The sequence below is a fragment of the Amycolatopsis coloradensis genome, assembly GCF_037997115.1.
Taxonomy (GTDB): Bacteria; Actinomycetota; Actinomycetes; order Mycobacteriales; family Pseudonocardiaceae; genus Amycolatopsis; species Amycolatopsis coloradensis_A.
Window position 1 is genome coordinate 3,749,013 of sequence record NZ_CP150484.1, and the last position, 461,373, is coordinate 4,210,385.

Below are 461,373 nucleotides of genomic sequence, written 5' to 3' on the forward strand. Positions count from 1 at the left end.
GGAGCAGGGGCAACCTCGCGTTCCTTCGTCACCGGGTGTGCGCTGACCAGAATCTCCGTGCGATGGCGTAATAGCGGCCGCCTAAAACGAGATCTGGGGACTCCGCTCCGATTCGTCCTGCCTTGGCCTTGGCGCGGCGAAGGAGACGCGAGGATGGTGGGTTTTCGTCGGAGACAAGATCACCAGGGCACATCCTCTCGCCGCATCGCCGTACGAAAAGTGAATGGTTACCGCTGCGCCGGATGGTAGAAGAGTAGAAAGTTCATCCGCCGGAGACAAACGACGTTCCGTCACGTGGAATGGCAACGCAGGTCGGCCCTGAGGTGCCGCGGTGACCGACCTGCAGCATGTGCAAACGCAACAACCGGGTACGGCGGACGCCGTGGTGCACACGTGGCCGGCGCTCGCAACGGCAGGAGTTGCCGGCCGGTCGTCGATGAGTGGCCAGTCCGTTCGACGGTTGCCCGACGTCGATCGGCGCCGAGGGAAGCGGGCAGGCCCGTGAGTGGGGCACGGCCGGCTTCGCGGGCTCCGGGCTGCTCACTGGGAACCTCTGCGGGACTCGTATCTGGCGGCGCGGGGGTGACCGGCGGGCTGAACCGGTGCGGGGTGGCTGTCGTCCAGCGGCTCGCCCGAGACGATGACCGAGAAGCAGCCGGAGGCCTACGACGGTGCCGACCTGCGGCGTGCCTAACCCCGGGAGTCTCGCGTCGGCTACCGCTAGTTCGGGCGGCGAACCGGACACTTGGGGGCCAGCGGTCCTCCTGCGAAGCTCGCTCACGTGCTCACCCGCGACCTGCTTCGCGCGGGCCAATGCGCGTTGCTCATCGGGGCAGGCGCGGAGTGAGGTCCAGTGCCGTAGTCATGGAGCGCGTCTGAAGTCGCGGGGTGCGCAAGTCGCCCTGCGGCCGGCGGGGTGTTCGAACAGTGCCTCCGCGGCGGCGAGAAATGGCTCGGTCTGCAATCCGCTGGCGAGGCCGATTTCGGCAACACTTCGCCACACGTGCCGGCTCATTCTTCAGGTGAGGGGTCCGGCGGACGTGCCAGGAGTCAGCCGGTGGGGCGCTGCACCATGTCCGAGGTGTACTTGACCGACGAAGGCTCGTGCCGCGAAGTGAACGGGCACTTCCAGTCCTCTTCGGTCATCCGTCCGGAGAAGTGCCGGGACGGCATCTGGTACTCGTAGGTGGTGAAGCTCGGGTTGACCGAGCCGTTGTTGGTCGTCTCGCGTTTGCGGATCGCGTCCTGCATTGAGAAGAACTTGTCGCCCAGCAACATGAACTGCATCATCGAGTTGAACGCGATCGCCGGTCGGGAGAACCTCCGGCTCGCCCGGGACGAACCGGGGTGCATGCCGATGGCGAAGAACGAGTGCCCGGCGACGTGGAAACCGAAGTTCGGTTCGTCGGGGTCCGAGGTGAAACCTTCGTCGAGGCCATAGGTTCGGCTGTCGATGTCGTGCATGAGCTGGAGATGGCGCCACATCAGGCGTTCGTGCTCCTCCTCGTCGAGGATCCCGCCGGGTTCTTCGAAGGTGGCCACGAACGTGCGAAAACTCTTGTCCGACAACGTGGGCCGGATGTCGCGGGCGTAGCCGAGCATGTCGCGGTAGTGGGCCCGCGCCGATGCCGGATCGCCCAGCGCCGGGTAGTGGCCGTGGACGATCGAGCCCTTCTTCAACGCCGCACGAGCACCGAGACAGCTGAACTCCGTGGTCTGGATGAACGCTTCGAGCTCCGCTTTCGGGTCGCTCATTTCACTCCGCCTTTCCGATGCTCCCCGGCCGTTCGCCGCCTGCCGGGAAGCCAGTCGAAAGCGCGCACGGTGACCGGGCGCACCGGGAGGGCCGGCGCGGCCGCGTTGCCGGCGCCGGCGTCCAGTTCCGTGATTGTACACTCAGGACGGTGGTCGACTTCGACGTCGGCGGTGAGGGTGAACGAGGGCCCGGCAGTCCGGCCAGGGCGGTGCCGTCGACCTTGAGGTAGGCCTCCCTGCAGGTCCAGTACCGGAAGAAGGTCAGCGGCTCGAGCACGGCGACGGCCTCTTCCGGACGCAGTGTCCGCGTGGCCAGTCCGTCGTGGTCGACGATGAGAACCTGCCGAAGTCGGGGTACAGGGCCTACCGAGCGGACTTCACACTTCCCCACCTCGGGTTGTTGACCGAGGTCAAGTACGTGCGCTCCAAGAACCACTTCAAGGAGGTGGAACAGGCCCATCGTCACCCAAGGCCGGCGTGTAACAGTCGCGACCCCTTGTGTCACTCGCCGGCGAGTTCACGCCTTCCCTTTCGGGCAGTTTCGCCGGAAAGTTCGCCCTGATTCATTGAACGTCGATCGGCGGCAAAAGGCCGTCCGGTTACGGTACAGCGGTCGTGATCTCAACATCACAACGGCGACAGCGTCCGTCGGCAGCCGATGTCGGTACCGACCATGAGTGCAAGCCCTACAGGGAACGGAAGTCCGGCCGTGCAGATCGTGAACGCCACCGAAAGCGACGCTCCGGCAATCGGCGAACTCGTCGCCGAATCATTCGCGCAGTTGGACCTGGCACGCTGGCTGGTCGACGACCAGGACGATTGGAAAAGGATCGCTCCGCGATACTTCGAGGCGGAAGTCAGGGATGCCGTGGCCAACGGCGCCGTCTACACGTTCCCCGATCTCTCTGCCGTTCTGGTCAAGTTCGACGGCGACGCCACGCACGAACCGGATCCAGGACGGCAAAAGTGGCTCGAGGAAACTACTGGGCCATACTATGACAGGTTCGTGCGGCTCGAAGAGGCTTTAAAGGATCGCCGGCCGAGCAGGCCCCATCAATACGGTGCGATCGTCGCCGTCCGTGCTGGAGACCGTAGCAAGGGAGCCTGCTCCCTGCTGCTCGAGCATTTCCACCGCATTCTCGACGAACGCGGGCAAGACCTTTACTGCGAAGCCGCGAGCAAGAATCTGGAAGGTTTCTTCGCCCGGCATGGCTACACCACGTTCGGGCCGCCGGTGACCCTTGACGGCCGCGAGCTTGTGCATCCGATTTGGCGCGAGGCTTGCCGCCCTGCCGACGAGGTGCATTCATGAATCAGCGCATGCATCGACACGATGACAGGCTTTTCGACCTGATTTCGGGGCATGTGCACGAACAGTTGCACAGCGACGACATCGCTTTGGACTGCCCGGACTCGGGTGAGGATCTCGGCGAGGTATTGGACGGTCTGCTCTGCGCGTCCGGGAACGATCCGGAACACGTGCTCAAGCTGTACCAGCGAGAGTTGTCTCGAACGATCATAAACCAGGCAAGCCCTCGATTTTTGTCCTTTATTCCGGGAGCGCCGACCAAAGCGGCCCAACTGTTCGACATGGTGGTGTCCAGCGACGCGCTCCTGGGCACGTTCTGGCTGGAATCAGCCGGGGTGATCGCGGCGGAGAACCAAGTTCTCCGGCTGATCGCCGATCTGGCCGGTCTTCCCGCGACAGCCGGTGGCTGCTTCGTCTCCGGCGGCTCGGCAGGAAATCTCTCGGCCCTCGTGGTGGCGCGTGACATAGCCCGTCGGCGACTGGGGCTTCCAGTGGGTTCCCGGCTCAGGGTCGCGGTCAGTGACCAGGCGCACTCTTCGGTGGGGAGTACGCTCAACGTCATCGGGGTGGAGGCATTGGTCGTACCGTCTGTCGACCATCGTTTCACCGGAGCGGCATTGCGCGCGGCGCTGGAGGACGACCGTGACCCGAGCCCCGTGATCGCCGTCGTGGCCACGGCTGGAACCACCAACGCCGGAATCATCGACGACCTGGCGGGGATAGCGGATGCCGCCGAGGCGCACGATCTGTGGTTCCACGTGGACGCCGCCTACGGTGGGGCCGGGCTCTTCGCCCACTCGGTCCGGCAAAAATTCGATGGCATCGAAAGGGCCGACTCCTTCATCGTCGACTCGCACAAATGGCTGTTCGGCCCCTTCGGTTCCGGCGCCCTGATCTACCGGGATCCCCAGGTGGCCAGATCTGTGCACAGCCAGGTCGCGCCGTATCTCGATGGCGTGCAGACCCACGCCGGACAATCGAAATGGAATCCTTCGGACTACGCTCACCAGCTCACCCGCACTCCCGGTGGCATGCCTCTCTGGTTCTCCCTCGCGGTCCACGGAACCGATGCCTACCGCAGCGCTATCGAGAGCGGAATCTCGATCGCCAGGGAGACGGCCGATCTGATCCGCGCCGAGTATCCGCATCTCGAAGTGATTCGCGATCCTGAACTGTCCTGCCTGCTTTTTCGGCGGCACGGCTGGTCCGCGGGCGAATACTACCGCTGGTCGAAGGAGTTGCTCGCCGACGAGATCGGCTTCATCCTCCCGACCACCTGGGAGAACGAGGTCGTCGGCCGATTCGCCTTCGTGCACCCGGGAACCACCATCGAAATGGTTCGCCAGGTCCTGGACAGCACCACTGAGCCTGCAAGCTGAAATTCGATTGCCGCTGAGGAGACCCTCGCGCCGGTACCGCTCGTTGCCAGCGCGCCGCCGGCTCCGGCGGAGCGGTCCGGCTACTCGCGTTCGACGATGACCGCGCCGGCGGTCGCCCCGGCGCCCGTGCCGATCAAGAGCGCACACTCACCTGCTCCCAGTAGGTCATCCGCCAGGATGTCAGCCAGGTTCGCCGGCAGGTCCCCAGCCCCGAGGTGCCCGGTCTCCGCCCCGAACGCGCGGTAGCGATCACGCAGCGCCCGCGGCAGGGCACGCCGGACGGTCTGGTCTGTCACCTGCGCACCCAGCCGGTTCGACGAGACGAGTGCGATGCGGTCGCGGGCCGTGTCCTCGTCCCCCAGACCGGCGTCGGCCAGTGCGATGCGGACGGCCTCCTGGATCACCTCGCGGGACCCCTTCAGGTTCGACGCGAACCCGAGCGCGTCCTCCTGGGGGCCGGAGACCGGCTCGGGCAGGGGGCGAAACGGGTGGAAGGCCGGGAAGGTCTCCTCGAGCAGCGGCCGGCCCGCCGAGCCGATGGAACGGATGACCAGCGGGCCTTCGTCGCGTCCCAGGAGAACGGCGGTCGCGCCGTCCCCGAAGACGGTGGCAGGAGCCGTTTGCCACCGGTCGTACGGGAGCGCGCTGAAGTTGCCCGCGGTGGTGCACAACGCGTATCGGACGCTGTCATCCGCCTGCATCAAGGTGGTGGCCCAGCCGATTCCCGCGGCTCCACCGTTCGACATCTGAGCCAGCCCGATCGCGACTGCCCGGGATGCGCCGAGCACCCTGGCGAGCCGGTGCGCGGGCGACCAGGGTTCTTCCTCTCCCGGGGTCATGCCCGCGTAGGCGACGAAGTCGATCTCCACGGGATCCACCCCGTGTTCGCCGAGGCACTGCCGAGCTGCCTGCAACCCCATCCACCAGGCGGGCACCGCGGCGCCGACCGGCACTTCGGAGCACGCCGCCCCGGCAGCCTGTTCGGCGGTGATCGCTCCCGCCGCGACGGCACTCGTTGCCGGGTAACGCGCGTCGGGCAACCACGTCGTCGCGGCCGCGATCCGGATGGCGCGCTCGACTTTCATGCCGGCCGCTCATCGGGTCGAAGGCGGATCGGCACGGAGAACAGGCTGCGGTCACCCAGGTTCGCCGTCCAGCGCAGCTTCTCGAGCGGGACGGCGAGGGACAGCTGCGGGAACCGCGCGAACAACGCCGGGAGCGCTGTGTTCGCCGTGGCCAGCGCCAACGGGGCACCCGCGCAGAAGTGCGGGCCGTGCCCGAAGCCGATGTGACCGGTGTTGCCGGGGCGAGGAACGACGAGCCGGTCCGCGTCCGGGTACGCCTGAGGATCCCGGTTGGCGGCGGCGACCACCACGAGAACGGTGGCGTCGCGCGGGATCGTGACTCCACCCACCTCCACGTCTTCGGCGGCGAACCGCCAGGTCGCGCAGGGCGTCGGCGGGTACCGGCGCAAGACCTCGGAGAGCACTGCCGAGCACGACGCCGGACCGGCCATGATCGCTTCGAGCAGGTCTTCCCTGGTGGACGCCAGAGCAGCGGTGTGAGCCAGCAGTGTCGTGGAGGTCGTGGTTCCGGCGAACACGGTCAAGGCGACCATCGACATCACCTCGGCCAGGCTGAGCCTGCCGTTGGGGTGGTAGTCGCGGAAAGCCAGCTTCAGCAGCGTGTCGGTGCCGGGGAACCGCTCGTGGTCGTCGATCGCTTCCAGGATGAGTTGTTGCTGTGCGTCCGCAGCTTCCCGGGCCTCCGCGCTCCGCGGATCCGCGCCCGCGATGACCGTTCGGACGGCGGTGAGCAACCGATCGAGGAGGGCCTTCTCGATTCCGATGACCTCGCTCATCACCGACGTCATGACCGGCCCGGCGAACATGGTCACCAGGTCGGGCGCTGCCGAGGCGTCCAGGGTGTCGAGGCTGGTCCCGACGATCTCGGCGATCCGCTGGCGGCGTTGCTCGACAGCTTTCGGGGCCAGGCACTTGGTGAGCAGTTCCCGCAGACGGCGATGGTCGGCTCCGTCGGTGTTCAGCACGTGCCGGCCCAGCACCGCGTAGCTGTCCTCGGGGTGCCGGCCCCCGTCGAACAGGAGTGCGGGATCGGACAGCGTCGCCGGATCCTTTTTCAGCCGACTGTCCAGCAGGACCGCTTTCGCCTCGGCGTAGCGAGTCACGACCCAGACCCGGAGTCCGGACGACAGCACGACCTGCTTAACCGCATCTCCTTCAGACAGCGCATCCAGCATCAGGTCGTTGTCGGCCTGGTTCGTACTCGGTGCGAAGACGCGGGACACCCGGTTCACACCTCACGGCCGGCGAAGAGCCGCTCGCGCACTTCACCACGACGCCATTTCCCACTGCTGGTCCGCGGCAGCCAACCCCGCGCGACGGTCCGGACGTCGACGTCGGCCAGTCCGACCTCGTCGGCGATCCGGGCACGGATGCCGGTGATCAGGGCCGCCGGGTCGTCGGCCTGCGTCTCCACCACGACGACCATGCGCTCACGGGCCACGTCCGCCACGACGACGACGTGACGTTGGTAAACACCGTCGACGTCGCGGATCGCCATCTCCACGTCGTGGGCGTGGAAGTTCCGGCCGGCCACCACGATCATGTCACTTCGCCGCCCGGAGACGTAGAGCTCACCGCCGAGCACGAATCCAGTGTCCTGCGTGCGGAACCAGCCGTCCCGGATCGCGGCGTCGGTGGAGACGCGGTCGTCGAGGTAGCCGCGCAGCATGTTCGTCCCCCGAGCTTCGATCTCGCCGAAGTGCCCTTCGTCCAACACCCGGCCTGCGCCGTCACTGATCCGGAACTCGACGCCGGGGAAGGCAGGCCCCTGCGACACGACGGGCACCGCACCGGGCGCCGGGCCGTCGTGGATCACCACCCTGCCGCCGTCCAGCAGTGACGCCCGGTCGACGTGGACGATCTTCGCGAGGTGGCCGGCGGGCTGCAGCGAGATTCCCACGCAGAACTCCGCCGCACCGTAGCCTGGCGTCATGACGGTCGGCCGGGCGCCGAGCGGGCCGAGCAGCTCGTCGAACCGGCGCAGCGTCGCGGAGGCGACGGGTTCACCGGCGTTGATCGCGGCCTTCCAGCTGGTGAGGTCGATGCCGTCGAGCCGCCCGGCCGCGGCCGCGTCGAGGATGCGGTCGTAGGCGAAGTTCGGGCCGGTGAAGAACGCGATGCGGTGGTCGGCGAAGTACCGGATGGTCTCCGCGGTACGCCGGACGAATGTCACGGGGCTGAACATGTGCAGGTCGCTGGCGGTCACCAGGTGGGTCAGCAGCGTGACGAGCCCGAAGTCGTGGAACAGCGGCACCCACACCATCGCGGCGTCCCCGTCCTCCACACCGCCCCGCTCGGCTGTGCCCAGCACGCTGGCCACCAGGGCACCGTGTTCGATCATCGCCCCCTTCGGCGAGGAGGTGCTCCCGGAGCTGTACTGCACCACGGCCAGGTCTTGCGGCTTCGGCATCACGGCCTGCGGGACTTCGGGCAGCGGTTCGCAGCCGGCGATGCGAACCACCGCGACGTCCGGGTACCGCTCCTGGATGGCGGCACCGAACTCGTCGAACGGCGGTCCTACCAGGATGCACCGGAGGTCCGCGCTGCGGACCAGTGCGTCCAGTCGCTCCAGAGCGGACTCCAGTCCCCCTGCGAACGACGGCACGGGAATCGGCACCGCCGCGACGTTCGCGGCGAACACCCCGAAGAGTGCGCAGACGAACTCCGGCGATGTCGCGGCGAGAATTCCCACACGGTGGCCGGGCCGGTCATCCAGACCCGCGCGGCGCAGTTCCGCGGCGACCCCGTACGCCCGTGCCGGGATCTCCCGGTGGGCCAGCGAGGTGTTCAGCTCCGGAAAAACCAGCTCCCCGGCCGTTCGCTGCGCGAGGACCGGCAGCAGGTCCGCCATGGTGCGGAGCTCTCGGGTTTCCGCGAGCCAGCGGAGTCCCGGCCTTCCGGCCCGTGAACCGGAACGGCGGGCCGCATCGACTTCCAGCCCCATTGGACTCCCTCCACCTCGTCCTGATGTGCCGCCACGACAACGCGAACGCCGGATGACCGTACGAAGGACGCACGATGTCGACCACCTTCTGTTCCACGGCGCGGAACGACCACGAAATCCGGACCCGGATCACACGGCGGTCGCGAACCGGTCAGTGCGCCTCGGAAGAGCGAATCCGGCCTTCGACCAGGTTCGCCAGATCGGCGACGGTCCGTACCCGGACCAAGTCGTCGGGATCCAGTTCGAGGGAGAGTTCCTCCTCGACAGCGGAGACCGCGGTGAGCAGTCGCAGCGAGCTGGCGTTCTCGAGGTGGGTGAGCTGTGCGTCGAGGGCGATCTCGGCGGCGGGCACGCCGAGCGCGGCCGACAGGTGACTGACTATCACTCGTGCAAGATCGTCGGATGACGTCATTCGGATATCCTCTCGGCTGCACCGGCCACGCCAGGAAAAGGCGGCATCCCCCGAACGACGCTATCAGCCAGGCTCAGCTGCGCGGATTCTGTTCTTCTTGTGCCGCAAGCTTCTGAAGAACGAGGAAGAAGTGGTCGGGAAGCGTGGCAAAGTCCATTTAGGACTTCTCGATGCATTGGTGCGATTCCCGGCAGCCCGCTCCGCCGACGACTCTTTTGACACGCGGCCTTCATGTGGTCGTGTCCGTCAGTGCGCGTCTGATGCCGACGGCCGTGCGGATAGCAGCCACCTCGCCAGCCCAGAGAGCCGACAGGTCGCGGGTCGCGCCTACTCCCGTATCGGTCAGCACGGACAGTGACGCCAGGTGATCATGCACGGCAAGGATCGTGAAGCAGCCGTGGCCCGGCGGCAGCCAGGGCAGGGCGAACACGTTCTGGACAGCGCTTCCGAGCACAGAGGCCGGCGACGACGGCCGGAAGATCGAGGCGGTGAGTGCGACGGCTCGGCGATCGCCGAGCCGACGCATCGCGGCCCCGCTCCATCGGGACGGCACGTCGTCGATGAGCGCTCGGGCGGCGCTCCGCGCGCCGGCCATACGGCGTCGCGACAGTCGCCGGGCGACGATTCGCAGCCGCTCGGCCGGGTCGGCGGTCCCGGTCGGCAGCACCGCGCGATGCAGACCGATGTGGACACCGAGACGGTCGCGCTCCCCACTTGTCCTGGTGTCGACGGGCACGCACACGGGAATGTCACGGACGAGCGTTCCGGCGGCCGACCACTCGCGAACGGCTCCGGAAAGCGCGGCCAAGTGCACCTGGCCGACAGTGGTGCCCGTGGCCTCGGCGATCGCACGGAGGTCGGCGAGTGCGACGCTCGCGTGGTCGAGGCGGCGCTCGCCGGTCAGGGCGCCCATCACAGGCAGGTCGGGTGCGGGGCGAAGCGTGCCGAGGATGTTCGGCAGGGCGCGGACGGCTGCCGGCGCGCGGGGAAGCCTGGCGGCCACCGGCGCGGGTTCCTGGTCGTCGAAGAGCACTCGCAGCGCGTGCAGCAACGCGGTGCCGTCGAACACGGCGTGATGCACGACGAAGGCCAGCCCCCAGGAGTCGCCGTTCCCGGGCTGCAGCAACCACGCGCGCCACAGCGGATGGTCGTGGCCGGGTGCGGTTCCCATCAGCCGCCGCACGGGAACGGGTTCGACCGGAACGCCGGGCGCCAGATGGACGTGGTGGGCGATGTCGAAGTGCGGATCGTGCTCCCAGTCCGACTCGCCGGTCAGCCGGCTGGTGAGTGCGGGCAGCCGGTCAAGCCGCTCACCGATATGGGCACGGAGGTCGTCCAGGGTGGGAACGCGACCCGTGCAGCGGAGCAGCACGCCGAAGTAGACGTCGGTAGGGTCGGGACCGAATCGTTCCATGGCCAGGAAGGTGTGCGTGAGCAGGTCGGTCCTGGGACCGGCGGCGATCGAATCTCTCATCGGGTGACGTCCTTCTTACGGGCCAAGGTCGGCCCATCGGCGATGGTGAGCAGCACGGACTCGACCCGCTCGTCAGCGGGGACGTGAGCGAGTCCGTTGGTGGAGGGCTGGTCGTCGACGATCGCACGCACCCCCCCAGAGTCAGACGAAAAGTCGTCTAAGAAAACCCGGTCTGAGAGAAAGCCAGTTTTTCCACCCTGTCGTGAAGCTGCGGGATGAAGTGTTCGAACTCCGGCTTCATCAATACGCTGCGGATGATGCGCGCCTCGGAGGCGTCTGCGACAATGCCGGAATGTCGGCCGATGAGCGCCTCCGAGGACACCTTCAAAGTGCTCAAGAACACGGGATCTGTATCTTTCGTGCCGTTCTCCAGCATTCTCGCTGAAGTCTGATCTATGAGCTTCATGCTCGCGGGCCGGACAACCGGGAAGTAGGTGACGATATCCAGTTCGGGTTCCTGGTACAGCTCCAGGAACTCCGACGAGGCTATCCTGTCGGACCAATCCAGAGCCGCTCGCCTGCCTGCGGCGAGTACCTGGCCCAGGCCCGAGGAGGTCGGTGGCAAGACCTGGAAGGTGAGCCAAAGGGCTGCCGCCGCCGCACCGGAACGCGAGCACTCCAAGCTCGTTTCGCCGGGGTTGAACTCCGTGGAGGCGCAATAGGTGTAAGGAGAGTCGTGGGCATAGAAACGGTCGACGTCCGGGTCGTTGAAGAGCACCGCGCCGCAACCGTAGGGTTGTAGACCGTGTTTGTGAGGATCGACGACCACGGAATCACACTGGGAAATCGCCAGCCACGGTTCCGGTGGCAGTGCCGCAGCGTTGTCCAAACCCTTGAGCAGCGTGAAGAAGCCACCGTAGGCGGCATCGACATGGATGCGGATGTCATAGCGTTCCCGCAACGTGAGGACTTCGTGGATCGGGTCGACCGCGCCCAGCCCGGTTGTACCGGCCGTCAAGACGACTGTGCCGATCTGTTGCGTCCGCAACAGCTTCTCAAGGGCCTCGACGTCCATTCGGCCGCGTCGATCTGCCGGCACTGTGTGACTTTCCAGGCCCAGGACGCGACACATCCGGCTATGTGTGAAGTGGGCTTCTTCGCTGAAGGCGACGCCGCGGCCCGGTCGGAGCTCTCGCGCGACATAAAGAGCTTCGAGGTTCGCGATCGTGCCACTGGTGGTCAGGTGGCCGAGCGAGGCGTCGAAGCCGAACATGGCGGATAGTTGAGCGACGACCTCCTTCTCCATCTCGACGGTCGCCGGGCCGCCGTCGAACGCATGGTTGTTCGGGTTGATCAACATCGTCGCCAAATAGCCGACCGTCGCGGCGAAGTGTGGTGGTCGAACCATGTGTCCGGCATAAGATGGATGAAAGAAGGGGTAATTTTTCCCGAGTCTCTTTGTGAAGTCCTGAAAGGCTGCACTGAATGCGTCATCTTCGACTTCCATCGATGAATGCGGTGAAAACGGAGCAAAAGAGTCTTGCCACTTCGCGTTTTCTTCGACTGCTCGGGTTATCCACTTCGACAGATCCACGGCTCTCCTCGGTCGCCCGCTGGTCATCCTGGTCATGGGTCACGTCTCGCGATGATTTTCAATGCGATTGTTTTCTCATCTCAGGAACAAGACCCTGGTGCGGGCACTGCTCGCCGATCGGCCAGAAAAGTCGAGCTTCCGTTCGCTTCCGCAGATACTCGACACCCTCGGTTCCGCCGGTTCCGCCGCTGCTTCCGATCATGGATTTGGCGATGGAGTAATGAGTGCGCTTCCATTTCTGGTGACTCGTTTCCAGTCGCTCCAGTGCGTCCGTCATCATCTTGCGTTCCACGTCGCTCCATCGGGCCTGTCGGCGGCAGTACCACGAGGCCAGCGAGTCGGGGTCGGATAAAGCGCGTTGCCGCACTCTTGGCACGGAAAGAAAGGCGGGGGAGTCGATGCGGGCTTTTCTCGGTAACGCGCAGAAAATCTCCACCAACTTGTACGCTTCCGACTGGATGGCGCTCGATCCGTCGGTTTGCAGGCGAAAGGACCGGAAGTTCGCGGGTGGCATGGTTGCCAGCAGGCTGAACAGTCCTGACGCTCGATCCAAGGTGGTCGCAGCCGACTCGATACGACCGGTGACGTCGGAAACTTCTCCCGACCCTGTGGCCATGACTGCTTCTTCCAGTAGCATCGCCATCATGGTGAAAATAGTCTCGTAGCACTGCAGAACTCGAATGAACAGGTACTCGTCATGCTGATCCGAGACCGGGATAACGCTGAAGTGAAGAATGCTTTCGACCGGCCCGGTCATGGAATCAAAGACGTCATTCGAGGGATTCGTGGATTCTCGTAGATCGCCTGCCTTGCGAATCCTCTTGAGTGCTACCTGACGGCTGGGACGACCGTGTGGAAGCAAATCGCCGCCGCCATTCTCCAGTGTCATCCGCTCGAATTCCGCCAGGTCGTGCAAAAGATGGGATACCAGATCTCGCCCGGTCTGGATGCGGCCTTGCGTTGGCAGCAGGGGTTTCAGTACGTCCATCGCCAGATAGCTCCCGTAGGAGTATCGGTCTTCCGCCTTGTCCAGGACGCAATTATAGAAGTCGGCTATCTCCGGCCTGATCGCGATGTCGGCGCGGGCGGCTCTGGCCTGGTCCAGGTCCTGATCGGCAAGCCGATCCTTACCCTTTTTCAGTATCTGCAAGCGAATCGAGTTGGCCAGGCTCAGCGCCGCGGCGCCCTGTCGGCCGCTGACGATCGAGGTCGTCCCGCGCTCACTCACTCTGCCGATGGCGCTCATGAGAATCCTTCTCGTACCTTCGTCTTGATCATTGCGGAGTATGGTGAACAGTGCTTTGGCGGCAGTCAGATATCATGCCGAAGATTCGGCGGAACCACTGCGCCCATTCTTGTCAGTGCATAAGCTTGATACGGCCCGGAGTAGACGTTGATCGCATGGTTCAACCCGGCATGAGCGTCACGCCAGAAACGCTGCATCGGCCGATCTGAACGCAAGGCGTTCCCGCCGGAATGGCTGTAGAGGCGGTCGAGTGCCTCGACAGCGCGTCGGCTGCCGCGAACCTGATCGCAGCGCGCTGCCGCACGGATCTCGAACGGGACTTCTTTTCCGGAATCGACGATATCCCACATTCGGTGCACGTTGGCCATCATCTGAGCTCGCGCGGATTCGACCTCGGAGCAGCATTCGCTCAGTTGCGCCAGTAGGAATTTGTCTTCACGGACCAGCCGGCCCGCCTCGTCGACCCGATCGCGCTGATAGTCGAAGGATGCCGCCAGTGCGCCACGGCACATGCCGATGATGGACGCGGTGATCGCGTTGGGGAAGATGGCGGACCAAGGCATGCGGAAAAGGTTCTCGCTTCGCCCTGCTTCTCGGGCCGCGACGCCGCTGACGACCTTCTGCTCCGCTATCACGCGCTCGATGGGTACGAACGCGCCGGTGACCGTGACATCCTTGCTGCCGCTGCCACGCAGTCCGACTGCATTCCACGACCCGTCGATGATCGTGTAATCGCTACGCGGCAACAGCATGTGCAGAGTGCCATCGGCGCCGACGCGATTACCCTCGGCATCGACCACGGTCGCACCCAGCCATGCCCATTCGCAGTGGTCCGTGCCCGACGAGAATGCCCACCTGCCGCTCAGCAGGTAGCCTCCCTCGACCCTTCGGGCCTTACCGAACGGGGAGAAGGGGGAAGCTATCCAAGTGTCCGGATCCGCTGCCCACACGTCGTGCTGAACAGACTCCGGCATCAATGCCATCTGCCAAGGGTGTGAACCCAGGACGCCCGCGACCCAGCCTGTGGCGCTACAGGACTCGGCGGCCAGTATGACCGCATCGAAGAAGTCCCATGGATCGGTTTCGAGGCCGCCGTGCAGGCGGGGTTGCAGCATTCTCACCAAGCCGGTTTTCCTCAAGATGTCCGCAGTGTTACCGGGAAGGGAACCCAGCTCTTCTGCTTCAGCTGCTTGAGTGCAAAGCTGCAGGCGCAAACCTTCGAGGTTCTCAAGAACATCGTTCGCCATGTCGAGTGGTCCTTTCATTGCCTTGTCTGCTCGTTTATTGAATGGCGATGGCGGGGCGACGGGTGCGGAAATCCGCCCTGTCGTCAAGGAGTCTGCAATTGTTCTTGTTTTGTTTTCGATTTAAGTCGGGAATTTAGCAGGTGCGCGGTAGCGGCGGCCGACAGTGCGCATAGCACGGGGAGAAAGAATGTCGGCCGGGCGCCCATTTCGTCAGCGACCTTGCCGACGGTGGCGGTTCCCGCGCCGAAGCCGAGCGAGAGGCTGGACCACACCCAGTTCATTCCCTCGGTCTGGATCGCCGCCGGAACAAGCTCGTCGAGCAGATGAAAAGCGTTGATGACGGTCGGTGCCATGCTGAGACCGTTGACCGCAGACCAAGCCATGAGGGCGGGCAGGCTGTTCGCCGTGAAGTAGAGGAGAGGGAGCAAGCCGAACGCCGAGGCGCTCAAGGCGAGCCGGAGAGACGTTGGCCCACTTCGTGTCCGAGAGCCGTACAGGATGGCCGAGACGCCACTGCCCACCGCGAAACATGCGAGTACGAGGCCGGAGCCACCTGGTGTGCCCAGGTCGTCACAGCGTGCGACGAGCAGCACTTCCGCCGCGCCGCAGGCGGCCCCTACCGCGGTCAGCAGGACCAGTAGGAATGGCATGCCCGGGTATCGTGCGGCGAGGCGTCGATGCCCCCGAGCGACCGGGGGTTGCCTGGGTGGCTCGGTATGACGCTGGAACAGCAGCCAAGTCGCACCGGCGACGGTGAGGAGAAGTGCCGTAGCGACGGCCAGGTACGGTGAAACCTGGACCGCGAGGATCGCTGTCGCGAGGGGGCCGATGGCGAAGACGACCTCGTCCAAAACGGTTTCGACCGAGTAAGCGGCCGATCTCTCAGGGGTTTCGTCCGGCCACATTGTCGCCCATCGCGCTCGCGTCATCGGGCCGGTGTTGACGACCGAAGCACCAAGAAGAAACGCCAGTGGCAGGATGATCGGCAGAGATGATCCGAGTGCGACTGACCCGAGTAGCATCGCGGCGAGTGCGGCATGTGCGAAAATGGACAAGAGCAGGGTTTTGCGTTGTCCGAAACGGTCTGCGATCATCCCGGCGGCGGGACTGCTGAGTGCGTTTCCGATCGTCCAGCAGCCGCTCACCAGCGCAGCTTTTCCATACTCGCCGGTTGGCAAGGCCAACAGAAGAAGCAAGCCCAGCGGGTAGATCCCGACAAAAAAGCGAGATAATACGCCCGCGATGCAGAAAGACGCTGCCCCGCGCCTGGCGAAGGCGCTGCGGTAACCGGCAAACACAGCAGACCTCCAAGATTGGTCGTATGTGCCGCCGGAGAAGGGGGGGGCGACAGTCCGCCGCGGTGACGGTTTCAATGGGCTTGACGGACGTCGATCGTGCTCGATCACGTCGCGATAGCGGGAGAGCGGTATTGGCACCTTGTGGACTTGAGGCCGCCGCGGTGTCAGATGCTACCTTCGCAAAGTGCGGTGAAAGCGAGCTTTGTTTCGCCAGGTGGAACAGTTTGGCGCCGAGGTGGTCGGCAACGTTGTCACCGGTGTTCGATCGGGAAGCTTGCCCAGGCGTACGGGCAGATCATCTTGGTTCGAGGGTGATGGCTGGAGTAGTACCGGCCGATCTCACGGAACTCGGGCGCGGGGCCACCGTGTTTCCGGCGGTTGTCGCGTAGCCGGGTCCAGGACCACATCGCGCGCGCCGGGATATCCGCTGCATCCTGCGTGGATGAGACGGTGGCCAAATTGTGGCGACACCACCGCGGTGATGGCGGTCGTCAGGTCGAGGCGAAAGGGCTGTTGGGAACTATGGCGAACGGGGGCGTGCGACTCCCAGGCGCTGGCCACGCTTCCTCGAACAATTCACACGGATGCGACGTTGGGCTCATTGTGCCCGATGTGGGCGTTTTGCGCAGAAAACGTGAGTGTTAAGGGCGTCCTAGCGAGAGGAGGGGGAGGTAGGGCGACCGGCAACGCCCGGATCGTCTTGGGTGGTCGACCACGGCCCGGCTGTGGGCCGACAGGTGACACCGTCTTCGCTACCCGAGGCGCTGAGATCCGGTGCGAGCCGGGTCGGCGACAGATGGCGGCTTGCGCGGTGTCGTGGGTGTGGTGTTCGGAGGCAATGCTGTCGGCCGGCTCTGTCTCATGCCTCGACGGCGGGCTATCGGGCTTCAGCCGCTTCTGGACGCCGTCGGATGCGAAGGGCGAGCACGATGTTGAGCAGAGCAGCCGCGGTCATGAGTACGCAGGTGTAAAGAACTATGTCCCGGGAAGAAACCCGCATGGCGGCGAGCGCGCCGGCGTAGGCGGGGCCGATGACGCCGCCGACGCGGCCGAGCGCGACGGCCCATCCGACGCCGGTGGTACGAAGTGGACCGGGGTAGGTCGACATGGCGACGGCCATGGAGCCGTTCGCGGTGGCGATCAAACACATTCCGATACCGCACAGGGCGATCAGCAGTCCGGTGTGAGTCAACGGCGCCCGCGCGGCCACGAACAAGATCAGCGCACCGAGCATCGTGGTCGAGACGACCACATTGATCGCCCGGAACCGGGTCGTCAACAGGACCAGAACCGAGCCACCGAGCATGCCGCCGAAACCGAAGGCGGCGATCCCCATCGGGGCCTCGGTCGGGCTCAGCCCGTAGTCGGCCACGAGTACGGGCGCCCAGGTGGTGATGACCCCGATGGTGGCCACCACCAGGAGGAAGACCGCCCAAAGCAGCAGTGTCGCCGAACGACGGTCTCGAGTGAAAAGGAGCCGGAACGCCGCCTGAGCCGGCTCGGACGGCGGTCGTCGATCGTCGGCAGGCTCGCGCATGCCCCACCACAGGACAGGCAGCAACAGCACGGGGAGCAGGGTGCCGGCCCAGAGGACGGAGCGCCAGCCATAGGACCCGATGAGCGGGCCGGCCAAGATCCCGCCGATGGTCGGTCCAACGGCCAAGCCGAGGCTGACAAGGACCGTGATCAACTCCCTCCGGTGGGGAGGACCGTTGTCGGCGGCCAACGAGGTCGCAGGGGGCACGATGACCCCGAGACCCACACCGGTGAGCAGTCGTGCCACGGACAACGGCGGCATGGTCGTGACGACAGCCGTCCAAGCCGAACCGATGGCGAAGAGTGTCGTACCCGAGAGGATCACACGACGGCGCCCGAAGCGGGCACTGGCCCACCCTGAACCCGAGTAGCCGACGGCCGTTCCGATGCCCGTGAGGACCAGCGGAAGCGTGAAGGCGGACGCGTCGACACCCCACTCGACCTCGAGGGTGGGGATCACCAGACCCAAGGTGACGCCGTCGAAACCGTCGAGGACGATGAGCAGGAAACCGAGTATCGCCACTCGCCATCGGACGACTTCGCCGCCACGAGGCGCCGTGCCGCGCACGTCTTGCCTGGATGCCGCGCTATCCAAGGCGGCAACCCGGTGCATGCAGGCGGGTGCCCCGCGACGTCTCCGGGACGTTCCTCTCAAGCAAGGCTTTGACCTCGAGAAACAGGATGACGGGATCGGCGGTGCCCACTCGCCCCAATGACAACCTCACCACGATCCGCTCCTCTCCGAGTCTCTGTCCGGATTAGACCAGACAAGCCCAGGCGACGCTGCCCGAAACTCTGCTCCGGGTCGGAGAGAGTGCGTGCCCCGACAGCGCCGGTCCGCCCCGAAGCCAGGCCGTCGTATATCCGAAGGAACCGGCTGGGGTCATCGGCCCGCTCCGGTCTCGGGAACGGGCGACCCCATCCCGGGATGTCAACCATGATCGGCTTCCCCGAGGCGGGCCAAGGCAGGTTCGTTAGCCGAAAGACTCGGCCGAAGTTGGCCGTGGTTCCGGGAATCCGGGCGGCGGTTGATACTGCTCGTCAGTGGACAAGAGAATGCCGTTGGCCGACCCGTTGGATTTCCCATGAGCGCTTCTTTGGCAAGTAAGTCGGCGGAGTACGGCTTCGACGGCGGCACGGGGCGTACTGCCGTGGACAAGGCGATGGTCGTTCTGGCGGCATTGATCACGAGCGAAGTCACGCTCAGTCTTACCCAGCTCAGTCAGCGCACCTGCCTGGCGAAAGCGACTGTGCACAGGATTCTCGCGGCGCTGCAGTCCCACGGTATGATCATCAGGACGGGGGACAAGTACTCGGCCGGCGTTATGGTGCAGCCGCGCCGCAATAGCGAGGACGGTATTTTCACGTCGCTCCAGCAGCACTCCACGCCTTATCTTGTAGAGCTCCACCAAATGACCGGGCACACCGCGAGCGTCAGCGTATTGATTGGCGAGTCGGTGCAGCACGTCAATCAGATATTCGGGCACCGGACCCCAAGGTTGCCGAGTATGGCCTCGGCTGGGAAATGCCTTCCCGCGACTGCGATAGACCAGGTGCTTCACGCTTATCAGGTCGGGCACGGCACCAGGCGTCTCTCCGCCGCGGCTAACGATGAATTATCGGAGATTCGCCGTATCGGCCTCGCGCATGTGGACGACGCCGCACGAAAGGTCACGAGCGTCGCGGTTCCGCTCACGGGGGTGCAGCATCCTGCCGCGCTGGCGCTGGCCGGTCACTTCGGGCAAGTAGACGTGATTTCAGCGGCCAGGGTGCTCAGGCGGGCGGCCTTCGAGTTCAGCAGGGCACTGATGGTATATCGGGCAGCCATGAACAATCCGGTTCAGCGGTCCGTATCCCATGGTTGATCGACGATTTACCTCTTTGTGGCCGTAAAGCGACACGTCGGAGTCCGGATTGATCACGATGTACGCGGCCGGCACGGCTCGGTTGTCGTCAAGGTATGGCTTCCTCCTCGAGAGATTCGAGGAGCGCGCGGGCCACATCGGCCTCTTCGCCGTCGAGGTCGATGAAAATTTCCAGCGCTCGCAGCGCATGCTCCCTGGCGGTGTCGTACTGAGCAATCCGGCGGCGAAGTTCCGCCAGCCCCAGCAGGGCAAGGGCTTGGTGATAGCGGTCTCCCAGGTTGGCGCACAGTTCCAGTGCTGATTCGTACACGCGGGTCGCCGTCCCCATGTCCGCCATATCCCGGTGCGCGTGTGCGACATTCACCGTCAAGTTGGCCTCAAGCAGCCCCGCGGCGCAGGCGCGCGCGGCCTCCAAGCCGAGTTCGCCATAGTGCAGTGCCTGTTCGGGCTGGCCGGATTCGACGTACAACTCGCAGAGTGCGTCTATGCTGCCTGCCTTCTGGTAATGCGGCGAATCGGGCTTCGCCAGCTGGACTGCCTCGCGGGCGTAAGCAATACCCTCTTCGTACCTTTTCATTTCGCGCAGCGTGGACGCCAGATTCGCCAACATGCTCGACTTCAGATGATCGTTTTCGATCCGGCGGGCCAAGGCGAGACCTCGTTCGAGGTACTCGACCGCGACCTCGTTCCGGCCTAGTCGCGAGTACGCGATACCCAGGAACATCAGAATGCGTGCTTGGGGGCCCGGATCGGCAAGCTGCTCAGTGGAGGACAGCGCGATGGTGAGGATCTGGATCCATTCCGAAATCAGCCCCGAGGAATAGAAGCTGTTATAGGTGCACCAGGTCAATTGCCAGGCGATCTCGTGTTCGCCGAGTTCCGCCGCATGTTCGATCAAGGCCGTTACGTTCTTGGTTTCCTCTTCGTACCAGCCCCACATCGCCTCGCGTGTATCGAAATCCGGCAGCGGATGCGTGGTTTCCGGAACGCCACTGTGCGGCAACGGGTAGTCTTTGATCAGGCGTCGAAGCGTCGCCCGCATGCTGGACAGGTACCAGATCATCAGCGCCCGGATCGCTTCGCGAAGCTTCTCCGGCGACTCTTCACTGTGCGCCATTTCGCCGGCATAGACCTTGATGAGGTCGTGGAAGGTGTATCGGCCGGATTCGGGTTCGAGCAGATGCTGTTCGCTCAAGACGCGGAGGAGTTCTCCGGTCTTGGCGACCGGCCGGTCGATGAGCGCGGCCGCGGCCGAGGCGCCGATCTTCGGGGCGCGGACCAGGCCCAGCAGGCGGAACGTCCTCGCCAGTTCCTGGTCGAGCGCGTTGTAGGACCAGGAGATGACACTGCGCACCGAGGTCATCTCGTCGTCGTCGACATGAAGGTTGTCCAATCGGTCCTGTGCGGCATGCAGGCTCTCGACGAGTTCACGCAGGCTCGTATCCGGACTTCCCGAAATCCTCTCGGCGGCGACCCGCAGGGCCAGCGGAAGGTAGCCGCACAGCCGGACGAGTTCGGCCGCCGCGGCCTCCTCATCGTCGACCCGTCGCCGGCCGACCGTGTTGCGCAGCAGGTCCAGCGCTTCGGGTTCGGTCAGCAGTCCCAAGGTGAGCCTGCGCGCTCCGTCCCTGGCCACCAGGCCGCTGAGCCGGTTGCGGCTGGTGATCAGTACCAGGCTGTTCGACGTGCCGGGGAGCAGATCGCGCACCTGCTCGGTCGATGCCGCGTTGTCCAGAAGGATGAGCACTCGTTTATCGGCGAGCAGAGTCCGGTACATCGAGGCGAGCGCGTCCGGTTCTGATCGCTGTCGTGCGCTGCCCAGAGCCCAGAGCAACTGGCCGAGGGCATCGGTGGTACTGAGCGGCACGCGGTTCGGGTCGAAACCGCGAAGATCCAGGTACAGTTGGCCGTCCGGGTAATTCGGGGCGACCGACCTGGCGAACCGCACCGCGAGCGTGGTCTTGCCGATTCCGCCCGCGCCGTCGATCGCCGAGATGACTAGTGCCTTGTCACTCGACCGCTCCGTGACGCACCACCTCGACAGCTGTTCGAGTTCGCTTGTCCGGCCGACGAAGTCCGGTGCCTCGTGCGGTAGCTGGGCCGGCTTCCGGGAGCGTGGCGGTGCGACCGCTTTGGTCGGCGAATCCAGTTCGGGATCGGAGCGCAACATACGCAGGTGCAGGTCGGTCAACGCGGCTTCGGGATCGAGCCCGAGCTCGTCGGCCAGCAACCGGCGTACCGCTTCGAACTCCGCCAACGCGTCCGCACGCCGCCCGCTTCGGTACAGCGCCAGCATGAGCTGCGCCCGGAAGCCTTCCCGGAAGGGCTCCGCTTCCACAGCTTCGCCGAGGTCCGAGATGAGCTCTCGATGCCTGCCTGCCGCGAGCATCAGTTCCGCCCGCTCCTCGACAAGTCGGTAACGGAGTTCTGTCAGGCGCACACGCTCCGAGTCCGCGAAGGGGCCTGGTAGTCCGGACAAGGGAATGCCCCGCCACAACGCGAGGCATTCACCGATCAGATCGGCCGCGGCCGAACCCTTGCCTGCTCGCGCCAAGCCGCGTGCGTCACTGAGCTGTGATTCGACCACCGTCAAATCGAGCTGACGGGGACCGAGGGCGAGTTGATAGCCTGCTCCAGTGCGTGTGAGCACGGCATCGCCCGCTACGGACAGTGCGCGGCGGAGGCCGTGGATGTAGGTGTGCACACTGCCTTCGACGGACGCCGGTGGCGCATCACCCCAGACGCCATCGATGAGTTCCGAGCGCGTGACCGTCTGGTTGGCACGTATCGCGAGAATAGCGAGGACGGCACGCTGCCGAGGAGCACCGAGAGTGACCTCGTTCACGCCCACACGGGCCCGCACCTCGCCCAGCAACTCTACCCACATGGTCTGTTCAACTCCGCCACCGCGCTCCAACCTCCAGCCGGGACCAGGATCGCGTACTCGGCGTAACCCGGCTGAACCAGCCTGGTCGGATCTGCCCTTTTGCACTCGGAGCTCTGGACATTTGCTCGCCGGTACGGCTGATCAGGTGAGCTGCGCCACGTCATGGCGGGGTTGTCGCACGACACTTCGGCGTTCACCCCAGGGCAAGCCGGCATTCGGAACTGCCGATGGACGGGCCCTCGACCTGTTGCGGGCCTTGGAACTCTGCTCGCCGCCCAGTCCTGTGAAGAAGGAATGAAGAACTCCGGCGCACGCTTTCCACCTAGGAAAGCCGAGTTGGGACGGTGATCGTGATGACCGGTATCCGAATCGAATTGAACCGGCGAGAGCGAGCGATACTGCGTGCTGTCGCGGCCGGGCGTGCCGTGCTCGTCTGGAGTTGCGAACCCGACCTCACCGTCGACGGCTGCTGGTGTGATCACTCTGCGGTGCACAACCTCCTCGAGGCCGGGCTCATCGCAGGGGTGCGGCAGGTCGGATTCGGGCAACCCACGCCCGCGGTGATCACGGATGCGGGGGCGGTCGTCCTTGACGAAGCCACGGAATTCGTCGCCTGAGCGGAATCCTTGCCAGGATTACACTTCATCCTTCTCCGGAAGAACCCCTTACTCGCCAAGTTCGTGTCGACGGTGGCATACCGGCGAAATTCGAACAACCTTTCCAACCTGGGGGCCATCGATCGGCTCTGGGATCCCGAAATCGTCCGGACGTCAGGTTCGCAGGGAGATTCCTCTTGTTCGGTAAACGACTCGCGTCCGTTCTCGCCGCGACCGCCGGAGCGCTTTCGCTCGTGGCCTGCGGTTCGTCGTCGCCGGAGTCCGCACGGTCCTGGTCGGCGCCGGTGCGGACGGAAGAAGTGGGCAGCGGCCTGGTCGTGCTTCCCGGCACGGCCAAGTCGAACAACGCGCAGCCGAAAACGGGGGACTGGGCCACCGGATCGGACGGGACTCCGAACACCGCCGAGCAGACCACCGCCCGGGCGTGGGTCCAGTTCAAGGCGTCCGAGGCAGGCGGGCCGGATCCGATCCTCGTGAACGGCGCGGGTCTGACGCTTTACCGCTTCGACAAGGACACGGCCAACCCGTCGAAGTCCGCGTGCGGCGGTGAGTGCGCGAGGATCTGGCCTCCGGTTCTGGTGGCTGGAGGAAGCAAGATCTTCCTCGCCGGCGTGAAGAAGTCCGCGATGGGCACGATCGAGCGGAGCGACGGCTCCCGGCAGGTCACGATCGACGGCTGGCCGGTGTACCGGTTCGTGAAGGACGCCAAACCAGGTGATACGAAGGGGCACGGGGCCGGGGGAACCTGGTTCGGTGTGACCCCGAATGGCCGGACGGCGGCGGGCCGGAACGGCTCGGCCGGTGAGACGACGGCACCGTCCGAGGAGCGGCGGCCCGCCATGAGCGCGGTCCTGTTCGATGGCAAAGACTTCAGCGACAACGAGGCTTCGCAGGGACTGTCCGAGATGGCTGCGAGAATGTGGCCCGGCCCGGTGTGACCTCGTCGATCGCGGCTTCCGGTTCCGTGAAGATCTGGAGCGAGCACGATTGCAAGGGCAGGTCCCTGGTCATCGACGGCGATGTCACCGATCTCGCCGAAGTCGGATTCGACGACGCGGTGGTTTCGATCTTCTTCGGGTGAGCTGAAATGCCGGTCACTCGGCCGTGTTGAGTCGAGACACCGAACCTCCGCATGCGACCATCCGGAGACGGCCGACCGTCACGTTCGAGGACGTCCGGGTCAGGACTGTTTCGGTTGACTCCGCGCCCTCGCGTTGCGCATGGCTTCGATCGCCGGGCCCAGCGCGGCCGAAGAAGACGAGCCGGCGAGACGCAAGAGAGGGGAAGTCCGCTCCGTCGGAGGGCCTGGTGAAGTGGAGACGGGGTAGTTCGAGGCAGGCCGTCGCAGATTCGCGAGCAAGGCCGGGCTGGGTTTCGCGCGAGCCGCGGCTGGAACTGCGGCTGTCGCTCGCGGCGCCTCCCGGACTCCCTCGACCGCGGGGCAGGCACCCAGGGGACCGGCGTGCGGGTCCATGCCACAGTGCGAGGAGCCATTGGCTCCGGTGCGGTGAGGGCGCAAGGACGAGGTCAGTGCACGAACGGCGGCGAGCGTGTCCGGATGCACGATATGGCGTTTCCGCCTGATGGGTACGGGAGGATTCTTCCGCCGTTCTTCGACGGTTGTCACCGTGACTTCGGATTTGATCTGATGGCTCTGGGCGTACTTGGCGGCCGACCGCCGATGCTTTCGTCCCGCGCCGAAAGGCCTGAGGCGCATCAGCCGGTCGAGCTGGGCGTCGAGTTCACCTTCGAGGTCGTGATCGGGACATGTGCCGCGCCAGGCGCATCCGTCGATGGCACAACGGCGTAGGTGTTGAGTTGATCCCCTGGTTTCCGTGGCCATGTCTCATGGTAGGCCGGGAGCGTGGGCCGCGTCTGGTGGTGTGCCTCGACGACCAGTGTTCGTGCCCCTATTTCCTTGCTTCGCGCGTACTTCCCGTCGATTGGCGGGTCCCCCCGGTCGTGCTGGTTCACTTTTGTCCAAGAATGCTGCCCCATAGGGCATGCGTTTCCAGGTAGCGTATTCGCTGCAGGACGTTCGGAAGGGCTCCGCGGCAGGTCATCGTGCGGGCCTGCATCAGCACGGCTTCCGTGAAATGAATAGTCGGTCTCTTCCGAATGCGAAGCGGCGGAGGTCTGCTCCCAGGCACCCCGACCCAAGGAGCAGGCCGCCGTTTCGATGATCGGCGTGAACCGCGGTTCGCCGGGCGTCGGCCGGTGCCGAAAGGGCTTCCCTGTGTTACGGTGCCTTCAAATCCGAGGGTTCGCTCCTTGCCCTAGGGCTTATCGGCACGTTCGCGCTGCCTGCGACGGCTTCGGATCCGTCAGCTCCGCGTGACACCGAAGGGGGAGTACCGGTGAGCTTGGCGAGTATTGGTGCGCACGGCGCGATCGGCCGATGAAATCCATGATCATCCAGCACGGATTGCCCGCTACGATGCGTGCGGTCCGCTTCGATTCCGTTGCGCGGAAACTGGAACTGATGGACGTGCCGTTTCCGGCGCCGCAGCGGGACGAAGTCGTGGTCAAAGTCGCTGTCTGCGGCGTCTGCCGAGCCGATTTGGCCCGTATCGACAGTGCGGTCCAGCCTCGGATGCCGGTCTACACGCCGGGACATGAAGCGGCCGGCGTTGTCGCGGCCGTCGGGGAAGACGTGCGGTCGTGGGCGCCTGGTGACCGGGTTGTCGTCGCGGCCGGCCGGGAGTGTCACGACTGTCCCGAGTGCCGGGAAGGACTCGGATCGGACAGGTGTTCCGATCTTCAGCTGATGGCTGTGCACTACGACGGTGCGTGGGCCGAGTACCTGGTCACCTCCGCGACCGCGTTGGTCGCTGTCCCCGACGCCGTTCCGCTGGAGCACGCTGCTGTTCTGTGCGGGGCGGTGTCCACTCCGTACGGTGCCATCGACACGGCAGGGCTGCGACCCGCCGAAGCCGTCGGCGTTTGGAGTTCGGGCGGGCACGGCGCCCATCTGGTCCAGGTGGCCCGGATCTGTGGGGCTTCGCCGATCATCGCCCTTGACGGCAGTCCGGAGGTCCGTGAGCGGGCACTCGAATGGGGTGCGGACGTCGCTCTCGACCCGGCGAACAAACGCGTTGCCTCTTATATAGGGGAAATCACGAGGGGCCGGGGTCTGGACGTGGCGTTCGATTTCGTCGGGCGCGAGTCGACGTTCGAGCAAGCGAATGCCGTTCTCGGTGAGCGGGGCCGTCTGGTTCTGGTGAAAGCAGCTTCGGACGGCCCGCCGGTCGAAAATTTTCCTTCCGGCGCCGAGGAAGGCCGAACCATCGTCGGCCACACCGGGTACCGAGTTCGTCATCTGCGGGATCTGGTGGAACTCGCCGAGCGTGGGCGGCTGGACGTCTCGGCGTCGATAAGTTCGATCCTTCCCCTGGCGCGCGTTGCGGAAGGGCTCTCCAAGGTGCGTGAGAGTGAGGGCGATCCACTCCTGCTGCTGCTCCGGCCCTGAAGTGAGGCGCGCTGAACGGGAAACGCCGTGCCGACCCGCCCCGACCCCGAGGAACCATGATCACAGTTCACCCGGACCGATCGACCAAGAGACCTGGCGGCCCTTCTTCATCGCGCTGACCCGCCGGAGTCGTTCCAGGTCGTTGAGCAGTTCGGATGCGCGCGTTTGGTGGATCCGCATCGCGCCGGCCACTTCGATCGTCCGCAACGGAGGCAGGCGGTTTCGTTCGGCCTGCCGGAGCAGCCAGATCACCTGCCCGATCGAGTTCCACAGAGGGTCTTTGTCGAAAGCTTCCCGCTCTTCGGGGGCCATGTGCTGCCGGCACGAGGGCGCATACTGGCGCAGGGGCGCTGAATAGCTGACTATGCCCTTGCAGGAATCCCCAGAACGTGATTTGCGTTTGCAGCGTGGTCTGGCGGCTTTCGAATCGCTCATGAACAGGCCTGTCGGATGATTCGTCGTGAGAACGGATTTCGATGTTGTCGGAGAGATGGGTATATTCCAATCTTCCGGGCGGCTCCGTTCTTGTCGAGGCAGAAGACCTGTGACTTATGGCCCTTGACTCGTCGCGCTTGTGGTTCGCGGTGGACAACCTGCCGCTATGTCGGTCGCCTAAACTTCTGCCCTTTCGTACCCGGCCTCCCGGAAACCGCTTTGCCTGGGTCGCTGACAAATGCAGTGTGTGGTGCGTACTCGTTCGTTCCTGGTCCATGGGAGTGTCTTGCGTCAACAGAGAGAAACGACGGCGAGAACGATTTCGGGTATGATAGCCGCGCACATTCGCCGTCGCATCGATGACGGCGAGCTGAAGCCAGGTGATCGGGTGCCGTCGATCCGTAAGATCGAGGTCGAGTGGCAGGTGGCGCATGCCACCGCCACCAAGGCCCTGTCCATTCTCCGTGCGGAGGGGTTGGTCGAAGGCATCGCCGGTTCGGGCACCGTTGTCGCGGGTGGGCCCGGAGACAGGGCCGCACGAGGCAATCCCCGTGAAAGAATCGTTCGCGCCGCGATCGAGATCGCGGATGCCGAAGGGTTGGACGCGGTGTCCATGCGAGCTATCGCGGACCGATTGCACGGCGCGGCGATGTCGATCTACCACCACGTGAAGGGTAGATCCGATCTGGTCGTCCTGATGGCGGAAACCGCATTGGCGGGGGTCGTGCCAGTCGACGACGCTCCACGCGGGAGGTCCCGGCTCGAGTCGGCGGCACAGTCGCTCTGGAGGGCCTATCGGCGGCATCCGTGGTTGGCGCGGCTAGGTCTCGACGCGTTGCGATCGGTGTCTCCGATGGTCGAATACAAGGAGTACGTCAAGCGTGAGCTGATCGGCCGGGGGGCGGATCCTGTGGCGGTCTTCCGCTACCACCTTCTGCTGCACGGGCTCGTCCGAGGGCTGGTGGCGAACCTCTTCGGCGAAGAATCCGCATCCGGTGCGTCGTGGTGGTTCGACGGTGAGGAGAAGGACTTGGGGAACGAGGCTGACGAGATATTCGCCCTGGGGCTCCGTGGCCTGCTCGACGGGTTGGCTTCCGGCCGAGTGAACAAGGCGAAGGGCCGCGAAACGCGGTGAGTTCCGGCTACTGCTAGGCGGTTCTGCGTCAGAAGTTCGCGTCGTAAGTTCTTCTGGTCTCGGGGCGGCTGAAGGGGCCTTTCACCGCATGCGACGCGGGTAGAGCGTCCTTCATCCGGTGAGATGGGTGGAGGTGACATGAATGTCCACAAGGGACGTTCGGCAGCCGAATGTGCGGTTGATGTCCATATGTCCGTTGTGCTGAGGGGGTCGTGAGTGAAATGAGGGTTAGAACGACCTTTGCCACTCACGACCCCCAGGCAAAACCAGGCAAGGTGCTCACATCGGGTGCCGTTGTCTCGAGGGTCGTCCCGAAGGACAGTCAAGGGCCCGCCTGCATCTCACGGCCCGGCCCAGGCGCAAACGGCTGGCTACCGATACGGACTTACGGCGCGAACTTCTGACTCGCCGACACTAGGTGGTTCCATTGAACAGCTTGAAGTGCGCAAACCGGGCATCTTGATCAGGTCTGTTGTGCCGCGATGCGCGACCCCACACGTTCGCCTTGTCTCAGTAAGCCCCGCGAGCAGTCACTCACCGGGTACGAACGGGCACTCTTCGTGACTCCCCACCCTTCGGGGGGAGGCTGGCCTGGGCGTTGAGAGATCGTGAAGTCCGGTTCCACATCCTCATGGCTCACTGGGTACCGAGCTCGGGAGGACACATGACGGAACCGGTACGTGTCGCGGTGCAGGCGACCGACACGATCATGCAAGTGGGTCTGACCAGTTTCCTGCGAAGCCGTCCCGAGCTGGCGGTCGTCGACCGAAGCGGACTGACCGAACGGGACGTCCTGGTCGTCCACGCGGACCGGATGACCCAGCACATGGCCACCGATCTTCGGGGCGACGCCGTCACGGCGCAGGTCCCCAAGGTGCTCGTCGCGGGTGAGCTGCGGGAGAACGACATCCTGGCCGCGGTCGAATGCCGGGTGGTGGCGGTGCTCGCCCGGGCACAGACCTCCGGCGATCGCTTGGTCGAGACGATCCTCTCCGTCGTGCCCGGTCGCGGTTTCCTGCCCGCGGACCTTCTTGGACGGCTGCTCGACGGTGCTCGTCGGCTCCAGTGTGAGGCAGTCGCCTCACACGGTCTGGACTCCTCCGGTCTGACGCCGCGTGAAGTCGACGTCCTGCGATTGATGGCCGAAGGTCACGACACCGTCGAGATCGCGGACAAGCTCTGCTACTCGGAGCGAACCGTGAAGAACGTGATCTACGGGCTGACCAACCGCCTGAACCTGCGGAACCGTCCACACGCGGTCGCCTACGCGATGCGCGCCGGGGTGATCTGAAGCTCTTTACGGGTGGCGTCATGGTCGACGTCCTGACAGGAAGGATCGGAATGGCTTCCGGTTTGCGCAAGAGTCTGCTCGTGATCGCCGCCCTGACAGGCCTGGTGGGCGCCGGGTGCGCTCCCGCCGAGGAACAGGGGATCGAGCTGAGCATCGCCACCTTCGGCGAGTTCGGTTACGGCTCCCTCCTCAAAGAGTACGAGGCGGCGCACCCCGGGATTCGGATCCAGAACCGGGTCGCGGACTTCGAAGCCCATCACAAGGCCATCGCCACACAGTTGGCCGCGGGCCGTGGCGCGGCCGACGTGGTCGCGATCGAAGAGCAGTACATGCCGCAGTTCCGGCAATCCGCGGACAAGTTCGTCGATCTGAACGGCTTCGGGGCGGGCGGTCTGCGTGCCCAATGGCCACAGTGGAAGTGGGAACAGGGACTCGCGGACAGCGGCCGCATCGTGATGGGTCTCGGCACGGACATGGGCGGCCTCGCCATGTGCTTCCGCAAAGATTACTTCGCCCAGGCGGGACTGCCGACCGAGCGCGCCGCGGTGGCCGCGTTGTGGCCGACCTGGGAGGACTACGCCAAGATCGGGGATCTGTTCTCCGGCAAGGTCTCTTCGGCCAAGTTCGCCGACTCTGCGGGCGGCATCTACACCGCCGTCCTGAATCAGTCGCCGGAGAACTTCTTCTCCGCCAAGGACGACTCGTTCATCGCGGACCGGAACCCCGCCCTGCGCCGGGCGTTCACGATCGCCGGGCAGATAGGCGCGAAGGGACAGACCGCGCGGGTGACCCCGTTCACCCAGCCGTGGAATGTCGCCATCAAGCAGGGTTCCTTCGCCACCATCGCGTGCCTGGCGTGGATGCTCACTCAGATCCAGGAAGCGGGAGGCCCGGAAAACGCGGGCAAATGGGACGTCGCGGCGGTGCCCGGTGGTGGTGGCAACAACGGTGGCTCGTTCCTGACCGTGCCCACCCAGAGCAAGCATCAACGTGAGGCCTACGACCTCGCGAAATGGCTGACAGAGCCGGCACAGGAGGTGCGGCTGTTCACCGAGTCCAACATTCTGCCCAGCGAACCGGCCGCCTACGGTGCGCCGGAGGTTCTCTCGAAAACCGACCCGTACTTCAGTGGAGCGCCCATCGGCCGGATCTACGCCGCGTCGGCCGACAGCCTGAAGCCCAACTACCGCGGCTTGAAGGACGCCAAAGTGCGTCCGACGTTCGGCACCGCACTGGGCCGGGTGGAATCAGGCAAGCAGACGCTCGACGCGGCTTGGGATCAAGCGGTCACGGAAGCCCGTGCTGCGGCTTCGTGACCGGGGGTTCTCGGCTCGATGGGATCGGCGGGTCACGCCGTTCCTCATGGTCATGCCCTTCTTCGCGCTCTTCACGGTGTTCGGGCTGTTCCCGCTGCTCTACACGCTCTGGGTGTCGCTGCACGACTGGCAGTTGATCAACGGCGACGAAGGTTTCGTCGCGCTGGACAACTACTTCGAGCTTTTCGGCGACCCCAAGTTCTACAACGCGCTCGGCAACACGCTCACGTTGCTGCTGCTGGCCACGGTGCCGCAGATCGTGCTCGCGCTCGGCATCGCCGCCCTGCTCGACCGTCCGCTGCGTGCCAAGACCTTCTGGCGGTCGGCGGTCCTGTTGCCGAACGTGGTTTCGGTGGCCGCGGTCGCCTTGGTGTTCGGGCAGCTGTTCGGACGCGATTTCGGCGTCGTCAACTGGCTGCTCGGCCTCGTCGGTGCGCCACGGCTCGACTGGCACGCACAAGGCTGGTCCGCTCAGGTGGCGATCGCGCTGATCGTCGTCTGGCGCTGGGCGGGCTACAACGCGCTGCTCTACCTGGCGGCGATGCAGAGCGTTCCCGCCGAACTGTACGAGGCCGCGGAGCTCGACGGGGCCTCCCGGCTGCGGCAGTTCTTCTCCGTCACGCTGCCGGCGATCCGTCCGACGATCCTGTTCACCGCGATCGTCTCGGCCATCGGCGGAATGCAGCTGTTCGTCGAACCGCAGTTGTTCGACACCAACGGCGTGGCGGGCACCGGCGGCGACGACCGGCAGTTCCAGACCATCGTGATGTACCTGTACGAGAAGGGGTTCGGGCAGTTCGACGCCGGCTACGCGGCCGCGATCGCGTGGGTGGTGTTTCTCGTCTGCGCCGCGCTCGCGGCGGCCTGCGTCGTCCTCGCCCGCCGGCTCCCCGGGAGGTCGTGATGGTGGAACGACGCCGTCGGCCCGGCTTCCTCGTCTACGGTGCGCTGCTGGCGGTCGTGGCCGGCTCGGTCTTCCCGCTCTACTGGTCGTTCGTGGTGTCCACCAAGGACGGTTCCGCGATCGCCGAGCGGACCCCGCCCCTGGTCCCGGGTGGCCATCTCTTCGACAACGTGCGCGAGGTCTTCGACAAGGTCGATTTCTGGCTCGCGATGCAGAACTCGCTGATCGTCTCGGGCACGTTGACGGTGTCCAACGTGCTGCTGGCGAGCCTCGCCGGGTTCGCCTTCGCCAGATTGCGGTTCCGGGGCCGCGACACCCTGTTCCTCCTTCTGATCGGTACCGTGATGGTGCCCGCACAGCTGGGGATCATCCCGTTGTACATGGTGGTGAGCGAACTCGGCTGGTACGGCGAACTGCCGGCGGTGATAGTCCCGGGCCTGGTGAGCGCGTTCAGCGTGTTCTGGATGCGCCAGGCCTGCGAGGAAGCCATCCCCGCCGAACTGCTCGACGCGGCCACCATGGACGGTTGCTCGATACTGCGGGCCTACTGGCATGTCGCGTTGCCCGCGATCCGGCCTCAGGCCGCCGTTCTGGCGATGCTCACGTTCATGGCCGCCTGGAACGACTTCTTCTTCCCGCTCGTCGTCCTGGACCCGCATGACAGCCCTACCGTCCAGGTGGCGCTGTCGGCGCTCGCCAGCGGCTACTACACCGACTACGCGCTGATGCTCACCGGCGCCACGCTCGGAGTGATCCCGGTGATCGCTCTGTTCGTCCTGCTGGCGCGTCACGTGGTCCAGGGAGCACTTCGCGGCGTGCCGAGCGCCGATTTCAAGCGATGAGAGGAACGCGATGAACGACGCGCAGCCGTACCGATTCCCGTCCGGTTTCCGTTGGGGGGCGGGGACTTCCGCTTTCCAGATCGAGGGAGGCGTCGCCGAGGACGGGCGTGGCAGATCGGTCTGGGATACCTTCGCCGCGACCGAGGGCAAGATCCACTCCGGGCACACCGCGGACGTGGCCTGTGATCACTTCCATCGCTACGAAGAGGATTTTTCCCTTTTGACCCGGATCGGCGTGCCCTGGTACCGGTTCTCGGTCTCGTGGCCGCGCGTGATGCCCGACGGGCGCACCCTGGAGGCGCGCGGTCTGGGTTTCTACGACCGGATGGTGGACTCCCTGCTGAGCCGCGGGATCACCCCGTCGGTGACGCTCTATCACTGGGATCTGCCGCAGGCACTCGAGGACGAAGGCGGCTGGCCTGCCAGGGACACGGCTTACCGGTTCGCCGACTATGCCGCGCTGGTCCAGGAGCTGCTCGGCGACCGGGTCGATCACTGGACGACGGTCAACGAGCCCTTCTGTGCGGCTTTCCTCGGCTACGGCACCGGTGTGCACGCTCCCGGCCGCACCGACGAGGTGCTCGCGATGCGGGCCGCGCACCACCTGATGCTCGCCCACGGCCTGGCCATGAAGGCGCTGCGGGCAGGCGCTCGGCAAGAGCAGGAGTTCGGTCTGGCGCTCAACTTCGCCCCGGCGCTCGCCGACGTCGACGACGAGCGGCATCGTGAAGCCAGGCGCAAGTTCGACGGCCTGCACAACCGCTTCTTCCTGGACCCCGCCCTGGGAAGGGGCTATCCGGAGGACGTCCTGGCCGACTCCCGCCACCTCGACTGGACGTCGGTCGTCCACGACGGTGATCTCGGGACCATCGCCCAGCCGATGGATTGGCTCGGGGTCAACTATTACGCCCCGGCCAGGGTGGTCCCGCTGGAGGACGCCGATGCCGTGAGCAACTGCGGGTTGCCGAGCCTACGTGGGATGGACGTGACTTCGCCGCGAGGACCGCTGACGTCCTTCGGGTGGGAGCAGGCGCCCGGGTCGCTCACGGATCTTCTCGTCTGGCTGCACGAGCACACGGGCGGCCTGCCGACGCAAGTCCTGGAGAACGGCGCGGCTTTCGAGGACCGCGTCGAGGAAGACGGCCGGATCCGCGACGGCGAGCGCGAACGGTACCTCCACGACCACCTGCACGCGGTCCTCGCCGCGATCCGCGCCGGGGCGGACGTGCGCGGCTACGTCGTCTGGTCGCTGCTGGACAACTTCGAATGGTCGCTCGGGTACACGCAGCGGTTCGGCCTGGTCCGGGTCGACTTCGCCGATGGATTGCGCCGGACGGTCAAGGACAGCGCCCGCTACTACGCGCGCGTCATCGAGAAGAACGAGCTACCTGTCTGAGCGGCGTGTCCCCGGACAGCCCGGCGAGCTCGTTGCGCGACGTCAAGCCGAGTTCGGCGAGCACGCGGGTGACATGCGCCTGCACGGTGCGGCGGGGCAGTGCCAGTGCGGTGGCGATCTCCGGGTTCGAGCGGCCTTGTCCCGCCAAGGTCGCGATCACGCGCTCCATCGCGGACAAGGAGGACCAACCCGCCCCGGCGACGGTTCTTTCGGGTCGGCCCGGAACGATGCCGTACGTCCGTAACCGCTGTTCGAGTGCCCCGACGTCCCATTGCGCGCCGAAACGGTCCAGCCCGGCGACTGCGTCGTCCGCAGCGGCCTGCGCCTCGTCCCGTCTGCCGTTCGCGGCGAGCAGAACCGCGGTATCGCCCAGTGCCGAGGCCAGTTCGACCCGCCGACCGACCTTGTCGTAGTGGTCGACGGCCTGGAGCAGAGGCTCCGGATCGCCGAAGACGAGGGCTTCGCACCATCGCACGGCGGCGGTCGCTCTTGCGGGTATGACCTCCTTCGCGGCTTCTTCCCGGCAAACGTCGAGAGCCTTGGCGGCGATCGGGTCGCTGCCCTGCGCCAGAGCCAGCCGGATGAGCCACGGAAGCCATTGATGACGCAGCATCATCGCGGCGTACGTGGGATCCATGATGGGGCTGAGGAGGGCGACCGCCTGGTCCGGATCGCCTCGCTGTTCCGCCTGTTGAGAGCGGGCGACCAGGAGAAAGTCGCAGCTCTCCCGCTCGGAGCCGGTGACCGGGATGTGCTCCTCGGCGGCGTAGAGATGGGCCGCGGCCTGTTCGGCTTCGCCACGGCGGCCGTGGATCAGACCGGCGACGCCGTGCAGCAGCAGCGCGGCCGCGCCCGGCTCGCGGTGGCCGTGGAAGGTGATCGCCGGCCCGTCCTCGGTGACGGTGTCCAGCTCCGCCAGCGCGTCGTCCCATTCGCCGGTCCAATAGTCGTGCACGGCCGAAGAGACCTGCAGCCCGTGGGGAAGCGAGTACTTCGCCGCCGCGCGCTGAGCGGTGCGCAGCGTCGTCCGCGCCTCGTCCAGCCGATCGAGGTTCTGCAGAGTGAAGAGGCGGTTGTCGAGCAAGTCGAAGTAGAACCCCGCGTGCTCTTGATGTCCTTCGACGGCCTCGATGGCGTGCTCGACATGGCGCAGCGCACTGCCGTGGTCACGTTCGATCGACTTGACGAGCCAGAGCGTTTGCAGCGCGTGCCCGATCGGATAGGGCTCGCCTACAGCGAGCGCCTGGCTGTAGGACCGCAGGGCCTTCCGGGTGGCTTCTTCGAGATCGTCGAGGGTGCCGCGTTCGAAGTTCGCCAGCAGGGCACGCCGTCGCTCCCGCCAGATAGGTGGGGTTTCCGGGGAATCGTTGCGCTCCAGCAGAGTCGTCGCTGTGTCCGTCTCTCCACGTCGGTGCGCCATCGCCGCCGCGAGATGGCGCATTTCCGCCGCCCGTCCCGGGTCACGGCTGATGAGCATGGCTTCCTGCGCCAAGTCGAAGGGCTCCTGATCGAGCCGGAACAGGACGAGGACGTACGCGGAGAGCAGCACTTCCCGGCGAGGGTCACGGGCCGGGCATTCGTCCAGTACCCGGTGCAGGAGGACGGCGGCGATCGAGGGGGCGCGATTGGCGAGAGACTCGTGGTGATCGGCGAGCCAGCCGATCACCCAGTCGTCGACCGCCGCCGGAACGGCGACGAGTTGCTGGGCGATGTGTTCCACGCCCGAACCGATACCCGCCAGCGCCTCGGCGGCCCGCCGATGCCACTCGGCCCGGATGTCTTCGGGGATCTCGTTGTACAGCGCCCAGCGGAGCATCGGATGCCGGAACGCCAGTTGCGTCCCGGCATCCACGACGATCCGCATTTCCATCACCTGTTCGAAGACGCCGAGCAGTTCGGACGGCATCTTGCCCATCGTGGCGGCCACCTGTGCCAGGCCGAATTCCATTCCCAGCACCGCCGCGCGGCGCACCGTCTCCCTGCTGAGCCCGTCGAGCAGAGCCAATGACCGGGCGACGGCGTCGAGCAGTGACTCCGGCGCTTTCAGGTCAGTGCCTTCTCGAACACGCGCGACGCCCTCGACGACTTCGATCGCGTCTTCCCTCAGCAGGGCGCTCGTCACCTCGCGGAGGTAGAGCGGATTGCCCGAGGCTTTGGCGATGAGCGAGCGCAGTTCCTCGCCGGGACGGGCGCCGATCAGGTCGCCGAGGAGATCTTCGGCGGCGGACACGGCGAGTGGCCCGAGCGTGATCGCTTCCAGCCCGCGAGCCTCCGCCGCCTGACGGGCCTGCACCAGCTCTTCCCGTCGCGGCACGGGCCGGGACGCGGCGATCAGCAGCAGCGGAAGCTGCCGCGTGGCCGCGGAGAGCCGGTTCCACATGAGCACGCTCGCCTCGTCGGCCCACTGGAGGTCGTCGATGACCATCACCAGCGGCGCGGTGGCGCACAGCCGGTCGACGTGCGCGAGAATCCGGTCGGCGGTGGCGGCCACCGGGTCGGTATCGCTCGCCGACGACTCCGACTCGGTGCGCTTCGCGTCCAACCCCAGGCAGTCCAGGACCACCTGCAGCGGGAACAGCTGCTCGAGTTCACTGGCCGCGGCCCAAGCGACGTGGCAGCCATGCTCGCCGATGTCCGCGAGCGCGCAGGTGAGCACTTCGGACTTTCCGATGCCGGGCTCGCCTTCGATCCACACAGTCCGGCCTCGGCCGCCCAGCGCTTCTTCGGCGAGACCTTGGAGGAAGGCGACTTCCTCTTCGCGGCCGTGGCAGACGGGCGAGGTCGTACGGCGGGTCTCCAGGGCGTGGATGACAGGGCCAGGGAGCACCGACAGCGTCTCGACGACGGCCGCGCGCGCGGTGGGCGGGAGCAATTCCGGGTCGTTGGTCAGAATGCGCTGGTGGGTCTCTACGAGCTCCCGGCCCGGTTGGATACCCAACTCGTCGCGGAGGATCCCGTGGGCGGTACGAAAGGCTTCCAGCGCTTCCGTGGTCCGGCCACTGCGGTGCAGGGCGATCATCAGCGACTGCCAAAGCGCCTCGCGCAGCGGATGCTCGCGGACGAGGACGGTCAACTCCGAGACCAGATCCTCGTGGGCCCCCAAGGCCAGCAACCCGGCCGCCCGCATTTCGAGCGCGGCGATCCGTTGTTCGGCCAATCCGGTGCGCAGGGATTCGGCATGGGGACCGGGGACCCCGGTCAGGGCCTCCCCGCTCCACAGAGCCAGGGCGCGGTCCAGCGTTTCGACCGTGTGGGCGGCGTCATTCTCTTGCCAGTGCGCGCGGGCCGTTTCGCGGAGCCTGTCGAACTCTCCGATGTCGAGCGCGGTGGGGGCGAGCCGGAGCCGGTACCCAGCGGAGTCCGACACCAGCAGGCCGTCGGTGGACCAGCGGGTCCGGCTCGGTTCGAGGATCCGGCGCAGTCCCGAGATGTAGGTGTGCACGCTGCCGTTCGCGCTGGCAGGCGCGGCGTCACCCCAAACCGCCTGGATCAGGTCGGCCCGGCTGATCGGCCGTGTCACCGCACGGGTCGCCAGCGCGGCGAACACGGCACGTTGACGGGCTGGTCCCAGCTTGAGTTCGTCGTCGCCCAGCCAGGCACGCAGCGGGCCGAGAGCCTGGACCCTGAAAGGTTCTTCGCTCATCGGCACGCCCGCTCACGTCCGCGGACGAACCGCCGTTTCGCTCTTCGGATGTCAGTGAGCGCACCCAGCTCGCCGTAGCCGTTCAGCGCGACCTGTAATGCCTCTTCGGCCTTGACCGTCTCGCCTTGCCCGACGAGAAGAGCGGCGGCGTCTTCCATGGCCTGTGCCTCGCCGAAGCGGTTTCCCGCCGTCCGCAGGTACTCGGCCGCACCGAACGCGGCCATCGGGTCGTCGGCGAGGACGGCCCGGCATCGGAGCGCGGCCGCTCGGTGCTCCGATGTGTTTTCGCACCGCGACGTCGCCAGTTCCGCCTCCGCGTACTCACCCAGCTCGACCGCGATCCGCACCAGACCGGGCAGCCAGGGGCACGCCACCTCGTCCTCGAACTCCAGCAGGCCCGACAACATGTCGAACGCCACCGCCTGCCTGTCCTCCGCCTCGGCGAGCATCGCGTTGGCCACCAGCATGAAGTCCGTGCCGTCCTGACCCGGACCCCCGGCGGGAGCCGAGGCCCATACGGACATCAGGTGTGTGCGCGCGTCATCCGGCCTGCCTTGGTGGGCGGCGATCAACGCCGTTACGCCGCTGAGCCGTCGCAGGGCGCCGGACCGGTCGAGGGTGTGCCGCGCGAGGGTCAGCCCGCTGCGAAGCCGCCGGGTGAGGTCTTTCTGTGGCGAATCCCAGTGGCCGAGCCAGTAGGACTCCGCAGGGTCGAGGGCCGGCATCGTCCGCTGGGGCGGGATCAGGGTCGGGTGCGGTTCGCCGGCGGGTTTCCCGTCCACCGGCCAGCCACCGGTCTGGACACGCGTGAGCAGGGCTTCGTTGAGAGCACACCAGCCCGAGGATGCCCCTTCGGCCTCGAGCGTCTCCTCGATCCCTTGCCGGGTCTGATCAGCGCCGCCACGGAGAAGACGCGAGAAGGCGAGCAGCCAGCAAATCTCCGCCAGCACCTCGGGGTCCTTCGTCCGGGCGGCTACTTGGCTCGCCTCGGCGGTCAGGTCCCGTTCGAGCCAGAATTTGATGCGCGCCGTCGCGATCCCCAGCTCTTCACGAAGCGCCAAGGGAACCACACCGGAGGTGGTCACCCGCTGGAGCAGCCGCAGCGTCGCCAGAGGTGATCGTGGCGCCAGCTGGTAGACCTCGCGCGCCAGCCAGGTGCAGAACCATTTGTCGACCGGGATCGGGGCGGCGAGCAGCTGGAACGCAACGCGTTCGACAGGGGCGCCGACGTCGGCGAGTGCTTCCGCCAGTTGCCGGTGCAGAGCCAGCCGGATCGCGGTCGGAGTCCTGGCGTAGAGCGCCTCGCGGACTACCGGATGCCTGAAGGTGAGCCTGCCCCGGACCCGGGTCACCAGACCGGCTGCCTCAACCTCGGCGATGACGTGATCGAAGTCCGCCGTCGGCCTCCCCAGCGCCGCCGCGAGGTCGTCGGGTGTGAAGAACCGGTCCAGCAGAGCCGCCCACCGGAGCAATTCCGAGGCCGCGGCGGAGAGGAAGCCGAGACGGCGGCCGATGCTCTCCAAGGCTGGCTGGGGAACGATCGTGCGACCTTCCGCGGTCACCACGCCTGGCGGCTCGTTCCCGCCCAGAGCGCTGACGAGGTCCCGGACGAAGAGCGGATTCCCCGCCGCGCCGCGCGCGAGCTCGACCAGGGCCGGGCTCGGGACGTCGCCGGTCAGTTCGACGAGGAGAAGGTGTGTCTCCTCCTGCGAAAGCGGGGCGAGGTTGTGAACCTGCGTGCCCGTCGCGATGATCTGGGCGCGGACCGCGTCGAGCCGGTGATCGGCGGGTACACGCCTGCTCACACCGAACAGCAGTATCGGAAGCCGCCGGGTCTCGATCGCGAGCCGTCTCCAGGCATCGAGACTGGCCGGGTCCGCCCACTGGAGGTCGTCCATCACGAGGATCAGGGGGCGTTCACGGCACAGGTCCGCGACAAGTTCGACGACGAGGTCGATCGCCGCCGCCACCGCGGTTTCGTCCTCCGCGGCGATGGTGCGGACCGCACGCGCCACTTCACGACGGCGGGCGTCGGCCGAGTTCGCTTTGACGTCGAGGCAGTCGAGCACGACCTGCAGCGGACCGCGCTGCTCCAGCTGATCGGCGCCGGCGGTCGCGGACGCGCAGGCGCCGGCCTGCGCGAGCCCTGCGGTGATCAGTGCGGACTTGCCGATGCCCGGTTCGCCTTCGAGCCAGAACGAGCAGCCCCGGCCCTCGTCCAGCCCGCGCACGGCGGTCCGGATCGACGCCAGTTCGCAGTGCCTGCCGACGATGGACTCCTGTGCTTTGGCACGAGGCGTCCGGGCGACGGTCACCGGCGGTCCGGTCACCTGTCCGTGCCACAGCGCCGGGTCATCGGCGCGGATCTGCTCGTATCGTGCCGTCAGGTCGGTGCCCGGTTCGACACCGAGCTCGTCGATCGTGGCGGAACGGAGCCGCTCGAACGCGCCCAGCGCCTCGTCGCGCTGCCCACAGCGGTAGAGCGTGAGGAGATGGAGGCTCTGCAGGCCCTCTCGAACCGGATACGCGGCGGCGACCGGCGCCAGTTCGGCGAGGACCTTCTGGTGCTCGCCGGCGTCGAGCATGATCTTGGCGCGGCGTTCGACGACCTCCAGCCGCAGTTCCTTCAGCCGTTCACGCTGAGTCTCGGCATAGGGACCCGACAGACCGGCCATGGGCTCGTCCTGGAAGAGCTCGAGAGCGTCGTCCAGGGCGGCGAGCGCGCCGGTGACGTCTTGTCCACGCAGGCACAGCCGAGCCTTTTCGCGGAGATTTTCGAACCGGACGACGTCGATAGCGTCGGCTTCGACCCGAAGGCAGTAGCCGGGTCCACTCGAAGCCAGAACCGTGGCGGCGTCACGCAGCGTGCGGGTGGGGTCGAGGGCGGAGCGCAGGGAGGAGACGTAGGTGTAGATGCTTCCGTTGGCGCTGGCCGGCGCCTTGTCGCCCCAGATCGCGTCGATGAGATCCGAACGCGTGACGACCTGGTTCGCCTGGAACGCCAGAACGGCCAGCAGGGTCCGGCGCTGGGCGGATCCCAGCACTACTTCGTCGCCGCCTCGCCAAGCGCGTACCGGACCGAAGAGGTCAAGTTGCAAGCGCATCTTCGCCTCCGCGGTGTTCGCAGTACCAGATGGGGAATCACTGAGCGCTGATCGATCTGACTGATGGAGCATCCGAATCACCCGAACGGTCTTGCTGGCTTGTCTGGATAATCTGCCGATTACGCCCTGTGCGCGAAACGCTATGCCGAGATACTGTGGTTCGACCCCAGGTTCGCCGGTGAATCCGCAATTTCTTCAGCTTCTGGCCTGGGCTGACGGTCGAAAACGCCGTTGATCGACGGGCTCACCCGTGGACCCGCGGCCGAGTGGTATCGGTGGGTCGAGGTGGCCACGCGGACGGCTGTGCTCACTCGTGTGCGAATGCCGGGATTCAGGGGCCGGTTCGGGCACCCACCGCGTCCAGGAGCGCGTCACCGTCGAAGAGCGCTTCGCCAGGGATCGGTTCACGTACCCAGGCGACGCCGTGTACCGGAAGCGGGCCATGGGGGAGGGGGATGTCCGTTCCCTCGCTGAACACCCATACTCCGCTGGTCGGGGCCCGTCGCTGCTCCGGTGGGGTGACAAGGAAGGCCCACCACCGTTCCTTGTCGCCGCGCAGGCTCACCACTCCGCCGCGTGCTCCCGACGAATCCAGCATCGAGAGCAGCGCCGCACCGCGGCCCGCAGGTATGGCCACGGCGAGCAAGTCGGGCTGGAGGGAGAGTACGACTTCGGCATGGGTGGTCCTGACGGGCCAGCCGAAGTCGCTCCAGTAGCGCAAGGCGGCGTCGCGGATGTCCCTGGCGGGTCCGGCCAAAGAGAGTGCGGAACTCGTCATGGTGGGCACACCTTTCTCGTGTGGGTCCGGCCGGTGGACTGGAGTGAGAAGTAGGTAACCCGCTCGGTCTTCAGACTTTCTTAATGTCGCGGGGACGAGGAGAAGAGAGGTGCCTCCGACCGAGAATGCCCGTCTCGAACGGAAGGTGGCCCTGAGTCAATGGTGAAATGCCGACTCCACTCGATCGGGTGATAAGGGCGGGGATATCGACCATGACCATGTCGCTGCCTTTCCTCGTGAGGCGCCAATTCGCCGGTTGATCACGGGCGGGATGCTCGCGACGCGAGGAGACTGAACCTGGCGGCGCGAAGGCAAAGGTGTGGTGTCGGACACAGGTCCGGTCCTGCGTCGGACATCGAGTCCGTTGATGCTCGGCCGTCATGGCGCACCGATCGCCGGATTGCTCTCCGGTGGTGCGGTTCGCGCTCGACGAGGGTTTCGGTCGCAAGATGGACGCGGCCTGTTCGAGCGGAATGCCGGCCCTCCCGTTTTCGGATGGGTGGCGAGGCCGGTCGGCTGCCCTGGCGCTGCGAGTGAACACGGAGCATGCGTCGCGCCATGAGCGGTTTGCGATCTCGGCCGGCGCTTGCGGGAAAGGTGTGACCCGGTCCGGTAATGGAGGTGGTTGCCGGGCGGTGCGCCGAGGTGATCTTCGGGAATGGAGTGGACGAGACCATGGTGCCGAACGGGTCAGGCGCTGCGGCCTGTATCGAGCGCGCGATCGAATTCCCTCGTCTCGCTTCTGTCCGATGATTCCGTTTGTTTCGGTGAACGCATGAGGAGACGAAAATCCCCGACGGGAAATGTTCGGTACCGGCGGGTTCGTACGGGTGGCCGGTGGTCCGTCACGGTCTCGGCGATCGACTCGGGTGGTGAAGTGTGCTCGGGAAACCTCGGTCACGCCGAAGGAATGCCGGGCTCAGCGCTGTTTGAGCCGTGGCGCGCTGGGCGGCCGGCCTGTCGGCTTCCGCCGGAAGCCTCATGACGCATACGCGGCCGCTGGATAATTATTGTGTCGGCATAAGAGGCGACCGCGTTCGGGTGAACGATTCACGATTTAGGTTGACCCAACGTGTTCGTCTTCTCGGGGTGTTCCTTGCTCTGTTATCCTGAAATAATATTAGTGGTGCGGTCGGCTCATCGATCTCGGGAAGCAGCAAACGTCGCCCCTGGACGAGGGTTCGAAGCAGGCTGTCACATCGACATCAATGAGAGTGAGTCATCGTGAGATCAGAGGGGTTCGGCAATCGGTTTGCGGAAAGCAAGCGGATTTCGCCGGTGGGCGGCGCCCCGTCCAGGTCCTTGGGTGTCCTGCTGCCACACCTGGAACTGGCCAGTCTGCTGGATCGGTATGTCGATCGGCTGGTGCGGGTCACTTCCAGAGGACATGACGTACAGGTCGAAGAGCAGCGCGTGGATCTCATGGTCGGTCTGACGAAAGCCGCCGAGGCCCTTCGTGCGGCCGAGCGCTGTGATCACGAAGGCGCGGAGCTGTTGCTTCGATCGGCGCTCGACCTCATGCAGGGAGTCGACCTGTACCGATTCGCATTGTCCGATCGTTAGCATCCGCGCCGGGACTGAACCAAGAACCCGTTGGGCAGGTGATCGGTGCCGAAGGCTCACGCCCCAGGGTGTCGCTGGCGCGGCTCTGCCCGCTCGGGGGAAGGCCGATCTCGCAGTCGACGTCGTCGAGGGAGAACGGCACCGTCTCGCCGGATCAGATGATGCCCGCCTGCATGGCGTAGGCGACCGCGTGCGGCCGGTTGCGCAGGTTGAGCCTGCTGGTCAGTTCGTAGATCACGTTCTTGACGGTGCGCTCGGAGTAGCACAGCTTTTCGGCGATCTCACCGGTGTCCCAGCCATCGGCCATGAGCCGGAGGACGTCGACTTCCCGCGAGGTCAGACCGGCGGCGCTCAACCCCCGCGGGGAGAGCACGTCGTGCTGCAGCCGGCGCACGCTGTCGAGCAGCTTGCCCAGCAGGTCCGGGGGCAACAGGCCGCGTCCCGAACCCGCCGCCACGATGGCCTCGATCAGCCGGTCACCAGACGTGCGGCTCCTGGGGAGAACCGCGACCACGCGGCACTCGACAGCGCTGAGGACGTCGTTCTCCCGCAGGTCGCCGACCAGCAAAACCTTGGGAACCATCGCGAGGTCACCCTGGCGGAGGCTCGCAACGATCTGTGGAGTCATCCGGTCCGCCTGGACCAAGAGCACGTCCTGCTCGGTCACCATGTCGACATCGATCACCGCCACCTCGGAGCGCGTCCGTAGGAAGCTCGCCAATCCGGTCTGCGTGATCGAATCCGTGGCTTGGACGGCTACCCGTATCGGTTCCATTTCGACCCTCCACCATGGCCGCGACCTTCATCGGGGCGCCGGCCGTAACTCGAGCACCTGTGCAACTACTTCACAGCGACGCCGGCTTCCGGCGTGGCTGGTCAGATCAATCCCACCCGCATGGCATAGGCGACCGCCTGCGAACGGGTGTTGAGCCTCAGCCGGTTCATCAGCCCGTACAGCACGTTCTTGACCGTTCCTTCGGAGTAGGTGAGCTTTTTCGCGATCTCGTCGGTCTGGTAGCCCTCGGCGATCAGCTGGAGGACATCACGTTCGCGCGTTTCGAAGCCGAAGAGCGTCAAGCCGGCCGGCGCCAGCACCTGGAACCTGAGCTGGGTGAGCTGGTCGAGAAGAATGCCCTGCAGCCGGTGCGGCATCAGCGCGGCGCCGCGGCTCACCGCGAGTACCGCCGAAGCCAAGGAGCCTTCTTTGAGCTCGTTACGGGCGAGCAACGCCGTCACTCCGCACTCGACGGCGACCAGCAGGTCTTCCGCACGGAACCGATCGGCGACGATCACGGCGCGCGGTGCCGACGTGACACCGGTGCCCTGGAACTGACGCAGGAACGCGAAGGTACTGCTCCCCACCACTCCGTCCACGACCACCAAGGCGACATCGGGAGTTTCCGTTCGGGTGTCCATCAGCAGCCGGAACTGCTCGCCGGCACCCAGCATGGCCTTCACTCCGGCCTCGGTGAACTCGTCACTCGCGTGCACCAGGACTTTAACCGCAGCCACGGTACGAACTCCTCTCCCGTCCATCTCGGGACGTGAAGAAGAGTGACGGCGACTACTTAATAATCGCTCTATTACCCTTCGCGACCTTGATCGTCACGCTGTGCCGGGAGCGAAAATCCGCAGGTCGTTTCGTTGCCCCTGCTCGTCGGGTGCCTGGTGAGAAGCCTAGACCGCTGATCAACGCCTTCGCCGCTCCGAGACGCAGGCGAGGGATCTTCGGAGCTTCTTCTTGCCTCGAAGACTCTGACGACCCCTTCAGTAGTTACGGAGTGTGATCGTTGCTGTTGGCTTCCCGCATCACCCGATGGCCCGTGGGCCGTGCCGTCGCGCTGAGGGGCGGCACGGCCCACGGGGACTGTCATCCGGTCAGTCCGCGTCGTCATGCACCCCGGCGAGTTCGTGCCGCTTGCGTCGGCTGGTGAACCAGCCCACGATCAGGGCGGCCGCGATGAGCGGCAGGCACAGCAGGGTCACCCGTCCCGCGCCTTCGTCGAACCACATCAGCACAAGCACGGACGCGAGGAAGGCGAGGGTGACGTACTGTGTCACCGGCGTCCACGGCAGCCGGTAACCCGGCCGTTTGACCAGGCCCGCCTTCGAGCGCTTCACGAAGACGAGGTGACAGATGATGATCAAGCTCCAGGTGGCGACGATCGCGACCGCGGAGAAGTTGAGAATGATCTCGAACGCGCTGGCCGGGACCAGGTAGTTCAGCCCGACACCGAGCACGCATACGCCACCGGTGAGCAGGATGCCGCCATAGGGCACCTGACTCTTGTTCATCACGCCGGTGAATCCGGGGGCGGAACCGGTCTTCGCCATCGAACGCAGGATGCGGCCGGTGGCGTAGAGGCCCGAGTTCAGGCTGGACAGGGCGGCCGTGAGCACGACGAGGTTCATCACGTCGCCGGCGGCGGGGACGCCGATGCTGGACAGGACGGTGACGAACGGGCTTTCGCCGGCGCGGTACTCGTCCGATGGCAGCAGCATGGACAGAAGCACGACTGAGCCGACGTAGAACACGCCGATCCGCCACATGATCGAGTTGATCGCCTTCGGCATCACCTTGGCCGGCTCGGCGGTCTCACCCGCGGTGACACCGACGAGCTCCACCGCCGCGTAAGCGAACACCACACCCTGGACGACCAGCACCAGCGGCAGGAGACCGTGCGGCATGATGCCGCCGCCATCCGCGATCAGTTGTGGTCCTGGGGTATGTCCGTCGACCGGCGTACCGGTGACCAGCAGGAAGATCGCGATCGCCATGAACACCACCACGGCGCCGACCTTGATGATGGCGAACCAGAACTCCATCTCGCCGAAGATCTTCACCGAGACGAGGTTCAGCGCCAGCACGACGGCCAGCATGATCAAGGCAAGGATCCATTGGGGAATGGAAGAGAACATCGCCCAGTAATGCGCGTAGATCGCGATCGCGGTGATGTCGGCGATACCGGTTGTCGCCCAGTTCAGGAAATACATCCACCCGGCGACGAAGGCGCCTTTTTCGCCCAGGAATTCCCGTGCGTAGGAGACGAAAGCGCCTGATGAGGGGCGGTGCAGTACCAGCTCGCCGAGGGCGCGGACCACGAAAAAGGCGAACACGCCACAGATGGCGTAGACGATCGCGAGGGCGGGACCCGCCGAGTTCAGCCGACCGCCGGCGCCCAGGAACAGACCTGTGCCGATGGCGCCACCGATCGCCATCATGCTGATATGCCTTGGCTTCAAAGACTTGCTGTAGCCCTCATCGCCGGCGTCGTGGGACACGCCTGCAGTGGCCACTTCCTCTGTTTCTGAAGGTCGCATCAGGATTTCAGCCTCATGTCCTGTGATGGCGGACGGCCACGCCCCCCACAGAGCTTCGAAGGCGTCAAGCCGGCGAGCGCGTCAGTGGGCTCGCGAGGGGAACTGTGCTGACGGCGAGAGTTCCGGTCAATGGAAGCTGCACTCAGTTTGAACTTCTGGACAACAGACGGCGCTATTCCGGGAACCACTTGAACTACTGTTGAGTTCGATTTAAGGAAGATTTGATGTGGGCATAGTGAGCCAGATCGCATTCCGGGAGTTTTGGGGAAATCCGCGCGAGGTCAGGTCGATTGTCGTGAGTTCGCCACGGCGGCGCCGGGATGTGACGCCCGGCACAGCGGCCGGCACGGCCGAAAGGCGCATTTCGCGCGCACACGATTCGTCCGATGTCGTGCACTCGTCTTCCATCCGCCGTCCGGCTTGTTCGCGGAGGGCACGTTTGAAGGTGGCTCTCGGCGTGGCCGAGGCCACCGGGCGGATACGGAAAGGTGCTCGGCCGGGATGACGCCCGGTTCGTGGCCGGGAGTCATCTCGGTGGGAAGACCACAGGCGCCTGCTCAGTGTCTTCTGCCCGTGGTCGTCGCGCGATCGGAAGGCCTGCCGGCCTGCACGGTCGTCGCTCTCCTCTGTCCGAAGATGCCCGGCGCGGCGCGGATGAAGAATTCGTTGAGTCCCGCTTGCTGAAATCAACGGCATTCCAGAGAAGCCGAGGTCGGAGGGATTGCGAAATGGCGCGACGACGTGGCGGACTGGTGGGGCGCAGAGCGGAACTCGCGACCATCGTCCAGGACCGTTGTGCCGCCGGCCCGACCGTGGTGTCCGGTCTTCCGGGCGCCGGTAAGTCGGCGTTGCTGGACGAGGTGCGCCGGACGCTGGTCGACAGCGGGGCCCCGGTGCTCAGCGTGTCCTTTCCCGCGGAACGGCCGGAGTGGGACCTGTTCGGTTTCCGGTCCGTGCTCGCGGCGATCCGCGAGCAGTACGAGCAGTTCGCAACCGATCCCCGCCTTCCGGAGTCCCTCGAACGCGTGAGTACTTCGTGCACGAAAGAGGCCTACGCCGATCCGTGGTCGCGCTTTTGCCTGCTGCACGCCATGAGCACGCTGTTCACCCGTCTTGAGACGACCGCGCAGGTCACGGTCGTGCTGGACGGGATCGACCACCTTCCTGATCCCGTGCTCGCCGTGGCGCCGATGCACCGTGCGGGCCACCGGGTCATCGCTTCGTATCGCACGCCGCGGCCCGGCCGGCCGGACCCGTTCCGCGGGACACAGGGCCGGACGATCGAGCTGGGCCCGCTCTCCTCGGATGAGGCCTCCACCCTGTTGCGGCGCGCGACGGGCATGCGGGTCACGCCGGCCCTGGAGCAGGCCGTCCAGCGGGCACTGGGACCACTGTGGGGGCATCCTGCCTCGATGATCTCGACGGTGAGCGAGTTGCGTCGCGGCGAGAAGCTCGAAGTCGTCGACGGTCTCGCCCACCTGCGTGCGGGGGAAGCGCCCATCGCGGTGCCGGCCGGCCACCCTTTCTCCGAGGTGATCGAAAGCTTCGGGGAGATCGGAAGCCGCGTGGTACTGCTCGCGGCGAGCACTCCCGGGTTCCTTCTCGAAGAGACTTCTTATCTCGAAGACGGTGATCAGGCGGGCAGGATCGCGGGCCGGGCGACCGACGCGCTGATCCAGGCCGGGTTGCTGGACTGCGATCCGGACGGCCGGATCCGGTGCCGGGTGCCCGGGATCGGGGCGGCGATGGAGCAGGGTGGGCTGGACGTGCGAAAGCTGCACCGCACTGTCGCCGAAGGCATGCTGGACGCAGGCAAGGTGACGGGACCGTACCGGCAACCGCTCGCGAGTCACATCGCCGCCGCGGGAAGCGAAATGCCGGTTTGCGGGGACTACGTCGGCCTCCTTCGCTCCTCGGAGTCCGCTCTTGCCGCCGATTCCGTGGAGCGCACCGCGTATCTTCATGCGATCTGGTGGCACACCGGCCGCACACCCGACCGGGCCGGCCGTCAAACCGAGCTCTTCCGTCACCTGGTTCGCACCGCCGACTACGCGACGCTGGAGGGGTTCACCCACGAGGCGCTGGCCGACCGCCCGGGAGCGGGCGAACGCGCCGAACTCGCGGTGGCTGCGGTCCTGTCCGCCGTGCACCTCGGGCGGCCGGTGCCCCAGCAGGTGCGGGACATGCTGGTGGGTGACGAAGTGACGTTGAATTTCGCCGACCGGTGGTTCGCCGGCCGACGGATCGTGCCGGAGGACGTGGAGTTGTCCCTCCTGCCGATCTGGCGTCAGGTCAGCTTCGCGGCGTCCCACCCGGGCCGGCGCGGCGATTTTCCCTACGAAGAAGTCACCGAAGCCTGCGCCGTTCGCGATCTCGTGCCGGTGTTCCGTGCGGTGCTCGGCCGGGACTACCGGACTCCGTCGGCCGGGCCGGTGGCCGCGCACCACCGCGCGCGGATCGCGTACGCGGAGGGTGACTGGACCGACGTGCTGGACGCGGTGTACGAACTCGAAGCACACGCTTCAGTGGACGAGCTGGTCCGCGAACACACCCGTCTGCTCGCGGCCGAAGTGTTCGGGCGTCGGAACGAAATCCGCCGCGCGGCCGACTGGCTGGCCAAGGTGCCCGAGAACGGCCACCTTCCCCTGCTGCGGGCTTGGGTGGAGATCGGAGCATCCCCGGAGACCGGGGACGACCGCGAGGCTTTCGAGTCCGGTTGGCGTGCCCTGCAAACCCACTTCGAGTCCGACGACGAGGTCGGTGCCGCGCGGCTGTTCCTCCGGCTCGCCCGCCACGAAAAGAGGGATTCCATGCTCGACGAGGTCGTCGACGCCGCGGAGAAATGGTTCGCCGGTAAGGGATCTTCGTATACCTGCAAGATGGTCGCCCTGATACGTTCCCAGCCGAATGGCGAGGAGACGAAAACCGCCTCCACGGAAAGGGTACTGGCCGAGATCGGCCGGCTTCCCGCCGATCGCCGGTCGAAGAAGGCCGGCGGCGGGGAAGCGCCCGGTCGCGAACCGCTGACGGAAATCGAAACAGGGATTCTCGAACTGGTACGCACCGGTCGGACGAACCGGCAGATCGCCCGTGCGGTCCGGATCAGCGAGAAGACGGTCGAGAAGCATCTGACGAGATTGTTCGCCAAAGCGGGTTGCCGCACCAGGTATGGCTTGGCGACGTCGAATCTGGGGCGACGAGCAGATGCCGTCGGTGCCTGAGGAGTCCGGCTGCCGCCGGAGCCGGACTCCCGCCGAGGACGCCGGACGGGAGCTGCCGCCCCGCCACTCGATCCATCGCCACCGAGCGGACTTCACGCTGAGGTCCCACCGCGGCGAAGCGATCGCGATCGAGACGAACCTGTCCTACGACACCAGGGATCCGCTGGCGGTCACCCTGTCCTTCCAACGCGACGGGGGCCAACCGGCCGAGTGGGTGCTCGGGCGTGACCTCCTCGTCGAAGGCCTGGTGTTCCCGGTGGGTGACGGAGACGTCCGGATTCATCCGGACGACGAAGATCCCGGACTCGTGTGGATTCATCTTGAAGTCCCCGCCGGGCGGGCGGAACTGACCGGCTGCTGTCGTCAATTGGCGGCGTTCATCGGGTGTACGGCCGCGGTGGTGCCCTTCGGCCGGGAAATGGAGTGGATGGAGATCGACGCGTCGATCGCGCGGCTGTTCACCGAAGACTGTGATGACCTTCCCGAACCCTGACCTCGAAAGGCGAACCCGATGCCGGTCCTCAAACTGCCACGCCTCGGCCGACGGAAGTCACAGGTGGCGTGCGTGCGCATCGGCACGTCACTGGTCGTGCACAGACCGGATGCGATCACCGCACCGGCCCGGGAACTGGCCTTGTCGGTGCCGGCCGATCCGGAGTACGTCGTTGTCATCGTGGACCAGCCTGACACCGGAGGCTCTTTTCTCGGGGAGGCCGTCGGGACTGCTCTCGGCGAGGAGGTACGACCTGTTCGGCTGATTCCCTCGCAGGATGCCGGGGCCATCAGCCTCGCCACCGCGCAGAAGCTCGCGGATCGGATCGGCCGGACGGTGGTCTACCCCGACGGCGTGGTGCTCGCGAACGCGTCCGGCCTGTGTTTCCTGCCTCCTTTCGAAGGCAACGGCTGGGTCGCTTGCGGGCCGGGCAGGGAACCGGCTCGGCTGGGCAGGCGTTTCCCCGAACCGGAGTGGGAAGGCCCCGCCACCACCGACGCCCAGCGGGCAGGGCAGGCCACGGTCGTCGAACCGCTGCCCGCCGGAGTCTGGCTGCGTCCCGACGGTCCACCGCGGTGGCTGGAGGCCGACCGCGCGAAGCTGTCCCGATGGCTCACCATGCGTCCCCGTGACCTGACTGTCGTACTCGGCGGACATGGGATACCTCCGCTCGCGCTGGACGACGTCGCCGAGTGGTGGGCCGTCGTGCCCCCGGAAACCCGCGCGAAGACTCGTTTTCTGAGCTTCGGGGACGTCCGGATCCCTTCGCGCACCGCGCTCGGGCACGCACTGGCGGACGCCCTCGGCGAAGAGATCGTGCTGTACGGCGGTCTCCCGGTGGGAACATCCGAGGCACCCAAATTCCTCACCCTGCGCGAGGACGGCTCACACGGCTTGCGGACCTTCGCCGAGGAGATCGCCTTCTCGCCACGGCGTGGCTCGGCGAAGGCCGCCGCACCGCAGATCCGCCGGGGCCGCCTGCCGTTCAAGGGCTTGATCGAGGTCGGGCCCGGGGTTTACCAGTACGAAGGGGATGCGGTCGTCGAGGTCGTTCAGGCCGGCCTGTGGCTCCGCACCATCCGTGAGCCCGGGAGGGCGACCGAAGTCCGAACGATGCCGTGCGACCCGGGGTCCATCGTGGTCTTCCACGACCCCGCCGTCGACGGGCACGACGCGCTCGTCGCCAAGCTGCTCGACCGGCTGGACAGCTCGACCCGGGCAGGGGCGAAGCTCTTCCCCGTCCCCGCGGCGCCGGAAACACGGCGGGCGGAGCTTCCGTTCGCGGCCGATCTCACCGCGCCGCTCACGCCGTTGCCGCGGCTTTCCCGGCTCCTGCGCGAGCATCTGAAGGAGACCGCGGTCGCGGAACCCGCGGCGGCGGAGGCGCCTTATCTTCCGGTGGAACTCGGCGGCCAAGATACGGAGCCGGCCGAAGCGGATCCCGTTCCGGTGCGGGAGCCGGAGGTCGAGCTGCGGCCGCAACACGAACCCGTGGCCGTCCAGGCCACGCCGCGACCGGAACTGCGTGCGTGGCCACTCATCCCCGGCTTCGCCCCTGACCAGGAGCTCGTCCGTGCGGGCCGAGAGGAGGCTTTCGACAGGCTGTCGGAACAGGTCTTGGGGATCTGGCGTCGCTTCTCACCGAATCGTCCCATGTCGGACGGTGGCCTTGCCGAGGCGGTGGCCGCCGGGCTGTACCTGGCCGGCGACGATCCCGACGTCGATGGGGGATTGCGTGCGGGTGCGGAGGGCCCGCACGTGGATTTCGCCCGTTGTGTGGCCGCGGGTCTGCAGAAGCTGCCGGTGCATCGCAACGTCGCGGCGACGGTCGTGAGCCCCGCGCCGGGGGTGTGGGAACTGCTCCGTGGCAATCCCGTGTTGCGGGAGTGGGGCTTCCTCAACCTGCTCACCGTGCCGGAGGAGGCAGCGGATGGTTCGACGGACCTGGTCGTCTGGTCGGTCACCGGGCGGCTGACCGCGCTGATCGAGCCGAAGGACAAAGGCCTTTCACATCGGGTGGTCTTCCTGCCCGGCACGGTCTTCAAGGTGATCGAGGTCGTCGAGCCCACCGAGAAGGAGCGAGGACGTATCTTGATGCGCGAACTGGTCGAGTCGGAAGCCGGGGAAGGTGGCGGTGCCGCGGCCAAGGCCCGGGACGATCTCATCCGGTCGTCGTTGCGGCGGTTCACTCGCCGCTCGGACAGGGCGAAGTCACGGCGACCGGGTGAGGCCAGGATCGTGCGCCTGGGCAGGGTCCCCGGAATCGCGGACCCGCCCAGCCGAAGGAACGAGCTTTGACCAGGCGGGACCCGGATCCAGGGTCCCGGCAAAGTCGTCTATCCGCTGGTCAAGTGGGTGACAGAGGGGCTCGTCACCCACTTGACCTCTTCTCAACTGTCCACAGAGGATACTTTCGAGGTGAACGTGCCCGATTCGGGCGTTTTGCGAAGGGGTCGTGAGTGTTTTTGGTTGTTAGAACGACCAAAAANAGGAGAGCACGACCGCGGCCGCGACGATGATCGACACCCACTGTTAGAACGACCAAAAACACTCACGACCCCCATCGAAAACCGCACTAATATGTATCAAACGGACATTTGCCTGTCGGTTGGTGTCCTTTGTGGACATCATCCGGTCAAGTCAAGCCTCCTGTCGTCTGCCCCGTCCGGAGATCGAGTCCGAACCGCCTGGAGTGACACCGACCAGCGCTTATCCGACTTTGCCGGAGCCCTGGACCCGGATCGGGAGCCTGCGCGGAGCGGGCCGGACGGCACAGCGAAACGAGCATCGGGCCGAACGACCTCCAGGTGCTCGCCGTGACGGCGCAGGGATGTCGCTCATGCGCCGAGTACGGCACCGCTTAGTGGCCTGGTGCGACGGCTTCCGGCTGAAGCTCCCAGGTAAAGAGTGATCGGCCGGGGACCAGGCTGCCTACAGAATGGGAACCAGAATGGACCTCAGTTCGCCTCGTCCGGAGATCGCGAGCTTGCGGTAGATGTTGGAAAGATGGAATTCCACCGTAGATGTGGTCAGGTGCAAGCGCTTGGCAATCTCTCCGTTACTCAGCCCCGCCTGGGCGAGGTTCGCGACCTTGCGTTCTTTCGCGGACACCTTCGCGGTATCACCGGTCTCGGACCATCGTCGCATCGTGTCGTCGGCGCGCTCGATCCACGATTCGTTGCCTGTTGCCACCGCTGTTTCCCGGAAGTCACGCAGGGCGAGCTGGACTTCGTCGTGACGACCTTCGATTTTGAGTTTGACGGCGAGTTCGTATTGAGCCTGCATCAGAGTGCTCCGCGCGCCACTTCGGGCCAGCACATCGATCGCTTTTTTCAAGAGGTCGATGTCCCTTCCCCCGATGTCCACGAGGCCGACGGCGCGCAAAGCGGTGCCGATCGCGCGAGCGGTCCCCCAGCGTCGTGAGCTGCTGAGTTCGTCCTCGGCCAGGGGGAGAGCGACGGTTGCGCGCCCGGTCGCGGCGGCGCTGAGGGCCGCCCTTGATCGCCACGGGATGACGGCGGGATTGGTGACGCCCCATCTGGCGAGTTCCCGGCCGCACGCGATGAAGTCGTCGTAGGCCGATTCCGGGTTTCCGATCGCCATGCTGAGAAGACCGCGCGCCGCCAGCACTTCGGCACGATCGAAGACGGCTTCCAGACTGCCGCTGAGGGAGTGTCTGCGCAGCAGGTCGTCCGCGCGATCGAGCTCGCCGAGCTCGACCAGCGCTTCGATGGCCCAGGCCACCGCGACCTCGGTGAACTGGTCCGGGCCGCCCTGGGTGACGAAGGGGACGAGCAGCTTGGCGGCGGTGACAGGGTCACCGTTGACAGCCGCGACCCGAGCCCGCAACACGGGCACCGCAGTGGATTTCGCCCACCCCGAGCGCGTCGTCGCGCGGTCGAGGTGGAACTGAGCCGCCTCACCCTCGTCGAGATAGACGAGGGTGAGGATGGAGTACCAGAAGCTGCCGACATCGCGCCAGTTGAAAGACTTCAGTGCCCGGTGTGCGAGTTCGGCCGCCAGCTGGGGTTCCGTTCCGTGATTCACCAGCAGCATCGCTTGAGTGGCGCTCAGGCGTTCCGGTGGAACCGGGTGCCCATGCCTGGCGGAATGCTGGATACCGGGCCGGGGACTGCCTGCCACGTAGACCAGCCCACCCAGGTCTGGTCCGACGATGTCGGGGGAGGCACACGAGAGGACCTGGCGCAAGGTACCCAGCGCGGCTTCGCCGGCTTCGCTCCACCGGCCCAGTTCGCCCAACCTCGCCCGCTCGATTCGTGCGGCCTCCAGGGCTTCGAGAGCGGCTGCGGCATCATGCGGCTGGTCCAGTTCGGTCATCCCGGTCACCGTCCTCTCCACTCGTTCGTACACCGGACGGCGTGATCACGCCGTCCGGATGGTCACCTCGGGTCGTTCCCTGCTCGTGACGGAGGGTGACCTTACTTGCATCGTACTTTCTCTGGCTCCTCCGGAACCCCAGGAGCCATGTCCTGAACGTCTCACCTGCTCCGTTGCGCTTTCGAACGCGCCGCTCGGGGATGGTTCCCGGGCTCACCGATGACCGGTGATCGACTCGATGATCCGTGCTCGTACCTCGCCCACGCTGACGACCGTACCTCCGTCGGGACGGCCGAACGCGTGTCGGCTCGCTCGCGGTGAGTGCGGCGTCCTGGCCCGTGGCAGCGCGGGACTCCACCTCAGGCACCCTCGGGTCTTCCGGCCCCCCGGCGCCCCGCTCTCGGTGCCGAGGGCAGGACGCACCAGGTGGTTTCGTCTGAGTTGTTGCCCGAAGTTCCCCAGCGTCGCCGCCCTTCGTGTGTTCGATCGGGTTTGACGCCATCGTCGAATAAAGAATTCGTTGAGGCATCAGTGATGCTCTTGAGTTCTGCACTCGGGACAGGTCGAACGATGGTCGAGGAGGAAGCCGGAACGTGGGCCAAAACGTCATCATGGTCACGCAGACGCCGGGGCACGGTTACCGGCGCATCGGCGACGCGGTGGCCGGCGCCCCTGAGGGCGCCCTGATCGTGGTGGCGCCCGGCCGGTACAGCGAGAACATCGTGCTGTCCAAGCCGGTGACCATCACCGCCGAAGAGGGCATCGGGACGGTGACCATCCTGACCGGATCCGGCGTCGCGGTCTCGGCGGCCACCTCGTCCGCCGCCTTGTCCGGCATCTCGGTCGTGTCCACCGACAAGGACAACCCGGCCGTCTTCGTGGCGCAAGGGCAACTGAGTCTCACCGAATGCGCTCTGGAGGGATCGGGCTGGTCCTCGGTCTTCGCCTCCGGCGAAGGCCAGATCCTGATGCGCGGTTGCGAAATACGCAATGGCGCCGGGGCCGGAGTGGTGGTCACCGCCGCCGACGGGGGAGTGCTCGAGTCCTGCCGGTTCAACGACCTGGGCACCTCCGCCGTGGTCGTCGCCGACGACGGCGCGCTGATGATGCGTTCCTGCACTGTCGACAAGGCCGCGGGCAACGGCATCTGCCTCAACGGCCGCGGCGCGCTGACCGTGGAGGACACCACCATCACCGGTACGGGCAAGCCCGCGGTCGCCGTCGAACAGCAAGCGGCGATGAAGGCCAAGCGGCTGTCCGTCTCTTCCGGGGACGGGATCGGGTTCTACCTGGCCAGCACCGGCAGCGTCCACCTCGACGACTGCTCCGTCGAGCACGTCGGCGCCGAGGGCATCTTCGTGGCCGAGGGCTGCAAGCCGGAACTGCGCGGCTGCCGCGTCCGGGCCACCGGTTTCCGGGGTGTCCACTTCGCCGCTCGCTCGGGCGGAAAGATGACCAACTGCGAGGTCGCGGACGTGGATGGCATCGGGGTCCAGGTGACCGAACGTTCCACGCCGGAATTCGACCAGCTTTCCGTCGCCGGGAGCAAACGTTCCGGCATCCGGGTGTCCGAAGCCGCGGATCCGTTCTTCCGCCGGTTGCGGGTGCTCGGCTCGGACGGCGCCGGCATCGAGGTCGACGAGGGCGGCCGCGGAACGATGGAGAACGTCGAGATCGAGGGCGGCGAAGTCGGACTGCGCGTCTTGGGCGGTTCCCGGCTGACGGCGAACGGGCTGAGCGTGCGGAACACCAGGTCCGCCGGGGTCGAGGTCGTCGACGCCGCGCTGGCGCTGGCGGACAGTGCGATCACCGGTTCGGGTGGTGACGGTATCCAGGCCGGTGCCGGCGCGAATCTGTCGGTTCTTCGTTGCCGCGTGCACGACAGCGGCGGTATGGGCTGCCAGTTCGCCGAAGGCGCGTCCGGCAGCGTCACCGAATCCGAATTCTCCGGCGGCAAGGCCGACGGCATCCGGCTCGAGACCAAAGAAGCGGTGCGGGTCTCGTCCTGCACGGTGCGGGACAACCACGGCAGCGGTGTGCGGCAGACCAGGCCCGGCACGGCGATCGAGGTGCTGGACCTGATCACCAGCGGAAACCTCCGTCCCGACGCCTTCGGGACGTCCGCCTCGGCCGAAGCGGCGGGTCCCGGGCCCGCCACCGCGCCCGCTCGCCCCAAGTCCGCCGGCGACCCCTTGGAGGAACTGCAGGCGCTCGTCGGCCTGGACGGGGTCAAACGCGAGGTGACATCGCTGATCAACCTCAACAAGATGGCCAAACGGCGGCAGGACGCGGGTCTGTCGGCGCCGCCGATGGCCCGTCACCTGGTGTTCGCGGGTGCCCCGGGAACCGGTAAGACCACGGTCGCACGCCTCTACGGGCAGGTTCTCGCACAACTCGGTGTACTGCGAGAGGGGCATCTGGTCGAGGTGGCCAGGGCCGATCTGGTCGCCCAGATCATCGGCGGCACCGCGATCAAGACCACGGAGGCCTTCACCACCGCACTCGGCGGCGTGCTGTTCATCGACGAGGCGTACACCTTGAGCTCGGGTTCGGGCGGTAACGGGCCCGACTTCGGCCGCGAAGCCATCGACACCCTGGTCAAGCTGATGGAAGATCACCGCGACGACGTCGTCGTGATCGCCGCGGGCTACTCCAACGAGATGGCGAAATTCCTCGAATCCAACCCCGGTATGGAATCGAGGTTCAGCCGCACCATCGAGTTCGCCAACTACACGGCGGACGAACTCGTCACCATCGTCCGGACCCAATGCGCCAAGCACGACTACCGCCTCGACGAGGAGGCCGCGGACAGCCTCCTTGGTTACTTCGAGGCGATTCCGAAGGACGGCACCTTCGGCAACGGCCGGACCGCGCGACGGGTGTTCGAGCGCATGACGGACAGGCAGGCCTCACGCCTCGCGGAAGCTCCCGAGGTGACCGCGGCCGACCTCACGCTTCTGACGGCGGACGACCTGGAAACAGGTGCTCGATGACCCACGTGCTCGAGGGATCCTCCCCGTCCACCCGCACTGCCCGAGCAGGAGGCAAGATGAACCACGGCACCGTGGATCAAGGCGCCGGTGATTTCCTCGTCGAACGGCGCGGTGCCCACGTGCTGGTCCGCCGGATCGGTGAAGCGGCCGCCCACAGTGATCCCATCGGCTGGCCGGAGCCCGTCGCCGGTCACGTTTTCGTTCTGGTCTCTCCCGCCGCGGCAAGGGAATCCTCGTTCGTCACCGCGCTTCCCGCACTGCTGCACCGCTCCGTGGTGACAGAGGAGGTCAAGGCCGTCCGGATCGCGCTGCCGGGGTTCGGCCGGGATCCGTTCGTCCCGCAGGCGCTGGCCGACGCGCTGAAGATCGAGGTTTTCGCCCCGGACGGCGCTTTCGTCACGAACCCGGGTGCGTTCCTTTACGCCGGTCACGGGACCGGCGGTACGGGATGGCTTCGGTTCCGCCCGGGAGTGCCCGTTCGTTCCGGCGGACGACGGTATCCGGTGCCGGCTTGGGAAGCGGCGATGCCGAGCGCTCCGTCCGACTTGCCTGGCGCGATCGCCGAACCCGTGCCTGCCGGTCTGCTGGTGCGGCGTCCGGAGGGGCGCCCAACGGCTCCCGGCGACGTGGCCTTCTCGGTGCCCGCCGACCCGGCAGCCGCGAAAATCATCGTGGGCGCGGAAAACCTCGCGCCTGACGCCTCCGTCGTGTCCGCGGTGATCGGTCAGTTGCCGCCGGTCCCGATGGAGCTGGTTTCACTGTCCACAGTGTCCAGTGCGCACCCCTGGTTGAGCGAATTCGCGGAGTCGCTCGGCCGTGATGTCGCCGTGACAGTCTCCCCCGTGGACGTCAGAAAGCGCTATAGGCCTTTCGTGGCTAAACTTCTGCAGCGTGCCGACGGCACTCAGGAAGTACTGGAGTTCGTCGCCCCACCCCGGGGATGGCAGCGGCGTGACGCCCTCGGATACAGGCTTGGGCGGGTCATGGCAGACGTCGTGCCGTCAGGTCTCGTGCTGCGCACCGGCGCCGGTGATCCCGCGGCGTCGACGCTGCCGTTCGAACCCGAAGGCTGGACGCTGCACCTGGGAACGCCCGGCGCGCCGATCGACCCGGATCTGCTTTCCGCCACGGAAGCGCTGCTCGGCGAACTCGCCCCGGAAATCCGTAAAGTCGCCCGTCTCCGGCTGCTGGGACGGCTCGACGAGCGGACCCTGGACCTGATCGATCCCCGAGCGGCCGTCGCCGCCGGGCGGATCACCCCTGCCGGGCCCGGGCAAGCCGAACCTCCGCGGACGGGGTCCGACCAGGCCGGATCGGTTCAGCGACCGGAAGCACGACCCGGTCCGGCGGCCGCACCTCGGCCGGGTACAGCCGAAACGGCCCGTCCGAGCGCCGAGGCACCGCGTCCGCAGGGCGGACCGGTCATGCCGGCCGCGCTGATGGTGTCTTCGGCGCCGGTGCCGACGGTGTCCGGCTCGGCGTTCGCCGCCCCCGCGCAGGAGCCGGTCGCGGAGGTTCCGCAGGTGCCTTCGACTCCGGCCGCCACACGGCCGGAAGCTCCGCTCGCGGCGGTGGAAGTGAGGCCGGTGCACCGGGAAGCAGGTCTGGAGGCTTCGCCCGTCGCCGCCGTACGCCCGGATGACACCGCTCCGATGCCCATGCCGGTGGTGGAAGAGACCCGCACGGAGATCCTGGCCACCGCCGCCGAAACGCGGGAACCCGTCCTCTCGGCCGAACCTCGGTTGGCGCCGGGAACCGCGCTCGCCGTCGCCGACAGGTCCAGCACGACGGCCGAGCAAGCTCGTTTCACCGCTGCGGCGGGCGAAGAGTACGGCGAAGCACTCGCCACGGTGAACGCGGCTTTGGCGACTTGGCCGTCCATGCGCGGCCAGGCCGACTCCGGAATCAAGGCCGACTACGTCGCGGTCTGTCTGTACCTGGGCCGTGGACGCGGAGGTTTCGGGAATCTCCACACCGCCGTGCGCGGTGGAGGCGCTGGAGAGATCCCCGATCAGATCACCTGCCTCGCGTCGGGACTGCGGCGGCTTCCGACACACCGGCGTGCGGTGCTCCGCCAGAGCAAGGACCCGCAGGCGCTCGAACGTACGATCGCGCCGGGCTCGATCCTGACCGAGCCGGGGTTCCTCGTCGGCAGTATGGATCTCGACGTGACCGTGCCTGACGCGGATCTCGATGTCCTCATCTGGCCCGCTTCGGCCCGCCGGACCTCGGAGCTGATGATCGGCCAGCCGGTGAACGAGGTCGTTTTCTTCGCCGGTGCGAGGTTCAAGGCGCTGGCTCTGCGGGAGGCTGAGCCTGCCGAAGGCGAGCCGAACGACGAGCCGACGGCGCCCCGGGTGGCGGCGTTGTTCCGGGAACTCGGGCCCGATGAGGCCGTTCCGGTCTCCGATGAACTGGATGAGCATGATCTGGCCGTACTGGCGAAGCTCGACCGGGCGCTCGAACGGCGGCACCGCGGTGCGCTGCGGTTGGTCGAGGAACCCGATCTGATGAACCGCCTGACGAGCTCGCTCTATGAGTGGCGCGAGGAAGCGTCGTCCACGGCCGACAGGGGCCAGACGATCACGATGGCTTCGTAACAGGCCGGGGCATCAGATCTGCCGAGGCAGGAATTCCATCACGGAAAGGTGACAACGATGGCGGACAAGTTTCGTCTGGATCCTGCGGGGATGCAGGAGATGCTGGCCAAGCTTCGTTCCGAAAACGCGGATTTCTCGGCTGCCTTGACGCAGTTGAATCACACCCTGGACAGGTACGAGGGGTGCTGGGGTGAGGACAAGGCGGGAAAGCAGTTCGCCGATGGCTACGTGAAAAATGCGAGAGATGTCAGAAAAGGGCTGGGTGATATTTCCAACGGTGTCGGCGAGCTGTCCGATGGGGTGAACACCACGGTCGGTGAGTTCCGTGATCTCGACGAGGCGAACGCGAAAACTTTTGATCACCGACTAGCGGAATCCATGCAGCAACAGCAGAATAAGTCCTGAACTAGATCAACTGGGTCAGCCGGAATTTTCTGTGGTGATGTGACTTTTCTGTGAAGGGAGTGGGTGGTGTTCGAGTCCGGCGATGGGCCTGCGAAGCCGCCCAAAGCCCTGCAGAATTTCTTGAAGATCATGGTGGGGATGGAGTGGCCTGAGGGCAATGTCCGGAGTATGCGGGCGATGTCTCAGGCTTGGTCTGATTTTGCTCCGGTGGCGGAGGATTTCGCGGCGGGGGTGCGGTCGCGGGCGGCTGACCTGGATCGGTCGATGGACGGCGAGTACGCGCACGCGATGGTGGAGTACTTGAATGCGACCATCGCCAAGTCTTTGGATCAGCTGGCGGCATACGCGCGGGAGTTGGCCAAGACGACGAAGACCGCTGCGGCGAATGTGGAGAAGGCGCAAATTCTGTTGATCGCGGCCGCGGTGTTCGCGGTGGCGCAGATCGCGTTTTTGGCGGCTTCACTGATTTTTTCGTGGATGATCCCGGCGGTGAAGGCCGCGACGCAGTTGACGATGCGGATGATCATTCAGCAGTTGCTGGCGAAGTTGTCGACGTTGGGGCTGGAGAAGCTGTCGTGGGAGGGGTTGAAGCAGGCGCTGGTGAGGATCGCGCCGTTCGCCCAGCAGGCGGCGATCGATGTGGGTACGTCCGCGGCGGTGGGTGCGGGCTTGATGACGTCGATGGACTACTTCACGCAGGTGGGCCAGCAGAACAATGGTCAGCGGGATGAGATCGACGGGAAGTCGGTGTGGCAGGCGGCGGTGGGTGGTGCGATCGGCGGCGCGGCGTCGGGGGTGATGACCGGTGGTGCGCGGGTGGTCGTGCACGTGGCGCAGTCGGCGGCGAGGGACCTCGGGGCGAAGATTCCGCGAGGGATGGTGATCTGGGGGCAGGTGGGGTATGCGGGTGGTCAGGTCGCCTCGGTGTTGTGGAGCACGCCGATCATCAACACGGTGCTGAACAATCCCGACGCGTTCTGGGGTGGGGCGTTGGGGGCGTTGTCGGGATTCGGGCGGCCCCGGATGCCGGAGGGGGCGGGTGGCGAGGGCGGGATGCGGGTCGATGTCCCGGACGTCGATCTGCATTTGCCCGGTGCGCCGGAGAAGCCCGCACCGGGCGGGTCGGAGAAGCCGGGCGATGTCGGTGATGAGGGGTCGGTGTCGTCGCGGCCGCCGTCGTATACGGAGTCGGAGGCGCCACCGCGGTACTCGGAGGAGCAGGGAGTCCCGGATGCGGATGAGAAGAAGGATGCCCGGCCGGCACTGGTGATTCCGCGGGCCGCTGGAGACGCGGCGGCCCCGGTCACCGAATCGGCGGGGGGTCGCAGCCCGATGACGGGGGCCGATGAGGCACAGTCTCCCGGCACCCAGACGACTCCCGGCACCCAGACGGACACCGGGCAGCCCGCTGTCGTGCGGCAGCCGGTCAGCAGCAGCGGTGGAAGCCCACTCGGCCAGCTGTTCACCGCCGATCCCGCCGTCACCATCGCCCCTCCGGCCACCTCCACCACCGGCGGGCCGGTGTCGACGAGCCCGGCCGGTACGGCCACCGGCCCGGCTTCGGGATCCGGCACCGCGCAACCGGCAACCGGTACCGGCAATGGCCAGGTCACGGCGGGCAGCGACGGCCGTCCCACCACGACCAACGGCGGGCAGCCGGCGCAGGGGACGCCCGGCGCGGCCTCGTCGAACGCGACCGCACAGCCGGCCACCTCGGCCGGTCCCGCGCAATCGGGTCAGCCGGTCGCGGGTGAAGCCGGGCGCGGGCAGGCCGCGAACCAGCCGCCCGGGAACACCACCAGCGGTCCCGGACAGCAAGGAAGCACTCCGTCCGGCACACCGGGTGCGAGCGAGAACGGTCGAGCGCAGGGCGTCACGCAGCCTGGGGCCGGCCAGTCGGCGAACACCACCGGCGGTCCTGCTCAGCCGGGGGCTGGAGCCCCAGGGCAGTCCGGCTCGGGTGAGGGCAGGGGGCCGGTGGCCGGGCAGGCCGTCACGAACACGGCCGGTGGTCCGGCGCAGCCGGGAAGCGGCGCGCCCGCCGCTGGTGAGAACGGTCGAGCGCCGGGTGTCACGCAGCCTGGGACCGGTCAGCCGGCGAACACCACCGGCGGTCCTGCTCAGCCGGGTGCGGGGTCCCAGAGTCCGGCGGCGGGGCAGTCTTCGGTGATTCAGCCGCCCGGGAACACCACCGGCGGTCCTGCTCAGCCGGGGGCTGGAGCCCCAGGGCAGTCCGGCTCGGGTGAGGGCAGGGGGCCGGTGGCCGGGCAGGCCGTCACGAACACGGCCGGTGGTCCGGCGCAGCCGGGAAGCGGCGCGCCCATCGCTGGTGAGAACGGTCGAGCGCCGGGTGTCACGCAGCCTGGGGCCGGCCAGCCGGCGAACACCACCGGTGGTCCGGCGGCGTCGAAGCCGGGGGAGTCCGGAGCGATCGGGGAACAGCCGCTGACGGGACGTCCGGGAGAGGGCACGCCCCCGCCGTCCGTACCCGAGGCGGACGGCCCGGCGCCGAAGGCCGAGAGCCCGACGCCGCCTTCCGGACCGAAGACCGAGCCCCTGCCCGATCCGAATACGCCGAAGGCCGACGAGAGCGGACCGGCCGAGGAACAGCCCAGGGACAGCAGCAGGCCGGCTTCCGGCGACGCCGACCAGCGCGTGCGTCCGGACACCGACCAGCCCGTCGTGGTGGAGAACGGCCGTCCGGCGCCCGTTGCCGGTCAGCCGACGGCGAACCAGACACCTCGCCCGGATGCCGCCGCGGCCCAGCCGGGGGCCGGCGATGCCGCGCGCCCGGCGTCCGGACAGGGTGCCCGCCCGGAGGCCGCCGGGGTGGAACGGACACCGGGGCGCGATGCCGATGGTCGTGGCGGGTCGTCGACCCAGCAGTTCTTGCGGGGTGACGCGCCGGCTGCCGGGAGCCCGGCTCCGCGGACGGAGTCGGGGCCGGCGGCGCAGCCACCCAGGGGTGATGGGCCGCAGCCCGCCCGGACGGAGTCGGGGCCGGCGGCGCAGCCACCCAGGGGTGATGGGCCGCAGCCTCCGCGGACGGAGTCGGGGCCGGCGGCGCAGCCACCCAGGGGCGATGGGCCGCAGCCTCCGCGGACGGAGTCGGGGCCTGCTGCGCCGCAGCCGAGGAGTGATGGGCCACAGCCTGCGAGGCCGTCCGGTGAGAGTGTCCGTCCTGGTGCGGAGTCGGTCGCGGCGCAGCGTGGCCTGCGAGCCCCGGGTGAGGTGCCACAGGTCGTGGGAGCACCGGAGAGCAAGCCGGGCGGCAGGGCCGGTGATGATCGGTCGCGGGCAGGCTCGACCGTCGACACGGGGGACGTGCAGGCTGCGCTGGTGGCGGCCCAGCTGGGATCGACCCGACCGGACCAGGTGATCAGGTCTGCTCAGGACGGACGCTTGGACGGCCCGGCGGCGGAGTTCGTGACGGCCGCGGAATGGGGTGCCGTGCGGGAGTCGGTTCCGCCGACGAGGCATCGGGCCGAACGACGGGATCTCTCGACCGCGGCGGACACGGAGCCTTTGATCTCACAGATCCGGTTCGACATGCGGCGAGCCGAGGTGGCGCCGGGTCGCTGGGTGAGCGAGCTGTCGGTGCCGGTGGAACTGGTTTCGAAGCCGGACGGGGTGGACGCGGGTGCGCGCCGGGGCCTGGCACGCGACATGCAGCGGATGCTGGACGAGCGGATCAACGGCAGGCACCGCCTCCCCGGCGGGGATCAGCTGCATGTGGTGATCGACGCGCGGACGTCGGAGGCACCACCCCGTGCGGGATGGGAGCGGGACGGATCGCGGCCGGTGCCGGTCGAGGTGGGCACCACAGCGGAGCGGGGACAGCTGTCCTGGCGGACAGGGGACACCGACGCGGCGGTGGGGAAGCTGCTGCGGTTCATCGGGGTGGAGGGGCGGCCATCGGAGCCGGTGCGGCTCGGCGGCCCCGTCGAGGGCCCGGCCGCCCGCCTGGATCCGACGGATCTGGTGGGGATCGACGAAACGATCCGGGAGACCGTGGGTGAGGCGCGGGTGGCGCCGCCGGGGGTGGATCCGGTTCGCCCGGTGGTGGTGTCGGGTCCGTCGGGGACGGTGGTGTGGCCGGAGCGGTTGGCGGGGTTGGGCACGTCGTGGGCGCGGGGTGAGGACGGGTGGTATCGGGCGGAGAGCCCCGGGGAGATACAAGGCGCCGGGGGGCCGGTGGTGGTGCCGGGGGGCGCGCGGGCGGTGTTCGACGGGGGTGGCGAGGCGCGGTATGTGGTGCTGGACGAAGGCGGCAGCGTCGAGCGGGGTTTGGACGGCACGTGGTCGCCTGTCCGGTCGCAGCCGGGCGAGGTCCGGGCGCAGAAGATGACCGAGGCCGAGGTGCGTGAGGCCGGTGTGATGACCCTTGCCGACGGGTCGAGGGCGATGTTGCCGCCGGAGAGCGAGCGCGTGGTCGATCATCACGGCGGTGCGGAGGAGGTGGTGGCGTACCGGCAGTTGAAGGACGGCGACGGGAAGTGGCTGAGCGAGCCACGGGTGTTCGTGCCGGATGGTGACGGTGGGTGGGTGCAGCACGCGACGGACGCGGTGGCGTATGAGGGCTGGTTGGCGAGTGCGAACAAGGCGTCGGAGGCGGCGCGGACGTTGTGGGACATCGCGGCACGGTCGGGGCCGGAGGTTCCGCGGCACCGGCGGCTGACCGAGTTGTCGGAGCCGGAGCTGAAGGACCTGTACGGGCGGGGACCGGAGGCGGACGCGTTCGCGGCGGTGTTCGAGTTGATCCGGCGGAGCAAGGGGATCGCGTTGCGGTGGACGCAGGTGTCGGCCGTACATGCCTTCGGTGAGGGCCGGGTGGTGAACATGGCCGCGGGAGAGGGAAAGTCCTGGCTGTTCTTCGCGCATGCGGCGGTGAACGCGATGCGGCCGGGGGTGGACGGGGTGCAGGTGACCACGACCCGGGGAATCCTGGCGGACCGGGAGATGCCGGTGTACGTGGACCTACTGCAGAACCTCGGGGTGGATGTACACCGGCTGGACCAGGGCAACCCGCCGCCGGGGCCGCGGGAGGGGCGTCCGACGGTGTATCTGGGCACCGCCGAGGACGTCGGGTTCACCTACCTGCGGCACGACACGTTGCCGGGGCAGCAGTCGAAGGAAGACCCGATGCTGTTGACGGTCAGCATCGACGAGATCGACGAGGCGCTGGTGTACTCGAACGCGCAATACATTTTGAGCGATGGGGTGCAGGGAGCGGCTTCACCGGAAGCTATCGGACAGGTGCAGGCGGCGCATGATCTGGTGCGGGACGGGATGGACAGTGGCTGGTTGACCGAGGCCGATTTCGGGCGCAGGGAAGGGCAGGCGGGTGGTCAGGCGCGGCTGACCGAACCGGGGCGGGAAAAGGTGGAACTGCTGCTGGGACGGACCTTGTCGGAGGACGAGGTGACCCGGTTGAACATGGCCGCCGCCGCTCGCTGGGAATACAAGGAGAACGTGCATTACGTCCTGCACGACGGAAAGATCTACATCATCGATCAGACGACACATAACGTGATGTTCAATCCGGCGACGAGTTCGGAGAGCCGGTGGAACGGCGGGCTGGCCCAGGCGGTTGAGTTCAAACACGGCCTGCAGGTCCGGAGCGACTCCGCCGGGAACAAGGTCGTGACGGCGCACGAGTTGCTGGCGAAGAAGGAGTACGGACAGAAGACGGGCGCGTCGGGGACGGCGAACGGGCACGGGGAGAAGTTCGCGGAACAGGGGATGTCGCCGGTGGTGCAGGACATTCCGCGGTACTACCAGTCGCGGCTGAAGATCTCCGATGACGTGGTCGCCGCGGACGAGGCCGCGAAGCTGCGGCAGCTGGCCCAGGACGTCCAGGCGATGCAGGGCCCCGAGGGTACCCGCCAGCCACAGTTGATTCTGGCGACCCGCAACGACCAGGTCGCGATGGTGTCGGACATGTTGAGTGAGCTCGGTGTCACCCACGAGGCGATCGACGCGAAATGGCAGCTGGAGAAGGGCGTCGATTTCGACGACGAGTTCAAGCGGGTCATCGACGCCGCCGGCGCGAAGGGCAAGGTCCTGGTGATCAACATGCAGGGCGCCCGCGGGGTCGACATCACCACCACGAAAGAGGCCAAGGACGCCGGCGACCTGGTGGTGCGGATCACCGCGCACTCGGAGATCTCCCGCGACATCGACGTGCAGGCCCAGAACCGGGCCGGACGCTCCGGCGGCGGCGGTGAGGTCGTGTACTACTCCTCGCCCAAGGACGAGTTGTTCCAATTGTCGCATAACCCCGACGTCCAGCTGGCGATCACCAAGTACACCGACGCGGTCACCTCCGGGGATGCACGTGCCATCACCGTCGCCGAGCGGGGGCTCCGCGATCTGGTCGAAGAACTCCACGATGTCCACTCCGGACACCCCACGCGCGATCAGCACGTCGCTCAGGCCAACGCCCCGCCGGCAGGCCCCGACACGCGCCTGCGAACCCCGGGCGACGAACCCGAAGCCCGCCCCCCGGACGAGCGTCCCGCCGCCCAGGAACGCCATGACCTCCTGTCCGGCGACCCGGTCACAGATGGGGACCGCGACACCTCCACGCCCCCGGCCGAGGCGCTCAGCGCCGCGCAGCGGGCCTTCACCGAGCAGTTCGACGCCTGGCGCGCCGCCCGCCCCGGCGCGGTGGCTCCTGCCTCGGTGACCGCCCGGTTGAACGAGGAGTTCCTCACCGATTTCCAAGCCGCGTACGCGGCTCCGGCCGGTACCTCGCGGCAGAACTGGCGGGCTTGGCTCGATCAGGCCGCTACGGGCCTGCACGAGACGTTCGACGACGCGATTTCCTCTGGTCCCGCGGACACCACCTCGGTTGGGGCGTGGCCGTCGATTCCGTCGGATCCTTTGGGTGCTCGTGCTTGGGTGGATAGTGGTGGTGGGCTTTCACCACAGCAGTTCGGCAAGAGACCCGCCCAGGATTTTCGGCTCTTTGAGGAGCGGGCGACGCGTATCGTGTCGCGGTTTCATCGGGTGCCGGTCTGGATCGAGAGTCCGGCTCCGGAGCATGCGGACGCTGTCCGGTTGAACAATGCGGTGAAGGATCTCGTCGCGGGGTATCTGGCCAACGGTTTGCCCGAGCAGGACGCTGAGAGGCTGGCTCAGGAACTCGCGACGAAACTCGGCACCGCGCGCACCTCCGTGACTTTGCCGGTCACCTTGCCGGGCGGAGTCCGAACCGATGATCCGCCCCGGGTGGGAGAGCCCTCGGGCAGCGGGCCGGTGCATGCACGTGGCACGGGTTCCGCTGGTCGTGAGGAGCTGCCGCGTCGGTCAGCCTTGTCGTCTGCTGTCGCGACGATGGAGGATGTGGTGCGGTGGCGGCCGGGCTCGGACGACGAGTTCGGTCAGGAAACCCTGCGGGCTTACCTGGACACGTTGACTCTGCCTGAGGGCGTTGTCTTCGACAGGACCGCCACGACGTTGAACGATGCTGCTCGGGACTGGCTGCGGGCGTGGGTGCAGGGCCTGGCTGTGGAAAGGGACAGCGAAGGCCGGTGGCGTCATACGACGAAATCCATCATCGCTCTTGGCGGTGAGGGACTTCTTGTCGTGAACACCGTCTTACGTTGGATCAGGGACGCGCGCGAGGCTGTGGTGGGTGCCGGGGCGGGAGGGGCAAACCAGGCGTCGTCTGCTGTCGCGACGATGGAGGATGTGGTGCGGTGGCGGCCGGGCTCGGACGACGAGTTCGGTCAGGAAACCCTGCGGGCTTACCTGGACACGTTGACTCTGCCTGAGGGCGTTGTCTTCGACAGGACCGCCACGACGTTGAACGATGCTGCTCGGGACTGGCTGCGGGCGTGGGTGCAGGGCCTGGCTGTGGAAAGGGACAGCGAAGGCCGGTGGCGTTACTCGGCTGGTGACATTGTCGCTCTTGGTGGTGAGGGGCTGCTCGCAGGCAGGTCGGCCCGAAAATGGATCAGCGCGGTGCGTCAGCCTGTCGCGCCCGCTCAGCCCCTTGAGGAATCGGGCGGCCTTGGTTCTCCTGCGGATCGCGATGTCATCGGTGACGTGGCGCACGGTTCGGGTGTTCCTGCCGATGTGAGGCAGGAAGCGGAGGATGCCTGGGCACGGGGGCGGGAGGCTTCTCGTGGTGATGCGAACGAGCCGGATGACCCCGAAGACCTTCCTCACCTGTCGGCGCGAGCGAGCCGGCGGGATGAGACGACGGCGGACCGAGTGTCGCGGGTGCCGGAAATCGGTGACGAGCGTTCTTCCGGCTTNGATGAGACGACGGCGGACCGAGTGTCGCGGGTGCCGGAAATCGGTGACGAGCGTTCTTCCGGCTTGGTGGGGGAACCGGTTGATCCGTATGGTGCTGGGGCGTTCGACATGGGGGATTTCGATTTCGACAATATGTTGGAGACCTTGCCGGAGTGGCTTTCGTCGGCGCAGTCGGCTTCTTTCGGTTCCGCGGATATCGCTCCGGTGGGGGCGGTGCCGTTGTGGCCGTCGATTCCGTCGGATCCTGAGGGTGCTCGTGCTTGGGTGGATGGTGGTGGTGGGCTTTCGCGGCAGTTCGGCAAGCTGCCCGTGCAGGATGTTCGGCCGTTCGTTGATCGGGCTACGCGTATTGTGTCGCGGTTTCATCGGGTGCCGGTCTGGACCCACAGTCCGGGGCCGGAGCATGCGGACGCTGTCAGGCTGAACGACGCGGTGAAGGACGTCGTCGCGGGGTACCTGGCCGACGGGTTGTCCGAACACGACGCCGGGAGGCTGGCGCAGGAGCTCGCGACGAAACTCGGTACCTTGCGAACCTCTGTGGCTTTGCCGGTCACCTTGCCGGGCGGGAGCCGGCCCGAGGCTCCGCCGCGGGTGGGGGAATCCTCGGGCAGCGGACCGGTGCGTGCGCGTGTCCCGAGCTCCGCTCCCGGTGTTCCGCCGGACGTCGTGGGATGGCGGCCCGCGACGCATGAGTCCGGGCCGCGGACGTTGCGCGAATACCTGCTGCAGCGTGGGATCGCGAGGTGGCTGAGTTTCGGCGAGCTGCGAAAGAGCAAGCTGAGCGACGAAGTCAAGATCCTTCTTCGCGAAACGCCTTTGGGGCAGCTTCCGGCGGAATTACTGGAATTGGTCCGGCAGCAGGTGGAGCTTGATCCCGTGCCCGTGGAGTGGGTACGCGCCTGGACCGACACCGTCGCGAATGCCGTGGACGCGCAGGGGGAGTACCGCTATCTCGAGGAAGAGGTGGCGTCGATGTCCGGCGGGTTGATGGACGGCTGGGTCGTGCGTCAGCTGCGAGGGGTCGCCCGGACGGAGTGGGAAGGGCGGTTGAGCGACTCCGGCATGTTGTCGCGTTTCGACGGCGGAGTCATCGGCTCGATGCTGGAAGGGTTCGTCGATGCCGCGGTACAGGCTCGGCGCGGGGCGTTGCCGAGCGTGCGAGGAGTGCTCTACGTCGCGGAGGGAGATCCCGGCACGGGGGTGAGCCAGGTGCGCTCGCTCGCGGAGTCGGCGGTGCGGTCCCGGCTGGCGGAATACCGGTCGGGCGCGGGCGCGGTGCCGGCGAGGAAGCTGCTGGCGAGGGTGGACATCGAGGCTCGTGCGGTGCCGTCAGGAGACCCCAGGATCGGTACCGCGCGGCTCCGCGTGGCCGGGCAGCGGCCTCCAGGTGGGTTGTTCGGTCCGGTCGTCCACGAGGATGTCGACGATCCGCGGTGGGCGTGGCGGTCCGATCTCCAGGAAGCGCGTGCGGGGTTGGCCGGGCTGGATCGCGCGGACGCGGTCTTCGGACGGGCTCGCGAACTGGTGAACAGGCACAGCCAAGAGCCGTTGCGGTCCACCGGGCCGTCCCCGCGGGAGCACCGCTTGCACCAGGCCCGGTACGAAGCAGCGATCGATATGGTCGCTTGGGAACTTCGCCGCTTTTCCCGGGACCCCCAGGGAGCGGAAATCTTCGCTGACGAGTTGGCCTCCGTTCTGGCCGACGCGGTGGGCCCGCGCCGCGGGAATGGCGTCCTGGGTGGCGGATCGAAGCCGGTCTCCGGGCGAGGTTCGCGCGAAGTCGCGACCACGCCGGAGGATCGCACGCCCGAGCAGGAAGCTCGGCCGGGGTCCACCGTGAAGCCGGGGAGCCTGGTGCCGGTGGGCGATCGTGTCGGACGTGTCCGGGCCGGGCTGGTCCTGGGCGACACGGCTTCGGTGACGGGGCAGGCGGCACGGTGGCTGCCGCACGAACCCGGGGTGTTCGGCTTGGTGATCACGGATCAGCGCGTGCCGGACGCGGAGACCGTGGTGGAGGCACTCCGGGACGCCGGGTGGAACGGGACGGACGCGATCCGGTTGTTCCTCTGCGCCCTGCCCGGCCTGCCGGAGCTGGCCGCGCGCCTGGTGGACCAGTTGAAAGTCCGGGTCGCCTACCCCGAGGATCAAGTGTGGTTCGGGACGGCGGCCGACCAGCAGCCCGATCGTCCTGCCGCGCGGGTGGGCAGGCTCGTGCATCTCGACGGTGTCCCCATGCTGAGGCTGGCGAAGGACGGCGCGGGGTGGGTCGGGAAGGAACCCGGTGGAGCGGAGAAGCCGGCCCCGTATGTGCTGACGGCTCCTTCCCGCGCTCCTCGCCTGGGGCTGAAACAACCGGTCCACCTGGGCCCACGAGCCGCCATGGCGTCCACCGCCGTGGAACTGGAAGACCTCGGACCGCGCCTCGCCGAGCCACCCGTGGTGTCGCAGACACAGCCGCAGGCGGGGCTGACAGGTGCTCCGGTCGCTTCGGATTCTCAAGCGCCCGTCATCGACGCCAGCGGTGCCCCGGCGCCGCAGCCCGCTTCCGGCACGGAAACCCGCGCGCTGCCGGGGGTCGCGCGGACGATCCCCGGGTATTTCCGCCGCGGCAAGGCACCGGGGATCTCCACGCAGTTGAGCCGGACCGAGGAAGTGGAGCAGGTCGTCGAGTCGGCCCGCTCGTTCGCCCCGAAGGCACCCACGGCGGCGGAGCTCGCCGACCTCGAGCACGCGTTCGGCACCGACGCGGCCTCCTTCTTCGGAGAGGGCCGGGTGTTCACCATGGGCGGCAGGCCAGTCCGGATCAGGGTCGACGAACTCCATTGGCCCAAGCAGACGACGGCGAGCCGGACGGGGACGACGAAAGCGGCGACCCGTGAAGGCGCCGGAAGCACCAGCGCGCGCACCGAGACGAAGACCAACCCGCGGACGACCTGGATCTTCTTCACTCCCATGGTCCCCGGCCTGTTCGCCACGGGTGTCGTCTCGGCACCGACCGCCGTCGCCACCAGCCGCCGGCACGGCCACGATCTGGGCGCATCCAAACAGCTCAGTGTCTCGCTTCCGGCGCGACCGGCGAACGATGAGAGCGGCTACCAGGGAACGCGCTCGGTCAGGGTGCCGATGACGGTGATCGTCGAGCCGGAGGAGCACCGGAGCGATGACGGGAAACTGAGCGTCAGGCACCCGGGTGACAGCTCGCTGCGCAAGCCCATCGCGGCCGAGTTCAGTGTGCCGGAAGGACTGCGCGAAGAAGCCCGTATCGTGCCCATGCCCGACGCCTTGCCTCCGTCGGCCACCGAATCGCTCACGGTGAAGCGGGGATCGTCGCGGCAGATCTTCGATCAGGTGCTCGCCCGGCTCGGCAAACTGAACGACGAATCGCGAGAGGTCCTCCGGGAGTTCCTCAGCACGGGCAGCATCACCACCCATCTGGCGGACATCGCGGTGACTCCGCACGCCGACCCCGAAACAGGCTGGGTGACCTCACACGCGTTGGTGCGAGGCGGGAATCCGATCAAGCGCCTCGTCTCCTCGCGGTCGCAGAAGGTGCAGATGCGTGCCGTCGCCCGCAAGGTCGCGTACCTGGAGACGATCGAGGACGCCGAGTTCCGCGAGCACGAAGCCGAAACCGGTTCGAAGACGGCGTCGAGCACCGTCGGCCGGGACATCGCCGCTTCCCTGGCCGGTGGGCCGGGCTTCGACTACGGCATGGTCAGCGCGGGAGGCGGCCCCGCCATCGGAGTCGGCTACGGCAAGAGCCGGACGGCCACGAGCGCCCGGGAGTCCGGTCTTTCGGTCACCCGCTCCTACAAGGACAGCGTGGTCCGGTACCGCACGGTCTACGACCTGCAGGTCCGCACGCCCGGCCGGTCGCCGCTCACCTTCGCCGGGGTCGCGGAAGGAACTCAGTGGGCTCAGCTCGACGACGCGCGGCGGGCGGGTCTTCTTCCGGACGAAAACACCGGCACCGTGACGAACGGGCAGCCCGGCCCAGGCATCGCCACGGCCGGTTCCCCGCTTCAACTGAGTGAAGCCAGTGCCCGGCTGAAGAAGATCCTGCACGAGTCGGCGAAGATGATCCCCGGGCACAAGCGCTGGGGCTGGCGGGACGCCGGGCTGGTGACCCCGTTCGACGACCCCAAGCTCAAGAAGGGCTTGACGGGAAAGCTGGAACGCCAGCTCGGACGCTGGGAGGCCATCGACTCGGCCGTGTCGGCGGACAATCTCGCCCGGCGGCTGCCGGACCTGCTTTCCGACAAGTCACAGTTCCTGGAGCTGGCGCCCGAGGCAGGCTGGGGACACGACTACCGGACGGGATTCCGGATCGACGCCCGGCTGCTGGCGCCGCTCGGCGAGCCGCTGGGGCCGGTCAAGGGCGGCGCGGGCACCAGGACGCTGACCGACGCCGAGCGCGGCGGGGACACCGCCAACACCGGAATGGACCTCTCCGCCGGGTTCCGCGCGCGGATCTACGGAGCGTTGTCGGGCAACACCGTCATGTTCACCGGCACGCACAAGTTCTCGTTCAACCGGACCAGGGCCACCGGGCGGGCGCGTGACATCGAGCTGGCCGCCGGCGGGACCGCGGGCCGGGAACTGGACGAGTCCGGTGCCGTCGTCCCGGAGCCGAAATACCGCTATGCGGCGAAGGTCGAATTGAAGGTCTCCGGCTCGTACTACTCCCGGTACAACGAACTCGCCCAAGGGCTCACTGTCGGCAAGCGGGGCGAACACGTTCCCGAGGGCTTCCAGCTGCCGATCATCGATTCGCAGGCCGCCGCGGACGGACGCGCTCCCCACACGATCGTCGCCGACGTGGTGCTCGAGCTGACGGAGGCGGAGCGGAACGCCCTGCAGTCGGTGTCGGCGATCAGGGAAACCCGGCTCCCGTCGCAGCCGTTGAACAGGGCCGACTACCTCCGGACCGGCACCTCCCGTGTCCTGGACGGCGTCCAGGTCCTTTCAGCGAGCGGACTGGACCAGGTACGCGAGCGGGTCAAGAGAACGCTCAAGCGCGCCTCCGGAGACCCGATCTGGACCTACCGCGACGGCGACAACTCCACGCTGATCGACCAGGCCATCTCGGCCGAGGCCCTGCGCTTGGACCCGCGGGCGTTCAACCGGCCGACGCGGATCGACGGGTTGCGATGGAAGCGGCGCAGGGCGATCAGGACCGCGGCTGTGGGGGTCTCCTACCGGCTTCGCGACCCCGAAGTGCTCGACACCTTCTGGCAGCAGCCGCAACAGGGCGCGGGAACTTCGACGTCGACCTCGTCGGAGAAGGGCCGCGCTTGGGGATTCGCGAACGAGTTCGAACCCGCGGTCTTCGGTGTCAGTGACGGGACCGCGCGTCCGGAGGGAACCGTCCTGCGCGGCGTGGCGCCGGTCCTCGCGGAACTGAACCTCTGGCGCTCCAGCATCAGTAAGATCACGAGCCGCAAGACGCGGGTGTCGACGAACAGTTCGCAGACCCTGGAGCCGCGTCGCGTGCACGTGGTCGAAGCGACGCTCGAGACGACCGTCTCGGTGGAAACAGCCAGGCGGGGTCTCCTCGACCGGTGGCATTTCCGCAAGACACGACCCGCCAAGACGGCCGCGCACCGGGCAGAGCTGCCCAGGGCCGCGCGCGTCCTGCTCACCGACGAGCAATTGCACGAGGTGCGGATCCAGCAGGCGGCGGAGGACGCACGCCGTGGCATCGCGAGTTCCGCGCTGGTGGCGCCCCTGCCTGCCAGGGGAGTCGAAGGTGTTCCTGCGGGGCACGAGCTGGGCGGGTCGAACTGGGCCGACGGGGTCAGCGAGCCGGTCGACCTCAGCGGCTCGCTGTACCGAGCCGACAAGCCGGACGGGGCGGGCGGCTCCGCCGGGCTCTACGAGCGCCTGGAGAACGCGCTCACCAAGGAGAAGGCCGATCAGCTGCTGAACAGCGCGGCCTCGGACACCGGGCATGACAACCACAGCGCGATCGAGCGGTTCCTCTCCGACTTCCAGGCGTCGATGGTCGATCTGGCCAACGGTGGTGTCAGCGCCGGCCTGCGGCTGGACAACAGGATCAGCGGGGAGACCTACGACCTGATCGTGGAGGCTCGGCCGAAGAGCGACCCGAAGCCCGTCGGCGTGGTGCACGGCGAGCTCACCAAGACGTCGGTGGCTTCGGTCTGGGCGGCGACGACCCGCACCGTGAAGCGAAGCTTCGTCGAGCTGATGACCGTTCCCGCCGGGGCCATGATGTTCCAGTCGGAGTCCGACGTCCAGGAAGCGCAGCAGAACCCCGGCAGGCACGGCGCGCCCGCCGCCACGCTCGGCTACGGCGCCGGTCACCTCGTCGACTGGCTCAACCAGTTCCGCAGCCGCATCACCACGCGCGCCGCGGACCTGCTGCAGTCCGAGACGGTCAGCGGAACCTTGGCCGAGCGCAGCGTCGAGCTGGAATTCGACATCCGCTTCGAACGGCACGGCGAGCGCATCGCCGACATCGCCGCCGAACGCACGGTGCGCACCCGATCCGCTGTGGAGGACCGCGGCGCGGACGACGGTCCGCGCGAAGGCACCGTGATCCGGCGCCCGGAAACGGAAGCCGCCAAGGACAGCGTCGACAAATGGCGGAAGCCCGCCGACGCCGCGCGGCTCCCGGACGACCCCGCGGACTTCCGGATCGCTCATTTCGGCGGCAGCGTCGACTCCCTGCGCGACGCCGCCCAAACCGTGCTGGAAGCGGCGCTCGGGAAGAAGCTGGACGCGCGGACGCTGGCGATGCTGCGCGAGCAGCTCACCCCCAGCCAGTTGAACGCCTTGGCGCGGTCGCACTTCGGCGCCGGCAGCGCTTCGAGTCTCCCGGCTGAAGCCGTCGTGCCGGAAAACGATGACACCACCGGCACCGAACTGAACCTCCCGTCGGAGCTGGGCGTGAAACTGACCCTGCACGCCATGGTGGACGGCCCCGGCTCCCTCGAGAACGTGAGCGGGCGGATCACGATGAACGGGCACACGGACGCCACCCGGACCAAGGAATCGAGCGGCGGAAGTGAGACCGCCAACGTGGTCATGACCATGCCGGTCTGGGGTGCGGGCGTCCCCCAGGCTCCCGGGCACACCACGTACGAAGAAGGCAGGCAGATCTTCGGCAGCATGACCGCCCTGTTCTTCGGATCCGAGCCTCACGGCGCCGTCGGCGTGGGGCACGAGCACGAGAGTGCCGAGCGATCGGGAGGCCGGGCGCTGGCGAAGCCGGGGGCACCCGCCGCAGCGGATCCCATCACCAGTACCTGGTCCTATCCCACCCGGTTCCGGTTGGTGGCCGAGCCTCTCTCCACCGGCCCGCTGGCCCGGCGTACGAAGCAGGTGGCCGATGTCGACTACGACAAGGGCTACCACGTCCGCCGCAAGGACCAGAACCACCGGCTGCCCGCATCGCTCAAGGACAGTGCCCTCGCGCTGGCCGCGCGCGACCGGGAATGGACCCAGGCCCGGGGGAAGGCCAGGGTGCTGGCCGCCAAGAACCCCACCAGCGCCGGTGTGCAGACCGCCTTCGAACGCCGCGCCGCGGCGAAGTTCTGGAAGGCGAAGCGCGACTACGACAACGCGCTGGCCGCCGCCCAAGCGAACCCGGCCCTCCACGGCGGGCGACGTGTCGTGCGGATGGAGATCCCGCCGGGCGCCGAGGGCGTGCCGGTCGAATACTGGAAGCCGCTTTCCGAGCTCGCTCGCGACCTGCTCGCCGCGCATGCGGAGGGCCGGAGGCCCACGGTGCGCTACCGCGTGATCGGCGACTCCGTCACGGCCCTGCGGGACTTCAACGGTTTGGTCATGGCCAAGCTGGACTCCCTCGTCAACCTCGAGCAGTTGTCGGTACCCCTGCTGCAGCGGCTCGGACGGCACCAGGTCGGGTTGGCGGCCACGCCCGAGGTCGTGCCGGACACCGGAGCTTCGGTGATCGAGATCTGGGTCGACGAGAACGCGGATCGTCTGCCGATGCTCCAAGGCGACGACGGGAACCTGCCCCCGATCTGGGAAGAGGACGAGCCGGACCCGGGCTCCGATGAGGCTTCGCCGGGCGAAGGCGAGCAGGCACCGCAAGGGACGGACGACGGTGCCGGGAAGCCGGGGGATTCCTCGGAGGCGCCGGCCGTGGAGCCGGAGGCGGCGGCTGCCGCGTCCGCCACGCGGTCGCAGGCCGCTCCTGCCGCTCCGGTCCTGCCCGGTGGGCAGCGTCTTCTGCGCGTCGAGCTGTCCCCCGAAAACCGGGACGGGGATGCCCCACTCCAGGAGCAAGCCCGTGACGTGGCTCGTTTCCTTCTCGACAACCCGGGTGCCGAGCTGCAGGTCCGTGTCTTCGGTGACGAAGCCGAGGACACGTACCAGGCACGGGTCGAGCCGGCCCTGGACGCGGCGGTCCACCTCGAACAGGTGTCGCTGCCCGGTGCCGCACCCCGGACCGGGAAGGCCGCGCTCGGCCTGCCGGAGGTACCCGTGGCCGTTCCCGGCGACGGACATCCGGTCGTCGAGATCTGGGGTAAGGCAAGTGAGGACGGCACCGCCGCCGGATCCTCGCACCCGGGCAAGGGGGAATACCGCCGGCTGAAGACGATCGCCGAGGAGGACGAATCGGGCTCGTCGGCGGAGGCCGCACCTTCAGGTGGACAGCGCCCAGGTGACCAGGGAGACGGCGCGTCTCCCACGATCGCGGCGACGGGCAAGCCCGGTCCGTCGTTCCGGGAGGCGATGCCGGAGTATGCCCGCGACGGGAAGGCTCTGGGCCTGGTCGTGGTGAGCGAGGTGAAGGATCGTGACAAGGTCGGCGACCGTATCACCGAGCTCCTGGCCCCGTTCGGCACCGCGGCGCCGGAGGGCATCAAGGCCATCAGCGGAAAGCTGAATCGCGCGAGGTTCGAGAGCTTCCTCGGGGCGAAACCGGGTACGGAACAGGCGGCCGAAACGGCTGCCTCGCCGGCGCGGGGCGGCCGGAGCTTCCAGGTCCGGGTCGGGGAGAAGTGGTTCGAGGCGCATGTCGTCGCGGTGATGGACCTCGATGGAGCCACCCCCGGGGAGGGCAAGAGGGAACCGTCCAGGGCCGTCCGCGAAGTTCGTGACGAGCACGTCTTCGGCCACTCACACAGCCGTGCGGAGAATTCCGCCTATCGGCTGGGGCTTTCCGGGGTCTCGCTGATGAGCAGTGGTTGGCCGGTGCTCGCTGGAGGCAGCGTGGGGCTGGCCCGGCCGGTCGGGGTACGCACCTCCGACACCTCAACGAACGCGCAGACCATCTGGAGGCCGAAATCCGCGGCCCAGAGCGCGAAAGTCCCGGTCAAGTACTACATCACCCTCACGGGCGAAGACGGCGCTGTCACCGGAGGCACCACCGACGGCGAGGTCACTCTGCTGCTTTCGGATTCGCTCAGCGAGATCACGAAACCGGAGGGCGTGTCGACGGGCAAGCCGTATCGAGGCTGGGAAAAGCGGATGGGTTTCGTGGCCGTCGACGCGGTGCTGATCGACGAGCTGTCGTTGGTCGACAAGCTCCAGCGGAAACTCCACCCGTCGGTGACCAGGCTGGGCGCTCCCGGCTGGGCGGCTCTGCGTGAATTCGTGTCCTCCGCGAACATTCGCGCGTTGTCCAGGCGGATGTGGCCGGGTGAGGCCGTGCCCTCCGCGGACCTGGTGAGTCGTCACGGCGCCTATCGCGAAGCCGCCCGCATGAACTTCCGTCCGCAGGAAGTGGAGTTCGTCGGCGTGGTGTCCGCCAGAGGTGAGTCCCGTACGCAGGACACGGTGACAGCGGAGGAATCGGTCGCGTACACCACCAAGGCCGGGCCCGAGCTCCGCGGTGGAATCGGTGGTGGGGCCGGGGTGCCCGGCGTCGCGGCGGCGTACGGCGGGGCCGCGGGGAACGTCAACGCGAGCATCCCCGACATCGCCTCCGGAGGACGCTCGGACACCACGGGGACCGGCATGTACGTCCAGGGCGACGTCGGTCTCTATCGCGTGACGGGCGAGGTCGCCGTGCAGACTTCGCACGGTCAATGGGTGACGGAACCGGCGACGAAGTACGTCCGGCTGGACCTGCACGAGGCGGCGGCCGAGAACCTTCCGGTCCCGCCGGGCTACGAGAAGCGTTTCATCGACGTGGGTCCGCGTTTCGAACCCCCTTACCTGGCGGCCGCCGCGGCCGGTGGCCACATCCGCGCCGGGATCACGCCCGCGGCCGCGGGCATCCTCCCTCGGATCGAGAACGCGTTGCGGCGGGCTCCCGGCTTGGAGGATCTGCTGCCCAAGTGGAGCAGCCAGGAGGGGAAGACGGTCCGAGGCAGCGGGGACAAAATGGAGCGACGCCTGTCCAACCAGCGGAAGCTCGCGTCGGTTTTCTCGGCGACAGCACTGATGAACCGTTTGGACAGCCTGCTCGGACCGGGTGTCTCGACACAGCTCAAACGTCGTGGCTTCTTCTTCGACGAGTTCATCAGCGTGCGGGTCAAAGCCACCCTCGACGACGGCCGTCATCTCGGACAGGTCGACGGGCGCACGGTGGCCGGAATCCAGGCCACGGGGGCGACCGTCGCCGGCAGCGCCGGTGTGAATCGTGGCTGGGGCGCCGGGCCGGAGGCACGCGGGCGGGTCGGTTTCACCGGCGCGCTGGAGACCGGCGCGATCGTCAACGTCGCGGCGACACCGGTCAAGTTCGCTGATGGCCGAGCGTGGAAGAACACCGGTGGGAGCGGACGCACCCTGAGCGTCGAGCAGGTCGGTACCGACCGCTCCCATGTGTTCGCCCATGGAATCACCTTCGACATCGAGATCGTCAGCCACCGGCGCCCCCGCCGCTGGGTGCGCCGGCTGACCCCCGGATCCCCCCTGCGCTCGATCCCGAAGGTGCGCACGCTCGCCGGTTCCCGTCCCGGCGCCGAGATCACCCTCCCGAAGGTGAAGGGGAGGACAGAGTTGTGGGTGAGCGAATCCGCGGTCTACGAGACCGATCCGTCGGAGTTCGCTCCGGGGTCCTCGAAGGTCGTCCACCTCGATCCCGGGCAGACACCTTCCATCGACGAGCTGGCCGCGTCGGCCGGTCCCATGCCGGATTTCCTCTACGTGGAGGCTTTCGCCCACGCAGGGGAATTGGGTGAGCTGGCAGTCGATCTGTCCAACCGTGCCGCGAAAGACGACGAGGTGCTGGTGCTTCCGGGAAGCAAGGGACACCAGCTCGTGCACCAGTGGTTCGCCCCCGAGACGCTGCGTGCGCTGCTCAAATCCGTCTCGATACCGGCCTTCCGGCGCAACGGCCTCAGCTACGGGCGTCGCGCCACGAAACGGATCGGAGCGCTCGGGATGCGGCTGGAACTCACCGATCCGGTCGTGGTGAGGACCTCGGACGTCGGCCGGGACAAGACGACTTTCAGCGGCACGACCAAGGCGGCGTCGGAGTACATCCGGGTGAAGGCGCTGGGCCCCAGCGCGACCATGAACTTCTTCGCACCCGACGCGACGTCGACGTCGGCGGCGGGTGGACGGATGGCACTGGGTGGCGCGGCGAAGTTCTGGGGCAGGAAGCGGGGCCGGGCGAGCGAACAGACCGTCATGGTCGATCACAAGGAAAAGGGCTCGGAGCACAGCCGGACGGTGCTCGTCCGTTACGACGTCCGTTCACGGATGGTCGTCGAGAGCAGGCAGAAGCGGGTCGTCGACGGCGAGGTCTCCGTCGCCGGTGCCGACAAGTACCTGCCGGGTTCGCTTTTCGTCCGGATGAGTGAGCGGCAGGCCAGGGCGCAGGGACTGCTTCCCCCGGCCGAACCTCGGGAAACGGTGCCGAATCTCGGCGCGCCGGAATTGTCGTTCGGCGCGTCGGGCTCGCTCGGCGCCTACGTGGCCGAGGATCTACCGGACCTCTCCAGCCTGCTGCCCACCCTGCGCGCCGGCCTCCCGGGCAAGCATCGGGGCCTGATCCCGGAGTCCGTGCTGGAGGACGCGATGGGGACGGCCGAACGGCTGGGCGAACTGGTCAATGACGCGAACGCGACGTCCTTGCTCGACAACGCGCTGGACGGCGGCGTTCCCTTGCGTGTCCACAAGCCGGGAGTGCTGTGGTCGGACGACTACAACGTCGTCCTGAAGGCCACCGCGGAGACCGTCGAGTTCGACGGTTACGTGAACGACGGCAGCGAGATCGAGCAAGCGATCACCAACACGGCCATGAGCAAGACGGTCGAAGAACGCTCGAAGTCGAGGGGAGGCTGGTTCCGTCCCGGCTGGCGGTCCCTGTTCTCGTCCGGTGACGCGACTTCTGGCGCGATGGGCGGCTCCGCGGGCTTGGGCGGGACTCGTGAGCGCACCGATCGCCGCGTCACCGGCTCGGGGCTGACCTCGATCCGCGCGACCACCGGGTCCGGTCCGGGTGCCCGCTACCGGGTCGGGTTGAAGTGGGAGCTGAAGATCGAGCGGGAAGGCCGCGAGGTCGCGTCCAGCGCCCTCACCGATCACATCACCATCCGGACCAACGCAGACGACCAGAGGCTCGGTGGCGGTGCCGCCCCGGAACACCGGAGCCTGACGATCCCGGTCGGACGGCATACCGACCCCAGCGTCAAGGAATGGCAGAGCGAGGGCGTGAAACTGCCGGTGGACGTACTCGTGGAGGGGTTCCGAGGCGCCGCGGACATCCGGGACGGTGTGGTCCGCGCGATGAAGGACGCCGGAGCCAAAGCGGGGTTGACCGGCAGCGAAACCGGCGCGATGAACACGCTCGCGTTGTCGGTGACCAACTCGGCCATCCGGGCCAATCTGGTCAAGACCTCCGCGGCCTCACTGCCCCTTCCGGACCTGTACACCATGTCGCTCACCGGTGGCCAGGAAGCGAAGGTCAAGATCTACTCCCGGCTGACCGGGGTACAGATCGCAGGCCTGAGCGACACCGTCCGTTTCGACCAGTCCGCGAAGATCCTGGAAAGCTTCACCTCCGACACCGCCCAGTCCGGGAGCTCGGGCAACCAGCTGGTCGGTGGTGACGGTGGCATCACGGATCGATCCGGCAACCTGCACATCCCCGGAGGAGCCGACTCGCAATCGGCGACGGCGAGCGGGCAGCTCGCCGGTGCCACCGCGGGACTGCGGTCGGTCACCCTGCAGGACACCGGCCGGAGCGGGTTGACGAAGTTCGACACCGAGCACTTCATCGTGGCCGAGGTCGACGGCGTCACCAGCGCGGTGGTCGTGCGGCTCCCCGCCTCGGCCCTTCCCCGGGTGATCAACGCCGGCCTGGCCAAGGTCCTGGGTGCGCCGCTGCCGGAGACGGCGGTGCGAGCCCAGGACAGGGTTACCCAGGCCGCCGCCTTGTGGCGGGCCAAGGAGACGATCCTTCACCGGAAGCAGGGCGTCGCCGACCGGAAGTGGTTCGACGAGCAAGGTGCGGAGCAACGGCTTCGCGAGGTGGCGGGAGTGCCGGGCGAGGTCGGACTCGATCCGCGGATCGCCGCGCAGCGGGCGCGAGCCGCCGCGAGTGTCGCCGCGCTGCGGGCGGACGGCACCGATATGCGGGACGAAGCGAGGGAACAGAGCAGGAGCCTGGCCGCGACGCTCGCTCAAGAAGAAGCGAAGCTCGACGCCGCCGCGGAAGAGCTCGCCCAGGCACGCGCCGAGCTGACCAAGGCCGCCCAGGCGGCCGACGCGGCTCGGGCCGCCTGGTTGCGCGCCAAGGAGGAACTGGAAACCGAGCTCGCGAAGATCAACGCGGGATTGCGCGAGCAGAACGGCGCAGAGGCCTCGGATTCCGTGGCCGACCGAGCACCGGCGGATTCCGCTGACGAGCGGTCTCGGATCTCGTTGCCGGACTGGGTACGGCGGAAGGCGATCTGGGCGCGAGAGTTGCTGGAGACCGAGCCGGTTTCCGTGGACGTGCTCGTCGGTCTCACGGAGGAAGCGCGGCAGACGCTGTCCGGGTATTTCCCGCGCCTGAGCTCCACGGTGCCGGGGACAGGGGAACTGCGGGAAGTCCTGCACACCATCCTGACGGCCGAGCGGGTGCACTACCACCTGGACGGTGAGAGCCCGGCCGCCGCCGGGGCCATGCTCAGGGTGCTGGCGCAGGAGCTGGCCACCGAGGTGAAGGTGCCCGAAGCGGTGACGGCGGAAGGTGAGCGGGGTGACCGGCCGCCTGCCGAGGTGACGGACTCGAGCCTGTTCTCGAATGCTGTGCCTCCGAACAGTTCCGTCCCGGACAGCGCCGCCGGAAATCCCACCGGCTCGGACGAGGCCGGACAGACCTTCCTGGACAGCGGCAGCGAGTCCGGTTCGTCGGTGTTCGAGCCGGATGCCGGGCGTGCCCGGGTCACGTGGGAGGGCCGTTCGGACGGTTCGGGCCGGTTGACCGGTGCCGACCACCGCACGGTCACGTTGATGGTGGAGGGTTTCGTGGACGCCGCGGTGGCCGCGCGGCCGGGAGCGGAACCGACGTTGCGCGGTGGGGTGTTCGTGTCCCCGGATTCCCGGGCGGGGGCCTCAGGGGTGTCCTCGCTCGTGGAGTCGGCGGTCCGGGCCAGGCTGAACGCGTACCCGCCGGGGGCGGCGGGCATCTCGGCCGAGAAGCTCTTGAGCCGGGTGCGGGTGTCCGCGATCGAACGGCCTTCGGGTGACCCGTCGGTGGGCGCGGTGCAGCTTCAGGTGTCGGGACAGCGCCCTGTCACGGGCTTGTTCGGCCCGGAGGTTTTCACCGCTCCGGCGAACCCGTTGCCACGCCGTGCGGAGGAACTGGTCCGGGCGCGCGCCGCACTGGCCGGGCTCGAAGACTCGGACCCGGTGTTCGCGCTGGCGCGCGAAATCGTGAGCCGTCATCACCAAGCGCCCCGGCCGTTCGTCGAGACCGCTTCTTGGGTGGACCGTGCCCACCGCGCACGGTATCGGGCAGCGGTCGACCTGGTCGCCTGGGACCTGTACCGGCACGACGACGAGCATTCGGCGGACACACTTTCGGGCGCACTGGTGAGCGAAGTCATGTGGCCTCGTGAAAAGGGTCTCCAGGGTGGCGCCCCGCCCCGGCGGAGTGAGACCGCACGGGTGTTCCCGGTGCCGGAGGATGTGGCGGGCTGGCGGGCCGGCGACGACAGCACCGGACCGCAGACGCTGCGGGAGTACTTGGTCGAGCGGGGGCTTCCCGCGGGTTTCGTTCTCAAATCGGACACGAACAAGAGGTCGAACGCGGCTGCCAGGACATGGATCCGGGCCTGGGCGGCGAGATTCCACGGTGTGAACGACGTGTTGGGTGAGCCCTTCACCCGCACCGAGGTCGCCCACCTGTCGGGGGATCTGATCGACGCCCACGAGATCGGCCGGTTGTGGAACGACCTCGACCAAGGCAAAACGCTGGAAGAGCTGGGCTTGGTGGCACCCGCCGTCACCGAACCGGAAGTGGGACAGGGAAGTGCCGCGCAGGCGCGACCGGTGGCAGTTCCCGCGGACGTGGTGGGGTGGCGGCCGGAGGAGGGCGGGCCGGAGACGTTGCGCGCCTATCTGGAGGCACGTGATCTGCCTGAGGGTGTTTCGGTCACGCCTGCCTCCGGCAGGCTGAACGCCGCCACCATGCACTGGGTGCGAGCCTGGGTGGAAGGTATGGCGAACGAGGTCGCTCCCGGCACGGAACAGCGTTACTCCCACAGAGCCCTGGCCGGACTTTCCGGTGGCCTGGTCAGCGAACAGTCGGTCGGCATATGGCTCAAGGAAGCGCGACCCCGCGTCGCGCAGCACGCGGAAGCAAGCGGTACGGCTACCGGGCGAGGGCGGGCGCAGAGGATACGTACCGATCTTCCGCCTGACTCGGAATTCCTCTACGCAACGCCGGAGATCCAGTGGACAGGGCAACCCATCGCCCATCGAGCGGGCTTGACAGTGAGCACGCCGGACCTCCGGGAACTCGAGAGGGTCGTCAACCTCATCGCGCCGGAGATTCTGCTGCGACTGGGCGAGGGTGCACAGGCGCCCGATCTTCGGCTGCGTCTCTATGTCGACCACAAGGACATGCGTAAACCCTTTCAATGGGAACGGCTGAAGTCGCTCAGCTCGGTGCTGCAGAGAATGATCGATGACGAGATCGTGCGCCTTTCGGCCGAGGTAGGCGTCGAAGTCGCGTCTTTCGCGCCCGAGCTGAAGGCGAAAATCGATCTCAGCACGCACCGTGTCGCTGTCGGGGATCGGATGCGCTTCGAGCTGCTCCGGTACACCGATCGCGAGCTGAAACCCGGTGACTACCGTGGAATGACGCGGCTGGCCGTCGCGTTCTCGCAGCATTCGGAAGCCTTGCCGCTGGCGCACGCCGATCAACTGAGGTGGGTCGTCCAGGGCGAGGCGCTGCGAGCGCTGCTCGCGGGGGAAAGCAGGATGAGTCCGATCGCCTTCGTCCTGGATCCGGCCTTCCATGGCACGCCGCAGTTGCTGGAGCAGAGAAAAGCGCACTTGATCGACTCTGTCAAAGCCGCGGCGACGACGGTCCTGGATGTGTGGAAGCCGGCGGGATCCGATATCGATCTTGACGGTTTGCTCGGGGAGGTGAAGATCGAACTTTCCCAACGCCACGCCAAGACGAGTGGCCCGGATCTGGTCGATATGACCGTCGAGAAGAGCGCCGTCGAGTCTCCCGGACACGTATCCGATGAAGAGGCGCAGGACGATCCTGATCTCAGGGAATACCTGCTGCGCGAGCTCGCCAAGGTCGAAAGCGCGGAAGTGACCATGCCGGTCGAGGTCGGCAATGTGGCCGAACCTCGAGTTGCGGAAAGCGACGAGTCGGACAGTAGTGCGGAGGCATCGGCCGGCTTGCCGGGGCTGGAGTGGTCGGCACCACTGGACGCGGAATCCGGACACCAGCTCGCGCTGGATGACCTGCAGGCGTTGCACGCGGCGGTGAGGACTTTGGTGCCCGAAGTGCTCCGGCGTCAGCAGGCCGGGTTGCAGGCCCCGGACATCAGAATCGTCCTGGTCATCCGAAGTGAGGCTGACGGTCTCCGCACCGTGCACGCGGTGAGATTGCAGAGGGTCGCGACGCTCGTGCGCGAAGAGCTGGAACGAGCGGGTGTGGTGCAAGCGGGCCTCAACGAGTCCTTGAAGCTCAAGATCAGTACGGGAACGCGCACCGGCAAGGGACGAATGCGCCTCGAATTGTTGCGATACGCGGACGAGGGGAAGGCGCCATCGGAATATCAGCGAGCATCTTCGATCGGTATTTCTTTCCCGGTGAAAAAATCGGATCCGACAATGGCTCAAGCCGATCGGATAAGGTGGATGGCGCAGGGAGAGGCGCTGCGATCCCTGAGCGCCGGAAAAGCGAAAATGCGACCTTTCACGTTGGTGCAGGCCAGGTCCCAGCACGAGACGGACGACGTCCGGGAACAACGCCGGGCTCTCGTCGAGAGGCTTGTCCGGGACGGTGTCAGGACAGTGGTTCTCGGTCTGCGCGCGCAAGGCTGGACCGGCACCGTCGATCTCGAGCGGTTCGCTGCCGACGTACTGGCCGAATACTCGGGTTCCGGCCCCCGTCTGGGGCCGGACGCCCATGTGCGGGCCAAGGTTTACGTCGGTGATGCCCGAAGTGTCAGCGAGGCTGAGGTCGACGAAAGCGATGTGGGAATCCCCAGTCCGCTGGCGCGGGAAGCGGAAGAGGCGCGTCAGCGGGGCCGGACGGCTTTGCGTCCTGATCAGGAGGAAAGCGAGGAAAGCGGGCAGGAGGCGTCGGCCGATCCTCAGGCCGGTGTCGATTGGCGGGAGCCGGAGACGATTCCGCTAGCGTCAGGTGAACCCACTGCTTTTATTGAAGATGGCATGGATCTCATACCGGAACCCGCGCCGGATCTGAACTCGCCTGCCGATCTGTCGCCTTTCGAATTCGAAGCGATGCTGGAAACCATGCCGGAATGGCTCTCCTCGGTCGAATGGGATGAGCCGCTGAATTTCGATTTCGAAGATCTTTGGGCAGGCGATGAGGCTGAAATTCATGCTGAACCGGCAGACGCAGAACAGGCCCGTGTCCAGGAACGAAGCATCTCTCGCCCAGTTTCGGAGGGGAGGGGAGACAGCGGGCCGGCCTCGGGAGAGGTCGAGGTCCAATTCGGTGTGGGACGGGACGGTCGTCCGGTGGTGTCGTCCCCCACGGGCGAGCCTTTGGTCGCGGGTGGGGAGTTTTCGCGGCAGAGGGAGCCTGTTGACGATGGGCTGGCGCGGGTACCCGTGGATGTGCTGCGGTGGCGTCCCGCGGTGGACGGGTCGGGTCCGCGGACCCTGCGCGAGTTCCTGATGGGGCGGGGCCTTCCGGCGGGGGTCGTGCTGAAGTCGGCGGCGAACAGGTATTCGAGCAAGGCTGCCTTGGGATGGATCCGTGCCTGGGCGGCCGGGCTGCGCGAGACGAAAGATGCTTCCGGGAAGCCCGTGGTCCTGGCGGATATCGCGAAGATGTCCGGGGGTTTGATCGCCCCTGAGACACTCAGCCGGCTGTGGCGGGACCTCCGGGCGGGGAAATCGTCCGCGGAACTGGGAATCGCTGCGCCTGCCGAGCAGGTGTCCGAGGAAGTCGACGAGTGGTCGGTAGTGCCACAGGATGTGCTGAAGTGGCGTCCCTCGGTGGACGGGTCCGGTCCGCGGACGCTGCGGGAGTTTCTGATCGGCCGGGGTCTTCCCCAGGGTTTCGTGCTGAAGTCGGCGACGAACAGAACCTCGAGCAGGGCCGCTTTGGCTTGGATCCAGGCCTGGGCGGAAGGAATGCACGAGTCGAAAGACCCTGCGGGGAACTCTTACGCGGCGCTGGAAGTTTCGAGAATTTCCGGGGATTTGATCGGTCGTGATCAGGTCAGGCGGGCGTGGGAGGGGATGAGAGGCCGTGGTGAGGGGGCTTCCCGCAGGGAAAAGCCGGCCGGGGACGAACGCTCGGTGGTGCCCGATGACGTCGTGGATTGGCGTCCCTCGATGGACGGGTCCGGTCCGCGGACACTGCGGGAGTTTCTGACCGCGCGGGGCCTTCCCCAGGGATTCGTTTTGAAGTCGGACGGAAACCGGCTTTCGAACGAAGCTGCTTTGGCTTGGATCCGTGCCTGGGTGGCGGGGATGCGCGACGCCAACGACAGCTCTGGAAAGGCCTTCACGCAGGCGAAGGTCTCCGAGCTGTCCGGTGGGCTGCTCGATCGCAGCCAGATCAGCCGGCTTTGGAGGAATCTGGGAGCGGGGAAGTCGTTCGCGGAGCTGGGGGTCGGTGTGTCCGCCAGGCAGGCGGGCAAGGCGGCCGAGCTCGTGTTGATCGGTGACGCTGACTCAGCCCTTGCGCAAGCGGCCAGGTGGTTGCCGAGAGAAGAAAACGTGGTCGGTGTGGTGTTGCTCGATCACGGCTCACGGGATCTCGACGTGATCGAGCAGGCCGTGCGGAACTCCGGCTGGAACGGCGAGGACGCGGTCCGGTTGTACGCCTGTGAGACCGGCGATTTGGAGCCGTTGGCCATCGCCTTGCGGCAGCGGTTGGGTGTCCCGGTGGGGCATCCGACAGATCTGTTGTGGCTGGGTGTGCCCGGGGCTGGTCCCGCGGTCCGGGTCGGCTCTCTCGGCCTTACCGAGGACGGAAGGCCGATCCGGCCCGACGCCGACGGTGACGGCTGGGTCTGGCAGATCGAACCCACGGCGGGGAACCGTGACGGCCGAATCGATGGAACCTATCGGCTGCCCGTCCCGCTCAACGCACCGTTCGCCCTCGGTCTCGGCGAACCACGGCACCTGGCTCGCGAGAAGAACGCGGCGCGGACGCCGGAGAGTCCTCCCTCGGACGTGGTGGAGTGGCGCCCCGGCGCCGGCGGGGCGGACACGTTGCGGGAGTTCCTGGCCGCGACGGGCCGGGCGGAGGCGGAGCGGCCGGAATGGCTGCGCGCCTGGGTGGTGGGCATGCAGCAGGAGGCCGTGGACCAGACCGGCATGCGGATGCCCGCGGCGTTGCTGGAGATGTTCTCCGGCGGTCTGCTCACCGTGAAATCTGTGCGGGCGTACAGCAAGAAGGGCCCCGAGCCCGCGCCTGAGGCGATGCTCTCGCTGGTCCCCGATTGGGTCCTGGCTTTCCGGGCCGGCTCCGGCCCGGGGTCCTTCGGCGATCTGCTGTCGTTCCTGAAGGCGAACAAGGACCGGTTGCCGCTGAACATCTGGCTGGAGCCGGACGGCAAGAACAAGTATTCGGCGCCGCTGGTGCGGTGGGCCGGCGTATGGGTGCGGACGGTGCAGGAGGAGGCGCTGCGGAAAACCGGCTCCGGACTGAGGGTGCAGAAACTCGTGTCGCTGACCGGGGGCCTCGCGCACCATACGTCGGTGTCTGACTGGGTGGCCGGGCTGACCGGGAACGACGCGGACGACTCTGGCGGCGAGGCGGCCGCCGGCGAGCCGGATAGTCTCGGCGAGGGAGCTGCCCGGCCGGCGAAGAACGTGCCGGAGGATGTCGTGTGGTGGCGTCCTGGGGCCGGCGGGGCGGACACCCTGCGGGAATTCCTGGAAAAGACGGGCAGAGCGGAGGAAGAACACCTGGATTGGCTGCGCGCCTGGGTCATGAGCGTGCAGCAGGAAGCTGTGGAGCAGACCGGTATGCGGGTGCCGACGAACCTGTTGGGCGTTCTCTCCGGTGATCTGGTCACCCGGCCACGGGCACGGTCGTACAACGAAGGCGCCGCCGCGCCTCGCCCGGAGCTGGTCGCCTCGCTCGTTCCCGACTGGGTCCTGGCTTTCCGGGCAGGCTCCGGTCCGGAGTCCTTCGGCGATCTGCTGTCGTTCCTGGAGGCGAACAAGGACCGGTTGCCGGTGAACATCTGGCTGGAACCGGTGGGCAAGGCCGGGTACACCTCGCCGTTGCTGGAATGGGTCCGGGCCTGGGTGCGGGAAGTGCAGTCGGAATCGCTGCGGCTGACCGGCAAGAAGCTGGCGCTGACCGAACTCGCGAAGCTGACCGGCGGGCCCTCGGCGGCTCTGTCGAAGTGGACGTCCGATTTGGCCGGGGGCTACCCGAATCCCGCCGACGACGTCTTTTTCGAGCGGACGGAGGGGCGTTCCGGTGTTCCCGAGACGGCCGGGGGCCGGCCGTCGCAGGGACCTTCGGACTGGGAACTGTCGGTTCCGAGGCTTCTTCCAGGGATACCGGCGGACGTGGTCCAGTGGCGGCCGGGCATCGGTGGTGCGGAGACGTTGAGCGCTTTCCTGGAGAACACCGGACGGTTGGCGCAGCATGAAGCGGCCTGGCTGCGCGAGTGGGCGATCGACATGCATCGGGAGGCGGTGCAGCGAACCGGCATGCGGGTGCCCGCCGCGGTGCTCTCGCACATCGCCGGCGATGTGCTCCCGGTCCGGAAGGCTTTCGAATTCAACGCCGAAGCGATCGCACCCAGGCCGGAGTCGGTGCCGTCGCTGGTGCCGGAGTGGGTGATGAGCTTCCGGCCCGGGACGGGGGAAGGATCGTTCGGCGACATTCTTTCGTTCCTGAAGGCCAACCGGCACCGGCTGCCGTTCAACATCTGGCCGGAGCCGGTGGCCTCGGGGAACTATCCCGAGCCGTTGGTGCGCTGGGTCGAGCTGTGGCTCCGGGGCGTGCAGGAGGAGTCGCTGCGGGAGACCGGGTACCGGCTCAAGGTCCGGGAACTCACCGAGTACACCGGGGGAGTGGCCGGCACGACGGCCGTTTCCCGGTGGACCAAGGATCTGTCGGCTTCTACGGTCGGCCGCGAGTTCGGCGCGAGCCCGGCCCCGAGGATCGCCGGACCGTCCGGTGCGGAAACCGGCGACGGGGCGCCCGCGGACGTGGTGGACTGGGTGCCCAGCGAAGAGCAGCCGACGCTGCGGGATTTCCTGGACGCGACCGGGCGCTCGGCCGAGGCGAACCCGAAGTGGCTGCGCGCGTGGGCCTCGCGGATGCAGCAGCGGGCCGTGGAGCAAACGGGCATGAGGGTTCCGGTGACCGTGCTCGCGGCTCTTTCCGGCGATCTGTTCACCGCGAAGGCCGCGGGCCGCGCCAGCGCCGACTGGGCCAAGCCCCGGCCGGCCGAAGTCCCCTCCCTGATGCCGGCCTGGGTCAAGGATTTCCGGCCGGGCAAGGGCGCGGATCCGCAGCCCGACTTCCTGGCTTTCCTACGGGCGAACAAGCGCAGGCTGCCGTTCGCCGTCTCGCTGGACCTGCAGGAAAGGAGCGTGTACTCCGAACCGTTGATGCGGTGGGCGCAAGTCTGGGTCCGGGGCGTCCAGCAGGAATCTGTGCGGGAGACCGGGCGGCGCGTTCCGATCGAACTGCTCGCCTCCTACACCGGGGGACTGGCCGGTACGAGCACTGTCTCCAGCTGGGTCAGGGACCTGCCGAAGGGCGAGGCGCGCTCGGCGCTGACCCAGGCGCCGGAGTGGATCAGGGACTTCCGGCCGGGCAAGGGCGCCGACCCGTATCCGGACCTGTGGTCTTTCCTGTGGCTCAACCGGGACCGGCTGCCGCTCGACATCTCCCTGCAGCCGAGAACGGGGCACCAGTACGCGGAGCCGTTGACGCGGCTGGTCCGGGTGTGGGTGCGCGAGATCCAGCAGGAATCCGTCCGGCTGACCGGCATGCGGATCTCGAACGACCGGGTCGCCTCCTTCGCCACCGGTCTGGTCAGCCGCGAGTCCGTGGCGACCTGGACCGAAGACCTGCCGAAGAGCGACTTCGCCGCCGCGGCGGCGCTGGTCCCGTCCTGGGTGACGGATTTCCGGCCGGGCCGGGGGCCGGAGCCGTTTCCCGACCTGTTGTCGTTGCTGCGGGCGCACAAAGACGACCTGCCGCTGGCCATCGCCTTGGAGCGCGCCGAGAAAGGAAAACACCCTCAGCCCACGATGATCTGGGTGCGTTCGTGGTTCCAGGCCGTGCAGGAAGAGTCCGTGCGGCTCACCGGCCTGCCGGTGCCGACGGCGATGATTTCGCTGCTGTCCGGCGGGATGGTCAGCACGACCACCGCGGCGAGGTGGGGCGCCGAACTGGAGCGGCCGTCCCTGGACGAGGCGTTGTCGCTGGTGCCGGACTGGGTGACCGGGTGGCGCCCTGATCCGTCGCCCGGTTCGCCCGGGACGCTGATGGATTTCCTCGCGGTGCACGAATCGCGGCTTCCCTTCACCGTGTCGCTGGTACCCGGGCCGCAGGGCTTGGTCCCGGAAGCGACGTCGATCTGGATTCGTGCCTGGGTGCTGGACATGCTGCGGGAGGCCGGCCGCGCCGGGCACGAAGAACTCCGGGAGATCCGGAGGCTCGTCACCGCCGGGCCTTTCCGGGGCACGCTTCCAGACGGAGCCGGCGTGCTTTCGGTTCCGGAATCGCTGTCGCTGCCCCACCGCGGCACGTCGGCGGTCCCCGCCGCACTCCGCGACGAGGCGCAGGAGGCGATGCTGCGCGGCCGGGCGGACTCGCGGGCTCACCTGAGCGAGAGGAGCGACCACGATACGGAGATGGAGGACGCGCCGCCGATGACGGAAACGGCGGACTCGCCGATGCCGGACGCTCCGCCGGTGCGCGAGGAAGTGCGCGATCTGGATCAGGGACGGCGTGAAGTGGTCTTCCACTGGAACGGGCAAGACGCCGACCTCCAGATGACACGAGTGGTGGAGCATGCTCTGCGGTGGAATCCGGAACTCGGTATGGATTACAGGTTCCCGTGGCGTGATGCGGCCGATCCGGTGAACCGGGTCTTCGAGCCTTTCGCGGACGACGCGGGCCGGGTACATCCGGCGGTGCTGGCCGGTCTTGATCAGGTCACGGCCAGAATGGCCGGCGGTAAGCAGGTGCTCAAGGTCATGGCCGCGAGTCCGGAGTACCCACACTTGACGGGCATGTCCTCCAAGGACATGCAGGCACTGTGGCCTCAGTTGGAGCGGGATGTCGCGGAAGTGGTCAAGTCGCTGGCCCTGGAAGATCCGGAGCGGGGGCCGGAGCCGGGGGCTGTTCCGCTGAGAATGGAGGAGGAGCATCTGCCGGAGCACGAGCGGGTGTTCCTCGTGGGCAAGTGGGGTCTTCGCTTGGCGAAAGCTCCGGCCGAGCTCGCGCCTGAGGAACGCGTGTCTTTGCGTAACGGCCGGGTGGTGGGTTTGTACCTGGGGGCGGTGCTCACCAACGAGGCGGCTGCCCGGACCTGGCAGGAAACGTATCGGCTTTACCCCTCCTATCACATGGACCTGACCAGCAAGGTGGGATACACCATGAGCGCCGAGGGGGCGGCGAACGCGATCGCGTTCGCGAACACGGCACTCAAGAACGGCGAGATCGATTACGACATACCTCGGATCAACGCCATTTTCGTTCCTTTTGAAGTGAAAATCCCGGACAAGACCGGAAACCTGAAGAAGATGATGATCTCCGCGATGGTCGCCTTGGACAACGCGTTCGATCCCGTCCTCAATCCGTTCGGCATCCTGACCGTCAACTACGGCCCCCTGTATCTCGACATCTTCCGTGACATGGACACCATCAAGTCCGAGCCCGAGGAGTGAGCGGTGGCCGCCGTCCGGGGGATGAAGATTTCTTTGAGCCGGGTTTGGTCGACTCTGCACTGGGCCGGTCCGCCGTCCGGACCGACACGGGAAGCGCGGATCCGGGAGGACGTCGGATGGGCAACGGAATGGTGAAGCGTCATGGCGTCTTGGTGATCACCCTGGTCATCGGCATGCTCTGGGCGTCGTCCCCGGCCGTGGCGCAGCAGGCGCCCGCCCCGCTGCCGACCGGCCAGAAGGGCTGTCTCCCGCCTCCTGCCGCCACCGAGCCCGGCGTTCCCTGGGCCCAGCAGCGCATGGCCGTCGACCGGGTCTGGTCGTTGACGAAGGGAGCCGGGGTCACCGTCGGGGTGGTCGACACCGGTGTCGACGGTCGCACGCCACAGCTGTCGGGCGGCCGCGTGAAACCCGGTCTCGACGTCACCACGCCGGAGCGCAAGCCGGCGGACGACGACTGTTTCGGCCACGGCACTTTCGTCGCGGGGATCATCGGCGCGGCCGTCCTGGAGGGGACGGGTTTCGCCGGCGTCGCGCCCGAGGCCACTATCCTGCCGATCCGCTGTGCGATCACGACGCCGGACGGCTCCCCGCCGGTCCTCACCGCGGCCGAGATGGCCGAGGGCATCCGTGCCGCCGTCGACGGCGGTGCCCGGGTGATCAACATCTCGGCCAGCACCGACACCCCCGACCAGGGACTCGCGGACGCCGTCCGGTACGCGGCCCAGCGCGATGTCGTGGTGGTCGCGTCCGCGGCGAACTCCGCCCAGCAGGGGGATCCGATCACCTACCCCGCGTCGTACCCCACCGTCATCGCCGTCGGCGCGATCGACATGACCGGCAAGAAAGCGGACTTCTCCCAGACCGGGAAGTTCCTTTCCCTGGTTGCCCCGGGTGTCGGGATCACCAGTATCGGTCCCGGCGGTGGCGGGCACTGGGTGGGCAGCGGGACCAGCTACGCCGCGCCGTTCGTGGCGGGCGTCGCCGCGCTCGTGCGCGCCTACCGGCCACAGTTGTCCGCCGAACAGGTCAAGCACCGGCTGGAAGCCACCGCCGACCATCCGGCCGCGGAGCTGCCCGACACGCGACTGGGCTGGGGCACGGTCAACGCGATGGCCGCCGTGACGACGCTGTTGCCCGAAGAAGCGGGCAGTGGGGGGCCGGTCGTCGCCGGCGAACCGGCGCCGGTGCCGGTGTCCGCCCGCCCGGACGGTCCCGGCGAGGTCGTCGCGGTCGCCGCCACGATTTCGGTGCCCATCCTCGCGCTGCTCGGATTGCTCGTGTTCCGTCTGTGCCTGGGGGGCAGGCGCCGCCGCTGGAAGCGGGCGCGGGTGGTCGAGCCTCGTGAGAGGTAAGTGTTGCGTGCCGGAGGCAGGCTGATCGCGATCTCACCGTCCAGAAGGGACAACAACTCCTCCGCGTGCCCGATTTGAGCGGTTTTCGCGGGGGTCGTGAGTGGCAATGATCGTTCTATTGAGGAGAAGGGAAAACGTGTCGTGGTGAGACCAGGAGTAAGGCGGGTCTTCGCGGCGAGGTGAGGGCGCCGGCGTGGTCCGTCATACCTTGAGTGTCCACACGGGCCAGTCTCCAGCGACTGAATGTCCGTTTAGTGCCTATATGGCTAGTTCTGCGCAGGGGTCGTGAGTGATAAGGAGGGTTAGAACGCTCTTTATCACTCACGACCCGCGCGCGAAGATGCAGAAAGGCGCCAAATCGGGCATTTCGACCTGCCGGAGTGTCCCTTATGGACAGTCCGAAACCTCACCGGGTCTTCGACAGGCCGGCTCCCGCCATTCGGATCGTCACGCCATCTTTGCCTTACCCCTCAATAACCCTCTTTACCACTCACGACCCCCGCGAGAACTGGACATCGAGACATCAATCGGGCGCACAATTCGCGCGAAGTGTCCCTTGTGGACACATCGCGCCGGGGGCATCCCCGCGAGTCGGTCCGGAACCCTGCTGTCCGGGGCGGCCATCTCATCGTGAGTCGGCGAGGACTGCCTGTGCGGCAGGAGTTCGATCACGCCATGTTTGACGTACCCCTCAATCAGTGACGCTCTTGTGAACCCGTGCCTGCCGGCCCATGCACCGCAGGTGCAGGTGAGAGCGTCCGGAGTCCCTGACTTCACGGCGACATCCTGAGCGCCACAACCACCGTGAAGGTCCGCGCGTCGTTCACCTGCTCGATGCAGTGTGCCCGCGAAAGCGGAACACCTTCCCGGCGCCCGACCGCGTGAATCCCGGGACAGCTGACATCTCTGCGGCACCCGGGGCCGCCCCCACCGCGATCTGCCTACTCGCGGCAGGAGCGGAACCTGCCCTCGCCGGGACCGGACCGCGGCAGCGCGGTCCGGCGACCGTCAGGCCGACGGCCGCGTGTCCTCCACCAGCGGTGTCTGCACCAGCTTGATCGACCGTCGGCGATTGATGAACTGCGCACGTCCCGGCGGAAGCACCCGCGGCCGGAGGTTGCCCAGGAAGCTCCCTTCGGTCTTGGGGCAGGACAGCAGGAGAGCGGGAGTGCCGAGCTCCCACATCCGCCGGATCGCCGGATTGCTCATCGACCTGCTCGCCCCCGCGGTGCTGCGCGCGAGGATGATGTGGATACCCACGTCGGCGGCCTGGGCGAGCAGCGGCATCACACCCTGCAGCGGGCCCGCGCTTCCGGCGGATTCCGACAGTTCGAAGTCGTCGATGATGATGTACAGGCGTCCGCCCGTCCACCAATCGCGCAGCGGAAGCCTGCTCGGGCTGATTTCCGGCCCCGGGATGCGCTTCTCGATGACTGAGGCCGCACCGGCGATCGATTTCGCCAGGGCTTCGGCGCCGACGGCGTATTCCAGCTGGTATTCGGCCGGGATCGAGTCGTGCAGTTCACGGCGGAAGTCTCCGAACATGATGCGCGCCTCGTCGCTGGTGTGGTGCGCCACGATCGAGCGGGCGATGTGCTTGAGGATGTTGGTCTTGCCCGACTCGGCGTCTCCGTAGATCAGCAGGTGCGGTGTGACGTCGAAGTCGTGCCACTCCGGTTCGAGAAGCTGGTCCTCCAGGCCGAGTGCCATGCGCATCTCGGCCGCCGCGGTCGGCGCGTGCGGGGCGGGCAGCTCCCGCGCGTGCAGGGTCTGGGGCAAGAGCCGGACCTTCGGTGCGCGCGGCGCTCCCGGGGGCGCCAGCGCCTCGGCGAGTTCCGCTGTCGCCTCGGCGAGGTCATCGGTGCGTGAGTCGCCGTCGATCCGGGGGAGGGCCGCGAGGAAGTGCAGCCGGTCCGGGGTGATACCGCGGCCGGGGATCGACGGGACGGTGGCGGCGAACCGGCTGTTGATCTCCGAGTCGACGGGATCGCCGAGCTTGAGCTCGAACCGTGTGCCCATGACGTCCCGGAGCCACGGCCGCATTTCCGACCACCGGTTGGACGCGACGACGAGGTGGATCCCGAAGCTCAGCCCGCGCGCGGCCAGCTCGTTGAACTTCTCCTCGACCTCTTCGAAGTCCTGGCGGATCGTGTACCAGCCATCGACCACGAGGAAGACGTCACCGTAGGGGTCGAGATCGTGGAAGCGGCCCTCGGCACGGGCACGACGGTAACTGGCCATCGAGTCGACGTTGTGCTCGGCGAAAATACCCTCACGCCGCGCCATGAGGTTGGTGACCTCCAGTACGGTCCGGGTGACGCGGTCGCGGTCGAGCCGGTTGGCGATGCTGCCGATGTGCGGCATCGCCGCGAGCGAGGAAAGCGTCCCGCCGAAGTCGAGGCAATAGAACTGGACCTGTTCGGCGGTGTGGGTGAGGGCGAGTCCGCAGATCAACGTACGCAGCATCGTGCTCTTGCCGCTCTGCGGTCCGCCGACCACCGCCACGTTGCCCTTGCTGCTCGACAGGTCGGCGATCAGCAGTTCCCGTCGTTGCTGAGCGGGCAGGTCGATGAGCCCGACGGCCACGGTCATGTTCGCGGTGTTCAGCTCGCCGACCGGACGCGGACCGTATGTCGGGTGATCGACCAGCGGCGGCAGCAGCTGGTCCAGGGTGGCCGACGTCTTCAGCGGCGGCAGCCAGACCTGGTGCGCCCGCGGGCCGATGCCACGCAACCTGCCGATCAGCACATCGATCATGGTCTCGGTGGTGTCGTTGGACTGGTCGTCTTCTTCGGGCTCGGGCTCCGGGGCGGCCGAAGGCTCGATGTAGCGCTGCCCGAAGGGAACGATGTGCTGCTCGACGGCGAGTCCGGTGCGCTGTCGCTTCGGCCGGTAAGGCGCCGAGGAGAACGCGCCCTTGAAACGCACCAGGGTCTGGGTGTCCGGCCGGAGGTAGCCGTTACCCGGGCTGTTGGGCAGCTCGTAGGCGTCCGGGACACCGATGACGCTGCGGCTCTCCATCGCCGAGAAGGTGCGCAGGCCGATCCGGTAGGACAGGTGCGTCTCGACCTTGTGGATCCGGCCTTCGTCCAGTCGCTGGGACGCGAGCAGCAGGTGGACCCCGAGGCTGCGGCCCAGCCTGCCGATCATGGCGAACACGTCGATGAACTCGGGCTTGCTCGAGAGCATCTCACTGAACTCGTCCACCACGATGAACAGCGCGGGCAACGGCTCGAGTGGCACGCCCTGGGCGCGAGCGGCCTCGTAGTCCCGCCGGGAGGCGTAGTTGCCGGCCGCGCGCAGGTGTTCCTGACGCCGGTTCATCTCACCGGTCAGCGCGTCCTGCATCCGGTCGACCAGTTCGAGTTCTTCGGCGAGGTTGGTGATCACCGCGGAGGTGTGCGGCAGCTGGTCGAAACCGAGGAAGGCCGCGCCACCCTTGAAGTCCACCAGCACGAAGTTCAGATCCTCGGGGGAATGGGTGGTGGCCAGCGCGAGCACCAGTGTGCGCAGCAGTTCGCTCTTGCCGGAGCCGGTGGCGCCGACGCACAGCCCGTGCGGCCCCATGCCGTCCTCGGCGGATTCCTTGATGTCGAGTTCGAGTGGAGCGCCGGCTCCGGCGATGCCGATCGGCACGCGCAGGCGCCGTTTCCCGGTCATCCGCTCGCGGCGGTATTTCACCGGGTCGAAAGTGGCGACGTCGCCGATACCGAGCAGGGTGGCCAGGTCGTAGTCGACGGCGAGCGGCTCGTCGTCCTCGGAAACCTCACCGATACGGAACTGGGCCATCGTACGGGCGAGCGCGTTCGCGGCGGTCACGCTCATCCGGTCGGGACGGCAGAGCCGGGCGGTCTGCTGCTTGCCGACCCGGTCGAAGGAGACCGTGCGGACCTCGTCCTCGTCCACCTCGAGGAACAACGCGCCGGCCCGCTGCTGCCAGGGCAGAGAACCGGAGACGTCCAGCACCACGGTGTTGCGGTAACCCTCGTCGGCGACGCGGTGGTCGGCAGGCACCTCCACCCCGTCGAGCACGAGGACGACCAACGGCTCGGACGCGGTGATCGGTGTGTCGGCCTCGAACCGCGGCCGCCCGGTGAACGAAGGGCCACCGAGCAGGAGTTCAGCCTGCGTGACGTCGTCGGTGGCGAGCCGCCGGGCCCCGGCGGCGTCGCGGCTTTCGGTGTCCTGGTGATGGGGCAGCCACTTGAGCCAGTCCCACCGTTCGATGTGCGCGTCGGAGGCGCAGACCGCGATGCGCACGTCACCGGGAGCGTGCGCGGTGGCCAGCTGGGCGAGGATCGCCCGGGCCAGGCCGAGGACGGCTTCGTCGTCACCGGAGAACTGGATCTGCCCGAAACCCCGCAGGTATACCGCGATGGGCGCGTCCGGGAGCGTGTTGTACGCACGCATGAACCGGCGCAGGGCGTGCGCGGCGAGCGGCTCGAGGTCCTCGATCGGCTGGCTGCTCGGGGGGACCAGTTTGAAGGTCGAACGCTGGGTGCCCAGACCGAGCCTGACCTCGCCGAAGTCGTCGTGAGCGGGACGGCGCTCCCACAGCCGGTACCCCAGCGCCATCGACCACAACGAGTTCGGGTCGGGATGGAGCCAGCGGGCTGCCTTGCGCTGGGCGCTCAGCGCGTCACGGGCCTGTTTGCGCAGCTGGCCGAGGTAGCGGATGTAGTCGCGACGGTGGCCGTTCAGCTTCTGCTTGTGGGTGACGGAGTTCCGCAGCATCTGCGTGACGAGCATCCCCAGAGCCGACAGCACCATGAGGCCGCCGCCGATGTAGGCGAAGGCGCCCGCACCGGGACGGACGAACATCATCACCATGGCGAGCGAACCCAGCGCCATGGGGGCGTACATCAGGACGCTGCTGATGCCGCCGCCGGTGTTCTCGGGCACACCGGGGGGCGGCTGGAGCTCGGTCTCGATCTCGGGTGCGGGCGGTTTGGGCCGTCGCGCGCGCCGGGCGAACAGCGTCGTGCTCATAGGCTCTCCCTTGGTGAGTGGTTCTCCCCGTTTTCGGGGATCTCGGTCCGGAACGGGCCACCCGCGGCGCGGCCGGGGCTTAGCGTGATCGCCGGGACAAGGGCCTGGACGTGGAAGGAAAGGCCTGTCATCCGAGGAAGAGCAACCACAGCATCGCACAACGAACGCGACGAAGCTACCGTCCATTTCGGACGATCGGACAAGACGACCGGGACCTCCGGCCGAACCGAAACCTGTGCTGACCGAGGGGCTGATCCGTGACGGCGTCCGAACCGGTACCGATCCTGGACCCGGAAATCGAAGTGATGACCTTCGAGCAGCTGGCCCAGCTGGTCAACGAGGTCGATCCGCGAACCTTCTACGACCGTGCACAGGTCTTCGACACGGCTCTGGCGCAGTTGGAGCAGGTACAGGACAACCTCGAGCGCGGCACCCGTGAACTCTGGGACGCCTGGCGGAGCGAAGGTGCCGAATCCTTCGCCGACGTCGTCCGGAACGTCGCGGTAGCCGGCAACGCGGCGATCCAGGCCATGGCCGCTCCGGGATACGGCGCCACGCTTCGGCGGGCCGGCGACGCTCTCACGCTCGCCCAGCAGCGTATCCGTGAACTGCAGGCGCAGAAGCGGGAGAGCGACCTCCTGGCCGCGCGCCAGGTGGTGCACGAACTCGGTACCGCCTACCAGGAGATCGGTTCGGCCGTCACCCCGTTCCCCGGTGCCGAAACCGACATCCCGGTGAACGGTCAGGGCACGGCGGTGAACACGGCTCCGCCCCAGGGGGTGGCCCCAGGGGCGGGCACGGTTCAGCTCCCGGCCGGTGACCGGACGAGCCAGTACGGCTATGACCAGGGCACGCACGGTGGCGGTGTCATGCCCGCCGCGGCGCTGGTGGGCTTGGGCGGGCCGACGGCACAGGGGCAGCCCGGCGGACGGGGAGATTTCTGGGCGGACCTGATGGGAGACCCGAACCAAGACCGGACCGGGTCGGTGCTGCCCGCCGCGCTGGGCAGGGCGACGCCGGTCGAAATCGTGCAGCCGGAAGTGAGTGGAGGGACGTCCGGCGGTCAGCAGAACGGTCTGTTCCTCGCGGTACTGGGCCGGGCGCCGGGGATGCGGGCCGAGTCGCGGGAGACGGAACCCGAGCGAAGGCACAAGCGAGAGGACGCGTGCGAGAACGCGACCCCCGAGCCGCACTCGGCCCCGGAGGTTCCGAACGTGGACCTGACCTCTCCCGGTGCTTCGGCGCGCGCGGACTCCAGCGTCAAGTCCGACCTCACGGCCGGCATCGACACGCCGACGCCCTCGGTGACGACGGTGTCCGCGGCGGAGCCTTCGTCCACGGTCGCCCCCGGTCCCGGACCGGCCGAGGCCCGGACCCATGTCCCGGAGGGCGCTTCGGCTTCGGCGGCGGTGTCTTCGCCGCCGGAAACCGCGACGCCGCCACCTGAGATCCCCAAAGTGCCTTCGCCACCGCACGGCTCGGGTGCCGGGCTTCCCGGCGGTGCCACACCGATGTCGATGGGCGTTCCGGTGCAGCCGGCCGTCACGCCGGTCGCGGGAGAGCCTTCCTTGCCGGGCGCGCTGCCCGCCTCGCCTGCTTTCCGGCCCGTCACCGGCAGCTTCGACGCCAGCGTCAACCCCGGGCTTCCGCCGGTGGTTCCCGGCGGGGCCGGTACTCCGCGGCTGCCCGGAGAGGTCACGCACGGCAACGGTGGCGGTTTCATGCCGCCGATGCACGGCGGCGGATTCGGTGGATCAGGCGGGGACAACGACGGCGAGAAGGAACGGCAGCCGGGTGGTCTGCTCGGCGTGGATCCCAAGGTCTGGGACGGTTCTTCGAACGCGCCTCGGGTGCTGGGTCGCTCCGTGGCGGCACCTGAGGCGCGGACGCCGGATCTCGACGACGCGAAGAAGAAGGCCGTGGACGCGATGGAATCCATGCTGGGGCGCACTGATCGGAAAGAAGAAGATCGAGCCGCCGAGTAAGGGAAGGGTGGACACCCGGCGCGCCCGATTTAGGCGGCTTTCGCGGGGGTCGTGAGTGGTAAGTCGCGTTCTAACGACACTTACCACTCACGACCCCAGCGGGAACCGGACATCATGACGTCAATCGGGTACGCAATCCACGCGAGGTGTTTCTTGTGGACACGTCACGCCGGGATCATCCCCGCGAGTCAGTCCGGACCCCGCTGTCCGGGGTGACCGTCTCATCACGAGCCGGTGAGGACGGCTTGCGCGGCAGGAGTTCGATCACGTCAAATTTGCCTTACCCCTCTGAAGATCGTGAAGGATGTCTCCTTGCATAAGATACGGGGAGACGCCTTCCGGCGAGTCTCACTGTGACGGTTTCCCTCGATGTCGGAAAACAAGTTCGGGAGTGTTGCGACAATGGCTGAAAGCCTTCGGTTGGATCCGGAAGCCCTGGAGCAGGTGGCTTCGAGGCTGAAGGGGGCAGGGGAACGCTTTGCGGAGGCGGTCACGGAATTGAGCTCCGAACTCGCCGGAAGCGATGGATGCTGGGGAGACGACGAAATCGGCAAGTCGTTCGAGAAGAAATACCGTGATCCCGCCGGGCAGGGGCAGCGCTCCGCCGGGGAATTGGAGAAGGTCGTCGCCGATCTTCCCGCGGTTCTGCGAGCAGTGGCGCAAGGCCTCCGCGAGGTCGATCAGGCTTCGGCGTCGAGGCTGGATCACACCCTGGCGGAAGAACTCCGAACCTGACGATCCACGAGAGCACCGACACATAGCCTCGCCGCCGTTGTTAGCTTACCCTAATTTTCATGTGCTTCCGATGCGAACCAGCAGGCCGGCGCGAGTAGATGGCCGGCGTGTACGAAAGCACGGAGCTGCCGGCTTCGCTGCAGAAGTTCTTCCTTGTCGTCCTGGGAATGGAGTGGCCGGAAGCCAGTGAGGGCGGATTGCGCGCCATCTCGCGGGCATGGTCGTGCTTCGCCGACAGTCTCGAAGACCTCGGCGAAGCCATCACCGTTTCGGCTTCGGGGGTGGACTCCGCCATGGACGGTGAATTCGCCGGTGCGGCGGTGGAATTTCTGAGAAAGGACCTGGCGAGCAGTGTAGCGGGCATGATTGACAACGCCCGGGATCTCGCGAAAGCGGCCAAGACCACGGCACTGGACGTGCAGAAGGTCAAGATCCTCCTGATCGCCATGGCGGCGATGGTCTTCGCGATGATCGCGCACTTGCTCGCGACCGTCATTTTCTCCTTTCTCGTCCCGGCCGCGAGACTGGCGGCACAGATTTCGATGCGTGAGGTGCTGCGTCATCTGGTGACAAAGGTTCAGCAGCTCACCATCCGGCAAGCGGGCACGGCGATGGTGAGCCTGGCCGGGAAGACGGTCAAGTTCGCGGCCATCGGTGGAGCGATCATGGGCGGGCTCGATCTCGGAATCCAAACCGGGCAAATGGTCTTTTCGGACCGGGAAAACCTCGACTGGTCTTCGGTGGGCGGTTCGGTACTGGGGGGTGTGACCGGGGGAGCGGTCGCGGGACTGGCACACGGCGCGGCAGTGGGCCTGAGGTTCCTCGGCCGGTCCGCACAGACGCGATCGAAGACCTTCGCCCCGCACGTGATCGCGGCGGGACATACCGGATACGCGTTCGCGCAGGTGCTCGTGACCCCGCTCGGCACCGTGTTCTCGAATCTGTCGACGGGTGTCAAAGGCGGCGCCGCGGACGGCATGCTCGGAGCCTTGGGGTCGGTGGGTGGCGCACGTGGCGTGTCCGGTGCCCACGGCGAGGGCCCCGTGGGTTCGGTGCCGGTGACGATCCCGGACCTCAAGATCGATTTTCCGGCCCTGTCGGAGAAGGTACGGAGCATCGGCCCGCAGGAACCGCCGAGTGTGCCCGCGGAGATGCTTGAGCAGGTCCGCCTCGCGGCGGACGAGGCGGCGCTGTCACTGGGGAAGGTCAGCGAATCGCGCTACGACGGCTTGCTGAGCGACGCGGCGCGCATCGTCTCCCGGTATCACCGGACCCCGTTGATCCGCTCCGAGACGGATCCCGCGCTGGTGAGGTGGCAGAACCTGATCGGAGACCTCCGGCTCGTCGTCGCCGCGGACGTGCATCGCCGCGGCGAGGCCGTGGCACGACAGCGGTCCGCCGAACTGGCCGAGAAGCTGGGCACAGCGCGGCCCGGCGGTCTGCCGGGAGGTGCGCCGGTGGCACCGCCGGGAGTGGGCCTTGTGGCCGTCGCAGACGGACCTGCCGAGGGAGAGGCCGGTCCCTCTTCGGTCGCCCCCGAGCGCTCGGAAAGCCCGTTCACCGAGAACACCTCGGTCGGGCAGCAAGCGTCCTCGTCGCCCATGCAGCTGATCGCCGAAGCGAGTTCCGCTCCAGTCCCGCAGACGGTGTCGGAAGATCCGTCAGGAGCCCCTGCCGAGACCCAGGCCTCCGAAACGGAACCGATGAGCTTCGCGGCGATGGCGTTCCTGCAGCCGGCCATCGAACTCGCCCCGCTCACCCTCCCCGGGCAGCCGAGCCCCGAGACCCAGCACGTCCGCAGGCTCGCGGCGGCGAACAGCGTGCTCGCGACCGCGGTCGACGGTACGGCGATCCGGGCCGACGTCAAGGCGATGCTCGAGGCCGCCCAAGCCCCGTCCACGCAGGTGACGAGGATCCTCGGTGCGTTGACCGACCTGGCCCTCAAGGACAACTACAAGCAGTTCGCTCACGAGGGCTACCTCGTCGTCGACGGGCATGGCGAAGACGCCGTCGAGATCGTCGTGCGGGGCGAACCCGGCGACAACACTTCGGCCGACACCACGGTCACCACCGGACCGCAGGATCCCGCGCGCAAGTCCGACCAGGTCGCCACGGGCAACCGGGGTGCGGCGACGAACGACGCGGCCTCGGCGCCGCGCAGGCAGGGCGCCTTCGGGCACTACCTGTCGTTGCCGATCTCCCAGGATCCCGGAGCCTTCCGCACGGTGGATCCGGCCGTCGGCATCAAGGGGATCACCTCCACACCCTCATGGCGGACGTCGAGCACCACCGAGACCCAGGCCTCCGAGTCGGTCACCCCGCCGGACAAGTGGACGGGTAAACCGTTCGACCTACGGCACGAAATCGTCCTCGCGCGGACCGGAGAGCCCGCCGCGCACCGGCGGGGCAATCAGTCCGGCGGCGTCCGGTTGAGCAGCCCGGAGATCCTCGGCGACCTTCGTGAGATCGAGGCGCCGCCTTCGGTCTCGACCGGACCACGAGCGACCTTTCTGCGCGGCGACCAAGGCCTGCTCACCGCCGTGGGCGGTGTGCTGCACCGGCATTCCGACTGGGCCGGCGCCGCGAGTGTGATCGGTTCTCCGCTGCGCTCGTCGCTGCAGGACATCACCAGCAGCGGCGCGCTCTCGCGAACCGGCACGGAACTGGCCGAAGGCGCCAAGGTGGTGACGAAGGTGCAGCTGCCGGACTCGCTTGGCCGCTTGCGGAACGCCACCGTCGAACTCAGCGCCACGATGGGCAACCACCGCCATTTCGCCACCGGAGAGAGCGAGGAGTCCTCGTCCGTCAGCAAGCAAGGGCGCGGACATCGTGGCGAAGAATCGGTCACCGCCGCCAGCCGGAGTCCCTTCAGCGTCAACGCCTCGCTGGGATTGGGCTTCCTGTGGAGCATTCACGAGCAACCCAGTGTCGTCTTCGGGAACCGGCTGGATCTCAGGTTCGACGCCATGGCGTTCCGCTCCGCCTCCGAGTCGCGGGAACTCACCGCCTCCGACGAGGTCACCGCTTCCACTTCCACATCCGAGTCCGGCGACCTGCGGATGAGGATCAGCGACGTCACCTACGAGATCCGCGCACGCTTCGACGATGGCAAGGAGTTCACCGGAAGTCACACGGTGACGGACGGGGCGACCAAATGGTCGGTCCAGCCCAAGGACACGGCCGAGGTGCCCGAATCGCGTGTCACCGCGCCGTTCGTGGCGGGCAAGGTACTGGGCGCGGCGGAAACCCGGTACCCGCAAGCCGAACGGTTGAAGGCACAACTGCGCGCGCAGTTGCCCAAGGGGGTGTTGCAGGAGCCGGAGCAGAAGGACGGCCACGGCGCGACCGCCGACAACGAGGCACTGGTCGACGCGTTCCTGTCCCCGGCGGGCCTCACCGCTCGATCCCCGGACCTCAACGGTGACGGCCTTTCGTTCCTGCTCGTCCGGGAGACCCATCGGGGCAGCAACCGATCGAACGAACTGCTGCACGTGGTCATCGAGACCGTCCCGGCGCCGAGGGAAGGGCGGACACCGGCCGGCGGCATCACGTTCTCCGCGACAGGGCTCAGCGGTGAGATCGCCGCGAAACGCAAGGCTCAGCACAACGACTCCGTCGAGGGGTCGGTGACCCTCGGCGGGAACGCGGGTGTCCGGGTCGGTGCCGGCTCACGGGAAACCGTCCGCAGCTACGAGGTGAGCGGTGGTGCGAACCGTTCGTTCGCCAACTCGGCGCGCACTCTGGAGACCGTCGACACGCAGGCGCAAGGGCAGAGCTGGTCGGCCGACGGCAGCACGACCCACCGGCGTGACGTCGACTACAAGGTCTCCATCTTCGACGACCAAGGCTCGAAGACCTTCCACGTCACCGGTGGCGAAACCGAAACAGTCCTGGGTGGACAGATCTCCTTCACGCCACCGAGCACAGAAGGCAACACCTCGTTCACCCATGTCGATCGTGCGACAGCGAGCCGGCCTGCCGGCTGGACGTCCGCGAACCTGCCGGATCACTTCGCGGTCCACGGTCTCGACCTGCCTCCGGGCATCGCCCGCTTCCTGTCGGACGATCTGTTCGGCGGCCTGGGCAAGGGCCAACATCTGGCCTCGCATCAGCTGTTCCGGTTCGCGGGGCCCGACCGGGTCGCCGCGAATCTCGACCGCGCGGTCAGCGGGACCTACCACGCGCCGCTGCACCGCTACGGCCGTGGAGAGGGGCAGCATCTCGGGTTCCGCGATCGCATCGGCGACGTCGGCATGGCGATCGTCCTCAGCAACGCGCGAGCGGCCGGTCCGCCGCGGAAGATGAAGCTGACGTTCACCAGCACCGCGGGCGGAGCCCGCGCCCACGGAGGCTGGAGCACCTCCGGTGGCTACACCTACGGCAACGGCAGGCTCGGCATCGCGGCCGATCGACAGGCGAGCACGTACGCGTTTCCGCAAGGCGGCTACGGGTTCTACGGGAGCACCGCCGACGGGCACTCGCTGCGCCTGGAGCACGAACAGACCAGGCGAACCACCTATGACGGCGACGCCTACCTCGTGACCTACGACGCCACTGTGCTCCTCGCCGGCCGGGACTATCGCCATCTCGGCGTCGGACCCTACGACGGGACGACCGACGGCGGCTGGAACTACGCGCAGGCGCATCGGCGCAGCGCGGTGCAGGTCTGGGTGCCCGCCGCCGAGATCGACCGGCTCGGCCTGCCCCACGGGTGGGACGACGGCTTCCCCGCCACTTCGGAGCCCGCCACGTTGTCCATCGCACCGCCTCCGTCCCTGGGGTACGACGGGCGGTCACCGGTCAGCCTCGGTACCGAGGTCACCGGGCAACTCGTTTCCGCCGTGGAGCGGGAGATGAAGTCGTTCCAGGCGCCGAGCGCGACCGCGAGTGGCTGGGCGGCTTTCGCGGCCGGCATCGGCGACGCGGCCCACCGCCTGGTGTTCGGCGCCGGTGACGAGGTCGCCGGGGCACGTCTGCTCGACCAGGTTCGCGCCGACGTTTCACCGCGTGTGCTGGAAAGCCTGTTCCGGACGCTGACCCTCGGTGGGAAGACGTGGTCCGCGTCGTTCACCGGTCCTCTGGGCACCATCACCCATCAGCTCACCGCGACCGCGAAACCGGCGGACGGCACCGACCCGCGGCCGGCGGGCGGCTGGTCGGAGCAGCTCACCACCAAGTCGACCAAGACCGAGGAGAGCTTCCATGAAGACGTGAGTTCGCACAGTGGCAACGCATCCTTCCGGATGCCGTTCTACCTGTCGCGACCGACCGTGCGCGGGCTCGGGATGTCCGGCCAGAGTGGACTGTCCACCAGTACGACGCTCCGCCGTACCGACACCGAGACGACCGAAGAAACCAGGACGGTCTCCTCGGCCGGAGAGGCCGTCGTCTACCGCCACGACGTCCTCATCGAACTGAAGTTCACCAGGACAGCCCACCTGGCGCGTTCCGTCCGGTCGCTCACCGGCGGTCTCACGGATCTGGTGACCCCCGCCGCCATCCATCACCGCGCGCCCGATCTGCTCTTGCCGGACGCCGCGCGCAGCAGGGTTCAGCTGGACACCCTGATGGAAGGGCAGTCGCAGGGACGCGTCACCGGGCTGCCGGGCACGGCGTACCTGGACGTGCCGGGTGGTGCGGTCGGCCGGGTCGTAGGTGACATCCTCGAAGGTGTTCCTGTCGCCGAAGAATCCGGTCCACGGCCGCCTTCGGTGCCCGTGGAGGCGGCCGCCGCCAGACGGGTCGTCGAAGTCGGGACGTCTTCGGCGGCTCTCACGACCGGCCTTCCCACCGCGCTGACCGACGCGGGCTATCGAGTGGACGGCCTGGCGGACGACGGCTTCTACGCGGCGGGCTTCTTGCAAAACCATCCGTTGTCCGCACTGGTCTTTCACGTCGATCTGTCGGACACGTGGGTGACCCCGCTGAAGGGCGCCGACGACACCACCCCGGAAGTCACCGTCAGCGGGGAAACCGCGAAAAAGACCCTTCAGGACCGTACGGCCGGTCCGTCGTGGAGCACCTTGTTCGCGTCGTTCCCGCTGAGCATCTTCCCCCGGAAGACGACCAGGCCGGCGGGGCAGAGTCTCGCCCAGGGGCTGGTACCCGGAACGTCCGTCGTGGAACTGCCGGAGGTGCGCGGAGTCGGCCCGATGCTCGCCTGGCAGCAGTCGGCGTCGACGGGCTCCGGCGGCAAGACCGGGGAACACACGCTGCGCTCGGAAGGGCAGCTCTACCAGGTGCGGGCGCGGGCGGACTGGCGGATCACCCCGGAGTACCGGGGCACCGTACCGCCCGCCTGGACCCGCTCGCGGACCACGTCCGACGTGATCTACTTCCGCACGGACTCCGACGGCCTGGGCGCGATCGGCCTGCGGCCGCCCGACGAGGAAGGGGACGTCTTCTTCGACGCGCGGTCGGCCTTCGGGGACTCCGAAAGCACTTGATGAGTCGCGAAGCTCGAACGTGTCTCGTCGGGTGGACATCGCTTCTGTCCAGGACGGGGAGCCGCGGCGGCCATGTCTGCCTTGCTCCACTGTGGAATGCGGGTATTTCGGGACAGGGAGTGTGTCCACTTCGGGCAGAACCCGCGTGGTAGAAGAATTCCCGGGCCCGTCGTTTCCTATCCTCGGAGACATGGGCGTGGCGTACCGAGAGAAAAGCGCACCGGTCGCGGTGTTCGAATCCATTGCCGAGTACAATATCGCGTATCCTCATGCGCAGATGCCGTATCTCGGCGACGCCCATCCCCGGCTGCGCAGCTTCACCTGTGCGGCCTCCGGCTTGTGGGACGATCTGACCGTCAGCGGCTACAAGTACACGCTGACCTTTCTGCCCAGTGGTGAGCCGGGCCCGGAGCACAAAGGTACCGTCGTGGCCACTCGCTGGGGGAATCCGCCGGTCCTGCTGCTGGCCCGGCAGGTTCCGCTGCGGTGGGCCTGGGAAGTCGTCACGAAGTCCTGGCCCACCACACTGGACAGCGCGGCACGGCTTCTGAGCACGGCTTCTCGTGACAGGTGAGGACCCGGCGAAGTCGAGGTCGGGCAGGGCTGATTCTGGACACCGAGGAGGCTTCAGTGTCCGCAAGAGACACTTCCTGACGGAAGAGCGGTCGGTTGACGCCTCTTTGTTCGATTTTACCCGGGGTCGTGAGTGGTAATGAGGGTTAGAACGCTCATTACCACCCACGACCCCGGCAGATCGGCCACTGTNTCGTGGCGTTCCTGGTCAACGCGGACCAGTTCGGCGTGCATCATTACCACTCACGACCCCGGCAGATCGGCCACTGTGCCGGGGTCCCTCAAGGCACGGGCCGGACACGTCCACTCCGTCCGCTATTCGCGCACGCTGTCCACGATGGCGCGCAAACCTTCGACCACCACGGTGTTGTAGTTGAACAGAAGGACACTGGCTCCCCGGGCTCGCCATTCCTCGACCTTGCCGGGATGATCCACCAGAGCGCACAACGCGCACCGCGGTGCCGACCCCACCGCCTCGACGATCCGGTCGACGGCCGATCGATACTCCGCATGGTCGAAGTCCCCTGGTATGCCCAGGGAAAGCGACAAGTCGGTCGGGCCGATCCACACGGCGTCGACGCCTTCGGTCGCGGCGATCGCCTCGCAGTTCCGGACGGAGCCCCGGTCTTCGGCCTGAACCACGACGACGGTCTCGCGAGCGGCCTTGGCCAAGTGCTCTTCCAGAGTGACCGTGCCGTGCCGCCCCGCCCGAGTGCTCACCGCGAGGCTGCGAGCACCACGAGGCGGGTAGTGCGCGGCGCGGACCGCGGCTTCGGCGTCTGCGACGTCCGACACGTGGGGCACGACGATTCCCGCCGCGCCGGCGTCGAGTGCGTGCAGTGCGGAGGCGGGATCTTTCCCGGCGAGGCGCACCAGCACCGGGATCCCGGCTGCTTCGCCCGCCCTGACATGGTGCTCCACTTCGACGGTCTCGGCAGCCGAATGCTCCGTGTCGAGCAGCACGAAATCGAAGCCCAGATGGCCGGCCAGTTCCACCGCGGAATGAGCGGGGATCTTGAGGATCAGGCCGAGCAGTGGATCGCCGTCGACCATGCGGGAACGTAAGCTCACTCGCCGCCACCCGACAGCGGCCGGTTCCATCCCCGCGCTTCGTCTCCGGGGGCTTCCCATCCGTCCTCCGTGACGATCAGGGTGTCCTCCAGCTTTACTATGCCGACATCGGGATTGGACAGCGTCGTCTCCAGGGACAGGACCATACCCACTTCGAGCGGGGCTTCCGCGTGATCCGCGGGGTAGGGCACCGGGCCGGTACCGGTCAACCGGGGGACCTCGTGCGTGATGAGACCCATGCCGTGGCCGACGAAGAACATCTCGTCCGCGTGAGGACACGCTGCCAAAGCCTTGTCGGCAAGATCGAAGATGTCCCCGCCCCGCCGGCCGGGCGCCACTGCGGCGCGCACACTCTGCTGCACCGACTCGACCTCGGCGAGCAGATCGCGCATCAAGGCGGTGGGCTCACCCGCCACCGCCATGCGGGCCAGATCGCCGATGTATCCCTGGTACATGCCGCCGGAATCAAGCGAGAGTGCTTCCCCTTCTTGCCACACCCTGGATGACGGCGCACGATTGAACTCACTGCCGCACGACACCAGACAGTAGTCGAAAACCAGTCCCCGATCAGTCTGTTCACGGCGAAAGCGCTCGACTATGTCGATCTTGGTTTCGCCGGGCCGGGAAGCGGCGAAGGTGGCCGACATGGATTCGATGATCCCGACGGAGGCGGTTCGCACCAGTTCGAGCTCTTCGGGAGATTTGATCGCGCGGATGGCTTCGAGAACCGGATGAGCGTCCACGAAGGCCGCCTCCGGAAGCGCGGCTCGCAGTACCTCGGCCGCGTCGAACGGGAGGAAGGCTTTTTCCACCGCGATGGTCGAGTTGTCCAGGCCGTGCTCCCGCAACCCGCTGACGATCGAGTTCGCGGTGTCCACACTCGACCACGACTGGTTCCGGATGTCGGTGACCCACAGCGGGAAGACGGAAGTCCCCCATTCCTCGTTGCCGCAGCCGATGTAGAACGACTTCTCCGGTGAGCCCTTGATGTAGACGAGTGCCGGAAGGTATCGGGACACGCCGATCGCGTCAAGGTTGGCGAAGAAGAAGTATCGGTATCCACCGAGCAGGTGCTGGATGGAGAAACGAGTGGTCGCGATCACCACATCGGCGCCGGATTTTTCCATCAGCGTGTCCATGCGGCTCTGGTCGAACGGTAGGTCCATGACGCTCCTCGAATGAATTCCTGTCACTGTGCGGCCAAGGTAAGTATAGTGTCGAACGGCTGGTTTTCCTTCGGTCCAGAAATGAGTGAAGACATGAACGAAAATCTTGGCGGTGCCCAGGCTTCCGTCACCCGTTCGATTTTGGACCGGTTCCGACTGGATGGCAGGACTGCCCTCGTGACCGGTGCTGGGCAGGGAATCGGGCGCGCCTTCGCGCACGCCCTGGCGGAGGCGGGCGCCAAGGTGGCGGTCATCGACCTCAGCGCGGACCGTGCGGACGAGGTCGCCCGCGAATTGCGGGAGAAGGGCGCGGAAGCCATCTCGATCCAGGCTGACGCCGCCGACGAAAGTTCTGTCGAGAGCTTTGTGCGCACGACGGTGCAGGCGTTCGGCCGGCTGGACATCGCCGTGAACAACGCGGGAATAAATCTCAATTCCGCGGCCGAGGAAGCAACGCTCGAAGAGTGGGACATGGTGCACAACCTCAACTTGAGGGGTGTGTTCATCGCTTGTCAGCACGAAGCGAAGGTGATGTTCCCGCAGGGATACGGAAAGATCATCAATACCGCCTCGATGGCGTCGATGATCGTGCCTCACCCCCAGAAGCAGGTGTCGTACAACGTTTCCAAGGGGGCGGTGGTGAGCCTGACCCGGACGCTGGCCGCCGAGTGGGCCGACCGCGGGATCCGGGTGAACTGCATATCACCGGGAATCATCAGGACCGCCTTGATCGAGGAGTCCGAGGCGCTGGCACCTCTGGTCGACGAATGGGTTTCGAACATCCCGGCCGGCCGGCTGGGTGAGGTCGGCGACCTCCAGGGCGCCGTGGTCTACCTGGCCAGTGAGGTCTCCGACTACATGACCGGCCACAACCTCGCGATCGAGGGAGGGCAGACCTTGTGGTAGGCCTTGTGACGCCGGGCTTTACGCGACCTCCGTCGAGCTGCACGTGGCCATTTCCCGCTGGAATTCGATGGCCGCGACCAGTTCCTCGTCCGAGACGTCGTTGACGAAGACGGTGTTCCCGATGCCGACGGGCAGCGGCAGTCGCTGCTGCCCGTCGCGCCGCCGGACCGTCGCGTGCAGTGCGCTCCCCAGAACTTCCGGCGTGTGCAAAGGGCTCCAGGTGGGCAGCTCGAGATCGGACATCACCGAGAACACTCGTCCGCACTCGTCCTCGTTCACGAGTCCGCGGCGGCAGGCGAGGGCGGTACTCAGCGCCATGTCGAGACATACGGCTTCGCCGTGCAGCATCGAGGGAAGGCCGAGCATCTCGACGGCCGGGCTGAAAGTGTGCCCGTAGTCCATGCTGCGTTCCAGCGTTTCTTCCCAAAGATTCGGTTCGAGCTCCTCCAGCATGCCGGTGATCGCTGCTTCGAGGATGGCGGTGGCGGCGTCGGCTCCCTCGGGTGACCGGCCCTGGAAGTTCTCGTTCAGGACCAGCCGGCCGTGCCGCTCGAGAAGGCCGAAGAGTGCTTCGTCCTTGATCAGGCCGACTTTCAGGATCTCGGCGAGCCCGTTGCTGATGTGCCGACGGCTCAGTGTCGAGAGAAAGCCGCGGTCGAGCAGGGTGAGCGTCGCCGCCGAATACGTGCCCAGCTGGTTCTTGTGACCGTTGAAGTTCACTCCGGTCTTGACACCCACCCCGGCGTCGATCAAACCGACCAGGGTCGTCGGAACCCTGACGAACGGCGTTCCGCGGCGGTAGAGGCTGGCGGCGAGGCCCACGATGTCCATCACGACACCGCCACCCACCACGATGACCGGCTCGCGCCTGCGATCGATCCCGAAGGCGTCGAGTCGCTCCACGAGACGCAATACGACTTCGATCTCTTTGTGTACGTCGCCTGCCTGGATCACCATGATCTCGTAGGTGACGCCGTGGTGATCAAAATACTGCCTTATCGCCGGTCCGTACAGTCTGTCGACGGTCTCGTCCACGACGACGAACCGGCGCTGTGTCCGGTTCCCGCCGGGGCTGCCCGCGTGGAGGAGGTCTGTTCGGTTGGGATCGAAAACGTCCTGGCAAACACGGACTTCGTAGTTGACCGGCTGGGAAGCCTTGACATGCCAAGAGACCCCGTCCGTCGCGGGTGCGATCTTCTGTGGCGTGATCGGCTTTCGCGGCGCGGGTGGCGCAATGGCTTCCGGCGCGCTGTCCTCTTTCGCGTCACCGGCTGGAATTGGCGATTTCGGCATGCTCGCCCTCTTTTCTCGATCAGATAACGATGATTTCTGCCCGGTGGACTCTTGAAAGGTCAGTGCCGGACCAGGTCGCTCGCGGCCGCCAAGGTGATCAGTGACCGGGCATAACGTTCCGCCGCCGCCGGATAAAGGTGGAAGAACTTCACGGGTGCCACCGATTCGATCTCCAGCAGCAGCAACCTGCCGGTGACGGGGTGGCGAAGGAAGTCGAGCCGTACCGATACCGGGTGGACCGGAACTGTCTTCAGGTAGGCGTCGTATGCGTTATGGATGTCGGTGAGGTCCTCGCCGTGTTCGGTGTAGCCGGCACGGGCGTTCGGATGGAATTGTGTTCCCTCGCGTCCCGGCGCGAGGATGGCGTCCTTGGTGATCGCGTGGGAGACGGCCCCGTCGATCATGATGATTCCGTATTCTCCCAGGGAATCGATCGACGACACGTAAGGCTGGACGCAGGCGGTGACGCCGGCTTCGTCGAAGGCCGTGAGCCTGGCGACCAGGTCCTGCTCCTCGGTGACGCGAGCGGCGCCGAGCGTGCCTCCGGACGAGATGGGTTTGACGACGACGGCGGCCTCTCCGAAATCACGTTCGGCGCGCGCGAGCGTTTCCGCCGCGACAGCGCCGATCCGTTCTCCCGGCCGGACCACCGTCGTCGGGATCGTCCTGGCACCGTGCTGCTCCACCTCGGGGAGGTATTCCTTGCTCATACCGCTCACGATGATGGGGTGCGGGTTCGCCAACCGCACACCCTGCCGGTGCAGGGAGTCCACCCATTCCCGGAACTGCGTCAGTTTGAGCCACATGCTCCACGGGGATTGCACGGCGACCACGTCGAACATGGTCCAGTCGATCCCGTCGGAGTCGTCCCATTCGAGAATCTGCGTTGTGCAGCCCTGCTCGTTCAGGCTGGCACGCAGGATGGGGGTGTCGCGATCCGACCAATCACTGCCCGGAAAGGCGCTGGAGGTCACGAGTGCGATGTTCACGGAATGCCTCTCGATAGTTCACAAGCGCCGATTCACGAGCGCCAGGCCAGGGAAGCCGAAGGTGATGCGCGAACGAGAACCGTCCACGACAGCGATTCCGCGAACCGGAGACGTCGGTCCGCGCCGAGTACTGAAGTTTTTTGCTTGCAGGAGTTTGCCCCACGGGAACCCGAAGGTCCAGTGTGGCCACACGGCGTGGACGTTCGGGCAATCGCGTTGGACGAAGCGCGCGGATATGCGCTGAGGTCGGCTCTGCTGGCAGAGGATCGGTCGCAAGCTACTTCGCCAAGCCACCTCGAGCGACGGGGACGATTGACCAGATGAGCCCGACTCAGATCGCAGCCACAACCCTTGATCCTGCCGTCTCCCTGGACTTGAAGCTCTTGGACCTGGCGGGGCACCCCCTCAATGTCGTGTTGTCGGACGACGCGATCGCGCGGATCACGCGTGGCCGCCACTTCGTCGAAGACGTGCTCGGCGGGGACGGAAGGCCTGTCTATGGAGCGACCACCGGATTCGGCCCTCTCGTGATCTTCGAAGGCCGGGACAGCGCCACCGAGCAGTGCGACAACGTTCTGCAGCACCTGACCGTCGGACAGGGCGCCGATCTGCCGGTCCCCATCGCACGGGCCTCCGTGCTCGTGCGTGCTTTGTCACTGGCACAAGGCTTGTCGGGCGCTTCGGTGTCCACGGTGGACGCTTTGTGCCGGATGCTGTCCACGGGGTTCGCCCCTGCCATCCCGACATGGGGTTCGGTCGGGGCGAGCGGGGATCTCGTTCCGCTCGCCCACGCGGTCCAAAGCCTGCGCGGAGTCGGGCACGCCTTCGTCGACGGTGAGCGGATGCCCGCCGCTGACGCCCTCGCCGCCGTCGGGCTCACGCCGCTCGAACTGGATGGACGGGACGCGCTGGCTCTGGTCAACGGCACGTCGGTGACGACGGCCGCCGCCGGTCTCGCGGCGCTGTCCGCGCAGCGTTCGGTCAAGGTCGCCATCGCGCTGACGGCTGCTCTCGCCGATCTGCTCGGCGCCGTGCCCGCGTTCTTGGCACCCTCATTGCTGAAGGCTTTCGGTCACCCCGAAGTCGCGACCACCGGGGAAGATCTGGCGTGGTGGCTGAATGAGACGACGCCGTCCCAGGACCGGCCGCTCCAGGAGCCGTACAGCATCCGGTGCGCGCCGCAGTTGCTGGGAGCCGCGCGTTCGGCGATCGGGTGGTCCACCCAGACCGTCTCGCAGGATCTGCGCGGGGTGAGCGACAACCCGCTGTTCTTCCCCGACGAGGACCTCGTCGCCCACGGTGGCAACTTCTTCGGCCAGCCTTCCGCTTTCGCCTCCGATCTTCTGTCCTCGGCGGTCACGCAGATCGGCAACCTGGCGGAACGCCAGATCGACATGCTGGTGGACCCCGGTCGCAACGGCGGGCGGCCGCCGATGCTCGCCGCCGAACCGGGTAGGCACCACGCCATCCAGGGGCTGCAGGTGCTGTCGACCTCGCTGGTGGTGGCGATGCGGCGGGCCTGCACACCCGCGGCGATGCAGAGTGTCCCCACCAACCTGCACAACCAGGACGTGGTGCCCTTCGGCACCCAGGCGGCGTTGACCGCTTATGAGCAGGCCCACAAGCTGCGCCTGTTACACGGAGCCCTTGGTGTCGCGGTACGGCAGGCCGCACACCTCGACGACCGTGCTTCGACCGCTTCACGCTGCGCCGGTCTGGTGGCGGCGCTGTCGGAAGAGATCGACCCGATCACCCGTGATCGACCGCTCGACGAGGACATCAGGGTCGCCGCGGACGTGCTCGATCGCTATACCCAAGAGGTGAGTCCATGACCGTCCCGGTGATCCCCCGAATCGTCATTCCCCTGCCGCAGGAGCGACTCACCCCGTGCTCGGAGGGGGAGCAAGCCGGTCCCGGGGCGTTGCCGCGTCAGTCTCACGCGTCGTGCGCGCGGCGGGAGAACACCCAGCCCGTGCCGCCTCCGCCGGCCAATTCGGAAATCGAGCGGGCCTGGTACCGCTGGATACTGGGACATCACGGCTCTTTCGTCACTTGGCGATTGCTTTCCTCCGCGCTCTACCACCGTGATTTCGACGAGGCCGCGGCGCTTTTCGACGCGTACTCGGCGTTGCTGCTCTACGCGGGAAGCTGTACGCCCGAGCTGTACGGCACGGTGGTGCGGCCGAGGATGGTGGCGCGGGATCCGGCGATGAGCGGAACCTGGGCGCGGGATTACCGCCACATCAATCGGCAACTCGCGGACATCGTCCCTGCCCGTGGTTCGGCGCTGAAGGAAGCGATGAAGATCAACCGCCTCGTGCACATGTCGGTCGCCTGGCGGCTCGTGCCCACCGGTGGATCACTCCTCCGCGACTCCGGCCACGACGTCCACGACGAGCCGACCCTCGAAGAGCAAGACATCGTCGACGACTTCTTTCTGCTGGACAGGGGCCCGAACTGCACGAGTGGATTCCTGGTCGCGCTCCGAGCCCGGATCACGGCGATACTCGCCGACATGCACACCAGGCCGGTTCAGGCGGATTACAGACACGAGGCGGTGAACCGCTTTCAGGAGGACCTGCCTGTCCATATCGCTCGCGTGGTCTCGATCGCCGAGGCCACGCTCTTGGAAGGAGTCAACGCTTGACGAACACGGAGACACAGCCGGCGAAGGCGGTGCCGCTCACCTCGGAAGTGCTCGGCTACATGCGTGATCAGCTCCCGCCGTTCACCGAGGTGCAGCAGGAGCTGATGGACGCCACCCTGGCTCTGGGCAGCGTGGCCGAGATGCAGGTGCCACCGGAGCAGGGTGCCCTGCTGACACTGCTGGCGAGGCTGATCGGTGCGCGCGTGGCCGTCGAGGTGGGCACGTTCACCGGATACTCGACGCTCGCCCTGGCCGAGGGAGTCGGCCAGGACGGTAAGGTGATCACCCTCGACATCACCGACCGCTGGCTGGACATCGCCTCGAACGCCTGGGCGAAAGCCGGTGTGGCCGACCGCGTGGAGCCCGTCGTCGGACCCGCGGCGGAGAGCATCGAGAAGCTTCCCGAAGAGCCGTTCATCGATCTCGTGTTCATCGATGCCGACAAGGTCGGCTACCTCGGCTATTGGGAGGCGCTCGTGCCGAGGGTCAAGCCGAACGGTCTCATCGCGGTCGACAACGTGCTCTACGCGGGTGAGGCGGCTTCACCCGACGCCGAAGGCAACGCCCGTGCGATCCGTGAATTCAACGAGCACGTGCTGCGTGACGACCGGGTCGAGTCGGTCATGCTCACCGTGGCGGACGGATTGACCCTGGCGCGCCGGAAAGACTGAGGTCGTCCATGGAAGCATCGCAGCCGGTGGCGGAGTGGGAAGTACCTGTCGGCGTCGACCTTCATGGCCACGTCCTGCATTCCAGCACCGACGATGGCGACCGGCCGGCGGTGGTCGACCTTTCGCGGGGTGACCGTCGTGAATGGACCTACACGCAGCTGCGGGCGGCCGTCGCCGGACTCGCGACCTGGTTGCGGCTCAACGGGATAACCGACGACGACGTCGTGGCGGTGCTGACGGAGAACAGCGCGGAGTTCGTCGTGGCCTACCACGGGATCCTGGCGGCGGGCGGGGTGGTGCTCGCGCTCGAACCGCGCGACACCGGCGAGCACTGGCGGGGGAAGATCGACGCCGGTGGCGCGAAAGCGCTGATCGCCGAGACGGCCTTGCGCCCACCGGAGGTCGAGATGCCGGTCGTCTGTGTCGGGGCGGTCACGCCGGGTGGTACGGCTTGGGAGGAGGCTGTCACGACCGAGCCGCGGCTGACGCACCCGCCCGGAGGCGACCGGACCGCGGTGCTGATGAGTTCCAGTGGCACGGAAGGTGTGCCGAAGCTCGTCCCGGTGACCCATCGCAACCTGACCTCGAACCTCGGCCAGATCGACTACCTGCACCGGGTGCGCGGTGACGACGTGGTGTTGTCGGTGCCGCCGCTGCGGCACGTCTACGGCATGCAGATGGCGATGAACCCGGCGCTGCGGGCGGGGGCGACCCTGGTGATCGGGGCGACCCCGTTCTCGGCCGAAGACTTCCTTCGCGACGTGACCGAGAACGAGGTATCCCTGTCGTATCTGGTGCCCAGCGTCATCACCGAACTGGGGCAGGCCGGGCGGCGGCTCCCGTCGTTGCGGATGATCGTCTCGGGTGGAGCGCCGCTTCCCGCGACGGACGGCGCCCGGTGCGCCGAAACCCTCGGCGTGCCGGTGGTGCAGGGCTTCGGGATGACCGAAGCGGGGTGCGTGAGTTTCAGCCCGGACGGGGTCGAGGTGCCGCCGGGTTCCGTCGGCAGGTTGGTGCCCGGGACGGAGGTCAGGTTCCTCGGCGGCGAGGACGGAACCGAGGCCGGTGAACTGTGCCTGCGCGGACCCCAGATCGCCTCGGCCGCGGCGGACGCGGACGGCTGGCTGCGCACCGGCGACCTGGTGGCCCGCGACGCGGACGGGTTCCTGCGGATCACCGGACGGGCGAAGTCCCTGATCAAGTACAAGGGACATCAGGTCTCGCCCGCCGAGCTCGAAGAGGTGCTGACCGGCCATCCCGCCGTGTCCGAGGCCCACGTCACGGGTCTGCCCGACCCGGTCGCCGGGGAGATACCGAAGGCGTTCGTCGTCCTCTCCGAAAGCATCGCGCTTGCGGAAATCACGGCGTACGTCGCCGAGCGGGTCCCCCCGTACAAACGCGTGCGGGCGATCGAGCGGGTGGGCGCCATCCCGCGGTCCTCGACCGGCAAGCGGACGCGGCCGCCTGCCCTTCGCGTGCTGGTGACCGGGGGCGGACGCGGGCTGGGCCGGGCGTTCGCCCTCGCGCTCGGCGCCTCGGGCGCGAACGTCCTCGTCACAGGCCGCGACGAGGACGCGCTGGCCAAGACGGTTCTGGACATCCGGCAAACCGGTGGAACCGCGACGCCCGTGACCTTCGACGTCACCGACCAGGCGTCGGTGACCCGCGGGGTCGCCAGGGCGACGGAGGAGTACGGCGGCCTCGACGTCGTGATCAACAATGCGGGCATCGCCGGCCCTAAAGGTCCTTTGTGGGCAGTCGACGAGGGGGAGTGGCGGCGGACGGTCGAGGTCAACCTGTTCGGTTCGACGAACGTGATCAGGGCCGTCTTGCCCGCGCTCACCGGACGCGTGGTGAACGTGGTGAGCCGGGCAGGCCGGGTCGGGTGGCCGAACGCGGGTGCCTACGCGGCGTCCAAAGCGGCGTTGATCTCGTTGACCGCCAGCCTGGCGGGCGAGTTCGGCGAAACCGGCCGGGTGGCGGTGGCGTTCGATCCGGGCTTGGTGGATATCGGCATCACGAAGGCGCATCTCGATCGCGGTCGGACGGGAGTGAGCTGGGAGGACGAGATCCTCGCCTGGACGCTGAAAACCCGTGAAGCCGGCCGGTTCACTTCGGTCGAGGACGCGGCCGGAGCGCTGGTCGCCGTGGTGACCGGGGCGGCGGATCACCTGAACGGGCGATATGTGTCCGTGGAGGACCTGGCGCCGCTGCCGCGTTCTCGCCTCGTTCGCCAGTGAACCCTCCGCGATCAGGTGGGAACGCGGTCCTATGACTGGGGAGGCGGCAGAACCTCGTTGGCCAGCGCGCGCCGACCGGAGATCCCGAGTTTGCGGTACACGTTCGAGAGGTGGAACTCGATCGTGCGTACGGTGAGCACCAAACGCTCCGCGATCTGCTTGTTGCTGTAGCCGTTCTGTGCCAGTTCGGCGATCTTCAGCTCCTGCGCGGTCAGGGAGGTCCGCGGGGCCGGCGAGGTGAGCGCGCACAGCAAGTTCTCGATCTTGCCGCTCAACGCCTTGTCACCGATCCGCCGGGACGCTGCATCCGCTCGAAGGAGCAGGGCTCTTCCCGTCTGCTCCTGACCTGATTCCAGGAATCTTCTGCCCTGCTCGAAGCAGAGGGCGGCGAGCCCGACCGGGGACCGGCCGAGCTCCATCAGGTCGATGGCGTCCCTGAGCCGGTCGGACGGACGGCCCTCGCCCTCGACCATCTCAAGGACGTAGAGCGCCCAGGCGATATGGGAGTGCGACCGCCACGCCGTGGCGGCCTCGTACTCGCGCGCCGCCGCCGGACCGGCGATGTCGGGGCGTCCGGCGGCGGCGGCGGCCAAGGCGAGCAAGCCCCTGCGGTGTGCGACCGTGAAATGGGCGGCCACTTCCGTGACAGGAAGCCGCGAACACTCCAGCGCGTCCCGTAAGGCCTCGTTCGGCCGGCCCGCTGTCAGGTGGAGGTAGCCGCGAACGGCCAGCAGAAACGGGCGCAGGGCCTGCCGCCGCATGAGCTGACCGAAGTCGTGGTCGCGAAGGACCTGATCGCCGATGTCGGGTTCGTTCGCCGCGACGAGCACTTCGAGATAGCAAGGAACCGCCAGCTCACGGACGGTGGGCGGGGACGCCGTGGTGGCCAGTCGCTCCAGTGCCTCCCTCGCGCCCATCAGGTCCCCGACGTATTGGGCGTGCTCGGCCCGCATCAGGGCGACGAGATCGGCGAGCCCGTCGTCGCGACGGCTCTCGAGTTTCCACAGATGCGCGTCCACGCTCTCGAACTCGCCGGTCCGCAAAAGAATCGTCACGCCGTGCCACAGACAGCCCGCATGCCGCAGGCACACCTCGTCGGCGAGCACCAGTTCGGCCTGCGCTGCTGTCGCGAGCCGATCGTTTCCCTGCATCAGCAATGCCAGGGCCGCCGTCACCTGGCATCCCTCGTGCGAATCCGGGAACAAGGTCCGCGCGAACCCGGATTCCGCGGAAGACCGAGTGGACCGGATAGGCCGAGCCGCCCGGTCCCGCTCCACCTCATACCTCCCACGCTGTCTTCGGACATTCTGCACGACCGCTCTTGCCGAGGTCTCCGTCCGTCGGTGGGAGACTACGTGGCGCAACATGGTCGAACGAATGTTCGCATCATCGTGGTGTTCGATGCGTCACCGCGCCGTGTGGTGAACGAGGCCGGCCGCGACGGGTGGCTTTGTCCGTCTGCCTTCGCGGGAGGGCGTGGCGGATGCGTGTCCTCGTGCCGGAAAGTGCCATCAAGGCATTCGCGGACAAAGTCGGATGAATAATCCGTGGTTCTGGTCCGTGAATTGATTGGCCGAAAGAGTCCACTTGCGAATGATTACGGTTTGTCATCGTCGCGGTGCAATGTCGGCCGGTCCCAGCGAGACGCACCCTCGTCGCTGCAGGTGGCACCTGGTTTCCGTATCGTGAAAAGTTCGATAATGTCACTCAAGGTGACGACTCTGCATGTTTTTCTGTTCTCGCTGTAGGAAAGGGTCGAAATTTTTCGACCATCACGCGATCGTGTTAGTCTATCTTTCGCCTGAATCGCAGATCACCTTGGCGTGAAACGCCTTAAGGACCGAGTCTCCCGGAGTCCCTGTGCAGCATGATTCGCTTACTTCGACGTTTCTTTTCCCGGGGCAGGGTGCCTACCTGGCTGGTGTCTTCAGCGCCAGCCGGCAGGCTTTTCCCGTTATCGCCGACGAATTATCGCAGGTGGACGAATATTCGCTGCGGGCAGGCGGTCCCGCTGTGACGTCTCTGCTCACTGACCCCGCGTCGCCCACCTTGGACCGTCTTCTGGAGAATGACGTCCCGGCATTGAGCCTGGCTATCTTCGCTTCCCAGATCGTGGCCGCACGGCTTTGTCAAGAAGAGTTCGGTCTCTCGCCGGCGTTGCTTGTCGGGCACAGCTTCGGCGAATTCGCCGCCTTGGTGGTTTCCGGTGCCTTGACACTGGAAGAAGGGGTCACGCTCGTGGTCGCGCGTGACCGGGCATTGAGGGCTTCGGGGGCGTCCGGGGGAATGGTCGCCGTCGAAGCCGGTTTCCGGCGGGTGGAACATCTTGTGGCAGCGGTGGCGGATCGCAGTCTCACCATCGCCGCGGACAACGCTTACGATCAGGTCGTGGTCTCCGGGACCGCTACGGCTGTCGCCCATCTCGCGGCCGTCGCGGGCGCGCTGGGTGTCAAGGCCACCGTCCTCCGGGTGCCTTACCCCTTCCACAACCACCAGCTCCTCGGCCGGGCCAACGAGCTGTTCGCCCGCACGGTGACCACGATCACCCCGCGCGTGCCGAGGATCGCGGTCCACTCACCCGTTCTCGGACGCCGGGTCGAAACCCCCGAAGACGTCTTGGAGGTGCTGTCGAGCCATCTGGTCCGGCCCGTGCGCTTCCTCGACGCACTGCACACCATCCGCGGGGAAGGCGAGACCCGGTTCGTCGAGTGCGGCGCACGTTCGACATTGGTGGACCTGGCGACGACGACCCTGGCCGGGATCAGCACCAGCGCGCCGTTCCGCCGTCGTGCCGATGACACGGGCGTGCTGGCCGAAGTACGCGCTCTCGACGCAGGTGCCGGGACGGCCCGGCCCGCGCCTGCGCCCGTGACCGGCTCATCGGCCGCCTCCGCTCTTGCCACCCCGGCTCCGGTTCCCAGCCCGCAGGCAGCCACTTCGGCTCCTGTCGCGGTGACCCCCGCTCCTGCTCCCGCCGAGCCTGTCGTCGAACCGGTGCCCGCCCAGCGGGCCACCTCGGCCTCGAGCGAACCGGCCGGCGAGGAAGGAGGCCTTGTCGAGACCAAGGTCCTCGGTGAGCTCAAGACCCTTTACGCCGACGCGGTCGGCTACCCCGCCGACGTCTTCGAGGACAACGTGGAACTCGAGGCCGATCTCGGCATCGACTCCATTCGCCAGACCGAACTCCTGCAGCGGGCGAGGAAGCGCTACGACGTCCCGGAGGCGGACCACATCCGGATCACCGACTACACGACTCTCGAGTCCATCGCCGGGTTGATCGTCGAGCTGAGTCACCAAGGAGCGCGAGTGTGAGTGACCAGGACTTTCGCGACAAGATCTGCCTGATCACCGGCGGTTCCAAGGGGCAGGGCCGGGCCATCTCGTACGAACTGGCCGGACGGGGCGCGCACGTCATCGTCAACTGGTTCCACGATCAAGAGGCGGCCGAGGAGACCGTCCAGGCCATCGTTTCCGCCGGCGGTTCGGCGGAGGGCTTGCGCGCGAGCGTGGCGAAGGCCGAAACCGTGAACACGATGTTCGAAGAGATCGGACGTCGGCACGGCAGGCTCGACGTGCTGGTCAACAACGCCGCCCGCGGGGTCTTCGTACCGCCGGAGGTGCTGACCGAGCACGACTGGGAGCGCGCGTTCAACACCAATGTGCACGGTCCGCGCCGTTGTTCCATGGCGGCCTTCCCGCTGATGCGGGAACGCGGCGGCGCCATCGTCAACCTGGGTTCGCTCGGCACGAGCGTGGTGATCGACAACTACCTCTGTACGGCCGTGTGCAAGGGTGCGCTGGAACAGCTCACCAAGTACCTCGCGGTCGAATTCGGGCCGTATGGCGTCCGGGTCAACATGGCCTCCGCCGGGATGCTGGAGAGCGAGACCGTCAAGCTGTTCCCGGACAGCGAGCGGGTGCTCGAAGCCACCGTCGCGGGCACCCCGCTGAACCGGCTGGGCACCCTCGAGGAGAACGCGAAGCTGGTCGCGTTCCTCGCGTCGGACCAGTCGTCGTGGATGACCGGTGAACAAGTCGTCAACGACGGTGGTCTCCGGCTGGGTGGCTCGCTCATCCGTGCCGGTGGCACCTGGGGTGGCCGGGAGCGGGTCGTGGCCGCGACCACGCCCGCCGCCTCGCCGGAGATCACTCCACCGATGCCCCAGACCGCCCCCGCCCCGGCACGCACCGAGCCGGTGACCGACGACGAGGACGCCTGCGTCGCCATCGTCGGCATGGGCCTGGTCGTTCCCGGGGCGGAGTCCCCCGAAGAGTTCTGGAATCTCCTGCGGACGGGAGATCCCGCGTTCTCCACCCCAGGGGATCGCTACCCGGCCGAAACGTTCTGGGCCGCCTCACCCGGTCAGCAGGACCGCACCTACGCCGGCGTGTCCGGCTTCGTCCGGGCCGGTCGGTCCGACGACGTCGCCCCGGAGGCGAGTCTCTCCGCGTCCTGGCTGCGCCGGGCCCTGCGTCAGGCCCTCCCCGCTTCCGCCGGTCGTGGCCTGCGGACCAGCTGCCACATCGGGGCCTGTTCCGACGGTGACCAGCACTTCGAACAGGCGATGGTCGTCGAGGGTTACGCCCGGCGCCTCGCCGAGCACTGGCCCGGCGAAGACCCGGTTTCGCTCGATGAGCTCCGTGCCGCGTTGCGGACCCGCTACGACCTCGACACCGGGCAAGCGGCGGGGCATCTTCCGGACGGGATCGTCCGGCACGCCATCGAAGGCCTCCTGCCCGAGAACAGCCCGTTCACCGTTGTGGACACCGCCTGCTCGTCGTCCTTGTACGCCATCGACCAAGGCATGGCCGCGGTGCTCGACGGCCGGACCGACCTGGCTCTCTGCGGGGGCTACTTCATGGTCACACCGCGGTTCAACGTGCTGTTCGGCAAGCTTTCCGGGCTCAGCAAGACGGGCAGGGTCGCCTCCTACCAGCGGTCGGCCGACGGGACCCTGTTCTCGGACGGCGCCGCCATCGTCGCCCTGCGCCGACTCTCCGACGCCCGGCGCGACGGAGACGAAGTGCTCGCCGTCGTCGCCGGCTTCGGTGCCGCGGCGGACGGCCGGGGACGCGCCATCGCCGCGCCGAACCCCCGTGGCCAGGGCCTGGCGCTGACCAGGGCGGCCACGGTGTCGCAAGTGCCCGCCGAAGAGATCGGCTGGATCGTCGGACACGGCACCGGCACCGCGGCGGGTGACGCCGTCGAACTCGCCGCCCTCGACGAAGTCGCCCCGGCCGTTCCGGTGCTGTGCACCTCGAACAAGCCGCTGATCGGACACACCGGGTGGGCCGCGGGCGCGGTCTCGGTGATCCATGCCGTGCTGGGTCTGCGCAACGGCGTCGTGCCCGCGCAACGTCCCGTCGCCGGCGAGGGGGAGTTGCTCGAATCGCGACGGGTCACGGTTCCGGTGCAGGACACGCCGCTGCCCGCGTCGTCACGCACCGTCGGGGTCTCCGGGTTCGGCTTCGGCGGTACCAACGGACATCTGTTGCTGCGGAAGGATCCGGCATCGGGCGAGCCCGTGGTCCGGAGCAAGCCGGAGGCCGCCCACGACGAGCCGATCGTCCTGGTGGGCTGGTCGGCGCACCTTCCAGGATCGCCGGACGCCGCCACCGTGCTCGACCGGCTCCGCGCGGGGAAGCCGCCGGCCGAAGCCGCGGCCTTCCCGTCACCGTATCCGTCTCCGTCGGTCCGCGTCACGAAGATGCCACCGGCCGCGTCGAACGCCGTGGACCGGACACAGCTGATGGCGCTGGAAGCCGCCGACCGGTTCGCGACGGAAAACGGCGCCCTCTGGCGCGGCATCGAGCCGACCACCGGCGTGATCGGCGCGCACTACGGCCCGGCGACATCGTGGCTGGAAACCGCTTTGCGCTGCTATGCCGACGATCTGCTGTCCTGGACCCCGCCCGGGCTGGCCGCGGACGACTATTCCGTGGCGGCCGAGACGGCCGTCAAGCTGGTCCGGGAGAACACTCCGGTCACCACCCAGGACAGCCAGCCCGGCCTGATGGGCAACGTGATCCCGTCCCGGATCGCCAACCACTTCGATCTCAACGGTCCGGTGCTGCTCGCCGACGCGGGCCCCGCCGCGACCCTGCACGCCGTCGACATCGCGCGCCGGTATCTCCGGGACGGCACCCTCGATCTCGCCCTCGTGCTGGCGGTCAACGGCAACAGCACACCGGAATTGGAGACACTCCTTGGCCGGGAAGCACTGGGGGAGGGCGCCTTCCTCATGGCGCTGGCCCGCCGCGGCGACGCTGTCGCGGCCGGCTGGCCGGTGCTGTGCGAGGTGTCGACGGAGTCCCCGGCGCCTTCCGGCCGATCCGGTACACCCGAGCGGGACTACCTCGGCGCACAAGGTGCGATCGACCTGCTCACCGCGCTCGCCACCCTGGACCGGACGCCTCGGCAGGAGATCACCGGTGCTTTCCCCGCACCGGCGGTGACCCTCACCGCCCCCGCCACCCCCCGGCGCGTCCGGCGCAACGATCGCTATGTCTGTTCGCTGGCCGAAGACCTCGAACCGGCAGCCGGCGTATGGACGATCCCGCCAGGGCCCGACTGGCTGGTTCTCGTTCAGCCAGGGTGCGCCGATCTGGTGCCCGAGGCCGTCCGCGAAGCGGGAGCCGTCGTCCGGGAACTGGACGGGGCTGTGCCCGTCGAGAAGCAGGTGTCGCTCGACGAAGGCCGGTTCCCCCACGTCCGGGTGGTCGTCTCGACCCGGAAAACGGGGTGGCCCACTTCGGCTGACGACGATCTCGTGCTCACCCACGAGGCGCTTTTCCTCGCCGCGAAGGCCTGTCGTGACCGCATCGACGCCGGCGGGTCGCTCGGAGTCCTCATCGACGACGCTCTCGCGGGTGGTGTGCCGCACCCCGATACCGGACTCTTCTCGGCCTTGGTGAGCAGCCTCGCGTGGGATCTGCGCGGTGCCCGGCTCGCCGTGGTCATCGGTACGCCGGATTGGGACGTGGTCAACCGGGAACTGGCGAACTTCGGCGGGAACCCCGTCGTGATCCACCGCGACGGAAAGCGGCTGAGGACGACCCTCGTGGCCACCCCGTCGAATCTCGACGAGATCGCGCCGGTCCTGCGCCCCGGCGCCGTCGTGGTGACCACCGGTGGAGCCCGCGGGATCACGGCCGCCTGTATGAAGGAACTCGCCGCCGTACAGCAAATCAAGCTGTGGCTGCTCGGTTCCTCGCAACTGCGGGATGTGCCCGGCCACATCCTCGACGCGCCGGATGCCGACCTGAACCGACTCCGCGGCGAGTTCATCGCGGCCGAACGCGCGAAGCGGCCGGACCTGCCGGTGCGCGAGCTGAACGCCCAGTTCGCCAAACTGCTCAATGCCCGAGAGTCGTTGCTGAACCTGCGCGAACTGCGCGCGTTGTGCGGCGAGGACGCGGTGCACTACCTGTCCTGCGATCTCAACTCCGCCGAGGCGGTCTCCGCGGCGGTCCAGCGGATCCGGGAGACGGATCCGCAGGTGGACCTGCTCGTACACGGCGCCGGCCTGCACAACGGCGGGGATATTTCGCGGATCACCCTCGACGGCTTGCGGTGGATCCGTGACGTGAAACGGCGCGGATACCACAACCTCAAGGAAGCCTTCGGGGACGCGCAGCCCCTTTCGTGGTGCAACTTCGGTTCGGTGGCCGGTTTGGTCGGCCTTCCGGGGGAAACCGACTACGCGCCGGGGAACGACTTCCTCCACGGGGCGGCCCGGGCGAACACTTTCGCGCGGGGTCTCGAGGAACGCACGCTGGTGTGGCCGATCTGGTCCGAGGTCGGCATGGGCGGGTCGGAGCTCATGCAGGGCAACAACGAGCGAGCCGGGATCATGGCTCCGCTCCACCCCGCCGAAGGGGTGCGCCACTTCGTCGCGGAGCTGACCCGGTTCCCGGCTTCCGAGCCGTTGGTCGCCTTCCTGAATCCGCGGGAACGGGACACCTTCTCCCAGCAGTTCCCCGGATTCGTGCGGAACCGCCCGGCACGGGCGCCGTGGCTGCTCGGTACCCCGTACCGGTTCGACGCCGAATCGGCGGAGTGGGTGCTCGAACTCGGGGAGCGGACGGCCGGATTCCTGGCCGAACACCTGGTGAACGACAAGCCCACTCTGCACGGCACCGGCCTCGCCACGGTCGCGGCCGAAGCGGCGACGGAACTGTTCCCCGACCGCCCGGTGAGCGCACTGCGTGATCTGCGGTTTCACGCGTTCGTGGCTCCGAAACCCAGGCCCGGAAGCCCATACCGGGTGACGGCGGCGGTCACCGGGCACGACGGCGACACCGTGCTGGTGGAGGTCCGGATCACCAGTGACGTCGTGGACCGGCGTGGCCGGGTGCTGCGCCGCGACCGGCCGCATTTCACCTGCGTCGCCGAACTGGGCCCCCTCCAGCCGATGCCGAGGGCGGCGGAAAGGGTCACCGGAAAGCCTTCGGACGACCCTTACTACCAGGCCGGCAGCGGTGTCTACCTCGGTGGCGTTTTCCGAGCCACCTCCGAATCGGTCGAAGGTCCCCGCGGATCGAGCGCCCGGTGGGTGTTCGTGCCCCCGTCGACCGAGTCGGAGCGGACGCTGCAGGAGAACCCGCCGGTCCCGTCGGTCCTGCTCGACGCACTGGCCCGGACACGGATGCTGCAGACGGACGAGAACGGTGTCCACCTGATCGCCGTCCCCCGCGCCATCGGGAGGATCGACTTCTTCACCGCGGGCGGTGACGGCCCGGTGTCCCGGGCGAATCGCGACGGCATCGTGCTCAACCACGTCGCCGCCGAGAACGTGGACGAAGCGTCCACAACGGACGGAAGGGTGCTGATCCGGATCATCGGCTGCGAGATCTACGACGTGGACGACACCGAGGCGCACTAGGTCCGGTCTGGACCGGCAGTGGAAACCCACAGCGACATCCGCGGCCCGAAGCCGACGATGTCGCTGTGGGTTTTCTCTCGTCATCGTGACTGACATCGCATCTCGGCGAAGTCAAGCGTCGGCTGCCGAATCACAGTGAAGTCGCTCTCGTCGATTCGGATGGGGCGAAGGTGAAATCGGGCAGCTTCCCACCGGATTCCGGTTCATCGCTTGACAGCCCGCGCCCTTTGATCGAGATTCAAAAAAAGAATGACTGAACAGAATTCGAGAGCGGTAGACCGTGCCCAGTCCGCGTTCCACGCGTTGCTGGTGGATCCGCATCCGGACAGGCGGTGGAATCTGGCGTACAGGCTGAAGGCCATGGGAGCCGAAGCCGTCGCAGAGATCACGATGACCCACAGTGTCCGCATGGAGACGTCCGTGGCGGCGAGCTGCGACCTCGTCCTTCTTCACTCGGGTCAGGCCACGGACAGCACGGCCGAGATGGTGGCGGATCTGCGCCGGCACGGCGGGAAGCGTGTGCTCGTGATCGCGTCCGAGCGCGAACCGGCACCGGCGATCGCCGCTTTCGCGGCGAACGCGGTGGGATACCTGATCGACAGGTCCGATCCCGCGCCTGCCGACGGTCCCGTGGTGCAGCCGTCCCCGCGGGACGAGGGGCTCGTCCGAGACGAGCACGACACGCACGCTCAGCGTCTGTCCGCGCGCGAGATCGAAATTCTCTCCATGGTGGCGGACGGAAAGTCGAATCGCGAGATCAGTGTCGACCTCGCCTTGTCCGTGAACACCGTCAAGGGGCATCTCGCCAAGGTGGCCAAGAAGCTGCAGACCGGCGATCGGTCGCGGATGGTGCTGCTCGCGCTCCGCGCCGGAGTGATCAGCTGAACCTGCCACGCATCGCCTGGACGACAGGATACCGGAGCACCCGCCGCTGCGGACGGGACAGCGCCGCGATGACCCCGGAGGCCACCGGTAGCCAACGATCCTTCGGTGACGGTTCGCGCAGCCACTGCACGGAACCGCGTGAAGTGACCGTCGGCGGGAGCAGGGCTCGTGTGGGGGACCTGTGGAACAGCACACCGCTGGGCAGCTCCTCGTCGGAGACGACGCAGTCGTCCGATTCGACGAGCGCCAACGCCCGGAACGGGGCGCCGGGAATCAGGATCAGCGGGCCGCTGGGAAGGGCGCCGGTCGTGGCGAAAAGGTGTTCGCCGCCCCGGAACGGAACGGAAACCGCCGCCATGCCACCGGTCAGGCACAGCAGCAGGGAATTGCCCTGCATCTCGACGTCCCAGGCGAAATTGGTCTTGTAGAACTCGGCCGCCCCGAGCAGCCTCGGCGAGATGCCGCGGTGGGCCGCCTCTCGCAGTCCGCTCGATCCGTTGATCACCTCGACGCCGGTTCCGGAAGGGGGTGTGCTCATGGAAACCGCCATTCTGCTCATGCTCCCGTCGTTTCCTTCGCACCCACTCGGGATGCGTGGAATCGATTCTCTGCGGCGCGTCTTCATGAACTCTCTATGGAGAAGTAAGGTAAATGTGGCGTGTTCGGTACAGGGGGTCGTGAGTGGCAAGTGTCGTTAGAACGACCCGAAACACTCACGACCACCCGCACCGACCACTCACCTGCCTTTGCGACGCTTCCGCCCCCTGCGGACTGTAAGACCCGAGTTGAAGGGGACCTTCCGCTCATGCGACGCGGGGAAAGTCCCCTTCACCTCACCCATACCCATCCCCGCAGAGCAACGATCCGACATCCGGGCAAGGGACCGAACCGGCCATATTTGCCTTACCGCTCAATATGTACGGGAGCATTCGCGGCCGGAAATCGTCAGGAACCGGTCCAGGCGGGTTCGTCGTCGGCAGCCGGTGTCAGTACCTTCAGCACACGGCCGAGCGCCACGGTGTCCGGGAGCGGAGGCGGGCCGTCGACGTCGTCGATGTAAGCGAGAAGCTCGGGATCCGGCGCCAAGTGGTGTTCCCGGAGATAATAGGTCACCGAGTCGGTCCACACCCAGACACCGTCGGTGTAGAAGTTCGTGGGCACCGTCGGCCCCCGCCCGGGATCGACGATGTCGTCCAGCATCGCCGAAGTGACGAGCAACAAGGTGGCCGATTCGAGGTATGCGCAGATCCTCTCCCGCTCGTCCTCGTCGTCGATCTTCGGCCGGTCGGGAGCGAACGCGGGGCCCTTTTCGGGGTCGACGTTGTCGAAGATCCTGGCCACCTTGATCTCGGAGTCGTTGTCGGCGGCCCACAGCAACTTGCCGTTCTGCTGCACGGCCCGCTGATAACGGAGGTCACCGCTGCCCAGGGGGACCACCTCGACCTGCGGGTCCCGCTCGCCGGCGGCGATCAGGCTTTCCTGGAAACGACCGGCCAGTTCGGCGGGCGCTGTGGCCTCTTCGTGCTCTTCGTCGACCTCGGCCACATAGACCACGCGGGGCGGCGGATAGGGCGCGTCGTCGACGGGGCTGCGCACGGCGCTCCAAAGGCCGCGCAGACCGGGTTCGTCGGTCGCGGCGGCGAGCAGATCCTGCTCGGCGAGCGCGGAGAGCAGCATCGCGTTGCTCGCGTCTTCGTCCTGCTCGCTGTCGTCGGGCTGGACCCGATCGGCGGAGAACCGCCACGGCGGCGGAGTGTCTTCGGAGATGAGTTCCATCGTGGCCAGCGAGCCGGGGTCGCCCCCCTCGGACGCCAGTAGCTCACTGAGCACGTCGAGATCGTCTTCGGTCAGTGGAAGCGTGGTTCGCCGCCCCGCGAACACCAGGAGCCGGGCGACCTCCCCGCACCGATCCTCCGCCAGCATGCCCCGGGCGCTGGTGAGTGAGTCGTCGGACAGCCAGCCGGCGGTACGGAGAAGCATGCCGTGCAGCTCGGAGGTGAAGAGGTGGTTCATGCGTCGCTCCCAGTGCGGTCGCCGGTCGCGGTTATTCTGACGCCAACGGGAATCGGAATCGGGGAAGTCGCCGTTGTAGTGCCCTAATGTGCACCCTTCGCCGACAATCGGCACCCGGCGTGTGCCGACGGAGGCGCCGTCGCCCTGCCGCGGCCGGAATCCCGGCCGTCGCGCGCGGGGACGCCTGGCGGGCCCGCGGGTTCAGGGAACTTCGGGCATTGTTGGCTGCCGGAAGCGCCCTGCCGGTGTACTCGGAAGACGCCGCGTCGGCGACGGTGACAACGTGGGGCGATACCGTTACGCGTGCTGGTCGGAAGATCAGCCGGAGCGCCCGAGAATCCGCCGGCCCGACACCGCGGAAGACAGTCCAGGAGACAGCGATGCTGATGACCGGAAAAGTGATTCGTTACGACGAGCTGCGAGGTTACGGCTTCGTGGCGCCGGACAGCGGCGACGAAGACGTTTTCCTGCACGTCAACGATTTGACCTTCGACAAGCGCCTGCTCGCGGCCGGCGTGCAGGTCCAGTTCACCACGGAAGAAAGCCCCCGTGGCTTGAAGGCGTCGGACGTCACGTTGCTCGACCGCGGCACCCAGGAGGTCCCGAGCCGCGCCGAGCGAGGCCCTTCCGTCCGCGCCGGAGACCATGACGTGCTCACGGCGCAGGATCTGCGCGAAGAGGTCACCGAAGTACTGCTGCTCGGTGCGCCGATGCTGACGGGGCAGCAGATCGTCGAGATCCGGCAAGGGTTCATCGCGCTGGCGCTGTCCCACGGCTGGGTCAGCGACTGAGCCGCGGCGCCGCACCGGTTCCTCCGGCCGTTTTCCCTGCTCATTGCACCTGTTCGGCGCTGTGAGCGGCCCAGGAACGCCGTTGATGACTTATCGTGATGGCTGTCTTACCCAATCGGCGGTTCCGGGGCTGGGACCGGCGTGTTTAGGGGAAATGAAGTCTCCGTGTCAACACTGGGGACATGAACAACGAGTCAACCCAGTCAGTGTCCGAGAACATCCCGACCAAGCACGTTGCGCACAGTCACAATGTTGTCTTCGCACGGGTGATCGAGGGCGCCGAGGACGTGCTCCTCGATGTCAAGTTGGACTATGACACCAGCGACCCGTTCGCGGTCAGGGCGTGTTTCCTGCGGGACACCCCGAACGAGATCGACTGGTTGTTCTCGCGTGAACTCCTGGTGGCCGGCATGATCGTGCCTTCGGGTGAGGGTGACGTCCGGATCAGCCCGACGGCTTCCGACACCGCCACCGTGCAAATCGATCTGAAGACCCCGGACGGCGCGGCCACCTTCACGGTCGCCGCCGAAGATCTGAAGGGCTTTCTGGACTGCAGCGAAGCGATCGTGCCGCGCGGCGAAGAAACTCTTTGGGTCGACTTCGACTTCGAGCTTCACCGTCTCGTGTCCGGCTGAGATGCCCGGTACGGTTCGCGAGGGTTACACGGGGCTCCAGAACCCGGCAGTAGCCCTCGCGATAGCCGAACCGACGCGGTCCTCGCAGGCTGAAAGACCCGAATGAACCTTCACGATTCCGAAGTACGCTCGACCGAAGGCGACTGCGCCGCGTAAAGCCGTTCGACAGCCTCCTCGTCCATGTCCAGACTCGACCGCAGGAAATCCGCGTTCAGCCGCACCGCGGTGGGCCCGCCCGGATTGAAGTAGACATCGACGTCCTCGGCGAGCAGCTCCACGAGCTCGCCGAGGTCGACCCGACGCCAGTCCGGAGAGCTGATCCGCCGCCGATGAGGCTCCCCGGTCGCGATCACGACACAGGGAATGTCGTCCGGGGACTTCATCACCAGCGGCTTGCCGTCCCCGTTCATCGCGATGTCGAAGAGCGAGTCACGCAGCATCACCTGGATCTGCTCCGGGCCACCCTGCCCGCGCGAGACCAGTCGCAGCGCGGCGTCCAGGAGATCGGTCGGGGAGTTTTCGTCCGCGGGGACGTAGCCGGGATTGGCCCGGAACTTGCCCGCCCGCCCGTCCTCGATCGGCCAGAGGCCGACGATCGCCTCGATGGGTGGCCGCTGGTCCTCCGTTTCCGGCTCCCAGCCGGGATCCATCAACAGAACCCAGTTCTCCAGCCCGTCTTCGTCCGGCGGCGGTTCCACGGTTCCGGCCATGGTGTGCTTCTCCTGATCTTCTTCGTCGAGTTGCCGTTCCCGGCAAATCGTGTCCGCGCCTCCGCGGGGCCAGCGTCCCGGTCATCCGATCGGTTGCTCGACGAGATAGCGCGACACGCTTCGCAGCTTTTCGCAGGTTTCCTCCAGCTCCCGTTCCGGAGTCGATTCGCCGACGACGCCGGCGCCCGCCCGCAACCAGGTCCGCCCCTCATGCCTGAAGACACTGCGCAGCACGAGTGCGGCATCGAGTTCGCCGTCGAAATCCAGGGCCAGCACGGCCCCGCTGTAGAGCCCGCGCGCCGGTTCGGAGCGCCCGATGAAATCGCAGGCGGCGCGTTTGGGGATGCCCGACGCGGTGATCGCGGGGAAGAGCGCGGCGAACGCGCCCCATTCCGATCCGCCTGTCGCGAGCGTGCCCGACAGGCGGGACGCGAGATGCTGGACGCTGCCGCGCTCACGCACGTGCATGAACTCCTCCACCGCGACCGAGGACGGGGTGCACACCGTGGTCAGTTCCTTGGCGGCCAGCCGCACCGAGATGGCGTGCTCGAAGACCTCCTTGGGATCACGATAGAGTTCTTCGCGATTTCGCTCGTTCAGCTGTTCGTCCGCGCCGAAGGCCCGCGTACCGGCCAGAGGTTGTGCGATCACCTCTCCCGACGGGGTCACCCGCGTTACGATCTCGGGGCTGAATCCCGCCATCTCCCAGCCGCCGAGTGAGAGGAGGTAGGACCGTGCCGGCGTGTTGCCCGCCCGTCCGGCCAGATAGGTGCGGGCGAGATCGATCTCGAAGGGCACTTCGACCACGCGGGAGAGAATGACCTTGTCGAAGACGCCGCCCCGGATCGCCTCGACGCCCTTCGCCACCAGGGCCTTGTACCCCTCGGCGGAAGCACCGTTCAGGAGCGGCTCCATCAGATCCTGCCCCACGGGCTCCTGGGGCCCCAGCGGGATCAACCGCTGTTCCAGCCGGTCCAGGTCGTCCTCGGTGAGACCGCGCAGTCGAGCGATCCCGTCCCGGATCCGCACCTCCCGACGAGGGATCATGAGCCGCAGCAACGCGTCGTCGGCCGGCGTACCGTCCCGCGGTGTGATGGCCAGCTCGAATTTCGCCCAGCCGTACGCGCGCCATTCCTCGATGTCTACTTCGGACAGTTTCTCGGAGACGCGAGTAACCTCGCCGGCGTTCGAGAAGGCGAATTCCCGCAGGGGGTCTTCGGCGAAGCTCATTTGATCCGGTTCTTCGTAGGCGACGTGGTCGCATTCCGAAGTCGCGCTCAAGGCCGCGGCCGTGGCCGGCGGTGAGTGCCGGAGCGGGATCAGGCGTTCGAGATACTGCATCGAGGGCTCCCCTGAGAAACGGTCACACCACCGCAGGGGCGGTGTGGCTTGCGGATGTGCCGGGTATGTTCGAGTCGGACAGTGGCTCGCCGGCCGTGATCGGCGAGTCTGTTTCGGTCAGGCGCCGCTGGTGAGCGCACCGCGAACGGTTTCAGCGGGGCATCGCGGCGGTGACGCGCTCGGAGGGCGTCGGCGCACCTGGCGTGCCGGGTGTTCTTCCGCATGAAAGATCCGCTCCCGAGGTCGTCGTCGCTGCTGCTCCATCACCGCGGCCTGGTTCCTGCCGCAGTGGTGGAGTAGGTCGAAACCGGGGAGGGGAGAAACCGCTTTCCGGATTATGGTGATTCGTCACCGGATCGGGCGGGTTCCGGGGCGCAGTAGGTGCCCTGAGTCAGCGACCGTGCCCAATCGTGCACGCGCCTCTCCGGGTGGCCGGAGAAAAGGCCCTCGCATCCTGCGCACGGCGTTCGTGAGGGATAACCGGCATAAATGCCCGGCCCGCGGCCGTTTCCCGTCCAGGTTCCTCGAAGAACCAGCACAGTGGAGTGGCGTTCGGAAGGGGAGAACATGAGTGAACAACCCGGGCGGACCGAGGCCGCGGAAGCCTCCGGTGCCAGGTTGCTGTTGTTGCTCGATCCCGAATTCACCCTGAGTGAAGAGCAGGATCACCTGCCGCCGCAGGTGGTGCTGGGTGCCTGGGTCGTCGACGAAGAGGGCGAACCGAGCCGCTTCCACCCGAACCCGGAGTACCGGCCCAGCACTCCCGGCTCCCCGCTCGACCCCGTGGACGCGGTGCTCCGTGCCCTCGCCGACGGCCAGGACGTCGCTGACCAGTTCTCCGTCGTGCTCCGGGACACCGTGCTCGGGATCGCCACGGACGACGAGGGCGTCGCGGTGATCGAACCGGCTCCGGACGGGGTTCCCTCGGTCCAGGTGACCACGTCCTACGGCCACCGCGAGCGTGTCGGGGCCGGTGTCCGCTGGCTGGACGTCACCGTGGAAGAGCTGGCCGCGGCGTTGCCTCGGCAGGGTGTCGACGTGCTGCTCAACCCGGGTTCACCGGCGTCGATGCGAGTGCTGGCGGACGCGATCCGCGCGGCCGCCCAAGACGCCTGACCGCCCGGGTCGTTCACCGGTCAGAGCTGGAGTTCACCGTTGGCGATCGCGGTCGCCAGTTCGATCCGGGAGCGGTAGCCGCTCCGGACGAACAGCCGGCTCAGCCGGCCTTCGACGCTCTTTTCGCTCGTGATCAAGGCGGCGGCGATCTGCTTGTTACTCAGTCCTTCGGCGGCCAGCGTCGCCAGAAGCCGCTCGTTCTCCTCCACCGTGTTCCGGCGGCCGGGAACGACGATGCCGTGCTTCTGCATGAGGGTGCGGGTCTTGGCGCGATGCATCAGCGCGCCGAGACCCGCCATCAGCTCGTAGGCCTCGCTGAGCAGCGCGGGGTCGGCCATCTCGTGTTTGACCAGGCGTGCGATGAGGACCGACAACTCGAGCGGCTGACCGCGTTCGTGAGCCACCCGCAGGGACTCCGCTGCCGCGTCCGCGTCCTTCTCGACCACGGCACGCACGAACGACGCGAGCAACCCCGCCCTGCCCGTGGGCAGGTCACGCGCCAGTCGTTCGGCGTTCACCAGGCATTGCGCCGCGGTCTCCTGGTCCTCGAGGTCGAGTGCCAGGTCGGCCAGTTCCGCGTACGCGGTGTCGCAGCCGATCACCAGGCCGCGTTCCCCGGCCGCGCTCAACGCCGTGGTGAGCCGATCGGCCGCCCGTCGCGCGTCGCCGAGGGCGCGGTCGATCAGCGCCTCGGTGAAGTCCAGCAGATGGGCGAGGACCGGGGTGCCCTCCGCGGCCGCGGAGAGCAGCTCGCGCGCGGTGGCGAGCCGTCCCTGACAGACGAGAGCGGCGACCGTCGCGTTGAACATCCCGGTGGTCGCCGCGGCGAAGCCGGGAACCGATCGGCGGGCCACGCTCCGGCAGGCCAGCTCGGTGGCGGACCGGAAGTCGCCACGCAGCACCGCGGCCGTCGTCCGGTTGGCGGGCCCCACGTCGTCCCACGAAAGCCTTTCGTCCGCCAGCAGGTTCTCGGCGCGGGTGAGCTCTCCGTTCAGGAGCAGGCCGGTGAGGTGCGCGTCGATCTGCTCGGCGCGGTATCGCGCGACATCACTCAGCGGCCACTGCCCTCGTTCCAGCAGACTTCGCTCGAAGAACTCCGCCCGGCCCTGCCACAGGCCGCCGAGCGCTCTGATCAGACGCGCGACGACGGCTTGAGGATGTCCCTTGTGGACCGTCGACGTCGCTGTTTCCGCCCACCGCCCGGCTTCCGCCCAGCGGTCGAGCAGCGCGCACGCGATCGCCCGGATCACCGCTCGTGACCCGGGATCACCGGCCAGGCGGTGGTCGCCGTCCGCGATGTCGCGCAGCGGCTCGGTGTCACGCCTGCCACTGAGGCCGCAGAGGAGCAGCGAGTGCACTTCGAACACGGCATCCGGGTTCAGTTCGTTCGCGAAGTCGCTCAGCACCAGCCGGATGGTGCGCAGACTTCGCTCGTAGTCACCGTTCCGGTGGTAGGTACCGACGAGCAGCAGGAGCACCTTCGCCCGTTGTGCCCGGTCGCCGGTGAGTTCGACGGCGGCGTCGAGCCAGCGAAGCGCCGACGCGGTCTCGTCCTCTCCCGCTTCGACGGCACGACGGAGCAGTTCCTCCAACGCCCGCGCCGGATCCACCATCCGGCCGGCCTCGGCCAGGAGATTCGCCCGGTGCGCCGGATCGGGGCAGACCGCTGCTCCGGACCACAAGGCTTCGACGGCGGCCGCCGCCAGCACCCGGCGTTCGTAAGGCCCGCAGGCCTCGGCCGACGTGACGGCGTGGAGCGGGAGGACGAAGCGCCAGGACTCGCCCCCGCGATGGAGGACACCGGCGGCGCGCAGGCTTTCAAGACGACGAAGGACCTCTTGCTCGGATAGGCCGATCACCGCGCCGGCTACGTGGGGTGCCGCGCCGTCGAGCGGAGACAGGACGGCCATCGCCCTCGCCATTTCCCATTCCCCGGGGCCGAGCGCGTGAGCCGACAGGACGTACTCACTGGGCTGGGATGGTTTCCGCGTGGCCATGGCGGGCACGAAGTAGGCGGACCGGTTCACGATCCGGATCGCGCCGCGCCGGCGCAGTGCCTCCACGGTCTCGGACACCGCGGCGCGCACGCCGCGGCTGAGAGCGTGCACGTGATCGACGAGCGCGGGCTCCGGCCCCGCCCCCAGCGTGCTCTTCAGCTCGCCCGCCAGCATCTCCTTCGACAGCGGACGCAGCCGAAGGGTGTGGACCAAGTTCGCCTCGCGGAGTCGGGCCAAAGCTGCGGGGCCATAGCGGGCGGCCGCGTCGCCGACGGGGACGCGGAGCGCGCCGACACACCTGATCTTGGTCCCATCGAGCATCGGGACCAGCGCTTCGAGCACCGCGAGGGAGTCACGGTCGATCCAGTGCAGATCGTCGAGCAACAGGACCGTGCCGTCGCCACCGCGACGCAACGCCGCGGCCGCGGCGTGGGCCGCCCGCAGCGCCACCGCAGGTTCCTCGGCCGCACGGGCGACCGGGCCGATCGTCGCCCAGGCCGGTTCGCCGGGCACCGGGCCCCGTAGCCGGGTGGGCGCATCATCCCGCGGGCTGTCGGACGGGAGGATGAAGCGGGCGGGAGCGACGTCCCCGCTCGGGGTGAACCGCATCGCCGAGACCTGCCGGCGGTCCGCTTCGAAGTGTTCGGAAAGCCGAGCGAGCATGGTCGTACGACCGGTGCCGGTGAGCCCGGTGAGCAAGACCAGTGGTTTCTCCGCCTCGAGAACGGCGTCGAGAATGTCCTCCACGTCGTCATCATCGGCGCGAACAGGGAAGAAGCCCATCGGGAAGGCGAGTTGGCCCGACATCGTGCCCGAAGGTCCCCACCGGCGAAATGCCTCACGGTCGCCGCCCGTGACGGTCGGCTCCGGATACTCGGCGTCGAAGGTGATAAGGGCACGGATCACAGCAAAAGAGGCTGTGTACACCGCGCGGGGATCGGTTCGCCACGGTGTCCCATGCACCATGAGGGCGAAAGCGTGACGCCGGATTGTTCGGGCTGGTCATGAGTAGTGAGGAATGGTGTGATGACGGATTGGGCTTCGGCTTTCGGCAACGCGGACATGGGTGTCGAGCAGGCGCTGGCGGATCTGGAGCGGGAGAAGCAGAAGCTACGGGAGGTGAGCAAGATTTGGGAGGAGAGCACGACGATCGTCCGCGCCAAGGACAATTCGTTCTCGATGACCTTCGACGGACGCGGCGAATTGACCGACGTCTCGTTCCAGGGATCGAAGTACCGTTCGTTGCCTCCGGCCCAGTTGGCTCATCACATCGTGGAGGCGGTGCGGCAGGGCCGTAACGAGGCGATGGCGAAGGTGGAGAAGGTCATGGGCACGGGGGCGACGGGGCTCGACTTCGCCGGGGTCGCCGGCGGCAAGGTCGATCCGATGGAGATGATGAACTCGTTGCTGGGGCCGATGCTGGAGGGCCTCGACGGGCTCGGCATGAGCGTTCCGGGTCCGTCGGACAAGGGCAAGGACAAGAAGAGCGAGTGACGGCGGTCCGGTCGTTTCCGGGATGGGTCGTTCACGGGCAGATTTCAGTCCCTTGTGGACAACTTGAGCGCGGACGGCCGTCGGGTCGATCCGGCCGTGCCACTTGCGGACCCCTTGTCGGGGTGATCTCCACAGTGTCACCTTTGCCGCCGCGCACGTTCTCCCTTGGTGAGTGGTTGTCCCCGTTTTCCGGAGAACACCGTGACTAGGTCTCCGAGTCGCGTCACCCGTGCTTAAGGTCTCGGCCAGACACGGGTCTAGACCTGGAAGGAAGGGCCTGGGTACCTGATGGAAGAGCAGACTCAGCATCGCACAACGAGTTCGGCGAGGCTACGGTTCGTCCTGGGTGGACAGGCGAGGGATCTGGCGTTGCCCGCCGAGGTCCCGCTCGTGGATCTGCTGCCCGCGATTCTCACCCAGTTCGGTGCCGAGACGATCGAGCAGGGAGCCGAACACGAAGGCTGGGTCGTACAACGGATCGGCGAAGCTCCGCTGAACGAGGATCGCACCCTGCTCCAGCTCAGCGTGGTCGACGGGGAAAGCCTGCACCTGCTGCCCCGCGCCGAACAGCTCGCCGCGATCGACTACGACGACCTCGTCGACGGCGTGGCGGTGCAGGTACGGGAGCACCCCGGCGCGCTCACCCCGGCAAGGGTGGGCTGGATGTTCCGGCTGGGCGCGGCGGCGGTCATGCTGCTCGCCTGCCGGTTGCTGGTGGCCGACGTGGCAGTGGCGGCCCAGGTGCTGCTCTCGACCGGGCTCTCGGTGACACTCCTCGCCGTGGCGGCCCTGGTGGCCCGCGGTGCGGCGAAGCCCGTACCCGCGGTGATCCTCGCCGGCACCGGCGTCGTTTTCGCCGCGCTGGCGGGCTGGTATCTGGTGCTCCTGCTCGATCCCGCGGCGATCGCGATGATGAGCCTCACCGGTGCGGCAGCGGCGGCTTTGCTCGCCCTGTTGATCGGGGTGATCGTGGTCGCGGACGGTGCGGCGGTGTTCGCCGGGGCGATCCTGTTCACCATCGTGCTGCTCGTCACCGGCCTGATCGGCTCGGTCACTCCCGTCGACCCGGCCCAAGCCGCCGCCATCGGCCTGGTGATCTCCCTGATCCTGGCCTTGTTCATCCCGACGACGGCCTTCCGGCTGTCCGGGCTGACCCTGCCGATGCTCCCGACGGGCGCAGAGGAACTCCACGAGGACATCGACGCGGTGTCCCACAAGGTGGTCGTGGATCGCGGCAACGCGACGTTCGGATACTCGACGGCGTTGCACGCGGGCCTGGGCTTGGCCCAGGCCGTGCTCCTGCCGGTGCTCGACATCGGCGGCGACGGCTGGCATCTCACGTTCGCACTCGTCCTCGCTCTGCTTCTGGTGCTGCGCTCCCGCCACCCGAGCGGGATGATCCAGCGCTGGTCCGTCCTGGTACCCGCCGCGGTCGTGGTGCTCTTGGTCGCGGCAGGCCTCGGCCTTGCCCAGCCGATGGAGAGCCGCTTCGTGGTCGTGATCCCGTTGGTCCTCGTGGCGGGGCTGCTCTTGTTCGGTGGCGAACGCCTGCCGGGTAAGCGGTTCCGGCCGTACTGGGGCCGTACGGTGGAGATCTTCGAGCTGATCACGGCGATCGCGGTGCTGCCGATCCTCCTGCAGGTCCTGCACGTCTACAGTTTCATGCGACACTTGGCCGGCTGATGAAATCACGCAAAGACCAGGTACAGGCCTACTTTTTCGTGGTCGGGAGGCTGGCGGCCGCCGTGACGCACGGCAAGCCGGACGCCTTGGAATCACCGAGCAAGCGGATGACCACCGGGACGGTGCTCGGGTTCGTGCTCGCCGCGGTGATCATGGGCGTCTTCGGCATCTTCGGCATGTTCGTGCCCGCCACCGGCAACTCGTCCTGGAAGCAGGACGGGGCGATCGTGATGGACGAGACCAGCGGCGCGCGTTACGTGTACCTCGCCGGGCAGCTCCGTCCGGTGCTCAACTACTCGTCCGCTCGTCTGGTGGCCGGGCAGTCCGGTGGCCAGATCTCCTCGGTTTCTCCGGGTTCGCTGGCCGGAACCCCGGTCGGCCAGCCGATCGGGATCGCAGGCGCGCCGGATTCGCTGCCCGCCGCCGACAAGGTCAAGGGCGGGACGTGGACGGTGTGCACGAGCGGGCCGGGAGGCGGCACCACCGCGCCGGGCGCGGTGGTGACCGTCCTTTTGGGACACTCACCCGGCTCTGTGCTCAGCGAAAACCAGGCTTACTACGTGTCGGCTCCGAGCGGTGAACTCTACCTGGTGACGCGCGGGAAGCGGTTCAAGCTGCCGAGCAGCTCGGTGGCCATCGCGCTCGGTTACGGGACGGCACGCCCCATCGAGGTCCCCGCGTTATGGCTGAACACGATCACGCAGGGCCCGGACTTCGTCGCGCAGGCGGTACCCGGTCTCGGCCAGCCGGGGCCGGTGATCGACGGGAAGCAGAGCCTGGTCGGCCAGATCTACCAGGCACGGAACCCGGCCATCGGCACCGAGCAGAACTACCTCGTGCGCCGGGACGGGCTGGCCGCGCTCAGCCGGACCGGGGCGGCCCTCCTGCTGACCACGCCGAGCACCCGGCAGGCCTATCCCGACGGGCCGATCGAAGCCGTCCAGGTCACCCCGGACGCTTTGAGCGGCTTGGCGATCTCTGCCACCGCGGGGATCGCGAACGACCTGCCTCCCGACCCGCCCGAAATCGTGACTCCGTCGCCTGGTGCGCAACCTTGCCTCCGTCAAGACCCGTCGGCGGGGCCGGGGCAGCCGATGGTGGCCGAGTCGCTACCCGACGCCCAGGTCGCCCAAGCTTCGGTTCCCCTGGGCACGCACCAGGCGGGAACAACGGCCGACAGGGTCGCGATACCGGCGGGCCAAGGCGTTCTCGCCAGGGACCAGCCGGCCCCGGGCGCGGCCCCGGGTGTGACGTACCTGGTCACGGAAGTGGGGGAGAAGTACCCCCTGGCCGATACGGAAACCGTCACCGCGCTGGGCTATACCGAGTCCGCGGCGGTCCCGATCCCGATGCAGTTGCTCGATCTGCTGCCGACCGGGCCGGTACTCAGCGTGAACGCCGCACGGCAGACCCAGACCGTGCGGTCGTGATCGCGGCCCTGCCGCTCGTAAGGGGAATCCCTACCCAGGGCCCCAGGTTTGTGAAAAGCCGTTCCGGGCAAGGTTTTCAATTTAATCTTGAATAGTGGTCGTGCTACTACGAAAACGTAGAGCTCGCCAAAGTCGTAGCACTCATCGCAGGAGGAAGCACAGTGGCACACTCCACTCAGCTAAATGATTCGGAAATCAACGCCCAGGCCGCCAGGCACGAGGAGACGGCGGACAACGTCAACAACGAACTCGACAACCTGAAGCGCGAGGTCGAAGCCACTCTCGCGGCCAGCGGCAGCGCGGCCACCAGGGCTCTCAGCTCGGTCACCAACGACTGGGTGGAAGCCGTGCGCAAGACGGTCCTGGAGAACATGCGCGCCATGGCGGCCAGCATGCGCAAGGAGGCCGGTGCCCAGGTGGACGCCGACTCCGACAACACGCAGTCGATCCTCAACGTCCCGATGGACACCGCCGACTTCCTCCGCTAGTGATTTCGGCCACCGCGTAAAGACCACCGCGTAAAATCTTAGGAGTATTGATGTCCGACGGTACGATTCTCTACGACTACCCCGTCATCGAACAGTGCATCTCGATGATGATGAAGAAGGCCAACGAGATCGACAATCAGGCGACCGCGTTGAGCAGTGACGTGAAGACGATCATGGTGGGCTGGAAGGGTGAGACGGCCAACGCGTACGAGCAGCGTTCCACCAACCTGCAGCAGGGTCTCGACACCCACCGCCAGAACCTGCTGAACCTTCGCAAGTCCCTGTCCGACGCGGCCGAGCGGATGGCGAACGCCGACAAGAGCGGCGGCCGGAGCATCGCCAACTGATCTGCACGGTGTGCCGGGTGAATCCGCTCGGCACACCGTGTTTCCATGAGCAGCTGAACGGTCATTGCCGTTCGAGAAGAAGGAGTCGTCGTGTCGACTAAGTTCGATGCCGAAGCCATCGCGACCGCCGGCAAGAACATCGGTCAGCTGATGGATGACATGAGTGCCTTCGAGGCGCTGAAACAGAACTGGCCCAACGCCGGGAAGTTCAAGCTCGCGGTGTGGCTCGAGCGCGTCGTGGACGATCGGCGCAACGCCGTCGTGGCGCACGCCGAGCATCTCAAGATCGCTTTCGAAGAGATGGAAACGAAGCTCAAGGACATCGCGGAGCGATTCAAGAACACCGACGGGCAGAACGCCGAAGAGATCAAAAAGGTGATGGCCGGCCTCGAGGGCGCCGTGGTGCAGGCCGTCGGCGCCTACGACACCAACACCGAGAACCAGCAGCACAACTACACCGCGGACCCCGTCGGAACCGGGCCCAACGCCAACAAGCCGACCGACGGTGACGGATACAACGACAACCTGAACGACACGGTCACCACCTGACAACAGAGCCGGGAAAGGAACCGGGCGGTCCGCGCGGATTCGCGTCTGTCGACCTCGGTGCTGGCTGTCTAGATAGGAAACTCTGGCATGTCCGAATCCACTGTTAGGCCTACGCTGGTCGGTCAGTACGCGGTCCCGGCGCCCGTGCTCGACCCGGCCTATTTCTCGACGCTGGAATCGCTCGAATCCGCCGTCAGCGACCTGGTCAACGCTGCCGACGGTTCGGCCACCACCGCTTGGTACGAACTCGAGAAGGACATCAAGGCCGCCGAGGTGGCGCTGGCGTCCGTCAACGAGAAGTTCGCCAAACAGATCAAGGCGGTCGGGGATGCCTTGGAAGGTGACACGGGTGAGGCGTTCCGGAAGTACGCCACCGCGATCCTCGACACCAGCGAACAAGTCTATGACACGTTGATGGGCAAGCAGTTCGGCACGAACATGGGCAACATCGGCCGTGCCATCCAGAATTTCGTCACCACCTGGTGGCAACTGCAGAAAATCGGAAAAGAGGTCTACGAGCAACGGGTCTCCGCCTTGCGGGCAGATACCCAGCGGAAGATCCAGGCCGCCGAGTCGACCGCCGAGATCGCCGCGCACACGGCGAACCTGGCGACCGGGCTGGTCACGATCAAAACGACTTCGGACGCTGCTTTGCTGAAGGATCTGCAAAACGCGTTGGGTACGCTCGGAAGCGCCTACAACGCGCGTGCCGCGGACCTGGTCCCGCTCTACATCTCCGATGGCGACACGACCACCGCGGCGCCCCAGGACAGCTATCAGGCTCAGGCGGGGCAGCCTCAGCCGGAGCAGCAGCAGACGCGGACCGCGTACCTTACGAAAGTGCCGGATCGGCGGGATCAGCCGGTCTCACAGCAGCCGACGCAGACCGGGGACGCGGAGCAACAGACTCCCGGAGACCCGACGGCATCGCAGAACAACGCGGAACTCGCTTCCGGCGCGCAACCCGATTCCGGACTGAAGCCCTCGCTGGAGGCGGTACCCACCGAAAGTGCCGTTCCCGGTTCGGTCACTCCTGGGCTGACTCCGGCCACAGGCGGAAGCGATGGGCTCGGCGGGCCGGGTCAGGCCAACGGTTCGCAGGCCGGCGGCGTGTCTCCTGAAGCGCAAGCGGCTTTGGGTGACGCGAAACAGGCGGCGGGCGATGCCATCGATGATTTGACCTCACAGACGGAGGACCCGGCCCGCAAGGAAGCCCTCCAGGACGCCAAGGAAGCCGCCCAGGGCGCCATCGACGGCCTCACGGATGGAGCGCCTGGCGGCGAGACCGGCGGCTCCGCGGGCACCGAAGGCGGGCTCGATCCGGGCGCCGGCGCCGGCGCCGGCGCGGGTGTAGGCGGTGGGCTCGGTTCGCCGATGCCGGGCCTGGCGGATGCGAAGAAGGCCGCGGGCAAGGCGATCGACGAACTGGGCAAGAAGACCGACGACCCGAAGCGCCAGCAGGCTCTGGAGGACGCGAAGAAGGCCGCGGAAGACGCCATCGACGGGCTCACCAGCCCGACGGCGCCCGGTGCACTCACCGGTGGGCCGGGTGAACCCTCCGCCGACGAGGCCAAGGAGGCCGTCGGCGGCGCGATCGACGACCTCGCGAAGGCCGGTGATTCCGAGGCACGTCAGCAAGCCCTCGAAGACGCCAAGAAGGCCGCATCGGATGCCGTCGACGGCATCACCGGCGGGGGAACCGGCGCGGAGATGCAGGACGCGGCGGGCAAGGCGATCGACGACCTCATCGGCGGCACCGACGATCCCGAGCGCAAAGCAGCCCTCGAAGAGGCCAAGAACGCCGCGAACGACGCGATCGACAAAATGACCCCGCCGGATCTGGGCGACGCCAAGCAGGCCGCGCAAGACGCCATCGGCGACCTGGCTCGACCGGGTGATACCGAGGCGCGGCAGCAGGCACTCGACGACGCGAAGAACGCCGCGTCGGATGCCGTCGACGGCATCCTGGGCCAGGACGGAACCGATCCCGCGGCCGCGGCCGACCGCGCGCAGCTGCTCGACGCGAAGGAAGCGGCGGGCAAGGCGATCGACGACCTCATCGGCGACACCGACGATCCCGAGCGCAAAACAGCTCTCGAGGACGCCAAGGACGCGATGAGTTCGGCGATCGACGAGATGGCCGCCCCGGAGCACTTCCAGCAGGTGCAGGACGCGAAGCTGGCCGCGGAGCGGGCGATCGACGGCCTCGGCACTTCGAGTGACGATGCTCAGCGACAGCAGGCCTTGGACGCGGCGAAATCGGCCGCGAACGAGGCGATCGACCGGATCAACGACTCGCCCGACCTCACCGGCCCCGAGCACGACCAGGCGCTGGCGCAGGCGAGGGAAGACGCGGCCAAGGCGATCGACGGTCTGGCTCGGCCCGACGACACGCCCGCCGAACGCCAGGAACTCGCCGATGCGAAGGCGGCCGCCAACAGAGCCATCGACGCCATCGGCGGCGCGCAGGGCGGCAGTGGTGGCGGCAGCGCGATGCGCGACTTCCTGGAGCCGTCGGCACCTGGCCAGGGAAACGTGGCCGGCGGAGCCGGCGCCGGAGGAGCACCCGCCACCGCGGGAGGCCCGCCGCCGGGCAAGTTCGACACCCAGCCTCTCTCCGCCGGTGCTCCGGTCAACACGCAGGGCGGCCCGCCCCTGTCGGCCGTACCCGGTGGGCTCGGCGCAGGTCAGCAGGGCGGTATGCCGATGGGCCCGATGGGCGGCGCTCCCATGGGCGGTGGCGGCGCCGGCGGCGGCCAGGGCGAGAAGGAACGGGAACCGCAGATCTGGATCCAGGCCGAGCAGGGCGCCTGGGGCGAGAACGACGACTCGCAGAATCCCGTTCTGGGCAAGAACTGATCCCGATCCTCGGTCCCGGCGCCTCACGTCGGTGGGCCCGGCACCCCTGGAGTTGTTCGACGTCGAGTCCCGAAGGCCACCTCTGCGGCATTCAACGCCCAGAAGGTGGCCTTCGGCACGTTCCGCCCGACCATGAGCGGTGACCGAACGTCGCCGAAACCCGCGGAATCCTCGCGTGCTACTCACCTTGAGTGACGAATTGGGTGCTTGCGGCCAAGTCGAGGAGGTCTTCGAGGGAGGTAAGGGCAACAAGCGCGAGAAAAGGGCCTCGGGACGCTCTTCACATTGGTACTGGGCCGAACGTGTGTAACCGTGGATCGTCGACCATCGTCCGTCCCGAGGAATCAGAGCCGGCGGATTCCACGGTGGGCGACCGGACACAAAGGACAGAACGATCGAGGAGCGGAGGAAGGATGGCCGAGACATTCCGGCTGGACCCGGAGGGAGCGTCCGCCGCCGCCGCGCGACTGGGTGCTCTCGGGGAGATGCTGCAGGACTCGCTGCGCGTTCTCGAAGGCACGCTCGATGATCACCACGGGTGCTGGGGTAAAGACGACATCGGTAAGGCGTTCGCCAACAATTACGTGGGGCCTTCGGACGAGGCCCGGCAGGGGGCGCGCGCGGCGGCCGAAGGCACTGTCCAGCTCGAAGACGGTATCAAGAAGAGCGTCGAGGTTTTGAAGGATCTGGATCAGGCGAGTGCCGCGCGGATCGACGCGTCGACCGGACAGGGCAGTTGATCCCGGCAGGGTAGCCACCGGTGGGTCTCCAGTTCGCGGAGGCATGACTCGGCTGTTTGAGGGAAAACCAGGGGAGATGAGGTGAAGGAGAGCTCAGGCGCAGGCGGTGGTGATCAGCGGCCGATGCACGGCACTGACGAGACCACCCAGCTGCCGCCGAGTCTCCAGCACTTCTTCAAGGTCGTCCTGGGTATGGAGTGGCCGGAAGGCAGCGAGGGCGGGCTGAAAGCCATCGGTCACGCCTGGTCGGTGTTCCATGCGGATCTCGACAGAGTCGTCGATGAGCTCCCCTCGGTGGCAGGCCGGCTGGATCGGTCGTTCGACGGCGAGACGGCGTCGAAGATCCTGGGTTTCATCCAGGGTGATCTGACGGCGGGTCTCGAGCAGTTGAAGGTCCAGGCGGCGGGGTTCGAGAAGCAGGCGAAAAACGCCGCGGCCGACATTCAGAAAAGCAAGATCATGTTGATCACGTTCGCGGCGTTGACGCTCGCGGCGATCATTCAACTGTTGTCGACGTTGTTCGGCGCGATCTTCGTTCCCGTGGTGCAGGTGGCTGCTCGTCTCACCATTCAGGGGATCCTCCAGCTGTTGAAGGCGAAGTTGAGTCAGCTCACCGTGCAACAGGTGGGTAGTCAGTTGTGGAAGCTGAGCTCGACGGCGGCGAAGTGGGCGGCGGGCGGTGCGGGGCTCATGGTCGCCGTGGACGGCGGTATCCAGGGTGTTCAGATCGCGACGGATGGCCGGGACGGGTGGGATACCGAGTCGCTGAAGGGGTCGGCGATCGGTGGCGCGATCGGCGGTGTGGCGGGTGGTGTGTTCCACGGTGCGGCCAGGGGAGTGGGGAGCTTCTTCTCGAAGGAGATCCGGCATCAGCTGCCGCGAGGATGGCAGAAGACGTTCGATATCGCGGGCCCGTCGGCTTACGCGCTGGGCCAGGTGGCCATGGTGGCCTTCAGCAATCCCTTGGTGTTCCTCGCGCTCAAGGACGAAGAGGGGGTGATGTGGGAAGGCATTCTGGGCGCGCTGTCCGGTCCCGGGGATGGGGGGAAGGGCGGGGGTGTCACCGGCCAGGGCGCCGCGGTGATGGGGCAGTCGTTCTTGGACAAGCTGGATCAGCTGGGACTCGGGTGGCTCAAGCCTGCCGCGGCGTCGTTGCCCGGTAATGGTGAAACCACCGCCGAGGGCGAGGATAAGGCCGCTGTCGCGGCGGAAGAGGAGCCGGATCCCGAGAGCAGGCGGGGCTCGGAGCAGTTGCCGCCCTATACCGAGTCGGCGGATGAGGCGCCTCAGGTCGTCGGGGAATCGCAGAAGCGACCGCTGGTCATTCCCGAACCCGGTGCTGCCCCGGCCGCGCAAGCGACCGATGGTGTCGCGGATGGCGCGCGTGAGATCACGTCTCCTGCCCGGACTCCATTGGGGACGGTGTTCGGTTCCGAACCTGCTGTACAGCAGGCTGTTCCGACCGAGAGTGCCGGTCAGCCGGACTTGCGGGAGTTTCTCGGAGGCGGGGAGGCGGCGCCTGCGCAGGGAGAGGCGGCAGCGCATGTTCCCGCCGTGCCGCAGGTTCCGGCAACGGGCCCGGAGCCCACGGTCGGTGGGCGCACTGGTGACACGTCGAGTCCTGGGGTAACCGAGGGTGCCGCCACGGGGGCGCGCGGGGACAGTGTCCCGCAGGATGGTCGTCACGGGCAGACGGCCGGTTCGGCCCAGCCGTCGACGCTGCCCTCGAACGTGACCGGCCAGCCGGATGCGGGCACTGGGTCTCCCGGGAACGCCGAGGCCGCGCCGGTGGGTCAACAGGCCAGCGGGGACACGCGTTCGTCCGCAGCGCCGGCGAACCGGCAAACCGGTGATGATTCCCGTGGCGTGACCGGTGGAACGCCGTCCACCCAGGAGCGGGCGGCCGGCTCTTCACAGCCGGCGGTGGTGTCGGGCGGCCAGCCTGCCGGAACAGCCAACACACCTCCTTCGGGCCAGAGTCATAGCCAGCCACGCGCGGAGTCGGCCGCTGCCGGTCAGCCCCAGGATCAGAATCCGGCGAACAGCCGGGCGGCTCGTCCGGACGTCGCGGTGGAGAGCCGGCCGCAGACCCAGTCCCAGGCGGGCGGCGAGCCGTCGTCTGCCGCGCGTGCCTCGGATCGGCAGAGCGCGGCGTCGTCCCTGGCACCGGATCGCGTTCCGGCGACCGCATCCGGAACCTCGGCGCAGCCGGGCCGTCCGGTGACGACGGCAGGTGCTCCGGACGTCACCGTGCCGTCGCGACCGGCCGGCGAGTCGTCGTCCGCCGCGCGTGTCTCGGATCGGCAGAGCGCGCCGTCGTCCCCGGCCGCGGCACCGGATCGTGCTTCGGTGACCGCATCCGGAACCTCGGCGCCGTCGGGCCGTCCGGTGACGACGGCAGGTGCTCCGGACGCCACCCTGCCGTCGCGACCGGCCGGCGAGTCGTCGCAGGCGGCGTCCCCAGCGGGAACCGGGGACCGGGGAAAGCCCGCAGCTCGGCTGGAAACGGCGGAGGCGAGCCCTTCAGGGAACCGGACTCGTGCGAGCGGCGACGACTCTGCCCCGCAACGGCCGGACACGTCGAAGTCCCCGGCCGCGCAGACGCAGTCTCGTGCCGGCGAAGACGGAGCGTCCCGCCGCCGGCCGGGTGTCGTGAAACCCGAGGCGCCCTTGTCGTCGCGGGAAGGCGTGGGCTCGGGGCCCGCGCCGGAAAGGGCCACGCCTCGGACGACGGCCGGGCCTCGATCGGGCGCCGCCGAATCGTTCACCCCGAAGGAATCCGCGCGTTCCTCGGCCGAGAGCACGACATCGCCGCGGATTCCCGAGCGCTCGACCGGCTCGGCGGCGACGGTGGTGCCGGGTGTGGGGTCGGTGGGTGATCCGGTGTTGTTGTCGGATGTGGTGGGGGTTGGGTTGGAGGAGGTGGAGTTTGTTGCGTTGAGGGATGGTGGGGGGCGTGAGGTGGGGGTGTTTTTTCCGTTGGTTGTGGGTGAGGTTGAGGTGGTGCGGTCGGCGTTTGTGGCGGGTGCTGGTGGGGTGGGTGTGTATTCGGTGGTGGGTCATGGTGGGGATGGTGGTTTTTCGGTTCGGCGTAGGTCGGATGGTGTGGTGGTGAAGTTGGATGGGGCTGGGGTTTATCGGTTGTTGAGTAGTCGGGTGTTGCCGGGTGGTGGTGGGTGGCGGGTTGTGCCGGAGTTGGTGGTGCTGAGTTGCCGGGTGGATGATCCGGTGGCGGGTGGGTTGCTCGGCAGGGTGCGGGAATTGGCGCGGCGGGAGGGGTACGAGGGCGGTGTTTCGGGTCCGACGGGCCGGGTTCGGGTATGGGACGACGGCCGGGTCGAGAATTTGGACAGCGACACTTCCAGGGATGGCAGCGAGGGCGCGCGATATGTGGATCTCGCCTCGCCGGAGCTGCCCCGACAGGAAACAGCGGCTGGGCCGAGCCATGCCCTCGAAGGCCCCTTCCCGCTTCCGGAAGCACGAGCCGAATCACGGGTGGCGCCGGGCAAGAACAGCACTGTGCCGGCCACCACGGCGGAGGCGCGTTGGTCCGCGAGTCCGTCCATGTCCGACAGGCCGGAGTTGTCGGAGACGGATCGGGCTTCGCTGCATGGTTTGGCGGAACTTCTTGTCCGGGACTTCCCGCTCCGGCCCGGCGTAGAGCCATGGGATGTCCGGCTGCGGGTGACAGCCGGCGTCTTGTGGCTTCAGCGGCAAGGCCGGACTCTGTTCGCGCTGATGGAACAGGGTTTGCGAGCGGCCCTGATCGAGCGTGGTGTCGATCCGGAGCTGCTGCGATTCGACTTCGATCATATCGAGGACGCGGCGCGGGGAAACAGTTCTTCCAGTATCGAGATCGTCGTGCAAGAGACGTCGAAGCAGCCGATCGAGGCTTATCGCGCCGCCCGGAGTTTGGACCTGTTCTTCTTGCCACGTGACAAGGTTCTGCCGTGGGTTCATCGGCGTCGCCTGCGCTGGATGGTGGAGGGGCTGGCTCGCCGGGTGGCCGGCGACAGCGGCGACCAGAGCCGTCTGACGCTCTACCTGCGCAGTACGAAGGGCATGCTCCAAGACCGGAAGGACACGGTCACCTCCGAGGTGAACGCGGCGGTCCGGCAGGCGCTTCCCGGGGCCGCCGCCGACCAGATCAAGACCTTCATCGATCAGCGCATCGAGTTCGTGCAGGAGGTATCCCTCAAGAGCACCGCGCTTTTCGCGAGGTTGACCGAACCCGGCCTTGTTCCTGCTCCCGCGTCCACCGCACTCTCGGCCGGAGGCTTGGTCGCCTTGCCCGCCGCTACCGCTGTCGACCGGCCCAGTTGGGGGGCCGACGCCTATAACCAAATCGTGGACGATTGGTGGGCGGGTCTTCCGGCGGTCGGTGAAATACGGTGGTCGTCGGAGGATGAGTGGAAGCTTGGCGCGTTGGTGGACCGGATCGCGCGGACCTCGGCGGAGCTGGAGCGTGACGGCCGCGAGCCGGCGGATGTGCGGTTGCATCTGACGGACACTCCGGCACGGCGGGCGCGGCTCGGTCCCAGGTTGTTCGAGTCGCTGGCGAGGCGTCTGCGTGAAGCCATGCGGGCTCAGGGAATGGATGTGGACGCGGAGCGGTTCCCCTTCGATCGCTTGCAGAGCAGCGTACCCAAGGACGCGATGCCCAGCATCGCGATAACGGTGCACCTGTCACCGAACAGGCCGGCGTCGAACTACCGGGCGGCACGAAAGCTCCAGGTTCCCTTCTTCGCGCACAGCGCCGATATCTCACAGGCGTCGAGGCGTCGGCTGAGGTGGCTGGTGGAGGGCTTCGCCGCGCGGGTGAGGGACAACGCCGATCCGGGGAAGCCGTCCAGATTGCTCATCGAGCTGCGTTGCACGGAGAAGGGGAGCGAGGAGCGGGTCTCCACGATCACGGCCGTGGTGAACGAGGCCGTGCGGGCGGCGCTACCGGACGCGTCCGACGAGATGATCAAGCGATTCATCGAGGGCCACATCGGACTCGCTCGGAGTACGTGGCGGAAGAGCCCGATGTTCCTCCTGGACATCGAGGGCCCGGAGCACGCCTTGGATGACAGTGGGGACCGGCAACTCGCGCGTTCCTCGAGCGGTGAGACTCGCGTGTCCGGCGCGGAGTCCGCCACCCGCCCGGCGGAACATCCGCCGTCGACGGAAACGGTGTCCGGACAGCCGATGCGGGACTGGGAGCCCGCACTGCTCGAAGAGCATATGGACTTCGAGCACACGCACGTCGGGCAGAGGGAAGAACCTGGGCAGGACGTTTCGGCAGAGCAGGTCCATGAGGACTTCGGTGCGGCGGAATCGTCGAGGAACGCGCCGGTACCGCCGGGCACCGAGGGTGCGGTTCGTTTCGGAGAGCCGATTCCTGACGATCCTGATATGGCGTTGTCGGTGGAGGGAAGCGAATCGTCCGAAAACGACGTACCCGTGATCCCGCTGCCCGCATCCGCGAGGCCGCTCCTGCACAACACCCGCCTGGGCATCGAAACCTTGGAGAACGCGCCGCTGGTGGGTCGTTGGGCCGTACCGGCGGACAGAAACAACCCGATGTCGTTGTCGGAAGCGGATCAAGCCTCCTTGGCACACTTGGCCGAGAACCTCGTTGGTGAGCTGTCACTCCTGCCGGGACAGGAGCCCTGGGACGTCAGGCTGCATGTGCACGACACCGTCTACTGGCTCAAGAACCACGCCGAGGCGTTGTTCGACCTGATGGATCGGTCGTTGCGTACCGCCCTGCTCGATCGTGGGGTCGATCCGGAGCTGCTTCGGTTCGAATTCGATCGCGTCGAGCACACCGTCATCCCAAAGCCTCGTCGCGGTTTGTCGATCACGGTGCACCGGACGCCGAACCGGTCCGTGCAGTCCTATCGGGACGCTTCCAGTCTCGCCCTCTCCTTCCTCCCTCGCGGCAAGGCGCTCTTCGCCGTCGAGAGCCGCCGGCTGCGATGGATGGTGAGTGGCCTGGTCCAACGAGTGACCGAGAACGGCACTGATCCGAGCCGTCTTGTGCTGGAGCTGCGAAGTACCACCACCGCGCGGGCCCATCTGGCGGGAACGGTCGCGGACGAGGTGAACGCCGCGGTGTGGTCCTCGCTTCCGGAGGCCACCGCGGAGACGGTCAAGAAGTTCATCGAAGAGCGCATCGAATACCTGCAAGGTCCGTCGAGGGCACACACGGTGGTGTTCGCGGACCTCATCGACGCCGGTACCACCGAGGCGCCACCACCGGCGCCGGCACCGATGGTCGGGCTCGTCGCGTTGCCCGCCGAGGCCGGCGCTCCCCGCGAGCAGGCCGGGTCGAGCGCGCCGGACGCGGTGGTGGAAACACGATGGCGGGCCGAACTTCCGGCGACGGGGGAGCCGCGGCTGTCGCCCGAGGACGAGGCGTCGCTGGCCGTGTTGACGGATCGGATCGCGCGGAACGCGGCGGAGCTGGAGCGGAACGGTCGTGAGCCGGCGGACGTGCGGTTGAACCTGGCCGACACCGCCGAGCGCCGGGCGCGGTTCGGTCCGTCGTTGTTCGGGTTGCTGGAGGGGCGTCTTCGGGAGGCCATGCGGGCTCATGGCGTGGACGCGGACGCGGCCAGGTTCACCTTTGATCGGCTGCATGGCGGTGTGCCGAAGAATGGGACGCCTGGTGTCGAGGTGACGGTGCATCGGTCGCCGAACCGGCCGGTGCGTGGTTACCAGGCGGCGCGAAGTCTTCGAGTCCCCTTCCTTGCCCGCGACAGCGCTTTTTCGCGAGCCGCGCTGCGCCGGTTGGAATGGCTGATCGAGGGGCTGGCCGAGCGGGTGCGGGACAACGCCGATCCGGTGCGGCGGCCCCGCCTGATCCTGGACCTTCGTAGCACGGAGCACTGGATCACTGTTCGAAAGGCCACGGTCACGGTCGCGGTCAACGCGGCGGTGCGAGCGGCATTGCCGGACGCGCCTGAAGAGGCGATCAAGCAGTTCGTCGAAGAACACATAACTTTTCGACAGGAGGTCTCACCGAGCTATGGCTGGCTCTACTCGGAGATCGAAGGGCCGGAACACGCTCTGGATTCAGTGGCCGCCCGGCCCGAGCCACCTGAGGCGCCGCTGCCTGAGCCGCCCGATGCGGGCCGAGACGAGTCTCTGATCGCGCTGCCGTTGGCTCCGGTACCGCCATCGCGTGATTCGGCGGCGGGCGGCGCGGCAGCAGCGGACGCGCCCGAGGAACGGAGCTGGTCCGCGAAGGTGACGAAGACTGATCCGCCAGGGCTGTCGCCGGAGGATCAGGCCTCGTTGACCGAACTCGCGGACAGCGTCGCCCGCGAGACAGCGGCTTCGGCAAGGCGCGAGCCCCCTGATGTGAGGTTGCACGTGTTCGACACGTCGCAGCGACGCCGGCGCTTCGCAACGGCGCTGTTCGACATGCTCGAAGAGAAGCTGTCGTCGCTCCTGGAGCAGCGTGGTGTGGCTCGCGATGCGCTGCGGTTCGCGGTCGATCGCATCGAGCACGAGTTGCGTGAGGGGGAGTCTCCCTGGGTGCGGTTCGCGGTGCATCGATCTCCACATCGGACGGTGCGGAGTTATCAGGCCTCGCGGAGGCTGGATCTGCCCTTCCCGCCCCGCAGTAGCGGGTTGTCGCAGGCTTCGCGGCGCCGGCTGGGGTGGTTGGTGGAGGGGCTGGCCGAGCGGGCGCGTGACAACGCCCAACCGGACGACCGGCCTCGGCTGGTACTCGATCTGCGGTCTTCGGAGACGGTGCTCCCGCGACGGTTGAACGCGATCACGATCGAGATGAACGCGGCGGTGCGGGCGGTGCTGCCGGATGCGACCTGGGAGGAAGCCGAACAGTTCATCAAGGACCATGTCGGACTCCGCCAGACCATCGGGCCCAACAATCCGATGCTGCGCATGGAGATCACGGGACCTGATCACTTTCTCGACTCGGAGCGGGAAAGTACTTCGGAGCAGGGCGCACCCGTGGAGCACGATGGCTCCGCGTCCAGGACCGGCCTCGTTCCGTTGCCCGCCGCGACCGCCGACGCGCCGATACGATCCGCGGCGGCCCAAAAAGCCGCGACGGGCGCCGCGGTCGAGGCGGCGTGGCGAGGCACGCTGTCCGGCGACTCCTTGGTGTTGTCGCCGGAGACCGAAGCCGAGCTGAACGCGCTGCTGGATCACATCGCACGGAACGCCGCGGAGTTGACGCGACTCGGACTCGAGCCACTGGACATCAGGTTGCAGGTGATGGATACGCCCGTGCGTCTGAAGCAGCGGGCTCCTGAGTTGTTCGATTCGCTCGAAGAGCGGGTACGGGCCGCGTTGCGGGACCGGGGAGCCGCCCTCGAAGAGTCACAGCTTCCCTTCGACCGTATGCAGCACACCATCAGCGAAGGACAGCCGGCACGCGTCGGCGTGTCCGTGTATCGATCGCCGAACCGATCTCGGCGGGCTTATCGCGCCGAGAGGGAACTCGTCCTCGCTTTCCTTCCCCGCAGTGACCGTCTTCCGCAGGTCTCGTTACGGCGGCTGGGGTGGTTGATGGAAGGCCTGGTCGAGCGGGTGCGGGACGCCGGTGACTCCGGGCAGCGGGTGCGATTGAACCTGGAGTTGCACGCGGGGAACCGCTTCCCGCAAGCCCGGGAGTTCGCGGTGCTGAGGGCGGTGAACGCGGCCGTGCGGGCAGCGATGCCCTCGGCCCAGGAAGAGGAGATCCAACGATTCATCGAAGGCCACCTCGCATTCCGGCAGAACTCGCAGGAATCGAAGGCCACGGTGCTGTACCTCGATGTCGAGGGTCCGGAACACATCCTCGACCAGACATCGGCCGAGTCAGGACACGAGCTTTCCTGGCCTACGCTTCCCTGGCTTTTGAAGAAATTGTCAGAAGACAAGTCGAAGCTGGCGTTCGACGGTGACTTCAGCGTGGCGAACGAGCGATCCGTGAAAATGTTCGCCGACGACGAGGACAAGCTGATCGCGCTCGGAATGTCGTTGGGGCAGCGCATTCTGGCGCAGCCGCAGGGTACGGAATACCCGGATGTGCGGATTCTTTCGGAGATCAGGGTCAAACCGGGTGACGTGGTGGTCCGGCAGGCAATGCGGGACTACCTCACCAATCTGCTGAATGCCGGAATGCGGGGTGCGGGCATGGTCGAGTCCGCGGTCCAGAAGCTCGATATAACGTGGTCGTGGCGTAATGGTGGCCGGGGTTTCGATGGTCATACCGCCGTGCGGGTTCATCTCACGCCCGGTAAGACTCCGGAGCAGTACCGGCAATCCCGGGTGTTCACCAGCCCGCTCCACAGATCACAGATCCAGATTCCGGTGGCTGTGGAAAATCGGCTGACCTGGGTGGTGGAGGGCTTCTTCGACCGGTTCGCCGCCGCTTCGGGTGCCCGGCCGGGCCTGCACATCGACATCACCGGAAGTTCGAAAGTGGGCCCGGATCGGCAGACCCGGGTGGAGGAGCTGGTCCGTGAGGCGTTACTGAGCCGCCGGGAGAGAAGCTCGGGGCGGTGGGGGCTGCCGTCGGTCGACGAGATCATGCGTGAGCATGTGCGGATCTTTTGGGACGCGGAACTGCAATTGCCCGGCAAGATGGGTTTGTCGGTCCGGGAATCGGTGCCGGGGGAAGACGGCGTGCCAGAGGCTTCGCCGGAGGTCGCGGTAGTCGAGAGCCCCGCGCCTGCGGGTGGTGTCGCTCCGGAGGCGGTGGTTTCGGGTTCGTCGCCTGATTCTCCGGAAACCGACGGTGGTGTGCCGCCCGAAACGCGTGCCGAGTGGGAGTCGCAGATGGCGCGCGCCCGTGAGGCGTCGCGGGCGGCCAGGGAGGGCGAGGAGCCCGACGGGAGGCGGGTGCCTGACCCGGCCGAGGAGGCCTCGGGAGAGAGGCTGCCCGAGTCGTCGGCTCAGTGGTCGTGGGAAGAACAGGAGACGGCTTGGGGCACCGGTGTCGAGCCGTTCGGTGGCATGCGGGAGTGGGGTGCGGAGCCGTTCGGCGATATGCGGGAGTGGGGTGTGGAGCCGTTCGGTGGCATGCAGGAGTGGGGTGCGGAGCCGAATAACGGGTCGTGGGCCGGTGGGTTCGATCCGGAGATTTTCACGTCGATGGGGTTCGATCCCGCGGACTTCGCCGGTTTGGCCGAGGTGTTCGGATTCCCCTCCGGTGAGGTGGCGTCGGGTGTGGGTTCGGTGGGGGATCCGGTGTTGTTGTCGGATGTGGTGGGGGTTGGGTTGGAGGAGGTGGAGTTTGTTGCGTTGAGGGATGGTGGGGGGCGTGAGGTGGGGGTGTTTTTTCCGTTGGTTGTGGGTGAGGTTGAGGTGGTGCGGTCGGCGTTTGTGGCGGGTGCTGGTGGGGTGGGTGTGTATTCGGTGGTGGGTCATGGTGGGGATGGTGGTTTTTCGGTTCGGCGTAGGTCGGATGGTGTGGTGGTGAAGTTGGATGGGGCTGGGGTTTATCGGTTGTTGAGTAGTCGGGTGTTGCCGGGTGGTGGTGGGTGGCGGGTTGTGCCGGAGTTGGTGGTGCTGAGTTGCCGGGTGGATGATCCGGTGGCGGGTGGGTTGCTCGGCAGGGTGCGGGAGCTGGCGCGGCAGGATGGCTACCGCGGCACTGTGCGGGGGCCTGCCACCCCGGTGGAGATCCGGCGGGATGGCACGGTCCGCGTTCCCGACGGTAGTTCGCCTTCTCCGGATGCGGTCGTCCTTTCCCGCGAAACCGCCCTGCCGGAAATCGATCAGGACGCTCGGATGTTCACCGAGGAGGTGCTGGCCGCGATCGACGGCAGGCCGACTCCTGAGGACGGTTCAGAGGCGGAAAGAAGCTCGTTCGCCGAGTCCGAACGTGTGTCCGATGAAGCGCCGAAACTGCCCGAGATCGAACGTGAAGCAGCCCGTTTCATCGAAGAGCTTTTCGACGAAATCGACGAGCACGTTTCCACCGCGACGCCGCCGACGCAGCTTCGCCGGAACAGCTGGGTTTCGGTCCAGTCCGCGCATTCGGATTACGTCAGTGAGCGGACACTTCAAGCCCAGTACGGGATTCCGCGACAGGATCAGCGTCGTTTCCAGAAGATGGCAGACCGGTTCGGCGTGGTGTTCGACGTCCGGCCCGCCAACCCCGCCTCGGTCGAGTGGCGGGCCCGGGGAGCGGTGCCCAAGCCCGTGGAGATCAAGGCCAAGACGCTCAACGAGCTGGACGTTCCGCTGGGAATGCCGCGCGAGCAGATCGGCCTGGTGGCCTACTTCGAGCCGAGGCGGCCGGATGTCGCCAAGATGCCGGAGGAGCTCCGTGAACGGGTGATGAAGCGGTACGAGGACCGTGCGACGGAGTACGCGCAATTGGCCGAGTCCATGCGCGGGCTGGAGGAGTCCGGCCGTTTCCGGGTGATCGACGGCATCGTCCAGGAACGCGGGGAGTCCGGTTACCGCGATGTCACCGGCGACAACGACCTCTACGACATCCGGCTCCCCGAGGACGGGGCGAGCCTGCATGACACCGACTACGACCGGATGGTGTACCTGCTCACCGGCCGGGAGATGGGAGTCGAGCACGGCGCGCTCAAGTACTGGAAACCGGAGACGGACTTCCAGCGCAAAATCCGTGACGACATCGACGAACAGCATCGGACCGTGCCGCTCATCCGCTTCGGGCCGGGCCTGCGCCCCACCCTGATCCACCTGGGCGACAACCAAGACGAACGGCGGCCTTCCGTCGCTCCTGTCGCGGCTCCCGCGCCGCAGCCGAACCTCACTTTCGGCTACCAGCCCGAGCCTGTCGGAGCGAAGCATTTCGAATCCCTCCGGCCGCTTCAGGCCGAGCAGCGGACCGACGATGCCTTCCCTGCCTTCGGCCGTCCTGAGAGCGGGACCAAGGCGGCGTACCGGCCGCCCCTGCGGATCGCGAAGGACAGGACGCTGGGCATCAACGGCGCCCGGTCCGTGGACGACGGTGGAGGCGTTGTCGGGGCGAGGGAGTTCTTCGCGACCGAGGAGGTGCTGGAGCAGGCTCGTGAAACGTTGCGCCGCACCGGCTCCGACATCGAACTCGAGGTGCGGGATTCCCGGATCGTACTCGACGACCAGGGCCGGGATCAGGTGCTGCATCGGGTGGTTCCCCGGATGCCCAGGCAGCTCACCGATGTCTCCCGTGATTTCGCCGGGATCGTCCACGGAGCCATACCGGACACGCTGTTGTTCGACGGTTCGGGAGAACGACCGGCGACGGCTCGGGTCAACGCGGGGAACGACACGGAGGTGACAGGCGCCTTCCACCTCGCCGAAGGACTGGCCGAGATCGTCGAGCACGGCGCTCCCTCCACTGTGGACGCGAGCAGAGCCGTGGAGATCGCCGGACGGGACCAGCGCGACATCGGCGGGATCCCGGGGCGCCCGCTTCCCGGGCATCGTTATGGGCAGATGCTGAACCATGCCCCGGAGATGCGGAAACAACGGGTGCGGCTCGACGAAGCCGCCCAGCGGATGGGGGTGAACCAGTTCGCGTGGGCCAAGCCCGGGCAAATGTACGTGCTGTCCTCGATCCCGGGGGAGGGCGCCGACGGGCGTCCTGACTACACGAACATGGCCCGGGCCGGTACGCGTGACAACACCGGGAACCGGTTCGCCACCGTGATCGCGGAAAGCGCCGATGGCCGGACGCAGGTGACCTTGGAGAACCACTCGCACACCGCGGAAGAGGAAGCCGCCGTACGAGCGGCGATCGAGCGCAATCTGCTGCACCACAACGTGGAACTCGAGAACCTCGCGGCGGATCTGGCGCGCCGGGTGGAGCGGGCGAGGAGCGGCGGTCACGTAGCGGAAACGGCTCGGCTGGAACATCACCGCGAACTCGCGGAAGCACTTCACGGCATCGCGAAAACCGGATACGACGGCGCCACGGCATCGGCCCGGCGGCGGGCTTGGCTGGCGATGGCCGACGAACTCGGCATCCTGCCGGGACCTGAGCGCTGGTTCTTCCGGATGTACACCCGGGAACCGGGCGAGACCTTCTTCGAGCAGCAGGCGCTGTTGTACGCGTCCGACGGCACAGCCGCGAGCGTCAATCCCTTGGTGACAGTCGCGCTGGGGGGAGTCAGCGAGATACCGCCGGTGAAGGTGCGCTTCAAGCCAGGCACGTCGACCGCGGGCAAGCGTGCTCTCACCGGTGCCCGCGTGCTCGCTCGAGACGTCGCTCGCGCGTCCGTGCTCCGGAAGGACCTTGGGCTGGGCGGGGTCAAGGTGACCATCACCGGGTACGGAAGCGGTCGTTCCCGGCTCCCCGGAATGTCCGACACGACCGCCCGGAAACGAGCCGGCCGGGTGCGGGATCAGATCCGCGAGACTCTGGCCGAAGAACTCGCCCTGCTCCAAGAGGACAACCAGACCGTCCGAGCGGAAGACGTGGAACTCCACATCGAAACCGGCGGAATACCGGAGGGACATGCTCCGGGCGACGGTCACTGGGCGATCGTCGAGGTCACCCTCGACGACGGTCAGAACACCCCGGAGCGTCAAGCCGCCGCGGGCTACGATCGGGTGATCCACGGGCTGCCCGAACTCGAGCTCTCCCGGCCCGAGCTGCGGGCCAAGATCGCCGAATACACCGCGCTGGCAGGCGAAGGCAAACTGGAATACCACGCCCTGCCACACGGCACGAGGACACGGCTGATCGCGATCGAGCGTTCACTCGACGCGTTGCCCGAGGCCAGCCGGGCACAGGTCCGCTCCTTCGTCAACGAGGCCTTGCTGGCCGCTTCCCTGGTACCCACTCAGGAACAGCCCCACCGTCCGAAGCGTTCCCATGGCGGTTCGGAGGTGGACCGGCGGGCCGTCCAGCCGGTGCCGCCCGCACGACTCTCGAACCTGCTCGACGTGCTGAGAGCGGAAATCTCGGGTGGCGCGGATCCGTTCACGTCAGGCACTTCGCCGCTGCTGAGCCTGGCCATCCCGGCGGACGCCGGCCTGCCGGTGCGTCTGGCCATGCTCGGCTTGGCGAACCTCGGGACGACCGCCCGGAGGGCACTGCTCGCCGATCCGTTGTTCAGTGCACTGCTGAACAACGCGGCGGCGCTGACGGAAGCGTTGTTCGCCGCCACCGGCCATGAGGAGCAGTACTTCCTCAACACCGCCGCTCCGGCCGCGATCGACATGCGCGTCCGCGGCATGGTGCCGACGGTGGCGGGGCTGCTGAGGGTGGGCCGTGCGGTGGCCGACGCCACCGAAGACGCTCTCGCCATGACGAGCGTGGAACGCCGGTCGAGGCCCGATCGGCCCTTCGGCCGGACCCACGAGGAGATGGTGCGGAAGCGGGTCGCCGACGCGCGATCCGAGTTCTCCGCGCTCGAAAGCCGGGCACTGCGTCTGGTGAACGCGGTACAGGACGCCGGTACCGTGCGCCGGGAATGGCGAGCGCTGACCGCCCGCTGGGCCCGCACCATGCAGAAACTCGCCGCCGCCGAGCCGGACGTCGATCAGGTTCCGGTGCTCACCAGGAAGACACTGGGTGAGAACCGGTTGAGCGGCGTCCTGGTGTCGCCGCTGCTCGTGGACCGGGGAAGCCGCCGCCGCAACCGGGTCGATCACGAGTCCTACGTGGCGATGATGGGCAACCAGTTCGCGCCGGAAGCCGATGGAACCCCCTTCGGTTCCAGCATGCTGAGCGAGGAAACGCGGCCGGATCCTTCCCTGGCGGAGGCATTGCGAACCACGGACGACCTCGTTTCCTTCTGGAGGCACGTGTCGGCTCGCGGTGGTGCCATGGTGTCCGCTCCGGGCCACTCTGTCCATGTTCAGGCCACCACGGCGGATGGCCGGCGGGTGTTCGTGCTGCACGATCCGAGGACCTCGTACCCTGCTTTGCTCACCCTGGACGAGTTCGGCGAATGGGCGACTCTCGGGAACGTCCGTGCGAACGCGAAGTTCTTCACGCCGCTGGACGACGACGCGCCGGCAGCCGAGGTGAACCCGGGTTCGAGCGAGGACGCCGGTTTCGCCGAGCACGAGACCACTCCCTCGAAATCCGCGCACTCGGACCGGAGTGACCACGTTCCGCCCGTGGGGCAGGCACGGGGCCGGAGCCGGGCGAGTATCGCTCCGTCGAGCCGGGAGATCTCGCCGTTCGACACGCGCCGCACGGCGAGCGAGGCCAGGACCAGTGGCAAGCAGACGCCGAGCCTCGAGTCGTCGCGCAGCCGTGAGAGGTTGCGTAGCCGGAGTCCGGAGTTGACCAGGCGCACCGGGCGAATCGCCTCGCCCGCAGGGCGGTTCGGCCCGAACGACACCTACCTTCAGGTGCCAGTGCACCGCTCGTCCGGCGGCTTCGCCGGCGCGTTCTTCCCGACGCACGACACCCCGCTCGAGACGTTCGCGCACTGGCGTTCCGTCTTCGACGTCACGCACGGTCTGCACCTGCCCGAGACGATCCAGGAGGTGCCGGAGGACGCGGAGAACCTCCCCCGGGTGCGGGTCGACGCCGCACCCGCCGACACACCCGCGGTCAGGACTCGTTCCGGGAGCGGGTCGCTCACCGACGAACCTGCCCCCTCGTCTTCGCCAGCCCCGTTCCCCGGTGTCGACGTGTCCGACACGGGTTCCTTGTCGGTGGCTTCGCGTTCGGGTGTGCAGGTGGGGACCGGCTTCGTTCTTCCTGATCCTGATGACGCCGTGTCCGATGGGGACGGTGGACGACCGGAGCAGGCGGATATGGCGTTGGCGGTGTGGGCCGAGGTGTTGTCGGAGATTTCGGGCCGGGTCGCCGAGCGGGAAGAGGGTTTGGTGCCGTCGGTGGTGCCGGCGGAGCTGGCGCGGGCCGAGGCTGAGGGGCTGGTGGGTGAACCGGCGCCGGCGTTGCCGGGTGTCGACGAGGACACGGTTCGGTTCTTGCACGACGGCCTGGTGGCGATGGTGGCCGATTTGATCGCCGAGGGTGCGGTCGCGGAGGTGGCGTGGGAGCACGCGGATGTGGTGCGTCTGCGGGGTGATCTGGAGGGTTTGCGGGGTCCAGAGGGGGAGGTGGCCCGCACGCCGGGAGCGGCCATTCCGGAGCCCTCACCGGAAGCCGGTGCCGAACCGAGCTCGGATGCCGAGCGGGCGTTGGAGAACTGGCTGGGGCCGATCATGGAGGCGTCGGCGCGGGTGGAGGAGTGGGAGGAAGGTTCGCCGGAGTCGGCGGGTGCGGTGTCGCGCGCCCGAGGGCAGGCCGAGGCGTTGGCCCGGGGGTTGCCTTCCGCCGTGGAGGGTGCGGACGAGGAGGCGCGGCAGCTTCTGCACGACGGTCTGGTGTCGATGCTGACCGAGGCGATCGTGGCGGGTACCGACCAGCGTTTGGCGTGGCACAGTCCGGTGGTCGCGGGGTTGCGCGCGGAACTGGAGGCGTTGCGTGGTCCGGCGGAGGAGGCGCACTACACGGTGACCGCGGTGCAGATTCTCGGGCCGGTCCGTTCCGTGGCGGCGGTGACGGAGGTGAGTCCGCCCGAGTCCGGGCCGGTGGGGCGGGCGGGCGAACCGGCACCGGTGGAGGCCCGGTCGCGGGCCGAGCGGGTGTGGGAGCGGTGGGCGGAGCGGGTGGAGGGGGCCGCGGAGCGGGTGCGGGAGCGGGAGCGGGAGCGGGCCGAGGCGCGGACGGTGGAGGCGGCCCGGCGGGTGGTCGAGTCCTTGCTGGGTGGGCTGCCCAGGGCGGCCGAGGGCGCGGACACCCCTGCCCGGCAGCTGATCCACGACGGACTCGCGACTCTGTTGACGGACCTGGTCTCCGCCGGGGCGTCTCTGCGCGAGGCGTGGGACGACCCGGCTGTCGTGCCGCTGCGTGAGAGCGCCGAGGCGCTGCGGGACCTGCCCGGCGCACGCTCGCATTACACCGGTGTGCCGCTGGAACTCATCCGGCTGCAGGCCACTCTCCCGCCCACCGCGCCCCCACGCGCCGGACCCGTCGTGGACGACGCGTTCGACGGCGACTCGTTCGCCGACGAGGACTTCGCGGACGATCCGTTCGCGGACGAGCCCTGGAGCGGCGGGACGTGGAGGGGTGGGGTGGGTTCGCCGTTGTCGCCGGTGCAGACCGAGAGTCCGCGCGGGGACCGCTACACGACCGGGGATGCGGACGAGTCGGTAAGTGACAGCGAGAGCGTCTACGCGAGCGCGTATCCGGTGGACCGGGCCGACGGCATGCACAGGGGAGATGTCCAGGGGCCGGCCGGGTGGGTGGAGGAACCGCTCGCCGGGGACCTGCCTGCCGAGCCGGGGCGGTTGTCCGCCGCGGTGGCCGAGTTCGAATCACGGCTGGACGCCGACGTCCGGCAGCCGTCGCCGGAGCTGGCACTCTGGCGTGCGGAGGCGGCGGCGCTGCTCGGTGAGCGCCCCCGGCCCCGTGGGGGCTATGGCCCGAGCGCCAGCGAGCAGCGGCGGTTGTGGGAGGCCATGATCGGCTCGGTGGCCAGGGCGCTGTCGCAGGGCGCGGACGCGGAAGGGATCGCCACTGATCTGCGGGGCGGATTCGAGCGGCTGCGTGAGTTCGACGACCTCGCCGCCTGGGCCGACATCGAGCTGGAGCGAGTGCGGGAGCGGATCGACCAGGCGCGGGAACGTCTGGAGCAGCGGCGGCACGACGAGCCTCCCGCCGGTGACGGACAGGATCGCCGTCAATGGCAGGAACAACTGCACTGGCGGGAACAGTTGCGCCGCCAGGAGGCGGAGGACCTGCTGGGTCCGCTGCCGCCGTCGGTGCCGGGCGGCGTGCCGGAACGGATCCGGGCGGCCTTCCACGAGGGCCTCACGACGATGCTGACCGACCTGCTCCTGCACGGGGAGGACCCTCTCTATGCCTGGACTGAACTGAGCTCCGTGCGGCAGGCGGCCGAAACGGTCCGGCTGAGCAGCCGCCACTTGCGCGACGCCACGCCGGAAACGCCGTTCGGCCGGTTCCCCGAGCCGGGACGCGGCGCCTACAGCGAGGATCTGTACGAAGCCGAGCTGCCGAACTACGACCACGTGCGGGATCCGGACGGCACAAGGCATTCCGACGGCGCACCCGCCTACAGCGAGCACCCGATCGAGGATCAGCCCCCGAGCTACGAGGACAGCCAGGAACCGGTCGACCAGGAGCTGCAACCGGCGCTGCCCCAACAGGTCGCGCAGATGGCGAACCTGCTCGCCCAGATCCCGCGCACCGAGGCCACCGCGCTGCGGACCCGCCTGCTGCCCCTGGTGGTGCCGCCGGAAGGGCTGACACCGGAAGAACTCACGCGCCGGTTCCCGCTGCACGACATCGTCTTGAGCGCACTCGCCTACCACGCCTATCTCGAGGGCGAGAATCCCGGCGCGGCCTGGGAGCGCGGGCAGATGACCGCACTGCTCGACAGGCCCGGCCTCGACGACATCCTGGGACCCGACGCCCGGCGACACGAAGTCCTCGACGACGCCCATCACGCACTGCGGACCATGTTCGCCGTCGCGCGGTCCTACGCCGAGCCGGCCGCGGCCGCGCCGGAACCCGCGCCGGAATCCGGATCCGGGCTCTCCGACGTGGACTTCGTCCCGCTGCGGTCGCGCTCCGGCGCGGTCGTGGGAGTGGGCTTCCCGCACTCGGACCACGAACGGGGAGTGCTCCTGGAAGCGTTCCGGAACCGCCCCGAGACCGGGGACGAGTTCACCGTTCCGCTTCACCACGACCACAACGGCTTCTCGGTCCGGACCGGGAACGGGCGGCTCGTGACCCTCGACGAGCGCGCGGTCGTCCAGCTGCTGTCCAGCATCGCCCTGCCCGGGGAAACGCACTGGCGGCAGCACTCCTCCCTGGTCTTCCTCAGCTGCCGGGTGAGCAGCCCTCACCACGGCAACCGGGTGATCACCCTGACCGAACTGCTTCGCGACACGGGGTTCCGGGGCGGTGTCACCGGCTTCGACACCCGAGTCGAAGTCAGACGCGACGGGACCGTACGGCCACTGGCCGATGGCGCCGAACCGGAAGAAGGAGCCGTGGTCTTCGCCACGCCCCACAACGCTTCCGCAGGGGCGCTCGGGATGGGCAGCACCCTGTCGGTGAACACCGGATCCGGCCCTGGCGGCTCTTTCGGCAGCTCTTGGAGCGACGACAGTTCGATCGCCTCCGATGAGGACTCGGACGCGCTCAGTATCGACTCGGACGCCGCCAGCGAGTACTCGCACTCCTCCAGCGAGAGCTCGTTCGCCGTGGACGAAGCGCGACGCGAAGAAGTCAAGGCGGAACTGTCCGGACACCTGACGTTCACCGTGGAGGCCGACACGCCGGCGTCGGCCGATGTCGACGATCGGCCGGCTTTGCGGCGGCTCGCGAACGCTCTGCTGGAGGCTCACACGTTTCAGCGAGCCGATGGTCTGTCCGTGCGTGTCGAGATCACGGGCACTCCGAGAGACACACGGATCTTCGCGGACCTGCTGCGGACGGAACTGGGGGAGGATCCGGCGCAACCGATGCCGGAGATCGCGCTCCGCACGGTGACCGCCGAGACGGTCACCGTCGAGGTCACCTTGGGCGAAGTCCCCGAGGGGTCTTCGTACGAACCGACCACGAACTCGTCCGGTGGCATCAGCTTCGATTCCGGTCGCGAATCGGTGGATTCCTCCTGGGAGGCCCTCCACGCCGGCATGCCGTCCCTGCCTGTCCTGAAGCGGCCCTTTTACGTCTACGTGACCGGCCGTATGGGCAAGTTCGTGGTGGACGGCGTACGGATCGACGGTGCCACGCTGGCCCGGCACGTCCGGAACTCGCCGATGTTCCGGTTGCACGCGGCCGACGACCCCTCGGTCCCGGTCGTCCTGATCGGCGCGGATCCGACGCGGCCGGACTTGACTTTCGCCGCCGCACAGGAATTCGCCAAGGCCCTGCGCGGCGACGGGCCATACCGGTCGGTGGCCGCGGCGAACGACCTGGTGGAATCGGACGCCGCGGGGACGACCGTCGTGAGAGACGGCGGAATCTTCGGCAACGTGGCGGAAATTCTGCCGGACGACGTGCAGTGGGCGCCGCTCACCGACGTCGACGGCCGGCAGTTCGGCATGGGCTTCGTGCACGGCACGAGCTACATCAGCAATTTTTCCGCGCAACTGGAGAACACCACCGACCACAGCCTGCGGTCGGTGATCGAAACCTCTGTCGATCAGAACGGGAAGAGGCACGATGAGCCGGCCACCCAGGCATGGGCCGATGCCACGGACGGTGCGCGGAGGAGGCCGGTGGCGCTGCATCTGGACGGCGAAATGGGCCGCTTCAAAATACCGTTGAGCAACGAAACCGCTGTGTTCAACACCCCCGAGGCCACCGCGGAGCTGATCGCGAAGGCCGGCATCTTCCAGGCCGCGACCGCGGGTGCCGTTCGCCCGCCGTTGCTGGTGTTCACCTATTCCAATGGCACCAGTGAAATCACGACGAGCGACGCGAACCGGCGACTGCTGAGCAAGTTGCGCGCGTTGACCGGGCATTGGCAGAGCTACGAGTACGCCGGCTTTTACCGCTTCAGCGACGCCGCCATGCTGCAGGTGCCGCGTGGCGCGGAATTCAGGAAGGGACCTCCGCCCTCGCTGGCGGAGATCGCGCACGTGGCTTCGGACGAAGTGTTCGGCTTCCCGGTTTCCGGCGGAACCCGCGCCCCCGCGGACGAGCAAGCGGTGCTGGACGAGTTCCGTGAAGCTGTCAGGGCGGGCACCGCGGACCTGGCAGGCCCTTGGGGATCGAAGGAACCTCTGGTCGTCTCGGTGCACTCCCCGGACGGGAAGTTCGCGCGCATCGAAACGCGAGACGGTGCTGTGCTCGAGCTCAACGGGCAGGAACTGGGTGAGATGCTGCTCGCCGACCCGGATTTCGTGTGGCAGCTCAGGAGCGAACCGGAGCGGCCGGTGCTGCTGGTGGCGCGCCACGGCGGAAGCCGGGTGAACTTCGGCCGGCTGGGCTTCGATTTCGCCGGAGCCTTGCGGGCGCACCGGTTCTACCCTGACGTTTATTCCACGCCTGGAGAGGCGAGAATCGAAGCGAACCGGATCGTCACCAGCGGAGAGCCGGGCTTCGTGAAGGTCTCGGAGCTGCGCGCCGGTGACTTGAAGACCGACCTGTTGCACAACGATGACGGCGAGCCGGTGGCGCTGTTCGTGCGGTACCCGGGGGACGAAGCCGATTTCGCCCGAGCCGAGGCTTGGGCGAAGAACGTCACTGCCGGCACCCTGGAGACCTACTGGTCCGATACCGCCGCCGGCCGGGTGAACGTGCCCTGGGACGCCGGTGTTCTGCCGATGTTCCTACTCCACGGCGGTGGGAAGCGCGGTTCCCGAACCGTCCGGAATGACGGAGCGGCGGTGGAACTCACGCAGGCGGAACTGGGCCGGATCGTGCGGAACGACGCGGGCTTGCGCAAGGCGCTCAACCGGAGCAAGCGCCGTCCTTGGACGCGGCCCTTGGTGTTCGCCGCGCTGGACGGGGAAACCAGGGGAGTGGAGGAATTCGCCCAGACGCTGGCCGCCGGAGGTTATTCGCGCCTCATCCATCACCCGGCGGGCAGAGTGAAGCTCTTCGAGAGCGGAGGCTTCGCCACGAGCGGGATGGGGCTGAAAACACAACCCGTTCCGTCCACTGTGGAGGAGCGGTTCATCAGCCATGCGATGGCCAATGATGCCCTCGGTGTCCACGGCGAGTTCTTTCCCCTGACCGAAAACGACGCCCAGCACATGTTCCTTGCCGCGCGCAACAACGATCCGGCGGGGCTGCGCTACTACTTTCGCGAAGTGGCCGATGCGGCGACAGGCAGCGGGACCAAGTTTTATGAACCAGTCCTCTCGCCTTGGGCCGACAGCACGGTCCCGGTGTGGTTCTTGGACGGGCACGGCAGCACCGAGGGTCTCGCCTTCGGGATGGGGACGGACCGGCCCCTGCAGTTCGGTGACACGGTGGTGCGCGATGGCGGCGATGCGGCACGGGTGATCTTCGGCAGCAAGGTGTTCCAAGACGCGGGCTTCGACCCCACGGTCCGGGTCGTCCTCGGTCACTGCAAGTCGATGGTGACCGTGAACGCCACCACGATGACGCCGGCGGAGGAGCTCAAGTTCGCCCGTCAGTGGCTCACGGAGGGGACGGGCCAGGTATTCGGTGCGACCGAGATCGTCCGCGTGAGCACTCACCAGGGTTTTCGGGCGGTCGTCGGGGGGACCGGCGAGTTCGTCGAGGCACTTCCTGCGGGGCGGCGAGTCCCGTCGATCCCGCTCGCCGACCTGGCGGCGAACCGGATCGACCCCGTCGAGGTGACCTTCCCCACCGCGGCCGCCTCCATACCGAAGTCCTCGGAAGCGCTGGTGCGTGAGGTGGCGCGAAAAGTCGCGAGAGCGGCGGCGTGGCGGCTGCGCAACACCGTGGGCCTGCCGCGGGTCACCATCACGGGCTGGGGCAAAGCAGGCATCCTGGGCGCCAAACCCGCACGCAAGCGGGGGCTGGAGCGGGCGGAAGCCCTGAGCAAGCTGTTCCACGTGGAGCTTCGTGCCGAGTCCGGGATGCTGCGTTCGCTGGGCCTGGCGATCCGGCCAGAGGACGTGCTGGTGGAGGTCATCGGTTCGGAGACGACGTCCGGCACGGGACCGACCGGCAGGATCGACATCACGTTGCCGTGGCACGACCTCGGCGAGGAGGCTGCTCGCCCGGTCTCAGACACCTTCGTGGACGCCGACGTGCCCGCGCTCAACAAGGCCTTCGCCCTGCTCGCCCCGGATCACGCGACGAAGGCGGCCTCGAACACCACTGCCGCATCAGACGCCGGTCCGGCGACGGACCTGCTTGCCCGTGCCCTGCCCGAAGGTGGTTCGGCGCTTTCCCGGCCCTCGCCGGACCTGGACGCCGCCGTGCCTGCCGGTCCGATCGTTTATCTTCCGTCGCACCCCGCCGCTTCGGGCGGGGTGCTCCTGTCGGCGAACGCCGCGGAGGCGGGGATTTGGGAACAGGTTTACGCCTCTTTGCCGGTGGGCCAGGACATCGGGGCCAGGCCGTTCTACGTTTTCGCGACCGCGCACCGGCAGGGGTTCGTCGTCGACGGCGAGGTGTTCGACGGTGCGTCGCTGGTCACGCTCGTCCGGAACGCCGGCAGTTACCAGGACATGCTCGTGACCGACCCGGACGCCGAAATCGTGCTCGTCGTCTCCGGCACGATGGAACCCGCCACGTTGTGGTTCGAAGCCGGCCGGTTCGCCGAACTGATGAACAGCGAAGAGACCTATTGGCTCGTTTCGGCGGTTTACGGCATGCCCGTCACTGATCAGAACGGCGTTCCGCACCTGCCCTTTCTGTCCGAGCGGGTGGTCGTCTCCTCGCCCCGTTCGCGCTTGCGCGCCAAACCGCTCATCGACGCCTACGGCAGGGAGAGCGGCGCGGCGTTCTTCCTCGACGAGCACCAGGCGGCCGCCGTCTCCAAGACCATGAGGCTGGCCACCGACGTCTCCTCCCGGGCCGTGGGGCGGCTCGGATTCGACGCCTCCGGCAAGCCGATGATCGTCGAAGAGATCCAAGAGTGGGCACCGGCGACCACCGGTGATCGCACCCGGCCGCGTTTCCTGTTCCTGGAGAACGGTGAAGTGGGGAGCCCGGCCTTTTCGGTCAAGGACACACAGGGGCACGGATCGCTGCTCGGCCCGGTCGAGATGGCGCATTCGGTGGCGGCCGGCGGATTCTTCTCGCAGGCGGCAGGAGGCGTGCGCCCGCAGCTCGTGCTGTTCACGGTGGCACGGGCACCGTCGGCCGCTGATCAGCTCAACCAGCGTTTCCTGGCGGCGTTGCGCCGGCTCGCCGGACCCCTGCACGCCTTCACCACGTCGGGCCCCTTCTCGACCGTCGGGTTCGGCGCGTACATCCATGCCATGGGATCAGGCTTCGCTTCCCATCCTCTTCGCGCCTCGGACGTCCGCATCGAGCAGTACGGGCCGGTGTTCACCTTCCCGAACGATGCGAACCCCGGACAGGCCGAGGCCTTACGGGCGTTCGCGGCGGGGCTGCAGGCGGGGACGACTCCGGGTACCGGGCCATGGGGCGACCGGGTGCCGGTGTTCGTCCTCCCCGACGCGTACGCGAAGTACGCCAAAATCGGCACGATCGACGGGATGCTCAGTGAGGTCGGCGGTGCCTCGGCGGCGGACATCCTGCTTGAGCTGCCCGGGTTCCGCGAGCTCCTGCAGGATCCTAAGCGACCGGTCGTTCTGCTCGGGTACGGCACCGGACGCCGGGTCAACCACGGTGGCTTCGGCTACGACTTCGCCGGTGCACTGAGGAAACGGAAGCTCTTCAACGATGTCTTCGCCCCGGTCTCCGCGGTAGCGGTGGACGCGGATGGACTGCACCTGCCCGCCGACGGCGGGTTCACCCGCGTCTCCACCCTGCGTGCCGGCGATGTGCGGGTCTCCACGCTCGCCGGTGCGGACGGCATGAACTTCTTGAGGGTCGTTCACTGGGGGACCGACCAGGCCGCCATGGAGCGGCTCGCGGCGTGGGCGAGGAACACGACGGCGGCGAACCTCCGTCTGGTCGGCCCCGATGGCAACCCGATACCTCTTCCGTGGGCTGGGGGCGAGCCGCCGGTGGTAGTGGTGGCCGCGCGAAACCCGCAGGCCGGGTATCTCTTCGTCCGCGCGGACGGGGAGCCCGTGGTACTGCCTGCGGGCGCACTGGCCCGCGCGCTGCGCGACGATCGCGAATTGCGGGCCATGCTCGGCAGGGAGGCCGGTCCTTCGGGAGGAAAGCGCCCGGTGCTGCTGATCGATCAGGGCACGGATCGTGCGGATCTCATCGCGTTCGCAGACGGGATGGTGCCCGGCGGCTACCGGCGGGCCTTCTACCGGATCACCGGACCGATCTCGCTCACCTCCGCCGGGCGGCTCCGCGTCGACGGGGAGATTCAGACGTACCTGCCGGAGATCCCCGACCCCCCGGCTTTCGCCAGCCACCCGCTGACCAATTCCCGTCGGGGCACGTTCGGTGAGTACTTCCCCAGCCTGACCTTCGACGCGGCGACGATGGAACGGGTCGGCTTGTACAGCCAGACCCCCGAGGTGCACGACCACTACACCAGGATCACCGCACGGGTCGACCAGACCGGTTCGGTTCAGCAGCACCACAAGCGCTTTCGCTCTCCCTGGATCGGACGCCGTACGTGGACCTCGATCGGACATGGCACCGCGCTCGGCTTCAGCGTGGCGCTGAAGACCGATTTCGAGTTCGTGCTCGGTGATGTGCTCATGATCGCCGGCGACCGCATGGCACGCGTGCTCTACCAGAGCGAGATCTACCGCGCCGGCAACCCGTCCCCGGCGAGCGACCTGGTGTTGTTCCAATGCTCGGTGCACTCCGACGAGGCCGCGCCGGACGGCAGGACGCCCGCGTACTTGCTGAGACTCGCCTGGGAACAGGGCCATGGACCGGTTTCGGTCTTCGCGGGGACCAAGCCCACCGGGCAGCTGCGAGTCGCGGAGCTCTCGGTCCACGGCGGGGATTTCGTCGAGGTATTGCCGCCGGGACAGGTCCCGCCCCCGCCGATCGAGTACCCGGGTCCGGTGCACCCTGGCGAGGGAGGACTGGGGTACGACGCCGGTGGCCGGATCGAGGAATTGCCGGATGACCGTGAGACAGGTGACACCGCGCTGGGCGCGAAGCTCGACCCTCCGGCCACCGACACGCCTCGTTCGGCACCGGTGGAGGCGTTCGCCGACCTGGACCTGACCTCGACTGCCGGGCCCGTCCCGGTCCTCACGGGTCCGGTCTCCGAGCCCGAGTCCTTTGTGGACGTCGAACGGGAACAGCGCGACGCGGTGCACGCCGAACTCGGGCGCCGACGCATCTTCGAGGTTCACGGCCGGCCGCCGCGTCTCGAAGGGCCGGAAGCACGGCGAGAGATGCAGGCCTTGGCGGAATCGCTGAAGGCGGCCACGGGATTCCAGCATGCCGACGGCTTGCCGGTGCCGCGGGTGGAGGTACGGGGGCCGGAGGCCGAGTACGTCGCCGCTCTGCTGCGCGCGGAACTGGGCGAGAACGGACCTGTGCCGCACATCGAAGCCGTGCGTGCCCCGCAGGGCACGGTGACCGTGGACGTGTCGGTGCGAACCGCGCCCGCCGGATCGGTCCACGGGCCGACGACCTCGTCCGTGGGCGCGATCGGTTTCGATTCGGCAGGCACCTCACGCCACGCCCATTGGGAGACCCTCCACCAGGCGATGCCCGCCGAGGAGCCGCGCAAGACGTTCCGGGTGTTCGCCGAGGGAAGGGACGGCGGTTTCCTGCTCGACGGAACCGTGGTCGACGGCACCACCCTCGCCCGGCACGTGCGGAATTCGCCGGAGTTCCGCGCACTCGCGTGGAGCCCGAAGGTACCGGTGACGCTCATCGGCGCGGATCCGGCGAATCCCGAAGCGGCCGAGCGGGCGGCCAGGGAGTTCGCCGAGGCCCTGCGGGGCGAGGGACCGTTCCGTACCGTGCGGGCGGCGTCACACCCGCCGGCCCTCGACGGCGCCGGGCGGGCGGTGCCCGTGTCCGGCGGGAAGGTCTCCTTGGTGGCGGAGATCCGGCCGGACGACGTCGCGTGGATTTCGCTGGAATCCGCGAACGGCCGCCGGATCGGTATGGGTTTCGCGTCGGAGAAGCGCCTGGCGCAGAATCTGCGAAGCCGGGCCTTGCTGGTGAACGATCACACCCAGCGCACCACATTCGAATCATTCGGCTTCGGTGACGACGGCTCTCCCCGGCGGAAGTACACCATGCAGGCGTGGGCTCCGGCGACGGACGGGAGCCGTACCCGCCCGGTCGGGCTCCTGCTCGACGAGCAAGACGGCAGGTTCGACGCACCGCTGACCGACGGCAGTGTGCGGGACTTCGGTCCTGCCCGGATGGCGGAGCTCGTCCACGGCTCTTCGATGTTCGGGCTGATGACCGGGGGGCCGGTCCGGCCTCCCTTGCTCGTGCTCACGGAGAACCCGCGGGTGAAGGACGCCAACCCCAGCGCGAGCAACGCCAGACTGCTGGTGAGATTGCGTGAGCTCGCCGGACCGTGGGAGGCCCACGACTACGCCGGCAGATACAAGTTCACGCCCTCCATGATGGTGAACTTGGTCCGAGGCGGGAGATTCACCGAAAGCGGCGTGCCCACCTGGCAGGATGTGTCGCTCCTGGCCTCGGAGTCGGCGTGGGGTTTCCCAGTGGACGGCGGGGGACTGGACTCGAATGTGGTGCAGAACTTCTTCGACGCCCTCGACAACGGTACGGCCGCTCTGAACGGTGCGTGGGGCGGGGAGAAGCCGCTGGTCGTGGTGGTGGACTCGCCGGACGGGACATACGCGAGGATCACCGGTAAAGCCGGTGTCCTCATGGAACTGGACGGCCACCGGCTCGGACTGCTTTTGCTGAGCGATCCGCTGTTCCGTGTCACGCTGAAAACGAACCCGGGGCGGCCGGTGGTCCTGGTGGCACGGAACGCCGGCGCACGCGTCAACTTCGGTGGTCTGGGCTTCGATCTCGCGGGGGCTCTGCGCGCCAACGGGTTGTATTCCGACGTGTACGCACCCTCGGGGAACGCGTGGCTGGAGCCGGACCGGGTCGTCGCCGACGGCGAGCCAGGCTTCGCCCTCGTGTCCGAGCTGCGTGCCGGCGATCTGCGGACCGAGGTGCTGAGGAATTCCGCGGGCCAGGGAGTCGCCCTGTTCGTGCGCTTCCCGGGGGATCAGCTCCACCGCGCCCGTGCCAAGCAGTGGGCCTCTCACGCCACCGCGCACAAAGTGCGGCAGTTCTTGGTGGACAACGGCTATCAGTCTCCCTACGCGGTGCAGGCTCCTTGGCACGGGCTCCCGGTGTTCCTGCTCACCGGGGCGGGCCCGCGGGGCTACCACGCCCTCCGCAAGGACGGGGCGCCCCAGTCGCTCACTCCGTCGGAGCTGGTGAAGATCGTGCGCGCGGACCTCGACCTGCGGGCGATGATGCTTCGTGGCGAGGGGACGGCCGCGGACCGGTCACTGGTGGTCGCCGCGCTGAACGGAGCGGGCGCAGGGCTCAGCGAGATCTCCAGCGGCCTGCAACGCGGGGGGTATTCGCGGTTCGTGTATCTGCCTCCGGGCCGGATCCGGCTGTCCTCCGACGGCGGGATCACCATCGACGGCGATACGTTCCGAGCCGCCACGCCCCTGCCTCCCAAAACCGACAGTGTCCTCAGTTACCCCATGGCCAACGACGTCCTCGGTGTCCACGGGCAGTTCTTCCCGCTCGACGAGGGCGACGCGCACTCCATGTTCTTGCCCGCTTTCCGTGATTCCGCCGTGCGGCAGGCCTACTTCTTCCAGGAGACGACAGAGCAGGACTCCGATGGCGCGACGGTCACGCGTCTGACGCCTTACCTGTCACCGTGGGTGGGCAGTCGTCATCGACCGTGGTTCCTCGACGGTCATGGCGGATCGGACCTGATGAGTGTCTCGTTGAAGACGGACCGGCCTCTGCACATCGGGGACAGGGTGACGCTCGCCGGGCGGTCGGGGGCGCGGATCGTGCACGGCAGCGAGATCTACCGGACGGCCGCTCCCCACCCCTCGAGCCCGATCGTGCTCGGACAGTGCAGGATGAACGCGCCGGTGGGGGGAGCGGCCCGGAATTTCGCCGAGACCTTCACGGTGGCCTGGCAGGAGCTGGTGAAAGCACCGGCCGCGGGTTTCGCGGCCACGGATGTCGTCAACGTCACCGACGCCACGGGCAGACGCGCGGTGGAGAACAGCGGCCTCTTCGCTCAAGCGAGGACGGATGGCAGGCCGGATGATCCGCCGATACCGCTGGGTGATCTCGCGGCGAGCACGATCGCGCCGGTGCCGATCGACTTCCCCGACGGTGGCACTCTGTCCGACACCGACTACCGAACCATTCGCGAGACGGCCCGGCGCGTGGTCCGGGCGGCGGCCTGGCGGAAACGGAACGGTGTCGCCCTGCCCGAGGTGACGATCAGTGGGTTCGCCGGCAAGGACAGCGCCGAGGCCGTCGCCGCGGTGTTCAAGGACGCGGTGAACGCGGAAGCGGTGCGGATGGGCCGTCGCGGGCTCCCCGTGGACCCCGCGGACATCGTCGTCCGGGCCGTCACGGCAGAGGACGTCCAGGAGAAGGGGCTGGACGCGGAGGTCCCACGTTACGTGACCATCGAAATCGCGCTCGAACCCGCGGAGCTGGGGGAGAAGGAGATCGCCCGGACGGCCACCGACGGGAGCGCGAAGGCGATCAACGCGCTCAACAAGGCGTTCGCGCTCCTCGTACCGGGGCAACCGGCGCACAACGCGGCAGCGATCGGGCCGGTGCAGACCGAACAAGCGCGGGGCTCGGGGCAAACCGCCAACGGCCTCATCGACGCGCCCGAAGCGCTCTCGTACGGCCAGGACACGGATGTCTCGGGCGATGAGGCCCAGCCACCGCCGAAGAAGCTCAAACTTTCCCCTCGGATGATCGTCTTCGAGGGCACACCGCGGGCGATCGGTGCGGTGGCCTTCCCCGCCGACGCGGCCGAATCGACGCTGTGGCGCGAGATCTACGACGAGCTGCCTCCGCTGCCGGTCAACGGTTTGCGCAATCCGTTCTATGTTTTCGTCACCGCGCGCGACGGCGGGTTCGACGTCGACGGGCGGCTGGTCGATGGGACGGAGCTGGCCTCGTATGTGCGGTCGAACCCGGAGTACCGGCGTGCGCTCGCGGCGGAACCCGACCTGCCGGTGAGCGTGATCGGTGTCGATTCCTCTATCCCCGGTGACTTCGCCCGGGCGCTGCGCGAATTCACCGACGCCCTTCGTGGCGACGGTCCCTACCGGGAGATGTTCGTGGCGGACCTCCCCGCGTCGCAGCAACCTCAGCACGGCGGTTTCCGCCGTATCGCCCTGCCTCGCCTGGAAGACCTGAACTGGACGCCCCTGACCGACGCGCACGGCCGCGACTACGGCATGGGCTTCCCGACCGACGCGTGGCCGTCGGAGGCCATGGAGGCCGGCGCACGTCAAGCCACTGACCCCGCTCAACGCGTGATCGCCGGACGCCCTGAAGGGGATGACGCCTCGTACGGCGACCGTGCCGAGCAGTGGGACGAGACGATCGCGGGCTGGACGGGGGCCACCGAGGATGGCCGCGCGCGTCCGCTGCATCTGTTGCTGACGGCCGTCGGGGGCGTCGTCGTGCAGTTCAAGAACGGGATCGAGCTGGAACTGACCGAGGGCGAGGTCGCGGAACTGGCGCTGGCCACCGATGTGTTCGCGCGGGCGCGTGCGGAACAGATCCGGCGACCGCTGATCGTGGCCATCGCCGAGACGACCGGAGTTCCCGGTACCGACGACTTGGCTCCCGCCCTCTTGTCGGAGCTGAAGGCCTTGTCCGGGCCCTGGCAAAGTTACTCGTTCCACGGCCAGGTCACACTCGACGAACATGTCGGCTTCTTGACAGTGCCGCGGGGTGAGCGGTTCACCGAGACGCCCCTGACCCTCGGCGACGTCGATCACGTGTCCTTCGGTCCGGTCTTCGGCTTCCCCGCTGGCCCCGACCGCGCCACCGCGGCCGATACCCTCCGGCGCTTCGCCCAAGCCGTCGCCGTGGGAACGGCTGGGCTCCCGGGCGAGTGGAGCGACCGCGAGCCGATTTTCGTCTCCGCGGACGGCGCGACCGGCCACGCGACGATGGGGCTGCCGAACGGGACCCACGCGGAGGTCGAGGGAGGCGATCTGGGGAAGCAGCTGCTGTCCGACCCGGATTTCGTACACCTGCTGCGAAGTGAGCCGAAGCGGCCGGTCGTTCTGGTCTCCTCGCACGGGGCCGCCCGGAAGACTTTCGGCGGACTGGGCTTCGACGTGGCAGGCGCCCTGCGCACGGCGGGGTATTTCACGGACGTCTACGCACCGACCGCGGGCGCTTGGATCGAGCCCGACGGGGTCACCCTGCAGAAGGGATCGGAGTTCGAGCTGGTTTCGGGCTGGCGTGCCGGCGACCTCATGATCGGCACGCTGCGGAGCGACGACGGTTCTGTCGTGATCAAGCTCTTGCGTTCACCCGACGACGGCGACCTCGTCGAGCGGCTGCGGACATGGATCCGCGGGGCGAGCGCCGGCGCCCTCGGACATTTCTCGGACCCGCACGGTCAGCAGCGGGAAGCCCCGTGGGGCGCGGTGGGCAAGCTGGTGTTCGTGGTCGGACGTCGTGGCCAGGACGACACCTACTCGGTTCTTCGCCATGATCGGGCTGCCGTCGAGGTCTCGCAGGAAACGCTCGGCGAGGTATTGCGCGACGACGAGGGACTGCGCACCGATCTGGGCGACTCCGTCTTGATCCCGCTGCTGCTGGTCGGTGTCGGCGGCTCGCCGTCCTCCCTCGGCAGCTTCGCCACGGCTATGGCGGACGGTGGCTACGCCCGTGACATGTACCGCTCACTCGGTGACGTTTCGTTCGAGAAGCCGGGCACGATCATCGTCGACGGTAAGGGGTTCGAGACACACGACGCGATCCCACCCACGCGAGACCGGCTGGCGACCTATCCGCAAGTGCGGTCCGACGGTGTGGTGCACGGACAGTTCTTTCCCAGCAAGCCTCTGGAAACCCCCTTGATCACGCTGCACGGTATTCACCACGTCGGGGAAAAGCAGCGAACGTATCTCAGGCAGCTTCCGGGTGACGGGGTGGGGGCCGCCACCCAGGACCTGGAGGTGGAGGCGCCCTGGGCCGGAAAAGACCCCTGGTTGATCAATGGCCACGGTTCCCTGCGCGGGCTGTTCTTCGCGCTTATGACCGGCCGGCCACATGTGCGGGGTGACGTGATCGTCCTGGACGAGTCGTCGGCGGCGAAAACCTTCTACGCCGGGGAAATCTTCGTAAAGGCGGGAGTGGAACCGGACCGGCCGGTCGTGCTGGGTCAATGCTGGAGCAACGGCATCTCGCCGGACCAGCCCGTCTCGACGGCATTCCTGATCAAGCAGGCGTGGGAACGAGACTTCCGGCCGGTGACGATGTACGGCTCGGACACGCGCGTGCGGTTGGACACCACAGGCGGGTTGTGGTCGGCGGACGGTGGCCGCTTCACCGAAGTCGGGACCACTCCGGCTGCGGATCAGCCGATCGCCGGTCCCGCGACGGCCGGTTCCGGGCCGATCTTGCCGCTGGGGGGCGACGGGAGTTCTCGGGACGCCGGCGTCGGGGCCGGCTCGAATCTCGCGGTGGGCCTTGCCGGTGTTCCGGATCTGCTCGATCAGCTGTCCGGCCAGATCGCCCAGATGAAGCGGCATCTGGCGGCACTCCCGCCCGGCTTGGTGCCGGAGATCCGGGCGAGGATGGAGGTGTGGGACCGGCTGCAGGCGACGCTCACGGTCACCGAACGGCAAGTGCCCGAGCTGGTGAACAGGGTGTCCGCCGCGCGGCAGCTGACGGCCCACCTCCGCGACGTTCGCTTGAAGGCACTGGTCGGACTCCTCGAGGCGGCCGCGATCGAGGTGGCGGACGAGGAAAACCCCCTGATCTTCCATCCTGACGGGATTCCGGGAGGAGTGAGCAGCAGGCCGGACGTCAGATTCGGCTACGAGATCGAAGCACAGCTGATGACGGGTGACTTCGATCAGCTCGTCCAGGCTCTCGGAGCGAAGCTGGAGTCCGCCGGGTACCTGACCTGGGAAAACGGACGGCTCTTCACCGAGAAGGAAGACACCACCACCGATGCCTGGTGGCTCAAGGAGGAACCGGCCCACGACTCCGGTATCGAGATCGTCTCGCGGATCCTGCGTGGGGACCCTGGCAGCTGGCGGGAGCTGGCTGATGTGCTGGAGATCATCCGTACGCATGGAGGTGCCGACGCACCGGACGCCGGGTACACCGGTGGGCACGTGAACTTCAGCTTCGATCAGCAGCTCCCTCTCCCGGTGTACGGGCGGTTGGCGCAGCTGAACAAGGCCTTCGAAAGTGTGCTCTACCGGCTGGGCAACCACTACGGCACGACGGCTCTGCAGAGAAAATTGTGGGCGGTCGGTCCGAACCCGATACCTCCGCCGGTCGACCAGCTCGCCACGATCGGTGATGTCCAGGGGCTGAGCGACGGCAAGTACGACGCACTCAGTTTCGCGGCCGTTCTGGGGGACGCCGATGACAGGCTGGAATTCCGGTTCTGGGCGGGAAGCCTGGACCCGGCGGTGTGGCAGGTCCACGCCGAGATCTCGGCCGCGATGGTGCAGGCCGCCCGGGACCCGTCGATTTACCGCCGTCTCGACGAGCTGATGACCGAGCCACGACTGCTCGGCCACGATCCGGAATCCGGCACCACAGAGGAAGAGCTGGGTCTCTTGCTGGACTTCCTGGAGCTCCTGCCGTTGAGCCCGGCCGCGCAGAAGCTGATCGTGGGGATGTTCGCCTGGACGGCGCCGTGGAACTTCCAGGGCGACAACGATCACCAGCTGCGGGCGCAGATGATCACGAGTCATGGCGGAATGGGCTGGCTGTACCCGACGCGGGGCGAAAGCGTGCGTGAGGCCATTCGTACTCTCGATCAGTTCCCGGTCTACGCCGGGGCACAGATCCTCTCGGCCACGATCACGCCCGGACAGGACACGGTGGAAATGTGGCTGAGTGATCCCGTGGCCTTCGAAAGCTTCGCCAACGTTCTCGCGGTGCGCGGTGTGCTCCGCGCGGTCTACGACTTCCTGCCGGAAGACGAGGACGTCGACCCCTATCTGATCCTGGCGGTCCACAGCGGAACCCGGCTGGGTGAAACGATCGTCAAGTACCTGGGGCGACCGGTCCTGGTGACCAATGGCCGGGTACGGATCACCGAGGACGGCCGCCTGGAAGCGGAGACCGGTTGGATCCAGCTCAGCAAAGCAGAACCGGCCGTGGTGCACACCGGGCTCGGTGACGCACAGCAGGCGCTGGAGTCACTGCGGACGCTCGCGGAACAGGCCGACTCGGACCAGGAGGAGACCGGGTCGGTGCCGACCCGGTCGATGTCGAACAGTGGATCGAGCCCGTCCTTCTCGCTCGCTTCCGCCGGCCCGGTCCCGACGGAGGTGAGCGCACCGGTGACCGAGCCGTCCACGGCCGCGGCGCCGGTGCCCGCGGACCAGGTCGCCGCGGACGACATCGAGTGGGCCACGCCGAAGAACGCGCACGGCAAGGAAAACGTCATGGCGAGCCTCGATGGTCAGTCCGCCCGGGAGACGCATCGTGCGCTCGGCCGGAGCACCGAGCACACCGAGCGGCTGCTCGGGCTGTGGTCCGAAGACGGGAACGGGGTCCGCCGGATCAGCGAGTCGAAGGTGGACTGGCCCGGCGATGTCAGCCCACTGCGGCTGTTGCTCACCGCGCACGACGGCCGGTTCCGGCTGCCGCTGCGGGACGGGCGTCACACGCTGCTGACGCCTGAAGAAGCAGCGGAGAAGGTCGCCGCGAGCTCCACGTTCCGCCGGTTGACCGCTGATGTGGTGCGCCCGCCGCTCGCGGTGATCACCCGGGCCACCACCGCGCAAGCGGGGGATCGCTCACTCAACGAGGCTTTCCTGGCGAAGCTGATCGAGCTGACCGGTCCGTGGCAGTCCCGTCACTACATCGGCGAATACGGTGTCGACGAGTTCGGTGTCCTGGTCGTCGACGAACCTTTCACGGCCGGCCCGCCGCTGACTCTGGCCGCTGTCCGGTACTCCAGGTCCGGTTCCGCGTTCGGGTTCGATGGGCTCCCCTCCTACACCGATGAACGGGACCCGGTAGTGGTCGGCTTGCCGGGAACCGAGTTCGCGGCGCGGCTGGAATTGTCGAACGGCAGGGTCACGCACGTGGATGGCACGGAGCTGGGCCGGATGCTGCTGGAGGACGAGGATTTCCGGCGGTATCTGGGGGAGGGCAGGCCGGTGGTGCTGGACAGCGCCGCCTGGGATGTCCGCGTGAACTTCGGTGGGGTGGGGTTCGATGTCGCCGGTGCCTTGCGTGAAGCGAAGTTCTTCAACGATGTCCAGGTGCGGGCCGGGGACGGAACGCTGACGCTGGTGTCCGTCCCGCGCGCGGGAGACCTGCGGACGGTGCCGATCACGGGCCCGAACGGGGAGCGGATCGGGGAATTCGTGCGTTTCCCGGGCGACGGCCAGGCTCTCCGGCGAGTGCGGCGCTGGGCCGAGAAGTTCTCCGGTGCCTTCACCGTTTTCCTCTCCGCGGAAGGGAAGTACTCCTCGTGGCAAAAGCGCCCGGTCTTGCTGTTCGCGCGGCGCAGCGAGACCGGATACCTGGCGCTTCGCGCGGACGGCCGAGAGTTGGACCTGACCTCGAGTGTGCTGGCCCGCTCGCTGCGTGACGGACAGGGTCTGCGTGACATGCTGGGCACCGAGGGCGCGTCCCTGGCCGGCGAAGGGACGGAGATCCCGGTCATGCTGGCGAGCCTCGGTGGTCCGGTGATCGGCTTGGCCGAGTTCGCCGACGGCTTCGTCCCGGCCGGGTATTCGCGCGCTTTCCACGGCCCCCGAGGCGAGCTCGATTTCGGGCAGGACGGCGTGGTGAAGCTGGCGGGTACGGGGTTCGAGCGGATCGCGCCGATCGTGCCCGGCCCGCAGCATCTGGTCACTTACGAACGGGCGAACGCGAAGCTGGGCACGAGCGGGCGTTTCTTCCCGTCGCAGGACTTCGACCGTGCCAGGTTTTCGGCGCAGGCGTCGCACGAGGAGCCCGTCCATCGGCATTTCTACTACTCCGTCACCGAGGTACCGGACGGCCAAGGAGGTACACGAAAGGCCTCCGTCCCGTATCTGATGCCGCTCAAGCCGGACACCGGCCGGATGTGGACCACCGCGGTGCACGGCAATTCCGGCACCGGTTTCGATTTCTCCATGCTCAGCGGGCACCGCGATGTCTCCGGTGACCGGGTCCGGCTCGCCGGGGCGCCGAGCGCCGCCGCTCTCCACGGCAGCGAGGTCTTCCGCAAGGCTCAGCCGGGTGAGCGCACCCAGCAGGTGATCCTCAGCTGCTGGGCCGACGCGACCCCCGGGCCGGGCGGGGACAGCTCGGCCCTCCAGCTCAAGAAGGTCTGGGGCCAGGGCGATCCGCTGGTGGCCGCGGACAACGTCGTCACCCTCGACCTGGCGGGCAGTCGATCGGTCCGGGCCGGTGGGCACTTCCGCGAGGTGGGAAGCCGGGCCGAACCGATCCCCTTGAGCGATCTGGCGGCCGGCCACATCACGGAGGCGGCCGCGTTCGGCGACGGGGTGAACGCGGATGTGCGGAGGCTGGCCCGCCAGGTCGCCAGGGCGGCCGCGTGGCGGGCACGCAACGCCGTGGCGCTGCCGGTCGTCGAGATCGTCGGTCACGGCTACGACATCGAGGAAGGGCGCGAGATGGCCGACGAGATCGCGCCGGTTTTCCAGGAGAACTATCGTCTGGAGCAGGCGCGATTGGCCGAACTGGGATTGCCCGCTCCCAGTGTCGAGGTGCGGCTCGCCGGAGCCGCCTACGCGGACCTGCCGGACCACCTGTGGGAGGCAGAGGGAGCGGTCAGGGTCGAACTGCCGGCACACGAACTCGGCGAGCAGGCGTTGAACGCCGAAGACCACCTCGCGATCACCGCGGCGTTCAGCGCGCTCGCGCCGGACCGAGTGCCCTCAACCCCGGACGTGGCGGGAGGCGAACCCGCACCGGGGCCGGCCTCGGGGCCCTCGGCGGAACAGGCGGTCGAGCTGATCCGCCGGTCGGACATGACCGGGACCCTGCGTGCCGTGGTCGTGGACCGCGAGGAGCCCTCGGAGGAGCGTCGCTACAGCTGGGGTGGGCGTGGGTGGACGTCGGCGTTGCCGCCGTTGCCGCCTCTGCTGGCGTCGCCCCGGTGGGTACATGCGGTGTGGGTACCCGGTGGTCTGCCTACGGTGGAGGCGGTGGCGAGGTTCCGGGACAACCTCGAGCATGCGGTGCGGGTGGCCGGTGATCGGTGGCGTGTGGTGTTGTGGACCACCGTCACCCGGGAGAAGCTGGTGCGGGCACTGCGGCCGCTGACCGCTGTCCGTCATGACGTGGGTGACGACGACGAGCTGGCCGAGATCGCCGCCACCTATGACTGGGCGCGGAATGCGGGGATCGCGCTGGTGAACATCCAGCAGGGGATCGAGGCCGCGGAGTTCGCCCGTGACAGCGCTCTTCCGGCGGCGTCCGAGGATCTCGCCGGTGCGATCCTGTCGCGCTTCGGTGGCGTGTACCTGCCCGCGGACCATCGCGTCGATGACCTGGAGCCCGCCGAGAGCGTGGTGCGGGCTCCCGCCGCTTGGGCGGGCCACGGCGGGGTGCTGGCGATGCCACAGGGACACCCGGCGGCCTGGCTTCACTCTCTGCCGCGACCGGAGGTGGAGATGCCTGAGCTGCGCGGATTCACTCCTATCGGCCCGGTGGCACCGGCCATTCCCGGTCCGGTGATGACCGCGATGGAGACCGGCGTGCCCGAAAGCGAAACTCCGGCCGGCTCGGACGGGGACTCGGTGGCCGATTCGAGTGAACGGGTGCTGCAGGTGCTCCTCGACGACCTTCGGGATCACCCGGGTCATCTGGACCTGGCCGCGGTGGCCGCCCTGGTGGAGGGTGCTCCCGACGCCGACGAGGTGTGGATCACCGTGCTCGCCTTCCTCGCGGCGGATCCCGCGCTGGCCGCCCAGGTCCATACCGTCACGCTGCAGTCGGTCGACGAGGCGGGCGTGCCGCGGCGCGTCGTGCTCCCGCCCCTGGCGGCCGAGCTTCTGCACCTGTCCGAGGAACCACCCATCTCGCCGGAACCCGGCGAGTTCACCTACCAAGCGGAACTGACTCGACCGGCCTGGTTGCCGGTGAGCCGCGAAGCGCATCCGACGACGAAGGAGGATCATGGTCACCATGACTGAGACCACGGACGACACAGAGGCGAAAGGTCCGCTGGAGAACTGGTTCCTGCTGATGGACCCGTCCTGGCGTCCGGCGACGGAGAACGACCCGCCACCGATCGAGGCCGTGGTCGGCCTCTGGCCGGTGGAGGAGGAAGGGAAGCTCGGCAAGTTCCGGGCGAACCCGGAGTACGTGCCGACCGACGAAAACTCGCCGTCGGACCCCTTGGACGCGGTGCTGCGGCTGGTCCTCCAGGGGCGGGCCGAGGCCGAGCACATCCAGCTTTTGTTGCGCGACACGCTGTTCGACATCGCGATGAACGGCGACGGCAACCCGCTGATCACCAAGTCTCCCGACGACATCCTCTGCGTCATCGTGGCCACCGGTGAGCCACACCGCCGGCGGCTCGCGTCGCCGGACTGGCGCCGGATCGACCTCGGTGAGCTGATCGAGCTGCTCGCCGACGGGGTCGACGTGCTGTTCAACCCCGCCGGCCCGGCCGCGGTGCGCCTGACCGGGGATTTCATGCGCGACACCCTGGAACTGGACGAGGAGCAGGTCGCCGGGCTCTACGCGAAGAGCAACCAAGACGCTTCGGGGCTGCGCGTCGTCATGTGGGAGCCTTCGGCGGACGGCGCCGCGCCCTCGGAGGCGCGCGAGTCAGGACCGGGGACCAAGTCCGAATAGGACCCACGCGCCCTGTCTGGCGCGGGGGTGTCACCCCCCGCGCCAGGCCTCAACGACGTGGCACCACCTCGAACTGGCCCATCATCGAGTGGGTCGCATGGTCGAGGAAATGACAGTGGAACGGGTACCGGCCGAGGTGGGAGTCGAACGTGGCCTGGATCCGGACGACGTCGCCGGGAAACAGCCGGACGGTGTCCTTCGGGTACGCGTCGTAAGCGGGCTCGGGCTTGCCGTTCCGGTCGAGCACCCTGAACTGCACGAGATGCAGGTGCATCGTGTGCTGGATGCCGAGAGCGGCGTCGTCGTTCACGATCTCCCAGATCTCGGTCGAGCCGTGCTCGATCGTCGCGTCCACGCGATCCGGGTCGAATCCCTTGTCGTTGATGACGAACCGACCGCTCCCGAGATCGAGCCGCATGACGAATCGCCGCGTTTTCGTGGCCCGTCCTCGCAGCGGATCGTTCGACGGCCATCCCGGGATCTCTTCCCTCGCCGAGGGAACCCGTGCTCGGGGCCACCCGGGGATGGCGATCTCCGGTTTGGACCACGAAGCCCCGCCGCCGACCCGGAACTGGAGGATGTCCCGCTTGTTCTCGGAGAGGGCCGCCGCGTTCTGCAGGGCGATGGCGGTGCCCTGCGGAACCGACCGGAAGTCCACCAGGACCTCGGCGCGCTCCGCCGGCCAGACGTCGATTTCGTGCCGCGCCACGGGCACGCGCAGGAAGCCGCCGTCGGACGCGATCTGCAGGAACGGCGCTCCGGTGGAGAGCCGGAACTTGAACATCTCCAGGTTCGAGCCGTTGATCAACCTGAGGCGGTACAGCTTCCGCTTGACCTCGAAGTAGGGCTGCGGCCGTCCGTTGACGAGAATCGTCGGCCGGTTCAGGAAGTCGTCCGGCACGAAGACGAGCTGGCCTCCGCTATCGAACTTCGCGTCCCTGAGCATCAGGGGAACGTCGAATTCGCCACTGGGCAACGGAAGCCGCGCGTCCACGGGATCCGACAGCAGATACGCGCCGGAAAGGCCGCGGTAGACCCGTTCGCCTTCGAGGTGATGCGTGTGGTCGTGATACCAGAGCGTCGCGGCCCGCTGGTCGTTCGGATACCGGTACACCCTGGCCTGGCCCGGCGCGATCGGGTCCATCGGATGCCCGTCACTCGACGGCGGGACGTCGGCGCCGTGCAGATGCACCGTGGCCGGGCCGGGCAGGCCGTTGAACTGCCTGATCACCGTGTTGCGACCACGCTGGGCCCGAATGGTCGGCCCGGGGAAACTCCCGTTGAAGGTGAGTGTCCTGGTCCGGATGCCGGGGAGGATCTCCAGTTCGGTCTCCGCGATCCGCATGTCGTAGAAATCGGTGTCCGCCGTGCTTCGCGTGGGCTTGAGCACCGGGGGGATCGACAACGGCACCGAGAAGGGCCGCACTTCCGGCGGGTCGTCAGAAAGCGCGGATGCCAGCTGTTTCGTCGGAAAGATCAGTGCCGCGCCGGCGACGGAACCGAGTTTGATCGCATCTCTTCTGTTCAGCACTTCGATCACCTTCGGGGAATCGGGCAGCGAGCCGCCGGTGCAGGGCGACCGCGACCAGCAGGGAGAGCACGAACGAGTACTGCAACACGGTGATCGCCGCGGACAGCGTGTTACCCGGTGAGATCGCGTTGCCGACGGTGAACCTCGTCAGGGGGATCGTCGCCGAAGCGCTGAGGGCGGCCGACGTCGCCGCGAAGATCAGTACGGCAGGGATATTTCCCGCCGCCGCCCACCGCCGGGTGACGGCGCCGGCGAGCAGCACGCTCGCCGTGGTCGCGTGCGCGGCGAGCAGCGTGATGCCCGCGAAGTTGGGGATGGCGCGCGCGGTGATCGCGGGGGGAGGGGTACGCGCCCCGCTCGCTCCGGTGTGGTGTCCGGCGCCGACCGGAAGGAGAGACGGTGACCGCGGCCTCACGTCCAAATAGGACGACCAATCCCGGATCTGCCACGCCATGACCGCCGCGAGGACGATCGCCAGCAGGACCAGGGGAGTCGTGGGCCAGAAACGGCCCGGTGAGGACGGGGACGCGGGCCGGGCTGCGGCCTTGTCTTGCATAGAGCCACCTTTCCGGCCCGCGCCCCCTTGGTCATCGGATCAGTACATCGTGTTCGGGTTGGCCGAAGTCGGCGGAGTGGGCTCGATGACGACCCAGTGTTCCAACAGTTTTCCGTCTCGGACACGGAACAGGTCGGCGCCGACGCCGTTCTCCATGTCGAAGAGCTTCTCGAGGTGTTCGAAGACCGCGACCAGATCTCCCTCGGCGACGACGATCTTCACGTTCGCGCGGTAGTCCGGCTGCGCGGCGAACGCGTCGTGCACGAACTGCTGCAGCGCCTCGGTCCCGTTCGGGACATTCGGGAAATGCTGGTAGTAGGTGTTGTTCCCGATGTAGCGGTTCAGCGCCTGGCGGCGGAGCTGGTCGTCGGGCTGGTTGACGATCTCGGCGAAGGCGGCTCGGCCGACGCGTTCGCTTTCGGTGTCCGTGGAGAACGGCAGCGACTTGGAGATCCTGGGCGAGCTGAGCGTGGAAAACATGTCGTTGCCGACGCCCTGTGGCTGGACGGCCTGGTTGAGTTCCCAGTGTTCGGCGATCTTGCCCCGGTCCAGACGGAACAGGTTGACCTTGGCGATACCGGCGTCGCCGGCCTTTCCGACGAAGTGGCTGTGCACAACGACCAGGTCGTTCTGGGCGATGGTCCGCTTCACGATGAACCGCAGATCCGGATTCTGGCTCCGCAGGCCCGCGTGGTAGGCGCGGAACGCGGACCGGCCGTTGGCGATCGTGGGATAGTGCTGGACGAGGTCGGGGCGCACCATCTTGTCGAGGTATCCGAGGTCCCCGCGGTTCAGCGCGGTGTAGAAGCCGAGGACGACCGCCCTGTTCGCCCTTTCCTGCGGTGTGGCGATCGACTCGAACGCGTTCGGCAGGGGGTGTCGCGGTGCGGCGGTGGCGGACGGGCTGAGGGCGGCGATCATGGTGACGGAGAAGATGAGCGACATGACCACACGCGAGTAGCTTCGGGATCGATAAGTCCTTTTTGACATCTGGCTCCCCGTTTCCTGGGATTGTCGAAGACTTGACTGTGCTTGGCAGAAGGCGGTTTTCGATGTGCTAGGGCTGCACGAGCACCTTGCTGGCCGCGCGCGCGGCCATCGCCTCGTAGCCGGACACGATGTCGTCGAGAGCCACTGACTTCTCGAAGATCGAACCGGGGGCGAGCGTGCCTGCCAGAACCCGTTCGACGAGTTCGGGAAGGTAGGCGCGGGCTGGCGTGAGCCCGCCGGTGAGGGTGATACCACGGAGGAAAACCGGGGTGACGTCGCCGATCGGCGGGCTGCCCATCACACAGACGGTGCCGCCGGCCCGGCACAGTGCGAAGGCCGTGTCCTGTGCCTGAGGGCCACCACCGCACTCCACCACCACGTCGGCGCCGACCCCTTGCGTGGCCGTGCGGACGAAATCCACGGATTCGGCGACGCCTTCGGATCCTAGGGCGCGGAAGGTGTCGGTCGCACCGAACTCCTTGCCTTTGCTCAACCGCGTTTCGTGCCTGCCCACGAGGATGATCCGGGCGGCGCCCGCGTCCCGGGCCGCGAGCACCGCGCACATCCCGACCGGCCCGTCGCCGAGGACGGCGACCGACGAGCCCGGCGCGACCCTGCCCGTCCGGATGGCATGCAAACCGGTCGCCATCGTGTCGGTGAGAGTGAGGAGTGAGGGCAGCCGTTCGTCGTTCTCGTCCACCGGGACGGCCACCAGGTTGGCGTCGGCGAAGGGCACCCGGACCGCTTCGGCCTGTGCACCGTCACCTTGCACACCGAACATGCCGCCCGCTGCGCAGGCGTTGTGCGAACCGGCCAGGCATGCGGAGCAGGTTCCGTCGGCGAAGTTGAAGGGCGCGACGACCATCGTCCCGGGACGGAGCGTGGAGACCTCGCCGCCGATGTCTTCGACGACGCCGATGAATTCGTGCCCGCAGCGTGGGCCGGTGACCGGGCCGGGGAGCCCGCGATAGCCGTGCAGATCCGTGCCGCAGATCCCGGCGACGACCACGCGGACGACCGCGTCGCTGGGCGTCCGGAGCGCCGCGTCTGGGACTGTTTCCACGGTCAGCGCATGCTTTCCGTGTAGGATGGCAGCCTTCATTAGGACACCTCTCGCCAGGCCCCCTGATCGAATCCGGCCCTCCCGGTCCGACTGAACAGACCGTCCATCATGGCTCTCCGCAAGGCAAACAATCTGTAGAACCGGCTGTCTGTTCGGCTATTATCCTTGCCTCTTCGTCCCCGTGTCGCACTTTGCGTCAGGACGATGAAGTACGTGATGGTATTTTACCGACTTTCTCCGCAGGGTGATTCTGGTCAACCGATCAGTGCGCGCCGTTCGGCGCTGACCTGGGATTTCCGGTGGGTCGCGGTCTCAGGAAATCTCGTGGCCGTGTGCGGACTGAGGCTGGCAGCAGTTTCGAAGTGGTCTTCGTGTGTAAGGACCTCGATCCGAGGTGGCCGCCGGGTGGCAATGATTCTTGAGATCGCGCGGTCTCCCTTTCGCGGCACCGTCTTTCCGGTCGGAAAGACGGCGGGCTGGGGGCACGTGTGTCTTCTCTGTCCACTGGGGATCGGATCGCGTTCAGGAACCCTGCGGCTTGACGCCGAGCTTGGTTTCCCGGCATGGCGTGAGGGCAAGATCACCGATTTTCCGGTGTTTCCTATTCGACGTCCTTCCCGGTGAACCAGGAAAGCGATTTCCGGCCAGTGGTGGCGCTGAGTGTTCTCCAGATCACTAAAAGGATTGCGAATGCGTCTGAATGGCGGTGGACTACGCTCGCGTGTTACGAAATCATGGGTCGCCGGAAACGCGGGCTCGCTCAGTCGGCCTGCGCACAACGACGACAAAGCGGGGGCATCGTGCGATCAGGGGAGTACGGCCATCGGCCTGCGGAAAACGCATGGTCGAAGTTGACAGGTGGCAACAGTGAAGGGGGCGCTCCGCCCATGCCGCCGGGTGTGCTCATGCCGGGTCTGGAACTCGCGAATTGGCTGGACCGCTGTGTGGACCGGCTCCTTCGTGACGGCAACGAAAACAGCGACCCGGTGAGCGGCGGAGAGCGCGTGGACCTCATGGTCGGCCTCTCGAACGCCGCCGAAGCCCTTCGTGCTTCGGAACGCTGCGATCACGAATCCGCCGAACAAGAGCTGCGGTCGGCCCTGGAACTGATGCAGGGGATCGATCTGGATCGGTACGCGCTTTCCCTCGGTTAGGGCTGGTATCAGCCGGCCCCAGTTCGCGAAGGTCTCCTTCTCGCCGCGCAACGTGGAAAGGGGCCTTCATGAACTGAAGAGGACGATCACTAGGGCAGCTTTCGCTGACGGAAGTCCCGTGTTGTTTCCTGGCTGCTGCGTAGCGAGGGCCGACCGCAGTAGACATGGAAACCATGGCAGCCGGCGACGTCACCACAGCGCACCCCGAGCGGGTCGACTGCGTACTCGATGCGCAGTACCCGTACTTCTACCTCAGCGAGAACACCTCGTTGATCAATCCCGGGCTCTCGACCTGGACCGGGATGGTCACCGCAGCTAGGGGAAAGCTGCAAATGCAGGTGCCGTGGACCGCCGAGCGGGTACACGTCGTCACGGAGATCTACCCTGGTGAGCCGGATGATGTGATCGAGGCCTACGACGACGTCATCGAGTTCGGTTACTCGTCCGCGACCGGGCTCGCCGCGGTACTGGATTGGTCACAGACGCTGGCCGGTCCGGTGGATCTGCTGCCGGGTGATCATCGTCTGCGCTATCACGTACGGGACTTGTCGCGGGAAGCCGTGGAACCCGGCGCCGAGAGTGCCGTGGCGGCGGAAGCGTTGATTCAGCTCTGGCCTGCGAAGCTCGGCGAAAAAGAGGAGCTGCGGATCACCGGCGCACTCGGGAATTTCTGGCATCCGGGGGCACGGCTGAGAAACGTGTGGAACGGCCTGTAAACGCAGCGCCGCTGCCCGAGCACACCCCGGCGATAAGCAGTTCGGACATAGATGACGGACTTCACTGGCCTTCGTCCGAGGCGCTCCACAGACTGCGAATACTCGCTCAAGTGGAGTCCGGAGGTGAACGTGATGCGTGGCACGGTGTCCATGTTCCTGCTCGCCGCCGTCTGCTGCACCGCCTGCGGGACCGCGGCTCCCTCCGACACCTCGCCGTCCGAGTCCCGGCCGCCGGCCACGGGCACGCGGATCCCGGTCAGCTCCGTGGCCCCGCAAACGCCGGTGCAGACCGTCCCCACCACGGTGATACCGCTGTCGACCGTCGAAAGCCCCCGGCCGGACGGTCCTGGCCTCTTCGCGGACGCCGCGGCCGTGAGCATCGCCTGGCTGCGGGCCTGGTGCACGCTCGACTGGCGCGAGCCGATGAACGGGAATCTCGATCGCGCGGCGCGGTATCAGACTTCATCGGCGGCCAAGGCCGACCGCCGTGAAGGCGACACTGAAGACACTTACCGGAGTATGCGGGAACAACAGTTGAGCAGTGGTTGTGACGAAGTGACCGCGACGCCGAGTCCTGAGGCACCGCAAAGCGCCGACGTGGCCTATCTGGTGCTTTCCGCCCGCCGCGTCAACTCCGCGGCGGGCGTGGCTTTCGAGATCGAGCAGATCCGTTCGGTGCGCCGGGTCCTCCGGCAGACCGACGGACGCTGGCTGGTCGACACCCGGGTGGAGGCGGGCTGATGCGGGTGAAGGCCCTGTTCGCCAGTGTGGTGCTCGTCGTGGGCGCCTTGCTGCTGGTGCTGCCCCGGCCCGAGAAGGCGGAGGCGTTGAGCTGCACCGGTGCGGCTCCGGAGACGACTGCACGGCCCGCCCCGGGCGGAAGCACCCCTCCCGACCTGTCCCTGCCGCAGCTCGAAGTCGCCAAGAGCATCGTCGCCACCGCGAAAGGCATGGCGATCACCCGGCGCGGCGTCGTGATCGCCCTGCAGATCGCGAGGCAGGAATCCCGGTTCGAAGCCGACGTGGTCGTCGGCCGGGCGACCGGCGCTTTCCAGCAGATCGCCCCGGGGCCGAACAACGCCTACACCGGCTACGACCGGAAGAACGCGAGCATGGCGGCGAAGGGTTTCTTCACTGTGCTGCTCGCCCGGGTGCCGGGTTACGACACCGATTCCCGTTCCAACGCCGACATCGGCCAGGTGGTCCAGGCCAGTGGCGCCGGCGCGAGCAAGTACGAACCGTGGCAGCCGCTGGCCGAGTCGCTGGCGAACGTGCTCTACGACGGCACCGCGGCGATGACCTGTCAGACCGGTCAAAGCGGGCCGAGGGCCGTGCGGGCCGACGGAGTCGACGTCGAACTGCCGCCGGAGGCGGGGCTCGCCGGCACGGTCAAAGCACCTACCCCGGAGACCGCGCGGGTGCTGGCTGCCGCGCTGTCCTGGCTGGGCACGCCGTACGCCTGGGGCGGAGGGACCGCGTCAGGGCCATCTCGCGGCATCCGTGACGGCGGTGTCGCCGACGCGAACGGCGACTTCGCCAAGGTCGGTTTCGACTGCAGCGGCTTGATGCTCTATTCCTACGCTCAGGTCGGCGTTTCCCTCCCGAGGACGTCACGCGCGCAGCAAGCCGGCGGCGGCTCGGTCGTGCCCTGGAGTGCGGCTCTCCCCGGCGACCTGGTGTTCTACGGCGCCGTCGTGCACCACGTGGCGATGTTCCTCGGTGTCGTCAACGGCGTCCCGTACATGGTGGAAGCACCGCAGAGCGGCGATGTCGTCAAGGTCTCCCCGGTGCGCACCGGTGGGGACTTCCGGGCGGAAGTCGTCCGACCCATTCCAGGAGGAGGGGCTGATCAGCATGTCTGAGCACCCGCCGGGCTACGAAGCCGAACAACCCGTCGACCTCAGCAAGCCGGTCGCCTACGTCCCGATCCCGGAGCCGGCCGCGACAGCCGACCGTTCCGAGGGGCGCGGGGAAAAGCAGGAGAAGGCCCCGGAAGAGGCGGCACCAGCGGCTCCTCAAAGCGTCTACGGGCTCGTGACGGTCGCCAACGTCCAGCCGCGGACGTTCAAGAGCACCGTGGCCCGGAAGCTCTACGCCGGCCTGGAACCCCGCTATGCCGGAGTGCGGCTGTGGAACGGCGTCGGCTCGATCCGGCTCGACGGCCTCGTCATCGCGGACATGCCCGCCGACCCGCGCGGCACAGACTGGCGACGGCAAAGCTGGACCACCGATCAGCTGGTGCTCCCGGTTCATGACGACCTCCAAGCGGCCCGGGCGGCGTGGTGGATGCTTGACCGGCTGGAGGCCGAAGGTCGCCCCGATCTGGTGAGCACGGCGATCGTCGTCGGCATCCAGACCGGCAGGCACCGGATGCTGGGCCGCAAGATCGCCAAGACCTTCGGGGCGCGGACGGCCGGGGTGATCCGGGTCAAGCTACCCGGCGGGGTCGTCCCCGCCGACGACGAAGCACGGTGGGAGCCGCTCGTGACCGCTGTGTCTCACACGGTGAAGCAATTGTCGTCGCGAAGCCGCCCCTCGATGCTCCCGCCGAGGGCTCCACATCAGGTGGTTCAACTCGACAGCCGACGTCACGGGAAGGCCGCGAACCAATGATTCTTCAGTATCTCACTCAGTCACCGAATCCCTTCGACGGCGTCGTACCCAACTTCGACGTCTTCGGGGTGGACTTCAACGCCACCTGGAAGAAGCTGCTCGGCGGGGCCTGGGGGCTGGCGTTCGTCGTGATCGCCTTCGGCACGATCCGCGCGACACTGGAACTGCAGTCCGCGAAGCGGCACGGATATCACACCTCGGTCGCCGAACATTCGGCCTCGCTCAAACGTTCGGTGATCGGCCTCGTCGTGCTGGCGAGCCTGGGCCTGATCTTCGGCGCCATTCTGTCCGTCTTCTGAGAGGCACGAGATGCCTGGAATCGATGGCGGCGGTCACCTCGCGGAGTTCGTCCCCGACCCCTCGACCCCGCTCGACGACCTCGTGAATTCGGTGCACGCCTCCGCGTTCGATCTCGTCAAGCAGGTGGTGAACGGTCTGGGAGACCAAGGAAACGTCAATCCCGCCGCACCCGGTTTCCTGACCCAGTACGCGGCCGCTGCCGGTCTCGGACTGGTGGTCATGGCCTTCGCCGCCATTTTCGCGGTCTTCCATGGCCTGCGGCGCGGCGGGCGGGACGACCTGCGGGAGTCGCTGTTCAAGTACCTTCCGCTGGCGGTGCTGCTGATCGTGTTCTTCCCCGCGATCGGGGTTCTGGTGTCGAACGTCGCGAACGCCGCGGGCGAGGGGATCACCGGCTGGGGTGCGACCACGATCGGCCAGACCGGCTCCAGGATCGAGAAACTGGCCGGGATACCCGCCGACAAGCTGCCGGGTGGCGCGTTCGTGGGCTTGATCGTCTCGCTGCTGATCGTGGCCGGCGCGCTCGGCGTCTTCCTCGTCCTCGCGGTGGAGAAGATCGGCTTGCCGGTCGCCGGGATCATCGCCGGGATCGGCTGGGGAATGCTGGTGCATCCGGTGTGGCGGCCGAAGGCACTGCGGGTGCCCGCCCTGTGGCTTGGCCTGATCTTCGCCAAGCCGTTGCTGTTTCTGCTGCTCGCCGCCGCGTTCGGCGCCTTCGGCGCGGCCGACGGCGATCCTTCGGGCGTGCCGGGGCTGATCCAGCTGTGCCTGCTGGCCGTCGCCCTCATCGCGTCGAGTGTGGCGCCCTTGATGGTCCTGCGCAGGCTCCCGACGACCCGCGTCGGGGCCGCGGACCGGTCGAGCACACGGCCCCCGGCTCCCGTCGGGGTGCGCGAATCGGTCGCCGTCTCCCTGGAACGGGGCCCGGCGCTTGCGGCGCCGTTTCCCCATCGGAATCCGGCGGAGTCACGTTCCATCGAGCAGGCGTACGAGAACCGGCAACGGGAGCGCCGGAGTTCACAGCGTGACCGGGGGCGGGCCCAGCCGCGGCAGGACCCTCCCGTGCCGTCGGGAGGTCACCTCGAAGCGGACAGCCACACCGAGAAGATCTCCGCTCCGATCCGGGGACGTGCCTGATGCGTACTTCGATCCTGGGCGGCGAGGTCGTCGGGCGCGGCCTGCTGGGCAAAGTCGACGGTCGCACCGCTGTCGCCCTCGGCGTGACCGGCTTGCTGGCCGGATGGCTTTGGCTGGGGATGGGCGGTGTCGCGGGCACCGTCGTGGGCGTCGTGGTCCTCGTCCTCGGTGTCATCGTCCTGTACCCGTGGAGCGGGCAGCGGTCCATCGCGGCGGGTTGGGTCCGCCGGTGGCGGTTCGTCCTGCGCCGCCGTCAAGGGATCACCGCGTTCGTAGCCGAGCCTGGCAGCGAACAGGCGATCCTGCCGCCTCCGCTCGGCCGGGTGGCGCCGCTCGACCTGGGCGGTACACCGCACGAGGACATGTTCATCCTGCGGCACTCCAACCCCGGTGAAACCCCTTACCTGTCCGTGGTGATGGAGGTCGACGGCCAGCCACAGGGGCTGCGCACCGTCGCGGAATTCGAGGTGGCGTCGGCCCGGTACGGCGTGATGCTCTCCCAGCTGGCCCGGGACGGTTCCTTCCTCCGTGGCCTCCAGCAGATCAACCGGATCCTGCCCCACGACCCGGCGCGCCACCGTGCCTTCGTCGCGGCGAGGGTCTCCGACCGGCCGGGTATCGAGGCACTCGTCAAGTCCTATGAGGATCTGATCGACCTCACCGCGCACACCGCCGAGCAGCACCGGAACTACCTCGTGGCCCGATTCCCGCTCAACGGCGAGTTCGCCGTCGCGGCGCGGCGGCACGGACAGGGCGAGACGGGCTGGGCCGGACTGGTGCGCGAGGAACTGGCCAGGCTCGCCGATCTGGTGAGCCGCGCGGATCTGGTGCGGCCACGGGTGCTGGGCGAGCAACGCACCTGTGCGGTCCTGCGTTCGATGCAGGATCCGGCGTTTCCGGTGGATCAGCACGAGGGGGTCCGCTGGCACAACTGCTGGCAGGACTACCGGGCCGATCGCGGGCACATGACGGTCAACGACCGCTGGCTGCACCGGGTGGCGGTGGTGCCCAGGGACGGCATCGGTGCCGTGCCGCTCGGCCCTCATTGGCTCGCCCCCCTGCTGGTCGAGGTCAACCCGGCGGTGATCCGGACGCTCAGCGTGCGGATGGAGTTCGTCCCGGCGCGGATCGCCAGGGCCCGCGCGGTCCGCGACGTGACCGTCGATGGCGCGAGCAGGCACAACGCCGCCGAAAAGGGGCAGGTCGGCGACGGTACCGGAGACCTGCTGCTGTCCGCGTCGCGGCGACGACTCGACGATCTTTCCCCGGGCAGCGGGCATCACGGTGTGGACTGGTCCATGTCCTTGTCGGTCACCGCCTCCGATGAAGGCGAGCTGGCAAGGGCGTCCACGCGGGTCGGCAACGCCGCGGCCAACTGCGCGATCGGCAGACTGGAATGGCAGGACATGTGGCACGACGCGGCGGCGATCACCACCTATCCGTTGGCGCGGGGAATGGCGGTGCCGAAATGACGGTACGGACGGCGACGGCATCGCCTGGTGCTCCTGGCGAACAGCAGGTCCCATCACCGGTGGCCGAACCGGAACCGCGGCGGAGGAAGCGTCGCGATCCGCGCCGGACCCGCTGGCTGGACCGGGCCGGATGGTACGAGCCCCGCGAGACCGGCTCACGGTCGACGACGCGGCAGGCGGAGGCACTGAACCTGGCCCTGTCTTCGCCGCCGACGACGCACCGTGGCTTGATCCTCGGCACCGACAGGCTTTCCGGGCAACTGGTGTGCCACGATCCCTTCATCGCCTACGACGACAAGCTGGTCTCGGCGCCCAACGTGGCGGTGATCGGCGACGTCGGCAAGGGCAAAAGTTCCCTGCTCAAGACCTGGGGAACGCTTCGTCAGCTGCTGCTCTCCGGTCGTCGTGTGGTCGTGCTCGACAAGAAGACCCAAGCGGGGCAAGGGGAGTACACCCGGCTCGCCCGCGCGGTCGGCGCGCCGTCGATCCGGTTCACCGTGGACGGCACCGGAAGCAGGCTGAACCTGCTCGACCCGGTCATCTCACTCGGCGAGGCGGGCGAAGGCGGCAAGCAGGCGGGCCGGCCCACCGGCCAGATGATGCTGCTCCGTGCCGTCTTGACCGAGGCACTCGGCAGAGAGGTGAGTGAACGCGAGGGCAAGGCACTGCGGATCGCATTGTTCGCCGCGACCGGTGACGCGCGGGAGCGCAACCGCGTCCCGGTGCTCGGCGATGTCGTCCATCATTTGATCAGACCCGCCGCGGCGGCGGCGAAGGACATCGGGATCCCCGTGTCCGAGCTGCGTGAATGGGGTTTCGACCCGGCCTTCGCACTGGAACGCATGATCGAGGAGGACCTGGCCGGTCTGGTGGACGGTGAGACCTCTCCCGACGTCCAGCTAGACCATCCCAGCGGCCTGGTCCACTTCGACATCTCCGCCCTGCCGGTGGAGGGGCCCGCCCTGCGGATCGTGATGACGGTGATCAACACCTGGCAGACGAACATGCTCGCGCGACGTTCGCGGCAGCTGACGCAGACGGTGAACATCGTCGAAGAGGGCTGGCACGTCGCGGAGGGCGCGCTCGGCAAGGTGTTCCAGCGCAACACCAAGCTCGCGCGCGGGCTGGGGCTGGCGACGATGGCGGGGTTCCACCATGTGTCGGATCTGCCCGCGGACTCCGCCGCCCGCTCGTTGCTGCAGGAAGCCGAGACGGTGTTCATCTTCGGACAGTCGTTGCGCAGTGACGCCCTCGCTTGCGTCGACCTGTACGACCTGCCGGCAGGCACCGAGGACACCATCATGGGGCTCGGCAGGGGCACCTTCCTTGCCAAGATCGGCTCCGAAGCGCCGCTGCTCGTCCAGCACATCCGCTCACCGGCCGAGATCGAGCTCACCGAGACCGACGACGCCATGACCGGCAGGCGATGACGGGCGGGCAGCCGCGGCCGAGCGACGGCATCCGGCCGGCGGCGGCCTCGCCAGGCCGGGCTCGAGGTGGATCACCGCTGGTGGTGGCCTCGCCCGGACGCGGTGACGTCCGCGCCGGTTCGAGCAGCGGAGCTGTCTCGACGCTGTCTTGACAACGAGACCCCGGACGCCGAGGCTGTGTCGCGGGTCATGATCGCAACGGCTGCGGCCCGATCTCGAACAGCCACCTTTCCGGTACTCTCCGTGGCGTGACGTGACATCGACGACCGGCGGAGTGGCCGGCCGAGAACGCGCGGTTCGCGCAGCGTGGCCGCCGAGGGCAGGGAGGCGCCAGTTGAAGCTGGATGAAAGGGCGTTCGGGGAGACCCGGGTGGTGCCGGACCCGGAGTTCATCGGCCCTCAGTGGCCAGAGTCGCACGTGGGCTGCAAAGCGAGTCCCGCGCTGGCGTTGCTTTCGATGGGGGCCGACCGGCTGTCGGTCACGGCGCAGGCCGAACTCGTGTTCACCGACCCGGCCTGTCTGCGAGATCCGCGCTGTCTGTGGCATGGAATGATGATTCTGCTGCGGACCGGTGCTCTCGAGAGTGTGGACGCACATCTTTGGCGGCTCGAGCACGACCGTCACGGCGGATTCCCCGATCACGTCGCCCTGATGCGGGCAGAGCACGCGAAGCACGCCGGGGACCTGGTGGGCTCGCTGGACACCCTGGCCCGGCTCGCGGACACGGCGTCGCCCGCGTGCCTGAGCGATCTGGCGGCCCCTCTCTATGTCGAAGCGCTTGTCGCGGTCAACGAGGTCAAACTGGGCGACCGGGTCCTTCGCGAGCACGATTTCGATCGACTTCTGCGGCAATGGGAGCCCATCCGCTCGCTGGTGCTGGTGGTACGTGGCGGGCTTCATCTGATCGCGGGCAGGGTCGACAAGGCCTTCGAGGATCTACTTGAATCTTCGCGAGTCCCCGCCAGGGAGGCCGTGGCCTCTTCGCCGATCGCGCGCCGTGACGGTTTGCTGGCACTGGCCGCGGCCGCCGCGGGACAGTCCGATGTCGCCGCCGCCGCGGCGACGCAGGCGTACGAGGCCGCGATGGCGTGGCGGTCGTATGCCGACGTGGCCTGGGGGCTGTACGTCCTCGAGACGATCGAGGATTCCGAACGACCGTCCGACCGGCTGAGGGACGCCATCGATCTCATGGAGCTTGCCCGGTCACCGGTCGGGATCGCCACTCTCTGCCACGAACAAGGCAAGAGGTTTCTGGCGTCCGGGCAGCTACGCGAAGGGAAAGCTCAGCTTCGTCGAGCCAGGGAAGCGGCCCTGCGGATCGGCGACGCGACCTTGACCGAGAAGATCGACAAGTTGCTGCGAGAACTCACCACTCGGCCGACGTCGCGTCCTTCGTTGACTGCGCAAGAGCTGCGGATCGCCGAATTGGCAAGAGATGGCTACAGCAACAAGCAGATAGCGAACCGTTTGGTGCTCACCATGCGCACCGTCGAATTCCATCTTTCCAACGTGTACCGCAAACTTGGGCTCCCTGGCCGGCGAGCGCTGGCCGGCGAGACATTGCCGCCGCGTCGGACCTGAGTGTGATGACGGCAATTGAAGGGTAAGGCAAGCAAGGCGGCGCCTTCGTCGATCTCCCCGAGATGCCGGTATCTCCTCAGCTTAGGTCGGCCTGCCCGGCGGCAACGGAAATCAGCCGAGAATCGCCGGTAAGCCATCGAGGCGGCGCATGAACGAGCCGGGACGCCAAACCAGGTCTTCGGATGCCACCGCGAGCCGGGTTCGCGGGAATCTGGTGATCAGTTCCCGCAGCGCGATTTCGGTTTCCAGCCTGCCGAGGGCCGCGCCGAGGCAGCGATGCGCGCCGTGGCCGAAGCCCAAATGCCCGCGCGTCTCACGTTCGATGTCGAAGACATCCGGGTCAGGGAACCGGGCCGGGTCACGATTCGCCGCACCGGGTGAGACCACGATCATCTCACCGGCCGGGATCGTCACACCGTTCACGTCGACAGGCTTTTCGTAGAACCGAGGGGGTAGAAGTTTGAACGGTGACTCGTAGCGCACGATCTCTTCGACCGCCGCGTCGAACAGATCCGGGGTGGCGAGCAACCTGCTCACCGCGTCCGGCCGGTCGAGCAGCAAGGCGAGTCCGGTCCCGATGCTGCTCGCCGGCTCCGAGCCACCGATGAGCAACACCACGTAGGTTGAGGCGAGTTCGTCGGCGTCCATTCCACCGTCCGCTTCGTGGACCCGCAGCAGCCTGGTGAAGAGGTCGTCTCCCGGCTCGCGTTTCTTCTCGTCGATCATGCGCAGGGCGAGTTCGTGCAGGCGATGAGCGCCGTCTTCCGCCTCGGCGACGCTGTTGCCTGTCAGCATCGACATCTGCCAGTCGGGGAATCCATTTCGTTCGTGGTCGGGAATGCCGAGAAAGTCGGCGAGCACAGTGGTGACCAAAGGCCGCGCATAGGCCTTGACCAGGTCGACCGGCTCGCCGATGGGGAGTCGGTCCAGCAGTGCGGTGGCGGTGCGTTCGATGGCCGGCTTCAACCGCATCACACGCGTCGTGCTGAACTCGCCGCTCAACTGCGCCCGGAGCCGGCGATGGTCGGGGCCGTCGCGATCGAGCAGACTGCGTCGCGACCTGTGCGCGAGCTTGGCGCTGTGATCAGGGCGGAGAATCGATTGTGGAACGACCCTTTTCCGGTGCTGCACGATGTCCTTGGCCGCGCCGGCATCGGCAAGGATCCTGCGGACTTCGTCGTACTGGGTGACCGCCCACATCCTGAAGCCGTTGACCTGGACGGGTACGGCGGGCGCTGTGGCCCGCAATCCGTCGAACACCGCGTAGGGGCAGGCCGTGTACTGGGATGTCGCGAGGTATTTCGGTGGTTTCTCCGCCATGACAGCCTCCTGACGGCAGCTCAGATACTTACTTCCGGATAGCCGCGACGAGGTGCGGACACCTCGTCGAGCCTGCGCCGGTGCTCCTCGGGCAGACAAAGATCCGTGCCTGCCAAAGATTCGTCGAGCTGCTCGACGGTCCTCGCGCCGATCAGCGGGGCGACCACGCCCGGACGGTCACGAAGCCATGCCAGGGACACCGCGACCGGCGTAGTTCCCAGCTCGTCGGCGACGGACGCCACGACCTCGACGATCCCGGCGGCGCGGTCGTTGAGATGCCTGCCGACATACCACTTGAAGAACCGGTTCTCCGCCCGCTTCTCCGGTACGCCGTGCCGGTACTTCCCGCTCAGCACACCCCTGCCCAAAGGCGCCCACGGCAGGATGCCGAGGCCCAGGTTCATCGCGGCAGGCACTACTTCGCGCTCGATGCCTCGCTCGAGCAGGGAGTACTCGACCTGCACGCTGGCCAGCGGGCGGCTGTTATCGCCTGCCTGCCGGACGGCGGCGACCGCGGTTTGCCAACCCGAGTAATTGCACACACCGGCATGGCGCACCTTGCCTACGGCGATGGCGGTTTCGATGGCTTTGAGGCTCTCGTCGATGGGGACGTTCCTGTCCCACGCGTGTAACTGCCACAGGTCGACGTGATCGGTGCCGAGCCGGACCAGTGAAGCATCGAGTGCGTTCAAGAGGTAGCCGAACGAGGCGTCCGCGGTGGGCTTTCCGTCGACTATGACCGCCGCGGACTTGGTCGCCAGGACAAGGGATTCTCGTGGCATGCCTTTACCGAGCAACTGCCCGATGATTCGCTCGGCTTGGCCGGCGCCGTAGACATCGGCGGTGTCCAGCAAGTTGCCACCTGCGTCGAGATAGGCGGCCAATTGACTCGCTGCGGCCTCGTAATCGGTCGTCGTACCCCAGGTCGAAGTGCCCAAGCCGAAAGGAGAAACGATCAGGTCGCTTTCGCCGAGGCGGCGTGACTCTTTCAACGTGACCAACCCTCTCGATCAGAAATGCGCGCGTCGAGGTCGTCCTCAGCGCAGATGACTTGCCCGGTAAGGACGTCGGCGTCCCCTCTCGCCAAGCGCACCAAACAAGCGACGGCGGTATCGAGCGGGACGAAGGCACCCGAGTCACGGGCGTCGATCGCCCAGCGGCCGATCCTCTCCAGCCAAGGGTCGTCGGTGTTGCCGGCGAACCGCATGCCTGCGCGAGTGAGCCCGGCGTCGACGATTCCGGGGTTGTAGCTGAACACGGTGACACCCGTGGATCGCAATTCGGTTGCCAGATTCTCGGAAAGCTTGAGCAGTGCCGCCTTGGACACCGAGTAGGCGGTGGCGTAGGGCCAGCGTTTGATCCCGGCAGGACTGACGAGATTGATGATCCGGCCGCGGCCTGCCGGGAGCATCACTGCCAGGGCGGCCTGTGCGCTGATCAGGGGACCGGCCACGTTGACCTCCTGGGTGCGCCACCACGCGCCGAAGTCGATATCGGCGGTGGGCCCGACCGGGCCGGGATCGACGGCGTTGTTGACGAGCACGTCGAGCCGGCCGCTGACCTTCATGATCCGCGCTACGACATCCTTCATGGCGTCACCGTCCACGACGTCGGCGCACATGGCCTCGACGAGGATTCCGTCCCCGTTCAGTTTTTCGGCGGTTTCTTCCAGCGCCGAGGCGTCCCGCCCGGTGATGAAGACCCGGGCGCCCGCCTGCCCCAGCGCTTCAGTGAACGCACGGCCCAGTCCCTTACCGCCGCCGGTGACCAGAACCGTCGAGTCCCGCATTAGGTGTGACCTCCCTCTGTGCCGGTTGGGTGACGCAGGGTCACGACATCTCGGCTGACCTTCACAGTGGTCAAAGCCCCGGTCAACGATCCGGGGGGAGAACCTGCCCTATGATCGGGGCCGAAACGTCTTTCGGGCACGATCCGGTGGCGGCGGCATGTGCGCCGCCACCGGATCAGTGGTTCACCCGCGAACGCAGCGCGGACTCGATCGAGGCCATGACCTGACCCATCTCTTCGGGTTTGTGGTAAGCGAGGTCGTAGACCGCGTCAAGTGTGAGCCGTCCGCCCACCGTCGCCACGAACATCGCGGGTACCGGACCGTGCAGCGTCGCGGCGAAACGGCTACCGGTGACACGCAGGCCTTCGGGCAACACGGGATCCTCCACGACACCGATGTTCGACACCATGAAGGTCATGGGCGGCGGGGGCGTCGGCGCGAGGCACTGGGCCAGCAAGGTGCGTTGCGGTTCGTCCCGTTCGAGAGCCGTACGCAGCTCCGCGGCTACCCGATGGCCGATCTCGAGCGGTTCGTCGCCGGCAGCGACCGGGACGGTGACCGTGCACTGAAGGGCTCCACACAGCTGGGCGTCTGAATCGATCGGTGGATCAAGCCGTTGGCGGAGATCCACGGGGAGGCACAAGGTGACCGGTTGCGGGCCGTCGGTTTCGGGGAACCGCGTCCTTACCGATCTCGAAACCGCTCCGGACAGCAAGTCTGTGACCGACATCCGGTTAGCGCGGGCGAAGGTGACGAGCTCGGCCGTTGGCTCGAGCTCGAGTTCGAGGTGGTGCACGCCGAAGCCGGGCGACGGTCCATCGGAACCGCGCGAAAGGGCCAGCGGCTCTCCTGGCACCTTGGGTGGGTCGGGCCAGCCCGGGGTGTAGTGCCCGGAGAAGAGTTCTTCCAACCCCGGCTCGAAAACCGGTCGCGGCTTCGAGGGCGGGGCCTCGCCGCGGAACAAGGTGGTGTAGATGCGGAGCAGAACGCGTACCAGTATTTGCACCAGGCGTCCGTCGGAAAAGGCATGATCGACGGCGAGCGTCAGTACCGCTGTGCGGGCCGTCTCGTACAGTGACAATCGGCTGACCGCACCGTCTCCGATCCGTTGGGAGATGTCTTCGTCGAAAGTGTCCACACCGGCTGCTACCTTCGGCATGCTGTCTCGCAAGCTCAGCAGGAATCCCTCCTCGCTTCCGAGTATTCGGCAGCGCAACAGAGGGTATTCGCGACCGAGTAGCTGCCACGCGGTCTCGAGCAGCTCAAGGTCGAATCGGCCGGTGAAGGCCGTGCGGACCACTACCGGGCCGAACCCCGCGAGGATGCAAGCCGTCTCGCTGATCGTCAGCGCTCGTTCGGTGGTCTTCATCGGTCTCCGTCTTGCTCTGTGAGGTTGGCGGCTTCAGGCTGCAACTTCTCTCACCGCCTGAACAGCGGTCAACGCGCCCAGGGAGAAAGTTGCCCGGTTTTCCCGCAGAAGTGGACGGCCGGACGTGGGGTGTGCGCGGACGCCCCGCGTCGAGTCGTCGCTGCGGGTGACACTGGCGGACCGCGGTGTCGTGACCGACCTTCTGTACCGATCCGATGGAGTCGGCCGCGACCCGAGCGTCCACAAAAGACACTGCTGATGGCTGAAAACACTCGGGGGCGCATCCGTGGAGAGACGGGTCGTCGACAGCGGCGCAGAGTGAAACAGGTTATCGCACTGTCGATCAGTTGCGGCGGTGCCTCGTCCTCCATGAATACGGTGTGTTCGGCCGGGTGAAAGGGAAGAGCATCGCATGAAACTGACGGACGAGGTCGACGATCTGCGCGCGCGTTTCGAGACAAGACCGGGCCCGGCCCGAGCGAACGACCCGAGTGGGTCCATGTCATGCAAGGGGATCGAGGAGGCTGGAGTGTGTGAACCTCGCGAGCTGCGGATCGGGCGCGGTCGGTTGTCGGGAAAAACGCGACGGGCGCAGCGATCGATCGGACATGACGAGGAGCATGAGAACTCGCTGCGACAAACCTCATCGTCGATCGATCGCCTGCCCTCTGCGTCGGTGCGGTCTCCCTTCTCCGGCCTGATTCGCTATGTCCGCAGGGACGGCGCCCTGTCCGCCGCACCTGACGTGGCCCGCTTCGCGACCAGCCGTTCGGTCAAGTGACGAGCCAGCGCGGCAGGCGTCGGATTGGTCCACAGAACAGTGATCGGCAGATCCAGTTCTATGGAGCGTTGCAGCCGGCTGCGGATGGCGATGGCCATCACCGAGTCCAGACCCAGGTCGGCGAAAGGCACGTTGTCCTCGATCCGTTCGCCCGGAAGCCCCGTCTCCTCGGCGATGTGACGGTTGATCTCTTCCGCGATCGTGACCGCGAGTGTCTCCGGATCCGCTGAACGCAGTGCGGCACCGGCCGAGGAATCATCCTTGAGCTCGACTGACTTGGGGCTCTTGACGTGCTCGAAGATCGGGCGCCGCGGCACATCTGGAAGCTGGGTCGGGCGAACGATGATCGCTTGGGCGGCATCCATGGCGTCCGCGTATTCCCAGGCACGCAGCGCTTCTACGACTGTGATGTCGCCGAAGCCTTGGGAATCCATGGCGTCCTGCTCCAGGGCGCCGAAGGAAGCGCCCATTCCCGTGTTGCGCCAAGCCGTCCAAGCAAGCGCTTTGGTGTCCGATGCCTGGGTACGCCGATACTGGGCGAGGGCATCGAGGAAACAGTTGGCGCCGGCGTACGCGGTACAACCGGGAAGCACCACCAGAGGCGCGGTGGATGAGAAGAACACCAAGAAATCCAGGGTTCCCGGCGGGAACAGCTCGTGGAGCACATAGGCGCCCGCGGCTTTGGCATGAAGGTTGGTGTGTATGGAGGCTTCGTCGAGTTCGTCGATGACGCTGCCGCTGAACACACCTGCGGCGTGCACGATGCCACGCACAGGAGGGAGCCCCAGTACATCTGCTCGCGTCAAAATCCGTGCGGCGTCGGGATCGGTGATGTCCAAGGAGTAAGGCTGAACAGTGACACCGAGCTGCTCCAAGGACGTGATGACGTCGATCGCGTGGCGGATCGTCGGATCCGTCTGCTCTGTCCAGAGACTGCGCTCGGGTAGCCCTCGACGCCCGATGAGCACAAGCCTGCGAGCACCGTGTGCGACCAGGTAGCGCGCGGCTTCCAGCCCGAGTGCTCCAAGCCCACCGGTCACCACGTAGGTGGCATCCGGCGCGCACCGCAGCGGGGCCGGAGCGGTGCCGGAAACAGGAACCATGCGGGCGGCTTGCGGAGCCGGCCCGTCGAGGGCGACCCAATCCTCCGCGGGAGGATGGTGCAGCAGCCGCAGGAGTCGCCCGATCGCTTCGTCGGTGCCTTCCACACCGAGATCGACGGTTCCACCCCACAGATCCGGGTGCTCCGAGGCGATGACCCGCCCGGCCCCCCATAGCGGCCGTTGTGACAAGGCGCGATCGTCCCGACACTCGCGGGCACCGGCGGTGACCGCCCACAACCGAGCAGTGCTCTCGCCCCCGGACAACAGGGCCTGCGCCGTACGGGCCAGCAAGCCGAGGTTCAGCTCGGTCTGCCGCACTGGAGCCTCCGTGTCTCCGGGGATCACGAGCACGTGATCAGCACCAGTGAGCGCGTCGAGACGGTCTGTTGTGATGCAGGTGATGTCCTCGGCCGCCGCGCGCTGCGCGATACGATCGACCAGCGGGGAGGGCCCAGGCGCGACCAGGGCGATGACCGGTGCCCGGCCGGTGCCGGCAAGCTCGGCCATCGGCTGCCAGTCCAGCCGGTGCATCAGCCTCCGAGGGTCGGAGAGTAGCTCATCGGAAGCGTCCAGGATGCCGAAACGCAGCCCGCGCACCTGAGCCGTCGACGCACCGTCCCGGCTGATCACATCGACATCGACGACGTCGTACGTACCACTCCGCAGCCTGGCGTGTACCTGCACGTCCCGGGGAATGGGGCCGCGGACACGTACGCTCTCGATGAAAGTGGGCATCCGGCGAACCCCCTGCCTGGCCATCGGCAGGGCGGCCAGTGTGGTCGCGGCGTCGAAGAGCGGTGCCCAGGTCTCGGCGTCGGGGGCGAGGACGTGCGCGTCGACTTCGGCAGCGTCGTGGTGGAGAGCCCGCACCTCCCAGGGAAAGGCGACCCCGGTGACTCCCAGCGGCGCGAGAAGGCCGAGGAGTTCGTCCTCGGAGAATGACTGCGACCCGGCGAGAGGTTCGCGGTACGGATTCGGAGCACCGGCGCCGGCGGGCTCGGCGACGTGGGCAGTGGTGTGGACGATCCAATTCCCGCCGCTTTCCTCGTTCGCCAACCGGGACGAGAGGGTCAACTGTCCCTCGTGGGAGAGAATCTGCACGGCACGCCGCTGGTCCGCCGGAAGCGGCGTGCGCAGCGAGATGTCACGCAGGTGGTAGCCACTGGCGACGTCGTTCCCGCCACCGGCGGCCGAGCCAAGCGTTCCCATGAGGACTGCCGCCGGCACGATGTCCACTCCGTGAACGACGTGGGGAGTGGGATACGGGCGAGACTCGGGAGCCAGCGAAGTGGTCCAGACCGTTGTGGGCGGAACCGAGCTGACGTCGACGCGGCGGCCCAGTAGCGTGTGCCCTGCCGGGTCGTGCGCGTCGGTGTCCTCGGGCTTGGCCGGGGGCAGCCAGAACCGCTCGTGCCGCCACGGCTGTGTGGGCAGGTCGACCAGGCGGCCGGGAAGCGCCGCGGCCCAGTCGATGGCGGCACCCCCGCAGTGCAGTTTCCCGATTTGGGCCAGGAATTCCTGGAGTTGCGAGCGGCGACGACGCAAAGTGTGGACTACCAGCACCGGTTCGGAGTCGAACTGCGCCGCCGTCTCCATGATCGAATGTGTCACCACCGGATGCGTCGAGACTTCGATGAAGGTGCGGTATCCGTCTTCGAGCGCGGCCTGAATCGCCGGTCCGAAGCGCACTGGTTCGCGCAGATTTGCCCGCCAGTACAGGGGGTCGCGGGGCGAGTCGCTTCTGGGGTCCCGCAGGGCCGTGCTGTAGAGGGGCAGGGTCGGTTCGTTGATGCCCAGTGGTGCGGCAGCCGCGCACAGATCGGCCAGCAGCGGCTCCATCTGCGCACTGTGGAAGGCCACGTCGGAGTCGATTCTCCGCACCGTCAGTTTTCGGTCCTGCCAATCGCGGACCAGCTCGTCGATCGCGGCGGGGTCGCCGGAGGCGACGGACCAGTCCGGGGACGGATGGATCGCCGCGGTCACGTCGGTGCGTCCGGCCAACTGATCGTTGAGTTCGGGGAAGGGCAGAGCCACCATCACCATGGCTCCGGCCCCGGCTACCGAACGCAGCAGAGACGCCCGGCGGCAGGCGAATCGGACCGCGTCCTCCTCGCTCCACACCCCGGCCACCGCGGCGGCGGAAATCTCTCCCACGGAATGGCCGATCACGGCAGCAGGCCGTACACCGCGCGCCCGCCACATCCTGGCCAGCCCCAACTGGATGCCGATCAGCGCTGCCTGGATGCGGTCGACCTCGGTGAACTCGCCGTGCCGGATTTCCTCCAGCAGGGAAAATCCGGCTTCCTGCCGGAAAACGGGGTCCAGCCGTTGGCAGGACTGTGCGAACTCGGCGCTGTCCCGGAGGAGTTCCCGTCCCATTCCCGCCCAGTGCGAGCCATGTCCGGAGAACACCCACACCGGGCCAGGTCCCGGCTCGTTCGCCCGGCTGACGACGATACCGTCGTCAGCCTTCCCCGCGGAGACCGCGTCGAGCCGATCCACCGCCTGATCCCAGTTCTCGGCCACTACGGCGAGGCGGTGCGGCAAGTGCGAGCGGCGCACCGCGAGCGTGTGCGCCGCGGAGCCGAGGTCGGGCCGGTCGTCACCGGTGCGCACCGCGTCCGCCAGCCGTCCAGCGGCATCCCGTAGCGCGGGCGCGGAAGCGGCCGACAACACCAGCACCTGAGTCGACGGCTTTCCCGCCGCGTGCGGAGGAAGCGGAGACACGGTCGGTTCTTCCAGGCACACGTGGGCGATCGTTCCGCCGTATCCGAAGCTGGACACTCCTGCGCGCCGCAAACTGTCACCCCGGGGCCAGGGCGTGGGCGCGTCGACCACTCGGACGCCAGGCATGGTGATGATGTCGGGCAATACCCCAGCCGGACCGTCGGGGCCGACAGTGGGCGGAAGCAGTTCATGCGTCATCGCGAGAACCGTCTTCATCACGCCCGCGATACCGGCACCTGCCTCCAAATGCCCGATGTTGCCCTTGATCGAGCCGATCAGGACCTCGCCGTCGGTCCGGCCGGTTCCGAGGACCGACGCGATGGCTCCGGCCTCGATCGGATCGCCGACCGAGGTACCCGTTCCGTGTGCCTCGACGTAGTGCACACTCGCAGGGTCCACACCGGCTTTCTCATAGAGTCCCCGCAGCAGCGCGGCTTGCGCGGTACCGTTCGGGGCCATGATTCCGCTGGTGCGCCCGTCTTGAGCCACCGCCGAGGCCACGATGGTGGCCAGGATCCGGTCACCGTCACGGAGTGCGTCGGACTTCCGCTTCAGCACCAGCACCCCGGCGCCTTCACCACGCCCGTACCCGTCGGCCTGGGCGGAGAAGGGCTTGCTCCTTCCGTCGGGAGCCATCGCTCCAGAGGCGGCCAGGGACATCGACTGCCCCGGCGCGGGAATGAGGTTCACTCCGCCGGCCAACGCCAGGTCCGCCTCCCCGGATCGCAGGGCCTGGCTCGCCGCGTGCACTGCGACCAGCGAAGAAGAACAAGCGCTGTCCACCGCGAAACTCGGTCCGAGCAGGTCCAGCGCGTAGGAAACGCGGTTGGCCACCGCGCAATAGGCGCCTCCGATGCTGCTGTACGGCCCGATGCGGGAGGCATCGGACAACAGCAGCTGGCCGTATTCGTTACCACCGACTCCCATCACGACCGCGGTGACACTACCCGCCAGGGACCGTGGCGGGATACCGGCGTGTTCCAGACTTTCCCAAGCCACTTCGAGCACGATTCGCTGCTGTGGATCCATCTGCTCGGCTTCTCTCGGGGTGATTCCGAAAAAGCCCGCGTCGAATCCCGCGGTATCGTCGAGGTAGGAGGCCCGCTGAATCATCCGACGTACCGCGCCGGAGGCGGCCTCACTGGGCGTGGGATAGGCGTCCCAGCGGCCCTCAGGCAGATCAGAGACGGCGGAGCGGGCGTCCTTCAAATGCGCCCAAAGCGCATCAGGGCTGTTGATCCCACCCGGGAATCGACAGCCCATTCCGATAATGGCGATCTGGTCGGAAAAGTCTGCTGGTCGTGCTTTCATGGGTATTTCCGATCTGCATTATTCCTGTAATGCGAAAATCTGGTCGGATAACCGGCAGTCTCGACGCGACCGCTCTTGCCGGGCATGGCGATCGAGCTAAGATATGCCAGAGTGTCCTCGATGGCATAAGGTATCGCGCGCTGTCGGTTCTATCGCTGCGCTGGGACTGCGATCTGGGGTTTCGCAGAGCGGGCCCCAGGTGACTCACGGTGGGTCTGTGGTCCGAGGTTCGCAAGGACCTTGTCCAGCAGGGCTGCCGGTTCGGCATCGACATGCATCGTTTCCCGGCTGTGCTGATGCAGGAATCCCTCGGTCACCATGTGGTCGGTGAACTGCAGAAGTAGCCGGTAGTAGCCATTCGTGTCCAGGAGGCCGATAGGTTTGGTGTGCATGCCCAGATGTGCCCAGGTCCAAACCTCGAAGAGATCCTCCAAAGTTCCGGTCCCGCCGGGAAGAGCGATGAATCCTTGGGAAAGCTGAACCATCCTGGTCTTGCGCGCATGCATATCGTCGACCACCTGAAGCTGGGTGATGCCGTGATGCGTGGCCTCGTCGCGGACGACATTCCTGGCTATCACGCCTATGACCTCGCCGCCTGCGGCCAGAGCCGCGTCGGCCACCGCTCCCATTATGCCGTGGCTCGCGCCACCGTAAACGACTCCGAAACCCCGCTCGGCGAGCAGAGTGCCGAGAGCTCTCGCGGGAAGCAGATACCGCGGGGCGTTGCTCGCCGAAGAGCCACAAAAAACACAGATGCGCTTCTTCATGAGGACGCCTCCTGAAGCCCTTGTCGCCCCCCAGCGGTTGTCTTTCAGAGGCACTGACGGTTGCGTGAACCTGTGCTCTCGAGATGGACGATACGCCTGAGTGGTGGCGGCACGGCAATCAGCGGAAAACCTTGCACGTTGTAGCATTTGTGCCCGACGTCAGGACCGCTTTTGACGAAAGGCTTGACAACGTGCCCAAATGTTGCTAACCGGCGTCTGGCTGAGATCTCGGAGTGATTATCGAGTGAGGAGGCAAAGTGGCGGGTTGCCGAAGGGGCCGACCTGAAGCGTGCTCGGGGTGGTGAGTGACAATGGTCGTCCTGATGCGGGTAAGCCAAAAGGCGCGGTGGGCCGATCGATGACCCGACCGCGCTCAGCGTGTCCACGAAGGGCGGTCCGCTTCACTGTGATGCCCGTTCGCCCTGATACTCCAGTTGTCGTTCGTGACTGTGCTGGTGGCCTGGTGTGGTGGGCGCGGTCACGATGGTGATCATGGGTGGTCGTGAGCACGGCTCGAGATCCTGTGGTGGCTTCTTGCCAGGGTGGAGTCGCGTCGGCGGGCGGGGCGGTTGGTGGCGGGTTCGTTGGCTGGGTCGCCGCGGGTGAATTGAAGTAGGGCGATTCCCATCCGCTTCGCGCCTGAGATTTCTCGTCGCTTCCTTGTCTTCTCCGGCAGCCTGCCTCGCTCGCTCGCGTACCGGTCCACTGCCGGGCTGACGGTGCTACATGTTCACCCGACGGTTGCGTGCGTCTGTCACTGGTGTGGTGGCTGGCCGACGAGGATGTGGACGAAGGTGCCGGACAGGCCGTAGGTGCTGACTCCCGCGATGGCGGATTCGCTGTCGGGCCAGTCGATCGTGCGGGGGACCGGTGCGATGCCGAGTCCGGTCCAGTCGACCTGGGAGGTGGGTTGATCGCTGTGCAGGCTGGCGGGCACCGTTCGATTCCGTACAGCCAGGGCTGCCTTGATCAGTCCGGCGATGCCGCCGGCGGCTTCAGGATGACCGATGTTGGTCTTGATGGAGCCGACCAGGCACGGCCGGTCGGCCGGGCGGTGAACGCCGATGGCGGCGCCGATGGCGTGCAGTTCCGTGCGGTCGCCGGCTGGAGCAGCGTTGCCGTGTGCCTCCACGTAGGCGATGCGGTCGGGGCTGACGTCGGCGACGGCGCACGCGCGAGTGATGACGTGGAGGTAGCCCTCGAGCGAGGGGGCGATGATCGCTTTGGCGGTGCGGCCCTTGCTGGCCTGGGCGCTGCCGAGGATAAGGGCGTGGATGGTGTCGCCGTCCGCCTGGGCACGGGAAAGCCTTTTGAGGACAAGGACTCCGGCGCCGTCGCTGCGGACGAAGCCGTCGGCGTCCTCGTGGCCGAAGCGGCAGCGGCCCGAACGGGAGAGCATGCCCGCGGCCGAGTAGCCGACGGTGTGGTGGGTGTCCAGTACGAGGCTGACGCCGCCGGCGAGCGCGATGTCGCACTCGCCGGTGCGCAGGCTTTGGCAGGCGAGGTGGACGGCGAGGGTGCCCGAGGAGCATGCCGCGTCGACCGTGGCGCACGGGCCGCGCAGGTCCCAGGCGTAGCTGATACGGCCGGAGGCCATGCTGCGGGCGGCAGCGGTGGCGATGGCGTACATGTCGGTGGTCGTGTTGCCGTGCAACCGGTCCCAGTGCTCACCGGTGCTCTGGCCCATGAAGACCCCGATGTCCTGGCCGGCGGTCTCGGTCAACGCGGCGTCAGCCAGTGCGTCGCGAGCGCACTGGAGCAGCAGGCGGTGCTGGGGGTCGAGCGTCGCGTTCTCCCGTTCGGTCACGGCGTAGTCACCGGGCAAGAAACCTGTTGTGTAGTCCAGGAACCCGCCGTCAAGGCTTACGACGCGGCCGGCCTTACGAGGTGTCGGGTCGTAAAGCGCGCGGGCATCACACCGGTCCGCTGGAGGCTCCGCGGTGACCGCGTCGATCTCCCCGCACACCAGGTCCCACAGTTCCTGTGCGCCACTGGCGCCGGGGAAACGCGCTCCGATACCCACGATCGCGATCGGCTCATACGCGGTCATCACGCCTCCACTGGCTCACGGGATCGGGGCGCCGTGACGGTGACCGCTCCCGAGTCCGCGCAGTCCCCAAGCGACCTTGTCATGGAAAATGATCTGAATCGGCACTCTTGATTACCAGGCTGATCCAAGAGGATCACCGGTGAATAGGGCCACCAGTTCGGACGAATCACCGGCCTTTCGGGCAGCCGTCTTGGAAGAAGGTCGCCGGAACGCCGCCGACCTGGACGTCATGGCTGAGAATGATCGCCAAACGCCCGGCAGATCACTCGAAGGGTTTGTGAAGCTGATGTGCGGCATTGCAGGCTGGGCAGATCTCGGGTGCTTGCCGGAGGACCGGGAAGAACGGGTCCGCCGGATGACCGACGCCATGGCGAGCAGGGGGCCGGACGGCGAGGGCGTGTGGACCGGCACTCATGCTGTTCTGGGGCACCGACGGCTGGCCGTCATGGATCCCGGGCACGGTCAGCAGCCCATGATCTTCAGCAACGACCGCCACGAGCCGCTGGTCACGATGACCTACAGCGGTGAGGTGTACAACCATCCCGAGCTGCGTGAGGAGCTCCAACAACGGGGGCACAAGTTCCGGACCGGTACCGACACCGAGGTCGTGCTGCATGCCTACCTCGAGTGGGGCATCGACGCGGTGGAACGGCTCAACGGCATGTACGCCTTCGCGATCTGGGATGAGATCCGCGGCAGGCTGGTGCTTGTCCGCGACCGGCTGGGTGTCAAGCCGCTGCACTACGTTCGCCACGCGGGCGGCCTGCTGTTCGCTTCCGAACCGAAGTCGTTGTTCGCCAGCGGTCTGATCGCCCCCGCGGTCAGCGTCGACGGCCTGCGCGATCTGTTCGCCTCCGCGCACACGCCCGGCGCGACCCTGTTCCGCGACGTGCACGAGGTCAGGCCCGGGACCATCGTGGTCCTCGATGCCGCCGGTCTGCGCGAGCGGCACTACTGGCAGCTCACCGCTCGGCCACACGACGACGACGTGCCCGCCACCGTCGGGCGTGTACATGAGCTGCTGAGCGACATCGCCGCCCGGCACGTCCGAGCCGACGTCCCACTCGGAGCCCTGCTTTCCGGTGGCCTGGATTCCAGTGCCCTGGTCGCCCTCGGTCAGCAAGCCAGCCCGACTCCGTTACGCACCTTCTCCGTCGACTTCGCGGGCAACACCGACCACTTCGTCGGGAACAGCCTGCGCGCCACCCCGGATACCCCGTTCGTGCGCGCCGTCGCCGAGCACTGCGGCCTGGACCACCGCGACATCGTGCTCGACACGGCCGAGTTGGCCGACCCCCGGCACCGGCAGGCAGTGGTCGCGGCCAAGGACGCACCCGCGCTCGGGGACATGGACACCTCGCTGTATCTGTTGTTCCGTGCTGTCCGGGAGCACACCACCGTGACCATCTCCGGCGAGAGCGCCGATGAGGTCTTCGGCGGCTACGCGTGGTTCCACGACCCCGAACGCATCGGTGCCCAGACCTACCCGTGGCGGTACTTCACCGGCCACAGCGGCACGTATCAGGCCCTTCTGCGCCCCGAGGCCAGCGCCGAACTCAACATCGCGGCACACCGCGAGGCGCAGTACCGTGACTCTCTCGCCGGCGTCCCGCGCCTCGATGGCGAGACCGGACTCCAGCGCCGCATGCGCGAGGTGTTCCACCTGCACCTGACCCGCTGGCTACCCCACCTGCTGGACCGCAAGGATCGGCTCAGCATGGCGGTAGGACTGGAAGTACGTGTGCCGTTCTGCGACCACCGACTCGTCGAGTACGCCTTCAACATCCCCTGGGCGCTTCACACCGTCGACGGCCGGGAGAAATCACTGCTGCGCGCGGCGGTAGCGCCGCTGCTGCCCGCCAGCGTCACCGCCCGGGCCAAGGCGCCGTATCCGGTGACCCACGACCCCGCCTACCACCACGCCATCAGCGAACAGGCACACGATCTGCTGGCCACCCCAACCGCGCCGGTGTGGAGTTTTCTCGCGCCGCAACGACTCCGGGACCGCCTGGACCGCCCTGCCGCCGACCATGCCACCCGCGCGGGCATCGACTTCGCCCTCAACCTCGACCTGTGGCTACGCAACCACATCGGCCGCCACGACATCCACTGAAACCCGCCCCGCCTTCCGGGAGAACCCCAGGGAAGGCAGTGCAAAGGCATGACCGGCCACAAGGGCTGGCCGGCCACGCCCCTGCCTCGTGGTCCTAGGTGAGGGTCCACAAGGGAGTCCGTGTCGGTATCGGGCGAGAGACAGGCTAGGGAGTTCGTATTCGGTTACCTCATGTGCTCCTGCGGGGGCCGAAGATCGATGATTTGTCGTAGCCAGGTCAGCTGTTTCCGGGAGTCAGCGGGCACCTCGAGTATTCTCGCTTCCACTCGGCGGCTCCGCAGGCATCTCGCTGCCGGCCGCCTCGCCGGGAGAACCTGTCGGCACCCGCAGCAAGCTGCGCCGGTTCGGCAGCTGCACCACGCGCGCATCAGTTTCCTGCGGCAGCGTTCACGGCCGACGGGATCAGGAGGTTTGCGGGATGTGCCTACAGGTGCGGGATATGGGCGCTCCTGGCCTTCGCCGCACTTTCAATCGTGTCCAGTCCGAGCATCGCCAGCAGGTTCGCCTGTTCGTTCGCATCCCTTGCCAGCCTCCGGACCGCCCGGGCCGCGCGCTCGCGAACTTTGTCGTCAGGGGGGTTCGCGGACACTTCGCCGCTGGTGCCCGGTAGCCGGTAGACCGGATTTCGACGTGATTCGCCTGGCATCGATCTGTGTGAAGCATTCGGCATGATGACGCCTTCGGTCGCGGCAGTACGTCGTATTCGGTCGACGCCATGCCGAATCGGGTTCGGTTCACTTTGCGGGAACTGTACGTTCGGCGTGGTGCTGAGAGCATATTCGTGGAGTGAACATGCCCCTTTGGGAATCCTGGCAGCATAAGTGGGCAATCCACCCTGAAGCGGCGGTGTCGCTGCGCGCCGCTTGACGTCGGCGAGGTTGCCCGGAACGGACGCGACTCGAAAGAGACTTCGTGGGGCGGCAGATTCGCAGCGGTATATCAGCTCGGACAGGCTCGTCGGTCGAAGGCAGCCCACGGAACGAACCGATGACGGTCGTTTCGGCGGGCGACTGGAAAGCGTTGGACATGACACCAGCCGTTCGCTCGTAGTCACCCGCAAGGCCGGTGGGTTTCCCGCGGGGTAAGTAGGAGCCGTTGACGGAAACCACCATCGGCGGGTTGATTCGCCGACGTGTACGGATCACTGGGCCGCCGGCGTGCGGCTCATCAGCGTACCCAAGACTTGCACCTGGCTCTTTGAGCGCGTGTTCCGGAGCACCTCGGCACGGCCGAAAGACGCCTCGCGAGAGGCGATCACGTTGACGCTGCGGCGAGCATGCGGTCGACCTCGTGCGTGATCCGGGCCAGGGTGTCGTTGGCCTGGTATTCACGTTGGATTTCCTCCGCCCTGGACCGATAAGCCGGCTCTCGCAGCACCCGTTCGACCGCGTCGCGCACACTCGAGCCGGTGGGGAGCCCCGTGCGGAGGTTGATCCCTGCTCCCGAGTACTCGACGCGCATCGCGACCTCCGGCTTGTCTTCGGTGTCACCCGCGACGACCATCGGGATCCCCGCCATCAAGGCGGCCTGAACGCCGCCAAAACCGCCGTTGGTGACGAAAACGGAGGTGTACGGGAAGATCATCTCGTACGGTAGGTACGAGATGACCCGCGCGTTGGCGGGCACCCGGAGATCGCGCGGTACCGGCAGGCCGCCGAAAGTCGCCACCACGAGGACGTCGGAGCCGGCGAGCGAATCCAGCGTCGGTCCGATGAGAGCCGCGTGGTTCACGTTGTTCAACGTACCTTGCGTGACGAAGACAACACGCTCGGCCGTCAAGACGTCCTGCCACCACACCGGCGGCTCGAAGGTCGCCGTGGGAGTCGGCTCCGGGCGACCGATCAGCTCGATGTGTTCCGGCAACTGCGACCGGTCGTACTCGAGACTCGGCGGCGACAGCTGGAAGAAAGTGTCGCACAGCATTGAGAAGCCATCCCAGTAGTACGGGGCCGGCTTGACCGTGCCGAGGCCGGCTAGAACGTGGTCCAGACGGCTCTGTACCGGCTCGAATTCCTGACGCAACTGGACGCGGAGCCGCCCCGCACGCTCGATCCCGGCCGGCGACGAGTCGGGAGCGACACCGAAACCGAAGGGCGCGAGGCACGGGTCTTCCAGTGTCAGTACGGAGACGCCGATGCCGATCGTCCCGGCCGGTCGCAGCCCCGGAGCTCCGAGCAGCAAGGGCCACGTGCCGTGGAAGAACGACTCGTGGACAACGACGGTCTCGGCCGGATTCCCAGTCCGAAGGATCTCCTGAACGGCGGCGAACTGCTCGGGGATCGGCGGAATGAACATCTCGTGGGGAGCGACCACGACCTGCCGGTGCCCGGATGGCGTGTCCTTCATCGCCGGAAACTCCGCCAGGACACGGTTCCCGTCGAACGCGGCCTTGCCGCGCAAGGGATGCAACCGGCAACCCGGCGTTGTCACGATGTCTTGCGCCAAGTGTTCCAGAGCCGGCGACGTCAGAACTGTGACGCCGTAACCCTTATCGGCGAGGTACCGGCCGATGGGAAGCAGCGGAATCAAGTGTCCCGGCATGGGAATGGACGCCAACACGACCTGAACCATGGTTCCTCCGTAACTCGGCACACACCGCTTGTCAGGACCCTCTCTCGTCCCTCCACCCGCTGGCAAGATCACGTTCCGGCTCGCGGAACCCCGCCGGCCGCAGGGGGACTTGCGCACCCAGCGACTTCGGACGCGCTCCATGACGACGGCGCTGGGGTCACCGTCCGACTGGCTCAGACTCGGCGCACGGCCCCGCGGTGTTCCGAGACATCGACCGCATTACCGCTGACTTCGGCGACCTGGTCGAGCACGATGCCCGGGATCACGCACGCGCCCGGGTCTATCCCGCGATCAGTGCGAATGGGGCAACCGACCTCGCACGCTGCTCGCTGTAGCGGGCACGGCCCTTCACCGATCAGCACGGATCCCGCGGCCATTCCGTCTGCTCCGAAGTGCTGACACGCGTACGTGAACGGCTGACGCACCACGTCGCGTAATGCGGTCAGGCAGTTGGAGAAATGAGTGATTGACGACCAAGGTCGAACAACTGCCGGTAAACGATTTCGTTCACCGCCGCGACCAGTTCGCCTGCGACCGTGAGCGTTGCAGCCACCCGCAGTACCTGCGGGCCGTTGGCGTCGACCGCCGAAGACGGGGTGACAGACTGGGTGTGCCGTCGCATTCCCTGACGGCTGAGTATCGAGCCGAGCGCCACCTTTTTCGAATCGAGGGCCTGTCGGGCGTCCCAACTCAGGCGGTGATCGACCACGACGGCACTTACCTCAGCCACCGGCCGTCGTGTACCCAGCGATCGGACTTCGAGGTATCCGCGCCGGAACAACACGGGGCTACCCACCGGAATACCCAGCTGCGAGGCATACTCCGCTGTTACGGGACGATACTCGTGGCGCAGTGACGAGTATTCGACTGGGGCCTGCAGCCAGCGGGCGATGGTCCCGGTGAAGGTGTCCGTATCGCGAAGCCAGGCGGCGAGGGTCCGCACCTTGCTATCGACATCGTTTTCGCATTGCACGAGTGGAACCTCTCTATTCTTCGACCGCGGACCACGGCTTCGTTCCACAGGTCGGCGATGACGAACCCGGTCACAATGTCGCGTCGAGCCATTCCCGGATCACCTGGCTGGTCCGACCTGATTCGGTCCCGACTATGGTGAAATGGTCGGATCGCACGGTCCGCACTGCGTGCGTCGGCTCACCGGGCTCAGCCAGCGAGCGGGACACGTCGCAGGTGTCGCCGGAGAACGGTTCGGTGGCCTGGACGAACAGCACCGGCGCGGCGACCGGGTCGAGCCGCAGTTCGGACATCACCGCGAGCCAGCGACCCATAGCGGAGAGCCGCTCGGCGGTGATCGCACCGAATGTCGGCTCGACCGAAAACATCCGACGCAGGACCTGGTCAAGGGGAACCGAAGGGTCGTCGAGCCGGAACGTGTCGATGAGAATCACCGCGGCGGGTTGGATCTGCCGTCTGGTCCGCAGGTAGTGGGCGGTGGCGTAGGCCAGTGCTCCGCCGGAGGAATGCCCCAGCAGTACGAACGGGTCACCCGCGCTCGCCCGCAGCACGCTTTCGGAGACCACCCGTACTGCGGCCTCGCCGGTGGCGGGCAACTTCTCGCCCGGCCCGAACCCGGGCAGGGAGATCGCCGATACGGGCATGACGCCCTGGAAGTGCGCGGCGAGCCGCGCGTGCTGGTGGACGCCTCCATCGGCCATCGGTGAGCTCAGGGTGATCAGCCGAAGGCCGGGCGGTCCATCGGCCAGAGTGGTCGGCTCAGGCAACGGTCCCACCTCGACGACCGAGTCGAAGGATGGGCGGAGATCCGCGACCGCGCGCATGAGGCCGAAGGCTTCGCCGACCCTTCCTGCCTCCGCCGCACTGCGGATCAAGGAACAGACCGAGTCCGCGTAGCGAGGTTCTGGTGCGGGCGGTGCGGTTTTCCCAACGCCCGACCGCTCGGCCATCGCACGGCACACCGTCGCGGCCAGCCCGATCGGGGTCCTGCTCTCGAATACGGCCATCGCGGGCAGCTTCAAACCGGTGACCTGGTTGAGTTTGTTACGTAGCTCCATCGCAGTGAGCGAGTCGAATCCGCTGTGCAGGAAGTCCCGGTTCGGATCCACCTCGGCCGGATCGCTGTAGCCCAGAACCGCGGCGGCATGAGATAGCACCAGGTTCTGGACGAGCCGCGTCCGCTCGACTTCGTCCAGCCCCGCGAGCTCCCCGCTCACCAAGTCCGCGGCGGTCGCAGTGGCCGCGACCGCTCTGGTCGCGGCGCTCAGCCGGGTGGGCGGCCGGACGATACCGTGCCATACCGGTCGCGCCGAACCGCGCCGGATCGCGGGCAGGTCCACGCGCATCGCCGCGAGCAGCGCGGGACCAGCGGTGACCGCGGCGTCGAAGAGGCGGAGTCCGTCCTCATCGGACAGTGCGTTGATGCCGGCGCGCGAAATCCGAGCGCGGTCCGTCGCGGTCATCGTGCCGGTCATGCCGGTATCGGGTTCCCACAGGCCCCATGCCACCGACACCGCCGGCAGGCCACGAGCCCTGCGGTGAGCGGCCAGCCCGTCCAGGTAGGCGTTGGCCGCTGCGTAGTTGCCCTGGCCGGGACCGCCGAGCAGACCGGCGATCGAGGAGAAGAACACGAACAGCTCCGGTGGGCGGTCGAGGGTGAGTTCGTGCAGATGCCACGCCGCATCGGCCTTGGCTCGAAGCACGTGGTCGAGACGGTCGACGGTCATCGAGCCGAGCACACCGTCGTCGAGCACCCCCGCTGCGTGCACCACTCCGGTCAGTGGGTGCTCGGGGGAGATCGCGGCCAGTACCTCGGCGAGGGAAGCGCGGTCGCCCACATCACAGGCGACGATGTCCACTGTCGCACCGCGACGGCTCAGCTCGTCGCGAAGCACGTCCGCACCGGGGGCGTCCGGTCCCCGGCGGGAAAGCAGCAGGAGACGACGCACCTCGTACCGCTCGACCAGGTGCGTGGCCAGTAGCCGGCCCAGCGTGCCGGTTCCACCGGTGATCACCACGGTGCCGTCGGGGTCCAGCGTCACCGGCCTGCTGTGCGCCGGTTGCCTGGCGAGCCTGGGTACCATGATCGAGCCGGAGCGGAGGGCGACTTCGGGTTCCCCCAAGGGGAGGATCGGCGGGAACGTCACCGGGTCATCTGTGTCGACCAGGACGAACAAGCCCGGATTCTCCTGCTGTGCCGAACGGACCAGACCCCATACCGCGGCCTGGACCGGATCGGTGTCCTCGTCCTTCCCGGTGGACACCGCGTGGCTGGTCAGAACCACCGATCGGGTCTCGGTGACCGCACCGTTCCGCATGGCCGTGACCACGTCGGCAAGGATGGTCCGCAGGTCCCGTTCCGCCCTCAGATCCAGCACGGCAAGGTCGGACGGCGAACACTGATCATGCCGCAAGGCGGTCCAGTCGATCCGGAACAGCGACTCCCGCGCCGCGTCCGCCCGGGAAAGACCATCCGCCAGCCGGCGAAGGACCAGAGATTCCACCTGCGCGACCGGAACACCCCGGTCGTCGGCGATGTCGATGGCGAAATCACCGGTCGCGTCGTCACCGGGTCGTAGCCGGACCCGAAGCGCCGTCGCCCCGGTGGCGAACAGGCTTACTCCTCGCCATGAGAACGGCAACAGCGGGCCACCGGAATGGTCGCCGAGCAACGCTGCCGGATGCAGCGCCCCGTCCAGCAGCGCCGGATGCAGCCGGAAGGCGGACGATTCGCCAAGCAGCCTCTCCGGCAGCTCGACCTGGGCGAACAGTTCGGAATCGCGCTGCCAGACCGCGCGCAGGCCGCGGAACATCGGCCCGTGCACCACGCCGGTGCCGGCAAGCGCGTCATAGATGGTGTCCGGATCCACCGCGTGGGCTCCCGGTGGTGGCCAAGCGGCGAGGGTTGATCCGGGTGAGGCCGTATCCGGTCCGAGCTCTCCGGTCGCGTGCTTCGTCCACGACTCGTGACCTTCGGCCCTGGAATGAATGGTGAACGCGAGGCGGCCGTCTTGTTCGTCGCCAACGCGAACCTGAAGCTGGACACCACCGTGGTCAGGCACCGCCAGTGGGGCCAGCACGATCAGCTCGTTCACTCGCCCGCGGCCGAACCGGTCACCGACTTGGAGCGCCAGTTCCAGCAGGGCCGCTCCCGGGATCACCACCGTGTCGTCCACGCGGTGATCACCCAGCCAGTCGAGCTCGGCCAGGCAGATCCGGCCGGTGAACACCGAACCGTCCTGCTCGGGGTCTTCGACGAGGGCCGAGACCAGCGGGTGGGTGATGCCCTCCTGACCGAGCCCGGCCGCACCCGCCCGCGTCGTGCGGCCACGCCAGAAACGACGTCTTTGGAAGGAGTAGGTGGGCAGGTCTGTGTGCTGTGCTCCGCTGCCGTCGAACAGACTTGCCCAGTCGACGGCCAAACCGCGCACGTAGCCTTGGGCCATCGAAGTCAGAAACCGGCGGGCACCGCCCTGGTCGCGTCGCAACGTTCCGACTGCTGATCCGGCCTCTCCCACCGTCTCCTGTATCGCCGGTAGGAGCACGGGATGCGGGCTTATCTCGATGAAGTGAGCGAATCCCGCGGACGCCAGGGTTTCCACGGTCGAGGCGAACCGCACCGGTCGACGCAGATTCTCGTACCAGTAGTCGACGCCGGCCTCCTGCCCGCGCATCGACCTGCCGGTAACCGTGGAGTACCAAGGAATGTCCGCGGGCTGCGGGTCGATACCGGACAGGTCTTCCAGCAGCCGGTCTCGGACGCACTCGACGTGTGCCGAGTGTGACGGAAAACTGGCCGGGACAACGCGGGCCCGGACACCTTCGGCCCGGTATTCCTCGGCCAGCTCGGTGATGGTGGTGGCATCCGCGACAAGGACCGCCGAAGACGGCCCGTTGTAGGCGGCGACGGTCACACCGGGCCGTCCCGAGATTCGTCGCTCGAGGTCCCTGGTCGACTCGACCGACAGCAACAGACCGGTACCGATCAGCGAGGAACACAGCGCGGCACGGTGCACGACTATCTGGACAGCGTCGCGCAACGAGAGCACGCCGGCGATGTGCGCGGCGGCGATCTCACCCTGGGAATGGCCCACGACTGCGTCGGGCATGACACCATGGGACTGCCACAGCCTGGCCAGCGAGACCATGATCGCGAACAGGACCGGCTGGACGACCTCGACGCGCCCCAGCGCGGACTCGTCCTGGATGACCTCGGTCAATGACCAATCGACAAACTCGTTCAGCGTTTTCTCGCACTCGCGCATGGCATCCGCGAACACTGGGGCGGAGCCGAGCAGTTCGAGCCCCATACCGACCCATTGCGCACCTTGGCCGGGAAAGATGAACACGGTCTGGCCAGGCAAGTCCGAGCGGCCGGTCACCGCCGCGCCGGGCTCGCCGAGAGCCAGTGCGGCCAGCTCGGCGCGATCGGCGTCGACGACCACGGCACGATGCTCCAGCCTTGCCCGTGTCGTAGCCAAGGAATACCCCGTGTCCATGGGGTCGGCGCCCGCGTCCAGGCCGGCGAGCAGCCGCGCCGCCTGATCTTTCAGAGCCGCCGACGTCGCCGCCGAGAGGATCAACGGCACTGCCGGCAGCGGTGTCCGCTCGACGGACGCATCACTCTCGACCGGTGCCTGCTCCAGGATGACGTGCGCGTTGGTGCCGCTGATCCCGAACGCCGAGACGCCGGCGCGCCGCGGCCGTCCGGTCGCGGGCCATGGCACCGGTTCGGTGACCAGGCGCACGGCTCCAGTGGTCCAGTCCACGTGTGGCGACGGTTGGTCGACATGCAGGGTCATCGGTACCGATCCATGGCGGATCGCCAGGATCGTCTTGATGACGCCGACGACACCGGCGGCGGCCTGGGTGTGACCGAGGTTCGACTTCACCGAACCCAACAGCAGTGGGTGGGTCCGGTCCTGTCCGTAGGTCGCCAGCACCGCCGTTGCTTCGATCGGGTCGCCGAGCTTCGTGCCCGTGCCGTGCGCCTCCACCATGTCCACATCGGACGGTGAGAGCCCGGCGTCGGCCAGCGCCCTGCGGATCACCTGTTGCTGCGCCAGACCGTTGGGTGCGGTCAAGCCGTTCGAGGTGCCGTCCTGATTGACGGCGCAGGCCTTGATGACGGCGAGTACTCGGTGACCGGCGCGACGTGCGTCCGAAAGACGTTCGAGGACGAGCATGCCGACGGCTTCGGACCACGCAGTACCGTCCGCCGATGAGGCGAAGGATTTGCACCGTCCATCGGCGGAAAGGGCCTGTTGCGCGGCGAACTCCACAAAGGTGGCCGGAGTCGACATGACCGTGGCGCCACCGACCAGCGCCAGCGAACACTCACCGTCGCGCAGTGAGCGCGCCGCGAGCTGGATGGCAACCAGCGAAGACGAACACGCGGTGTCGACGGTGAGCGACGGGCCCTGAAGCCCCAGCACGTAGGAGATCCTGCCGGACGCGACACTGCTCTGGTTGCCGGTCATCGCAGCGCCGTCGAAGTCCTGCGTCGTCTCGTTCGGGCGTCGCAGATAGTCCGAGGCCATCATGCCGACGAAGACCCCGGTGTCACCGTCGCGCAGGGAACGCGGATCGATCCGGGCATGTTCGAGCGCTTCCCAGGATGTTTCCAGCAAGAGCCGCTGTTGCGGGTCCATCGCCGCGGCCTCGCGTGGCGATATACCGAAGAACTCGGCGTCGAACCAGGTTGCGTCGGTCAGGAAGCCACCGCCGCGGGCGTACCCCGCGACCGCGCCGAGGTCCCAGCCACGGTCGGCGGGCAAGTCGCCGACAGCGTCCCCGCCTGTCGTGAGCAGGTCCCACAGCCCGGCCGGTGAGGTGATACCGCCTGGCAGCCTGCAACCCATACCCACGACGACGATCGGGTCCTCGTCGCTCGGTCGTGCCGGTCGCGGCGCGATGGCCCGGTCCGGACCGGGTCGGCCGGCGGCGACCAGGCTGATCAGATACTCAGCCAGCCGGCGGGGCGTCGGCAGGTCGAAGGCAACGGTCGTCGGCAGGTTGAGCCTGGTCGCGTCGACCAGTTCCGAACGCAGCCTGACCGCGGTCAGTGAACGTACGCCATAGTCGGTGAAGATCTGGTCCGGCCCGATCTGATCGGCGCGTCCGAGCACTGCGGCGACCCGCGTCCGCACTAGGTCCAACGCCGCGGTGAGCTGCTCCGCGGGGCTCAGCGCCAGAAGTCGCCGGGCCCACGTCGACGCCGCGGGCGAATCGCCGCTGCCGAGCATCGCGGCAAGCCGGCTCTTCGCGATTTTTCCGGTCGGTGTGCAGGGCATCTCCTCGACCACGATCAGCTCGGCGGGAATCTTGTACTCCGCCGTTCCCTTCGCGACCAGATGCTCGACGACCTCTCCGAGGGTGACCGACGCGTCGTCGCGGACCGTCGCGACCAAGCAGGGGTACTCGCCGAGCCGATCGTCTTGGCGGCCGACGACTCCGACCTGCCGCAAGCCCGGGAGATCCGCGAGCTGCGCCTCGACTTCCGTCGCACTGAACTTCACGCCGCCGACGTTGATCAGATCCGCGTCGCGACCACGGAAAGCGATCGTGCCGTCATCGTTCAGGCTGGCCCGGTCGCCGGTCCGCAGCCAGCCGTCGGCGGTGAACGCGGCGCGTGTCAGTTCCGGGTCCGCCAAATACTCCTTGAACAGAGATCGACCGCGAAACTGCAACTGACCGGTCTGTCCAATGCCACAATGGCCGCCATTGTCCCCGATGATCCGTACGTCACCGTCGGAGATGGGACGGCCGACGCTCCCGCTCGCGGTCTCCGGCGGATCGGCAGGCCGGGTGAACAGGCCGCCACCCAGTTCGGACATGCCCCAGTGAACGATCACCCGCGCCTTCATCAGGCGGCGCGTCTGCTCGACGAGGGTGGCGGGCACCGCCGCGCCACTGATCCGCACCTCTCGCAGCTTGCATTCGTTCGCGTGTCCGACAGTGTCCAGCCGCGACACGACATCCCGGATCTGGGTGGGCACCGCGAAGAGCACCGTCGGATCGGCGTGCCGCGTCAACTGCAAAAAGTCATCGGCGTCCCAGCTGGGCAGCAGCGCTTGCCTGCCTCTGGTGACCAGACTCAGGTGGACGGAGAGCAGGCCGAACAGGTGGGTGAGCGGGCTGGCGCTGATGATTTCGTCGGTACCCAGTGCCTGGCCGTCAGCGGCGGTCGTGGCGGCATTGGACAGAAGGCTGTCGTGGGTGTGCACGCAGATCTTCTGGCGTAGCGAGGTCGTCCCCGAAGAGGGCAACAAGACGAACGTGTCGTCCGGCGAAACGCGTACCGGCAGCGGTGCCGCACCCCGCCATTGTCGTTTCAGGTCGTCGAGCCGGCGCAAGTCGCCGAGTTCGCCGTCCGGCTCTCCTGAGATCAGCACCTGCCTGAGCGCCGGCGAGTTCTCGAGCAGCTGACGGCCGAGCTCGATGCCGGATCGCCCCCGGTTGTCGGCAGGGAGCACGATCGTGCCGGCGCCCGTGCGTTCGAGCAGCGAACGCAGTTCGGCCACCCCGAGGCCGAGGTGGAGCGGAAGCATCACCGCGCCGGCGGTGGCGATAGCGACGTGAAGAGTGAGGAATTCCCAGCAGTTGGGCAGGTGGACGGCGATCACGTCGCCCTGCTCGACTCCCGACTCCTGCAACCCTCGAGCCAGCGCGTTCGCCTCTGCATGCCATTCTGCCCAGGAACGGTAGCGTCCGTCTGCGAACACAGCAGGCTCGTCCCGCCCGGCATCAACGGATTCGGCGAACAACGAGGGAAGTGTGTAGCGCATGCTCACTCCTAAACGGGTTTTGTCCTAACCACGTCGATTCCGCATGCGTGCCGAACAAGTGGTGCGCTCGCCGGCGCCGTAGCGTCGGCGGACCTCGGACCTGGCTATCTTGCCCGACGCGGTGGTAGGCAAGGCATCGACGAACTGCACGTACTTCGGCACCTTGTACTTGGCCAGCCGGAGTCGCAACTGAGCAAGCACCTCGGCGTCGGTGATGCGGGCATCGGGATCGGCGACGACCAGCGCCTTACCGATTTCACCCCATTTATCATCCGCCACGCCGATTACGACACAGTCCGCAATGCCGTCCATGTCGCGTAACACGGCTTCGACCTCCGCGGGGTAGACGTTCTCGCCGCCGGAGATGATCACGTTCTTGGACCGGTCGACGATGAAGAAATAGCCATCTTCATCGACGACACCCACATCGCCGGTCCGAAACCATCCGTCCTCGAAGACTTCCTCCGTGGCATCGGGTTTCCCCCAGTAGCCCCGCATCACATTCGGACCACTGACCACTATCTCCCCTGGAACTCCACTGGGGGCCTCCAGTCGATCAGCGTCGACTACTCGGACATCAGTGAAGAACGAGGGCACACCCACAGATCCGGCCTTGGCGTGAAGATGCGCGCTGTCGAGCATCAGCACGCCGGCCGCCGTCTCGGTGAGGCCGTATCCCTGGGCGAAGTGCAGTCCACGGTCGAGATATCGGCGGAGCGTCGCCGACCGTATGGGCGCGCCACCGCACACCAGTCTCCGGACACTGGAAAGATCGGCGTCCGCCCAACGTGGCTGCCTCGCCATCATCTCGAACATCGTCGGCACACCGAACATCACCGTGATGCGTTCGCGCTCTATCAATTCGAGCACCGTGTCCGGGGCGAACGAGGGGACAAGGAAGGCTGCGCCCCCCTTTAGCAGAACCGGCAGGCATGTCATGCCCAGGGCGGCCGCGTGGAAGAGCGGCGCGACGATCAGCGCCCGCTCATCGCTCGCCACATCACTTTCAACGATGGCGTTGAAACAATTCCACGTGAGATTGCCGTGCGTCAGCATCACGCCCTTTGGCTTTCCTGTTGTGCCCGAGGTGTAGAGGATCAGGCACACGTCCTCCAGGCTTACGTGCTCGTCGGGAGGAAGGTCAGCGCGGCCGATGCCGTCGAGTTCGGTGCAGGCCAATGGTCGAACAGCACACCGTTTCCGGTCGAGTCCGGCGATCTTCTCGTCCATGCCTTCGCCGTAGATCACAATCTTGGCCGCACAGTCCACAAGAATCTCATCGAGTTCACCGACGGTGAGCCTGAAGTTCAGCGGAACGAACACGGCGCCGAGCACTCCGGCCGCGAACAGTACTTCGAGGTACGAGGGATGGTTCGGACCGAGATAGGCGACCCGGTCACCCCGGCCGATACCGAGTGCGCGCAGCCGGCCCGCCAGCGTGGTGACCCGCTCATCGAGCTCGGCAAACGTGGTGACTTGATCCTCATACCAGATCGCCACGTTCGCAGGACTCATTCGGGCTCGTCTGGCGGGCCAGGAACCTAGGCCTTGGTTTCGCACCGTTCCTCCCTGAGCCATGGTTGTTCCACCAGTGAAGCCCGCATTGCGGCCAGCTCAACGAATGTGTCACGCCGCCCGTCACTAAGTCGGCACTGATGAGAAACTGGCTGCGCGACGCCGATTCAATCAGACGAAACCGCTTCAAACCTCGCTCCAATCAAGGGCTGCCCGAGTTCACCCTGAGGTCTTTCCACTTTCAGCCAATCCACACTCGCAGTATTGACTATTCGCTCTAGAAGTGCTATAAGGCGACGATCTCTCAGGGTGTTCTTGCCTAGTGCCTCATCAAGGAACATTGACGTCATAACCGTGTCATGTGGACATCCGGGCTGGTGATCGTGAGGCTTGCCGGTGGTGGTGAGCCATGGCACGTAAGTCCGAGGTGTTCGCGCCGCCGTTGGAGCCGGAGGAAGCGCAGCGGCTGGTCATGATCACGACGTCGGCGCGGGATCGGGTGTGGCCGCGACGATCCGGGACCGTGCCGGCCTCGTCGCGAGGCCGGTCCGCGGGTGAGATCGCGGCGATGTTCGCGGCGTTGTCCCCAAAATGGAGGGGCGGCCGAGCTCGTAAGGTCGGGCCGGCCGCCCGTGACCAGATCTGCCGCATCGCCGCCTGCAAGCCCGCCGAGCCGGGGTTGCCGTTCACGGCCTGGAGCCTGACCAAACTGGTCGGCTACCTCGCCGAGCACTTGGTCGGTCTTGTAGTGGACTTTGATCGTGAGCTGCGTCAGGTCGAGCAGGCGGTGAAGCAGGTAGGGCAGGGCGTCCAGTAGGTTCGCTTGGTCCAGGTTCGATGTGCCTGGGGTGTCGGCATCGTCGGTGATCTTGCGCGGGCGATCCCGCTCCGCTCGAATCTCTACGGGGCGCGAACGACCTGAAGCTGTCACCGTGCGGTCGTCACGGAACGGCCGACGGGGCGGCGCCGGACGTCCGCTCATCGGCATAGACAGATGTTCTGCGTGTCGGTGCTCGACGAAGGAACGTCCCCNCTGCGTGGTACCGGCCGCGAATTCGACCGTACTCGTCCGTTCCGTCCGGCGCAGCCGTGGCCTGTCGCGGGGTATTTGGTCCTGGTGAGCGGAGTCCTCCGGATCTGCTGCCGGTGCGGCGTGGTGGCGCATCGTGGAAGTACGTGAAGGGGTAGGGGAGGACTGACATGGTCGGACGAAGGCCGGCGGAGCGCTGGTCGCCCGCGGAGCTGGAGGTAGTGGCGGGCGCGGTGCTGCGCGCGCCGTCGGTGCACAACATCCAGCCGTGGCGGCTGGACTTCGAGGAAGGCCTGCTCGTCCTGGTCGAGCGCCGGGATCTGGAGCTTCCCGAGCACGATCCGTATGGCCGTGACCGCCTCGTGTCGTGTGGTGCCGCGCTGGCCAATCTGGAACTGGCCATCCGGGTGCTCGGCCATCGGACGTGCACCGCGGTGTTCCCTGATCCGGGCCGGCCCGAAGTGGTGGCCGCCGTCGAACCGGACGGGCCGTTGCCCCCTTCGGTCGCGGAGGTGAACCGCTACTCGGCGATCAAGCGGCGGCACAGTCATCGCCGTCGTTTTTCGGGGCGGTCGCTGACCAGGCATCAGGTCGTGGAGCTGCGCGACGGTGCGGCGGCCGAGGGTGTCCAGGCCAGGCCGGTCCTGGACGAGATCGAGCTGACCATGGTCGCGGACCGGCTCGAGTTCGCCGCCGAGGCCTACCGGCACGACCGCGGCTATCAGCGGGAGCTGGCTTTGTGGACGGTCCGTGACGAGGGCCGGCGCAGCGGTGTCGGCCTGGCCGCGAGTGTGCGGTCGGCGGGTTCGTTGCCGTGGGCGGGGCTGGTGCGTGAGTCGACGGCGCTGCCTGATCGTGAGGTTCTCCAGCGCAGGCTGGCCGAGGAGACGTTGCTGGCGTTCGTCACACCAGGTGACACCCGGCACGATCATCTTCGGGCCGGGCGGGCGTTGCAGCTGACCTGGCTCGACGCGGTCCACCAGGGACTCGTCGGGTCGGTTCTGACACAGCCTCTGCATTTGCCCGAGGTGCGTGCCGCCCTGACCGAGGATCTGGAGCTGCCCGGTTCCCTCCAGGTGCTCATGCGATTCGGCTATCCCTCGAGTGCCGTCCCGCATTCCCCGCGACGCTCGATCGACGAACTGCTCGGCACCGGGTTTTGAACAGGCATCGCTTCGACCACCCCTACCGTCCCTCACCAAGGAGAGAAACTCATGAGCGAATTCCCCGGCAAGGCCGTGATCGCCGGCGTCGACGGAATGACGTCCTCGCTGACGGCGGTGCGCTGGGCTGCCGCGGAGGCCCGTCGTCGCCGTGTCGAGCTGCGGCTGGTCCACGCGTTCGACAAGGACTCACTGGAGTATCCGCAACCGTTGCCGACGCGCGAGGAACTCGCGGACATGGCGCGGATCCGGGGACAGCGTCTGCTCCGGAAGGCCCGAGAGATCGCCAGGGAGGCCGCCCCCTCCGTGGAGACTCAGCTGATCCTCCGTTACGAGAAGCCGGCACAGGCGCTGCTGACGATGTCGGAGGATGCCGGTCTGCTGGTGCTGGGCCCGGAAGAGATCCGCCCGCTCGGCCGGATGCTGGTCGGCTCGGTGTCGATCGGGCTCGCGGCGCACGCGAAGTGCCCGATCGCGGTGGTGCGCCCTCATGCAGCCGAGGAAGAGGCTCCCACGGAGGGTGCGGTCGTCGTCGGTATCGACGGCACCCGGACCAGTGAAGCCGCGCTGGCGCTGGCCTTCGAGGAGGCATCGTGGCGGCGGGCGCCGCTGGTCGCCGTCCATACCTGGGACGACGCCTTCCTTTCGGCACTGTTCGAGGAAGCGCGATGGACGCTCGACGCGCGCGAAATCGAAGAACGGGAGAGCGAGGTGCTGGCCGAGCGGCTCGCGGGCTGGCAGGAGAAATACCCGGACGTCGCCGTGGACCGGGTGGTCGTCCGCGGCCGTCCCGCCGATGAACTGCTGCGTCACGCTGACCGCGCGCAGCTACTGGTCGTCGGTAGCCGGGGCCGGGGCGGAGTGGCCGGGATGCTGCTCGGTTCGACCAGCCAGCACGTGCTGTCGTACGCGCTGTGCCCGGTGATCGTCGCCCGTTCGCAGGGGGAGGGAAAACCTTGATCGGCTTCGGCGCGGATCGGCGTCGATAGTCCACAAAGGAGGGTTGGGGGCCGTGGCCACTCACCAATCCTGTCACACCGGCGATTTGCGCGCGGTGGGCCGCGCGAGGTTGTGCAGGGCGACGAGGTCGCGTTCGATGGCCTTGGAGAAGAACCCTGAGTCCGGCGAGCTGTCGAAGTCGAGCGTCACACCGAAGGTGACCTCGTCGCCGTAGGACAGGACGGCGATTCCGGTCCGCAGGCGCAACGCGATCGGAACGTACGGATAGAGGCCTAGCACCTCGCGTCCGAGCAGGTGCAGCGATTCCCGGGGGCCGGGAACGTTCGTGGTGACCGTGACGACGTTGTGCTGGGGTAGTCCGGCCGCCAACCGGATTGCCCACGAGATCGGCGCGAAGGGAACGTGCAGTCCCGCGCCGGTCAGTTCGGCTCCCGTTTCGACTTCCTTGCTGTTCTTCAGCTCGGCCAGTCGCCGGTGGACTTCGGCGAGCCTGTCCACCGGGTCTTCGATGTCCACCGGCAGCAGTGGCAGCATCAGGGAGATCTGGTTGTCCACGGTCCCGAAGTCCCGGCGCACCGAGACCGGGACCAGGGTGCGCACCGAATCCGGACGTGGCTCTTCACCGCGCCTCAACAGGAGTGCGCGAAAGGCGGCGGTGATCGACGCGAGGACGACGTCGTTCACGGTCGTGTCGAAGACTTCGCTGATCTCGTGGATTTCACGGAGCGACGTGTGTGCCAGTTCGTAACGACGGTCCGGGCCGATCGGACCGGAGAGCGAGGACGGCGCGGCCGGAACCAGAGCGGAAGCGAGTGCCCCCAAGCCCTTCGCGGCGTCGGCGATCCGGCGCACCGTGAGACCCGGCGAGCGCACCAAACGAGTGAGCGCGGCCGTTTGCTCGAGGGGGATGGCGGCGAGCTTGCGTGCGGCTCCCCACAGCAGCGCGATCGATCCGGGATTCTCGGCCTGTTCCGCGTCCGGAGTCGTCACTGCCTGGGCGTCGAAGAGCGCGCTGAGCAGCCGCGTGCCGCTGATCCCGTCGGCGAGGCAGTGGTGCAGTTTCGACAACACCGCCCACCGGCCGTCTTCGAGTCCTTCGATGACCCAGAACTCCCACAACGGGTGATCGCGATCGAGTCGTTCCGCCATGAGCAGGGCGACGAGGTCACAGAGCGCGTTCTCATCGCCCGGTGCGGGAACGGACACCCGGTGGAAATGCCGTCGTGCGTCGAATCGGTCGTCATCGACCCATACGGGGGCGTCCAGGTCGAGCGGGAGCCGGTGGACCTTCTTCCGGTACCGGGGGATCCTCGGCAGCCGAGCGGTGATCGCGTCGATGAATTCGTCCCGGGCAGGAGCGGTGCCTTCGAGCACGGCGATCGACGCGATCGACAGCGTGGAGTTCGGATCACCGTCCTCGAGTTCGAGAAAAGCGGCGTCCAGCGGGCTGAGCCGGTCCATGCCCTGGCTCCTTCGGTCCATGTAGGTGGGGTCTTTTCATGGTCGTCTCGCGTGGATCGCCGAAGCAGAGCCAGAGGGCCCGGGCCGTGGGGCCCTTCGTGCCTGTTCCCCGTGGCAGGAAGACCGGATCGTCAAGTTGTCCGGACCACGCGAGTGGCGACGAACCGGCCACGACACAAGGAGCTCATTGATGCACGTGATGGTGGTGTTCGAATCGATGTTCGGGAACACCGAACAGGTGGCGAGAGCGGTGGCCGAAGGGCTGGCGGCCTTCGCCTCGGTGGAGGTCGCGAACGTCGACGAGGCACGTGGCTACGAGGATGCGGATCTGCTCGTGGTCGGCGGTCCGACGCACGCACACGGCATGTCCCGTGCCGGCACCCGGAGCGAAGCCGCCCGTGAGACGGATGGCGCGGTCCGGTCGCACACCGGACTGCGGGACTGGATCGGTGCCCTGGACCACGCGCCGGAGCGCATGCCGTTGGCGGCCTTCGACACCCGGTTGGCGAAACCGCGCTGGCTCACCGGCTCCGCGGCGGTATCGGCGGAACGGCGGCTTCGGGCCCTCGGCTTCGTCCCGGCCGTGCCGCCGGAGAGTTTCCTCGTCGAGACGGACGGGCCGCGCACGGTCTTGAGGGACGGTGAGCGGGAGCGGGCACGGTCGTGGGGCGCCGCGTTGGGAAGGCGCTTCGCCACTTCGGTGCTCTGACCTGCGCGCACTTGATCGAAATAGGGCCTTTCGGTCCTGTGTACCGGATCGGTCGGCCGGGTATCCGCGACCGAGGGCACGGGTCCTCGGGACCTCGGGCTCTGCGATTCGGGTGGCGGTCCGGGCGAAGCTGGAGCAGAACCGAATCGCCGACGATCGGCCGTGCGAACCCAAGGAGTGATCATGCGACTGCCCGCTGAAGGAGCCATCGTGGCCGGGATCGACGGGTCGGGGTCGGCCCGGACGGCGGCGATGTGGGCCGCGGGTGAAGCCCGCCTGCGCGGATTGCCCTTGCGGCTCGTGCATGTGTACACGGTTCCGGCGACGAACACTCCCGGCGTGTCCCTCCCTCGCGAAGCGGTTCGCGCGGGTTTCGAGAGCCGAGGCCTCGAATGGCTCGCCGAAGCACGAAAAGAGGTGCTCGACCGCTATCCCGGCCTGACCGTCGAGAGCGCGGCCCGAGAATGGATCGCGGTGCCCGCGCTGGTCCAGGAATCCCTGAGCGCGACGATGGTGGTGCTGGGTTCGCGTGGGCTCGGCGGGTTCACCGGGATGCTGGTCGGTTCGACCGCCGTCGCGCTCGCGCACCACGGACACTGCCCGATCGTCGTCGCCAGGGGCAAGCAGCCGGACGGCGCGGTCCCGGAGGATGGGCCGGTCGTCGTGGGCACGGACGGCTCGCCTTCCAGCGCGGCGGCGCTCGCGTTCGCGTTCGACGAGGCACAGCAGCGGAAGGCGGCGCTCATCGTCGTCCGGACCTGGTCGGAGATGTTCGACCACGGGACGGTCCGCCCGCACTTCCTCGACGTCGATCCGGCCGAAATCGAGGCCGCCGAGCGCACGGAAGCCGAAGCGCAGATCGCTCCTTGGCGGGAGAAGTACCCGGACGTCGCGGTGGAACTCTTCGTGCGTAAGGGGCGACCGGTGCGGACCCTGCTCGAGTTCGGTGTCAAGGCGAGTCTGCTCGTGGTCGGCAGCCGGGGGCGCGGCGGATTCCAGGGCATGTTGCTCGGTTCGACCAGCCAGGCGCTGGTGGCGCATGCGGAATGCCCGGTCGCCGTCATCCGTCCCGCGTCCCCGGCGGAATGACCGCGTACCCCCTGTTCAGGAGACGAAATGCGAGCACGAGACCTGATGACGAGGCCGGTCCTCACCGTCACCCCGGAGACGACCGCCAAGCACGCTGCCGCGGTGCTGGCCGAGCACGGCTTCACCGCCTTGCCGGTGGTGGACGACGACGACCGCCTGATCGGCATCGTGACCGAGGCGGATCTGATCCGCGACCGGTTCCCCCACGACATCCGCTCCGGCGGTGGCTCCGGTGCCCGGACGGCACCGGGCACCACGGTGCGCGAGGTGATGACCTCGCCCGCCACCGGAATGGGTGCCGGCGCCGACCTGGCCGAAGTAGGCAAGGCGCTGCTCGACGGGAAGATCCGCGCGATGCCGATCGTGGACGGTGCACGGGTGATCGGCATCCTCACCCGCGGCGACTTCGTCCGCGCCTTCGCCCGCGACGACACGGCGATCGCCGCGGATGTCCGGCGCCACCTCTCCGTTTACGGCGGCTCGGGCCGCTGGACCGTCGAAGTGACCGACGGCGTCTGCCGTATCGGCGACGCCTATGACGACGACTCCGACCGGCACGTGGCCAAGGTCATCGCCGAAGCGATTCCCGGTGTCGTGGAAGCCGAAGTGACTTATCAGGAGGAAGACCGATGAACACCGCGGAAAACAGGATCGTCGTCGGAACCGACGGGGCCGAGCCGGGACGGGCGGCGGTCCGGTGGGCTGCCGCCGTCGCCGCCGAGCGGGGCTTGGGGCTGCTGATCGTGCACGCTCTCCACAGTGAGCAGCTGGCCTATGGCGCCGGGCTCGCCGGCCCCGTTCCGTGGCTGGACGATCTCGCAGCCGCAGGGCGCAGGGTGCTGGACGAGGCCGTGGCGGACGCCGAAACGGTCGCTCCCGGTGTCCCGGTGGACACCGCGATGCCCACCGACTCGCCGACGCCGTACTTGCGCGACGCGTCGAAGTCGGCGGCGATGGTGGTGGTCGGCGCTTCGGGGAAGGGCTTCTTCGCCGGCATGGCGATCGGTTCGACGGCGTCGGCCGTCATCGCCCACTCTCATTGTCCGGCGGTGGTGCTCCGAGGGCGGAAGGGCACCACGAACTATCCCGACAGCGGACCGGTGGTCGTCGGAGTCGACGGAAGCCCGTTGAGCGAGCAGGCGCTGGAGACCGCGTTCGACGAGGCGTCGCGGCGTGAAGCGCCGCTGGTGGCCGTGCACGCGTGGTCGGATGTCACCTACGACGACGTGTACGGCATGGCGCGGCTCGTCACGCAATGGGAGAGCATCGAGGACGACGAACGCCGTCTGCTCGCGGAACGGCTGGCGGGCTGGCAGGAGAAGTATCCGAACGTCGCCGTGGAGCGGGTACTCGTCCGTGATCGGCCCCGCCACACCTTGCTGGAGTGGAGCGCCAAGGCGCAGCTCGTGGTCATCGGCAGCCGCGGCCGTGGTGGCTTCACCGGGCAACTGCTCGGCTCGGTCAGCCAGGCGCTCACCCGCCACGCCGAATGCCCCGTGATGGTGGTCCGGCCGAGGAAGACCCGATGACCGCGCTCGGCGCCCCGGCCGCCCCATCCGTGCTCACCCCGGCGGAACTGTCCCAAGTGGACGCCCAGTGGAGGGCGGCGAACTACCTCGCCGCCTGTCAGATCTACCTGATGGACAACCCCTGCTGACCGAGCCGTTGAAACCGTAACACGTGAAGCCCCGGCTTCTCGGCCACTGGGGGACTTCGCCAGGGTTGAACTTCCTGTACGCACACCTGCGTTGTACGCGCACACGTGGCTGGAAGGCAGTTACTCGGAGGCGTGGCCGTCGGTCACCTACGACGAGGCCGGTCTCCGCAAGCTGTTCCGGCAGTTCTTCTTTCCCAGCGGCGTTCCCAGCCACGTCACACCGGAGGTGCCCGGATCCATCCACGAAGGCGGCGAGCTCGGCTACTCCCTCGCGCACGCGTACGGCGCGGCGTTCGACAACCCGCATCTCGTCGTCGCCTGCGTGGTCGGTGACGGCGAGGCGGAAACCGGTCCCTTGGCCGCAACCCGGCGCGCGACGGAGCGGTGCTGCCGATCCTGCACCTGAACGGCTACAAGATCGCCAATCCGACCGTGCTGTCCCGGATCACGCAGGCGGAACTCGACGAGCTGCTGCGTGGCCACGGATTCGCCCCGCGCTACGTCGAAGGTGCCGATCCGGCGCTCATGCACCAGGCCATGGCCGCGGCGCTGGACGGGGCGCTCGACGAGATCGAGGGCATCCAGGTCCGGGCGCGAGCCTCCGGCCGGGCGCCGGAGCGACCGCGCTGGCCGATGATCGTCCTGTGCAGCCCCAAGGGCTGAACCGGACCGTCCTTTGTGGACGACAAGCCGGTCGAAGGCACCTGGCGTTCGCACCAGGTCCCGGTCGCCAATGCCCGCGGGAATCCGGACCATCTGCGGCAGCTGGAGGACTGGCTTCGCTCCTACCGTCCGGGAACCCTCTTCGACGAGGATGGGCGGCCCTCGCCCGAGGTCACCGCGCTGATCCCGCGCGGCGAACGCCGGATGGGAAGTGCTGTCGGAGCACCTGTGCCAAGGTTGGCTGGAGGGGCGATGGTCACGGCGTTCGCCTTGGGAACAGGGGAGGACGTCGAACTCGCACGCGACGCGCGTTCAGGATGCCGTGGGGCTGAAGTGGTGTGCCGCCTCAGGAGTGACGAGCACGATCGGACAGGGCGCGTGCCGGACACAGGCGGCGGCCACGCTCCCGAAGACGAGCCGGCCGATACGCCCCTCGGACGGCGAGCCGAGCACCAGCAGGTCCGCGCCTTCCGCGGCGGCAAGCAGTACCGAGGCCGGGTCGCCCGTGCGGACCGAGGTCTCGACGGCGAGATTCGCCGCGAGTTCGTCGTGGATCCTCGCGACCTCCTGTGCCAGGGGATAGCCATCCTGGATCGGAAGCCTGCCATGCGGCTGAAGCGCGAAAGGCGTTCCGGGCAGGAGAACGTCCTTCGGCCGCACGAGGAGCACTTCGACCCGAGCGCCCAGAGCCCGGGCTTCGGTGATCGCCCAGCGCACCGCTTCCTCACCATGCGCGGTGCCGTCGGTCCCGACGACGATCCGGCGTTCCTGTGCTGACCGATGGTTCATGGTATTTCCCTTGACGAGGTTTCGATGGCTCGCGCGCGCAGCAGGTCCCCCCAGGTGACAACGCCGACGACGCGGCCGCGATCGAGCACGGGGACCGAGCGGAGCCGGTGCTCCAGCATCCGTTCCGCCAGGTCCGCGAGTTCCGTGTCCGGGTGCGTCCCGGCGCCCGGGGTCCGCATCACGTCCCGGATCTTGGTGCGGGCCCCGATCAGGACACCCGCGTCGGGGCCGCCGCTCGGTGACCGCGGGCCGGGCACGTGACAGGCGAGGACGACGTCGTCCTCCTCCAGGACGCCGAGCAACCTGCCGGTCTCGTCGACGACCGGCAGGGAAGTGAACCCCTTCCCGGCCAGCACGGCGATCGTTTCGCCGAGCGTCGCGGCCGGGGTGACCGCGACGACGGGGGTGGTCATGACGTCACGTACACGCATTACAGCAGTTTGCGGCCCTCATCGCGGTGGCCGGAACCGCTGGAGGTCCCGGTCTGCCGGGACCGAGGACCCTCTCCGCGCTCACGCGCCCGGGAGGGTGTCGAAGGTCCCGGATGGCCGAGGCCCAGGGCTCTGCCGCCCGACGCCGTCCCACGACAGGCTGGAAGCGTCCACCGACCGGCTAGGAGCCACAGCATGACCCCCACCGATTTCCCGGTACTCACCGCGTTGGAGGCCGCGGTGAGGGCGCCGTCGCCGCACAACACCCAGCCCTGGTTCTTCGAGCTGGAACCGGGCGCGGTCGAGGTGCATCTCGACGAGGACCGGCTGCTGCGGGTGTGCGACCCCGACGGCAGGGAGGCGCGACTGGCCTGCGGTGCCGCCTTGCTGAACATCGAGCTCACGATCGCGGCCGCCGGACGGCTCGTGGAGACGGAGTTGATGCCGGACCGCGGCCGTCCTTCGCTGCTGGCCAGGGTCGAGATCGGCGGCCGTCACCGGCCCGACGCCGAAGAGCTGCGCCTCGCCGCCGTGATCCCGCGTCGCTACAGCAATCGCCGCCCGTTCGCCGATCGGGCCGTGCCGGAGGGCGTGCGGACCGCGGTACGACGAGCAGCCCTCGCCGACGGAGCGGGACTCGTCCTGGTCGACGAAGTGGGCAAGCTGGAGGCGACCGCGGCACTGATCCGGCGCGCGGATCACGTGCAGACCCAGGACGGGGCCTTCCACGAAGAGCTCCAAGCCTGGACTCGTGGGCACGGCCGGGACGACGGGGTGCCCGCGTTCGCCGGGGGGCCGCGTTCGGCGGGCGGGCTGCTGCCGGTGCGGCACTTCCACGACAGCGAGGCACCCCGGCCTTTCGAACAGGATCCGGTCGTCGCGGTACTGACGACCGCCGCGGACGGTCCGTCGGCGCAGCTTCGCGCGGGACGGGCCATGCAACGCGTGCTGCTCACCGCGACCACCGCGGGGCTGAGTGCCTCGTTCTATTCCCAGCCCATGGAAATCCCGTCCACCCGGGACGAACTTCGTGTGCTACTCGGTGGAAGCGGCTATCCGCAGACGGTTTTCCGGTTGGGGTACGGGTTTCCCGGTGTCCCGACCCCACGTCGTCCACTCGAGACGGTCGTCAGGCAGAAGTCCTCGTGACGACCGCTTCGCTCGTCGGAGACCCTTTCCCTTCAGGAGAATTCAATGCGCACCCTTACCGCCTTTTGGCAGCGGATCCGCCCAGGCGGGAGTCCGCTCGTGCGGACGTCGGACCGGATCGAGGCGGTCCTGACGCTCACGGTGCTCCTGGCCGCGTTGCTGGCGATACCGTTCGCGGCCACGATGGGCTCCGACATTTACGCGGACCGGATGGCGCAGGCCACCGAACAGGCCACCGACCGGCGGCCGGTCACCGCGGTACTGCTGGCCGACGCGCCGCCGGTGGCCATCCGGCTCGACGGCGTGCCGATCGAAGGGAAGTCCCGGGTTCCGGCGCGCTGGATCGACGGTGACGTCGTCCGGGAAGAACCGGTCGATGCCGGAAACGGTTCCGTGGCGGGGCAAGAGGTGGAGATCTGGCTGGATTCGCGGGGCGACGTGGTGCCGGCACCGGTCACCCGGGATGACGCGGCACGCAACGGCATCGGTGTCGGTGTCGGCGTCTGGCTCGGCTGTGTCGCCTTGCTCGCGGTGGTGTTCCTGATCGCGCGTTCGGCGCTGGCCAGGCGGCGTGACGCCGCGTGGAGCCGGGAATGGCGGCGGGTGGCGGACGACTGGACCCCGGCCTGAGGACGGACACGCGGGAGGCGACGTCCTGCGCGGAACCGTGGTCACCGTTCGCCGGCCGATGCGCCACCAGGACGCTCCGCACCGTGGGTTCATCGGCCGGCGGGTGAGCGGGAGATCGTCCGGCACAAGCCCTACTCGTTGGGTCGCTCCACCGTGGACGAGGCGTTCTTCGAAATGCACCTGCCCGACTACGACTTCCACCTGTTCACGGAGTCGGGAACGGGACAGGACAGCGTGCGTTATCACGCAGGTCCCACTTTGCCCCGGCTGGCGCAGCCGACACCGCCGGGACCACACCTCTTCTTCGTCGACGCCGACCGTGGCAGGGGGAGCGTTCTTTACCACCGATACGACGGTCACTACGGCTTGATCACCCCCACGCCCTAGCGGAACGGCGGGCCCTGACCGACGAGGCCGATGGTGACGAACCTGCCGACGGAGACGGCACACCTGGCGGTTCCGTCTCTTGCCGACGGCGAACTCCTGATCTGAGTGCTGGTGTGCGGGGTCCGGGCGCAGGAGCACTGGGCGTCGACGGGCGGTCCGGAGGCGTGGTGGGCGGGCTAATCAGCGATCCTGGCGCCAGCTGGGACCGGATCGAATCGGGCTTCGCCAGCGATCTCACGGCTACCCGACGACTGCTCGTCGATGTCGGCAGCGGCGACACGGTCACTACCACCTGCCCAGGTGACCGTTGGCGCGGTCACGTCCTCGAGATCGACGGCCCGGCTGACCGTGACCTGGACCCTCGGGGCCGTGGCCTCGATCTGCTTCCGTCAGCGATCTGGACCGGCGGCCCCTTGTCGCCTCCCATCCGGGCAAACCGTTGACTCTGGGCTTACCCTGCCCGAACCCCGCTACCGTGGATCAGCGGGCGCACCGACGGGGCCGCGTTGGCGCGTTTGCTGCGTCGAACCCGGGCGGCTGTCCTGCGGATGTCGGTCGGCAATCCCGCGACGGGTGAGATCGTGAAGGCCCTCGCCATCAGCGCTGCAAGCGCGTCCGAGCACACAGCGATCCCGCGCGACGCAGGACTGATCAACAGCAAGCGAGCCGGTAGGACGGTTCGCCACCAATGCACGGTGCTCGGAAGTCGACTGCTCGTCGGGCCGGCGCGGCTACCCACTCACCGAACTGCCGTTGCGGTTTTAGAGCCCGAATCGCCACTCACGACCACCTGGACCGAACACTCACCGGAAGCCTCAAGACGGACCTGTCACATTTGGCTTACCCCTCGATAACCCGATCGTCGCGCCGCTTCTGCCGGAGTCGGCCACCACGGCGCGGTGAGGGCCTTGGCGAACAAGGCGTGTGCGATCCGTAGGGCCATTTACCCAGTATCGAGTTGAGGCAGGGTTGCGCTACGGCTGCGGCAGCCGCAAGCGCGCCGCAATCGCCAGGCGCTCTAGTGGTCACCAGAACAAAACAAAAAGTTCTGTACGACGAGGCTTCCAATGGCTCCTCCCTCGACGCGCTACCGCTTGTAATGTGAGGCGAGCCCGCCCGCGGAAACCGCCCGCGCGGGATCCCGGCGTGTCCGTCATAACCCCGCACGGTCATTTCTCGATGTACTGCTCAAAGGAGACGACATGCCAGTGGATCATCGGGCCGTCGATCGCGCCGGTGCGACGACCGGCACCGAAGGGATTCTCGCCGAGGTGCTGGCCGGTGTCGTGCGCGTCGAGCGGGTGTCGGTCGACAGCCACTTCTTCGACGACCTCGGCGCCGACTCGATGGTGATGGCCCGGTTCTGTGCCCGGGTCAGGAAGCACGCGGACCTGCCATCAGTGTCCATAAAGGACATTTACCAGCATCCCACGATCAGGAGCCTGGCGGCGGCGCTCGCGCCGTCGAGCGATACCCCGGTCGAGCCGGCCCAGGCGGCCATCGAGGTGGCGACGCCGGTCAGCGCACGGCAGTACGTCCTCTGCGGAACGCTCCAGGTTCTGATCCTGCTCGGGTACGCCTACCTTGCCGCGCTCGCCGTCGAGCAAGGCGTCGACTGGATTTCCGCTGGGGATGGCAGTCTGCTCGATGACTACCTGCGGATGGTGCTGGCCGGCGTCGCGGGTTTCGTTGGCGTGTGCGCTCTCCCGATCTTGGCGAAATGGGTGCTCATCGGCCGGTGGCGGCACCAGCGGATCCGCATCTGGAGCCTGGCCTACGTCCGCTTCTGGGTGGTCAAGACGTTGGTCACGCTGAACCCGCTGGTCCTGTTCGCCGGTTCGCCGCTCTACGTGCTCTATCTGAGGGCGCTGGGTGCGAGAGTCGGGCGCGGTGCCGTGATCTTCTCCCGGCATGCGCCGGTGTGCACCGACCTGCTCACCATCGGCGACGGCACGGTCATCCGCAAGGACACGTACCTCACCTGCTACCGGGCCTGCGCCGGCGAGATCCAGACGGGCGCGGTCACCCTCGGGAAGGACGTTTTCGTCGGCGAGAAGGCGGTGCTCGACATCGAGACCTCGCTCGGCGATGGGGCCCAGCTCGGCCATACCTCCTCGCTGCACGCCGGGCAGGCCGTGCCCGGCGGCGAGCGCTGGCACGGGTCCCCGGCGCAGCCGACCGGAGCGTATTACCTGGGGGTCGAACCGGCCGGCTGCGGCACCGGGAGAAGGGCCGCCTACACCATCCTGCAACTGGTGAGCGTGCTGTTCTTCTACGCTCCGCTGGCGTTCGGCGGTGTGGATCTCCTGTTCGCCAAGTCCCCGGTGCTCGCCATGCTGCTCGAGCCAGGGCCGTCGGCCTTCACGAACTGGAGGTTCTACGGCGCAGCGCTGGTGACCTCCTTCGTGCTGTTCTTCGGCTCCGCGCTCGTCGGCCTCCTCGTCGTCGTGACCGTCCCGCGCATGCTCAACCTCGCCATCGAACCGGACAAGGTCTATCGCCTGTACGGATTCCACTACGCCGTCCATCGGACGATCGCGCGCCTGACCAACTGGACGTTCTTCATCAAGTTGCTCGGGGACAGTTCCTACATCGTCGGCTATCTGCGCCGGCTCGGGTATCGCCTCACTCCGGTCGTGCAGACCGGGGCGAACTTCGGCAAGAAAGTGAAGCATGAGACCCCCTATCTGGTCTCCGTCGGCAGCGGCACGGTGATCGCCGACGGACTGTCGATCGTCAATGCCGACTTCTCCGGCTCGTCCTTCCAGGTGTCGCGAACCTCGATCGGGCCACGCAACTTCCTCGGCAACGAAATCGTCTATCCCTCGCAGGGCAGGACCGGTGACAACTGCCTGCTCGCGACGAAGGTCATGGTCCCGATCGACGGAGAGGTCCGGGAAGGTGTCGGTCTGCTGGGCTCGCCCAGCTTCGAGATCCCGCGCACGGTCGAGCGGGACAGCAGGTTCCACCATCTGGCCACCGGACCCGAGCTGCCACGCCGTCTCGCGGCCAAGAACAAGCACAACGTCGGCACCATTGGCTGGCTCCTGCTGTCGCGGTGGTTCTACGCCTTCGTGCTCGCCATGATCGGTTTCTGGGCCACGGACCTCTACGGCTCGTGGGGAGCGTCGGCGATCGCGTTGTTCCTCATCTTTTCCGTGCTGTTCGGCGTGCTCTACTTCACGCTGGTCGAACGTGCCGCTACCGGATTCCAGGGCACGCGGCCGACATCCTGCTCGATCTACCAGGTTGATTGCTGGCGGCGGGAACGTTTTCTGAAGATGACCGGGCACATGCACATGGCGCTCAACGGCACCCCGCTCAAGAACGTGGCCTGGCGGCTGCTGGGTGTCCGGCTCGGCAAGAGGCTCTTCGACGACGGCTGCACCATGGCGGAGAAGGACCTGGTGACGATCGGCGACGATTGCACGCTCAACGCGGGAAGTTCGATCCAGTGCCACTCACTGGAGGACTTCGCCCTCAAGTCCGACCGCACCACGATCGGTTCCGGCTGCACCATCGGGACCGGCGCCCTCGTCCACTACGGCGTGACGATGGGCGACGGCGCGGTGCTGGCCCCCGACTCCTTCCTCATGAAGGGCGAGGAAATGCCACAGCGCGCACGGTGGGGCGGAAACCCGGCCCGGGAGATGCCGGACCACTCGGCCGACCCGCTGGTTCGCCGGAACGTCGACGTCGACACCGTTCTGGTTGACGAGAAATAGCACCGCGCAAAGCGAGAGCGGAGGTGAAAGGTCTGATGGAAACGCCAGCGGAAGCAGGCCGGGAATTCTGGCGGAGTGTGCTCGTCACGGGCGGGTTCACCACGATCCCACGGTGGACCATCGATCCGGTGCCGGGCGTCGCCGAGCGCGAGGTGCCGCTCCCCGGCGAGGAGATGGCGACGTTGTGGCGGCTCGCGGACGAGCTGGCGGTGTCGCTCAGTTCGGTGCTGCTGGCCGCGCACGCCAAGGTGCTCGCCGCGCTGTCCGGCGAGCGAGAGGTCACGACCGGTTACGTCGCCGTGGCGGGCGGACGGCCGTTGCCCTGCCGGCTGACGACCGAACCGAGCTCGTGGCGGGCGTTGCTCCTGGGCACTCATCGAGCCGAGTCGGAACTGTTGTCGTACAAGGACTTCCCGGTCGATGATCTCGGGCGCGAGCTGGGCCTGACCGAACCGTCGTTCTCGACCGTGCTCGATCCGGCCGGTGACGATCAAGACCTGGCCGAGAACACCGTGCTGTGGTTGGGGATCTCGCGGCACAGCGGCCAGCTCGTGTTGCGGTACCGGACCGACGTCATCGACGCCGGCTGTGCCGCCAGGATCGCCGGCTATCACCGCACCGCGCTCGCGCTGATCGCCGCCGATCCGGATGCCGAGCACGGACGGCAGAGCCTGCTGTCCGCCGAGGAACTCGACTTCCAGCTCAACGGACTCGCCGGACTTCGCCGGGAGCTGCCGGACCGCCGGGTACACGAGCTGTTCGAGCAGCGGGTGGAGGCACACCCGGATGCCGTCGCGGCCGTGCACGGCGGCCGTCAGTGGACCTACCGGGAGCTCAACGCCCGCGCCAACCGGCTGGGACGAACCCTGATGGCGCGGGGCCTGCGCCGCGAAGGCGTCGTCGCGGTGGTGATGGAACGCAACCTGGACTGGATGGCCGCCGTCCTCGCGATATTCAAGGCCGGTGGCGTGTACCTGCCCCTGGAGCCGCATTTCCCGGCCGATCGCATCGCGACCGCGCTCGCCCGCGCCGAGTGCGGGCTCGTGCTGACCGAACGCGGCAGCACCACCACGCTCGACGCGGCCCTCGACACCCTGCCCGGAATCGGGATCCTCAGCGTCGACGCGGCCTACCAGGAGGACCATGCCGACGGGAATCTCGGCATCGACGTCGCGCCGGACCAGCTCGCCTACATCCTGTTCACCTCGGGCTCCACCGGAGAACCCAAGGGTGCGATGTGTGAGCACGTGGGCATGCTCAACCACATCTACGCCAAGATCGCCGACCTGGAGATCCGCGAGGGCGAGGTGATCCCCCAGACCGGACCGCAGTGCTTCGACATCTCGGTGTGGCAGCTGGTCGCCGCGCTACTGGTCGGTGGGCGGACCCTGCTGGTCGAGCAGGAGGTGATCCTGGACATCGAGCGGTTCGTCGACACGATCGCCGACGGCCGGGCCGCTGTGCTCCAGGTCGTGCCGTCATATCTCGACGTCGTCCTGTCCTATCTGGAGCAGCACCCCCGCGAACTGCCGGACCTGCATACGGTGTCGCCCACCGGCGACTTCGTGAAGAAGGAGCTCGTAGAGCGCTGGTTCGCGGCCCAGCCCAAGATCAAGCTGGTCAACACGTACGGGCTGACGGAGACCTCGGACGACGCCGTCCACGAGGTCATGGACCGGGTACCGGCCGGCGAACGGGTCCCGCTCGGCCGCCCCATCGACAACGTGCACGTCTACGTCGTCGACGAGAACCTGTCACCGGTGCCGCTGGGCGCCCCCGGCGTGATCGTCTTCTCCGGGGTCTGCGTCGGCCGCGGGTACATCAACGACCCCGAGCGCACCCGACTGGTCTTCACGGTCGATCCGCACCGCGAGGGCCAGCGGCTCTGCCGGAGCGGCGACTACGGCCGCTGGCAGCCGGAGGGCAAGCTCGAGTTCCTCGGCCGCCGGGACAACCAGGTCAAGATCCGTGGCTTCCGGATCGAGATCGGCGAGATCGAGAACGCTTTGTCGCGGATGGCCGAAGTCCGTGACAGTGCCGTAGTGGTCGCCGAGGGGCCCGACCAGAGCAAGCGTCTGGTGGCCTTCTGCTCTGGTCGGCGGCCACTCGAGGCCGGCGTCATACGGGACCGGCTGGGTGAGTCGCTGCCCGAGTACATGGTCCCGTCGGCCTTCCATTGGAGGGAAGGTCTGCCGCTGACCGCCAACGGCAAGATCGACAGGAGAACGCTGACGGCGCTCGCCGCACAACTCGACGCCCACGACGTCACGAAGAAAGACTTCCAGGCGCCGGGTACACCGGCCGAAGTTCGGCTGGCGGCCGCGTGGGCGACGGTGCTCGGGATCCCGGCCGGCCAGATCGGCCGGCGGGACCACTTCTTCGACCGGGGTGGCACGTCGCTGTCGGCGGTGCGGCTGGTGATCGCCCTGGATCGTGCGGTGTCCCTCACCGACGTCACCCGGCATCCGATCCTCACCGATCTGGCCGCGATCCTCGACGACAGGTCCGAGCGGAGCGCCGTCGAATTGCTGACTTCTTCCCCGAGTGGCAACTGAAAGGAAACCGAGATGTCGTCCTCATCGCGGGCGTCACAGCTCGACGTGGACTTGCGGCCCGGCACACCTCCGATACTGCGGATCGATGCCAACGGTGACGCACTGAGCTGGGCGGCCGAGCACTCGGACGCGCTGCGTGCCGTCGTCGCCGAGCACGGTTCGGTCCTCCTCCGCGGTCTCGGGCTGGGCGACGCGGCCGAGATCGGTGCCGTCTTTCGAGTCATGGTGCCCACCGGTCTGATGACCGAGAGGGAGGCCTTCGCATCCCGGCAGACCTACTTCGGCGGCGTGTACTCGTCATCGACGTGGCCTGCGAACCAGCCGATGTGCATGCACCACGAACTGAGTTACACGCTTGAGTTCCCCGGCCTGATGCTGTTCGCCTGTCTCCGCGCGCCCACCGTCGGCGGAGCCATCGGGGTGGCCGACTCGCCGAGTGTGCTCGAGGCGTTGCCCGGCGAGGTGGTCGAGCGGTTCGAGCGGGAGGGCTGGCTGCTCACCCGCACCTACAACGACGAGATGGGGGCGTCGGTCGCCGCAGCCTTCGGCACCGAGGACCGTGGCGCCGTCGAGAGCTACTGCCGTGCCAACGCGATCGACTTCGAGTGGCAACCCGGTGGTGGACTGCACACCAGGCAGCGCCGCAGCGCCGTGGTGCGTCATCCGGTCACCGGCCGACGCTGCTGGTTCAACCAGATCGCGTTCCTCAACGAGTGGACCCTGGACCCGGAGGTGCACGAGTACCTGGTGGACGTTTATGGCGCCGACGCCCTGCCGTTCAACACCCGCTTCGGCAACGGTGACGCGATCGGCGAGGACGTCATCCGGCTGATCAACAAGGTCTACGAGGCCACCACCGCACGCGAGCCGTGGCAGGCCGGCGACCTGATGCTCGTCGACAACATCCGTACCGCGCACAGCAGAGACCCCTACGAGGGACCGCGCGAAGTGCTCGTCGCGATGGCCGACCCGGTGCGCCTGGCCGACTGCTCGCCAACCGTGGAGGTGACCAGAAGATGACCACAATCCGTTCCACCGCAACGGAGCCCGCAATGTCCGAACCGATCGCCACCGAACCGATCACCGTGCCACCGTTCGCGGTGATCTCCGGCGCCCAGGTCCAGCATGCGCTGCGGGGGCGTGAAAACCTGATCGTGGAGTTGGTCGAGGCCGCCTATCGGCTGCACAGCGCCGGTGATTCGGTGAACCCGCCGTCCTACTTCCTGCGTTTCCCCGACCGTCCGTCCTCCAGGATCATCGCGCTGCCCGCCGCGATCGGCGGGCAGGTGCGGGTGGCCGGCCTGAAGTGGATCTCCAGCTTCCCGGAGAACGTGGAGGCCGGCATCCCGAGGGCCTCGGCCGTGCTGATCCTCAACGACCACGACACCGGCTACCCGTTCGCCTGCCTGGAAAGCTCGATCATCAGCGCCACCAGGACGGCCGCGCTGGCGGCGTCGGCGGCCGACTGGCTGTCCCGCGGCCGGCGACGCCCGATGCGCGTCGGGTTCTTCGGGGCGGGCCTGATCGCCCGTTACATCCACACCTTCCTGGCCGGCACAGGCTGGTCCTTCGCCGAGATCGGCGTGCACGACCTGTCCGCCGACAGCGCGGCAGGCTTCCGTGGTTACCTGGAGCGGTCGGGCGCCGGCGGCCGGATCACCGTGCACGAGGGCGCCGAGCAGTTGATCCGGTCGGCCGACCTGGTGGTCTTCGCCACCGTCGCCGGTCAGCCGCATGTCAGCGAACCGGCGTGGTTCGAACACAATCCGTTGGTGCTGCACGTGTCGCTACGCGACCTCGCGCCGGAGATCGTGCTCGCCTCGACCAACATCGTCGACGACATCGAGCACTGCCTGAAAGCCGATACCTCGCCACATCTGGCCGAACAGCTCACGGGCGACCGGGACTTCCTGCACGGCACGTTGGACGACGTGATCTCCGGGCGGGTGACGGTGCCGGCCGGCCGACCGGTGGTGTTCTCGCCCTTCGGCCTCGGAGTGCTCGATCTCGCGGTGGGCAAGTACGTCTACGAGGAAGTGGTCCGCTCCCGCGAGTTGCAGGTCGTCGACGACTTCTTTTACGAGCTGCGCCGGTACGGATGAGCGGTCGAGTAGCTGTCACACAAATGAAGGGGGCAAAGGTGCCGGTCATATCCGTTCCCCAGGACTTCAACGAAGACGAGCTCTACGTCGACCTTCGGTCGATCTTCGGGCACTCGCTCTTCCTGAAGTGTGAAGGGTTCAACTTCGCCGGCTCGATCAAGCTGAAGGCCGCCACCGAGATGGTGGCGGCCGCCGAGCGGGACGGAGTCCTGATTCCGGGGTCGATCCTGGTCGAGTCCTCGTCCGGGAACCTGGGCGTGGCGCTGAGCATGATCGCGGCGAGCAAGGGCTACCGGTTCCTGTGCGTGACCGACTCCCGCTGCAACCTGTCGACCAGGCGGCTGATGGAGGCGTTGGGCAGCCAGGTGCACGTCATCACCGAACCGGACGCCGCCGGCGGCTTTCTCGGCGCACGGATCGACCACGTCCGTGCGCTGTGCGCCTCCGACGACCGGTACGTATGGCTCAACCAGTACGCCAATCCGGGCAACTGGGAGGCGCACTACCGCAGGACCGCCCCGGCGATCGCGGCCGCGTTCCCGCAGCTGGACGTGCTGTTCGTCGGGGCCGGGACCACTGGGACCCTGATGGGCTGCGCACGCTACTTCTGCGAGTGGCACCGGCCGGTGCGGGTCGTCGCGGTGGACAGCGCCGGCTCGGTGACCTTCGGCGGTCCGCCGGGCCGCAGGATGATTCCCGGCCTGGGCACAAGCGTCCGTCCACCGCTACTCGACGAGTCCTATGTGGACGATGTGGTACGTGTCGAGGAGGCGGATACCGTCCGTGCCTGCCATCGGTTGGCCGGAAGCGGATTCCTGTTCGGCGGCTCCACCGGCACAGTGGTCAGCGGCGCGATGGACTGGCTGGCCCGGCGCGACGCGCGTGAACTCACCGCTGTGGCCATCGCCCCGGACCTCGGCGAGCGCTACCTCGACACCGTCTACCAGACCAACTGGCTGCGGGATCTTTACGGCGAGGACGTGCTCGGCGCCGACGAGCTGCCCGCCGGTTCCCGGGCAGTCTGACACAGAGGGGTGGTTACGACGTGGGCAGCGTGACCGGGTCGGCCGACCTGGCGGGATGTGAATGGCTGCAATACGACTACAGCCCCGCGCTGATGTCGCAGGGGCGGCCGGGTTCGTTCACCATGTGGCGATACCGGAAGCTGCTGCCGGTTCCCGATGATCCGGTGCGGTACCCGCTGCCGGTCGGCGGCACGCCGCTCTTGCCCGCACCGGCTCTGCGACGGGAGTTGGGCACGCCGCAGCTATGGATCAAGGATGAGACGCGTAATCCGAGCGCGTCCAACAAGGACCGTGCCACCGCGCTCGTGATCGAAGACGGGCTGCGGCGCGGAGTGGATACGATCACGACGGCCTCCACCGGCAACGCGGCTGTGGCCACCGCCTTCGGTGCCGCGGCAGCCGGAATGCGGGCAGTCATCTTCGTCTCCACCGACTGCCGTCCGGGGAAGCTCGCGCTCATGACGCAGGCCGGTGCACAGGTCTTTCAGGTGCGCGAAGGCTATGCGGCCGCTGTCGAGCTCTCCCGGGCCGCCGCCCGCACGTTCGGCTGGCTCGACCGCAACACCGGCGCCAACCCGTTCACCATCGAGGCGAAGAAGACGGTGGCGTTCGAGGTGTGGGAACAACTCGAACGCCGGGTTCCGGACGTGATGATCGTCCCGGTCGGCGACGGCCCCACGTTGGTGGCGCTCGACAAGGGCTTCGCCGAACTCGTCAGCTGCGGCCTCTCCGCGCGCCAACCACGTCTGATCGGGGTACAGGCCGAGCGCTGTCAGCCGTTGGTGCGAGCCTGGTTCGGCACGCCCGCCGGGCAGACGGAGCTGGATCCCGCCGCCACGGTCGCCGACGGCATCGCGGTGGTACACCCGGCCATCGGTGATGCCGTGCTGGACGCGATAAGCCGAGGCGGCGGAGAAATGGTGGCGGTCACCGATGACGCCCTGCTGAACGCGGTCGCGACCTTGGCCGGCCGGGCAGGCGTGGGTGCCGAACCAGCCGGGGCGGCGGCCCTGGCCGGGCTGGAAAGTGCCGTCGAACGCGGTCTGGTGGACCCGTTGGAAACCGTGGTTCTGCTGGTCACCGGCCGGGAGGTGAAAACGGGTGGGGCGACGGCCTACCCTGGCCGGGTGGCGGTCGTCGAAAGACTCGACGAGGTCGAGCGGGCTCTGGCGGACCCGATTCCTTCCCCCTGAAGATGTGCCCTCGGTGAGGACCAGGTCATCCAGTGGATTGCACGACCGCGTTTCCCGCCCGTACTCGGAGAGATGACGCCCGGTGCCGGTGTTGGCGATCGTGACGCCGCTCGTGGTGCGCGGAGTGGCGAGGAAGCCACGAGGCTCCAGCTCGCACGCATCGACCTGGACGCGGCCGAGCGGGCACTGGGCGATGACGGCCGATTGTCTGATTTGCGAAAATGACGCTTTTGGCCTTGTTCAAACCCTTGCTTTCCCGGCGGAGCGGATAGCATCGATGATTCTCGGATCCGTGTCTGACCTGCGGATGGGGGATGCAGGTGGGGGTGGGAATGCCGGAAAATGTGAAGATCCATCTGTTGGGTCCGGTGGAGGTGCTCGGGCCCGGCGGCGTGGTGGAGTTGCACGGTGGGGGACAACGCACCTTGATCGCCCGTCTGGCGTCGCCTCCGGACAAGACGGTGACCCGTGGGGCGCTCATCGACGCGTTGTGGGCTGACGCGGGACCACCAGCCGCCCCGAAAACCCTGCACAGCCACCTGGCTCACCTGCGCCGCCGGCTTCGTGAGGCCGGTCTCCCGGATCTGATCGCCACCCGGGATTCCGGCTACGTACTGCGCGCACCCGCGGACGCGGTGGACGCCATCCGCTTCGAAACTCTCTCTGCGCAAGGGCGAAACGCGTTGGCCGCAGGAGACCTCAAAGTGGCGACCGAGTCGCTGCAGGCCGCGTTGAAGATGTGGCGTGGCGAGGCATTGACCGACTGCCGTCCCGGCGAATGGCGGCGTGCCGAGACAACCCGGCTCAACGAGGCCAGACTTGCCGCCACAGAGGACCTGATCAGCGCCCGCCTCGCCCTCGGCGAACACATCACCGCAGTCGGCGAACTGGAATTCCTCGTCATCCAGCACCCGTTCCGGGAACAGTTGTGGGAACAGCTGATCCTTGCCCTGTACCGCTCGGGCCGTCAAGCCGATGCCTTGTCCGCCTACCAACGCGCCCGCGCCACATTGATCGACGAACTGGGAATCGAACCAGGCCCGAAGCTACGCCGGCTCGAAACAGCCATACTCACCGCCGACCCCTCGCTCGATCAGCCGGTTGCTCCGGAAGTGACCGTGACCGGCCACCGCTTCAGAGGGCGCTTGCCAGTGCCGCTCACTCGCCTTGTCGGCCGGGAGGCAGATATGTCGACGCTGCGGCGGTCTCTCGCCCGGCGGCGTCTGGTCACCGTCACCGGCCCCGGAGGCTGTGGAAAGACGCGGCTGGCGGTGGCCATAGCGGCGCAGCACGCCCAACCTGTCTGCTTCGTAGATCTTGCCCCACTGGCCGGATCCGACCTCGTACCGCAGGCGATCGCCGACGCTCTCAGCCTGAGTGAGCAGGGCGGTCGCAGTATCATCGACAGCCTGGTCGACCACCTGGCAGATCAAGCGCTCCTTCTGGTACTCGACAACTGCGAGCATCTCATCGACGCCTGCGCGCAGCTAGCCTGTGCGGTGCTCCCCAGCTGTCCTGAGTTACGGGTCTTGGCAACGAGCCGAGAGCCGCTGCATGTGCCGGGTGAAACGATCCACGCTCTGCGGCCCCTGGCAACCCCGGACCCCGGCGCCCCGCATTCCCACCGAGATCTTCTCCGCTACGACGCGGTCCGGCTGTTCCTCGATCGGGCACAGGACGCCGGAGCCCAGATCGGCACGGACGGGGCTACCGCACACGAGATGGCCTTGATCTGTGCACGCTTGGACGGGCTGCCACTCGCTCTCGAGCTGGCGGCGGCCCGCGCGGCTGCGCTGCCGATCCGGCAGATCGCCGAACACCTGGACGACCGCTTTCACACGCTCTTGTCCGGCAGCCAGGTCGCACGTCCCCAGCATCGGGCACTGCACACGACCATCAAGTGGAGCTACGACCTGCTCAATCCCGACGAACGCGCACTGTTCCGGCGGCTTGCCGTGTTCGCCGGGAGTTTCGGGCTATCCGCCGTCACGGCACTATGGCCGCACGGCGACGATGCTGCCGCCCTGCTCGGCCGATTGGTAGAGAAGTCATTGGTGGCCAAGGAAGCCGGCGCCGCGCGTTACCACCTGCTGGACACCATCCACCAGTTCGCCGCCGTGCAGCTGGTGGGGAACGAACTGGCCGGCGCGCGGCGACGACACGCCGAATTCCACCTGGCGCTGGCCGAACGGGCGGAGGAACACCTCGACGGTGTGAGTGCCGTGGAGTGGCTGGACCGGCTGACCGCCGAACACGAGAACTTTCGAGCTGCCATCGCTTGGACGATGGCGCATCCCGATCCCGCACCGGTCTTGCGACTGGCCGGCTCACTGTCGCGGTACTGCCGGCTGCGCGGACACTACGGGGATGGCCGGAAGTGGCTGGCGGGCGCTCTGGATCATGATGGGCAGGCCCCCTCCGCGCTGCGGGCGAAGGCAATCGCCGGGGCGGTCACCCTCACCTTCCTTCAGTGCGACTACGACGCTGCCGCACAGCTGGCCGAGCAGAACCTGGACTTGTACCAGTCGCTCGGTGACGTGCACGGCGTTGCCAGCACTCGTCTGCTACTCGGCTCGATCTGCCGGGAACATGCCAGCTACCAGCAGGCCCTGGAGTACCACCGGTCCGCTCTGGAGACCTTCCAAGCCATCGACGACGCTCCAGGCATCGCGCGAGCCATGCAGCTGTGCGCCTTCACCGCATGGCTGCGCGGCGACTTCGACTCAGCCGTCGAGTGGGCGCAGGAAAGTCTGCGCCGTTCGGAGGAACTGGGCGACGCGGAGTCGACCGCCAGTGCGGTCATCCATCTCGGTGCGGTAGCGCATTACCGAGGCGACAACACGCAGGCGCTCCAGCTGCTCGCCAAGGCACACACGGTTTCCGAGCACAACGGATTCCTGGAAGGAATCGCCTGGACGCTGAACCTGCTCGGCCTGGTACACCACGCGACCGGCTCGGCGGAAGCTCGCACGCTCCTTGAACGAAGCCTTACCCTGCACCGCAAGCTAGGCGACCGGTGGCGGATGGCCAGCGTGCTCGAGGCGATGGCCGCGATCGCTTGTGAACAGCACCGCTGGGAAGAGACGGCCGGCTTGCTGGACGAGGCCGGGACCTTGCGCAGGGAGATCAACAGCCCCATCCCCACCTGCGAACTTCCCCTCTACCAACGCACACAGGCCGCGCTCAAAGCCGCAGACAAACGCCCGATCGCCACCCTTCAGATGACCCGCCGAGCGAAGTAGTCCGTCGGATTCTTGCGGTTCACGCATCTACCTGGTTCCCGTTCTCGCCGCGCCTCAGGTGCCCCGAACGGCCGGCATCGTCAAGAGGCCCGCGGCATCGGAGACCGATCGAGCTCCACGAAGTACCTCACAGCGGCTCGCGCCAAGGGAGGCGCGACGAGATCCGGGAGTTGACCGGGGTGTCGACGAGAGCCGTGCTGCGGCCGCGGCGGTCGAACGCCGTCGAGTGCGTCCTGGGAGACCGCCGAACCTCTCGCCCAGGAACAGCCAAGCCCTGACAGCGCTACCGCCCGCACCTTGACGGTCACGCCGGTCGACGGCATGGGTGAGGGAAGCAGCGCATGACCCTGGCCGAGCACGGCATTGCTAGTCTCGGGCTCATGGCGCTGACTTCGCCGGACTCGTGGTCCGGCTCGCTGGAACGGCGGCTTCGAAGGATCGTCAAGCGGTGGGCGGTGTCCCGCAAGTCCTATGACGACATGGTTCTGCGTGCCTCGGAATGGGCCGAGCGGTACGAGCGGCTGGACACGACCTGCGAGGGCGTGCTGCAGCGGAACGCCGAGCTGGCCGAGAGCCACCGCCTGCTCATGGTTGAGCACGAGAACCTGCGGTCCCGGCACGAAGACGTGCTGCGCGCGAAGCAGGCGTTCGAAGACCAGTACCGCACCTGGGTGCCGCCGGGACATTTCTACTCTCCCTTCCCCGCCAAGGAGGAGATCGGCCGGCGCGCTGCCGCACTCTTCGACGTTGATGCCCGTCCCGAGGCCGTCGACCTCCGGGAAGCCGAGCAGATAGCCCTGTTCGGCAAGCTCGCCGACCTGGCGGCGGACCTGCCGTTCACCGCGGAACCGAACGAGCGCCACCGCTTCTTCTTCGACAACCCGGAGTACTCGTGGTCGGATGCGATCACGCTGCACACGATGCTGCGCCACCTTCGGCCCCGCCGTGTCATCGAGGTCGGCTCCGGCTACTCGACCGCGATGATGCTCGACACGATCGACGGCTGGCTCGATGACACCGAGCTGACCTGTGTGGAGCCGTACCCGCAGCTGCTGGAGAGCCTGTTGCGGACCGGAGACGGCGAACGCGTCCGGATACTGGGCAAGCCCGTGCAGGACGTCCCGGTCGAGACGTTCCAGGCACTCGAGGCCGGGGACGTGCTGTTCATCGACTCGACCCACGTCGTCAAGGCAGGCTCGGACGTCAACTACCTGTTCTTCGAGGTGTTGCCGCGGCTGTCCGACGGCGTCTGGATCCACCTCCACGATGTGTTCTTCCCCTTCGAGTACCCGATGACGTGGCTGACCGAAGGGCGGGCGTGGCAGGAGGACTACCTGCTGCGGGCGTTCCTGATGTACAACGACCGTTTCGAGATCCGCTGGTACCAGCAGTACATGTGGATACACCACCGGCGACTGCTGGAGGGACGGATTCCGGTGATGGCGAACAACCCCGGCGGAAACATCTGGCTGCGGAAAGCCCCTGGCTAGGCGCTGTCCCGTAAGTCTGTTCGATGGGCTTCGTGATCCAGGTGGTTCCTGGCGGTGCGGGCGATTCGGCCTCGTACCCGGGGTTACGCGGCGCCGGCCGTGCCAGAACGCGGTGTCGATCACGCCTGGGTTCACGACTGTGGCTCCGATGTCGCGGGTCGTGGCGTGCAGGCGGAGGTTCTCGGCGAAGCCGACCACTGCCCAATTCGTGGCGGAGTAGGGGTTGCCGGGCTGTTCTTGATTCCGGCCACGCTGCCGATGAGCACGAGTCGGCCGACAGACGTGACCGGTCGATCGCACCGTTTCAACCGCCGGGCTACGGCGTCGGTCTCATGCGTCGACGAAGATGGTGCCCGCGTCGGCAAGTCGTTCGACCACGTGGACCGGTTCGAGCAAAGTCTCGGGAGTGTAAAAGCCGGGCGCCACCGCTTCGCCGCGCAGGCCGAGCAGGCGTTCGATCCCCATGGCGAGGCCGAGCGAGGTCAGCGGACGCTGGCCGCCCGAGTGGACCACATACCGGCTGACGCTCAGTGGAGCACCTGTCGATCCCATCCCGTCGAGATCGATCCGAACCTCGACGGACGGACTGTCGCCCCGGCGCGACCCCGCGGATTCACCGACCGCGAAGGCGAATTCGACATTCGGTGCGCCCGTCGCGAACGCCAGGCTGGTCACGTCGAGGATCGGGATGGTCTGGCCGGTGACCGTGGCGCCGTCGAGGCTGTGCAACTCCACTCGGGACTCGGCCGCGCCGGCCCAGGCGAACACGCCGTCGCGCCGGGCGTACCCGGCCGAAGTGACCTCCGCCCAGCGCGCCAGATCCGCGAGTCCCGCGGGCCCGCCCGCGTCGTGTTCGTCGAGGATCGCGCCGATCCGGATCGTGTCGACCCGGTGAAATTCCTCGGCCCACGCCAGCGCCGTGAGGGTGATGACGCCCGCGGCCCAGTGGCTGGCCATCAGCACCGGCGCGGCGGCCGGGCGCTGCGCGGCGGCGGTGACCTCCGGCGCGATGTCGATCATGCCACTGGACAGGCTGACGTAGGGCACACCGTGGTCCTGGGCGAAACGCAGCCCGTTCAGTCTGCTGTCCCACAGCGTCGCGACCACCGCCGCGTACTGCTGACCAGCGGGCAGCCCGAGATCACCACGCGCCAGATCGACGGTCACCGCGGTGGCGCCGCCCAGGTCGTCGGCCACCCGCCGCGCGCGTGCCGGATTCCGGCCCGCGATGGTCAACGGCAGCTCCGGGTACCGCCGCCGTAGAAGAGCGGCGGTATCCGAGCCCGCCTGTCCCGCCCCGCCCAAGAGCAGAACCGATCCCCGCTGGTCCATGTGTTCCTCCTCGATCCCAGTAACCTACATTTTGTAACCTACATGATGTAGCTAAGCTGGTGTGCAACGCGAGAGGAGGGCGATGACCACCACCCCCACCCGCCTGTCCAAGCAGGCCCGGCGCGAGCAGTTGCTCGACGTGGCCCTGGTGATCGTGCGTGCTCACGGTGCCGACGGGTTGACGCTGCCCACCCTCGCCGAGGCGGCCGGGGTGAGCAGACCCATCGTGTACGACCACTTCGGTTCGCGCCCAGGGCTGCTGCTCGCGCTCTATCGGAGACTCGACGAACGGCACCGGACCGCCATCGCGCGGGCGCTGGAACAAACCCCGCCGACCGCGGCGGACGTGGCCGGAGCCATCAGTGTCGCGTACTTCGCCTGCGCCACCGACATTCCGGAGTTCGACGCCGTTTCCTCTGCGTTGAAAGGCAATCCGGAAATGGAGGCAACCCAGCACGAGATGCACGACGGCTACATCGACCTGATGGCCGACGCACTGACGCCCTACTCCGGCCTGAACCGGGCGGCACTGCGACTGCACTGTGTCGGCGTACTCGGCGCCGCCGAGGCGATCGCCGCCGAACTGAACCGGGGCATCGCGACCGCCGCCGACGCCAGCACGGCCTTGACCGGCGTCATCCTCGGCCGTATCGAGCGAGCCGCCGGATAGCCGTACCGCAAGTCGAGCGAGAGCTGAGGCCCGGAATCGCCGGGTTCGCTGATCGTGTCGGCTGACTGGCCGAGGCGGTGTTCAGCGAGGTGGCCTCGTTCTTGTCCGGCTGTTCGCCGGTTTGCTGGAAGGCTGGTCGTGGACGGGCGCAATCCCCGTGCCGGGTAGGCGTTTCACCCGGTCGGAGGCGTTACATCCGGTCCTGCTCGAACGACTCACTCGGCGGGAGGGCCGATGGGGTCGGGGAAGTATCTGCTCAGGGCCATGGCGACAGGCGTGTCGATCACGATTTTCGCCACCGCGGGCTGTGGCGGGAACGAGGACGTGCCGGGCGGCGGCCCCACCATCGATCCGACGTCGTACACGACGCCGTCGCCCGAACCGACCGACCAGACACCGGGCGGGAGCACCGGCGAACCGGGTGGGAACGGGATCCTGAACATCGGCGGCCCCAACGCCGAAAACCGCAACCCCAGCACCCCGTGGCCGTCGATCCCGGTCGGCACGCCGGCGAAAACCGACCGCTACGGATGCACCGAACGGCACAACACCGCAGCGGACGTGCCGATCACGATCACCCGCGTGCAGATCATCGACCGCGCCCCGTCACCGATCCGGCTGGTCGATGCCTGGGACATGTGCACGACCATGGGTTACACCCTTCCCGCCGACCGCGGTTGTCAGGGGCGGACACTGCAACCGGCCCCGAGATTCACCGGGCGCGGCTGCCTGCTCGCGCTGCACGCGGGCAAGTTCACCGGTGACGAGCACCGCGCCGTCCTGCGCCTCACGTTCCAAGCGACCTGTCGCTCGCCGCAGGAGAGGCCTTGCGGTCGGGTACCGGCGGCGAAACTGCCGGCGACGGTCCGGTGGACCGCGGACGAAACGGTGACCGCGCGGGTCGAGGGGGGTGCCGGGGTCACCACGACGACGCCGCCGACGACCACCGAAGCGACCCCGACGACCACAGCGACGTCCACGTCGTGACCGACGAGCAACCGCCGCAGAGCGCGTTTCTGCACCGGCTCTCCCAGTTCGCGTCCGTCGCGGCGCCCACCAGTGTCGCGGCGGCCCTGCTGTTCTACTTCGGCTACGTCGCGACCTACGCCCGGTACGCGTACTTCGGTGTCGACCTCACCGCGCTCGATCTCTCGACGATAGAAGTCCTGCTGCACGGCGCGGAAGCGCTTTACGTGCCGGTGGCCGCGCTCGTGGTGCTGACGCTGGCGCTGCATTTGATCGTTCAGGGGATCAGGCGGATGCTCGCGTCCCGCCGACGGCGTCGTCTTGTGCGAATCTTCGCGGTCGCTCTCGTGCCACTCGGCGTCCTCTTGTTCGCCCGTGGCGTCGTCGGCGTCGTGTGGCCGGAGGTGTCGCATACCGAATTCCCCGGCACCACGCCGATCACCCTTGGCTTCGGGCTCCCGCTGGCGGCAGCCGGCCTGCGGCTGCGGAGGGCCGCCCTCGGGCGCGCGCGCCGCAAGGGGCCGAGCGAGACCGTCGTGCTCACCTGCCTGTGCCTCAACGTGTTGCTCGGCCTGTTCTGGGCCACGAACAGCTTCGCGTCGGCCTACGGTCGCGGCATCGCGCACACGGTCGGCAATCGAATCGCCAAGGAACGTCCGGCGGTCGTGATCGACACCCAGGAACCACTTCAGCTGAACCTGCCCGGAATGCAGGAACGGCTGCTGCCCACCGCGGAAGGACAGAAATTCCGCTATCGGTACCGGGGACTGCACGTTCTCACCGAAGCAGGCGGCAAGCTCCTGCTCGTCACTGCGGAACGCAACGGCCGCTCGGGCACCATCGTCGTCCCTTACGACGGCTCGGTTCGGGTCGCTTTCATTCCGAACTAGGCGCCCGGTGGGTCCGCGGTGTCTTGGGAGGCATGTCTGAACACTGCTCCTACGCGCATCCGTGTCCATGGCGATGCTCGTGGTGCTGGAAACGCTCACACCCCGGACGAGCGGGTGATCTTCGTGTTGCGCGAGGTGTTCGGCTTCACCCACGACGACATCGCCACCACGGTGGTTTCGAAACCCCGTCCGATGCGCCGGTGAGCAGGACTGTGGGGCATTCGTTCATGGGTCCATCCACAAAGGATTCAGAGGCGCGTTAGATCGCGCCGGGGCCGGAAGGTCGACGGCCTGCCGGGGAATCGCCGAAATCGGGGGTACCGCCGACCGGCACCGGATGAGGTGGACGGTCGTCGTGGCGCACGCCCCACGCGTGCCCGCGAACGCCACCTCTGCCCATGGCTCCAGCCAAACGCGTCCGCCCCCGGGGAGCAAGATCGGCCGATCCGGTTTTACGGATTCCTTCCGTGAGGCCCTCCGGCGGGCGGGTGGCGGTCCAGCCAGTGCCGCAGCGCGCGCAGGCCGAACGCGAGGACGAGGAAGAGACCTATCAGGCCGGTGCTGAACGCCAGACCGGTCACCGGGCGCCCAACCGGAAGCGCATGCGGCAGACGACGGCGTCCGAGCGGCGGCGTAGTGCGCGGGCGAGCACGGCTCCGCGCTGGTTCTGCAGGATCCGCTGCCACCGGTGTTCTGGTTCGACTTCGGCGATCAGCACGAAGACGTGCCGGTCGCCGACGGTGCGGAGGTGTTCCACCAGTGGTTCGCCGAGGCGGCGGCGTTCGTCGTGGAGCTGGACCAGCGTCACTTCGGGATGCCATTTTTCCCAGGCTGTCACGAAGTCCCGTGCCGACTGTTCGTCGTCGGGGTGGGTGACGTGGACCGCCTGGACATGGTCGCCCAGTGAAAGTGCGGCGGCGAGGGCGTCATGGGTCAGTCGGGAAACGGTGTGGACGGGGACGATCACGAGTGAACGGTTCGGCCGAGGGGGAGCGGGGGTGACGCCGAGTTCGAGCCGGTCGCCGATGCGGCGGTAGCTGCGTTCGACCCATTCCATGACCGCCACCAGCAGCGGAAGCGTGATGACGATCAGCCAGCCGCCTTCGCCGAATTTCGTCGTCGTCACCACGAGCGCGGCGGCTCCGGTGAGCAGCGCGCCGAAGCCGTTGAGCGCGGCCTTGGCGCGCCGGCGGGGCGGGCGGGTTCGTCGCCAGTGCCGGACCATTCCGAGCTGGGAGAGCGTGAACCCGACGAACACGCCGATCGCGAACAACGGGACCAGGGTGTTCATGTCGCCGTCGGTGATGACGAGCAGGAGCGCGGCGGTGATGGCGAGGAAACCGACGCCGTGGCGATACACCTGGCGTTCGGCGCGCAGGGCGAACACGTGTGGCAGCTTGTTGTGTTTCGCGAGCAACTGCGCCAGCACCGGCAGGCCGCCGAAGGAGGTGTTCGCGGCCAAGGCGAGCAGGAGCACGGTCGAGAACTGCACCAGGTAGAAGCCGAAGCCGTCGCCCAAGGACGCGGTGGTCACCTGGGAGAGCACGGTGACGCCGTCCGCCGGGTGGATGGCGAACTTCCCGATCAGCACGGCGATCCCGATGAGCATCACGCCGAGCAGGCCGCCCAGCGCGATCTCCGCACGCTGCGCGCGCCGTACCCGCGGCCTGCGGAACGACGGCACGGCGTTGGCGATCGCCTCGACCCCGGTCAGTGCGGCGCAACCGTTCGCGAAAGCCTTGAGCAGCAACAGAATCCCGACTGCCTGCAGATTCTGTGCGTGTTCCGGTGCGGCGATCTCCGCGGCCGGGCCGGAACGGACCAGGCCGGCGACGATCACGGTCAGGATCGCGCCGACGTAGATCACGGTGGGCACGACGAACACCCGGGCGCTCTCGGCGATGCCGCGCAGGTTCACGCCGGTGACCAGCGCCAGGACGCCGAGGCACAGCCACAGCTTGTACGGCAGCAGGCCGGGGAACGCAGACGTCAGCGCGGCGACCCCCGCCGCCACGGAGACCGCTACGTTGAGCACGTAGTCCACGATCAGGGACGCCGCGGCCACCAGGGAGGCCCGCCGCCCGAGATAGGTCCGGCTGACCCCGTAGGCGCCACCACCGTCGGGGAACGCGGCGATCACCTGACGGTAGGACAGCGTCAGCACACCCAGCAGTGCGGCGATCGCGAGCGTGACCGGCAGAGTGAAGCCCAGGCCTGCTCCGCCCGCGACGGCCAGCACGATCACGATGGCTTCGGGTCCGTAGGCGACCGACGCCATCGCGTCCAAGGACAGCGCGGCGAGCCCGCCGACGACGGAGAGCCGGTGCCGTTCGGAGCGGTCGGTACCGCTCTCGGGGCGGGTGAGAGTCGTGGTCACGTCGTCAGCGTGCGGTCCTGCCGCTCTTCGGTTCGAGGCCGTTGACAGGTTCTTGACACCGGACCAGGCGAACCCGACAGCAAACTGACGCGCCGGAGATCCCGGCCGTCGTTTCCGGCGCACCGAGGACGGTGAGCGGATCGCCGTCGCCGGCACGGAACTCGAAGCCATCCACACACCAGGGCATTCACCCGGGTCGGTATGCCTGCATCTGCCCGAGGCCAAAGCGCTCTTCTCCGGGGACACGCTCTTCGCGGGCGGTCCCGGCGCGACAGGTCGCTCGTTCTCCGACTTCCCGACGATCATCTCCTCGATCAGGGAACGGCTCTTCGCGCTGCCCGAGGACACCACCATCCACACTGGACACGGCGACCCCACCACCATCGGCACCGAAGCGCCGCACCTGGCCGAATGGATCGCCCGCGGACACTGAGTTCTCCGCCGCAGCCGGTGAACCGGCTGCGGCCATCACAGCGGTGGCCGGTACTTCCGGGTGAACCGGACGCCGTTGAAGGTGTGGGTGCAGCACGGGCATGCGGGTTCCAGGTCGTCGGCACCCAGTTCGGGGTCGACGGCCTGCAACCGGTTGCCGTCGTCCACGTAGAGGCCGCTGTAGTAACTGGCCTCGCCGATCCGCACGTAGTCGCGCCGTTCGTGCGGCCGCCGGGCGACCAGCCAATGGATCGGGTCGGTGGAGTCGAGCCGGGCGGCGGCCTCGTCGCGCACCTCGTCCCAGTCCGCGCCGATCTTGCCGAGCAGGAACCGGAACAACGGCGTGTAGTCCAGGCCCCGGCGTTCCCGCCCTCCCATGGAGCCGCGCGTCAGGTCGGAGACCTGTTCGGTTTTCGTGTTGCGTCGGTGCCGGTAGTCCCCACCGTGGTCGTGGTGGACGAACCTGGCCCGGGTGTTCACGCGACGGTACAGCGGCTCCTTCACCACACCAGCCTGCCACACGGTGCTCGTCGTCACCTGCTGCCGGAATTCAGGTCGGTGCCCCGGGTTTCGGCGCTGAGGAGCAGCGCGACGAGGGTGACGGCGATCGTGCCGACGAGGTACAGCACGACCGCCGTGGGGCCCTGTTTTTCGGCCAGCCACACGGCGATGAGGGGAGCGGGCGCGCCGGCGATGATCGAGGATCCCTGGAACACCAGGGAAGCACCGGCGAAACGGCGGCGGGTCGGGAAGAGTTCGGCGATCCAGGCGGCTTCCGGTCCGGCCAGGAGTCCGTGCAAGGCCGCACCGACGCCGATGCCGAGATAAAGCAGAGGCAGATCGTCCGCTTGGACGACGGCGAAGAAGACCGGTGCCCACACCGCGAGGCCTGCCGCCGGGACCAGCATGGCGATACGCCGCCCGACGAGGTCCGACCAGTAGCCGCCGGCCAGCATCCCCGCGAACTGCAGCAGTGACCCGACGGCCACGGCGAGGAGGACGTCGGACTTGTCGTAGCCGAAGGTCTTCGTGGCATAGGCGACCACGAAGACGGTGTAGACGTAGAAGGCCACGTTCTCGCCCAGCCGCACGCCGAGACCACGGAGGACGGGGCCGGGGTGGGCGAGTGTCTCGAGGATGCTCGACCGCTCCCTGACGGCGTCCGCGGATGCCGTGGCCCGCGCCCGCGCTTCCTGGAACACCGGCGACTCGTCGATGCGCCGCCGGATCCAGAAGCCGATGACCAGAAGCGGGATCGCGAACAGGAAACCGACGCGCCACCCCCATTGGTCGAAGGCGTTTTCGGGGAGTACCAAGGCGATCCCGCCGACCACGGCCGTGGCCAGCACCGTGCCCAGAGGCGCTCCCGCCTGCGGCCACGCCGACCAGAAGCCTCGCCGCTTCGGGCTTCCGTACTCGCTGACCATCAGCACCGCCGCGCCGAACTCGCCACCGAGGGCGAACCCCTGGATCAGCCTCAGCACGACGAGCGAGATCGTCGCCCCGATGCCGACCTGGGAGTAGGTGGGGAGCAGCCCGATCGCGGAGGTCGACAGACCGAGCAACAGGAAAGTGGTCACCAGCATGGGTTTGCGCCCGAGGCGATCGCCGAGATGCCCGAAGACGATGCCGCCGATCGGGCGCGCGACGAAGCCGAGCCCCTGTGTCGCCAGCGCGAGCAGCAGCTGGGCGAACCCGTCGCCGCCGGGGAAGAACAGCGGCCCGAGCACGGTGGCCGCCAGGATTCCGTAGAGCGCGAAGTCGTACCACTCGAGCACCGCGCCGGCCGTACTGCCCGCCAGCACTCGCCTGAACGCCGACCGGCTGACACTGACGGACCTCGAACCGGCCGTTTCGTGCGAGGCGGGCACGTTCGTCACTTTCGCTCCTCGTCGAGTCGGCCGGATCAGGACCGGCGTCCGATATTCGGCCACCGTTGGCACGCTATTCGGACAGGCAGGAAGATAGACCGCGGTGGCGGGATCGCGCAAACAGTGGCAGGCCGGTCGCGTCGTCGAAGCGGCGATCGGTTCGGCCGGCGGCGCGATCCGGTCCGGCGTCGCCGATATCAGGTGCGCACCGCGATCTTCGTGGCGAAGCGCGGCATCGCCACGGCGGTGCTGGTACCGCTGTACTCGGCCGGGCCGGTGACCCCACTCGGCATCGCCGCGCTCCTGAGCGGTGCGCCCGCCGCGGGCACCTGCATCCATCTCTGCTGGCGAATCCTTCGTGAAGACCCCTAGGCTTCACGACCACTGGGCGGTGAGCTGTTCCACCGCCGCCTCGATGTTGACCGCACCGGCTCCGTAAGTGCGGATACTGGCTTTGACCCGCGGAGTCACGTCGTCCGGCATGCCGACGGCAACCACGATCGCGTCGGGCCGGGCGGCCAGGGCCTCGGCCAGCCGGGCCGCTTGCCAAGGGGTCCGGTAAGCGTCCCTGACCACCAGCACCACCGGGCCCGTCGACGGCAAGACCACCGGGTCGTCTTCGGTGGCGAGCACCGTCGAGTGGGCCGCACCGAGCTCGGCCAGCCGGTCGGCGAGGCTCCAGTGGGCTTCACCCAGCGCGTTACCGCCGGCACGCAGTTCGACCACGAAGGCGGGCGCGGTCAAGGCGGCCGGTCCGTCGACGCGCAGAGCGCGCCGCGCGGCTTCGAGCCCGAGATCACGGGGAGCGGCCTTGGCGCGCAAAGCGGATACTCGCGCGGCCGCGGTTTCGAGTGCCTCCAACGAAAGTGTGCCGGCGCGGACGGCTTCGGAGACCGACGCGCGGATGGCCGCGGTGAGCTCCTCACCCTCGGTCGGGCCGAGCAGCAGCAGATCCGATCCCGCCCGCAGGGCACGGACGGCCACCGCACCGATGTCCTGGTTGCCTTGGCCTGCCTCGATGGCGATCGCGCTGGACAGCAGCACACCTTCGTAGCCCAGCTCTTCGCGGACAAGGTCGTGGAGCAGGCGGCGGCTCAGCGTCGCCGGGTTGTCCGGGTCCAGTGCGGGATAGAGCACGTGGGCGGTCATCATCGCGTGGACGCCCACCTTGATCGCCGACACGAAGGGCGCCAGCTCACGCTCGCGGAACGTCGCGGCCGGAATGTCCACAATGGGCAGTGCGTGGTGCGGATCGGTCACCGTCGCGCCGTGGCCGGGAAAGTGCTTGGCACAGACGGACACGCCACCGTCCTGCATGGACTCGATGAACGCCGCGCCGTGTGCGGCGACCAGATCCGGCCGCGCGCCGAAAGACCGGACGCCGATGATCGGGTTGTCCGGATCGCTGTTGACGTCGATCGACGGGGCCAGGTTGAGGTTGACTCCGCAGGCCTTCAGATCCGCCGCGATGGCCGCGGCGACTTCGGCGGTCAACGCCAGGTCGTCGATCTCGCCGAGCGCCAGGTTGCCCGGATACGCGCTGCCGGTCTCGTAGTCGAGGCGGGTGACGTCACCGCCCTCCTCGTCCAGCGCGATCAGCGCGTCGGGCGCCGTCCGCCGCAGCGCGCGGGTGTGCCGGACGATCGCCTGCCTGCCACCGTCCAGATTGGCCGGGAACAGGGTGACTCCGGCGAGCCCGTCGTCGAGCGCCGAATGTACCCACGCCGGCGGCTCGGCCCCGGTGTACCCGGCCAGCAGGCAGGCGTTGACGAGCCGGTCCAACTCATTCACCGACAACGGAGTTCTCCTTCGCGTAGAGCTGTTCGAGTACGACGGCGACGCCGTCTTCGTTGTTGCCGCCGATCACGTGGTCCACCAGTGCGAGCACGTCGGGGTGCGCGTTGGCCACCCCGTACGCCGTACCTGCCCAGGACAGCATCGGCAGGTCGTTGGGCATGTCACCGAACGCGATCACGTCCGAGGCCGCCACCCCGCTCCGCGCGGCCAGCCGGGCCAGCGCGGCCGCCTTGTTCACTCCGATCGCGATCGCTTCGACCAGGCGTGAGCCGTTGGAGTGGTACGCGGCGACGAGCCCGTCCAAAGCCGGTTCGGCCAGCGCGAGGAGTTCGTCGGCGGACAGCGAAGGGTGCCTGCCGAGGAGCTTCGGCGCGGGCAGGCTCAGCAGCGTCGCGTCGTCGGCGCGCTCGATCGTGGCGCCGCGGTCCCATTCCCACGGCTCGTAAACCGGATCCGCGACCAACCGGTCGGCGTGCTCCACGGCGATGCCGATGCCGGGGATCGCCGCCCGCAGTCTGGTGACCGCTTCGGCCAGATCCGGTGTCGTGATGGCGTATTCCTCGACGACCGTCCGCGTGTGCATGTCGTACAGGTAGGCGCCGTTGGAGCAGATCGCGAGGCCCCGGTCGCCGAACCTCCCGGCGATCTCGGCCACCAGCCGCGGCGGACGGCCGGTGGCGATCACGAATTCGGCGCCCGATTCCTCGACGAGCGCGAACGCCGACACCGTGCGGTCGGAGATCGTGCCGTCCGGGCGCACCACCGTGCCGTCGAGATCCGTCGCCACCAACAAGGGCGTCATGACATCAATCCTCCGTCCGAGAACAATCCGGTCCATGCGTCCCGGCTGGTCAGCCGCGGCAGCGCCGCGCGGTACTGCTCGCGGACGGCGGCGCCGTCGCGGATGAACCGGGTGAGCACCCGCGCGCCCTGGTACGCCAGGCGGACCAGGTGTTCCCGGTCGTACGTGCGGACGCGGACACCTCGCTGCGACGCGTCGGTCACCACCGCCGTGCGCAGCGCGCCGACACGCCACCAGTCGGCCTCCGAAACCGGAACGGAGCCCAGGGCGAGCCGGTGCACGCCGAGCAACGGCCCGAGGGCCAGCCGATCGAAGACACTCGGTTCGCTGATCGCGATGTCGTTCGACGCGAGCCCCGGTACGGCCGCCGGTGGATGCGCGACGGTCTCCGGATAGCGGGACCGCACCTCGCGGATCCGGGCGAGCGCCGCGACTCCGCCGTCGCGCAGGATGTCCGGCCCGTCGAGAAAGTCCGACACCGCTTGGATCACCGTCGCCGCGGCGCCGTACCGCATGCCCAGCAGCGAGGGAATCAGCTCGGCGAGCAGGGTTCCGGCGATCTTCAGCACCGGGAAGTCACCGTGCAGCGCCGAGATGATCGTGTAGTTGCGCAGAATGAAATACCGGTTGAGCTCGTCGGAATCCTTCCACGGGAAGTCGGTGTGCCACAGGCCCGCGCCCGGCAGCGTCACCGTCGGGAACCCGTGCTCCCTTGCCCGGTAGGAGTACTCGGCGTCGTCACCCTGGAAGAACAGGGGGAGCGGATAGCCGGCCTCCTTGACCACTTCGTACGGGATCAGGCAGGCCCACCAGCCGTTGTAGCCCGCGTCGACGCGGAACTCCTGCCGGTACGGCCTGCCGGTCGCCGGATCCGTGGCCAGCAGGTCGACCGCGTGCAGGCTGTGCCGGATCGGCATACCCGGCCGGATGCCGTCGAGGTCGGTGTACTCGGCCGCCGCGTGCAGCCGCGTGGGGTGCAGCAGGTTCAGCATCTGGCCGCCGAGGATCAGCGGTTCCGCCGTGGACGCCGAAAACGCCGTCATCCGGACGAGCAGGTCGGGTTCCAGCACGATGTCGTCGTCCATGAACAGCACGTTCACGTTCTCGCCGTCGACCTCGTACAGGCCGCGCGTGAAGCCGCCCGCGCCACCCAGGTTCGGCTGCCGCAGGTACCGCAGCTTGCCCGGCGGCAGAACGCCCTCGGCCCGCACAGGGTCGGTGCCCTGATCGACGACGTACACGGCGTGCACCGTGGCCGCCGCCAGGTCGTCGTCGGCGATCGCGGTGAGCGTGGCGAGGCAGTCGGCCGGGCGGTCCATCGTGCAGATGGTCACCACCGTCGGCCGTGCTCGCCCGGCCGACGGAACCGTCCAGCGCACGTCACGGACGACAAGTCGTTCGTCTGGCTCGGTTTCCCAGTCCAGCCACAACGCGCCGCCGTCGACGAACCGGTCGAGCGTAGCGGTCAGCGAGATCGGCTCACCGTCGACGACCCGCGCCGCCACCACCCGCGGCTCGCCCTCGAAATCCGACGCCAGCAGGGAAACCGTGCCGGAACCACCGGCCTCCAGTTCGACCTCGACGGCACCGATCGTGGTCCAGCGCTGCCAGTAGCTCGCCGGGAACCGCCCGAAGTACGTGTTGCCGGAGACCTTCGATGCCGGCTCGACGATGAGTGCGGTCCGCTCACGGCGAGCGCTGCCCGAGACGATCTGAGCGTAGAGATCCTTGCCGATCACGGGATCAGGCCCGGCGAACAGTCCGCGCTGCGCGATCATCGGCGCACCTCGGCGGTCACGGCAGCCAGTCCGGCCGCGGTCCTGGACAACGGGAACCGGGCCGCGTTGCGCAGTCCGGCCGCGCGCAGGTCCGTCAACGCGCCGTCGTCCTTGGCCAGGAGCCGGATGGTGTCCGCGAGCGTGGACCGGGTGAACCGGATCGCCGAGTCACCCAGGACCTCGGCCAGCCCCGGCACCGGCTGATACGCCACCGGCAACCCGCAGGCCTGCGCCTCGACCGCGACGAGCCCGAACGCCTCCAACGTCGTCGACGGCATCACGAGGAGGTCGTGCCGCGCGAAGGCCTGCCACAACGCGGGCCGGTCGAACCAGCCGAGGTAGTCGACCCGCGTCGTGTCCACCGGGAGCGCGGCGAACTCGTGCTCGGGCGCCGCGACGCACAACGTCACGCCGGGCAGCCCCGCCAGATCCGCGATCAGCCCTGCCGCCCCCTTCTCCGCGGTCAGCCGCCCGGCGTACAGCACCCGGAACCCGTCCCGCGGCCCGGGCCGCGGCGGCGGCGAGTGCAGCAGCCGATCGGGGATTCCCCAGGGCACGTGGACGATCCGCTTCGGTTCGACCGGCGTGACCGTGCGCAGGAGGTCGGCCATCGCCGAGGTCGGCACGACGACCGCGCCCGCCGCCGCCGCGGCCTCGCGCAGCACCTCACGCTGGGTGGGATGCTCCGCCGCGAAGAGCAGATCGGTGCCGTGAACGAGCGCGATCCGCGGATGGTCGGGGAACGCGCGGAGCAACGCGGGCGTGGCACCGAAACTCAGGTGCTGCCAGTGCACCGCGTCGAAATCGGCCGGGTCGAAACGGCGCCGGATCGCCGTCGCAAGAGTGTCCACATAGGACCAGAAGCCTGGCCCGTCGAGCTGCTTTCCCGGCACGTCGAGCAGCTCCGGCTCGCCTGACCCCGCATCGGAGCCGAGCATGAAGACATCCGCCTCGATCGGCGCGTCCGGCGCGAGGTAGAGGTCCTTGAGGAGCTCGACGCTCCCGCCGGGACTGCCCGGCGGGAGGTCGATCCCGGTCAGTGCCTTCACGACAGTTCCTCGTACAGCCGGGAAATGTCGATGCCCGCCGTACTCGTGTACTTCACGCCGACGCGCTGATAGCTCGCCAGCGATCCGTGCGCCACCAAGAAGATGATCTTGCCGAAGGTCATCAGCGGATAGACCCGGACCGGCCTGGCCACCCTGATCTCCAGCGTCCAGTTGATCGCGTGGCCGACGTGGCCGAGCGGCGCCGAGACATGGACCCAGATTCCGAGCCCGCCGATCGTGTGGTCGCCGTTGATCATCTGCGCGTAGCGCTCGGAATGGGTCCGCTCGTGGGTGACACCGAGGTACAGCCGCCCCGGTTCGAGCACCATGCCCTCGGGCGGGATGACGAGCTCGGTGTACGGCGTCGACCTGGCGGCGTCCAGTTCCGTGTCGAACACGCGCATCTTCGTGCCGAGACGCCAGTCGTACGCGTTGGGCGACAGCCGGTCCGGCTCGAACGGGTCGATCACGATGTCCCCGCTCTCCAGCGCCTTCCCGATCGCCTTGCGGGTGAGGATCATGAGGTGACCGCCATCGTGTCGCGCCAATAGCGGGACTCCTGCGGGCCGACCGCCGACTGGTACTTCCCCGCGTAGAGATCGATCTCGCCGGAGGACACGAAGAACATGATCTGGCCGATCTTCATGCCGCGGTAGACGCGCAACGGCTGTACGGGGGAGAGCATGAGCGTCCACTGGCCGTGGAAACCGATGTCCCCGATCGGGGCGGTGATCTCGACGAACAGCCCGAGCCTGCCGACCGAGGACCGGCCGAACAACAGCGGCACGTAGATGTCCGAGCCGATGCGCTCCTCGGTGTGCCCGAGGTAGAGCTGATCGGGCTGGAGCACATACCCGTCCTCGGGCAGCTGGATCGTCTCGGTCGGGTTCGGCCGGTAGGCGTCGACGACCTTGTCCCGATAGGACATCAGGGTGCCGCCGAGCCGGACGTTGTAGCTGTTCGGGTTGACCTGGTCCGGGCTGAACGGGGAGATCGCGATCCGGCCGTCGGTCACCGATTCGGTGATCTCCGGCCCGGTCAGGATCATTTCACCCCGCCCTTGGCCGTCACGAAGCGGTACTTCACCTTGTCTTCGATCCCGAGGTCCCGCAGCAGCCTCTGCACGGTGGCGAAATCGTTCATCATGACCTCGCCGTCCTCCTCGGCCCGGCAGTCGGCGATGATCTCGTCGACGTGCTCGATCCCGGCGAACCGGAGCACCTGCGGCCACAGTTCGTAGTCCTCGGCGCCGAACGCGGTGATCGCCTCCGGGAGGTACCGGATGAAGAACTCCTGCCGCTCCGGCTCCAGTTTCGGGTAGATCTCCTTCATCAGCTCGGCCAGCACGGGACCGTGCGCCGCCTCGTCGCGGGCGTGCAGCCGGGCGATGAGCGCGTGCATCGGCTGGATGGACTTGTCGCCCGCCAGCAGGTCGAGGAACGCGTTGATGCTGACCTCGCCGACGACCGTCCACATGAGATAGAGCAGATCGCGCTGCCACTGCTCGTCCATGCTCTCCGCGAGCGCGTAGAGCCTGCGGTTCGTCACCGGCTCCACAAAGGATTTCTCGAGGCTGATCTCGCGTGCCTCGCGGGTGCGCTGCATCGCCATCATGTGCATGTAGGTGTGCCACACCTCGTCGATATGGGACTGCTGGACGACTTCCTTGACCTCGTAGCGGTCGACGCCGGGGAAGACGCCGTGCGCGAGCTTCTCGAAGGTCGGGTTCGCCACGTGCTCCTCGGCGGCGATGACACGCTCGTTGTAGGCGATCCACGCCAGCGTGTTGACGAGCAGCCGCTGTTCCTCCGACGCTTCGAGGAACCGCGGGTGCTCCGAGAACGGCATGAGGTGCAGCGGGTAGTCCAGCAGGCTGGGATCGTAGTCACCGGGGTTGACCACCCCGGCCATGTCGGTGCGGATGGTCGCGCGCTTGGGCCAGGCCGCCGCCAGCCTGCGCAGCATGCTCGGTCCGACATGGGTCTCCGCAAGCTCGATGGGATGCATCGTCATCTCTCTCCTGTCGCGAAGTTCGGGGTCACCAGGTCTTCGACGCGGACGAACTCGAGTCCGCGGTCAAGCAGTCCTTCGATCACCGACGGCAAGGCGGTGACGGTCTGGGAACGGTCGCCGCCACCGTCGTGCATCAGCACGATCGAACCGGGAATCGTTTGCCGCAGCACGGTTCGCGCGATCACGTCCGGGCCGGGCATCGCCCAGTCCTCGGTGTCGACGTCCCACAGCGCGAGCCGCGCGCCGAGGTTCGTCAACGAGCGGAGCACCGCGGGGGTCCTTGATCCGTAAGGCGGACGGAAGAACGCGGGCACGGTGCCGAAGGCGTCCGCTATCACGTCACCGGTGCGGTTGAGCTGGTCGGTGAGCTCGGTCGCCGAGAGGTCCGGCAGATAGGGATGGGACCACGTGTGATTGCCGACGCCATGGCCCTGTTCCGCCATCCGGCGCAGATCTTCGCCGCGCGCGCCCGCGTTCAGCCCGACACAGAAGAAGGTGGCGCAGACGCCGTAAGACTCGAGAATATCGAGAATCCGCCCGGTGTAAGGAGGATGCGGGCCGTCGTCGAACGTGAGCGCGATCTGCGCGCGCGTCCGGTCGCCGTGTTCCAGCGAGCGCCCGGCCGCCGTCATCGTGGCCAGCGCTTCGTCACTGGAGGCCATCGCCGCATGATGTTCGTCCAGCCGCCCGGTGAGCGACCCCGACTCGATCTCCAGGCGCACCACGGAAGCGGGATCTCGCCAGGCCGCGCGTGCCAGCTCGACGGCGGGCACCGAGCCGAAGCCCGGCCGCGGCGGCAGTATGGCCGGGTCGGCGCGGTACATGTCCAGGCCGGCGGCCATGAAACCACCGTCGAGCATGCCGTTGGTGCTGTCGACGACCGCGGTCACGGGGCCGCCGAGGCCGTTCAGATAGGACGCGATCTCCTTGCTGCGGTCCGCGGCGAACCGCACGGCGGGCCGGTCACCGTGTCCGTTCCCGTCGAGGACCGCGATCTCGAAACCCGCGTCGGTCCAGCCGATTCCGGCGTACAGCATCGATTTACCCCCATGGTGCGTGTCTCTCAATCCAGTCGTGCGGTGGTGAGATGCCTGACGGTCGCCCGCCGGACGACGATCGGTCCGGAGATGGCGATCACCGCCGCGAGCAGGCCGGGTACCACCATGGCGGTGCCCAGCGAAGTGACGTCGGCGAGCGGGCCGATGACCGCGGGCCCGCCCAGCTGTCCGGCGTAGGCCATGGTGGTCACCCAGGAAAGCGCGCGCCCGGCGTTCGCTCCACCCGCGCCGACGGCGCTGAAGATCGCCGGTACGACGGTCGCCAGACCGGCCGCCACGACCACCCAGCCGACCAGGCCGAAAGCCAGCCGTCCCCCGGGAAGCAGAGGCGCGACGAGAACGAGCGCGTACCCCAGCACGGCGACCGATCCCGCGTACCGCATCCAGCTCGCCGGGTTCACCTTCGACCGGAGCCGATCGGCGGTGAGCCGGGAGACGGTCAGCGCGGCGGCGAACGCCGTGTACGCGAGCGACGCCGTCGCCGGATCCGCGCCGAGCATCCCTTGTGCGTGCAGTGAAGCCCAGCTGTAACCGGCGCCTTCGCTGACGAAACCGGCCAATGCGACCAGGCCGAGCAACATGATGGTGCTCGTCGGCAGCCCGCCGGAAGAGACGACCGGGTCACCGGCCACCTCGTGCCGCGCCTCGCCGGTCAGCAAATGCTTGCCGGGAAAGAGGAACAACACCGCCGCGACCACGCCGGCGCCGACCATCAGCGCCGTGCCTCCCGTGCCGAGATGCAAGCCGACGGTGATCGTGAGGCCGCCGGCCACCCCGCCCAGGCTCCACACACCGTGGAACGTCGACATGATCGAGCGTCCGTAGCGGGTTTCCACCTCGACGGCGTGGCCGTTCATCGCGACGTCCAAGGAGCCGAGCGCACCGCCGAGTACGAACGCGGCGGCCAGCAGTACCGGAAAACTCGGTGCCAGCGCGGGGCCGAGCAGCGCGAGCGCCGCGACAGGCGCGATCACCCGTAACACCCCTCGGCTGGACCAGGCGTCGGCCAGCCGCCCGGCCACCGGCATGCAGGCCATCGAGCCGAGCGCGGTGACCAGCAGTACCAGCCCGATCCGGCTCTCGCCGAGGCCGAGCCGGGCGTTGATCGACGGCAGTGACGCGCTCCAGACGGCGCAGATCAGCCCGCAGAGACCGAAAACGCCCGTCACGGCCATTCTGGCGCGACGAACGGCGGTCTCGGAACGCGTCACGGCGGCGGACTTCCTTCTCTGCTGGCGGGCATGACAAAGGAGGAGTCCTTCAGTGTCCAGATAGGACAAAGCCGTGAACTGTCCCCCAGTTCGGCCGGATCCGCGACGGTGCGGCCGGTTATAGTAAAGAAACTTTCCTAATTAAGGATGCAGGCACGATGGTCCCGCTGTCAAGGGAAAACTCGAGGTTCGAGTGGTGCCGCGAGCAGGGTGTGCATGGCCGCCAGCTCCTCGTCGCCTTTCACCGCGGCGACCCAAGGTCTGGTCAGATGATCACCCGTCGCTCTGGGCACCAGGTGGACGTGCAGGTGGAAGACGTCCTGCCAGCCGGCGGATCGGTTGGCCTGGAACAAGGTCAGTCCGTCCGGCCGCAGTACCTCACGGATCCGGGCGGCCATCGAATGAACGGTCCGCATGACGGCGGCCGCGTCCTCGGCGGAGATCTCCCAGAGGTCCGCGGCGTGGGCCCGCGGTATCACCAGAGTGTGCCCCGGCATCACGGCGGTGTGGTCGAGGAACGCGATCGTCCGCTCGTCCTCGAACAGCACGCGCCCGGCGCCCTCGCGGCCCGCCGCGATCTCACAGAACACGCAAGCGGTATCGGTTTCGTCCATGTCGCCGACTGTAGAGCGAAATGGCGCGTGGCGATAACTGTCCACAATGGAGTATCGCTTGTGGTCAAGGTGAACGAGTGCAAGAGAGGGCCGGTTGATGCGGAGCCACCACGAAGGCGTCCGCCATGATACTGCTGTGGAACTCTTGTCTGGTGGGTTCGTCGATACGTCCGGAGTCTCCGGCCCGCGGCCTGCCGCTACGGCACCTGCGCGAGGGATGGCGGTGTTCACGTCCTGGTCACCTTGGTGTGCCGTTACTTTCGGGTAACTTGTCACGCGGTGACTTCATAGTGGGCTGTCCGATTCGCCCAGGGAAGGAACACCTTCATGGCTCAGGCCTCCAGAGCCCGCGTCACCGTCGGCGGGCTCGTGCTGGTCACGGCGCTCGCCACCGTCTTGCCTCCTTCAGCCGTGGCGGCCGACGCGCTGCCCGGCGTCAAGCCGACGACCGAAACCCCTGCCGTGTACGACGACGAAGCAGGCGGCAACGCGGACGCCGACGACCCGGCGATCTGGCGTAACCCGGCGGCTCCGGACCGGAGCCTCGTCGTCGCCACGGTCAAGGAAGGCGGCCTGCGCGTTTACGACCTCGACGGCCGCGAAGTGCAGTCGGTGCCGGCGCCGAAAGCGCCCGGCTCGGACGATGCTCCTGGCCGGTTCAACAATGTCGACCTCGTGCACCGGATGAAGGTCGGCTCCGGGGTGAGCGACCTGGCCGTCACCAGTGACCGCGGCCGGGACCGGCTGCGGATCTACCGTATCGACGGCGGAAACCCCGGTGCCCCGCTCACCGACGTCACCGATCCTTCGGCGCCGGCGATCTTCTCCTCGTCGCAGGAGGAGATCAACGAACAGCGCACCGCGTATGGCCTCGCCACGTGGACCGATCCCTCCAGCGGCCGCTCGTACGCCGTGGTCAGCCAGCGGGAACGCACCGCTCTCAGCCTACTGGAGCTGACCGCGGGCGCCGGAGGCATGGTCTCCTACCGCAAGGTGCGCACTCTCGCGTTGCCGTCCGAGTTCAGGCTGCCGAACGGCAGATCGTGGACTCCGTGCGGTGAGCCGGGTGAACTGCCCCAGGTCGAAGGCATGGTCGTCGATCCCGCGAACGGCACTCTCTATGCCGGGCAGGAGGATGTGGGCATCTGGCGGGTGGACGCCGACCTCGAAGGCACGCCGAAGCTCATCGACAAGGTCCGCGAGTACGGCATCCCCGGCACCTATGACGAGGCGACCGAGGAATGCGTACCCGGAACCGACCCGGGCTACGGTGGCACGAGCCTGTCGGCCGACGTGGAAGGCCTCACCCTCCTCAAGCAGAAGGACGGTGACGGCTACCTGCTCGCTTCCAGCCAGGGGGACAACAGCTTCGCCGCCTACGACCGCGAACTGGGCGACGACAACGAATACGAAGGCGGCTTCCGGGTGACCGCCGCGTCCGCGACCCTCGACGGCACCGAGGAAAGCGACGGCGCCGCCGTCCTCAACGAGCCGCTCGGAAGCAAGTACCCGCATGGCCTGCTCGTCGTCCAGGACGGTGACGACAAGCCGGGGGAGCCGGGCCGGGACGCCACGAACTTCAAGTTCGTGGACCTCAAGCGCGTACTCGACGCCCTCGACGACTGACCGGACCCGCCGGAGCGGCGAGACCGCCGCTCCGGCGGGCCGCCCCTACGACGCCTACGTCGCGCTTGACACGAGATGCTCGCGGACCTCGACGGCCTCCGGCACCCCCATCTCGGTGTACGCGGTATGCGCGGTCTGCCAGTGTTTCCGTGCGGCGACCGGATCGCCGGCGGCGAACAGTGCGTCGCCGAGTCCACTTTGGGCTCTGGCCAGTTCGTAGCGGCTGTCCGCGGCGGTCGCCGACTCGATCGACCGCCGCAGGCAATGCACGGCGTCGTCCGCGCGCCCGGCGGTGAGCAGGGTCGCCGCCATGTCGTTGCCCGCCGCCAGCGCCCCTTCTCTGCTGCCGATTTCCGTGGCCAGCTCGATGGCCTGCCGGTGATGCGCCAGCGCCTCGTCGAACCGCCCTGTCGCGACGAGCAGGACGCCGAGATGGTTGAGCACCTTGCCCTCGTCAGCCCGGTTGTGCGTCTGCCTCGCCACGGCGAGCGCCTCTTCGTAGCAGGCCCACGCCTCGGTGTCTTTTCCCATTCGCCAGAACGTGGTGCCGAGACCGTCGAGCGCCCGGCATTCGCAGAGATGATCCGCGCTCGCCCTGGTCACGTCGAGGGCCTCGGACAAATTGTCGACGGCGGCGGGATAATTCCCCAGCCGCATCTCGGCGAGGCCGATATTGCACAACTGCCGCGCCCGAAACGACTCGTTGTTCCGCGCGACGGCGAACTCCATGGCCTGCCGGAAACAGGGCAACGCGGCGCGATAGTCGCCGAGACCGGTCAGCAACAGGCCTACGTTTCCCGACAGGTTGACGGCGTAATCGGAGGCACCGGCGGCGGAGAACTCCTTGATCGCCTCCTCCAGGACGACGAGTGCGCCGGCGGAGTCACCCCGTTGCCAATGGGTCATGGCCAGCCCGTTCAGAACGTGCCCCCTGGTGACACCGGACCCGACCCGCACGGCGTTGCCGAACAGGGCGACCGCGTCACTCACGTGAACGCGGGCCTCGAAATAGCTCGTCATCACGCACGCGAGCCACGTCACGTGCTCGTCACGCCCTTCGCTCAGCGCCCAGCCGGACGAGACGACGAGGTTGACCCGCTCGGCGTCCAGCCACGCCATCGCCTCGTCCGCCCCGGTGAACTCGAGTGCCCGCGCCGCGGGTGTGGGCAGGTCCGTCCACCGCTCCGCCTCATGCGGATAGCAGGTGACGAGCGCGGCACGGGCGGTGGCCAGCTGGAAGTCGAGCAGCCGGGCGGCCGCGGCCCGGCGCCTCCGGGCTTGGACGTTCTCCCGGACGCGTTTCTCCGCGAACACCCGGACCAGGTCGTGCAGTTCGAACCGGGACGAGCGGGAGGTGACCATGTTGGCCGCCACCAGGTCGCCGAGTTGACGGCGAACGACGCCGACCTCGACGCCTGCCAGCGCCGCCGCCGCGCGGTCGTCGAAATCGCGTCCTGGATAGACGGCGAGCAGGCCGAGCAATACCCGGTCCGGCTCGGCCAACTCGTCGTACGACGTGCGCAACGCGACTTCGACCCCGTCGTCCAGCCGCAGCATGGTCCGCAGGTCGGCGAGGCGGTCTCGGTGGTCTGCCATCGTCCATTCGTCCGAGGCGGCCAGACGGCGGGTCACCAGTGCGAGGGCCAGCGGCAACCGGCCGACCAGTTCGATGATGTCGGCCGCTTCGCTCTTCTCCGCGTCGACACGTTCGTCGCCGATTCCGTCGCGGAGCAGCTCGACCGATTCCTCCGGCGTGAACACGTCGAGCGCCACGTGCCGGGCTGCCTCCAACCCGCCGAGGCGGCGCCTGCTGGTGACCAGCACCAGGCAGGTCGGAAGGGCGGGCAGCAACGGCAGCACCTGGTCGACCGAAGCCGCGTTGTCCAGCAGGATCAGCGCGCGCCGTCCGTCCAGCAGCCGTCGGAACAGGGCGCTCCGGTCGGCGAGGGTGAGGCAGCCGATCTCGCTGCCGGACGCCCCGAGCCGGCGCAGAAAGCCTTCGAGGACCGCGGCCGGGTCGGCGGCGGGCCGATCCGCGTCGAAGCCGCGGAGATTCACGACCAGGCGCACGTCGTCGAACCGGCCACGCTCGGCCAGCAGCCGCGCGACCTCGCCGGCGAACCGGGTCTTGCCGACCCCGGCCATTCCGGAGATCGCCCATACGCCGGCGTCGTCCGGCTCGGCCTCCAGTATCCCGCGCAGGTGCGCCTGCCTGCCGACGAATCTGCCCGTTCCGGCGGGAAGGTGATCGGCCACGCTGATCACGGCCGCCTCGGTGGCGTGTCCGGTGATCACCCGGTGCGCCTGCCGCCATTCCGCCGCGACGTCCATGCCGAGCAGCACGGCCGCGATGTCGACGACCAGTTCGACGTCCAGTCGTTTGCGTCCCGGCAGCAGGCAGCGATACACCGTGTTGTAGGCGGGGAGGTCGGCGGACCCCCGGGCCGTGCGCATGCGCCGGACCCGCCGGTGCAGTTCCCGATGGGTCAACCCCGCCCAGGCCAGCGCCTGCCTCAGCCGCTGGGAGAGTTCGTCGTACGACCGCGCTCCGACCGGACTCGGCGGCTGTTCCTCCGGCACGGGAACCCCCTGGACACGTGAACCGCTCCGCCCGGCGGTGACTCCCGGGCCGAATGCCGACCGACCATAGTCGAGATCGGGCAACCCGGTGGGCCAAACGGGCGTATTCGGTGTCGGACCAGGTGGGTCTTCGCTCCTTCTCAGTTCGACAGAACGGGATGCCGGGTCGGTCGCGGCCGCTACGAGCGAACATGGCGCGTCCGTCACCGGCGGGTGCCGCCGCACCACGGATCCGGGGCGCCACCGAGGGGGAGCGGTGGTGTCCCGGGGATCCGTGGTCGTCGCCGGTCAAACCGGCGCGAGCCGGCTCACCTCCACCTGTACCCGGCGGCGACGTGGCCAAGCTGGACCTTCGCCCGCACCTTGGGGTAGCCGGCGTGGCCGTAGTAGCCACCGCCCTTCTTCGGGATGCCGGACCAGCGCACGAGAACGGTGCCGCTGGTTCCACATCCCGCCGTCGTCCAGGTCGCGACCATCTTCTTCTTGGTGCGGTTGTAGTAGTGGCCCTGCGCGTGGACGCAGATCTTGGTGTTGCTGCCGGCCTGGACCTGCCACCTGTAGCGGCGGTGCTGCGGGTTCTTCTTCGAATCCAAGGTGATCCAGGCACAGTCCGACTTGTTCACCGCCCACTTGCCGAAGCCGGCTACGGCGCCACGCCATCCGCCGCAGGCGGCGGTGACGTCCCCACCCTCCGTGGCCTCTTCGGTCAGCGTGACCCCGGCCGTGCTGTCGTCGATCTCCGATTCGGCGACCGTGGTGGTGTCGGCCTGCTCGTCAGCCATCGCCGGCGCGGTCTGTGCGGTGATCACCATGCCCGCGGCCACCAGACCGGTCGTGACCCGTGTCGTCCATTTCTTCAACGTTCATCTCTTTCTCGTCGTTCGGATCGAACGCCGTGGCGAATTCCGCCGGATCCCTCAGTGGCATTCGATAAGCCGGTCGCCTTTCTGGTGCATTCGCGCGCCAGAAGACCCGACTTGTCTGAGTGAGTGATTTTCCATCAGCCATTCACCTGGCCACGGCAGACATTATCGGCAACCCGCGGACCGGCATAGTGATCTTGGGCGGCGACCTTGATCGAAGTTGTTCGAAAACGCCGGACCGGAACTATTCGGCGGGCAAAGTTCCGGTCACGACGAGAGCATCGCGGTGCCCATCGCGTCGTACAGCGACCGCGCGCGTTCGCGGTACGGCCTGGCCTTGTCCGGAGCCCCGACGTCGTCGTGGGTCGCGGCGATACCGGTCAGCGCGCGGGCCTCCTCATGCGGTTCGCGGGTGAGCCGGGCGAGTTCGGCGGCCCGCGTGTAGTGCGCCAGCGCGGCCGGCCGGTCACCGCATGCCAGCGCGCTGTCCGCGAGCCCGTTGTGCACGAGGGTCTCCAGCGGCCGGATGCCGGTCGTCACCGCGATGTCGAGCGCCGCCTCCTGATGCTGGCGGGCCGCCGCCGCATCGCCCTGCCGGAGGTGCACCAGCCCGAGATAGGCCAGTGCGTACCCTTCGGCCTCCCGGTGGCCCTCGGCCCTGCTGACCGCCAGCGACCGGTCGAGATGGTCGTGGGCTTCCGTCCACCGGCCCAGCGCGCGGTACACGTCCCCGAGATTGTGCAGCGAGATCGCCTCGCTCAGGCGGTCACCGATGCTCCGGGAGATGGACAGGCACTGCCGATAGCAGCCGAGAGCGTCGTCCAGTTCGCCCCGGCGTTCGTGGATGAAGCCGAGGTTGGACAGCGAGCGGCCCTCGTTGAGGCGGTCGCCGGTCTCCTGGGAAACCGCGACCGCTCTGCTCAGGTGGTCCGCCGCGGCGGCGTACCGGCCGAGCTGCGCGTACACCGTTCCGAGGGTGTTCAGCGCGCGGCCGGTGACGACCGGGCTCCCGTCGACGTCGAGGCAGCGGGTCAGGTGCGTCACCGCCTCGTCGAAATGGCCGAGCCTGGCGCAGATCGCGGCCAGGTCGACGAGTGCCTGCTGGGTGCCGATGGCATCGCCCACCCGCTGTGCCTCGGTGAGCGCGAGCCGGTGCAGCGCGCGCAGGGCGCCGTAGTGACCGTGCACCCGCAACGCCTGCCACAGCACGGTCGAGAGGTCACGGGCGTAGGTGTCGCCGGTGGCCGACGACTGTTCCGCGATGGCGATCAAGGTGGGCAGTTCCGCCGCCAGCCAGGTCGCCGCGTCCTCCGCCCCGGTGAACACGACGTTCTCGGCGATCGGGGTGAGCAGGGGTCTTCGGTTGGGGTCGCCCGACGTCATCGATCCAGCCGCGTCGGCGGCCCCGGCCACACAGTGCTCGGCGAGGCGGCGCAGGGCCGCCGATCGCCGCTGCGGCGGCTCGTCGTCTGCGCGGCTGCGCGCGTAGTCGCGGACCAGGTCGTGGAATTCGAACCGGCCGTCCGCGCGGTGCGCGAGCAGCAGGTGGCTGTCGACGAGCGCGTTCAGGAGCCGTTGGGTCTCCGGCGGATCCGTGCCCAGCAGCGCCGCCGCGGCGGCGCTCTCCCAATGCGGGCCGGGGTGGAGCCCGAGCAGACGCAGGGCGGAGGCCACGTCGCCGGGCAGCGCGTCGTAGGACCAGGACAGCACGGAGGGCAGCGAGGTGGTCTTCTCTTCGGTGGTCAGTGCGGCGAGCCGGTCCCCGGCCGGACGCATCGAGGACGCCACGTTCGCCAGGTTCCGGTTGTGCGCGAGCCGCTCACCGACGATGCGCAGGGCGAGTGGCAGGCCGCCGCACCCCGACACCATGTCGGCGAGCGCGGTGCGGTCGGCGAACCTCCGTCCGTTGCCCGCCAACCGGTCGAGCAGGGAGAACGACTCCTGCTCGGTCAGCAGCGGCACCGGCACCCGGTGCGCGTCGGCGCTGATCGTCAGCCCGTGCAGTGCCGCGCGGCTCGTCACCACCACCGCGCAGCCCGCGTGGCCCGGCAGCAGCGGCCGGACCTGGTCCGCCGAGCGGGCGTTGTCCAGCACGATGAGCACCGAACGGCCGGCCAGCACACTGCGCAGCGTCGCGGCCCGGTCGTCGAGGTCGGCGGGCACGTCCGCCACGGGCACGCCGAGCGCCCGCAGGAACGACCGCAGCACCTCACCCGGGTCGGCGGGCGCCCCCGGCCCATACCCCCGCAGGTTCGCGAACAGCTGCCCGTCGGGGAAGTCCTGTTTGACCCGCTGCGCCCACTGCACGGCCAAGGAGGTCTTGCCGACCCCGGCCATGCCTTCCAGTACCGCCACGACGACACCCCCGCCGTCGCCCTCGCGGCGGAGGGCGTCGAGTGCGTCGATCTCCCGCTGCCGCCCGATGAACGACGTGATGCCCGAGGGCAGTTGCGCGGGCACCGAAACGACCGGTGTTCTCGCGGGCGACACCGCGTCCGGGCAGTAGTGCAGCACGAACCGGCTCGCTTGCTCGCCCTGGAGACCCAGCCCCTGCGCCAGTGCCTCCACCGAATGACGCCGTGGCCGGGTGACCCGGCCGCGCTCGATGTTGCTGATACTTCGCACCGTCAGCCCGGTGCGCTCCGCCAACTCCTCCTGGGTGAGCCCGGCGTCCCGCCGGGCCTCACTCAGTAGCGAACTCGGACGACGCTCCATTTCGCGGATGTTAGAGGGGGTGCGACGCCGAAAGTCGTGGTTCGCCGACGATTTTGATCGAAATTGGTCGAAAACGCACTCCGGGCCGGGTCCGCCGGCGAGCGAGGACCCGGCCCGTCCGGGCACCGGAGATCAGGGGTTGAAGAGGCGGTGCAGCCAGCCAAAGGCGGCGAGAGCGGCGAGTGTGGCGGCCATCGCCGCTCTCAACGGATGCTTCATACGGGTCTCCTCTTGCGGTGTGTTCCCGACGCTGACGTGCCGGTGGTCGGTCGATACGAAGCCGCTGCCCGTTCGAATTCGGCGCGAGCCTGGCCGGTCAGGCCGAGACCGGCCGCGATGAGCCGGACCGTGTCGCGGCGTGGCCTGCTGACCCGGCCGTGCTCGAGGTCTCTGATCGCCCGGACACTGACGGTGGAGCGCGCGGCGAGGAGCCGTTGGGTCGTGCCGAGACTGTGCCGGTGGCTCCGCAGCAACATGCCGAAGCTGGTCGGATACCGCTGAGCACCAGGCGTGCCGTCGTCCGCCGGGATCATCGGCTCCGGCGCGGAGTCGGCTCCGGCCACCCGCATGAGGTATCCGGGCGGTTCGGCGACGATGGACGACGGCAGCCCGATCCCGCCCAGGTTCGCCCGCAGGGCGGACACGCAGATCCGCACCTGGGTACGCGCGGTGGCGGGCGGTTCGGTGTCCCAGACGGCGTCGATCAACCGGTCGATGCCGACCACCCGGTTGGCGTTGAGCAGCAACACGGACAGCACGATCGCTTGCCTGCCGGGCAGGACGATGCGAACACCTTGAGTCACTGGCGTCCTCCGCTTTCGCTCAGCGACGCACGTCACCGATGCCGCATCAGAGTCGGTAAGCGGCAGGGGAGGGGCAACCGGAAACTTCGACGAAAAAGTGCCGGTTCAACGTCAGGGCGTGGGGTGCGTGACCGCGGAAGCCCGCTCGGCTCGGGCGAGCAGAGCGGGCTCGGGTTGTCGAGAACCAGGCCGCCGGTGCTGTCCGACGCGCTCTCGTGCCTGCCCGGCCGGTACTCGACATGCGTGTGCGTGGCGCTGGCGCCGCGATACTCCTCGGTGCCGATCTGCCGGCCGCGGCCGGCGAACTCACCGACCGCGAGCCCGTTCGACGGATTGAGATGCAGGTAGATGATCGTGAAATCCTGATCCCGGTTGTAGATCGCCACCGTGGACAGGCCGCCGCTGCCGTTGCTGCCCTCGGTCTTCCTGATCACGGAACCCTGGGTCAAGGAGTACACGGGAACGCCGAAGCCGCGCGCGAAGTCGATCCCCTCGTGCCTGCCCGACGTGTTCACATAGCCGTCGAAATAGGAGGTGATGCGGCCGGAATCGCTGTGGTACAGCCCGGTTTCCAGCCAGTCGTTCCCCACCAGGCCGAGCAGGTGCCCGACGTTTTCGTTGTACGTCGAGGTCAGGTTGCCTTTGGCTCGTGCGGGAACGAGTCGATCGGCCCCGTCCAGCCGTTCTTGAAGAACACGGTGACCACCGCGTCCCTCCGGTTCCGGCCCGTGAATCCCGGCGAAATGTCCGGTTAATGCATGTGCGTACGGTTCTGTATCGGGGTCGTGAGTGATAAGGACGGTTCTAGCCGTCCTTATCGCTCACGACCCCTCGTCACGAAAAGCAACCGAGCTGGCACTTCGATCTCAGATAGTGTCCTTTGTGGACAGTCGAGGCTCGCGCTGCCCCGGCCCGATCCGACTCGAGAACATCCGGCCGCGCAAGTCTTTCCGGCCGAACAGGCCCGGGACACGCTGCGTCCCGAATCTTCACCGATCATCCCTGACTTCATGGCCCGCGCCACTCGTTCATGTGAACCGCCCGCGCTCGAAGATCACGCGCAGAGTGCTTGAAGCCGCCATCTGAATGACCCGGCGGAACGGACCGCAACCTGCGCGCGTGAAGTTCCGGCGGGACACAGGTTTTACCAAGAGTGACTGTTAGCGTGCGGAATGAAGTCGTGGTCTTGGATGTGGAGGCATTCGATGAACCGTCTTGTCATCGCCGCGCTGAGCGCGGCATCCGCCGGCGCCCTGATGATCGTCGCGAGTCCGCCGGCCCAGGCCGCGGCGGGGGAGGTGGTGGTCTTCTCGACCGAGTTCCAGCGTCTGGATACCTACAGGAACCCCGAGGGTTGTCACAAGCTCCCCATCGCCGCGCATGTCCTGGCCAATCGGACCTCGGCCGAAGTGGTCATCCACGGTGATCCGCTGTGCTTGACGCCCGGGATGCGGGTCCAGGCAGGGTTCGGTTCTCATGTTCCATCGGGCACTGGTTCGTTCTCGGTCAGCTGATCGGTTCGCGTGACATCGAGACTGAGGGGGTCCCGTGTCTGTCGATCTTGTCGTGGTCGGAGTCGGCTACGTCGGGTTACCACTGGCCGAAGCCGCCTGCGGGGCGGGGTTGTCGGTCGCCGGCTACGACACCTCGCCGAGGGTCGCGGCCGCCGTGGCCGAGGGGCGTTCGCATGTGCCCGACGTGACCGCGAGCCGTTTGCGGGCCATGCGGGCGAGCGGTTTCACGGTGACGGCCGATCCCGAGGTACTCGGCACCGCGGAAACGATCGTGCTCTGCGTGCCGACCGGTCTGGACCCGGCGGGCGGGCCGGATCTCGCCGCGGTGCGCTCCGCGGCGGAGACGGTGGCCGAACACCTGCGGCCGGGGACGCTGGTGGTGCTCGAGTCGACGAGTTTTCCCGGCACCACCGACGAAATCGTCCGGCCGATCCTGGAGAAGTACGGCCTGACCGCGGGCGAGGACTTCGCGCTCGCCTACTCGCCCGAGCGCGTCGACCCGGGCAACCGCCGCTTCGGCGTCCGGAACACGCCGAAAGTGATCAGCGGGCACACCCCGTTGTGCGCCAAATACTGCGCGGCGTTCTACGGGCGCTTCGTCGACACGGTCGTGGTGGCGCGCGGCACCAGGGAAGCGGAGATGGCCAAGCTGCTGGAGAACACCTATCGCTACGTGAACATCGCCCTCGTCAACGAGATCTCCATCTTCTGCGACCGGATCGGGGTCGACGTTTGGGACGTGGTGCACTGCGCCGCGACCAAACCTTTCGGGTTCATGCCCTTCGTGCCGGGGCCGGGTGTCGGCGGGCACTGCATCCCGGTCGACCCCAAATACCTGCTGGACAAGGCGGATCGGGAGGGAACCTCGCTCGGCGTCGTGCACGCCGCCCGCCTCGTGGACGACCGGATGCCGGAGCACGTGGTCGACCGGGTGACGCGCCTGCTCGCCGGACAGCGGAAAGCGTTGCGGGGAGCGAAAGTCCTGTTGCTCGGCGTCGCGTACAAGGCCGATGTGCCGGACACCCGCGAGTCCGCCGCCATCCGGATCGCCGTCCGGTTGCGCGCGCTCGGCGCGGACGTGTCTTACCACGATCCGGTGGCCGGTGCCGTACCCGAACTGGGGCCACCGGCCGCCGACCTCGACGAGGTGCTTCTCGCCGCGGACGTCACCGTCCTGCTGGTGGCGCACCGCGCCTACGACCTCAGCCGGCTGACCTCGACGGCCAGGCTGCTGTTCGACGTGACGGGACAGGTTCCCGGAGAGGAGGTCGTCCGTCTTTGACCGTGTCCGCCGGGTCGAGAGCCGGCCGACACGCGCGTACCGCAGATTCTTCCGAGTCCACGCGAAAAGGAGTGTGCACGAATGACCACGGCGGTCAAGAACGACAGGCTCAAGAAGCGTTTTGAGAAGTGGGATGTCAACGGTAACGGCAAGATCGAGAAATCCGATTTCGAGGCCGAAGCCGGCCGGATCATCACCGCGTTCGGCGAAGACCCGGCGTCGCCCCAAGCGCGTGCGGTGAAAGACTCTTTCGTGGCGATGTACGAGTACCTGGCCGGTAAGGCGGGTGCCGGCCCGAACGGCGCTCTGAGCGAGAGGCAGTTCACCGAGGTGATCGAGGCGCAGATCTTCCAGGAGGGCGACTCGGGATTCGATCGTGTGGTCCGTCCCACCATCGCGGCGATCGTCGGCCTGTGCGACACCGACGGCGACGGCGAGGTCAACCAGCAGGAGTTCGCCAAGTGGCTGGCGGCCATCGGTGTCGAGTCCTCGGCCGTGGCCCCCGCGTTCCGGGCCATCGACGTGAACGGCAACGGAAAACTGACCGTCGACGAACTCGTGCACGCGGTACGCGACTACCATCTCGGCAAATCGGACGTGCCCTTGCTGGGCAAGTGACGATGACGTAGCGGCGATATGGTGAGCGGCCCGGCTCCGGGCCGCTCACCACCTGCCGCGGAAACGCACTTCCAGTTCCGGCTTCAAGCCGAGCTCTTCGCCGGTGACGGGCCGCGTGACGCTGATGAGAATGTTGTAGTGATTGGGAAAATGGCATCCGTCGAAGCCGAGCACGGTGCCGACGAGTTGGCCGCCGATCCACAGCTCGTCGCCTCGGTCGAGCACGCCTGCCCGGTCTATTTCGGCGAAGCCGAGGAAACCGACACGATCGATCGGCGCTCCGGGCTCCGTGTCGTCGTGGCTGGTCGTGACGAGTTCGTGGATCTCACCGGCGCGAACGCATCGGCTGGCGAACGGCTCGAGGCTCATTCCCCGATCGTCACGGTGATGCACCAGCACCTTCACCACCGTGCCGGTGATCTCCCGCTTCGGCCCGTCCTCGCGCATCGCACTCCTTCCGGTAGCACTCGTCCACTATGGACAGAGTGGTGAGGCCGCTGTCGCGCCAGGCCCCGCCCTTGCGCACGGCTTCCTCGAAGTCCCGCAGCAACCCGTCGTACTCGTGCCAGAGCGATTCCTTGAACTCCGGGAAGCCGTCGAGCATGTCGGCCCGCAGGACGGTGCCATCGGTCAGGGTCACCTCGATGTCCTTGACTTCTCCGGGAAACGACCAGTCGAGTTCCACGACCGCGTTCTCGAGCACGAGTGTCGCCTGCCTGTCGACGCCGTTGGCGTCCCGCGTGATCCGCGCGCTCCGCAGCGCCACCGATCCGAGGAACAGCTGGACGAGATCGAGCGCGTTCGGCCCGTTGTCCGCCACGCAGCCGCCACCGCAGCGCGCGGTGTCGAGGTACCAGCGATCACCGCCGACGTGTTCTTCGATCCGCTCCAGATAGCGCACCGTCACCGAAGCGATCGGTGCCCGGCCCGCCAGGGCCTCGTGCAGCGCCCGCACGTTGGCGTTGTACCTGCGGTGGAACGCGGTGAACAGGGCGACATCCCGCCGCGCCGCTCTCGCCACGAGATTCTCGCCGTCGAGGAGCCCGGTGGCGAGCGGTTTCTCCACGCACACCGGCAGGCCGGCGTCCAGCACCTCCCGGCACACGGACGCGTGGACGTCGTTGGGTGCGGTCACGATCACCGCGTCGAGCCCTCCGGCGGCGAGCATCCCCCGGTGATCCCGGTAGCCGGGCACGGTGATTCCGGCGAGCGCCGCCGGATCGAGATCGCAGACCGCGGCGAGCTCGAACGCCCGGGACCTTTCCACCGCGGCGAGGTAGAAGCGCGAGATGACACCGAGCCCCACGACACCGACCCGGATCATCCGGCCGCTCTTTCCCGCACCCCGTGCAGTTCCGCGTAGACCTCGTCGGGCACCGGCACTCCGTGCGCACGGAAGCGGGCCGCGCGTTCACCCTCGTGCCAGCCGGGATAGACGACCGGGACTGCGGCGTCGCGGGCGGGCCAGCCACGCACGGCGGCGAAGAGCGCGGTCGCGTCGGCGGCGAATCCGCCGCGCAGGAGTTCCGGTGCGATCGCCAGCGTCAGAACGCCGATGTCGTCGTCACGGTTCCCGTCGGCGGACAGCGCGCCGAGCGCGGCGCCGGGGACCAGCGCGCCGAGCACTTCGACGAGCAGGCCCAGCCCGAATCCCTTGTAGGCGCCCGTTTCGGGGTCGCCGCCCAGCCACAGCAGGTGGGCGCCCCCTCGGTCGAACGCGGCGGCGTCGGTCACCGGTGCGCCGTCGTCGGTGGCGAGCCACCCCGGTGGGATCGCCCGGCCTTCCCTCGCCGCGGCCCGCACGCGCCCGGTCGGCACGACGGTGGTGCTCATGTCGAGGACGAACGGGTGCGCGTCACCGGCGGGGCAGGCCAGCGCGAGCGGGTTCGTGCCGAGCATCGTCGCCGCGCCGCCCGGGGGCGGGGCGATGCGCTGCCCGCCACAGTTCGACGCGACGAGGCCGATCATGCCGTGGGTGACGGCGCGCGCGGCGTGGTGACCGGCGCAGCCGATATGCGTGGCGCCCCGCAGGGACACCATCCCGATGCCGTACCGTGACGCCCTGGCACACGCCAGTTCCATGGCCTGCGACGCCGACCACAACCCCAGTGTGCGCCGGGCGTCGGCGAGGACGCAGGCGCCGAGATCGGTCTGGATCACCATATCCGCCGCCGGATCGGCGCGTCCGTCGTCGAGCAGTGGCAGGTACAGCCGCGTCAGGTTGACCAGTCCGTGTGAGGTCACCCCGGTCAGGTCACCATGACACAACGCCGTGGCCGCGATCGCCGCCCGGTCCCCGGGAACGCCACGGTCCACGAAGATCCTGGTGACCAGGGAGAGAAGCTCCGGATAGGGCATCAGCACGGTCATGCTCCTTCGTTCCGGCTGAATCGCACGACGATCTCGCGGACGAGATCACTGAACCTGTCGAGTTCTTCGACGCCGGCGTACTCCCCGGCGGAGTGCGCGTTGTTGTCGCCCAGGGAACCGGGGCCGAGGACGGCCGTCCGGGTGCCGGGGACGTCGGCGAGCCAGAGGGCGTCGCAGGTGAAGCCGGGCTCGTCGTCGGGCCAGCGGGGAGCCAGCCCGTCCAGCAGCGGGATGTCCCGCGCGGTCAGGACGGGCAGGTCGCGTTTGAGCCAGCGGACCTCGGTGATCGCCACGGCGTCGGCCGCGGTACGGGCGAAGGCGGGTTTCTCGCGGAACCGGGTGCCGAACTCGGCGAGCCCCGACCGCAGGCCGTCCTCCAGTGCGGAGGTCATCTTCGACGCCGCTTCCCGGCTGTCGTAAGGAATGTTGAGCAGAAGCTCTCCGCTGCCGTACACCCTGTTGTGCAGGCGGCCGGTGTGCAGCCCCGCTGTGCAGACTCGACCGTGTTTCGCCAGGTCGAGCGCCAGATGCTGAGCGAGGAAGCCGAGCAGGACGGTGGCGTTGTGTCCCCGGTGCGGTTCGTCGTCGATCGCGTCGTCCCCGCGCACTCGCACGCACGCGGTCATCGACGCCGAGCAGCGTGGCAGGTAGCGCAGGCCGGTCGGCTCGCAGAAGATGTTGAGTTCGCCGTGGAATCCGGCCTCGACGAGCGGCCGTGTGCCGAACGTGCCCATCGCGCCGCCCTCTTCACCGGATACGGCCTGGATGAGCACACCGGCGTCCCTGCCCACCGCCGGATCCGCCGCGACGGCGGCCCGGACCCCGGCCAGCAGCGCCACCGCGGGCCCCTTGGCGTCGATCGCGCCACGGCCGGTGAACCGGACCCCGTCGAAACCCGCCGGTTCGAACGGCGCCACGGTGTCGAGGTGGACGTTGAACATCACGGCGGGTGTGGCCGGTCCGAGCCGGAGGACCAGGCTCGGCTGACAGGCGAGGAATTCCGGTCCGGCTTCGCGGACCGCGACCGGGACACCGGGCCGGTCCAGCACCGAGGGTTCCGGGCTGCCGAGGTACAGCGTCTCGAAACCGATCCCGGCCGCCGCGTCGGCGTAGTCCCGCATCGCCTCCCAGAGGCGGATTTCGCCGGACGTTTCGAGCGGACCGGCCGTCGGCAGGGCGAGCAGCCGTAGCAGCAGATCCCGGTCCTCGCGGATCACCGGAACAGCCCGGCCATCGCCCGGCCCGCGGCGACGAACGTGGCCGCGGCGTCCCTGGCGAGCACACCCGGCTCGTGGGGTTTGATCGCGAGATGCGGCTCCAGCGACCACGCGCCGCTGTATCCGTTGGCCTGTAGAAACTTCACACAGTCCGCCACGCGTGCTTCGCCCTCGCCGGGGACGGTGAAGCCGTGCTCGTCCGCGTCCTTGACGTGCACGTGCTCGACATGGTCGGCGATATCGGCGAGCAGGTCGAATCCATCGTAGCCGTGGGCCACGCCGTTTCCGGTGTCGAACAACAACTTCAGTGCCGGGCTCGCGACCTCGTCCAGCAGTTCGAGTATCCGCTCGGCACTCGTGCCCGCCCAGCCCGAGCAGTTCTCGTGCAGCAGCGTCACGCCGTGGTGTTCGGCGCGTTCGGCGAGAACGGTGATCCTCGCGATGGCCCGGCGACGCCAGTCGTGCTCACTCAGGCCGTCATCGGGATACGACATGATCCGGAGGTAGCGGGTGCCGATCGACCGGGCTCGCCTGGCGAGGACGTCCAGTTCCGTGAGGTCGTGCCGGAACTCGCCGGTGATCGGCCTGCCCCAGCCACCGATCCGGGACGCCAGGCAGACCACGCTCATCGCCTTGTCCGCCAGCGTCGTCGCGACCTCGTCGAACCGCTCGTCGGTGAGGTCGGCGACGGGGATCCGATCGAGGGTGCGCAGCTCCATCATCCGCCAGCCCAGTGCGTCGAGCGCCGCGATCTGGCCGCCGAGGTCGTCGGCCGCCTCATCGGTGATGCCGGCGAACACCGGATCAGTCGGCATGGGCCGCCACCGCGTCGGGTTCGGGGCGCGAGACCGGTTCCGCGCAGATGTTCTTGGCCACCGACAGCAGTTGCACCACCTCGGTGGCGAAGGTGAACCCCTGCGTCTGCTCCTTGTCCACCAGGAACTTCCGGTAGGCCACGGACATCCACTCCGTCATGGCGTCGTCGCGCAGCACGACGTGCTCGGACCGGCCGCTCGACCGCAGGGTCAGCTGCGAATGGTGGTCGTCGCCGCTCACCGCGAAATGCCCGACCGCGGTACCCGTTTCGAAGTCGACGGTGACCCGCCGCTCGCGTACCGGTGAGGTGAGATCCGAACGAATCTCCGTGTGGATCCCCGAATTGTGCCGGAGACCGACGGTGGCCCCGCCCATCCGGGGGCCGACGTTCCCGTCGACCTCGAGATCGGTCCCGGACGCGTGGGTGACCCGCGCGGCGCCCGCGAGCCGCAGCGCGAGCGCGACTCCGTGCGGCAGCTCGACGTCGAAGGCGGTCGGATGTCCCGGCGTCACGAGCGACCGGCGGAAGCGCGGTTTGTTCTGCACGATGCCGATGGACTTCGGAGCGCCGAAGCGGCCGCTGCGGATCAGCTCGACCAACCGCGCGGTGAGCGTGCTGGCGAGCCAGGGCTCGACGACCTCGATATGCAGTTTGTATTTGCGGCGCAGGCGGATGATCCGCGCGAGGTCGTCGATGTCGGCGGCGAGCGGCTTCTCGACGATCACCTTGCGGAAGCCCAGCGTGGCCAGTTCGGAGAGCACGGTGAGACGTTCGGTCGGCGGTGTGCAGACGTGCGCGACGGTGCGGGAGGGGTCGAGCCCGGCGGCCGCGGCCTCGATGGTCGGCACGACCTCGAGACCTGCCCGTGCGGCGACGTTCGGTCGCGGTTCGCACGCCGTGACGGGAGCGTCGTCGAAGAGCTGCGGGGTTCGGGTACGGAGTTTGGCCAAGACCGGCAGATGCAGACCCGCGCCTGCCCGGCCGAGTCCCACAATGAGTGAACGCACTGGTGAGCCTGCTCCTCGGAGTTTCCATTCGGAATACATCGCAAAACTGACATCCGCGATGATCGAGTGTCAATACTCTCCGCGTGAGTTGACCAGGAAGTGCGAACCTGCCGAGTGGCCGGTTTTCCTGACCTACGCTCGGGAACGGGTCTCAACGCCACCGGAGGTGGGTACGCTGTCGGTGTCATTTTTCAACCAATCGAGCACATTCGAGCGAACGTGGCCCAGTGCCAGACGACATATTCTCGACGTCATCGAAAATGGCAAGTATTCGCACGGCCGCAAGGTGGCCGAGCTGGAATCCGCGCTGGCCGGCTACACCGGCGCGAAGTTTGTCATCGGGGTCAACAGTGGCACGGACGCGTTGGTCCTGCTGTTGCGGGCGGCGGGTCTGCGGCCTGGTGACGAAGTGGTCGTCCCCGCCTTCTCCTTCGGGGCGTCGGCCACCTCGGTCGTGCTCGCGGGCGGCCGGCCGGTCTTCGCCGACATCGAGCCGGACGGGTACGGCATCGACCCCGCCGCGGTGGCGGACGCCGCGGGGGAGCGCTCCCGGTTCGTCATGCCGACGCATCTGTTCTCGCGGCTCGCGGACATCGACGGCGTCCTCGCCGTGGCTCAGCGGCTCGGGCTCGCCGTGGTGGAGGACAGCGCGGAGGCCATCGGCATGCGCCATCGTGGCAGGCACGCCGGGCTTTTCGGGGCGGGCGGGGTGCTGTCGTTCTTCCCGACCAAGACGCTGGGCGCGCTCGGTGACGCGGGCGCGGTCCTCACCGACGACCGGCGGATCGCCGAGACCGCCGACGCGCTCCGCCACCACGGCCGGTTCGGCGGCACGATCGCCGATTTCCCCGCCATCTCCACGGCGACCGGCCTGCCCGGCGTGAACAGCAAGATGGACGACATCCAGGCCGCCATTCTCCTCGCGAAGCTCGCCAGGCTGGACCTCGACATCGTTCGCCGCGCGGAACTGGCCGCCCGGTACACGGCGGCGCTCGCGGAAGTCGAGGGGGTGCGCAAGCTGCCGTCGGCGCGGCCGGACAGCGTGTTCTACGTCTACGTGGTGGAGGTCGAGTCGCGCGACGACTTGGCGGCGCATCTGTCGGCCCACGGTGTGCAGACCGAGGTCTATTACCCGTCGCCGCTGCCTCTGCAACCCTGCTTCGCCGGGCTCGGCCACCGGAAGGGCGATTTCCCGAACGCCGAGAACGCCTGCCGTCGTACCCTCGCGCTGCCGCTGTATCCGGACATGTCCACCGGGGACTGTGACCGTGTCTGCGACTCGATCCGCGCGTTCTACCGCGGGCGGCGTGGATGACACTGCCGTTCTTCCCGCCCGATCTCTTCGACGAGGACCGTGCCGAACTGCTGGACATCGTCCGCCGCGTCGGCCTCGCAGCGGAGCAGAAGTTCATCCTCGGCGACCAGACGGCCCGTTTCGAAGCGGCGATCCGTGACTCGGTCGACGCGGCGGACGCGATCGCTTGCGGCAGCGGAACTTCGGCGCTGACGCTGGTGCTGCGCGCGATGGGCGTCGGCGACGGCGACGAGGTGATCGTGCCCGCGTTCGGCTGCGCACCGCTCGCGGCCGCGCCCGCCTCGCTCGGCGCGACGCCGGTGTTCGCCGACATCGACCCGCGGTCCATGGTCGTCGATCCCGACACGGTCGCCCGCCTGGTCACTTCGCGGACCAAGGTGATCATGCCGGCGCATATGTTCTCGGTCATGGCGGACATGCCCGCGCTGCGCCGGATCACGTCCGGCGCGGGCGTGCGGCTGCTGGAGGATTCCGCGGTCGCGCAAGGAGGAACCCTCGCGGGCACGCCCGCCGGGAGATGGGGCGACGCGGGTGTGTACTCGTTCGTCCAGGTGAAGACGTTCGGGATGCCGGGTGAGGGCGGCATGGTCGTGACCGATGATCCGGAACTCGCCTCGGCGGTGCGGATGCTGCGCAATCACGGCCAGGACGGCAAGAACCGGTTCCTGTACCACCGGGTCGGCTACAACAGCCGGTTCGACGAGATCATGGCCGCGTTCCAGCTGCATCGGTTCCCTGGCCTTCCCGGGCGGCTCGCACGCCGGGCACGGATCGGGGAGTACTACACCGAGCGCTTCGCCGACCTGGCGGGCTGCGGGGTGCTGGCGCCGCCCCCGGCGAAGGACGGGCGGTGCTACTACGTCTATTCGCTACTCGCCGAGCGCAGGGACGAACTCCGTGCCCATCTGGCGGCGCGGGGGATCGGCTCGCACGTCTACTACCCGGCCCCGCTGCCGCGGCAACCCGCGTTCGCGCGGTACACCCGCCCGTCGGACACCTGGCCCGCGGCGGACCTGGCCGCGCGGCGCACTCTCGCCATACCCATCTACCCCCATCTGACGGACGAGCAGGTGGAACGCATCGCGGACGCGGTGTGCGAGTTCGCGAAGGAGTCGTGATGCAGCAGATCACCCGGACGCCCGCACCGAGCGAGGTCGCCGAGGAGTGGCACAGGCGTGCGGAACGCGCCGGGCTGTCCCGCGTCATGCGCGCTTCGCAGCCCGCCGAGCTCGCGGCCGAGACGACCATCCGCACCATCCGGCTAGTCACCGGCCTTTTGCGTTCTCTGGGCGATGTCGGGGCCGCGCTGGAGATCGGCTGCGGGATGGGCAGGCTTACCCCGGCGATCGCGGCGCGGGCCCGTACGGTGACGGCGATCGACATGACTCCGCGCATGCTCGCGCTGGCGAGGGAGAACTGCGCGCATCTGTCCACTGTGGAATTCGTGCGGACGACGGTCCAGCGGCTGCCGTGGCAGGACAAGCGGTTCGACGTCGCCGTCTGCGTCTGGGTGCTGATGCATGTACTGGACGACGACGAGATCGCCGAAGCGTGCCGGGCGATCGCCGCGTCGGCCCGTCATCTCGTTCTCGTGGAATACGAGGAAGCGGACATCCCCGTCGGCAGGTTCTCGCGGTTGCGGACCGTCGAGGAGTACCTGGCCCTGCTCCCGGGCGCCCGCCTGCTCGAACGGCACGACCTGCATTACGGAGGTGACCGGTCCTTCGCCGCGTTGATCGCGTTGGACTATCGGCGATGACGACAGTGGCCGCCACTCGCGGCAAGGCGTATTTCCGGCTCGCGAAACTCGACATCGTCGACTACTACCTCGGCGTGGTCGTGGTGTGGACGCTGCTCGCGCCGGCGGCGAGGTTCGACAGCGGAGTCCTGGCCTCTGTCGGCGTGTTCCTGCTCGGCGAGGTCTTCGTGATCGCGGCGATGGTCGCCCTCGACGATCTCACGGGATACCGGGACGGCAGCGACATCACGAACTACTCACCGGACGATCCCCAGCGCAAGCGGTACCGCAAACCGCTGGTGGCGGGCACCCTCGACGAGGGCCAGGTGCTGCGGTTCGCGTGGGCGACGGCCGTCGTCGGCGCCCTGCTCTGGCTGACGGCCATCGCGATCGCGCCGCACCGTCCTGTGTGGACTGTCGTCCTGATCGTGGTCACCTATTTCTTCTCGCTGCAGTACTCCTGGGGCGTGAAGCTCAGCTACCACGGCTTCCAGGAGTTCTTCATCGCCGCGCTCGGCTGGGCGCTCGTACTGGCGCCGTACGGCCTCGCGTCCGGTGAGTTCACCGGTTTCGCGCTCGCCCAGGCGTTGCTCTTCGGGCTGGGGCCGCTGTTGTTCGGCGTGTACTCCAACACCAACGACGTCGACGGCGACCGGCGGGTCGGCAGGCCGACGGTCGCGGCGCTGACCTCGCCGCGAGGCAACATGTTCTTCGTGATCGCCGTGTCGGCCGCGGAGTTCGCCCTGATCTTCGCCGTGCCCGCGCTCGGCGGCCCGTGGTGGTTCCCCCTCGCGCTGCTCCCGACCCTCGTGGCGAGGATCTGGCAACTCTGGCTCGGGTTCGCGCTGGGCGACATCATGCGGGCCCGGCTGCTCGGCATCCGCATCCACCGGATCACCGTGCTGAGCCTGGTCGTGGTGAACCTGGTGGTGATCGCGTGACCGATGTCGAGGTGGCGGTGGTCGGCGCCGGCGTCGCCGGGCTCACCACCGCGTACCAGCTCGGCAAGTCCGGGCGCGAAGTACGGGTGTTCGAAGCGGCCGACGTGGTCGGCGGCCGGATGACGACGCTGCGCGAGGACGGCTTCCTGATCGACACCTGCGCCGAGCAGATGGCCGAGCAGGGTTATCGCGAGACCTGGCGGCTGCTGGCGGAGCTGGGCATCGACGACGCCGCCGCTCCCCGGATCGGCCGCGGCATCGCGATGTGGCGGGGCAGACCCAGGTCCGGCGTCGCGGAGACCAGGGGGCTGCTCACCGGAGCGGGGTTGTCCCTGCGGGCACGGCTGGCCGGGGTACGGGCGATGCGGGGTGAGTTCGACACCGAGCGGCCGGAGGTCTCCCGGCTGGGCGGGCGCACCGTCGCCGAGTTCGCCGCGCCCCACCACCGGGATCTGCTGGACTACCTGCTGCAACCGGTCGTCTCCGGGTTCTTCGGCTGGGATCCGGCGCGTTCGGCGGCCGCGCCCTTGCTCGCCCTGCTCACCTCGGTCGGCCCGCCGCCGACGTGGCGGGCGTACCGCGACGGAATGGACACCCTCGCCCGCGCCCTCGCCGAGAGGGTCGACGTCAGCACCGGGTTTCGTGTCGATCAGGTCGTCGACGACGGTTCCGTGGCGCGGATCATCGGCGGTACGCGCGAAATCAGCGCGAAAGCCGTGGTGCTGGCCGTGCCCGCCCCTGCCGCGGCCGAGCTGTATCCGCGGCACGGATCGGCTTTCCTCGCCGCCTGCTCGTTCACGCCGGTGGTCAAGGCCCATCTGCTGCTCGATCGTCCGCTCGGCGGTCCCGACTATGCCTTGATCGTGCCGACGGCGGAGAACGGCACGGTGGCCACGATCATCTTCGACCACCTGAAGCACCCTGGCCGCGCGCCCGCTGGCCGCGGCCTGGTCACGGTCATGGCCCATCCGCGCGCGGTGCCGGAGCTGCTGACCGCCACCGACGAGGACGCGGTGACCCGCTTGACCGGCGCGGCCGAGCGTCTCGTCCCCGGCCTGCGGGCGGCGACCCGCCGCGCACTGGTCCGGCGGGTGCGGCACGCGGCGCCCGAGGTGACGCCCCGCGCGCTCGCCTTGCGTGCTTCCTTCGAGGCAGGCCTCGGCCGGGGCGTCGTCGACTACGCGGGCGACTGGGTTTTCCTGAGCCCGTGCAGCGAAGCGGCCGTCCGCTCCGGCGTGCGGGCCGCGCGGCGCTTGACCGACCGAATCGCGTGCCCCGTGAAGGAGGAACGAGCCGGATGAAACCGCACGACATGGGAACGTTGTTCGACGAATGCGCGCATACGCGGACGACAGTGCGCCTCGACCGGCCCTTCGACATCGCGCCCGAGCGCGGAACCGTCTACCCGGTCGCCGGGCTCGCCGAGCTGGTGCGGGACGCGGCGGGATGGCTCTCCGAAACCGGTGTGCGGCCGGGGGACCGGGTCGCCATCGTCAAGCGGAACCACTGGGACTACGACCTGCTGGCGTGCGCCGCGGCGCGTCTGGGGGCGGTCGCGGCGAAGCTGTCCGGTCACCTGCCGGACGACACGCTGGAAGTGCTGCTGAAACGGCTGGACGCCGCGGTCGTGGTCACCGATCGGCCTTCCCTGCGCGGAGACCGGGTCTTGCCCATCGACGGTTTCGCCGCCGCCACGCCACCCGAGCCGCACCGAAGGCACGCCGACGAACCACTGCTCATCTGTCATACGTCGGGGACGACCGGGACACCGAAACTGGTGGTCCACACGACGCGGACGATCATCGACCGGCTGGCCCGGCCGGAGGCGGTCCGCTGGCCCGTCCTCGGCGTCCGGCGTGACGACGTGCTGGGCAACGCCAGTGCCTACGCGCACGGCCGGACCTTCTGCTGGACGGCGTCGGCGCTGTGCCTCGCGCCACGGGAGATCGTGGTCCTGAGCGAGCCGGCTTCGGCGGAGCGGGTGTTCGGACGGCATCGGCCGACCGTCATCGAAGCCCTCCCGTCGACGTTCGTGCGCTGGCGGCCACTCGCGCACTCGCCGGAGAACCCGTTCCGCCGGGTCCGGCGGTTCGTCAGCACCTACGACGCCGTGCATCCACCGGTGATCAGGACGATGCTGAACGCCACCCGCCGCAAACGTCCACTGTGGATGGAAGGCTGGGGTCAATCGGAGACCGGCCCCCTGTCGTTCCGGTTCTTCACCAGGCGCTCCGTGCGGGCGACGCGGGACATCGGCAGGCCACTGCCCGGCCTCGCCAGACTGCGGGCCGTCGACCCGGAGACCATGGAGCGGGTCCCGCGAGGCACGCCGGGAATTCTCCTGGCACGCACTCGTGCTCGCTGTGTGGCCTACGTGGGCGAACAGGACCGCTGGGAGCACAAGGCGCACGGATCGTGGTGGAACACCGGCGATCTCGGCGTGGTGAGCCGGACCGGCGCGGTGACGTTGCTGGACCGGGAGGTCGACAGCGTCCCCGGGCTGAGCTGTCTCTCGGTGGAGGACGCGATCGAGGACCGGCTTCCGGCCATCGCCGAATGCGTCGTGCTTTCCGCGGTGGGCCGGGCGCCGATCCCGGTCGTCGTGACCGACACCGGACTGGAGCCGGCGCGGTGGCGGGCGGCCGTGGCCGATCTGCCGCCGATGGGGGAGCCGGTGACGCTCACGTGGGACGAGGTACCGCGCACCGGCACCGGGAAGGTGCGGCGGCTGGAACTGCTGGAGCGGCTGACCGGGACAGCCGCCACGAACGGATCGGGAAGGTGGACGTGACGACGGCCTACGTCTTCGACAACCACAGCGGGCACGCGACCGAGCAGCATCGGTGCCTCTCCGAGGCGTACGACCCGGTCACCTTCGCGCGGCTGGAGCGGACCGGCGTGCGGGAGGGCTGGTCCTGCCTCGAAGTCGGCGCGGGCGGCAGCGGCGTCGCGCGGTGGCTCGCCGCCAGGGTGGCGCCGACCGGATCGGTGCTGGCGACCGACATCAAACCAGACCACATCGGAACCGGGCCGGGGCTGACCGTCCTCCGGCATGACGTCGTCCACGATCCGTTGCCGGGTGGCGAGTTCGACCTCGTCCACGCCCGGCTGGTCCTGCAGCATCTGCCGGAGCGGGAGGCCGTCCTCCGGAAGCTGGCACAGGCACTGAAGCCGGGTGGCTGGATGCAGATCGACGAGTTCGACATCTCCTACGGCCCGGTGCTGCTCGCACCCGACGCCCGTGCGGCGAGTGTCTACGAGGCTTTCCTGGCGGCCAAGGAAAAGACGTTCAGGACCGCGGGCGGAGACGGCACGTGGGGCCGCAGGGTCGCCGCGTCGATGGCCGACGCGGGCCTGGTCGACGTCGACCCGGTACCGCTGGTCTTCCCGTGGCGGGCGGGATCGCCCGGCCTGCGGCTGCTGATCCACCACACCCATCATCTGCAGGACCGGCTGATCGCCGCGGGGATGACCGAAGGGGAACTCGCCGAGGTGCGTTCGGTCATGGCGGATCCGGGGTTCCGGGCGTCGTCGTGCGTGCTGTACTCCGTGCAGGGGAGGCGGCCCGCATGATCACCGAGGTGGACGCGGTGACCGTCGCGGGCCCGATCGACCTGCCGCTGGCCGGTGAGCTCGACGTGCAGGCCGCCTGCGGGATCATGCACGTACACGGCCGGCGCTTCGGCGAACCGACCCCGCTCGGACTGGACTACGCGTCCATCCTCGCGGCCGAACTCGCCGAGCTGGGCGGCGTCGCATGGGGGCTCGCTCGTGATCGCGGGATCCCGCTGCGCGGCGTGTCCACCTCGATGGCGCAGGCGGCTTTGCTGGCTGTCTCCCAGTATCTGGCCGCGGCGACGGCCGGAGACGACCATGCCGAGGACCTCTTCCCCGGTGGGCCGCCTTTCCGCTCGGCCGACGGTGTCGCGTACGAGATCGAGACACTCGATCCGGCGGTGTGGCAACGGTTCTGGAGGACACTCGGCATCGACGGGCGGGTGATCTCGAATGCCTGGCGGCCGTTCCTGCTCCGGTTCGCCACCGCGACCTGCCCGCTGCCACCGGGGTTGGTGAAAGCTCTCGCGGCACGGCCGATCGCGGAGGCGGAGCGGATCGCGGTCCGTACCGGGATGACGCTGGTGAGGGTGGCGGATCGGAGGCTCGACCGGCTGCCCGCGTTCGCGGTGAGCGGGCTGGGCCGCGGGCACCGGCCGGCCCGGCCGTCGGTGCCGCTCCCGTTGTCCGGTCTGGTGGTCCTCGAATCATGCCGCCGGGTACAGGGCCCGCTGGCCGGTCACCTCCTGCGGCTGCTCGGTGCCACGGTGCTGCGGATCGAGCCGCCGGGTGGCGACCCGCTGCGGTGGGTCCCGCCGATCGCCGGCGACGCGTCGGCCAGGTTCCGTGCGCTCAACGACGGCAAGGAAGTCATCGAGATCGACTTGAGCACCCGGGACGGCAGAGGCCATTTGCTCGACCTCGCCGTCGGCGCCGACGTCTTCCTGCACAACTGGGCGCCCGGAAAGGCGGGGCAGTGGTCGTTGAGCGCACTCGACCTGGCGCGTGCCCGGCCCGGAATCCTGTACGCGCACGCGTCGGGGTGGGGTGCCGAGCTGGGGCCGGAACCGCCGGTGGGCACGGATTTCGTCGTGCAGGCCTACGCGGGCGTTCCGCCCTCGCTGATGACGATCGTCGACGTGTTCGGCGGGGTCGTCTGCGCGCACGCCATCGTGACGGCCCTGGCCCGCGGCGCCACGCGGGCCGACTCCTCGCTCCTGTCCGCGGCGAGCAGGCTCAACGCGGGCGCCCGGCGGCGCTGCGACCGTCCGTTGAGCGTGCCGGTGTGCGACGACCTCGCCGCGCTCGCCGCGGACCCCCGGTTTTCCCGCGCGCTGATCCACGATGACTGCGTACTCGTCGCGTCGCCGTGGGAATTCACGTCATGACTTGGGTGTCCGCGACCGGGGTGGTGCTGCGCGACCTCGTGCCGGCCGGGCTCCGCCGCGAATGGGTCCGATGTGGACACTGCCCGGACAGGGATCTGTACTCGCTCTTCGGCGACCGGGTGCGCGAACATCCGCTTCGCACGGCGGTGATCGACGACGAGGGATCGCTCGATTACGCGCGCTTGGACGCCGCCGTACGCGAGCTGGCAGCCCGATTGGCTGCCGCCGGGTGCGGCTCGACCGACATCGTCGGGGTACGGGAACCAGCCGGACGAGCGGCGGTGGTCGCGGAACTGGCCGTGTTCGCGCTCGGCGCCGTCGTGCTGCCGTTGCCGCCGAGCTCGGGCGATCTCCTCGAACGCGCGCGTGTGCGGTTCGTCGTCGGGAACGGGCGGGTGGTGGGTGAATCCAGCCGTGCGACGCGTATCGTCCGTCCGAATCCGGAGGCCCCGGCACGGATCCTGGTGTCATCCGGTTCGGAGTCGGCGCCGAAGATGGTCGCCTACTCGCACAACGCCTTCGCCGGCGGGCGGGCGAACTACCTCCGTGCCGTCCACGGCGGGACGGAGGTTCCCCGCGATCTCGTCCTGGTCTCGCCGACGTCGGGATTCGGCTCGTTCGGGGCGCCGGTGACGCTGTGCCGCCTCGGCGGCACGCTGATCTCGACGCGCCGGTTCGAGGCGGGCGCGGCGCTGCGCCTGATCACCGAGCACCGCCCGACCCACGTGTTCGCCGTACCCGCGATGTGGCGGCGCATGGCCGACCATCCCGCGACCGTGGACACCGCCGGGCTCGCGGCCATCGTGTCGAGCGGCGACATGTTGCCCCCGTCGACGTTGGCCGCGTGCCGTGAACGGTTCGGCGTCGAGATGATCGACGTCTACGGCTCGTCGGACGGCGTCAACTGTCATACCACGCGACCGGAGGACGGTGTGGGCGTACCGGATCCCGCGGTGTGCGAGATCCGGATCGCCGACGGCGAAATCCACGCCCGAGGCCCGATGACACCGCTGTGCCACGTCGCCGCGCCGGAGCTGGACGCCGCATACCGGCCAGCCGGTGGCTGGGTGCGGACCGGCGACAACGGCCGTTTCGACGAGCGCGGCGGGCTCCACGTCACCGGCAGGAGCAAACGCGTGGTGATCCGCGGTGGGTACACGATCAGCCCGGCGGAGGTGGAGCGCACGCTCGGCGACCATCCCGCGATCAGGGAGGTCGCCTGTGTCGCGGTACCGGACAGCGAACTGGGCGAACGGCTCTGCGCCTGTGTGGCGACCCGGAACGGTCACTCGCCGACGCTGCCCGAACTCGCGGCGTTCCTCACCGCCCAAGGCCTCGCCGTGCGCAAGGTGCCGGAGTTCCTGGTCACCCTTCCCGAACTTCCGCTGGGCCGCACCGGTAAGACCTGCCACCGCACGCTGGCCGATCTCGCGGCTCGCTTGTACCGGAGTACGTCTTGAGGTGACACTGACGTGCCTCACCGGCGGAATCGTGGCGAGGAATCGCTGACGAATATTCTCGATACGAGCCGGTTTGGCCCGGTCGTTACCGGCGTGATCGCGCCGGGCCGCGGAGGCGGCGTGAAGACCGAGTGCGGGCGGACACTCGGGGCGCCCGACCGCGTGATGGTCTTGCCCTCGCACAAGGACCTCCATAGGCTTCTTTCGTTCTGCGGCGTGGTTGAGCAGCAGCCGTTGCCGCGAAGGTCCGTGACTCGGACGTGCTGTGAGCGATGTTCGTTCGACGATTTCAGCTCGCAGTGAACGTTGTTTGGAATCACGTTCCCGGTCAGTTGCGTATCCGCACCCGTGTGGTCGTGCGTTCCTTCCTCAAGGTGACGGAGAAAGGGTTTCCATGAATCGAGAACAGCGCTTGGCCGATGCCTTGGTCGAACTGTCCGACACCCTGGTGAAGGACTTCGACGTCGCCGGCCAGCTCGATCGGCTGGCGGCGCGCTGCACCGAATTGTTCGACATCACGGCCGCCGCGGTGATGCTCGCTTCCGAGGATGCCCGCCGGTGGACGTCGGCCACCTCCGGGTCGCACGCCGACTTGTTCGATGTGCTCGCTCTCGCGCGGCTGGAAGGCCCGGTGCTGGACTGCTGCCGCGCGGGGATACCGATCGGCCCGGTGGGATGGGCCGGTGCTCGCCGTCGATGGCCCGCTTTCGCGTCCGCCGCGGCTAAAGCCGGGTACCGCCAGATGTGTTCGGTGCCGATGCGGTCGTGTGACGAGATCCTCGGGGCGGTGCTGCTCCTGCATTCGGAAAGCGATCCGAGGCCGATGTCGGAAATCCGGTTGATGCAGACGCTCGTCGATGCCGCCGCCATCGGTCTCGTGCACGAACGGGAGATCCGTCGTCAGACGGAACTTTCCGCACAATTGCAGACCGCGTTGCACAGCCGAGTCCTGATAGAACAGGCCAAGGGGATTCTCGCCGTGCGCCGTGACACGAGTGTCGACGAGGCCTTCGAACTCATGCGCGGCCATGCCCGCCGTTACCAGCGCCGGATCGGCGACGTCGCACGCCACGTCGTCGCCCACCGGGCACTGCCCGCCATTCCCCCGAAAACCCGCGAACAGGCCGGATCCTCCGCACCGGAACAGGACCGGACGGGTCCCCAGGATCGGTCACCGTCGAACGGCTCGCGTCCGCCTCGGCCGTGAAGACGTGTCCCTCAGCGGCGGACCAGGGGGCCGGTGGATCGGTCCGCCGCCCGGAAAGCCTCGGACAGAGAACCGTACAGAGCGATCTCGTGACCGAGGTCGACCAGGTCGAGCACCCGGGTCAGCGCGTAGGTGTCGGCGACCACGGCGAACCATCGTTCGTGCAGAGCGGCTCGGGCGGCCGCTCGATGCAACACCCGCAGCCCGGCCACGGCCAGGAAGTCCACCTGGGTCAGATCCACGATCGACGCCACGGCACCGGCCGGGGCCGCGGCGTCCAAGGCGCGTTCGAGCAGCGGGGCGGGTGAGCAGATCCACCCCGCGATCCGGCGACCGCCTCGGCGGTGGCGTCCGGCCGCACCAAGGGATCGGGGCGTTCTTCGGCCATCGTCACCTGGTCACGTCATGTCCTCCGCAGACTCGCTCACGCGGACCGGTCCCGCCACCGGATCCGGCTGGGACGGTGGTACGGGGTGATACCGGACCCGAACGGGCTCACCTCGCGCCGTGCCCGCTTTCCGGGCGGCCTGGTCGCGGAGCCGGTGATAGGCGGTGATCACCGGCTCGAGCCTCGCGGAGGAGCCGGCCACGCGACGTCGTCGATCGCGAGCCACGGTGCGGCGGCCACGGCGGCGGGCGGGGCTCCGGTGATCGCCTTGACCTCGCGGTGGAGGTGGGACTGGTCGACGTAGCCGCTGTCGGCGGCAACGCCGGCGGGGGCGTGACCGGCCGCGAGCAGGTGGGCGGCGTGGTCGAAGCGCACCAGTCGGGCGGCGCGTTTGGGTGTGGTACCGAGCTGGGCCCCAAAGCGGGACCATAGGCGCTTGCGGCTCCAGCCGACCTCGTCGGCCAGGCCGTCGACCCGTATCCGCCCTCGGCTGGTGCGCATCCGCCGCCAGGCGTAGGCGACCTCCGGATCGACCGGTGGGTGGGAGTCCAGCCGTCGGCTGAGGATTCTCACCGCGATCGTGAACCGCTCGTCCCACGTCGCGGCGGCGCGCAACCTGTCCTCGACGCGCCCGGCGTCGCGGCCCCAGACATCCTCCAGCGACACCACCGTCCCGCTGAACTCGGTCGACGCGCCGAGCACCTTGGCCGCCACCGGCGGCGACAGCCGGATCTGGAGACACTCGATCGCCGGGCCTGAGCCACCGGTCCGAAGTTCGCCGGGGAGGAGCCCGATCACGACAGTGCCGCGCTCGCGCCGGCCATAGGTGTCGTAGACGAGACCCGCTCCCTCGGTCAGGTCGACGAGCAGGCTGACGGATGGGTGCGCGACCATGGCGATGTCGGCGGCGCCGGGGACGCGTTGCCGGAACCCGGCCATGCTGATCCCCGGCAGCCGAGCTGACCGGCGCGGAACGGCGATGTCCACCCCCGCCCAGTCGGGTGGTGTCCCGGTTGACGGCATGCGACCAGATTAGCCCTCGGAAATCACGAGATGTCGTGACGGCGGACCTTGGCCGCGAAGTCCAGCAGCAGCCTGCTGGTCTCCTCCGGTGCTTCGAGCACAGGTAGGTGCCCGACGCCGGGCAGCAGCTCGACCCGCGCGGTCGGCACCGCGTCGTACTGGTGCGCCGACGAGGGATCCCAGCGGGGGTCGGCGGCGCCGAAGATCACCAGCACCGGGACGTCGAGGGCGGTGAGACGCTCGGGCATGCTTCGTTCGGCGAGGTACGCGCTGTTTCGGCTCAGCACTGCCCTCATTGTGCGGTACGTGATGCCCCGTAGGTCGGCGATCAAGTCGTCCGGGACGTCCACCGGGCGAGCGGCTGTCGCCCTGATCCCGCTGCGGATCATCGAGTTCGAACGCCTTGCCCAGAGCAGCCTGCCGAGCGGCGGGGCCAGCAGGACCCGAAGGATGACCGGCTGCGGCAGCAGCGCACCGGGAGTCGGGCCGGTGCTGATCAGCGCGAGCGAACCCACCAGGTCGGGGCGCTGTTCGGCAAGCGCCGTGACGACGTAGCCGCCGCTGGAATGCCCGACCGCGGCGACCTGACCGAGGCCGAGGTCATCGAGTACCGCCGCCACGCGACCCGCCTGCGCGGGCACGTCGTACGACGCTGCGGGCGGAGACTGGCCGCAGCCCGGAAGGTCGACTCGAATGACGTGATGGTGCCTGTCGAGCGTCGGGATCATCGGGCCCCAGCAGGCGCCCGAAGCTCCCGAGCCGTGGACGAGCAACAGCGGTGGCGCCTGCCTCGGCCCCTCATGGACCACGTACATCCTGTGCGATTGCTTGACGTCGTACTCACTCATGCTCGGGACGATGCCCGGGCTGCCCACCTTCAGTCTTGGACAAATGTTCCCCTCGCCCGAAACAAGAGAACCCTGCTCCGCGATGAAGCGGGGTCGACCTCGCCGGAACTCGCCCAGCGCCTGGCCCGCGAGACACCGGACCGGGGGACCGCCGTGATGGCCGAAGCCCAGCGGGCCGGGCGGGTGTTCTCGACTGGTCCCAGAACAACCCCGCCAAGACCACGGTGGCGCCGTACTCGCTGCGCGGCCGCCACCGTCCCACCGTCTCGACCCGGTGACCTGCTCGCCGATCTCGACAGCACACGGGCGTCTCTGCCTTAGGCCGTACCCTGAATGATCTTCGCCCAATCGGGGTAGTCATCGGCAGGAGGTGTCCACAACCGATGTGGCCGGTGGGTGAAGAGGCGCTACGGAAACTGGACGACCATGGCCTGCCGACCTCGCGGGCGCATCCGGTCGTGGTCGCGACGACGACCGCGGCGCGAGGGGGCCTGCTGTGGTTCGTCGTCGCGGGATTGCTCGCGGTGCGCCGGGGGTCTTCCCGCCGGGCCGGGGTATGCGGGCTGGTGGCCGCCGGTGCGGGCATGGTGAGCGGGCATCTGCTCAGCGCGCTGATCCGCCGTCCTCGTCCCGCCACGCGTCGCCTGCCCGCCCGCGAATCCCTGCCGGAACGGCCGACTTCGTCCTCGTTCCCGTCGAAGCACGCGGTGACGGCTGCCGCGTTCACCACCGCGGTCGCCCTTCGCTCACCGAAGGCAGGCGCGGCCGTCGCTCCGCTCGCGTTCGTGGTCTGTTACGGCCGGGTCAGGACGCATGTTCATTGGCCGACCGACGTTTTCGGTGGGGTCGCCTTGGGTTTCGCGGTGGCGTATCGGCTCCGCGGCCGCCACTGAGACGTCAGGACCGCCCTCAGCGGCCAGGGCACCTGAAGACCAGTGCGTCCGGTGCACCCGGGGTACGCCACCGACAGCATCCGCTGCACCCTCGAGGCGTGTGCGGCGGCCTGTGCGAGCTGCGGTGACGAATGCGAACGTCACGAGCACGAACATCGCCGGGTCTGTGCGCAGGCGTGCGGCCGGTGTGAGCGGGCCTGCCGGGGAACTGATCCCGATTCTGGGCTGATCGTGGTCGCGCACCAGGTACTCCGCGGTTCGCGAGACAGGACGAACCGCGTCGCGGACGCGGGAAGCCCGGGGCGGTGAACGGGCTGACTCGGCGAAGCCGGGTGTCACCGGTTGCCTTCGGCGGCGCTGATTTCGCTGAGCACGGAGTTCGGGTCGTATTCCATTGCGGCGTCGCCGAGGGACAACACGCCGACCGGGCGGCCGTTGTCGACGACGGGGATGCGTCGCACCGCGTTGCCGGCCATCCGGGAGATGGCGGTGTCGGTGTCCTCGTCGGGGGAGACGGTGACGACCTGTGAGCTGCATACGTCCCGGAGGCGGCAATCGGCGAGGTCGTCCTGGCCGGCGACGGCACGGATGACGATGTCGCGGTCGGTGACGATCCCGGCGAGCCGGTCTCCGTCGAGGACGAGGACATCGCCGATGTCCTTGTCGCGCATCGCTTGCGCCGCCCGGCGGACCGGTGTGTCGGCGGGCAGGGCGACCGGGTCGGTGGTCATGAGATCGCGGACGAGCCGGCCCATGATGACTTCCTTCCTGTCCCTTTCCGATTCGGATCAGCGGGGACCATGGCTCCGGGGTACCCGATCCGCTTTCGGATATGCGCGCTTGCCGCCGTCACCGGTGTGTGGGGCGTCGCCGCGCCGACAGCGCGAGCGCGATTCCGGCGACCAGCACGATCACGCCGGCGATCACGTTGCTCAGCCAGGTCGCCGTGTTCAGTTCCGGCATACCCGGATAGTCGAGCGGCACCAGGCCACGGCCCCGGGAAATCACCCATGGCGAGGCGATCACCCAGACGCCGAGGACCGGAATCACCCAGGCCACGGTGCGCAGGCCGACGGAGCGGGCGCATCCGGCGGCGAAGAGCGCCAGCACGATACCGCTGATCATGTTGGTCGCGGCCATGCCGAAGGTGCCGGTGAACTCGATCACCCAGGGTGACAAGATCAAGTACACACCCGCCAACAGGACAAGCCCGATCGAGACCTCGGAAGAGCCGGTGGATCCGACGGCCCCTTCCTGTGTCCGTGCGGGGCCCTGCGCGGTCTCGCGTGTGGTGGTCCGGATCGTCATGCTCGTTCACCTCCGCGTCGGTTCTCCGAACTTGTCGGCTACCCGGCACCTCGGCGGACAAACCGCCGATCCGGGTGACGGCCGTGTTTCCCGCTCGTCCTGGCCGGGTACGCGTGACGTTCGAAGTGCGACCAGGAAGAGGCGACCGACGATGCCGCTGTACGAACATCGAGGGCGTCGCCCGGAGGTCCATCAGAACGCCTATGTGGCGCCGACCGCGGTGCTGTGCGGGAAGGTGCGGGTCGGGGCGGACGCGAGAGTGCTCTTCGGGGCCGTGCTCACGGCGGAGAACGGTGAGGTCCGCGTCGGCAGGCGCTGGGCGGTGATGGAGAACGCCCTCGTGCGGGGACGGGCCGCGCATCCGGCGCGGATCGGCGACGACGGTTGTTTCCTGGCCACCGGTTGCGCGGTTTTCCCCGGGGCGCGCTTGGGCGGGCACGGCGAAGTGCGCGTCAACGCCGTGGTGCACGCGAACACGGTGCTCGCCGCCGACACGGTCGTGCCCATCGGATGGGTGGCGATGGGGGATCTGCCTCCGGAGCGCCACGACGACATCTGGGCGGTGCGACGACACCTCGACGGTGTGCGACGACCGGCCTCTCTGATCCCGCGGAGTCCGCGATCTCTTCCAGAGGAGGAAAAATGCGTATCGGTGTGGTGGCGATGGCCGTGGTCTTGGCCGTGGCCACCGGATGTGCGCCTTCGGACCGGCCCTCTCCGGTGCCGCCCGGCGGAGTGTCGGCAACACCCACAGCGCCGGCGCCTTCGGGAACGGAAGTGAGCGTACGAGGCACCGTGCGAAACGGCGTGGAACCCGGGTGCCTGGTACTCGCCGCACCTGACCGCGAGTATCTCCTGGTGCGTCCGGTGCCCGAGCTGAAGCCGGGCGTGGAGGCCGTCGTGCGGGGCTCGCTCCGGCCCGGAACGCCGACAACGTGTATGCAAGGCACTCCGCTCACCGTCCGCACGGCGGAGGTCGCCGGTACCGGGTCGTGACGACCCCCCCGTTCGACCGGCGGAGCCTCGCGCTCGGGACGGCCGTTAGGGTGCTGCTCCGATGATCGCCCGGGAAATCGTCGTCGACGACCACGAGGCGGGAGGTGCGGGGGAGGACGACCTCCGTGAGCTAGCCGTCGATGAACATCCAGAGCTGGACGGAGTACGGATCGGGCCAGGGCAGGGATTCCGGATGGGCCAGCAGTCCTCGCCAGTCGAGACGGATGAACTGGATGACCCAGGTGTAGCACTCGCTCGACCCGGTGCCCATGCCCTCGAACACGGAGTCGTCGACACGGGTGATCGCCACCTCGGCGTCAGAATCCCCGGAACACACCGTCGGCGCTCACCGACCCCGTGAAGTCTTCCCAGTCCATGTTTCCCAGGTTGATGTTGTTCTCCACGCTCGGCAGCTCGGCGGACACCACCCGGAACGGCTGATGATCAACGCCCCGGAGCGGAAGAACCCAGACGGCAAGGATGGGATGTTCGGCGTTCGTGAGGGTCGTCTTGTCCGCGAGGAACGAAACGATCGCTCCAGTCGTCTGCTTTGCCTTCAACGCTTCGGCGCTCAAACCCGCGAAAGCTGGATCGTTCACCACGGCGACACTCGCCTGGAACCCCTCATCGCTGGGCGTCCGTACCTCGTGGGCCAGAGAATCCCAGGCACTGTCGTCACCGAACCAAGTGCGGACCAAGACTGAGCCGACCGGTAACTCCGCCATGCACGCACCCTAGCGGAGGCAGGCCCGAACGCGGACGGCTTCGACGAATCGCCGCGACGTGCTCAGCCGAGTCGCGCTTTCGCGGCGTCGTAATCCGCTCGCGCTTTCTGCACGGCCGTCATCCGCCGCTCCGTCCAGTGAGCGATGCCGTTCACCTGGTCCGCGGCTTCCTTGCCGAGTTCGGTGAGGGAGTAGTCCACCCTGGGTGGGATCACCGGCTTGGCGTCGCGGAGTACCACCGGCTGACGCCGGAGTTCGAGCGCATCCATCCAACGTGTGCCGGGCTGCCCGAAGAGTGTCATCGGTTGACGGCCAACACTTTCCACGACCCGATTTTCGCGCTGAGATACCGCGTTCCCCGGTACTCGGAATGGCCGGACGGCCGCCGCTGCCGCCCGCCTGGATCGACACGGCGCCGGTCGAGCCGGCGGCAACCCGGCCGAGGCCGAGCATGACCGCGCCCGGTCCTGACCACCTGGCAAGGATCGACCTGACCGCGTCTCGGACCTCCGGTCGACAACCAGCCGATCTGTGGCGACCGTGGTCAATGTCGAGGGGTTCCGTTCCGGCCGGTGACCATTCGGCCGTGGCCGGGCGCGCTCGACGACAGCCGGTCTCCCTTGGACAGTCCTTTGCGGACACATACTTCCACCTGGTGATATCCGCCGTAGCGGTCCGGTAACGTCCGTTGCGCCGATGGGAACGGTGTGGTCTGGTATCGGAATCCGCGGTCGGGTGGAGCGCGGCCGGTGAGGAGGCGGGGGTGTCGTTCGTCTTGGCGCGGCTGCTGGCCCGCTGGGTGTTGCAGCAGGGCTGGATGCTTCCTGTCGTCGTGGTCATCTTCGTCTTCGCGACCAGTTGGCCGCTGATGGTGCTGGCCGAACCCGCGGGCAGTGAGCTCGTCCAGCCCGGGAACTACTGGTGGTACTTCGTGGTCACGGCCGCGACGGTCGGCTACGGCGACTTTTCGCCGGAGACGACCGCGGGGCATTTCGTCGGGGCCTATGTCATCATCGGCGGGATCGCGACGCTCACCACGGTGTTCACCAAGCTCGCTTCCAGGCTCGAACAGGCGAAGGGACGGCGGATGCAGGGGATGGAAGCCGTACGGGCGAGTGGGCACACGCTCCTGATCGGCTATACACCAGGCCGCACCGAGCGCATCGTCGCGCAACTCATCGCCGACGGCGTGACCGGACTCGTCCTGTGCGCGAGCGACGAAGTGCAGGTGCACCCCATGCCGTCGCAGCCGGTGGACTTCGTCCGCGGTGAGCCGACGGCGGCCGACGTGCTCGCTCGGGCCGCCGTCGCGCAGGCGGGCACCATCCTGGTCGACATGGGCGACGACAACGAGGCCTTGGCCGTCGCGGTGACCGTTGACCACGCGAACCGGTCGGCGCATGTCGTGGTGACGTTGCGGGACATGGAGAAGTCCGAGCTGGTCCGCTACGTGGACCCCCGGATCAAGTGCGTGCAGTGGCACACACCGCGGATGGTCACGGAAGAACTGACCTCCCCGGGAATCGCCGAGGTCTACTCCGAGCTGATGACGGCAGGCGGAGCGGGGACGTACTCGGTCGTCTTGCCCGAGTCGCTGGGGCGGCTGAGCACCGAGAAATGCCGGCTGGCGCTGGGCCGCGCTTTCGGTGCCACGGTTCTGGCCGCACGGACCGACGACGACCTGGTGGTCAACCCTTCGTGGGACGGCGATCTCCCGGCAGGCTCAGTGCTCTACTACGTCAGCCCCCGGCGCCTCACCGGCGCGGAGATCGAAACGGCTCTGCGAGGACTCGGCCGTTGATCCATGCCTCGCGTGCAACGGACAGCCGCGACGCTCGCGAAGGGCCCAGGAACGCCTCGACTGCCTTCCCCAAGTGTCCACAAAGGACGCTCTTTCCCGCTGGATGTCCGCTTGATGCTTGTATGTACGGATTTCAAGTGGGGTCGTGAGTGACAAGGATGGTTCTAACCCTCTTTATCACTCACGACCCCTTCGTGAAACCACTCAAATCGGGCCGATCGGGCGCCGTCCTCTCGGAGAGAGGCCTTTGTGGACAGTTGGGTCGGCGGTGGCGTCCCGCAAGTGGTCGTGCAGCCGGAGCGTGTCGCGAAAGGGACCTTCGCGACGCCTGATGTCCCGAAAGTGGCTTTCGCGACACCTGGGTGCGGAGACCGCGAACATGACTTGCGGGACAGCGCCTTGGGGCCCGGCACCGAGACCGCGACCGGTTCGTCCCTGTCCAGGCCTTCCCGGATGAAGGGAACGGTGCCCGTCAGGTAGTCGTCCTGCCCGCGATAGAACAACGCGAGGTGGACGAAGGGGTCGGTGCCCGCGGCCGCCGTGGTCGGATTCACCGTGACCGGATGCCCTCGTTCAGCGGATTCACGTACTCCTCGGCTCTTGCTGCTCGTCTACAGCCTAATCGTCCGGCGAATCCGGTCGTTCGCCTCCGGCGCAGGTAGGCCGAGGTGTCGAACGTGATTCCGCTACCGGAGGATCCGGAGCGGATGGTGCACGCCGAAGCGCGGATCGGGACCGGCGTGGTGTTCTTCGCCGACTCCGGGGCCGGCGGGATGCGCCGCTTGGAGTCGCCCTCGGACCCGGTGCACGTCCAGCTGTGGGCCACCGTGCCGGAACCCGAAGACGTCTTCGTCGACCCGTTCGGGACGTTGTGGTGGCTCAGCACGAACACGCCGGGCTGATCCCGTGTCGACGGTTCGCATGTTGGTCTTGGGCGCGGTCCGGCGGCGTGACCGCGCCCATGGCTACCAGGTTCGTTCCGACCTGGAGTCGTGGGGCGCGCACGAGTGGGCGACGGCGACCTCGGGTTCGGTGTATCACGCGCTCAAGGCCATGACCGGACAGGACTTGCTCGTTCTCCACGAGACCGTTTCCAGCGAGGCGGGCGGTCCGCCACGGATGGAATACGAGATCACCGCGAAGGGCGAACAGAGCTACTTCACCCTGCTCCGCAAGGCACTCGCCAGCCGCGATCCCCGGCTGGACATGCTCGCCGCTGCGGTGGGTCTCATCGAGGACCTGACCCGCGCCGAGGCGATCGGCCTGCTCCGGCAACGCGCCGAGGCGATGCGCCAGTGGCCGGCGAGCATCATCGCGCACCTGCCGCCCGATGCCGACCTCGACGGCTGGAGCCCGGTCGGATGGCGGGTGAGGCCTAGAGCGGAGCGCGCTTCTTACGACACTTACGTTTTCTTTACGGCGGGCGCGGTGATTCTTAGCGCTGGTTCGTTAGTGTCCGCGTCGGTGTGCGGCCATCACGAGTGGCGTGCCAGGTTCGCCTCGTGGGAGGTGTACGTGCGATTCGGGGAGGGCACGGGATGACCGAGGTACCGGAGCATGCTGTCCCGGAGCGGGTGGAGAGCCCGGTCCGGCAGGCGGCGCCCACGGGGAAGGTCGGCCGGTGGCTGATGGAGCACCGGGTCCAGCCGGTGGGGCCGGAGAGTCACGAGGAGCACGCCACTCCGCAGTCGTGGTGGAAGGTCATGTGTCTCACCGGCGTGGACTACTTCTCCACGTTGTCGTATCTGCCAGGGATCGCCGCGCTGGCGGCGGGCGCGCTGTCGCCGCTGGCGACGTTGCTGATCGTGGCGCTGACGTTGCTGGGCATGCTGCCGATGTACCGGCGGGTGGCGAAGGAGAGCCCGCACGGTCAGGGTTCGGTCGCGATGCTGGAGAATCTGCTGCCGTTCTGGCGCGGCAAGATCTTCGTCTTGGTGCTACTGGGTTTCGTCGCGACGTCGTGGATCATCACGATCACGCTGTCCTCGGCGGACGCCACGGTGCACGCGCTGGAGAATCCGATCACCCCGTCGTTCCTGCACGGGCACGAGGTGCTGATCACGGTCGTCCTGCTGCTGATCCTCGGCGGGGTGTTCCTGCTCGGGTTCAGTGAGGCGGTCGGTGTCGCGATCCCGCTGGTCGCGATCTTCCTGTTGCTCAACGCGGTGGTCGTGGTCGCCGGGGTCGGCGAGGTGGTCGCCGATGCCGCCGCGTTCGATCGCTGGCTGGACGCGCTCACCTCCGGAGGAGGCGGATTCGGCGGTGTCATCGGCCCGGCGATCCTGGCGTTCCCCTTGCTGGTGCTCGGTTTGTCGGGTTTCGAGACCGGTGTGAGCATGATGCCGCTGGTGGCGGCCAAGGGTGAGAACGCCGAACGGAAACTGGCGAACCGGATCCGCAACACCCGCAAACTGCTCACCGCCGCCGCGCTGATCATGTCGGTGTACCTGATCGCGACCAGCTTCGTCACCACGGTCCTGATCCCGGCCGAGAAGTTCCGGCCGGGCGGAGAGGCGAACGGCCGCGCGCTGGCCTACCTCGCGCACGAGTTGCTGGGCGAGTGGGTCGGCACGGCGTACGACATCAGCAGCATCCTGATCCTGTGGTTCGCCGGTGCGTCGGCGATGGCCGGATTGATCAACATCGTGCCGCGCTACCTGCCCGCGTACGGGATGGCGCCGGACTGGGCGCGGGCGGTCCGTCCGGTGGTGCTGGTCTACACCGCGATCTGCGTCCTGGTCACGATCATCTTCAACGCCGACGTCAACGCCCAGGCCGGGGCGTACGCCACCGGGATCCTCGCGATGATGGTGTCGGCGTCGGTCGCGGTGGCCATCTCCGCGGCGAAGAAGCGGCAGCGCAAGGCGGCGATCGCGTTCGCCGTGCTGACCCTGATCCTGATCTACGCCTTGGTGGAGAACGTCATCGAGAAGCCCGACGGCCTCACCATCTCCGCGTTCTTCATCATCGGGATCATCGTGGTGTCACTGATCTCGCGGGTCACCCGCACCACGGAACTGCGGGTGGACCACATCGAGTTCGACGAGCCCGCGCGCCGGTTCGTCACCGAGTCGATCGCGCACGACGGCGCGCTCACCATCATCGCGAACCGGCGCCAGGCCGGGGACGCCGACGAATACCGGGCGAAAGAAGCGGAACAGCGCGGCCTGAACCCGGTACCCGGCGCCGCCGACGTCCTGTTCCTCGAAATCGACGTCATCGACCCGTCCGGCTTCAGCGACGTGCTGAAGGTCCGCGGTGTCGAGATCGAGGGATTCCGGGTACTGCGCGCGGAAAGCCCCGCCGCCCCGAACGCGATCGCGGCCATCCTGCTCGCCCTGCGCGACACCACCGGTGTGCGGCCCCAATGCCATTTCGAGTGGAGCGAGGGCAATCCGCTCGGGCATCTGTTCCGTTACCTGATCCTCGGCCGCGGCGACACCGCCCCGGTCGTCCGCGAGATCATCCGCACCAGCGAACGCGATCCGGCGCTCCGCCCGGGAATCCACGTCGGCTGACGACAGGCGTCGGTCACAGGCTCGCCAGAACCTGCTTCGCGGCCCGCTCACCCGACGAGGCCGCGTCGGCCAGTGAAGGCATGCCGAGCTGATGATCACCAGCCAGGTGCACGGGGCCGAGGTGCCGGCGCAAGGTCGGCAGCGAGGCCCGTCCGCCGGATGCCCGGAACGGCACGACCCCGGGGATGCCGCCGGACGATCGCCTTGCCTGCGATTTCCGCTCTGCTGCAAAAGTCTCGCCGTCCGGTGGGGAGAGGTGGCAGGCTGTTCCCGTGCCCAGGGGAGGGGAACGATGATCCGGAAAGTGATGTTCGTCGGCGCCGCGATGCCGCCGCGGTTTGCGACGAGGAGCAGGACGGTAATGGTGTCTACGCCGAGTGTGTGCACCAAGGACTGACGATGGACCGGTTCGTGGATTCGCTCGGAACCGCGTACCGGCGGCTGATCGAGAGCGGGGCGGTCTCGTTCAGAGTCGACCCTGGTGTCGTCCGGGGTCAAGCCTGCTGTCCCGGGCGCGCCGCGCCTGGAGCTGCGCATGACCGAACGCGGCGGGGAACTGTTCATCGACGATCTGGACCCGTTCGAAGTGGACTCGCCGGAGGACTTCGAGGAGTTCGCGGCGCTCATACAGGCGCTGGTCGAGGGTGAGCTTGAGGTGGTCTTCAGGAGGACCTTGCTCGGCTGGCGTCCGGCGGCGGTCGAATGGCCCGGCGGTCGGTGGTCGCTTCCGGGGTTGGGTTTCCGGTCACGCCGGGAGAAGGTGCGGGCATACGGCTGAGCCGGTGGAGAGCCTGCGCTTTGTGTCCATAAAGGACAATTCTGGCGGCTTGGGGCCAGAGGTGGCGTGTTGCGAAAGCCACTTTCGCAACGTCGGGGGCGGACCATCGGGCCCAGCTTGAGGGAACGCGCGTCGAAGCACACGAACCGGACGACAAAAAGAAGCACGCCCCGAAACTGTCCCTAATGGACAGTCGAGTGCCTCCATGGTCACCTCGGTGACTCAGGCGTCGCCCTCATCGTGATCGTGAGCGGAGCCGAGGCGTCGTCATGGCTGATCATGAGCAGCGCGGTGCCGTGCCGATTCGCAGCGGCGGCGAGAACGTCCAGCAGTCGCGTGCGGTTGGCCGCGTCGAGCGCCGAGGTCACTTCGTCGCAGATCAGCACCTTGGGGTGGGCGAGGAGCGCGCGGGCCACGGCGCAACGCTGGAGCTGGCCACCGGAGAGCAGGCCGGGACGCCGGTCGGCCGCGTCGATACCGAGGGAGCGCAGGGTCTCCATCGCTTCGAGCCGGGCGTCCGCGCGGCTGAGGCCGCGAAGGAGACGGGCGGTGTCGGCCACCTGGTCGAGCACGTCGCGGAATTCGTCGAAGGACGCGCGGCTGTCCTGGTGGACGTATTGGACCGCGCGCAGGTGCGCGCGAGTGCGACGACGGGCGAGGCGGGGGAGCCGGACGCCGTCGATTTCGATCGTGCCCGCGCTCGGTGGGGTCAATCCGGCGAGCGCGCGGGCGAGGGTCGTCTTGCCCGCGCCCGACGTGCCGGCGAGCGTGGTCCGGCTGCCCGCCGCCAGTTCCAGGTCGAAGTCCTCGACGAGCGTCGTCCGCCCGGCGCGCACGGTGAGCCCGCGAACGACGAGCACCGGCGAGGACGGCGACGAGGGTGGCGGGCCATCGATGCGAACGGGTCCGGGGACCGTCGGGGACGGCACCAAGCGGTGGTCGCGGAGTTCGGCGACGTCGCCTGCCAGGGCACGGGCCAGCGTGAGGTCGTGGGTCAGGATCAGCAACGCCGTCCCGGCCTGGGAGAGCTCCGCGAGCCGGGCGGTGAGCACGGCCCTGTTCGCCGCGTCGAGACCACTGGTCGGCTCGTCGAGGACCAGCACCCGTGGCCGGTTCACGAGAGTGGTGGCGAGGGCCATGCGCTGCTGCTGCCCGCCGGACAGCTGGTGCGGGAATCGGCGCCACAACGTCTGTTCGAGTCCCGATTCCGCCAGCGCGGTGCGGGCCGCCGCCAGGCGCGCGGCACGGCCGCGGTGGCGGAGGGCGGCGAGTTCGGCCAGCACCGGACCGCAGCGGCGGACCGGGTCCAGTACCGCCGACGGCTGCTGCGGCAGGTGGCCGACGACGCCGGCCCGGGCCCGTCGCAGTTCGGAAGCGGTTCGGCCCAGCAGCGGGGACCCCGCCAGCATCACCGACCCGGACAGCGTGATCCCCGGGCGGGCCTGTCCGGTCGCGGCGAGACCCAGGGTGGTCTTTCCCGTGCCGGACGCGCCGAGCACGACGAGTACCCGGCCCGGTTCGAGGGACAGTGAGACGTCGTCGAGCAGAACGGTCTCGCCGGCGCGGGCGGACAGGCCGGCGATCTCCAGGACGGTCACGGGATCACCCGCCGGACGGCGAGCAGCCGGTCGGTGACGAGGTTCGTGCCGACGCACAACGCCATCAGCAGCGCGGCGGGAACGAGGACGACCGCGGGCGAGGTGTAGAGGGCTTCGCTGTTGCGTTCGATGACCACGGCCCAGTCCGGGGAATCGGCGGGCAGGCCGAGTCCGAGGAAGTTCGCCGACGCCAGCAGGTAGAGCACCACGCCGAGCCGTGTGCCGGCGTCGGTCGCGACGGGGCCGGCGAGGTGCCGGGCGACGTACCCGAGCTGGACGCGCCACCACGGTTGTCCTTGCAGGGTGAGGGCTTCCACGGCTGTGCGGCAGCCAGGCGCCAAGGCCGCGGCCCGCACCACGCGGGTGATCGCGGGCAACTGGAGTACGGCGACGACGGGAATGAGCACGCCGGGCCCACGGTGCCCGGTCGCGGCGAGCACCATGAGCACCAGCAGCGACGGGAAGGCCAGTACGAGATCGAGGGACCGCATCACGGCCTCGTCGGCCAGCCGTCCCCGCCCGGCCGCGACGAGACCGAGCGGCACCCCGATCAGGTAGGCGAGCCCGAGTGCGGCGGCCGTCATGCCGATCACGGGGAACCCGCCCGCGAGGATCACCGTGAGCGCGTCGCGGCCGAGGACGTCGGTGCCGAGCGGATGAGCGGCGTCCGGTGCCTGCCACGGCGCGCCGACGGACTCCACGGGGCCCGCGATCACCGGCCCGGCCATCGCGAGCACCAGCGGCACCGCGAGGAGGGACCACCCGAACGTCCGCTTCACCATTTCGCGGGCTCCCGCTGCGGCGTGAGCCGATGCGCCACGAGGTCGGCGACCAGGTTCCCGAGCACGACCACGACGGCGAACGTCAGCACGTATCCCTGCACCTGCGGGACGTCCCGGTTCTGCACGGCTTCGACGAAACCCGTGCCGAGACCGGTGAACGCGAACAGGGATTCGACGATCACCGTGCCGGTCAGCAGCCCTTCGACGGCGCGGGCGAGTTGCTGCACGGCGGGAGCCGCGGCGGCGGGCAGGAGATGCCGCAGCACCACGGTGCGTTCGGGCAGGCCGAGCAGGCGCAGATGCCCGGCCACCTGGCCCCGGGTCTGCTCGGCGATCCCGATCCGGAGCTGCCGGGCGACATCGCACAGCTGCCGGGCGACCAGCACGATCACCGGCAGCACGAGCACTTCGGGGCGTGCGGCCGGCTCGGTTCCGGCCGCGGTCGCCGGGAGCAAACCGGTGTAGACGGCGAATCCGGCGACCAGCAGCAGACCGAGGACGAACTCGGGAATCGCGTGCAGGAACAGCGTGACCGAGGTGAGCACCCGGTCGATCCTCGATCCTTCGCGCAGCCCACAGGTCACCCCGATGCCCAGCGCGAGCGGTACGAGCACGAGCAGGGTCACCCCGGCGAGCAGGGCGGTGGCGGCGAAGCGGCGGGCGATCTCCTCGGTCACCGGGGCGCCGGTCACGAGCGACCGGCCGAGATCACCGGTGAGCAGCCCGGAAAACCAGTGCCCGAACCGGTCGAGGATCGGCTGGTCGAGGCCGAGCCGGTGGCGCACGGTCGCCACCTGCTCGTCGGTGGCCTGCTCGCCGAGCACGACCGACGCCGCGTCGCCGGGGAGCAGCGCGGTCACGGCGAACGTCGCGACCAGCACGAACATCGCCTGCAGAACGGCGAAGCCCAGCCGCCGGGCGGCGTAACCAGGCACGTCAGGACAGCCGGGCGCGGTCGAACCTCGCCCAGTCGAAGGTGTTCGGCGGCGCGGACACCAATCCGGACACCCGCTTCGACACGCCGATCGTCCAGGTGCTGAACCCCCAGGCGAGCAGACCTCCGGATTCGTGCACGATCCGCTGGGCGTCACCGAACAGCGCCAGCCGGGCACTCTCGTCCGGGGTGGCCGCGGCCCGGTCCATGAGGGCGTCGAACTCCGGCGAGGCGAAACCGTTGACGTTGTTCGAACCGCCGGTCCGGAAGCGCTGATTGAGGAACGTCGGCACCGGCAGGGTCGCCGTACGGGTGAGCGCGGCGACCCCCTTGGTCTTGATCTCGCTGAAATAGGTGCTCGACGCGCGCGTGTTCGGTGTGACCTTCAGCCCGATTTCCCCGAGCTGCTGGGAAATCAGGGTGGCCGCGGTGGCGAAGCCCGGATCGACGTCGCTGGTTTCGACGGCGAAGGCCAGCCCCTCCGCGCCCGACTCGCGGACGAGCGAGCGGGCCGCCTCGACATCGCGGCCGCGCTGGGGGATGCCGGTGGCGTACCCGCGGAGTCCTTTGCCGAACAGGTCGTTGCCGATCTCGCCGCGTCCGGCCAGTGCGACGCGGTTCAGCGCTTCTCTGTCCACTCCGGACAGTACGGCGCGCATCAGCCTCGGATCCGCGAACGGCGGCCGCGTCACGCGCAGCATCATGCCCTGCATCGTCGTTCCCTTGGCTTCGAGCAACGAGACACGCCCGTCACCGGCCAAGCGGGCCGCGGTACCGGCCGCGAGATCGTGGGCGTAGTCGACCTGCCCGGACAGCAAGGCGTTGACGCGTGCGGCTTCCTCGTTGACCGGTACGAATTCCAGCTCGTCGATGCCCGGCGCGCCGTCCCAATGGGACTCGTTCTTGCGGAACACCGCCGGCCCGCCGGGGGTGAACGAGACGAAACGGAACGGACCGGAGCCGACCGGTGCCGTGAAATCCGTCGTCCCGGCGGGCACGATCTCCGCGCCGGGAGCGCCCCAGCCCGACGGGAACTCGAAGTCGGGAGCCGTCAGTGTCAGCTCGATTTCGGCAGGGGACACCGCTTTGCTGCGGCCGAAGTCCACCTTCGCGAAGTACTGCCGTGACGAAGACGCCAGTGCGGGATCGGCGATCCGCCGGAAGGTGTAGAGCACGTCGTCCGCCGTGACCGGACGGCCGTCGTGGAAGGCCGCCCGCCGCAGCCGGATCCGCCAGCGTGTGCCGGAATCGTCGCTTTCCCAGGACTCGGCCAGCCGCGGCCGCAACGAGGTGTCGGCGTTGTAGGCGACCAGCGTGTCGAAGAGCGCCTTGGCCCGCGCTTGGTCGACGAAAAGGGAGACCTGAGACGGGTCCAGGGTCTCCTTCGAGCCGCCCGCGGCGAACGCGACCCTCAACCGGCCGGTATCCGCCGGTGCGGTCCCGCACGCGGCCAGCGGCGTGAGAGCGGCCAGGGCGAGCAGCCGCCGGCGGGTGAGCGGATGGCGCGTCATAGGAACCTCCGGGACATCGAGCACTGTCCCGGGCGCGCGGCCGCACGTGAACGGGACCCCGCTCCGTACTCCACGACAGTTGGGGCTGGCGGTACCCGGCGGGCAGTCCGGCTCACGGCGCTGAGACGTCTTCCCAGGCCGTTCACGGTTGCGGGTCAGCGCCGGATTCACACCGGCTTCCCCCGACGGGCACCTTCTTGCGTTGTGGCGCCCACGGTAACCCATGCCAGGGGTGTGCTACACAGGATCAAGATCACGAAGGGGAGGCCGGTGGACGAGAAGCTCGCGGCGGACTGGGTGCGCCGGTGGGACATCCAGCAGGAACGCTACGTCGCGGACCGCGAAGAACGCTTCGCCGTGCTGATCGACGTCGTCGAGCACGTATGCCGTGACGTCGCCGAGCCGCTGGTGCTGGACCTCGGATGCGGCCCGGGATCGCTGGCCACGAGGCTCGCCGGGCGGCTGCCGCGCGCACGGGTCATCGGCGTCGACAACGACCCGTTCCTGCTCGCCCTCGCCCGGGCCACCCGGCCGCGGCAGGCGGACATCGAGTACCTCCAGGCCGACCTCGCCGAGAGTGGCTGGCTGAAATGGGGGCCGGTCGACGCCGCCGTCTCGACGACCGCGTTGCACTGGCTGCGTCCCGAGCGGCTCGCCGACGTCTACCGTGACCTCGCCGGAGCGCTGAGGGAGGGCGGAGCGCTCGTCAACGGCGACCACCTCTACGACGAACAACCCGGTATCCGCGACCTCGCCGAGGTGGTCAAGAACCGGCGGGCGGTCCGTGCCGGGGTCGGCGCCAACGAGGAATGGAAGGCCTGGTGGGAGGCGGTCGCCGCCGATCCCGCGCTGCGGGGGCGGTTCACGGCCGACGAGTTGCGCGGCATCTCGACCGGCTACGGCAACCGGCTGAGCCCGCAGGAACACACCAGGCTGCTCCGGGAAGCGGGCTTCGCCGAAGTGGCGCCGGTGTGGCAGTCCGGCGACGACTACGTCCTGACGGCGCTGCGCTGACCCGGTCCGGTCAGGCCGCTCAGGTGCCGGACGACCTGCGGTCCTGGACGCGGCGGGCGACGGCGAGCGTGACAGGCGCCGCGAGCCAGCACAGGTAGGCGACGGCGTCGTCCGTCAGGAACGAGACGGGCACGGAGATCCCGAACACCGCGGCCAAGCAGACGCTGCGCGTCAGGCTCTGGGCGAACACCCGGGGCGGTCCGTCGGTCACGTACAGGTGTTCGCGCCGGATCTCCCTGATGATCAGCGCGAACGACGCGGAGGCCAGGACCTGAACCATCGCGTACAGGCTGAACCGGAGAGGGAACGCTCCCTCGGCGGTGATGACCCGCGTCGCGAACGGCATCAGGACCTGCATGAACAGCCAGAGCAGGGTGAGACTGATCAGGCGGCCGCTCAGCGAGCGGACGTAGGGGAAGATCTCGTGGTGCGCGCGCCAGTGGGCGGAGATCACCGCGAAGCCGAGCGCGAAGGCGAAGTATTCCTTGCCGTGGTCCGAGATCGAGCTCAGCATGGCGCCGGTGGTGTCGCCGTGGGGGATCGGGAGATCCAGCGCCAGCAAGGTGAGCGCGATCGCGATCACCGCGTCGACGAAGATGCTGAGCCGCTCGGCGGCGGCCTTTCCGGTCGCTTGGTCGGTCTGTGTAGTCGTCATGAGGACAGCTCCCGCGGGCTCAGGCGACGAGTTCCGCGGCGGGCCGCGGGACGGTCGCGAGCCGCCGGGATCGCACGGCAAGGATGATCATGACCGCCGGGATCAGGATGTCGTTGACGAGGACTCCGCCGGTGTTGCCGGGGGAGTGGTCACCGTTGGCGAACCACTGGTAAACGTGGCCGATCGCGGCTCCCCAGAGGAACATCCCGCCGCCGATGCCGATGGTGACGCGTTCGCGCGCGGACGCCGAGGCGGCCCGGAAGCCCATCACGGCCAGCGCGAGGTTCGCGAAGGCGATCTCGAACATGAACGGCGTCCGGTCGAAGCCGATCGCGGTGGCCATGACCTCCGGGAAGGCGAGAAAGGCGACCGTCATCCACAGGCTGCCGCAGCCGAAGGCGCCGATGGCCCACCAGCGCTGCCAGATTTCGAGTCGTTCCCGAGATGACGTCGCGTGGCGGGCACGGAGGAAGGCTCCGACGGCGGGCACGACGATCCAGACCATCGGGAAGGCGGATTGGGCGAGGTAAGCGAAGGTGTCCACGAGTTCAGTCTTACCTGGTTAATATTAACCCGTCAACACTCTGGTATGGTGAGGTCGTGGACGACGGACTCGCGGACTTGCTGCACCGGGTGGTCATGCTGATGGGCGAAGCGGCCCGGCGGCGCGCTGACGACCCCGATGGTTTGACTTACAGCCAGATACGGCTTCTGGGCACGCTCGAGGACATCGAGCCGACGACGCAGCACCGGCTCGCCCAGGCGCTGTCGGTCTCCGATCCGGCGATCAGCCGGGCCCTGCGACCACTCGAAGCGGACGGGCTGGTGCGGATCACCGTAGACCCCGAACACGCGCGGCGCCGGCTGGTCCGGATCACCGATCGCGGCCGGAAAGCCTTCCATGCCACGGGAAAGCCACTTTGTGACGAGTTGCGTGAAGGGCTCATCGCGGCCGGTTTTCCTTACGAGCGCTATCTCCGGGACACTCTCCGGCTGGCCGAAATCCTCGCGGCCGACTGAGCCCTACCTGTCTTTTCGAGCACCGTCGGTGTCTCCGCGGAGCGGCACCGTGGCCGCCACGACGATGTCCCGCGTCGCCACCCACTGTCCACTGTGGTCACTGAACGGCGCCGACGACTTCCACGACGTGCCTTCCGGCACAGGGACGGCCCGCCCGGGGCGGTGCGATTCCGGCAGAGAAGGCGGTTCAGGAGAACGCGCCGTCCGAGTCCGTCGCCGGAACAGGGGTCCGGCGGGTAGATTCTCCTTGTGGGGACTGGAATGGGCTCGGTGCGCCGCGTGGTGATCGTCGCCTTCGACGACGCACAGATACTCGATGTCGCCTGTCCCAGCGGGGCGATGGAGATCGCGAACTCACACGGTGCCGCGCCGCCCTACGCCGTCGAACTGGCCACGGTGCACGGGCGGACGACGCGGAGTTCGTCGGGGATCCTGCTCGCCGGTGTCCGGCGGCTGGCCGAAGTGTCGGGGCGGATGGACACGATGCTCGTGGTCGGCGGCGCGGGAACGGAGGCGGCCGCCAAGGACGAGCGGCTGCTGACGCAGGTGCGGCGGCTGGCCGGGCGAAGCAGGCGGGTCGCCTCGGTGTGCACGGGGACGTTCGTGCTGGCGGCCGCCGGGTTGCTCGACGACCGGCGGGTCACCACGCATTGGGGCTATAGCGAGCTGCTCGCCGCGACTTTTCCCGCCGTGACAGTGGATCCCGCCCCGCTCTACATCCGTGACGGGAACGTCTTCACCTCGGCCGGGGTGATCAGCGCGCTGGATCTCACGCTCGCGCTGATCGAGGACGACCACGGCCCGACATTGGCCCGCGAGGTCGCCCGTGAACTGGTGACCTATCTGCACCGCCCGGCCGACCAGGCCCAGATCAGCACGTTCCTGGCCGCTCCGCCGCCGAGCAACCGGGTCGTACTGGATCTGCTGGGATACATCGCCGCGCATCTCACCGAGGATTTGAGCCCACCGGCGCTGGCGGCGCGTGCCGGGGTCACCACCCGGCATCTCACCCGCTTGTTCACCGCCCATCTGGGCAGCACCCCGGCCCGGACCGTGCGGATGGCGAGGACCGAGGCGGCGGCCCATCTGGTGCGGTCCACCGCGCTGCCGCTCTCCGCGGTCGCCCGGCAATGCGGGTTCGCCTCGGCGGAAACCCTGCGCACGGCGTTCCGCCACCAGTACGGGCTGTCCGGGGACAAGCTTCGCAGGATGCCGGACATGCCACGCCCGATCGTCCGTTGACCGCCCCAGAATTCGCGGTATGAACAGTGCGAAGACCACGCGCAGGACGGTATTGGCCGGCGCCGCGGCGGCCGCGGCGTTCGGCCTCGGCACCGGTACGGCCCAGGCGGAGACCTCGGGATCGAAGATCGGCATCCTGCTCTACGACGGTTTCAGCCTCCTGGATCCGACCGGCCCCGCCGAGGTGCTGTCCCGGCTTCCCGGCGCCACGGTGACGATGATCGCCGAGCACCGCGGCCCGGTGCGCACCGACACCCGGGATGTCGCGGTGGTGGCGGAACGTTCGGTGGCCGAGGTGGACCGCCTGGACGTGCTGCTGGTCCCGGGCGCGGGCAACCGCGGCACGGTCGCTGCCATGGAGAACCCGGTCCTGCTCGAGTGGATCCGGCGCATCCACCGGCACACGACCTGGACCACGTCGGTGTGCACGGGAAGCTTGATCCTCGGCGCGGCAGGGCTGCTTCGCGACCGGGCCACCACGTACTGGGCCTCGGCGGACTACCTGGAGAAGACCTTCGGTGTGCGCTACGTGGCCGACCGGTACGTCCAGGTCGGCAAGGTCGTCACCGCGGCGGGGGTGTCCGCCGGGATCGATCTCGCGCTCCATCTCGCGTCCTTGCTGGCCGGGGAGCGGATCGCCCGCGGTATCCAGCTCGCCGTCGAATACGACCCGCGACCGCCGTTCGACTCGGGTGACGCCGCGAAGGCGAGCCCGGAGCTCAAGACGCTCGCCCTGAAACTGCTCGCCGAATCGCAGGAGTAGCCCGCGGCGCGTCGGCCCACGAACAGGCAGAGTCGGGACCGCAGGAAATCAGGCTGTCAACGGTGATCGGACCGGTCAGGGGACGGCGGGAATCGGAGCCGGCGTCTACGCCAAGTTCAACTGGCTCTCGCTCTTCCAATGCCCGTACACCACTTGCCCGCCGACGAGGTGGCGGCCATCTGCCAGTTCCCGGTATGGAAGAGTCCCCGGGACGGGAACCGGGTTCTTCTCCTCAGCCATCAGAACAATCACGTGGGCTTCGCGGATATCGGTGACGTCGTCGCGCAGAACGGGACGTTCACTCCGCCTGCCTGCTGAGGCTCCCCCCGGGAAGTGGCCGTCGGACGGCGAGGACGACGGTGTCGTCGGCGTGCAGGACGACGTCGTGCATCCGGCCGGCCAGTTCCCGGGGAAGCTCGGTGATGGGGAGGGTGGCGTACGCGGGGGCGAGATCCAGGAGCCGGTCTTGGCCTTCGAGATAGTCCTTGCGGCTTTCGACGAGGCCGTCGGTGTAGAGGAGCAGGGTGTCCCCGTGGTCGAGGGTGTGGTGGCGGAGTTCGGGGCTGCCGGGATCGGGGAAGCCGATCCCGCGGCCGACGACCGGGGAGCGCAGCAGCCGCGCTCGACCGTCCACAGTGGCCAGCACGGGAGCGGGGTGGCTGCCGTTGGCGAGGGTCAGTTCGCCGGTCGCGGGGTCGATCCTGGCGAGGATCACGGTCGCCATGAGGTCGGGCTCGATCGTGGCGAGGGTGCGCGCGGTACGGGCGATGAGGTCGCGGAAGGGGTGGCCTTCCAGCGCGAGGGTGCGGATCGCGTGGGTGACGGTGAGGGCATGGCGGGTAGAGGTGACACCGTGCCCGACTGCGTCGACGAGGGTGATGTGCAGCTGACCGCCGGGAAGGACGAACCAGTCGTAGAGGTCGCCGCCGGTGGGGGAGTCCTGGTCGGTCGGCGAGTAGTGGACGGCCAGTTCGAGCCCCGGCACGGCGGGCGGGCCGGGCCGTAGCGCGTCTTCGAGTTCGCGGAAGATGACGGAATGCGCGCGGCGGAGTTGTTCGTCGCGCTGTTCGAGTTCGATGTACATGGCCAGCACGCCGCTGTTGGTTTCGGCGAGTTCGTGTTTGAGCTCCCGCTGTTCCTGCGCGAGCGCGTCGGCGCGGGCGATGAGCGCGAGGGTTTCCTCGTCGGTGGCCTGGTCGTCGCCGGCCGGGACGGGATGCCGGACGGCTCCCGTGGGGAGGTGCCAGGTGAGGCTCGTGCCGTCTTCGGCGTAGGGCAGCAGCGGGAGGGTGTTGCGCCGCGGTCGTTCGACCGGGTGGGGGAGCCGGACGGTGACCGCGAGGAGACCGTCGGTGGTGGTGGTTTCGAGCGTGACTTCCGTGCCCGTGCCGAAGGCCGGTTCGGCGAGCAGCGTCGCGGCCATGACGAGACGGGCGCGGTCTTCGACGGGGACGCCGGCTACGGCGCAGGCGGCGCGGAGGCGGCGGCGGAGCCGGGCGAGGTGTGGATGCATCAGTCGAGCTGGTCCGGGTGGAGGGCGATCATGGCGGCGTCGTCGCGGGGGTTGCGGTGACGGTGGGAGAGATCGGCGGCGAGGAGCAGCGCGTTCGACGGCTGCGTCGCGTTCGCCGGTGTGCGCCAGGTGTGGTCGACGCCGTCGGTGTGCAGTACGACGAGGTCGCCGGCGGTGAGCGCGGTGTGCCGGACTTGAGCGGCGGGCAGGGCGTAGCCGACGACACCGGGGATGCTGAGCAGCAGTCGCGACCGGCCGTCCGCGCTGATCGTCGTGCCGCTGACGTTGCCGACTCCGCAGAATTCGAGCCTGCCCGCCGCGATCCGGGCGAGCGCGACGGCGGCGCCGCGGGTGGTGCGCAGGGCGCGGTGCATGGTCGCCAGCTGATGGGGGAACGGGCGGTCGGGGTTCTGGCGGAACACGCGGATCGCCGCGTCGGCGGCTTCGGCGGCGTCGGGCCCGTGCCCGAGGCCGTCGACGACGACCGCGGCCCAGCCGCCGGTCAGTTCGGCGAGGGCGATGGCGTCACCGCAGTGGTCTTCCCCATCGCGGGGGAGGCAGAAATGCCCGACCGCGGCGGCGGGTCCGGCCGGTGTCCCGGGGAGGAGGATCCGGGCCGCGGCGAGGGTGCCGGACCGGGGCGCCGAGCGGATCCGGAAGACGGTGGCCATCCTGCCGACCGCGCCGAGGCCGGTGCCGAGCGTGCCGGTGGTGGTGTTGCCGTCGAGCAGCCAATGTCCGACGTCGGCCATCCCCGGGCCGTCGTCGGCGGCGAGGACGTCGATGCCGAGCCCGATCGCGGGCGGCTGCACGACGATCGAACCGTTGATCGCGTGCCGGTCGAGGTTCCCCGCCAGCTCGGAGGTCACGACGGCCGCGCGTTCGGTGAGTACCGAGGGCAGCCCGCCTGCCCGCCCGGTCTCACGGGCGGTCCGTGCGGCGGCGTAGACGGCGCTGGCGTGGTCGACGCGCAGGTGGCGCGAGGGCGGGGGAACCACGATGCCGGTCATGGCTTCCAGCGCGTGATCGTGATGGTCGTGCCGCGGCCGGGGGCGGTGTCGATGGTGAATTCGTCGACGAGGCGGCGTGTGCCGCCGAGGCCGTGCCCGAGCCCGGCGCCGGTGCTGAAGCCGTCGGTCATCGCCTGGTCGACGTCGGCGATGCCGGGCCCGTCGTCCCGGACGCGCAGCCGCAACCCGATCCGGCCGCGGTCGTCGCGGAGCACGGTGATCGTCATGGTTCCGCCGCCACCGTGGATGTAGGCGTTGCGAACCAGTTCGCTGGCCGCGGTGACGATCTTCGTCTGGTCGACGATGGAGAACCCCGCGGCGACCGCGCTGGACCGCACGGCGTGCCGGGCGGTGAGCAGATCCTCTTCGGCGCGGACGGCGTGTTCGAGGGGCGGAACGTCGCGTCCGGGGTCGGTGAGTTCGTCAGGGAGCATGAGGCGCCTCGGCGGGGCGGCGCCAGCCCAGCAGTTCCATCGCCTGTTCCGCGTTGAGCGCGGTCCGGACACCGGTGAGCTGGAGCCCGAGTTCGGACAGCGTGATCGCGACCGCGGGGCGCATCCCGGCGACGATCATCGTGGCGCCGAGCAGGCGTCCGGTGTCGGCGAGCTGCATCAGGACCCGCGCGACGAAGGAGTCGATGATCTCCAGCCGTGAGATGTCGATGATGACGCCGCGGATGCCTTCGTCGGAGATGCGGGTGGTGAGCTCTTCGGTGAACCGCAGGGCGGTCTTGTCGTCCAGGTCGCTGAGCAGGCCGGTGAGCAGGATGTCGCCGAGCCGCAGGATCGGCAGTCCCGCCTCGGCGCTCACTCCGTCACCGCGCCCGCGTGGGTGCCGTCGCCGATGAGCCGCATCGCGGTGGCCAGCGCGTCGGCGAGGGAGCCGCGGGTGACGATATGCGACAGGTCGATGCCCAGCTGGGTGATGGTCTGCGCGATCGACGGCCGGATGCCGCTGACGACGCATTCCGCGCCCATGAGCCGGACCGCGCTGACGGTCTGCAACAGGTGCTGGGCCACCGCGGTGTCGACGGTCGGCACGCCGGTGATGTCGATGATCGCGACCCGGGCTTCGTGGGTCTGGATCGCCTCGAGGAGGTTGTTCATCACGACCTGCGTGCGCGCGCTGTCGAGGGTGCCGATCAGCGGCACCGCCAGCACGTGGCGCCACAGCCGTACGACCGGGGTGGACAGTTCGAGCATCTGGTTGTGCTGCTGGCGAATGATCTGTTCGCGCCCGGTGGCGTAGACCGCGAAGGTCAGCATGCCGGCGCTGTCGAGCAGTTCGCTGACCAGCAGCGCCGCCCGGTAGCGCAGTTCCGCGTCGTCGGTGTGCCGCTCGACGGCGACCAGCATCATGCGTTTGAGCGACAGGATCGCCATGGCGGTGGCCGACGGTTCGGCGCCCGCGCGGGCCCGGCGCTCCGACAGCGAAGTCAGCGCGTCACGGACCGCGCCGTCCCGCGCCACGATCCGGTCGGCGGGCATCGTCGTGCCCAGTGCGGCACGCAGCGCTTCCAGCAGTTCGGCGGCCTCGCGGCGGAGATCCTGCTCGGTGTGCGCCACGGCGGGCGGCTCGAGCTGCCGATGGACCCATTCGCCCACCAGCGTGGCGTGGTCGTCGTCGAGGGCCCGCGTCAGCAGCTCCCGAACGGGGGCATCGTCCGTCCCCAGCACCGTTGTCCTCCTGCGGTTTGGGGCGCGCTCTGCTGTGCGCCGGTGAACTATTGTCGTATGACAACAGTTGAGAGGGTACCCCCGCAACAGCGGGGCCTCACGGCGCCCCGCGGCCGACCTCGTCCCCGGTGCCGGCGGCGTGGTATTCCCGCAGTCCGGCGGCCAGCGCGGCCCTCCCGGCGGGGGTCATCTTCTCGAGTACCGCCTCGACGTTCTCCCGCCGCCGGGCGCGGATCTCCCGCAGGTACCCGCGCCCGCGCTCGCTCAACCGCAACATGAGTTCGCGGCGGCTGCGGGTGCTCGGCAGGCGTTCGAGGAAACCGACCGCTTCGAGCCGGTCGCAGAGACGGCTCACCAGTGGCGGGGTCGAGCCGAGCAACTCGGCCAGGGTGCGCAGGTTCAGCCCGTCGTGGTGGTCCAGGGCGATCACCGCGCGTAGCTGGGCGGTGGACAGCGGCCGCGGGGAGACGTCCTGCATCCGCTCGACCACGAGCTCGACGAGGCCGGGCAGGTCGTACACCGCAGCCGTCCCGTCCGGGGTTGGCTGCTCGCGGGACCGATCCACGGTGTCCACTCTGGCATCCTTATGCTCGTTCCTGCAGCACAGCTCACGCGAATCGCCGTAGACCGGCACGCCGGGGCGGCGCAGACTCAACAGACTCAACGTGTGCCTGCCCGGTGCGCGATCCGGTGAGCGGGAGGCGGGGCGTTGGACAGATCCCTGGCGGTGGAGCGTCTTTTGCGGGGCGTCCCTCCTCACGACCTGCCCGCCGCCCTGCGCTCGGCGCTTTCCGAGCATTTCGGGGCGCGGGCGGTCGAGCTCCTGATGGCCGATTACGCCCTCACCGAGCTGTGCCGGGTGAGCACGCTGCCCTACACGTCGGACCCGATCCCGGTCGAGGGCACGACGCCGGGGGCGGCCTTCGTCACGCAGGCCGCCACGTTCGACCACGACGGCGCGAGCGTGACCGGGTACCTGCCGGTCAGCGTCCGCGGTGACCGGCTCGGGATCCTCGCGGTGACCCTGCCCGAGGAGCCGGAACCACCGGTGTGGGCCGAACTCGAGCGGTTCGCCGAAGCGCTGGCGCACGAACTGTTCGTCGCCGACCGCGACACCGATCTCTACATCCAGGCCCGGCGTTCCTCCCGGCTGACGCTGGCCGCGGAGATGCAATGGCAGCTCCTGCCCGGCCGGGCCTGCACGCGCGCCGAATTCGCGCTGGGCGGCCAGCTCGAACCCGCGTACGCCATCTACGGCGACTGCTTCGATTGGTCCGCCTCCGCTCACAAACTCGCCGTCACGCTCATCAACGGCATGGGGGAGGGCAGCGAAGCCGCGCTGCTGACCAATCTCGCCGTCAACGCGCTGCGCAACGCCCGCCGCGCCGGAGTCGCCCTCGACGCCCAGGCCGAACTCGCCGACCAGGCGCTCTACGCGCACTATCGCGGCGCGCAGCACGTCTCGGCGTTGCTGCTGGAGTTCGACCTCGCCACCGGAACGGCCGACGTCGTCGACGCGGGATCGCCGCGCTTGTGGCGGCTGCGGGACGGAAAAGCCGAGCAGGTCCACTTCGACGACCAGCTGCCGCTCGGCACGTTCGAGGACACGCTCTACACCGCCCAGCGATTCCAGGCCGTCGACGGGGACCGGTTCGTGTTCGTCAGTGACGGCGTCTACGACGCGGCCGGGCCGCACGGTGAACGCTACGGGGAACGCGAACTCGCCGAGGCGGTCGTCGCGACCGCCGATCTGCCCGCCGCCCACGTCCCGGGCTCCGTGCTGAGGGAACTCACCACCCGCCGCCACGGCGAGCAGGCCGAGGACGACGCGATGGTGGTCTGCCTCGACTGGTTCGGGCCGACTCCGCTTTCGGGCCCGGGTCCGAGTCACGCCGTCTCGGTGGGGACGCGCTAGGGCGGTCCGGTCAGGAGGCCGTGTTCTGGCGGAGCGCGGCAGGCCGCCACACCATGGCCACCCGCGTGCCGTGCGCACCGGTGTCGATGGTCATCTGGTCGGTGACCTCGTCGATCAGGCTCAGGCCACGGCCACCGGAAGCGGGCTTGTCCGTACGCGACCGCGCCGCGGGGATGCCGTCCCCCGTATCGGTCACCGTGACCGTGATCGCGTCACCCGCCCAGTCGGCATAAAGGCGGACCCAGCCTCGCCTGCCGGGGTAGGCGTGCACCGCCGTGTTGGCCATCGCCTCGTACGTGGCGATGGTGATGTCGTACTTGCTGTTCGCGTCGATGGGCAACGCGTCCAGCCAGTCCCTCAGTTTCCGGCGGAGCAGGGCGGCTTCGCCTGCCTGTGCCGGAACGAGCTCCTCGAAAGCCGACCTCACGGCGGTGTCGATCGGTGCGCCCAGGACGGCTCCGGACCCCGTATCAGCCACGTCGGCGTCGGAGTCGCTCCTCTCCATGCTCGGGTCTGGAGTATGTCGATACACGATCTACTCCTTCCTCGTCGACCGCGCCCCATGGCCGCCGGCGTCATGGCACTGAATACCCACGATGTCCATTTCCTATTCGCGAAGTGTGTCAAGAGGTCTCGTCGGTGGAGAGCAGATCGTGCTCGTCGACGGCGGACCGGGCAAGGGTCTTGCAGCCGTTGTCGTCGAACAAGATCGTCAGCCGGTCCCGGTCCACCGACATCACCACACCTCGCCCCATTCGGCGTGCCGGACGGCGGTGTCGACGGCGAATTCACCGGCGCCAGCCGGAGATGGCCGGGCCGGAAATCGTGGCCCCACGCGGAACGCAATGAGCTTCGTCACGACGAGCAGCGAGAGGCCCGACTCGGCCACATTTTCTTTGGCCGGCTGTTCGGGGAAGAGGAACAGGTATTCCGCCTCGCTGTCCTCGATGCCGTCCATCTGGTCGTTCTGCAGGGCGACCAGCGGGGAGACGACGAGTGTGGCGCCGTCCAGCGCCACGGTCGGCACCTGGCGACTCCGCACGCCTGTCTGTCACCAGCCGGTGGTACCCCCGCTCCGCACGGAAAACGTGGCCGGCGTGCGACCTCAGCCTTGGAGGACCTCGGTTCCCGCCCGGACGCGGTGTGGCTCGAGAAGGGCGCGCTGTTCCCCGGCCCGCTCGATCAGCCGCGCGAAGTCGACGCCGGGCAGGCGCGAGCGCAGTCCCGCGAGGCGGTCCAGCGTTTCCCACAACTGCTTCTTGCCCTCGATACCCATGATCAGGAATTCGAGTTCTTCGAAGCGGCTCAACGGGGAATAGCTCCTCAGCCGTCCGTTGGGCTTGAGCCGACCGGCGCGCTCCGCCAGCGCGGTCAGCGTGCTCTTGACGGGATTCCGCCGGATTCCCAGTTCGCGCATGATGTCCCGGAAGGTCTCGACGTCTTCGGCGATGCCCGACGCGACGCGGGTCAGCGCCTCACCCACTTCGGTGCCCTGATTCGCCTTCCGGGACCGGCGAGCCAGTTCCCGCCAGGCGACGCCCATCGCGAGCTGGTCGTTGAGGTAGATGCTCAGGAATCTGTCCATGCCGCCGGGTACCCCGCGCCCACGGTCCGAACCCGGCTCAGTCGCGCGCGGGCGAGGGAGCCGATCGGGAAAGCAGTACACCGATCACCACCAGGAAGACGCCGAGCAGCAGGAAACCGAGGTCGTACGCCAGCTGGCCGGGACCGGCGCGGACGTGGTGCACGCCGAGGATCAGATGGTCGACGGTGCCCTCGACGAGGTTGAACACGCCCCAGCCGACCGCCAGCCCACCCCAGAGCCTCCGGGGAGCCAGGCGATCACCCCGGTTCAGCAGCACCACACCGAGGACCACGAAGATCAAGCACAGCAGGTGGAAAAATCCGTCACCCACCATGTTGAGCTGCAGATTCGCGGGGGTGACCGGGGGATACCAGCTCGAGAGCAGGTGATGCCAGCCCAGGATCTGATGGGCGAAGATACCGTCGACGAAGCCGCCGAGACCCAGCCCCAGCAGTACTGCCGCCCGGTTCACGACGACGCTCGTTCCGGCCGTTTTCCTCGCAGACGGTGGCGTGGTTCGGGGATGGATCCCATGATTTCGAGGTCTATCTCCGCGGCGACGGCGGCGACTTCTGGCATGCCGCCGCATACCCGGGCTTGGTGCCGCGCAAACGAAACCACGGCCTCGCCTCGCGGCCGAACTCGCGTGATCGGAGACGGATCTCGCGTGACTGGAGGCGCAACTCGCTCCACCCCGTGTCATCCGTCCCGAGACACGCGAGATCCGGCTCCGAGCACAGAGACAGGACTAGCTTGTAGTGCTATCTAGGTAGGACTGCTACATTGCTCGGCGTGGATCAGGACCGGCGAGGCCAGTGGCTGAGGGGGGTGCTGGCGCCGTGCGTGCTGGCGCTGGTCGCCGAGCGCGAGTCCTACGGCTACGAGCTGGCCCAGTCGCTCGACGCCGCCGGGCTGGGCCCCATCCAGGGCGGCACGCTGTATCCGGTGCTGCTGCGGTTGCAGCGGTTCGGCCTGGTCACCGCGAGCTGGCGGGACGGGACGGCCGGGCCCGCGCGCAAGTACTACCGGATCACCGCGGAAGGCCGGGAAACACTGCGGCACGCCACCTCCGACTGGCAGGAGTTCTCCGCCGGGGTGGCCTCGATCTTGCGGGAGGGAAGATGAACCACGACGGATGGCTTTCCGCGCTGACGCACGAACTGCGTCGCCGGGGCGTCGGCGGGGACGCGGCGCGGCAAGTGGTCGCGGAGGCGGCCGTGCATCTGCGGGAAAGCGGCGGAGACCCGATCCGGGTCTTCGGGCCACCCGCCGCGTACGCCTCGGCCGTGGCCGACAGTGTGGGACGTCCCCGGCGTCGGCCGGGCGAAGTGCTGCTGGAAGCCAGGGGCATCACGAAGAAATACGGCAGGCGGACGGTGCTGGACGGTGTCGACCTCGTGGTGCGCTCGGGCGAGATCGCCGCGGTGATCGGGGCGAACGGCTGTGGCAAGAGCACCTTCCTGAGTATCTGCGCCGGGATCATCGCGCCGGACAAGGGCGAGGTCCGCGTGCGCGGCGCACTCGGCTACTGCCCACAGGACGGCGGCACGGCGGATTTCCTCGACGCCGGTGAGCATTTCGTGTTGATCGGCGCAGGCCGCGGGATGGCCCGCGAAGAGTCGGCACGGATCGGCGCCGCCCGTGCCGCGGCGCTGGACTGGACGCCCGGACGTGGCACGCAGGCCCGGCACCTTTCCGGCGGGACCAGGCAGAAACTGAACCTCGTGCTCGCCGGGCTCGGCGACCCGGACGTACTCCTGCTCGACGAGCCCTACCAGGGTTTCGACAAGGGCACCTACCTCGACTTCTGGCATCAGGTCTGGCAATGGCGCGAAGCGGGCAAGGCGATCGTGGTGGTGACCCACCTGTTGAACCAGTTGGACCGCGTCGACACCGTCCTCGAACTCTCCCCGGCCAGGAAGGCTGTCGCGTGAAGAAGATCCTGACGGTCGCCGAGATGTCGCTGCGCGAACTGCTGCGGCGCCGGTCGGTCCTGCTGATCCTCCTGCTGCTGCCGCTGGTGTTCTATTTGAGCAGGCGCGGTGACCACCTCGGACAGTCGATCCGGTTCGTCTGCCTCGGCCTCGGCTGGGCGCTGAGCACCGCCGCGCTGTTCGCGGGCAGCGCGAGCCGGGCCATGGAGCCCCGGCTGCGGCTTTCGGGTTACCGCTCCCGCGACCTGTACCTCGGTCGCTTGAGTGCACTGTGGACGGTCGGATTCCTGTTGTCCGCGCCGTACTTCGTGCTGATCCTCGTCGACCAGCACGACGTCCGGTACGGCTCGGTCGCCTTGGTCATGGTGCTGACGGTCGCCGTGTCGGCGCCGTTCGGGCTCTTGCTCAGTGCGGTGCTGCCCAGGGAACTCGAAGGCACGCTCGTGCTGCTGGCGGTCGTCGGCCTGCAGATGATGGCCGATCCGTCGAGCCTGATCGCGCGCCTGCTGCCGTTCTGGTCGAGCCGTGAGATCGGCACCTACGCCATCGACCACACCGACATCGGCTACCTGACCCGAGGTGTCGCGCACGGCGTGGCGGCCTTCGTGCTCCTGCTCGGCACGGTCGCCCTCGCCTCGGGCTTCCGCCTGCGTCGCCGTTCTCACCTCACGTTCGTCGGCGGCCGCTGATATCTTGCAGCCCATGTCAGAGCCCAACTCCACTGAGGACAGCCAAGGCGCCGCTCCACCGCGCCGGACCGGCAAGCGCATCGCCGGCGGCATCTTCCTGATCCTCGCCTCGATCGCGTTGTTCTACGTAGGGGTCGACGCGATCGCCGATCCGGACGCCGTGGTCGCCCGTTCCTCGAAGTCGGCGCGCAGCCCGGACACCGACGCCGAGGCGAAGATCGGCGGCTTCATACTCATCATGTTCGGGATCTCGGTGCTGGGCTTCGGCATCGGGATGATCTTTTCGAAGGGGCCCCTCTTCGCGAAGAGAGCCGACTGATCCTCAGAGACCGACCTTGGACGGGTGTGTCGCCAGCGGCGTGACCGTGATGTCCATGTACGGGAAAAGCGGCAGGCCGGACAGAAGCGTGTGCAGCTCGTCGTGGTCGGCGACGTCGAGGATCGAAAAGTTCGCGTACTCGCCCGCGATCCGCCACAACTGCGGCCACTTTCCTTCACGTTGAAGCTGTTGGCTGTACGCCTTTTCGCGCGTGATGAGGTCGGCACGCTCCGCCGGGCCGAGGTCCGGCGGCAGGCGAACGTCCATGCGCACGTGGTAGAGCATCGGTCACTCCAAAAGAGACACTGATCAGGGACGTTCGGGGTCGAGGACGAAGCCGTACTCGATGGTCTCGCCATCGCCGGACGGGCGCGGGTCGAGCACCAGTTCCGGTTTGACCGCCGAAGCGATGTCGTCGTCGTTGTGCTCGTCGCCGGGGAAGTACAGCTGGGCCGTGAGCAGTTCGTGCCCCGGGGCCGAGACCTTGACGTGCAGATGCGCCGGACGCCACGCGTGCCAGCCCGCCGCGGCGATGAGCTTGCCGCAGGAGCCGTCGGTCGGGATCTGGTACGGCGCCGGGCGCACGGTGTGGATCTCGAACCTGCCATCGGAGTCGGCGGTGAAGCTCGCGCGCAGGTTCCACTCCGGGATGCCCGGCGCGAACTGGGAGTAGAAGCCGTCCGCGTCGGCGTGCCACAGCTCGACCTTCGCCCCGCTCAGCGCCGTGCCGTCGGTGGAGGTGACCTGACCGGTCCAGACGAGCGGCGTACCGGGCTCGTCGTCCCGCATCGGGACCGGACCGCGGGCGCCCTGCTCGGGCGCGCCGGGCACGTAGTAGGGCCCCTCGATGGTGCCCTTGTTGCCCTCGCGGTGCTCGGTGGCGACCTCTTCGACGACGTGCTCCACCCAGACGTCGAGGAACAGCGGCCACTCGCCGTCCTCGCCGACGCCGATCAGCCACGACTTGAGCGCGTTGTACTCGTCGTAGGTGACCTTGTGCTTCCGGATCGTGCCGTGCACGGCTTCCAGCACCTCACGGGCCAGCAGGCTGACCCGCTCCTTCGGCGTTCCGGCGACGCCGGTGAACTTGTCGCTCTTGAACCGTTCGGTCGCGTTGGCACCGGACGCGGCCGCGGTGGCCGTCTGGGAGATGGCGGTCATGAATCCTCCTTGATTCGTGGTGGGCGTCAGTGGTCCTGGCGGTAGTGCCGGAGCTTCCCGGGATCGATTTCGGCACCGAGGCCGGCGCCGGGGCGGACGGTGAGTTCGCCATCGACGACACGCAACGGCTCGGTGAGCAGGTCGTCGCTCATGTCGAGGAAGTTCGAGAGTTCGCCGGGGCGGCGGGACGTCAGCTCGTAGGCCGAGCCGAACGCGACCGTGCACAGGGAACCGAGCTGGCCGTCGATCTGGTTGCCCATCACGACTTCGAGGCCGAGTCCTTCGGCGAGGTGGTGGGTGCGCTGCGAGCGGGTGAAGCCGGTGCGGGCGGTCTTGATGCTGATCGCGGTGGCGGAGCCGCCGAGGATCTCGCGGGTGACGTCGGCCGGGGTCACCGCGGATTCGTCGGCGATGAACGGCACGTCGAGCTGGCGCACGAGCCAGCGCCTGCCGAGGACGTCGTCGGCGGGGCACAGTTCCTCGGCGAAGAGCAGCCCGAGATCGGCCATCTCCCGCATCGCCCGAGCCGATTCGGCGGCGGTCCAGCCGCGGTTGCCGTCGACGTAGAGGTCGACGGCGTCGCCGAAGTGCTCCCGCAGCGCGCGCACGACGGCGGTGTCGAGCGATGCCGGACGACGGCCGACCTTGACCTTGAAGGTGGTGATGCCGTGGGTTTCCCGCATCCGCTCGGCCTCGGCGACCATCGCGGACGGCTCGTCGAAGCCGAGCATGTGGGACACGCGCATGCGGTCGGTGTAGCCGCCGAGCAGCTCGGTGACCGACACGTCGAGGCTGCGGCCGAGCGCGTCCCAGATCGCCATGTCGATGGCGGATTTCGCGGTCGGGTTGCCGACCGTGCGGGCGAGCCGGGTGTGCACCGTTTCGCGGTCGAGCAGGCTGAGGCCGATCACCTGCGGGGCGAACAGGGAGTCGATCACCGCGACGATCCCAGCCTGGGTCTCGCCGTAGGTGAACGGCCGCGGGGGCGCTTCGGCCACGCCGACGACGCCGTTGTCGGCGTGCACCCGCACGAGGACGTGCTCGGCGACGTGCACCTCGCCCGACGCGAATTTCAACGGCTTCCGGTACGGGATGGCGAACGGGATCGCCTCGACTCGCGTGATCTTCATCAGGTGCCCTCGGTGGTGGGAAAGAGGTCCTCGAGCGCGTCGAGGACGGTCGTGACGAGCGGGGACGGGGTTTCGCGGTGCCAGGCCAGAGCCAGCTCCACGGTCGCCGCTCCGGCGAGGTCTCGGAACATGACACCGGCCAAGGGGAGCGCTCGGGCCGAAGCGGGCACCACGCCGACCCCCAGGCCGCCGGCGACCAGCGCCAGCAGGACCGCGGTCCCGGAGGCCTCGTGCAGCTGAGGGGGCGTGAGCCCCGCCTCCCGGCAGCTGCGGGCGACGGCGTCGTACACGACGGAGTTGCGCCGGTCGTAGGTCACGAGCGGTTCGGTCCGCAGCTCCGCCATCGCGACGACGGGTTCGGCGGCCAGCCGGTGGTCGGCGGGGACGGCGAGGACCAGCGGCTCGCGCTCGATCACCCGGAAGGCGATGTCGTCCCCGGTGACCGGCGGGCGGAGCACCCCGATTCCCAGCGTCCCCGTGCGCAGGCGCTCGCACTGCTCGGCGGTCAGGAGATCGGCGCGGATCTCCAGCTCCACGTCCGGCACCCGCTGGGCGAGCGCCCTGGCCAGCCGCGGCAGATGGGAGAACGCCGCGGTACCGGTGAACCCGACCCGGAGCAGGCCGCGTTTGCCCTCGCCGATCCGGCGGACACCGCGTACTCCCCCGTCCAGCCCCGCGAGGACGCGCCGGGCTTCGGCCAGGAAGAACTCGCCTGCCGGTGTCACGCGGACCTGCCGGGTCGTCCGAGCCAGCAGGACGACGCCGAGTTCCTCCTCCAGCTGGCGGATGGTGTGCGAGAGCGCCGGCTGCGCGACGTGCAGCTGCTCGGCCGCCCGGCCGAAGTGACAGGTCTCGGCGACGGTGACGAAGTAGCGCAGGTGACGAAGTTCCATGAGACGCCTCCCTCCGTTGCCTCTGCCGCCGATCCGTTCACGGTACGAAGCGGAATCATCGAAGACAAAGACTTGGTTCCAGCCTATTGATAAACAGTGGTTATCAATTGCAGCATAGTCAGGCGCGGCTGGACGTGAGTGGCCGCCTGTCGCGAACCGTCCTCTTAGGACTTGCGATGGTCCCGGTCACCGGACCTGGCCGGATTGATTCGTAAGCCCGGATGAACTTTTCCGCCGCTCTCGTCGTTCCGCACGAATCGGTGACGCCGGTCACCGGCATAGCATCCCGGAAACTGCGGCCGACGCTTTCCCGGACACGAGGTGGAACATGGCGAAACTTTCCGAAATCGACGCCTGGTTGGGCCAGAACCTTTCCGCCCTGCTGGCCGAACACGGGGTTCCCGGCGCGGCCGTCGCGGTCCTCGCCGGGGGCGAGGTGATCGACCACGCGGCGGGCGTGCTGAACAAGGACACCGGCGTCGAGTCCACAGTGGATTCGGTGTTCCAGATCGGCTCGATCACGAAGGTGTGGACGACGACGCTGGCGATGCAGCTCGTCGACGAAGGCCTCCTCGACCTCGACCAGCCGGTCCGGAGCTACCTGCCGGAGTTCGTCCTCGCCGACGACGACGCGGCGTCGCGGATCACCGTCCGGCAGCTGACCTGCCACACGTCCGGTTTCGAAGGCGACATCTTCACCGACACCGGCGTCGGCGACGACTGCGTGGAGAAGCTGGTCGCGACGCTGTCCGACGTGCCCCAGTTGTTCCCGCCGGGGGAGATGTTCTCCTACAACAACGCCGCCTACTGCGTGCTCGGCCGCGTCGTCGAGGTGCTGCGGGGCAAGTCCTACGACGACTGCCTGCGTGACCATCTCTTCGCCCCGCTGGGACTGACGCACGCGGCCGCCGGGCCGTACGACGCGATCCGGTACCGCGCCGCGATCGGGCATCTCCCGCCGTCACCCGGCGACGAACCGCGGCCCGCCGGAGTCTGGGCACTGGCCCGGTCGAACGCCCCTGCCGGATCGATGCTCTCGATGCGCCCGCGCGACCTGCTCACCTTCACGCGGATGCACCTGTCCGAAGGCAGGGCCGACGACGGCACCCAGGTGCTCCGGCCGGAAACCGTGCGATCGATGTGGGAGCGTCAGGTCGAGCTGCCCGACCTCGGCCTGCTGGGCGGGGCGTGGGGCTTGGGCTGGATGCTCTTCGACTGGCCGGGAGGCCCGGTGATCGGCCACGACGGCGGCACCATCGGCCAGTCGGCCTTCCTGCGGGTGGTCCCGGGCCGCAACGTCGCGGTCGCCCTGCTGACCAACGGCGGCCACCCGCTCCACCTGTACGCGGACATCTTCCGGAAGGTGCTGGGCGACCTCGCCGACGTCGAGGTCCCCGCCCTGCCGGAGCCGAACGCGGCGGCGGCCCCGGCCGATCCGTCCCGGTACGTCGGCGAGTACTCGTCGCGGGTGGCCGACACCGTGGTCAGCCAGGACGACGAGGGCAGGCTGTGGATCGAGCGTGTTCCGAAGGGGGTCATGGCCGCTACGGGCGGGGAAGCCGAGAAGACGGAGTTGCTGGCCTACAAGGACAACACGCTCGTCGCTGCCTACAAGACGCTGCCCGGCCTGCACATGCCGCACGCGTTCGTCGGCGACGACGGCAACGGCCGGGCGCTGTACCTCCACACCGGGCGCGCCGACCGGCGGGTGAGCCGGTGAGCCGGATCGCCGACGAGATCGAGGCCGTCTTCGCGGCCGCCGGGGCGCGGGGATTCCTGCACGCGCGGGAGATCGGCGTCTCCGACGGACCCGAAGTCGCCGTGGGCGCGGACGATCCGGTCGTGCTCGCGTCGGTGTTCAAGATCCCGGTCGCCCTCGCCTACGCCAGGGAAGTGGTGGCCGGGCGGCTGGACGAGACCGAGCGGACGCGGGTCACCGCCCGGTACCGGATCGGGGGGATCGGCACCGCGGGCTGTGCGGACGACGTCGAGATGAGCTGGCGCGACCTGGCCCATTTCATGCTGACGATGAGCGACAACGCCGCGACCGACCTCGTCTACCACCGGATCGGGCAGGAGGCCGTCGATCGGGTGCTCGCCGACCTCGGGCTCGCCAGGACCCGGTTGATCGGCTGCTGCGAGGACCTCTTCGCGTCGGTGATCGCCGATCTCGGCGCGAAACCGGACGACGATCTGGAAGCCGTCTTCGCCGCCGCCACACCCGAACAGCTGTGGAAGCTGTCGGTGCTCGACCCGGAACGCACGACGTCGTCGACGCCGCGGGAGATCACCGCGTTGCTGGACGCGATCTGGACCGACCGCGCCGGCGACCCGGCCGCCTGCGACCGCGTGCGGAAGATCATGGCGCAGCAGATCTGGCCGCACCGGATGTCATCCGGTTTCCCCGCCGGGGTGGCGATCGCGGCCAAGACCGGGACGCTTCCCGCCGTCCGCAACGAAGCGGGTGTCGTGTCCGATGTGGACGGTCGCCGGTACGCCGTCGCGGTGTTCACCCGCGCCGAATCCCTCGCCGACCGCCTGCCCGCGGTCGACGCTTCGATCGGCACGGCGGCGCGCCTTGCCGTGGACCACCTTCGCGCCCTTTCCGTCCAACCGTAGGAGAACCGCATGAAGACAGCTCGGCTCACCGCCGCCATGGCGGGCGTGGTGGCCTTGACCGTGAGCGCGTGCGGGGGGACGTCGCAATCCGGGGAGGACCGGACCGCGAACCAGAAACCGACCGAGGGCAAGACCTTCACGATGGGCCTTCCGACCGATCCGGGGACGCTCGACCCGGCCGTCACCGTGCTGTCGATCGCCAGGCAGATCGGCCGGTTCCTCTACGATGGCCTGATCCACCTCGATTCCGCGGGCAAGCCGGTGGCCGGGCTGGCCGAGAAGTGGGAGGCCACGACGACCACGGCGAACTTCACCCTGCGCGACGGGGTGAAGTGTGCGGACGGATCACCGCTGACCGCACGGGACGTGGCCGCGAACATCAACCACGTCGGTGATCCGGCGACCAAGTCCCCGCTGACCGGGGTCAGTGTCAAAGCGGGGACGAAGGCGGTCGCCGACGACGCCGCCAGGACCGTCACGGTCACCAGCGGGGCACCGGATTCGTTCCTGCTGCGCAACGTGGCGGCCGTGCCGATCGTCTGCGCCAAGGGACTGGCGGATCGGGCGTCCGTCGCGAAGGGACAGCACGGCACCGGCATGTTCACCATGACCGAGATCGTGCCGAACGACCACTACACCCTCACCCGGCGCAAGGACTACACCTGGGGCCCCGGCGACTGGAAGAGCGAACAGCCGGGACTGCCCGAAAAAGTGGTCTTCCGGGTCGTGCCGAACATGACGACGACGGCGAACCTGCTGCTGTCCGGGGAGCTCAGCGCGGCGTCGGTGACCGGACAGGACCAGCAGCGGCTGCGGTCGCAGAAGTTGTTCCACGCCGACATCGTCGTGCCGATGGGCGAGATCTTCTTCAACCAGGCACCCGGCAGGCCCGGTCAGGACGAGGCGGTGCGCCGGGCGCTGACCCAGGCGCTCGATTTCGGCCAGATCGGCAAGGTGCTCACCACCGGCAACGGGCAGCCCGCCAAGGGCCTCGTCACCGGAGAACCCTTGGCGTGCCCCGGTGATTCGATCAACGGCAAGCTGCCACCCTTCGACGTCGCCGCCGCGAAGTCCGGGCTCGACGCCGCGGGATGGGCGCCCGGCCCGGACGGAGTGCGGGCCAAGAACGGCAAACGGCTGGCGCTCACCGTCGTCTACGGCACCCAGGTCGGGCCGACGATGGTCTCGGCCGCGGAGCTGATCCTGCAGGCGTGGAAGAACGTCGGGGTCGACGCCACGATCAAGGCCGTCGACGGTCCCGGTACCAGCCAGGTGCTGTTCGGCACCGGTGAGTGGGAGGTGTCGCTGGCACCGCTGGGCTTCGTCCTGCCCAGCCAGGCCGTTCCGTTCGTCTCCGGCGCGAAACCTCCGCAGGGCACGAATTTCGCGTATATCGAGAACCCCCGGTACACCGAGTTCGCGGGCAAGGCGTCGGCGCAGGCGGGCGAATCCGGCTGCGGCGACTGGCTGGCCGCCGAATCCGCGCTGTTCGAACGGCTCGACGTGGTGCCGTTCGTGAATTCGACCATCCCGACCTTCGCGAACGGTGCGCGGTTCGAGATGAACCAGGGCCAGATCCTGCCGTCGTCGATCCGGATGTACTCCTGATGACGAGCGCCGTCGCGACGGCGGGCCCGCGGAGCAGTCCTTGGCTGTCGTTCGGGATCCGCCGCCTCGGCCGGTTCGCGGTCTCGCTGTGGGTGCTGGTCACCACGGCGTTCCTGATGATCCAGCTGATCCCCGGCGATCCGGTCCGCGCGGCGCTCGGGCTGACCGCGCCCGCCGAGCTGGTGAACGCCCGGCGGGCCGCGCTCGGCCTCGACGATCCGCTGTGGAAGCAGTACGTCGACTATCTCGCCGGTCTCTTCTCGGGCGACTGGGGAACGTCGATGACCACCGGGGTGCCGGTCGCGGACGTCATCGGCGACCGGCTCCCCGCGACCCTGGAGCTGGCGTTGCCCGCCTTCGCGGTGGTCATCGCGGTCGCGATCCCGCTGGGCCTGCTGTTCGCCGTGCTGACCCGCGGCGGCCGCCGTCGAGGCGGGGAACTGGCGTTCACCTCGACGACGGTCCTCCTGGCCGCGATCCCGGAGTTCCTGGTCGCGGTGGCCCTGGTGGCGTTCTTCGCGGTCCGGCTGGGTTGGTTTCCGGTGGCGGGCAGTGAGGGGCCGGGGGCGCTCGTGCTCCCGGTGATCGCGCTGGCGCTCGGTCCGGCGTCGGTCCTCGCCCGTATCGTCCGCGTGGAGACGCTTTCCGTGCTGGGCAACGACTTCATCCGCACGGCGCGGGCGAAACGGTTGCCCGCGCGGCTGGTGTACCTGCGGCACGCGTTGCCCAACGCGGTGACCGCGACCCTCACCATGGGCGGGCTGATGCTGACCGGGATGGTGGCGGGAACCGTCCTGGTAGAGAACGTGTTCGCCTGGCCGGGGCTCGGTTCCACCATCGCGCAGTCGATCCTGCAGAAGGACTACCCGCAGGTGCAGGGAATCGTGCTCGTCTACGGCATCGGTGTGCTGCTGGTGAACCTGACGGTGGACGTGCTGCTGGCCGTCCTCGATCCGCGTTCGACGATCCGGGAGAACTGAGATGGCGAATCCGCGCGGAGCGAAATGGCTCGGGGCGCTGCGCACACCGCTGGGCGCGTGCTCGGCCGCGCTGCTGGCACTGGTGATCGTGCTCGCGGTCCTGGCGCCGATCCTGTGGCAAGACAAGGCTTTCGAGATCGACACGAACGCGATCGGCCAGGGACCGTCGGCCGCGCACTGGCTGGGCACCGACGACCTCGGCCGCGACATCCTCTTCCGCGTGCTGGTGGCGACCAGGCTGTCGATCGTGCTGGCGCTGCTCGCCACCGTGATCGGGGTGGTGACCGGGCTCGTGCTCGGCACGCTGCCCTCGGTGCTGCCGCGTCCGCTCGCCCGGCTGGTGATCGCGGCGGTCAACATCGCGGTCGCCTTTCCCGGGCTGCTGCTGGTGTTGTTCTTCTCGGTCATCTTCGGTGTCGGGACGCACGGCGCGGTGCTGGCGGTCGGTTTCGCGCTGGCCCCGGCGTTCGCGCGGCTGGCGCAGACGTTGGCCGCTTCGGTGGCGGGACGGGATTTCGTCGCGGCGGCCAGGATCTCCGGTGTCGGCCGGATCCGGTTGCTGTTCCGGCACATCCTGCCCAATATCGGCGAACCGCTGGTGGTCAACGCGACCATCGGCGCCGGCGGGGCACTGCTCGCCTTCGCCGGGTTGTCCTTCCTCGGCATCGGTGTGCAGGCCCCCGAATACGACTGGGGGCGGATCCTCGGCGAAGGACTCAACGGCATCTACGTCAATCCGGCGGCGGCGCTGGCCCCCGGTGTCGCGGTCGTCCTCGCTGGGCTCGCCTTCAACCTGGTGGGGGAGACCGTCGCCGGGGTGATCGGTGTGCGCACCGGGCTGCGCAAGCTCGCACCGCGGCCGGTCGCGCCCGCCAGGGAAGACGCCGCCGAGAGTCGCGACGACGCCGTGCTGGTGGTGGAGAACCTCCAGGTCGCGTTCCCGAACCCGGCGGGCTGGACCGTTCCGGTGCGCGGGGTGGGTTTCACCGTCAGCGCCGGTGAGGCGGTCGGCGTCGTCGGCGAGTCCGGCTCGGGGAAGAGCCTGACCGGGCTGGCGGTATCGCGGCTGGTCGAAGCGCCGGCCGTGGTCACCGCGGACAGACTCGAATTCGCCGGGAAACCGCTGCTGACGACCCCGGAACGGGAGCTGCGCGGTCTGCTCGGCACGTCACTGGCGATGGTCTTCCAGGATCCGATGACCTCGTTCAACCCGACCAGGCGGATCGGCCGCCAATTGGCCGAAGTCGCCGAACAGCATCAGGGACTCCCGCGGGCCAAGGCCTTCGAGCGGGCCGTGGACCGGTTGCGCGCGGTGCGGATCCCCGCCGCCGAACGGCGTGCGCGGCAGTATCCGCACGAGTTCTCCGGCGGGATGCGGCAGCGCGCCATGATCGGCATGGGCCTGATGGGCGACCCGAAGCTCATCATCGCCGACGAGCCGACCACGGCGCTGGACGTCACCGTGCAGCGGCAGCTGCTGCGCCTGCTGGCGCGGACCAGGTCCGAACGGGACACGGCGATCATCCTGATCAGCCACGACATCGCAGTCGTTTCGCAGACTTGCGAACGGATGCTGGTCATGTACGCGGGCCGGGTGGTGGAGGACCTGCCGACCGCCGGGACACCGCGGCATCCGTACACGCGGGCCTTGCTGGCCGCGACGCTCGACCTCGAGACCGACCGTGACGCGCCGCTCGCGGTGATCCCCGGCCGCCCGCCGGAACCGGACCGGGTTCCCACCGGCTGTGCCTTCGCCGACCGGTGCCCGGCGGTGACCGACCGATGCCGTCTCGAGGACCCGGTGCTGGAGCGCGTGGAACCAGGGCATCGCGTCGCCTGCTGGTATCCGGCGCCGCTTTCCCAGCCTGTCAAGGAAACCGTGACCGCCGGAGGTGCGGAGTGAGCGATCTCGTCTTCGACGCGGTGAGCGTCCGCTACGGCGGCAGGCGCGGGCTCACCGCCGTCGACCGGGTCGCGCTGACCGTCCCTTCCGGACAGGTCGTCGGGCTGGTCGGTGAATCGGGATCGGGGAAGTCGACGCTGGCCCGCGCCGCCGTCGGGCTCTCGCCGATCAGCGCCGGACGGGTTCTGCTGGGTGGCGTGGACGTCCGCGAACTGCCCCGCCGCCCGCCGTTGCAGATGGTGTTCCAGGATCCGTATTCCTCTTTGGACCCCCGGATGAGCATCGGGGAATCGATCACCGAAGCGATCCCGCGCGGCGTCCTCCCCGGACGCGCGGCACCCCGGGACGAGGTCGCCCGCCTGCTGGAACTGGTCAACCTCGATCCCGAACGCGCCGTCCACCTGCCGGGGCGGCTTTCCGGCGGCCAGCGGCAACGGGTGGCGCTCGCCCGCGCGCTGGCCGGGCGGCCGGAGGTGCTGATCGCGGACGAGATCACCTCCGCGCTCGACGTCTCGGTGCAGGGCGCGGTCCTCAACCTCGTCCGGTCCGTGCAACGGCGGCTCGGCCTGTCGATGCTGTTCATCTCGCACAACCTCGCGGTGATCCGCTATCTCAGCGACATCGTCGCCGTGATGTACCTCGGCCGGATCGTCGAGGTCGGCCCGGCCGAACAGGTGCTCGCCGATCCGCGGCATCCGTACACGCGTGACCTGCTCGCCGCGGCGCCGTCGGCGACCACCTCGCTGCTCGGCGCCGGCTCGGACGAGGCGACCGCCGACGCCGAGCCCGCCGACCCGCATCATCCGCCCGGCGGATGCCGTTACCACCCGCGCTGCCCGGTCGGCCCGCTCGTGCGGGCCGATCGCGACCTCTGCCTCCAGGCGGATCCCGCCGACGGCGCGGCATACCGGCGTCACTCGGCGGCCTGCCACTTCAGCGACAACGAGCTCACGACCTCCAGAGGAGCAAGCGCATCATGACCCGACGTCTCGGTCTCGACGACCTGTACGACATCGCCGTCCCCAGCCAGCCTTCGCTGTCCCCGGACGGTGACCGGATCGTCTACGTCCTGCGCACCGCGGACCGTGACGAAGACCGGAACGTGAGCACCCTCTGGGAGGTCGGCGCGACCGGCGGCGAAGCCCGGCGGCTCACCCGCGGAACCGCCGACATGGCGCCGAAATGGGCGCCGGACGGCACGCGGATCGCGTTCCTCCGCGCCCAGGACGGGCCGCCGCAGGTGTGGTTCCTGCCGTCGTCGGGCGGGGAGGCCGAGCAGGTCACCGAACTCCCGCTCGGGGCGGGCGCCCCGGTCTGGAGCCCGGACGGCGGCAAGGTCGCCTTCTCGGCCGCGGTCGACCTGGCCGGCGGCGAACCCGCGGCGAACGCGCCGGTGGTGGCCGATCGGCTGGACTTCAAGGCCGACGGCGCAGGGCTGATCAAGACCGTCCGCAAGCATCTGCACGTCCTCGAAGTCGCCACGCGCGAAGTCCGGCAGGTCACCTTCGGCGACTGGCACGCCAGTGATCCGGCCTGGTCGCCCGACGGCACGCACCTCGCCTTCTCGTCCGGGCAGGACGGCGACGCCGACTTGACCTTCCGTTCCGGTGCCTATGTGGTCGACGTGACCGCCAGGACCGCCGAGCCACGGCTGATCGGCTCCGGTGAGGGCATGGCGGGCACGGTCGGCTGGTCCGCCGATGGTGCCGCGCTGCTGGTGGTGGGCCGGGCCGACACCCAGGTCGGTCATCTCGGATTGTGGCGTGTCCCGCTCGACGGCGGGGACCCGGTCGAGCTGACCGCGTCCCTGGACCGCAACGTGATGCCCGGTGGCCCCGGCTATCCGGGAGCCCTGCCGCAGCTGACGGAGGACGGCGCCGTGTTGTTCGGCGTCCGGGACCGCGGCTGTACCCATCTGTACGAAGTGGACGGTGAGAGCTCGCGTGCGGTACTGGCGGGCGCGGATCGCGTGGTGTCCGGAATGGACATCGCGGCCGGGCGGGTCGTGGTCGTCATGGCCACCGGAGATTCGTTCGGCGAAGTCGCCGTCGTCGACCGGGCCACCGGCGCCGTCGACGTGCGCACGAAGCACGGCGCCTCCGTGGCCGAGGTCGAGCTTTTCCGTCACGAGGAGAGGGAATTCACCATCGGCGACGGCACCGTCGTCCACGGCTGGCTGCTGCGTGACCCGGTGCGATCCGGCGCCGCGCCACTGCTGCTCGACATCCACGGCGGACCGCACAACGCCTGGAACGGCGCCGCCGACTCGATCCATCTCTATCACCAGGCGCTCGTCGCGCGGGGCTGGGCGGTACTGCTGATCAACCCGCGGGGCAGCGACGGCTACGGCGAGGACTTCTACACCGCCGCCGTCGGCGGATGGGGTGTCGCCGACGCGGCGGACTTCCTCGAACCGTTGGATCACCTTGTCGCCGAAGGGATCGCCGACGCCGACCGGCTGGCCGTGGCGGGTTACAGCTACGGCGGCTTCATGACCTGTTACCTGACCAGCCGCGACAGCCGTTTCGCCGCCGCCGTCGCCGGTGGGGTGGTCAGCGACCTGACCAGCATGGGCGGCACGTCCGACGCCGGGCACTACCTCGCCGTCGGCGAACTCGGTGGGCCGGCGTGGGACAAGGCCAACGAGCGGTTCTCGCCGTTCGCCCAGGTCGAGCGGGTGCGAACGCCCACGCTCGTCATCCAGGGCGCGAAGGACGACCGGTGCCCGGTCGGGCAGGCCGAGCAATGGTTCGGTGCCCTGCGCGCACGGGGCGTCCCGTGCAGGCTGGTGCTGTACCCGGACGCCTCGCACCTGTTCATCCTCGACGGGCCGCCGTCGCACCGGCTCGATTTCAACCGGCGTGTGCTCGGCTGGGTCGAGCAGCACACGGCGCCGGCCGACGGGCCTTCACGGGTGCCGATCGAGGCGGCGCACTGGCGGCGACGGCTGGCCGAACTGGCCCGCAAGCACCGCGTTCCCGGCGCGGCGCTCGGCATCGCCCGGATCGGTGATGACACCGAGGTGCTCGCCTCCCACGGCGTGCTGAACACGAAGACGGGGGTCGAGGTCACTGACGACTCGGTGTTCCAGATCGGCTCGATCTCCAAGGTGTGGACCGCGACCGTGGTGATGCGGCTGGTCGACGAAGGTCTCCTCGAACTGGACGCGCCGATCGCGGACGTCCTGCCGGAACTGCGGCTGGCCGATCCCGGTGTGGCCGGGAAAGTCACCATGCGGCACCTGCTGACGCACACCAGCGGTATCGACGGCGACGTCTTCACCGACACCGGCCGCGGCGACGACTGTCTCGAACGCTACGTCGAAATCCTCGACCAGGCCGCGCAGAACCATCCTCTCGGCGAGACGTTCTCCTACTGCAACTCGGGTTTCGTGGTCATGGGCCGGGTGATCGAGAAGCTCACCGGGCTGACCTGGGACGCGGCGATGCGCGAGAAACTGTTCGCCCCACTCGGTCTCACCCACACCGTGACCCTTCCCGAGGAGGCCTTGCTCTTCCGGGCGGCCGTCGGTCACGTCGCCAACGGAGACGAGGATCCGGCGCCGGCGCCCGTCTGGGGACTGCCCCGGAGCATGGGGCCCGCCGGGCTGATCACCGCCACCGCGAAGGACGTGCTCGGCTTCGCACGGCTGCACCTCACCGGCGGGCTGACCCCGGCGGGGGAACGGATCCTGACGACGGACTCGGCCACCGCGATGGCCGAGAAGCAGACCGACATCCCCGACAAGCATTCGCTCGGCGACTCCTGGGGGCTCGGCTGGATCCGTGACACCTGGAGCGGGCAGCGCGTCATCGGCCACGACGGCAACACGATCGGCCAGTCGGCGTTCCTCCGGCTCCTGCCCGACCAGGGGCTCGCCATCACGCTGCTCACCAACGGGGGCAACACCCGGGACCTGTACGTCGAGCTGTACCGGGAGATCGTCGCCGAACTCGCCGACGTCGCGATGCCGCGGCCGCTCGAACCGCCCGCGACTCCGGTCACCGTCGACGGATCGAGGCATGTGGGCGGCTACGAACGGGCAGGCGCGCGGATGGACGTGCTGGCGGCGGAGGAGGGGCTGCGGCTGCGGCAGACCGCCACCGGACCGCTCGCCGAACTCCTGGCGGAGAAGACGCAGGAGTTCGATCTGGTCCCGGTGACCGACTCGCTTTTCCTCTGCCGAGAGCCCGGGACGCGGACGTGGATGCCGGTCACCTTCTACACGCTGCCGACCGGGGAGCAGTACATGCACTACGGCGTGCGTGCGACGCCGAAGACGTCCTAGCCGGCCGTGATGTCCGTGAAGGCCTCCTTCACTACCTTCAGGGTAGGCAAGGAGGCCTTCACGGACCGGTCAGCTTTCGGCCTTGACGTACAGGCGTACGGTTCCGCCGCGATGTGTGCGGAAGTAGTGCTGAAGCTGTGCGCTGCTCGCGACGCATCCGGCGCTGGTGAAATCGTTCTCGCCCGTTCTGGGAAGTACGACGGAACACTGCGCGAGATAGCTGAACTTGTCCGGCCACAGCACGAAGAACGTCGCGGTTCCGGAACCCGTGCCGCCGTTGTTGCGGAAGACGGCGCTCATCGAGCAGGCGTTGTCGTTGCACGGTCCGTTCCACTGCGATGAGCGGACCTGGAAATCGGGCCGTGCCGGTGGCGTCGTCCTGGCGGCCCGGGTGGCGGGCGCCTCCTCCGTGGTCCGCGCCGGTTCCCGGATCGGCCGCGACACGGTGGTCCGCGGCACGCTCGTGGCCGCGGCGAGCGGCCGTGAAGCCGACGTCTGGCTGGCAGGGGCGGGCGCGAGGCCCTTCAACGGATTGAACCCGGTCAGCGTATTGACGGCCGCCAGAATGGCGAAAACCCCGCTGATCGTGCCGACGATGACGCCCCACTTCTTGTAGTCCGGCTCGTCATCGGTTTTCTTTGGCTCGTCCCCCGACATCGCCCCATTCTACGGGCAGACCCCCTTGTGACGGAAAGAACAATTCGCGCAGATGTCCGGAGGTAGTGAAGGCCTCCTTCACTACCTTCAGGGTAGGCAAGGAGGCCTTCACGGACAGGTCAGCTTTCCGACCTTGACGTCCCTGTTTCCACACACCCTCACCGAACGCCGCGCGGGCACCCAGCCCGACGCCGGAGCCATGATTCACCGGCCCTCTCCCGGGTACCCGAAGATCGAAAGCGGATCCGACGAGACAGGAGATACCGTGCACACTTCAACGCTCCGGCAGGTCACCGTGCGCGAAGGACCGTTCGCGTCGGTCTATTTCGACAACTCGCACGACACCGAGGACGCCGCCGCGCGACTGGACCTGCGCTGGCGGTCGATCCGCAAGCAGCTGGCCGACGAAGGCGCCGAGGAGCGGACACTCAGCGCGCTCGACGCGGCCGTGACTGCCGCGCCGCCATCCGAAGGCAGGACCGGGCGTGCCCTGGTCGCCGAGGGCGGGGAGATCGTGCTCGACGAGGAGCTCGTGGAGCCGCCGCTCCGTGAGGTCGTCCGGGTCGCGCCGCAGCCGTATCTGCTCCCGCTTCTGCGGCTTTCCCCGGCGGTCGTGCCGCATGTGGTGGTGGTCGTGGACAAGACGGGCGCCGATCTGTTCGCGGTCGGCGAGGACGGCGCCGAGGAGCGGACCGTCGAGGGCGAGGACCACCCGGTGCACAAGGTGCGCGGCGGTGGCTCGGCCTACTGGAACATCCAGCATCGCGTGGAGGCCGTCGCCGAACGCAACGCCGCGGAGGTCGCGCGGGAGGCGGTCAAGCTCGCCGACGCCGTCGGCGCCGAGGTCCTGGTGCTCGCGGGCGAGGTGCAGGCGCGCGCACTGGTGCGTGACGAACTCCCGCCGCGGGGGACGGAGAAGGTCGTCGAGCTCGAACAAGGCGGCCGGGCGGACGGGAGCGCACCCGAGGCGCTCGAAGCCGAGGTGCGGCGGGTGCTGGCGGAGCACGCGGAACGCCGTCGCCAGGACGTGATCGACCGGTTCCGCGCCGAACAGGGGCGCGACGGCGGGCTGGCGGTGGACGGGCTCGCGCGAACGACGGCGGCCCTGCGGTCGGCCGCCGTCGAGACGCTGCTGATCGACGGCGAGTCGCTGGCCGACCGGCTCGTCTGGGTCGCGGGCGACCCGACGCAGGTCGCGACCACGAAGGAGGATCTCGAACTTTCGGGGACCGGCGCGGAAGCTCTCACGCGGTGTCGGGCGGACGAAGCGCTGCCGGCGGCCGTGCTGGCCGAAGGCGCGGATCTCGTCCCCGTCAGCGGTGAGGGCCTGGCCGAGGGCGTCGGCGCGATCCTGAGGTTCGCGGTCTGATTTCAGCGCGCGCCGGTGCCGTCGCGTTCCTCGCGGCTGGCCTGGTCCGCGCGATGAGGACGGCAGAACATGCACACGAGGGTCTGCCCGACCTCACCACCGTTGTCTCCTCGGAGGGCGGGCGGTGGCCCTGCCGCATACCCTGGCTCGGTTTCGCCACGCCCCCCGAGGAGCCCTTGTAACGCGAGCGACGTGATGCTCAGGACGTGGCGACGGCGTCGCGTGCCTTCTCCCCGCCGGCGACCGCGCTTTCCCGCGCGCAGTGGGCGCAGCAGAAGAATCGGTCCTCCACCTGGATTCCGTGCCCGATGACTCGGCATCCGCAGTGTTCGCAGATCGGCGCCAGCTGGTGGATCGCGCATTCGAAGGAGTCGAAGGTATGCCTCGCTCCTTCGACGGTCTGGATCTCGAACGTCTTCTCGTAGTCGTTTCCGCAGACTTCGCAGGTGGCCATCGGGGCTTCCTCCTCCGGTTCGGTGTTCATTTCTCGGCGAGCAAAGGGATCCGGCCACCGGCGAGGACGGCTTCGAGCCGGCCGGGGGCCGACGGCGTAGTCCTGGCGAACGAGCGGGCCGTGGTGCGCGCGTCAGCCATGTCGATGGGCTACCCGGCTCGGTTCTCCGGCAATCACGGCCACGTACATGAATCGAGGCGAAAGGGGTAATCCCCAGCAGGTGATCCGTATGGAACGACCAGGTCCCCTCCGCTGGATGCAGTACGTCTACGGACGGCGGCTGCCCGAGCGATACCGGGACTGGGTCCTGCACGACGCGACGGCGCGCACGTGGCTGCTGCGCTTCGCCGTCCGGATCTGTTTTGAGGCGCTGCCGTGGCTCGTGGCCGCGTTCGTGCTCCTGGTGACGCTGACGCCGTTGCCGGTGGCGCCGGTGCTGGGCGTGCTCGTGCTGAGCCTGTTCCTCGCGCTGTTCTTCACGATGACCAGCGCGGACGAACTGGCCGAGGTCCGTCTCGGCAAACACGGTTTTCCGCGCGGCACCGGCAAAGCGGTCCGGTCCGCCCGGGGAGGCTCGGGCAGCTGGCCCTGATCGGGCTAGCCCGGAGCCGGGTCGCCTGGCACTACCAGGCCGGATTCGTAGGCGAGCACGACGAGCTGCGCGCGGTCGCGGGCGTGGAGTTTGGTCATGGCACGGTTGACGTGGGTCTTCGCGGTCAGCGGGCTGATCACCATGCGGTCGGCGATTTCGTCGTTGGACAGGCCCCGAGCGACCAGGGTGACGGCTTCGCGTTCGCGGTTGGTCAGCTCCTTCAGCCCCGTGCCCGTGCCGGCGCCCGGTGGCAGGGTGACGTACCGGTCGATCAGCTTGCGGGTGATCGATGGCGCGAGCAGCGCGTCGCCGCGTGCGGCCACGCGGACGGCGTGCAGGAAGTCTTCGGGTTCGATGTCCTTGACCAGGAATCCCGCCGCACCCGCCCGCAGCGCGTCGAAGACGTACTCGTCCAGGCCGTAGTTGGTCAGGATGACGACGTGCACGCCGGACAGGGCCGGATCGGCGGCGATGCGCCGGGTCGCCTCGATGCCGTCGACGACGGGCATCTGGATGTCGATGAGCGCGATGTCGGGCAGGTGCTTCCTGGCGAGCGCCACGCCGTCGCTCCCGTCGGAGGCTTCGGCCACGACCTCGATGTCCTCCTCGATGTCGAGCAGCGCGCGGAAGCCGCTGCGGAGAAGCGGCTGATCGTCGACCAGCAGGACACGGATCATGCGGTTCGCTCAACGGGCAGTTCGGCCCGGACGGAGAAACCGCCCGAGTTTCGCGGTCCGGCGTGGAGACTGCCGCCCAGGGCGGTGACCCGTTCACGCATCCCCAGCAGTCCGACGCCGGGCACCGGTGCGGTGTCCGGAGCGGCCCCGCCGTCGTCGTCGACCCGGATGGCGAGAGCGCCGGGGCGGTGGTCGATCCGGACGGACGCGGTCGTGGCCGCGGCGTGCCGGGCGATGTTGGTCAGCGATTCCTGGACGATCCGGTACGCGGTGCGGTCCACCGCCACGGGCAGGTCGTGCCGCCGCCCTTCGACGACGAGCGTCGCGTCCAGGCCGGTCGCCTTCGCGCGTTCCACCAGGTCGGGGATCCGGTCGAGCCCGTGCGGCGGATTCGTTCCCTCGTCACGCAGGGCTTCCAGGGTCGCCCGCAGTTCCCGGGACGCCTCACGACCGGCTTCCCGGATCGCCAGCAAGGATTCCGGCACCGGCTCACCCCGTTTGGTCGCCAGGTGGACGGCGACTTCGGCCTGCACCTTGATGACGGAGATCTGGTGGGTGAGCGAATCGTGCAGCTCCCGCGCGATGTGCAGGCGTTCCTCGTCGGCCCGGCGCCGCGCAGTCTCTTCGCGGGTGCGTTCGGCCTCGTCGGCCCGGCGTTCTGCCTGGCGCATCGCCTCACCCGCCGCTCCGGCGGCGATCAGCCAGGCCAGCTGAAGCGCGTCCCGGCTCTGTGCGAGTGCCTCGCTCACGGTGACGGCGTTGGCGGAGGCCAGGAGGACGAGCGGGAGCGCGGCGACCATGAGCAGCGATCCCGCGACGGCGACGACCCGGTGACCGGCCCGGACGGCGGCGTAGACCGCGACCAGGTAAGCGACGACAGGAACATCGAAGCCGAGGGCCTGGTATCCCAAGGCGCACACCCCGGTCACGGCCAGCACCGTGACCGGCGCCCGGCGGTGGGCGACGAGCGCCAGGCCACTGGCGACCAGCACCACGTGGCCCAGCGGGTCGAAGCTCGTCGTGGAGTCCACACCGGACAGCCCCGTGACGAGCAGGACCGCCGTCACCCCGGCGGCGATCACCCAGTCCCACACCCTGCTCATGCGTGCACCCTAGCCAGCTCCCCGCCCTGGCGACTCCTCCACGCGGACCATCCGCGGTCTACCGCGCACGCGGTAGTCCCGGCGTTCCTGCCGCATCGGCGGCAGCCCGGATTGCCTGCGTTCACCGGACGCCCTCGGCGGCCCCGGCGGACACCATCAAGGGACATCCGGCCATCGAACGAAGGAATGCCCCATGTCGGTCCATCTGCTGTCCGAGCCGCTCGCCGCCGCCTACCTGACTCCCGGGCGTCTCTGGTCCTTGGTGGCCGCGCTGGCGGGGGTGATCGGGGTGATCGCCGGAGGGTTCGCCCTCGCCCGTCTCCGCTCCGGCACCACCCGGCGCGCGGCCATCGTGGCACTGACGGCGGGGCTGTCCGGCATGGCGGGCGGTGGTTTCGTCGTGGCCGCCGCCGAGGGCGGGCCCGGCACCGGCTACGGAATCGTCGGCGGTTTCGTCGCGCTGGTGATCGGGTCGCTCGCCGCGATCCTCGGCTGGCTTGCCCTGTCACGTGCCCGTCGCGCCGTCTGACGTCGTTCTCGCCGAAAGATGCCCGGCGCTGTCTTCTCGACTGTCCACAAGGGACACTCCTCGAGGAGGGAGCGCTGTCGTGAGCGGTAAGGACGGTTAGAACCGTCCTTGCCACTCACGAGACCCAGCGCCGGCGACACGCGTGACGTCCGTCCAGTCAGGCGAAACGGCCACCCGCGTACCGGCGGCGCCTTCAGTCGAGCACCCCATCCTGGTGCGGAAGCTCAATGCGCCGGATAGCGGGCGCGAAGTTCGTCCGCGGTCTTGCCTTCGGTCAGCTGGAGGAGGTACGCGTCCACCGGGGCGTGGGAACTGAGCTCGGTGAAGTGCCGGTGGACGATCGCTTCGACCTCCTCGCGGCCGGCGGGGAAGCGTTCGGTCAGCGCGTCGATCAGTTTCTCGAGGTTTTCGTCGCTGGGTGGCAGGTGAGGCGGGTCTGCGGTCATGACAACTCCACGATCTCGGGAGACGGCACCACGCGACGATAACGTTCCCGGGCGCCGAGGTCTAGATATATCAACCTGTATTGATGTAACTTGGGCACGTGGCGACCGTTGAGATGTCCGAGCCGCCGCCGTTCGTGCGGCTGGCGAGTGATCCGCTGCGCTGGCGGCTGCTGCGCGAGTTGTCCCACGGCGACCGCCGGGTGCGCGAACTGGTGGAACTGGTCGGGCAGCCGCAGAACCTGGTGTCCTATCACCTGCGCAAGCTGCGAGCGGCGGAGCTGGTCAGGGCGCGGAGAAGCAGTTTCGACGGTCGTGACACCTACTACCACCTCGATCTGGGGCGGTGCGCGGACGCGCTCGCCGAGGCGGGGAGTTCGCTGCATCCCGCACTCGTGCCGAATCCGGCGGACCCGACCGCCGGTTCCCGGCTCAAGGTGCTCTTCGTGTGCACCGGCAACAGCGGACGGTCCCCGATGGCCGAGGCGCTGCTGCGGCACCGGGCCGGTTCGACGGTCGAGGTGGCGAGTGCGGGCAGCCATCCGAAACCGCTGCATCCGGACGCCGTGCGCGCCATGGCCGAGCGCGGTATCGCCCTCGACCACGAGCCGTCCCATGTGGACGGTCTACGGAACAGGCGATTCCATTGGGTGATCAGCCTTTGCGACCGGGTCCGCGAGGTCTGCCCGGAGTTCCCCGGGCATCCGCGCGTCGTCCACTGGAGTCTGCCGGACCCGGCGCGGGAAATCGACGACGCGGGCGAGACCTATCCGGCGTTCCGTCGCCTCGCCGCCGAACTGGACCGGCGGATCGGGTTCCTGACCGCCCAGCTGAAGAACCTGAACGATGAGGTGAAGTGGACATGACTTCGGATCTGGCGAGTGTGCGTTACCTGGTCGACGACGTCGCGGCGGCCGTCGAGTTCTACACCGGGCACCTGGATTTCACCGTGCGCTCGAGTGTGCTGCCCGCGTTCGCGGACGTGGTGCGCGGGAATCTCCGGCTGCTGCTCAGCGGTCCGGAGAGTTCGGCGGGCCGTCCGATGCCGGACGGCACGAAACCGGTGCCGGGCGGCTGGAACCGCATCCATCTCGTCGTCGGCGACATCGACACCGAAGTCGCCAGGCTGCGTGCGGCGGGCGTCCGGTTCCGCAGTGACGTCGTGACCGGTCTGGGCGGCCGCCAGATCGTGTTCGACGACCCGGCGGGCAATCCGGTCGAACTGTTCCAGCCCGCGGCCCGTTGACCCCGCACGGCGAGCAGGAGCCCGCGATGCCGGACGAGTCCACTCAGGACGCCGTCGCCACACCTGGCCTGGGAACCGTCCTGCGGGAATGGGGCCGGATCGGCTGCATCGGTTTCGGCGGTCCGCCCACCCATATCGCCCTGCTCCGCAAGCTGTGCGTGCAGCGCCGGGGCTGGCTCTCGGATCAGGAGTTCGAGGACGCGATCGCCGCCTGCAACCTGTTGCCCGGCCCGGCTTCGACCCAGCTGGCGATCTTCACGGCGTGGCGGGTGCGCGGCCGCGCGGGGGCGCTCATCGGCGGCGCGGCGTTCATCGTGCCCGGTCTCATCGTGATCTTGGCGCTGGCCGCACTGTTCCTCACCGGGTCGCCGCCGGCGTGGGTCCGTGGCGCCGGCGCGGGAGCGGGTGCGGCGGTCGCCGCCGTCGCGGTGCACGCGGGTGTCGGCCTGATCCCGGCGGGGTGGCGGCGTGCGGCCACGACGGGGCGCGTTCGCTGGGCTCTGTACGTCGTCGCGGGTGTCGCGTCGGCCGCCTTGCTCGGTCCGTGGCTGGTGCTCGTCCTGCTGGGCTGCGGCCTGATCGAGCTGACCGTGAACCGCTCACGCCGCGGCGAGTCCACCGCCGCCCTGTTCGCCGTCCCCGTCCAATCCTTGGCCGCCGCGGCAGCGGGCGTCGGCGTCTTCGCGTCGGTGGCGTGGGTGGCGCTCAAGGTCGGGATGCTGTCCTACGGCGGCGGTTTCGTGATCATCCCGCTCATGCAGGACGACGCGGTGAACACCTACCACTGGATGACCGCGGGCGAGTTCCTGAACGCGGTCGCGCTCGGACAGGTCACCCCGGGCCCGGTGGTGCAGACCGTCGCCGTCGTCGGCTACGCGGCGGCAGGGCTCACCGGCGGCATCCTCGCCTCGCTGGTCGCCTTCGCCCCGTCGTTCCTCTTCATACTCTTCGGTGCCAAGCACTTCGACCGGCTACGCGGCAACCCGAACGTGCGGGCGTTCCTCGACGGCGCCGGCCCGGCCGCCGTCGGCGCCATCCTCGGCTCGGCGATCCCGCTCGCGCTCAGCCTGACCCAGGCATGGCAGTACGCCGTACTCGCCGGTGCCGGGGTCCTGCTGTTCGTGTTACGGCGTGGAGTGGTGACCACGATATTGGTCGCGGCCGGTGCCGGAACCGTCCTCGCGCTAGCGGGAGCGCTCCTGCCGACCTAGCTCAACCCACGGGTGGTGACGACCCGCGCGTTGCCGTCGGCCAGGTGGTACGACAGCCCGGCGACGGCGGTCTCGCCTGCCTCGATCTTGTCGGCGAGCAGCCTGGAGCGGTCGACGAGGAGGTCGACGGTGTGGCGGATGTGCTCGTCGATGATGTCGTCGTTGTCGGTGAGCCCGGCGGCCTGGGCGGCGAGGACGCTCGGGGTGACCCGCTCGACGACGTCGCGGACGAAGCTGTTGGTGCCGAGTCCGTCGGTCAGCGCCGCGCGGGTCGCGGCGACGGCGCCGCAGGAGTCGTGGCCGAGGACGACGACCAGGGGAGCCTTGAGGATGCTGACGGCGTACTCGATGCTGCCCAGCACCTCCGAACCGGCGACGTGGCCGGCGGTGCGGACGACGAACAGGTCGCCCAGCCCGCGGTCGAAGATGATCTCGGCGGCCAGTCGCGAGTCGGAACAGCCGAAGAGGACGGCGAAGGGGCTCTGTTCAGGAGCGGTTTCGGCGCGGCGTACCGCGTCCTGGTTCGGGTGTTCCGGGGTTCCGGGGTTCCGGCGACGAAGCGCCGGTTACCGGAGAGCAGAAGGTCGAAGGCCTCGGAAGGGGTCGGCGGCGCGTCGCTCATGATCCGGACATTACCGGTTGCCGCCAAGACGGGCATCACGCCGGTCGCGCCATCCGCCGGTGACATGCCTCGATGAGCGGATACGCGTCGCGATGCCGCTGCTCCTGCTCGAGGGCGGCGATCGTGACCGAGGTCTCGACCAGGAGCGCGTAGCGTTCCCGGCGGCGGTCCACAAAGGCCTTCAGCGCCCGGCGACACGTTCCGGGAGAAACTCGGGACGACACCGATGGGCTACGTCCGCGACCTCCGGCTGGACCGGATCCGCCACGACATCCTGACGACCGGCGACCTGATCGGCGACATAGCCCACCGCTGGGGCATGACCCATCTCGGCCGGTTCGCGGGTGAGTACCGCACGCGGTTCGGTGAGCTTCCTTCGGCGACGCGTCACTGATCGAGTCGCGCGGCGACGGCGCGCATGGCGCGGCCGACGGCCTGGAGGTCTTCCGGCGCGATCACGTCCACGAAGTGTTCGCGAACGGTGCGGAGATTGTCCGGCGCCGCGCGCAGCAGCGTCTCGTACCCCTTGCCGGTGAGCCGCGCCCGCACACCACGGCCGTCGTCGGCGGCCGATTCCCGCCGGACCAGCCTGCGGGTCTCCAGCCCGCTGACGCGGTGCGACAGCCGGCTGCGCGAGTAGTACGCCGATTTCGCGAGGTCGGCCATGCGCATCGACCGGCCGGTGGCTTCGGACAGCCGCACCAGGAGTTCGTACTCGGCCAGGGAAAGGCCGTGCTCCTCCCGCAGCCGCCGGTCGAGCAGGTCGATGAAGCGCACGGAGCCTTCGATGAACGCCCGCCAGTCGCGCTGCTGTTCCGTGTCGAGCCAGTCGGTCACGGCACACACCGTAACAGTTGACGGCTTCAACCACTTCGGTCTAGGTTTGGTTGAAGACTTCAACTAGATGGGGAACGCGATGGCGAACGAAGCCTGGGTGATGCAGGAGAAGGACGCGGAGGTCATCGAGAAGCCCGCGTTGTGGTTGCTGGCCGACGGCGAGCACACGGGCGGGTTTCTCGGTGCCAACCGGTTGTCGCTCCGAGCCGGTGAACCCGGCACGAAACCGCACTGTCACAAGAAATCCGCGGAAGCCTTCTACGTGCTGGAAGGAGCACTGCGCATGTTGGTCGGCGCGGAAACGGTCACGATCGAGCGCGGTGGATACGTGGTGATCCCGCCGGGGGTGCGGCACGCGTTCGCCGCGCCGCCGGAGCGGGCCGCGGACGTCCTCATCACGCTGGCGCCGGGTGTCGACCGGTTCGGTTATTTCCGCGTCCTGCCCGAAATCCTTCGCGGCAACGTCACACCGGAGGAGGTCGAGCGCCTTCACGAGCGATACGACGTCCACTTCGTCGACGCGCCGGAGTGGGACACCGCCTAGCGGCTACGGAGCCGCCGTGTGGCCTCTTCGTCGATGCTGACCCTCCTGACCGAACCGACGCCGCCCGATCCGGCCAGCACCATCGCGACGAGCAGGAGGGGGAACAGCAGGGTGCGCACGAGCATGGCCCAGCAGGCCGCCGCGCCGATCCGCCCGCCGTCCTTGATCCGGACGAGCCGGGTCCCGGTGAGCGCGGCGCCGAGGACGCGGCCGCCGCCGAAGAACAGGCCGTAGAGCACCGGGATACCGATCAGCAGGCCGAGCAGGGTCAGCAGCGCCGCGCTGTCGGGGATCGCACTGTTCCGGGTGGCGACCGCGAACACGACGAAACCGGCTCCCGCGCCAAGCAGGTAGACGGCGAAGTCCACGAGCCAGGCCAGCAACTCGGCCCACCCGCCTGCCGAGACGTAAAGGGTCCCGTCGTCGAACGCGCCGAGTCGTTTCGCGACCTTCGGGCCGAGCACGCGTTCGACCTGCTCCCTGGCGATGGCCGGCCGGTCGGTCATGGACTGCCCCCAAGTGTCAGGTCGTCGCCGCGGCATTATGCGGCAGGGTCCGGACTGTGGTGTGAACAGCCCACGCCTCCCGGCGGGACATGCTTCGATAGGGATCAACGGTTCGGCGGGTGATGACGACAATGACGAGCGACAGTGACGTCCGGCGGCGGCCCCTGACGAGTTACGTCGGCCGTGCGGAAGACGAAAACGAGGTCCGGCGGCTGCTCGGCGTGGGGCGTCTGGTGACCTTGACCGGCGCCGGCGGGGTGGGCAAGACCCGGTTGGCCGCTCAGGTGGCCAGTTCGCTCACCCGGGACTTCCCCGGCGGCGTCGCCGTCGCCGGGCTGGGAGAGTTGCGAGACGAACGGCTCGTCCCGCGTGCGGTCGCCGACAGCCTCGGCCTGCACGACAAGGCGGGCCACACCGACCTGGACGCCGTCGTCGCGTATCTGCGTCCCCGGCGGTCGTTGCTGTTGCTGGACAACTGCGAGCATCTCCGCGACGGCAGTGTGGGCCTGGTGACGGCGTTGCTGCGCGACTGCCGGGACCTCGTGGTCCTGGCCACCAGCCGCTGCTCTCTGGGGCTCGCCGGTGAGCAGGTTCTGACGCTCCCGCCCTTGGCCGTGCCCGACGACGAGATCACCACAGCCGAAGCGGCGCTCACGTTCGGCGCGGTACGGCTGTTCGCGGAGCGTGCCGCCAACGTCCTGCCCGCGTTCGAGGTCACCGAAGGCAATGTCGCGGATGTCGTGCGCCTCTGCCGTGGCCTCGACGGATTGCCGCTGGCGATCGAACTGGCGGCGGCCCGGATCCGTGCCTTGTCGCCGTCGCAGATCGCCGATCGGGTCGAGAAGAACTCGGCGGTGCTGGCCAGCGGCCTCCGGATGCCCGTCGAGCGGCATCGGACGCTTCGCGCCACGATCGAGTGGAGTCACTCCCTCTGCACCGAGACCGAGCGGCTCGTCTGGGCACGCTGTTCGGTGTTCGCGGGGCAGTTCGAGCTGTCCGCAGTCGAGGCCGTCTGTGCCGAGGACGGCGGTCTGGGCTCCCTGGCCGTACTGGACGCGGTGGACGGTTTGGTCGACAAGTCGGTGCTGGCCCGGATCGACGGCACGGACAAGGTCCACTACCGGATGCTCCGGCTCCTCCGCGAATACGGCGGACGGCGGCTCGCCGCTTCCGGCGATGAGCTCACCGTGGCGAGGAAGCACCGTGACCACTATGCCCGGCTTATCGCCCAGGCCGCCGACGCCTGGTTCGGGCCGGGACAGGACGAGGCCTACGAGCGCCTGATGGCCGCCCACGCCGACATCCGGGAAGCGTTGTCGTGGTCGCTTCGCGCTCCCGGTGAAAGCTCGGTGGCGCTGGAGATGGCCACCGGCACGATCGAATACTGGGTGGCCCGCGGTGCGGCTTGGGAACTGCGGGACTGGATCGATCGCGCGCTCGACGTGGCACCGCCGGAGACCCAGGGGCGGGCCAGGGGGCTGGCGATCGCGGCCCTGTGCGCCGCGCTGCACGCGGACCTGCCGCGTGCCCGGCGGCGGCTGGCCGCCGCCGAGGCGATTGAGGACGAAGACGCGGCTCCCTACATCGCACACGCGAGTGCCTTCGTGAGAATGCTGTCGACCGAACCGAACAGCATGTTCCGTGCGGCTGAGGCCGTGCGGCTGTTCGGTGAGCGAGGCGACGTACGACGTCAGATGCACCCGATGTTCATCCAGGGGGTCGCCCTGGCCTATCGAGGGGATCTTCCGGGAGCGCGGGCGCTGCTGGGCTCGATGCGCCGTCTGTGCGAGGAAGCGGGGGAGCACCGGTATCGCTCCATGGCCTTGTTCGGACTGGGGGTCGCCGAGGTCTGTTTCGGCGGAGACCTCGACGAAGGGGAACGCTGCATCCGCGCCGCGCTGGAGATCGACCTCCGCGCCTCCGACGTGCTGTCCGCGGCATACCGGGTGGACGGCCTGGCCTGGGTGGCCGCACGGCGCGAGGATTGGGTGCGTGCGGCGGAACTGTTCGGGACGGCCGCCACGCTTTGGGACCGCTGCGGTGCCGAACCCGACGTGGCCGTCACCATGAGCCACCGGATGTTCCACCAGGCCACCCGGGATGCCTTGGGGGAGGGGCGGTTCCAGGCCGCGTTCGCCGAGGGGCGGCGGCGGAACCCACATGACGCCTTGAGCGGTCCGCCGTCCGTGCCGATAGGCGAACCGGCCATGCTCGCGCCGCTGACGCCCCGCGAATCGGAGATCGCGCGGCTCGTGGCGGCCGGGCTGAGCAACCGGGAGATCGCGGCGAGGCTGGTCATCGCCCGGCGCACGGTGGAGACGCATCTGCAGCACATCTCGCACAAGCTCGACTTCGTCAACCGGACCCAGCTGGCCGTCTGGGTCGAGCAGCGTGACGCCGCCCGCGGGCCGCTGTGACCTCGGGGGAGCACAGCGGCCGCGGGACGGAGGGTCAGCCGATCGGGCAGGTTCCCTGGTATACGGCGATCTTCGGGTCGTTCGCCGGAAGCGGGCACAGGAACTGGTCGTACCTGGTGTCGTGGTCCACGAAGCGTTTCAGCCACGAAAGGCTGTACTTCGCGATGGTCACGTTCGGGTTCGTGGGCGCCATGTGGCCTGCCCCGGCCAGCAGCATGTACGCCTTGTCCAGCGACGCGGGAAGGCTTTGGTAGAACGGCCGGGAGTGGGAGCCGTCCGGGGCGATGAAGTCGTTCTGGGCACTGACGACGAAGGTGGGAACCTTCAGGTCGGAGAACGTCGTGTTCGGATTCCAGCCCGTCAGCGGGATGGCCGCCTTCAACGTGGGCGCCTTCTGCGACGCGATCAACGCCCCGCCGCCGCCCATCGAATGCCCCATGACGGCCAGCCTGTCCCGGTCGACGCGGCTCTTGGCCTGGCTCGAGTCGGTGACGTAACGCAGCGCCGCGAGCAGCTGGTCGGAGCGCTTGTCCGGGGTGTCCCAGGTGCTCTTGGTCGAGAACGTGATGACGACGAAACCCTGGGAAGCCAGCCGCGGGCCGTACCAGGCGATCGCCGCCTCCGACTCCAGGAAGCCGGGCGCGATCGCGATCGCGCCGAACGTGCCCTGGGCGGTGTCGGTCGGGTAGTGGATCGTCCCGCCTCCGAAACCCTGCCCGGCCGGGACTTTCTCGGTGGCGGTCTGGAACGAGCCACGATCCGCTTCGATACTGGCTTTCGTCGGCGCCGGGCCGCGGGCATAGGGACTCTCTTCGGCGGCGGCCGGTACCGCCGCCACGACAAGTGCGGTCACCGCACTGAGAACCGCGGCGCCCCACTGTGATCCACGCTTCATCGCGCATGTCCTCTCGGGAGAACCGTTCCGAGGCCGGAACGGATTCCCAGATATAGCGGGATCCCGTCGGGGCGCGCGTCGTGGAAACTACTGAGACGCGGAAAATTGTCATGTCGAGCAGGGTTTCTGGCTCGTGAGTGGTAAGAACGGTTAGAACCGTCCTTACCACTCACGAGGCGGCGGTGCGGTCAGGCTCCCGGCCGGTTCCCGGTGGGGATCGTGATGGGGGTGGTCGTCGGCGAGGTGCCCTTGTTGAGGAACAACATCGCCAGCGCGCGCACCAGCTGGTCGAACATGAAGAAGCCGGCGGGCATGACGGGGATCAAGCCCTCGCGGAAGGCGATGTAGGCGGGCCACGCGGTGCGGATGAGGGCGGCGGACGCGTAATCGCGGCGCAGGCCGAGCCAGTCGCCGATCGCGTCGCTCAGCACGTAGCGCACGAATTCGTTGAGGAATCCGCGAGTGACGCCCAGATCGATCTGCGCGGTCAGCCCGAGCAGCTCTTCGGCCAGCTCTTTTCCTTCGTGTGACGGGGAAAGGATGGGAGTGAGCACCTGTGCCGACTGCGCGTGCGCGGCGGCCCACGTCTTCGGGATGAACTCCTCCCGCACGCCGAGCAGGTGGATGGCGACCTGCCACATGTGGAGGAAGGCCTCCTCGTCGGCGGCCGACATCGGCACCTTCCACTCGCGCAGCTTCCGGTGCACGTAGGTGCCGAGGCTGTGGAAGGTGACCAGGATGTCGCCGTTGCTGATCGGGATCCGCTCGTCCGCGACGGCCTTCCAGTGCGCCGACTGCGGCAGCAGATGCCGCACCGCGGCGTGCACGAGCCGGGTCTTGTTGGCGGTGACCACGAACTGGCCGTCGGGCTCGAAAGCGTTGAGGTCGCTCAGGTCGTAGCCGAAGGTGAACGTCTTGGCCGCGCGGTCCTGCATGTCGGCCCCGCCCGCGGACCAGTAGACCGATTTGGCCTCACGCGGGATGACGGTGCTCATGATGCCGCTGCCGAGCCCGTACAGCATGAACAGGTACGTGTCCTTGCGCCGGTTGAAATCGGCCGCGCGGCGCAGCTTCGCGGGGTCGGCCCAGGACGGGAGCTTGTGGACGCGCTGGAGGTGGCCCGCCAGATCGGCGGGCAGGCCACCGGGCAGCGGATCGTTGTTGTCCACCCAGGATCCCATCGCGGTGTTGACCGCCGGAACCTGGCCCGCTTCGAGGACCCTCGCCATGATGCGGTCGATTTCGTCGTCCCAGACCCACCACGGGTCGGCGGCCGAGCCGGTCTGTGTCGCACCCCAGGCCGGTGCCACGCTCGCCGCGCCGACCAGCCCCAGGGCGACACCGAGGGACAGAACATTCCTCCTGCTGAGATCGCTCATTTACTGACCTAACTTCCTTGGTAGGCATCCGATGAGTGATTCGCTAGTGATGTGCGCGTTTCCCGTCCAGGTCGCGAAGCGAACCCTTGACCACTTTCCCGCCCGCGTTGCGCGGGAGTTCGGGGACCACCACGAGGTCCTTGGGCATTTTGAAGGACGCGAGCCTGCCGTCGAGGAATTCGTTCAGTTCCGCCAAGGACGGTGCGGTGTCCGGCGGGGTGGTGACGAACACGACCGGCACCTGGCCCCAGCGCTCGTCGGCCCGGCCGATCACGGCGACCTCCCGTACCGATGGATGCGCGGAGATCGCATTCTCCAGTTCGGCGCAATAGATGTTCTCGCCGCCGCTGATGATCATGTCCTTTTTGCGGTCGACCACCCGGATGAAGCCGTCTTCGTCCTGGGAAACCAAATCGCCGGAGTGGAACCAGCCACCGGAAAAGGCTTCCGCGGTCTCCCGCGGTTTCTTCCAATACCCCTTGGTCACCGTCGGACCGCGATAGACGATCTCTCCCACCTCTCCCGGTGCGACGTCGTTCATGTCGTCGTCCACGACGCGGTACTGGAGGGTCGGGATCGGTTTGCCGACGGAGCCGAGTTTGCGGATCGAGTCCTCGCCGCTGAGGACGCAGGTGATCGGGGAGGTCTCGGTCTGGCCGAACACGGCGACGTTGAGGGCGCCGGGGAACTTTTCGGCCATGGCGAGGAGCGTCGCCCTGGTCGCGGGAGCCGCACCCCAGCTGATGATCCGCAGTTTCAGGTCACGCTCGGCGATATCCGGCCGGGCGCAGATCAGGTCCCATTGCTGGGGAACGTTGAACACCACGGTGGCGCCTTCGCGTTCGTAGGCGTCGAGCACCGCGCGCGGATCGAAGGCGCCCAGTGGATGGATCACGACCACGCCGCCGACCAGGAAGTTCGCCACGATCGACCCCAGGCCCGCGATGTGGAAGAAGGGCGCGGTCAGGAAGGCGACGTCGGTGTCGTCGAAGATCTTCATCGCCCGGATGCAGGTGATCGCCTGCATCTGCAGATTGCGATGGGACAGCATCACCCCTTTCGGCCTGCCGGTGGTGCCCGAGGTGTACATGATCAGTGCCGTCGACTCCTCGCTGACGTCCGGCGGTTCCAGCGGTTCGTGCGCGGTCAGGAATTCCTCGTACGACTCGCCGAGGACGAGCACCGTCCCGATCGACGCCGCGTTCGGCGCGGCGTCGAGCAGGGGCAGAAGCCGCTCGTCGACGACGATGGCGGAGGGCGCGCAGTCGGCCAGGATGTAGTCGAGTTCCGCCGGTGCGAGCCGGAAGCTGAGCGGGACGGCCATGGCGCCCAGGCTGTTCGCCGCGAACACGGTTTCCACGAACCACGGGTGATTCAGGGTCAGCGTGGCCACCCGATGGCCTTCGGCGACACCTCGTGCGGCGAGACCGGCGGCCAACCGCAAGGACCGCCGGGAGAGCTCCGCCCAGGTGGTCGTCTCCCCGAGGTACCGCAGGGCGGGCTTGTCCGGTCGCATCATCGCGTGCGTCGCCGCGTGCGCCATCCAGTGGTGCCGGAAGGACGAGGCGGGAGCCGAAGCGGTCGACATGGCCATCCTCAGGTGTCGGAACGGGACTGGTCGCGAGGCCAGTATGCATGCCAAACCGCCGGTTGAGAACCCATAAGTTAATCGGGAATCACATCGGGACGCCGTTCTCCCCGTAGAGTTCCCGTGGCGGTGATCCGGTTCGTGGTTGACTTCCCCGCATGGCCCCGTTCCCGTCCGCAGCCGCTCGGCACCCGCGATGAGCGCCGACTCGACCGCGGCCGTCCGGCCCCGTAACCGCAAGCAGACGATCGTCGACGCGGCCGGGCGGATCTTCAGCGAACACGGCTACCACGCGGCGTCGATGGAGGAGATCGCCGCCGACGTGGGCATCACCGCGGCGGCCCTCTACCGGCACTTCCCGAACAAGTACGCGCTGTTCGCCGCGTGCGCGAACGTCATGGCCGACCGGCTCGTCGCCACCCTCGACGAGGTCGCGCCCGGCGCGCCGCTGGTGGACGTGCTCGCCGCCGTCACGCGGGGCACGGTCACCCATCGCGCGTCGAGCGGCCTGTACCGCTGGGAATCCCGGTACCTCGATCGCGAAGACCGGCACTCGCTGGCGCTGAAGTTCGGGCAGGTCGTGGACCGGGTGACCGAAGCGGTGCGGCGGGAGTACCCGCTCCCCGACGCGGGCCTGCGGGCCGTGGCCGCGCTCGGCGNCGAAGCGGTGCGGCGGGAGTACCCGCTCCCCGACGCGGGCCTGCGGGCCGTGGCCGCGCTCGGCGTGATCGGGTCCATCACGATGCACCGCACGTCGATCGCCCAGCGCCGGGGCGAAGAGGTGCTGGTGGAGTCGGCGCTGCGGGTGGCCGCGACCGACCCGGCGACGGGCGGCGCGGGCACGCACGCCGTCGAGCTGCCCTCAGGTCCGGTGTCGCGCACCAGGCGTTCGGAGATCATCGCGGCCGCCATCCCGTTGTTCGAACAGGACGGGTTCGCCAACGTCACGAACGGCCGGATCGCCGAAGCCGTGGGGTTGGTGCCGTCCGCGCTCTACCGGTATTTCCCCGGTAAGGCAGACATTCTCGCCGCCGCGTGCCTGCAGGCCGCGGGGATTCTTGCCCAGGCGGTGGAACAGAACCTTCGCGGTGTCGACGACCCGAGCCTTGCTCTGCTCGCACTGGCGCGGACGTATGTGGCGTACAGCTTCGAGCACACCGCGCTCACGAGCGTCGCCAACGCCGAGCTGGCGGGCCTTCCCGCGGCTCTGCAGCGGCCCTTGGTCAGTGCGCAGCGCGAGCACATCGCCGTCTGGGAACGGGAATTGCGGGCGGCGCGGCCGGAACTCGGCCAGCGCCAGGCGAGGGTGCTCGTGCACGCGGGTTTCGGGGTGGTGGTCGAAGCGGGCCGGAGGCTGCGCTGGGAAGACGTCCCCGCCAACCGTGACGCGGTGAGCGCGTTGCTCGTGGGCGCCTTGGGCGTTTGAAGGACCGTTCCTCAGGGTTCGCGGTGGCCGAGGCCGGCGGAGACCTGGCGCGCCGCACGGCCGACGACGCGGTTCAGACCGCGCATCCGGGCGGCGGGCATGTACGGCCGGGTCGCCGAAACGCTGATGGCGCCGGCGATCGCGCCGGTGGCGTCCCGGATCGGCGCCGCGACACAGCGGATCCCCGGTTCGTTGTCCTCCAGGTCCATCGCCACCCCGGACTCCGCACTCGCGCATCCTCGCCAGGAACGCGTCGACGTCCTCCGGGCGCACCCGGCCGGGTTCCGCCGGGGTCTCGGCCAGGTACAGCTCCCGCCACTCCGGCACGGAGTCCAGCAGCAGCGCCATGCCGACACCGGTGCGGGTCAACGGCATCCGGTGCCCGACGCGGGAGCGCATCTCCGCGCCCCGTGAACCCGGCAGCGCGGTGATCTCCGCCGCCGTGGCCGAGGGGATGACACCGTATCCCGGTGTGGCCACGCCCACCGAAGCCTTCGCCGCGGTGGCCGCGGGCGCACGGAATCTCAAGCTGTTCCCCGCCGGCGCCGTCGGGATCGGGGGCATGAAGGCGTGGCGCGCCGTGCTGCCGCGCGAGGTCACGCTGCTGCCGGTCGGCGGCGTCGACGAAACGAACCTGGCGGACTGGGCCGCCGCCGGGGCGGGGCTGGGCTCCTGCCTCTGCCGGCCGGGTGACGGCGCGGACGCGGTCGGCGCCCGTGCTCGCGAATTCTCTGAGATCTGGCACCAGGACTAAGGAAGAAACCCATGAAGATCGTGTCAATGACGACATACCAGGTGCCGCCGCGCTGGTCGTTCCTGAAGATCGAGACCGACGAGGGCGTCACCGGCTGGGGTGAACCGGTCCTGGAGGGCCGGGCCGCTTCGGTGGCCGCCACCGTGGAAGAGCTTTCCGATTACCTGATCGGCAAGGATCCCTCGCGGATCGAGGATCTGTGGACGGTCCTCTACCGCGGCGGGTTCTATCGCGGCGGTGGTATCCACATGAGCGCGCTGGCCGGGATCGACCAGGCCCTGTGGGACATCAAGGGCAAAGCACTCGGCGTCCCGGTCCACGAACTGTTCGGCGGCCGGGTGCGCGAGAAGAACTAAGGTGTACTCGTGGATCGGCGGCGACCGGCCCGCCGAGACCGCCCGCGCCGCGCGTGAGGTGGTTGACCGCGGATTCAGCGCGGTGAAGATGAACGGCACCGAGGAACTGTCCTATCTGGACACCTGGGACAAGGTCGACCGCTGTGTGGCCAATGTGGACGCGGTGCGGCAGGCGGTCGGTCCCGAACATCGGCATCGGAGTGGACTTTCACGGCCGCGTGCACAAGCCGATGGCCAAGGTCCTGCTGCGTGAACTGGAGCCGTACCGGCTGATGTTCGTCGAGGAACCGGTGCTGTCCGAGCATGTCGACGGCTTCGCCGACGTCCTCCGCAACTCGCCGATCCCCATCGCGCTCGGCGAAATCCCCGTGTGGAGGGCGAGACCGTGCCAGGTCCGCCCTCCACACGGCGTTTTCGGGGCTGGGCTCACATTTCGCGGTGCCGTGTCGTCGGTTGGGCAGAACACCACCGAGGCAAAGGAGATCGCGATGAACGCCAGGCTCGACTACTTCGGCAACAAGGTCGGCGGAAAGTTCATGAGGACCATCATCTCGGCGGGGAGGGGACTCGCCGATTCACCGCTGTCGCTCACGATCCAGGAGCTGGTCCGGATGCGCGCGAGCCAGATCAACGGATGCGCGGTATGCCTGGACATCCACACCAAGGAAGCCGCCGCCGCGGGCGAAACGGATGTGCGGATCAACCTGGTCGCCGTGTGGCGGGAGGCGAACGTCTTCACCGAGGCCGAGCGTGCCGCGCTGGAGGTGACCGAACAGGCCTGCCGGATGGCCGACGGGGGCGGCGTCACCGATGAGGCGTGGGCGAACGCCGCCAAGCACTTCGACGAGGACCAGCTCGCCGCGCTGGTCGGGGTGATCTCGCTGATCAACGCCTTCAACCGGGTGAACGCCATCGTCCAGAACCCCGGCGGCGACTACCGGGTCGGCCAGTTCGCATGACCGCCACTGAGACAGCACGCAACCGGGCGGTGTTCGGCTGCTTTCACGACGCGACCAACAGCGGCGACCTCGACGTCATCGAGAAGACGATCGACGAGGTCGTCGCACCGGACGTGGTGTTCCACGCGCCGGTGCCGATGGAGACAACAGGGGCGCAGGCACTGAAACAGGTGTGGACGGTGCTGCTGCGCGCGTTCCCCGATCTGCGGGTCACGGCCGAGGACGTGCTCGCCGACGGCGACAAGATCGTCTGCCGGAACACCGTCACCGGCACCCACCGGGGCGAGTTCAGGGGGATGCCCGCCACCGGGAAGCCGGTTTCCTACAGCGAGATCTTCATCCTCCGCTTCGCCGGAGGGCGCGTCGCCGAGATCTGGGGTGTCGTCGACGTCCTCACCCAGCTGCGGCAACTCGGCGCCTTAGCGGCGTAGCGGTCAGGCGTCGGCCCACGGCCGGAGTTTCTCCGGGTTCCGCATCCCCCAGATGCGCTGGATGCGGTCGTCGGCGACGTGGAACGCGAAGACGGCGACGGTCCGCCCGGCCTGCTGGAGCACGAGGCCGGGCCGGCCGTTGACATCCCGCTCAACCAGGTCGAGACCGGACGTCAGATGCGCCACCGAAATGAGATAGGACGCCACCTCCTCGCGCCCTTCGAACGGATGCAGCGCGGCCCTGACGACACCTCCGCCGTCACTGGCCGCCTTGACGTCCGGATCGAGGAGACCGATGAGGGCTTCGATGTCCTTGGCGTCCCACGCCTTCTTGAACTCCTTGACGAGGTCGGCCTGCCGGGCGATCGGGACGGGCACGAGCCGCGTCGCGCGGATGCGGCGGCGGGCGGAGGTGGCCAGCTGGCGGCAGGCCGCCGGGGTGCGGCCGACGATCTCCGCGACCTCGGCGAAGGGGTAGCGGAAGACGTCGTGCAGGACGAACGCGACCCGCTCGGCCGGTGTCAGCGACTCGAGCACGACGAGAAAGGCCATGTTGATCGACTCGTCGAGGGTGATTCGGTCGGCCGGATCGTCGGTGGGCGGACGCAGGGTCGTCCCTGCGACATGTCCCGGCAAGGGTTCGGGGAGCCACTCGCCGACGTAGCGTTCCCGCCGTGCGCGGGCCGAGCCGAGGAAGTCCAGGCAGATGCGACCGGCGACAGTCGTCAGCCAGGCGCCGGGGGAGTCGATCGCTTCCCGCTGTGCTGGGGACAAGGCGTACCAGCGGGTGTAGGTCTCCTGCACCACGTCCTCGGCCTCGGAAAGCGAGCCGACCAGGCGATACGCGAGCCCGATCAGCTGACGCCGTTCACTCACGATCGCCTTCAACGCCGGGTCGAGCGGGCCGTGCGTGCGTTCGTTCATGGGAATTCGCCCCCTGGGTCTCGTGCGCTGTCCCGGGTACGACGAGACACGGCCGCCGGATGTGAGGCCACCTCCGGCGGCGGTGGGCGGCCCGCGGTGACCGAGCGTGATGGGTGTGTGGAAATAGGGACACCCATCATCGGCACGACTACCTGGCCCGATAGCCCTTTGCCTTCACGGACTTCGTGAGTGGCGGTCAGCGTGCGCCCGCTTCGGTGAGGACCCGGGCGACGGCCGTCTGGCCTTTGGCCCGAGCGTGCGCGAGGGGAGTGACGCCCTGCTTGTCGGCGAGGTTCACGTCGGCCCCGGCGGCGACGAGCGCCCGGACCACTTCCTGGTGACGCGGCCCGCCGTCGCCGAGGATGACCGCTTCCAGCAAGGCGGTCCAGCCGAGGTCGTTCACGTGGTCGACGTTGATCCCGCTGCTGGCCACCAACCGCACGTACTCGGCGTGCCCGCGTTCGGAGGCGGGGATCAGCGAGACACCGCCGTACCGGTTGGTGATGGTCAGGTCCGGCTCGGCCTCAAGCAGCAGCTTCGCCATCGGGACGTTGCCGGTGACTCCGGTGACGAGCCACGGCGTGTCGTGCCGCCCGTCGAGCGCGTTCGGGTCGGCGCCCGCTTTGACGAGGACTTCGGCGACGTCGACGCGGTTCTCGGTGACGGCGACGAGCAACGGGGTCCGGCCGTGATCGTCACGGGTTTCCAGGTCGGCGCCCGCGTCGACGGCCTGCCGGACGCGGTTCACGTCGGCTTCGAAGAGTTGGCTCACGGGGACTCCTTGGCGGGGCGGCTGGGACGAGGCGGGCGGCGGGGCGGTGCTCGGCGCCGTCTGGGGTGGTGCGCTCGGTGCCTGCGGTGAGCAGGCACCGAGCACGAAGGCGGCGAGCAACGCCACGATCGCCCGCTCACCGATCATCAGCGAAGTTCCCCGATGGCGCGCAGCCCGGCCGTGGCGAAGCGCTCGTCGAGGTCGCCGCTGGGCGCGCCGCCGACACCGATCCCGGCGATCGGGCCGCCGTTCGCGGCGACCGGCACACCGCCGCCGAGGAAGAGCGTGCCGGGGATGTCGCGGATGGTCGGGCCGTCGCCCTGGGCGTTCTTGGCCAGCGCGGACGTGGGCTGTCCGAAGGAGACCGCGGTGAAGGCCTTGCGCTTGGCGGACTCTTCCGTCTGCGGCCCGGCGCCGTCGCCCTTGAGCAGCACACGCACGTCACCCGAGCGGTCAACCACGGCCACGGTGATCCGCTGGCCCTCCTTCTCGGCTGCGTCCAGCGTGGCCTGCGCGGCGCGGGTGGCGGCGTCGACGCTGAGCACGCTCGTCTGCACGACGGACTGCTGGGCGGGCCGCTGCGGCTTGTGGTCCTGTGCCTGCGCCGCGCCCACCCCGGTGGCCAGCGCGACGGTCGCGAGACCGGCCGTCATGCCGAGGATGAGACGAGTGCGGGGGAGCTTGGCGTTCATCGGATTTCCTTTGCGGTGAGGAGGTGTTGCTTTCCCCTACGACTTTCCCGGCCGGCGGGGCCCGGCGAATCGGGAGAGTGGACATCGATCGGACGTCGAGTGATCGGTAGGGGCATCAACCGAACGATTGATGCGGGGCACCCCGCCTCCCTGCTTACGATCATCGGCGACGAAGGGAGGACCGGATGAAATCGCACCTCGGCGCGGCCACCCGGCTGACCGCCGCGATGCATGCCGGGTTCTTCCTGCTGCTCGCCGCGTCGGTGGCCAGGTTCGTCGCGGGGCACGGGTTGAGCGGCGCCACACCGTTGATCCTCGTGCTCACCGGCGCGCTCGCGCTGGTCTACGTGGCGGGTGTGCTGAGCTGGGAAGTGCTCGACCGGTGGCGGCCGGTGTGGTTGACGGCGGTGATCGCGGTCTGGCTCGCGCTGGTGGTGGCCGCGCCGAGTTTCGCCTGGTGCGCCGTACCGTTGTTCTTCGTCTGCCTGCAGATGCTGCGCCCGCGGATGATGATCGCGGTGGTGGTCCTGCTGACCGCCGCGACCATCCTGGCCCAGCTGAGGATCGCGAGCGGGTTCGATCCGAGCCTCGTGCTCGCGCCCATCGCGGTCGCGCTGATGGCCACGATGACGTTCCTGCAACTCGACGGGGACCGGAGGAAGCTGGGGGAAGCCGTCAAGGCACTCCTGGGTGCCAGGGTCGATCTCGCGCAGAGCCAGCGACTGGCCGGGATGATGCAGGAACGGGAGCGGCTGGCGCGAGAGATCCATGACGCCCTCGCCCAGGGGATCTCGAGTACGCGGATGCTGCTGCAGGCGGCACAGCGGTCGTGGGACACGGACCCGGAACTGGCGAAAGGCCATGTGTCCCGCGCCGTCGAGGCGGCGGGGGACAACCTCGCCGAAGCGCGCCGGTTCGTCAAAGGCCTCGGGTCACCGCGGCTCGACGCCGGGGATCTCGTCGAGACGTTGAAGGATCTCGCCGAGCAGGTCATGTTCGCCGCCATGCACGCTGTGCGCTTCGAGACCAGCGGAGACCCCTATCCGCTGTCACCCGAGGTGGAGGCAGGTCTGCTCCGGGTCGCGCAGGGCGCGCTGGCGAACGTCAGCGAGCACGCCAGGGCGACGAAAGCGGCCGTCACGCTGACCTACCTGGCGGACAAGGTCGTCCTCGACATCCGTGACGACGGTGTCGGCTTCGATCCGGCGTCGACTCGCGCGAGCGGCGACCGGGGGAACGGGCTGCGGATGATCAGCGAGCGGCTCGCCGAACTCGGTGGTGAGATGGTCGTCGAGAGCGCGCCGGGAGAGGGCACCGCGCTCGCCGTCGCCGTGCCCACCAGGGAGGTTCGATGACCGTCCGGGTACTGATCGTCGACGATCATCCGGTGGTGCGGGCGGGAATCGCCGCACTGCTGGCAGGCGAGCCCGGCTTCGAGGTGATCGGCGAATGCGCGGGGGCCGATGAGGCCGTGCTGTTCGCCGGCGCGGAGAAGCCGGACGTCGTGCTGATGGACCTGCAGCTCGGCGACGGCCCGGACGGCGTGAATGCCACCGAACGCCTGACCACTCTGCCGGAGCCGCCGAAGGTGCTGGTGCTCACCACCTACGACGCCGAGCTGGACATCACCAGGGCGGTGGCCGCCGGCGCCACCGGCTACCTGCTCAAGGCGGGGCCGCCCGAGGACCTCTTCAAGGGCATCCACGCGGCCGCGCGCGGTGAGACCGTGCTGGCACCTCAGGTCGCGGCCCGGCTCTTCGGGCACATGCGGGCACCGGCGCCCGCGTTGAGCCCTCGTGAGACCGAGATCGTGCAGTTGGTGGCGGAAGGGTTGATCAACCGGCAGATCGCCGCGCGGCTGTTCATCTCCGAAGCCACGGTGAAGACACACCTGGTCCATATCTACGACAAACTCGGCGTCGACAGCCGTGCCGGTGCGGTGGCCGTCGCCACGGAACGGAGGATCATCCGCAACTGAACGCGTTGCTTCGGCCGCGTCGCGCAGATCTGATCATGGCGCGGGACGCAGTGCCGGCGTGCAGCACTTGACGCTCCCGCCGCCCTTGAGCAGCTCCGAAAGGTCGGCGCCGATCGTCTCGAACCCGCGCTCCCGGAGCCGCGCGATCAATCCCGTCGCGGCCTGCGGCAGGACGACGTGCCGTCCGTCGGAAACCGCGTTCAAGCCGAACGCCGCGGCGTCTGCGGCCGAGGCGATGACGGCGTCCGGGTACAGCTGTTCGAGGCCGCCGCCGGCCGTCTTCGGTGAAGGCCTCCGGGAAGTACGTGATCGTGTCGTCGTCGAGGACGGTGAGCGCGGTGTCCAGGTGGCAGCAGCGTGGGTCGGTCAAGGACAGGCCCACCACCGGCACACCGAAGAATTCCGCGCACTCGTCGTGTGCCCGGCGGTCGGTGCGGAACCCCGAACCCGCCAGGACCCGGGATCCCGCGACCAGGAAGTCGCCTTCGCCTTCGTTGTGCCACCGGGCCTGCCGGACGTCCCGGTAGCCGTGCTCGGTGAACCAGTCGACTCTCGCCGCACCTCGCCCCCCGCGAATTCGGCCCAGACCACGTCACCTTCTTGCCGGCCGGTGACCGAAGGCTGAGTTCGGGCTTTTCCCGGCAGGTAGGGGAATCGTTCCCGTCGGCTCGGGAATCTGGTCCGGCTGGTCGTGAGTGGCGCTCGTCGCGAAACGCCACTCACGACCACGGCGAGGTCAGCGGCGCGGTTCGATCGTCATGTCGCCGCGGGTCAGCGCGAGGGTCGTGTCACGGGAGAGCATCTCGTGCGGGAAACCGAGATCGATCGCGCTGGCCTCGTCGAGGCGGGCCAGGTGCGAGCCGGTGAATTCGACCTCCAGCGCGCCGAGGTTCTCCTCCAGCTGGGCGGGTGTGCGGGCGCCGATGATCGGTGCCGTCACGCCCGGGTTCAGCAGGGTCCAGGCCAGCCCGATCTGGGCGGGGCTGCGGCCGAGCTCCGCGGCGACCTCCTTCACCACGTCCACGATCGCGAGGTTGCGTTCGGTGAGCGTGCCCAAGGCCAAGGTGAAGTTCTTGCGGGTGCCGTTCTCGGACGGCACCGCGGTCACGTCGTCCCGGCTGTACTTCCCGGTGAGCACGCCGCCCGCCAGCGGTGACCAGGGGACCACGCCCAGCCCCATCTCGCGTGCCATGGGGATCAGGTCGCGTTCCCCGGTGCGCTCGATCAGGTTGTACTCGATCTGCAGCGCGACCAGCGGTGACCAGCCGCGCAGGTCGGCGATCGCCTGCATCCGCGAAACCTCCCAGGCCGGCGCGTTGGAGATCGCCACGTACAGGAGCTTGCCCTGCCGGACCAGATCGTCCATCCCGCGTAGGATCTCCTCGACCGGCGTCGTGAAATCCCACAGGTGCAGGTAAAGCAGGTCAAGGTAGTCCGTGTTCAGCCGCCGCAGGCTGGCTTCCACCGAAGCGAACAGGCTTTTGCGCTGCCCGCCGCCGGAGTTCGGGTCTCCCGGCCTGCGCAGTGTCGTGTACTTCGTCGCCAGCACAAGGCTTTCGCGGTTGCTCCTGGCGAATTCGCCCAGCAGCCGTTCGGAGCTGCCGCTCGTGTAGGTGCTGGCGGTGTCGATGAAGTTGCCGCCGCGTTCGACGTAGGTGTCGAACAGTTCGCGGGCCTCATCCTGCTCCGCGCCCCAGCCCCATTCGGTGCCGAACGTCGCCGCGCCCAGCGCCAGCGGGGACACTCGCAGCCCGGACCGGCCCAGCAGCCGATAGGTGTCGAGGGTGAGCGGCATCGTGTCCTCCTGTGCTCGTGATCCGTTGTCGAAGAGGAGTCTGCGACCGCCGCGAGCAGGGGATAAGGGAGAAGACATCCTGGGAACACCGGTCCCACCCAGGCTGTTGGACCGGACATGACGACCCGCACCGTGGACACGACCCAGGAGCTGGCCGCGTTCCTGCGGACCCGGCGTGAACGCCTGGACCCGGACGAATTCGGCCTGCCGTCGCGCCGTCGGTCCCGGCGGACCCCGGGGCTGCGCCGCGAAGAGGTCGCCGAACTGGCCGGGGTCAGCATCGACTACGTCGTGCGTCTGGAACAGGCACGCGGGCTGCGTCCCTCGGCGGAAGTGGTGGAAGCGCTGGCGCGGGCATTGCGCCTGGCCCCCGACGAACGCGCCTACCTGTTCGACCTGGCCCGGCGGCGACCTCGCGACGCCGGCAAGCTCGCCACCACGGCGGCGCCGCCGCTGGCCAGGCTGGTCGCCGATCTGTCGCCGCTGCCCGCGATGCTGCTGAACCATCGTTACGACATCCTGGCCTGGAACGACGAAATGGCCAGGCTGCTGGTGGACTTCGCCACGTTGCCGCCGTCGGAGCGCAATGCGATGTGGTTGTGCCTCAAGCATCCCGTGGTGCGCGAGTTCTACGCGGACCGGGAACGGGTCGTGCGGGAGGGGATCGCCCATCTGCGCGCCGCCTGGGCCGCGCATCCGGACGATCAGGCCTTGATCGACCTCATCGCCGACTTCACCGCCGACCGGGAATTCGCGCGGCTGTGGGCCGAACGCGACGTCAAGGTCAACGGCCGCGGGCGCAAGGCGTTGCGGCATCCCGAGGCCGGCGAGCTGGACCTGCATTACGAAGTGCTCACGCCGCTTCAGGATCAGGATCAGCGGCTGGTGATCTATCGCGCCATGGCCGAAGAAACCCGCTCGGCGCTGGACCGGTTGTTCAGCACCTGGTCTCGGTGAGCCGGGCGGGCCGGTCGGCGAGCGGCCCGCCCGAGCGGAGCAGGGTCCCCAGCGTTTCGAGCGGCTCGGGGACGACGCTGTACCAGCTCCAGGTGCCACGCCGTTCCCGTTCGAGGATGCCGGCGGAGACCAGGACGCGCAGGTGATGGCTGAGCGAGGGCTGGGGCATGTCGAACTCCTCGGCGAGGTCGCAGAAACACGCCTCGCCGCCGGGGGAGTGCCGCACCAGTGACAGCAGACGGATCCGGACGGGATCCGACAGCGCCTTGAACAGCTTCGCGGCCGTCTCGGCGTCTCCGGGATCGACGACCGCCGCGGGCTCGGCCATCAACAGGGTCACCGCGACCGGCGTCCGGGTGCGTCCGTTCTCGCTCGTCACAGGCCCAGCCTACCGCTTGAATTGACAAAACTCGATCCAGTCTCTTCAATTTGGATCGAGATACTTCAATCCAGCTGCCCGGCCGTGCCCCCTGGAGACGTCATGACCCCCCGCCGCGTCCGGCACCTGCTCGACGAACTCATCGACTGATCACCGCAGAAAGGCAGACACGCATGACCCGCAAGCCCGAGGTGCTGTTCGTGTGCGTGCACAACGCCGGCCGCTCCCAGCTGGCCGCCGCGTTGCTGCAGCACTACTCGCTCGGCAGGATCGCCGTCCGGTCCGCGGGTTCCGAACCCGCGGACAAGGTGAATCCCGCTGCCGCCGCCGCGCTGGCCGAGTGGGGATTGGACATCACCGCCGAGGTGCCGAGCAAGCTGTCCACTGAGGACGTCGAAGCGTCCGATGTGGTGATCACGATGGGTTGTGGTGACACCTGCCCGGTGTTCCCCGGCAAGCGCTACCTCGACTGGCCGCTGGAGGATCCCGCGGGCCAGGGTGTCGACGCCGTCCGCCCGATCCGTGACGAGATCGACCGCCGCGTCCGTGGCCTGGTCGCCGAAATCCTCGACGCCTGACCCTCGCTTCCGACTTCTGGAGACCAGCCCCGTGACTCGAACCGCCCAAGAGGCCGGCCCCGACGTGCTGCACAAACTGTCCTTTCTGGACCGGTTCCTCCCGGTCTGGATCATCGTCGCGATGGGCGCCGGGCTGCTGCTGGGCAGCGTGATCCCCGGCCTGCAAGGGGTACTGGACGCGGTGAAGATCGGGCAGGTGTCACTGCCGATCGCGCTCGGTCTGCTGCTGATGATGTATCCGGTGCTGGCGAAGGTCCGCTACGACCGGCTCGACACCGTGACCAAGGACAAGCGCACGATGGTGCTTTCCTTGCTGCTCAACTGGATTCTCGGTCCCGCGCTGATGTTCGCGCTCGCCTGGCTGATGCTGCCCGATCTGCCCGAGTACCGGACCGGGCTGATCATCGTCGGTCTCGCCCGGTGTATCGCGATGGTGATCATCTGGAACGACCTCGCCTGCGGTGACCGCGAGGCCGCGGCCGTGCTGGTCGCGCTGAACTCCGTGTTCCAGGTGATCATGTTCGGGGTACTCGGCTGGTTCTACCTCGATCTGCTGCCCGGCCGGCTGGGCCTGGACACCACGAACATCGACTTCTCGCCGTGGGAGATCGCGCTCAGCGTCGTCATCTTCCTCGGGATCCCGCTCGCCGCCGGCTACCTGTCCCGCCGTGTCGGGGAACGGACCAAGGGACGTGACTGGTACGAGGGCGCGTTCCTGCCCAAGATCGGCCCGATCGCGCTGTACGGGCTGCTGTTCACCATCGTGATCCTGTTCGCCTTGCAGGGCGACACCATCACTTCCCGGCCGTTCGACGTCGCCCGGATCGCGCTGCCGCTGCTGGTGTATTTCGCGATCATGTGGATCGGCGGCTATCTGCTGGGCAAGGCGTCCGGGCTGTCGTACGAGCGCACCACGACGCTGGCTTTCACGGCCGCGGGCAACAACTTCGAACTCGCGATCGCCGTCGCCATCGGGGTCTTCGGCGTGACATCGGGGCAGGCTCTCGCCGGGGTCGTCGGCCCGCTGATCGAAGTGCCCGTGCTGGTCGCCCTGGTGTACGTCAGCCTCTGGCTGCGGAAACGCTGGTCCGCCAAGGCTCCGTCCGCATGAGCGGTTCCGTGCGGGTGGTGGTCGTCGGCGGTGGCCAGGCCGGTCTCGCCGCCGCCTACCACCTGCGCCGCGCCGGTCTGGACTTCGTCGTCCTCGACGCCCAAGCCCGGCCGGGCGGCGCCTGGCTCCACGGCTGGGACTCGCTGCGCCTGTTCTCTCCGGCGCAGCACAGTTCCCTGCCGGGCCGGCCGATGCCGCCCTACTCGGGGCCCGGGTATCCGACCGCCGAGCATGTCGTCGAGTACCTCGCGGCGTACGAAAAACGCTACGAACTCCCGATCCGTCGCTCGGAGCCGGTGACCGACGTGTTTCGTGACGGCGCTCGATTCACGGTGCGCACCGATACGGGGGAGTGGAGCGCCGAGGCTGTCATCAGCGCCACCGGCACCTGGTGGCGTCCTTTCCTTCCCCTCATGCCCGGCGGGTTCACCGGACGTCAACTGCACACCGTCGACTACCGGAATCCGGAGGAGTTCGCGGGCCAGGACGTCGTGGTGGTCGGCGGCGGCAACTCCGGCGCCCAGATCGCCGCCGACCTCGCGGGTACGGCGAACCTGACCTGGGTCACCCGCCGCCCGCCGCGGTACCTGCCGGACCACATCGACGGCAAGGCCCTCTTCGACGTCGCGACCCGGCGCCGCCAAGCCCTCGAAACCGGTGAGGCCGACACGGGCGGAGTCGCCGGGCTGGGCGACATCGTCGCCGTCCCGTCCGTCCGCGAGGCCCGTGACGCGGGCCTGTTGCGGCCGCGTGCGATGTTCGCCCGCCTCGGCCCGGATGGTCCTGTGTGGACAGACGGCACCCGCCGGCACGCGGACGCGGTCATCTGGTGCACCGGGTTCCGGCCCGCGTTGAGCCATCTCGCGTCGTTGCGGTTGCGTACCACCCGCGGTCGCATCCCCACCGAAGGCACCCGCGTGGTGGCCGAGCCGCGGCTGCACCTTCTCGGCTACGGCGACTGGACCGGTCCCGCCTCGGCCACGCTCATCGGCGTCGGCATGACCGCCCGGGCCGCGGTCGCCGACCTCACAGCAATGCCGGAGACCGGCGGCGGCGACCTGTAGGCCTGACCAGAAGGCGTTTGGTCACGTACTGCGCGTCGCGTCCGACACCGCGCAGGGTGGCGGAGGCGAAGCTGCGCTGCCATTCCAGGCCGACGAAGGCCAACCCGTGGTGGGTGGTGGACAGGCCGCGATCGTGCAGCGGCCGTCCATCGGAGTCCAGTGCGCCGAGTCCGTCCAGATAGGACAGTCCGGGCCGGAATCCGGTGGCGAGCAGGATGGTGTCGACGTTTTCGCGGGTTCCGTCCGGCCAGCGCACACCGTCGCCGTCGATGGTGGTGAACATGCGCCTCTGATCCGGTTCTCCGTCGAGAATCGCGGCTTTGTAGCCGCCGGGGTCGTTGACAGGTGAGGTGAGTGGTTGTTTCAGCACATGGCCGATCGGCAGGTGGTCGAACCCGACGGCGGCGGACCAGAAGTGCACGTCCTTCCCGAAGGGGCGCTGCGGCGCGAACTTGATCGGTGCCCGGGTGGCGAGGGTGACCCTGGCGTGGCCGGCGAGCTCGGTGGCGATCTGGACGGCGGAGTTGCCCGCGCCGACCACGATGACGCGCTGCCCGGTGAACGGGGCGGGATCGCGGTAGTCGCTGCTGTGCAGGACTTGGCCGGTGAAGCCGTCCAGCCCCGGCAGAGCGGGAAGATGGGGCCGCGAGAAGCCGCCGGATGCGGCGATGACCACGGGCGCGGACAGGGCGGTTCCTCCGGCCGTGTGCACGGTGAACACGCCGCCCTCGTGGGTGACGGCGGAGACGCGGTGTCCGGTGCGGATGTCGGTGCCGACGCGGTCGGCGTAGCGGCGGAGATAACCGACGACTTCGTCGCGGTGCGGGTAGTGCTCGGGATCGCCGGGGAAGGGCAGGCCGGGGAGGCTGCTGTAGCGGGCGGGGGAGAAGAGGGTCAGCGAGTCGTAGTAGCGGGGCCATGAGCCGACCGGTTCGGCGCCGGCCTCGAGGATCACCGGCTTCGAGCCGCGGGTGCGCAGGGCGTGGGCGGCGGCGAGACCGGCCTGGCCGCCACCCACGATGATCGCGTCGTGCGCGGTCATGAGGTCCTTCCCCGTTGAGGTGCCGCCGCCGCCAGGGGCAGGACTTCCGCGCAGCAGCCGGCCGATGCCGTGTCTTCGGGCTCGTCGAACAGACCGGCGCCACCGCACACACCCGTTTCGGCCATCCGGAGTTCGACGCGAGCGGCCGCCTCGTGGTCCCCGGCGAGCTCCGCGGCGATGCTGCGCACCTGTTCGTACCCGGTCATGGCCAGGAACGTCGGCGCACGGCCGTAGCTCTTCATGCCCGCCAGGAAGAAGTCCTTCTCCGGGTGAGCGAGTTCCTTCGCGCCATGCGGGTACACGGTCCCACAGGAATGCACGTTCGGATCGATCAGCGGCGCGAGCGCGACCGGCGCCTGCAGGGTCGGGTCCAGGTCCAGGCGGATTTCCGAGAGCAGGCCCAGATCGGGGCGGAATCCCGACAGCGTCACCACTTCGTCGACCCGGTCGAGGCGCTGCCCGGCGGAGGAGATCAGGCTCAATCGCCCGTCTTCGTCGCGTTCGACCGTCTCGGTGCGGAATCCGGTCAGGACGGTGATCAGCCCGGATTCCACCGCCGCCCGCGCACGCAGGCCGAGAGCACCCCGAGCGGGGAGCTGGTCCGCGTCGCCGCCGCCGAAGGTGTTGCCGACCGAACCGCGGCGCAGCACCCAGCTGATCCGCGTGTCCGCGGACTCCTTCGCCAGACCGGACAACGCGACCAGCGCGGTCAGCGCGGAGTGTCCGCTTCCCGCGACCACCACGTGCTTGCCCGCGTACCGTGCCCGCACCACCGGGTCGCCCAGATCCGGGACGCGGTAGCCGATCCGGTCTACCGCCGCTCGTTCGCCGATGGCGGGAAGTCCCTCCCCGCCAAGAGGATTCGGGGTCGGCCATGTTCCGGAGGCGTCGATCACCGCCTGTGCCGCGATCCGTTCCTCCGTGCCGTCGGCGGCACGGACGTGCACGGTGAACGGCTCGTCGTCGCGGCCGCTGTCCACGACACGGTCCCGGCCGCGGCGCGCCACGCCGACCACCTCGGCGCCGAACCGGACCCGGTCGCCGAGTGCGGACGCCAGCGGGCGCAGGTAGGACTCCGCCCATTCCGAACCTGTCGGGTACGTGTCGGCGGCAGGGCCGGACCAGCCGATCGCCGCCAGGAGCCGCCCGGCCGCCGGAGCGACGAGCTCGGACCAAGGCGAGAAAAGCCGGACATGATTCCACTCCGCCACCGCGGCACCCGCGTGCGTGCCGCGTTCCAGCACCAACGGCTCGAGGCCCCGTTCGGCGAGTTCGGCGGCCGCCGCCAACCCGACCGGCCCAGCTCCGACGACCACCACAGGCAACTCGTTCATCCCCGCACCTTTCATCGATCTGGCTCGATTGAACCGACGCGGAGGACTGTATCGACAGGCATCGATTGACGCAACCATCGATGTTGGTCGATACTGGATGCATGACCACTGGCGTCCTGCCCGAAAGCGAAGCCGCGACGTACGCCGGCTGGTTCGCCTGCCTGGCTGAGCCGATGCGGGTGAAACTGCTGCACGCGGTCGCGACGTCGTCCGGCGGCCTCACCGTCGGCACTCTGACCGAAATCCTCGGAACGAGTCAATCCACGTGCTCGCACCACGTCCGGAAACTCGCCGAAGTCGGTTTCCTGCACCTGCGGAAAGAGGGCACCGCCACGGTCGTCACGATCAACCAGGCCTGCTGCAGCGGGCTCCCGCACGCGGCCGACGCCGTCATGGGCCTGCTCGCCCCACGGCCCTGCTGTCCGGACGACGTGCCCGATGACGTCGTCGTCCGACCGGCGGTCGGCGGCGAAAGGCTTGACGCGGACTGGCTGCCTGGGCACTGCTGGGTCGCCGAGGTCGACGGCGAAGTCGTCGGCTGGATCGCGGCGACCCCGGTCTCGGGTCGCGATGGTCATCGAGGCGTCGCCGAAACCTCTGTCCACGTCGTCGAAGGTCACCGCGGTCGCGGGGTGGGCAAGGCTCTGATCCACAAACAGGTCACGGAGGCCGATGCCGCCGGGATCCGGACTTTGCAGACCTCGGTCCTCACCGACGACCGAGCCGGGATCGCGTTGCATCGCAGCGCCGGCTATCGCACGGTCGGCATCCGCGAACGGATCGTCGAGCGTGACGGCGTCTGGTGCGACACCGTTTTCCTGGAACGCCGCAGCTCCGCCGACTGAAGTCCGCCCGTTATCGCTGATCACCCATTTCGAAGTCGTCGGGTAGTCGCAGACCGTGCCGGTATCAGGTGTCGCCGGCACGAATGTTCCGGCGACCTGCTGCGTACACGGAAAGTGCTTGAGCCGATCGCGTGATGCCGATACCCAGTTTCTTGGACGCGTAGGTTACGGCGGACTTCGGTGGTACGGTCCATCGCGGTCGAGAACCTCGTCGAGTGATCATTGCCTCGTGTCATTCAGTGATGGGCCTTCGGAAAAAGAGAGTATGAGTAGTGGATTTCGACGCACTGATCGCCGAATTGCGAAACCTGCGGGACAACGTCACCGGGGTGACCGACACGGTGATAGCCGCGGTCGACGGAATACCGATAGTCGCCGACGCGGCGAAGAACATCGACCCCGCGGAGGTCTCCGCGCTGGCCGCCGCGAATCTCGGGATCGCGCGCCAGGCGGCCGAGGTGACCGGGAAGGGGACGCTCCGGCAGACCGTGGTGTTCAGCAGCGACGGCTACATGGCCGTCTACGCCATCGACCGGATGGCGCTCATGGTGATCATGGGAGACCGGCAGCTGAACGTCGGCCGACTTCTTTTCGAATGCCGCCCTGTCATCGACCGGATCAGCTCGATATTGGCCGCATAGAAGCCAGACGAAGAAAGTGAGTTCGATGAACATCGAAAACGCGCTGAAGGAATCCATGTCGATCGCCGGAGCGGTCGGTGTCGCGCTGGTCGATTACGAGAGCGGGATGTCGCTCGGCACGAGCGGGGGTGGTGATTGGTTCAACCTGGAGGTCGCGGCCGCGGGCAACACCGATGTCGTCAGGTCGAAGATGCGGGTCATGTCCGCGCTGTCGCTCAACGACAGCATCGAGGACATCCTCATCACGTTGCATCGCCAATACCATCTGATCCGGCTGCTGGATGCCATGAACGCCAGGAGTTCCCTTTTCCTGTACCTGGTGCTGGACCGGGATCAGGCGAATCTCGCGCTGGCTCGGCACTACCTCAAGCGTATCGAGGCGGAACTGCAGGTCTGAACACGAACGGAGGAAGCCGGCGATGACCGGAGTCGCGTCCAGTCACCACGTGCTCGTCGCCGGCTCGGCGCTCATGGGCAGTCTCGGCCCGTTGTTCCCGGCGGGGTTGAAGCTCATCGGCGATCGGCTCGAATTGGTGTTCGCCCTGCCGGGCGGCGGCACCGACCGCCACACCACGGATTCCGCACCGTCGGACCATCCGTTCGTCGCGGTGAAGGAGCGGATCCGGCTCGGTGCAGGCACCGGCATACCGCCACCGCGGTTCTTTCTCGACACCGGCAACAGGTGGACGCGGTTGCACGTGGAGCTCACCGGACTCGCGGTGCGGGCGGTGATCGTGCTGCCGGACGAGCTTACGGCCGGGTCACTCAACGCACCGTATCTCGGGTGCTGGCAGCACCAGGTTCCCGGTTCCGTGCGGCTCGCGATGGACGAGATCGCGCGGATCCTCGCCCGGTGCCGCCATCGGGCCGGCGGACCGGAACCACTGATCGACCTGGAGCTGGACTATGTGCCGGACCGTGATTTCGAGGCCGTGTTCGCGCGAGCCCATGGTCCGGTCAGGCCGTTCATCGCCCCCGTCCGTCCCGCGTTCAAGATGCGCTGGCACGCGGTGACACCCGCGCAGCGCAAGGCTTTCGCCGTCGATTTGATCGACGTGACGACCGCGGGCCGGTGGCTTCGACGCAAGCCGACCGCGAGGATCATGGGACTCGACGTGGAACTACCGCCGAGGCCTTGGCGTTAACCCCGGATGGTGGTGAGCGGCGATCCGGTGCGGCCCGGATCGCCGCTCACGATCGTGTCAGGCGGTGACGAGGGACAAGCCGTAGTTCTGCAGGATCTCGTTCACCGGCTGGAACCAGGTCTCACCGCCGGAGCCGCAGTTGCCCCAGCCGCCGGAGGTGACTCCCTGCGCTTGGTCGCCGGTGATGAAGGAGCCGCCGGAGTCGCCGGGTTCCGCGCAGACGTTGGTGCGGGTCATCTGGTGCACCGCGCCCTGCGAGTAGTTGACCGTCTCGTTGTGCCCCAGCACGGTGCCGCAGTGCCAGTGTGTCGTCGAACCGGACCGGCACACCGAGGTGCCGACCGGCGCGACCCACGAGCCGCGGACGAGCGCGTCGCTGACGGTGCCCCAGCCGAGGACGACCGGCGCGGTCCACCAGCCGTTGCCGATCCGGATGAAGGCGTAGTCGTTGCCGGGGAAGGAAGAACCGGCGAAGTTGCCCATCGCCGAGCCGTCCCAGCCGACTACGGAACTGCCGGTGCCGCCACAGTGGCCGGCGCTGACGAAGCCGCCGTGGACGGAGAATCCGATGGAGCAGCGGGTGTTCCCGTTGATGTAGTACGGGTCGCCGCCGACGGTGCCCGCTGCGAACGGCTCGGCCTTGGGCGCGGTGACCACCGTGACCGGACCGGATTTCCTCGCCCTGGCGAGGAAGTCGTCGACGTCGGAACCGTGCCCGCCCGGCCGCACCGCGACCACGACGCTGCCGCTGCGCGGGTCGGCGCGCCAGCCGCTGACGGCGGCGGGAGCGGGCTTGGTCTTGGCCGACATGTCGATTTCGGCCTTGGCCGCGTCGAGCCGGGCCGCGCTGATCGCGACCGCGGTGGGCTCGGCGCCGGCCTGCCGGACGGCGGAAACGGCGGCGGGGTCGGTCACCCCGACGACGAGTTTGCCGCGCGCCGGATCGAACCAGGCGCCGCCGAACGCCGCACCGGCGGCCTGCTGGGCGACGGGCAGCACCCGCGACGCGGTCATCTCCTGGGTGAGCCTGGTCGAGGCCTGCGCGGCGGTGAGCCCCAGATCCCGCTGCATGGCGGCGATCAATCCGGGGGAAGCCTGTGCGACCGGGGCGAGGGCGGCGGATGTGAGACTCGCGGTCAGGACGGCGGCGCCACCGACTGCCAGGGCGATTCTTCGACGCATGGTCTAGTCCTCCAAGGTCGGGGGAAAGAAACACACTGCCCGCCGAGTGTGCGGCCGTGGTCCGGGAAAGAGCGAGGAATGTCCGGTCTTCTGTCCGGAATTCACAAGAGCGAATTCCGGCGGACCGGGTCGGGAATCGTCTACTTAGGACGAACAGCGGCACGGGCCCTCCGAGCGCCCCCGCAAGGGTTCCAGTACGTTGCCGGATATGACCGCGTCGCCGGAGGATGTGCCGGAGCAGGTGCTGCGCACCTCGATCGTGGAGCGGTTGTTCGCTCGTGAAGCCGACTCGCGCCCGCTGTTCACGCACCAGGACCACAGTGCCGGTGTGGACAGCACCGTCACCTGGACGGAGTTCGTCTCACGCGTGCGAGTGGTCGCGGGCGCGCTGCGCCTGGTCGCCCGGCCGGGTGATCGCGTCGCCGTGCTCACCGGCCAGGACCTGAATTACCCCTTGGCGTTCTTCGGAGCGCTCGCCGCCGGGCTCGTCGCCGTGCCGTTGATGGCACCGGGCAGTCCTTCCCAGCGAGCCAGGCTCACCGGCGTGCTGGAGGACAGTGGCGCGCGGGTCTGGCTGACCTCGTCGGCCGCCGCCGCGAAGGTGGGCGAAGCGGGCACACCGGACCACCTGATCGTGGTCGACGAGCTTTCCGGACCTCCGGCCGATCCGGTTCCGGTCGCACCGGAAAGCCCCGCCTATCTGCAGTACACGTCCGGGTCGACACGGGAGCCCGCCGGCGCCGTGATCCCGCACCGGGCGGTCGCCGCCGCCTGCTGGCAGGCGAGCCGGGCCTACGCCGTCGACGAGGGCACGACCTGCGTCGGCTGGATCCCGTTCTTCCACGACATGGGCCTGATCCAGCTTCTGTGCCTGCCGGTCCACGCGGGGGCGCGATCGGTGTTCATGTCGCCCGCCGAATTCGTGCATCGTCCGGTGAGATGGCTGCGTCAGCTCGCCGATCACCCGGCCGTGTTCACCGCAGCGCCGAACTTCGCGTTCGACCTGGCCGTCGATGCGGCCGGAGAAGCGGGGGACGACCTCGACCTCTCCGCCGTCCGGGTCGCGCTCAACGGCGCCGAGCCGGTGCGGCCGGACACGGTCGCGCGCTTCCTGGAGGCCTTCGGCCCGCGTGGATTCCGTGCCGAGGCACACCGTCCGTCGTATGGCCTTGCCGAGGCCACCGTGTACGTCGCGAGCGCGGGCGCGGAAGGACCGCGTAGTGCGGTGTTCGACCGCGAAGCCCTCGCGCAGGGCCAGGCGATCGAGGTGCCGGAAGGTCAGGAACTCGTCTCGGTCGGTCGTCCGCTCGGTCAACGGGTCCGGATCGTCCGGGACGGGGTGGTGCGGCCCGACGGCCTGGCCGGGGAGATCTGGATCCACGGGCCGAACGTCGCGGCGGGGTACTGGGGCCGTGGCGACGCCGCCGCGTTCGGCGGCGAACTCGACGGCGTCGGCGGCTGGCTGCGCACCGGCGACCTCGGCGTGGTCCATCGCGGAGACCTCTACATCACCGGCAGGCTCAAGGATCTCATCGTCATCGACGGCCGCAACTTCCATCCGCAGGACATCGAGGCGGTGGCGGGCGAGGCGCATCCGGCGATCCGCCGCGACCGCGTCGCCGCGTTCGGTGTCACGGACGAAAGGGGAGAAGGGGCGATGTTGGTAGCCGAATGGGCAAAGAACGCCGAAGTGGATGTCAAAGAAGTGACGAGAGTGGTATTGCGCGCGGTTTCACGCGAACATGATCTGACGTTGCGATCGGTACGCCTGGTTCCTTCCGGTGACCTTCCGCGTACTTCCAGTGGCAAGGTCGCGCGGGCCGCGGCGAGGGCGCGTTATAGTCGGCCCCGTGGGTGATCACCGCGCGGAGGTCGTGAAGGTCGTCAGTGAGACTTTTCGGCTTGATCCCGCCGAAATCGAGTCCGACGCGCCGCTCGAGGAGCTGGGTATCGACTCCAAGGGACGGATAAGACTCCTGTCGGCGCTGGAGATCTACCACGACGTGAGGATTGATCTGGACCAGCTGGACCGGTTCACCGACATCGGGTCGGTGGCCGAAGTGCTCGCAGAGGCACTCGGCGGTAAGGCCGACGGATCCGACGAAAGGCGCTGAAAAGAATGAGCGGGGGCTTCACCGCGGCGACCGATGCGCTTTCTTCGGCATCGAAGAACATCGGAAAGCTGACGGAACAGTTGCTCGAAGACAACCCGGATCTGTCGAGCACACCGGTGAACGCGGCAGGCTTCGGCCAGGCGCACGGCGACCACGCGAAGAAGTACACCGACGGGGTGGCGGCGTTGTGGGCGTCGGTCCAGGGGTACAGCACCACGCTCGGCTCGTTCGGCACGAACCTCGGTACCGCCGCCACCGCCTACGGCACCAACGAGGACGAGCAGAAGGACAAGATCACCAAGACTGGGATGCGCTAGTGGCCGACAAAACCACCTGGACCGACGTCAAAGCCGTTCTCGACGACCCGGCCGTTCCCGCCGAACAGAAGACCAAGCTCATCGGCTCCTGGATGCGGACGCATCCGGCGCCCCCGCCGTGGTCGGCGGACCAGGAGCCGGAGGAGATCAAGCAGAAACGCAAGGAAGCCGAGAAGTACGCGGCCTCCTACAACGCCGTCCCGTTCCTGGCCTCGGACGACGTCGACAGCGTCTACGGCGAAGCGAAGAAGGCCGGAGATCAGGCCAGCTTCACCCAGAACGAAGAGACGAAGGCCGTCGACGAAGGCGGCAAGAAGCTGGACGGCGCGAAGGAACCCACCGCGGAGGGCGCCGGGACCAAGACGTCGGACGAGATCTTCGACGCCGCCGCGCCCGCGCTCAAGGTCTTCCAGACCTTCGGCTCGCTGCTGGCGAAGGTCCCGGAAGACTGCCGTGGGACCTCGCGCGCGCTCGATTTCGAGAAGGACATCAAGAAGCCGTTCGACGAGCAGCGCGGGATCAGCTTCAAGAACTTCGTAGACGACGCCGCCCACTTCAAGACCGGTTCGAAGACCGTCGAGAAGGCCATCCAGGACACCGGTTCGCAGCTGAACACGCTGTACGGGACCTGGACAGGGAAGGCCGCGGACGCCTCCTCGGAGAACTACAACGAGAAGATCCTCCCGAAGGCCAAGAAACTCTCGCAGACACTGAACAACGCGAGCGAAGCGACGCTGCACACCACAGCCACGGTGTTCAAACTGTGCAAGGGCAAGGCCGACACGGTCGTCGACCTCTACAAGGAGGTCGTCGGCAAAGCGGACTTCGCGATGGCGCAGAAGGTCATCGCCATCGCCGCCGGCGAGAAGAGCGGCAAGGAGGACCTCGGCGCGATCGCGGGCTGGATGGACGTCAACTTCGGCTCCAACCTGGTCCAGCAGCTGAACAACGACGGCTGCTGCGACGACGACGAGTTCAAGAAGGCGGGCCAGGACCTCGCCAAGCAGTGGATCCAGAACCAGTTCATCCCCGAGATGTGGACCATCATCTACGAGGGATTCGCCAAGTCCTGCAAGGAAACCAAGGATTTCGTCAACCAGGCCTACGACGAGCTCGACAAGGTCATGGGCAAGGTCAAGAACGAGTTCGAGGGCGCCGGTGACAAGGGCGGCGCGGGTGGAGCCGGCGGTACGGGCGGCGGGCCCGGCGGCGGTCAGGGCCCGGACTTCACCGGTGGCCAGGGCGGTCCGGGAGGTGGCCCTGGCGGCTCGGGAACCGGCGGACCCGGTGGCGGCCCCGGCGATGGACCGGGTGGTTCGGGCAAGGGCCCCGACTTCACCGGCGGCACCGGCGGTGGGCCGGGCGGCGGTCCCGAGGGTGGCTCTGGCGGCGGTCCCGGCGCGGGTGGCTCGGGTCCGGGCGGCGGTGGTACGGGTCCGACGGGCGATGTCAAACCCCCGCCGGTCCCGGACGTGAAGATTCCCGAGAGCGGTTCCGGATCGCCGGGTGGTTCCGGCGGTGGCCCCGGTGGCGGCCTCGGCGGTGGTCCGGACGCGAACAAGGACCAGACGTCACCCTCGGGTTCGACTCCGCCGCCGTCGAACGGCGACGAGCAGAAGGCCGCGGCCGAAGAGGCGAAGAAACAGGCCGCCGCGGCGGCGGAGAACGCGAAGAAGCAGGCGTCCGAAGCGTTGGGCAAGCTGGGCGACGGTCCGGCCGGGTCCGACCTCGGCGGTTCCGGGGGCTCTGGGCCGGGTGGTCCGGGCCCGGGCGGCGGCCCCGGTGGCAGTGGCAACACGGACGCCGCGGCCGAAGCCAAGGCGGCGGCCGAAAAGGCCGGTGAAGAGGCGAAGAAGCAGGCTTCCGACGCGCTGAACAAGCTCGGCGACGCCCCCGGCGGCATGGGCGACACCGACGCGAAGGACGGCGACTCGAAGGACGGCGAGAAGGCCGCCGACGAGGCGAAGAAGAAGGCGTCGGACGCCTTGGACAAGCTCGGTGACGAGCTTTCCGGCGAAGACAAGCTGACCGGTGACAAACCCGGTGAGGACGGCGACAAGGCCGAAGACGGCGAACGCGAGACTCTCAAGGTCAAGCAGGGCGACACGACCTTCGAGATGACCGAGCCGGACAAAGACGGCGAGATGGAGATCAAGGTCGGGGACGGTTCCGGGCCCGCCAAGGACTTCAAGCTCGACTGGACCGGTGAGGGTGACGAGTCCAAGCTGGGATCCACGCCGGATTCGGACGACGGGAAACCGGACAAGGACGGCGTCCATCGTCCCGGGCCGGACGGCAAGATCCACATCCAGGACGGCGATGTGAAGATCACCGCCGAACGCCCCGACGGTCCGTCCGGGCCGACGGTCGTCACCGTCGACGACGGCACCGGCAAGCCGACCACGTACACCCTCGGCGAGGACAAGCCCGCCACGGACAAGGCAGCGCACCCCGCGACGCCCGTCACCGGGACGGCGCAGCCCGACTCCAAGCCGGCGTTCACCCCGCACCACGGTGGCGGCGGAACCGTCCCCGACGGGATCGGCGTCCCCGCCGGTGACACCAGCGGCGGTGGCGGTGGTGGCGGTGCCTCGGCGCAGTCGATGCCCTTCGAAACCGCGAGCCCCGCGACAGGCCAGTCGCTCAGCGAAGGCCTGCACACCGGCGGCGGTGGGACACAGCAGCCGCAGCCCGTGGCTTCGGGTGCCCCGCCCGCTCCGATGGGCGGCCCGTCGGGACAGTCGTTCGGCGGCGGCGCGATGCCGCCGATGGGCATGGGCGCCGGCGGAGGTGGCGGCCAGGGCGGAGACCAGGAACGGACCAACCGCGCGTACCGGATCGAGGGCGAGGTGTTCGACCAGATCAACGAACCCACCGGCCGGATCTCCGGTTCGTTGCTGGACGATGAGGATCAGTCGGTCACCCGCAAGCGGTGAGCCGGGGCAGGGGAGAACAGATGAGCGCCGATGACACCGCCACCATGAAGGCGACCCTGGACGGCCTGGTCCGCGAGCAGTCGGAGCGCCGGGCGCTGCGGGACAAACGCGCCGACGAGATCAAGGCGAGCTCGCAGGAGTTCATGACCAAACAGGTCCAGACCGCTCAGCGTTACGTCGAGCACCGGCGGGAGCTGGGGCAGCGCAAGACGAAGTCCGGTTGGAGCACCGACCGGTCGCACGCGCAGCCGGGGGCGGCGTCACCTTTCGAAGACGACCCTGTGGACATGGCGGCTCCGTTCGCTTCGGAGCCGCCTGTCCGCTCGGGGCGGGACACGCCCCGGCGCGCTCCCCGCGCACGCCCGGCACCGGCGGACGACGAGGACGACGCCTTCCTCAACAACCGCTGGCGCGACTGAACTCCCCGTCAGACGGGCGGCACGGGTTTGCCCTTGCCGCCGCAGGGTATCCGGCTCGGGTGAAGCGAGCCGGAAACGAGCCGGCCGGGTATCCAGGGCGGATGAGTTCATGGTCGACGTGAAGATGACGGTAGACACTTCTCCCGAGCGCGTGTTCGAGGTGCTCGCCGACGGCTGGACCTACGCGGCCTGGGTCGTGGGAGCCTCCCACATTCGTGACGTCGACAAGGGCTGGCCGGCGAGGGGAACGCGGATCCACCACTGCGTCGGCTCTTGGCCCCTCCTGCTCGACGACGTCACCAAGGTGCACGCCGTCGACCCGCCGAGGCTGCTCGAACTCGAGGCGCGGGCCTGGCCTTTCGGTACCGCGCGGATCCGGTTGGAACTGCGGGAAACCGCGTCGGCGACCACGGAGATCCTGATGTCCGAGCAGGCGACCCGCGGGCCTGGCCGCGTGCTGCCGGAGGCCGCGCAGGCGCTCTTCCTGGTACCGAGGAACCGGGAATCCCTGCGACGTCTCGCGGATCTCGCCAAGGGGCGCGAAGCCGCCGATTGAGGACGGACTTTTCAGCCGCTCAACCGCGAGACTGATCCTGATGGCTCGGCCGCCCGAGCCGGATCCGGTCGCGAGGCGGGTCGAGGGGGTGGCTGTCGCCCCGTCGCCCGGCGCGGATGGCGGCGAGCAGTTCCCTGATCGTGGCCGCCGCGTCGTGCCGAGGTCGCCAGCCGAGTTCCTCCCGTGCGCGCCGGGTGTCCACAAGGGACGCTCGGTCAGCGAGCCGCAGCCAGGACGGATGCAGTGGTTGCAGGCCCAGCCGCCAGCTCGGCCAGGCCAGTCCGGTCAGCAGCCTCAACGGGACGGGAACCCGGAACCCGCCTGCCAGCGCGGCGAGGTCGCGGCTGTCGAGGACGGGCTCGCCGGCGAGGTTGAACGCACCGGTCGCACGGCGGTCGAGGATCGCCCGGATCGCTTGTGCCACATCGTCGGAGTGCACCACCTGCATCCGCAGCCCCGGCCACAACGGCACCGGCAGCCCTTTGCCGCCCAGCGGTAACGGTGGCGCCAGCGGGCTGAGCAGCCACCCCGAGAACTCGGCCGCGGCGTCCGGCTGCACGACACCGCACGGACGGATCCGCGCCACCCCGATCCCCGGCTGATCACGGCAGAATTCGTCCAATTTGGACTCGAAAGCCGCTTTTCCCGCGCTGTAGGCGCTTTCCGGAAGTCCGCCGCAGGGCCATTCCTCATTCACCTCGTCCCACCGGTCGGCCGGTGTGTAGGCGGCGACCGACGACGCGCACACGATGTGGTTCACGCCGGCGTCGGCGGCCGCGCGCAGGGCGTTCGCGCTGCCCGCCATGTTGGTCCGGCGCATCGCCGGATCGTCGGCGCGCGGATGGATGGCCCAGGCGAGGTGCACCACGGCGTCGGCGCCTTCGAAGATCTCGGTCAACCGCGGCCAGGCGTCGTTCGCGCCGATGTCCTGCTGGACCCAGCGGGCCGACGAGTAGGGCGCGGCCGTCGTGTCGGGGCGGCGGCGTGCCACTCCCAGCACGTCGTGCTCGTCTCCGGCCAGCGCCCGGAGCAGGGCGGTCCCGATGTTCCCGCTCGCGCCGGTGACGACGATCTTCATCGGTAGACGGCGCGGTGCGCGGCACGCACCGTCGCGCGGTAGACGGAACCGGCCCAGCCGTCCCGGGCGAGGGCCGCCCTGGCGGCGTTCGATCCGGGCGCGCCGTGCACCGCGCCACCGGGATGCGCCGACGCGGACGCCAGGAAGAGCCGGTCGATCGGGGTGTCCGCCCGGCCGAGACCGGGGACGGGCCGGAAGAACAGTTGTTGCTGGATGGCCGCGGTCCCGGCGTTGATCGAACCTTCCACCAGGCTGTGGTTCCCTTCCTCCAGTTCGGCGGGCCCGGCGATCGCCCGGCCCGCGACCAGGCCGCGGAAACCGGGTGCGTGCCTCTCGATGACCTCTTCCATCCGGTCCGCGTGGCTGCGCAACCGGGAAGGGGACCAGGTCTCGCCCCTCGGCACATGCGTGTAGGCCCAGGCCGATTCGGTGCCGGCGGGGGAGCGGGTCGGGTCGGCGGTGGTCATCTGCCCGAGCAGCAGGAACGGGTCGCCGGGCACTCGCCCGCAGGCCAGGTCGTTGGCGATCCCGGCGAGGCCGTCGAGATCCGCTCCGATGTGGACGGTCCCGGCCTCGCCGACTTCGGTGGCGCTCCACGGGATGGGCGAGGACAACGCCCAGTCCACCTTGATCGTGGCGTCGTCCCAGACGAACCGGTCCAGATCGGACACCAGTCGCGCGGGAAGGTGCCCGGCGCCGATCAGATCCCGGTAGAGCACCGGAGCGGGGACGTCGGCGAGCACCGCCCGCCGGGCACGCACCCGTCGGCCGTCCGCGTCCCGGACACCCACCGCACGGCCGCCCGAGAGCGTCACTTCGGTGACCGGCGTGCCACAGACGATCTCCCCGCCCCTGGCGGACAGCCGATTTACCAGCGCGTCGGTCAGACAGCCAGCCCCGCCTTCCGGGACCGGGAATCCGACGTCCTGACCGAGCATGGTCAGCAGCCAGCCGAAGACACCGCTCCCGGCCTGGTCCGGGCCGAGGTCGGTGTGCATGGCGTTGCCCGCGAGCAGCAGACGGGCGCCCTCGCCGTCGAACTTCTCCTTGCCGAGACCGCGGGCGGTCAAGGTCAGCATCCTCGCCAGCCGGAGCGATTCCGCCGTGCCGAGCGTCTTGACCAGCCGCGCCCCCGGCCGCACCGGCGGAAAGGGGCGCACGATCGCGTCGAGCAGCGGTTCGCGCAGACGCCGCCAGTTCGCGTATTCGGCCCGCAGCTTGTCCGCGTCCCGTTTGTCGAACTGCGCCACGGAACGCGCGGTGCGGTCAAGGTCACGGGACTGCAGGACGTACCGGTCGTCGGGCAGCACATGCGCCAGCACGGCCGGGGCGTGCCGCCACCGCAGGCCGTGGTCTTCGAGATCCAGCCCGGCGAGCACCGGCGACGCCGCACCGAGCGGGTAGAAAGCGCTGTAGACGTCGTTGCGGAAACCGGGAGCGGTGAGTTCCTCGGTCCGTACCGCGCCACCGGGCTTGGCGGTGGCCTCGATGACCAGTGTCTCCCAGCCGGCGTCGGCCAGGAGATTGGCCGCGACCAGGCCGTTCGGCCCCGATCCGATCACCACGGCGTCGACTTCCATGATCAGGGCATACCCCGGACAGGCGGGTTCAACCCCTGTCGTCCGACTTCGCCTGGATGGCCAGCCACGCCTCGTGCTGCTCTTCGGTCTTGGCCAGAGGGCCGCCAGTTCCCCGGCGCCGATGTCCTCCACCGGGATCCGGAACTCCCGCAGCGTCTGGGCGAACTCGTCGAGAGAGGACAGCGTGCGGCGTTCGCCGTCGCCGCGTCTGACCGTGCGCGCGCGAAGTGCCAGCTCGCGTCCGTCACGATGATGTTGAGCCACGAGCACCCTGGCGAACGGGACTCCGGCGACCTGATCTCGTCCCGTTCGGCGAATTCGGTGACCTCGCGGGGCACGGTGCGGAAGTCGCAGGAGTCGACCGTGCCACCGGGATGGTGGTGCATCCGCCAGGTCTCGCCGTCGACGTCGACCAGCAGGGTGATATGGTTGCCCATTGGCCTTCGCCGCGAGTCGAGCGCAGGACGGCGGCTGCCACGACGGTCACCTCGAATCCGGCCGCCCGCAGCAAAGGGCGAGCGCACCGTTCATCTCATAGCAGAGCCCGCCCCGCCGACGGCGCGTGAACTTGTCGATCAACGCTTCCGGGTCGAGCAGGATCGTCTTGCCGAGTTGGAGGTCGAGGTTCTCGTAGGGCACTCGCAGCCGCCACGCGCGGTGCAGGTTCCGGAGCGTGGCCGGAGCCGGCCGGACGGGGCTCACGGTATTCCAGCCGGTCGAGGAACGCGTCGAGGACCATGCGGCGCTCCTCGGGTAGATAGACTCTAAAATTAGAGTAGATCTAATTTTGACGTCGATCCAGTACGCTGGCGTCATGATCGAGCCGGTGGGGTTGCGGGAACGGAAGAAATGGCGCACCCGGAAGGTGGTGATCGAGACGGCGTACCGGCTCTTCGAACGGCAGGGCTACGACCGGACGACCACCGCCGAGATCGCCGCGGCCGCCGAGGTGTCCACCGCGACGTTCTTCAACCACTTCGCGACGAAGGAAGACCTGGTCCTCACCGGCGACGGCGAGCACATTCTGCGCGTGGGCCTGGACGTGCTCGCCGCGCGCGAGGCGGGAGAGACACCTGCAACGCTTCTGCGGCGCGCGATGCTCGGGATGCTCGCCGAGGCGGGCGCTGGGCTCCGCGATCCGGCGGCCGCGCCCGAGCGGATCCGGCTGGACCTGATCACGTCGGTGCCGTCGTTGCGCGCGACGATGCTGCAGCGGGCCTTCGACGCTCAGGAGCGGCTTTCGGCCGCGCTGTGCCAAGCCTGCGAGATCGACGAGGTCGACGCCGCGGCGCTGGTCGGCTCGGCCACTGGGGCGGTCTTCGCCGCCGGGCGAACGGCCCTCCGCCTCGGGACTCCGCTCGACGAGGCGATGCGGCGGGCGATCGAGCTCGCGACGGCCTGACCGGGCGGCTTCACGAACGGTGCCAGGCGATCCCGCGGTATGCGGAGCTGTCCGCCGCGAAGCCGTAGCCGATGATGACGGTGCCGCTCGCGTTGATGTGCTGGGCCATGACCGCCGTGATACCGCGGGGGGACGGGAGCGGGAAGGGTGTCGTGTCCGCGTCCCAGCACACCGGCCGCGCCGTTTCCGGGCTCTCGGACTCGCCGACGACGGTCCCGGCTTCGTCGATGTCGAAACACGTGCTGGCGACGTCAGAAGGCAGGGGCCGGAGCACGGTGGGCCGTCCATCGCGATCCCAGCGCGCGCCGATGCCGCGCCGGTCCGGGGTCAGGCCCCAGCCGATCGCGACACCTCCTCCGGTGATCCGGACGACCTGTCCCGCGGAGAACTCCGGTTCCCCGGTCAGCAGGACGGTGCCTCCGTCACGGTTCCACACGACCCCGTCGCCGAGGATGGCGCCGGAGTCGGTGATCCCGCACGCCGTCGCGCGGCGGGGCGGGGGCAGTGTGCTGATCTTCCCCGACGACGACCAGCGCACCGCGGTGCGGACGCCCGAGCTGTTCCTGGCCGATCCGACGACTTCGTCCAGCCCGTTCAGGTCCTCCCCTTGCGTCTCGCCGTCCCCGGGCAGGGAGGCGAGTTCGACGGCTTCCCCGCCCGGTTCCCAGCGCAGTGCCCGCCAGCGATAGCCCGGCCACATCGCGTTCCCCAGTATCGACCCGCGTGCGTTCACCCGGCACGCCGTGCCGGAGACCGCCCCGTCGGGGAGTTCGAGCGCGCGCACCCGGCCGTCGGGCCGCCAGCACACGGGCCGGAGTTGCTCTCCGGCGAGGAGTGAACCCGCGATGACCCCCGCGGCGTTGACGCTGACCGCGCGTCCGCCGGAACAGCCGTCGAGGATCGGCAACGGCGTGGGATCCTCGTCGCGGTCCCAGCGCACCGGCCGCGACCCCGACTCGCCCACGATCACCCCGGCGTCGTTCACGCAGTAGGCGCCGGTGCTCTCGCCGTCCGAGAGCGGCCGCAAGCCGACCGCCGTGAATCCGGGTCTTTGGGGTATCGGATCGGGCACGAGTGGGCAGCCTAGTGCGACGGCGCACGCGATGGGGAAACTTGCACTGACCGGGTGACACGGCACTCCACAATGGACCGGTCTACGGGGTCAGGACGATCCTGCCGAACACATCGCCGTCGTCCATCTTCCGATGCGCCAGAACGGCTTTCTCCAGCGGCAGCACCTCGTGCACCACCGCGCGCAGTTCGCCGCGCGCCGCCGCGCCGAAGTGATCCGCGATCACCGCCCGCCGGTCCGGCTCGGGGATCGAGTCCGCGCTGAAAGCCGCGAACGACAGGGACTTCCGGAAGGTCGCCATCAGCTTCGTGCCGAAGTCCTCCGGGGGCATGCCCGCGACGACGCCGACGACGACCATGCGGCCGTTCGGATTCATCCGGTCGAAGAAGGACGGCATGTCCACACCGGACACGATGTCGATGATGACGTCGTAACCGGCCGGCCCGTCCCCTTCGCCGGACCGGTCGAGGACGTGGGTCGCCCCCAGCTCGCGCAGGCGGTCGCCGCGTTCGGCCGAGGACGTCGTGACCGCCACGGCGCTCGCGCCACCGTGCGCCGCGAGCTGCGCCGCCATGATCCCGATGCTGCCCGCCGCACCGCGCACCAGCACCGACTCGCCCGCCGTGAAATGGGCGTGGGCGAGAGCGAAATGCGCCACCATGCCGGAAGTCCCGACGGCCACCGCGTCGGCGGCCGGCAGGTTCTCGGGAAGGGGGACGATCTTCTCCGCCGGGACGGCCGCTTGTTCGACGTAGCCGCCGCCCTCGCCGGTGAACGCCCAGACGCGCCGCCCGGCCCAGGCCGGATCGACGCCGCCGCCGACCGCCGTGACGGTACCGGCCACCTCGTTGCCGGGGACGAATCCTTCCTGGAAACCGAAACCGGCGAGAGCGCCGCTGCGGATCACGGTGTCGACGCCGCCGACACCGATCGCTTCCACGCTGATCAGCACTTCTCCCTCGGCGGGAACGGGGGAGGGGACGTCGATCACGGCGAGGCCCTCGGGGGCGCCGAACGTCCGGATCTCGACTGCGCGCATTTCGTCTCCTGGTCGTTGATCACTGGTCCGGCGGACGTTAACGGACGCCCCCGTCCGTTTTGGCTAAAGTGAGAGCGGTGACCGATCATTTGTCTCGGATCCCGCGCTCCGACGCCGCGGACAACCGCGAACGCATCCTCGAAGCCGCCCGCGTGCTGTTCGCCACCGAGGGCCTGAACGTGCCGCTGCGGGAGGTCGCGCGCCGCGCCGAAGTCGGCCCCGCGACGCTGTACCGCCACTTCCCGACCAAGGAGATCCTGGCGACGGAGGCGTTCGCCGAGCAGATGCGCACCTGTCACGCCGTCGTCGACGAGGGGCTCGCCGACCCGGATCCATGGCGCGGCTTCTGTTCCGTGATCGAGAAGATCTGCGAGGTGCATTCGCGCGACCGGGGCTTCACGGCGGCTTTCGTCTCGGCCTTTCCCAAGGCGGTGGACTTCACCGCGGATCGTGACTACGCGCTCAAGGCGATCGCCGAGCTGGCCGGCCGGGCCAAGGACGCCGGGAAACTGCGCCCCGACTTCGTCCTCGACGACCTGATCCTCATGCTCATGGCCAACAACGGGATCCAGGCCGCTTCGGCGGCCGCGCAGGTGGCGGCGTCCCGCCGGTTCGCCGCGCTCGTGATCCAGGCCTTCCGGGCCGTGCCGGAACGGTCGCCGCTGCCGCCGGTGGCGCGGTTGGCCCTCGCGCTGCCGGGAGTGGGCCGCTGAGTCATTTCCTGCGGGCTTCGAGGCCTTCCAGGATGAGGTCGAGGCCGTAGGCGAATTCCTTCGTGTGGTCGTAACCCGGCCGCTGGGCGTGCTCGGTGATCACCTCGGCCAGATAAGGGAACTCGTCACGCGGCAGGGTGTCGAGGATGTCGTCCGCGACCCCCGGGACGTCTTCGCTCAGCGGGAGGTTCGACTCCTGCAGTACGAATCCGCCGATGTAGCTGTCGATGAGCGAGACGGCGTGCACCGCCATCGGCAGCGTGAATCCCGCTCGCCGAAGGACGCCGAGGACGGCGTCGTGGTGGCGGAGCGTCGCCGGCCCCGGATTCCGGCGGGAGTCCATGAGGCCCAGCGCCCAGCTGTGCCGCGACAGGACCTCGCGTGCGGACGAAGCACGCGCGCGGATCGCGTCACGCCAGTCGGCGATTTCGGTGCCGGGCAGCTCGATCGCCGCGAACACCGCGTCGACGACGCCGTCGAGGATCGCGTCCTTGTTCGGCACGTGGTGGTACAGAGACATGGCCTCCACGCCCAGGTGCTGCGCTACCCGGCGCATCGTCATCGCTTCCACGCCACCGCGATCGGCGACTTCGATCGCGGCCTTCAGTACGCGGTCCCTGGTGAGTGATCGGCGAGGCGGCACCTTGACAACCTTACAGGTGTAAGCCAACCTTACGAGTGTAAGGCCATCGAGAGGAGAGCCCGATGCCGATGCCGAGATGGTGGGGTCACGTCAACAAGCGGGTGTTCAACCCCCGTGCGATCGCCGCGGGGAAGTACCCGGTGCTGATCCACGTCGGCCGCACCTCGGGAAAGACCCGCCACACGCCGCTCGACGCGCATCCCGTCGACGGCGGCTACCTGTTCGTCCCGGTGTACGGCCCGGAGGCGGACTGGGTGCGCAACATCATGACCGCGGGGCAAGCGCGGCTTCGGATCGACGGGCGGGAAGTGGACCTCACCGGTCCGCGGCTCGTCGGGGCGGACGAATTCCCCGACGGCGTGACCCGCCCGCCGAAACCGCTCCGCGTCACCGAATTTCTCCGGATGGACCTGAAACCCTGAGACGCCCCCTGTTCGCGGCTAGTACCAGGGAGGTATGCGGCATCGTCCTTCAAACCGATGCCGAATGCGCCGTCGCTTCGTAGTTTTGCCGGTATGAAACGAACTTCAGTGGTCATCGCCGCGATTTGCGCGGCAACGCTCGTTTCCCCGGCCGTCGCGTCCGCGACGCCACCGCTGCAGCGGACACTGCAGCGCGACGCAGACACACTCGTGGCGAACGGTTCACCCGGCGCGCTCGTGGAGGTCAGTACGGCCAGGGGCAGCGTCAAGGTGCGCAGCGGCCACGGCGATCTGCGGACCCGGACACCGGTGCCATGGGACGGGCATTTCCGGATCGCGAGTTTCAGCAAGACGTTCCTGTCCGCGACGCTGCTCCAGCTCGTCGGAGAGGGACGGCTTTCCTTGGGGGACAATGTGGATCGGTGGCTGCCGGGGGTGGTGAGCGGGAACGGCAACGACGGCAACGCCATCACCGTCCGGCAGTTGCTTCAGCACACCAGCGGGCTGCACGACTACATGGCGGAACTCGATCTGTTCACGGAGAAGGGCTTTCTGCGTCACCGGTTCGACGAGCTCAGCGCATCCGACGCGGTGAAGCTGGCGGTCGGCAAGCCGCCGGAGTTCGCACCCGGGACGAGCTGGGGCTACTCCAACACCAACTACGTGCTCGCCGGGATGATCACCGAGAAGGTGACCGGCCGGGACTGGCAGCAGGAGATCATCGACCGGATCGTCCGCCCGCTGGGCCTGCGCGAGACCACCCTGCCGTACACGTCGCCGTTCATCCCGGCCCCGCACGCGCGAGGGTACGACCGGTTCGTCGTCGAGGGCTCGAATCCGCCGCGGCTCGGACGGCGGGTGGACGTGACCCTGATGAATCCGTCGATGGGCGGGGGAGCGGACGGATCGATCAACAGCACCACCGAGGACGGCAACAAGTTCCTCCGGGCACTGCTGGGCGGCAGGGTGCTCCCGCCGTCGATGCTGGCGGAGATGAAGAAGACCGTGCCCGCGCCGGGTCTTGGCGCGTACGGGCTCGGCCTGGTGAAGTCGACTACTTCCTGTGGTGACTACTGGGGCCACGGCGGCGCGCTGCCCGGCTACCTGACGGGAAACGGCGTGACCGAGGACGGCAAGCGCAGCGTGATGGTTTCGCTGAACACGCTCACGCCGTACCACCCCGGTGCCGAACCGCCGGCGGGGAACCCGCTGGATCCGGTGATCGACCACGCCCTCTGCGGTCGCGGCTGATCCTCACTCCCGAGTACATGAGGCCCCCATCCCTCGGGCAGAAGGTGGTGAAGGCCTCCTTGCCTACCTTGAGGGTAGGGAAGGAGGCCTTCACGGACTCGATAATCGTCACGTTCGCCCCACAGGCACCAACAGTCAGCAGCTGCGCGTGAAGGCCCCCTTCCTTGCGCCTAGGTACAGGAAGGAGGTATTCATGTACCGGGCCGTACTGCCGCTCACGAGCCCCAAGATCTCGCGGCCTCCACCAGGGCCCCGACGCACTCCGCGACAGCGGGCCGCGTTTCCCCCTGCGGCTGCACCGCGTAGAGCTGCCGATGCAGGACCGGTTCGAGCGGGGCGCACACCACGGTCGGCGGCGCGATCGTGGTGGCCATGCCCGGCACCAGCGTGACGGCGCCGAGCCCGGCGACGACGGCGAACTGGGTGCCGAACCCGCTGACCGTATGCCGCACGATCGGTTCGATCCCGCGTTCACGCAGCGTCTGGCGGATCCAGGCGTTCGCCAGCGTCGGCCGGGCCCAGGCGACCCAGATCGCGTCCGCGAGGTCTTCGGCGCGCACCGAATCCGCGCCGGCCAGCGGATGCCCGGCCGGGAGCACGATCATCGCCGAGTCGTCGCGCAGTCCGGTCCAGCGGGTCGCGGGCGGGCGGGTGAGCGGAAGGTTCTCCCAGCTCTCGACGACCACGACGTCGAAGACACCGTCGGCCAGCGCGGGAAGGGCCTCGGCGGCCGGTCGTCAGGGAACCACCAGCACCGGCCAGTGCCCGGTCCTGATGAGCTTGGTCGCGACCGATCCCGCGAACCGGTGACCGGCCTTCTGTGAAGCGCCGACCACGACGGTGTCGACCTGGCTGCGGTCGGCGGTGTCGCGGAGCGCGGTGTACGGATCGCCGAAGGTCTTCAGGAAGCTGACCGGCACTTCCAGCTCTTCGGCCGCCGTGCGGATCTGCTCGCGGATCTCTTCGTAGAGCTGCACTGCCGTGTCGTGTTCCACCGTCGCCGCGATTGCGGGACCGAGCGCCGGACGGCAGACGAAGGCGACGATCAGCCTGCCGCCCTCGCGCCGGGCCATGCCGAAGGCGAAGGCGGCCGCCCGCATCGCCGTGTCGGAGCCGTCGACCCCGGCCAGGATGGCCCGCCCCGTGTGGTGCCGGGGCGGGCCGAAACGCTCCACAGTGGACTCGAAGGCCCCGTTCATCACACGCCTACCTGACGACCGCGTCGGACGCCGGGGCTTCCGTCTCCACGTCGAGCGTGGTGCGCAGGGTGAGCGGCTTGAGCAGCAGCGCCGCGATCACGCCCACGACACCCACCGCCGCGGAGATCAGGAAGATGTGCGCGGTCGCGTCGCCGTACACGGTGTGCACGATCGTCTGGACCTCCGGCGGCAGCGCCTTGAGGTTCAGCGCGCTGACGCTGCCCGTCGACGCCTGGCCCGCCGGTACGTGCAGCGCGGTGGACAGGTCGGCGGTGACCCGGTTCGCGAGCACCGCGCCCAGCACCGAGACGCCGATGGTGCCGCCGAGCGACCGGAAGAACGTGACCGAAGCGCTGGCCGCGCCCAGATCCCGCAGCGGCACGGTGTTCTGCACGGCGAGGACGAGGTTCTGCATCGTCATGCCGACACCTACGCCGACGATCGCCATCGCGACGCCGACCAGCCACAGCGGCGAGGCGTGGTCGACGGTGCCCAGCCCGAGGAAGCCGATCACCAGGGTGATCGTGCCCGCCACGATGTACGGCTTCATCCGTCCGGTGCGGCTGATCAGGCGCCCGGACACGGTCGACGAGACGAGCACGCCGCCCATCAGCGGAATGGTCAGCAGACCGGCTTCGGTGGGGGAGTAGCCGCGGCCGACCTGGAAGTACTGGCCGAGGAACACCGCGCCGCCGAACATCGCCATCCCGACCGCGAGGCTCGCGATGATCGCCAGCGCGGGGGTGCGCCGGGTGATGATGTGCAACGGGACGACCGGTTCACGGACCTTTCGCTCCACCAGCACGGCGAAGGCGAGGAGGACGATGCCGCCCGCCACCATCACGGCCGTCTGCCAGGACAGCCAGTCGAAGCCGTTGCCGACGAACGAGACCCAGATCAGCAGGACACTCACGCCCGCCGCGATCAGACCCGCGCCGAGGTAGTCCACCTGGACGCCTTCCCGGCGCACGGTCTCCAGCTTCAGGGTCCGCTGCAGCACGATGAACGCCGCCACCGCGATCGGCACGCCGACGAAGAAGCACCAGCGCCAGCCGAGCCACGGCACGTCCACGATCAGGCCGCCGAGCAGCGGCCCGCCGACGGTGGCGACCGCCATGACCGCGCCGAGGTAACCGTTGTAGCGGCCGCGTTCCCGCGGCGGGATGATCGCGGCGATCACGACCTGGACCAGCGCCTGCAGGCCGCCGACGCCGATGCCCTGGAACGCCCGGGCGGCGATCAGCTGCCCGGTGTTCTGGCTGAACCCGCTGATCGTCGAACCGATCACGAAGATCACGATCGCGATCTGCACCAGCGTCTTCTTGTTGAACAGATCGGCGAGTTTGCCCCAGATCGGGGTGGTGGCCGTCGCCGCCAGCAGGGTGGCCGTGACCACCCACGTGTACTGCGTCTGCGTGCCGTTCAGCGAGCCGATGATCAACGGCAGGGCGGTCGACACGACCGTCGAGCTGATCATCGCCACGAGCAGCGCGAGCAGCAGACCGGACAGCGATTCGAGCACCTGGCGGTGTCCCATCGCCCCTGACGGTGCCTCCGCCGTCGTTCCCTCGGTCTTCATGACGTCCTTTCGAGCGGCAATTGTTGCTCATTGTGCAAACTTGCACAGTGAGAACTTTATTCCCCTCGCTACGCTGTCCGGGTGGACACCCTCGACACGCTGCGCACCCGCAAGAAGGCGGCGACGCGGCAATCGCTGCACGAGGCCGCGCTCCGGCTGGCGATGGAGCACGGGCTGGACGGCGTGACCGTCGAGGACATCGCCGACGCGGTGGGCGTCTCCCGGCGGACGTTCTCGAACTACTTCGCGAACAAAGAGGACGCGATCCTGCACGCCGACCGCGAGCGCACCGGGCTGCTGGTGTCGCTGGTCGAGGGCAGGCCGCCGGGCGAGAAGCCCTGGCAGGCGCTGCGGGCGGCGTGCCGGGAGCTGTACCGGGCGCACCCCGTCCCCGACCGTGAATGGGTGGCGCAGCTACGGCTGCTGCGACGGCATCCGTCGCTGCTCGCGCGGCAGGCGGGCGATCAGTTCGCTCTCGAACGCGACCTGATCGCGGTGCTGCTCGCCAGGGGGCACGGCCTCGATCAGGAGCTGGCCAGGCTCACCGCGGCGACCTTTCTCGCCACGTTGCGGACGGGGAACGTGCTGTGGCTGGAAGGTCCGGAGGAGCAGCCGCTTCCCGAGCTGGTGGACCGGTTGCTGGGCCGCGTTCAGCTCCGGTGACCGAGGGCTGAGCGGGACTCCTGCGGCCACATCACGGCGAGGGCCGTGGGCTCCACGTCGTCGACGGGCAGGTACGTGATACCCACCTGTCCCAGAACGCTCTCGCGGAGATCATGTCCGACGTCCTCGGGCGGTCGGTGCGCTATCGGCAGGTGTCCATTGAGGACTTCCGCGCGACGCAACTCGAACATGGTCGACATGATGCTCGCCAAGGAGGCGGGGGTCGACAACGCCGAGCCGCGGACTCCGGAAGTGACCACGCCGACGACGTTCCGTCAGTGGTGCGAAGAGGTGCTCAAGCCGGCGGTCGGCTCGGTGCACTGACGGAGCCTCGTCAGATCGAGCCGGTGCGCAACGCGAAGGCGACGGCGTGCGTGCGGTTGTGCAGGCCGTATCGAGACATCACCCGGTGGAGGACGTTCTTCACGGTGCTCTCCGAATAGGCGAGTTCGGTCGCGATCTCTTCCGTGCCATGGCCGTCGGCCAGCAGGCGGAGGACTTCTCGTTCCCGGTCGGACAGGCCGGACAACGCGAGGCCGTTGGGGGCCAGCAGGTCTTCCTGGATCCGTTCGAGCTGGGAGAGCAGGCTGCCCTGCAGGCGCGGTGGCAGCACGCCCGCGCCCTGGCTGACCGCGAGGATCGTCCGCACCAGATGCTCGCCGTCGAGGTCGCGCCGCGGCAGCAACGCGGCCATGCCACATTCGATCGCCGTCATCAGCACCTGGACCGGGAAATGGTCGGTGACGATCACGCATCTCGGTGGCGTGGCGAGTGTCGACGCGGCGCGAACCTGGCGGAGGAACGTGAAAACCCCGTCGCCGATCGAATCTCCGACCGTCACGATGACTTCGGCGGGTCCGAGGTCGGTGCCGGGCAGCACGTCCAGCCGATCGTCGGCGCCGAGGATGCTCGTCGTGCCGAGCCCGGCCAGCAGGTCCGGGGCGTACACGGCGACTCTGACGCGATCGGTCGTCCTGCTGGTCTTCTCCCCGTGAATCATGGCGAAGTCCCCATCCGAAGGCGCCAGCGTTAATAGCTATTGCGTTACTTAGAAGGTATAACCATACAACGTTGTATGTCAACCTCGGCCGGCCGCGTCGTCACAGGGCAAGACGCCCGCCGGGTGGGAAAGGTTCACTGCGAAGGCGATCGGGTCACCGGGTCGTGAGATCGTCCAGTTCGTCCGCGATCAACAGGTCGGGGTCGAACTTCATGCCGGTGAAGTGGCCGGCGAGTTCGAGCGAGAGCACGCCGTGCAGCCGGGTCCAGAACGAGAGCGCGCGGTGTAGCGTCGAGGACGGTGCCGGATCGTCGCCCGCCCAGTCGCGATGGCCGTCCAGATGCTTGTCGAACGGGGTTTCCGGCTTGTCCACGGTGAACGCGCGGCACGCTTCGAGCAGCACGGCCATGACCTCGCTCGAGATGGCGGTGGTGTCCTCGGGCGCGTGGTAGCCGGGAACGGGCGTGCCGTAGATGAGGAAGTAGCGCTGCGGGTCGCTCCGGGCCCAGTCCCGGATGGTGACGGCGAGCCCGGCCAGATCGGCGCCGCCGTCGAACGCCGCGCGAACGGTGTCGGCGAGGCTCCGGTACGCGTCGCGGATGAGCGCGGTGACGAGATCGTCGCGGCTGGCGAAGTACCGGTACAGGGCGGGACCGCTCATCCCGACCTGTTTGGCGATCGCGTTGAGCGACAGCGCGGGCACCCCGGCGGCGGCGATCTGTTCCCACGCGTGCTGCTTGATCTCCGCGCGCACCTGGTCGCGATAGCGCTCCCGCGGGCTCTGCCCGTCCGCGTCCGTCATCGGCCCTCCCGCTCTGTCGGTCCGAAGCTTAGTCGGCGCTCCGCTGGCAGGAGCGCCAGTTCGGCCGAAGCCTGCTCGCGCAACGCGCCGGAGGACGGCCCGGCGGAGAGGTCCATGGCCAGGGTGAGGCACTCCCTGGCTTCCTCGAAGGCACCGGCCTCCCGCCAGGCCCGCCCCTCGCGGAAGGCGCAGGTCGCCTCCAAGGCGTCGAAACCGCCTTCCCAGGCGAGCCATCGGCCGGTGCGGTAGTGGCCCGCCGCCTCCCGCCATTCGGCGAGATCGCCGAGCACGTCGCCGATGGCGCGCAGGGTCAGGGCCTTCAGCAGCCGATGGAAACCGGGGTACGTCTCGCCCGCCAGGCGCTCGGCGTCGGAAAGCACGGCCCGGTGCACGGCGAGCGCTTCGGAATGCCGTCCGGCGTTGAGCAGCGCGCGCCCGTAGAGGTTGCGTGCCGTGGTCTGCCCGTCCCAGAACGGGAGTTCGCGCGCCAGCTCGTACCCGCGCTTCGCGAACTCGAACGCTTCATCGTCTCTTCCGGTCAACCGCAGCACCTGGCCGAGATAGATGGACGCCCAGGTCTGCTCGACGCGGTCGCCGATCCCGGCGGCGATGTCCAGCGCGCGGCGGTGCGCCGCCACAGCGCCCTCGTCGTCGCCGAGACAGACGCTGGCGGCCCAGCCGACGAAGTTGAGCAGCTTCGCCTCGGCCCCGGCGTCGCCGAGCGCGTTCGCCGCGGCCGCGCCGAGCGAGAAGATCTCCCACCACGGCCGCTGGGTACTCCGCCCGTCGGAGTACCAGTGCAACGCGACGGCGAGGTCCCTGACCTCCCGCTGCATACCCTTCCGTGCCGCCACGCGGTGCGCGGCGACCCAGTTCCCGCCTTCGACGTCCAGCCAGCGGGCGCTCTCTTCCCGTGAGCCGAACCGGCCGGTCTCCGGCGCCTTGGGGTAGAACAGCCTGGCCGCCTCCGCCGCCTTGCCGAGCAGATGGGCGAGCACGGTGTCCCGTGCGGCCGGGTCTTCCTCCGCTTCGAACCGTTCCTCGGCGAACAGGCGAATCAGGTCATGGAACTGGTGCCGCTCCGGTTCCGCCGTGGTCTGCAGGAGGCTGGCGTCGACGAGTTCGTCGAGCTGGTCGCGGACGTCGGCGGGCGACGCGCCGGAGACGACGGCCGCGAGTTCGAGACCGAAGTCGGCGCCGGGCACGGTCGCCAGCAACCGGAACAGCCGCCGAGCCTCGGGCGAGACCGCGCGGTAGGACAGGTCGAAAGCCGAGCGCAGCCGCAGATCGCCCGCCGCGAGCGCGCGCAGCCGGGTGCTTTCGTCGCGCAGCCGGTCGGCGAGCTGGGCCAGGGACCACTGCGGCCGGGTGGCGAGCCGGTTGCCCGCGATCCTGAGCGCGAGCGGCAGATACCCGCACAGCTCGGCGAGTTCGCGTGCCGCGGCGGGCTCCGCCCGCACCCGGTCGGCGCCGACGATCTTGGCGAGCAGGCCGGTCGCGCCGTCGTCCGAAAGCGCTTCGAGCCCGAGCCACCGGGCGCCTTCGAGCCCGGCGAGCGTCCGGCGGCAGGTGATCAGGGTGAGGGAGCCGGGCCCGGTGACCAGCAGTGGCCGGATCTGCGCTTCGTCGGCCGCGTTGTCGAGCAGCAGCAGGACTTTGCGGCCTTCGAGCAGCATCCGCAGCAACGCCGACCGTTCGGCTTCGGACGCGGGCACCTGCCCCGGCGCGACGTCCAGCGCGCGCAGCAGCCGGTCGAGCGCGGTCCCGGCGCTCAGCGGTCGTTCGTCCATCCCGCGCAGGTCCACCGCGTAGCCCCCGTCCGGGAACTCCGCGCGCCACAGATCCGCGGCGGTCACCGCGAGCGCGGTCTTCCCGACCCCGGCCTGCCCGACGATCGCGACCACGCCACCACCTTCGGCGACCTTCGCGGACAGCTGCTCCAGCTCGCTTTCGCGGCCGGACAGATCCGCGGTGGGCGCGGGCAGCGCGCACGTCGCCGCGGCCTGGGCGGCCAGCGCCGGATTCCGGCGACGTCCCTGTTTGGCGACGGTCAGGAAGAACTCCCGGTCGCCGCCGGTCAGGCCGAGCGCGTCGGCCAGCACCTCGGCGGAGCGTTGCTGGGCGGCTCGCGCGCGGCCGCGCTCCAGTTCGCGGAGGGCACGGACACTGATACCGGAGGCCTCGGCCAGGCGCCCCTGTGTCCACCCCGCGGCCCGCCGGTGTTCGAGCAGGAGCTTGCCGAACACCGACCGCTTTTCGTTCGCCTCCACCGCGGCCCATTCAACCGGCAGGCTTCCGATGACGAAAAGCTGCCCCCTGCTTCCGCTTGTCCGGCCTTCTCGCGGGCCGGTTACCTGGAAGGCATGTCGACGATCATGACGACGCCCGTCCGCCCGGTCGTGCGGACCGAGGAGATCCGGGTCGCCGTGCACGCCGCCGATCCGCTGGTGCGGGCGGGGCTGCGCAGCGCGCTCGGCGACGGGCCCGGCATCAGCTTGCGCGAAGACCCTGCGCAGGCCGACGTCCTCGTCGCCGTCGCGGGGAACGACCCGCGGCGCATCCCGGCCGGGTCCGCGCGGCTGGTCCTGGTGGCCGATGAGCCCAACCAGGCCGAACTGTGGGCCGCGGTGGAACGCGGGCTCGCCGTCGTCGTCGCGCGCTCCGAGGCGACGCCGGGGCGGCTGCTGCGCGCGGTCGCCGACGCCCACGCCGGCCGGGGCGATCTTCCCGCCGATCAGCTCGGCAGCCTGCTCCGCGGGATTTCGCGGCTGCACAAGGAAGTCCTCGAGCCCCGCGAGCTCACGCTCAGCGGTCTGTCGCCGCGCGAGACCGAAGTCCTCCGGCTGCTCGCGGAAGGATTCGACACCGCCGAGATCGCCCGGCGGGTGGCCTACTCCGACCGGACCGTGAAGAACATCCTGCACGGCCTGCTCAGCCGGTTCAATCTGCGCAACCGCACCCACGTCGTGGCGTACGCGCTGCGCGAGGGTCTCATTTGAGCGTCTTCAGATGACCCCTTCCCGGATCGCGTAGGCCACCGCGTGCGACCGGTTCCGCAGCCGTAGCCGGTCGGTGACGGCGTAGATGACGTTCTTGACCGTGCGCTCCGAATAGGCGAGTTCGGTGGCGATCTCCTGTGTGTCGAGCCCGTCGGCCATCAGGCGGAGGACATCGATCTCCCGTGAGGAGAGCGCCGCCCCGGCGGGCCCGGCCGGCGCGAGCATCTCCCGGTGCAGCCGCTCGGCGTGTTCGGCCAGCCTGCCGAGCAGATCCCGCGGTGGGCCCACGGCGCCCGACGCGGCGACACGGACGCTGTCGGCCACCCGGGAGTCGGTCATCGCCGACCTCGGCAGGATGGCGACCACCCGGCACGACACCGCCACCGCGAGGCCGCCCTCCTCGATCCGGTCGGTCACCAGCACGATCGGCTTGCCGAATTCGGCGGTGGCCGCACGCAACGCGGTGACCGCGTCGCCGGAAAGCCGGTCGAACGCGGCGACGACGACATCGGTTTCGTCCCGTGCCCGGTCTGCGGCCACCTGCACGGACGGGCGCGCTTCGAGGAGGTCGACCATTCCGGCCTTCGTGATGGGGTCCAGTGCGCAGACGCTCACCCGAACTGGTCGCATATGCTCTCTTCTGTCCACTGTGGATCTTCGTTCTGTCAAGAGCCGCAGGGACAAAAAGCGTTACCCGCATGAGCGGGTGGTGCTCTTGTACGGTGGGGAACCGGGTAGCGGCCCGCCTCGGGTGACCCCCACACGCGATGGCGGGTCGCTTCCTTCCCGCGCGGCTCGTGGCGATTCTGGCCCGCCGTGAACGATCCCGGCAACGCGTACGCCCGCGTCCTGCTTCCCCCGCCAGTGGAGACTGGACGAAGGGGCAAAACGGCTCTGACCTGCATTGATGCCATTTTGGCGCATCGTGGCGCCAAGTTGGCCTTCGCGGATTGCTGCTCGGCACTCCGATCGGCAGCAGCGGCCGGCTCGCGATCGGCTGGTGCGTCTTGCTCTCGGTCGCCGGGTATGTGTGGTCGAAGTCCTTGTTCGCCAAGGAACGCGACCGCTGAACCGGGACCTGAACCGCTTGGTCTTTCTCGCATTCAGTCGACTGATTGCGGGGCCGGTCCGATCACGCACGACCGTGGGGATTTCGGGACATCCAACGTCCCGAAATCCACACAGTGCCGCATCAGCGGTCCAGTCAGGACCGACAAACGCCGGATCAGCAGGCGAAATCATCCCGCGGTCGCGTCCCGCCGACCAGGAACTCCGTCGCGAGGTCGTTCGCGCACTGGTTGTCCTTGTACAGGTACGCCAGATGTCCGCCCTGGTCGACGGTGACCATCCTGGCCCGGTCGCCGAAGGCTTGACGCAGCTTCCGTGCGCCCGCCGGCGGAGTGGCCGGGTCGCGGAGGTTCTGCACGATCAGGACGTTCGACGGGCCGCGGCCGGTGATCTTCACGGGCGGTTCGATCGGTTCGGAAGGCCAGAACGCGCACGGCGTGATGTTCGCGGCCGCGGCGCCGAACAGCGGGTGGCGGAAGCGGTCGATGGCGACGTTGCGCCGGTAGGTCTCGACGTCCTCCGGCCAGTCGGAGTCGTTGCAGATCACGTGCAGCTGACTCGCGATGTAGTTGTCCGACGGGTAATCGGCGCCAAAGGAAGTCGGTACGGGTTTCCCGGTGTCGAGCGCGCGCCAGGTCTCGGCCAGATGCGGCAATTGCTTGTCGTAGTAGAGATCGGCGAACGTGACGTGGCGGAACACCTGGCCGTTGTAGCCGTCCGGGCTCGGTGTCCTGTCCAGCCGCGCGGCGAGCTCGAAGTACTTCGCCGTCACCTGCGCCGGCGTCCGGCCCAAGCCGTATTCGGGCTTGGAGGCGGCGAACTTCGCGAAGTCCGGGAAGCGGTCTTCGACGCCCTGGCCGAACAGGCGCGAGAAGGAGGCGTCCCAGCCGCCGGGGCCGGTCGCGCTGTCGAGCAGGAACCGGTCGCTGCGCTCGGGGAACAACGACGTGTACACCGAGCCGAGGTAGGTGCCGTACGAAATCCCGAAGTAGTTCACCTTCCGCTCGCCGAGCGCCTCGCGCACCCGGTCCATGTCGCGGGCGGTGTTGGCGGTGGTCAGGTACGGCAGGAGCGGGGCGGTGGCCGAGGAACCGCATTTCGCGGCGACGGCGGCGACCCGCCGCGCCTCGGTGGTGACGTCGGCCGAGTTCCCGGCGTACCTCGGGATGTTGCTCGGATGCTCCGCGGGGGACAGTCCGCACGTCACCGGCGTGCTGTTGTGGACGCCGCGCGGGTTCATCCCGATGACGTCGTAGCTGTCCAGCACCTCCTGCGGGATGTTCAGTTTCTTGAGGGTGGCCGGGAAAGCCAGCCCTTCACCGCCGGGGCCGCCGGTGTTGGTGAGCAGTACGCCGCGGCGCTTCTGCGGTTCGGTGCTCGCCAGGCGGGAGATCGCGATCTCGATCGTCCTGCCGCCGGGGTCGCGGTAGTCCAGCGGGACCTGGATGGTGCCGCAGTCCAGGCCGAGGCCCGCCGCCTCTTCGGGACACGGCCCCCAGTTCGGCGCAGGTGCCGCCGACGCGACCGCCGGGGTCGCCGTGGTCACCAAGGCGGCGACGAGAACAGGAAGAAGTTTCATTCCACTTCGGACGGTCATCGGCGCGGCTCCCAGCGGAAGAGCTTCGACGCCAGGACGACGGCGACGACGACCCACGCCAAGGTCGGGGCGAGCAGGAGCAGCGAATCGCTGATGGCCACGCCACCGTTCCAGGCGTTGACGGCGAGTTCGGTAGCCGAGCCCCCGGGCAGCAGGCGCTTGAGCCAGGTCAGCTCGTCGGTGCCGGAGATGCCGACCCAGCTGGCGACGGCGATCACGCCCAGACTGACCGGCAAGGTGGTGACCTGGGCGTGCTCGGGGGAGTTGGTCAGGCCCGCGGTGGCCAGGCCGAGGCCGATCATCATGGCGACGCTGGCGAGCACCGCCGCCACCAGCAGGGCGACGTCGGCGGGTGTTCCGGTGACCGCGCCCAGCACGATCATGATCACCGCGACCTGGACGAGTGAGATGACCGTGACCGGAAGCACCAGGCCGACCAGGATGGACGCGTCGCCCGCCGCGGTGGAGCGCAGACGCTTGAGGAAAAGGTTCTGCCGCCGCGAGGCCAGCGTGGTCACGGCACTGGTGTAGAGGCCGAACGCGCATACGGTGAACATCACGATCGCCGCGATGTAGCCGAGACTGCCGATCTTGGCGAAGACTTCGTGCTGGTAGACGAAGAACGCGGAGATGGCCAGCGGCATCACGAAGCTGGTGATCAGGACTGAGCGGTTCCGGAAGATCTGGATCAGTTCGCTACGGGCTATCGATAGCATGGGAGTCCTTTGTGGCTAGTCGTTGTCGATGGCGCGGAACACGTCGTCGAGCCGCGTCGGCCCTGCCTCGAGATCCCGCAGTTCGATGGCGTTGTCCCGCGCCCACCGCAGCAGGACGTGCAGGTCCTTCTGCAGGCCGAAGGTCTCGATGACGAACTTCCCGTCGTGTTCGCGCTTGCCCTGCAAGGGCAGCGCCGGAGCCGAGGGCGGCGGGGAGAACCGGATCACGGCGGGCAGTGTCCGCGTGAGTTCGGAGACCGTGCCCTCCTGGTGGAAGGTGCCCCGGTGCATCAGGCCGATGCGGTCGGCGCGCTGCTGGGCCTCTTCCAGGTAGTGCGTGGTGAGCACGATGGTCGAACCGTCCTCGCGGAGTTTGTCGACCGCGTCCCACAGCGCGTCCCGGGACTGGATGTCCAGCCCGGTCGTCGGCTCGTCCAGGAACACCAGCCGCGGCGAGCCGTACACCGCGGTCGCGAAGTCGAGCCGCCGCTTCTCGCCACCGGAAAGCTGGGACACCTTCGTGTCGGCTTTGCGGGTCAGGTCCACGATGCCGAGGACCCGTTCGAGCCGGTCCGTGCGCCGGGTCAGGCTCCCGATCAGGCGGATCGATTCCTGCACCGTCAGATCCGGTGAGAAACCGCTCTCCTGCAGCATGATGCCCATCTCGGGGCGGACGGCGGCGCGGTCCCGCGGGCTCTTCCCCAGCACCCGCACCGTGCCCGACGTCGGGTTCCGGTGTCCTTCCAGGGTTTCCAGGGTCGAGGTCTTCCCGGCGCCGTTCGTGCCCAGCAGGGCGTAGAACTCGCCCTGCCGGACCTGGAAGGACAGATCCTTCACGGCGTGGAAGTCGCCGTACTTGAGATTCAGGCGGTCAACGTCGATTGCTGTCGAGGTCATGACCCGATTTCAGTCGCTAGGACGCGGCCCGACCAGTGCGGTCATGTCATGCACGGGTATGACGCGGTGTCACTGGTGCCCGCCTTCGCGGAGGGCCGATACTGGACTCATGTCTGATGTGGACACCGAGCCGGCGAAGGGACAGCTGCGCAGGCTCAACCTCACGATGTTCGTCCCGTTGCTGGTCGTCGGCGGGGTGATCGTGGTCGCGTCCGACGCGCGGACCTGGTGGCACGCGGTCGTCCTGGGTGTGGGCGTGCTGGCGGCGCTGGTCGCCTTCGTGCGGTGGGCGGCGGGTGAGGTCCTGCGGGTGGCGATCCCGTGCCTGGTCGTCACGGCGGCCGTGTGGCCGTTCTCGGTGCTGGTGGCCGGCGGGAGTTCGGCGTTCTTCGGTGTCTTCCTCGTGGGTTCCCTCGTCGTCCCCCAATTGCCCCGCCACCGGGCCGCGGCGGCCGTCGCGCTGGTCGCGTACGTCGCGGGAGTGGGTGCGCTGAGGCTGCTGGTCTCCCACGAAGACGTCTCCGGTGAGCTGGTCAGCTTCGTCTTCGTCCCGGCCGCGATCACCGCCGTCGTGCTCGGGCTCATGTTCCCCAACAAGCGGTTCTACGACGTCGTCAAGGAGCTGGAGGAGTCCCGCGAGCGGGAGGCGGAATTGGCCGTGATCCGGGAACGTGTCCGGTTCGCGAGCGATCTGCACGACATCCAGGGCCATACGCTGCACGTGGTGAAGCTCAAGACCGCGCTCGCCAGGAAGCTGGTGGACCTCGACGCCGAGCGGGCCAAACAGGAACTGGGCGAGATCCACGCGCTCGTGGCCGACACGATCACCCAGACGAAGGAACTCGCCTACGCCCAGCGCCGGCTCAACCTCTCCGCCGAACTGGAGAACGCGAGGAACCTGTTCGAGGCGGCGGGGATCCGTGTGCGCGTCAACCGCGAGGCGGACGTCGATCCGGCGGCGGGCAGGCTGCTGGGCCAGGTCCTGCGTGAGACCACGACCAACATCCTGCGCCACGCGCAGGCGACCCGCGTGCGGATCACGCTGTCGGAATGGAGCATCAGTATCGTCAACGACGGTGCCCAGCGAGCGCCGCTGCCCGAACTCCGCGGGCTGGCCGCGCTCGAACAACGTGTCGTCGCGGACGGCGGTGAACTGACGGTGGGACAGGAAGACGGGCAGTTCGTGACGGCCGCGTCCTTCCCCGCCCGGGAGGAACGATGACCACGGTCGTGCTCGCCGACGACGAAGCCCTGCTGCGCAAGGCGATGGCCGCGTTACTCCCGCTCGAAGGCGAGATCACCGTCCTGGCCGAGGCGGAGAACGGCGAGGAAGCCGTCGAGGCCACCTTGCGGCACGAGCCCGACGTTCTCGTCATCGACCTCGAAATGCCCGGGGTGGACGGGCTGGGCGCGGTCGCGGAGATCCGCCGCACCCGGCCGAACCAGGTCATCCTCATGCTGACCCGGCACGCGAAACCCGGCGTGCTCCGCAAGGCTCTCAAACTCGGTGTCCAGGGCTTCGTGAGCAAGGCCGCCGAGCCGTCGCACATCACGTTCGTCATCGGCACCCTGCACCAGGGCAAACGCTGGATCGACCCGGACGTCTCCGCGCTCGCCGTCGTCGACGACTGTCCCCTGACCGAGCGGGAGCTGGAGGTGCTGCGGGTGACCGGCGAGGGGTATTCCGTCGCCGAGATCGCCGCCAGGCTCCATCTCGCGCAGGGCACGGTGCGGAACTACCTCTCGAACGCCATGCAGAAGACCCAGACGCAGACCCGGCACCAGGCAGCGCGGTACGCCCGCGAGCACGACTGGCTCTAGTGTCCTCCGTCGGAAATCCGGCACGTGTCTCGGCGGCCCAGCTTCCTGCCGGCTGCGTCGCCGGTCCGCCCGAGTACGACCCGGTACGAGGACGAACCGGCGCCTTGCCGGCAGAAACCTGGATCCGCCGAGACACGCACCGTATTTCCGACGAAGGACACTAACGCGCCCGGACGTGCGCGCGCTCACCCTGCGGTCCGAAAAGGACGAGGGTTTCGACGGCCTTCCCGTCGGCCGAGCCGAGCCAATGCGGCAGCGCGGTGTCGAACTCGGCGGCCTCACCGGGCGGCAGGACCATGTCGCGGTCGCCGACCACCAGCCGCAACCGTCCATTGAGGACATACACCCATTCGTAGCCGCCGTGGGTCTGCGGCGTGGGTTCCGCCGGCACGTCCCGGCCGGGGATGAGCATCTTGAATGCCTGCACCCCGCCGGCCCGCCGGGTGAGCGGCAGGAACGTCATGCCGTGCCGGTGGATCGGCTGGAGGTGGATGCGCGGATCGCCGGTCCGGGGAGCGCCGACGAGGTCGTCGAGCGGCACGCCGTGCACGCGGGCCAGCGGCAGCAGTAGCTCCAGCGTAGGACGGCGGCCGCCGCTTTCCAGTCGCGACAAGGTGCTTTCCGAGATCCCGGTCGTCGCCGACAGCTCGGCCAGGGTCAGGCCCCGGTGTTTGCGCAGCGCCCGCAGCCGGGGGCCGACCGCGTCGAGCACCTCGTCCGTCTCGTCCATGTCGCCGATCTTGCCAGGCCGGCAAGTTTTCGTGCCAATTCGGATGCTCCGGGGCGAGGGTGGCGGTCATGAACGCGACGGAATTCTGGGACGAACTCCACGAGCGGCGAGCCATTGGAACGCCGAAGGTGAACGCGAGACTGGCCGAGATCGCGGGCCCGCTGGCCCCGGGCACCGCGCTCGACCTCGGCTGCGGTGGCGGGGGAGACGCGTTGTGGCTGGCCGCGCGAGGGTGGCGAGTGACCGCGGTGGACATCTCCGGAGCGGCCGTGCGCTCGCTCCAGGCACGCGGCGCGCCGATCACAGCGCTCCGCGTCGATCTCGCCGACGATTTCCCTGACGGCGCCTTCGACCTGGTGTCGGCGCAGTACTTCCACACACCGTTCGAACTGGACAGGGCCCGCGTCCTGCGCACCGCCGCGGGCTCGGTGAATCCCGGCGGGCGGCTGGTCGTGGTCGACCACGGCTCCGCCGCGCCCTGGTCGTGGGACCAGGACGCCGGGTACCCCACTCCCGGCGAGGTGGCGGCCGGACTGGAGCTCGACCCGATGGACTGGTCGATCGACCGCGCGGAGGCGGCGGAGCGCCTGGCCACCGGCCCGGCGGGCCGGACCGCGACCGTCATCGACCACGTCCTGGTGCTCCGGCGGGCCGGGCGATGAGCCGTAAACGCGACGCAGGGCCGCCTGCTACGGGTGCCGGGGAGAAGGACGTCCTCGCCGGGTTCCTCGACTATCTCTGCGCCGCTGTCTTGGCCAAGGCCGAAGGGGTGCCGGAGGACCGGGCCCGCGCTCCCGGCGTGCCGTCCGGCACGAGTCTGCTGGGCCTGGTCAAACACCTGACCCACGTCGAACGCCACTGGCTGCTCGGCCACCGCGTCACCGACTGGAAGGCGACGTTCCAGCCGGGTCCGGACGACACGACGGCGTCGATTCTCGCCGCCTACCGGGAAACCGTCGCCGAGGCGAACGCCGAGATCGCGTCCTGGGACGACCTCGCCGCGACCGGACCCCGCCGGGGATCACGGCGCTGGACGCTGACCCACTTGATCGAAGAAACCGCACGGCATGCGGGACACGCCGACATCCTGCGCGAACTGATCGATGGCGCCACCGGGCGCTGAAACGGAGATCCCCCATGTTCCACCGATCCGCCGCGTTCGTCGCGGCCCTCGTCCTGCTGACGGCCTGCGGTTCGCCCCCGGCCGCCGCCCCGCCCCACGAGAACGTCACCCGCGGCGACGCGGCGTTCGCGCGGCAGTTCCGGCACGAGTTCGCCGACGTCGACGGGGTGAAGATGCACTACGTCACCGGTGGCAAGGGCGCCCCGCTCGTCCTGCTGCACGGCTGGCCGCAGACCTGGTACGGCTGGCACCGGGTCATGCCCGCGCTGGCCGAGCATTTCACGGTGTACGCCCTCGACCTGCCGGGCCTCGGCGACAGCGCGGGCTCGCCGCCCAGCTACGACAAGGCCACCCTTGCCAGCTATGTGCACGGCCTCGTCGCCGGACGGCTCGGCCTGCGCGACGTCCGGATCGCCGGGCACGATCTCGGTGCCGCGGTCGCCTTCCAGTACGCGGCGCAGTTCCCCGGCGATCTCACCAAACTCGCGTACCTCGATCTGCCGTTGCCAGGCCCCGCGCTCGACGCGACGGCCTACCGGAACCTGAGCTGGCACATCGCCTTCCACTCGCAGAAGACCGTTCCCGAAGCCGTCGTCGGTGACGACGTCCGCGAGTACCTGTCCCTGTTCTACCCGCAGGTCGCCTACTCGGGGACGGCTTTCGGCGGACCAGGGGCGCCGTCGCCGTTCGACGACGCCGAGATCGACGAGTACGCCCGCACCTACGCGAGGCCGGAGGTCCTGCACGGCGGTTTCGAGCTCTACCGCACGCTCGGGCAGGACGCGACCGCGAACGCCGGCGCGAAGCCCATCACGACTCCCACCCTGCTGATGACCGCCGAAGGTCTGCTCGAACCGCAAAAGGCCACGCTCGCGCCTCGCGTCGCCGACCTGGCTCGCGCCGTCGAGGTGCCGAGGGCGGGACATTGGCTCGCCGAGGAGAATCCGGAGTTCGTGAGCGCCGAACTGGTCGGCTTCCTGAAGTAGGACAACGTGGTTGCCCGGGATCGGCGATCTTTGCGATGCTTCCCCCATGTCCACGCTGGAAGTCCTCGACCACCCGTTCCGCGAGCAGTTCGAGGTCTTCCTCGACGAGCACCGTCGTGTTCTCGACGAGTCGCTGGAAGGGCTGACCGAGGAGGAGGCCCGCCGGTCGCTCGTCCCCTCCCGGACGACCTTGCTCGGGTTGGTGAAGCACGCGACCTTCGTGGAGAAGGTGTGGTTCGACGAAGCCGTCACCTGCCGCCCGCGTACCGAGATCGGCCTCCCCGCCACGCCCGACGAGTCGTTCATCCTCGACGAGGAGGACACGATCGCCACGGTGCGGCAGGCGTATCGCGAGGCCTGCGAGGCGTCGCGGAAGGCGGCGGCCGCCCTCGACCTGGACGACCTGCTCCACGGGAACCGGCGCGGCCCGCTTCCGCTGCGCTGGGTCTACCTGCACGTGCTGCGCGAGCTCGCTCAGCACGGCGGCCACGCGGACATCCTGCGCGAGCAGATCCTCAGTTCCCGGTAGACGACGATGACCGGGGAGCGGTCGCTCCCCGGTCATCGCGCGTCGTTCGTCAGGAACGGGTCAGTGTGACCCCGTACTTGTTCGCCGCGTCCACGACGGGCTGGTAGTAGGAGTACGAACCCGTGGCGTTGGAGCCCTGGTTCCAGCCGCAGTCGTGACCGTCGGCGGGGCCGCCGGAGGTCATGCCCTGGGCGGTGTTGCCCGCGATGTAGGCGCCGCCGCTGTCACCGCCCTCGGTGCAGACGGTCGACTTCGCCAGCCCGGTGGTGGCGACGCTTTCGCCGCTGTAGCGGACGGTCTGGTTGTACGCGGTGATCTTGCCGCAGGTCCAGCCGGTGGTGTTGCCCGCCTTGCACAGCGTGGTGCCGACCGGTGCCTTCGAGCTGCCGGTGATCCGCACCGTGGTGCCCATGCGGGTGTCCACGTAGCCGCGGCCGGTGTCCTCGGCGTCGATGTCCATCAGGCCCATGTCGGCCGACGGGAACTGGGTGGCGACGCCGCGGCCGATGTGGACGCCGTTGCGGTTGAGGATGTCCGGGTTGCCTTCGACGCAGTGTCCGGCGGTGAGCAGCACGTTGTTGCCGCTGCTGGTGGTGCCGGGGAAGCCGAGCGAGCAGTTGGTGCCGGGGACGAGGTCCATGATCTGGCCGGGGATGACGTCGGCCTGCGTGGTGTTCCCGTTGGCGACACCGGTCTGGACCGACACGCCCGGCAGCGCCGTGAGACGGCGGACGAGGGCGCTGTCGGCGCCCGGCTGCACGGTGACGACGACCTGGTCGGCCGCGAGTTCCGGACCCCAGGACTGGACCTGCCCGACGTCCTTGCCGATCACCGTGCCGACCCTGGCGGACAGGGCGTTCAGCGCGTTCTCGCCGCGGGCGCCGGTGCGCGGGGTCAGCCCGGCCGAGCGGAGCTCCTTGGCGGCGCCGGCGTCGGCGTTCACCACGAGGGCGCCGGCGTCGTCGAAGTACGCGCCGTCCGTGTGGAGGCCGCGTGTTCTGATGCTGTCCAGCGACGCGATCAGGTTCTTTTCGTGGTCCAGCTTCTGGGCGGCCTGAAGCGGGCTGACCTTGAGCTGGGCGGCGAGGGTTTCGAGCATCGTCTGGTCGTAGGCGGTGACCGGCGCGGCGGTCGCCGGCACGGCGAGCGCGCCGATTCCGGCACAGACACTCAGCAGGGTGAGCATGACGGGTCCGCGAATTCGCATGCGAATTTCCTTCGATAAGGAGGGAACGACGAACCGCCGGAATATGTTCGGAAAGCGCAGGGGACCGGGCGGTTCATCTCGACGTCACGCACAGTACGAGCGCCCGTACGGCATGCCGTAGCGCCGAAAGTAGGATCCGTGATCACGGACCTACTTTCGTATGCGGAAAACGTGGAATGCCCGCGTATTCAATTGCGCGGAGGTGTCATTGGCGCAAAAGTGTCAGTGCGCGCAGGTATGGTCGAGATAGCTCTCCAGCGCGGCGGCGCCGGAGAGCAGGGCGCGGCCCCTGGCCGAGAGACGCGAGTGCCAGTCGCGCAGCGTCGACTCCAGCGGAACGACCCCGCCTGCCGAACGGACCTGGTCGAGCACCGGCGCGATCCGCTCCAGGAGATAGCCGCCGCGTCTGAGCTGATGGGTCAGTTTCGCGTCGCGCACGTCGGCCGCGCTGTAGACGCGATAGCCGGTCTTCGGGTCGCGTTCGGGCCGCAGAAGACCCGCTCGTTCCCATTCGCGCAGGGTGGCGGGCCGGACGCCGAGCTTCCGGGCCAGCGGGCCGACGAACATCTCGCCCCGCTCCTGCGCCACGGGCTCGAGATCGCGGAGCGCGGCCGCGACGGCCTGAAGGGTGCGGCGATCGTCGAGCAACTGGGCGTGGCTTTCGTCGATGAGCCGGAGAGCCTCCTCGACCGCGTCCTGGTTGACCGCCCGCATGATCGCCGTCGCCGTCGCGTGGCCGTGCCCTGGCACGAGGGCGAGGAACGCGCGCAAGGCTCGCGCGTGCAGTGGCGTGTAGGTGCGATAGCCCTGCGGACCGCGTTCGGCGGCGGGCAGGATGCCGTCCGCCTCGTAATTGCGGACGGCTTGCGTGGACAGGCCGTGCTCGCGCGCCAGGTCGACCGGCCTGAGCCGCTCACGGGGTTGAAGGTTCCGGCCCACCGCCCAACGATATTCGCTCCGCTAGCCGCGAGAGGAATCCGCCCGTCGTTCGTAACGGGCCCGAGCCAGCCGGTACGCGGTTTCCAGCAGTTCGCGGACGGCCGTTTCGGTCTTCGACGCCGGGTTCACCACCGCCACCCAGCCCGCGGTCCCGTACACGGGGTGGGCGATCAGGGTGTCGGTGCCGGAGGCGTCGGCCGGGGTCGTCTCCTTGGGGGTGTGGCCGAGCCGCCGGGTGAACTCCTCCTTGCCGGCGTGGACGTTCACGCGGAACGTGTGCGGGCGGTCCAGCCGCGAGCTCTCGTCGCCGGGGTAGTTCTTGGTCACGATCGTCGCGAAGGGCTGGACGTTCGTCGGGACGACACCGTCGGGCGAGTAATAGAAGAACGCGTCGCCCCAGCTGAGTTCCGGCCATTCGTCGCCAGGGCCGGGAGTGAGGGTCAGGACGCCGTCGAGGCCCGATACGAGGCCGATGATCTCTTCGATGGTCATGTGCTCAAGCGTGGCATTAAAGTGCTTGTGGAGGGTTCGAGCGGGCTTTCGACGGAGTGCAGATGCCAAGTCTCAAATCGATGCGCACGGCCGAGGTCGCGCGCCTGGCGGGGTACTCCGTCCAGCAGGTGCGCAACCTCGAACGCGACGGCGTGCTCCCGGCGGCGTCGCGGACGGCCTCGGGCTACCGGAGCTACGGCGAGATCCATTTCCGGTCCGCGCTGGCCTACCGCGCGCTCGCCGCCGGGGTGGGGCCGGTCGAGGCCAAGAAGATCGTCCGCGCCGTGCACCGGGATCCGCTCCCCGACGTGCTCGCGCTCCTCGACGCCGCCCACGCCGGGCTCGACGCCGAACGCGCGGATCTCCGGGAGGCCAGGGAAGCGGTCCGGGTGATCTCCCGCGAACCGATCGAAGACGTGCGCGGGTCGGACTCGATGAGCGTCTCCGAGCTCGCGTCGGCGCTCGGCGTGCGCCCGTCGACGCTGCGGCACTGGGACACGGAACGGCTCGTCGTCCCCGGCCGCGATCAGCGGGGATCGCGGCGGTACACGCCTTCCCAGGTGCGGGACGCGCGGATCGTGCAGCAGCTACGGCTGGCCGGTTACCGCGTCGCGCCGCTTCGTGCCTTGATGCCGGAACTGCGGCGCTCTCGGCGGCTGGAGGACGTCGCGTCCGCGCTCGCCGCCAGGGACGCCGGGATCACGGCGCGCTCGCGCGCGCTTTTCGACGGCACCGCCGAGCTTTCCCGCGTCGTGAGTGGTGAGGACGGTTAGAGCCAAGGGTGCCTTAGGTACCTACTGGATGTGATGGCAGTTGGTCGCAGGTCCGTGAAGGCCTCCTTGCCTACCCTGAAGGTAGGGAAGGAGGCNACCGAGATTTCGCAGAAGCTCACCGAACTCGCCGCCAGCCGCGACCGCGAGCGCCGCTTCCACGCCGACGCCGTCCGCGCGGAAGAGCGTGCCCGCCTCGCGCGGGAGATGCACGACGTCGTCTCGCACCGCGGCTTCGTTCTTGCCGTGCTACACGCGTGCCACGGCCTTCTCCCTGTCTCCGTCACTGTCCTCGTGGGGATCCGAGACGTGATCGTCGATCAGGGTGGCTTCGTCGAACGGTGCCTGGCCGCTGAAGACCCGGTTGGCCTGATCCCGGTCGAACTCCTTGGTCCAGGTTCCGACCAGGACGGTCGCGACGGCGTTGCCCGCGAAGTTGGTCAGCGCGCGGGCCTCGGACATGAACCGGTCGATGCCGAGGATGAACCCGACGCCGTCGACCAGTTCCGGCCGGTGCGACTGGAGACCGCCCGCGAGGGTGGCGATCCCGGCGCCGCTCACGCCCGCCGCGCCCTTCGACGCGATGATCATGAACAGCAGCAAGGAGATCTGCTCGCCGACGCCCAGCGGCTGGTCCTGCGCGCTGGCGATGAACAGCGTCGCCATCGTCAGGTAGATGGCCGTGCCGTCGAGGTTGAACGAGTAGCCGGTGGGCACGGTGATGCCGACGACCGGTTTGGACACCCCGAGATGCTCCATCTTCGCGATCAGCCGCGGCAGTGCCGACTCCGAAGACGACGTCGACAGGATCAGCAGGAACTCGCGGCCGAGATAACGCAGCAGGGTGAAGATGTTGATCCGCGCGCCGAGCCACAGCACCGAGCCGAGCACACCGAACACGAACACCAGGCAGGTCAGGTAGAAGCCGATCATGATGACGGCGAGGCTGCGCAGCGCGCCCCAGCCGGTTTCACCGACCACCGCGGCGATCGCGCCGAACGCGCCGACCGGGGCGGCCCACATGATCATGGCCAGGATCCGGAACACGAGCCGCTGGATGTGCTCGATGCCGCGGCGGATCGGCTCGCCCTTGCGCGGTCAGGACGGCCAGGGTGTCATCGCTCATGGCACCCATTAAATCAACGCTGTTGTCTAATGGCTAGCGAAGGGCGTCCAGCGCGAACGCGGCGTACATCGCGACGCCGTTGGCCATCGCGTCCTCGTCGAAGACCACCCGGTTCGAGTGGTTCGCCTCGACCGTGGCCAGGTCGGCGTCGGGCGGGCAGGCGCCGAGGAACGCGAAGGCGCCCGGAATCCGCTGCAGGACGTAGGAGAAGTCCTCCGCGCCCATCACCGGGTTCTCCATGACCTCGGAGTTGCGGGCGCCGAGGACCTCGGCCGCCAGGTCCAGCACCCGCGCCGCGACCTGGGGGTCGTTCACCGTGACCGGATAGCCGGGGAGGACTTCGGCGCTCACGCGGACGCCGTGCGCCGCGCCGACCGCCTCGCACACCTTCGGCAGCTCCTCGCGGACGAACGCCTGCGTCCGCTCGGACAGCGTGCGGATCGTGCCCTCCAGGAACGCCGTTTCGGGGATGATGTTCGTCGTCGTCCCGGCCTCGATCCGGGTGACCGAGACCACCGCGGGCTCGAACACGCTGACCTTGCGGGTCACCATCGTCTGCAGCGCGCTCACCATCGCGGCCGCCGCCGGCACCGGGTCGATCGCCTGGTGCGGCGCCGAGCCGTGCCCGCCCCTGCCGGTGACGGTGACGTGGAAGCTGTTCGCCGACGCCATGATCGGCCCCGGCCGCGTCTGCACGATGCCCGACGCGACCTGGGTGAAGATGTGCAGGCCGAACGCCTTCTCGACGCGTTCGCCCGAGGCGTCGAGCACACCCTCGTGGATCATGTGGCGCGCGCCGTGCTCGCCCTCCTCGCCGGGCTGGAACATGAACACCACCGACCCGGCCAGCTCGTCGACGTGCTCGCTGAGCAGCCGCGCCGCCGACGCGAGCATCGCGACGTGGGTGTCGTGCCCGCAGGCGTGCATCGCGCCGTCGTCCTCGGAGGCGAAGTCGAGGCCGGTGTCCTCGTGCAGCGGCAGCGCGTCCATGTCGCCGCGGAGCAGGATCGCCGGGCCCGGTTTCGCGCCGCGGAGGACGGCTGTCAGCGAAGTGGTCGATTTGCCCTCGATGATCTCGAGCGGCAGGCCGTCGAGGGCCGCTTTGATCGAGGACTGGGTTTTCGGCAGGTGGAGCCCGATCTCCGGATTCCGGTGGATCTCCCGGCGGAGCTCTACGGTTTTCGTCTGGAGCGCGCGGGCCTCCGCCAGCAATCCGGCGAAGCGGGCGTCGGGGAGAGTGGGCAGGTCGGTGGGTCCGGTCATGTCTCGATAGTGGCGCATGCGGCGCTTCGGGCGCACCGTGCGTGCGTTCCGAATGCGGGCGGAATACGGTGTGCGCATGGCGGTGCAAGAGCCGATCACGGGGTTCGCGGTGGCCGTGGTGCGGGAGGACGGTCGGTGGCGGTGCAGCTCTCTTGATCCGGGGGCGCTCGCCGAACTCGACGCTGCGATCACCGAGCTCGGGAAACTGCGTTCCACCGGTGCCGCGTTCGGGCTGCTGGCGGTCGACGACGAGTTCTTCGTGATCGTCCGGCCGAGCCCCAGAGGCCCCTCGTTGCTGTTGTCCGACGCCGCCGCGGCGCTCGACTACGACATCGCCGCGGACGTCCTCGACGTGCTGAGAGTCGATCCCCCGGACGAGGACGACGACGCGGTCTGGCCGGAAGGCGACCTGGAGATCCTGTCCGACCTCGGACTCCCCGGGGCCGAACTGCAGGTGATCGTCGGCGAGGTCGACCTCTATCCGGACGAACAACTCCAGATGGTCGCGCAGCGGTGCGGATTCGCCGCCGAGTTCACCAAGATCCTGGACGAGATCTGAGCCCCGCCGCCTCCGCCGCCGACATCGCCGCCGTCCGGGCGGCGATCGCGGCGGCGCGAGGTGCGGGCGACGACGTGCCGATCGGCGCCGTCGTCCTGTCGCCGGACGGGACCCCTCTCGCTTCCGCGCGCAACGCCCGTGAAGAACTCGGCGATCCGACGGCGCACGCGGAGATCCTCGCGCTGCGGGCCGCGTCCGAGAGCTACGGCGACGGCTGGCGGCTCGAAGGCTGCACGCTCGCGGTGACGCTGGAGCCGTGCACGATGTGCGCCGGCGCGCTCGTGATGGCCCGGGTCGCGAAGGTCGTCTTCGGCGCTTGGGAACCCAAGACCGGGGCCGTGGGGTCGCTGTGGGACGTCGTCCGCGATCGTCGGCTCAGTCACCGCGCGGAGGTCGTCGGCGGCGTGCTGGAGGCCGAATGCGCGGCCCTGCTCGAAGAGTTCTTCCACGGGCGACGGGGTAACCGCACCGGGTGACAGATGTGTCGGATCCCGTGGCCCGGGTAATCCGGAAGCAGGCGGCCGCAAACGGCGGCCGCGGTCGAAGGAGGAACATCCGCCATGAGCGTTTTCGACAAGGCGAAGGACAAGGCCGAACAGGCCATCGGCGCCGCCAAGGAGAAGCTCGGCGAGAAGACCGACAACCAGGACCTCGCGAACTCCGGCCGGGCGGACCAGACCGAAGGCCAGGTCAAGGAGGCCGGGCACGACCTGCGTGACCGTGCGGAAGGCGGCGTGCAGGACCTCAAGGACAAGTTCAACAAGTAGTCCCGGACGCAGAAGAGCCGGTCTCCGTGGAGACCGGCTCTTCGCTGCGGTGGCGGTGGGATTTGAACCCACGGACGGGTATTAACCGTCACACGATTTCGAGTCGTGCTCCTTCGGCCGCTCGGACACGCCACCGCCGAGAACAATACCGGAGGGCCTTCCGGAGTCTTCAGGGGGTCAGGAAAGCTGCGCGGTGATCTCGTCGATCGCCGCCGTCTGGTTCTCCACGATCTCCCGCGCGAGCGCCCTGGTCTCGGCGTGCTCGCCCGCAGACAGCACGGTCTTCGCCATCGCGACGCCGTTGCGCAGATGCTCGGCCATCAGCGGGAGCCACACCTTGTCGAACTCGGCGCCGGACAGGTTCTGCAGTGAGGCGACTTGCCCTTCGGTGATCATCCCCGGCATCGCGTGCCCGGCGTGGCCCGCCGCGGGGAGGACGGCCGCGTTCCAGGATTGCAGCCAGCCGGTCATCGTCCGGACCTCTGCCGACTCGGCCTTGACGATCTTGGCGGCGGTGGCCTTCACATACTCCGAGGCCGACCGTTCCGAGGCGAGGTTCGCGACCTGGATCGACTGCTGATGGTGCGGGACCATCTGCTGGGAGAAGGTGATGTCGGCCTGGTTGGCGCCGGGTGTCGCCGGTGCGGCGCCCGTGGCCGTCGAGCAGCCCGCGAGCACCCAGACGACCAGCCCGAACAGGGCCATCGGCAGTCGCCGTCGCATGGATACCTCCGTAGTCAGGGGAAAAGCGGTCCCTCCGTCCTGTGATACGGCTGTGACCTTCCGGCGGTTCAAAATCGGATCAGCCTTGGCGGGCATGACGGATCCGAAGACAGTGGTGACCGGTTCCTTCAGGCCCTCGAAGAGTTCGACATCGATCGGGCGCTCGGCTTCGTGGCGATCGACATCGTCTATCAGAACGTCCCGCAGCCCCGGCCTTTCGGCCTTTCGGCGGTGGAGAAGCAGTTGCGCACCATGGCCTGCTACGGCAGCGGGTTCGAGGCACGCACCCGCCACATCGCCGTCGACGGGCCGATCGTGCTGTGGCGCGACTACTTCGACTGGACGACGTTCCTGGCCGCGAGCGCGAAGGGCGCGGGCACGGCGGCGGTCGCCGGCGCGAAAGAACTCGTGAGTGGCAAGGACGGTTAGAACCGTCCTCGCCACTCACGAGGTCTCAGCGCGTGCAGCGCGAGAAGACCGTCGCCGTGTAGGGCGAGATGACCAGCTTGAAGTACTCCTCGCAGTCGGTGAACCCGGCCCGCTCCGCCTGGGTCCTGGCGTCGTGGCGGGCGTAGAAGAGCGCGAGGCCGAAGTCGCTCGACCCGTGCCCGACGAATTCCCTGGTCTCCTGGACACTCGCCGCTGCGGGGGTGGCGATCGTGCCCATCATGGCGGCCGCGCCGAGCAGCGCGAGCAACGTTTTCCTCATACCGGCCACGCTAGGGCCGGAACGGTGCGCGATTCGCCCACTGGACGGACGGTTCCGCGGCCTCCGTCCGTCGCAGCCGGGTTCGCACGGGCCGCGAAACGGCTATCGTCGCGGCATGTCTTCTCGCAAAGTGGGAACCCAGCGGGCCTTCGACGCGGCCGCCGCCGATTTCGCCGCGCTCGGCAGGCATCTCTGGGAACCGATCGGCGCCGCCACGGTGGCGGCCGCCGGAATCGCTGAAGGAGACCGCATCCTCGACGCCTGCTGCGGCACCGGAGCGTCGGCGATTCCCGCGGCGCGTGCTGTCGGTGCCGGTGGCGTGGTGGACGCGATCGATCTTTCGGGGCCGATGATCGGCGAACTGCGCCGCCTTTCGGCCGAGCTGCCGCAGTTGCGCGCGCACGAGGCCGACGCGACGGCGTGGGACACCGGCGATTACGACGTCGTGCAATCCGCGCTCGGCATCTTCTTCTTTCCCGACATGACGGACGGCACCGAGCGGCTGATCGGCCGGGCCCGGTCCGGCGGCCGGGCCGTGTTCACGATCTGGCGCCGTGGGTCCATGGTGACGGCCGGCCGCCACCTCGGCCGCGCGGTGGCGGCGGTGACCGATTCCGCGCCGCCGGAGCGTGAGCCGGGCTTGATCGACCGCATCAACGAAGCCGGCCCCTACTCCGAATGGCTTTCCGGGCGGCGTCTGTCCGATGTGGACGTCGTGGTGAACGAGCTGCGGCTGGCCATGACACCGGAGATCGCGTGGCTGGTCGTCATCGGCTCCGGATTCCGCGGACTGCTTGACGACCTCGAACCCGGCGTCGTCGAGCAGGTACGTGAGCGCTACCTCGATTCGTTGCTGGCCGAAGGCGTGACCGAACTCGACGCCACCACGCTGATCGGCTCCGGCACCGTCCGCTGACAACCGCACCCGCTTCGGTGTACAGTCGTTCACTCAAACCGGGTGAACGGCGGGACACGGGTGCGACCAGACAACGACTCCTCTGTTCGGGGCCGAGGGCAGGGGCCGTTCGGCTCTTGGCTGCTCGGCCCGCTCGACCAGGATTCGGCCGTGTTGCGTCGCCGCGTCCAAGGGCTGCTCACCGGGACGCTGATCGCGACCAACGTCATCGGCGCGCTGGTCGTTGTCGGGCTGGCGGCGCTGCTCATGCCCGCGCCCGGTATGTCCGGCGACCTCGTCCGCGTGACCGCGATCGCGGTCCCCGTCTACGTGGTCTCCGCCGTCGTCGTGGGCGCGCTGTGGGGCACCCGCGGCGCGCTGCGGACACTGCGCTGGGCCGCCGACGGCCGGACGCCGAGCGACGAGGAGCGCGCGGCCAGCCTCCGCGTCCCGTTGCGCCTGACGCTGGTCCAGGCGGTGTTGTGGGGTATCGCGACCGTGGTGTTCGGCGTGCTGGCCGCGCTGGTACAGCCGCGGGTCGTGCTCACCGAACTGCTCGTGGTCGCGTTCGCGGGGATCGTCGTCTGCGCGATCGCCTACCTGGCCGGGGAGTTCATCCTGCGGCCGTACGCGGCCCTCGCCCTCGCGGGCACCTCGCCGGACCGGCCGCTCAGCGGCGGGGTCAACCTGCGGATGCTGCTGTTCTGGTGCCTCGGCACCGGGGTGCCGGTGGCCGGGCTGGTGGTCACGGCGGTGCTGGCGTGGGTGCGCGGCGACGTGTCGACCACGAAGCTCGCCATCTCGGTCATCGCGCTCGGCCTCGTCGTGCTGGTCTTCGGTCTCCTGGTGACGGTGTTCACCGCCCGCGCCGTGGTGAACCCGATCCGGTCGGTGCAGCACGCGCTGGGCCGGGTCCGGGCCGGTGACTTCGCCGTGGAGATCCCGGTCTACGACGGCACCGAACTCGGTCTGCTGCAAGCGGGTTTCAACGGGATGGCCGTCGGTCTCGCCGAACGCGAACGCTTGCGCGACCTGTTCGGCAGGCACGTCGGCGAGGACGTAGCGAGCGAGGCGATGCGCACGTCGACCGAACTCGGCGGCACGGTGCGGACGGTGTCGGTGCTGTTCGTCGACCTGATCGGTTCGACGGCGCTGGCCGCCAGCCGTCCGCCCGAAGAGGTCGTCGGCCTGCTCAACCGGTTCTTCGCGGTGGTGGTCGACGAGGTCGACCGCAACCACGGGCTGGTCAACAAGTTCGTCGGTGACGCCGCGCTGGCGATCTTCGGCGCACCTGTTCGGCTGGAGGACCACGCGACCCTCGCGCTGTCCGCGGGCCGGGCGATTTCGCGCAGGCTGGCGGCGGAGGTACCCGAATGCCCGGCGGGGATCGGCGTGGCGACGGGTGAGGTGGTCGCGGGGAACGTCGGCGACCCGCGGCGGTTCGAGTACACGGTGATCGGCGACCCGGTCAACGAAGCAGCCCGGCTGACCGAACTGGCAAAGAACGTCGAAGCCCGGTTGCTCGCTTCGTGGACGGCGATCGAGTCGGCGGCCGAGGGCGAGGCCGCGCACTGGAGGGCGACGGAGGACGTCACCCTGCGAGGCCGCACCCGGCCCACCACACTCGCGACACCCAAGTCCTGACCCGTCAGGCGAATTCGAGCCGCAGGCTTTCGAGGCCGCGCAGCGTCACTTGCTTCACCCAGACCGGATCCGCGGTCCGGTGGAAGGCGCGGCCGGCGCCGAGCAGCGCCTCGAACAGGGTGCGGCCCTCCAGTCGCGCCAGCGGGGCGCCGAGGCAGAAATGGATGCCTTGCCCCAGCGCGAGATGTCTCGGCGAGGGACGGCCGACGTCGAAGCGGTCCGGGTCCTCGTGCGCGCGCGGGTCGCGGTTGGCCGCTCCCAGCAGCACGACCGTCTGTGCGCCTTCGCCGACGGACTGGCCGCCGACGGTCGCGTCCCGCAGCGCGAGCCGCGTGGTCAGCTGGACGGGAGAGTCGTACCGGAGCATCTCCTCGACCGCGTTCGGGATCTTCGAGCGGTCTTCGGCCAGTTCCCGGTGCCGGCCCGGATGGTTCAGCAACGCGAGGACCCCGTTGCCGATCAGGTTGGTCGTCGTTTCGTGCCCGGCGACCAGCAGGAGCATCGCGGTGATCACCAGTTCGCCTTCGCTGAGCCGGTCGCCCTCGTCGGACACCGACACCAGATCGGAGAACAGGTCGCCGGTCGGCCGCTTCCGCCGCTCCTTCGCCAGCTCGCGGAAGTAGGCGACGAATTCACGCCGGGCGGCGACGGCCGCGGCGACGGTCTCCTTCGCGATCAGGAAAGAGGGGTCGAGCGCGCGCCCCATGGCGTGCGACCAGCCTTCGAAACGCTCGCGGTCGGCCAGCGGTACCCCGAGCAGCTCGCTGATGACCACGACCGGCAACGGTTTCGCGATCTCGGTCATCAGCTCGAATTCGCCCATTTCGAGCGCTTTCGACACCAGTTCTTTCGCCAGTTCTTCGATCCTCGGGGCGAGCTGCTCGACCATCCTCGGCGTGAACGCCTTGGAGACCAGCCGCCGCAGCCGCGTGTGATCGGGCGGGTCGAGCGCGAGGAACGACCGGATCACCCGGCCCTGCTCGTCGACCGGCTCGTTCTCGTGCGGATCCGGCAGTACCTCGGGCTCCGAGTGCCCGAACGCGGGGTTCTTCAGCAGCGCCGATGCCTCTTCGAACCCGCTGACCACGAAGAACCGGTCGGCGGCCTCGAACACCGGACCGCGGGCGAAGACCTGGCGGTAGAACGGATACGGATCGGCTCTGGTCTCCGGCGCGAGCAGGTTTTCGAGCATGATCCCGATCCTATGCGCGACGGCGTTCTCCCCTGCGCGAAAGTATCGGCATGACTGTCGACGCGATGATCGAAGACCTCAGGACCCTCGTCGAGATCGAGTCGCCTTCGGGGGACATCGAGGCTTTGACGGCGTCGGCAGAGGCGGTCGCCGCCCTCGTCGAGGCTCGACTCGGTGGAACGGCGAGCCTGGTGGAGAGCGCGGCGGGACCGCACGTCCGGTGGTCCGGCGGCGGCGAACCGCGCGTGCTGATCCTCGGGCACCACGACACCGTGTTCCCGGTCGGCACGCTGGCTCGCCGACCGTTCGCGGTGACCGGTGGCCGGGTGACCGGACCCGGGGTGTTCGACATGCTCGGCGGGCTGGTGCAGGCTATCCACGGCCTGGCCGCGCTCGGCGACAGGACCGGGGTCGAGATCCTGGTGACGGCCGACGAGGAGACGGGCTCGCACGAATCCCGCGCGCTCATCGAGGAGCGCGCCCGCGCGTGCGGCGCGGTGCTCGTGTTCGAAGGAGCGGCCGACGGCGGCGGCCTCAAGATCGGCCGCAAGGGCTGTGGCACGTTCGAGGTCATCGTCACCGGCCGGGCGTCGCACGCCGGCCTCGAGCCCGCGGCCGGGGTCAACGCGCTGACCGAAGCCGCGCATCAGGTGCTGGCGATCGCCGCGCTCGACCGGCCCGAGGCCGGGACGAGCGTCACCCCGACGGTCGCCTCGGCGGGAACGGCGAGCAACGTCGTGCCCGCGTCCGCGACCGTCGTGGTCGACGTGCGGGTCGAGTCCGCCGAGGAGAAGGAGCGCGTCGAAGCCGGGTTCGCCGCGCTCACCCCGCGCCTGCGAGGGGCGGAACTCGTGGTGCGGGGCGGGATCCACCGGCCGCCGATGCCCGAGTCGGCGGCCGCGGACCTCTTCGCCGTCGCGCGACGGCTGCTGCCCGGAGTCGCCGGGGTGGCCGTCGGCGGCGGGAGCGACGGCAACCTCACGGCCGCGATCGGCGTCCCGACCCTCGACGGGCTCGGCGCCGTCGGCGGTGGCGCGCACGCCGATCACGAGTACCTGCTGGTCGAGTCGATGGTGGAACGGGCAGAACTGGCCGCCGGGCTGGTGAAGGCCATCCGGGGCCGCTGATCGCCGCGCATTCGGTCGACTGACTGCGGGACTTCGGTCTCGCGGGCGGCAAGGGGTGAGGGTCGAGTTTCCTACCCTCAGGGTAGTGAAGGAGGCCTTCACGGACTGGCCGGGCATCCCACCGCCGCCTTCAGTCGACTAAGCACGGGGTGTGTGACTCGCCAGTTCTTGCCCGATTTCGGGCAAGAACTGGCGTTTCGATAACCCGATGTGCATGATGGGCTCCGTGGAGGACGCGGACATCGTCGAGCAGGTGGCCTTGTCGACGGGTCTGTCGACGGCCATCGCCGCCCGTGTCGTCGAGGACGTCCTGGCGTTCTACCGGCAGCCGGTCGAGCAGTACGTCCGGGAGCGGCATGCCCGGTTGCAGGCCGAGGGCAGGAAGAACCCGGAGATCTTCCCCCGTATCGCCGGCGAGCTGAGCCGTCGTCTCGTCGCGCCTCCCGACCTGTCCGAGCGGCAACTGCGCCGCATCGTCTACGGCTGACGGAACACGCCCGTCCGTTTTCTTTTGTGAGGTTGACTCGTCATGTGCGGAATCGTCGGCTACATCGGCGGCCAGAACGCCGCCCCGATCCTGATCGAGGGGCTGACGCGGCTGGAGTACCGCGGCTACGACTCGGCCGGGATCTCCGTCCTGGGCGGTAAAGGCGCCCAGGTGCACCGGATCGTGGGGCGGGTGCGGAATCTGACGGCCGCGCTGCCCAAGCGGCTCGCGGGCAAGGTCGGCATCGGGCATACGAGGTGGGCGACGCACGGCCCGGCGACCGAGGCGAACGCCCATCCGCACGTCTCCGAGGACGGCCGGATCTCCGTGGTGCACAACGGGATCATCGACAACGCCGACGCGCTGCGCGAGCAGCTCACCCAGGCCGGGGTGACGCTGTCGTCCGAGACCGACACCGAGGTGCTCGCCCACCTGATCGCGCGGTCGAGCGCCAAGACACTGGAAGACGCGGTCGTCGAGGCCGTCTCCCGCGTCACCGGTACTTACGCCATCGCCGTGACCGACACCGGGCACCCCGACCGGGTCGTGGTCGCGCGGAACGGTTCGCCGCTGATCATCGGCGTCGGCGACCGGGAGATGTTCGTGGCCAGCGACCTGTCCGCGCTGGTCCGGCACACCTCGCAGGTGGTGCACCTCGACGACGGCGAGTTCGCCAGCGTCTCGGCCACCGGCTACCGCACCTTCACCGTCGACGAGAGTGACACCGGCAAGGCAGCGACGGCGATCGACATCCAGGCCGACGACCTCGACCTCGGCGGGTACCGGCACTACATGTACAAGGAGATCCAGGAGCAGCCGGAATGCCTGGAGCGGATGATCCGCGGACGGCTGGACGACCGGTTCGGAGTGTCCCGTTTGGACGGTCTGAACCTGACTCCCCGTGATCTGCGCGGCTTCGCGAGGGTGAAGATCCTCGGCTGCGGTTCGGCGTACTACGCGGGCCAGATCGGTGCCACCATGATCGAGGACCTGGCGCGGGTCCCGGCCGACGCGGAGGCCGCGTCCGAGTTCCGTTACCGCAACCCCATCATCGAAGCGGACACCCTCTACATCGCGGTCAGCCAGTCCGGCGAGACGGCGGACACCGCGTTCGCCGTCGAAGAGGTCAAGCGCAAGGGCGGCCGGGTGGTCGGCCTCGTGAACGTCGTGGGATCGACGATCGCGCGGGCCTGCGACGGTGGCCTGTACCTGCACGCCGGCCCGGAGATCGCCGTCGCGTCGACCAAGGCGCTCACCAACATGGCCGTCGGGTTCGCGATGATCGCGCTGGCGCTGGGCCGCGTCCGCGATCTGTCCAACGCGGACGGACAGCGCATCGTCGCGGCACTCCGCGCGCTGCCGAAGCAGGTCGCGGCCATCGTCGAGGCGGAGGCCCGGATCGCCGAGCACGCCAAGATCTGCGCGGACGCGCGGAGCCTGTTCTTCATCGGCCGGGTCCGCGGTTTCCCGGTGGCGCGGGAGGGCGCGCAGAAGTTCAAGGAGATCTCGTACCGGCACGCGGAGGCCTACCAGACCTCGGAGCTCAAGCACGGCCCGCTCGCGCTGATCGACGAGGAACTGCCGACGGTCGCGATCGTGCCGTCCGACGATCTCGCCGACCGCAACCTGGCCGCGATGCAGCAGATCAAGGCGCGCAAGGGGCAGGTGCTGGCGATCACCCACGACGACGTGGACTTCGGCGATCTCGACGTGCCGCGGTTCGTGGTCCCGCGATCGGAGCCGGAACTCGACCCGATCCTGCTCACCATCCCGCTGCAGCTGCTGGCCTACCACGCGGCGCTGATCCTCGGTCACGACATCGACAAGCCGCGTAACCTCGCGAAGTCCGTCACCGTGGAATGATCTCCTGAGCCGTCGAAGGGGTCCGACATGAGGCAGTACCTGCTCGCCGTCCAGCTCGACGAGAGCGAACGGGACGCGCCCGAAGAAGAGTTCCTGGCGATGCTCGCCAGGACGGGCAAGGTCACCGACGAGATGAAGGCCGCCGGGTCCTGGGTCTTCGTGGGCGGCCTGGAGCACTCGGACGTCTCCACGGTCGTCCGTCCCGAAGGCGGCAAGACCACGATCACCGACGGGCCGTTCGCCGAGACGAAGGAACAGCTCGGCGGGTTCTGGGTGATCCAGGTCGACGACCTCGATCAGGCGCTGGCCTGGGCCGAGAAATGCGCGCTCGCCTGCGGGCAGCCGATCGAAGTGCGGCCGTTCGGCGACCCGTCTCGGTGACGCCGATGGATCTCGACGGGATCTACCGGGCGGAGTACGGCCGATGTGTGGCCACCCTGACCCGCCTCCTCGGCGACATCTCGCTCGCCGAAGAGGCGGTTCAGGACGCGTTCGCGACGGCGGTGGAGAAGTGGGCGGAGACGCCGCCCAATCCGGGCGCGTGGATCGTGACCGCCGCTCGCAACCGCGCGATCGACCGCCTTCGCCGGGAATCCTCCCGCGAGGCCCGGCACGCCCAGGCGCTGCTCCTGCACTCCCAGGACGAGCCGCGGGAGGTGGGACCGGTCCGCGACGACCAGCTCCGCATGATCTTCACCTGTTGCCATCCGGCGCTTTCACCGCTCGCGCGGACCGCGCTCACCCTGCGCCTGATCGGCGGGCTGGAGGTGGGGGAGATCGCGCGGGCGTACCTCGTCCCGGAACCGACCGTGGCCCAGCGGATCGTCCGCGCCAAGAAGAAGATCCGCGACGCGGGCATCCCGTACCGGGTGCCGGGGAGCGGTGAACTGCCGGATCGGCTGGACTCCGTGCTCACCGTGCTCTACCTGATCTTCAACGAGGGGTACGCGTCCACGTCGGGCGACCTGCTGCGGACGGACCTGTGCGTGGAGGCGGTGCGCCTGACGAGGGCGCTCGCCGATCTGATGCCCGACGAGCCGGAGGTGATCGGGCTGCTGGCACTGCTCCTGCTCACCGAAGCCCGGCGCCCCGCGCGGGTGGGGCCTTCCGGTGAGCTGGTGGTGCTCGCGGAGCAGGACCGGTCGTCGTGGAACCGGGAACTGATCGCCGAGGGCCACGAACTGGTGCGGCGATGCCTGCGCCTCGGCCGTCCTGGCCCATACCAGGTGCAGGCCGCGATCAACGCCGTGCACACGGACGGCGAGTCGACCGACTGGACACAGGTGCTGGCGCTCTACGACCAGCTGTGGCGGCTCACCCCGACGCCGGTCGTCGCGCTCAACCGCGCGGTCGCCGTCGCCGAGGTGCACGGCCCGGCGGCTGCACTGGCCGCGATCGAGGGACTGGACCTGCCCGGGTATCACCATCTGCCCGCCACACGGGCGAACCTGCTGTCCCGCCTCGGCCGGACCTCGGACGCCGTCGCGGCCTACGACGAGGCGATCGCCTTGGCCACCAACGACACGGAACGGGCTTTCCTGCGGGCCAAACGGGCAGTCCTGTCGTAGTTTCGGGCAACTGCCGACCAAAACGCCGCGCCCGCTGTGTCCTCAATGGACAGAGCGTCGTGGTCCGGTGAGGGGTTCCGTTGTCGGACCGGGGAGAAACCAACTATTGTCGCCATGACCGCTCATCCGCCAGGCAGGAGGTGATCGTTGTACGCCGAAGAGCGGCAGCGCGCCATCCTCAAGCAGGCCCGGCAGAACGGCCGGGTCGACGTGGCGACGCTCGCGGCGGCCTTCGAGATCACCAGCGAGACCGTCCGCCGTGACCTGACGGCGCTGGAGCGCAGCGGAGTGGTGCGACGGGTGCACGGCGGCGCGATCCCCGTCGAGCGGCTGGGCATCGAGCCGGGGCTCGACGCCCGCGACGCGGTGATGAGCGCGGAAAAGGACCGCATCGCCGCCGCGGCGCTGGAGCAGATCCCCGACGGGGGCGCGATCCTGCTGGACTCGGGCACCACGGTGGCCCGGCTGGCGAACCTCGTCCCCGCCGATCGCGGGCTGACCGTGGTCACGCCTTCGCTGCCGAACGCGTTCACGCTCGCCAACCGGCCCGGCGTCACGCTGATGCTGGTCGGGGGACGGCTGCGCGGCCACACCATGGCGGCGGTCGACGGCTGGGCGCTCGACGCACTCAAGGACACGTACGTCGATGTCGCTTTCCTCGGTACCAACGGTCTTTCCGTCGAGCGGGGGATCACCACCCCGGACGCCGCCGAGGCGATGGTGAAGCGCGCGGCCATCGCGTCCGCCCGGCGGACGGTGCTGCTGGCGGATCACACGAAGATCGGCGACGACCATTTCGCCCGGTTCGGGGGCCTTTGCGACGTCGACACCCTGATCACCGACAGCGGGGCCGAACCCCGGGAGATCGACGACATCAGCCGGGCAGGCGTCAAGGTGATCATCGTTTGAAGCGTACGGGCGAGCGGCTCGCCGGATATCTGATGACAGCGCCGTTCTACGTCCTCTTCGGCGTGTTCGGTCTTTTCCCGTTGCTCTATACGGCCTGGGTGGCGCTGCACCATTGGCATCTGGTCAACGGTGACACCGGGTTCGCCGGCCTCGGCAACTTCGCCGTCCTGCTTCAGGATCCGTATTTCTACAACGCGCTCTTCAATACCGTCAGCATCTTCGTCCTTTCGACGGTCCCGCAACTGCTGGCCGCGCTCGGTCTCGCGGCGCTCCTCGACCGTCCCCTGCGGGCGCGGACCCTGTGGCGGGCGAGTGTGCTGTTGCCCAACGTCGTCTCGGTGGTCGCGGTGGCGCTGGTGTTCAGCCAGCTGTTCGCCGAGGACTACGGCGTCGTCAACTGGGCGCTGGGCCTGGTGGGGCTCGATCCGGTGGACTGGCGTTCGGACCGGTTCGCCTCGCACGTCGCGGTGAGTACGATGGTGATGTGGCGCTGGACCGGCTACAACGCGCTCCTCTACCTCGCGGCCATGCAATCCGTGCCGCAGGAACGCTACGACGCCGCGATGCTCGACGGTGCCTCGCGCTGGCGGACCTTCTGGTCCATCACCGTGCCCGCGATCCGGCCGACCATCGCCTTCACCGTCGTCGTCTCGACGATCGGCGGGTTGCAGCTGTTCGCCGAGCCACAGCTGCTCGACGACACCGGCGTCAACGGGACGGGCGGCGCCGACCGGCAGTTCCAGACCCTCGCCATGTACCTGTACGAAAAGGGGTTCGGCGAGTTCGACGCCGGATACGCGGCGGCCATCGCGTGGTTGCTGTTCCTGTGCTCGGCCGTGTTCGCGCTGGTCAACTTCTCGCTCGTGCGCCGGATGCGGGGCGGTGAGTGACCGTGGCGGCCAGGGAACGGACCGGCTTCGTCGTCTACGGGCTGCTGCTCGCCGTCGCCGTCGCGTCGATCTTCCCGTTGTACTGGTCGTTCGTGGTGTCCTCGAAGGACAACTCCGCCCTTGGCGAGACCTCGCCGCCATTGCTGCCCGGCGGCAACCTGATCGAGAACGTGGGCAGGGTCTTCGGGACCGTCGACTTCTGGCTGGCGATGCAAAACTCGCTGATCGTCGCCGGCACGGTGACCGTGTCGAACGTGCTGCTCTCCAGCATGGCCGGCTTCGCCTTCGCGCGACTGCGCTTCCCGGGCCGCGACTCGCTCTTCCTGGTGGTCATCGGTACCGCCATGGTGCCTGCCCAGCTGGGCGTCATCCCGCTCTACCTCGTGGTCGGCGAACTCGGCTGGTACGGACGGCTGGAGGCGGTGATCGTGCCCGGGCTGATCGGCGCGTTCAGCGTGTTCTGGATGCGGCAGGCGTGCGAGGAGGCGATCCCCGGCGAACTGCTCGACACCGGACGCGTCGACGGCTGTTCGACGGCGCGGCTGTTCTGGCACGTCGCCATGCCCGCCATCCGCCCTCAGGCCGCCGTGCTCGCGATGCTGACGTTCATGACCGCGTGGAACGACTTCTTCTGGCCGCTGATCGTGCTCGACCCCAACGCGCATCCGACCGTCCAGGTGGCGTTGTCGCGGCTGGCGAGCGGCTACTTCACCGACTACTCGCTGATGCTCACCGCGGCAACCATCGGTGTGCTCCCCGTGATCGTGTTGTTCATCCTGCTGGCCAGGAAGGTGGTCGACGGCGTGATGCGGGGCGCGCCACGGGCCTGACGACCTGAGCGGACTTCGGTCTAGATCGAGCCCTAGCCGTGTTTCGGCGACGACACGCTGTCGTGTAATTGCATAGCAATGTCGCGACCCGTGGTCGTCGTGATCCTGGTTCTTGGTCTCGTGGCGGGGTTATGGCCGTATTTCGGCGATGGGTGGCATGTGGTTTCACGGCTACTGTCTGGCCGAACGTGGCGTGATCAGGCGCGGGCTCCGGCACTGATCGGGCCGTTGCCGTATTTTGGCGACGACTCGTTGTCGGGTAGTTGCGTGGCGAGTCTTGCGACCGCGGTCGGGGTGAGCCTGGTTCTTGGTCTCGTAGCGGGGCTATGGCCGTATTTCGGCGATGGGTGGCATGTGGTTTCACGGCTACTGCCTGACCGAGTCGCGGCGTGATCACGCGCCGACTTAAGTCATGGTCGTATTTCGGCAACCAGGTCGTCGCGGACACGGGGCCGTGGTCGTTTTTCGGCGACGGTTCAGAAGGGTGGTTNGTTTCGAAGTCGACGTGTACGAGGTGGTACCGCTGTGTGTGTCCACGCAGGGAACGTGCGACTGACCGCCGGTGTCCGTGCGTCGCCGATTTCCGGCAACAACAACAAGGTCAAGCTGTCTGAATCCTTGAAGCTCGTTGCGCGCCACCACGTCCGCGTAGAATCGGGCGCTGTCCTTGAGTGCTCGTTCCTGCGTTTCGAAGTCGACGTGTACGAGGTGGTACCGCTGTGTGTGTCCACGCAGGGAACGTGCGACTGACCGCCGGTGTCCGTGCGTCGCCGATTTCCGGCAACAACAACAAGGTCAAGCTGTCTGAATCCTTGAAGCTCGTTGCGCGCCACCACGTCCGCGTAGAATCGGGCGCTGTCCTTGAGTGCTCGTTCCTGCGTTTCGAAGTCGACGTGTACGAGGTGGTACCGCTGTGTGTGTCCACGCAGGGAACGTGCGACTGACCGCCGGTGTCCGTGCGTCGCCGATTTCCGGCAACAACAACAAGGTCAAGCTGTCTGAATCCTTGAAGCTCGTTGCGCGCCACCACGTCCGCGTAGAATCGGGCGCTGTCCTTGAGTGCTCGTTCCTGCGTTTCGAAGTCGACGTGTACGAGGTGGTACCGCTGTGTGTGTCCACGCAGGGAACGTGCGACTGACCGCCGGTGTCCGTGCGTCGCCGATTTCCGGCAACAACAACAAGGTCAAGCTGTCTGAATCCTTGAAGCTCGTTGCGCGCCACCACGTCCGCGTAGAATCGGGCGCTGTCCTTGAGTGCTCGTTCCTGCGTTTCGAAGTCGACGTGCATGAGGTGGTACCGCTGTGTGTGTCCACGCAGAGAACCGCCGGCAGTTTCGGGCGCCAGTGCGTCGCCGATTTCCGGCAACAACAAGCCCAAGCCGTCAGAGCCCTTGAAGCTCGTTGCGCGCCACCACGTCCGCGTAGAATCGGGCGCTGTCCTTGAGTGCTCGTTCCTGCGTTTCGAAGTCGACGTGCACGAGGCCGAACCGCTGGGTGTAGCCCATCGCCCACTCGAAGTTGTCCAGCAGCGACCAGGCCATGTAGCCGCGGACGTCGGCGCCGCGTTGAATCGCGTCGTGCACGGCGGCGAGGTGTTCGGCGAAGTACCGCACGCGTTTCTCGTCGTGCACCCGCCCGTCGACGACCTCGTCCTCGAACGCGGCACCGTTCTCGGCGATCACGAGCGGCAGGCCGGGGCAGTGTTCGTGCAGCCACAGCAACAGTTCGGTGAAGCACTCCGGCCGCTGTTCCCAGCCCAGCGAGGTCAGGTCGCCGCGGGGCGGCTGGACGTCCATCCCGCGCAGACCGGGCAGCGGGCAGTTGCTGTCGGCCTCGGGATCTTCGAGCGGGACCGCGCGGGCGGGCGCGTAGTAGTTGACGCCGAGGACGTCCAGCGGCTGCGCGATGATCTCCAGATCGCCGTCGGCGATCGCCGGTTCCAGCGTGCCGAGATGCGCCAGATCCGCCAGCAGCTCGGGCGGATAGCCGCGGCCCAGCAGCGGATCGAGGAAGAACCTGTTGTGCAGGAAGTCGAATTTGCGTGCGGCCTCACGGTGCGCGGCGTCGTCCACATCGGTCAGCACCGGGGCGAAGTTGAGCACGATGGACACTTCCTGCCCACTGCCGTTCGCCCGCAACGCCTGCACGGCCTTGCCGTGCGCGAGCAGGAGGTTGTGCCCGGCGACCAGTGCCGCGCCCTCGTCGCGGATGCCCGGCGCGTGATCGCCGTTGCCGTAGCCGATGAAGGCGGCGCAGAACGGCTCGTTGATCGTGGTCCACTGCCGCACCCGGTCACCGAGTACATTGTGGACAGTCAGTGCGTAGTCGGCGAAAAGGCTCGCGAGGTCACGGTGCGGCCAGCCACCTTCCGCCTGCAGCGCTTCCGGGAGATCCCAGTGGTAGAGCGTCACCATCGGGGTGATCCCGTGTTCCAGCACGGTGTCGACAAGGCGATCGTAGAAGGCGAGGCCGCGTGGTTCGACCGCGCGGCCGTCCGGCATGATCCGCGACCACGCGACGGAGAAGCGGTAGTAGGGCACGCCGAGGTCGCTCAGCAGTCCGATGTCCTCACGGTAGCGCCGGTAGTGGTCGCAGGCCGGGTCTCCGGTGGCGCCGTCGAGCACCAGACCAGGCTGCGCGGTGAAAGTGTCCCAAATGGATGGTCCGCGGCCGTCCGCCGTCGTCGACCCCTCGATCTGGTACGCCGCGGTGGCCGTGCCCCAGCGGAACCCGGCCGGAAACCTGCGTGTCACGCCGTCCCCGCTCAGTTGGCGGCCGCGGCGCGGCCTTCGGTCGCGGCCTGGCTCCACGCCTGATCGAGCGATTGCTTCCCCTCTTCGACACGGCCGAGCGCGTGCCCGTACACCGGCCGTACCTCGCCGTCGCGCAGCCCGCGGTAGTTCGGCCGCAGGGCCTCGGCGGAGGCCGCGAAGATCTTGCCGATCGGCGCGCCGCTGAAGTACTGACTGGTGTGGGAAAGCACGGCGGTGTCCTGGTACGCGCCCAGCGCGCTCGGCAGCAGCCCGCTTTCCAGGAAGATCCGCTTCTGCTGTTCGGGCGCGGTGAGCCAGACGGCGAGGTCGTAGGCTTCCTTGCGGTGCGCGCCCTGCTTCGGGACGGTCAGGAACGAGCCGCCCCAGTTGCCGGCCTTGCCCGGAACCGAGGTGACGTCCCATTTGCCCGCGAGCTCCGGTCCGCCCGCCTCTTCGATCTGGGTGAGCATCCACGCGGGACAGGTGATGGCGGCGAACCGGCTCTGCTTGATCGCCACCGTCCACGGCTGGGTGAAGGTGGTGACCGCGGCGGTCTCCTTCTTCAGTGCCATCCCGCCCGCCAGCTCGAAGGCCTTGCGCACGTTGGGGTTCGTGTCGGCGATGAACCGCTCGTCCTTGGAGAAGTAGTTCTCCTGCGCCTGGTTGAGCATCGCCGTGTAGACGGTGCCCGCCGAGTCGGCGAACTTGACGCCGTCCGGCGCCTTGGCGCTGAACCGCTCGCCGGTTTCCGCGAACTTCTCCCACGTCGGCCACAGCGCGGCCACCTGGTCGCGGTCGGACGGCAGGCCCGCGTTCGCGAACAGGTCGCGCCGGTAGCAGAGGGCGAGGCTGCCCATGTCGGTGCCGAGGCCCATGACGAACTTACCGCTTTCGGCGGTGCCCTGGTCCCATTTCCAGGCAGGCCACTGCTCGCGGAGACCCTGCGCGCCGAACTCGGAGAGATCGGTGAACTTGTCCGTGGATTGGCGGAACTTGGGGAGGTACTGCTCTTCGATCGCCACCACGTCCGCGCTGCCGCGTCCGGCGCCGAGCCCGGTGGCGAGCTGGCGGTGATGCGTCTCGAAGTCCGCGACCCGGCCCTCGACGGTGATCCCCGGATGGGACTTCTCGTAGTCGTCGAAGAGCTTTTCGTATCCGAACTCGCCGAAGGTGGCGACGGTGAGCTTGATCGGGCCGCCGGCTTCCGGTGCGCTCGAACAGCCGCTGAGCAGCAGCACGAGTGCCGTCAATCCGGCCAGTACGCGGGTCATGGTTCTCCTCGGTCGTGCGGTCACGCGAGTCGTCTCGGCAGCTGGTCGCCGACGGTCAGCCGGGAATCGGCGTGCAGTTTGGTCAGGACCCTGGACACCAGCGACTGCACCGTCCGCCTCGGCAGGCTCAGCTCGGCGGCGATCTCCGGGTTCGACAGCTTCGCCGCCACCAGCCGCGCGACCCGTAGTTCCAGCGGCGACAGCGCCCCGCTGTGCCGGGGACTTCGCTCGGCACGGCTCAGCACGCCGAAGCGGCGCAGCCTGCTTTCCGCCCGGCGGATGCTCCAGGTGGCTCCGACGTTGCCGAGGACCTCGCACGCTTCGGTGAGCGAACGGGTCGCCGCTTCAAGGTAACCGGCGCGGCCGAGCAGCTCGGCGGCGTCCTCGAGCGCGGCCGCGAGTTCGATCGGGCGGCGGACCTCGCGGTAGTGATCGGCCGCGGCCAGCATGCCTTCGGGGTCGCCGTCGATCATCGACCGGCACCGGAGAGCGGCCGCGGCGGCCCTGGCGGGAACGGTCTCCTGGCTCGCCTCCTCGGCGCAGACGGCGAGTGCTTCCTGCGCGACGGCGTCGTTCCCGGCGGCGAGCGCGACGCGGACGACGTCGGGAAGCCATTGGTGGCGCAGCATCATCCGGGCGTAGTCGGGGCGGAGCACCGGCGCGAACAGCCGCAGCGCGTCGTCGAGCTCGCCGCGTTGCTCGGCGGCCATCGCCTGTGCCGCCAGGTAGAAGTCGCAGCTTTCGCGCTCGGACGAGTTCGACGGAGAGTGCGCCTCGGCCGCTTCCAGATGGGCGCGGACGGCGACGCGTTCGTCGCGATGGCCCGCGATGAGGGCGGCGACCCCGTGCAACAGCAGGGCGGCGGCGCCCGGCTCGCGGACACCGTAGAAGGTGATCGCCGGGCCGTCCTCGGTGACCGAGTCCAATTCGGCCAGTGCCTCGTCCCAGCGGCCGGTCCAGTAGTAGTGCACGGCCGCCGAGACCTGCGGACCGGTCGGCAGGCCGTGCCGCGCGGCCGTCTCGTACCCGGCGTGCAGCGTGGCGTCGGCCTCGGCGAGCCGGTCGAGGTTCTGCAGGGTGAACAGGCGGTTGTCGAGCAGATCGAACCGCAGGGTCGCCAGGTCGGCCTCGTCGCCGGTGGTCTCGAGCGCCGCGTCGATCGCGGTCAGCGCCCGGTCGTGCTCGCGGCGGATCGAGTGCACGAGCCACAACGTCTGCTGCGCGTGCGCGGCGGGATAGCGTTCGCCCGCCTCCGCCGCCTCGGCGTGCAGCCCCCGCGCGATCCGTTCGGTCTCGTCGAGATCGGCGAGCGTGCCGCGCCGGAAGTTGGCGAGCAGTGTCCGGGTGCTGGTGCGCCACAGCTCCGGCATCGACGGGTCGTCCGCGGTGTCGGCGAGTGCCTCGATCGCACCAGGCGTGTCGCCCCGCCGGTACCGCAGCGCGGCGAGGAAATGCCGCATCTGCGCCAGATCCGCCTTGTCGGTGACGGTCTTCACCGCTTGCTCGGCTTCCGCCTCGGGCGCCAGTTCGAGCCGGAACAGCACACGCACCAGCGCCGCGATCAGCGTCTCCCGCTGCTCGCGGGTGGGCACCGTGCTGTCGAGCGCGCCGCGGAGCAGGTCCGCCGCGATATGCGGCGCGCGGTTGGACACCGCGACGTGGTTGGCGGTGAGCCAGCCCGCCAGCCACGGATCGAACGGCACCGGCCCGGCCGCCAGCTGCTCGGCGACCCGTTTGATCGGCGCGCCCGCACGCGCGAGCGACTCGGCGGCGCGCCGGTGCAACGCGGCACGGATCGGTTCCGCGATGGCGCCGTAGAGCGCCTGACGCTGGAACGGATGGTGGAAGGCGAGTTTGTCGCCGGCGTACTCGATGACCCCCGCGGTGGTGGCGGGCTCCAGCTCCCGCAGGACCTCCAGCGGGCCCTTGTCCGCCAGCGCGGCGAGGTCCTCGACGGCGAACTCCGCGCCGAGCAGTGAGGCCGTCCGCAGGATCTCGGTCGTGCCGGGGTCGAGGCATTCCAGCGTCCTGGCCACCGCCGCCAGCAGCGACCGCGGCGCGTTCTCGGTGCCGTCCAGCGTCACCTCGGCCACGCCGTCCTTGATCCGCAGAGAGCCGGTGCGGACCAGGTCGTGCGCGATCTCCCTGGCGTAAAGCGGGTTCCCGGCCGCGCGCCGGACCAGCGGGCGCAGACTCGGCCCGAGCTTGGCTTCGAGGACCACCTCGAACACAGCGGCGATGTCGTCGTCGGTCAGTACTTCGACCGGCATGATCTCGCCGTCCCTCGCCTCGACCCCGCGACGGAGCTGGGCGAGGTCGCGGCGGCCGTGCCCGGTGCGCGTGGCGGCGACCAGCAGGAGCGGCAGCTGGCGGGTGGCGGCGGCCAGTCGCTGCCACAGCAGCACACTCGCCTCGTCCGCCCAGTGGAGGTCGTCGATCACCAGCACCAGCGGGCCCGCCGCGCAGGTCTCGTCGACCAGCGCCAGCAATTTATCCACAGTGGACAAGATCGGGTCGGCGGGGCCCCAGTTCCCGTGCGCGGGTTCGGCGTGCAGCTCGCCTGCCAGCTTGGCCTTGGCCGGATCGGCCGCGCCGTGGTGCACCCCGAGGCACTCCATGATCACCTGCAGCGGGAACCGTTGCCGCAGCTCGTCGGCCGCGGTCCAGGCGAGCTGGCAGCCACGCGCCGCGGCGCCCGCCAGCCCGGCGATCAGCAGTTCCGATTTGCCGATGCCCGGTTCGCCTTCGAGCCAGACCGGGCGGCCGCGGCCGGCGAGCACGTCTGTGACGAAGCCGTCCAGCCGCTCGACCTGCCGGGCGCGGCCGGGCAGGCGGCCCTGGCCGCCACGTTCGATCGCCTTGGCGACCGGCGGCGGCACGACGCGGACCGGAACCGGTTTCGGTCGGGTGACAGGTTTTTCGCTGCCGTCCAGGATGCGCTGGTGCAGATCACGCAGCGGGGCACCGGGTTCGACGCCGAGTTCGTCCCGCAGTATTCGCCTGGCCTCGCGATACGCGCTGAGCGCTTCGATCTGCCGCCCGCTGGCGTGCAGGGCGCGCATGAGCGTTTCGTGCAACGACTCGCGTAACGGGTGCCGCTGCACCAGCGCCGTCAGTTCGGCCACCACTTCGCGGTGGTCACCGATGCCGAGCAGGGCCGTGGCGCGCAGTTCGGTGGCGGTGAGCTGGAGTTCGGTGAGCCGGACGCGTTCCGCTTCGGCGAACGGGCCCGGCACGCCGGAGTAGGCCTCGCCGCGCCAGAGACCGAGCGCGGTGGTGAGCCGGGCGGCCGCGCCCCGCTGATCGGTGTGGGCGAGCAGCCGCCAGGCGGCCGCCGCGTCCTGTTCGAACCGGCTGACGTCGAGCGCTTCCCTGTCCAGCCGCAGTACGTAACTCGACCCGGACGAACTCAGCACCTCGTGCGCGTCACCGCCCGCCTTGCGGATCGCGCCGCGCAGACCGGAGACGTAGGTGTGGACGCTGCCGATGGCGCTGGTGGGCGCCGACTCGCCCCAGACGTCCGAGATCAGTTCACCGAGGGAGATCGCCTGGCCGCGGCGCGCCGCCAGGGTGGCGAAGACCGCGCGCTGCCGGGCGGGCCCGAGCTTCAGCTCGACGTCGTCGAGCCAGGCACGAGGCGGTCCGAGCAGCTCGACGCGCAGCCCGTTCGTCACGCCGGCTCCATTTCTCGTCATGCACCGAAAGTGGCCGGATCACTACTGTGTCCCCGCAGTTTAGGACGTCCTCGGTACGGTTCGGTTGCGCACCCGGGCGAGTGTGTGCAGCGGCGCGCACCAGGGCTGCGCGGACCAGGAGGGCGTGGCCCCCGTTTCGGGCAAAAGGAGCGCGGCGAGCTCGCCCGCCAGGCTCCGGTGCTGATCCTCGGTCAGATTTCGTTGGTGGGAAAGCAAATGGAGCAGTTCGGCCGCCGGTCCGGTTGGCAGCGCGCGGACGTTGTCGAGCAGCCACTGCGGGATCCAACGGGCCGTCAGCTCGTCGCCGACCTGGAGCAGCTGCTCGGCGACGCGGTCCGCGGGCGCGCCGGAGCCCGCCATGGTCGCGGCGATCTCCTGGTGCAGCACGGCGCGGATGGCGGGCGGGGTGTTCGCGGCGAACACCTCCCGCACCAGCGGGACACGGAACCGCAGCCGTTCTCCCTCGGTTTCCAGCACGCGCGCGGCGAGCGCCTCTTCGACCGCTCCGATGAGCGCCCGCAGCTCGCGGCCGGTGACACCCGTCAAGTCGGCGACCGTGAACGACGAGCCGAGCAGTGCCGCCGAGTTCAGCGTTCGCTTGCACAGCAAGGAAAGCGCGGCGAGATGATCTTCGACCACGGCGGCGAGCCTGCTGTGCGGCGTGACGTCGGGCTCGCGCCCGTCGGCGAATTCGGCGAACAGCTCGCACAGGTAGCCGACGTTCCCGGCGCTGTATCCGGCGGCGAACCCGAGGAAGTCCTCGCCCGGGTCCCTGGCCAAGGTTTCCTCGGCGAGCGCGGCGACGGCCGGGCCGTCGAACGGCGGCAGCGAGATGACGTCCCCGTCGAGCCGCGAGCGGAGGACTTCGAGGGTGCGGAGCCGGGGGAGAGGCCGCGCCGAGCCGATCAGCAGCAGTGGCAGGTGCGCGGTGAACCGGTGCAGCCGCTGCCAGGCGAGCAGGCTTTCCTCGTCGGCCCAGTGCAGGTCTTCGAAGACGAGCACCCACGGCCCGTCTTCGCACAGTTCGGTGACCGTTTTGCCGAGATCTTCGAGTGCTTCGCCGCCGAGGCTGTCGGCGATGAGGCTCAGCGGGACCGCGCCGGTCAGCTCGTCGGCTTCGACCCAGCGCGTGCGGCTCCTCGCGTCGGCGAGGGCCTCCGCCAGGAACGCGCTCTTGCCGCCGCCCGCCTCGCCGTCCAGCCAGATCGTCCCGCCGCGGCCTTCGTCCAGCAGCGCGGCCAGGTGACGGCGCACCCGGCGGAGTTCGAACTCCCGGCCGACGAAGGTGGACGGTCGTTCGGGCACGGCATGGGCCTGCCGATGCCGTGCCGGCCGGTCCTGCTGGTGCAGTGCCGGATCGTCGTCCAGGACCCGCTGCCGCAGGGCGAGCAGTTCCGGCCCGGGTTCGAGACCGGACTGCTCGATGATCGTCTCGCGGGCGCGGTCGAACGCGGCCAGCGCCTCCGCCTGCCTGCCGGACCGGAACAACGCGGTGATCAGCATCCGGTGCAGGCCTTCGCGCAACGGATGGCGCTCGACCAGCACCGCGAGCTCGCCCACGAGCTCGCGGTAGCCGCCAAGGCGCAGCGCGACCTCGGCCTGGCGTTCGAGCGCGCTCATCCGCAGCTCGTTCAGCCGGGCGCGCTGGGTCTCGGCGAACGGCCCTGGGATCCCGTCGAGCGCGGAACCCCGCCATTGCCCGAGCGCGGAGCGAAGCGATTCCAGCTCCCGTTCGTGCGAGCCGGCGAGCCGGTGCGCGCGGGCCCGCTCCAGCTCCGCTTCGAAGACATGGACGTCGACCTGCTGCTTCGGCAGGTCGAGGCTGTAGCCGGCACGGCTGGCGACGAGCGGTTCGCCCGCCGGCTCCAGCGCGCGGCGCAGCGCGGAGACGTAGGTGTACACGATGCCGGTGGCGCTGTCCGGGGGCCGCTCGCCCCAGACGGCGTCGATGATCTCCTTGCGGGAGACGAACTGGCCGGCACGCAGGGCGAGCGTGGCGAACACCGCCTGACGCTGGGCGGGACCCAGCGCGATCTCGCCTTCGCCGTGGCGGGCGGGGGAACCGCCCAGCAGCCGCACCGTCAGCGAGGAAACCTCGTCCATGACCTGCCGCCTGTGCGTCCGACTGCCGAAAAAGAGTGTCCTGCTCAGCGGAAAGCCTAGTGGCGGCGATGTGGGTTTCGCAATCAATCGGGCACTCACCGTGTGGGTTTCGGCCCTTGAGCCCGGATCATGCCGGTTCGTGGACAGTCGGATGTCCGTTCATGTGGGTTTCTGACCCCGTTCAGGCGAGGGGCGACCGGGCAAAGCCGGGCGTTCCCAGGGGCAGAATGTCCTCCGGCGCTGGTCGAAGGCATGCGCGGCTGTGCATGCTGTGACAGTGAGCCAGGATCAGGAACACTTCGCCGGCGATGTCCTGCTCAGCCTCGCCCGGAACGGCAGGCTGGTCCTCGACGCCGATGAGGCCGAAGCCCGCATCACCGAGCTTCGGCGGACGCTGGCCTTCGGCTACGCCCTCCTCGCCGACCCGGACTACACCGGACCCGAGGGCAGGCTCCGCGAGATCCTGGACGAGCTTCCCAAGTACGTCGAGGCGTTTCAGCAGGCCACGAAGTCCTTCACGCCTCGTTGAGAACTCGTGGAGACTTCGTGAAGAGCTTCTTCGCAGACTGTGTCCCATCCGACTGGGGCCGCGGACAAGCGGAGGGGACGAAGTGGACACGGAAACCCGACAGATCACCGTGGCGGTGCACGCGCCCGACCCGATCACCACTGCCGGCCTGGCCAGCCAGCTGGGCACGCAGCAGGGGATCGACATCAGGGACTGGGAGCGGCGCGCCGAGACCGACGTACTGGTGTTCGCCGCCGAATGCCTGACGCCGGAGATCGTGCTCTGGCTGCGGCGGCTCGCCGCCGAGGACGGCAAGCCCGTGGTGCTCGTGGTGAGCCAGATCAGCGAGGCGGAACTCGTGCCAGCCATCGAATGCCGGGTGGTGGCCGTCCTGCCGCGCTCGGCCACGACCGGCGAACGGCTGGCGCACGCCGTCCGCGCGGCGGCCACCGGCGGCGGGGTGCTCCCGCCGAGCCTGCTCGGCGAACTGCTCAAGCACGTCGAGCGGCTGCAACGCGAGGTGCTCGACCCGATGGGCGTCAACACCGCCGGGCTCACCACCCGGGAGATCGACGTCCTGCGGCTGATGGCCGAGGGCAAGGACACCGTCGAGATCGCCGGCGAGCTCAGCTACTCGGAACGCAGCGTGAAGCACATCATCCAGGGCATCACCGGACGGCTGAAGCTGCGCAACCGGCCGCACGCCGTCGCGTACGCGGTGCGGGCCGGGGTGATCTGACCGGAACCCGAACTCGCGTGTCTGGAGACGGAACTCGCGTGATCGGAGGCCGCACCGTGTCTTCCGGCTGAAAACACGCGAGATCCGGCTCCACGCACGTGTCTTACGCGCCGTGCCGGGCCAGGCGGTCGGTGACGACGGCCAGTTCGAGTGGCTGGTCGCGTTCGCGGGCCAGCCAGAGGCATTCACCGGCGGGCTCCTCGCCGAGGCAGGCCCGGACCAGATGGCGATGCAGTAACACCCGGCCCGTCGGCATCGCGGTGGCGAGGTCCTCCAGCGCGTCGAGCGCCTGCTTCGCCGATGCGCGGTCGTTCCTTCGCAACGCGAGCTCGGCGAGTTCGGCCCAGGCGATGTCCGTGCCGACGGCGAGTCCGCGGGTGGCCGCGTGCAGGCGCCGGACGGCGCGGTCGGTTTCGCCCGACGCGACGTCGACGCGGGCTTCCGCGATGTCGAGCAGATGCGCCAGCGTCGGCGCCGTGGCGCGGGCGGCGGCCAGCAATCCCCGTGCCTCGGTGGACCGTCCCTGCGACAGCAGGACCGACACGGTCGACAGGTGCGCCGCGGCAGAGCCGATGTCGTAGCCGCGCCGCGAACGGTCGGCGACGGAGCGGCGGGCGAACTCGATCGCGCGGGCGGGCCGGCCGCGCATGGCCGCGAGTATCGAACGATCGCTGTCACGCAGGCCGGTTTCGGGAAAGGCCTCGTCGGCGAGCAGTTTTTCCGCGCGTGCTCGTTCACCCAGCACCAGCAACGCGGTGACGTACGAGGTGACTTGGTCGTCCCGATGCCGCGGCACCGTCCTCAACGGCCACCGCTCGCGCTCGGTCAGATTCGCGCCGAACCGCGCGCAACGGCCGTCCCAGAGCTCGGCCAGGCCGCCGAAGAGTTCACCCAACATGGCGGAAACCGCCGATTCCGTGCGCCAGGAATCGTTTTCCGCCAACAGTTCGGCCGCTTCCGTCCACCGGTCCCGCAGACACAGCGCGATGGCGCTCGAGACCATCGAGCCGGTTTCCTGTACGGCGTCCACGTCCGCCATCGTGAGCCGGCCGGGCGTTCATGACGTGGTACCCGGCGGGGTCTGGCCCGTATGGACGCCGGGTCGGCCCGAAAGCCGCGACGGGTCAGGCCGCGAGTGGTCCGAAGACCAGGGTGCCCGGCGCCTCGGCGTCGTCACCTGCCCAGAACTCCAGCCACAGCGCGGCGAACTCGTCCCGGGACAGCATTCCGTCGCCATCGGAATCCAGCAGCGGGAAGGTGGCGTCGGTGTCGGCGGGGCGGCCGTTCCAGACCTCGATCAACTGGCGGTACTCCGCCGCGGAGATCAGGCCGTCCCCGTTCTCGTCGATCGCTTCGAACATCGCGTCGGCGGTCGCGGTCACGGCCTCGGGCATGTCCGGAAGCTTGTCCACCACCAGCAGGACCTCGTCCAGGGTCACCTTGTCGTCGCGGTTCAGATCCGAGGCCGCCAGCAACGTCGTCCACCAGCTCAGCATGATGCCGGTCAGGCGCCGCTCGTCACCCGGGCCGCGCAGCCGCGCCCAGCGCTCGGCCAACGCCTGGAAGTCTTGCTCCTGAAGGAAACCGTCGCCGTCGGCATCCATCGCGGCGAAGACGCCCGAGATCTTGCGCCGTTGCAAGTCGCTAGCCATGCGTCGGAACGATAGAACCGGGCACCGTAGAGGCACATCGGCCATTCAGGGGCCCGGTGAGCCACGATCGGGGGATGGCCGTTCACTCGTTACCGGAGGTCATTTCCGGTGAGCGCTTGGAGGATCTTGCCCAGCGCGGACTGCGCCACCGCCGAGGTGTACGGACCGACGGCGACCAAGGAGGCTATGAGCGCCGAGGCTTCGCCCGGCGTCAGAGAGATCGGCGGCAGCACGGGTCGTGCGTCGATGCCGTAGCCGCCGCGCGGCCCGCGGTGAATGGTGATGGGAACGCCCGCTTCGCGCAGACGGGCGATGTCGCGTTCCACGGTCCGCAGGCTCACCCCGGTGCCCTCCGCGAGCCTCGCGCCCGTCACCCGGCGCGGCGCCCGCACCCGCAGGAGCTCGATGATCGCGTGCTGTCGCTCGATCAGGGGCGCTGCCTGGTGCAGCTGGATCATTCCCGCGATTCCCCCGGAACCGACCGGCCGCTGGGGCATTTCCCGCTCTCCTCGACTTCGAATAACCGACCCGGCTTTGACGTCTATTGGATCTTAGGCTCGATTTTCCTTCCAGTGATCGGATTTCGATGCCTTCCTCTTTCTCGTTCCCCGGCGACTTCCGGCGCCTGTGGATCGGCCAGACGATCAGCGCGTTCGGCGACAAGGTTTCGCGGATCGCGTTGCCGACCGCCGCCTTGCTCGGGCTCGGCGGGACCGCATGGGACGTCGGACTGCTGGCCGCGCTGAGATTTCTGCCGTTCGTGCTGATCGGCACCCTGGCGGGGGTGTGGGTCGACCGGCTGCCGCTTCGCGAGACCATGATCGGGGCCGACGCCGGCAGGTTGGTGGCGATGGGGTCGATCCCGGTCGCCTACCTGCTCGACGTTCTCACCCTCGCCCAATTGTTCGTGGTCGCCGGCGTGGTCGGCGTCCTGACGGTCTTCTTCGAAATCGCCGTCCAATCCTATCTGCCGGTACTCGCCGGACCTGAGGGCATCGTGGCGGGGAACGAACGGCTGCAAACCTCTCGCGCGGTCGCCGAGGTCGGCGGTGCGGGCGCCGCGGGCGGGCTGATGCAGATCCTCGGCACCGCGCCGGCGATCCTGGCCGACGCCCTGTCCTTTCTCGCTTCGTTGCTGACACTGACGCTGATGCGCCACCGCGAGCCGCCCCCGGCGAGGGCCGGGAGGCCGCGATCGGCGTTGAGAGAGGCCAGGGAGGGCCTGGCGGTGCTGTTGTCGGACGCCCGGCTGCGCAATCTGATGTTCGCGAGCACGACGGTGAATCTCGGCGTGGCGACGGGGAACGCCCTAGTACTGGTCTTCGCCTACGGGGACGGAAAGCTGAGCCCGGGGGCCGTCGGTCTCGCGTTCGCGATCGGTACGGTCGGCCTGATCTTCGGTGCGGTGTCGTCCGGCGCGATCGCCCGCAGGATCACCCTCGGCCGGACGCTGGCCACCTCCATCCTGCTGACCGGATCGGGCTTCCTGCTGTTGCCGATCGGTGGAAACGAAGCCGCGTTGACCACGCTGATCGTGAGCCAGTTCCTCATCGGTTTCGCCGACTCGGTCTTCAACATCCACGTGCTCAGCCTGGTTCAGCGCATCACGCCACCGGAACTGATGGGCAGGGTCAACGGGACCGCGCTCTCCGTTGTCTTCGGCACCGGAACCCTGGGTGGCCTTGCCGCCGGCTTCGTCGGCACGGTCTTCGGCACGCTGCCCGGACTGGTGCTGTCGGCCGGGATCATCTGCTGTGGCGCGGTATTCGTCCTCGTGAACCCTTTGCGGAGGATTCGGGAAGGCGGACGCGTCGCACTCGGATCCGATGCCGTACCGCCCTGCGGCGAAAAGGGCTGAAAGTACGTATAACGACCTACCAGGCAATCCGGACCCGGCCTCGGTGAGCGGGTCATCGCGCTCCGCGGAGCGGTTCGCCCCTACCGGGGCCGTCGCGAACGGCCGGTGAACAGCGGATCCGCCGTTTCCGGAGGCGGAAGCGGGGTATCCGGAGGCGGCCGACAACGAAGGGAGGCCCTGATGAACGACAAGGCCGAGAACAAGGTCGAAGAGCTCAAAGGCAAGGCCAAGGAAGCCGCCGGGGACGCCACGGACAACGAGCAGTGGCAGGCCGAAGGCAAGACCGAGCAGGGTAAGGCCAACGTCAAGCAGGCCGGCGAGAAGATCAAGGACGCCGTAAAGGGTGTCCGGGACTGACCTACGGGCTGCCCAGCGCGTGAAGGCCCCCTTCCCTCGGCTCAGCGAAGGGAAGGGGTGATCCCGCCGGACCTGCGCCCGATGGTCCAGCTNGAAGGCCTCTTTCCCTCGGCTCAGCGAAGGGAAGGGGGCCTTCACGCGCCGGTGCTGCGGTACGGTCCGGATCATGGACTTCCGGGATTTCGACGGCATCAAGGTGCGGCGCCCTTCCGTCGAAGGCGACGGCCTTGACAGCGAACCCGCCGTCTTCCGGGGCGAGTTCGACTTCGACTCGGTCCGTCTCGACGGCGGCGACCAGGACGGAGTCCGTGGCGGCGGCGAGATCGCGCATTCCCTCGTCTCCGACGTGAGCCTGGCGAACGCGCGTCTCGACAGGTTGGCGCTCTCCGACGTGATCCTCGAAGGGGTCGACCTGTCGAACGCGGCGATCCGCGAGCTGACCGCGCGCCGGGTCGAAATCCTTCGCTGCCGGGCGATCGGGCTGGGGGTGGCGATCACGTCGGCCGTCGATCTCTACGTCGAGAACGCGCGGTTCGACTACGCGTCGGTGACGGTCGAGCGCGTGAAGGGTTCGGTCGTGTTCTCCGGCTGTTCGTTCCGGGAGACGGTGTTCTCCGGCGACCTGTCCCGGCTGACCTTTGTGGACTGTGAGTTCACGGAAACGGAATTCGCCGCGACCGGCGCGCTGGACTGCGATCTCCGCGGCTCGCGATTGTCCGGTGTCCGTGGGTTGGTGACCCTGCGCGGCGCGAAGATCACCGGCGAACAAGCCGTCTCGGTCGCGGGGATCCTGGCGACCGAGAGTGGATTGTCGGTCGTCGGATGACCCACGTCGTGCTGTTCCACTCGGTGCTGGGGTTACGGCAGGCGGAGCTGGACGCGGCGGAGCGGCTGCGCGGTTTCGCGCTGAAGGACCGGATCGGGTGGTCCACCGTCGCCACCCGCGCGCTCGACGCCGCCAGTGAACTGCCCGACGACACCGTGCTGGCCGGGATGTCGATGGGTGCCGTCGTGGCCGCCGGCCTGCTCCCGCACCGTCCCGCCACCGCCGGTGCCCTGCTGCTCCACGCCATCGCCGACATACCCGCGAAAGTCCGCCAGGGGCTGTCGATCCAGCTTCACGCGGCCGACCCGGACGACTTCGCGCCACCGGCCGCGCTCCCCGGCTGGCTCGACGCGGCGACCCGCTCCGGCGCCGACGCGCGAGTGTTCACGTACCCCGGAGCGGGCCACTTCTACACCGACAGCAGTCTGGCCGACCACCACGAAGGGGCGGCGACCCTGACCTGGCAACGGGTTCTGGAGTTCCTGGAGATTCAGCCCTCCGGGTAGAAGAGGAAGAGCGTGCACCCGGTCGCCGACGCGGGCACGTGCCACGAACCGGCCGGAGCGTGCAGGAAGGTCCCTGCCGGATAGTCGCGCGCACCGTCGTTGAAGGTGCCGGAGACGACGAACACCTCTTCGGGGCCCGGTTCGTGGACGTCGCGGTGCGGCCATGAGGTGCCGGGATCCATTTCCAGCACGTTGGCGTGCGCGCCGTCGGTTCCTGTCCACAGTGGACGAAGCCGGATCCCCGGGAACAGTTCGCGAACCGGGGATTCCTTGACGGGGACGGAAGTGTAGCCCTCTTGGGCGAGGATCTCGGGGTGCATGACTTCATCGTGCCGCGATCGCCCTGCCGCCGGACAGTGTCAGGGAAGACACCATGGGGTACTTTCCTGCCATGCATCGCGTGATGGCACTGGTGCGGCCCGTGCAGTCGACCTTCGAACTCGGGATCGCCGCCGAGGTCTTCGGCACGGAGCGCCCGGGGGTGCCGCGGTACTACGAATTCGACGTCTGCACGGAGAAACCCGGCCCGGTGCCCACCACGGCCGGGTACGCGATGTCCGTGACCCGGGGCCTGTCCGCGCTGGCCGGCGCCGACACGGTGCTCATCCCCGGCTGGTCGCCGGTGGAGGCACCCTTGACGGCCCCCGTGCGCAGGGCGCTCCTGCGCGCGCACGCCAGGGGAGCGCGGCTCGTCACGATCTGCTCCGGCGTTTTCGCGCTGGCCCGCACCGGACTGCTGGACGGCAGGGCGGCGACCACGCACTGGGCGCGTGCTTCCCAGCTGCGGGAAGAGTTCCCGCGGGTACGCGTGGAACCGGATGTGCTCTACGTGGACCACGGCGACGTCGCCACGAGTGCCGGGGCGGGCGCGGGAATCGATCTCTGCCTGCACCTCGTCCGGCGTGACCACGGGGCCGCGCACGCCGCCCTCGTCGCCCGGCACATGGTGATGCCGCCGCACCGCGACGGTGGTCAGGCGCAGTTCGTCCCGGCCCCGCCGCCCGGCGACGAACTGGACGGCCTCCTCGAGTGGGCGGGCGAACGCCTCGGGACACCGTTGTCGGTGGGCGATCTGGCCGCGCACCTGAATGTCTCGCCCCGCACGCTCGCCCGGCGTTTCGCCGACCAGTTGGGGACCACACCGGGGGCATGGCTGCTGACGCGGCGCGTGACCGAGGCGCGCACCCTGCTGGAGGAGACCGGCTTGCCGGTGGAGGTGATCGCGACCCGAGTCGGGTTGACGTCGGCCGTGAACCTCCGGCGGCGTTTCCGCGATCAGGTGGGCACGACGCCGGGCGCGTACCGGCGCGCCTTCCGGGGCTCGGTTTCGCCTTGAGCGGAACGGCGCACGCGCGCCCTGGCGGAATGTCACGATGATCGTATGGCGGACATCCTCCCTTTCCACCAGAAGCGTCCCGAACCGGAGCCGCTGTGGCGTGACGTGCTGGGCAAGAGCCTGCGCGCCGCGAGGGAGGACCAGGGCGGCCGCCTCGTCGACGTCGCGGAACGCGCCGGGATCTCGCCGCAGTACCTGTCCGAGATCGAACGCGGCCGCAAGGAACCGTCCAGCGAGATGATCGCCGCGGTCACCGGCGCGCTCGGGATCGACCTGGCGGATCTGCTCTTCGGTATCGCGGGCACGATCAGCCGTGGCGGCAGCACGGGTCTCGCGGTCGGCCGCCGTCCGCGAGGGCCCGTGCTCATGGCCGCCTAAGCTCGCTCGTCGAGAACGCGGTCCGCGAGCCCGTACGCGACCGCGCCCGCCGCGTCGAACACGCGGTCCCGGTCGGTGTCGTGCCGGAGATCGGAGACGGCGCGGCCGGTGTGCGCGGAAAGGATTTCCTCAAGCTGCGTCCGCACCCGCACGACCTCGTCGGCCTGGAGGATGAGGTCCGGGATGGTGCCGCGGCCCTGCGCGGCGGGCTGGTGCAGCACCACCCGGGTGTGGGGCAGCACGAACCGGCGCCCCGCCTCGCCCGCGGCCAGCAGGATCGCGCCCGCCGCGACGGCCTGGCCGACACAGGTCGTGGCCACCGGCGCCTTGATGAAGCGCATGGTGTCGTACAACGCGAGCATCGCCGACGGGTCGCCGCCCTCGGTGTTGATGTAGAGGTTGATCTCCTGCTCGGGGTTGTCCGCCTCCAGGTACAGCAGCTGGGTGATCAGCGCGTTGGCGACCCCGGAGTCGATCGCGGTGCCGAGGTAGATGATCCGCTCCGACAGCAGATGCGAGTAGACGTCCATGATCCGCTCGCCGGCGGGACTGCGGGAGATGACGTTGGGGATGGTGTAGGTGCTCACGCGCCCGCACCCCTTTCCGTGCCGAGGCCGAGTTTGTGCGTGCGGACGGGGACGACCTGGTCGAGGCTCTCGACGATGTGGTCGATGAAGCCGTATTCGCGCGCCTGCTCGGTGGTGAACCAGCGATCGTGGAGCGAGTCGGCGAAGATCCGGTCGATGGGCTGCCCGGTGTCGTCGGCGATGAGGCCGAGCACCGTGTCCCGCGTGTAGCGCAGGTCGTCCGCCTGCACCTCCACCTCGACGGCCGAACCGCCGATGCCCGCCGAACCCTGGTGCATCAGGATCCGGGCGTGCGGCAGGGCGAACCGTTTGCCCGGGGTGCCCGCGGAAAGCAGGAACTGCCCGGCACTGCACGCGAGTCCCAGCGCGAGGGTGGCGACGTCGCACGGTACGAGCCGCATCACGTCGCGGATGGCCAGCATCGAGGGGACCGAACCGCCCGGCGAATGGATCCACAACGCGATGTCCTTGCGCGGGTCCTCGCTCGCCAGTGACAGGAGCTGGGTGGTGAGGACCGTGCCGTTGTCGTCGTCGAGCGCGCCGTCGAGGACCAGTACACGCTGGCTGAAGAACCGTTCCCGGAGCCGTTGGTCGAAGAGTGGCTGTTTCTCGTAGTCGGTCATGCCCCGACCATGCCGCCGGGGCCCGGCCGTCCGCCGGTTTCTCCGCTGTGAGCGGATCAGCCCACAGCAGGGCGCCGGGCAGGGACGAACCAGACGGTGATGATCAGGAGGACGGTGAAGACGAGGGCGAGGATGTCGAGGGTGAGGCCCGGTTGCACGGCGAGGCCGAAGTACTCCCGTTCGTCGTCGACCGCGTTCAGCATCAGCACGGTGATCAGCGTCAGCCCGCCGGCGGCGCTGAGCATGACCTGCCCATGGCGGACCCTGGCGAACAGGAGACCGCCACCCGCCACCCACAGCGCGCCCGCGAGCACGATGCCGACGCGGGCGAGCAGCAGCGGCGGCCAGAGCAGGTCGAACAGGTAG

Annotated in this window: 349 protein-coding genes, 1 tRNA gene, 8 pseudogenes and 1 riboswitch (1 of these 359 cut by a window edge); of the genes and pseudogenes, 187 read left to right on the plus strand and 171 right to left on the minus strand. The window is 68.4% G+C overall.

Going from position 1 to position 461,373, the window contains the following annotated elements:
- Positions 1–1,050: 1,050 nt before the first annotated feature.
- On the minus strand, positions 1,051–1,755 hold the full coding sequence (gene gntA, locus LCL61_RS18000; protein WP_340687888.1) for a guanitoxin biosynthesis heme-dependent pre-guanitoxin N-hydroxylase GntA: 705 nt from the start codon (positions 1,753–1,755) through the stop codon (positions 1,051–1,053).
- A gap of 709 nt (positions 1,756–2,464) precedes the next feature.
- On the opposite strand from gntA, the gene LCL61_RS18005 reads away from it, so the two are divergent.
- Together LCL61_RS18005 and LCL61_RS18010 are read left to right on the plus strand one after the other, a co-directional pair.
- The gene (locus LCL61_RS18005) at positions 2,465–3,067 is read left to right on the plus strand and encodes a hypothetical protein (protein WP_340687889.1); all 603 of its coding nucleotides are present in this window, start codon (positions 2,465–2,467) and stop codon (positions 3,065–3,067) included.
- The gene (locus LCL61_RS18010) at positions 3,064–4,443 is read left to right on the plus strand and encodes a pyridoxal phosphate-dependent decarboxylase family protein (protein ID WP_340687890.1); all 1,380 of its coding nucleotides are present in this window, start codon (positions 3,064–3,066) and stop codon (positions 4,441–4,443) included. The genes LCL61_RS18005 and LCL61_RS18010 overlap by 4 nt, the downstream gene beginning before the upstream one ends.
- A gap of 80 nt (positions 4,444–4,523) precedes the next feature.
- Here the strand turns inward: LCL61_RS18010 and LCL61_RS18015 are convergent, their stop codons facing one another.
- The 11 genes from LCL61_RS18015 to LCL61_RS18065 all read right to left on the minus strand — a co-directional run bounded on the left by LCL61_RS18015 (position 4,524) and on the right by LCL61_RS18065 (position 17,742).
- Positions 4,524–5,528, minus strand: coding sequence for a 3-oxoacyl-[acyl-carrier-protein] synthase III C-terminal domain-containing protein (locus LCL61_RS18015; protein ID WP_340687891.1), 1,005 nt, complete (start codon positions 5,526–5,528; stop codon positions 4,524–4,526).
- Positions 5,525–6,751, minus strand: a complete 1,227-nt coding sequence (locus LCL61_RS18020) for a cytochrome P450 (RefSeq protein ID WP_340687892.1) — start codon at positions 6,749–6,751, stop codon at positions 5,525–5,527. Before LCL61_RS18020 ends, LCL61_RS18015 begins: the two co-directional genes overlap by 4 nt.
- A 5-nt stretch (positions 6,752–6,756) precedes the next feature.
- Complete coding sequence (locus LCL61_RS18025) at positions 6,757–8,472, minus strand: AMP-binding protein (protein ID WP_340687893.1); 1,716 nt, start codon at positions 8,470–8,472, stop codon at positions 6,757–6,759.
- Positions 8,473–8,623: 151 nt separating this feature from the next.
- Positions 8,624–8,884 carry an acyl carrier protein gene (locus LCL61_RS18030; protein WP_340687894.1) on the minus strand — a complete coding sequence of 87 codons (261 nt, stop codon included), beginning with the start codon at positions 8,882–8,884 and terminating at the stop codon, positions 8,624–8,626.
- A 229-nt stretch (positions 8,885–9,113) separates the two neighbouring features.
- Positions 9,114–10,358 carry a wax ester/triacylglycerol synthase domain-containing protein gene (locus LCL61_RS18035; RefSeq protein ID WP_340687895.1) on the minus strand — a complete coding sequence of 415 codons (1,245 nt, stop codon included), beginning with the start codon at positions 10,356–10,358 and terminating at the stop codon, positions 9,114–9,116.
- Complete coding sequence (locus LCL61_RS18040; protein ID WP_340687896.1) at positions 10,355–10,489, minus strand: hypothetical protein; 135 nt, start codon at positions 10,487–10,489, stop codon at positions 10,355–10,357. The genes LCL61_RS18035 and LCL61_RS18040 overlap by 4 nt, the downstream gene beginning before the upstream one ends.
- A 26-nt stretch (positions 10,490–10,515) precedes the next feature.
- Positions 10,516–11,892: a pyridoxal phosphate-dependent decarboxylase family protein gene (locus LCL61_RS18045; RefSeq protein ID WP_340687897.1), complete on the minus strand. Its 1,377-nt coding sequence runs from the start codon at positions 11,890–11,892 to the stop codon at positions 10,516–10,518.
- A 58-nt stretch (positions 11,893–11,950) separates the two neighbouring features.
- Entirely contained in the window at positions 11,951–13,138 is a 1,188-nt protein-coding gene (locus tag LCL61_RS18050; RefSeq protein ID WP_340687898.1) for a hypothetical protein, read from the minus strand.
- Positions 13,139–13,203: 65 nt separating this feature from the next.
- Entirely contained in the window at positions 13,204–14,385 is a 1,182-nt protein-coding gene (locus tag LCL61_RS18055; RefSeq protein WP_340687899.1) for an acyl-CoA dehydrogenase family protein, read from the minus strand.
- An 83-nt stretch (positions 14,386–14,468) separates the two neighbouring features.
- Positions 14,469–15,683, minus strand: coding sequence for an MFS transporter (locus tag LCL61_RS18060; protein ID WP_340687900.1), 1,215 nt, complete (start codon positions 15,681–15,683; stop codon positions 14,469–14,471).
- An 877-nt stretch (positions 15,684–16,560) separates the two neighbouring features.
- Positions 16,561–17,742: an MFS transporter gene (locus LCL61_RS18065; protein WP_340687901.1), complete on the minus strand. Its 1,182-nt coding sequence runs from the start codon at positions 17,740–17,742 to the stop codon at positions 16,561–16,563.
- Between the two features lie 562 nt (positions 17,743–18,304).
- Here LCL61_RS18065 and LCL61_RS18070 point away from each other — a divergent pair.
- Positions 18,305–19,084 (plus strand): helix-turn-helix domain-containing protein, encoded by a 780-nt coding sequence (locus LCL61_RS18070; RefSeq protein ID WP_340687902.1) that lies wholly within the window; start codon positions 18,305–18,307, stop codon positions 19,082–19,084.
- Positions 19,085–19,172: 88 nt separating this feature from the next.
- Here LCL61_RS18070 and LCL61_RS18075 read toward each other — a convergent pair whose 3' ends face one another.
- Positions 19,173–21,935: an AfsR/SARP family transcriptional regulator gene (locus tag LCL61_RS18075; protein ID WP_340687903.1), complete on the minus strand. Its 2,763-nt coding sequence runs from the start codon at positions 21,933–21,935 to the stop codon at positions 19,173–19,175.
- Positions 21,936–22,324: 389 nt separating this feature from the next.
- Here LCL61_RS18075 and LCL61_RS18080 point away from each other — a divergent pair, with 389 nt between their 5' ends.
- The 4 genes from LCL61_RS18080 to LCL61_RS18095 all read left to right on the plus strand — a co-directional run bounded on the left by LCL61_RS18080 (position 22,325) and on the right by LCL61_RS18095 (position 26,057).
- Positions 22,325–22,588: a hypothetical protein gene (locus LCL61_RS18080; RefSeq protein WP_340688617.1), complete on the plus strand. Its 264-nt coding sequence runs from the start codon at positions 22,325–22,327 to the stop codon at positions 22,586–22,588.
- 176 nt (positions 22,589–22,764) lie between these two features.
- The gene (locus tag LCL61_RS18085; protein WP_340687904.1) at positions 22,765–23,526 is read left to right on the plus strand and encodes a hypothetical protein; all 762 of its coding nucleotides are present in this window, start codon (positions 22,765–22,767) and stop codon (positions 23,524–23,526) included.
- Positions 23,523–23,669, plus strand: a complete 147-nt coding sequence (locus tag LCL61_RS18090) for a hypothetical protein (RefSeq protein ID WP_340687905.1) — start codon at positions 23,523–23,525, stop codon at positions 23,667–23,669. The genes LCL61_RS18085 and LCL61_RS18090 overlap by 4 nt, the downstream gene beginning before the upstream one ends.
- Positions 23,670–25,070: 1,401 nt before the next feature.
- Complete coding sequence (locus LCL61_RS18095; protein WP_340687906.1) at positions 25,071–26,057, plus strand: alcohol dehydrogenase catalytic domain-containing protein; 987 nt, start codon at positions 25,071–25,073, stop codon at positions 26,055–26,057.
- A gap of 60 nt (positions 26,058–26,117) precedes the next feature.
- On the opposite strand, the gene LCL61_RS18100 is transcribed toward LCL61_RS18095, so the two are convergent.
- Complete coding sequence (locus LCL61_RS18100; RefSeq protein ID WP_340687907.1) at positions 26,118–26,492, minus strand: hypothetical protein; 375 nt, start codon at positions 26,490–26,492, stop codon at positions 26,118–26,120.
- 250 nt (positions 26,493–26,742) lie between these two features.
- Here LCL61_RS18100 and LCL61_RS18105 point away from each other — a divergent pair, with 250 nt between their 5' ends.
- From LCL61_RS18105 to LCL61_RS18130, 6 genes are all read left to right on the plus strand, one after another.
- A complete protein-coding gene (locus tag LCL61_RS18105) occupies positions 26,743–27,627 on the plus strand; it encodes a GntR family transcriptional regulator (protein WP_340687908.1) in 885 nt (294 codons plus the stop codon).
- Positions 27,628–28,291: 664 nt separating this feature from the next.
- Positions 28,292–28,918, plus strand: coding sequence for a response regulator transcription factor (locus tag LCL61_RS18110; RefSeq protein WP_340687909.1), 627 nt, complete (start codon positions 28,292–28,294; stop codon positions 28,916–28,918).
- A 50-nt stretch (positions 28,919–28,968) separates the two neighbouring features.
- A complete protein-coding gene (locus tag LCL61_RS18115) occupies positions 28,969–30,234 on the plus strand; it encodes an ABC transporter substrate-binding protein (protein ID WP_340687910.1) in 1,266 nt (421 codons plus the stop codon).
- A 46-nt stretch (positions 30,235–30,280) separates the two neighbouring features.
- The gene (locus LCL61_RS18120; protein WP_340687911.1) at positions 30,281–31,138 is read left to right on the plus strand and encodes a sugar ABC transporter permease; all 858 of its coding nucleotides are present in this window, start codon (positions 30,281–30,283) and stop codon (positions 31,136–31,138) included.
- Positions 31,138–31,980: a carbohydrate ABC transporter permease gene (locus LCL61_RS18125; protein WP_016335797.1), complete on the plus strand. Its 843-nt coding sequence runs from the start codon at positions 31,138–31,140 to the stop codon at positions 31,978–31,980. The genes LCL61_RS18120 and LCL61_RS18125 overlap by 1 nt, the downstream gene beginning before the upstream one ends.
- Before the next feature lie 10 nt (positions 31,981–31,990).
- Positions 31,991–33,376 (plus strand): GH1 family beta-glucosidase, encoded by a 1,386-nt coding sequence (locus LCL61_RS18130; RefSeq protein WP_340687912.1) that lies wholly within the window; start codon positions 31,991–31,993, stop codon positions 33,374–33,376.
- On the opposite strand, the gene LCL61_RS18135 is transcribed toward LCL61_RS18130, so the two are convergent.
- From LCL61_RS18135 to LCL61_RS18165, 7 genes are all read right to left on the minus strand, one after another.
- Entirely contained in the window at positions 33,348–37,019 is a 3,672-nt protein-coding gene (locus tag LCL61_RS18135; protein WP_340687913.1) for a BTAD domain-containing putative transcriptional regulator, read from the minus strand. The two genes, LCL61_RS18130 and LCL61_RS18135, sit on opposite strands and share 29 nt — an antisense overlap.
- Entirely contained in the window at positions 37,016–40,123 is a 3,108-nt protein-coding gene (locus LCL61_RS18140) for a BTAD domain-containing putative transcriptional regulator (protein ID WP_340687914.1), read from the minus strand. Before LCL61_RS18140 ends, LCL61_RS18135 begins: the two co-directional genes overlap by 4 nt.
- A gap of 331 nt (positions 40,124–40,454) precedes the next feature.
- Positions 40,455–40,901, minus strand: coding sequence for a hypothetical protein (locus tag LCL61_RS18145; RefSeq protein WP_340687915.1), 447 nt, complete (start codon positions 40,899–40,901; stop codon positions 40,455–40,457).
- A 1,230-nt stretch (positions 40,902–42,131) separates the two neighbouring features.
- On the minus strand, positions 42,132–42,467 hold the full coding sequence (locus LCL61_RS18150; protein WP_340687916.1) for a hypothetical protein: 336 nt from the start codon (positions 42,465–42,467) through the stop codon (positions 42,132–42,134).
- 151 nt (positions 42,468–42,618) lie between these two features.
- Positions 42,619–43,239: a response regulator transcription factor gene (locus LCL61_RS18155; RefSeq protein ID WP_340687917.1), complete on the minus strand. Its 621-nt coding sequence runs from the start codon at positions 43,237–43,239 to the stop codon at positions 42,619–42,621.
- A gap of 101 nt (positions 43,240–43,340) precedes the next feature.
- On the minus strand, positions 43,341–43,976 hold the full coding sequence (locus LCL61_RS18160; protein ID WP_016335790.1) for a helix-turn-helix transcriptional regulator: 636 nt from the start codon (positions 43,974–43,976) through the stop codon (positions 43,341–43,343).
- Positions 43,977–44,342: 366 nt separating this feature from the next.
- Positions 44,343–45,785 carry an amino acid permease gene (locus LCL61_RS18165; protein WP_425342013.1) on the minus strand — a complete coding sequence of 481 codons (1,443 nt, stop codon included), beginning with the start codon at positions 45,783–45,785 and terminating at the stop codon, positions 44,343–44,345.
- Between the two features lie 728 nt (positions 45,786–46,513).
- On the opposite strand from LCL61_RS18165, the gene LCL61_RS18170 reads away from it, so the two are divergent.
- The 3 genes from LCL61_RS18170 (at position 46,514) to LCL61_RS18180 (ending at position 51,797) form a co-directional block, all read left to right on the plus strand.
- On the plus strand, positions 46,514–49,006 hold the full coding sequence (locus LCL61_RS18170; protein ID WP_340687919.1) for a helix-turn-helix transcriptional regulator: 2,493 nt from the start codon (positions 46,514–46,516) through the stop codon (positions 49,004–49,006).
- Positions 48,990–49,499: an SsgA family sporulation/cell division regulator gene (locus LCL61_RS18175; RefSeq protein WP_340687920.1), complete on the plus strand. Its 510-nt coding sequence runs from the start codon at positions 48,990–48,992 to the stop codon at positions 49,497–49,499. The genes LCL61_RS18170 and LCL61_RS18175 overlap by 17 nt, the downstream gene beginning before the upstream one ends.
- A 72-nt stretch (positions 49,500–49,571) precedes the next feature.
- Positions 49,572–51,797, plus strand: coding sequence for a hypothetical protein (locus LCL61_RS18180; RefSeq protein ID WP_340687921.1), 2,226 nt, complete (start codon positions 49,572–49,574; stop codon positions 51,795–51,797).
- Between the two features lie 633 nt (positions 51,798–52,430).
- On the opposite strand, the gene LCL61_RS18185 is transcribed toward LCL61_RS18180, so the two are convergent.
- Positions 52,431–53,837 carry a helix-turn-helix transcriptional regulator gene (locus LCL61_RS18185; RefSeq protein WP_340687922.1) on the minus strand — a complete coding sequence of 469 codons (1,407 nt, stop codon included), beginning with the start codon at positions 53,835–53,837 and terminating at the stop codon, positions 52,431–52,433.
- A 593-nt stretch (positions 53,838–54,430) separates the two neighbouring features.
- On the opposite strand from LCL61_RS18185, the gene LCL61_RS18190 reads away from it, so the two are divergent.
- The 5 genes from LCL61_RS18190 to mycP all read left to right on the plus strand — a co-directional run bounded on the left by LCL61_RS18190 (position 54,431) and on the right by mycP (position 93,926).
- Positions 54,431–56,830, plus strand: coding sequence for a right-handed parallel beta-helix repeat-containing protein (locus LCL61_RS18190; RefSeq protein WP_340687923.1), 2,400 nt, complete (start codon positions 54,431–54,433; stop codon positions 56,828–56,830).
- Between the two features lie 56 nt (positions 56,831–56,886).
- Complete coding sequence (locus LCL61_RS18195; RefSeq protein ID WP_340687924.1) at positions 56,887–59,430, plus strand: hypothetical protein; 2,544 nt, start codon at positions 56,887–56,889, stop codon at positions 59,428–59,430.
- Positions 59,431–59,487: 57 nt separating this feature from the next.
- Positions 59,488–59,835 carry a WXG100 family type VII secretion target gene (locus LCL61_RS18200; protein ID WP_340687925.1) on the plus strand — a complete coding sequence of 116 codons (348 nt, stop codon included), beginning with the start codon at positions 59,488–59,490 and terminating at the stop codon, positions 59,833–59,835.
- Positions 59,836–64,239: 4,404 nt separating this feature from the next.
- Entirely contained in the window at positions 64,240–92,574 is a 28,335-nt protein-coding gene (locus LCL61_RS18205) for a hypothetical protein (protein WP_425342052.1), read from the plus strand.
- A gap of 116 nt (positions 92,575–92,690) precedes the next feature.
- Positions 92,691–93,926 carry a type VII secretion-associated serine protease mycosin gene (gene mycP / locus LCL61_RS18210; protein ID WP_340687927.1) on the plus strand — a complete coding sequence of 412 codons (1,236 nt, stop codon included), beginning with the start codon at positions 92,691–92,693 and terminating at the stop codon, positions 93,924–93,926.
- Between the two features lie 1,008 nt (positions 93,927–94,934).
- On the opposite strand, the gene eccCa is transcribed toward mycP, so the two are convergent.
- Positions 94,935–98,915 carry a type VII secretion protein EccCa gene (gene eccCa, locus LCL61_RS18215; RefSeq protein ID WP_340687928.1) on the minus strand — a complete coding sequence of 1,327 codons (3,981 nt, stop codon included), beginning with the start codon at positions 98,913–98,915 and terminating at the stop codon, positions 94,935–94,937.
- 257 nt (positions 98,916–99,172) lie between these two features.
- Between eccCa and LCL61_RS18220 the strand changes: the two genes are divergently transcribed.
- From LCL61_RS18220 to LCL61_RS18235, 4 genes are all read left to right on the plus strand, one after another.
- Complete coding sequence (locus tag LCL61_RS18220; protein WP_340687929.1) at positions 99,173–100,900, plus strand: hypothetical protein; 1,728 nt, start codon at positions 99,173–99,175, stop codon at positions 100,898–100,900.
- A 369-nt stretch (positions 100,901–101,269) separates the two neighbouring features.
- Entirely contained in the window at positions 101,270–101,635 is a 366-nt protein-coding gene (locus LCL61_RS18225) for a WXG100 family type VII secretion target (RefSeq protein ID WP_123798553.1), read from the plus strand.
- A 107-nt stretch (positions 101,636–101,742) separates the two neighbouring features.
- Entirely contained in the window at positions 101,743–108,081 is a 6,339-nt protein-coding gene (locus LCL61_RS18230; RefSeq protein ID WP_340687930.1) for a hypothetical protein, read from the plus strand.
- Between the two features lie 190 nt (positions 108,082–108,271).
- On the plus strand, positions 108,272–108,655 hold the full coding sequence (locus LCL61_RS18235) for a hypothetical protein (protein WP_340687931.1): 384 nt from the start codon (positions 108,272–108,274) through the stop codon (positions 108,653–108,655).
- Positions 108,656–108,969: 314 nt separating this feature from the next.
- Here LCL61_RS18235 and LCL61_RS18240 read toward each other — a convergent pair whose 3' ends face one another.
- Positions 108,970–109,725 (minus strand): HpcH/HpaI aldolase family protein, encoded by a 756-nt coding sequence (locus tag LCL61_RS18240; protein ID WP_340687932.1) that lies wholly within the window; start codon positions 109,723–109,725, stop codon positions 108,970–108,972.
- Positions 109,722–111,110, minus strand: a complete 1,389-nt coding sequence (locus LCL61_RS18245) for a Xaa-Pro peptidase family protein (protein ID WP_340687933.1) — start codon at positions 111,108–111,110, stop codon at positions 109,722–109,724. Before LCL61_RS18245 ends, LCL61_RS18240 begins: the two co-directional genes overlap by 4 nt.
- On the opposite strand from LCL61_RS18245, the gene LCL61_RS18250 reads away from it, so the two are divergent.
- A complete protein-coding gene (locus tag LCL61_RS18250; RefSeq protein WP_340687934.1) occupies positions 111,069–111,797 on the plus strand; it encodes a glucose 1-dehydrogenase in 729 nt (242 codons plus the stop codon). The two genes, LCL61_RS18245 and LCL61_RS18250, sit on opposite strands and share 42 nt — an antisense overlap.
- Before the next feature lie 18 nt (positions 111,798–111,815).
- Here LCL61_RS18250 and LCL61_RS18255 read toward each other — a convergent pair whose 3' ends face one another.
- Together LCL61_RS18255 and LCL61_RS18260 are read right to left on the minus strand one after the other, a co-directional pair.
- Positions 111,816–113,090: a sedoheptulose 7-phosphate cyclase gene (locus tag LCL61_RS18255; RefSeq protein ID WP_340687935.1), complete on the minus strand. Its 1,275-nt coding sequence runs from the start codon at positions 113,088–113,090 to the stop codon at positions 111,816–111,818.
- Between the two features lie 59 nt (positions 113,091–113,149).
- Positions 113,150–114,079 (minus strand): hypothetical protein, encoded by a 930-nt coding sequence (locus tag LCL61_RS18260; RefSeq protein WP_340687936.1) that lies wholly within the window; start codon positions 114,077–114,079, stop codon positions 113,150–113,152.
- Positions 114,080–114,453: 374 nt separating this feature from the next.
- Here LCL61_RS18260 and LCL61_RS18265 point away from each other — a divergent pair, with 374 nt between their 5' ends.
- The 4 genes from LCL61_RS18265 to LCL61_RS18280 are packed head-to-tail and all read left to right on the plus strand — an operon-like array spanning position 114,454 to position 119,637.
- The gene (locus LCL61_RS18265) at positions 114,454–115,911 is read left to right on the plus strand and encodes an aromatic amino acid ammonia-lyase (protein ID WP_340687937.1); all 1,458 of its coding nucleotides are present in this window, start codon (positions 114,454–114,456) and stop codon (positions 115,909–115,911) included.
- Positions 115,908–116,726: an L-tyrosine 3-hydroxylase gene (locus LCL61_RS18270; RefSeq protein ID WP_340687938.1), complete on the plus strand. Its 819-nt coding sequence runs from the start codon at positions 115,908–115,910 to the stop codon at positions 116,724–116,726. The genes LCL61_RS18265 and LCL61_RS18270 overlap by 4 nt, the downstream gene beginning before the upstream one ends.
- Complete coding sequence (locus LCL61_RS18275; RefSeq protein WP_340687939.1) at positions 116,723–117,397, plus strand: O-methyltransferase; 675 nt, start codon at positions 116,723–116,725, stop codon at positions 117,395–117,397. Before LCL61_RS18270 ends, LCL61_RS18275 begins: the two co-directional genes overlap by 4 nt.
- 8 nt (positions 117,398–117,405) lie before the next feature.
- A complete protein-coding gene (locus LCL61_RS18280) occupies positions 117,406–119,637 on the plus strand; it encodes an SDR family NAD(P)-dependent oxidoreductase (protein ID WP_340687940.1) in 2,232 nt (743 codons plus the stop codon).
- A gap of 29 nt (positions 119,638–119,666) precedes the next feature.
- On the opposite strand, the gene LCL61_RS18285 is transcribed toward LCL61_RS18280, so the two are convergent.
- Positions 119,667–120,812, minus strand: coding sequence for a helix-turn-helix transcriptional regulator (locus LCL61_RS18285; RefSeq protein WP_340687941.1), 1,146 nt, complete (start codon positions 120,810–120,812; stop codon positions 119,667–119,669).
- A 685-nt stretch (positions 120,813–121,497) separates the two neighbouring features.
- On the opposite strand from LCL61_RS18285, the gene LCL61_RS18290 reads away from it, so the two are divergent.
- The 3 genes from LCL61_RS18290 to LCL61_RS18300 all read left to right on the plus strand — a co-directional run bounded on the left by LCL61_RS18290 (position 121,498) and on the right by LCL61_RS18300 (position 129,407).
- Positions 121,498–122,949 (plus strand): acyltransferase domain-containing protein, encoded by a 1,452-nt coding sequence (locus LCL61_RS18290; RefSeq protein ID WP_340687942.1) that lies wholly within the window; start codon positions 121,498–121,500, stop codon positions 122,947–122,949.
- Positions 122,946–128,522 (plus strand): SDR family oxidoreductase, encoded by a 5,577-nt coding sequence (locus LCL61_RS18295; protein ID WP_340687943.1) that lies wholly within the window; start codon positions 122,946–122,948, stop codon positions 128,520–128,522. The genes LCL61_RS18290 and LCL61_RS18295 overlap by 4 nt, the downstream gene beginning before the upstream one ends.
- Positions 128,523–128,771: 249 nt before the next feature.
- On the plus strand, positions 128,772–129,407 hold the full coding sequence (locus LCL61_RS18300; protein ID WP_340687944.1) for a helix-turn-helix transcriptional regulator: 636 nt from the start codon (positions 128,772–128,774) through the stop codon (positions 129,405–129,407).
- Here LCL61_RS18300 and LCL61_RS18305 read toward each other — a convergent pair.
- Both LCL61_RS18305 and LCL61_RS18310 read right to left on the minus strand, forming a co-directional pair.
- Positions 129,400–129,945 carry a hypothetical protein gene (locus tag LCL61_RS18305; protein ID WP_340687945.1) on the minus strand — a complete coding sequence of 182 codons (546 nt, stop codon included), beginning with the start codon at positions 129,943–129,945 and terminating at the stop codon, positions 129,400–129,402. The genes LCL61_RS18300 and LCL61_RS18305 overlap by 8 nt on opposite strands.
- Before the next feature lie 407 nt (positions 129,946–130,352).
- The gene (locus tag LCL61_RS18310) at positions 130,353–131,420 is read right to left on the minus strand and encodes a hypothetical protein (protein ID WP_340687946.1); all 1,068 of its coding nucleotides are present in this window, start codon (positions 131,418–131,420) and stop codon (positions 130,353–130,355) included.
- 386 nt (positions 131,421–131,806) lie between these two features.
- Between LCL61_RS18310 and LCL61_RS18315 the strand changes: the two genes are divergently transcribed.
- Together LCL61_RS18315 and LCL61_RS18320 are read left to right on the plus strand one after the other, a co-directional pair.
- Positions 131,807–132,211, plus strand: a complete 405-nt coding sequence (locus tag LCL61_RS18315) for a cold shock domain-containing protein (RefSeq protein ID WP_340687947.1) — start codon at positions 131,807–131,809, stop codon at positions 132,209–132,211.
- A 182-nt stretch (positions 132,212–132,393) separates the two neighbouring features.
- A complete protein-coding gene (locus tag LCL61_RS18320) occupies positions 132,394–132,846 on the plus strand; it encodes an SsgA family sporulation/cell division regulator (RefSeq protein WP_340687948.1) in 453 nt (150 codons plus the stop codon).
- Between the two features lie 110 nt (positions 132,847–132,956).
- Here the strand turns inward: LCL61_RS18320 and LCL61_RS18325 are convergent, their stop codons facing one another.
- A complete protein-coding gene (locus LCL61_RS18325) occupies positions 132,957–133,556 on the minus strand; it encodes a type VII secretion system-associated protein (protein ID WP_340687949.1) in 600 nt (199 codons plus the stop codon).
- An 81-nt stretch (positions 133,557–133,637) separates the two neighbouring features.
- The gene (locus tag LCL61_RS18330; protein ID WP_340687950.1) at positions 133,638–134,897 is read right to left on the minus strand and encodes a salicylate synthase; all 1,260 of its coding nucleotides are present in this window, start codon (positions 134,895–134,897) and stop codon (positions 133,638–133,640) included.
- A 567-nt stretch (positions 134,898–135,464) separates the two neighbouring features.
- Between LCL61_RS18330 and LCL61_RS18335 the strand changes: the two genes are divergently transcribed.
- Positions 135,465–136,013 carry a type VII secretion system-associated protein gene (locus LCL61_RS18335; protein ID WP_340687951.1) on the plus strand — a complete coding sequence of 183 codons (549 nt, stop codon included), beginning with the start codon at positions 135,465–135,467 and terminating at the stop codon, positions 136,011–136,013.
- Between the two features lie 20 nt (positions 136,014–136,033).
- Here LCL61_RS18335 and LCL61_RS18340 read toward each other — a convergent pair whose 3' ends face one another.
- Positions 136,034–138,916 (minus strand): helix-turn-helix transcriptional regulator, encoded by a 2,883-nt coding sequence (locus tag LCL61_RS18340; RefSeq protein ID WP_340687952.1) that lies wholly within the window; start codon positions 138,914–138,916, stop codon positions 136,034–136,036.
- 120 nt (positions 138,917–139,036) lie between these two features.
- Here LCL61_RS18340 and LCL61_RS18345 point away from each other — a divergent pair, with 120 nt between their 5' ends.
- The 8 genes from LCL61_RS18345 (at position 139,037) to LCL61_RS18380 (ending at position 147,600) form a co-directional block, all read left to right on the plus strand.
- The gene (locus LCL61_RS18345) at positions 139,037–139,504 is read left to right on the plus strand and encodes a YbaB/EbfC family nucleoid-associated protein (protein WP_340687953.1); all 468 of its coding nucleotides are present in this window, start codon (positions 139,037–139,039) and stop codon (positions 139,502–139,504) included.
- 288 nt (positions 139,505–139,792) lie between these two features.
- The gene (eccD, locus tag LCL61_RS18350) at positions 139,793–141,187 is read left to right on the plus strand and encodes a type VII secretion integral membrane protein EccD (RefSeq protein ID WP_016335751.1); all 1,395 of its coding nucleotides are present in this window, start codon (positions 139,793–139,795) and stop codon (positions 141,185–141,187) included.
- A complete protein-coding gene (eccB, locus tag LCL61_RS18355) occupies positions 141,187–142,617 on the plus strand; it encodes a type VII secretion protein EccB (RefSeq protein ID WP_340687954.1) in 1,431 nt (476 codons plus the stop codon). Before eccD ends, eccB begins: the two co-directional genes overlap by 1 nt.
- Positions 142,618–142,778: 161 nt before the next feature.
- On the plus strand, positions 142,779–143,105 hold the full coding sequence (locus LCL61_RS18360; protein WP_340687955.1) for a hypothetical protein: 327 nt from the start codon (positions 142,779–142,781) through the stop codon (positions 143,103–143,105).
- 50 nt (positions 143,106–143,155) lie between these two features.
- On the plus strand, positions 143,156–143,452 hold the full coding sequence (locus LCL61_RS18365) for a WXG100 family type VII secretion target (protein ID WP_016335748.1): 297 nt from the start codon (positions 143,156–143,158) through the stop codon (positions 143,450–143,452).
- A 90-nt stretch (positions 143,453–143,542) separates the two neighbouring features.
- Positions 143,543–144,001 (plus strand): hypothetical protein, encoded by a 459-nt coding sequence (locus LCL61_RS18370; RefSeq protein WP_016335747.1) that lies wholly within the window; start codon positions 143,543–143,545, stop codon positions 143,999–144,001.
- 87 nt (positions 144,002–144,088) lie between these two features.
- On the plus strand, positions 144,089–146,860 hold the full coding sequence (locus tag LCL61_RS18375; protein ID WP_340687956.1) for a large repetitive protein: 2,772 nt from the start codon (positions 144,089–144,091) through the stop codon (positions 146,858–146,860).
- A gap of 413 nt (positions 146,861–147,273) precedes the next feature.
- Positions 147,274–147,600: a hypothetical protein gene (locus LCL61_RS18380; RefSeq protein ID WP_340687957.1), complete on the plus strand. Its 327-nt coding sequence runs from the start codon at positions 147,274–147,276 to the stop codon at positions 147,598–147,600.
- A gap of 93 nt (positions 147,601–147,693) precedes the next feature.
- Here the strand turns inward: LCL61_RS18380 and LCL61_RS18385 are convergent, their stop codons facing one another.
- Complete coding sequence (locus LCL61_RS18385) at positions 147,694–148,422, minus strand: hypothetical protein (RefSeq protein ID WP_340687958.1); 729 nt, start codon at positions 148,420–148,422, stop codon at positions 147,694–147,696.
- Between the two features lie 1,205 nt (positions 148,423–149,627).
- Positions 149,628–150,017, minus strand: a complete 390-nt coding sequence (locus tag LCL61_RS18390; RefSeq protein ID WP_340687959.1) for a hypothetical protein — start codon at positions 150,015–150,017, stop codon at positions 149,628–149,630.
- A gap of 1,267 nt (positions 150,018–151,284) precedes the next feature.
- On the opposite strand from LCL61_RS18390, the gene LCL61_RS18395 reads away from it, so the two are divergent.
- Positions 151,285–185,439, plus strand: coding sequence for a hypothetical protein (locus LCL61_RS18395; RefSeq protein ID WP_425342053.1), 34,155 nt, complete (start codon positions 151,285–151,287; stop codon positions 185,437–185,439).
- The gene (locus LCL61_RS18400) at positions 185,432–186,106 is read left to right on the plus strand and encodes a type VII secretion system-associated protein (protein WP_340687961.1); all 675 of its coding nucleotides are present in this window, start codon (positions 185,432–185,434) and stop codon (positions 186,104–186,106) included. The genes LCL61_RS18395 and LCL61_RS18400 overlap by 8 nt, the downstream gene beginning before the upstream one ends.
- Positions 186,107–186,155: 49 nt before the next feature.
- On the opposite strand, the gene LCL61_RS18405 is transcribed toward LCL61_RS18400, so the two are convergent.
- The 4 genes from LCL61_RS18405 to LCL61_RS18420 form a co-directional block, all read right to left on the minus strand.
- Positions 186,156–187,637 carry a multicopper oxidase family protein gene (locus tag LCL61_RS18405; RefSeq protein WP_340687962.1) on the minus strand — a complete coding sequence of 494 codons (1,482 nt, stop codon included), beginning with the start codon at positions 187,635–187,637 and terminating at the stop codon, positions 186,156–186,158.
- Positions 187,546–188,193: a hypothetical protein gene (locus tag LCL61_RS18410; protein WP_340687963.1), complete on the minus strand. Its 648-nt coding sequence runs from the start codon at positions 188,191–188,193 to the stop codon at positions 187,546–187,548. The genes LCL61_RS18405 and LCL61_RS18410 overlap by 92 nt, the downstream gene beginning before the upstream one ends.
- Before the next feature lie 39 nt (positions 188,194–188,232).
- Positions 188,233–189,138, minus strand: coding sequence for a nuclear transport factor 2 family protein (locus LCL61_RS18415; protein ID WP_340687964.1), 906 nt, complete (start codon positions 189,136–189,138; stop codon positions 188,233–188,235).
- A 112-nt stretch (positions 189,139–189,250) separates the two neighbouring features.
- Entirely contained in the window at positions 189,251–190,246 is a 996-nt protein-coding gene (locus LCL61_RS18420) for a zinc-binding dehydrogenase (RefSeq protein ID WP_340687965.1), read from the minus strand.
- 905 nt (positions 190,247–191,151) lie between these two features.
- Between LCL61_RS18420 and LCL61_RS18425 the strand changes: the two genes are divergently transcribed.
- The 10 genes from LCL61_RS18425 (at position 191,152) to LCL61_RS18470 (ending at position 200,650) form a co-directional block, all read left to right on the plus strand.
- The gene (locus LCL61_RS18425) at positions 191,152–191,400 is read left to right on the plus strand and encodes a hypothetical protein (protein WP_340687966.1); all 249 of its coding nucleotides are present in this window, start codon (positions 191,152–191,154) and stop codon (positions 191,398–191,400) included.
- A 173-nt stretch (positions 191,401–191,573) separates the two neighbouring features.
- Positions 191,574–192,116 (plus strand): hypothetical protein, encoded by a 543-nt coding sequence (locus LCL61_RS18430; protein ID WP_340687967.1) that lies wholly within the window; start codon positions 191,574–191,576, stop codon positions 192,114–192,116.
- A gap of 132 nt (positions 192,117–192,248) precedes the next feature.
- The gene (locus LCL61_RS18435; RefSeq protein WP_340688618.1) at positions 192,249–192,857 is read left to right on the plus strand and encodes a hypothetical protein; all 609 of its coding nucleotides are present in this window, start codon (positions 192,249–192,251) and stop codon (positions 192,855–192,857) included.
- The gene (locus LCL61_RS18440; protein WP_340687968.1) at positions 192,857–193,978 is read left to right on the plus strand and encodes a C40 family peptidase; all 1,122 of its coding nucleotides are present in this window, start codon (positions 192,857–192,859) and stop codon (positions 193,976–193,978) included. The genes LCL61_RS18435 and LCL61_RS18440 overlap by 1 nt, the downstream gene beginning before the upstream one ends.
- Positions 193,971–194,729 (plus strand): hypothetical protein, encoded by a 759-nt coding sequence (locus LCL61_RS18445; RefSeq protein ID WP_340687969.1) that lies wholly within the window; start codon positions 193,971–193,973, stop codon positions 194,727–194,729. Before LCL61_RS18440 ends, LCL61_RS18445 begins: the two co-directional genes overlap by 8 nt.
- A complete protein-coding gene (locus LCL61_RS18450) occupies positions 194,726–195,028 on the plus strand; it encodes a hypothetical protein (RefSeq protein ID WP_340687970.1) in 303 nt (100 codons plus the stop codon). The genes LCL61_RS18445 and LCL61_RS18450 overlap by 4 nt, the downstream gene beginning before the upstream one ends.
- Positions 195,029–195,038: 10 nt before the next feature.
- Complete coding sequence (locus LCL61_RS18455; RefSeq protein WP_340687971.1) at positions 195,039–196,166, plus strand: hypothetical protein; 1,128 nt, start codon at positions 195,039–195,041, stop codon at positions 196,164–196,166.
- Positions 196,166–197,638 (plus strand): SCO6880 family protein, encoded by a 1,473-nt coding sequence (locus tag LCL61_RS18460; protein ID WP_340687972.1) that lies wholly within the window; start codon positions 196,166–196,168, stop codon positions 197,636–197,638. The genes LCL61_RS18455 and LCL61_RS18460 overlap by 1 nt, the downstream gene beginning before the upstream one ends.
- A gap of 59 nt (positions 197,639–197,697) precedes the next feature.
- Positions 197,698–199,068, plus strand: a complete 1,371-nt coding sequence (locus LCL61_RS18465; RefSeq protein WP_340687973.1) for an ATP/GTP-binding protein — start codon at positions 197,698–197,700, stop codon at positions 199,066–199,068.
- Positions 199,069–199,438: 370 nt separating this feature from the next.
- Positions 199,439–200,650 (plus strand): helix-turn-helix transcriptional regulator, encoded by a 1,212-nt coding sequence (locus tag LCL61_RS18470; RefSeq protein ID WP_340687974.1) that lies wholly within the window; start codon positions 199,439–199,441, stop codon positions 200,648–200,650.
- Positions 200,651–200,761: 111 nt separating this feature from the next.
- Here the strand turns inward: LCL61_RS18470 and LCL61_RS18475 are convergent, their stop codons facing one another.
- The 7 genes from LCL61_RS18475 to LCL61_RS18505 form a co-directional block, all read right to left on the minus strand.
- Positions 200,762–201,970 carry a cytochrome P450 gene (locus LCL61_RS18475; protein WP_340687975.1) on the minus strand — a complete coding sequence of 403 codons (1,209 nt, stop codon included), beginning with the start codon at positions 201,968–201,970 and terminating at the stop codon, positions 200,762–200,764.
- Between the two features lie 20 nt (positions 201,971–201,990).
- Positions 201,991–202,962 carry an aldo/keto reductase gene (locus LCL61_RS18480; protein WP_340687976.1) on the minus strand — a complete coding sequence of 324 codons (972 nt, stop codon included), beginning with the start codon at positions 202,960–202,962 and terminating at the stop codon, positions 201,991–201,993.
- Positions 202,959–203,759 carry an SDR family NAD(P)-dependent oxidoreductase gene (locus LCL61_RS18485; RefSeq protein ID WP_340687977.1) on the minus strand — a complete coding sequence of 267 codons (801 nt, stop codon included), beginning with the start codon at positions 203,757–203,759 and terminating at the stop codon, positions 202,959–202,961. Before LCL61_RS18485 ends, LCL61_RS18480 begins: the two co-directional genes overlap by 4 nt.
- 175 nt (positions 203,760–203,934) lie before the next feature.
- Complete coding sequence (locus LCL61_RS18490) at positions 203,935–205,128, minus strand: phthiocerol/phthiodiolone dimycocerosyl transferase family protein (protein ID WP_340687978.1); 1,194 nt, start codon at positions 205,126–205,128, stop codon at positions 203,935–203,937.
- Between the two features lie 705 nt (positions 205,129–205,833).
- Positions 205,834–211,050 (minus strand): beta-ketoacyl synthase N-terminal-like domain-containing protein, encoded by a 5,217-nt coding sequence (locus LCL61_RS18495; protein ID WP_340687979.1) that lies wholly within the window; start codon positions 211,048–211,050, stop codon positions 205,834–205,836.
- Positions 211,051–211,199: 149 nt separating this feature from the next.
- Positions 211,200–211,817, minus strand: coding sequence for a TIGR00730 family Rossman fold protein (locus LCL61_RS18500; RefSeq protein WP_340687980.1), 618 nt, complete (start codon positions 211,815–211,817; stop codon positions 211,200–211,202).
- A 754-nt stretch (positions 211,818–212,571) separates the two neighbouring features.
- Positions 212,572–213,867: a polyketide synthase gene (locus tag LCL61_RS18505; RefSeq protein WP_340687981.1), complete on the minus strand. Its 1,296-nt coding sequence runs from the start codon at positions 213,865–213,867 to the stop codon at positions 212,572–212,574.
- A 286-nt stretch (positions 213,868–214,153) separates the two neighbouring features.
- Between LCL61_RS18505 and asnB the strand changes: the two genes are divergently transcribed.
- Positions 214,154–215,980 (plus strand): asparagine synthase (glutamine-hydrolyzing), encoded by a 1,827-nt coding sequence (gene asnB / locus LCL61_RS18510; protein ID WP_340687982.1) that lies wholly within the window; start codon positions 214,154–214,156, stop codon positions 215,978–215,980.
- Between the two features lie 1,254 nt (positions 215,981–217,234).
- Here the strand turns inward: asnB and LCL61_RS18515 are convergent.
- The 4 genes from LCL61_RS18515 to LCL61_RS18530 all read right to left on the minus strand — a co-directional run bounded on the left by LCL61_RS18515 (position 217,235) and on the right by LCL61_RS18530 (position 228,810).
- A complete protein-coding gene (locus tag LCL61_RS18515; protein WP_340687983.1) occupies positions 217,235–218,551 on the minus strand; it encodes a glycosyltransferase in 1,317 nt (438 codons plus the stop codon).
- A gap of 442 nt (positions 218,552–218,993) precedes the next feature.
- On the minus strand, positions 218,994–219,524 hold the full coding sequence (locus tag LCL61_RS18520; RefSeq protein WP_340687984.1) for a hypothetical protein: 531 nt from the start codon (positions 219,522–219,524) through the stop codon (positions 218,994–218,996).
- A gap of 70 nt (positions 219,525–219,594) precedes the next feature.
- Positions 219,595–227,310 carry a type I polyketide synthase gene (locus LCL61_RS18525; RefSeq protein WP_340687985.1) on the minus strand — a complete coding sequence of 2,572 codons (7,716 nt, stop codon included), beginning with the start codon at positions 227,308–227,310 and terminating at the stop codon, positions 219,595–219,597.
- Between the two features lie 24 nt (positions 227,311–227,334).
- Positions 227,335–228,810, minus strand: coding sequence for a long-chain fatty acid--CoA ligase (locus tag LCL61_RS18530; RefSeq protein ID WP_340687986.1), 1,476 nt, complete (start codon positions 228,808–228,810; stop codon positions 227,335–227,337).
- Between the two features lie 424 nt (positions 228,811–229,234).
- On the opposite strand from LCL61_RS18530, the gene LCL61_RS18535 reads away from it, so the two are divergent.
- The 3 genes from LCL61_RS18535 to LCL61_RS18545 all read left to right on the plus strand — a co-directional run bounded on the left by LCL61_RS18535 (position 229,235) and on the right by LCL61_RS18545 (position 231,978).
- Entirely contained in the window at positions 229,235–229,642 is a 408-nt protein-coding gene (locus LCL61_RS18535; protein WP_340687987.1) for a helix-turn-helix domain-containing protein, read from the plus strand.
- A 383-nt stretch (positions 229,643–230,025) separates the two neighbouring features.
- Positions 230,026–231,018: an Acg family FMN-binding oxidoreductase gene (locus LCL61_RS18540; protein ID WP_340687988.1), complete on the plus strand. Its 993-nt coding sequence runs from the start codon at positions 230,026–230,028 to the stop codon at positions 231,016–231,018.
- Positions 231,019–231,069: 51 nt separating this feature from the next.
- Positions 231,070–231,978, plus strand: a complete 909-nt coding sequence (locus tag LCL61_RS18545) for a universal stress protein (RefSeq protein WP_340687989.1) — start codon at positions 231,070–231,072, stop codon at positions 231,976–231,978.
- Positions 231,979–232,050: 72 nt separating this feature from the next.
- Here the strand turns inward: LCL61_RS18545 and LCL61_RS18550 are convergent, their stop codons facing one another.
- Positions 232,051–233,439 carry a wax ester/triacylglycerol synthase family O-acyltransferase gene (locus tag LCL61_RS18550; protein WP_340687990.1) on the minus strand — a complete coding sequence of 463 codons (1,389 nt, stop codon included), beginning with the start codon at positions 233,437–233,439 and terminating at the stop codon, positions 232,051–232,053.
- Positions 233,440–233,629: 190 nt separating this feature from the next.
- Between LCL61_RS18550 and LCL61_RS18555 the strand changes: the two genes are divergently transcribed.
- The 5 genes and pseudogenes from LCL61_RS18555 to LCL61_RS18575 form a co-directional block, all read left to right on the plus strand.
- The gene (locus tag LCL61_RS18555; RefSeq protein ID WP_340687991.1) at positions 233,630–234,148 is read left to right on the plus strand and encodes a flavodoxin family protein; all 519 of its coding nucleotides are present in this window, start codon (positions 233,630–233,632) and stop codon (positions 234,146–234,148) included.
- Positions 234,149–234,331: 183 nt separating this feature from the next.
- Entirely contained in the window at positions 234,332–235,237 is a 906-nt protein-coding gene (locus LCL61_RS18560; protein WP_340687992.1) for a universal stress protein, read from the plus strand.
- Between the two features lie 27 nt (positions 235,238–235,264).
- Positions 235,265–235,870 (plus strand): CBS domain-containing protein, encoded by a 606-nt coding sequence (locus LCL61_RS18565; RefSeq protein WP_340687993.1) that lies wholly within the window; start codon positions 235,265–235,267, stop codon positions 235,868–235,870.
- Positions 235,867–236,766 (plus strand): universal stress protein, encoded by a 900-nt coding sequence (locus tag LCL61_RS18570; protein ID WP_340687994.1) that lies wholly within the window; start codon positions 235,867–235,869, stop codon positions 236,764–236,766. Before LCL61_RS18565 ends, LCL61_RS18570 begins: the two co-directional genes overlap by 4 nt.
- Positions 236,763–237,830, plus strand: a pseudogene (locus LCL61_RS18575) (phosphoketolase); the annotation flags it as partial. The gene LCL61_RS18570 and the pseudogene LCL61_RS18575, both read left to right, overlap by 4 nt.
- A gap of 39 nt (positions 237,831–237,869) precedes the next feature.
- Here the strand turns inward: LCL61_RS18575 and LCL61_RS18580 are convergent.
- Both LCL61_RS18580 and LCL61_RS18585 read right to left on the minus strand, forming a co-directional pair.
- Positions 237,870–238,346: a universal stress protein gene (locus LCL61_RS18580; protein WP_340688619.1), complete on the minus strand. Its 477-nt coding sequence runs from the start codon at positions 238,344–238,346 to the stop codon at positions 237,870–237,872.
- Positions 238,343–238,759 (minus strand): CBS domain-containing protein, encoded by a 417-nt coding sequence (locus LCL61_RS18585; RefSeq protein WP_340687995.1) that lies wholly within the window; start codon positions 238,757–238,759, stop codon positions 238,343–238,345. The genes LCL61_RS18580 and LCL61_RS18585 overlap by 4 nt, the downstream gene beginning before the upstream one ends.
- 213 nt (positions 238,760–238,972) lie before the next feature.
- Here LCL61_RS18585 and LCL61_RS18590 point away from each other — a divergent pair, with 213 nt between their 5' ends.
- The 11 genes from LCL61_RS18590 (at position 238,973) to LCL61_RS18640 (ending at position 256,275) form a co-directional block, all read left to right on the plus strand.
- Entirely contained in the window at positions 238,973–239,926 is a 954-nt protein-coding gene (locus LCL61_RS18590; protein WP_340687996.1) for an Acg family FMN-binding oxidoreductase, read from the plus strand.
- Between the two features lie 45 nt (positions 239,927–239,971).
- Positions 239,972–240,556 carry an Rv1733c family protein gene (locus tag LCL61_RS18595; RefSeq protein WP_340687997.1) on the plus strand — a complete coding sequence of 195 codons (585 nt, stop codon included), beginning with the start codon at positions 239,972–239,974 and terminating at the stop codon, positions 240,554–240,556.
- A gap of 153 nt (positions 240,557–240,709) precedes the next feature.
- A complete protein-coding gene (locus LCL61_RS18600; RefSeq protein WP_340687998.1) occupies positions 240,710–240,943 on the plus strand; it encodes a hypothetical protein in 234 nt (77 codons plus the stop codon).
- A gap of 1,202 nt (positions 240,944–242,145) precedes the next feature.
- Positions 242,146–244,668 carry a Pls/PosA family non-ribosomal peptide synthetase gene (locus LCL61_RS18605; protein WP_340687999.1) on the plus strand — a complete coding sequence of 841 codons (2,523 nt, stop codon included), beginning with the start codon at positions 242,146–242,148 and terminating at the stop codon, positions 244,666–244,668.
- Between the two features lie 35 nt (positions 244,669–244,703).
- On the plus strand, positions 244,704–247,223 hold the full coding sequence (locus LCL61_RS18610; protein WP_340688000.1) for an amino acid adenylation domain-containing protein: 2,520 nt from the start codon (positions 244,704–244,706) through the stop codon (positions 247,221–247,223).
- A gap of 12 nt (positions 247,224–247,235) precedes the next feature.
- On the plus strand, positions 247,236–248,243 hold the full coding sequence (locus LCL61_RS18615) for a TauD/TfdA family dioxygenase (protein ID WP_340688001.1): 1,008 nt from the start codon (positions 247,236–247,238) through the stop codon (positions 248,241–248,243).
- 32 nt (positions 248,244–248,275) lie between these two features.
- Entirely contained in the window at positions 248,276–249,325 is a 1,050-nt protein-coding gene (gene sbnB / locus LCL61_RS18620) for a 2,3-diaminopropionate biosynthesis protein SbnB (protein ID WP_340688002.1), read from the plus strand.
- A 38-nt stretch (positions 249,326–249,363) separates the two neighbouring features.
- Positions 249,364–250,350 carry a 2,3-diaminopropionate biosynthesis protein SbnA gene (gene sbnA / locus LCL61_RS18625; RefSeq protein WP_340688003.1) on the plus strand — a complete coding sequence of 329 codons (987 nt, stop codon included), beginning with the start codon at positions 249,364–249,366 and terminating at the stop codon, positions 250,348–250,350.
- 20 nt (positions 250,351–250,370) lie between these two features.
- Complete coding sequence (locus LCL61_RS18630) at positions 250,371–251,543, plus strand: threonine synthase (RefSeq protein WP_340688004.1); 1,173 nt, start codon at positions 250,371–250,373, stop codon at positions 251,541–251,543.
- Positions 251,544–251,857: 314 nt separating this feature from the next.
- Complete coding sequence (locus LCL61_RS18635) at positions 251,858–254,785, plus strand: BTAD domain-containing putative transcriptional regulator (protein ID WP_340688005.1); 2,928 nt, start codon at positions 251,858–251,860, stop codon at positions 254,783–254,785.
- 341 nt (positions 254,786–255,126) lie between these two features.
- Positions 255,127–256,275, plus strand: coding sequence for a class I SAM-dependent methyltransferase (locus tag LCL61_RS18640; RefSeq protein ID WP_340688006.1), 1,149 nt, complete (start codon positions 255,127–255,129; stop codon positions 256,273–256,275).
- A gap of 330 nt (positions 256,276–256,605) precedes the next feature.
- On the opposite strand, the gene LCL61_RS18645 is transcribed toward LCL61_RS18640, so the two are convergent.
- On the minus strand, positions 256,606–257,607 hold the full coding sequence (locus tag LCL61_RS18645) for a saccharopine dehydrogenase (RefSeq protein ID WP_340688007.1): 1,002 nt from the start codon (positions 257,605–257,607) through the stop codon (positions 256,606–256,608).
- A gap of 82 nt (positions 257,608–257,689) precedes the next feature.
- Between LCL61_RS18645 and LCL61_RS18650 the strand changes: the two genes are divergently transcribed.
- From LCL61_RS18650 to LCL61_RS18660, 3 genes are all read left to right on the plus strand, one after another.
- A complete protein-coding gene (locus LCL61_RS18650) occupies positions 257,690–258,277 on the plus strand; it encodes a TetR/AcrR family transcriptional regulator (RefSeq protein ID WP_340688008.1) in 588 nt (195 codons plus the stop codon).
- Positions 258,278–258,511: 234 nt separating this feature from the next.
- A complete protein-coding gene (locus LCL61_RS18655; RefSeq protein ID WP_340688009.1) occupies positions 258,512–259,264 on the plus strand; it encodes a hypothetical protein in 753 nt (250 codons plus the stop codon).
- Complete coding sequence (locus tag LCL61_RS18660; protein WP_340688010.1) at positions 259,261–260,133, plus strand: hypothetical protein; 873 nt, start codon at positions 259,261–259,263, stop codon at positions 260,131–260,133. Before LCL61_RS18655 ends, LCL61_RS18660 begins: the two co-directional genes overlap by 4 nt.
- Before the next feature lie 577 nt (positions 260,134–260,710).
- Here LCL61_RS18660 and LCL61_RS18665 read toward each other — a convergent pair.
- Entirely contained in the window at positions 260,711–262,510 is a 1,800-nt protein-coding gene (locus LCL61_RS18665) for an APC family permease (RefSeq protein WP_340688011.1), read from the minus strand.
- A 127-nt stretch (positions 262,511–262,637) separates the two neighbouring features.
- On the opposite strand from LCL61_RS18665, the pseudogene LCL61_RS18670 reads away from it, so the two are divergent.
- Positions 262,638–262,943, plus strand: a pseudogene (locus LCL61_RS18670) (MBL fold metallo-hydrolase); the annotation flags it as partial.
- A gap of 35 nt (positions 262,944–262,978) precedes the next feature.
- Here LCL61_RS18670 and LCL61_RS18675 read toward each other — a convergent pair.
- Positions 262,979–263,446, minus strand: coding sequence for a hypothetical protein (locus tag LCL61_RS18675; RefSeq protein WP_340688012.1), 468 nt, complete (start codon positions 263,444–263,446; stop codon positions 262,979–262,981).
- A gap of 29 nt (positions 263,447–263,475) precedes the next feature.
- A complete protein-coding gene (locus LCL61_RS18680) occupies positions 263,476–264,822 on the minus strand; it encodes an MFS transporter (protein WP_425342014.1) in 1,347 nt (448 codons plus the stop codon).
- A 192-nt stretch (positions 264,823–265,014) separates the two neighbouring features.
- Here LCL61_RS18680 and LCL61_RS18685 point away from each other — a divergent pair, with 192 nt between their 5' ends.
- Complete coding sequence (locus tag LCL61_RS18685; RefSeq protein WP_340688013.1) at positions 265,015–265,185, plus strand: hypothetical protein; 171 nt, start codon at positions 265,015–265,017, stop codon at positions 265,183–265,185.
- 3 nt (positions 265,186–265,188) lie between these two features.
- On the opposite strand, the gene LCL61_RS18690 is transcribed toward LCL61_RS18685, so the two are convergent.
- From LCL61_RS18690 to LCL61_RS18735, 10 genes are all read right to left on the minus strand, one after another.
- Positions 265,189–266,604, minus strand: a complete 1,416-nt coding sequence (locus tag LCL61_RS18690; RefSeq protein WP_340688014.1) for a glycoside hydrolase family 3 protein — start codon at positions 266,602–266,604, stop codon at positions 265,189–265,191.
- Positions 266,597–267,412 (minus strand): HAD family hydrolase, encoded by an 816-nt coding sequence (locus LCL61_RS18695; protein WP_340688015.1) that lies wholly within the window; start codon positions 267,410–267,412, stop codon positions 266,597–266,599. The genes LCL61_RS18690 and LCL61_RS18695 overlap by 8 nt, the downstream gene beginning before the upstream one ends.
- Positions 267,409–269,190, minus strand: coding sequence for a glycosyltransferase (locus tag LCL61_RS18700; protein WP_340688016.1), 1,782 nt, complete (start codon positions 269,188–269,190; stop codon positions 267,409–267,411). The genes LCL61_RS18695 and LCL61_RS18700 overlap by 4 nt, the downstream gene beginning before the upstream one ends.
- Positions 269,187–270,239, minus strand: a complete 1,053-nt coding sequence (locus tag LCL61_RS18705; RefSeq protein WP_340688017.1) for a glycosyltransferase family 4 protein — start codon at positions 270,237–270,239, stop codon at positions 269,187–269,189. Before LCL61_RS18705 ends, LCL61_RS18700 begins: the two co-directional genes overlap by 4 nt.
- Positions 270,236–270,760, minus strand: coding sequence for a dCTP deaminase (locus tag LCL61_RS18710; RefSeq protein ID WP_340688018.1), 525 nt, complete (start codon positions 270,758–270,760; stop codon positions 270,236–270,238). Before LCL61_RS18710 ends, LCL61_RS18705 begins: the two co-directional genes overlap by 4 nt.
- Complete coding sequence (dcd, locus tag LCL61_RS18715; protein ID WP_340688019.1) at positions 270,757–271,287, minus strand: dCTP deaminase; 531 nt, start codon at positions 271,285–271,287, stop codon at positions 270,757–270,759. The genes LCL61_RS18710 and dcd overlap by 4 nt, the downstream gene beginning before the upstream one ends.
- A complete protein-coding gene (locus tag LCL61_RS18720; RefSeq protein ID WP_340688020.1) occupies positions 271,284–272,252 on the minus strand; it encodes a diiron oxygenase in 969 nt (322 codons plus the stop codon). Before LCL61_RS18720 ends, dcd begins: the two co-directional genes overlap by 4 nt.
- Positions 272,249–273,289 (minus strand): polysaccharide deacetylase family protein, encoded by a 1,041-nt coding sequence (locus LCL61_RS18725; protein WP_340688021.1) that lies wholly within the window; start codon positions 273,287–273,289, stop codon positions 272,249–272,251. Before LCL61_RS18725 ends, LCL61_RS18720 begins: the two co-directional genes overlap by 4 nt.
- 26 nt (positions 273,290–273,315) lie before the next feature.
- Positions 273,316–274,521, minus strand: coding sequence for an MFS transporter (locus LCL61_RS18730; RefSeq protein ID WP_340688022.1), 1,206 nt, complete (start codon positions 274,519–274,521; stop codon positions 273,316–273,318).
- A gap of 170 nt (positions 274,522–274,691) precedes the next feature.
- A complete protein-coding gene (locus tag LCL61_RS18735; RefSeq protein ID WP_340688023.1) occupies positions 274,692–275,135 on the minus strand; it encodes an HIT family protein in 444 nt (147 codons plus the stop codon).
- 327 nt (positions 275,136–275,462) lie between these two features.
- On the opposite strand from LCL61_RS18735, the gene LCL61_RS18740 reads away from it, so the two are divergent.
- A complete protein-coding gene (locus tag LCL61_RS18740) occupies positions 275,463–276,761 on the plus strand; it encodes a phytase (RefSeq protein WP_340688024.1) in 1,299 nt (432 codons plus the stop codon).
- A 54-nt stretch (positions 276,762–276,815) separates the two neighbouring features.
- Here the strand turns inward: LCL61_RS18740 and LCL61_RS18745 are convergent, their stop codons facing one another.
- The 5 genes from LCL61_RS18745 to LCL61_RS18765 form a co-directional block, all read right to left on the minus strand.
- Entirely contained in the window at positions 276,816–279,341 is a 2,526-nt protein-coding gene (locus LCL61_RS18745) for a tetratricopeptide repeat protein (protein WP_340688025.1), read from the minus strand.
- A 308-nt stretch (positions 279,342–279,649) separates the two neighbouring features.
- Positions 279,650–280,201: a hypothetical protein gene (locus LCL61_RS18750; RefSeq protein WP_340688026.1), complete on the minus strand. Its 552-nt coding sequence runs from the start codon at positions 280,199–280,201 to the stop codon at positions 279,650–279,652.
- A gap of 270 nt (positions 280,202–280,471) precedes the next feature.
- Positions 280,472–282,919, minus strand: coding sequence for an ATP-binding protein (locus LCL61_RS18755; protein ID WP_340688027.1), 2,448 nt, complete (start codon positions 282,917–282,919; stop codon positions 280,472–280,474).
- Between the two features lie 215 nt (positions 282,920–283,134).
- Positions 283,135–283,722, minus strand: a complete 588-nt coding sequence (locus tag LCL61_RS18760; RefSeq protein ID WP_340688028.1) for a helix-turn-helix domain-containing protein — start codon at positions 283,720–283,722, stop codon at positions 283,135–283,137.
- 32 nt (positions 283,723–283,754) lie between these two features.
- Positions 283,755–284,312 carry a M23 family metallopeptidase gene (locus LCL61_RS18765; protein WP_340688029.1) on the minus strand — a complete coding sequence of 186 codons (558 nt, stop codon included), beginning with the start codon at positions 284,310–284,312 and terminating at the stop codon, positions 283,755–283,757.
- Between the two features lie 615 nt (positions 284,313–284,927).
- On the opposite strand from LCL61_RS18765, the gene LCL61_RS18770 reads away from it, so the two are divergent.
- The 3 genes from LCL61_RS18770 to LCL61_RS18780 all read left to right on the plus strand — a co-directional run bounded on the left by LCL61_RS18770 (position 284,928) and on the right by LCL61_RS18780 (position 287,136).
- Positions 284,928–285,236, plus strand: coding sequence for a hypothetical protein (locus tag LCL61_RS18770; RefSeq protein ID WP_340688030.1), 309 nt, complete (start codon positions 284,928–284,930; stop codon positions 285,234–285,236).
- A 34-nt stretch (positions 285,237–285,270) separates the two neighbouring features.
- Complete coding sequence (locus LCL61_RS18775; RefSeq protein ID WP_340688031.1) at positions 285,271–286,518, plus strand: nucleotide sugar dehydrogenase; 1,248 nt, start codon at positions 285,271–285,273, stop codon at positions 286,516–286,518.
- 81 nt (positions 286,519–286,599) lie between these two features.
- Positions 286,600–287,136 carry an EF-hand domain-containing protein gene (locus tag LCL61_RS18780; RefSeq protein WP_340688032.1) on the plus strand — a complete coding sequence of 179 codons (537 nt, stop codon included), beginning with the start codon at positions 286,600–286,602 and terminating at the stop codon, positions 287,134–287,136.
- A gap of 45 nt (positions 287,137–287,181) precedes the next feature.
- On the opposite strand, the gene LCL61_RS18785 is transcribed toward LCL61_RS18780, so the two are convergent.
- Genes LCL61_RS18785 through LCL61_RS18810 form a run of 6 tightly spaced genes read right to left on the minus strand, consistent with a single transcriptional unit; the run spans position 287,182 to position 292,547 of the window.
- On the minus strand, positions 287,182–287,583 hold the full coding sequence (locus LCL61_RS18785; protein ID WP_340688033.1) for a DUF6917 domain-containing protein: 402 nt from the start codon (positions 287,581–287,583) through the stop codon (positions 287,182–287,184).
- Complete coding sequence (locus tag LCL61_RS18790) at positions 287,516–288,460, minus strand: Gfo/Idh/MocA family oxidoreductase (RefSeq protein ID WP_340688034.1); 945 nt, start codon at positions 288,458–288,460, stop codon at positions 287,516–287,518. Before LCL61_RS18790 ends, LCL61_RS18785 begins: the two co-directional genes overlap by 68 nt.
- Entirely contained in the window at positions 288,457–289,506 is a 1,050-nt protein-coding gene (locus tag LCL61_RS18795; protein WP_340688035.1) for an Ldh family oxidoreductase, read from the minus strand. Before LCL61_RS18795 ends, LCL61_RS18790 begins: the two co-directional genes overlap by 4 nt.
- Positions 289,503–290,723 (minus strand): M20/M25/M40 family metallo-hydrolase, encoded by a 1,221-nt coding sequence (locus tag LCL61_RS18800; RefSeq protein ID WP_340688036.1) that lies wholly within the window; start codon positions 290,721–290,723, stop codon positions 289,503–289,505. Before LCL61_RS18800 ends, LCL61_RS18795 begins: the two co-directional genes overlap by 4 nt.
- Positions 290,720–291,538, minus strand: coding sequence for a sugar phosphate isomerase/epimerase family protein (locus tag LCL61_RS18805; protein WP_340688037.1), 819 nt, complete (start codon positions 291,536–291,538; stop codon positions 290,720–290,722). Before LCL61_RS18805 ends, LCL61_RS18800 begins: the two co-directional genes overlap by 4 nt.
- Positions 291,528–292,547 (minus strand): Gfo/Idh/MocA family oxidoreductase, encoded by a 1,020-nt coding sequence (locus LCL61_RS18810; RefSeq protein WP_340688038.1) that lies wholly within the window; start codon positions 292,545–292,547, stop codon positions 291,528–291,530. Before LCL61_RS18810 ends, LCL61_RS18805 begins: the two co-directional genes overlap by 11 nt.
- A 181-nt stretch (positions 292,548–292,728) precedes the next feature.
- On the opposite strand from LCL61_RS18810, the gene LCL61_RS18815 reads away from it, so the two are divergent.
- The 10 genes from LCL61_RS18815 to LCL61_RS18860 all read left to right on the plus strand — a co-directional run bounded on the left by LCL61_RS18815 (position 292,729) and on the right by LCL61_RS18860 (position 304,151).
- Positions 292,729–293,862 carry a DegT/DnrJ/EryC1/StrS family aminotransferase gene (locus LCL61_RS18815; protein ID WP_340688039.1) on the plus strand — a complete coding sequence of 378 codons (1,134 nt, stop codon included), beginning with the start codon at positions 292,729–292,731 and terminating at the stop codon, positions 293,860–293,862.
- Positions 293,859–294,980, plus strand: a complete 1,122-nt coding sequence (locus LCL61_RS18820; protein ID WP_340688040.1) for a DegT/DnrJ/EryC1/StrS family aminotransferase — start codon at positions 293,859–293,861, stop codon at positions 294,978–294,980. Before LCL61_RS18815 ends, LCL61_RS18820 begins: the two co-directional genes overlap by 4 nt.
- Positions 294,980–295,621 (plus strand): class I SAM-dependent methyltransferase, encoded by a 642-nt coding sequence (locus LCL61_RS18825; RefSeq protein WP_340688041.1) that lies wholly within the window; start codon positions 294,980–294,982, stop codon positions 295,619–295,621. Before LCL61_RS18820 ends, LCL61_RS18825 begins: the two co-directional genes overlap by 1 nt.
- Complete coding sequence (locus LCL61_RS18830) at positions 295,618–296,541, plus strand: UbiA family prenyltransferase (protein ID WP_340688042.1); 924 nt, start codon at positions 295,618–295,620, stop codon at positions 296,539–296,541. The genes LCL61_RS18825 and LCL61_RS18830 overlap by 4 nt, the downstream gene beginning before the upstream one ends.
- Entirely contained in the window at positions 296,538–297,842 is a 1,305-nt protein-coding gene (locus LCL61_RS18835; protein ID WP_340688043.1) for a protoporphyrinogen/coproporphyrinogen oxidase, read from the plus strand. The genes LCL61_RS18830 and LCL61_RS18835 overlap by 4 nt, the downstream gene beginning before the upstream one ends.
- Entirely contained in the window at positions 297,839–299,332 is a 1,494-nt protein-coding gene (locus tag LCL61_RS18840; RefSeq protein WP_340688044.1) for a class I adenylate-forming enzyme family protein, read from the plus strand. The genes LCL61_RS18835 and LCL61_RS18840 overlap by 4 nt, the downstream gene beginning before the upstream one ends.
- Positions 299,323–300,114, plus strand: a complete 792-nt coding sequence (locus LCL61_RS18845) for a class I SAM-dependent methyltransferase (protein WP_340688045.1) — start codon at positions 299,323–299,325, stop codon at positions 300,112–300,114. Before LCL61_RS18840 ends, LCL61_RS18845 begins: the two co-directional genes overlap by 10 nt.
- Positions 300,111–301,484: a CoA transferase gene (locus LCL61_RS18850; protein ID WP_340688046.1), complete on the plus strand. Its 1,374-nt coding sequence runs from the start codon at positions 300,111–300,113 to the stop codon at positions 301,482–301,484. The genes LCL61_RS18845 and LCL61_RS18850 overlap by 4 nt, the downstream gene beginning before the upstream one ends.
- Positions 301,481–302,944, plus strand: a complete 1,464-nt coding sequence (locus tag LCL61_RS18855) for a fatty acid--CoA ligase family protein (RefSeq protein ID WP_340688047.1) — start codon at positions 301,481–301,483, stop codon at positions 302,942–302,944. Before LCL61_RS18850 ends, LCL61_RS18855 begins: the two co-directional genes overlap by 4 nt.
- Before the next feature lie 394 nt (positions 302,945–303,338).
- On the plus strand, positions 303,339–304,151 hold the full coding sequence (locus tag LCL61_RS18860) for a GAF and ANTAR domain-containing protein (protein WP_340688048.1): 813 nt from the start codon (positions 303,339–303,341) through the stop codon (positions 304,149–304,151).
- Positions 304,152–304,162: 11 nt separating this feature from the next.
- Here the strand turns inward: LCL61_RS18860 and LCL61_RS18865 are convergent, their stop codons facing one another.
- From LCL61_RS18865 to LCL61_RS18875, 3 genes are all read right to left on the minus strand, one after another.
- Positions 304,163–304,393 carry a hypothetical protein gene (locus tag LCL61_RS18865; RefSeq protein WP_340688049.1) on the minus strand — a complete coding sequence of 77 codons (231 nt, stop codon included), beginning with the start codon at positions 304,391–304,393 and terminating at the stop codon, positions 304,163–304,165.
- A gap of 314 nt (positions 304,394–304,707) precedes the next feature.
- Positions 304,708–305,562 carry a helix-turn-helix domain-containing protein gene (locus LCL61_RS18870; protein ID WP_340688050.1) on the minus strand — a complete coding sequence of 285 codons (855 nt, stop codon included), beginning with the start codon at positions 305,560–305,562 and terminating at the stop codon, positions 304,708–304,710.
- Positions 305,563–305,585: 23 nt separating this feature from the next.
- Complete coding sequence (locus LCL61_RS18875) at positions 305,586–306,410, minus strand: alpha/beta hydrolase (protein WP_340688051.1); 825 nt, start codon at positions 306,408–306,410, stop codon at positions 305,586–305,588.
- Positions 306,411–306,634: 224 nt separating this feature from the next.
- Here LCL61_RS18875 and LCL61_RS18880 point away from each other — a divergent pair, with 224 nt between their 5' ends.
- Both LCL61_RS18880 and LCL61_RS18885 read left to right on the plus strand, forming a co-directional pair.
- Complete coding sequence (locus LCL61_RS18880) at positions 306,635–306,688, plus strand: hypothetical protein (protein ID WP_340688621.1); 54 nt, start codon at positions 306,635–306,637, stop codon at positions 306,686–306,688.
- Between the two features lie 105 nt (positions 306,689–306,793).
- Positions 306,794–307,303 carry a phosphatase PAP2 family protein gene (locus LCL61_RS18885; protein ID WP_340688052.1) on the plus strand — a complete coding sequence of 170 codons (510 nt, stop codon included), beginning with the start codon at positions 306,794–306,796 and terminating at the stop codon, positions 307,301–307,303.
- A 335-nt stretch (positions 307,304–307,638) separates the two neighbouring features.
- Here the strand turns inward: LCL61_RS18885 and LCL61_RS18890 are convergent, their stop codons facing one another.
- From LCL61_RS18890 to LCL61_RS18915, 6 genes are all read right to left on the minus strand, one after another.
- Positions 307,639–308,058, minus strand: coding sequence for a CBS domain-containing protein (locus LCL61_RS18890; RefSeq protein ID WP_340688053.1), 420 nt, complete (start codon positions 308,056–308,058; stop codon positions 307,639–307,641).
- A 94-nt stretch (positions 308,059–308,152) separates the two neighbouring features.
- A complete protein-coding gene (locus tag LCL61_RS18895) occupies positions 308,153–308,611 on the minus strand; it encodes an SPW repeat protein (protein WP_340688054.1) in 459 nt (152 codons plus the stop codon).
- A 201-nt stretch (positions 308,612–308,812) separates the two neighbouring features.
- Entirely contained in the window at positions 308,813–309,118 is a 306-nt protein-coding gene (locus LCL61_RS18900) for a hypothetical protein (protein WP_340688055.1), read from the minus strand.
- Positions 309,119–309,737: 619 nt separating this feature from the next.
- Complete coding sequence (locus LCL61_RS18905; protein ID WP_340688056.1) at positions 309,738–309,917, minus strand: hypothetical protein; 180 nt, start codon at positions 309,915–309,917, stop codon at positions 309,738–309,740.
- 7 nt (positions 309,918–309,924) lie between these two features.
- Positions 309,925–310,332 (minus strand): DUF6924 domain-containing protein, encoded by a 408-nt coding sequence (locus tag LCL61_RS18910; protein WP_340688057.1) that lies wholly within the window; start codon positions 310,330–310,332, stop codon positions 309,925–309,927.
- Between the two features lie 62 nt (positions 310,333–310,394).
- Complete coding sequence (locus tag LCL61_RS18915; protein ID WP_340688058.1) at positions 310,395–310,601, minus strand: winged helix-turn-helix transcriptional regulator; 207 nt, start codon at positions 310,599–310,601, stop codon at positions 310,395–310,397.
- Between the two features lie 494 nt (positions 310,602–311,095).
- Between LCL61_RS18915 and LCL61_RS18920 the strand changes: the two genes are divergently transcribed.
- Positions 311,096–312,133 (plus strand): ion channel, encoded by a 1,038-nt coding sequence (locus LCL61_RS18920; RefSeq protein WP_340688059.1) that lies wholly within the window; start codon positions 311,096–311,098, stop codon positions 312,131–312,133.
- Positions 312,134–312,297: 164 nt separating this feature from the next.
- Here LCL61_RS18920 and LCL61_RS42615 read toward each other — a convergent pair whose 3' ends face one another.
- Positions 312,298–312,687 (minus strand): MEDS domain-containing protein, encoded by a 390-nt coding sequence (locus LCL61_RS42615; RefSeq protein ID WP_425342015.1) that lies wholly within the window; start codon positions 312,685–312,687, stop codon positions 312,298–312,300.
- Between the two features lie 123 nt (positions 312,688–312,810).
- Between LCL61_RS42615 and LCL61_RS18930 the strand changes: the two genes are divergently transcribed.
- Genes LCL61_RS18930 through LCL61_RS18940 form a run of 3 tightly spaced genes read left to right on the plus strand, consistent with a single transcriptional unit; the run spans position 312,811 to position 315,651 of the window.
- Positions 312,811–313,035 carry a hypothetical protein gene (locus tag LCL61_RS18930; RefSeq protein WP_340688060.1) on the plus strand — a complete coding sequence of 75 codons (225 nt, stop codon included), beginning with the start codon at positions 312,811–312,813 and terminating at the stop codon, positions 313,033–313,035.
- A 19-nt stretch (positions 313,036–313,054) separates the two neighbouring features.
- Positions 313,055–313,675: a PadR family transcriptional regulator gene (locus LCL61_RS18935; RefSeq protein ID WP_340688622.1), complete on the plus strand. Its 621-nt coding sequence runs from the start codon at positions 313,055–313,057 to the stop codon at positions 313,673–313,675.
- Positions 313,672–315,651 carry an amino acid transporter gene (locus LCL61_RS18940; RefSeq protein WP_340688061.1) on the plus strand — a complete coding sequence of 660 codons (1,980 nt, stop codon included), beginning with the start codon at positions 313,672–313,674 and terminating at the stop codon, positions 315,649–315,651. The genes LCL61_RS18935 and LCL61_RS18940 overlap by 4 nt, the downstream gene beginning before the upstream one ends.
- 13 nt (positions 315,652–315,664) lie before the next feature.
- On the opposite strand, the gene LCL61_RS18945 is transcribed toward LCL61_RS18940, so the two are convergent.
- Positions 315,665–315,826 (minus strand): hypothetical protein, encoded by a 162-nt coding sequence (locus tag LCL61_RS18945; RefSeq protein WP_340688062.1) that lies wholly within the window; start codon positions 315,824–315,826, stop codon positions 315,665–315,667.
- A 306-nt stretch (positions 315,827–316,132) separates the two neighbouring features.
- Here LCL61_RS18945 and LCL61_RS18950 point away from each other — a divergent pair, with 306 nt between their 5' ends.
- Positions 316,133–316,429, plus strand: a complete 297-nt coding sequence (locus LCL61_RS18950; RefSeq protein ID WP_340688063.1) for a hypothetical protein — start codon at positions 316,133–316,135, stop codon at positions 316,427–316,429.
- Between the two features lie 209 nt (positions 316,430–316,638).
- On the opposite strand, the gene LCL61_RS18955 is transcribed toward LCL61_RS18950, so the two are convergent.
- From LCL61_RS18955 to LCL61_RS18970, 4 genes are read right to left on the minus strand one after another with little or no spacing between them, the layout of a single operon-like run.
- A complete protein-coding gene (locus tag LCL61_RS18955) occupies positions 316,639–318,027 on the minus strand; it encodes an ABC transporter ATP-binding protein (protein WP_340688064.1) in 1,389 nt (462 codons plus the stop codon).
- A complete protein-coding gene (locus LCL61_RS18960; protein ID WP_340688065.1) occupies positions 318,024–318,809 on the minus strand; it encodes an ABC transporter permease in 786 nt (261 codons plus the stop codon). Before LCL61_RS18960 ends, LCL61_RS18955 begins: the two co-directional genes overlap by 4 nt.
- Complete coding sequence (locus tag LCL61_RS18965) at positions 318,803–319,744, minus strand: ABC transporter permease (RefSeq protein WP_340688066.1); 942 nt, start codon at positions 319,742–319,744, stop codon at positions 318,803–318,805. The genes LCL61_RS18960 and LCL61_RS18965 overlap by 7 nt, the downstream gene beginning before the upstream one ends.
- Position 319,745: 1 nt before the next feature.
- A complete protein-coding gene (locus tag LCL61_RS18970; protein WP_340688067.1) occupies positions 319,746–321,254 on the minus strand; it encodes an ABC transporter substrate-binding protein in 1,509 nt (502 codons plus the stop codon).
- Between the two features lie 80 nt (positions 321,255–321,334).
- Positions 321,335–321,486, minus strand: a riboswitch (cobalamin riboswitch).
- A gap of 38 nt (positions 321,487–321,524) precedes the next feature.
- Between LCL61_RS18970 and LCL61_RS18975 the strand changes: the two genes are divergently transcribed.
- Positions 321,525–322,268, plus strand: a complete 744-nt coding sequence (locus tag LCL61_RS18975) for a class I SAM-dependent methyltransferase (protein ID WP_340688068.1) — start codon at positions 321,525–321,527, stop codon at positions 322,266–322,268.
- 19 nt (positions 322,269–322,287) lie between these two features.
- Here the strand turns inward: LCL61_RS18975 and LCL61_RS18980 are convergent, their stop codons facing one another.
- Entirely contained in the window at positions 322,288–322,923 is a 636-nt protein-coding gene (locus LCL61_RS18980) for a TMEM175 family protein (RefSeq protein WP_340688069.1), read from the minus strand.
- A 19-nt stretch (positions 322,924–322,942) separates the two neighbouring features.
- Entirely contained in the window at positions 322,943–323,467 is a 525-nt protein-coding gene (locus tag LCL61_RS18985) for a DUF6790 family protein (protein WP_340688070.1), read from the minus strand.
- Positions 323,468–323,523: 56 nt separating this feature from the next.
- Between LCL61_RS18985 and LCL61_RS18990 the strand changes: the two genes are divergently transcribed.
- The 3 genes from LCL61_RS18990 (at position 323,524) to LCL61_RS19000 (ending at position 325,948) form a co-directional block, all read left to right on the plus strand.
- Positions 323,524–323,943: a MarR family winged helix-turn-helix transcriptional regulator gene (locus LCL61_RS18990; protein ID WP_340688071.1), complete on the plus strand. Its 420-nt coding sequence runs from the start codon at positions 323,524–323,526 to the stop codon at positions 323,941–323,943.
- A gap of 261 nt (positions 323,944–324,204) precedes the next feature.
- Positions 324,205–325,185 (plus strand): GlxA family transcriptional regulator, encoded by a 981-nt coding sequence (locus LCL61_RS18995; RefSeq protein ID WP_340688623.1) that lies wholly within the window; start codon positions 324,205–324,207, stop codon positions 325,183–325,185.
- 19 nt (positions 325,186–325,204) lie between these two features.
- A complete protein-coding gene (locus LCL61_RS19000; protein WP_340688072.1) occupies positions 325,205–325,948 on the plus strand; it encodes a DJ-1/PfpI family protein in 744 nt (247 codons plus the stop codon).
- A gap of 298 nt (positions 325,949–326,246) precedes the next feature.
- Here the strand turns inward: LCL61_RS19000 and LCL61_RS19005 are convergent, their stop codons facing one another.
- The 6 genes from LCL61_RS19005 to LCL61_RS19030 form a co-directional block, all read right to left on the minus strand.
- Positions 326,247–327,461, minus strand: a complete 1,215-nt coding sequence (locus LCL61_RS19005) for a PP2C family protein-serine/threonine phosphatase (protein WP_340688073.1) — start codon at positions 327,459–327,461, stop codon at positions 326,247–326,249.
- Positions 327,461–328,471 carry a SpoIIE family protein phosphatase gene (locus tag LCL61_RS19010; RefSeq protein ID WP_340688074.1) on the minus strand — a complete coding sequence of 337 codons (1,011 nt, stop codon included), beginning with the start codon at positions 328,469–328,471 and terminating at the stop codon, positions 327,461–327,463. Before LCL61_RS19010 ends, LCL61_RS19005 begins: the two co-directional genes overlap by 1 nt.
- On the minus strand, positions 328,468–328,905 hold the full coding sequence (locus LCL61_RS19015) for an anti-sigma regulatory factor (RefSeq protein ID WP_340688075.1): 438 nt from the start codon (positions 328,903–328,905) through the stop codon (positions 328,468–328,470). Before LCL61_RS19015 ends, LCL61_RS19010 begins: the two co-directional genes overlap by 4 nt.
- Positions 328,895–329,281 carry an STAS domain-containing protein gene (locus LCL61_RS19020; protein WP_340688076.1) on the minus strand — a complete coding sequence of 129 codons (387 nt, stop codon included), beginning with the start codon at positions 329,279–329,281 and terminating at the stop codon, positions 328,895–328,897. The genes LCL61_RS19015 and LCL61_RS19020 overlap by 11 nt, the downstream gene beginning before the upstream one ends.
- On the minus strand, positions 329,278–330,147 hold the full coding sequence (locus tag LCL61_RS19025) for an STAS domain-containing protein (protein WP_340688077.1): 870 nt from the start codon (positions 330,145–330,147) through the stop codon (positions 329,278–329,280). The genes LCL61_RS19020 and LCL61_RS19025 overlap by 4 nt, the downstream gene beginning before the upstream one ends.
- A 97-nt stretch (positions 330,148–330,244) precedes the next feature.
- Positions 330,245–330,721, minus strand: coding sequence for a MarR family transcriptional regulator (locus tag LCL61_RS19030; protein WP_340688078.1), 477 nt, complete (start codon positions 330,719–330,721; stop codon positions 330,245–330,247).
- 135 nt (positions 330,722–330,856) lie between these two features.
- On the opposite strand from LCL61_RS19030, the gene LCL61_RS19035 reads away from it, so the two are divergent.
- Positions 330,857–332,062 (plus strand): PP2C family protein-serine/threonine phosphatase, encoded by a 1,206-nt coding sequence (locus LCL61_RS19035; RefSeq protein WP_340688079.1) that lies wholly within the window; start codon positions 330,857–330,859, stop codon positions 332,060–332,062.
- Between the two features lie 10 nt (positions 332,063–332,072).
- Here the strand turns inward: LCL61_RS19035 and LCL61_RS19040 are convergent, their stop codons facing one another.
- The 4 genes from LCL61_RS19040 to LCL61_RS19055 form a co-directional block, all read right to left on the minus strand.
- Positions 332,073–332,567, minus strand: coding sequence for an ATP-binding protein (locus tag LCL61_RS19040; protein WP_340688080.1), 495 nt, complete (start codon positions 332,565–332,567; stop codon positions 332,073–332,075).
- Between the two features lie 231 nt (positions 332,568–332,798).
- On the minus strand, positions 332,799–333,080 hold the full coding sequence (locus LCL61_RS19045; RefSeq protein ID WP_340688081.1) for a hypothetical protein: 282 nt from the start codon (positions 333,078–333,080) through the stop codon (positions 332,799–332,801).
- A gap of 87 nt (positions 333,081–333,167) precedes the next feature.
- Positions 333,168–333,647, minus strand: coding sequence for a hypothetical protein (locus tag LCL61_RS19050; protein WP_340688082.1), 480 nt, complete (start codon positions 333,645–333,647; stop codon positions 333,168–333,170).
- 37 nt (positions 333,648–333,684) lie between these two features.
- On the minus strand, positions 333,685–334,119 hold the full coding sequence (locus LCL61_RS19055) for a DUF2243 domain-containing protein (RefSeq protein WP_340688083.1): 435 nt from the start codon (positions 334,117–334,119) through the stop codon (positions 333,685–333,687).
- Between the two features lie 320 nt (positions 334,120–334,439).
- Between LCL61_RS19055 and LCL61_RS19060 the strand changes: the two genes are divergently transcribed.
- Genes LCL61_RS19060 through LCL61_RS19075 form a run of 4 tightly spaced genes read left to right on the plus strand, consistent with a single transcriptional unit; the run spans position 334,440 to position 336,589 of the window.
- On the plus strand, positions 334,440–334,772 hold the full coding sequence (locus LCL61_RS19060; protein WP_340688084.1) for a PadR family transcriptional regulator: 333 nt from the start codon (positions 334,440–334,442) through the stop codon (positions 334,770–334,772).
- Positions 334,769–335,581 (plus strand): ATP-binding cassette domain-containing protein, encoded by an 813-nt coding sequence (locus LCL61_RS19065; RefSeq protein ID WP_340688085.1) that lies wholly within the window; start codon positions 334,769–334,771, stop codon positions 335,579–335,581. Before LCL61_RS19060 ends, LCL61_RS19065 begins: the two co-directional genes overlap by 4 nt.
- The gene (locus LCL61_RS19070; protein ID WP_125681845.1) at positions 335,578–336,270 is read left to right on the plus strand and encodes a hypothetical protein; all 693 of its coding nucleotides are present in this window, start codon (positions 335,578–335,580) and stop codon (positions 336,268–336,270) included. The genes LCL61_RS19065 and LCL61_RS19070 overlap by 4 nt, the downstream gene beginning before the upstream one ends.
- Before the next feature lie 13 nt (positions 336,271–336,283).
- The gene (locus tag LCL61_RS19075) at positions 336,284–336,589 is read left to right on the plus strand and encodes a hypothetical protein (protein WP_340688086.1); all 306 of its coding nucleotides are present in this window, start codon (positions 336,284–336,286) and stop codon (positions 336,587–336,589) included.
- A gap of 3 nt (positions 336,590–336,592) precedes the next feature.
- On the opposite strand, the gene catC is transcribed toward LCL61_RS19075, so the two are convergent.
- The 4 genes from catC to LCL61_RS19095 are packed head-to-tail and all read right to left on the minus strand — an operon-like array spanning position 336,593 to position 339,773.
- Positions 336,593–336,874 carry a muconolactone Delta-isomerase gene (catC, locus tag LCL61_RS19080; RefSeq protein WP_340688087.1) on the minus strand — a complete coding sequence of 94 codons (282 nt, stop codon included), beginning with the start codon at positions 336,872–336,874 and terminating at the stop codon, positions 336,593–336,595.
- A gap of 24 nt (positions 336,875–336,898) precedes the next feature.
- On the minus strand, positions 336,899–337,750 hold the full coding sequence (catA, locus tag LCL61_RS19085) for a catechol 1,2-dioxygenase (RefSeq protein ID WP_340688088.1): 852 nt from the start codon (positions 337,748–337,750) through the stop codon (positions 336,899–336,901).
- 26 nt (positions 337,751–337,776) lie between these two features.
- Positions 337,777–338,880, minus strand: coding sequence for a mandelate racemase/muconate lactonizing enzyme family protein (locus LCL61_RS19090; RefSeq protein ID WP_340688089.1), 1,104 nt, complete (start codon positions 338,878–338,880; stop codon positions 337,777–337,779).
- Positions 338,880–339,773, minus strand: coding sequence for a LysR substrate-binding domain-containing protein (locus LCL61_RS19095; RefSeq protein WP_340688090.1), 894 nt, complete (start codon positions 339,771–339,773; stop codon positions 338,880–338,882). The genes LCL61_RS19090 and LCL61_RS19095 overlap by 1 nt, the downstream gene beginning before the upstream one ends.
- Positions 339,774–340,101: 328 nt before the next feature.
- On the opposite strand from LCL61_RS19095, the gene LCL61_RS19100 reads away from it, so the two are divergent.
- The 7 genes from LCL61_RS19100 to LCL61_RS19130 are packed head-to-tail and all read left to right on the plus strand — an operon-like array spanning position 340,102 to position 351,171.
- Positions 340,102–341,493 carry a serine hydrolase domain-containing protein gene (locus tag LCL61_RS19100; RefSeq protein WP_340688091.1) on the plus strand — a complete coding sequence of 464 codons (1,392 nt, stop codon included), beginning with the start codon at positions 340,102–340,104 and terminating at the stop codon, positions 341,491–341,493.
- Positions 341,490–342,392 carry a serine hydrolase gene (locus LCL61_RS19105; RefSeq protein ID WP_340688092.1) on the plus strand — a complete coding sequence of 301 codons (903 nt, stop codon included), beginning with the start codon at positions 341,490–341,492 and terminating at the stop codon, positions 342,390–342,392. Before LCL61_RS19100 ends, LCL61_RS19105 begins: the two co-directional genes overlap by 4 nt.
- Positions 342,393–342,401: 9 nt before the next feature.
- Entirely contained in the window at positions 342,402–344,000 is a 1,599-nt protein-coding gene (locus LCL61_RS19110) for an ABC transporter substrate-binding protein (RefSeq protein WP_340688093.1), read from the plus strand.
- Positions 344,000–344,980, plus strand: a complete 981-nt coding sequence (locus tag LCL61_RS19115) for an ABC transporter permease (RefSeq protein WP_340688094.1) — start codon at positions 344,000–344,002, stop codon at positions 344,978–344,980. Before LCL61_RS19110 ends, LCL61_RS19115 begins: the two co-directional genes overlap by 1 nt.
- A 1-nt stretch (position 344,981) precedes the next feature.
- Complete coding sequence (locus LCL61_RS19120) at positions 344,982–346,883, plus strand: dipeptide/oligopeptide/nickel ABC transporter permease/ATP-binding protein (protein WP_340688095.1); 1,902 nt, start codon at positions 344,982–344,984, stop codon at positions 346,881–346,883.
- Positions 346,880–347,863 carry an ABC transporter ATP-binding protein gene (locus LCL61_RS19125; protein ID WP_340688096.1) on the plus strand — a complete coding sequence of 328 codons (984 nt, stop codon included), beginning with the start codon at positions 346,880–346,882 and terminating at the stop codon, positions 347,861–347,863. Before LCL61_RS19120 ends, LCL61_RS19125 begins: the two co-directional genes overlap by 4 nt.
- Positions 347,860–351,171, plus strand: coding sequence for a serine hydrolase (locus LCL61_RS19130; protein WP_340688097.1), 3,312 nt, complete (start codon positions 347,860–347,862; stop codon positions 351,169–351,171). The genes LCL61_RS19125 and LCL61_RS19130 overlap by 4 nt, the downstream gene beginning before the upstream one ends.
- Positions 351,172–351,240: 69 nt before the next feature.
- Here the strand turns inward: LCL61_RS19130 and LCL61_RS19135 are convergent, their stop codons facing one another.
- A complete protein-coding gene (locus tag LCL61_RS19135; RefSeq protein ID WP_340688098.1) occupies positions 351,241–351,828 on the minus strand; it encodes a hypothetical protein in 588 nt (195 codons plus the stop codon).
- Positions 351,829–352,093: 265 nt separating this feature from the next.
- Between LCL61_RS19135 and LCL61_RS19140 the strand changes: the two genes are divergently transcribed.
- A complete protein-coding gene (locus LCL61_RS19140) occupies positions 352,094–353,197 on the plus strand; it encodes a Vms1/Ankzf1 family peptidyl-tRNA hydrolase (protein ID WP_340688099.1) in 1,104 nt (367 codons plus the stop codon).
- Positions 353,198–353,396: 199 nt separating this feature from the next.
- Here the strand turns inward: LCL61_RS19140 and LCL61_RS19145 are convergent, their stop codons facing one another.
- Positions 353,397–353,651: a Prokaryotic metallothionein gene (locus tag LCL61_RS19145; RefSeq protein WP_340688100.1), complete on the minus strand. Its 255-nt coding sequence runs from the start codon at positions 353,649–353,651 to the stop codon at positions 353,397–353,399.
- A 229-nt stretch (positions 353,652–353,880) separates the two neighbouring features.
- On the opposite strand from LCL61_RS19145, the gene LCL61_RS19150 reads away from it, so the two are divergent.
- Positions 353,881–354,243, plus strand: coding sequence for a DUF5313 family protein (locus LCL61_RS19150; protein WP_340688101.1), 363 nt, complete (start codon positions 353,881–353,883; stop codon positions 354,241–354,243).
- 5 nt (positions 354,244–354,248) lie between these two features.
- Here the strand turns inward: LCL61_RS19150 and LCL61_RS19155 are convergent, their stop codons facing one another.
- Both LCL61_RS19155 and LCL61_RS19160 read right to left on the minus strand, forming a co-directional pair.
- A complete protein-coding gene (locus LCL61_RS19155) occupies positions 354,249–354,920 on the minus strand; it encodes a response regulator transcription factor (protein ID WP_340688102.1) in 672 nt (223 codons plus the stop codon).
- Entirely contained in the window at positions 354,917–356,023 is a 1,107-nt protein-coding gene (locus LCL61_RS19160) for a sensor histidine kinase (protein ID WP_340688103.1), read from the minus strand. Before LCL61_RS19160 ends, LCL61_RS19155 begins: the two co-directional genes overlap by 4 nt.
- Before the next feature lie 193 nt (positions 356,024–356,216).
- On the opposite strand from LCL61_RS19160, the gene LCL61_RS19165 reads away from it, so the two are divergent.
- Positions 356,217–356,552: a DUF6223 family protein gene (locus LCL61_RS19165; RefSeq protein ID WP_340688104.1), complete on the plus strand. Its 336-nt coding sequence runs from the start codon at positions 356,217–356,219 to the stop codon at positions 356,550–356,552.
- Between the two features lie 224 nt (positions 356,553–356,776).
- Here LCL61_RS19165 and LCL61_RS19170 read toward each other — a convergent pair whose 3' ends face one another.
- Entirely contained in the window at positions 356,777–356,998 is a 222-nt protein-coding gene (locus LCL61_RS19170; RefSeq protein ID WP_340688105.1) for a three-helix bundle dimerization domain-containing protein, read from the minus strand.
- 113 nt (positions 356,999–357,111) lie between these two features.
- On the opposite strand from LCL61_RS19170, the gene LCL61_RS19175 reads away from it, so the two are divergent.
- Genes LCL61_RS19175 through chrA form a run of 3 tightly spaced genes read left to right on the plus strand, consistent with a single transcriptional unit; the run spans position 357,112 to position 359,452 of the window.
- Positions 357,112–357,861: an ArsR family transcriptional regulator gene (locus LCL61_RS19175; RefSeq protein WP_425342054.1), complete on the plus strand. Its 750-nt coding sequence runs from the start codon at positions 357,112–357,114 to the stop codon at positions 357,859–357,861.
- Positions 357,858–358,241, plus strand: coding sequence for a VOC family protein (locus LCL61_RS19180; protein ID WP_340688107.1), 384 nt, complete (start codon positions 357,858–357,860; stop codon positions 358,239–358,241). Before LCL61_RS19175 ends, LCL61_RS19180 begins: the two co-directional genes overlap by 4 nt.
- A 26-nt stretch (positions 358,242–358,267) precedes the next feature.
- The gene (chrA, locus tag LCL61_RS19185) at positions 358,268–359,452 is read left to right on the plus strand and encodes a chromate efflux transporter (protein WP_340688108.1); all 1,185 of its coding nucleotides are present in this window, start codon (positions 358,268–358,270) and stop codon (positions 359,450–359,452) included.
- On the opposite strand, the gene LCL61_RS19190 is transcribed toward chrA, so the two are convergent.
- Both LCL61_RS19190 and LCL61_RS19195 read right to left on the minus strand, forming a co-directional pair.
- Complete coding sequence (locus LCL61_RS19190) at positions 359,449–359,895, minus strand: carbonic anhydrase (RefSeq protein ID WP_340688624.1); 447 nt, start codon at positions 359,893–359,895, stop codon at positions 359,449–359,451. The two genes, chrA and LCL61_RS19190, sit on opposite strands and share 4 nt — an antisense overlap.
- A gap of 214 nt (positions 359,896–360,109) precedes the next feature.
- On the minus strand, positions 360,110–360,298 hold the full coding sequence (locus LCL61_RS19195) for a hypothetical protein (protein ID WP_340688109.1): 189 nt from the start codon (positions 360,296–360,298) through the stop codon (positions 360,110–360,112).
- Between the two features lie 2 nt (positions 360,299–360,300).
- Between LCL61_RS19195 and LCL61_RS19200 the strand changes: the two genes are divergently transcribed.
- Entirely contained in the window at positions 360,301–360,468 is a 168-nt protein-coding gene (locus tag LCL61_RS19200) for a helix-turn-helix domain-containing protein (protein WP_340688110.1), read from the plus strand.
- On the opposite strand, the gene LCL61_RS19205 is transcribed toward LCL61_RS19200, so the two are convergent.
- Entirely contained in the window at positions 360,462–360,911 is a 450-nt protein-coding gene (locus LCL61_RS19205) for a MarR family winged helix-turn-helix transcriptional regulator (protein ID WP_340688111.1), read from the minus strand. The two genes, LCL61_RS19200 and LCL61_RS19205, sit on opposite strands and share 7 nt — an antisense overlap.
- Before the next feature lie 79 nt (positions 360,912–360,990).
- Between LCL61_RS19205 and LCL61_RS19210 the strand changes: the two genes are divergently transcribed.
- Positions 360,991–361,455 (plus strand): cupin domain-containing protein, encoded by a 465-nt coding sequence (locus LCL61_RS19210; protein ID WP_340688112.1) that lies wholly within the window; start codon positions 360,991–360,993, stop codon positions 361,453–361,455.
- Here LCL61_RS19210 and LCL61_RS19215 read toward each other — a convergent pair.
- Positions 361,452–361,961 carry a hypothetical protein gene (locus LCL61_RS19215; RefSeq protein WP_340688113.1) on the minus strand — a complete coding sequence of 170 codons (510 nt, stop codon included), beginning with the start codon at positions 361,959–361,961 and terminating at the stop codon, positions 361,452–361,454. The genes LCL61_RS19210 and LCL61_RS19215 overlap by 4 nt on opposite strands.
- A 131-nt stretch (positions 361,962–362,092) precedes the next feature.
- Between LCL61_RS19215 and LCL61_RS19220 the strand changes: the two genes are divergently transcribed.
- Positions 362,093–364,378 (plus strand): ATP-binding protein, encoded by a 2,286-nt coding sequence (locus LCL61_RS19220; RefSeq protein ID WP_340688114.1) that lies wholly within the window; start codon positions 362,093–362,095, stop codon positions 364,376–364,378.
- A 34-nt stretch (positions 364,379–364,412) separates the two neighbouring features.
- On the opposite strand, the gene LCL61_RS19225 is transcribed toward LCL61_RS19220, so the two are convergent.
- The 3 genes from LCL61_RS19225 to LCL61_RS19235 form a co-directional block, all read right to left on the minus strand.
- Positions 364,413–365,273 (minus strand): dienelactone hydrolase family protein, encoded by an 861-nt coding sequence (locus tag LCL61_RS19225; protein WP_340688115.1) that lies wholly within the window; start codon positions 365,271–365,273, stop codon positions 364,413–364,415.
- Between the two features lie 188 nt (positions 365,274–365,461).
- Positions 365,462–366,652 carry an oxygenase MpaB family protein gene (locus tag LCL61_RS19230; RefSeq protein ID WP_340688116.1) on the minus strand — a complete coding sequence of 397 codons (1,191 nt, stop codon included), beginning with the start codon at positions 366,650–366,652 and terminating at the stop codon, positions 365,462–365,464.
- A gap of 43 nt (positions 366,653–366,695) precedes the next feature.
- Positions 366,696–368,240, minus strand: coding sequence for an AMP-binding protein (locus LCL61_RS19235; RefSeq protein WP_340688117.1), 1,545 nt, complete (start codon positions 368,238–368,240; stop codon positions 366,696–366,698).
- Positions 368,241–368,436: 196 nt separating this feature from the next.
- On the opposite strand from LCL61_RS19235, the gene LCL61_RS19240 reads away from it, so the two are divergent.
- Positions 368,437–369,666, plus strand: coding sequence for a TetR/AcrR family transcriptional regulator (locus LCL61_RS19240; RefSeq protein ID WP_340688118.1), 1,230 nt, complete (start codon positions 368,437–368,439; stop codon positions 369,664–369,666).
- A gap of 11 nt (positions 369,667–369,677) precedes the next feature.
- Here LCL61_RS19240 and LCL61_RS19245 read toward each other — a convergent pair whose 3' ends face one another.
- Positions 369,678–369,875 carry an IclR family transcriptional regulator domain-containing protein gene (locus tag LCL61_RS19245; RefSeq protein WP_340688625.1) on the minus strand — a complete coding sequence of 66 codons (198 nt, stop codon included), beginning with the start codon at positions 369,873–369,875 and terminating at the stop codon, positions 369,678–369,680.
- 137 nt (positions 369,876–370,012) lie between these two features.
- Between LCL61_RS19245 and LCL61_RS19250 the strand changes: the two genes are divergently transcribed.
- The 6 genes and pseudogenes from LCL61_RS19250 to LCL61_RS19275 all read left to right on the plus strand — a co-directional run bounded on the left by LCL61_RS19250 (position 370,013) and on the right by LCL61_RS19275 (position 372,166).
- Positions 370,013–370,420, plus strand: a complete 408-nt coding sequence (locus LCL61_RS19250; RefSeq protein ID WP_340688119.1) for a hypothetical protein — start codon at positions 370,013–370,015, stop codon at positions 370,418–370,420.
- An 11-nt stretch (positions 370,421–370,431) separates the two neighbouring features.
- Positions 370,432–370,776, plus strand: a complete 345-nt coding sequence (locus tag LCL61_RS19255) for a hypothetical protein (protein ID WP_340688120.1) — start codon at positions 370,432–370,434, stop codon at positions 370,774–370,776.
- A gap of 1 nt (position 370,777) precedes the next feature.
- A complete protein-coding gene (locus LCL61_RS19260; protein WP_340688121.1) occupies positions 370,778–371,029 on the plus strand; it encodes a hypothetical protein in 252 nt (83 codons plus the stop codon).
- A pseudogene (locus tag LCL61_RS19265) lies at positions 371,007–371,081 on the plus strand (hypothetical protein); the annotation flags it as partial. The gene LCL61_RS19260 and the pseudogene LCL61_RS19265, both read left to right, overlap by 23 nt.
- A 183-nt stretch (positions 371,082–371,264) precedes the next feature.
- On the plus strand, positions 371,265–371,735 hold the full coding sequence (locus LCL61_RS19270; protein ID WP_034311532.1) for a carboxymuconolactone decarboxylase family protein: 471 nt from the start codon (positions 371,265–371,267) through the stop codon (positions 371,733–371,735).
- Positions 371,732–372,166, plus strand: coding sequence for an ester cyclase (locus tag LCL61_RS19275; RefSeq protein ID WP_340688122.1), 435 nt, complete (start codon positions 371,732–371,734; stop codon positions 372,164–372,166). Before LCL61_RS19270 ends, LCL61_RS19275 begins: the two co-directional genes overlap by 4 nt.
- A 3-nt stretch (positions 372,167–372,169) precedes the next feature.
- On the opposite strand, the gene sigJ is transcribed toward LCL61_RS19275, so the two are convergent.
- From sigJ to LCL61_RS19290, 3 genes are all read right to left on the minus strand, one after another.
- Positions 372,170–373,090 carry an RNA polymerase sigma factor SigJ gene (gene sigJ, locus LCL61_RS19280; protein ID WP_340688123.1) on the minus strand — a complete coding sequence of 307 codons (921 nt, stop codon included), beginning with the start codon at positions 373,088–373,090 and terminating at the stop codon, positions 372,170–372,172.
- Between the two features lie 196 nt (positions 373,091–373,286).
- Positions 373,287–374,009, minus strand: a complete 723-nt coding sequence (locus LCL61_RS19285; protein WP_340688124.1) for an ankyrin repeat domain-containing protein — start codon at positions 374,007–374,009, stop codon at positions 373,287–373,289.
- Positions 374,009–374,554 carry a heme-binding protein gene (locus tag LCL61_RS19290; RefSeq protein ID WP_340688125.1) on the minus strand — a complete coding sequence of 182 codons (546 nt, stop codon included), beginning with the start codon at positions 374,552–374,554 and terminating at the stop codon, positions 374,009–374,011. Before LCL61_RS19290 ends, LCL61_RS19285 begins: the two co-directional genes overlap by 1 nt.
- Before the next feature lie 185 nt (positions 374,555–374,739).
- Between LCL61_RS19290 and LCL61_RS19295 the strand changes: the two genes are divergently transcribed.
- Both LCL61_RS19295 and LCL61_RS19300 read left to right on the plus strand, forming a co-directional pair.
- Complete coding sequence (locus tag LCL61_RS19295) at positions 374,740–375,909, plus strand: sensor histidine kinase (RefSeq protein ID WP_340688126.1); 1,170 nt, start codon at positions 374,740–374,742, stop codon at positions 375,907–375,909.
- The gene (locus LCL61_RS19300; protein ID WP_340688127.1) at positions 375,906–376,532 is read left to right on the plus strand and encodes a response regulator transcription factor; all 627 of its coding nucleotides are present in this window, start codon (positions 375,906–375,908) and stop codon (positions 376,530–376,532) included. The genes LCL61_RS19295 and LCL61_RS19300 overlap by 4 nt, the downstream gene beginning before the upstream one ends.
- Before the next feature lie 33 nt (positions 376,533–376,565).
- Here LCL61_RS19300 and LCL61_RS19305 read toward each other — a convergent pair whose 3' ends face one another.
- Together LCL61_RS19305 and LCL61_RS19310 are read right to left on the minus strand one after the other, a co-directional pair.
- Positions 376,566–376,736: a hypothetical protein gene (locus LCL61_RS19305; RefSeq protein WP_340688128.1), complete on the minus strand. Its 171-nt coding sequence runs from the start codon at positions 376,734–376,736 to the stop codon at positions 376,566–376,568.
- Positions 376,737–377,268: 532 nt separating this feature from the next.
- A complete protein-coding gene (locus tag LCL61_RS19310; protein WP_340688129.1) occupies positions 377,269–378,327 on the minus strand; it encodes an aldo/keto reductase in 1,059 nt (352 codons plus the stop codon).
- Positions 378,328–378,444: 117 nt separating this feature from the next.
- On the opposite strand from LCL61_RS19310, the gene LCL61_RS19315 reads away from it, so the two are divergent.
- Positions 378,445–379,284: a helix-turn-helix transcriptional regulator gene (locus tag LCL61_RS19315; protein ID WP_340688130.1), complete on the plus strand. Its 840-nt coding sequence runs from the start codon at positions 378,445–378,447 to the stop codon at positions 379,282–379,284.
- Here the strand turns inward: LCL61_RS19315 and LCL61_RS19320 are convergent.
- A complete protein-coding gene (locus tag LCL61_RS19320; RefSeq protein ID WP_340688131.1) occupies positions 379,265–379,663 on the minus strand; it encodes a metalloregulator ArsR/SmtB family transcription factor in 399 nt (132 codons plus the stop codon). The genes LCL61_RS19315 and LCL61_RS19320 overlap by 20 nt on opposite strands.
- A 173-nt stretch (positions 379,664–379,836) precedes the next feature.
- Between LCL61_RS19320 and LCL61_RS19325 the strand changes: the two genes are divergently transcribed.
- The 3 genes from LCL61_RS19325 to LCL61_RS19335 are packed head-to-tail and all read left to right on the plus strand — an operon-like array spanning position 379,837 to position 382,416.
- Positions 379,837–380,241: an arsenate reductase ArsC gene (locus LCL61_RS19325; protein WP_340688132.1), complete on the plus strand. Its 405-nt coding sequence runs from the start codon at positions 379,837–379,839 to the stop codon at positions 380,239–380,241.
- A gap of 31 nt (positions 380,242–380,272) precedes the next feature.
- Positions 380,273–381,352: an ACR3 family arsenite efflux transporter gene (arsB, locus tag LCL61_RS19330; RefSeq protein ID WP_340688133.1), complete on the plus strand. Its 1,080-nt coding sequence runs from the start codon at positions 380,273–380,275 to the stop codon at positions 381,350–381,352.
- Entirely contained in the window at positions 381,349–382,416 is a 1,068-nt protein-coding gene (locus LCL61_RS19335; RefSeq protein WP_340688134.1) for an ArsO family NAD(P)H-dependent flavin-containing monooxygenase, read from the plus strand. The genes arsB and LCL61_RS19335 overlap by 4 nt, the downstream gene beginning before the upstream one ends.
- Here the strand turns inward: LCL61_RS19335 and LCL61_RS19340 are convergent.
- Together LCL61_RS19340 and LCL61_RS19345 are read right to left on the minus strand one after the other, a co-directional pair.
- Positions 382,379–383,458, minus strand: a complete 1,080-nt coding sequence (locus tag LCL61_RS19340; RefSeq protein WP_340688135.1) for a flavin-containing monooxygenase — start codon at positions 383,456–383,458, stop codon at positions 382,379–382,381. The genes LCL61_RS19335 and LCL61_RS19340 overlap by 38 nt on opposite strands.
- Complete coding sequence (locus LCL61_RS19345) at positions 383,455–384,792, minus strand: FAD-dependent oxidoreductase (RefSeq protein ID WP_340688136.1); 1,338 nt, start codon at positions 384,790–384,792, stop codon at positions 383,455–383,457. Before LCL61_RS19345 ends, LCL61_RS19340 begins: the two co-directional genes overlap by 4 nt.
- Positions 384,793–384,893: 101 nt before the next feature.
- Here LCL61_RS19345 and LCL61_RS19350 point away from each other — a divergent pair, with 101 nt between their 5' ends.
- From LCL61_RS19350 to LCL61_RS19365, 4 genes are all read left to right on the plus strand, one after another.
- Positions 384,894–385,637: a helix-turn-helix domain-containing GNAT family N-acetyltransferase gene (locus LCL61_RS19350; protein WP_340688137.1), complete on the plus strand. Its 744-nt coding sequence runs from the start codon at positions 384,894–384,896 to the stop codon at positions 385,635–385,637.
- 272 nt (positions 385,638–385,909) lie between these two features.
- Positions 385,910–386,278 carry a roadblock/LC7 domain-containing protein gene (locus tag LCL61_RS19355; RefSeq protein ID WP_219150733.1) on the plus strand — a complete coding sequence of 123 codons (369 nt, stop codon included), beginning with the start codon at positions 385,910–385,912 and terminating at the stop codon, positions 386,276–386,278.
- 25 nt (positions 386,279–386,303) lie between these two features.
- Complete coding sequence (locus LCL61_RS19360) at positions 386,304–386,675, plus strand: hypothetical protein (RefSeq protein ID WP_340688138.1); 372 nt, start codon at positions 386,304–386,306, stop codon at positions 386,673–386,675.
- Positions 386,676–386,697: 22 nt separating this feature from the next.
- Positions 386,698–387,423 carry a hypothetical protein gene (locus LCL61_RS19365; RefSeq protein WP_340688139.1) on the plus strand — a complete coding sequence of 242 codons (726 nt, stop codon included), beginning with the start codon at positions 386,698–386,700 and terminating at the stop codon, positions 387,421–387,423.
- Positions 387,424–387,480: 57 nt separating this feature from the next.
- On the opposite strand, the gene LCL61_RS19370 is transcribed toward LCL61_RS19365, so the two are convergent.
- Positions 387,481–388,605 carry a S1 family peptidase gene (locus tag LCL61_RS19370; protein ID WP_340688140.1) on the minus strand — a complete coding sequence of 375 codons (1,125 nt, stop codon included), beginning with the start codon at positions 388,603–388,605 and terminating at the stop codon, positions 387,481–387,483.
- A gap of 208 nt (positions 388,606–388,813) precedes the next feature.
- Between LCL61_RS19370 and LCL61_RS19375 the strand changes: the two genes are divergently transcribed.
- From LCL61_RS19375 to LCL61_RS19400, 6 genes are all read left to right on the plus strand, one after another.
- Positions 388,814–390,463: a fatty acyl-AMP ligase gene (locus LCL61_RS19375; RefSeq protein ID WP_340688141.1), complete on the plus strand. Its 1,650-nt coding sequence runs from the start codon at positions 388,814–388,816 to the stop codon at positions 390,461–390,463.
- Complete coding sequence (locus tag LCL61_RS19380) at positions 390,456–390,719, plus strand: acyl carrier protein (RefSeq protein ID WP_199745729.1); 264 nt, start codon at positions 390,456–390,458, stop codon at positions 390,717–390,719. The genes LCL61_RS19375 and LCL61_RS19380 overlap by 8 nt, the downstream gene beginning before the upstream one ends.
- 5 nt (positions 390,720–390,724) lie before the next feature.
- Positions 390,725–391,036, plus strand: coding sequence for a hypothetical protein (locus tag LCL61_RS19385; protein WP_340688142.1), 312 nt, complete (start codon positions 390,725–390,727; stop codon positions 391,034–391,036).
- A complete protein-coding gene (locus LCL61_RS19390; RefSeq protein ID WP_340688143.1) occupies positions 391,036–393,972 on the plus strand; it encodes a WXG100 family type VII secretion target in 2,937 nt (978 codons plus the stop codon). The genes LCL61_RS19385 and LCL61_RS19390 overlap by 1 nt, the downstream gene beginning before the upstream one ends.
- Before the next feature lie 20 nt (positions 393,973–393,992).
- Positions 393,993–394,391, plus strand: a complete 399-nt coding sequence (locus tag LCL61_RS19395; RefSeq protein WP_340688144.1) for a hypothetical protein — start codon at positions 393,993–393,995, stop codon at positions 394,389–394,391.
- Positions 394,392–394,500: 109 nt separating this feature from the next.
- On the plus strand, positions 394,501–394,947 hold the full coding sequence (locus LCL61_RS19400; protein WP_340688145.1) for an SRPBCC family protein: 447 nt from the start codon (positions 394,501–394,503) through the stop codon (positions 394,945–394,947).
- A gap of 19 nt (positions 394,948–394,966) precedes the next feature.
- Here the strand turns inward: LCL61_RS19400 and LCL61_RS19405 are convergent, their stop codons facing one another.
- From LCL61_RS19405 to LCL61_RS19415, 3 genes are all read right to left on the minus strand, one after another.
- Positions 394,967–396,025, minus strand: coding sequence for an NAD-dependent epimerase/dehydratase family protein (locus LCL61_RS19405; RefSeq protein ID WP_340688146.1), 1,059 nt, complete (start codon positions 396,023–396,025; stop codon positions 394,967–394,969).
- Positions 396,022–397,605, minus strand: coding sequence for an NAD(P)/FAD-dependent oxidoreductase (locus tag LCL61_RS19410; RefSeq protein ID WP_340688626.1), 1,584 nt, complete (start codon positions 397,603–397,605; stop codon positions 396,022–396,024). Before LCL61_RS19410 ends, LCL61_RS19405 begins: the two co-directional genes overlap by 4 nt.
- 483 nt (positions 397,606–398,088) lie before the next feature.
- A complete protein-coding gene (locus LCL61_RS19415; protein ID WP_340688147.1) occupies positions 398,089–398,307 on the minus strand; it encodes an arylamine N-acetyltransferase in 219 nt (72 codons plus the stop codon).
- 112 nt (positions 398,308–398,419) lie between these two features.
- Between LCL61_RS19415 and LCL61_RS19420 the strand changes: the two genes are divergently transcribed.
- A complete protein-coding gene (locus LCL61_RS19420) occupies positions 398,420–399,007 on the plus strand; it encodes a TetR/AcrR family transcriptional regulator (protein WP_340688148.1) in 588 nt (195 codons plus the stop codon).
- 10 nt (positions 399,008–399,017) lie between these two features.
- On the opposite strand, the gene LCL61_RS19425 is transcribed toward LCL61_RS19420, so the two are convergent.
- Together LCL61_RS19425 and LCL61_RS19430 are read right to left on the minus strand one after the other, a co-directional pair.
- On the minus strand, positions 399,018–400,079 hold the full coding sequence (locus LCL61_RS19425; protein WP_340688149.1) for a hypothetical protein: 1,062 nt from the start codon (positions 400,077–400,079) through the stop codon (positions 399,018–399,020).
- 82 nt (positions 400,080–400,161) lie between these two features.
- Positions 400,162–401,118, minus strand: a complete 957-nt coding sequence (locus LCL61_RS19430) for a zinc-dependent alcohol dehydrogenase family protein (protein WP_340688150.1) — start codon at positions 401,116–401,118, stop codon at positions 400,162–400,164.
- Between the two features lie 77 nt (positions 401,119–401,195).
- Between LCL61_RS19430 and LCL61_RS19435 the strand changes: the two genes are divergently transcribed.
- Positions 401,196–401,831 (plus strand): helix-turn-helix domain-containing protein, encoded by a 636-nt coding sequence (locus LCL61_RS19435; protein WP_340688151.1) that lies wholly within the window; start codon positions 401,196–401,198, stop codon positions 401,829–401,831.
- Between the two features lies 1 nt (position 401,832).
- Here the strand turns inward: LCL61_RS19435 and LCL61_RS19440 are convergent, their stop codons facing one another.
- Complete coding sequence (locus LCL61_RS19440; RefSeq protein ID WP_340688152.1) at positions 401,833–402,474, minus strand: TetR/AcrR family transcriptional regulator; 642 nt, start codon at positions 402,472–402,474, stop codon at positions 401,833–401,835.
- Between the two features lie 62 nt (positions 402,475–402,536).
- Here LCL61_RS19440 and LCL61_RS19445 point away from each other — a divergent pair, with 62 nt between their 5' ends.
- On the plus strand, positions 402,537–402,896 hold the full coding sequence (locus tag LCL61_RS19445; RefSeq protein WP_340688153.1) for a nitroreductase/quinone reductase family protein: 360 nt from the start codon (positions 402,537–402,539) through the stop codon (positions 402,894–402,896).
- Between the two features lie 93 nt (positions 402,897–402,989).
- Positions 402,990–404,147, plus strand: a complete 1,158-nt coding sequence (locus tag LCL61_RS19450; RefSeq protein WP_340688154.1) for a serine hydrolase domain-containing protein — start codon at positions 402,990–402,992, stop codon at positions 404,145–404,147.
- A 215-nt stretch (positions 404,148–404,362) separates the two neighbouring features.
- On the opposite strand, the gene LCL61_RS19455 is transcribed toward LCL61_RS19450, so the two are convergent.
- The 3 genes from LCL61_RS19455 to LCL61_RS19465 are packed head-to-tail and all read right to left on the minus strand — an operon-like array spanning position 404,363 to position 406,925.
- Positions 404,363–404,833, minus strand: coding sequence for a LysR substrate-binding domain-containing protein (locus tag LCL61_RS19455; RefSeq protein WP_340688155.1), 471 nt, complete (start codon positions 404,831–404,833; stop codon positions 404,363–404,365).
- A 51-nt stretch (positions 404,834–404,884) separates the two neighbouring features.
- Positions 404,885–405,346 carry a universal stress protein gene (locus LCL61_RS19460; RefSeq protein WP_340688156.1) on the minus strand — a complete coding sequence of 154 codons (462 nt, stop codon included), beginning with the start codon at positions 405,344–405,346 and terminating at the stop codon, positions 404,885–404,887.
- A 7-nt stretch (positions 405,347–405,353) separates the two neighbouring features.
- A complete protein-coding gene (locus tag LCL61_RS19465) occupies positions 405,354–406,925 on the minus strand; it encodes an MDR family MFS transporter (RefSeq protein ID WP_340688157.1) in 1,572 nt (523 codons plus the stop codon).
- A gap of 81 nt (positions 406,926–407,006) precedes the next feature.
- On the opposite strand from LCL61_RS19465, the gene LCL61_RS19470 reads away from it, so the two are divergent.
- Together LCL61_RS19470 and LCL61_RS19475 are read left to right on the plus strand one after the other, a co-directional pair.
- Positions 407,007–407,588, plus strand: coding sequence for a TetR/AcrR family transcriptional regulator (locus LCL61_RS19470; RefSeq protein ID WP_072026315.1), 582 nt, complete (start codon positions 407,007–407,009; stop codon positions 407,586–407,588).
- Positions 407,589–407,747: 159 nt separating this feature from the next.
- Positions 407,748–407,912 (plus strand): hypothetical protein, encoded by a 165-nt coding sequence (locus tag LCL61_RS19475; protein WP_340688158.1) that lies wholly within the window; start codon positions 407,748–407,750, stop codon positions 407,910–407,912.
- Positions 407,913–407,922: 10 nt separating this feature from the next.
- Here the strand turns inward: LCL61_RS19475 and LCL61_RS19480 are convergent, their stop codons facing one another.
- The 3 genes from LCL61_RS19480 to LCL61_RS19490 form a co-directional block, all read right to left on the minus strand.
- Entirely contained in the window at positions 407,923–408,588 is a 666-nt protein-coding gene (locus tag LCL61_RS19480) for a response regulator transcription factor (protein ID WP_340688159.1), read from the minus strand.
- A gap of 154 nt (positions 408,589–408,742) precedes the next feature.
- Positions 408,743–409,390 (minus strand): TetR/AcrR family transcriptional regulator, encoded by a 648-nt coding sequence (locus tag LCL61_RS19485; protein ID WP_340688160.1) that lies wholly within the window; start codon positions 409,388–409,390, stop codon positions 408,743–408,745.
- Positions 409,387–411,660 (minus strand): ATP-binding protein, encoded by a 2,274-nt coding sequence (locus LCL61_RS19490; protein ID WP_340688161.1) that lies wholly within the window; start codon positions 411,658–411,660, stop codon positions 409,387–409,389. The genes LCL61_RS19485 and LCL61_RS19490 overlap by 4 nt, the downstream gene beginning before the upstream one ends.
- Before the next feature lie 93 nt (positions 411,661–411,753).
- Between LCL61_RS19490 and LCL61_RS19495 the strand changes: the two genes are divergently transcribed.
- Entirely contained in the window at positions 411,754–412,389 is a 636-nt protein-coding gene (locus LCL61_RS19495) for a helix-turn-helix transcriptional regulator (protein ID WP_340688162.1), read from the plus strand.
- Between the two features lie 6 nt (positions 412,390–412,395).
- On the opposite strand, the gene LCL61_RS19500 is transcribed toward LCL61_RS19495, so the two are convergent.
- The 4 genes from LCL61_RS19500 to LCL61_RS19515 all read right to left on the minus strand — a co-directional run bounded on the left by LCL61_RS19500 (position 412,396) and on the right by LCL61_RS19515 (position 416,667).
- Positions 412,396–412,965: a helix-turn-helix transcriptional regulator gene (locus LCL61_RS19500; RefSeq protein ID WP_340688627.1), complete on the minus strand. Its 570-nt coding sequence runs from the start codon at positions 412,963–412,965 to the stop codon at positions 412,396–412,398.
- Between the two features lie 649 nt (positions 412,966–413,614).
- Positions 413,615–415,036, minus strand: a complete 1,422-nt coding sequence (locus LCL61_RS19505; protein WP_340688163.1) for an alpha/beta hydrolase — start codon at positions 415,034–415,036, stop codon at positions 413,615–413,617.
- Between the two features lie 14 nt (positions 415,037–415,050).
- The gene (locus tag LCL61_RS19510; RefSeq protein WP_340688164.1) at positions 415,051–415,770 is read right to left on the minus strand and encodes an ABC transporter permease; all 720 of its coding nucleotides are present in this window, start codon (positions 415,768–415,770) and stop codon (positions 415,051–415,053) included.
- Positions 415,771–415,785: 15 nt separating this feature from the next.
- Positions 415,786–416,667, minus strand: coding sequence for an ABC transporter ATP-binding protein (locus LCL61_RS19515; protein WP_340688165.1), 882 nt, complete (start codon positions 416,665–416,667; stop codon positions 415,786–415,788).
- Between the two features lie 118 nt (positions 416,668–416,785).
- Here LCL61_RS19515 and LCL61_RS19520 point away from each other — a divergent pair, with 118 nt between their 5' ends.
- Together LCL61_RS19520 and LCL61_RS19525 are read left to right on the plus strand one after the other, a co-directional pair.
- On the plus strand, positions 416,786–417,889 hold the full coding sequence (locus LCL61_RS19520; RefSeq protein WP_340688628.1) for a sensor histidine kinase: 1,104 nt from the start codon (positions 416,786–416,788) through the stop codon (positions 417,887–417,889).
- Entirely contained in the window at positions 417,886–418,488 is a 603-nt protein-coding gene (locus LCL61_RS19525) for a response regulator transcription factor (protein WP_340688166.1), read from the plus strand. The genes LCL61_RS19520 and LCL61_RS19525 overlap by 4 nt, the downstream gene beginning before the upstream one ends.
- A 160-nt stretch (positions 418,489–418,648) precedes the next feature.
- On the opposite strand, the gene LCL61_RS19530 is transcribed toward LCL61_RS19525, so the two are convergent.
- The gene (locus tag LCL61_RS19530; protein WP_340688167.1) at positions 418,649–419,218 is read right to left on the minus strand and encodes an XRE family transcriptional regulator; all 570 of its coding nucleotides are present in this window, start codon (positions 419,216–419,218) and stop codon (positions 418,649–418,651) included.
- Positions 419,219–419,286: 68 nt separating this feature from the next.
- Here LCL61_RS19530 and LCL61_RS19535 point away from each other — a divergent pair, with 68 nt between their 5' ends.
- From LCL61_RS19535 to LCL61_RS19550, 4 genes are read left to right on the plus strand one after another with little or no spacing between them, the layout of a single operon-like run.
- Positions 419,287–419,880: a class I SAM-dependent methyltransferase gene (locus LCL61_RS19535; RefSeq protein WP_340688168.1), complete on the plus strand. Its 594-nt coding sequence runs from the start codon at positions 419,287–419,289 to the stop codon at positions 419,878–419,880.
- Entirely contained in the window at positions 419,877–420,341 is a 465-nt protein-coding gene (locus LCL61_RS19540; RefSeq protein WP_340688169.1) for a DinB family protein, read from the plus strand. The genes LCL61_RS19535 and LCL61_RS19540 overlap by 4 nt, the downstream gene beginning before the upstream one ends.
- A 14-nt stretch (positions 420,342–420,355) precedes the next feature.
- Complete coding sequence (locus tag LCL61_RS19545; protein ID WP_340688170.1) at positions 420,356–421,327, plus strand: alpha/beta fold hydrolase; 972 nt, start codon at positions 420,356–420,358, stop codon at positions 421,325–421,327.
- Between the two features lie 46 nt (positions 421,328–421,373).
- A complete protein-coding gene (locus tag LCL61_RS19550; RefSeq protein ID WP_340688171.1) occupies positions 421,374–421,856 on the plus strand; it encodes a DinB family protein in 483 nt (160 codons plus the stop codon).
- Positions 421,857–421,905: 49 nt separating this feature from the next.
- Here LCL61_RS19550 and LCL61_RS19555 read toward each other — a convergent pair whose 3' ends face one another.
- The 3 genes and pseudogenes from LCL61_RS19555 to LCL61_RS19565 form a co-directional block, all read right to left on the minus strand.
- Positions 421,906–423,063: a S1 family peptidase gene (locus tag LCL61_RS19555; protein WP_340688172.1), complete on the minus strand. Its 1,158-nt coding sequence runs from the start codon at positions 423,061–423,063 to the stop codon at positions 421,906–421,908.
- Positions 423,064–423,251: 188 nt separating this feature from the next.
- A pseudogene (locus LCL61_RS19560) lies at positions 423,252–424,002 on the minus strand (TioE family transcriptional regulator).
- Positions 424,003–424,023: 21 nt separating this feature from the next.
- Positions 424,024–424,494, minus strand: coding sequence for a DUF6194 family protein (locus tag LCL61_RS19565; RefSeq protein ID WP_340688174.1), 471 nt, complete (start codon positions 424,492–424,494; stop codon positions 424,024–424,026).
- 62 nt (positions 424,495–424,556) lie between these two features.
- Between LCL61_RS19565 and LCL61_RS19570 the strand changes: the two genes are divergently transcribed.
- A complete protein-coding gene (locus tag LCL61_RS19570; RefSeq protein ID WP_340688175.1) occupies positions 424,557–425,267 on the plus strand; it encodes a MerR family transcriptional regulator in 711 nt (236 codons plus the stop codon).
- 96 nt (positions 425,268–425,363) lie between these two features.
- A pseudogene (locus tag LCL61_RS19575) lies at positions 425,364–425,513 on the plus strand (histidine kinase); the annotation flags it as partial.
- Here LCL61_RS19575 and LCL61_RS19580 read toward each other — a convergent pair.
- A pseudogene (locus LCL61_RS19580) lies at positions 425,514–426,356 on the minus strand (cation:dicarboxylate symporter family transporter); the annotation flags it as partial.
- Between the two features lie 67 nt (positions 426,357–426,423).
- Positions 426,424–427,653, minus strand: a complete 1,230-nt coding sequence (locus LCL61_RS19585) for a M20 family metallopeptidase (RefSeq protein ID WP_340688176.1) — start codon at positions 427,651–427,653, stop codon at positions 426,424–426,426.
- A gap of 76 nt (positions 427,654–427,729) precedes the next feature.
- On the opposite strand from LCL61_RS19585, the gene LCL61_RS19590 reads away from it, so the two are divergent.
- The 3 genes from LCL61_RS19590 to LCL61_RS19600 all read left to right on the plus strand — a co-directional run bounded on the left by LCL61_RS19590 (position 427,730) and on the right by LCL61_RS19600 (position 428,979).
- On the plus strand, positions 427,730–428,212 hold the full coding sequence (locus LCL61_RS19590) for a tRNA adenosine deaminase-associated protein (protein WP_200865852.1): 483 nt from the start codon (positions 427,730–427,732) through the stop codon (positions 428,210–428,212).
- A gap of 74 nt (positions 428,213–428,286) precedes the next feature.
- Positions 428,287–428,688, plus strand: coding sequence for a nucleoside deaminase (locus tag LCL61_RS19595; protein WP_340688629.1), 402 nt, complete (start codon positions 428,287–428,289; stop codon positions 428,686–428,688).
- A gap of 84 nt (positions 428,689–428,772) precedes the next feature.
- Positions 428,773–428,979: a CsbD family protein gene (locus tag LCL61_RS19600; protein ID WP_007035155.1), complete on the plus strand. Its 207-nt coding sequence runs from the start codon at positions 428,773–428,775 to the stop codon at positions 428,977–428,979.
- A 47-nt stretch (positions 428,980–429,026) separates the two neighbouring features.
- On the opposite strand, the gene LCL61_RS19605 is transcribed toward LCL61_RS19600, so the two are convergent.
- Positions 429,027–429,114 (minus strand) — tRNA-Ser (locus LCL61_RS19605).
- A 42-nt stretch (positions 429,115–429,156) separates the two neighbouring features.
- Complete coding sequence (locus LCL61_RS19610; RefSeq protein ID WP_340688177.1) at positions 429,157–429,702, minus strand: DUF305 domain-containing protein; 546 nt, start codon at positions 429,700–429,702, stop codon at positions 429,157–429,159.
- Between the two features lie 171 nt (positions 429,703–429,873).
- On the opposite strand from LCL61_RS19610, the gene LCL61_RS19615 reads away from it, so the two are divergent.
- On the plus strand, positions 429,874–430,131 hold the full coding sequence (locus LCL61_RS19615; protein WP_340688178.1) for a hypothetical protein: 258 nt from the start codon (positions 429,874–429,876) through the stop codon (positions 430,129–430,131).
- A gap of 25 nt (positions 430,132–430,156) precedes the next feature.
- On the opposite strand, the gene LCL61_RS19620 is transcribed toward LCL61_RS19615, so the two are convergent.
- Positions 430,157–430,411, minus strand: a complete 255-nt coding sequence (locus tag LCL61_RS19620; RefSeq protein WP_340688179.1) for a hypothetical protein — start codon at positions 430,409–430,411, stop codon at positions 430,157–430,159.
- Between the two features lie 115 nt (positions 430,412–430,526).
- Here LCL61_RS19620 and LCL61_RS19625 point away from each other — a divergent pair, with 115 nt between their 5' ends.
- Positions 430,527–431,327 (plus strand): class I SAM-dependent methyltransferase, encoded by an 801-nt coding sequence (locus LCL61_RS19625; protein ID WP_340688180.1) that lies wholly within the window; start codon positions 430,527–430,529, stop codon positions 431,325–431,327.
- A 60-nt stretch (positions 431,328–431,387) separates the two neighbouring features.
- Positions 431,388–432,950, plus strand: coding sequence for an adenylate/guanylate cyclase domain-containing protein (locus tag LCL61_RS19630; protein ID WP_340688181.1), 1,563 nt, complete (start codon positions 431,388–431,390; stop codon positions 432,948–432,950).
- A gap of 4 nt (positions 432,951–432,954) precedes the next feature.
- On the opposite strand, the gene LCL61_RS19635 is transcribed toward LCL61_RS19630, so the two are convergent.
- A complete protein-coding gene (locus LCL61_RS19635; RefSeq protein WP_340688182.1) occupies positions 432,955–434,142 on the minus strand; it encodes a cytochrome P450 in 1,188 nt (395 codons plus the stop codon).
- Between the two features lie 50 nt (positions 434,143–434,192).
- Between LCL61_RS19635 and LCL61_RS19640 the strand changes: the two genes are divergently transcribed.
- The 8 genes from LCL61_RS19640 to LCL61_RS19675 all read left to right on the plus strand — a co-directional run bounded on the left by LCL61_RS19640 (position 434,193) and on the right by LCL61_RS19675 (position 441,816).
- A complete protein-coding gene (locus LCL61_RS19640; RefSeq protein WP_340688183.1) occupies positions 434,193–435,269 on the plus strand; it encodes a M20 family metallopeptidase in 1,077 nt (358 codons plus the stop codon).
- Positions 435,270–435,483: 214 nt separating this feature from the next.
- A complete protein-coding gene (locus LCL61_RS19645) occupies positions 435,484–435,756 on the plus strand; it encodes a hypothetical protein (protein WP_034324749.1) in 273 nt (90 codons plus the stop codon).
- Positions 435,757–435,798: 42 nt separating this feature from the next.
- On the plus strand, positions 435,799–437,619 hold the full coding sequence (gene glmS, locus LCL61_RS19650; protein ID WP_340688184.1) for a glutamine--fructose-6-phosphate transaminase (isomerizing): 1,821 nt from the start codon (positions 435,799–435,801) through the stop codon (positions 437,617–437,619).
- Positions 437,620–437,646: 27 nt separating this feature from the next.
- Positions 437,647–438,000 (plus strand): YciI family protein, encoded by a 354-nt coding sequence (locus LCL61_RS19655; RefSeq protein ID WP_340688185.1) that lies wholly within the window; start codon positions 437,647–437,649, stop codon positions 437,998–438,000.
- Between the two features lie 5 nt (positions 438,001–438,005).
- Positions 438,006–439,187, plus strand: coding sequence for an RNA polymerase sigma factor (locus LCL61_RS19660; protein WP_340688186.1), 1,182 nt, complete (start codon positions 438,006–438,008; stop codon positions 439,185–439,187).
- A 147-nt stretch (positions 439,188–439,334) separates the two neighbouring features.
- Entirely contained in the window at positions 439,335–440,096 is a 762-nt protein-coding gene (locus tag LCL61_RS19665; RefSeq protein WP_340688187.1) for a DeoR/GlpR family DNA-binding transcription regulator, read from the plus strand.
- Entirely contained in the window at positions 440,093–440,986 is an 894-nt protein-coding gene (locus tag LCL61_RS19670) for a sugar ABC transporter permease (RefSeq protein WP_340688188.1), read from the plus strand. The genes LCL61_RS19665 and LCL61_RS19670 overlap by 4 nt, the downstream gene beginning before the upstream one ends.
- Before the next feature lie 2 nt (positions 440,987–440,988).
- Positions 440,989–441,816: a carbohydrate ABC transporter permease gene (locus LCL61_RS19675; protein ID WP_340688189.1), complete on the plus strand. Its 828-nt coding sequence runs from the start codon at positions 440,989–440,991 to the stop codon at positions 441,814–441,816.
- Between the two features lie 405 nt (positions 441,817–442,221).
- Here LCL61_RS19675 and LCL61_RS42620 read toward each other — a convergent pair whose 3' ends face one another.
- The 7 genes and pseudogenes from LCL61_RS42620 to LCL61_RS19695 form a co-directional block, all read right to left on the minus strand.
- Entirely contained in the window at positions 442,222–442,551 is a 330-nt protein-coding gene (locus LCL61_RS42620) for a family 1 glycosylhydrolase (RefSeq protein ID WP_425342055.1), read from the minus strand.
- A gap of 134 nt (positions 442,552–442,685) precedes the next feature.
- Positions 442,686–442,745, minus strand: a pseudogene (locus tag LCL61_RS42625) (hypothetical protein); the annotation flags it as partial.
- A gap of 134 nt (positions 442,746–442,879) precedes the next feature.
- Positions 442,880–442,939 (minus strand): annotated as a pseudogene (locus LCL61_RS42630) (hypothetical protein); the annotation flags it as partial.
- Positions 442,940–443,197: 258 nt separating this feature from the next.
- Complete coding sequence (locus tag LCL61_RS19680) at positions 443,198–444,568, minus strand: GH1 family beta-glucosidase (protein ID WP_340688190.1); 1,371 nt, start codon at positions 444,566–444,568, stop codon at positions 443,198–443,200.
- Positions 444,569–444,579: 11 nt separating this feature from the next.
- The gene (locus LCL61_RS19685) at positions 444,580–445,839 is read right to left on the minus strand and encodes an ABC transporter substrate-binding protein (RefSeq protein ID WP_340688191.1); all 1,260 of its coding nucleotides are present in this window, start codon (positions 445,837–445,839) and stop codon (positions 444,580–444,582) included.
- A 20-nt stretch (positions 445,840–445,859) separates the two neighbouring features.
- On the minus strand, positions 445,860–449,513 hold the full coding sequence (locus LCL61_RS19690) for a BTAD domain-containing putative transcriptional regulator (RefSeq protein WP_340688630.1): 3,654 nt from the start codon (positions 449,511–449,513) through the stop codon (positions 445,860–445,862).
- A gap of 60 nt (positions 449,514–449,573) precedes the next feature.
- Complete coding sequence (locus tag LCL61_RS19695; RefSeq protein WP_340688192.1) at positions 449,574–451,637, minus strand: BTAD domain-containing putative transcriptional regulator; 2,064 nt, start codon at positions 451,635–451,637, stop codon at positions 449,574–449,576.
- Positions 451,638–451,914: 277 nt separating this feature from the next.
- Between LCL61_RS19695 and LCL61_RS19700 the strand changes: the two genes are divergently transcribed.
- Both LCL61_RS19700 and LCL61_RS19705 read left to right on the plus strand, forming a co-directional pair.
- Positions 451,915–452,166, plus strand: a complete 252-nt coding sequence (locus LCL61_RS19700; RefSeq protein ID WP_340688193.1) for a hypothetical protein — start codon at positions 451,915–451,917, stop codon at positions 452,164–452,166.
- A gap of 82 nt (positions 452,167–452,248) precedes the next feature.
- Positions 452,249–452,884 (plus strand): response regulator transcription factor, encoded by a 636-nt coding sequence (locus LCL61_RS19705; RefSeq protein WP_340688194.1) that lies wholly within the window; start codon positions 452,249–452,251, stop codon positions 452,882–452,884.
- 103 nt (positions 452,885–452,987) lie between these two features.
- On the opposite strand, the gene LCL61_RS19710 is transcribed toward LCL61_RS19705, so the two are convergent.
- The 3 genes from LCL61_RS19710 to LCL61_RS19720 all read right to left on the minus strand — a co-directional run bounded on the left by LCL61_RS19710 (position 452,988) and on the right by LCL61_RS19720 (position 455,033).
- A complete protein-coding gene (locus LCL61_RS19710; RefSeq protein ID WP_340688195.1) occupies positions 452,988–453,914 on the minus strand; it encodes a hypothetical protein in 927 nt (308 codons plus the stop codon).
- 94 nt (positions 453,915–454,008) lie between these two features.
- Positions 454,009–454,536, minus strand: a complete 528-nt coding sequence (locus tag LCL61_RS19715) for an EF-hand domain-containing protein (protein WP_340688196.1) — start codon at positions 454,534–454,536, stop codon at positions 454,009–454,011.
- A gap of 89 nt (positions 454,537–454,625) precedes the next feature.
- On the minus strand, positions 454,626–455,033 hold the full coding sequence (locus tag LCL61_RS19720) for a helix-turn-helix transcriptional regulator (RefSeq protein ID WP_340688197.1): 408 nt from the start codon (positions 455,031–455,033) through the stop codon (positions 454,626–454,628).
- Between the two features lie 89 nt (positions 455,034–455,122).
- Here LCL61_RS19720 and LCL61_RS19725 point away from each other — a divergent pair, with 89 nt between their 5' ends.
- The 4 genes from LCL61_RS19725 (at position 455,123) to LCL61_RS19740 (ending at position 458,083) form a co-directional block, all read left to right on the plus strand.
- On the plus strand, positions 455,123–456,394 hold the full coding sequence (locus LCL61_RS19725) for an MFS transporter (protein ID WP_340688198.1): 1,272 nt from the start codon (positions 455,123–455,125) through the stop codon (positions 456,392–456,394).
- Positions 456,395–456,574: 180 nt separating this feature from the next.
- Positions 456,575–456,751 carry a CsbD family protein gene (locus tag LCL61_RS19730; protein WP_340688199.1) on the plus strand — a complete coding sequence of 59 codons (177 nt, stop codon included), beginning with the start codon at positions 456,575–456,577 and terminating at the stop codon, positions 456,749–456,751.
- Positions 456,752–456,917: 166 nt separating this feature from the next.
- Positions 456,918–457,577, plus strand: a complete 660-nt coding sequence (locus LCL61_RS19735) for a pentapeptide repeat-containing protein (RefSeq protein WP_340688200.1) — start codon at positions 456,918–456,920, stop codon at positions 457,575–457,577.
- Positions 457,574–458,083: a dienelactone hydrolase family protein gene (locus tag LCL61_RS19740; protein ID WP_340688201.1), complete on the plus strand. Its 510-nt coding sequence runs from the start codon at positions 457,574–457,576 to the stop codon at positions 458,081–458,083. Before LCL61_RS19735 ends, LCL61_RS19740 begins: the two co-directional genes overlap by 4 nt.
- Here LCL61_RS19740 and LCL61_RS19745 read toward each other — a convergent pair.
- The gene (locus tag LCL61_RS19745) at positions 458,068–458,403 is read right to left on the minus strand and encodes a cupin domain-containing protein (RefSeq protein WP_340688202.1); all 336 of its coding nucleotides are present in this window, start codon (positions 458,401–458,403) and stop codon (positions 458,068–458,070) included. The genes LCL61_RS19740 and LCL61_RS19745 overlap by 16 nt on opposite strands.
- Positions 458,404–458,474: 71 nt before the next feature.
- Between LCL61_RS19745 and LCL61_RS19750 the strand changes: the two genes are divergently transcribed.
- Together LCL61_RS19750 and LCL61_RS19755 are read left to right on the plus strand one after the other, a co-directional pair.
- The gene (locus LCL61_RS19750) at positions 458,475–459,419 is read left to right on the plus strand and encodes a GlxA family transcriptional regulator (protein ID WP_340688203.1); all 945 of its coding nucleotides are present in this window, start codon (positions 458,475–458,477) and stop codon (positions 459,417–459,419) included.
- 45 nt (positions 459,420–459,464) lie between these two features.
- Entirely contained in the window at positions 459,465–459,797 is a 333-nt protein-coding gene (locus LCL61_RS19755) for a helix-turn-helix domain-containing protein (protein WP_125682088.1), read from the plus strand.
- Here LCL61_RS19755 and LCL61_RS19760 read toward each other — a convergent pair.
- The 3 genes in view from LCL61_RS19760 to LCL61_RS19770 are tightly spaced (at most 56 nt apart) and all read right to left on the minus strand, a layout consistent with a single transcriptional unit that may run on beyond the window.
- Positions 459,794–460,384: a ClpP family protease gene (locus LCL61_RS19760; protein ID WP_340688204.1), complete on the minus strand. Its 591-nt coding sequence runs from the start codon at positions 460,382–460,384 to the stop codon at positions 459,794–459,796. The two genes, LCL61_RS19755 and LCL61_RS19760, sit on opposite strands and share 4 nt — an antisense overlap.
- Positions 460,381–461,007, minus strand: coding sequence for a ClpP family protease (locus tag LCL61_RS19765; RefSeq protein WP_340688205.1), 627 nt, complete (start codon positions 461,005–461,007; stop codon positions 460,381–460,383). Before LCL61_RS19765 ends, LCL61_RS19760 begins: the two co-directional genes overlap by 4 nt.
- Before the next feature lie 56 nt (positions 461,008–461,063).
- Positions 461,064–461,373 carry the 3' end of a serine/threonine-protein kinase gene (locus LCL61_RS19770; protein WP_340688206.1) on the minus strand. 899 nt of this gene lie beyond the right edge of the window, so the window shows 310 of its 1,209 coding nt (coding positions 900–1,209); the start codon falls outside the window, past its right edge; it ends in the stop codon at positions 461,064–461,066.

What these genes read in the sequence shown, in the direction of transcription:
- gntA (WP_340687888.1), bottom strand. Translation starts at nt 1,755, where the DNA reads ATGAGCGACCCGAAAGCGGAGCTCGAAGCGTTCATCCAGACCACGGAG.
- LCL61_RS18010 (WP_340687890.1), top strand. Translation starts at nt 3,064, where the DNA reads ATGAATCAGCGCATGCATCGACACGATGACAGGCTTTTCGACCTGATT.
- LCL61_RS18015 (WP_340687891.1), bottom strand. Translation starts at nt 5,528, where the DNA reads ATGAAAGTCGAGCGCGCCATCCGGATCGCGGCCGCGACGACGTGGTTG.
- LCL61_RS18025 (WP_340687893.1), bottom strand. Translation starts at nt 8,472, where the DNA reads ATGGGGCTGGAAGTCGATGCGGCCCGCCGTTCCGGTTCACGGGCCGGA.
- LCL61_RS18030 (WP_340687894.1), bottom strand. Translation starts at nt 8,884, where the DNA reads ATGACGTCATCCGACGATCTTGCACGAGTGATAGTCAGTCACCTGTCG.
- LCL61_RS18035 (WP_340687895.1), bottom strand. Translation starts at nt 10,358, where the DNA reads ATGAGAGATTCGATCGCCGCCGGTCCCAGGACCGACCTGCTCACGCAC.
- LCL61_RS18050 (WP_340687898.1), bottom strand. Translation starts at nt 13,138, where the DNA reads ATGAGCGCCATCGGCAGAGTGAGTGAGCGCGGGACGACCTCGATCGTC.
- LCL61_RS18055 (WP_340687899.1), bottom strand. Translation starts at nt 14,385, where the DNA reads ATGGCGAACGATGTTCTTGAGAACCTCGAAGGTTTGCGCCTGCAGCTT.
- LCL61_RS18070 (WP_340687902.1), top strand. Translation starts at nt 18,305, where the DNA reads ATGAGCGCTTCTTTGGCAAGTAAGTCGGCGGAGTACGGCTTCGACGGC.
- LCL61_RS18080 (WP_340688617.1), top strand. Translation starts at nt 22,325, where the DNA reads ATGACCGGTATCCGAATCGAATTGAACCGGCGAGAGCGAGCGATACTG.
- LCL61_RS18095 (WP_340687906.1), top strand. Translation starts at nt 25,071, where the DNA reads ATGGACGTGCCGTTTCCGGCGCCGCAGCGGGACGAAGTCGTGGTCAAA.
- LCL61_RS18100 (WP_340687907.1), bottom strand. Translation starts at nt 26,492, where the DNA reads ATGAGCGATTCGAAAGCCGCCAGACCACGCTGCAAACGCAAATCACGT.
- LCL61_RS18110 (WP_340687909.1), top strand. Translation starts at nt 28,292, where the DNA reads ATGACGGAACCGGTACGTGTCGCGGTGCAGGCGACCGACACGATCATG.
- LCL61_RS18115 (WP_340687910.1), top strand. Translation starts at nt 28,969, where the DNA reads ATGGCTTCCGGTTTGCGCAAGAGTCTGCTCGTGATCGCCGCCCTGACA.
- LCL61_RS18120 (WP_340687911.1), top strand. Translation starts at nt 30,281, where the DNA reads ATGGTCATGCCCTTCTTCGCGCTCTTCACGGTGTTCGGGCTGTTCCCG.
- LCL61_RS18125 (WP_016335797.1), top strand. Translation starts at nt 31,138, where the DNA reads ATGGTGGAACGACGCCGTCGGCCCGGCTTCCTCGTCTACGGTGCGCTG.
- LCL61_RS18130 (WP_340687912.1), top strand. Translation starts at nt 31,991, where the DNA reads ATGAACGACGCGCAGCCGTACCGATTCCCGTCCGGTTTCCGTTGGGGG.
- LCL61_RS18135 (WP_340687913.1), bottom strand. Translation starts at nt 37,019, where the DNA reads ATGAGCGAAGAACCTTTCAGGGTCCAGGCTCTCGGCCCGCTGCGTGCC.
- LCL61_RS18140 (WP_340687914.1), bottom strand. Translation starts at nt 40,123, where the DNA reads ATGCGCTTGCAACTTGACCTCTTCGGTCCGGTACGCGCTTGGCGAGGC.
- LCL61_RS18145 (WP_340687915.1), bottom strand. Translation starts at nt 40,901, where the DNA reads ATGACGAGTTCCGCACTCTCTTTGGCCGGACCCGCCAGGGACATCCGC.
- LCL61_RS18150 (WP_340687916.1), bottom strand. Translation starts at nt 42,467, where the DNA reads ATGCTAACGATCGGACAATGCGAATCGGTACAGGTCGACTCCCTGCAT.
- LCL61_RS18155 (WP_340687917.1), bottom strand. Translation starts at nt 43,239, where the DNA reads ATGGAACCGATACGGGTAGCCGTCCAAGCCACGGATTCGATCACGCAG.
- LCL61_RS18165 (WP_425342013.1), bottom strand. Translation starts at nt 45,785, where the DNA reads ATGCGACCTTCAGAAACAGAGGAAGTGGCCACTGCAGGCGTGTCCCAC.
- LCL61_RS18170 (WP_340687919.1), top strand. Translation starts at nt 46,514, where the DNA reads ATGGCGCGACGACGTGGCGGACTGGTGGGGCGCAGAGCGGAACTCGCG.
- LCL61_RS18175 (WP_340687920.1), top strand. Translation starts at nt 48,990, where the DNA reads ATGCCGTCGGTGCCTGAGGAGTCCGGCTGCCGCCGGAGCCGGACTCCC.
- LCL61_RS18185 (WP_340687922.1), bottom strand. Translation starts at nt 53,837, where the DNA reads ATGACCGAACTGGACCAGCCGCATGATGCCGCAGCCGCTCTCGAAGCC.
- LCL61_RS18195 (WP_340687924.1), top strand. Translation starts at nt 56,887, where the DNA reads ATGAACCACGGCACCGTGGATCAAGGCGCCGGTGATTTCCTCGTCGAA.
- LCL61_RS18200 (WP_340687925.1), top strand. Translation starts at nt 59,488, where the DNA reads ATGGCGGACAAGTTTCGTCTGGATCCTGCGGGGATGCAGGAGATGCTG.
- mycP (WP_340687927.1), top strand. Translation starts at nt 92,691, where the DNA reads ATGGGCAACGGAATGGTGAAGCGTCATGGCGTCTTGGTGATCACCCTG.
- eccCa (WP_340687928.1), bottom strand. Translation starts at nt 98,915, where the DNA reads ATGAGCACGACGCTGTTCGCCCGGCGCGCGCGACGGCCCAAACCGCCC.
- LCL61_RS18225 (WP_123798553.1), top strand. Translation starts at nt 101,270, where the DNA reads ATGTCGGAAAACAAGTTCGGGAGTGTTGCGACAATGGCTGAAAGCCTT.
- LCL61_RS18235 (WP_340687931.1), top strand. Translation starts at nt 108,272, where the DNA reads ATGGGCGTGGCGTACCGAGAGAAAAGCGCACCGGTCGCGGTGTTCGAA.
- LCL61_RS18255 (WP_340687935.1), bottom strand. Translation starts at nt 113,090, where the DNA reads ATGCCGAAATCGCCAATTCCAGCCGGTGACGCGAAAGAGGACAGCGCG.
- LCL61_RS18270 (WP_340687938.1), top strand. Translation starts at nt 115,908, where the DNA reads ATGACCGTCCCGGTGATCCCCCGAATCGTCATTCCCCTGCCGCAGGAG.
- LCL61_RS18280 (WP_340687940.1), top strand. Translation starts at nt 117,406, where the DNA reads ATGGAAGCATCGCAGCCGGTGGCGGAGTGGGAAGTACCTGTCGGCGTC.
- LCL61_RS18300 (WP_340687944.1), top strand. Translation starts at nt 128,772, where the DNA reads ATGACTGAACAGAATTCGAGAGCGGTAGACCGTGCCCAGTCCGCGTTC.
- LCL61_RS18305 (WP_340687945.1), bottom strand. Translation starts at nt 129,945, where the DNA reads ATGAGCACACCCCCTTCCGGAACCGGCGTCGAGGTGATCAACGGATCG.
- LCL61_RS18310 (WP_340687946.1), bottom strand. Translation starts at nt 131,420, where the DNA reads ATGAACCACCTCTTCACCTCCGAGCTGCACGGCATGCTTCTCCGTACC.
- LCL61_RS18315 (WP_340687947.1), top strand. Translation starts at nt 131,807, where the DNA reads ATGACCGGAAAAGTGATTCGTTACGACGAGCTGCGAGGTTACGGCTTC.
- LCL61_RS18320 (WP_340687948.1), top strand. Translation starts at nt 132,394, where the DNA reads ATGAACAACGAGTCAACCCAGTCAGTGTCCGAGAACATCCCGACCAAG.
- LCL61_RS18325 (WP_340687949.1), bottom strand. Translation starts at nt 133,556, where the DNA reads ATGGCCGGAACCGTGGAACCGCCGCCGGACGAAGACGGGCTGGAGAAC.
- LCL61_RS18330 (WP_340687950.1), bottom strand. Translation starts at nt 134,897, where the DNA reads ATGCAGTATCTCGAACGCCTGATCCCGCTCCGGCACTCACCGCCGGCC.
- LCL61_RS18335 (WP_340687951.1), top strand. Translation starts at nt 135,465, where the DNA reads ATGAGTGAACAACCCGGGCGGACCGAGGCCGCGGAAGCCTCCGGTGCC.
- LCL61_RS18345 (WP_340687953.1), top strand. Translation starts at nt 139,037, where the DNA reads ATGACGGATTGGGCTTCGGCTTTCGGCAACGCGGACATGGGTGTCGAG.
- eccD (WP_016335751.1), top strand. Translation starts at nt 139,793, where the DNA reads ATGGAAGAGCAGACTCAGCATCGCACAACGAGTTCGGCGAGGCTACGG.
- eccB (WP_340687954.1), top strand. Translation starts at nt 141,187, where the DNA reads ATGAAATCACGCAAAGACCAGGTACAGGCCTACTTTTTCGTGGTCGGG.
- LCL61_RS18365 (WP_016335748.1), top strand. Translation starts at nt 143,156, where the DNA reads ATGTCCGACGGTACGATTCTCTACGACTACCCCGTCATCGAACAGTGC.
- LCL61_RS18375 (WP_340687956.1), top strand. Translation starts at nt 144,089, where the DNA reads ATGTCCGAATCCACTGTTAGGCCTACGCTGGTCGGTCAGTACGCGGTC.
- LCL61_RS18380 (WP_340687957.1), top strand. Translation starts at nt 147,274, where the DNA reads ATGGCCGAGACATTCCGGCTGGACCCGGAGGGAGCGTCCGCCGCCGCC.
- LCL61_RS18400 (WP_340687961.1), top strand. Translation starts at nt 185,432, where the DNA reads ATGACTGAGACCACGGACGACACAGAGGCGAAAGGTCCGCTGGAGAAC.
- LCL61_RS18410 (WP_340687963.1), bottom strand. Translation starts at nt 188,193, where the DNA reads ATGCAAGACAAGGCCGCAGCCCGGCCCGCGTCCCCGTCCTCACCGGGC.
- LCL61_RS18415 (WP_340687964.1), bottom strand. Translation starts at nt 189,138, where the DNA reads ATGTCGCTCATCTTCTCCGTCACCATGATCGCCGCCCTCAGCCCGTCC.
- LCL61_RS18425 (WP_340687966.1), top strand. Translation starts at nt 191,152, where the DNA reads ATGCCGGGTCTGGAACTCGCGAATTGGCTGGACCGCTGTGTGGACCGG.
- LCL61_RS18430 (WP_340687967.1), top strand. Translation starts at nt 191,574, where the DNA reads ATGGCAGCCGGCGACGTCACCACAGCGCACCCCGAGCGGGTCGACTGC.
- LCL61_RS18435 (WP_340688618.1), top strand. Translation starts at nt 192,249, where the DNA reads ATGCGTGGCACGGTGTCCATGTTCCTGCTCGCCGCCGTCTGCTGCACC.
- LCL61_RS18440 (WP_340687968.1), top strand. Translation starts at nt 192,857, where the DNA reads ATGCGGGTGAAGGCCCTGTTCGCCAGTGTGGTGCTCGTCGTGGGCGCC.
- LCL61_RS18445 (WP_340687969.1), top strand. Translation starts at nt 193,971, where the DNA reads ATGTCTGAGCACCCGCCGGGCTACGAAGCCGAACAACCCGTCGACCTC.
- LCL61_RS18450 (WP_340687970.1), top strand. Translation starts at nt 194,726, where the DNA reads ATGATTCTTCAGTATCTCACTCAGTCACCGAATCCCTTCGACGGCGTC.
- LCL61_RS18455 (WP_340687971.1), top strand. Translation starts at nt 195,039, where the DNA reads ATGCCTGGAATCGATGGCGGCGGTCACCTCGCGGAGTTCGTCCCCGAC.
- LCL61_RS18460 (WP_340687972.1), top strand. Translation starts at nt 196,166, where the DNA reads ATGCGTACTTCGATCCTGGGCGGCGAGGTCGTCGGGCGCGGCCTGCTG.
- LCL61_RS18475 (WP_340687975.1), bottom strand. Translation starts at nt 201,970, where the DNA reads ATGGCGGAGAAACCACCGAAATACCTCGCGACATCCCAGTACACGGCC.
- LCL61_RS18485 (WP_340687977.1), bottom strand. Translation starts at nt 203,759, where the DNA reads ATGCGGGACTCGACGGTTCTGGTCACCGGCGGCGGTAAGGGACTGGGC.
- LCL61_RS18490 (WP_340687978.1), bottom strand. Translation starts at nt 205,128, where the DNA reads ATGAAGACCACCGAACGAGCGCTGACGATCAGCGAGACGGCTTGCATC.
- LCL61_RS18495 (WP_340687979.1), bottom strand. Translation starts at nt 211,050, where the DNA reads ATGAAAGCACGACCAGCAGACTTTTCCGACCAGATCGCCATTATCGGA.
- LCL61_RS18500 (WP_340687980.1), bottom strand. Translation starts at nt 211,817, where the DNA reads ATGAAGAAGCGCATCTGTGTTTTTTGTGGCTCTTCGGCGAGCAACGCC.
- LCL61_RS18505 (WP_340687981.1), bottom strand. Translation starts at nt 213,867, where the DNA reads ATGACCGCGTATGAGCCGATCGCGATCGTGGGTATCGGAGCGCGTTTC.
- asnB (WP_340687982.1), top strand. Translation starts at nt 214,154, where the DNA reads ATGTGCGGCATTGCAGGCTGGGCAGATCTCGGGTGCTTGCCGGAGGAC.
- LCL61_RS18515 (WP_340687983.1), bottom strand. Translation starts at nt 218,551, where the DNA reads ATGGTTCAGGTCGTGTTGGCGTCCATTCCCATGCCGGGACACTTGATT.
- LCL61_RS18525 (WP_340687985.1), bottom strand. Translation starts at nt 227,310, where the DNA reads ATGCGCTACACACTTCCCTCGTTGTTCGCCGAATCCGTTGATGCCGGG.
- LCL61_RS18535 (WP_340687987.1), top strand. Translation starts at nt 229,235, where the DNA reads ATGGCACGTAAGTCCGAGGTGTTCGCGCCGCCGTTGGAGCCGGAGGAA.
- LCL61_RS18540 (WP_340687988.1), top strand. Translation starts at nt 230,026, where the DNA reads ATGGTCGGACGAAGGCCGGCGGAGCGCTGGTCGCCCGCGGAGCTGGAG.
- LCL61_RS18545 (WP_340687989.1), top strand. Translation starts at nt 231,070, where the DNA reads ATGAGCGAATTCCCCGGCAAGGCCGTGATCGCCGGCGTCGACGGAATG.
- LCL61_RS18550 (WP_340687990.1), bottom strand. Translation starts at nt 233,439, where the DNA reads ATGGACCGGCTCAGCCCGCTGGACGCCGCTTTTCTCGAACTCGAGGAC.
- LCL61_RS18555 (WP_340687991.1), top strand. Translation starts at nt 233,630, where the DNA reads ATGCACGTGATGGTGGTGTTCGAATCGATGTTCGGGAACACCGAACAG.
- LCL61_RS18560 (WP_340687992.1), top strand. Translation starts at nt 234,332, where the DNA reads ATGCGACTGCCCGCTGAAGGAGCCATCGTGGCCGGGATCGACGGGTCG.
- LCL61_RS18565 (WP_340687993.1), top strand. Translation starts at nt 235,265, where the DNA reads ATGCGAGCACGAGACCTGATGACGAGGCCGGTCCTCACCGTCACCCCG.
- LCL61_RS18570 (WP_340687994.1), top strand. Translation starts at nt 235,867, where the DNA reads ATGAACACCGCGGAAAACAGGATCGTCGTCGGAACCGACGGGGCCGAG.
- LCL61_RS18580 (WP_340688619.1), bottom strand. Translation starts at nt 238,346, where the DNA reads ATGAACCATCGGTCAGCACAGGAACGCCGGATCGTCGTCGGGACCGAC.
- LCL61_RS18585 (WP_340687995.1), bottom strand. Translation starts at nt 238,759, where the DNA reads ATGACCACCCCCGTCGTCGCGGTCACCCCGGCCGCGACGCTCGGCGAA.
- LCL61_RS18590 (WP_340687996.1), top strand. Translation starts at nt 238,973, where the DNA reads ATGACCCCCACCGATTTCCCGGTACTCACCGCGTTGGAGGCCGCGGTG.
- LCL61_RS18595 (WP_340687997.1), top strand. Translation starts at nt 239,972, where the DNA reads ATGCGCACCCTTACCGCCTTTTGGCAGCGGATCCGCCCAGGCGGGAGT.
- LCL61_RS18605 (WP_340687999.1), top strand. Translation starts at nt 242,146, where the DNA reads ATGCCAGTGGATCATCGGGCCGTCGATCGCGCCGGTGCGACGACCGGC.
- LCL61_RS18610 (WP_340688000.1), top strand. Translation starts at nt 244,704, where the DNA reads ATGGAAACGCCAGCGGAAGCAGGCCGGGAATTCTGGCGGAGTGTGCTC.
- LCL61_RS18615 (WP_340688001.1), top strand. Translation starts at nt 247,236, where the DNA reads ATGTCGTCCTCATCGCGGGCGTCACAGCTCGACGTGGACTTGCGGCCC.
- sbnB (WP_340688002.1), top strand. Translation starts at nt 248,276, where the DNA reads ATGTCCGAACCGATCGCCACCGAACCGATCACCGTGCCACCGTTCGCG.
- LCL61_RS18635 (WP_340688005.1), top strand. Translation starts at nt 251,858, where the DNA reads ATGCAGGTGGGGGTGGGAATGCCGGAAAATGTGAAGATCCATCTGTTG.
- LCL61_RS18640 (WP_340688006.1), top strand. Translation starts at nt 255,127, where the DNA reads ATGACCCTGGCCGAGCACGGCATTGCTAGTCTCGGGCTCATGGCGCTG.
- LCL61_RS18645 (WP_340688007.1), bottom strand. Translation starts at nt 257,607, where the DNA reads ATGGACCAGCGGGGATCGGTTCTGCTCTTGGGCGGGGCGGGACAGGCG.
- LCL61_RS18650 (WP_340688008.1), top strand. Translation starts at nt 257,690, where the DNA reads ATGACCACCACCCCCACCCGCCTGTCCAAGCAGGCCCGGCGCGAGCAG.
- LCL61_RS18655 (WP_340688009.1), top strand. Translation starts at nt 258,512, where the DNA reads ATGGGGTCGGGGAAGTATCTGCTCAGGGCCATGGCGACAGGCGTGTCG.
- LCL61_RS18695 (WP_340688015.1), bottom strand. Translation starts at nt 267,412, where the DNA reads ATGACGCCCTTGTTGGTGGCGACGGATCTCGACGGCACGGTGGTGCGC.
- LCL61_RS18700 (WP_340688016.1), bottom strand. Translation starts at nt 269,190, where the DNA reads ATGATCGCGCAGCGCGGACTGTTCGCCGGGCCTGATCCCGTGATCGGC.
- LCL61_RS18710 (WP_340688018.1), bottom strand. Translation starts at nt 270,760, where the DNA reads ATGATCCTCACCCGCAAGGCGATCGGGAAGGCGCTGGAGAGCGGGGAC.
- dcd (WP_340688019.1), bottom strand. Translation starts at nt 271,287, where the DNA reads ATGATCCTGACCGGGCCGGAGATCACCGAATCGGTGACCGACGGCCGG.
- LCL61_RS18720 (WP_340688020.1), bottom strand. Translation starts at nt 272,252, where the DNA reads ATGACGATGCATCCCATCGAGCTTGCGGAGACCCATGTCGGACCGAGC.
- LCL61_RS18725 (WP_340688021.1), bottom strand. Translation starts at nt 273,289, where the DNA reads ATGCTGTACGCCGGAATCGGCTGGACCGACGCGGGTTTCGAGATCGCG.
- LCL61_RS18735 (WP_340688023.1), bottom strand. Translation starts at nt 275,135, where the DNA reads ATGGACGAAACCGATACCGCTTGCGTGTTCTGTGAGATCGCGGCGGGC.
- LCL61_RS18740 (WP_340688024.1), top strand. Translation starts at nt 275,463, where the DNA reads ATGGCTCAGGCCTCCAGAGCCCGCGTCACCGTCGGCGGGCTCGTGCTG.
- LCL61_RS18755 (WP_340688027.1), bottom strand. Translation starts at nt 282,919, where the DNA reads ATGGAGCGTCGTCCGAGTTCGCTACTGAGTGAGGCCCGGCGGGACGCC.
- LCL61_RS18770 (WP_340688030.1), top strand. Translation starts at nt 284,928, where the DNA reads ATGAACCGTCTTGTCATCGCCGCGCTGAGCGCGGCATCCGCCGGCGCC.
- LCL61_RS18780 (WP_340688032.1), top strand. Translation starts at nt 286,600, where the DNA reads ATGACCACGGCGGTCAAGAACGACAGGCTCAAGAAGCGTTTTGAGAAG.
- LCL61_RS18785 (WP_340688033.1), bottom strand. Translation starts at nt 287,583, where the DNA reads ATGCGCGAGGACGGGCCGAAGCGGGAGATCACCGGCACGGTGGTGAAG.
- LCL61_RS18790 (WP_340688034.1), bottom strand. Translation starts at nt 288,460, where the DNA reads ATGATCCGGGTCGGTGTCGTGGGGCTCGGTGTCATCTCGCGCTTCTAC.
- LCL61_RS18795 (WP_340688035.1), bottom strand. Translation starts at nt 289,506, where the DNA reads ATGACCGTGCTGATGCCCTATCCGGAGCTTCTCTCCCTGGTCACCAGG.
- LCL61_RS18805 (WP_340688037.1), bottom strand. Translation starts at nt 291,538, where the DNA reads ATGCCGACTGATCCGGTGTTCGCCGGCATCACCGATGAGGCGGCCGAC.
- LCL61_RS18820 (WP_340688040.1), top strand. Translation starts at nt 293,859, where the DNA reads ATGACACTGCCGTTCTTCCCGCCCGATCTCTTCGACGAGGACCGTGCC.
- LCL61_RS18825 (WP_340688041.1), top strand. Translation starts at nt 294,980, where the DNA reads ATGCAGCAGATCACCCGGACGCCCGCACCGAGCGAGGTCGCCGAGGAG.
- LCL61_RS18830 (WP_340688042.1), top strand. Translation starts at nt 295,618, where the DNA reads ATGACGACAGTGGCCGCCACTCGCGGCAAGGCGTATTTCCGGCTCGCG.
- LCL61_RS18840 (WP_340688044.1), top strand. Translation starts at nt 297,839, where the DNA reads ATGAAACCGCACGACATGGGAACGTTGTTCGACGAATGCGCGCATACG.
- LCL61_RS18850 (WP_340688046.1), top strand. Translation starts at nt 300,111, where the DNA reads ATGATCACCGAGGTGGACGCGGTGACCGTCGCGGGCCCGATCGACCTG.
- LCL61_RS18855 (WP_340688047.1), top strand. Translation starts at nt 301,481, where the DNA reads ATGACTTGGGTGTCCGCGACCGGGGTGGTGCTGCGCGACCTCGTGCCG.
- LCL61_RS18860 (WP_340688048.1), top strand. Translation starts at nt 303,339, where the DNA reads ATGAATCGAGAACAGCGCTTGGCCGATGCCTTGGTCGAACTGTCCGAC.
- LCL61_RS18870 (WP_340688050.1), bottom strand. Translation starts at nt 305,562, where the DNA reads ATGCCGTCAACCGGGACACCACCCGACTGGGCGGGGGTGGACATCGCC.
- LCL61_RS18875 (WP_340688051.1), bottom strand. Translation starts at nt 306,410, where the DNA reads ATGAGTGAGTACGACGTCAAGCAATCGCACAGGATGTACGTGGTCCAT.
- LCL61_RS18885 (WP_340688052.1), top strand. Translation starts at nt 306,794, where the DNA reads ATGTGGCCGGTGGGTGAAGAGGCGCTACGGAAACTGGACGACCATGGC.
- LCL61_RS18890 (WP_340688053.1), bottom strand. Translation starts at nt 308,058, where the DNA reads ATGGGCCGGCTCGTCCGCGATCTCATGACCACCGACCCGGTCGCCCTG.
- LCL61_RS18895 (WP_340688054.1), bottom strand. Translation starts at nt 308,611, where the DNA reads ATGACGATCCGGACCACCACACGCGAGACCGCGCAGGGCCCCGCACGG.
- LCL61_RS18900 (WP_340688055.1), bottom strand. Translation starts at nt 309,118, where the DNA reads ATGGGCACGACCGTGTCGGCGGCGAGCACCGTGTTCGCGTGCACCACG.
- LCL61_RS18910 (WP_340688057.1), bottom strand. Translation starts at nt 310,332, where the DNA reads ATGGCGGAGTTACCGGTCGGCTCAGTCTTGGTCCGCACTTGGTTCGGT.
- LCL61_RS18915 (WP_340688058.1), bottom strand. Translation starts at nt 310,601, where the DNA reads ATGGATGCGCTCGAACTCCGGCGTCAGCCGGTGGTACTCCGCGACGCC.
- LCL61_RS18935 (WP_340688622.1), top strand. Translation starts at nt 313,055, where the DNA reads ATGTTGGTCTTGGGCGCGGTCCGGCGGCGTGACCGCGCCCATGGCTAC.
- LCL61_RS18940 (WP_340688061.1), top strand. Translation starts at nt 313,672, where the DNA reads ATGACCGAGGTACCGGAGCATGCTGTCCCGGAGCGGGTGGAGAGCCCG.
- LCL61_RS18960 (WP_340688065.1), bottom strand. Translation starts at nt 318,809, where the DNA reads ATGGTGAAGCGGACGTTCGGGTGGTCCCTCCTCGCGGTGCCGCTGGTG.
- LCL61_RS18970 (WP_340688067.1), bottom strand. Translation starts at nt 321,254, where the DNA reads ATGACGCGCCATCCGCTCACCCGCCGGCGGCTGCTCGCCCTGGCCGCT.
- LCL61_RS18980 (WP_340688069.1), bottom strand. Translation starts at nt 322,923, where the DNA reads ATGACGACTACACAGACCGACCAAGCGACCGGAAAGGCCGCCGCCGAG.
- LCL61_RS18995 (WP_340688623.1), top strand. Translation starts at nt 324,205, where the DNA reads ATGGGCTCGGTGCGCCGCGTGGTGATCGTCGCCTTCGACGACGCACAG.
- LCL61_RS19000 (WP_340688072.1), top strand. Translation starts at nt 325,205, where the DNA reads ATGAACAGTGCGAAGACCACGCGCAGGACGGTATTGGCCGGCGCCGCG.
- LCL61_RS19005 (WP_340688073.1), bottom strand. Translation starts at nt 327,461, where the DNA reads ATGCATCCACACCTCGCCCGGCTCCGCCGCCGCCTCCGCGCCGCCTGC.
- LCL61_RS19010 (WP_340688074.1), bottom strand. Translation starts at nt 328,471, where the DNA reads ATGACCGGCATCGTGGTTCCCCCGCCCTCGCGCCACCTGCGCGTCGAC.
- LCL61_RS19015 (WP_340688075.1), bottom strand. Translation starts at nt 328,905, where the DNA reads ATGCTCCCTGACGAACTCACCGACCCCGGACGCGACGTTCCGCCCCTC.
- LCL61_RS19040 (WP_340688080.1), bottom strand. Translation starts at nt 332,567, where the DNA reads ATGGAGAGGAGCGACTCCGACGCCGACGTGGCTGATACGGGGTCCGGA.
- LCL61_RS19050 (WP_340688082.1), bottom strand. Translation starts at nt 333,647, where the DNA reads ATGGACAGATTCCTGAGCATCTACCTCAACGACCAGCTCGCGATGGGC.
- LCL61_RS19065 (WP_340688085.1), top strand. Translation starts at nt 334,769, where the DNA reads ATGAACCACGACGGATGGCTTTCCGCGCTGACGCACGAACTGCGTCGC.
- LCL61_RS19075 (WP_340688086.1), top strand. Translation starts at nt 336,284, where the DNA reads ATGTCAGAGCCCAACTCCACTGAGGACAGCCAAGGCGCCGCTCCACCG.
- catC (WP_340688087.1), bottom strand. Translation starts at nt 336,874, where the DNA reads ATGCTCTACCACGTGCGCATGGACGTTCGCCTGCCGCCGGACCTCGGC.
- catA (WP_340688088.1), bottom strand. Translation starts at nt 337,750, where the DNA reads ATGACCGCCATCTCCCAGACGGCCACCGCGGCCGCGTCCGGTGCCAAC.
- LCL61_RS19090 (WP_340688089.1), bottom strand. Translation starts at nt 338,880, where the DNA reads ATGAAGATCACGCGAGTCGAGGCGATCCCGTTCGCCATCCCGTACCGG.
- LCL61_RS19095 (WP_340688090.1), bottom strand. Translation starts at nt 339,773, where the DNA reads ATGGAACTTCGTCACCTGCGCTACTTCGTCACCGTCGCCGAGACCTGT.
- LCL61_RS19100 (WP_340688091.1), top strand. Translation starts at nt 340,102, where the DNA reads ATGGCGAAACTTTCCGAAATCGACGCCTGGTTGGGCCAGAACCTTTCC.
- LCL61_RS19110 (WP_340688093.1), top strand. Translation starts at nt 342,402, where the DNA reads ATGAAGACAGCTCGGCTCACCGCCGCCATGGCGGGCGTGGTGGCCTTG.
- LCL61_RS19115 (WP_340688094.1), top strand. Translation starts at nt 344,000, where the DNA reads ATGACGAGCGCCGTCGCGACGGCGGGCCCGCGGAGCAGTCCTTGGCTG.
- LCL61_RS19120 (WP_340688095.1), top strand. Translation starts at nt 344,982, where the DNA reads ATGGCGAATCCGCGCGGAGCGAAATGGCTCGGGGCGCTGCGCACACCG.
- LCL61_RS19130 (WP_340688097.1), top strand. Translation starts at nt 347,860, where the DNA reads ATGACCCGACGTCTCGGTCTCGACGACCTGTACGACATCGCCGTCCCC.
- LCL61_RS19135 (WP_340688098.1), bottom strand. Translation starts at nt 351,828, where the DNA reads ATGTCGGGGGACGAGCCAAAGAAAACCGATGACGAGCCGGACTACAAG.
- LCL61_RS19145 (WP_340688100.1), bottom strand. Translation starts at nt 353,651, where the DNA reads ATGGCCACCTGCGAAGTCTGCGGAAACGACTACGAGAAGACGTTCGAG.
- LCL61_RS19150 (WP_340688101.1), top strand. Translation starts at nt 353,881, where the DNA reads ATGGAACGACCAGGTCCCCTCCGCTGGATGCAGTACGTCTACGGACGG.
- LCL61_RS19155 (WP_340688102.1), bottom strand. Translation starts at nt 354,920, where the DNA reads ATGATCCGTGTCCTGCTGGTCGACGATCAGCCGCTTCTCCGCAGCGGC.
- LCL61_RS19160 (WP_340688103.1), bottom strand. Translation starts at nt 356,023, where the DNA reads ATGAGCAGGGTGTGGGACTGGGTGATCGCCGCCGGGGTGACGGCGGTC.
- LCL61_RS19165 (WP_340688104.1), top strand. Translation starts at nt 356,217, where the DNA reads ATGTCGGTCCATCTGCTGTCCGAGCCGCTCGCCGCCGCCTACCTGACT.
- LCL61_RS19170 (WP_340688105.1), bottom strand. Translation starts at nt 356,998, where the DNA reads ATGACCGCAGACCCGCCTCACCTGCCACCCAGCGACGAAAACCTCGAG.
- LCL61_RS19175 (WP_425342054.1), top strand. Translation starts at nt 357,112, where the DNA reads ATGTCCGAGCCGCCGCCGTTCGTGCGGCTGGCGAGTGATCCGCTGCGC.
- LCL61_RS19180 (WP_340688107.1), top strand. Translation starts at nt 357,858, where the DNA reads ATGACTTCGGATCTGGCGAGTGTGCGTTACCTGGTCGACGACGTCGCG.
- chrA (WP_340688108.1), top strand. Translation starts at nt 358,268, where the DNA reads ATGCCGGACGAGTCCACTCAGGACGCCGTCGCCACACCTGGCCTGGGA.
- LCL61_RS19200 (WP_340688110.1), top strand. Translation starts at nt 360,301, where the DNA reads ATGGGCTACGTCCGCGACCTCCGGCTGGACCGGATCCGCCACGACATC.
- LCL61_RS19210 (WP_340688112.1), top strand. Translation starts at nt 360,991, where the DNA reads ATGGCGAACGAAGCCTGGGTGATGCAGGAGAAGGACGCGGAGGTCATC.
- LCL61_RS19215 (WP_340688113.1), bottom strand. Translation starts at nt 361,961, where the DNA reads ATGACCGACCGGCCGGCCATCGCCAGGGAGCAGGTCGAACGCGTGCTC.
- LCL61_RS19220 (WP_340688114.1), top strand. Translation starts at nt 362,093, where the DNA reads ATGACGAGCGACAGTGACGTCCGGCGGCGGCCCCTGACGAGTTACGTC.
- LCL61_RS19225 (WP_340688115.1), bottom strand. Translation starts at nt 365,273, where the DNA reads ATGAAGCGTGGATCACAGTGGGGCGCCGCGGTTCTCAGTGCGGTGACC.
- LCL61_RS19230 (WP_340688116.1), bottom strand. Translation starts at nt 366,652, where the DNA reads ATGAGCGATCTCAGCAGGAGGAATGTTCTGTCCCTCGGTGTCGCCCTG.
- LCL61_RS19235 (WP_340688117.1), bottom strand. Translation starts at nt 368,240, where the DNA reads ATGTCGACCGCTTCGGCTCCCGCCTCGTCCTTCCGGCACCACTGGATG.
- LCL61_RS19245 (WP_340688625.1), bottom strand. Translation starts at nt 369,875, where the DNA reads ATGGACCTGGAGGACAACGAACCGGGGATCCGCTGTGTCGCGGCGCCG.
- LCL61_RS19250 (WP_340688119.1), top strand. Translation starts at nt 370,013, where the DNA reads ATGCCGACACCGGTGCGGGTCAACGGCATCCGGTGCCCGACGCGGGAG.
- LCL61_RS19255 (WP_340688120.1), top strand. Translation starts at nt 370,432, where the DNA reads ATGAAGATCGTGTCAATGACGACATACCAGGTGCCGCCGCGCTGGTCG.
- LCL61_RS19270 (WP_034311532.1), top strand. Translation starts at nt 371,265, where the DNA reads ATGAACGCCAGGCTCGACTACTTCGGCAACAAGGTCGGCGGAAAGTTC.
- LCL61_RS19275 (WP_340688122.1), top strand. Translation starts at nt 371,732, where the DNA reads ATGACCGCCACTGAGACAGCACGCAACCGGGCGGTGTTCGGCTGCTTT.
- sigJ (WP_340688123.1), bottom strand. Translation starts at nt 373,090, where the DNA reads ATGAACGAACGCACGCACGGCCCGCTCGACCCGGCGTTGAAGGCGATC.
- LCL61_RS19285 (WP_340688124.1), bottom strand. Translation starts at nt 374,009, where the DNA reads ATGATCGGTGAGCGGGCGATCGTGGCGTTGCTCGCCGCCTTCGTGCTC.
- LCL61_RS19290 (WP_340688125.1), bottom strand. Translation starts at nt 374,554, where the DNA reads ATGAACGCCAAGCTCCCCCGCACTCGTCTCATCCTCGGCATGACGGCC.
- LCL61_RS19295 (WP_340688126.1), top strand. Translation starts at nt 374,740, where the DNA reads ATGAAATCGCACCTCGGCGCGGCCACCCGGCTGACCGCCGCGATGCAT.
- LCL61_RS19300 (WP_340688127.1), top strand. Translation starts at nt 375,906, where the DNA reads ATGACCGTCCGGGTACTGATCGTCGACGATCATCCGGTGGTGCGGGCG.
- LCL61_RS19310 (WP_340688129.1), bottom strand. Translation starts at nt 378,327, where the DNA reads ATGCCGCTCACCCTCGACACCTATCGGCTGCTGGGCCGGTCCGGGCTG.
- LCL61_RS19315 (WP_340688130.1), top strand. Translation starts at nt 378,445, where the DNA reads ATGACGACCCGCACCGTGGACACGACCCAGGAGCTGGCCGCGTTCCTG.
- LCL61_RS19325 (WP_340688132.1), top strand. Translation starts at nt 379,837, where the DNA reads ATGACCCGCAAGCCCGAGGTGCTGTTCGTGTGCGTGCACAACGCCGGC.
- LCL61_RS19335 (WP_340688134.1), top strand. Translation starts at nt 381,349, where the DNA reads ATGAGCGGTTCCGTGCGGGTGGTGGTCGTCGGCGGTGGCCAGGCCGGT.
- LCL61_RS19340 (WP_340688135.1), bottom strand. Translation starts at nt 383,458, where the DNA reads ATGACCGCGCACGACGCGATCATCGTGGGTGGCGGCCAGGCCGGTCTC.
- LCL61_RS19345 (WP_340688136.1), bottom strand. Translation starts at nt 384,792, where the DNA reads ATGAACGAGTTGCCTGTGGTGGTCGTCGGAGCTGGGCCGGTCGGGTTG.
- LCL61_RS19350 (WP_340688137.1), top strand. Translation starts at nt 384,894, where the DNA reads ATGACCACTGGCGTCCTGCCCGAAAGCGAAGCCGCGACGTACGCCGGC.
- LCL61_RS19360 (WP_340688138.1), top strand. Translation starts at nt 386,304, where the DNA reads ATGAACATCGAAAACGCGCTGAAGGAATCCATGTCGATCGCCGGAGCG.
- LCL61_RS19365 (WP_340688139.1), top strand. Translation starts at nt 386,698, where the DNA reads ATGACCGGAGTCGCGTCCAGTCACCACGTGCTCGTCGCCGGCTCGGCG.
- LCL61_RS19370 (WP_340688140.1), bottom strand. Translation starts at nt 388,605, where the DNA reads ATGCGTCGAAGAATCGCCCTGGCAGTCGGTGGCGCCGCCGTCCTGACC.
- LCL61_RS19375 (WP_340688141.1), top strand. Translation starts at nt 388,814, where the DNA reads ATGACCGCGTCGCCGGAGGATGTGCCGGAGCAGGTGCTGCGCACCTCG.
- LCL61_RS19385 (WP_340688142.1), top strand. Translation starts at nt 390,725, where the DNA reads ATGAGCGGGGGCTTCACCGCGGCGACCGATGCGCTTTCTTCGGCATCG.
- LCL61_RS19395 (WP_340688144.1), top strand. Translation starts at nt 393,993, where the DNA reads ATGAGCGCCGATGACACCGCCACCATGAAGGCGACCCTGGACGGCCTG.
- LCL61_RS19400 (WP_340688145.1), top strand. Translation starts at nt 394,501, where the DNA reads ATGGTCGACGTGAAGATGACGGTAGACACTTCTCCCGAGCGCGTGTTC.
- LCL61_RS19405 (WP_340688146.1), bottom strand. Translation starts at nt 396,025, where the DNA reads ATGAAGATCGTCGTCACCGGCGCGAGCGGGAACATCGGGACCGCCCTG.
- LCL61_RS19410 (WP_340688626.1), bottom strand. Translation starts at nt 397,605, where the DNA reads ATGGAAGTCGACGCCGTGGTGATCGGATCGGGGCCGAACGGCCTGGTC.
- LCL61_RS19420 (WP_340688148.1), top strand. Translation starts at nt 398,420, where the DNA reads ATGATCGAGCCGGTGGGGTTGCGGGAACGGAAGAAATGGCGCACCCGG.
- LCL61_RS19430 (WP_340688150.1), bottom strand. Translation starts at nt 401,118, where the DNA reads ATGCGCGCAGTCGAGATCCGGACGTTCGGCGCCCCCGAGGGCCTCGCC.
- LCL61_RS19445 (WP_340688153.1), top strand. Translation starts at nt 402,537, where the DNA reads ATGCCGATGCCGAGATGGTGGGGTCACGTCAACAAGCGGGTGTTCAAC.
- LCL61_RS19450 (WP_340688154.1), top strand. Translation starts at nt 402,990, where the DNA reads ATGAAACGAACTTCAGTGGTCATCGCCGCGATTTGCGCGGCAACGCTC.
- LCL61_RS19460 (WP_340688156.1), bottom strand. Translation starts at nt 405,346, where the DNA reads ATGAACGGGGCCTTCGAGTCCACTGTGGAGCGTTTCGGCCCGCCCCGG.
- LCL61_RS19465 (WP_340688157.1), bottom strand. Translation starts at nt 406,925, where the DNA reads ATGAAGACCGAGGGAACGACGGCGGAGGCACCGTCAGGGGCGATGGGA.
- LCL61_RS19480 (WP_340688159.1), bottom strand. Translation starts at nt 408,588, where the DNA reads ATGATTCACGGGGAGAAGACCAGCAGGACGACCGATCGCGTCAGAGTC.
- LCL61_RS19485 (WP_340688160.1), bottom strand. Translation starts at nt 409,390, where the DNA reads ATGACGGACGCGGACGGGCAGAGCCCGCGGGAGCGCTATCGCGACCAG.
- LCL61_RS19495 (WP_340688162.1), top strand. Translation starts at nt 411,754, where the DNA reads ATGTCGACGATCATGACGACGCCCGTCCGCCCGGTCGTGCGGACCGAG.
- LCL61_RS19500 (WP_340688627.1), bottom strand. Translation starts at nt 412,965, where the DNA reads ATGGTCGACCTCCTCGAAGCGCGCCCGTCCGTGCAGGTGGCCGCAGAC.
- LCL61_RS19505 (WP_340688163.1), bottom strand. Translation starts at nt 415,036, where the DNA reads ATGAAACTTCTTCCTGTTCTCGTCGCCGCCTTGGTGACCACGGCGACC.
- LCL61_RS19510 (WP_340688164.1), bottom strand. Translation starts at nt 415,770, where the DNA reads ATGCTATCGATAGCCCGTAGCGAACTGATCCAGATCTTCCGGAACCGC.
- LCL61_RS19515 (WP_340688165.1), bottom strand. Translation starts at nt 416,667, where the DNA reads ATGACCTCGACAGCAATCGACGTTGACCGCCTGAATCTCAAGTACGGC.
- LCL61_RS19525 (WP_340688166.1), top strand. Translation starts at nt 417,886, where the DNA reads ATGACCACGGTCGTGCTCGCCGACGACGAAGCCCTGCTGCGCAAGGCG.
- LCL61_RS19530 (WP_340688167.1), bottom strand. Translation starts at nt 419,218, where the DNA reads ATGGACGAGACGGACGAGGTGCTCGACGCGGTCGGCCCCCGGCTGCGG.
- LCL61_RS19535 (WP_340688168.1), top strand. Translation starts at nt 419,287, where the DNA reads ATGAACGCGACGGAATTCTGGGACGAACTCCACGAGCGGCGAGCCATT.
- LCL61_RS19540 (WP_340688169.1), top strand. Translation starts at nt 419,877, where the DNA reads ATGAGCCGTAAACGCGACGCAGGGCCGCCTGCTACGGGTGCCGGGGAG.
- LCL61_RS19545 (WP_340688170.1), top strand. Translation starts at nt 420,356, where the DNA reads ATGTTCCACCGATCCGCCGCGTTCGTCGCGGCCCTCGTCCTGCTGACG.
- LCL61_RS19550 (WP_340688171.1), top strand. Translation starts at nt 421,374, where the DNA reads ATGTCCACGCTGGAAGTCCTCGACCACCCGTTCCGCGAGCAGTTCGAG.
- LCL61_RS19555 (WP_340688172.1), bottom strand. Translation starts at nt 423,063, where the DNA reads ATGCGAATTCGCGGACCCGTCATGCTCACCCTGCTGAGTGTCTGTGCC.
- LCL61_RS19565 (WP_340688174.1), bottom strand. Translation starts at nt 424,494, where the DNA reads ATGACCATCGAAGAGATCATCGGCCTCGTATCGGGCCTCGACGGCGTC.
- LCL61_RS19570 (WP_340688175.1), top strand. Translation starts at nt 424,557, where the DNA reads ATGCCAAGTCTCAAATCGATGCGCACGGCCGAGGTCGCGCGCCTGGCG.
- LCL61_RS19585 (WP_340688176.1), bottom strand. Translation starts at nt 427,653, where the DNA reads ATGACCGGACCCACCGACCTGCCCACTCTCCCCGACGCCCGCTTCGCC.
- LCL61_RS19590 (WP_200865852.1), top strand. Translation starts at nt 427,730, where the DNA reads ATGGCGGTGCAAGAGCCGATCACGGGGTTCGCGGTGGCCGTGGTGCGG.
- LCL61_RS19600 (WP_007035155.1), top strand. Translation starts at nt 428,773, where the DNA reads ATGAGCGTTTTCGACAAGGCGAAGGACAAGGCCGAACAGGCCATCGGC.
- LCL61_RS19610 (WP_340688177.1), bottom strand. Translation starts at nt 429,702, where the DNA reads ATGCGACGGCGACTGCCGATGGCCCTGTTCGGGCTGGTCGTCTGGGTG.
- LCL61_RS19620 (WP_340688179.1), bottom strand. Translation starts at nt 430,411, where the DNA reads ATGAGGAAAACGTTGCTCGCGCTGCTCGGCGCGGCCGCCATGATGGGC.
- LCL61_RS19625 (WP_340688180.1), top strand. Translation starts at nt 430,527, where the DNA reads ATGTCTTCTCGCAAAGTGGGAACCCAGCGGGCCTTCGACGCGGCCGCC.
- LCL61_RS19635 (WP_340688182.1), bottom strand. Translation starts at nt 434,142, where the DNA reads ATGCTCGAAAACCTGCTCGCGCCGGAGACCAGAGCCGATCCGTATCCG.
- LCL61_RS19640 (WP_340688183.1), top strand. Translation starts at nt 434,193, where the DNA reads ATGACTGTCGACGCGATGATCGAAGACCTCAGGACCCTCGTCGAGATC.
- LCL61_RS19645 (WP_034324749.1), top strand. Translation starts at nt 435,484, where the DNA reads ATGATGGGCTCCGTGGAGGACGCGGACATCGTCGAGCAGGTGGCCTTG.
- glmS (WP_340688184.1), top strand. Translation starts at nt 435,799, where the DNA reads ATGTGCGGAATCGTCGGCTACATCGGCGGCCAGAACGCCGCCCCGATC.
- LCL61_RS19655 (WP_340688185.1), top strand. Translation starts at nt 437,647, where the DNA reads ATGAGGCAGTACCTGCTCGCCGTCCAGCTCGACGAGAGCGAACGGGAC.
- LCL61_RS19660 (WP_340688186.1), top strand. Translation starts at nt 438,006, where the DNA reads ATGGATCTCGACGGGATCTACCGGGCGGAGTACGGCCGATGTGTGGCC.
- LCL61_RS19685 (WP_340688191.1), bottom strand. Translation starts at nt 445,839, where the DNA reads ATGACCCGCGTACTGGCCGGATTGACGGCACTCGTGCTGCTGCTCAGC.
- LCL61_RS19695 (WP_340688192.1), bottom strand. Translation starts at nt 451,637, where the DNA reads ATGGACGAGGTTTCCTCGCTGACGGTGCGGCTGCTGGGCGGTTCCCCC.
- LCL61_RS19715 (WP_340688196.1), bottom strand. Translation starts at nt 454,536, where the DNA reads ATGGCTAGCGACTTGCAACGGCGCAAGATCTCGGGCGTCTTCGCCGCG.
- LCL61_RS19720 (WP_340688197.1), bottom strand. Translation starts at nt 455,033, where the DNA reads ATGCCCCAGCGGCCGGTCGGTTCCGGGGGAATCGCGGGAATGATCCAG.
- LCL61_RS19725 (WP_340688198.1), top strand. Translation starts at nt 455,123, where the DNA reads ATGCCTTCCTCTTTCTCGTTCCCCGGCGACTTCCGGCGCCTGTGGATC.
- LCL61_RS19730 (WP_340688199.1), top strand. Translation starts at nt 456,575, where the DNA reads ATGAACGACAAGGCCGAGAACAAGGTCGAAGAGCTCAAAGGCAAGGCC.
- LCL61_RS19735 (WP_340688200.1), top strand. Translation starts at nt 456,918, where the DNA reads ATGGACTTCCGGGATTTCGACGGCATCAAGGTGCGGCGCCCTTCCGTC.
- LCL61_RS19740 (WP_340688201.1), top strand. Translation starts at nt 457,574, where the DNA reads ATGACCCACGTCGTGCTGTTCCACTCGGTGCTGGGGTTACGGCAGGCG.
- LCL61_RS19745 (WP_340688202.1), bottom strand. Translation starts at nt 458,403, where the DNA reads ATGCACCCCGAGATCCTCGCCCAAGAGGGCTACACTTCCGTCCCCGTC.
- LCL61_RS19750 (WP_340688203.1), top strand. Translation starts at nt 458,475, where the DNA reads ATGCATCGCGTGATGGCACTGGTGCGGCCCGTGCAGTCGACCTTCGAA.
- LCL61_RS19755 (WP_125682088.1), top strand. Translation starts at nt 459,465, where the DNA reads ATGGCGGACATCCTCCCTTTCCACCAGAAGCGTCCCGAACCGGAGCCG.
- LCL61_RS19765 (WP_340688205.1), bottom strand. Translation starts at nt 461,007, where the DNA reads ATGACCGACTACGAGAAACAGCCACTCTTCGACCAACGGCTCCGGGAA.